Origin of the sequence: Nocardia sp. CDC153 (assembly GCF_035818515.1) — a bacterium.
Lineage (GTDB): Bacteria > Actinomycetota > Actinomycetes > Mycobacteriales > Mycobacteriaceae > Nocardia.
Window position 1 is genome coordinate 340,677 of the sequence record NZ_JAYKYU010000002.1, and the last position, 451,280, is coordinate 791,956.

454 protein-coding genes, 5 tRNA genes and 5 pseudogenes (2 of these 464 cut by a window edge) are annotated in these 451,280 nt (G+C 68.2%); 191 read left to right on the plus strand and 273 right to left on the minus strand.

Annotation, left to right across the window (positions count from 1 at the left end; translation table 11 throughout):
• A protein-coding gene (locus VMT65_RS09775) for a TetR/AcrR family transcriptional regulator (RefSeq protein ID WP_326307748.1) crosses the window boundary here: on the plus strand, positions 1-381 show its 3' portion. It extends 210 nt beyond the left edge of the window; only the last 381 of its 591 coding nucleotides appear in the window; the start codon falls outside the window, past its left edge; its stop codon occupies positions 379-381.
• Positions 382-406: 25 nt separating this feature from the next.
• On the opposite strand, the gene nagB is transcribed toward VMT65_RS09775, so the two are convergent.
• The 5 genes from nagB to VMT65_RS09800 are packed head-to-tail and all read right to left on the minus strand — an operon-like array spanning position 407 to position 5,480.
• Positions 407-1,189 carry a glucosamine-6-phosphate deaminase gene (gene nagB, locus VMT65_RS09780; protein ID WP_326307749.1) on the minus strand — a complete coding sequence of 261 codons (783 nt, stop codon included), beginning with the start codon at positions 1,187-1,189 and terminating at the stop codon, positions 407-409.
• Entirely contained in the window at positions 1,177-2,343 is a 1,167-nt protein-coding gene (locus VMT65_RS09785; protein ID WP_326307750.1) for an N-acetylglucosamine-6-phosphate deacetylase, read from the minus strand. The genes nagB and VMT65_RS09785 overlap by 13 nt, the downstream gene beginning before the upstream one ends.
• Positions 2,340-3,995 (minus strand): phosphoenolpyruvate--protein phosphotransferase, encoded by a 1,656-nt coding sequence (gene ptsP / locus VMT65_RS09790; protein ID WP_326307751.1) that lies wholly within the window; start codon positions 3,993-3,995, stop codon positions 2,340-2,342. The genes VMT65_RS09785 and ptsP overlap by 4 nt, the downstream gene beginning before the upstream one ends.
• Positions 3,985-4,248, minus strand: coding sequence for an HPr family phosphocarrier protein (locus VMT65_RS09795; RefSeq protein ID WP_326307752.1), 264 nt, complete (start codon positions 4,246-4,248; stop codon positions 3,985-3,987). The genes ptsP and VMT65_RS09795 overlap by 11 nt, the downstream gene beginning before the upstream one ends.
• Positions 4,245-5,480, minus strand: coding sequence for a PTS transporter subunit EIIC (locus tag VMT65_RS09800; RefSeq protein WP_326307753.1), 1,236 nt, complete (start codon positions 5,478-5,480; stop codon positions 4,245-4,247). Before VMT65_RS09800 ends, VMT65_RS09795 begins: the two co-directional genes overlap by 4 nt.
• Positions 5,481-5,604: 124 nt before the next feature.
• Here VMT65_RS09800 and VMT65_RS09805 point away from each other — a divergent pair, with 124 nt between their 5' ends.
• Both VMT65_RS09805 and VMT65_RS09810 read left to right on the plus strand, forming a co-directional pair.
• Positions 5,605-5,835: a PTS glucose/sucrose transporter subunit IIB gene (locus tag VMT65_RS09805; protein ID WP_326307754.1), complete on the plus strand. Its 231-nt coding sequence runs from the start codon at positions 5,605-5,607 to the stop codon at positions 5,833-5,835.
• 5 nt (positions 5,836-5,840) lie between these two features.
• Positions 5,841-6,290 (plus strand): PTS sugar transporter subunit IIA, encoded by a 450-nt coding sequence (locus tag VMT65_RS09810; protein WP_326307755.1) that lies wholly within the window; start codon positions 5,841-5,843, stop codon positions 6,288-6,290.
• 134 nt (positions 6,291-6,424) lie between these two features.
• On the opposite strand, the gene VMT65_RS09815 is transcribed toward VMT65_RS09810, so the two are convergent.
• Positions 6,425-7,123, minus strand: a complete 699-nt coding sequence (locus VMT65_RS09815) for a GntR family transcriptional regulator (RefSeq protein WP_326307756.1) — start codon at positions 7,121-7,123, stop codon at positions 6,425-6,427.
• Between the two features lie 53 nt (positions 7,124-7,176).
• A complete protein-coding gene (locus VMT65_RS09820) occupies positions 7,177-7,527 on the minus strand; it encodes a hypothetical protein (RefSeq protein WP_326307757.1) in 351 nt (116 codons plus the stop codon).
• Between the two features lie 109 nt (positions 7,528-7,636).
• On the opposite strand from VMT65_RS09820, the gene VMT65_RS09825 reads away from it, so the two are divergent.
• Positions 7,637-8,602 carry a quinone oxidoreductase family protein gene (locus VMT65_RS09825; RefSeq protein WP_326307758.1) on the plus strand — a complete coding sequence of 322 codons (966 nt, stop codon included), beginning with the start codon at positions 7,637-7,639 and terminating at the stop codon, positions 8,600-8,602.
• A 63-nt stretch (positions 8,603-8,665) separates the two neighbouring features.
• On the opposite strand, the gene VMT65_RS09830 is transcribed toward VMT65_RS09825, so the two are convergent.
• On the minus strand, positions 8,666-9,274 hold the full coding sequence (locus VMT65_RS09830) for a TetR/AcrR family transcriptional regulator (protein ID WP_326307759.1): 609 nt from the start codon (positions 9,272-9,274) through the stop codon (positions 8,666-8,668).
• Positions 9,275-9,354: 80 nt separating this feature from the next.
• Here VMT65_RS09830 and VMT65_RS09835 point away from each other — a divergent pair, with 80 nt between their 5' ends.
• Both VMT65_RS09835 and VMT65_RS09840 read left to right on the plus strand, forming a co-directional pair.
• Positions 9,355-10,809 (plus strand): FAD-dependent monooxygenase, encoded by a 1,455-nt coding sequence (locus tag VMT65_RS09835; protein WP_326307760.1) that lies wholly within the window; start codon positions 9,355-9,357, stop codon positions 10,807-10,809.
• Between the two features lie 212 nt (positions 10,810-11,021).
• A complete protein-coding gene (locus tag VMT65_RS09840; protein ID WP_326307761.1) occupies positions 11,022-12,431 on the plus strand; it encodes a hypothetical protein in 1,410 nt (469 codons plus the stop codon).
• Between the two features lie 67 nt (positions 12,432-12,498).
• On the opposite strand, the gene VMT65_RS09845 is transcribed toward VMT65_RS09840, so the two are convergent.
• Positions 12,499-13,764 (minus strand): outer membrane protein assembly factor BamB family protein, encoded by a 1,266-nt coding sequence (locus VMT65_RS09845; protein WP_326307762.1) that lies wholly within the window; start codon positions 13,762-13,764, stop codon positions 12,499-12,501.
• 87 nt (positions 13,765-13,851) lie between these two features.
• Between VMT65_RS09845 and VMT65_RS09850 the strand changes: the two genes are divergently transcribed.
• Positions 13,852-14,718 (plus strand): alpha/beta fold hydrolase, encoded by an 867-nt coding sequence (locus tag VMT65_RS09850; protein ID WP_326307763.1) that lies wholly within the window; start codon positions 13,852-13,854, stop codon positions 14,716-14,718.
• A 144-nt stretch (positions 14,719-14,862) separates the two neighbouring features.
• Complete coding sequence (locus VMT65_RS09855) at positions 14,863-15,723, plus strand: P1 family peptidase (protein ID WP_326307764.1); 861 nt, start codon at positions 14,863-14,865, stop codon at positions 15,721-15,723.
• Between the two features lie 24 nt (positions 15,724-15,747).
• Here the strand turns inward: VMT65_RS09855 and VMT65_RS09860 are convergent, their stop codons facing one another.
• Together VMT65_RS09860 and VMT65_RS09865 are read right to left on the minus strand one after the other, a co-directional pair.
• Entirely contained in the window at positions 15,748-16,389 is a 642-nt protein-coding gene (locus VMT65_RS09860) for a dihydrofolate reductase family protein (RefSeq protein ID WP_326307765.1), read from the minus strand.
• Between the two features lie 81 nt (positions 16,390-16,470).
• Positions 16,471-17,463 carry a heme o synthase gene (locus VMT65_RS09865; protein ID WP_442790044.1) on the minus strand — a complete coding sequence of 331 codons (993 nt, stop codon included), beginning with the start codon at positions 17,461-17,463 and terminating at the stop codon, positions 16,471-16,473.
• 401 nt (positions 17,464-17,864) lie between these two features.
• Here VMT65_RS09865 and tkt point away from each other — a divergent pair, with 401 nt between their 5' ends.
• The 6 genes from tkt to VMT65_RS09895 all read left to right on the plus strand — a co-directional run bounded on the left by tkt (position 17,865) and on the right by VMT65_RS09895 (position 25,319).
• Positions 17,865-20,009 carry a transketolase gene (tkt, locus tag VMT65_RS09870; protein WP_326307766.1) on the plus strand — a complete coding sequence of 715 codons (2,145 nt, stop codon included), beginning with the start codon at positions 17,865-17,867 and terminating at the stop codon, positions 20,007-20,009.
• 5 nt (positions 20,010-20,014) lie between these two features.
• Entirely contained in the window at positions 20,015-21,148 is a 1,134-nt protein-coding gene (gene tal, locus VMT65_RS09875) for a transaldolase (RefSeq protein ID WP_326307767.1), read from the plus strand.
• 2 nt (positions 21,149-21,150) lie between these two features.
• A complete protein-coding gene (zwf, locus tag VMT65_RS09880) occupies positions 21,151-22,713 on the plus strand; it encodes a glucose-6-phosphate dehydrogenase (RefSeq protein ID WP_326307768.1) in 1,563 nt (520 codons plus the stop codon).
• A 25-nt stretch (positions 22,714-22,738) separates the two neighbouring features.
• Positions 22,739-23,647, plus strand: a complete 909-nt coding sequence (opcA, locus tag VMT65_RS09885; protein WP_326307769.1) for a glucose-6-phosphate dehydrogenase assembly protein OpcA — start codon at positions 22,739-22,741, stop codon at positions 23,645-23,647.
• The gene (pgl, locus tag VMT65_RS09890; protein WP_326307770.1) at positions 23,640-24,374 is read left to right on the plus strand and encodes a 6-phosphogluconolactonase; all 735 of its coding nucleotides are present in this window, start codon (positions 23,640-23,642) and stop codon (positions 24,372-24,374) included. Before opcA ends, pgl begins: the two co-directional genes overlap by 8 nt.
• 150 nt (positions 24,375-24,524) lie before the next feature.
• A complete protein-coding gene (locus tag VMT65_RS09895; protein ID WP_326307771.1) occupies positions 24,525-25,319 on the plus strand; it encodes a hypothetical protein in 795 nt (264 codons plus the stop codon).
• Between the two features lie 22 nt (positions 25,320-25,341).
• Here the strand turns inward: VMT65_RS09895 and VMT65_RS09900 are convergent, their stop codons facing one another.
• Positions 25,342-25,503 (minus strand): hypothetical protein, encoded by a 162-nt coding sequence (locus VMT65_RS09900; RefSeq protein ID WP_326307772.1) that lies wholly within the window; start codon positions 25,501-25,503, stop codon positions 25,342-25,344.
• 41 nt (positions 25,504-25,544) lie between these two features.
• Complete coding sequence (locus tag VMT65_RS09905) at positions 25,545-26,585, minus strand: Lrp/AsnC family transcriptional regulator (protein WP_326307773.1); 1,041 nt, start codon at positions 26,583-26,585, stop codon at positions 25,545-25,547.
• Between the two features lie 105 nt (positions 26,586-26,690).
• Here VMT65_RS09905 and VMT65_RS09910 point away from each other — a divergent pair, with 105 nt between their 5' ends.
• Complete coding sequence (locus tag VMT65_RS09910) at positions 26,691-27,854, plus strand: lactate 2-monooxygenase (RefSeq protein ID WP_326307774.1); 1,164 nt, start codon at positions 26,691-26,693, stop codon at positions 27,852-27,854.
• A gap of 19 nt (positions 27,855-27,873) precedes the next feature.
• Here VMT65_RS09910 and VMT65_RS09915 read toward each other — a convergent pair whose 3' ends face one another.
• Positions 27,874-28,173 carry a DUF732 domain-containing protein gene (locus tag VMT65_RS09915; protein WP_326307775.1) on the minus strand — a complete coding sequence of 100 codons (300 nt, stop codon included), beginning with the start codon at positions 28,171-28,173 and terminating at the stop codon, positions 27,874-27,876.
• A 146-nt stretch (positions 28,174-28,319) separates the two neighbouring features.
• Complete coding sequence (locus VMT65_RS09920) at positions 28,320-28,742, minus strand: SRPBCC family protein (protein ID WP_326307776.1); 423 nt, start codon at positions 28,740-28,742, stop codon at positions 28,320-28,322.
• 175 nt (positions 28,743-28,917) lie between these two features.
• Here VMT65_RS09920 and VMT65_RS09925 point away from each other — a divergent pair, with 175 nt between their 5' ends.
• Entirely contained in the window at positions 28,918-30,063 is a 1,146-nt protein-coding gene (locus tag VMT65_RS09925) for an FG-GAP repeat domain-containing protein (protein WP_326307777.1), read from the plus strand.
• Here the strand turns inward: VMT65_RS09925 and VMT65_RS09930 are convergent.
• Entirely contained in the window at positions 30,060-31,469 is a 1,410-nt protein-coding gene (locus VMT65_RS09930) for an amidase (RefSeq protein WP_326307778.1), read from the minus strand. The two genes, VMT65_RS09925 and VMT65_RS09930, sit on opposite strands and share 4 nt — an antisense overlap.
• Positions 31,470-31,579: 110 nt before the next feature.
• On the opposite strand from VMT65_RS09930, the gene VMT65_RS09935 reads away from it, so the two are divergent.
• Positions 31,580-32,494: a hypothetical protein gene (locus tag VMT65_RS09935; protein WP_326307779.1), complete on the plus strand. Its 915-nt coding sequence runs from the start codon at positions 31,580-31,582 to the stop codon at positions 32,492-32,494.
• A 61-nt stretch (positions 32,495-32,555) separates the two neighbouring features.
• Here the strand turns inward: VMT65_RS09935 and VMT65_RS09940 are convergent, their stop codons facing one another.
• Positions 32,556-33,479 (minus strand): alpha/beta fold hydrolase, encoded by a 924-nt coding sequence (locus VMT65_RS09940; protein ID WP_442790238.1) that lies wholly within the window; start codon positions 33,477-33,479, stop codon positions 32,556-32,558.
• A gap of 95 nt (positions 33,480-33,574) precedes the next feature.
• Between VMT65_RS09940 and VMT65_RS09945 the strand changes: the two genes are divergently transcribed.
• The 3 genes from VMT65_RS09945 to fadD8 are packed head-to-tail and all read left to right on the plus strand — an operon-like array spanning position 33,575 to position 37,289.
• Positions 33,575-34,423, plus strand: coding sequence for an SDR family NAD(P)-dependent oxidoreductase (locus VMT65_RS09945; protein WP_326307781.1), 849 nt, complete (start codon positions 33,575-33,577; stop codon positions 34,421-34,423).
• A 41-nt stretch (positions 34,424-34,464) separates the two neighbouring features.
• Positions 34,465-35,658 (plus strand): thiolase C-terminal domain-containing protein, encoded by a 1,194-nt coding sequence (locus VMT65_RS09950; protein ID WP_326307782.1) that lies wholly within the window; start codon positions 34,465-34,467, stop codon positions 35,656-35,658.
• A gap of 23 nt (positions 35,659-35,681) precedes the next feature.
• Positions 35,682-37,289: a fatty-acid--CoA ligase FadD8 gene (gene fadD8, locus VMT65_RS09955; protein ID WP_326307783.1), complete on the plus strand. Its 1,608-nt coding sequence runs from the start codon at positions 35,682-35,684 to the stop codon at positions 37,287-37,289.
• A 19-nt stretch (positions 37,290-37,308) separates the two neighbouring features.
• Here fadD8 and VMT65_RS09960 read toward each other — a convergent pair whose 3' ends face one another.
• Positions 37,309-37,974, minus strand: coding sequence for a DUF1361 domain-containing protein (locus VMT65_RS09960; RefSeq protein ID WP_326307784.1), 666 nt, complete (start codon positions 37,972-37,974; stop codon positions 37,309-37,311).
• 148 nt (positions 37,975-38,122) lie between these two features.
• Here VMT65_RS09960 and VMT65_RS09965 point away from each other — a divergent pair, with 148 nt between their 5' ends.
• Positions 38,123-38,410 carry a hypothetical protein gene (locus VMT65_RS09965; protein WP_326307785.1) on the plus strand — a complete coding sequence of 96 codons (288 nt, stop codon included), beginning with the start codon at positions 38,123-38,125 and terminating at the stop codon, positions 38,408-38,410.
• On the plus strand, positions 38,403-38,744 hold the full coding sequence (locus VMT65_RS09970; RefSeq protein WP_326307786.1) for a hypothetical protein: 342 nt from the start codon (positions 38,403-38,405) through the stop codon (positions 38,742-38,744). The genes VMT65_RS09965 and VMT65_RS09970 overlap by 8 nt, the downstream gene beginning before the upstream one ends.
• Positions 38,745-38,818: 74 nt before the next feature.
• Here VMT65_RS09970 and secG read toward each other — a convergent pair whose 3' ends face one another.
• The 4 genes from secG to VMT65_RS09990 all read right to left on the minus strand — a co-directional run bounded on the left by secG (position 38,819) and on the right by VMT65_RS09990 (position 41,038).
• Positions 38,819-39,052, minus strand: a complete 234-nt coding sequence (gene secG, locus VMT65_RS09975) for a preprotein translocase subunit SecG (protein ID WP_040858416.1) — start codon at positions 39,050-39,052, stop codon at positions 38,819-38,821.
• A 70-nt stretch (positions 39,053-39,122) separates the two neighbouring features.
• Positions 39,123-39,878: a MerR family transcriptional regulator gene (locus tag VMT65_RS09980; protein WP_326307787.1), complete on the minus strand. Its 756-nt coding sequence runs from the start codon at positions 39,876-39,878 to the stop codon at positions 39,123-39,125.
• 19 nt (positions 39,879-39,897) lie between these two features.
• Complete coding sequence (locus VMT65_RS09985; RefSeq protein WP_326307788.1) at positions 39,898-40,368, minus strand: VOC family protein; 471 nt, start codon at positions 40,366-40,368, stop codon at positions 39,898-39,900.
• Between the two features lie 34 nt (positions 40,369-40,402).
• On the minus strand, positions 40,403-41,038 hold the full coding sequence (locus VMT65_RS09990; protein ID WP_326307789.1) for a TetR/AcrR family transcriptional regulator: 636 nt from the start codon (positions 41,036-41,038) through the stop codon (positions 40,403-40,405).
• 170 nt (positions 41,039-41,208) lie between these two features.
• On the opposite strand from VMT65_RS09990, the gene VMT65_RS09995 reads away from it, so the two are divergent.
• From VMT65_RS09995 to VMT65_RS10010, 4 genes are all read left to right on the plus strand, one after another.
• Positions 41,209-42,612 carry a lipase family protein gene (locus tag VMT65_RS09995; protein WP_326307790.1) on the plus strand — a complete coding sequence of 468 codons (1,404 nt, stop codon included), beginning with the start codon at positions 41,209-41,211 and terminating at the stop codon, positions 42,610-42,612.
• A gap of 19 nt (positions 42,613-42,631) precedes the next feature.
• Positions 42,632-43,411 (plus strand): META domain-containing protein, encoded by a 780-nt coding sequence (locus VMT65_RS10000; protein ID WP_326307791.1) that lies wholly within the window; start codon positions 42,632-42,634, stop codon positions 43,409-43,411.
• Between the two features lie 109 nt (positions 43,412-43,520).
• Complete coding sequence (locus tag VMT65_RS10005; RefSeq protein WP_442790239.1) at positions 43,521-45,788, plus strand: thiamine pyrophosphate-dependent enzyme; 2,268 nt, start codon at positions 43,521-43,523, stop codon at positions 45,786-45,788.
• A 291-nt stretch (positions 45,789-46,079) separates the two neighbouring features.
• Positions 46,080-47,021, plus strand: a complete 942-nt coding sequence (locus tag VMT65_RS10010) for a M56 family metallopeptidase (RefSeq protein ID WP_326307792.1) — start codon at positions 46,080-46,082, stop codon at positions 47,019-47,021.
• A gap of 21 nt (positions 47,022-47,042) precedes the next feature.
• Here VMT65_RS10010 and VMT65_RS10015 read toward each other — a convergent pair whose 3' ends face one another.
• Both VMT65_RS10015 and VMT65_RS10020 read right to left on the minus strand, forming a co-directional pair.
• Positions 47,043-47,417, minus strand: a complete 375-nt coding sequence (locus VMT65_RS10015) for a BlaI/MecI/CopY family transcriptional regulator (protein WP_326307793.1) — start codon at positions 47,415-47,417, stop codon at positions 47,043-47,045.
• Between the two features lie 57 nt (positions 47,418-47,474).
• Positions 47,475-47,837, minus strand: coding sequence for an ACT domain-containing protein (locus VMT65_RS10020; RefSeq protein WP_326307794.1), 363 nt, complete (start codon positions 47,835-47,837; stop codon positions 47,475-47,477).
• A gap of 118 nt (positions 47,838-47,955) precedes the next feature.
• On the opposite strand from VMT65_RS10020, the gene VMT65_RS10025 reads away from it, so the two are divergent.
• Positions 47,956-48,780, plus strand: a complete 825-nt coding sequence (locus VMT65_RS10025) for a TIGR02452 family protein (RefSeq protein WP_326307795.1) — start codon at positions 47,956-47,958, stop codon at positions 48,778-48,780.
• Positions 48,781-48,923: 143 nt separating this feature from the next.
• On the opposite strand, the gene VMT65_RS10030 is transcribed toward VMT65_RS10025, so the two are convergent.
• The 5 genes from VMT65_RS10030 to VMT65_RS10050 all read right to left on the minus strand — a co-directional run bounded on the left by VMT65_RS10030 (position 48,924) and on the right by VMT65_RS10050 (position 54,419).
• Entirely contained in the window at positions 48,924-49,580 is a 657-nt protein-coding gene (locus tag VMT65_RS10030; protein WP_326307796.1) for a response regulator transcription factor, read from the minus strand.
• Entirely contained in the window at positions 49,547-50,662 is a 1,116-nt protein-coding gene (locus VMT65_RS10035) for a sensor histidine kinase (protein WP_326307797.1), read from the minus strand. The genes VMT65_RS10030 and VMT65_RS10035 overlap by 34 nt, the downstream gene beginning before the upstream one ends.
• A 5-nt stretch (positions 50,663-50,667) precedes the next feature.
• Entirely contained in the window at positions 50,668-51,156 is a 489-nt protein-coding gene (locus tag VMT65_RS10040; protein WP_326307798.1) for a hypothetical protein, read from the minus strand.
• Between the two features lie 72 nt (positions 51,157-51,228).
• Positions 51,229-52,002, minus strand: a complete 774-nt coding sequence (locus tag VMT65_RS10045; RefSeq protein ID WP_326307799.1) for an enoyl-CoA hydratase-related protein — start codon at positions 52,000-52,002, stop codon at positions 51,229-51,231.
• A gap of 65 nt (positions 52,003-52,067) precedes the next feature.
• Complete coding sequence (locus tag VMT65_RS10050; RefSeq protein ID WP_326307800.1) at positions 52,068-54,419, minus strand: galactose oxidase-like domain-containing protein; 2,352 nt, start codon at positions 54,417-54,419, stop codon at positions 52,068-52,070.
• A gap of 154 nt (positions 54,420-54,573) precedes the next feature.
• Between VMT65_RS10050 and VMT65_RS10055 the strand changes: the two genes are divergently transcribed.
• Positions 54,574-54,996, plus strand: coding sequence for a hypothetical protein (locus VMT65_RS10055; protein WP_326307801.1), 423 nt, complete (start codon positions 54,574-54,576; stop codon positions 54,994-54,996).
• Positions 54,997-55,153: 157 nt separating this feature from the next.
• On the opposite strand, the gene VMT65_RS10060 is transcribed toward VMT65_RS10055, so the two are convergent.
• Entirely contained in the window at positions 55,154-56,260 is a 1,107-nt protein-coding gene (locus VMT65_RS10060) for a DUF5685 family protein (RefSeq protein ID WP_326307802.1), read from the minus strand.
• 79 nt (positions 56,261-56,339) lie between these two features.
• A complete protein-coding gene (locus tag VMT65_RS10065) occupies positions 56,340-57,194 on the minus strand; it encodes a LysR family transcriptional regulator (RefSeq protein WP_326307803.1) in 855 nt (284 codons plus the stop codon).
• A gap of 99 nt (positions 57,195-57,293) precedes the next feature.
• Between VMT65_RS10065 and VMT65_RS10070 the strand changes: the two genes are divergently transcribed.
• Entirely contained in the window at positions 57,294-58,010 is a 717-nt protein-coding gene (locus tag VMT65_RS10070) for an SDR family oxidoreductase (protein WP_326307804.1), read from the plus strand.
• A gap of 66 nt (positions 58,011-58,076) precedes the next feature.
• Here the strand turns inward: VMT65_RS10070 and kstD are convergent, their stop codons facing one another.
• The 10 genes from kstD to uvrC form a co-directional block, all read right to left on the minus strand.
• On the minus strand, positions 58,077-59,753 hold the full coding sequence (gene kstD, locus VMT65_RS10075) for a 3-oxosteroid 1-dehydrogenase (protein WP_326307805.1): 1,677 nt from the start codon (positions 59,751-59,753) through the stop codon (positions 58,077-58,079).
• Positions 59,754-59,806: 53 nt separating this feature from the next.
• Positions 59,807-60,400, minus strand: a complete 594-nt coding sequence (locus VMT65_RS10080; RefSeq protein WP_326307806.1) for a TetR/AcrR family transcriptional regulator — start codon at positions 60,398-60,400, stop codon at positions 59,807-59,809.
• A gap of 103 nt (positions 60,401-60,503) precedes the next feature.
• Complete coding sequence (locus VMT65_RS10085; RefSeq protein ID WP_326309136.1) at positions 60,504-60,932, minus strand: nitroreductase/quinone reductase family protein; 429 nt, start codon at positions 60,930-60,932, stop codon at positions 60,504-60,506.
• Between the two features lie 63 nt (positions 60,933-60,995).
• Positions 60,996-61,781, minus strand: a complete 786-nt coding sequence (gene tpiA / locus VMT65_RS10090) for a triose-phosphate isomerase (protein WP_326307807.1) — start codon at positions 61,779-61,781, stop codon at positions 60,996-60,998.
• Positions 61,782-61,784: 3 nt separating this feature from the next.
• On the minus strand, positions 61,785-62,996 hold the full coding sequence (locus VMT65_RS10095; RefSeq protein ID WP_326307808.1) for a phosphoglycerate kinase: 1,212 nt from the start codon (positions 62,994-62,996) through the stop codon (positions 61,785-61,787).
• A 5-nt stretch (positions 62,997-63,001) separates the two neighbouring features.
• The gene (gene gap, locus VMT65_RS10100; protein WP_326307809.1) at positions 63,002-64,018 is read right to left on the minus strand and encodes a type I glyceraldehyde-3-phosphate dehydrogenase; all 1,017 of its coding nucleotides are present in this window, start codon (positions 64,016-64,018) and stop codon (positions 63,002-63,004) included.
• Between the two features lie 213 nt (positions 64,019-64,231).
• Entirely contained in the window at positions 64,232-65,215 is a 984-nt protein-coding gene (whiA, locus tag VMT65_RS10105; protein WP_326307810.1) for a DNA-binding protein WhiA, read from the minus strand.
• Positions 65,206-66,261: a gluconeogenesis factor YvcK family protein gene (locus VMT65_RS10110; RefSeq protein WP_326307811.1), complete on the minus strand. Its 1,056-nt coding sequence runs from the start codon at positions 66,259-66,261 to the stop codon at positions 65,206-65,208. Before VMT65_RS10110 ends, whiA begins: the two co-directional genes overlap by 10 nt.
• Positions 66,258-67,250, minus strand: a complete 993-nt coding sequence (gene rapZ, locus VMT65_RS10115; RefSeq protein WP_326307812.1) for an RNase adapter RapZ — start codon at positions 67,248-67,250, stop codon at positions 66,258-66,260. Before rapZ ends, VMT65_RS10110 begins: the two co-directional genes overlap by 4 nt.
• A 226-nt stretch (positions 67,251-67,476) precedes the next feature.
• Positions 67,477-69,660: an excinuclease ABC subunit UvrC gene (gene uvrC / locus VMT65_RS10120; RefSeq protein ID WP_326307813.1), complete on the minus strand. Its 2,184-nt coding sequence runs from the start codon at positions 69,658-69,660 to the stop codon at positions 67,477-67,479.
• Positions 69,661-69,802: 142 nt separating this feature from the next.
• Between uvrC and VMT65_RS10125 the strand changes: the two genes are divergently transcribed.
• Both VMT65_RS10125 and VMT65_RS10130 read left to right on the plus strand, forming a co-directional pair.
• Positions 69,803-70,009 (plus strand): hypothetical protein, encoded by a 207-nt coding sequence (locus VMT65_RS10125; RefSeq protein ID WP_326307814.1) that lies wholly within the window; start codon positions 69,803-69,805, stop codon positions 70,007-70,009.
• A 214-nt stretch (positions 70,010-70,223) separates the two neighbouring features.
• Positions 70,224-70,574: a hypothetical protein gene (locus tag VMT65_RS10130; RefSeq protein ID WP_326307815.1), complete on the plus strand. Its 351-nt coding sequence runs from the start codon at positions 70,224-70,226 to the stop codon at positions 70,572-70,574.
• A gap of 19 nt (positions 70,575-70,593) precedes the next feature.
• Here the strand turns inward: VMT65_RS10130 and VMT65_RS10135 are convergent, their stop codons facing one another.
• On the minus strand, positions 70,594-71,805 hold the full coding sequence (locus VMT65_RS10135) for a winged helix-turn-helix domain-containing protein (RefSeq protein WP_326307816.1): 1,212 nt from the start codon (positions 71,803-71,805) through the stop codon (positions 70,594-70,596).
• A 147-nt stretch (positions 71,806-71,952) separates the two neighbouring features.
• Here VMT65_RS10135 and VMT65_RS10140 point away from each other — a divergent pair, with 147 nt between their 5' ends.
• The gene (locus VMT65_RS10140) at positions 71,953-73,614 is read left to right on the plus strand and encodes an FAD-binding dehydrogenase (RefSeq protein ID WP_326307817.1); all 1,662 of its coding nucleotides are present in this window, start codon (positions 71,953-71,955) and stop codon (positions 73,612-73,614) included.
• Positions 73,615-73,669: 55 nt separating this feature from the next.
• Here the strand turns inward: VMT65_RS10140 and VMT65_RS10145 are convergent, their stop codons facing one another.
• The gene (locus VMT65_RS10145) at positions 73,670-74,167 is read right to left on the minus strand and encodes a hypothetical protein (protein WP_326307818.1); all 498 of its coding nucleotides are present in this window, start codon (positions 74,165-74,167) and stop codon (positions 73,670-73,672) included.
• A 241-nt stretch (positions 74,168-74,408) separates the two neighbouring features.
• Entirely contained in the window at positions 74,409-75,878 is a 1,470-nt protein-coding gene (locus VMT65_RS10150; protein ID WP_326307819.1) for an amino acid permease, read from the minus strand.
• 264 nt (positions 75,879-76,142) lie between these two features.
• On the opposite strand from VMT65_RS10150, the gene VMT65_RS10155 reads away from it, so the two are divergent.
• Positions 76,143-78,098, plus strand: coding sequence for a gamma-glutamyltransferase family protein (locus VMT65_RS10155; protein WP_326307820.1), 1,956 nt, complete (start codon positions 76,143-76,145; stop codon positions 78,096-78,098).
• Between the two features lie 58 nt (positions 78,099-78,156).
• Here the strand turns inward: VMT65_RS10155 and VMT65_RS10160 are convergent, their stop codons facing one another.
• The 4 genes from VMT65_RS10160 to VMT65_RS10175 all read right to left on the minus strand — a co-directional run bounded on the left by VMT65_RS10160 (position 78,157) and on the right by VMT65_RS10175 (position 81,211).
• Complete coding sequence (locus VMT65_RS10160) at positions 78,157-78,708, minus strand: PH domain-containing protein (RefSeq protein ID WP_326307821.1); 552 nt, start codon at positions 78,706-78,708, stop codon at positions 78,157-78,159.
• A gap of 2 nt (positions 78,709-78,710) precedes the next feature.
• On the minus strand, positions 78,711-79,190 hold the full coding sequence (ribH, locus tag VMT65_RS10165; RefSeq protein ID WP_326307822.1) for a 6,7-dimethyl-8-ribityllumazine synthase: 480 nt from the start codon (positions 79,188-79,190) through the stop codon (positions 78,711-78,713).
• A gap of 37 nt (positions 79,191-79,227) precedes the next feature.
• On the minus strand, positions 79,228-80,472 hold the full coding sequence (locus VMT65_RS10170) for a bifunctional 3,4-dihydroxy-2-butanone-4-phosphate synthase/GTP cyclohydrolase II (protein WP_326307823.1): 1,245 nt from the start codon (positions 80,470-80,472) through the stop codon (positions 79,228-79,230).
• A gap of 112 nt (positions 80,473-80,584) precedes the next feature.
• Positions 80,585-81,211 carry a riboflavin synthase gene (locus VMT65_RS10175; protein ID WP_326307824.1) on the minus strand — a complete coding sequence of 209 codons (627 nt, stop codon included), beginning with the start codon at positions 81,209-81,211 and terminating at the stop codon, positions 80,585-80,587.
• Between the two features lie 556 nt (positions 81,212-81,767).
• On the opposite strand from VMT65_RS10175, the gene VMT65_RS10180 reads away from it, so the two are divergent.
• Positions 81,768-82,175 carry a hypothetical protein gene (locus tag VMT65_RS10180; RefSeq protein ID WP_326307825.1) on the plus strand — a complete coding sequence of 136 codons (408 nt, stop codon included), beginning with the start codon at positions 81,768-81,770 and terminating at the stop codon, positions 82,173-82,175.
• Between the two features lie 10 nt (positions 82,176-82,185).
• On the opposite strand, the gene rpe is transcribed toward VMT65_RS10180, so the two are convergent.
• Positions 82,186-82,848, minus strand: coding sequence for a ribulose-phosphate 3-epimerase (gene rpe / locus VMT65_RS10185; protein ID WP_326309137.1), 663 nt, complete (start codon positions 82,846-82,848; stop codon positions 82,186-82,188).
• A 170-nt stretch (positions 82,849-83,018) separates the two neighbouring features.
• On the opposite strand from rpe, the gene VMT65_RS10190 reads away from it, so the two are divergent.
• The 4 genes from VMT65_RS10190 (at position 83,019) to VMT65_RS10205 (ending at position 87,640) form a co-directional block, all read left to right on the plus strand.
• The gene (locus VMT65_RS10190) at positions 83,019-83,441 is read left to right on the plus strand and encodes an ATP-binding protein (protein ID WP_326307826.1); all 423 of its coding nucleotides are present in this window, start codon (positions 83,019-83,021) and stop codon (positions 83,439-83,441) included.
• Positions 83,442-83,458: 17 nt separating this feature from the next.
• Entirely contained in the window at positions 83,459-84,361 is a 903-nt protein-coding gene (locus tag VMT65_RS10195; protein WP_326307827.1) for a SigB/SigF/SigG family RNA polymerase sigma factor, read from the plus strand.
• 65 nt (positions 84,362-84,426) lie between these two features.
• Positions 84,427-86,469, plus strand: a complete 2,043-nt coding sequence (locus VMT65_RS10200; RefSeq protein ID WP_326309138.1) for an NAD(+) synthase — start codon at positions 84,427-84,429, stop codon at positions 86,467-86,469.
• A gap of 70 nt (positions 86,470-86,539) precedes the next feature.
• Entirely contained in the window at positions 86,540-87,640 is a 1,101-nt protein-coding gene (locus VMT65_RS10205) for an AAA family ATPase (protein ID WP_326307828.1), read from the plus strand.
• Between the two features lie 79 nt (positions 87,641-87,719).
• On the opposite strand, the gene VMT65_RS10210 is transcribed toward VMT65_RS10205, so the two are convergent.
• From VMT65_RS10210 to VMT65_RS10235, 6 genes are all read right to left on the minus strand, one after another.
• Complete coding sequence (locus VMT65_RS10210; protein WP_326307829.1) at positions 87,720-89,096, minus strand: RsmB/NOP family class I SAM-dependent RNA methyltransferase; 1,377 nt, start codon at positions 89,094-89,096, stop codon at positions 87,720-87,722.
• A gap of 623 nt (positions 89,097-89,719) precedes the next feature.
• Positions 89,720-90,643 (minus strand): methionyl-tRNA formyltransferase, encoded by a 924-nt coding sequence (gene fmt / locus VMT65_RS10215; protein WP_326307830.1) that lies wholly within the window; start codon positions 90,641-90,643, stop codon positions 89,720-89,722.
• Between the two features lies 1 nt (position 90,644).
• Positions 90,645-91,202: a peptide deformylase gene (gene def, locus VMT65_RS10220; protein ID WP_326307831.1), complete on the minus strand. Its 558-nt coding sequence runs from the start codon at positions 91,200-91,202 to the stop codon at positions 90,645-90,647.
• A gap of 64 nt (positions 91,203-91,266) precedes the next feature.
• Positions 91,267-92,289, minus strand: coding sequence for a lipase family alpha/beta hydrolase (locus VMT65_RS10225; protein ID WP_442790213.1), 1,023 nt, complete (start codon positions 92,287-92,289; stop codon positions 91,267-91,269).
• A gap of 93 nt (positions 92,290-92,382) precedes the next feature.
• A complete protein-coding gene (locus VMT65_RS10230; protein WP_326309140.1) occupies positions 92,383-93,015 on the minus strand; it encodes a PadR family transcriptional regulator in 633 nt (210 codons plus the stop codon).
• 196 nt (positions 93,016-93,211) lie between these two features.
• Positions 93,212-93,907 carry an HAD family hydrolase gene (locus tag VMT65_RS10235; RefSeq protein WP_326307832.1) on the minus strand — a complete coding sequence of 232 codons (696 nt, stop codon included), beginning with the start codon at positions 93,905-93,907 and terminating at the stop codon, positions 93,212-93,214.
• Between the two features lie 87 nt (positions 93,908-93,994).
• Here VMT65_RS10235 and VMT65_RS10240 point away from each other — a divergent pair, with 87 nt between their 5' ends.
• Positions 93,995-94,792 (plus strand): ABC transporter ATP-binding protein, encoded by a 798-nt coding sequence (locus tag VMT65_RS10240; protein ID WP_326307833.1) that lies wholly within the window; start codon positions 93,995-93,997, stop codon positions 94,790-94,792.
• Between the two features lie 75 nt (positions 94,793-94,867).
• Here VMT65_RS10240 and VMT65_RS10245 read toward each other — a convergent pair whose 3' ends face one another.
• Complete coding sequence (locus VMT65_RS10245) at positions 94,868-95,458, minus strand: TetR/AcrR family transcriptional regulator (protein ID WP_326307834.1); 591 nt, start codon at positions 95,456-95,458, stop codon at positions 94,868-94,870.
• A gap of 75 nt (positions 95,459-95,533) precedes the next feature.
• Between VMT65_RS10245 and VMT65_RS10250 the strand changes: the two genes are divergently transcribed.
• The 3 genes from VMT65_RS10250 to VMT65_RS10260 are packed head-to-tail and all read left to right on the plus strand — an operon-like array spanning position 95,534 to position 97,309.
• Positions 95,534-96,379, plus strand: a complete 846-nt coding sequence (locus tag VMT65_RS10250) for an SDR family oxidoreductase (protein WP_326307835.1) — start codon at positions 95,534-95,536, stop codon at positions 96,377-96,379.
• A gap of 56 nt (positions 96,380-96,435) precedes the next feature.
• Positions 96,436-96,861 (plus strand): hypothetical protein, encoded by a 426-nt coding sequence (locus VMT65_RS10255; RefSeq protein ID WP_326307836.1) that lies wholly within the window; start codon positions 96,436-96,438, stop codon positions 96,859-96,861.
• Between the two features lie 10 nt (positions 96,862-96,871).
• Positions 96,872-97,309 carry a MarR family winged helix-turn-helix transcriptional regulator gene (locus VMT65_RS10260; RefSeq protein WP_326307837.1) on the plus strand — a complete coding sequence of 146 codons (438 nt, stop codon included), beginning with the start codon at positions 96,872-96,874 and terminating at the stop codon, positions 97,307-97,309.
• A 24-nt stretch (positions 97,310-97,333) separates the two neighbouring features.
• Here the strand turns inward: VMT65_RS10260 and VMT65_RS10265 are convergent, their stop codons facing one another.
• The 17 genes from VMT65_RS10265 to pyrR all read right to left on the minus strand — a co-directional run bounded on the left by VMT65_RS10265 (position 97,334) and on the right by pyrR (position 115,504).
• Positions 97,334-97,558 carry a hypothetical protein gene (locus VMT65_RS10265; protein WP_326307838.1) on the minus strand — a complete coding sequence of 75 codons (225 nt, stop codon included), beginning with the start codon at positions 97,556-97,558 and terminating at the stop codon, positions 97,334-97,336.
• Between the two features lie 117 nt (positions 97,559-97,675).
• Entirely contained in the window at positions 97,676-100,126 is a 2,451-nt protein-coding gene (locus VMT65_RS10270) for a primosomal protein N' (RefSeq protein ID WP_326307839.1), read from the minus strand.
• An 81-nt stretch (positions 100,127-100,207) separates the two neighbouring features.
• Entirely contained in the window at positions 100,208-101,422 is a 1,215-nt protein-coding gene (gene metK, locus VMT65_RS10275) for a methionine adenosyltransferase (RefSeq protein ID WP_326307840.1), read from the minus strand.
• Between the two features lie 198 nt (positions 101,423-101,620).
• Positions 101,621-102,841 (minus strand): bifunctional phosphopantothenoylcysteine decarboxylase/phosphopantothenate--cysteine ligase CoaBC, encoded by a 1,221-nt coding sequence (gene coaBC, locus VMT65_RS10280; protein WP_326307841.1) that lies wholly within the window; start codon positions 102,839-102,841, stop codon positions 101,621-101,623.
• Positions 102,842-102,848: 7 nt separating this feature from the next.
• Positions 102,849-103,127 carry a DNA-directed RNA polymerase subunit omega gene (gene rpoZ / locus VMT65_RS10285; RefSeq protein WP_033086942.1) on the minus strand — a complete coding sequence of 93 codons (279 nt, stop codon included), beginning with the start codon at positions 103,125-103,127 and terminating at the stop codon, positions 102,849-102,851.
• A 73-nt stretch (positions 103,128-103,200) separates the two neighbouring features.
• A complete protein-coding gene (gene gmk / locus VMT65_RS10290) occupies positions 103,201-103,785 on the minus strand; it encodes a guanylate kinase (RefSeq protein WP_326307842.1) in 585 nt (194 codons plus the stop codon).
• Between the two features lie 7 nt (positions 103,786-103,792).
• Positions 103,793-104,116 carry an integration host factor, actinobacterial type gene (mihF, locus tag VMT65_RS10295; RefSeq protein WP_033086940.1) on the minus strand — a complete coding sequence of 108 codons (324 nt, stop codon included), beginning with the start codon at positions 104,114-104,116 and terminating at the stop codon, positions 103,793-103,795.
• Positions 104,117-104,705: 589 nt separating this feature from the next.
• Entirely contained in the window at positions 104,706-105,134 is a 429-nt protein-coding gene (locus VMT65_RS10300; RefSeq protein ID WP_326307843.1) for a VOC family protein, read from the minus strand.
• Between the two features lie 82 nt (positions 105,135-105,216).
• Positions 105,217-105,846 carry a LysE family translocator gene (locus VMT65_RS10305; protein ID WP_326307844.1) on the minus strand — a complete coding sequence of 210 codons (630 nt, stop codon included), beginning with the start codon at positions 105,844-105,846 and terminating at the stop codon, positions 105,217-105,219.
• 52 nt (positions 105,847-105,898) lie between these two features.
• The gene (locus VMT65_RS10310; protein ID WP_326307845.1) at positions 105,899-106,753 is read right to left on the minus strand and encodes a patatin-like phospholipase family protein; all 855 of its coding nucleotides are present in this window, start codon (positions 106,751-106,753) and stop codon (positions 105,899-105,901) included.
• A gap of 103 nt (positions 106,754-106,856) precedes the next feature.
• The gene (pyrF, locus tag VMT65_RS10315; RefSeq protein WP_326307846.1) at positions 106,857-107,681 is read right to left on the minus strand and encodes an orotidine-5'-phosphate decarboxylase; all 825 of its coding nucleotides are present in this window, start codon (positions 107,679-107,681) and stop codon (positions 106,857-106,859) included.
• Positions 107,678-110,983, minus strand: coding sequence for a carbamoyl-phosphate synthase large subunit (gene carB / locus VMT65_RS10320; RefSeq protein WP_326307847.1), 3,306 nt, complete (start codon positions 110,981-110,983; stop codon positions 107,678-107,680). Before carB ends, pyrF begins: the two co-directional genes overlap by 4 nt.
• A complete protein-coding gene (carA, locus tag VMT65_RS10325; RefSeq protein WP_326307848.1) occupies positions 110,983-112,101 on the minus strand; it encodes a glutamine-hydrolyzing carbamoyl-phosphate synthase small subunit in 1,119 nt (372 codons plus the stop codon). The genes carB and carA overlap by 1 nt, the downstream gene beginning before the upstream one ends.
• Positions 112,098-112,595, minus strand: coding sequence for a PH-like domain-containing protein (locus VMT65_RS10330; RefSeq protein ID WP_326307849.1), 498 nt, complete (start codon positions 112,593-112,595; stop codon positions 112,098-112,100). The genes carA and VMT65_RS10330 overlap by 4 nt, the downstream gene beginning before the upstream one ends.
• A gap of 28 nt (positions 112,596-112,623) precedes the next feature.
• Entirely contained in the window at positions 112,624-113,916 is a 1,293-nt protein-coding gene (locus tag VMT65_RS10335; protein WP_326307850.1) for a dihydroorotase, read from the minus strand.
• Positions 113,913-114,878, minus strand: coding sequence for an aspartate carbamoyltransferase catalytic subunit (locus tag VMT65_RS10340; RefSeq protein WP_326307851.1), 966 nt, complete (start codon positions 114,876-114,878; stop codon positions 113,913-113,915). Before VMT65_RS10340 ends, VMT65_RS10335 begins: the two co-directional genes overlap by 4 nt.
• Positions 114,875-115,504 (minus strand): bifunctional pyr operon transcriptional regulator/uracil phosphoribosyltransferase PyrR, encoded by a 630-nt coding sequence (pyrR, locus tag VMT65_RS10345; protein WP_326307852.1) that lies wholly within the window; start codon positions 115,502-115,504, stop codon positions 114,875-114,877. The genes VMT65_RS10340 and pyrR overlap by 4 nt, the downstream gene beginning before the upstream one ends.
• Before the next feature lie 228 nt (positions 115,505-115,732).
• Here pyrR and VMT65_RS10350 point away from each other — a divergent pair, with 228 nt between their 5' ends.
• Positions 115,733-116,206: an SRPBCC family protein gene (locus VMT65_RS10350; protein ID WP_326307853.1), complete on the plus strand. Its 474-nt coding sequence runs from the start codon at positions 115,733-115,735 to the stop codon at positions 116,204-116,206.
• A 45-nt stretch (positions 116,207-116,251) separates the two neighbouring features.
• Positions 116,252-116,818, plus strand: a complete 567-nt coding sequence (locus VMT65_RS10355; protein ID WP_326307854.1) for a DUF2165 domain-containing protein — start codon at positions 116,252-116,254, stop codon at positions 116,816-116,818.
• On the opposite strand, the gene VMT65_RS10360 is transcribed toward VMT65_RS10355, so the two are convergent.
• From VMT65_RS10360 to VMT65_RS10370, 3 genes are read right to left on the minus strand one after another with little or no spacing between them, the layout of a single operon-like run.
• Entirely contained in the window at positions 116,774-117,595 is an 822-nt protein-coding gene (locus tag VMT65_RS10360; RefSeq protein ID WP_326307855.1) for an alpha/beta fold hydrolase, read from the minus strand. The genes VMT65_RS10355 and VMT65_RS10360 overlap by 45 nt on opposite strands.
• Positions 117,592-118,044, minus strand: a complete 453-nt coding sequence (locus VMT65_RS10365; RefSeq protein WP_326307856.1) for a nuclear transport factor 2 family protein — start codon at positions 118,042-118,044, stop codon at positions 117,592-117,594. The genes VMT65_RS10360 and VMT65_RS10365 overlap by 4 nt, the downstream gene beginning before the upstream one ends.
• 57 nt (positions 118,045-118,101) lie before the next feature.
• A complete protein-coding gene (locus VMT65_RS10370; RefSeq protein ID WP_326307857.1) occupies positions 118,102-119,310 on the minus strand; it encodes an ROK family transcriptional regulator in 1,209 nt (402 codons plus the stop codon).
• Positions 119,311-119,409: 99 nt separating this feature from the next.
• Between VMT65_RS10370 and VMT65_RS10375 the strand changes: the two genes are divergently transcribed.
• From VMT65_RS10375 to VMT65_RS10395, 5 genes are all read left to right on the plus strand, one after another.
• A complete protein-coding gene (locus VMT65_RS10375) occupies positions 119,410-120,861 on the plus strand; it encodes an APC family permease (protein WP_326307858.1) in 1,452 nt (483 codons plus the stop codon).
• A gap of 82 nt (positions 120,862-120,943) precedes the next feature.
• Positions 120,944-121,390: a MarR family winged helix-turn-helix transcriptional regulator gene (locus VMT65_RS10380; RefSeq protein ID WP_326307859.1), complete on the plus strand. Its 447-nt coding sequence runs from the start codon at positions 120,944-120,946 to the stop codon at positions 121,388-121,390.
• Complete coding sequence (locus VMT65_RS10385) at positions 121,387-122,754, plus strand: MFS transporter (RefSeq protein WP_326307860.1); 1,368 nt, start codon at positions 121,387-121,389, stop codon at positions 122,752-122,754. Before VMT65_RS10380 ends, VMT65_RS10385 begins: the two co-directional genes overlap by 4 nt.
• Positions 122,755-122,811: 57 nt before the next feature.
• A complete protein-coding gene (locus VMT65_RS10390; protein WP_326307861.1) occupies positions 122,812-123,873 on the plus strand; it encodes a mechanosensitive ion channel family protein in 1,062 nt (353 codons plus the stop codon).
• Positions 123,874-123,897: 24 nt separating this feature from the next.
• On the plus strand, positions 123,898-124,779 hold the full coding sequence (locus tag VMT65_RS10395; protein ID WP_326307862.1) for an alpha/beta fold hydrolase: 882 nt from the start codon (positions 123,898-123,900) through the stop codon (positions 124,777-124,779).
• On the opposite strand, the gene VMT65_RS10400 is transcribed toward VMT65_RS10395, so the two are convergent.
• Positions 124,780-125,373, minus strand: coding sequence for a TetR/AcrR family transcriptional regulator (locus VMT65_RS10400; RefSeq protein ID WP_326307863.1), 594 nt, complete (start codon positions 125,371-125,373; stop codon positions 124,780-124,782).
• 106 nt (positions 125,374-125,479) lie between these two features.
• Between VMT65_RS10400 and VMT65_RS10405 the strand changes: the two genes are divergently transcribed.
• Entirely contained in the window at positions 125,480-126,376 is an 897-nt protein-coding gene (locus VMT65_RS10405) for an alpha/beta fold hydrolase (RefSeq protein WP_326307864.1), read from the plus strand.
• Positions 126,377-126,457: 81 nt separating this feature from the next.
• Here VMT65_RS10405 and VMT65_RS10410 read toward each other — a convergent pair whose 3' ends face one another.
• Positions 126,458-127,393 carry an AfsR/SARP family transcriptional regulator gene (locus VMT65_RS10410; protein ID WP_326307865.1) on the minus strand — a complete coding sequence of 312 codons (936 nt, stop codon included), beginning with the start codon at positions 127,391-127,393 and terminating at the stop codon, positions 126,458-126,460.
• 197 nt (positions 127,394-127,590) lie between these two features.
• On the opposite strand from VMT65_RS10410, the gene VMT65_RS10415 reads away from it, so the two are divergent.
• A complete protein-coding gene (locus VMT65_RS10415; protein ID WP_326307866.1) occupies positions 127,591-129,570 on the plus strand; it encodes a sensor histidine kinase in 1,980 nt (659 codons plus the stop codon).
• Entirely contained in the window at positions 129,567-130,196 is a 630-nt protein-coding gene (locus VMT65_RS10420) for a response regulator transcription factor (RefSeq protein ID WP_326307867.1), read from the plus strand. Before VMT65_RS10415 ends, VMT65_RS10420 begins: the two co-directional genes overlap by 4 nt.
• A gap of 13 nt (positions 130,197-130,209) precedes the next feature.
• On the opposite strand, the gene VMT65_RS10425 is transcribed toward VMT65_RS10420, so the two are convergent.
• Complete coding sequence (locus tag VMT65_RS10425) at positions 130,210-131,136, minus strand: lipase family protein (RefSeq protein WP_326307868.1); 927 nt, start codon at positions 131,134-131,136, stop codon at positions 130,210-130,212.
• A 481-nt stretch (positions 131,137-131,617) separates the two neighbouring features.
• Here VMT65_RS10425 and VMT65_RS10430 point away from each other — a divergent pair, with 481 nt between their 5' ends.
• Both VMT65_RS10430 and VMT65_RS10435 read left to right on the plus strand, forming a co-directional pair.
• Positions 131,618-132,646, plus strand: coding sequence for an alpha/beta hydrolase (locus VMT65_RS10430; protein WP_326307869.1), 1,029 nt, complete (start codon positions 131,618-131,620; stop codon positions 132,644-132,646).
• 82 nt (positions 132,647-132,728) lie between these two features.
• Complete coding sequence (locus VMT65_RS10435) at positions 132,729-133,355, plus strand: alpha-ketoglutarate-dependent dioxygenase AlkB (protein WP_326307870.1); 627 nt, start codon at positions 132,729-132,731, stop codon at positions 133,353-133,355.
• A gap of 61 nt (positions 133,356-133,416) precedes the next feature.
• Here the strand turns inward: VMT65_RS10435 and VMT65_RS10440 are convergent, their stop codons facing one another.
• The 4 genes from VMT65_RS10440 to VMT65_RS10455 all read right to left on the minus strand — a co-directional run bounded on the left by VMT65_RS10440 (position 133,417) and on the right by VMT65_RS10455 (position 136,106).
• Entirely contained in the window at positions 133,417-134,649 is a 1,233-nt protein-coding gene (locus tag VMT65_RS10440) for an FAD-dependent oxidoreductase (protein WP_326307871.1), read from the minus strand.
• Between the two features lie 77 nt (positions 134,650-134,726).
• Positions 134,727-135,239: a DUF4334 domain-containing protein gene (locus VMT65_RS10445; RefSeq protein WP_442790240.1), complete on the minus strand. Its 513-nt coding sequence runs from the start codon at positions 135,237-135,239 to the stop codon at positions 134,727-134,729.
• A 145-nt stretch (positions 135,240-135,384) separates the two neighbouring features.
• A complete protein-coding gene (locus VMT65_RS10450) occupies positions 135,385-135,831 on the minus strand; it encodes an MFS transporter (protein WP_326307873.1) in 447 nt (148 codons plus the stop codon).
• On the minus strand, positions 135,831-136,106 hold the full coding sequence (locus VMT65_RS10455; RefSeq protein ID WP_326307874.1) for a hypothetical protein: 276 nt from the start codon (positions 136,104-136,106) through the stop codon (positions 135,831-135,833). Before VMT65_RS10455 ends, VMT65_RS10450 begins: the two co-directional genes overlap by 1 nt.
• Positions 136,107-136,182: 76 nt before the next feature.
• Between VMT65_RS10455 and VMT65_RS10460 the strand changes: the two genes are divergently transcribed.
• The 4 genes from VMT65_RS10460 to VMT65_RS10475 are packed head-to-tail and all read left to right on the plus strand — an operon-like array spanning position 136,183 to position 140,144.
• Entirely contained in the window at positions 136,183-137,196 is a 1,014-nt protein-coding gene (locus VMT65_RS10460; protein ID WP_326307875.1) for a hypothetical protein, read from the plus strand.
• A 5-nt stretch (positions 137,197-137,201) separates the two neighbouring features.
• A complete protein-coding gene (locus tag VMT65_RS10465) occupies positions 137,202-138,182 on the plus strand; it encodes a hypothetical protein (protein WP_326307876.1) in 981 nt (326 codons plus the stop codon).
• Between the two features lie 35 nt (positions 138,183-138,217).
• On the plus strand, positions 138,218-139,510 hold the full coding sequence (locus VMT65_RS10470) for an adenylosuccinate synthetase (RefSeq protein ID WP_326307877.1): 1,293 nt from the start codon (positions 138,218-138,220) through the stop codon (positions 139,508-139,510).
• Positions 139,511-139,520: 10 nt separating this feature from the next.
• A complete protein-coding gene (locus tag VMT65_RS10475) occupies positions 139,521-140,144 on the plus strand; it encodes an NUDIX domain-containing protein (protein WP_326307878.1) in 624 nt (207 codons plus the stop codon).
• Positions 140,145-140,207: 63 nt separating this feature from the next.
• On the opposite strand, the gene VMT65_RS10480 is transcribed toward VMT65_RS10475, so the two are convergent.
• Positions 140,208-141,143 carry an NADP-dependent oxidoreductase gene (locus VMT65_RS10480; RefSeq protein ID WP_326307879.1) on the minus strand — a complete coding sequence of 312 codons (936 nt, stop codon included), beginning with the start codon at positions 141,141-141,143 and terminating at the stop codon, positions 140,208-140,210.
• Between the two features lie 110 nt (positions 141,144-141,253).
• Here VMT65_RS10480 and VMT65_RS10485 point away from each other — a divergent pair, with 110 nt between their 5' ends.
• A complete protein-coding gene (locus VMT65_RS10485; RefSeq protein ID WP_326307880.1) occupies positions 141,254-141,658 on the plus strand; it encodes a winged helix-turn-helix transcriptional regulator in 405 nt (134 codons plus the stop codon).
• Between the two features lie 54 nt (positions 141,659-141,712).
• On the opposite strand, the gene VMT65_RS10490 is transcribed toward VMT65_RS10485, so the two are convergent.
• Positions 141,713-143,404 (minus strand): hypothetical protein, encoded by a 1,692-nt coding sequence (locus tag VMT65_RS10490; RefSeq protein WP_326307881.1) that lies wholly within the window; start codon positions 143,402-143,404, stop codon positions 141,713-141,715.
• An 81-nt stretch (positions 143,405-143,485) separates the two neighbouring features.
• Complete coding sequence (locus VMT65_RS10495) at positions 143,486-144,058, minus strand: TetR/AcrR family transcriptional regulator (protein ID WP_326307882.1); 573 nt, start codon at positions 144,056-144,058, stop codon at positions 143,486-143,488.
• An 85-nt stretch (positions 144,059-144,143) separates the two neighbouring features.
• Between VMT65_RS10495 and VMT65_RS10500 the strand changes: the two genes are divergently transcribed.
• Positions 144,144-145,121, plus strand: a complete 978-nt coding sequence (locus VMT65_RS10500; RefSeq protein WP_326307883.1) for a quinone oxidoreductase family protein — start codon at positions 144,144-144,146, stop codon at positions 145,119-145,121.
• A 9-nt stretch (positions 145,122-145,130) separates the two neighbouring features.
• Here VMT65_RS10500 and VMT65_RS10505 read toward each other — a convergent pair whose 3' ends face one another.
• From VMT65_RS10505 to VMT65_RS10520, 4 genes are read right to left on the minus strand one after another with little or no spacing between them, the layout of a single operon-like run.
• Positions 145,131-145,388 (minus strand): YciI family protein, encoded by a 258-nt coding sequence (locus VMT65_RS10505; protein WP_326307884.1) that lies wholly within the window; start codon positions 145,386-145,388, stop codon positions 145,131-145,133.
• 37 nt (positions 145,389-145,425) lie between these two features.
• Positions 145,426-145,935 (minus strand): transcription antitermination factor NusB, encoded by a 510-nt coding sequence (gene nusB, locus VMT65_RS10510; RefSeq protein ID WP_326307885.1) that lies wholly within the window; start codon positions 145,933-145,935, stop codon positions 145,426-145,428.
• A 20-nt stretch (positions 145,936-145,955) separates the two neighbouring features.
• Complete coding sequence (gene efp, locus VMT65_RS10515; RefSeq protein ID WP_326307886.1) at positions 145,956-146,519, minus strand: elongation factor P; 564 nt, start codon at positions 146,517-146,519, stop codon at positions 145,956-145,958.
• A gap of 39 nt (positions 146,520-146,558) precedes the next feature.
• A complete protein-coding gene (locus VMT65_RS10520) occupies positions 146,559-147,683 on the minus strand; it encodes a M24 family metallopeptidase (RefSeq protein ID WP_326307887.1) in 1,125 nt (374 codons plus the stop codon).
• 150 nt (positions 147,684-147,833) lie between these two features.
• Between VMT65_RS10520 and VMT65_RS10525 the strand changes: the two genes are divergently transcribed.
• The 4 genes and pseudogenes from VMT65_RS10525 to aroB all read left to right on the plus strand — a co-directional run bounded on the left by VMT65_RS10525 (position 147,834) and on the right by aroB (position 152,060).
• The gene (locus VMT65_RS10525; protein ID WP_326307888.1) at positions 147,834-148,421 is read left to right on the plus strand and encodes an A24 family peptidase; all 588 of its coding nucleotides are present in this window, start codon (positions 147,834-147,836) and stop codon (positions 148,419-148,421) included.
• Between the two features lie 84 nt (positions 148,422-148,505).
• A complete protein-coding gene (gene aroC / locus VMT65_RS10530) occupies positions 148,506-149,711 on the plus strand; it encodes a chorismate synthase (RefSeq protein WP_326307889.1) in 1,206 nt (401 codons plus the stop codon).
• 16 nt (positions 149,712-149,727) lie between these two features.
• A pseudogene (locus VMT65_RS10535) lies at positions 149,728-150,258 on the plus strand (shikimate kinase); the annotation flags it as partial.
• Positions 150,259-150,941: 683 nt separating this feature from the next.
• Positions 150,942-152,060 (plus strand): 3-dehydroquinate synthase, encoded by a 1,119-nt coding sequence (aroB, locus tag VMT65_RS10540; protein WP_326307890.1) that lies wholly within the window; start codon positions 150,942-150,944, stop codon positions 152,058-152,060.
• On the opposite strand, the gene VMT65_RS10545 is transcribed toward aroB, so the two are convergent.
• Together VMT65_RS10545 and VMT65_RS10550 are read right to left on the minus strand one after the other, a co-directional pair.
• Positions 152,061-153,638 (minus strand): multicopper oxidase family protein, encoded by a 1,578-nt coding sequence (locus VMT65_RS10545; RefSeq protein WP_326307891.1) that lies wholly within the window; start codon positions 153,636-153,638, stop codon positions 152,061-152,063.
• Between the two features lie 23 nt (positions 153,639-153,661).
• Positions 153,662-154,048, minus strand: a complete 387-nt coding sequence (locus tag VMT65_RS10550; protein WP_326307892.1) for a hypothetical protein — start codon at positions 154,046-154,048, stop codon at positions 153,662-153,664.
• 88 nt (positions 154,049-154,136) lie between these two features.
• Between VMT65_RS10550 and VMT65_RS10555 the strand changes: the two genes are divergently transcribed.
• Positions 154,137-154,616 carry a MarR family winged helix-turn-helix transcriptional regulator gene (locus VMT65_RS10555; RefSeq protein WP_326307893.1) on the plus strand — a complete coding sequence of 160 codons (480 nt, stop codon included), beginning with the start codon at positions 154,137-154,139 and terminating at the stop codon, positions 154,614-154,616.
• A 69-nt stretch (positions 154,617-154,685) separates the two neighbouring features.
• Here the strand turns inward: VMT65_RS10555 and VMT65_RS10560 are convergent, their stop codons facing one another.
• Complete coding sequence (locus VMT65_RS10560) at positions 154,686-155,156, minus strand: B-4DMT family transporter (protein WP_326307894.1); 471 nt, start codon at positions 155,154-155,156, stop codon at positions 154,686-154,688.
• 123 nt (positions 155,157-155,279) lie between these two features.
• On the opposite strand from VMT65_RS10560, the gene VMT65_RS10565 reads away from it, so the two are divergent.
• Together VMT65_RS10565 and VMT65_RS10570 are read left to right on the plus strand one after the other, a co-directional pair.
• Positions 155,280-155,897, plus strand: coding sequence for a helix-turn-helix transcriptional regulator (locus VMT65_RS10565; RefSeq protein ID WP_326307895.1), 618 nt, complete (start codon positions 155,280-155,282; stop codon positions 155,895-155,897).
• Positions 155,898-155,911: 14 nt separating this feature from the next.
• Positions 155,912-156,373: a DUF3291 domain-containing protein gene (locus VMT65_RS10570; protein ID WP_326307896.1), complete on the plus strand. Its 462-nt coding sequence runs from the start codon at positions 155,912-155,914 to the stop codon at positions 156,371-156,373.
• On the opposite strand, the gene VMT65_RS10575 is transcribed toward VMT65_RS10570, so the two are convergent.
• The 4 genes and pseudogenes from VMT65_RS10575 to alaS form a co-directional block, all read right to left on the minus strand.
• Positions 156,362-157,186 (minus strand): shikimate dehydrogenase, encoded by an 825-nt coding sequence (locus tag VMT65_RS10575; protein WP_442790214.1) that lies wholly within the window; start codon positions 157,184-157,186, stop codon positions 156,362-156,364. The genes VMT65_RS10570 and VMT65_RS10575 overlap by 12 nt on opposite strands.
• On the minus strand, positions 157,161-158,663 hold the full coding sequence (locus VMT65_RS10580; protein WP_326307898.1) for an endolytic transglycosylase MltG: 1,503 nt from the start codon (positions 158,661-158,663) through the stop codon (positions 157,161-157,163). The genes VMT65_RS10575 and VMT65_RS10580 overlap by 26 nt, the downstream gene beginning before the upstream one ends.
• Positions 158,660-159,154 (minus strand): annotated as a pseudogene (ruvX, locus tag VMT65_RS10585) (Holliday junction resolvase RuvX); the annotation flags it as partial. The pseudogene ruvX and the gene VMT65_RS10580, both read right to left, overlap by 4 nt.
• Before the next feature lie 162 nt (positions 159,155-159,316).
• A complete protein-coding gene (alaS, locus tag VMT65_RS10590) occupies positions 159,317-161,983 on the minus strand; it encodes an alanine--tRNA ligase (protein WP_326307899.1) in 2,667 nt (888 codons plus the stop codon).
• Between the two features lie 71 nt (positions 161,984-162,054).
• Between alaS and VMT65_RS10595 the strand changes: the two genes are divergently transcribed.
• Entirely contained in the window at positions 162,055-162,714 is a 660-nt protein-coding gene (locus VMT65_RS10595; RefSeq protein WP_326307900.1) for a CatB-related O-acetyltransferase, read from the plus strand.
• Positions 162,715-162,737: 23 nt separating this feature from the next.
• On the opposite strand, the gene VMT65_RS10600 is transcribed toward VMT65_RS10595, so the two are convergent.
• Both VMT65_RS10600 and VMT65_RS10605 read right to left on the minus strand, forming a co-directional pair.
• On the minus strand, positions 162,738-164,096 hold the full coding sequence (locus VMT65_RS10600) for a replication-associated recombination protein A (protein WP_326307901.1): 1,359 nt from the start codon (positions 164,094-164,096) through the stop codon (positions 162,738-162,740).
• Between the two features lie 96 nt (positions 164,097-164,192).
• Positions 164,193-165,362 (minus strand): phosphotransferase family protein, encoded by a 1,170-nt coding sequence (locus tag VMT65_RS10605; protein WP_326307902.1) that lies wholly within the window; start codon positions 165,360-165,362, stop codon positions 164,193-164,195.
• A gap of 195 nt (positions 165,363-165,557) precedes the next feature.
• Here VMT65_RS10605 and VMT65_RS10610 point away from each other — a divergent pair, with 195 nt between their 5' ends.
• Positions 165,558-166,616 (plus strand): hypothetical protein, encoded by a 1,059-nt coding sequence (locus tag VMT65_RS10610; RefSeq protein ID WP_326307903.1) that lies wholly within the window; start codon positions 165,558-165,560, stop codon positions 166,614-166,616.
• A 12-nt stretch (positions 166,617-166,628) separates the two neighbouring features.
• On the opposite strand, the gene VMT65_RS10615 is transcribed toward VMT65_RS10610, so the two are convergent.
• Positions 166,629-167,588 carry a DUF389 domain-containing protein gene (locus tag VMT65_RS10615; RefSeq protein WP_326307904.1) on the minus strand — a complete coding sequence of 320 codons (960 nt, stop codon included), beginning with the start codon at positions 167,586-167,588 and terminating at the stop codon, positions 166,629-166,631.
• A gap of 27 nt (positions 167,589-167,615) precedes the next feature.
• Positions 167,616-169,409 carry an aspartate--tRNA ligase gene (gene aspS / locus VMT65_RS10620; RefSeq protein WP_326307905.1) on the minus strand — a complete coding sequence of 598 codons (1,794 nt, stop codon included), beginning with the start codon at positions 169,407-169,409 and terminating at the stop codon, positions 167,616-167,618.
• 120 nt (positions 169,410-169,529) lie between these two features.
• Here aspS and ypfJ point away from each other — a divergent pair, with 120 nt between their 5' ends.
• Both ypfJ and VMT65_RS10630 read left to right on the plus strand, forming a co-directional pair.
• On the plus strand, positions 169,530-170,447 hold the full coding sequence (gene ypfJ, locus VMT65_RS10625) for a KPN_02809 family neutral zinc metallopeptidase (protein ID WP_326307906.1): 918 nt from the start codon (positions 169,530-169,532) through the stop codon (positions 170,445-170,447).
• 110 nt (positions 170,448-170,557) lie between these two features.
• Positions 170,558-171,088, plus strand: a complete 531-nt coding sequence (locus VMT65_RS10630) for a hypothetical protein (protein ID WP_326307907.1) — start codon at positions 170,558-170,560, stop codon at positions 171,086-171,088.
• Between the two features lie 10 nt (positions 171,089-171,098).
• On the opposite strand, the gene VMT65_RS10635 is transcribed toward VMT65_RS10630, so the two are convergent.
• The 4 genes from VMT65_RS10635 to VMT65_RS10650 form a co-directional block, all read right to left on the minus strand.
• The gene (locus VMT65_RS10635) at positions 171,099-172,178 is read right to left on the minus strand and encodes a 2-oxoacid:ferredoxin oxidoreductase subunit beta (RefSeq protein WP_326307908.1); all 1,080 of its coding nucleotides are present in this window, start codon (positions 172,176-172,178) and stop codon (positions 171,099-171,101) included.
• Positions 172,178-174,166 carry a 2-oxoacid:acceptor oxidoreductase subunit alpha gene (locus VMT65_RS10640; protein WP_326307909.1) on the minus strand — a complete coding sequence of 663 codons (1,989 nt, stop codon included), beginning with the start codon at positions 174,164-174,166 and terminating at the stop codon, positions 172,178-172,180. Before VMT65_RS10640 ends, VMT65_RS10635 begins: the two co-directional genes overlap by 1 nt.
• A 106-nt stretch (positions 174,167-174,272) precedes the next feature.
• On the minus strand, positions 174,273-175,286 hold the full coding sequence (locus tag VMT65_RS10645; protein WP_326307910.1) for an Rv2578c family radical SAM protein: 1,014 nt from the start codon (positions 175,284-175,286) through the stop codon (positions 174,273-174,275).
• 31 nt (positions 175,287-175,317) lie between these two features.
• Positions 175,318-176,304, minus strand: a complete 987-nt coding sequence (locus VMT65_RS10650) for an NAD-dependent epimerase/dehydratase family protein (protein ID WP_326307911.1) — start codon at positions 176,302-176,304, stop codon at positions 175,318-175,320.
• 157 nt (positions 176,305-176,461) lie between these two features.
• On the opposite strand from VMT65_RS10650, the gene VMT65_RS10655 reads away from it, so the two are divergent.
• Positions 176,462-176,791 (plus strand): type VII secretion target, encoded by a 330-nt coding sequence (locus VMT65_RS10655; RefSeq protein WP_326307912.1) that lies wholly within the window; start codon positions 176,462-176,464, stop codon positions 176,789-176,791.
• On the plus strand, positions 176,788-178,326 hold the full coding sequence (locus VMT65_RS10660) for a hypothetical protein (protein ID WP_326307913.1): 1,539 nt from the start codon (positions 176,788-176,790) through the stop codon (positions 178,324-178,326). The genes VMT65_RS10655 and VMT65_RS10660 overlap by 4 nt, the downstream gene beginning before the upstream one ends.
• A gap of 10 nt (positions 178,327-178,336) precedes the next feature.
• Here the strand turns inward: VMT65_RS10660 and VMT65_RS10665 are convergent, their stop codons facing one another.
• Entirely contained in the window at positions 178,337-179,086 is a 750-nt protein-coding gene (locus tag VMT65_RS10665) for an SDR family oxidoreductase (protein ID WP_326307914.1), read from the minus strand.
• A gap of 171 nt (positions 179,087-179,257) precedes the next feature.
• Here VMT65_RS10665 and VMT65_RS10670 point away from each other — a divergent pair, with 171 nt between their 5' ends.
• Complete coding sequence (locus VMT65_RS10670; RefSeq protein WP_326307915.1) at positions 179,258-180,130, plus strand: TIGR03619 family F420-dependent LLM class oxidoreductase; 873 nt, start codon at positions 179,258-179,260, stop codon at positions 180,128-180,130.
• A 1-nt stretch (position 180,131) separates the two neighbouring features.
• Here the strand turns inward: VMT65_RS10670 and VMT65_RS10675 are convergent, their stop codons facing one another.
• From VMT65_RS10675 to hisS, 3 genes are all read right to left on the minus strand, one after another.
• Positions 180,132-181,133, minus strand: coding sequence for a malate dehydrogenase (locus VMT65_RS10675; protein WP_326307916.1), 1,002 nt, complete (start codon positions 181,131-181,133; stop codon positions 180,132-180,134).
• Between the two features lie 100 nt (positions 181,134-181,233).
• Positions 181,234-181,881 carry a hypothetical protein gene (locus VMT65_RS10680; protein ID WP_326307917.1) on the minus strand — a complete coding sequence of 216 codons (648 nt, stop codon included), beginning with the start codon at positions 181,879-181,881 and terminating at the stop codon, positions 181,234-181,236.
• Positions 181,882-182,070: 189 nt separating this feature from the next.
• The gene (hisS, locus tag VMT65_RS10685) at positions 182,071-183,351 is read right to left on the minus strand and encodes a histidine--tRNA ligase (RefSeq protein WP_326307918.1); all 1,281 of its coding nucleotides are present in this window, start codon (positions 183,349-183,351) and stop codon (positions 182,071-182,073) included.
• A gap of 181 nt (positions 183,352-183,532) precedes the next feature.
• Here hisS and VMT65_RS10690 point away from each other — a divergent pair, with 181 nt between their 5' ends.
• Positions 183,533-184,390, plus strand: coding sequence for a peptidylprolyl isomerase (locus VMT65_RS10690; RefSeq protein ID WP_326307919.1), 858 nt, complete (start codon positions 183,533-183,535; stop codon positions 184,388-184,390).
• A gap of 414 nt (positions 184,391-184,804) precedes the next feature.
• Positions 184,805-185,371, plus strand: coding sequence for a hypothetical protein (locus tag VMT65_RS10695; protein ID WP_326307920.1), 567 nt, complete (start codon positions 184,805-184,807; stop codon positions 185,369-185,371).
• Between the two features lie 59 nt (positions 185,372-185,430).
• On the opposite strand, the gene VMT65_RS10700 is transcribed toward VMT65_RS10695, so the two are convergent.
• The 13 genes from VMT65_RS10700 to VMT65_RS10760 all read right to left on the minus strand — a co-directional run bounded on the left by VMT65_RS10700 (position 185,431) and on the right by VMT65_RS10760 (position 198,511).
• Positions 185,431-185,817: a DUF4913 domain-containing protein gene (locus VMT65_RS10700; RefSeq protein ID WP_326307921.1), complete on the minus strand. Its 387-nt coding sequence runs from the start codon at positions 185,815-185,817 to the stop codon at positions 185,431-185,433.
• The gene (locus VMT65_RS10705; protein WP_326307922.1) at positions 185,814-187,715 is read right to left on the minus strand and encodes a type IV secretory system conjugative DNA transfer family protein; all 1,902 of its coding nucleotides are present in this window, start codon (positions 187,713-187,715) and stop codon (positions 185,814-185,816) included. The genes VMT65_RS10700 and VMT65_RS10705 overlap by 4 nt, the downstream gene beginning before the upstream one ends.
• Before the next feature lie 37 nt (positions 187,716-187,752).
• On the minus strand, positions 187,753-188,289 hold the full coding sequence (locus VMT65_RS10710; protein ID WP_326309141.1) for a hypothetical protein: 537 nt from the start codon (positions 188,287-188,289) through the stop codon (positions 187,753-187,755).
• Between the two features lie 56 nt (positions 188,290-188,345).
• Positions 188,346-188,654 carry a transposase gene (locus VMT65_RS10715; protein WP_326307923.1) on the minus strand — a complete coding sequence of 103 codons (309 nt, stop codon included), beginning with the start codon at positions 188,652-188,654 and terminating at the stop codon, positions 188,346-188,348.
• Entirely contained in the window at positions 188,651-191,680 is a 3,030-nt protein-coding gene (locus VMT65_RS10720; protein WP_326307924.1) for a hypothetical protein, read from the minus strand. The genes VMT65_RS10715 and VMT65_RS10720 overlap by 4 nt, the downstream gene beginning before the upstream one ends.
• A 6-nt stretch (positions 191,681-191,686) precedes the next feature.
• Positions 191,687-193,177 carry an SCO6880 family protein gene (locus VMT65_RS10725; RefSeq protein ID WP_326307925.1) on the minus strand — a complete coding sequence of 497 codons (1,491 nt, stop codon included), beginning with the start codon at positions 193,175-193,177 and terminating at the stop codon, positions 191,687-191,689.
• The gene (locus tag VMT65_RS10730) at positions 193,174-194,655 is read right to left on the minus strand and encodes a hypothetical protein (protein ID WP_326307926.1); all 1,482 of its coding nucleotides are present in this window, start codon (positions 194,653-194,655) and stop codon (positions 193,174-193,176) included. Before VMT65_RS10730 ends, VMT65_RS10725 begins: the two co-directional genes overlap by 4 nt.
• A 64-nt stretch (positions 194,656-194,719) precedes the next feature.
• On the minus strand, positions 194,720-195,547 hold the full coding sequence (locus VMT65_RS10735) for a hypothetical protein (protein ID WP_326307927.1): 828 nt from the start codon (positions 195,545-195,547) through the stop codon (positions 194,720-194,722).
• Between the two features lie 86 nt (positions 195,548-195,633).
• Entirely contained in the window at positions 195,634-195,933 is a 300-nt protein-coding gene (locus VMT65_RS10740; protein ID WP_326307928.1) for a hypothetical protein, read from the minus strand.
• The gene (locus VMT65_RS10745) at positions 195,933-196,223 is read right to left on the minus strand and encodes a hypothetical protein (RefSeq protein WP_326307929.1); all 291 of its coding nucleotides are present in this window, start codon (positions 196,221-196,223) and stop codon (positions 195,933-195,935) included. The genes VMT65_RS10740 and VMT65_RS10745 overlap by 1 nt, the downstream gene beginning before the upstream one ends.
• A gap of 79 nt (positions 196,224-196,302) precedes the next feature.
• Positions 196,303-196,974, minus strand: a complete 672-nt coding sequence (locus VMT65_RS10750) for a hypothetical protein (protein WP_326307930.1) — start codon at positions 196,972-196,974, stop codon at positions 196,303-196,305.
• On the minus strand, positions 196,971-197,843 hold the full coding sequence (locus tag VMT65_RS10755) for a MinD/ParA family ATP-binding protein (protein WP_326307931.1): 873 nt from the start codon (positions 197,841-197,843) through the stop codon (positions 196,971-196,973). Before VMT65_RS10755 ends, VMT65_RS10750 begins: the two co-directional genes overlap by 4 nt.
• 17 nt (positions 197,844-197,860) lie before the next feature.
• The gene (locus VMT65_RS10760; RefSeq protein ID WP_326307932.1) at positions 197,861-198,511 is read right to left on the minus strand and encodes a hypothetical protein; all 651 of its coding nucleotides are present in this window, start codon (positions 198,509-198,511) and stop codon (positions 197,861-197,863) included.
• 266 nt (positions 198,512-198,777) lie between these two features.
• Between VMT65_RS10760 and VMT65_RS10765 the strand changes: the two genes are divergently transcribed.
• Positions 198,778-199,539 carry a 3-hydroxyacyl-CoA dehydrogenase gene (locus VMT65_RS10765; RefSeq protein ID WP_326307933.1) on the plus strand — a complete coding sequence of 254 codons (762 nt, stop codon included), beginning with the start codon at positions 198,778-198,780 and terminating at the stop codon, positions 199,537-199,539.
• Here the strand turns inward: VMT65_RS10765 and VMT65_RS10770 are convergent.
• Positions 199,536-200,306 (minus strand): ArsR/SmtB family transcription factor, encoded by a 771-nt coding sequence (locus VMT65_RS10770; RefSeq protein WP_326309142.1) that lies wholly within the window; start codon positions 200,304-200,306, stop codon positions 199,536-199,538. The genes VMT65_RS10765 and VMT65_RS10770 overlap by 4 nt on opposite strands.
• A gap of 234 nt (positions 200,307-200,540) precedes the next feature.
• Here VMT65_RS10770 and VMT65_RS10775 point away from each other — a divergent pair, with 234 nt between their 5' ends.
• Together VMT65_RS10775 and VMT65_RS10780 are read left to right on the plus strand one after the other, a co-directional pair.
• On the plus strand, positions 200,541-201,578 hold the full coding sequence (locus tag VMT65_RS10775) for an alpha/beta hydrolase (protein WP_326307934.1): 1,038 nt from the start codon (positions 200,541-200,543) through the stop codon (positions 201,576-201,578).
• A gap of 25 nt (positions 201,579-201,603) precedes the next feature.
• Positions 201,604-202,410, plus strand: coding sequence for an SDR family oxidoreductase (locus tag VMT65_RS10780; RefSeq protein ID WP_326307935.1), 807 nt, complete (start codon positions 201,604-201,606; stop codon positions 202,408-202,410).
• Position 202,411: 1 nt separating this feature from the next.
• On the opposite strand, the gene VMT65_RS10785 is transcribed toward VMT65_RS10780, so the two are convergent.
• The 6 genes from VMT65_RS10785 to VMT65_RS10810 form a co-directional block, all read right to left on the minus strand.
• A complete protein-coding gene (locus VMT65_RS10785) occupies positions 202,412-202,819 on the minus strand; it encodes a hypothetical protein (protein ID WP_326307936.1) in 408 nt (135 codons plus the stop codon).
• Positions 202,820-202,858: 39 nt separating this feature from the next.
• Positions 202,859-203,365: a lipase family protein gene (locus VMT65_RS10790; protein ID WP_326307937.1), complete on the minus strand. Its 507-nt coding sequence runs from the start codon at positions 203,363-203,365 to the stop codon at positions 202,859-202,861.
• Positions 203,337-204,089 (minus strand): lipase family protein, encoded by a 753-nt coding sequence (locus VMT65_RS10795; protein WP_326307938.1) that lies wholly within the window; start codon positions 204,087-204,089, stop codon positions 203,337-203,339. Before VMT65_RS10795 ends, VMT65_RS10790 begins: the two co-directional genes overlap by 29 nt.
• A 22-nt stretch (positions 204,090-204,111) precedes the next feature.
• The gene (locus tag VMT65_RS10800; RefSeq protein ID WP_326307939.1) at positions 204,112-206,136 is read right to left on the minus strand and encodes a helix-turn-helix transcriptional regulator; all 2,025 of its coding nucleotides are present in this window, start codon (positions 206,134-206,136) and stop codon (positions 204,112-204,114) included.
• Positions 206,137-206,408: 272 nt separating this feature from the next.
• Positions 206,409-207,377 carry a hypothetical protein gene (locus VMT65_RS10805; RefSeq protein WP_326307940.1) on the minus strand — a complete coding sequence of 323 codons (969 nt, stop codon included), beginning with the start codon at positions 207,375-207,377 and terminating at the stop codon, positions 206,409-206,411.
• 1 nt (position 207,378) lies between these two features.
• A complete protein-coding gene (locus VMT65_RS10810; protein WP_326307941.1) occupies positions 207,379-208,425 on the minus strand; it encodes a 3-oxoacyl-ACP synthase III family protein in 1,047 nt (348 codons plus the stop codon).
• A 373-nt stretch (positions 208,426-208,798) separates the two neighbouring features.
• Here VMT65_RS10810 and VMT65_RS10815 point away from each other — a divergent pair, with 373 nt between their 5' ends.
• The 4 genes from VMT65_RS10815 (at position 208,799) to VMT65_RS10830 (ending at position 213,770) form a co-directional block, all read left to right on the plus strand.
• Entirely contained in the window at positions 208,799-210,466 is a 1,668-nt protein-coding gene (locus VMT65_RS10815; RefSeq protein WP_326307942.1) for a fatty acid CoA ligase family protein, read from the plus strand.
• A gap of 79 nt (positions 210,467-210,545) precedes the next feature.
• The gene (locus tag VMT65_RS10820; RefSeq protein WP_326307943.1) at positions 210,546-211,580 is read left to right on the plus strand and encodes an NAD-dependent epimerase/dehydratase family protein; all 1,035 of its coding nucleotides are present in this window, start codon (positions 210,546-210,548) and stop codon (positions 211,578-211,580) included.
• Between the two features lie 97 nt (positions 211,581-211,677).
• Positions 211,678-212,508 (plus strand): alpha/beta fold hydrolase, encoded by an 831-nt coding sequence (locus VMT65_RS10825; protein ID WP_326307944.1) that lies wholly within the window; start codon positions 211,678-211,680, stop codon positions 212,506-212,508.
• 236 nt (positions 212,509-212,744) lie between these two features.
• Positions 212,745-213,770, plus strand: a complete 1,026-nt coding sequence (locus VMT65_RS10830) for an esterase/lipase family protein (protein WP_326307945.1) — start codon at positions 212,745-212,747, stop codon at positions 213,768-213,770.
• A gap of 1 nt (position 213,771) precedes the next feature.
• Here the strand turns inward: VMT65_RS10830 and VMT65_RS10835 are convergent, their stop codons facing one another.
• Positions 213,772-214,716, minus strand: coding sequence for a helix-turn-helix transcriptional regulator (locus VMT65_RS10835; RefSeq protein ID WP_326307946.1), 945 nt, complete (start codon positions 214,714-214,716; stop codon positions 213,772-213,774).
• Positions 214,717-214,778: 62 nt separating this feature from the next.
• Between VMT65_RS10835 and VMT65_RS10840 the strand changes: the two genes are divergently transcribed.
• Entirely contained in the window at positions 214,779-215,927 is a 1,149-nt protein-coding gene (locus VMT65_RS10840; protein WP_326307947.1) for an epoxide hydrolase family protein, read from the plus strand.
• A gap of 4 nt (positions 215,928-215,931) precedes the next feature.
• Here the strand turns inward: VMT65_RS10840 and VMT65_RS10845 are convergent, their stop codons facing one another.
• The 7 genes from VMT65_RS10845 to VMT65_RS10875 all read right to left on the minus strand — a co-directional run bounded on the left by VMT65_RS10845 (position 215,932) and on the right by VMT65_RS10875 (position 225,213).
• Positions 215,932-216,804 carry an LLM class flavin-dependent oxidoreductase gene (locus tag VMT65_RS10845; protein WP_326307948.1) on the minus strand — a complete coding sequence of 291 codons (873 nt, stop codon included), beginning with the start codon at positions 216,802-216,804 and terminating at the stop codon, positions 215,932-215,934.
• Positions 216,805-216,836: 32 nt separating this feature from the next.
• Complete coding sequence (gene ppnP / locus VMT65_RS10850; protein WP_326307949.1) at positions 216,837-217,145, minus strand: pyrimidine/purine nucleoside phosphorylase; 309 nt, start codon at positions 217,143-217,145, stop codon at positions 216,837-216,839.
• A 30-nt stretch (positions 217,146-217,175) separates the two neighbouring features.
• The gene (locus VMT65_RS10855) at positions 217,176-219,542 is read right to left on the minus strand and encodes a RelA/SpoT family protein (protein ID WP_326307950.1); all 2,367 of its coding nucleotides are present in this window, start codon (positions 219,540-219,542) and stop codon (positions 217,176-217,178) included.
• A 151-nt stretch (positions 219,543-219,693) separates the two neighbouring features.
• Positions 219,694-221,292, minus strand: coding sequence for an ABC-F family ATP-binding cassette domain-containing protein (locus tag VMT65_RS10860; protein ID WP_326307951.1), 1,599 nt, complete (start codon positions 221,290-221,292; stop codon positions 219,694-219,696).
• 161 nt (positions 221,293-221,453) lie between these two features.
• Positions 221,454-222,599 (minus strand): MFS transporter, encoded by a 1,146-nt coding sequence (locus tag VMT65_RS10865; RefSeq protein ID WP_326307952.1) that lies wholly within the window; start codon positions 222,597-222,599, stop codon positions 221,454-221,456.
• 113 nt (positions 222,600-222,712) lie between these two features.
• Entirely contained in the window at positions 222,713-223,192 is a 480-nt protein-coding gene (locus tag VMT65_RS10870) for an RrF2 family transcriptional regulator (protein ID WP_326307953.1), read from the minus strand.
• 41 nt (positions 223,193-223,233) lie between these two features.
• Positions 223,234-225,213, minus strand: coding sequence for a peptidoglycan DD-metalloendopeptidase family protein (locus VMT65_RS10875; protein WP_326307954.1), 1,980 nt, complete (start codon positions 225,211-225,213; stop codon positions 223,234-223,236).
• Positions 225,214-225,348: 135 nt separating this feature from the next.
• Between VMT65_RS10875 and VMT65_RS10880 the strand changes: the two genes are divergently transcribed.
• Positions 225,349-225,636, plus strand: coding sequence for a hypothetical protein (locus VMT65_RS10880; RefSeq protein WP_326307955.1), 288 nt, complete (start codon positions 225,349-225,351; stop codon positions 225,634-225,636).
• On the opposite strand, the gene VMT65_RS10885 is transcribed toward VMT65_RS10880, so the two are convergent.
• The gene (locus VMT65_RS10885; RefSeq protein WP_326307956.1) at positions 225,623-226,789 is read right to left on the minus strand and encodes a PucR family transcriptional regulator; all 1,167 of its coding nucleotides are present in this window, start codon (positions 226,787-226,789) and stop codon (positions 225,623-225,625) included. The genes VMT65_RS10880 and VMT65_RS10885 overlap by 14 nt on opposite strands.
• 196 nt (positions 226,790-226,985) lie before the next feature.
• Here VMT65_RS10885 and VMT65_RS10890 point away from each other — a divergent pair, with 196 nt between their 5' ends.
• Entirely contained in the window at positions 226,986-228,380 is a 1,395-nt protein-coding gene (locus VMT65_RS10890; RefSeq protein WP_326307957.1) for a lipase family protein, read from the plus strand.
• A gap of 1 nt (position 228,381) precedes the next feature.
• Here VMT65_RS10890 and VMT65_RS10895 read toward each other — a convergent pair whose 3' ends face one another.
• The 6 genes from VMT65_RS10895 to VMT65_RS10920 all read right to left on the minus strand — a co-directional run bounded on the left by VMT65_RS10895 (position 228,382) and on the right by VMT65_RS10920 (position 235,687).
• On the minus strand, positions 228,382-228,954 hold the full coding sequence (locus VMT65_RS10895; RefSeq protein ID WP_326307958.1) for an adenine phosphoribosyltransferase: 573 nt from the start codon (positions 228,952-228,954) through the stop codon (positions 228,382-228,384).
• A gap of 37 nt (positions 228,955-228,991) precedes the next feature.
• Positions 228,992-230,710, minus strand: a complete 1,719-nt coding sequence (locus VMT65_RS10900; RefSeq protein WP_326307959.1) for an ABC transporter substrate-binding protein — start codon at positions 230,708-230,710, stop codon at positions 228,992-228,994.
• 15 nt (positions 230,711-230,725) lie between these two features.
• Positions 230,726-231,934, minus strand: coding sequence for a protein translocase subunit SecF (gene secF / locus VMT65_RS10905; RefSeq protein WP_326307960.1), 1,209 nt, complete (start codon positions 231,932-231,934; stop codon positions 230,726-230,728).
• Positions 231,935-231,936: 2 nt separating this feature from the next.
• A complete protein-coding gene (gene secD / locus VMT65_RS10910) occupies positions 231,937-233,625 on the minus strand; it encodes a protein translocase subunit SecD (RefSeq protein ID WP_326307961.1) in 1,689 nt (562 codons plus the stop codon).
• 103 nt (positions 233,626-233,728) lie between these two features.
• Positions 233,729-234,079, minus strand: a complete 351-nt coding sequence (gene yajC / locus VMT65_RS10915; RefSeq protein WP_326307962.1) for a preprotein translocase subunit YajC — start codon at positions 234,077-234,079, stop codon at positions 233,729-233,731.
• Positions 234,080-234,193: 114 nt separating this feature from the next.
• Positions 234,194-235,687 (minus strand): flavin-containing monooxygenase, encoded by a 1,494-nt coding sequence (locus VMT65_RS10920; protein WP_326307963.1) that lies wholly within the window; start codon positions 235,685-235,687, stop codon positions 234,194-234,196.
• Positions 235,688-235,726: 39 nt separating this feature from the next.
• Here VMT65_RS10920 and VMT65_RS10925 point away from each other — a divergent pair, with 39 nt between their 5' ends.
• A complete protein-coding gene (locus VMT65_RS10925; protein WP_326307964.1) occupies positions 235,727-236,392 on the plus strand; it encodes a TetR/AcrR family transcriptional regulator in 666 nt (221 codons plus the stop codon).
• Between the two features lie 97 nt (positions 236,393-236,489).
• Entirely contained in the window at positions 236,490-237,059 is a 570-nt protein-coding gene (locus VMT65_RS10930) for a DivIVA domain-containing protein (RefSeq protein WP_326307965.1), read from the plus strand.
• A gap of 19 nt (positions 237,060-237,078) precedes the next feature.
• Here the strand turns inward: VMT65_RS10930 and VMT65_RS10935 are convergent, their stop codons facing one another.
• Positions 237,079-237,573, minus strand: a complete 495-nt coding sequence (locus VMT65_RS10935) for a hypothetical protein (protein WP_326307966.1) — start codon at positions 237,571-237,573, stop codon at positions 237,079-237,081.
• Positions 237,574-237,953: 380 nt separating this feature from the next.
• On the opposite strand from VMT65_RS10935, the gene VMT65_RS10940 reads away from it, so the two are divergent.
• Positions 237,954-239,393 (plus strand): HNH endonuclease signature motif containing protein, encoded by a 1,440-nt coding sequence (locus VMT65_RS10940; protein WP_326307967.1) that lies wholly within the window; start codon positions 237,954-237,956, stop codon positions 239,391-239,393.
• Positions 239,394-239,579: 186 nt separating this feature from the next.
• Here VMT65_RS10940 and VMT65_RS10945 read toward each other — a convergent pair whose 3' ends face one another.
• Positions 239,580-240,533 carry a GlxA family transcriptional regulator gene (locus VMT65_RS10945; RefSeq protein WP_326307968.1) on the minus strand — a complete coding sequence of 318 codons (954 nt, stop codon included), beginning with the start codon at positions 240,531-240,533 and terminating at the stop codon, positions 239,580-239,582.
• Between the two features lie 69 nt (positions 240,534-240,602).
• Here VMT65_RS10945 and VMT65_RS10950 point away from each other — a divergent pair, with 69 nt between their 5' ends.
• Complete coding sequence (locus VMT65_RS10950) at positions 240,603-241,571, plus strand: NADP-dependent oxidoreductase (protein WP_326307969.1); 969 nt, start codon at positions 240,603-240,605, stop codon at positions 241,569-241,571.
• A 5-nt stretch (positions 241,572-241,576) separates the two neighbouring features.
• Here the strand turns inward: VMT65_RS10950 and ruvB are convergent, their stop codons facing one another.
• From ruvB to pdxT, 6 genes are all read right to left on the minus strand, one after another.
• A complete protein-coding gene (gene ruvB, locus VMT65_RS10955) occupies positions 241,577-242,659 on the minus strand; it encodes a Holliday junction branch migration DNA helicase RuvB (RefSeq protein WP_326307970.1) in 1,083 nt (360 codons plus the stop codon).
• 6 nt (positions 242,660-242,665) lie between these two features.
• Entirely contained in the window at positions 242,666-243,271 is a 606-nt protein-coding gene (gene ruvA, locus VMT65_RS10960; RefSeq protein ID WP_326307971.1) for a Holliday junction branch migration protein RuvA, read from the minus strand.
• Positions 243,268-243,837 (minus strand): crossover junction endodeoxyribonuclease RuvC, encoded by a 570-nt coding sequence (gene ruvC, locus VMT65_RS10965; protein ID WP_326307972.1) that lies wholly within the window; start codon positions 243,835-243,837, stop codon positions 243,268-243,270. Before ruvC ends, ruvA begins: the two co-directional genes overlap by 4 nt.
• Positions 243,838-243,951: 114 nt before the next feature.
• Positions 243,952-244,398: a hypothetical protein gene (locus tag VMT65_RS10970; RefSeq protein WP_326307973.1), complete on the minus strand. Its 447-nt coding sequence runs from the start codon at positions 244,396-244,398 to the stop codon at positions 243,952-243,954.
• Positions 244,399-244,569: 171 nt separating this feature from the next.
• Positions 244,570-245,322 carry a YebC/PmpR family DNA-binding transcriptional regulator gene (locus VMT65_RS10975; RefSeq protein ID WP_326307974.1) on the minus strand — a complete coding sequence of 251 codons (753 nt, stop codon included), beginning with the start codon at positions 245,320-245,322 and terminating at the stop codon, positions 244,570-244,572.
• 53 nt (positions 245,323-245,375) lie between these two features.
• A complete protein-coding gene (pdxT, locus tag VMT65_RS10980) occupies positions 245,376-245,999 on the minus strand; it encodes a pyridoxal 5'-phosphate synthase glutaminase subunit PdxT (RefSeq protein WP_326309143.1) in 624 nt (207 codons plus the stop codon).
• Between the two features lie 207 nt (positions 246,000-246,206).
• On the opposite strand from pdxT, the gene VMT65_RS10985 reads away from it, so the two are divergent.
• Complete coding sequence (locus tag VMT65_RS10985; protein ID WP_326309144.1) at positions 246,207-247,898, plus strand: APC family permease; 1,692 nt, start codon at positions 246,207-246,209, stop codon at positions 247,896-247,898.
• 3 nt (positions 247,899-247,901) lie between these two features.
• Here the strand turns inward: VMT65_RS10985 and VMT65_RS10990 are convergent, their stop codons facing one another.
• Positions 247,902-248,753 carry an acyl-CoA thioesterase gene (locus tag VMT65_RS10990; RefSeq protein ID WP_326307975.1) on the minus strand — a complete coding sequence of 284 codons (852 nt, stop codon included), beginning with the start codon at positions 248,751-248,753 and terminating at the stop codon, positions 247,902-247,904.
• A 174-nt stretch (positions 248,754-248,927) separates the two neighbouring features.
• Between VMT65_RS10990 and VMT65_RS10995 the strand changes: the two genes are divergently transcribed.
• Genes VMT65_RS10995 through VMT65_RS11020 form a run of 6 tightly spaced genes read left to right on the plus strand, consistent with a single transcriptional unit; the run spans position 248,928 to position 255,762 of the window.
• A complete protein-coding gene (locus VMT65_RS10995) occupies positions 248,928-251,081 on the plus strand; it encodes a tetratricopeptide repeat protein (protein ID WP_326307976.1) in 2,154 nt (717 codons plus the stop codon).
• 6 nt (positions 251,082-251,087) lie between these two features.
• Complete coding sequence (locus VMT65_RS11000) at positions 251,088-251,912, plus strand: PP2C family protein-serine/threonine phosphatase (protein WP_326307977.1); 825 nt, start codon at positions 251,088-251,090, stop codon at positions 251,910-251,912.
• Entirely contained in the window at positions 251,909-253,198 is a 1,290-nt protein-coding gene (locus VMT65_RS11005) for a vWA domain-containing protein (RefSeq protein WP_326307978.1), read from the plus strand. The genes VMT65_RS11000 and VMT65_RS11005 overlap by 4 nt, the downstream gene beginning before the upstream one ends.
• A 10-nt stretch (positions 253,199-253,208) precedes the next feature.
• Positions 253,209-253,667, plus strand: coding sequence for an FHA domain-containing protein (locus VMT65_RS11010; RefSeq protein ID WP_326307979.1), 459 nt, complete (start codon positions 253,209-253,211; stop codon positions 253,665-253,667).
• Positions 253,664-255,118 (plus strand): hypothetical protein, encoded by a 1,455-nt coding sequence (locus VMT65_RS11015; RefSeq protein WP_326307980.1) that lies wholly within the window; start codon positions 253,664-253,666, stop codon positions 255,116-255,118. The genes VMT65_RS11010 and VMT65_RS11015 overlap by 4 nt, the downstream gene beginning before the upstream one ends.
• A gap of 41 nt (positions 255,119-255,159) precedes the next feature.
• Complete coding sequence (locus VMT65_RS11020; RefSeq protein ID WP_326307982.1) at positions 255,160-255,762, plus strand: hypothetical protein; 603 nt, start codon at positions 255,160-255,162, stop codon at positions 255,760-255,762.
• A gap of 4 nt (positions 255,763-255,766) precedes the next feature.
• On the opposite strand, the gene VMT65_RS11025 is transcribed toward VMT65_RS11020, so the two are convergent.
• The 3 genes from VMT65_RS11025 to VMT65_RS11035 all read right to left on the minus strand — a co-directional run bounded on the left by VMT65_RS11025 (position 255,767) and on the right by VMT65_RS11035 (position 257,643).
• Positions 255,767-255,901, minus strand: a complete 135-nt coding sequence (locus VMT65_RS11025) for a hypothetical protein (RefSeq protein ID WP_326307983.1) — start codon at positions 255,899-255,901, stop codon at positions 255,767-255,769.
• 99 nt (positions 255,902-256,000) lie between these two features.
• Positions 256,001-256,585 carry a ParB/Srx family N-terminal domain-containing protein gene (locus tag VMT65_RS11030; RefSeq protein ID WP_326307984.1) on the minus strand — a complete coding sequence of 195 codons (585 nt, stop codon included), beginning with the start codon at positions 256,583-256,585 and terminating at the stop codon, positions 256,001-256,003.
• Positions 256,586-256,629: 44 nt separating this feature from the next.
• On the minus strand, positions 256,630-257,643 hold the full coding sequence (locus tag VMT65_RS11035) for a hypothetical protein (protein ID WP_326307986.1): 1,014 nt from the start codon (positions 257,641-257,643) through the stop codon (positions 256,630-256,632).
• A 60-nt stretch (positions 257,644-257,703) separates the two neighbouring features.
• On the opposite strand from VMT65_RS11035, the gene VMT65_RS11040 reads away from it, so the two are divergent.
• Positions 257,704-258,303, plus strand: coding sequence for a TetR/AcrR family transcriptional regulator (locus VMT65_RS11040; RefSeq protein ID WP_326307988.1), 600 nt, complete (start codon positions 257,704-257,706; stop codon positions 258,301-258,303).
• A gap of 4 nt (positions 258,304-258,307) precedes the next feature.
• Here the strand turns inward: VMT65_RS11040 and VMT65_RS11045 are convergent, their stop codons facing one another.
• The 12 genes from VMT65_RS11045 to VMT65_RS11100 form a co-directional block, all read right to left on the minus strand.
• On the minus strand, positions 258,308-258,796 hold the full coding sequence (locus tag VMT65_RS11045; RefSeq protein WP_326307990.1) for a nuclear transport factor 2 family protein: 489 nt from the start codon (positions 258,794-258,796) through the stop codon (positions 258,308-258,310).
• Between the two features lie 29 nt (positions 258,797-258,825).
• Complete coding sequence (locus VMT65_RS11050; protein ID WP_326307992.1) at positions 258,826-259,668, minus strand: MHYT domain-containing protein; 843 nt, start codon at positions 259,666-259,668, stop codon at positions 258,826-258,828.
• A gap of 317 nt (positions 259,669-259,985) precedes the next feature.
• Positions 259,986-260,888, minus strand: a complete 903-nt coding sequence (gene pdxS / locus VMT65_RS11055; RefSeq protein WP_326307993.1) for a pyridoxal 5'-phosphate synthase lyase subunit PdxS — start codon at positions 260,886-260,888, stop codon at positions 259,986-259,988.
• 169 nt (positions 260,889-261,057) lie between these two features.
• A complete protein-coding gene (locus VMT65_RS11060) occupies positions 261,058-261,630 on the minus strand; it encodes an alkaline shock response membrane anchor protein AmaP (RefSeq protein ID WP_326307994.1) in 573 nt (190 codons plus the stop codon).
• Positions 261,627-262,286: a DUF6286 domain-containing protein gene (locus VMT65_RS11065; RefSeq protein WP_326307995.1), complete on the minus strand. Its 660-nt coding sequence runs from the start codon at positions 262,284-262,286 to the stop codon at positions 261,627-261,629. The genes VMT65_RS11060 and VMT65_RS11065 overlap by 4 nt, the downstream gene beginning before the upstream one ends.
• The gene (locus VMT65_RS11070; RefSeq protein WP_326307996.1) at positions 262,283-262,615 is read right to left on the minus strand and encodes an Asp23/Gls24 family envelope stress response protein; all 333 of its coding nucleotides are present in this window, start codon (positions 262,613-262,615) and stop codon (positions 262,283-262,285) included. The genes VMT65_RS11065 and VMT65_RS11070 overlap by 4 nt, the downstream gene beginning before the upstream one ends.
• On the minus strand, positions 262,612-262,800 hold the full coding sequence (locus VMT65_RS11075) for a hypothetical protein (RefSeq protein ID WP_326307997.1): 189 nt from the start codon (positions 262,798-262,800) through the stop codon (positions 262,612-262,614). The genes VMT65_RS11070 and VMT65_RS11075 overlap by 4 nt, the downstream gene beginning before the upstream one ends.
• A gap of 27 nt (positions 262,801-262,827) precedes the next feature.
• Complete coding sequence (locus VMT65_RS11080; RefSeq protein WP_326307999.1) at positions 262,828-263,340, minus strand: Asp23/Gls24 family envelope stress response protein; 513 nt, start codon at positions 263,338-263,340, stop codon at positions 262,828-262,830.
• 29 nt (positions 263,341-263,369) lie between these two features.
• Complete coding sequence (locus VMT65_RS11085; protein ID WP_326308001.1) at positions 263,370-263,672, minus strand: hypothetical protein; 303 nt, start codon at positions 263,670-263,672, stop codon at positions 263,370-263,372.
• Positions 263,669-264,046 (minus strand): Asp23/Gls24 family envelope stress response protein, encoded by a 378-nt coding sequence (locus VMT65_RS11090; RefSeq protein WP_326308002.1) that lies wholly within the window; start codon positions 264,044-264,046, stop codon positions 263,669-263,671. Before VMT65_RS11090 ends, VMT65_RS11085 begins: the two co-directional genes overlap by 4 nt.
• Positions 264,043-264,567 (minus strand): Asp23/Gls24 family envelope stress response protein, encoded by a 525-nt coding sequence (locus VMT65_RS11095; protein ID WP_442790241.1) that lies wholly within the window; start codon positions 264,565-264,567, stop codon positions 264,043-264,045. Before VMT65_RS11095 ends, VMT65_RS11090 begins: the two co-directional genes overlap by 4 nt.
• Positions 264,568-264,632: 65 nt before the next feature.
• Positions 264,633-265,193 carry an RNA polymerase sigma factor gene (locus tag VMT65_RS11100; protein ID WP_326308005.1) on the minus strand — a complete coding sequence of 187 codons (561 nt, stop codon included), beginning with the start codon at positions 265,191-265,193 and terminating at the stop codon, positions 264,633-264,635.
• A 156-nt stretch (positions 265,194-265,349) separates the two neighbouring features.
• Here VMT65_RS11100 and VMT65_RS11105 point away from each other — a divergent pair, with 156 nt between their 5' ends.
• The gene (locus VMT65_RS11105; protein WP_326308006.1) at positions 265,350-265,562 is read left to right on the plus strand and encodes a CsbD family protein; all 213 of its coding nucleotides are present in this window, start codon (positions 265,350-265,352) and stop codon (positions 265,560-265,562) included.
• 316 nt (positions 265,563-265,878) lie between these two features.
• Here the strand turns inward: VMT65_RS11105 and VMT65_RS11110 are convergent, their stop codons facing one another.
• Positions 265,879-266,547, minus strand: a complete 669-nt coding sequence (locus VMT65_RS11110) for a hypothetical protein (RefSeq protein ID WP_326308007.1) — start codon at positions 266,545-266,547, stop codon at positions 265,879-265,881.
• A gap of 123 nt (positions 266,548-266,670) precedes the next feature.
• Between VMT65_RS11110 and VMT65_RS11115 the strand changes: the two genes are divergently transcribed.
• Positions 266,671-267,261: a hypothetical protein gene (locus tag VMT65_RS11115; protein ID WP_326308008.1), complete on the plus strand. Its 591-nt coding sequence runs from the start codon at positions 266,671-266,673 to the stop codon at positions 267,259-267,261.
• A 157-nt stretch (positions 267,262-267,418) separates the two neighbouring features.
• On the opposite strand, the gene VMT65_RS11120 is transcribed toward VMT65_RS11115, so the two are convergent.
• The 7 genes from VMT65_RS11120 to VMT65_RS11150 all read right to left on the minus strand — a co-directional run bounded on the left by VMT65_RS11120 (position 267,419) and on the right by VMT65_RS11150 (position 274,805).
• The gene (locus tag VMT65_RS11120) at positions 267,419-268,459 is read right to left on the minus strand and encodes an NUDIX hydrolase (protein WP_326309145.1); all 1,041 of its coding nucleotides are present in this window, start codon (positions 268,457-268,459) and stop codon (positions 267,419-267,421) included.
• Complete coding sequence (locus tag VMT65_RS11125; protein WP_326308009.1) at positions 268,459-269,583, minus strand: glycosyltransferase family 4 protein; 1,125 nt, start codon at positions 269,581-269,583, stop codon at positions 268,459-268,461. The genes VMT65_RS11120 and VMT65_RS11125 overlap by 1 nt, the downstream gene beginning before the upstream one ends.
• Positions 269,580-270,536 (minus strand): phosphatidylinositol mannoside acyltransferase, encoded by a 957-nt coding sequence (locus VMT65_RS11130; RefSeq protein ID WP_326309146.1) that lies wholly within the window; start codon positions 270,534-270,536, stop codon positions 269,580-269,582. Before VMT65_RS11130 ends, VMT65_RS11125 begins: the two co-directional genes overlap by 4 nt.
• A 20-nt stretch (positions 270,537-270,556) precedes the next feature.
• Complete coding sequence (gene pgsA, locus VMT65_RS11135) at positions 270,557-271,228, minus strand: phosphatidylinositol phosphate synthase (protein WP_326308011.1); 672 nt, start codon at positions 271,226-271,228, stop codon at positions 270,557-270,559.
• 40 nt (positions 271,229-271,268) lie between these two features.
• Entirely contained in the window at positions 271,269-271,838 is a 570-nt protein-coding gene (locus VMT65_RS11140) for an HIT family protein (protein WP_326308012.1), read from the minus strand.
• On the minus strand, positions 271,835-273,892 hold the full coding sequence (thrS, locus tag VMT65_RS11145; RefSeq protein ID WP_326308013.1) for a threonine--tRNA ligase: 2,058 nt from the start codon (positions 273,890-273,892) through the stop codon (positions 271,835-271,837). Before thrS ends, VMT65_RS11140 begins: the two co-directional genes overlap by 4 nt.
• A 151-nt stretch (positions 273,893-274,043) precedes the next feature.
• Positions 274,044-274,805 carry a (2Fe-2S)-binding protein gene (locus VMT65_RS11150; protein ID WP_326308015.1) on the minus strand — a complete coding sequence of 254 codons (762 nt, stop codon included), beginning with the start codon at positions 274,803-274,805 and terminating at the stop codon, positions 274,044-274,046.
• 365 nt (positions 274,806-275,170) lie between these two features.
• Between VMT65_RS11150 and VMT65_RS11155 the strand changes: the two genes are divergently transcribed.
• Positions 275,171-275,488: a hypothetical protein gene (locus VMT65_RS11155; protein WP_326308016.1), complete on the plus strand. Its 318-nt coding sequence runs from the start codon at positions 275,171-275,173 to the stop codon at positions 275,486-275,488.
• Here VMT65_RS11155 and VMT65_RS11160 read toward each other — a convergent pair.
• Together VMT65_RS11160 and VMT65_RS11165 are read right to left on the minus strand one after the other, a co-directional pair.
• The gene (locus VMT65_RS11160) at positions 275,482-277,689 is read right to left on the minus strand and encodes a bifunctional SulP family inorganic anion transporter/carbonic anhydrase (protein ID WP_326308017.1); all 2,208 of its coding nucleotides are present in this window, start codon (positions 277,687-277,689) and stop codon (positions 275,482-275,484) included. The genes VMT65_RS11155 and VMT65_RS11160 overlap by 7 nt on opposite strands.
• A 195-nt stretch (positions 277,690-277,884) precedes the next feature.
• Positions 277,885-280,095 carry a SulP family inorganic anion transporter gene (locus VMT65_RS11165; protein WP_326308019.1) on the minus strand — a complete coding sequence of 737 codons (2,211 nt, stop codon included), beginning with the start codon at positions 280,093-280,095 and terminating at the stop codon, positions 277,885-277,887.
• Between the two features lie 271 nt (positions 280,096-280,366).
• On the opposite strand from VMT65_RS11165, the gene VMT65_RS11170 reads away from it, so the two are divergent.
• From VMT65_RS11170 to VMT65_RS11180, 3 genes and pseudogenes are all read left to right on the plus strand, one after another.
• Positions 280,367-281,710, plus strand: coding sequence for an L-lactate MFS transporter (locus VMT65_RS11170; RefSeq protein ID WP_326308021.1), 1,344 nt, complete (start codon positions 280,367-280,369; stop codon positions 281,708-281,710).
• On the plus strand, positions 281,707-281,832 hold the full coding sequence (locus VMT65_RS11175) for an MFS transporter small subunit (RefSeq protein WP_326308022.1): 126 nt from the start codon (positions 281,707-281,709) through the stop codon (positions 281,830-281,832). The genes VMT65_RS11170 and VMT65_RS11175 overlap by 4 nt, the downstream gene beginning before the upstream one ends.
• Positions 281,833-281,846: 14 nt before the next feature.
• A pseudogene (locus VMT65_RS11180) lies at positions 281,847-282,892 on the plus strand (extracellular solute-binding protein).
• On the opposite strand, the gene VMT65_RS11185 reads toward VMT65_RS11180, so the two are convergent.
• The 4 genes from VMT65_RS11185 to VMT65_RS11200 form a co-directional block, all read right to left on the minus strand.
• The gene (locus VMT65_RS11185) at positions 282,893-283,273 is read right to left on the minus strand and encodes a DUF5313 family protein (RefSeq protein WP_326308023.1); all 381 of its coding nucleotides are present in this window, start codon (positions 283,271-283,273) and stop codon (positions 282,893-282,895) included.
• Positions 283,270-284,913, minus strand: coding sequence for a SulP family inorganic anion transporter (locus VMT65_RS11190; RefSeq protein WP_326308024.1), 1,644 nt, complete (start codon positions 284,911-284,913; stop codon positions 283,270-283,272). Before VMT65_RS11190 ends, VMT65_RS11185 begins: the two co-directional genes overlap by 4 nt.
• Positions 284,914-284,915: 2 nt before the next feature.
• Positions 284,916-286,748, minus strand: coding sequence for a phosphoenolpyruvate carboxykinase (GTP) (locus VMT65_RS11195; RefSeq protein ID WP_326308025.1), 1,833 nt, complete (start codon positions 286,746-286,748; stop codon positions 284,916-284,918).
• 102 nt (positions 286,749-286,850) lie between these two features.
• A complete protein-coding gene (locus VMT65_RS11200; protein ID WP_326309147.1) occupies positions 286,851-287,171 on the minus strand; it encodes an ArsR/SmtB family transcription factor in 321 nt (106 codons plus the stop codon).
• Positions 287,172-287,258: 87 nt separating this feature from the next.
• On the opposite strand from VMT65_RS11200, the gene VMT65_RS11205 reads away from it, so the two are divergent.
• Positions 287,259-288,065 (plus strand): alpha/beta fold hydrolase, encoded by an 807-nt coding sequence (locus VMT65_RS11205; RefSeq protein ID WP_326308026.1) that lies wholly within the window; start codon positions 287,259-287,261, stop codon positions 288,063-288,065.
• Positions 288,066-288,070: 5 nt separating this feature from the next.
• Here the strand turns inward: VMT65_RS11205 and VMT65_RS11210 are convergent, their stop codons facing one another.
• Complete coding sequence (locus VMT65_RS11210) at positions 288,071-288,643, minus strand: TetR/AcrR family transcriptional regulator (protein WP_326308028.1); 573 nt, start codon at positions 288,641-288,643, stop codon at positions 288,071-288,073.
• Between the two features lie 33 nt (positions 288,644-288,676).
• Positions 288,677-289,771: an agmatine deiminase family protein gene (locus VMT65_RS11215; protein ID WP_326308029.1), complete on the minus strand. Its 1,095-nt coding sequence runs from the start codon at positions 289,769-289,771 to the stop codon at positions 288,677-288,679.
• 135 nt (positions 289,772-289,906) lie between these two features.
• On the opposite strand from VMT65_RS11215, the gene VMT65_RS11220 reads away from it, so the two are divergent.
• From VMT65_RS11220 to VMT65_RS11260, 8 genes and pseudogenes are all read left to right on the plus strand, one after another.
• Positions 289,907-290,485, plus strand: a complete 579-nt coding sequence (locus VMT65_RS11220; protein WP_326308030.1) for a TetR/AcrR family transcriptional regulator — start codon at positions 289,907-289,909, stop codon at positions 290,483-290,485.
• Between the two features lie 88 nt (positions 290,486-290,573).
• Complete coding sequence (locus VMT65_RS11225; protein ID WP_326308031.1) at positions 290,574-291,617, plus strand: medium chain dehydrogenase/reductase family protein; 1,044 nt, start codon at positions 290,574-290,576, stop codon at positions 291,615-291,617.
• Positions 291,618-291,665: 48 nt separating this feature from the next.
• Positions 291,666-292,936: pseudogene (locus VMT65_RS11235) on the plus strand (carotenoid oxygenase family protein).
• Positions 292,937-293,039: 103 nt separating this feature from the next.
• Positions 293,040-293,738 (plus strand): hypothetical protein, encoded by a 699-nt coding sequence (locus VMT65_RS11240; protein ID WP_442790242.1) that lies wholly within the window; start codon positions 293,040-293,042, stop codon positions 293,736-293,738.
• 28 nt (positions 293,739-293,766) lie between these two features.
• Positions 293,767-294,351, plus strand: coding sequence for a TetR/AcrR family transcriptional regulator (locus VMT65_RS11245; RefSeq protein WP_326308035.1), 585 nt, complete (start codon positions 293,767-293,769; stop codon positions 294,349-294,351).
• An 82-nt stretch (positions 294,352-294,433) separates the two neighbouring features.
• Complete coding sequence (locus VMT65_RS11250; RefSeq protein WP_326308037.1) at positions 294,434-295,819, plus strand: allophanate hydrolase; 1,386 nt, start codon at positions 294,434-294,436, stop codon at positions 295,817-295,819.
• Positions 295,816-296,514 (plus strand): cysteine hydrolase family protein, encoded by a 699-nt coding sequence (locus VMT65_RS11255; protein ID WP_326308038.1) that lies wholly within the window; start codon positions 295,816-295,818, stop codon positions 296,512-296,514. The genes VMT65_RS11250 and VMT65_RS11255 overlap by 4 nt, the downstream gene beginning before the upstream one ends.
• A gap of 12 nt (positions 296,515-296,526) precedes the next feature.
• Complete coding sequence (locus VMT65_RS11260) at positions 296,527-298,089, plus strand: regulator (protein ID WP_326308039.1); 1,563 nt, start codon at positions 296,527-296,529, stop codon at positions 298,087-298,089.
• Here VMT65_RS11260 and VMT65_RS11265 read toward each other — a convergent pair.
• Complete coding sequence (locus tag VMT65_RS11265; protein WP_326308040.1) at positions 298,086-298,262, minus strand: DUF6374 family protein; 177 nt, start codon at positions 298,260-298,262, stop codon at positions 298,086-298,088. The genes VMT65_RS11260 and VMT65_RS11265 overlap by 4 nt on opposite strands.
• A gap of 100 nt (positions 298,263-298,362) precedes the next feature.
• On the opposite strand from VMT65_RS11265, the gene VMT65_RS11270 reads away from it, so the two are divergent.
• Positions 298,363-299,244, plus strand: a complete 882-nt coding sequence (locus VMT65_RS11270) for an RNA polymerase sigma-70 factor (RefSeq protein ID WP_326308041.1) — start codon at positions 298,363-298,365, stop codon at positions 299,242-299,244.
• A 7-nt stretch (positions 299,245-299,251) separates the two neighbouring features.
• Here VMT65_RS11270 and VMT65_RS11275 read toward each other — a convergent pair whose 3' ends face one another.
• A complete protein-coding gene (locus VMT65_RS11275) occupies positions 299,252-300,013 on the minus strand; it encodes an SDR family oxidoreductase (protein WP_326309148.1) in 762 nt (253 codons plus the stop codon).
• 387 nt (positions 300,014-300,400) lie between these two features.
• Here VMT65_RS11275 and VMT65_RS11280 point away from each other — a divergent pair, with 387 nt between their 5' ends.
• Together VMT65_RS11280 and VMT65_RS11285 are read left to right on the plus strand one after the other, a co-directional pair.
• Positions 300,401-302,185, plus strand: a complete 1,785-nt coding sequence (locus VMT65_RS11280; protein ID WP_326308042.1) for a glycosyltransferase family 2 protein — start codon at positions 300,401-300,403, stop codon at positions 302,183-302,185.
• A complete protein-coding gene (locus VMT65_RS11285) occupies positions 302,179-304,137 on the plus strand; it encodes a galactose oxidase-like domain-containing protein (protein ID WP_326308043.1) in 1,959 nt (652 codons plus the stop codon). The genes VMT65_RS11280 and VMT65_RS11285 overlap by 7 nt, the downstream gene beginning before the upstream one ends.
• A 9-nt stretch (positions 304,138-304,146) precedes the next feature.
• On the opposite strand, the gene VMT65_RS11290 is transcribed toward VMT65_RS11285, so the two are convergent.
• Together VMT65_RS11290 and VMT65_RS11295 are read right to left on the minus strand one after the other, a co-directional pair.
• Positions 304,147-305,127: a glycoside hydrolase family 6 protein gene (locus VMT65_RS11290; protein WP_326308044.1), complete on the minus strand. Its 981-nt coding sequence runs from the start codon at positions 305,125-305,127 to the stop codon at positions 304,147-304,149.
• A gap of 144 nt (positions 305,128-305,271) precedes the next feature.
• On the minus strand, positions 305,272-306,021 hold the full coding sequence (locus VMT65_RS11295; RefSeq protein WP_326308045.1) for a TetR family transcriptional regulator: 750 nt from the start codon (positions 306,019-306,021) through the stop codon (positions 305,272-305,274).
• 93 nt (positions 306,022-306,114) lie between these two features.
• Here VMT65_RS11295 and VMT65_RS11300 point away from each other — a divergent pair, with 93 nt between their 5' ends.
• The 4 genes from VMT65_RS11300 to VMT65_RS11315 are packed head-to-tail and all read left to right on the plus strand — an operon-like array spanning position 306,115 to position 309,226.
• Positions 306,115-307,242 (plus strand): FAD-dependent monooxygenase, encoded by a 1,128-nt coding sequence (locus VMT65_RS11300; RefSeq protein ID WP_326308046.1) that lies wholly within the window; start codon positions 306,115-306,117, stop codon positions 307,240-307,242.
• Between the two features lie 59 nt (positions 307,243-307,301).
• Positions 307,302-307,745, plus strand: coding sequence for a hypothetical protein (locus VMT65_RS11305; RefSeq protein ID WP_326308047.1), 444 nt, complete (start codon positions 307,302-307,304; stop codon positions 307,743-307,745).
• A complete protein-coding gene (locus tag VMT65_RS11310; RefSeq protein ID WP_326308048.1) occupies positions 307,733-308,044 on the plus strand; it encodes a transcriptional regulator in 312 nt (103 codons plus the stop codon). Before VMT65_RS11305 ends, VMT65_RS11310 begins: the two co-directional genes overlap by 13 nt.
• 21 nt (positions 308,045-308,065) lie before the next feature.
• A complete protein-coding gene (locus tag VMT65_RS11315; protein WP_326308049.1) occupies positions 308,066-309,226 on the plus strand; it encodes a cytochrome P450 in 1,161 nt (386 codons plus the stop codon).
• A 56-nt stretch (positions 309,227-309,282) separates the two neighbouring features.
• Here VMT65_RS11315 and VMT65_RS38405 read toward each other — a convergent pair.
• The 4 genes and pseudogenes from VMT65_RS38405 to VMT65_RS11335 form a co-directional block, all read right to left on the minus strand.
• Positions 309,283-309,450: pseudogene (locus tag VMT65_RS38405) on the minus strand (transcriptional regulator); the annotation flags it as partial.
• Positions 309,451-309,585: 135 nt separating this feature from the next.
• Positions 309,586-309,801: a hypothetical protein gene (locus tag VMT65_RS11325; protein ID WP_326308050.1), complete on the minus strand. Its 216-nt coding sequence runs from the start codon at positions 309,799-309,801 to the stop codon at positions 309,586-309,588.
• 179 nt (positions 309,802-309,980) lie between these two features.
• Positions 309,981-310,679, minus strand: a complete 699-nt coding sequence (locus VMT65_RS11330; protein ID WP_326308051.1) for a hypothetical protein — start codon at positions 310,677-310,679, stop codon at positions 309,981-309,983.
• A 22-nt stretch (positions 310,680-310,701) separates the two neighbouring features.
• Positions 310,702-311,241, minus strand: coding sequence for a helix-turn-helix domain-containing protein (locus VMT65_RS11335; RefSeq protein ID WP_326308053.1), 540 nt, complete (start codon positions 311,239-311,241; stop codon positions 310,702-310,704).
• On the opposite strand from VMT65_RS11335, the gene VMT65_RS11340 reads away from it, so the two are divergent.
• Positions 311,141-311,854 (plus strand): HAD family hydrolase, encoded by a 714-nt coding sequence (locus VMT65_RS11340; RefSeq protein WP_326308054.1) that lies wholly within the window; start codon positions 311,141-311,143, stop codon positions 311,852-311,854. The genes VMT65_RS11335 and VMT65_RS11340 overlap by 101 nt on opposite strands.
• 34 nt (positions 311,855-311,888) lie before the next feature.
• On the opposite strand, the gene VMT65_RS11345 is transcribed toward VMT65_RS11340, so the two are convergent.
• The 5 genes from VMT65_RS11345 to VMT65_RS11365 all read right to left on the minus strand — a co-directional run bounded on the left by VMT65_RS11345 (position 311,889) and on the right by VMT65_RS11365 (position 315,978).
• Positions 311,889-312,434: a hypothetical protein gene (locus VMT65_RS11345; protein ID WP_326308055.1), complete on the minus strand. Its 546-nt coding sequence runs from the start codon at positions 312,432-312,434 to the stop codon at positions 311,889-311,891.
• A complete protein-coding gene (locus VMT65_RS11350; protein ID WP_326308056.1) occupies positions 312,434-313,618 on the minus strand; it encodes a hypothetical protein in 1,185 nt (394 codons plus the stop codon). Before VMT65_RS11350 ends, VMT65_RS11345 begins: the two co-directional genes overlap by 1 nt.
• A 14-nt stretch (positions 313,619-313,632) precedes the next feature.
• Positions 313,633-314,034 carry a FixH family protein gene (locus tag VMT65_RS11355; RefSeq protein WP_326308057.1) on the minus strand — a complete coding sequence of 134 codons (402 nt, stop codon included), beginning with the start codon at positions 314,032-314,034 and terminating at the stop codon, positions 313,633-313,635.
• Positions 314,031-315,455 carry a hypothetical protein gene (locus VMT65_RS11360; RefSeq protein ID WP_326308058.1) on the minus strand — a complete coding sequence of 475 codons (1,425 nt, stop codon included), beginning with the start codon at positions 315,453-315,455 and terminating at the stop codon, positions 314,031-314,033. Before VMT65_RS11360 ends, VMT65_RS11355 begins: the two co-directional genes overlap by 4 nt.
• A gap of 106 nt (positions 315,456-315,561) precedes the next feature.
• Positions 315,562-315,978, minus strand: coding sequence for a hypothetical protein (locus VMT65_RS11365; RefSeq protein ID WP_442790215.1), 417 nt, complete (start codon positions 315,976-315,978; stop codon positions 315,562-315,564).
• 84 nt (positions 315,979-316,062) lie between these two features.
• On the opposite strand from VMT65_RS11365, the gene VMT65_RS11370 reads away from it, so the two are divergent.
• Positions 316,063-316,689 carry a TetR/AcrR family transcriptional regulator gene (locus VMT65_RS11370; RefSeq protein ID WP_326308060.1) on the plus strand — a complete coding sequence of 209 codons (627 nt, stop codon included), beginning with the start codon at positions 316,063-316,065 and terminating at the stop codon, positions 316,687-316,689.
• On the opposite strand, the gene VMT65_RS11375 is transcribed toward VMT65_RS11370, so the two are convergent.
• Entirely contained in the window at positions 316,686-317,615 is a 930-nt protein-coding gene (locus tag VMT65_RS11375; RefSeq protein ID WP_326308061.1) for an alpha/beta fold hydrolase, read from the minus strand. The two genes, VMT65_RS11370 and VMT65_RS11375, sit on opposite strands and share 4 nt — an antisense overlap.
• A 147-nt stretch (positions 317,616-317,762) precedes the next feature.
• Here VMT65_RS11375 and VMT65_RS11380 point away from each other — a divergent pair, with 147 nt between their 5' ends.
• The 3 genes from VMT65_RS11380 (at position 317,763) to VMT65_RS11390 (ending at position 320,923) form a co-directional block, all read left to right on the plus strand.
• Positions 317,763-318,575 carry an SDR family oxidoreductase gene (locus tag VMT65_RS11380; protein ID WP_326308062.1) on the plus strand — a complete coding sequence of 271 codons (813 nt, stop codon included), beginning with the start codon at positions 317,763-317,765 and terminating at the stop codon, positions 318,573-318,575.
• Positions 318,576-318,590: 15 nt separating this feature from the next.
• A complete protein-coding gene (locus VMT65_RS11385; RefSeq protein ID WP_326308063.1) occupies positions 318,591-319,616 on the plus strand; it encodes a phosphotransferase family protein in 1,026 nt (341 codons plus the stop codon).
• Positions 319,617-319,699: 83 nt separating this feature from the next.
• Positions 319,700-320,923, plus strand: coding sequence for an acyl-CoA dehydrogenase family protein (locus VMT65_RS11390; protein ID WP_326308064.1), 1,224 nt, complete (start codon positions 319,700-319,702; stop codon positions 320,921-320,923).
• Positions 320,924-320,946: 23 nt separating this feature from the next.
• Here VMT65_RS11390 and VMT65_RS11395 read toward each other — a convergent pair whose 3' ends face one another.
• The 4 genes from VMT65_RS11395 to VMT65_RS11410 form a co-directional block, all read right to left on the minus strand.
• A complete protein-coding gene (locus VMT65_RS11395; RefSeq protein WP_326308065.1) occupies positions 320,947-321,573 on the minus strand; it encodes a hypothetical protein in 627 nt (208 codons plus the stop codon).
• Entirely contained in the window at positions 321,570-322,058 is a 489-nt protein-coding gene (locus VMT65_RS11400) for a hypothetical protein (RefSeq protein ID WP_326308066.1), read from the minus strand. Before VMT65_RS11400 ends, VMT65_RS11395 begins: the two co-directional genes overlap by 4 nt.
• 64 nt (positions 322,059-322,122) lie before the next feature.
• Positions 322,123-323,781: a bifunctional 3'-5' exonuclease/DNA polymerase gene (locus tag VMT65_RS11405; protein ID WP_326308067.1), complete on the minus strand. Its 1,659-nt coding sequence runs from the start codon at positions 323,779-323,781 to the stop codon at positions 322,123-322,125.
• Between the two features lie 88 nt (positions 323,782-323,869).
• Positions 323,870-324,355, minus strand: a complete 486-nt coding sequence (locus VMT65_RS11410) for a carboxymuconolactone decarboxylase family protein (RefSeq protein WP_326308068.1) — start codon at positions 324,353-324,355, stop codon at positions 323,870-323,872.
• A gap of 135 nt (positions 324,356-324,490) precedes the next feature.
• Here VMT65_RS11410 and VMT65_RS11415 point away from each other — a divergent pair, with 135 nt between their 5' ends.
• The gene (locus VMT65_RS11415) at positions 324,491-325,372 is read left to right on the plus strand and encodes an RNA polymerase sigma-70 factor (protein ID WP_326309149.1); all 882 of its coding nucleotides are present in this window, start codon (positions 324,491-324,493) and stop codon (positions 325,370-325,372) included.
• Position 325,373: 1 nt separating this feature from the next.
• Here VMT65_RS11415 and VMT65_RS11420 read toward each other — a convergent pair whose 3' ends face one another.
• Positions 325,374-326,381 carry an alpha/beta hydrolase gene (locus VMT65_RS11420; protein WP_326308069.1) on the minus strand — a complete coding sequence of 336 codons (1,008 nt, stop codon included), beginning with the start codon at positions 326,379-326,381 and terminating at the stop codon, positions 325,374-325,376.
• Positions 326,382-326,546: 165 nt separating this feature from the next.
• Here VMT65_RS11420 and VMT65_RS11425 point away from each other — a divergent pair, with 165 nt between their 5' ends.
• Complete coding sequence (locus tag VMT65_RS11425) at positions 326,547-327,047, plus strand: hypothetical protein (RefSeq protein ID WP_326309150.1); 501 nt, start codon at positions 326,547-326,549, stop codon at positions 327,045-327,047.
• Positions 327,048-327,074: 27 nt separating this feature from the next.
• On the opposite strand, the gene VMT65_RS11430 is transcribed toward VMT65_RS11425, so the two are convergent.
• Positions 327,075-327,623, minus strand: a complete 549-nt coding sequence (locus tag VMT65_RS11430; RefSeq protein ID WP_326308070.1) for an AAA family ATPase — start codon at positions 327,621-327,623, stop codon at positions 327,075-327,077.
• A 48-nt stretch (positions 327,624-327,671) separates the two neighbouring features.
• Positions 327,672-328,244 (minus strand): TetR/AcrR family transcriptional regulator, encoded by a 573-nt coding sequence (locus VMT65_RS11435; protein ID WP_326308071.1) that lies wholly within the window; start codon positions 328,242-328,244, stop codon positions 327,672-327,674.
• 87 nt (positions 328,245-328,331) lie between these two features.
• Here VMT65_RS11435 and VMT65_RS11440 point away from each other — a divergent pair, with 87 nt between their 5' ends.
• From VMT65_RS11440 to VMT65_RS11460, 5 genes are all read left to right on the plus strand, one after another.
• Positions 328,332-329,213, plus strand: coding sequence for an SDR family oxidoreductase (locus tag VMT65_RS11440; protein WP_326308072.1), 882 nt, complete (start codon positions 328,332-328,334; stop codon positions 329,211-329,213).
• A 129-nt stretch (positions 329,214-329,342) separates the two neighbouring features.
• Positions 329,343-330,710, plus strand: a complete 1,368-nt coding sequence (locus VMT65_RS11445) for a glutamine synthetase family protein (protein WP_442790243.1) — start codon at positions 329,343-329,345, stop codon at positions 330,708-330,710.
• Position 330,711: 1 nt separating this feature from the next.
• Positions 330,712-331,434, plus strand: coding sequence for a gamma-glutamyl-gamma-aminobutyrate hydrolase family protein (locus VMT65_RS11450; RefSeq protein ID WP_326308073.1), 723 nt, complete (start codon positions 330,712-330,714; stop codon positions 331,432-331,434).
• A complete protein-coding gene (locus VMT65_RS11455) occupies positions 331,431-332,792 on the plus strand; it encodes an aldehyde dehydrogenase family protein (RefSeq protein WP_326308074.1) in 1,362 nt (453 codons plus the stop codon). The genes VMT65_RS11450 and VMT65_RS11455 overlap by 4 nt, the downstream gene beginning before the upstream one ends.
• A gap of 28 nt (positions 332,793-332,820) precedes the next feature.
• Positions 332,821-333,585 (plus strand): 3-oxoacyl-ACP reductase, encoded by a 765-nt coding sequence (locus tag VMT65_RS11460; protein WP_326308075.1) that lies wholly within the window; start codon positions 332,821-332,823, stop codon positions 333,583-333,585.
• Here the strand turns inward: VMT65_RS11460 and VMT65_RS11465 are convergent, their stop codons facing one another.
• Positions 333,586-335,136 (minus strand): amino acid permease, encoded by a 1,551-nt coding sequence (locus VMT65_RS11465; protein ID WP_326308076.1) that lies wholly within the window; start codon positions 335,134-335,136, stop codon positions 333,586-333,588. It abuts the gene before it with no gap.
• Between the two features lie 105 nt (positions 335,137-335,241).
• Positions 335,242-335,814, minus strand: a complete 573-nt coding sequence (locus tag VMT65_RS11470) for a TetR/AcrR family transcriptional regulator (RefSeq protein WP_326308077.1) — start codon at positions 335,812-335,814, stop codon at positions 335,242-335,244.
• 77 nt (positions 335,815-335,891) lie between these two features.
• Between VMT65_RS11470 and VMT65_RS11475 the strand changes: the two genes are divergently transcribed.
• Positions 335,892-336,506 carry a class I SAM-dependent methyltransferase gene (locus VMT65_RS11475; RefSeq protein ID WP_326308078.1) on the plus strand — a complete coding sequence of 205 codons (615 nt, stop codon included), beginning with the start codon at positions 335,892-335,894 and terminating at the stop codon, positions 336,504-336,506.
• A 5-nt stretch (positions 336,507-336,511) separates the two neighbouring features.
• Entirely contained in the window at positions 336,512-336,865 is a 354-nt protein-coding gene (locus VMT65_RS11480) for a DUF2218 domain-containing protein (protein WP_326308079.1), read from the plus strand.
• Positions 336,866-336,877: 12 nt separating this feature from the next.
• Here VMT65_RS11480 and VMT65_RS11485 read toward each other — a convergent pair whose 3' ends face one another.
• Genes VMT65_RS11485 through VMT65_RS11500 form a run of 4 tightly spaced genes read right to left on the minus strand, consistent with a single transcriptional unit; the run spans position 336,878 to position 340,363 of the window.
• Complete coding sequence (locus VMT65_RS11485) at positions 336,878-337,525, minus strand: response regulator transcription factor (protein ID WP_326308080.1); 648 nt, start codon at positions 337,523-337,525, stop codon at positions 336,878-336,880.
• 21 nt (positions 337,526-337,546) lie between these two features.
• Entirely contained in the window at positions 337,547-338,707 is a 1,161-nt protein-coding gene (locus tag VMT65_RS11490) for a sensor histidine kinase (RefSeq protein WP_326308081.1), read from the minus strand.
• Positions 338,708-338,735: 28 nt separating this feature from the next.
• Positions 338,736-339,437, minus strand: coding sequence for an ABC transporter permease (locus tag VMT65_RS11495; RefSeq protein WP_326308082.1), 702 nt, complete (start codon positions 339,435-339,437; stop codon positions 338,736-338,738).
• Positions 339,438-339,457: 20 nt separating this feature from the next.
• The gene (locus VMT65_RS11500; protein ID WP_326308083.1) at positions 339,458-340,363 is read right to left on the minus strand and encodes an ATP-binding cassette domain-containing protein; all 906 of its coding nucleotides are present in this window, start codon (positions 340,361-340,363) and stop codon (positions 339,458-339,460) included.
• A 176-nt stretch (positions 340,364-340,539) separates the two neighbouring features.
• On the opposite strand from VMT65_RS11500, the gene VMT65_RS11505 reads away from it, so the two are divergent.
• The 3 genes from VMT65_RS11505 (at position 340,540) to VMT65_RS11515 (ending at position 342,459) form a co-directional block, all read left to right on the plus strand.
• Complete coding sequence (locus tag VMT65_RS11505) at positions 340,540-341,172, plus strand: TetR/AcrR family transcriptional regulator (RefSeq protein WP_326308084.1); 633 nt, start codon at positions 340,540-340,542, stop codon at positions 341,170-341,172.
• A gap of 2 nt (positions 341,173-341,174) precedes the next feature.
• Positions 341,175-341,843: a VC0807 family protein gene (locus VMT65_RS11510; protein WP_326308085.1), complete on the plus strand. Its 669-nt coding sequence runs from the start codon at positions 341,175-341,177 to the stop codon at positions 341,841-341,843.
• Between the two features lie 181 nt (positions 341,844-342,024).
• Positions 342,025-342,459: a hypothetical protein gene (locus VMT65_RS11515; RefSeq protein ID WP_326308086.1), complete on the plus strand. Its 435-nt coding sequence runs from the start codon at positions 342,025-342,027 to the stop codon at positions 342,457-342,459.
• Positions 342,460-342,479: 20 nt separating this feature from the next.
• On the opposite strand, the gene VMT65_RS11520 is transcribed toward VMT65_RS11515, so the two are convergent.
• Positions 342,480-343,097, minus strand: a complete 618-nt coding sequence (locus VMT65_RS11520; RefSeq protein WP_326308087.1) for a hypothetical protein — start codon at positions 343,095-343,097, stop codon at positions 342,480-342,482.
• Between the two features lie 355 nt (positions 343,098-343,452).
• Between VMT65_RS11520 and VMT65_RS11525 the strand changes: the two genes are divergently transcribed.
• Both VMT65_RS11525 and VMT65_RS11530 read left to right on the plus strand, forming a co-directional pair.
• Complete coding sequence (locus VMT65_RS11525) at positions 343,453-344,784, plus strand: lipase family protein (RefSeq protein ID WP_326308088.1); 1,332 nt, start codon at positions 343,453-343,455, stop codon at positions 344,782-344,784.
• A 72-nt stretch (positions 344,785-344,856) separates the two neighbouring features.
• On the plus strand, positions 344,857-345,228 hold the full coding sequence (locus tag VMT65_RS11530; protein WP_326308089.1) for an STAS domain-containing protein: 372 nt from the start codon (positions 344,857-344,859) through the stop codon (positions 345,226-345,228).
• Positions 345,229-345,269: 41 nt separating this feature from the next.
• Here VMT65_RS11530 and VMT65_RS38410 read toward each other — a convergent pair whose 3' ends face one another.
• Entirely contained in the window at positions 345,270-345,719 is a 450-nt protein-coding gene (locus tag VMT65_RS38410) for an ATP-binding protein (RefSeq protein WP_442790216.1), read from the minus strand.
• A gap of 127 nt (positions 345,720-345,846) precedes the next feature.
• Here VMT65_RS38410 and VMT65_RS11535 point away from each other — a divergent pair, with 127 nt between their 5' ends.
• Positions 345,847-346,284 carry a hypothetical protein gene (locus tag VMT65_RS11535; protein ID WP_326308090.1) on the plus strand — a complete coding sequence of 146 codons (438 nt, stop codon included), beginning with the start codon at positions 345,847-345,849 and terminating at the stop codon, positions 346,282-346,284.
• Positions 346,285-346,299: 15 nt separating this feature from the next.
• Here the strand turns inward: VMT65_RS11535 and VMT65_RS11540 are convergent, their stop codons facing one another.
• Positions 346,300-347,166, minus strand: coding sequence for an alpha/beta fold hydrolase (locus VMT65_RS11540; protein ID WP_326308091.1), 867 nt, complete (start codon positions 347,164-347,166; stop codon positions 346,300-346,302).
• Between the two features lie 281 nt (positions 347,167-347,447).
• On the opposite strand from VMT65_RS11540, the gene VMT65_RS11545 reads away from it, so the two are divergent.
• On the plus strand, positions 347,448-348,026 hold the full coding sequence (locus tag VMT65_RS11545) for a TetR/AcrR family transcriptional regulator (RefSeq protein ID WP_326308092.1): 579 nt from the start codon (positions 347,448-347,450) through the stop codon (positions 348,024-348,026).
• A gap of 142 nt (positions 348,027-348,168) precedes the next feature.
• The gene (locus VMT65_RS11550; RefSeq protein ID WP_326308093.1) at positions 348,169-349,368 is read left to right on the plus strand and encodes a L,D-transpeptidase; all 1,200 of its coding nucleotides are present in this window, start codon (positions 348,169-348,171) and stop codon (positions 349,366-349,368) included.
• Between the two features lie 3 nt (positions 349,369-349,371).
• Here the strand turns inward: VMT65_RS11550 and VMT65_RS11555 are convergent, their stop codons facing one another.
• Entirely contained in the window at positions 349,372-350,013 is a 642-nt protein-coding gene (locus VMT65_RS11555; protein WP_326308094.1) for a TetR family transcriptional regulator, read from the minus strand.
• 118 nt (positions 350,014-350,131) lie between these two features.
• Between VMT65_RS11555 and VMT65_RS11560 the strand changes: the two genes are divergently transcribed.
• Positions 350,132-350,914, plus strand: coding sequence for an SDR family NAD(P)-dependent oxidoreductase (locus VMT65_RS11560; RefSeq protein WP_326308095.1), 783 nt, complete (start codon positions 350,132-350,134; stop codon positions 350,912-350,914).
• A 67-nt stretch (positions 350,915-350,981) separates the two neighbouring features.
• On the opposite strand, the gene VMT65_RS11565 is transcribed toward VMT65_RS11560, so the two are convergent.
• Both VMT65_RS11565 and pnuC read right to left on the minus strand, forming a co-directional pair.
• Positions 350,982-351,437 carry a helix-turn-helix domain-containing protein gene (locus tag VMT65_RS11565; RefSeq protein WP_326308096.1) on the minus strand — a complete coding sequence of 152 codons (456 nt, stop codon included), beginning with the start codon at positions 351,435-351,437 and terminating at the stop codon, positions 350,982-350,984.
• A gap of 147 nt (positions 351,438-351,584) precedes the next feature.
• On the minus strand, positions 351,585-352,214 hold the full coding sequence (gene pnuC / locus VMT65_RS11570) for a nicotinamide riboside transporter PnuC (RefSeq protein ID WP_326308097.1): 630 nt from the start codon (positions 352,212-352,214) through the stop codon (positions 351,585-351,587).
• Between the two features lie 308 nt (positions 352,215-352,522).
• On the opposite strand from pnuC, the gene VMT65_RS11575 reads away from it, so the two are divergent.
• From VMT65_RS11575 to VMT65_RS11585, 3 genes are all read left to right on the plus strand, one after another.
• Positions 352,523-353,116: an Rv1733c family protein gene (locus VMT65_RS11575; protein WP_326308098.1), complete on the plus strand. Its 594-nt coding sequence runs from the start codon at positions 352,523-352,525 to the stop codon at positions 353,114-353,116.
• Positions 353,117-353,135: 19 nt separating this feature from the next.
• On the plus strand, positions 353,136-354,011 hold the full coding sequence (locus tag VMT65_RS11580) for an SAM-dependent methyltransferase (protein ID WP_326308099.1): 876 nt from the start codon (positions 353,136-353,138) through the stop codon (positions 354,009-354,011).
• 81 nt (positions 354,012-354,092) lie between these two features.
• The gene (locus VMT65_RS11585; RefSeq protein ID WP_326308100.1) at positions 354,093-354,230 is read left to right on the plus strand and encodes a hypothetical protein; all 138 of its coding nucleotides are present in this window, start codon (positions 354,093-354,095) and stop codon (positions 354,228-354,230) included.
• 28 nt (positions 354,231-354,258) lie between these two features.
• On the opposite strand, the gene VMT65_RS11590 is transcribed toward VMT65_RS11585, so the two are convergent.
• Together VMT65_RS11590 and VMT65_RS11595 are read right to left on the minus strand one after the other, a co-directional pair.
• Positions 354,259-355,674: an ABC1 kinase family protein gene (locus VMT65_RS11590; RefSeq protein ID WP_326308101.1), complete on the minus strand. Its 1,416-nt coding sequence runs from the start codon at positions 355,672-355,674 to the stop codon at positions 354,259-354,261.
• Positions 355,675-355,737: 63 nt separating this feature from the next.
• Positions 355,738-356,508, minus strand: a complete 771-nt coding sequence (locus VMT65_RS11595) for an SDR family NAD(P)-dependent oxidoreductase (protein ID WP_326308102.1) — start codon at positions 356,506-356,508, stop codon at positions 355,738-355,740.
• Between the two features lie 49 nt (positions 356,509-356,557).
• Here VMT65_RS11595 and VMT65_RS11600 point away from each other — a divergent pair, with 49 nt between their 5' ends.
• From VMT65_RS11600 to VMT65_RS11610, 3 genes are all read left to right on the plus strand, one after another.
• Positions 356,558-357,931, plus strand: a complete 1,374-nt coding sequence (locus VMT65_RS11600; protein ID WP_326308103.1) for an aspartate aminotransferase family protein — start codon at positions 356,558-356,560, stop codon at positions 357,929-357,931.
• 122 nt (positions 357,932-358,053) lie between these two features.
• Positions 358,054-358,938 carry an aromatic prenyltransferase gene (locus VMT65_RS11605; protein ID WP_326308104.1) on the plus strand — a complete coding sequence of 295 codons (885 nt, stop codon included), beginning with the start codon at positions 358,054-358,056 and terminating at the stop codon, positions 358,936-358,938.
• 50 nt (positions 358,939-358,988) lie between these two features.
• Positions 358,989-360,464 carry a bifunctional phosphatase PAP2/diacylglycerol kinase family protein gene (locus VMT65_RS11610; protein WP_326308105.1) on the plus strand — a complete coding sequence of 492 codons (1,476 nt, stop codon included), beginning with the start codon at positions 358,989-358,991 and terminating at the stop codon, positions 360,462-360,464.
• Here the strand turns inward: VMT65_RS11610 and VMT65_RS11615 are convergent.
• Complete coding sequence (locus VMT65_RS11615; protein WP_326309152.1) at positions 360,449-361,882, minus strand: MFS transporter; 1,434 nt, start codon at positions 361,880-361,882, stop codon at positions 360,449-360,451. The two genes, VMT65_RS11610 and VMT65_RS11615, sit on opposite strands and share 16 nt — an antisense overlap.
• 135 nt (positions 361,883-362,017) lie before the next feature.
• Between VMT65_RS11615 and VMT65_RS11620 the strand changes: the two genes are divergently transcribed.
• Positions 362,018-362,590 (plus strand): TetR/AcrR family transcriptional regulator, encoded by a 573-nt coding sequence (locus VMT65_RS11620; protein ID WP_326308106.1) that lies wholly within the window; start codon positions 362,018-362,020, stop codon positions 362,588-362,590.
• A gap of 27 nt (positions 362,591-362,617) precedes the next feature.
• On the opposite strand, the gene VMT65_RS11625 is transcribed toward VMT65_RS11620, so the two are convergent.
• Both VMT65_RS11625 and VMT65_RS11630 read right to left on the minus strand, forming a co-directional pair.
• On the minus strand, positions 362,618-363,550 hold the full coding sequence (locus VMT65_RS11625) for a GGDEF domain-containing protein (protein WP_326308107.1): 933 nt from the start codon (positions 363,548-363,550) through the stop codon (positions 362,618-362,620).
• Between the two features lie 106 nt (positions 363,551-363,656).
• Positions 363,657-364,364, minus strand: a complete 708-nt coding sequence (locus VMT65_RS11630; RefSeq protein ID WP_326308109.1) for an HD domain-containing protein — start codon at positions 364,362-364,364, stop codon at positions 363,657-363,659.
• Between the two features lie 95 nt (positions 364,365-364,459).
• On the opposite strand from VMT65_RS11630, the gene VMT65_RS11635 reads away from it, so the two are divergent.
• Positions 364,460-365,464, plus strand: a complete 1,005-nt coding sequence (locus tag VMT65_RS11635; RefSeq protein ID WP_326308110.1) for a GlxA family transcriptional regulator — start codon at positions 364,460-364,462, stop codon at positions 365,462-365,464.
• On the opposite strand, the gene cax is transcribed toward VMT65_RS11635, so the two are convergent.
• Together cax and VMT65_RS11645 are read right to left on the minus strand one after the other, a co-directional pair.
• Entirely contained in the window at positions 365,436-366,497 is a 1,062-nt protein-coding gene (gene cax, locus VMT65_RS11640; RefSeq protein WP_326308112.1) for a calcium/proton exchanger, read from the minus strand. The two genes, VMT65_RS11635 and cax, sit on opposite strands and share 29 nt — an antisense overlap.
• A 57-nt stretch (positions 366,498-366,554) precedes the next feature.
• Complete coding sequence (locus VMT65_RS11645; RefSeq protein WP_326308113.1) at positions 366,555-367,568, minus strand: YdcF family protein; 1,014 nt, start codon at positions 367,566-367,568, stop codon at positions 366,555-366,557.
• Between the two features lie 185 nt (positions 367,569-367,753).
• Between VMT65_RS11645 and VMT65_RS11650 the strand changes: the two genes are divergently transcribed.
• From VMT65_RS11650 to VMT65_RS11665, 4 genes are read left to right on the plus strand one after another with little or no spacing between them, the layout of a single operon-like run.
• Positions 367,754-368,374: a hypothetical protein gene (locus tag VMT65_RS11650; RefSeq protein ID WP_326308114.1), complete on the plus strand. Its 621-nt coding sequence runs from the start codon at positions 367,754-367,756 to the stop codon at positions 368,372-368,374.
• A 50-nt stretch (positions 368,375-368,424) separates the two neighbouring features.
• Positions 368,425-369,108: a response regulator transcription factor gene (locus VMT65_RS11655; protein WP_326308116.1), complete on the plus strand. Its 684-nt coding sequence runs from the start codon at positions 368,425-368,427 to the stop codon at positions 369,106-369,108.
• Between the two features lie 17 nt (positions 369,109-369,125).
• A complete protein-coding gene (locus VMT65_RS11660) occupies positions 369,126-370,550 on the plus strand; it encodes a HAMP domain-containing sensor histidine kinase (RefSeq protein ID WP_326308117.1) in 1,425 nt (474 codons plus the stop codon).
• Positions 370,547-371,023: a hypothetical protein gene (locus VMT65_RS11665; protein WP_326308118.1), complete on the plus strand. Its 477-nt coding sequence runs from the start codon at positions 370,547-370,549 to the stop codon at positions 371,021-371,023. Before VMT65_RS11660 ends, VMT65_RS11665 begins: the two co-directional genes overlap by 4 nt.
• A gap of 67 nt (positions 371,024-371,090) precedes the next feature.
• On the opposite strand, the gene VMT65_RS11670 is transcribed toward VMT65_RS11665, so the two are convergent.
• The 9 genes from VMT65_RS11670 to VMT65_RS11710 all read right to left on the minus strand — a co-directional run bounded on the left by VMT65_RS11670 (position 371,091) and on the right by VMT65_RS11710 (position 380,645).
• Positions 371,091-371,363, minus strand: coding sequence for a three-helix bundle dimerization domain-containing protein (locus VMT65_RS11670; protein WP_326308119.1), 273 nt, complete (start codon positions 371,361-371,363; stop codon positions 371,091-371,093).
• Between the two features lie 251 nt (positions 371,364-371,614).
• Complete coding sequence (locus tag VMT65_RS11675; RefSeq protein WP_326308121.1) at positions 371,615-372,100, minus strand: hypothetical protein; 486 nt, start codon at positions 372,098-372,100, stop codon at positions 371,615-371,617.
• 54 nt (positions 372,101-372,154) lie between these two features.
• Complete coding sequence (locus tag VMT65_RS11680; RefSeq protein ID WP_326308123.1) at positions 372,155-373,381, minus strand: vWA domain-containing protein; 1,227 nt, start codon at positions 373,379-373,381, stop codon at positions 372,155-372,157.
• Complete coding sequence (locus tag VMT65_RS11685) at positions 373,378-374,607, minus strand: AAA family ATPase (RefSeq protein WP_326308124.1); 1,230 nt, start codon at positions 374,605-374,607, stop codon at positions 373,378-373,380. Before VMT65_RS11685 ends, VMT65_RS11680 begins: the two co-directional genes overlap by 4 nt.
• Positions 374,608-374,804: 197 nt before the next feature.
• Positions 374,805-376,190: a hypothetical protein gene (locus VMT65_RS11690; RefSeq protein ID WP_326308125.1), complete on the minus strand. Its 1,386-nt coding sequence runs from the start codon at positions 376,188-376,190 to the stop codon at positions 374,805-374,807.
• A 64-nt stretch (positions 376,191-376,254) separates the two neighbouring features.
• Positions 376,255-376,665 (minus strand): hypothetical protein, encoded by a 411-nt coding sequence (locus VMT65_RS11695; protein WP_326308126.1) that lies wholly within the window; start codon positions 376,663-376,665, stop codon positions 376,255-376,257.
• A gap of 32 nt (positions 376,666-376,697) precedes the next feature.
• Positions 376,698-378,071 carry a cutinase family protein gene (locus VMT65_RS11700; RefSeq protein WP_326308127.1) on the minus strand — a complete coding sequence of 458 codons (1,374 nt, stop codon included), beginning with the start codon at positions 378,069-378,071 and terminating at the stop codon, positions 376,698-376,700.
• Positions 378,072-378,128: 57 nt separating this feature from the next.
• On the minus strand, positions 378,129-379,505 hold the full coding sequence (locus tag VMT65_RS11705; RefSeq protein WP_326308128.1) for a cytochrome P450: 1,377 nt from the start codon (positions 379,503-379,505) through the stop codon (positions 378,129-378,131).
• A gap of 87 nt (positions 379,506-379,592) precedes the next feature.
• Complete coding sequence (locus VMT65_RS11710) at positions 379,593-380,645, minus strand: terpene synthase family protein (protein ID WP_326308129.1); 1,053 nt, start codon at positions 380,643-380,645, stop codon at positions 379,593-379,595.
• A 273-nt stretch (positions 380,646-380,918) separates the two neighbouring features.
• Here VMT65_RS11710 and VMT65_RS11715 point away from each other — a divergent pair, with 273 nt between their 5' ends.
• The gene (locus tag VMT65_RS11715) at positions 380,919-381,710 is read left to right on the plus strand and encodes an AraC family transcriptional regulator (protein WP_326308130.1); all 792 of its coding nucleotides are present in this window, start codon (positions 380,919-380,921) and stop codon (positions 381,708-381,710) included.
• Here the strand turns inward: VMT65_RS11715 and VMT65_RS11720 are convergent.
• Complete coding sequence (locus VMT65_RS11720) at positions 381,707-382,684, minus strand: AraC family transcriptional regulator ligand-binding domain-containing protein (RefSeq protein WP_326308131.1); 978 nt, start codon at positions 382,682-382,684, stop codon at positions 381,707-381,709. The two genes, VMT65_RS11715 and VMT65_RS11720, sit on opposite strands and share 4 nt — an antisense overlap.
• A 313-nt stretch (positions 382,685-382,997) precedes the next feature.
• On the opposite strand from VMT65_RS11720, the gene VMT65_RS11725 reads away from it, so the two are divergent.
• Positions 382,998-383,267, plus strand: a complete 270-nt coding sequence (locus VMT65_RS11725; RefSeq protein ID WP_326308132.1) for a PLD nuclease N-terminal domain-containing protein — start codon at positions 382,998-383,000, stop codon at positions 383,265-383,267.
• Here the strand turns inward: VMT65_RS11725 and VMT65_RS11730 are convergent.
• Positions 383,264-383,527: a hypothetical protein gene (locus tag VMT65_RS11730; protein WP_326308133.1), complete on the minus strand. Its 264-nt coding sequence runs from the start codon at positions 383,525-383,527 to the stop codon at positions 383,264-383,266. The two genes, VMT65_RS11725 and VMT65_RS11730, sit on opposite strands and share 4 nt — an antisense overlap.
• Before the next feature lie 333 nt (positions 383,528-383,860).
• Here VMT65_RS11730 and VMT65_RS11735 point away from each other — a divergent pair, with 333 nt between their 5' ends.
• Positions 383,861-384,262 (plus strand): hypothetical protein, encoded by a 402-nt coding sequence (locus tag VMT65_RS11735; RefSeq protein WP_326308134.1) that lies wholly within the window; start codon positions 383,861-383,863, stop codon positions 384,260-384,262.
• Between the two features lie 3 nt (positions 384,263-384,265).
• Here VMT65_RS11735 and VMT65_RS11740 read toward each other — a convergent pair whose 3' ends face one another.
• Positions 384,266-384,580 (minus strand): hypothetical protein, encoded by a 315-nt coding sequence (locus tag VMT65_RS11740; RefSeq protein ID WP_326308135.1) that lies wholly within the window; start codon positions 384,578-384,580, stop codon positions 384,266-384,268.
• Positions 384,581-384,702: 122 nt separating this feature from the next.
• Between VMT65_RS11740 and VMT65_RS11745 the strand changes: the two genes are divergently transcribed.
• Positions 384,703-385,437 (plus strand): dienelactone hydrolase family protein, encoded by a 735-nt coding sequence (locus VMT65_RS11745; RefSeq protein WP_326308136.1) that lies wholly within the window; start codon positions 384,703-384,705, stop codon positions 385,435-385,437.
• A 55-nt stretch (positions 385,438-385,492) separates the two neighbouring features.
• On the opposite strand, the gene VMT65_RS11750 is transcribed toward VMT65_RS11745, so the two are convergent.
• Together VMT65_RS11750 and VMT65_RS11755 are read right to left on the minus strand one after the other, a co-directional pair.
• The gene (locus VMT65_RS11750) at positions 385,493-385,756 is read right to left on the minus strand and encodes a hypothetical protein (RefSeq protein ID WP_326308137.1); all 264 of its coding nucleotides are present in this window, start codon (positions 385,754-385,756) and stop codon (positions 385,493-385,495) included.
• A gap of 44 nt (positions 385,757-385,800) precedes the next feature.
• Positions 385,801-386,817: a hypothetical protein gene (locus VMT65_RS11755; RefSeq protein ID WP_326308138.1), complete on the minus strand. Its 1,017-nt coding sequence runs from the start codon at positions 386,815-386,817 to the stop codon at positions 385,801-385,803.
• A gap of 187 nt (positions 386,818-387,004) precedes the next feature.
• On the opposite strand from VMT65_RS11755, the gene VMT65_RS11760 reads away from it, so the two are divergent.
• The gene (locus tag VMT65_RS11760; protein ID WP_326308139.1) at positions 387,005-387,697 is read left to right on the plus strand and encodes a helix-turn-helix domain-containing protein; all 693 of its coding nucleotides are present in this window, start codon (positions 387,005-387,007) and stop codon (positions 387,695-387,697) included.
• Between the two features lie 41 nt (positions 387,698-387,738).
• On the opposite strand, the gene VMT65_RS11765 is transcribed toward VMT65_RS11760, so the two are convergent.
• The 6 genes from VMT65_RS11765 to VMT65_RS11790 form a co-directional block, all read right to left on the minus strand.
• Positions 387,739-388,785, minus strand: a complete 1,047-nt coding sequence (locus VMT65_RS11765; protein ID WP_326308140.1) for a hypothetical protein — start codon at positions 388,783-388,785, stop codon at positions 387,739-387,741.
• Between the two features lie 391 nt (positions 388,786-389,176).
• On the minus strand, positions 389,177-390,385 hold the full coding sequence (locus VMT65_RS11770; protein WP_326308141.1) for an ROK family transcriptional regulator: 1,209 nt from the start codon (positions 390,383-390,385) through the stop codon (positions 389,177-389,179).
• Entirely contained in the window at positions 390,382-391,773 is a 1,392-nt protein-coding gene (gene xylB, locus VMT65_RS11775; protein ID WP_326308142.1) for a xylulokinase, read from the minus strand. Before xylB ends, VMT65_RS11770 begins: the two co-directional genes overlap by 4 nt.
• The gene (gene xylA, locus VMT65_RS11780; protein WP_326308143.1) at positions 391,770-392,948 is read right to left on the minus strand and encodes a xylose isomerase; all 1,179 of its coding nucleotides are present in this window, start codon (positions 392,946-392,948) and stop codon (positions 391,770-391,772) included. Before xylA ends, xylB begins: the two co-directional genes overlap by 4 nt.
• 95 nt (positions 392,949-393,043) lie before the next feature.
• Positions 393,044-395,281, minus strand: a complete 2,238-nt coding sequence (locus tag VMT65_RS11785; RefSeq protein ID WP_326308144.1) for a serine/threonine-protein kinase — start codon at positions 395,279-395,281, stop codon at positions 393,044-393,046.
• A 205-nt stretch (positions 395,282-395,486) separates the two neighbouring features.
• Complete coding sequence (locus tag VMT65_RS11790) at positions 395,487-396,986, minus strand: amino acid permease (protein ID WP_326308145.1); 1,500 nt, start codon at positions 396,984-396,986, stop codon at positions 395,487-395,489.
• Positions 396,987-397,172: 186 nt separating this feature from the next.
• On the opposite strand from VMT65_RS11790, the gene VMT65_RS11795 reads away from it, so the two are divergent.
• The 3 genes from VMT65_RS11795 to VMT65_RS11805 all read left to right on the plus strand — a co-directional run bounded on the left by VMT65_RS11795 (position 397,173) and on the right by VMT65_RS11805 (position 400,230).
• Complete coding sequence (locus VMT65_RS11795) at positions 397,173-397,841, plus strand: MerR family transcriptional regulator (RefSeq protein ID WP_326308146.1); 669 nt, start codon at positions 397,173-397,175, stop codon at positions 397,839-397,841.
• A 268-nt stretch (positions 397,842-398,109) separates the two neighbouring features.
• Positions 398,110-399,561 carry an NAD(P)/FAD-dependent oxidoreductase gene (locus VMT65_RS11800; protein ID WP_326308147.1) on the plus strand — a complete coding sequence of 484 codons (1,452 nt, stop codon included), beginning with the start codon at positions 398,110-398,112 and terminating at the stop codon, positions 399,559-399,561.
• Between the two features lie 189 nt (positions 399,562-399,750).
• Positions 399,751-400,230: a hypothetical protein gene (locus VMT65_RS11805; RefSeq protein ID WP_326308148.1), complete on the plus strand. Its 480-nt coding sequence runs from the start codon at positions 399,751-399,753 to the stop codon at positions 400,228-400,230.
• A gap of 7 nt (positions 400,231-400,237) precedes the next feature.
• Here VMT65_RS11805 and VMT65_RS11810 read toward each other — a convergent pair whose 3' ends face one another.
• Together VMT65_RS11810 and VMT65_RS11815 are read right to left on the minus strand one after the other, a co-directional pair.
• On the minus strand, positions 400,238-401,206 hold the full coding sequence (locus VMT65_RS11810; protein WP_326308149.1) for an NADP-dependent oxidoreductase: 969 nt from the start codon (positions 401,204-401,206) through the stop codon (positions 400,238-400,240).
• A gap of 62 nt (positions 401,207-401,268) precedes the next feature.
• Positions 401,269-401,691, minus strand: coding sequence for a hypothetical protein (locus tag VMT65_RS11815; RefSeq protein ID WP_326308150.1), 423 nt, complete (start codon positions 401,689-401,691; stop codon positions 401,269-401,271).
• A gap of 284 nt (positions 401,692-401,975) precedes the next feature.
• On the opposite strand from VMT65_RS11815, the gene VMT65_RS11820 reads away from it, so the two are divergent.
• Entirely contained in the window at positions 401,976-402,110 is a 135-nt protein-coding gene (locus VMT65_RS11820; RefSeq protein ID WP_326308151.1) for a hypothetical protein, read from the plus strand.
• Between the two features lie 126 nt (positions 402,111-402,236).
• On the opposite strand, the gene VMT65_RS11825 is transcribed toward VMT65_RS11820, so the two are convergent.
• Positions 402,237-402,578 (minus strand): hypothetical protein, encoded by a 342-nt coding sequence (locus tag VMT65_RS11825; RefSeq protein WP_326308152.1) that lies wholly within the window; start codon positions 402,576-402,578, stop codon positions 402,237-402,239.
• 111 nt (positions 402,579-402,689) lie between these two features.
• On the opposite strand from VMT65_RS11825, the gene VMT65_RS11830 reads away from it, so the two are divergent.
• On the plus strand, positions 402,690-403,886 hold the full coding sequence (locus VMT65_RS11830; RefSeq protein WP_326308153.1) for an MFS transporter: 1,197 nt from the start codon (positions 402,690-402,692) through the stop codon (positions 403,884-403,886).
• A 289-nt stretch (positions 403,887-404,175) separates the two neighbouring features.
• Positions 404,176-405,036 carry a universal stress protein gene (locus tag VMT65_RS11835; protein WP_326308154.1) on the plus strand — a complete coding sequence of 287 codons (861 nt, stop codon included), beginning with the start codon at positions 404,176-404,178 and terminating at the stop codon, positions 405,034-405,036.
• 77 nt (positions 405,037-405,113) lie between these two features.
• Here the strand turns inward: VMT65_RS11835 and VMT65_RS11840 are convergent, their stop codons facing one another.
• Positions 405,114-406,043: a ribose-phosphate diphosphokinase gene (locus tag VMT65_RS11840; protein ID WP_326308155.1), complete on the minus strand. Its 930-nt coding sequence runs from the start codon at positions 406,041-406,043 to the stop codon at positions 405,114-405,116.
• A 543-nt stretch (positions 406,044-406,586) separates the two neighbouring features.
• Between VMT65_RS11840 and VMT65_RS11845 the strand changes: the two genes are divergently transcribed.
• Both VMT65_RS11845 and VMT65_RS11850 read left to right on the plus strand, forming a co-directional pair.
• Positions 406,587-406,847, plus strand: a complete 261-nt coding sequence (locus tag VMT65_RS11845) for a hypothetical protein (RefSeq protein WP_326308156.1) — start codon at positions 406,587-406,589, stop codon at positions 406,845-406,847.
• A 62-nt stretch (positions 406,848-406,909) separates the two neighbouring features.
• Complete coding sequence (locus VMT65_RS11850) at positions 406,910-408,703, plus strand: adenosylcobalamin-dependent ribonucleoside-diphosphate reductase (RefSeq protein WP_326308158.1); 1,794 nt, start codon at positions 406,910-406,912, stop codon at positions 408,701-408,703.
• On the opposite strand, the gene VMT65_RS11855 is transcribed toward VMT65_RS11850, so the two are convergent.
• Positions 408,664-408,936, minus strand: coding sequence for a hypothetical protein (locus VMT65_RS11855; protein ID WP_326308159.1), 273 nt, complete (start codon positions 408,934-408,936; stop codon positions 408,664-408,666). The genes VMT65_RS11850 and VMT65_RS11855 overlap by 40 nt on opposite strands.
• Positions 408,937-409,488: 552 nt before the next feature.
• Here VMT65_RS11855 and VMT65_RS11860 point away from each other — a divergent pair.
• Complete coding sequence (locus VMT65_RS11860; protein WP_326308161.1) at positions 409,489-409,767, plus strand: DUF1918 domain-containing protein; 279 nt, start codon at positions 409,489-409,491, stop codon at positions 409,765-409,767.
• A 32-nt stretch (positions 409,768-409,799) separates the two neighbouring features.
• On the plus strand, positions 409,800-411,155 hold the full coding sequence (locus VMT65_RS11865; RefSeq protein ID WP_326308163.1) for a polysaccharide deacetylase family protein: 1,356 nt from the start codon (positions 409,800-409,802) through the stop codon (positions 411,153-411,155).
• A 34-nt stretch (positions 411,156-411,189) separates the two neighbouring features.
• On the opposite strand, the gene VMT65_RS11870 is transcribed toward VMT65_RS11865, so the two are convergent.
• The 7 genes from VMT65_RS11870 to VMT65_RS11900 all read right to left on the minus strand — a co-directional run bounded on the left by VMT65_RS11870 (position 411,190) and on the right by VMT65_RS11900 (position 417,399).
• A complete protein-coding gene (locus VMT65_RS11870) occupies positions 411,190-411,621 on the minus strand; it encodes a pyridoxamine 5'-phosphate oxidase family protein (RefSeq protein ID WP_326308164.1) in 432 nt (143 codons plus the stop codon).
• Between the two features lie 33 nt (positions 411,622-411,654).
• Positions 411,655-413,229 (minus strand): GAF domain-containing protein, encoded by a 1,575-nt coding sequence (locus tag VMT65_RS11875; RefSeq protein ID WP_326308165.1) that lies wholly within the window; start codon positions 413,227-413,229, stop codon positions 411,655-411,657.
• Positions 413,230-413,281: 52 nt separating this feature from the next.
• Positions 413,282-414,088 (minus strand): slipin family protein, encoded by an 807-nt coding sequence (locus VMT65_RS11880; protein WP_326308166.1) that lies wholly within the window; start codon positions 414,086-414,088, stop codon positions 413,282-413,284.
• 280 nt (positions 414,089-414,368) lie between these two features.
• Positions 414,369-414,440 (minus strand) — tRNA-Val (locus VMT65_RS11885).
• Positions 414,441-414,547: 107 nt separating this feature from the next.
• Positions 414,548-415,774 carry a GGDEF domain-containing protein gene (locus tag VMT65_RS11890; protein WP_326308167.1) on the minus strand — a complete coding sequence of 409 codons (1,227 nt, stop codon included), beginning with the start codon at positions 415,772-415,774 and terminating at the stop codon, positions 414,548-414,550.
• 390 nt (positions 415,775-416,164) lie between these two features.
• On the minus strand, positions 416,165-416,800 hold the full coding sequence (locus VMT65_RS11895) for a TetR/AcrR family transcriptional regulator (RefSeq protein ID WP_326308168.1): 636 nt from the start codon (positions 416,798-416,800) through the stop codon (positions 416,165-416,167).
• A gap of 5 nt (positions 416,801-416,805) precedes the next feature.
• Positions 416,806-417,399 carry a TetR/AcrR family transcriptional regulator gene (locus VMT65_RS11900; protein WP_326308169.1) on the minus strand — a complete coding sequence of 198 codons (594 nt, stop codon included), beginning with the start codon at positions 417,397-417,399 and terminating at the stop codon, positions 416,806-416,808.
• Positions 417,400-417,805: 406 nt separating this feature from the next.
• Here VMT65_RS11900 and VMT65_RS11905 point away from each other — a divergent pair, with 406 nt between their 5' ends.
• The gene (locus VMT65_RS11905) at positions 417,806-418,030 is read left to right on the plus strand and encodes a hypothetical protein (RefSeq protein ID WP_326308170.1); all 225 of its coding nucleotides are present in this window, start codon (positions 417,806-417,808) and stop codon (positions 418,028-418,030) included.
• 48 nt (positions 418,031-418,078) lie between these two features.
• Here VMT65_RS11905 and VMT65_RS11910 read toward each other — a convergent pair whose 3' ends face one another.
• A complete protein-coding gene (locus VMT65_RS11910; protein ID WP_326308171.1) occupies positions 418,079-418,708 on the minus strand; it encodes a TetR/AcrR family transcriptional regulator C-terminal domain-containing protein in 630 nt (209 codons plus the stop codon).
• Positions 418,709-418,786: 78 nt separating this feature from the next.
• On the opposite strand from VMT65_RS11910, the gene VMT65_RS11915 reads away from it, so the two are divergent.
• The 3 genes from VMT65_RS11915 to VMT65_RS11925 all read left to right on the plus strand — a co-directional run bounded on the left by VMT65_RS11915 (position 418,787) and on the right by VMT65_RS11925 (position 421,371).
• Positions 418,787-419,386 (plus strand): ATPase, encoded by a 600-nt coding sequence (locus VMT65_RS11915; RefSeq protein ID WP_326308172.1) that lies wholly within the window; start codon positions 418,787-418,789, stop codon positions 419,384-419,386.
• Between the two features lie 79 nt (positions 419,387-419,465).
• Positions 419,466-420,149 carry a TetR/AcrR family transcriptional regulator gene (locus tag VMT65_RS11920; RefSeq protein ID WP_326308173.1) on the plus strand — a complete coding sequence of 228 codons (684 nt, stop codon included), beginning with the start codon at positions 419,466-419,468 and terminating at the stop codon, positions 420,147-420,149.
• A gap of 274 nt (positions 420,150-420,423) precedes the next feature.
• Complete coding sequence (locus VMT65_RS11925) at positions 420,424-421,371, plus strand: alpha/beta fold hydrolase (RefSeq protein WP_326308174.1); 948 nt, start codon at positions 420,424-420,426, stop codon at positions 421,369-421,371.
• Positions 421,372-421,440: 69 nt separating this feature from the next.
• Here the strand turns inward: VMT65_RS11925 and VMT65_RS11930 are convergent, their stop codons facing one another.
• Complete coding sequence (locus VMT65_RS11930) at positions 421,441-422,403, minus strand: Rpn family recombination-promoting nuclease/putative transposase (RefSeq protein ID WP_326308175.1); 963 nt, start codon at positions 422,401-422,403, stop codon at positions 421,441-421,443.
• 142 nt (positions 422,404-422,545) lie between these two features.
• Between VMT65_RS11930 and VMT65_RS11935 the strand changes: the two genes are divergently transcribed.
• Positions 422,546-423,208: a hypothetical protein gene (locus VMT65_RS11935; protein WP_326308176.1), complete on the plus strand. Its 663-nt coding sequence runs from the start codon at positions 422,546-422,548 to the stop codon at positions 423,206-423,208.
• 31 nt (positions 423,209-423,239) lie between these two features.
• On the opposite strand, the gene VMT65_RS11940 is transcribed toward VMT65_RS11935, so the two are convergent.
• A complete protein-coding gene (locus tag VMT65_RS11940; RefSeq protein WP_326308177.1) occupies positions 423,240-424,070 on the minus strand; it encodes an aldo/keto reductase in 831 nt (276 codons plus the stop codon).
• A gap of 162 nt (positions 424,071-424,232) precedes the next feature.
• Positions 424,233-424,856: a carbonic anhydrase gene (locus VMT65_RS11945; RefSeq protein ID WP_326308178.1), complete on the minus strand. Its 624-nt coding sequence runs from the start codon at positions 424,854-424,856 to the stop codon at positions 424,233-424,235.
• 122 nt (positions 424,857-424,978) lie between these two features.
• On the opposite strand from VMT65_RS11945, the gene VMT65_RS11950 reads away from it, so the two are divergent.
• Positions 424,979-426,328: a TIGR01777 family oxidoreductase gene (locus VMT65_RS11950; protein ID WP_326308179.1), complete on the plus strand. Its 1,350-nt coding sequence runs from the start codon at positions 424,979-424,981 to the stop codon at positions 426,326-426,328.
• 22 nt (positions 426,329-426,350) lie between these two features.
• Here the strand turns inward: VMT65_RS11950 and VMT65_RS11955 are convergent, their stop codons facing one another.
• The gene (locus tag VMT65_RS11955; protein WP_326308180.1) at positions 426,351-427,667 is read right to left on the minus strand and encodes a cryptochrome/photolyase family protein; all 1,317 of its coding nucleotides are present in this window, start codon (positions 427,665-427,667) and stop codon (positions 426,351-426,353) included.
• A 35-nt stretch (positions 427,668-427,702) separates the two neighbouring features.
• A complete protein-coding gene (locus VMT65_RS11960; RefSeq protein ID WP_326308181.1) occupies positions 427,703-428,332 on the minus strand; it encodes a lipocalin family protein in 630 nt (209 codons plus the stop codon).
• Between the two features lie 395 nt (positions 428,333-428,727).
• Between VMT65_RS11960 and VMT65_RS11965 the strand changes: the two genes are divergently transcribed.
• Complete coding sequence (locus tag VMT65_RS11965) at positions 428,728-429,528, plus strand: MerR family transcriptional regulator (RefSeq protein WP_326308182.1); 801 nt, start codon at positions 428,728-428,730, stop codon at positions 429,526-429,528.
• A 68-nt stretch (positions 429,529-429,596) separates the two neighbouring features.
• Here the strand turns inward: VMT65_RS11965 and VMT65_RS11970 are convergent, their stop codons facing one another.
• Genes VMT65_RS11970 through VMT65_RS11985 form a run of 4 tightly spaced genes read right to left on the minus strand, consistent with a single transcriptional unit; the run spans position 429,597 to position 433,832 of the window.
• The gene (locus VMT65_RS11970; RefSeq protein WP_326308183.1) at positions 429,597-430,475 is read right to left on the minus strand and encodes a MerR family transcriptional regulator; all 879 of its coding nucleotides are present in this window, start codon (positions 430,473-430,475) and stop codon (positions 429,597-429,599) included.
• On the minus strand, positions 430,472-431,785 hold the full coding sequence (locus tag VMT65_RS11975; protein ID WP_326308184.1) for a cyclopropane-fatty-acyl-phospholipid synthase family protein: 1,314 nt from the start codon (positions 431,783-431,785) through the stop codon (positions 430,472-430,474). The genes VMT65_RS11970 and VMT65_RS11975 overlap by 4 nt, the downstream gene beginning before the upstream one ends.
• On the minus strand, positions 431,782-432,507 hold the full coding sequence (locus tag VMT65_RS11980; protein ID WP_326308185.1) for a DUF1365 domain-containing protein: 726 nt from the start codon (positions 432,505-432,507) through the stop codon (positions 431,782-431,784). The genes VMT65_RS11975 and VMT65_RS11980 overlap by 4 nt, the downstream gene beginning before the upstream one ends.
• Positions 432,504-433,832 (minus strand): NAD(P)/FAD-dependent oxidoreductase, encoded by a 1,329-nt coding sequence (locus VMT65_RS11985; protein ID WP_326309153.1) that lies wholly within the window; start codon positions 433,830-433,832, stop codon positions 432,504-432,506. Before VMT65_RS11985 ends, VMT65_RS11980 begins: the two co-directional genes overlap by 4 nt.
• 260 nt (positions 433,833-434,092) lie before the next feature.
• On the opposite strand from VMT65_RS11985, the gene VMT65_RS11990 reads away from it, so the two are divergent.
• Positions 434,093-435,040 (plus strand): SDR family NAD(P)-dependent oxidoreductase, encoded by a 948-nt coding sequence (locus VMT65_RS11990; RefSeq protein ID WP_326308186.1) that lies wholly within the window; start codon positions 434,093-434,095, stop codon positions 435,038-435,040.
• A 186-nt stretch (positions 435,041-435,226) separates the two neighbouring features.
• Here the strand turns inward: VMT65_RS11990 and VMT65_RS11995 are convergent.
• Positions 435,227-435,298 (minus strand) — tRNA-Val (locus VMT65_RS11995).
• Positions 435,299-435,681: 383 nt separating this feature from the next.
• On the opposite strand from VMT65_RS11995, the gene VMT65_RS12000 reads away from it, so the two are divergent.
• The 4 genes from VMT65_RS12000 to VMT65_RS12015 all read left to right on the plus strand — a co-directional run bounded on the left by VMT65_RS12000 (position 435,682) and on the right by VMT65_RS12015 (position 436,287).
• Positions 435,682-435,754, plus strand: a tRNA-Gly gene (locus VMT65_RS12000).
• 23 nt (positions 435,755-435,777) lie between these two features.
• Positions 435,778-435,848, plus strand: a tRNA-Cys gene (locus tag VMT65_RS12005).
• A gap of 27 nt (positions 435,849-435,875) precedes the next feature.
• Positions 435,876-435,950, plus strand: a tRNA-Val gene (locus VMT65_RS12010).
• Positions 435,951-436,140: 190 nt separating this feature from the next.
• Positions 436,141-436,287 (plus strand): hypothetical protein, encoded by a 147-nt coding sequence (locus tag VMT65_RS12015; protein ID WP_326308187.1) that lies wholly within the window; start codon positions 436,141-436,143, stop codon positions 436,285-436,287.
• A gap of 91 nt (positions 436,288-436,378) precedes the next feature.
• Here the strand turns inward: VMT65_RS12015 and VMT65_RS12020 are convergent, their stop codons facing one another.
• The 4 genes from VMT65_RS12020 to VMT65_RS12035 form a co-directional block, all read right to left on the minus strand.
• On the minus strand, positions 436,379-437,215 hold the full coding sequence (locus tag VMT65_RS12020) for an alpha/beta fold hydrolase (RefSeq protein ID WP_326308188.1): 837 nt from the start codon (positions 437,213-437,215) through the stop codon (positions 436,379-436,381).
• 86 nt (positions 437,216-437,301) lie between these two features.
• Positions 437,302-438,105, minus strand: a complete 804-nt coding sequence (locus VMT65_RS12025; RefSeq protein ID WP_326308189.1) for a transporter substrate-binding domain-containing protein — start codon at positions 438,103-438,105, stop codon at positions 437,302-437,304.
• A gap of 27 nt (positions 438,106-438,132) precedes the next feature.
• A complete protein-coding gene (locus tag VMT65_RS12030) occupies positions 438,133-439,446 on the minus strand; it encodes a hypothetical protein (protein ID WP_326308190.1) in 1,314 nt (437 codons plus the stop codon).
• Positions 439,431-439,556, minus strand: a complete 126-nt coding sequence (locus VMT65_RS12035) for a hypothetical protein (RefSeq protein WP_326308191.1) — start codon at positions 439,554-439,556, stop codon at positions 439,431-439,433. Before VMT65_RS12035 ends, VMT65_RS12030 begins: the two co-directional genes overlap by 16 nt.
• A gap of 234 nt (positions 439,557-439,790) precedes the next feature.
• Between VMT65_RS12035 and VMT65_RS12040 the strand changes: the two genes are divergently transcribed.
• The 7 genes from VMT65_RS12040 to VMT65_RS12070 all read left to right on the plus strand — a co-directional run bounded on the left by VMT65_RS12040 (position 439,791) and on the right by VMT65_RS12070 (position 448,871).
• Positions 439,791-441,251, plus strand: a complete 1,461-nt coding sequence (locus tag VMT65_RS12040; RefSeq protein WP_326308192.1) for a serine/threonine-protein kinase — start codon at positions 439,791-439,793, stop codon at positions 441,249-441,251.
• A 32-nt stretch (positions 441,252-441,283) separates the two neighbouring features.
• Positions 441,284-442,528 carry a DUF7373 family lipoprotein gene (locus VMT65_RS12045; protein ID WP_326308193.1) on the plus strand — a complete coding sequence of 415 codons (1,245 nt, stop codon included), beginning with the start codon at positions 441,284-441,286 and terminating at the stop codon, positions 442,526-442,528.
• A gap of 2 nt (positions 442,529-442,530) precedes the next feature.
• The gene (locus VMT65_RS12050) at positions 442,531-444,126 is read left to right on the plus strand and encodes a serine/threonine-protein kinase (protein WP_326308194.1); all 1,596 of its coding nucleotides are present in this window, start codon (positions 442,531-442,533) and stop codon (positions 444,124-444,126) included.
• 27 nt (positions 444,127-444,153) lie between these two features.
• Positions 444,154-445,566 (plus strand): serine/threonine-protein kinase, encoded by a 1,413-nt coding sequence (locus VMT65_RS12055; RefSeq protein WP_326308195.1) that lies wholly within the window; start codon positions 444,154-444,156, stop codon positions 445,564-445,566.
• The gene (locus VMT65_RS12060; RefSeq protein ID WP_326308196.1) at positions 445,563-446,816 is read left to right on the plus strand and encodes a DUF7373 family lipoprotein; all 1,254 of its coding nucleotides are present in this window, start codon (positions 445,563-445,565) and stop codon (positions 446,814-446,816) included. Before VMT65_RS12055 ends, VMT65_RS12060 begins: the two co-directional genes overlap by 4 nt.
• Positions 446,813-448,333, plus strand: coding sequence for a serine/threonine-protein kinase (locus VMT65_RS12065; RefSeq protein ID WP_326308197.1), 1,521 nt, complete (start codon positions 446,813-446,815; stop codon positions 448,331-448,333). Before VMT65_RS12060 ends, VMT65_RS12065 begins: the two co-directional genes overlap by 4 nt.
• 124 nt (positions 448,334-448,457) lie before the next feature.
• Complete coding sequence (locus tag VMT65_RS12070; RefSeq protein ID WP_326308198.1) at positions 448,458-448,871, plus strand: hypothetical protein; 414 nt, start codon at positions 448,458-448,460, stop codon at positions 448,869-448,871.
• Here the strand turns inward: VMT65_RS12070 and VMT65_RS12075 are convergent.
• Together VMT65_RS12075 and VMT65_RS12080 are read right to left on the minus strand one after the other, a co-directional pair.
• On the minus strand, positions 448,846-449,265 hold the full coding sequence (locus VMT65_RS12075; RefSeq protein WP_326308199.1) for a hypothetical protein: 420 nt from the start codon (positions 449,263-449,265) through the stop codon (positions 448,846-448,848). The two genes, VMT65_RS12070 and VMT65_RS12075, sit on opposite strands and share 26 nt — an antisense overlap.
• 35 nt (positions 449,266-449,300) lie before the next feature.
• On the minus strand, positions 449,301-449,849 hold the full coding sequence (locus tag VMT65_RS12080) for a DUF2231 domain-containing protein (RefSeq protein WP_326308200.1): 549 nt from the start codon (positions 449,847-449,849) through the stop codon (positions 449,301-449,303).
• A gap of 129 nt (positions 449,850-449,978) precedes the next feature.
• On the opposite strand from VMT65_RS12080, the gene VMT65_RS12085 reads away from it, so the two are divergent.
• Together VMT65_RS12085 and VMT65_RS12090 are read left to right on the plus strand one after the other, a co-directional pair.
• On the plus strand, positions 449,979-450,671 hold the full coding sequence (locus tag VMT65_RS12085) for a helix-turn-helix transcriptional regulator (protein WP_326308201.1): 693 nt from the start codon (positions 449,979-449,981) through the stop codon (positions 450,669-450,671).
• A 208-nt stretch (positions 450,672-450,879) separates the two neighbouring features.
• Positions 450,880-451,280 carry the 5' end (the start) of a fused (3R)-hydroxyacyl-ACP dehydratase subunits HadA/HadB gene (locus tag VMT65_RS12090; protein WP_326308202.1) on the plus strand. It continues 616 nt past the right edge of the window, so 401 of the gene's 1,017 nt are visible here — the first part of the coding sequence; it begins with the start codon at positions 450,880-450,882; its stop codon lies off the right edge, out of view.

Below are 451,280 nucleotides of genomic sequence, written 5' to 3' on the forward strand. Positions count from 1 at the left end.
CTCGGTGCGGAACTGCGCGACAGGGCCGGGACCGGCACGGTCGCCGACAATCTCGCCGAGGCACTGACCGCGGTCTTCGAAACGGTGGCTCTGGCCATCGTCAGCCTGGTCACCTACCGCGACGAACTGCGCGCCCGCATCCGCGAACAGCGCCCCTCCGGTCTACCCATCCTCACCGAAGCGGGCACGATGCTCGCGGACTACCTGGCCGCCGAGGCCGAAATCGGCCGCATTGCAACAGCTTCCGACCCAGGCCTGCTGGCCCGCACCCTGATCGGCGCGGGACACCTACTCTTCGCCGACCGTACGGCGCCACGACCAGAACTCCCGGCGGTACGCGGCTTGGTCACCGCGGTCCTGGGTGACGCGCTGACATCTTGACAACCGCCCTGACAAAGCAGGCCGGTCAGAAGCTCTGCCAGGAGGGCTTGTTCTCCACCGCGAAGCGGTAGTAGTCGACGGCCTTGAGGTTCGCGGCGGCGGCCGGGTCGACGATGACCGTCACGTGGGGGTGCATTTGCAGGATCGAGGCGGGGCAGAAGGCGGAGACCGGCCCCTCGACGGCGGCGGCGACGGCTTCGGCCTTGCCCGCGCCGGTGGCGATCATGAGCAGGTGGTCGGCGTCGCTGATGGTGCCGAGGCCCTGGGTGAGGACGTGGGTGGGGACCTGGGTGAGGTCGTCCTCGAAGAACCGGGCGTTGTCCTCGCGGGTCTTCGGGGTCAGGGTCTTGACGCGGGTGCGCGAGCGCAGCGAGGAGCCGGGCTCGTTGAAGCCGATGTGCCCATTGGCCCCGATGCCCAGGATCTGCACCGAGATCGGGCCGTTCTCGGCGATCTCGCGCTCGTACTCCGCCGCCGCGGCGGGGATGTCGTCGGCATTGCCGTCGGGGCTGTGCACGTCGGCGTCGGCGAAGTCCACGTGCGCGGTGAACTCGTCGCGAATGAACTGCCGGTAGGACTGCGGGTGCCCGACCGGCAGCCCGATGTACTCGTCGAGCAGAAACGCCTGCACCCCGGCGAAACTCAGCCCTTCCTCCTTGTGCTGGCGAATCAGCTCCTGATACGCCCCCAGCGGCGAGGACCCCGTGGCCAGTCCGATGGCGCGGGCACCCCGGCGCACATGGTCGGCCATGATGCGACCGGCCAGTACACCGGCCTCGGCCGCGTTATCGGTGATCACGAGTTCCATTGCGCTCCGTCCTTGTAAACGTTCAGGGGATTCAGGTGGTGGTCGGTGACGAGCACGTCGGCCCGCATGCCAGCGTGCAACGCGCCGAGCTCGTCGCCCATGCCCAGCAGGCGAGAGGGCGTGGCGCAGGCGGCGGTGGCGGCGGCACTCAGGTCGACTCCGGCGTGGAAGACGGTGCGCCGCAGCACATCCACGGCGGTGGCGGTGCCACCGGCGATGGGACCCTGGCCGTGCGGGTCGTAGATGCGCGAGACACCGTCGGTGACCACGACATCGAGGCTACCGAGCTGATAGCGGCCGTCGGGTTGTCCGGCGGCGGCCATGGCGTCGGTGATCAGGGCCAGGTTGTCGGGGCCGAGGGTGTCGAAGACCATGCGCACGGTGCCGTCGGCCAGGTGCACGCCGTCGGCGATGACCTCGGCGACCACGTCGCCGCGCCCGGCCGCGGCCATGGCGGCGGTGAGGAAGTTGGCGTCGCGGTGGGCCAGTTCGGGCATGGCGTTGAACAGGTGGGTGATCGACACCCGCCAGCCGCGGCGCATGGCGTGCACGGACCGTTCGTAGTCGGCGACCGTGTGTCCCAGGGACAGAATCACATTCGCCTCGGCGAGCACATCGGCGAGGGCATCGAAATTGTCTGTTTCCGGGGCGATGGTCACCGACACGATGCGCCCGCCCGCGTAATCGATGAGACGCTCCAGCAAACCCGGATCTCCGGGCAGAATCCGTTCCGGATCGTGGGCACCGCGCCGGTGCTCGCTGATGAACGGGCCTTCGAGGTGGATGCCCGCCAGCAGACCGTCGTCGATGGCCTTGCCCAAAACGTCGATGCGGTCGCGCAATTCGGCTTCGGTGGCCGAGACCAGGGAGGCGAGCAGGGTGGTGGTGCCGTGCGCGCGATGGAATTTCGCGGCCATGGCCACACCCTCGGGATCGGTCTCGGGGAAGCCGTATCCGCCGCCGCCGTGGCAGTGCACATCGATCAGGCCGGGCAGGATGATCGGCGGCGGCCCGAGCAACTCGGGGAGCTCACCGCCGAATCCGCTTGCCGGGCCGACATAGTCGAGTCGCGGGCCGTCGAACGAAACCACCCCGTCGGCGAGTTCGCCCGCCTCGGTGAGGGTGACGACCCGGCCGCGCAGGGTGATCGTCACTTATCTCGCCCCAACGCTTGTCGTGCCGCGCGCAGGGCGTCCTCGGCGGTGCGGGCCGACAGCACGGCGGCCGCGGCGGCCTTGCACTGCTCGAGGGTGACCTCGGCGAGCTGAGCCCGCACTCCGGCGATCGAACGCGGGGCCATCGACAGCGTCTCGACCCCGAGACCCACCAGCACACAGGCGAATTCGGGATTGGAGGCGGACTCGCCGCACACCCCCACCTTCACCCCGTGCTTGCCCGCCCCGGACACCACCATGGCGATGGCCGCCGCGAGCGCGGGCTGCCACGGATTGTGCAGCGCCGCCAACGAGGACGACATGCGATCCGCGCCGAACAGGTACTGCGACAGGTCGTTGGTGCCGATGGAGAAGAAGTCGACTTCCGCACCCATGTGCTCGGAACGGATTGCGGCGGCCGGGATTTCGATCATCACACCGCGGGTGTCGAGTCCGGCCGCGCGGGCCTTGCCCGCGAAGTATCCGGCCTCCTCGACAGTGGCGACCATCGGGGCCATGACCTTGACCGGGGTCCCGGTCTGGCGGGCGGCGTCGGCGATCGCGGTGAGCTGGTCGAGCAGCGTCCCCTCATCGACGCTGCTCAACCGCAGGCCGCGCACTCCCAGCGCCGGATTCTCTTCCTCCGGCAGATTCAGGAATGGCAGCGGCTTGTCCGATCCGGCGTCGAGGGTGCGCACGGTGACCGGGCGCTGTCCCATGACGCGGAAGATCTCGGCGTACTGGTCCGTCTGCTCGGCCACCGTGGGCGCGGATTTACGGTCCAGGAAAAGGAATTCGGTCCGGAACAGGCCGACGCCCTCGGCACCGAGTTCGACGGCCAGGCGCGCATCGGCCGCGGAGCCCACATTGGCCAGTAGCGGCACGGCGTGCCCGTCGGCGGTGTGCCCGGGACCGGTCGGGGCGTCGGCCTGGCGTGCGCGCAGGGCCGTCACCTCCGCTCGGCGCTCCGGGGTCGGGTCGAGCTCGATCACACCGGTGCTGCCGTCGAGGACCACCTCGGTGTCCTCGGCGATCCCCGCCGCCTCCGGTGCGGCCACGACGGCCGGAATGCCCAGCGCCTTGGCCAGAATCGCGGTGTGCGAGGTCGGTCCGCCCGCCACGGTCAGCAGGCCCACCACCTTCGCCGGATCCAGGGTGGCGGTGTCGGCGGGGGCCAGATCGTGCGCGGCCAGCACGAAAGGCGTTGCACTGTCCGGGATTCCGGGCGGATCCACACCCAGCAGCTCCGCCACGACGCGCTGCCCGACGTCCTTCAGATCCGAGACGCGTTCGGCCATCATCCCGCCGAGCGCGGCCAGCTGCGCACCGAAGTGCGCCACCGCCTGCGTGACCGCATGCGCGGTCGGCGTCCCGCCCCGGATCTCGGCGCGCACCTGATCCAGCAGGGCCGGATCGGCGGCCAGCGCCGAGGTCATGAACAGAATGTCGGCCGCGGGCCCGGTGGCGTCGAGCGCCTGGGCCGAATAGCGCGCGGCGACCGTCTCGAAAGCGGCTTCCGCGCGGGCGATCTCGGCCTCGACGTCGCTCCCGGGGGCGTCGGCGGCGCTGGTGACCGGCGCGGGCGCCAGCCACTTCACCGATCCGAGCGCGATCCCGGGAGCGGCGGCGACACCGCGCACCTCACGCGTCAAGATCTGTCTCCAGCATCCCGACCAGCTTATCGAGGGCCGCGTCCGCGCCGTCCTCGGCGTGCAGGGTGACGGTGTCACCCTGCTTGGCGCCCAGGGTCATCACCTGCAGCAGGCTGTTGGCGGCGACCGGATCCTTGCCCTCCACCGAGATCCGCACCGGCACACCGGCTTCCCCGGCGGCCTTGGCGAACAGCGCGGCGGGTCGGGCGTGCAGACCGGTCTTGGACGCGACGACTGCGGTGCGGGTGATCATGCGGCGATGTTCTCCTTTTCGGTTTCGGACTCATCGTCTTCGCGACCGGGGGTCTTCAGGTTCCAGCGCTTGATGATGAAGCTGAAGGTGACGTAGTAGAGGGCGGCGTAGCCCAGGCCCACCAGAAGCAGCAGCAGCGGGTGGGTGGCCTTGCCGAAGTTGAGCAGGTAGTCGATGGCACCGGCGGAGAAGGTGAACCCGTCGTGGATGCCGAGCGCATTGGTCAGCGCCAGCGAGGTGCCGGTGAAGATGGCGTGGATCAGCAGCAGCGGCCAGGCCACGAAGATGAACGAGAATTCCAGCGGCTCGGTGATGCCGGTCAGGAACGCGGTCAGACCGGTCGAGAGCATGATGCCGCCGATCATCTTCTTGTTCTCCGGCTTGGCGTGGCGCCAGATGGCCAGCGCCGCGGCGGGCAGGCCGAACATCATGATCGGGAAGAAGCCGGTCATGAAGGTGCCCGCGTGCGGGTCGCCGTGCAGGAACATGGCGATGTCGCCGTGGTAGGTCTGCCCGTTGCTGGTGTAGTCACCGAGGACGAACCAGACCACCGAGTTGATGATGTGATGCAGGCCCAGCGGCAGCAGCATCCGGTTGGCAAACCCAAAGATTCCGCCACCCACGACCGAGTGGTCGGCGACGAAGTTGCCCAGCGAGGTCAGCGCGGAGTTGAAGGCCGGGTAGATGAACGACATCACGACACCGAGGACCACGGCCGCGCAGGCGGTCAGAATCGGCACCAGGCGGCGGCCGGAGAAGAAGCCGAGATAGTCCGGCAGTTGGGTGCGGTGGAAGCGCTGCCACAGCACCGCGGCGGTCAGGCCGATGATGATGCCGCCCAGGACACCGAAGTTCACCAGCGCCTGAGCGCCTTTCGCGTCGGTCTTGCCCGCGAGCACGACCGGCGCCATGGCCTTGGTGACGCCGTTGAAGGCGAGGTAGCCGACGACCGCGGCCAGCGCGGTGGAGCCGTCGGCCTTCTTGGCCCAGCCGATGGCGATACCGACGGCGAAGAGCAGGGGCAGGTTGTCGATGAGTGCGCCGCCCGCGCCGGCGAGGACGTCGGCGACGGTCTTCATTGCCGACCAGCGGCCGAGCATGTCGTCCTGTCCTAGTCGCAGCAACAGTCCAGCAGCGGGTAGCGTGGCGATCGGCAGCATCAAGCTGCGGCCGAGCTTCTGCAGTCCGGATAGATCGAGCTTCTTACGGGAGCTCTCGACGGCATCGGCCATGGGTGGTCCTCAGTCTGTGAATGGAGTCACGCGTACTGTTCAGCGTCAGTTACCGTGACTGGTTATAACCAGACATATACTGGTTATAACCAGTTTTGTCTACTCGACACGCTCGGAGGAAATCATGTCGAAAGCGAATCAAATCGTCGATGGCCTGGGTGGTATCGACAACATCGTCGAGGTGGAGGGCTGTATCACCCGCCTGCGCTGTGAGATCAAGGACGTAAGCCGGGTCGACGAGAAGGCGCTCAAGGCCGCGGGCGCGCACGGGGTCGTCAAGGCCGGCAATGCGGTGCAGGTCGTGGTCGGGCCGACCGCCGACGCCCTGGCCGAAGACATCAACGACATGCTCTGAGCGCCATGAGCATCGATATCCTCGCGCCGCTGGACGGCCGCGCCATGCCCCTGTCCGAGGTCCCCGATCCGGTCTTCTCCGCGGAGATGGTCGGCGCGGGCGTGGCCATCGAACCCCTCGACACCGACGACGCCACCACGGTGGTCGCCCCGGTCGCCGGGTCGATCGTGAAGCTGCACCCGCACGCCGCGGTCATCGTCACCGACGAGGGCACCGGCGTGCTGCTGCACGTCGGCATCGACACCGTCGGCAAGGCCGACATCTTCGAGCTGAAGGCCGCCGAGGGCGACAAGGTCGCCGCCGGTGACCCGCTGATCACCTTCTCCCCCAACGCCGTTCGCCGCCTCGGATTGAGCGCGGCGGTGCCGGTGGTGGTCATGGACAGCGCGCCGGGCTCGGCGCAGAACCCGGTGACCGGTCCGGTCACCACCGGTTCGGTGCTGTTCAGCATGTGATCGTCGGGTAGACGAATCGAGCCGCCGCCCGAGTTGGGCGGCGGCTCAATCGTTTCGCCGTCATTCCGGCGTGCTTTTGGCCGGAATCCATTCGCGTGGTGTGGATCCCGGCCAAAAGCGCGCCGGGATGACGGTCAGCTATCCTCCGCCGACACCGTCATATAAACCTGGTAGCGGTCGGCGCGGTACCAGGACTGCGCGTGCTCGACGGCGCGATCGCGCGAGTAGGAGATGCGGTCGAAAGCCAGGAGCGGCGAACCGGTTTCGGTGCCCAGCCAGCCCGCGTGGCGCTCATCGGCGGCCACGGCGCGCACGCTCTGTTCGGCGCGGTCGATGGGGCAGTCGTATTCGCGGGAGAACAGCGCGTACAGCGACTGGGTGAGTTCCTGATCCAGCAGGTCCGGCAGCAGATCGGCGCGGTACCAGCCGTCGTCGATGGACATCGGCAGCCCGTCGGCCAAACGCAGTCGGACCAGGTGGAAGGCCTTGGTATTGGCCGCGAGTCCGAGCGCGGTCACCGAACCCGGCGGCGGCACAGCGTAGTCGGTGTGCAGCACGACGGTGCTGGGGGTGCGGCCCAGGCGGCGCATGTCATCGGAGAACGAGGCCATGTGCAGGCGCGAGCGGGCGACCCGCTCGGCCACGAAGGTGCCCTTGCCGGGGATGCGGGTGATGACGCCCTCGGATTCGAGCTGGCCCAGCACCTCGCGCACGGTCATGCGGCTGACGCGGTAGTCGTCGCACAGTTGGCGTTCGCTGGGCAGCATTTCGCCGGGACGCAGGTTGGCGCACAGGGTGGTCAACGCAGAACGCAGCTGCGCTTGTTTGGTCACGCGCCCTGACACGTCGATCCGGTCCTTTCCGCCCCCGCCGACTGCGGGCGCGGTCACTTCTCGTTGCGCGCCTTGGGGAATCGTTTCTGGTGCACCACCCAGCCTGCCATCTTGGCCCAGTGCCCCTGCGCCGGGGTGACCTTCGAGACGAGCTCGCGGTCCCACTCCTCGGTCTCGGCCAGGCCGTCGACGGTCTCGACCAGGGCCTTGGCGGCGGCCAGCGAGCCGACCACGCGGTCGCCCAGGACGCCGTCGGCGCCGACGAGGGTGACGCGGACGCCGACGCGGCCGATGGGCTGCAGCACCGCGGTGGCGGAACCGCCGTGCTCGGCCACAAACCCCTTCACGGAATCCACGACGGACGGCGAGACTTTCTCGGATGCCGGGGCGGCAGTAGCGCTCATGCGTCGCAGTTTACCCACGGGTAATTCACCGTCCATGAACCACGGCACAACTCACAGTCGGTGAGCCGCCCGACACCCGTCCCCCGGGGCGGATGTAAGACTGGAAGTCATGCGCGCGATCCAGGTTTCCGAGCACGGCGGTCCCGAGGCTCTGCGGTTGGTGGAGGTGCCCGACCCAGAGGTGGGTGCCGGGCAGTTGCTGGTGCGGACCGAGGCCATTGGCATCAACTTCATCGACACCTACATTCGGACCGGGCGGTATCCGACGCAGGTGCCGTATATCCCGGGCTCGGAGGGCAGCGGTGTGGTGACCGCGGTCGGGCCGGACGTCACCGACTTTCAGGTGGGAGATCGGGTGGCGTGGGCGGCGGCTCCCGGCAGCTATGCCGAGCTGGTGGTTGTGCCTGCGGCCGTGGCGATTCCGGTACCCGAGGGGGTGAACGCACAGATCGCGGCGTCGGCGCTGCTGCAGGGGATGACCGCGCACTATCTGATCGAGTCGATCTACAAGCCGCAGCCGGGTGAGGCGGTGCTGGTGCACGCGGGCGCGGGCGGGGTCGGGCTGATCCTGACGCAGTTGCTGTCCGCTCGCGGGATTCGGGTGATCACCACGGTCTCCACCGACGACAAGGAGAAGCTCTCCCGCGATGCCGGGGCCTCGGAGGTGCTGCGCTACGAGGAGGACATCGCCGCGCGGGTGCGCGAACTGACCGGCGGTATCGGTGTGGCCGCGGCCTACGACGGCGTCGGCGCGTCCACCTTCGAGGCCAGCCTGGCCTCGACCCGAATTCGCGGCACGGTAGCCCTGTTCGGCGCGGCCAGCGGCCCGGTCCCGCCGTTCGACCTGCAACGGCTCAACCCCCTCGGCTCGCTGTTCGTGACCCGCCCGACCCTGGCGCACTACACCCGCGACCGCGCCGAATTGCTGTGGCGCGCAAACGACATCATGAACGCCATCGCCGACGGCACCCTGCACCTGCGCATCGGCGGCACCTATCCCCTCGCCGACGCCGAACAGGCCCACCGCGACCTCGAGAGCCGCCAGACCACCGGCTCGATCGTGCTGGTGCCCTGAGCCTTTCGGCTCGCCGCAGCCCTGGGCCCGATCAGGTTCGCGCCCAGGGCTTTTCGCTACCCCTCAGTCGAGGTCGCGGCCGGTGAGGCCGCGGTAGGCGAAGCGGGTGATGGCGTCGATGGCCTGGTCGTCGGTGAGGGCGAGGCCGCCCTCTTCGACGGCTTGGAGCAGGCCGGTGGCGGATTGGAACATCAGGGCGAGGCTGACGTCGGGTGGGGCGGGCAGGCGTAGTCCGGCGGGGGCGAAGCCGTCGAGGTGGGTGGCCACCTCTTCGCGTTGTTCGGTGGCGAAACCGGCTGCGATGCGGGCGAAGTCGTCATTGACCAGGGCGGCCTGCTGGATGGCGCGCAGGACCGGCCAGTTCCTGCGGGAGAAGTGCCAGAAGGCCGCGACGTGGTAGCGCACCGATTCCGGTTGCGTGAAGTCGGCGATGTGGCCGGGATCGTCGGCGGAGGTGTCGCTCTCGTCGGCGAGGTCTTTCAGCAGGGACTGGAGTAGTTCTTCCTTGCTGGCGAAGTGGTTGTAGAACGAGCCCGCGGCGCGTCCGGCAGCCGCGGTGATGTCGGTGATCTTGGTATTGAGGTAGCCGCGTTCGGCGAACAGTCGCCGGGCGGCGTGTTTGAGCGCCTGTTCGGTCTCGGCCGATTTCTCACTGCGGCGGGCTGCCACCATCCACCTCCTTGACAGCGGAACGTACCACCCCCAATACTGAATCCACATTCAGTGAATTTGAATTCAGTTGAGGAGTTGCCATGAATACGCAGGTCATCGTCGCGGGCGCGGGCCCGACCGGGCTCACCCTGGCCATCGATCTGGCGCGTCGCGGCATCGGGGTGCGCATTGTCGATCAGGCCGAGGAGTTCTTCACCGGGTCGCGCGGGGACGGATTGCAGCCGCGCACCCTCGAGGTGTTCGAGGATCTGGGCGTGCTCGACGCGGTGCTGGCCCAGGGGATGCCGCAGAAACCGCTGCGGGTGCATCTGGACGGCAAGTTCGTCACGGAGCGTCGGATGCGCGACTGGCGTGAGCCGACTTCGGAAGTGCCGCACCCGAATCCGTGGGTGCTCGCCCAGGCCGACACCGAGGCGATCCTGCGGGATCGGCTGGCGGAGTTCGGGGTGCGGGTCGAATCCGGTACGGCCCTGGTGGAATTCAGCGCCGACGACACCGGGGTCAGCGTCACCCTCGAGCACGCGGGTGTGACCGAGACCGTGCGGGCCGACTACCTGGTCGGGGCCGATGGCGGGCGCAGCACGGTGCGCAAGGCCCTGGGCATCGCGTTCGAGGGCACCACCGACGAGTCGATTCGGATGCTGCTCGGCGATGTGCGCGCCGATGTGCTCGACCATTCGGTGGGCTACTGGTTCGCCGATTCGGCCGCACCGCTGGACGGCATCGCGTTGATGCCCTTGAACGGCGGGCGCAAGTTCCAGTTCGCCACCGGGTTGCACGCGGACGCCGAACCGAACCTGGAACTCTTGCAGGACTATGTGACCCGTCGGTCGGGCCGCGACGACATCGTGCTCAGCGACCTGACCTGGTCGACGGTGTGGCGGCCGAATATCCGCCTGGCACAGCGCTTCCGGGCCGGCCGGGTGTTCCTGGCCGGGGACGCCGCGCACGTGCATCCGCCGACCGGTGGGCAGGGCCTCAACACCGGGGTGCAGGACGCCCACAATCTGGGGTGGAAACTCGAAGCCGCGCTGCGCAATCCGGGCCCGGCCAGCGAGGCGCTGCTCGACAGCTACGAGACCGAGCGCCGCGGGGTCGCCGCCCGCATTCTGGGATTGAGTAGCGACCTGTTGGACAAGACGGTCAAGGGCGATCCGGATGCCATGGACCGGGAAGGCACCCATCAGCTCGATATCAGCTACCGCGACACCGCGAATACCGCGGCCGAACTCCAGGTCGGCGACCGCGCACCGGACTCGCCGCTGCACGATGCGCACGGCAAGACCGTGCGACTGTTCGATCTGTTCCGCGGCCCGCACGCCACCGTGCTGTCGTTCGGCCCCCACACCAGCACCGATGCGGTCGAATCGGGCGCGGTGGAGACGCGGGTGGTGCGCATCGCGCGCGCGGAATCCGTCTCCGGCCACGGCGAATTCGCCGATCCCACCGGCGACGCCACTCGCGCCTATGACGCGGCCGCCGGGGCGCGCATCCTGGTCCGGCCCGACGGGTATGTCGGCTTCGTCGAGCGCTGAGAATTCGGACCTTCCCGACAAGGGTATTCATCGCGAGCCCTGACCGAACGAGAGTTGTCCGCGACGTGCAGAATGATCTTGCTGCCGCGCAAGACGATTCGCCCCGACCGAACATTTTCGGCCACGCGATGACGCCGTGACCCCGTAAGGTGGTCGCGGCGACGGGTTCGGGCGGCCTGGCAGGTAGAGGCATCGGTCAGAGGTGGTCTGGGATGTTGGTGAAGGTCCGTAACGACGACCCGTCGCGGTTGTCGAGCACCGAACGCACCGTGGTGAACTGGCTCAAATCCTGGAGCGGACCGCATGCGGTGCCGGGGATCGCGGTGGTGCAGTGCCAGGACGCGGACGTGGTGGTGTGGACGCCGCAGACCTGCGTGGTGGTGGGTGTGCACGGGTTCACCGAGCGGGTCACCGGGACGCTGTTGTGCGCACAGGATCAGCCGTGGACCGTGGACGGCAAACCCGCGCCGATCGACGGTGACGCCGATCCGCTCGAGCGGGTGCGCCGCCAGACCGTCGATCTGGCCGGGCAATTGCGGTCCGCGCCGGGGCGCGAGCATGTGCCGGTGTCGGGGCTGGTGCTGTTGGTGCCGCAGTTGGGCAGTCGGGTGAAGTTGGACAAGGGCGCGCTGCCCGCCGGGATCGATGTGCTCATCGGGGACGGCCCGTCCTCGCTGCGCGCCTATTTCACCAAGTTGGCCGAGGGTGCCGCGCCGTCGTGGAATGCCGCGCAGGTCGGGCAGGCGTTGGGGGCGCTCGGATTCGCGGCGGCCGCAACCTATTCCGATCTGGTGGCCGAGGGGTTCCCCGTGCCGGATTCGGCGCAGGACGCGCCGCTGCCGTTCGCCAGCCGCGCCACCGAGGTGATGGTGCCGTCGGTGCCGACGACCTATCCGACCGAGGAACTCACCGCTGCGGCCCGATCCGGCCCGTCCGACCAGCCGCCGGAGGGCGGTCAAGGAGCGCCGCGACCGGGTGCCGCCGGTTCGACCGAGGAGGGTCGTCCGGTCGCGGTGCCGCAGGGACCGTCGGTGCCGTCCAAAGGGGCGGGGGCGACGGCGAAGTCGGCGATCCCCGCGGCCTCCTCGGCCGCGGCGGCGGCCGCGGCCTATGCGGCGGTGACCGGAATGTCGTCGCAGCCTGCCAGCTCGCAGGGGCCGGGCCGGGCGGGCCCGCCGCCGCCGACGCCGATTCCGGGCGCACGCCAACCCCAGCCGAGCACCGCGCCCATCGGACCCGCGCCCATCGGTCCCGCGCAGCGCCCACCCGCGCCCGGGTTCGGTCCCGGACCGCAATCGGGTCCGCAGTCGGCCGGTTTCGCGCCGCAGCCGCAGCAGCAGCAACCGGGTTCGGGATTCCCGCTGTGGCGGGGACAGCCCACGACGGTGGCCGGGAAGCCGCGGCGGCGCAAGGATGTGCCGATCATCGGCGCGCTGATTCTGATCGTGGTCATCCTGGTGATCGCGATCGCGTGCACCGGCGGGAGCACACGGGTGCCGAGCAAGGAGTCACCGCAGCGCTCGGCCGTCGTGGATACGACCACGACGACGCACAGCACCGATCCGACCTTGCCGCACACCACGATTCCGCCCGCTTGCTTCCCACTGCAACCGTGTAACTGATCGGTACCGCCCGCCCGGTGTCGCCGCCGAGCGGGCCGTCCCCGCACCGGGTGGCCCGAACCCCGCATCAGGGTCGGAAGTATTCGAGCCCGGACATGGTGCCCAGGACGAGCACGCCGTTGGCGAGCAGGGGTGCGGCGAAGTGCGGCAGTGCGCCGGTCGTGTACTGGGCCAGCACATTTCCGGTCGCGGGATCGAGGGCGTAGAGGGTTCCGGCGTGCCAGTCGGTTGCCCAGACGCGCCCGGCGGCCACCAGCGGCGGGCCATTGGCGGGGGCGGTGGTGTGCCAGAGCACAGTGGCCGCTCCGGTGTCCGAGACGCGGACGGCCATGGCGCCCTTGGTGCAGGGCAGGTAGGCGACATCGGTGTCCACCGCCGCCGGGCCGAAGGCCTTGCAGCCGGTGAATGCCGGTGTCGCGCTGGAGATTCCGCCCAGGTGGGCGGGGTCGAGGACGTAGCCGTCGCCGGATTTTCCGGCCATGAGCAGGTGTCGGCCGACCAGGACCGGGTTCATGGTGCCCAGATCGCGGTCGGCCGCATTGTCCTGGGCCCAACCGGTGGGCGCGAAGAAGTCGGCGCGGCGCAGATCGGGGGTGAGCGCGATCACCGAATCGGTGTCGTCGTAGGCTGATCCGGGTTCGGCGTCGCCATTGCCGACCGAATAGAACAGCAGCCCAGCGGCTTCCGCCGGTGGTCCCGGAGCCCAGATCCCGCCCTTGCCGCTGGTCGAGGCCCGATACCAGGTCACGGCGCTGGCGGAAACATCCACGGCCGCAACGGCTCCGGTGTAGGTGCCGCAGTCTCCGTAATTGCCGCCGAAGGCCGCGTACACGTGCCCGTCGCGGACGGTGAGCGCGGGCCGTTGCAGGTAGGCGGGCGCATCGCCGAAGGGCGGATCGACAGGAACGCGCAGCGTCACCGCCCCGGTGTCGGAGTCGAGCCCGTACAGGGTCTTGTGCGCGCCAGCGGATTCGGCGACGACATAGACGCGATGCGCAGAGGCGTCATAGGCGGGCGCGCCGGTGATGCCGACGGGATCGATGTTCCCGCACGGCAGTTGCGATCCGGGCACCGGGTCGGCCACGTGGGTGCGCCACCGCACGGTGTCCCCGGCGACCGCGTAGATCGAGCCGGTCTCGGTGGCGGCGATCACCGTGTCGCCCACGGCGATCGGACGCCCGTACACGGCTCCGTCCAGGCTGATGACCGTCCCCGAAGGCGGCGCTTCGCGTGGAGGTGGCGCGTCGGTGGACCCGCCGCATCCACTCATCGCGACAATCACACCGCACGCACCGACCACCGCGAGCAGTGTCCGCATCCTGTGTGCCGTCATCAGCGCCCACCTTGCGCTCGCCCTCCCCCGACATGGTGGCACAAATCCCACCGATGAATTCGGTTCCGCCGTACCGTCTACCTGGTTATGAGCGAACGCATCCTGGAAACTCCCGAGGTCGATCTCGTCTACGACGTGCTGGGTCCCGAGCCCGCCGACAGCGCGCATCGCCCGCTGCTCATGATCGGTCAGCCGATGACCGCCTCCGGGTTCTACACGCTGGCCTCGTATTTCCCGGAACGCACCGTCATCACCTATGACCCGCGCGGTCTGGGCCGCAGCGTCCGCAAGGATGGCCGCACCGACAACTCTCCCACCGTGCAGGCCGGGGATGTGCACGCCCTGATCACCGCGCTGGGTGTGGGCGCGGTGGATATGTTCGCCAGCAGCGGCGGCGCGGTCACCGCGCTGGCGCTGGTGGCCGCCCACCCCGACGATGTCGCCACCCTGGTGGCCCACGAGCCGCCGATCATCGGGCTGCTGCCCGATGCCGCGGCCGCCCAGCGGGCGAATGCCCTGGTCGGCGACGCCTACCGGGCGAAGGGCTCGTTCGCGGGCATGGCCGCCTTCATCGCGCTCACCTCGTGGCGGGGCGAGTTCACCGACGCGTATTTCGCGCAGCCCCCGGCGGATCCGGCCATGTTCGGCATGCCCAGCGAGGACGACGGCACCCGCGACGATCCGCTGCTGTCCGGCAGCTCGGAGGCCATTACCGCCTACACCCCCGATGCAGCGGCCCTGCGGACGGCCAGCACCCGCGTGGTCATCGCGGTGGGTGAGGAGTCCGAGGGCGTGCTCACCGGCCGCACCGCCGAGGCCACCGCGGCCCTGCTGGGCAGCGCCCCGGTCGTATTCCCCAGCCACCACGGCGGTTTCACCGGTCCGGACTCGGGTTATCCCGGCCAGCCCGAACCCTTCGCTCACAAACTGCGCGAGGTTCTCGACACCGAGTAGGCCACGAGCGGAATCCCGCGTCATCCGAAAGTGATTGTCCGACATCCCGCATGGGTGATTTGTCACAGTGTCTTCGCCGCACCCGGTGGCAGGATCGACCGAAAGGCACTGTGACGGTGTGGATCGGGCGCGGGAGGTTCGAGGATGAGCATCGGGATCGCCGGAGTTCGGGTGGGGCACTGGACGGATTCGGTCGGAGAGACCGGGTGCACGGTGCTGCTGCTGCCGGAAGGCACGACCGGGTCCTATGAGGTGCGCGGCGGCGCGCCCGCCAGTCGGGAGCTGGATGCGCTGGATCCGGAGAAGACCGTGCAGACCGTGGATGCCATTGTGCTCAGCGGTGGTTCGGCCTTCGGGCTGGCCAGCGCCGACGGGGTGATGCGGTATCTGGAGGAGCAGGGTCGCGGGGTGCCGACGCCGGGCGGGCGGGTGCCGATCGTTCCGACACTGTCGCTGTTCGATCTGAGCGTCGGTGATCCGGCCGCGCGCCCGACCGCCGAGCACGGGTACACCGCCGCGCGCGCCGCCGCCGGGGAGCAGGTGCTGCGCGGTCGGGTCGGGGCCGGGGCGGGTGCGTATGTCGGGCATTGGCGCGGTCCGGATGCCCGGGTGCCCGGTGGAATCGGTTATGCGGAAAAGCGATTGGGTGAAGTGGTGGTCGCGGCGGTCTGCGCGGTCAACGCGTTCGGCGATATCGACGACGGGTCCGCGGAGATCTCCTTCGAGGCCGTGGCCATGCTGCAGCAGCTCGCGTTCAGCGAGTCGCGTTCGCACACCACGATCGGCGCGGTGGTGACCAATGCGCGACTGGACAAGATCGGCTGCCGGATTGTCGCCCAGGGCGCGCACGACGGCCTCTCGCGCGCGCTCACTCCCCCGCACACCCGCTTCGACGGCGACGGTTTCATCACCGCCGCCACCGGAGCGGTCGAGGCCAATGTCGATGTGGTGCGCCTGCTGGCCTTGGCGGCGGTGACCGAGGCGATCCGCTCGGTCGCGCTCTGAGCCGTTCGGTCGCGCACTGAGCTGCTACCGCTTGGTCATCCACACGTGGGTGACCGATGTGGTGGCGAGCATGTCGGCGACGCGGTAGCCGGGCAGCTCGCCGAGGTTGTCGAACAGCCGCTCCCCCGAACCGAGCAGGGTCGGCACGATCGCCACATGCAGTTCGTCGATCAGTCCCGCGGCCAGGAATTGGCGTACCGTGCTCGCGCCTCCACCCAAGCGCGCATCGGCGCCGTCGGCGGCGTCGAAGGCGCGTTTCAGCACCGATTCCGGAGCGTCGGCCACGAAGTGGAAGGTGGTGCCGCCCGCCATCGTCAGATCGGGGCGCGGGTAGTGGGTCAGCACGAACGTGTCGTGGTGATACGGCGGATTCGGCCCCCACCAGCCGGTCCAGGAGTGATCGGGCCACTCGCCGCGCACGGGCCCGAACATATTGCGGCCCATGATGGTCGCCCCGATCCCGTGATCTCCCGCCGCGAGCAGTTCGTCATCGGCCCCGATCTCGCCGCCGTCGCGTCCGAGCATGGTGTGGCCGTAGCGGGTGCGGAAGGCCCACTCGTGCAGTCGTTCTCCCCCGACCCCCAGGGGCGCGTCGGGTCCCTGGTCGGGTCCGGCGACGAACCCGTCCAGGGAGACGGACAGGTTGTGGACTCGCAGTTTCGGCATGGCGCGTTCCTCTCGACCGAGCGGGCGGCGTGTCCGCCCTACCCAGTCCTCGAACGGCGATGCCTCAAATCGACAAGCGGGTCAGGCCCATCCGAAGAGGGTGTGGCCCAGGGTGTGCCAGCCCAGCACCGAGTCCACGGCCAGCCCGCAGAACACGACGGCCAGATAGTTGTTGGACTGCAGGAACAGTCGCAGCGGCTTGACCGACTCCCCGCGACGCACACCGGAGTAGAGCTGGTGGGCCATGAGCAGGAACCACGCGCCCGCCACCAGCGCGACCGCGGCGTAGATGGGTCCGGCGGCGGGCACGAGCGCCAGCGTGGCCAGCACGGTGGCCCAGGTGTAGAGCACGATCTGCTTGGTGACGGTCTGCTCGGTGGCCACCACCGGCAGCATCGGCACGCCCGCGGCCTTGTAGTCCTCCTTGTAGCGCATCGCCAGCGCCCAGGTGTGCGGCGGGGTCCAGAAGAAGATGACCAGGAACAGCACGATCGAGGGCCATCCGATGGTCCCGGTCACCGCGGACCAGCCGACGAGCACCGGCATGCATCCGGCCGCACCGCCCCACACCACGTTCTGGGAGGTGCGGCGCTTGAGGCCCAGGGTGTAGACGAAGACGTAGAACAGGATGGTCGCCACGACCAGCGCGCCCGAGAGCAGGTTGGCCTGCCACCACAGCCACGCGAACGACGCCAAACCGAGGGTCACACCGAAGACGAACGCGTTGCGGGTGGGCACGGCCTCGCGCGCGAGCGGACGCTTGGAGGTCCGCTTCATCACCTTGTCGATATCGGCGTCGGCGACACAGTTGAGGGTGTTGGCGCTGGCCGCGCCCATCCAGCCGCCGAACAGGGTGGCCAGGATCAGGCGGATGTCGACGTGGCCGCGGTCGGCCAGCAGCATGGTGGGAATCGTTGCGACGAGCAGCAATTCGATGACGCGGGGCTTGGTGAGCGCGATGTAGGCCAGCACCCGCCTGGTCGCCGCCGACACCGGGCCACTACCCGTGACACGGTCGGCGAGCATCGCCCCGGAGGAGCCGTGAGCGCCACCCGGCTGTTGCCCAATCCGCACTGTTTCTCCTCGCACGCCGTGCATGTCTGATCCGGTCTGGAACTAGCAGCGCGCTCTGCCGTTCCCCGAACACAGTTCCGTGCGGCGCGGCCACTACTACACAGCATGGTAGACCCACGGCGACCATGCTCCCGACCAGGTCCACCTGTGACGCGCGCCAAGACCGATTCGCCGGGCGTATACCGGGTAGTCACGAACTGGTCCGTGCCCGGGCACTATCGGGCGACACCCGTGCCGGTGAATCCGGGTTACCGTCCGACGACGAAACGCCGACCTTTAGGGTGGACGTAGATCGGTGTGCCACGTGTCCTGCCGCATGGCGCATCACGGATCGAACCGCAGCGAAACATCCCGCCGCCCACAACCGCATCGTTGACGAGAAGGTCAGGAGAACCTCGGTCGTGTCAGTCACAGACGACATCCGCGCGCTCACTCAGCCGAACCACCCCACCGACTGGACCGAACTGGACACCAGAGCCGTCGACACGGCCCGGGTCCTCGCCGCCGATGCGGTGCAGAACGCCGGCAACGGCCACCCGGGCACCGCCATGAGCCTGGCGCCGTTGGCGTACACGCTGTTTCAGCGCGTCATGCGCCTGGACCCCGCCGACCCGGAATGGGTGGGCCGCGACCGCTTCGTACTCTCGTGCGGGCACTCCAGCCTGACCCTCTACATCCAGCTGTACCTGGCGGGCATGGGCCTCGAGCTGACCGATCTCGAGCACCTGCGCAAGTGGGGTTCGCTGACCCCGGGCCACCCGGAGTACCGCCACACCGAGCACGTCGAGATCACCACCGGCCCGCTGGGTCAGGGTCTGGCCTCGGCGGTCGGCATGTCGATGGCGTCGCGGCGTGAGCGCGGCCTGTTCGATCCGCAAGCGGCGCAGGGCAAGTCCGCGTTCGATCATTTCATCTACGTGATCGCCTCCGACGGCGACATGGAGGAGGGCGTCACCTCCGAGGCGTCCTCGCTGGCGGGCACCCAGCAGCTGGGCAACCTGATCGTCTTCTACGACGACAACAAGATCTCCATCGAGGACGACACCCGCATCGCCTTCACCGAGGACACCGCCGCGCGCTACGCCGCCTACGGCTGGCACGTGCAGGTCGTCGAGGGTGGCGAGAACGTGGTGGCCATCGAGCAGGCCATCGCCGAGGCGCAGGCGGTCACCGACAAGCCGTCGATCATCCTGCTGCGCACCATCATCGGCTACCCGGCCCCCAACAAGATGAACACCGGCGCTTCCCACGGTGCGGCGCTGGGCGCGGACGAGGTCGCGGCCACCAAGAAGGTCCTGGGCTTCGACCCCGAGAAGAGCTTCGATGTCGACCCCGCGGTCATCGCGCACTCGCGCGGCAATGTGGCCGATCGCGCCAAGGCCGCCCGCGCGGCCTGGCAGGAGCAGTTCGACGCGTGGGCCGCGGCCAACCCGGAGAACAAGGCACTGTTCGACCGGCTGCAGCAGCGGGCGCTGCCCGCGGGCTGGACCGACGCGCTGCCGGTGCACGCCCCGGACCCGAAGGGCATGGCCACCCGCAAGGCGTCGGGCAAGGTCCTCGAGGCGCTCGCGCCGGTGCTGCCGGAGCTGTGGGGCGGTTCGGCCGACCTGGCCGAATCCAACAACACCACCATGCCGGGTGTGCCGTCGTTCGGTCCGGAGGACATCTCCACCAGCCACTGGAAGGCCAACCCGTACGGTCGGACCCTGCACTTCGGTGTGCGTGAGCACGCCATGGGCTCGATCCTCAACGGCATCGCCCTGCACGGCCCGACCCGCCCCTACGGCGGCACCTTCCTGGTGTTCTCCGACTACATGCGGCCCGCGGTGCGGTTGGGCGCGCTCATGCGCACCCCGGTCACCTACGTGTGGACCCACGACTCCATCGGTCTGGGCGAGGACGGCCCGACCCACCAGCCGATCGAGCACCTCGCGGCGCTGCGCGCCATCCCGGGCCTGAACGTGGTCCGCCCGGGCGACGCCAACGAGACCACCTACGCCTGGCGCACCATCCTGGAACGCGATAGCGCCGAACGGCATTCGCATTTCCTGGTCTCCGAGCCCCCGCACCAGGACGGCCCGTCGGCGCTGGCGCTGACCCGTCAGGATCTGCCGATCCAGGAGGGCACCAGCTACGAAGGTGTCAGCAAGGGCGGCTACATCCTGGCCGAATCCTCCACCGGCACACCGCAGGTGATCCTGATCGCCACCGGTTCGGAACTGCAGCTCGCGGTCGAGGCGCGGACTACGCTCGAGGCACAGGGCATCGGCACCCGCGTGGTGTCCATGCCGTGTGTGGAGTGGTTCGACGCGCAGGAGCAGTCCTACCGCGACCAGGTGCTGCCGCCGTCGGTGCGCGCCCGCGTCTCGGTCGAGGCCGGAATCGCCATGCCGTGGCACCGGTTCACCGGGGACGCCGGTGAGAACGTGTCGATCGAGCACTTCGGTGCCTCGGCCGACTACAAGACGCTGTTCCGCGAATTCGGCATCACCGCCGAGGCCGTCGTCGCGGCGGCCACCCGCTCGCTTGCCAAGGTGAAGGGATAAGTCTCATGACCCAGAACACGAACACCGCGGCCCTGTCGGCCGCCGGGGTTTCGGTGTGGCTGGACGATCTGTCGCGTGATCGCATCAAGTCCGGAAATCTGAAGGGCCTGATCGACACTCGCAATGTCGTCGGTGTCACCACCAACCCGACCATCTTCCAGGGCGCGCTGTCCAAGGGGCACGCCTACGACGAGCAGGTCGGTGAGCTCGCCGCCCGGGGCGCGGATGTGGATTCCGCGATCCGCACCATCACCACCGATGACGTGCGCGCCGCCTGCGACGTGTTCGCCGACGTCTTCGCCGCCTCCAAGGGCGTCGACGGGCGGGTGTCGATCGAGGTGGATCCGCGCCTGGCCTTCGACACCGACGGCACGGTCGCCCAGGCGATCGAGCTGTGGAAGATCGTGGACCGGCCCAACCTGTTCATCAAGATCCCGGCCACCGAGGCCGGTCTGCCCGCGATCACCCGCGTGATCGCCGAGGGCATCAGCGTGAACGTGACGCTGATCTTCTCGGTGCAACGCTACATCGCGGTCATGGGCGCCTACCTCGACGGTCTGCGCAACGCGCTCACCGCCGGGCACGACATCGCCAAGATCCAGTCGGTGGCCTCGTTCTTCGTCTCCCGTGTGGACACCGAGATCGACAAGCGCCTGGAAGCCATCGGCACCCCCGAGGCGCTGGCGTTGCGCGGCAAGGCCGGAATCGCCAACGCGCAGTTGGCCTACGCCGCCTACCAGGATGTGTTCGACGGCGGCAAGCACACCGACGTCTACGCCAAGCTGGCCGCGTCCGGCGGGGCGAACCGGCAGCGGGCGCTGTGGGCGTCGACGGGTGTGAAGAACCCCGAGTACTCCGATGTCATGTACGTGACCGAACTGGTCGCCCCGAACACTGTGAACACGCTGCCGGAGAAGACCCTCGAGGCCGTCGCCGACCACGCCGAGATCGTGCCGAACACGGCCGTCGGCAAGGCGGCCGAGGCGCAGGCCATCTTCGATCAGCTGGTCGCGGTCGGCATCGATCTCGACAACGTGTTCGGTGTCCTCGAGACCGAGGGTGTCGACAAGTTCGTCGCCTCCTGGGAGGAACTGCTCGTGGCCACCACCGAAAAGCTGCAGGTGGCGGGAGGCAACTGACAGTGGCTCGCGCGGCGACAACGGTCGCGACGCCGAACCCGCTGCGCGATGGTCGCGACAGCCGGGTTCCGCGTATCGCTGGACCATGCAATGTGGTGATATTCGGCGCAACCGGTGACCTCGCGCGGCGCAAAGTGCTGCCAGCGATCTACGACCTGGCGAACCGGGGGCTGCTGCCCCCGGGCTTCTCGCTGGTCGGTTTCGCGCGCCGGGACTGGACCGACGAGGATTTCGCCAACCACGTCCACGAATCGGTGACGGCCTCCTCCCGGACCCCGTTCCGCGAGGAGGTGTGGCAGCAGCTCAAGGAGGGATTGCGGTTCGTCCGAGGCACGTTCGAGGACGACGCGGCCTTCCACAAGCTGGCCACCACCCTCAAGGATCTCGACCGCGATCGCGGGACGGGCGGCAATACCGCCTTCTACCTGTCGATTCCGCCCGACGATTTCCCGATCGTGCTGGAACAGCTGTCCAAGAACGGGCTGGCCAAGGCCACCGACGCGCCCGCGGGGCAACCGGATCCGTGGCGGCGGGTGGTCATCGAGAAGCCCTTCGGGCACGACCTGAAGAGCGCTCAGGATCTGAACGCGTTGGTCAACACCGTGTTCCCGGAGCGGTCGGTGTTCCGCATCGACCACTATCTGGGCAAGGAGACGGTGCAGAACATTCTGGCGCTGCGCTTCGCCAACCAGCTCTGGGATCCGATCTGGAACGCCAACTATGTCGATCACGTCCAGATCACCATGGCCGAGGACATCGGATTGGGTGGCCGCGCGGGCTATTACGACGGCATCGGCGCGGCCCGCGACGTCATCCAGAACCATCTGCTGCAGCTGCTGGCGTTGACGGCCATGGAAGAACCGGTCAGCTTCCAGCCCAAGCAGTTGCAGATCGAGAAGATCAAGGTGCTCTCGGCCACCAAACTGGTCGAGCCCCTCGACGAGACGACCGCGCGCGGGCAGTACACCGCGGGCTGGCAGGGCAGCGAGCCGGTGGTGGGGCTGTTGCAGGAGGAGGGTTTCGACCCGAATTCGCGCACCGAGACCTACGCGGCGATCACCCTGGCGGTGGAGACTCGCCGCTGGGCGGGGGTGCCGTTCTATCTGCGCACCGGAAAACGGTTGGGGCGGCGCGTGACCGAGATCGCGGTGGTGTTCAAACGCGCCCCGCACCTGCCCTTCGACCAGACCATGACCGAGGAACTCGGGCAGAACGCGCTGGTCATCCGGGTGCAGCCGGATGAGGGCATCACCATGCGATTCGGGTCCAAGGTGCCCGGGTCGTCGATGGAGGTGCGCGATGTGAACATGGACTTCAGCTACGGCGAGGCGTTCACCGAGGACTCCCCCGAGGCCTACGAGCGGCTCATCCTGGATGTGCTGCTGGGGGTGCCGTCGCTGTTCCCGGTCAACGAGGAAGTCGAATTGTCGTGGCGCATCCTGGATCCCGCGCTCGAGCATTGGGCCGAGACCGGTAAGCCCGACCCGTACGAGGCGGGCGGTTGGGGCCCGGATTCCGCCGACGAGATGCTCGCGCGCAGCGGGCGGGAATGGCGGCGACCGTGACCTCACCCACCCAGGAGCCCACCCGATGATCATCGACATGCCCGACACCGACACCCGCGAGGTGTCGAAACGTCTTGTGCAGCTGCGCGAATCCAATGGCGTGGTCACCATGGGCCGGGTGCTGACCCTGGTGGTGTGCACCCTGGATTCCTCGGAGGCCGAGGACGCCATCGACGCCGCCAATGACGCCAGCCGCGAACACCCCTGCCGGGTGATCGTGCTGGCGCGCGGGGATCGCATGGCCCCGACCCGCCTCGACGCGCAGATCCGCGTCGGCGGCGACGCGGGCGCGGCCGAGGTGATAGTGCTTCGGCTGCAAGGGGATCTGGTGCCCCACGAGTCCAGTGTCGTGATTCCGTTCCTGCTGCCCGACACCCCGGTGGTGGCGTGGTGGCCGCGGGGCGCGCCGGAGTTCCCGTCCAAGGATTCGGTGGGCCGCCTGGCGACGCGCCGCATCACCGACGCGACCTTCGCGCCGGATCCGCAGGCGACGATCAAGGCGCGGCGCGGGTCCTACGCGCCCGGTGACACCGATCTGGCGTGGAGCCGGGTCACCTATTGGCGGGCGCTGTTGGCGGCGGCGTTGGACGAGGCTCCGTTCGAACCCGTCGAGTCGGTGACGGTGTCGGGTTTGCAGGAGGAACCGGCGCTGGACATGCTGGCGGGGTGGCTGGCCGCGCGGCTGGACTGCCCGGTGGTGCGGCGCACGGGCGAGTTGAAGGTGGAGATGCGCCGGTCCTCGGTGTCGATCTCCATCGCGCGTCCCCAGCACGGGCGCACCGCGACCCTGACCCGCACCGGCGAGCCCGATCAGCGGTTCGCGCTCGCGCGGCGCGAGACCAAGGACTGTCTGGCCGAGGAGTTGCGGCATCTGGACGCCGACGACATCTACGCCGAGGCGCTCACCGGAATCGAAAAGGTGACCTATGAGTAAGCCGCAAGTCGAAACCTTCTCCGGCACAGACGAATTGGTGGCGGCCGCGGCCGCGCGGTTCGTGACCGAGGTGGTCGAGGCGCAGCGGTTGCGCGGGTCGGCGTCGGTGGTGCTCACCGGCGGCGGCACCGGCATCAAGCTGCTGGAACTGGTGCGCCAGGCCCCCGGCGACATCGACTGGGCCAATCTGGACGTGTTCTGGGGCGATGAGCGGTTCGTCCCGACCGGCGACGCGGACCGCAATGAACTGCAGGCCCGGCAGGCGCTGCTGGATCACGTCCCGGTGGATCCGGCGCGGGTGCATCCGACCGAGTCCTCGAGCGGCGACTACCCGGACCCGCTCGAGGCCGCGGGAGAGTACCAGGCCACGGTGCACGCGTATCTGGCCGAGCACGGCGCGTTCGACCTGCACCTGCTCGGCATGGGCGGCGAGGGTCACATCAACTCGCTGTTCCCGCACACCGACGCCACCCGCGAGGAACACGAACTGGTTGTCGCCGAGACCAATTCGCCCAAGCCCCCGGCGGTTCGCATCACCTTGACGCTGCCCGCGGTCCGCAAGTCGCGGCACGTGATGCTGATCGTCTCCGGCGAGGCCAAGGCCGCCGCGGTGGCCGCGGCCCTCAATGGCGCGTCCCCGCTGGATGTTCCGGCCGCGGGCGCGATCGGCCTGGAATCGACCACCTGGCTGCTGGACGAGGCCGCTGCCGCGGACCTGCCCCGCTAGGCATCACCCGCGAGAGGGCGGGCCCGGCTTGTGCTGCCGGGCCCGCCCTCTCGGTCTGTAAACGGGTAGTTCACTACTCGCGATTCCCCCTGTGCACGGTTCTAGCCTCGGTGCAGGCGTCGAAGGGTTCGGCGCGCGGAGGGAACCGACATGATCGACATCATCACGTTGCGCGGTACCGGGGAACAGCGCAATGCCGACGGGACACCGGCGGGCATGCTGCACGACGTCACCAAGCTGCTCGACGCCGACAAATTCCGCTGTTTCGAACCGGATTGGCCCGCCTCGATCGGACCCGACCCCAACACCTGGGGCCCATCGCTGGACACCTCGGTGCGCTTGGGGGTCGCGGCCGGGGTGCGGGCGCTGCAGGATTCGCCGAATGTGTGCGGCCTGCTGAGCTATTCGCTCGGCGGCATCGTGGCGAGCACGATCCTGGCGGGCGTGCGTGCGGGCGTCTACACCAACACCGACGACTCCCCGCTCGAGATCGCCTTCGTGGTCAATATCGCCAACCCGATGCGCCGCGCGGGCCAGTCCGTGGGAAAGCTCTGCCCGCCAACCACTTTCGGCCTCCACGGCCAACGCGGCCCCTGGCCCCACACCATCGACGTCCGCGAATACGCCAACCCCGACGACATCATCACTTCCTCCCCCGCCGACTCCCCCCTGCGGGCCATCGACACCGCCATCTCCCCGTTCTCCCTGGTCGAGGGCGCCCGCATCGGCAACCTCACCCCGATCCTCTTCCACGAACTCCTCGAATTCCTCCTCCTGAACCCCGCCACCAACCTCGACCGCTACACCACCGCCGTCCGCGGCCTCCTCGGCTACCTCACCCCCTGGCCCGACGGCCAACACGTCCTCTACTCCGGCCACCCCATGCCCGGCACCGACGTCCTCTGGACCACCCACGCCGCCGACTACCTCAACACCCACTACTGAGCCTCGCACCCGATCCCGGCACTCAGTCCTGTTCGGCCTCACGACGGGCCAGCCGCGCCACGAGGTACGCGGCCTGCCGCTCGGCCCAGGCGACCGCGCCCGCGTTCTGCCGGTCGGCGGCGATCCGGGCCTCCCAGGCCAGCCTGTCGCGGTGCTCTCGTGACTCGTCCTCGGCCATGCTCACAAGGATGCGGCACCGCGCCGAGTGATGTCGTGTTTCCCGAATTACCGGCTGCCGGAGTCGGTTTCGCGCCAGATGTCGGGAGGCACTACGGCGCGGGAGCGGCCGTGGTGGTCGAGGATGCGGCCGAGGAGTTTTTCGTGGCGCAGGGTGATGGTGCGTTCGGTGATGGTGAGGGCGGGGTGCAGGGTGGCGAGTTGGTTTTCGAAGCGGGTCACCTCGGCGACGGAGTGGAGTCCGGCCTGCAGGATGAGGTTGTGGGTGCCGCTGACGGCGGCGCAATTGCGGGTCTGGGGTAGCCGGATGAGGTCGTAGCCGATGTCGGGGAGGGCGGCGGTGGGTGCGGTGGCCGAGTAGGTGACCGCGACCGGCCAGCCGCCGAGGGGGCGGGCGAAGTCGCAGCGGAAGCTGAGCAGGCCCAGGCGAATCAGCTCGTCGAGGCGGCGTTTGACGGTGGAGGCGCTCGTGGCGAGGGTTGCGGCGAGGGCGCTGTGGGTGGCGCGGCCGTCGCGGGAGAGCTCGCCGAGCATGGCACGGTCGAGCGCGGTGATGCGTCGGCCGCGGTCGTCGGCGGCCACGGCCGGCGGGGTGCGCAGTTGTTCGCGCTGGCCGGGGGCGAGGGCGTCGATGCGCCAGCTGCCGCCCTCGGCGAACCAGTGCGTCACGATCTGGGTGCGCAGGGCCACGATGTGCGCGACGGCCGGGAGCACATCGAGGGTGTAGCGCGACATCTGCGCGAAGTCACCGGTGGCGACGGTGGCGAAGATGCGGTTGCTGCCGCCCGCGCGTTCCAGGGTCAGCATGTGCGGGTGGGCGGCGAGCGCGGCCACGACATCGTCGGTTCTGCCTGCGGCGCAATCGATATCGACATAGGCGGCGCACACCTGGTCGAACAGGGCCGGGCCCGGCGAGATGCCGATCCAGGCCTCGCCGCGCTCGCTGAGCCGCTGCCAGCGGCGCGCGACCGTCACCGGGTCCACGCCGAGCACCCGGCCCAGCTCGGTCCAGGAGGCGCGCGGCCGCAACTGCAGGGCGTGAATCAGCGCGAGGTCGTCCTCACTCAGCAGCTTGACGTCATCCTGCATGTTGCGACACCTCCTGCACGAATCCTGCGATTCACCGCCTCATGGTGCCCAGTCTCGCACAATCGGGGTGACACTTCGGTCGAGCACGAAACTGGAGAGCGCATCGTGGCATTCGGTGATTTTCAGAACGAGATCTACTTCAACGGGTTGCGCGGGGTGGTGCCGAGCTATCCGGTGAGCTTCGCGGAGTTGGCCGAGCGGGCGCGGGCGGCCATGCCGCCGTCGGTGTGGTCTTACGTGGCCGGGGGTGCGGGTGATGAGCGGACCCAGGATGCCAATGTGGCCGCGTTCGATCGGTGGGGGGTGATTCCGCGGATGTTCGTGGGGGCCAAGCAGCGGGATCTGTCGGTGGAGTTGTTCGGGATGACCTGGCCCGCACCGGTTTTCATGGCACCGGTGGGTGTGATCGGGTTGTGCGCGCAGGACGGGCACGGGGATCTGGCGACTGCGAAGGCGGCGGCGCGGACCGGGGTGCCGATGGTGGCGTCCACGCTGACCGTCGATCCGATGGAGCAGGTGGCGGCCGAATTCGGGGATACGCCAGGGTTTTTCCAGCTCTACACCCCGACCGATCGCGACCTGGCGGCCAGTCTGGTGCAGCGCGCCGAACAGGCCGGATTCAAGGGCATCGTGGTCACCCTCGATACGTGGGTGACCGGGTGGCGGCCGCGTGACCTGTCGACCGGTAACTTCCCGCAGCTGCGTGGGCATTGCCTGGCCAACTACTTCACCGATCCGGTGTTCCGGGCGGGGCTGGCCCAGTCGCCCGAACAGGATCCGCAGTCGGCGATCCTGAAATGGATTCAGGTGTTCGGCAATCCGCTCACGTGGGATGATCTGCCGTGGTTGCGGTCGCTGACGACGCTGCCGCTGATCGTGAAGGGCATCTGCCATCCCGAGGACGCGCGCCGGGCCAAGGATCTGGGCGTGGACGGCATCTACTGCTCCAATCACGGTGGGCGGCAAGCCAATGGCGGACTCCCGGCCCTGGACATGCTGCCCGAGGTGGTCGCGGCCGCCGACGGCCTGCCGGTGCTGTTCGACTCGGGGGTGCGTTCGGGCGCGGACATCATCAAGGCCCTCGCCCTGGGTGCGACCGCGGTCGGCATCGGCCGCCCCTACGCCTACGGCCTGGCGTTGGGCGGGGCGGACGGCATCGTGCACGTGCTACGCACCTTGCTCGCCGAGGCCGACCTCATCATGGCGGTCGACGGGTATCCGACGCTGAAGGACCTGACCCCCGAAGCCGTTCGCCCGGTCTCGGTCTGACCCGCCGTGAATTCGGTCTTCAATTCCCCAAATAGGAGAACTCCGGGCAGAAAGCGCCGATGGACGCCCCGATGATGACACCGGCCTGATCGGCGCTGAACTCCGTGCCCTTGGTGAGGCGATCGGAAATGTGGTCCAGCGATTGTGTATTCGCCGCCACGCCCAGGACCGCATTGGTCTGCAGTGACGCGCACACCGTTCGCCCCATGCCGATCGTCTTGTCGCGGTCGGAGAATCGGATTCCGGCCCGCTGCAGGGTGGCGATGAACAGATTCTCCGCCTCGGGGCCCCCGGGGATATCGGTGAGGGTGGGGACCACCGGTTTGATCGGTGCGTGGGAAGGGGTGGGCGGAAGGTTCTGGGCGTTATCGGTTCTGCCGCAACCTGAAACAAGGATCAGAAGGATGATTCCAAGCGAAATTTTCCGCATGCTCCCGACCGTACGCGCGGCCGATCATGAATCGATCATGCGTCGAGGCGTTCGGCCAGGATCGTGGCGCGGGCCAGCTGGACCTTGCGGGCCTGGCCGGAGGCGAAGCCCAGCAGCCCGAACGGGGTGCGCAGGTGCAGTTCGTCGTCGACGCGGGTGCCGTCGGGGGTGTCGGTGAGGTCGAAGCGGTAGGCCATGCGCACGCCGCCGGGGCTGTTCACCTCGCCCCACACGGCCTTGCCGGGCGTGCCCAGCAGCGACACCCGAATGTGGTTGTCGTACTCGAGGGTCAGGAACCGGAATCGCTCGACGGCCACATACGAATCGGCCTGCACGTCGTGCACGGCGACGACCAGCGGCGACAGACCGATGTAGCTCTCGGGCCGGATCAGATGCTCGTACACCGCCGGTGCGGGGGCCGTGACGGTGAACGTATTGCGCAGAATCTTCTCGGGCACCCCCGCACCTTAACCCCTGCGCCGGACCGACCGGTTCGACACTGTGCACTACCGGGCCCGGCACCGTTACGGCAATCGACCGAATTGCGTTGAAGGTCAACTTTTCCTGTGACACGGTGTCCTAGAGTCCGTGGCCACCACCGTTTCGTGGTGTCACCCCGACTCAGGAATACCTATGCACGCACGCGTTTTTCGTCGTCTGTTCCTCACCTCCGCGCTCGCCTCGGCCGCCGTGCTCGCCCTGCCCAGTGCGGCGTGGGCGGCCGGAGCCATCAATTTCGCGCCGGCGGTCAATTCGCCCTCCGGTGGCTCGTTCCCGTCCTGGGGTCCCGGTCCCGCACCCAGCGGCATGGTCGCCGCGGACTTCGACGGTGACGGGAACCTGGATATCGCGGTCGCCGACTTCCAGGGCGCTGGACCGGTGCTCATGAAGGGCAAGGGCGATGGCACCTTCGCGACCGGCACCCGTATCGGCTCGGTCGGCAACGGGTTCGGCGCGCTGGCGGTCGGCGACCTCAATGGCGACGGCAAACCCGATCTGGTCGCCCAGTCCTGGACCCAGATCGTGGTGTTCCTCAACAACGGCGACGGCACCTTCAAGGTGGGCCAGACCTACACCACCGTCGAAGGCGCGCAACAGGAGTTGACGGTCGCCGACGTGAACGGCGACGGCAAGGCCGATGTGCTGAGCCTGCTGCCGACCGGGGTGCAGACCTGGATCGGCAAGGGCGACGGCACGCTGAGCGCGGGCCCGGTCACGACCATCGCGGGCACCCCCGCCGCCTTCACCACCGGCAAGTTCCACGCCGGCGGCAAGATCGACATGGCCGTCAACAATGACGTGACCCAGCAGGTCGAGGTGTTCTTCGGCAACGGCGACGGCAGCTTCACCCGCAAGGGCGCGAGCACCAGTGGCCTGATCACCGAGGACGTGCGCGCCGCGGACTTCGACGGCGACGGCATCGACGACATCGTCACCGCCGACTCGTTCTCCTTCAGCACCACCGTGCTCATCTCCGACGGGCAGGGCGGGTTCAAGAAGACCAACCGCATCAACCTCTCGGGCCTGGGTCCCGACAGCATCGCGGTCGGCGACTTCAATCACGACGGCAAGATGGACGCCGCCATGTCGGCGGTGCTGAATTCGAAGATCGTCATCTTCACCGGCAACGGCGACGGAACCCTCACCAAGACCGGCGAATTCGACGTCACCACACAGCCGCAGACGCCGGTGGTGGCCGACTTCAACAAGGACGGCAAACCCGATGTCGCGGTGGCCGGTGACGCCAACGCGGTGTCGTTCTTGAAGAACATCTCCTAGCCGGCGGGCGCATCCTGGATGCGGCGCGGGGGACGCGCCGCCTCCAGGGTGTAGGCCAGTTCGAGCAGGGTGCGTTCGTCGCCGTGGGCCGCGGAGAACAGCATGCCGATCGGCAGACCCTGCGCCGAGACGCCCAGGGGGAACGAAAGGGCCGGGGCGCCGGTGACATTGGCCAGCGGGGTGTAGGTGACGTAGGCGAGCAGGCGGTCGAAGACCTCGTCGAAGGGCTGGTCGGGGCTCAGGTAGCCCAGCCGCGGGGTCGGCGACGCCAGCACCGGGGAGAGCACGAGTTCGACGTCGCGGAAGGCGGCCGCGTACGCGTGGCGGGTGCGGGCGAGGCGGTAGAGCACCGCCGGGGAGCGCAGCATCGAGCCGCGGAATCGGTCGGCCAGGCCTTGGGTGAAGGGGTCGAGGTGGGCGGGGTCGAAAGACCGGTCCAGGGAAAGTTTTCCGGTGCGGCCCAACAGGTAGGCCAGCATCGACCAGTAGGTGGCGAAGTCGTCGGCGAAACCGGGGCCGATCGGGTAGTCGATGGGGCGGACCTCGTGGCCGAAACCTTCCAGGAGTTTGACGGTGTCGTCGAGGACGGTGCGGATCTGCGGGTCCAGGGGTGCGCCGGTGATCGGTTCGGACAGCACCCCGATGCGTAGTTTGCGTCGAGCCGGGCCCTCCACGAGGCCGACCGGCGGTAGCGCCGGGTTGCGCCAGAACCGTTCGGCCGCGGCGAAATACGTGGCGGTGTCGCGCACGGTGCGAGTGAGCACACCCTCGGAAACCAGGTTGATCGGCATCGATTTCGCCTGCGGACCGTCGAGGTGTCGTCCCCGGGTCGGTTTCAAGCCGATCAGCCCGCAGCACGCGGCGGGGATGCGGATCGAGCCGCCGCCGTCATTGCCGTGCGCGATGGGCACCACGCCCGCCGCCACCAGTGCGGCCGAACCACCCGAGGAGGCACCGGAGGAGAATTCGGTATCCCACGGATTGCGAGTGGGCGGTGCCCCAACGAATTCCGTGGTCGCGTTCAACCCGAATTCGGGCAGGGTGGTCTTGCCGAGCACGGTCATCCCGCTCGCCAGAAACTGTTTCGCGTAGGGTCCGTGGGCCTTGGCCGGGTGTGCCCGAAACGCCGCGCTGCCGTGCTGGGTGGGCAGTCCCGCCAGATCGGTGTTGTCCTTGACATAGGTCGGCACCCCGAACAGCAGGGCCTCGCGATCGGCGGACACGATCGGTGACTCCGGTTCGCACACAATCGCATTCAACGCCGGATTCACCCGCGCGGCGCGTTCGCGCGCAGCCTTGGCGACCTCGGCGGCGCTGAGCTCGCCCCGCCGAATCAGCGCGGCAATCTCCACCCCGTCGTGCTCGCCGAGGGCGTCGTCGCCGAAGGCGTGAACTCGCGTAGTCATGAAACCGGGCCTCCTCATCGAACTGTGCACCCGACTTCTGCCCGACCCTACACAAACTGGACGAACGAACAGAAGGGTTCGTGGCGGGGCTGCCCGTAGGGTTGGGCGGCATGACGCTCGAGCAGGTTGTGGCGGAACTGTATGGGCTCGCGCCCGGGGAGTTCGTGGCCGCTCGGACCGAGTGGGTGCGGCGGGCGCGCGAGGGCGGGGACAAGGCCTTGGCCGAAGCCATCGGCACGCTGCGGCGGCCGACGGTCGCGGCGTGGGTGTTGAATCTGCTGGCCCGAGAGGCCAGCGCGGATGTGGACGCGCTGTTGGGGGTGGGTGAGGCGCTGCGGGATGCGCAGCGGCGGCTCTCGGGTGAACAGTTGCGTTCCCTCGGTGCGCAGCGGCAGAAGGTGGTCAATGCCGCCGTCGGCAAGGCCGTGGAGTTGGCCGCGGCGCGGGGACAGCGCCTGAGCGACGCCGTCGTGCGCGAGATCGGCGCGAGCTTGCAGGCGGCGCTGGCGGATCCGCAGGTTGCCGAGCAGCTGCGTGCCGGGACGCTCACCGCCGCGGCCACCTACGAGGGATTCGGGCCCGCCGCACTGACCGCGGTGCCCGGTGAGAGGCGCGCCAGCGTCGGAACGCGTTCGACGACAGCCGATTCCACCACGGAGCCCGCCGCGGAATCGGGCGTGCGGACTCGTCGGCGCGCCGATCCCACGACGGCCGACGAACCGGTCTCCGATCCGCAGGCCGCGGTGCGGCGCGAACTCGAGGAGATGCTCGCCGAGGTCGAATCCGCGCGCGCCGCTGTGGTTTCGGCCCGATCCGACCACGATCGGGCGGCCGCGGAACTCGCCGACCTCGACGACCGCATCCAAGCCCTGCGTGCCGAGTTGACCGAGGCCGAACACCGCCGCCGGTTCACCGCCGCCGCCGAGCGTTCGGCTCGTGAGGACCTGCAGCGGGCGCAGAAACACCTCGACGGGGTCGAACGACGTGTCGATCGAACCCGCAAGCAACTGAGTCCCGACGACTGATCGGGCCCGCCCCGACGGTTCCGTGGCGGTTTTCACCGCACATTGCCTGGATCGAATTCGGTTACAGGTCCAGGGATTTCAGGCTCGACAGCAGGAAGGTGTTGACGGCGTCGGTTTGCTCGAGCTGGACGAGGTGGCCGGCGTGCGGGACCTCCACCACCTCGCGCAGGTCGGTGACATTCGCCCGGAGGGTGGCCAGGGGGTCGCGGCCGCTGAAACCTTCCATGTCCGGATCGTTTTCGCCGTAGAGGAAGAAGGTAGGAACTTCGATCTTGGCGTCGGCGTAGGCGGCGGTGAGCTCCCAGTTGTGGTCCAGGTTGCGGTACCAGTTCAGGCCGCCGGTGAAGCCGGTGCGTTCGAAATCGGCTGCGAGGGTGTCGAATTCGGGCTGGGAGAGCCAGGGCCACGGGAGGGCGGGGGCCTGCGGGAGGGCGTCGAGGTAGCCGATGCCGGGTGGGTTCTTCCAGGTGTCGAGGTAGTGGTAGTCGGCGGAGAGGGAGTAGTAGACGCGGGCCAGGAAGCCGCGGGGGTCGGCGGCCAGTTCGGCGTCGGCGACGCCGGGCTCCTGGAAGTAGGACAGGTGCAGGAAGTGGCGTTCGGCCGCACGGGTCCAGAAGGCCGAGGGGGCTTTCGGGGGGCGGGGGGCGAACGGGTTGTTCAGGACCATGGCCGCGGTGACGCGGTCGGGGTGGCGCAGGCTCAGCTCCCACACCAGTTGCGCGCCGAAGTCCAGGCCGACGAAGACGGCCCGCTCGGCGTCGATGTCGTCGAGCAGGGCCAGCAGATCGCCGATGACGGCGGCGTTGGTGTAGGCCGCGGGGTCGGCGGGAATGTCGGTGCGGCCGTATCCGCGCAGGTCGGGGGCGATGGCACGGTATCCGGCGGCGGCCAGGGCGTCGAGTTGGCGATGCCACATGAACCAGGTGTGCGGGAACCCGTGACAGAACACGACCGGGTGGCCCTGACCAATGTCCGCGACGTGCATGCGGACCTCCCCGGTGTCGATCGTCCGATGCGTCAGTTCCACTCCGCCTCCAATTTCTAGAACACGTTCCTATTTCAAGGTAGTGTCCAGAGGTCGTGAGCGAAATACCCAAGATTCTCGCCGGAAAGGTCGCGGTGGTGACCGGGGCCAGCCGAGGCATCGGCAAGGGCATCGCCCTGGAGCTGGGCGCGGCCGGGGCGACCGTGTACGTCACCGGCCGCACCGTCACGGCCGGACACCTGCCGGGCACGGTGGCCGCCACCGCCGCCGAGATCGACGAGCTCGGCGGCACCGGCATCGCGGTGGTGTGCGATCACCGCGACGACGCCGCGGTGGAGAAACTCTTCGCACAGATCCGCGACGAGCAGGGCCGCCTGGACGTGCTGGTCAACAATGTCTACGACGCCCCGGGCTCGGCACGCTGGATCGGGCGCAAGTTCTGGGAGGTGCCGCCCAAGGCGTGGGACGCGGGCTTCGACATCGGGGTCCGATCCCATTACGTGGCAAGCGTTTTCGCCGCACCGCTGATCATCGAATCGCAGGGGTTGATCGTGAGCGTCTCCTCCCCCGGCGCGATCCGCCAGATGCACAACGCCGTCTACGGTGTCGGCAAGGCGGCGGTGGATCGACTCACCGCCGACATGGCTCACGACCTCGAGGGCACCGGCGCGACCGCGGTGTCGATCTGGCCTGGCATCGTGAACACCGAACTGCTGCAAATGGTTCCGCCCGACAAGGACGGCCGCCGCCTGGTCACTCTGCCCGGTGAGGGCACCTTCGATCTGGATCGGGCCGAGACCCCGCGCTTCCCCGGCCGCGCGGTGGTGGCCTTGGCCGCGGACCCGAATCGCCTGGCGCGCACCGGAAAAGCCTGGAAGGTCGCCGATCTGGCCGAGGCGTACGGCTTCACCGACCTCGACGGGCGCGTCCCGCGCGCCGACTGAGCATCGACATACGTTCCCGAAGAACAGGAGTGGACAACCCTATGCGACGCGTTTTCGTCGTCGGCGTGAACATGACGCCGTTCGTCAAGATCGGTTCCCGCGAGTGGACCTACCCGGAGATGGTCGCCGAGGCCGTCAACGGTGCGTTGAAGGACGCGGGCGTCACCTACGACCAGGTCCAGCGCGCCGCGGTCGGCTACGTCTTCCAGCCTTCCGCGGCCGGGCAGCGTGCCCTCTACGACATCGGATTGACCGGCATTCCGATCGTGAACGTGAACAACAACTGCGCCACCGGGTCCACCGCGCTCATGTTCGCCCGCGAATGGGTGGCGGCCGGGATCACCGACGTCGCACTGGCGGTCGGTTTCGAGCAGATGACCAAGGAGGCCATGGCGGGTCCGGCGACCAAGCCGAAGGTCACCACCGTCGACGCGCACCTGAAGGTCAACCGCGAGCATTTCGAGTTCTCGGCCGCGCCGATCACCACCCAGTTCTTCGGCAATGCCGCGCTCGAGCACATGCGCCGTTACGGCACCACGCCCGAGCAGCTGGCGGCGGTCGCGGTCAAGAACCACCAGCACTCCACCCGAAACCCCTTGGCGCAGTTCCAGGATGCCTACACCCTCGAGCAGGTCCTGGCGGACAAGCCGGTGCACGGTCCGCTGACGCGCTCGCAGTGCTCGCCCATGTCCGATGGCGCGGCCGCGGCGGTCGTGGTGAGCGAGGAGTTCGTCAGGGCCCACGGTCTCGAGGCGCAGGCCATCGAGATCCTGGCCCAGGAGCTGGCCACCGACGACGGCAGCGCCTTCTCCACCGGTTCCATGATCGACGTGGTGGGCGCGCCCATGACCCGGGCGGCGGCGTCGAAAGTGTTCTCCCGCGCGGGAATCGGCGTGCACGATGTGGATGTGATCGAGTTGCACGACTGCTTCTCCATCAACGAGCTCATCACCTACGAGGCGCTGGGCCTGTGCGGTGAAGGCGAATCCGGTGCCCTGGTGGAGTCCGGTGCGACCACCTACGGCGGCTCCTGGGTGGTCAACCCGTCGGGCGGGCTCATCTCCAAGGGTCATCCGCTCGGTGCGACGGGCCTGGCCCAGTGCACCGAATTGTCCTGGCAGCTGCGCGGTCTGGCGGGCGAACGCCAGGTCGCCGACGCGCGCACCGCGCTCGCGCACAACCTCGGGCTGGGCGGCGCGGTCGTCGTCACCCTCTACGGCGCCAACACCCTGTGACTTCGAGGATGGAGGAGGAAACCATGACCACATTCGATGCCGACACCATGCTGCGGCTGCCCGTGCACAATGGGCACGCTCTGGTGGCGGGCCTCAAGCGGCACAAGAACCGTCCCGTGCTCACCCTGGGCGATCACATCCTCACCGGCGGTGAGGTGCTCGACGGCATGAGCCGCTACATCGACGCCTTCGCCGAACACGGCGTCACCACCGGCACCCCTGTCGGCGTGCTGGCCCTCAACCGGCCCGAGGTGCTGTTCACCATCGGCGCCGGCCAGATCGTGGGCTCGCGCCGCACCGCCCTGCACCCGATCGGCGGGCTCGACGATCACGCGTATGTGCTTGCCGACGCCGGGATTTCGACGCTCATCCTGGATCCGGTGCCCGCGTTCGTACAGCGCGCCCGCGAACTGGTGGACATGGTGCCGACGCTGACCAAGGTGCTGGTGCTGGGTCCGGTGCCCGAACTGCTCGCCGATGTGGGCGTCGACCTGCTGGCCACCGCCGAGAAGTTCGAGCCGCGCGAGGTCAAGGCGGTCGAGCTGCTGCCCAGCGATGTCATCTCGATCAGCTACACCGGCGGCACCACGGGCAAGCCCAAGGGCGTGGTCGGCACGGCGCTGACCATGAACACCATGACCCAGATCCAGCTGTCGGAGTGGGAGTGGCCGCGGCATCCGAAATTCCTGATCTGCACGCCGCTCTCGCACGCGGGCGCGGCGTTCTTCCTGCCGACGGTGCTGCTGGGCGGGCAATGCGTGGTGCTGCCGCGCTTCGACGCCGGAGAAGTGTTGCGCGCCATCGAGGAACACAAGATCTCGGCGACCATGCTGGTGCCGTCGATGCTGTACGCGTTGCTGGATCACCCCGATTCCCACACCCGCGACCTGTCCTCGCTCGAGACCGTCTACTACGGGGCCTCGGCGATCGACCCGAATCGGTTGCAGGAGGCCATCGATCGGTTCGGTCCGATCTTCGCCCAGTACTTCGGTCAGTCCGAGGCGCCGATGGCGATCAGCTACCTGGCCAAGGACGAGCACGACAAGGCGCGGCTGACCTCGTGCGGGCGGCCCTCGGTGGCGGTGCGGGTCGCGCTGCTCGACGCCGAGGACAACGAGGTGCCCCAGGGCGAGGTCGGCGAAATCTGTGTCTCCGGACCGCTGCTGGCGGCCGGGTACCTGAATCTGCCCGAGGTGACCGCGGAGACGTTCAAGAACGGGTGGCTGCGCACCGGCGATCTGGCCCGCCAGGACGAGGACGGATTCCTGTTCATCGTCGGGCGGTCCAAGGACATGGTCGTCACCGGCGGCTTCAATGTGTTCCCGCGCGAGGTGGAAGACGTTGTCTCCGAACACCCGAAGGTGCTCACCGTCGCCGTGGTCGGTGTCCCGGACCCGCACTGGGGTGAGGCCGTGACCGCGGTGCTGGTGCTCGAGGCGGCCACCGCCGCCGACCCGGCCGCGATCGAGACGGTGACCGCCGAGATCCAGGCCGCGGTCAAGCAGCGCAAGGGCTCGGTGCAGGTGCCCAAGCATGTGATCGTGATCGAGGAACTGCCGTTGACCGGGCTCGGCAAGCCGGACAAGAAGGCGATTCGGGTGCTGGCGCAGGAGCGCCTGGGCCTGGCCTGATCTCGCGAGAGGCGCTCGGCTAGGCGAACTTTCGGGTTCGCAGCAGCCGAGCGCCTCGACGCAGGCTCTCGATGCCGGTCTCGATGACCGCGCGGGTCACGAAGTGCCCCAACGCGGTGGCCACGAATACGGCGCTGATCAGTACCGGAGCCCAGTTCCAGCTCAGCGCCAACATCATCCGATCGAAGGTGCCGCGCGGTTGCACGACCGGCTCCCAGCTGTTCAACCGCACCCAGCGGCCCAGGAAAACCCCGATCGCGCACAGCAGGTGGACCGCGAGCGTCGCCGGGGTCCGCCACGCGCCCAGGCCGCGCGCCGCCAGAAACCGCCCGAGTTCGGCCAATACCAGGTAGTAGGCCACGAATCCGGAGGCGATGAACCCGGCGTACACCGGCAGGATCGTCGTCACCACCGGCCCGTTGCCCGCGGCGCGAATGTCGTAGCGCAGATGCACGAGATCGGTCACCACATAGGGTGCGTTGGGCAGGAACAGCAGCAGCAACGCGACCCCGCCCCACCACAGCGGCGAAATCGGCAGCCGCCGTTTGTCTTCCCCGCCACCGCGGAACACCAGCAGCGCCAAAGCCACCGGCACCCAAGCCAATACGGTGTTCCAGCCCATCCAGAACAAGTTACGGTCCAGCACCCCCGCCAGGCTCGGCGCGACCGTCTTCACCGGGTCCATCCGTTCATGATGCAGACCGGTTGCCGGGCCGTCACGCCGGTCGCGCGCACCTTCACCGAATCCACACATTTCCCCCGATCGCCCGCATTCCGGACCAGCCCTGGTCGACAGGTGGCGACCAGCTGTTTTACGATCGTATTATGCGGCCGTGGGATATGAGATTCCCGAGTGGGCCCTGGACGTCGCGGCACGACTCGGTATCGCACCCGAGGAGATCCTGCGGGTCCTGACCGGTCCCGGCCGACGCTGGCCGCGACCGGTGCGCGGAACGGGCGGGCTGCCCGCCCTGATGATCATCGGCCGGTCCAGCGCCGGACAGCCGCTGGCGGTGGTGCTACGGCCACTGTCGCAGTGGGACCAGCAGGTCGTCGGCGTCACACCGGTGACCGGCCAGCTCCTCGCCCAGTTCGAACAATGGGAGGCGGACCATGAGTGACTACCCCGACCACGGCTACCCGCACACGGCCGAGGAGGCCCGCGACTTCCTCGACAGCCTGACCTTCGACGAGGACGCCCCCACCCCCGAGCTGCCCGGCCCCGACACCCCGGTCACGGTGCTGCGCACGGTCCGGCTCCCCTACGCCATGGACCAGCGCATCCGCGCCGAGGCCGACCATCGCGGGGTGAGCATGTCGGATCTGATCCGCGACTTCCTCACCATCGAACTGGCCGCCCTCGACGACGACACCCCCATCAGCCGCGCCGACGCCCGCCGCGCCCTGACCGCCGCCTTGGCGAGTCTGGTTCCGGTACACCAGCATCCGGCCTGACCCGCCCCCGGCGCACACGACGAATCGCCCGGGCACCTTACCGGTGCCCGGGCGATTTCTACTGAACCGGGAAGCTAGGAGAACTTGATCTCGAGGCCGATCCCGAGAATCGAGATCAGCCAGATCAAACCGAGGAAAATGGTGATGCGGTCGAGATTCTTCTCGACAACGGTCGACCCCGACAGGCTCGACTGCACGCCACCACCGAAGAGGCTGGACAGACCTCCGCCCTTGGCGCGGTGCAGCAGCACCAGCAGCACCAGCAGCACGCTGGTGATAACGAGGAGGATATCCAGGAACATCCGCATGGCCGACAGTCTAAGCGGTTGGTACCGAAGTACCCGAATCAGCCCATGCCGGGCCGCGACACCGACGCCCTCACATGCTGCGGCGGGTGTATTCGAGGAGGGTGTCGCGGACGAAGGTGGCGGGGAGGGGGCCGCCGTAGGTGGCGGTGAAGTTTTCGTCGGTGACGTATGTGTCGGCTATGCAGGTGAGCATGGCGATCGAGCGGTCGCGGTCGCCGTCGAACAAGGGGGTGCCGGGGACCGCGCGTAGCCAGTCGACGTGGCGGGCGGCGAGGGTTTGGGCGTGGGGGGAGGTGGGGGTTTGGCCGTCTTTCCAGGCTGCGATCCAGGCGGCGATGAGGTCGTCGGTGTCGCGTTTCCAGTCTCGTTGCTGGGCCAGGGTTTTGCCGTGCCACCAGGCGTTGCTCTCGGTGTAGGCGCGCTCGCCCCAGCGGGCGATGACCTCGTCGCGGTAGGGGTCGTTGAAGCCCTCGAGCAGCATCTGCAGCGAGCCGTCGGCGGCGGCGCGGGCGTCGAGGGTGTGGCGCAGGGCGCGGATGCGGGCGTCGAGGCGGGCGCGTTCGGCCTCGAGCAGGCGCAGGTGCGCGCCCAGCGCCTTGTCCTCGTCGCGTTCGCGGTCGAGGACTTCGGCGATGACGGGCAGCGACAGGCCGAGCTCGCGCAGCAGCAGGATGCGCTGCAGCCGCGCGACGGAGTCGGCGTCGTAGAAGCGGTAGCCGTTGTGGCCGACCCGGACGGGCGGGAGCAGACCGATGTCGTCGTAGTGGCGCAGCGTGCGGCTGGTGACGCCGGCGCTGTCGGCCAACTGCTGGATCGTCCACTCCACGAAGCCCTCCCGAATCTGCTCAGTTCTTGCCGACCCAGTCGCCCTCGAAGGTCTTGGCCCACTGCTTGGCCCGATCGATCTCGGCCATGCGGGGCGCGGTGAGGATGACGCGATTGCCGTCGGGATCATCAATGGTGACATCGCTGGTGTACCAGGCGGTGTCGGCGGGGCCTTCGATGCGCGCCCCCGGGAACTCACGCTCGCGCAGCGACTTCGCGCGCTCGGCGAGGTCCTCACCACCGGCGGAGAAGCTGACCGTGGTGGTGCCGATGCGCGCCTGCCCCGGGACCAGCAGCAGGTCCTGGTACTTCATCCGGCGCAGGTGCACCACGACCGGCGTGCCGTCGGGCCCGGGAATCGTTGCCAGCGCGATGAATCCGACGGCTTCGTAGAAGGCGGTCGCCGCGGCGATGTCGGCCACCGCGAAGTTGGCGAACATGGGCATCGGGTAGATGGTCCGGTCGATGGCCGGTGTCGTGTTCTCGCTCATGGGATCGACGCTAAGAGTTGACGTAACGGCAAGGTCAATTCTCGGGTTCGGGGGTGCTGGCGCGGGCGGAGTAAACAGCCAGCATGTCCTCCACGAGCCGCAGCACCGAGGCGTCGAGATCGGGTCGCTGATACACCCCGCGCACCACGGCCTCGCCGGAGAACACGTGCAACAGCAGGAAGAACAGCGGTTCGCGCACGGGTTCGGGGAAGTCGGCGAGCAGTCCGCTGCGTTCGAGGGTGGCCACGATCTGGCGGTAATAGTTGTCGGCGATGGGCGCGATGCGTTCGCGTAGTTCGGTGTCCGAGCGGGCGGCCAGGAAGATCTCGCGCAGCGCGTGGGTGAGATTGGACTGCTGCGCCTGCCGCAGGAACCGCAAGGCCACATCGAGCGGATTGTCCTGCGCCCCAAGATGTTCCATGGTGACGGTGTAGCCGACCAGTTGCCGGGCGAAGACCTCTTCGGCGGTGCGCACGATCAGGTCCAGGCGGGTGTCGAACTGGCGGAACATGGCCCCGGCCGAGAGTCCGGCGCGCCCGCAGATCTCCTGCACGGTGGTGCGCTGGTAGCCGACCTCCCCGATGGCGGCGATGGTGGCGTCGACGAGTTTGGCCACGGTGGCCGCCCGGCGCTCCTGCTGTGTGCGCCGCGGGCGCGAAACTTCGCTCACGACCGACCATCCTGCCCGCTGCCGAGCAGGCAGCAAACATCCGGCCCGACGTGACCGTTGACACATTCCATCCGGCCATCCTATTGTCTGAGACGCAACTTAGAAAACATTCGCTCTCTAACTTGTGAGGGCGGGCGCTCGGCCGCCGCAGCGGCAGCGAGGAGTTCGACATGACAGCGGGGACCAGGGCGATCGCCCAGGCGTGCGCGGCGGTGGCGGCGGGGCTGACCGTCGCGGTCTGCCCGGGGCTGACCGGGACAGCGGCGGCCGACCCGGTGCCGGTGCAACCGGCCCTGCCCTTTCCGGTGCCACCGGCACCGCCGTATCTGGATCCCGGCTTCTACCAACCCGATCCGGCCCGGGTGGCCGCGGCCCAGCCCGGGGAGATCCTGGCCGCGCGGCAGGTGAATCTCGCCAATGTGTGGCTGCTGCCGCTCAATGCCAATGCCTGGCAGCTGTCCTACCGCAGCACCAACACCCGCGGCGAGCCGATCGCGGCGGTGGCCACGCTGGTGGTGCCGCATCGCCCCGCGCCGAGCGGACAGCGCGGGCTGGTGTCGTTCCAGATGGCCGAGGACTCTCTGTCGGTCAACTGCGCGCCCTCCTACACCTTGCAGATGGGATCGCTGCCCAATCCCTTGAATCCGGTGATGGAAGCCGAATTCGTCGAGGTGCAGGCCATGCTGCAGCTCGGGCACGCGGTGGTGATCCCCGATCACGAGGGACCCAACGCGGCGTATGCGGCCGGACCGCTGGGTGGGCGCATCACCCTCGATGGGATTCGCGCCGCGGAGGCCTTCGATCCGGCGGGACTGCCGGGCACCGACACTCGCGTGACGATGTGGGGATACTCCGGTGGCGCGATTCCGACCGCGCATGCCGCCGAGTTGCAGCCGACCTACGCACCCGAGCTCAACCTGGTCGGTTCGGCGGTCGGTGGGCTGCTGGCCGATATCCGCGCCTCGCTCAACTACAACAACGCCACCTCGACCTTCGGCGGCGCGGTACTGGGCGGCCTGTTCGGCGTGGCCCACGAATACCCACAGCTGAACCAGTTCATCGACGAGCACATGAACCCGCTGGGCAAGGGACTGCGGCTGATCCACGAAAACCAGTGCGTGGCCATGCAGTTCGCGGCCATCCCGTTCGTGAACCTCAAGGGCCTGTTCGACTATCCGGGTGATCCCATGCAGGCCCCGGAGCTGCAATCGGTGCTCGACGACATCAGCCTGGGCCACCGCGGCACCCCGACCTCGCCCCTCTACATCTACGAGGGCACCTTCGACGAGGTGATGCCGCTCAACGCGATCGACAACACCTACGACATCTACTGCCAGGACCCGAACGCGCGCGTCCAGTACACCCGGGACCTGTTCAGTGAGCACGGCATCGCCGCGGTCTCCAACACCGCCAGCGCGGCCCTGTGGCTCAACGACCGCCTCAACGGGATTCCCGCACCCGGCGGCTGCCACAACCGCGACGTCTACTCCGGCATTCTCGATCCGGGCGCGATCGGCGCGTTCGTCAACGCGATCGGCCAGACCCTCGCGTCGGCGCTCGGGATGCCCGTCTAGTCGCCGTACGATCGGGCCTATGCCAGCAACTCGTCTGTGGGTTCTGCTCGCGCTCTCCGCCGTCGCCGCCGCGGGATGTTCCTCGAGCGGCGAACAGGCCGGTACCCCACCCGCCGCGCTCATGGGCCACTCGTTCGTCTCGACGGCGGTGTCGGGGACGCCCATTCCCGGCGGCGGCCCGCTCACCCTGACCTTCACCGACGGCCGAGTCACCGCCGTCTCCGGCTGCAATACCGCCACCGGACCCGTTGACCTGCAAGGCAATACGCTGCAGGTCGGCGGACTGGCCACCACCCTGATGGCCTGTCCGGGCGAGGTCGCGGGCGCCGACGGCTGGCAGGACGGGCTGCTGCGCTCGCAACCCACCTGGACCCTGGTCGGCGACACCCTCACCCTGAAGGGCAACGGCTCCACGGTGACCCTGCGCGACCGCAAGGCCCTGCACCCGGACAAACCGCTCATCGGCACCACCTGGATCGTCACCGCGCTGCTGCGCACCGACGCCGAGGTCCGCTCGGCCACCCTCGACGAGGTCCGCCCCGCCCTGACCATCAACCCCGACGGCACGGTCTCCGGCAGCGCGGGCTGCAACACCATGACCGGCACCGCCAAGACCGACGGCGACACCGTCACCTTCGCCATCGCCACCACCCGAATGATGTGCGACCCGCAGGTCATGGAGGTCGAACAGGCGGTGCTGCAGGCCCTGGACGGAAAGGCCACAGCCAGCATCGATTCCGACGATCTCACCCTGCGCAATGTCGGCAACAACACCGGGCTGAAACTGCACGCCGAATGAGACCGCCCGGTTGGACTGGCCGAGCGATCGGAAGTTGCCGCGAGAAGCGCCCTTTCAGATCTACGCTGAGCCCGGTGTACGCGACAAACGCGACATATGGGAGGGCGTCATCAACGACCGGGAAGCCGACCTGGACCAGTGGTTTCGCGCGGAACTCGCCGCGGCGACACCCGGACCCGCACGCCCTCCGCACGAACCGATCGACGCGGCCTCCGGCCTCACCGGACAGCACTGCCTGGAACTGTTCGACGCTCAGGCCGCCTCCCGGCACCTGGACCTGGCCGCACGCCGCCTGACCCGGGAAGGCCACGGCTACTACAGCATCGGATCCTCCGGACACGAGAGCAATGTGGCGGTCGCGGCGGCGCTGCGGGTCACCGATCCGGCGCTGCTGCACTATCGGTCGGGGGCGTTCTTCGTGTACCGGGCCCGGCAGGTGCCCGGCCTGGATCCCATTCGCGATGTCATGCTCGGCGTCGCCGCGGCCGCCGCGGACCCGATATCCGGTGGGCGACACAAGGTTTTCGGCTCCCAACCCGCCAATGTCATCCCCCAGACCTCCACCATCGCCTCGCATCTGCCGCGCGCGGTCGGACTGGCCTTCGCCATCGAACGCGCCGCGAACCTCCGGCTGGCCTCCCCCTGGCCCGCGGACTCGGTGGTGGTGTGCAGCTTCGGTGACGCCTCGGCCAATCATTCGACCGCGGCCGGGGCCATCAATACCGCCATCCACACCGCGCATCAGAACGTGCCCATGCCGATCCTGTTCGTGTGCGAGGACAACGGGCTCGGCATCAGCGTCCCCACCCCGCGCACCTGGATCGAACAGGCCTACGGCTCCCGACCCGGCCTGGCCTGGTTCGACGCCGACGGCACGGACCTGCCCGCCGCCCTGACCGCCGCCCGCGCGGCCGCCGATCACGTTCGCGCCCACCGCAAACCCGCGTTCCTGCGACTGCGCACCGTGCGACTGCTCGGCCACGCCGGCTCCGATGTCGAATCCGCCTACCGCCGCCCCGCCGACATCGCCGCCGACCTGCGCCGCGACCCGGTCACCGCCACCGCCCGCCTGCTCATCACCGCGGGCGTGGCCACCCCCGCCGAGGTCGCCGCCCGATACGACGCCATCGCCGAACAGGTCGCCGCGGCGGCCGAAAGCGCCTGGAACGAACCGAAACTCACCTCCGCCGCCGCCGTGGTCGCCACCCTGGCACCCGCCCGACCCACCGTGGTCCGCACCGACGCCCTGCGCGCCATGCCCGAGGGGGACAGAAACGGCGCGAGCAGAGCCACCGATCCCGCGCCGGGCACCGACGCGGCGAACGGTGGGACCGATTCACCCGCCTCCACCGGTGACGCGCTGACGCTGGCACAGGCACTCAATCAGACACTGGCGCAACTGCTCACCCGCGATCGGGACATCCTGGTGTTCGGTGAGGACGTCGGCCGCAAGGGCGGGGTGTACGGCGTCACCAAGGGGTTGCAGCAGAGCTTCGGTGTGCGACGGGTTTTCGACACGCTCCTCGACGAGCAGAGCGTGCTGGGCACCGCGCTCGGGGCGGCGCTGGCCGGGTTCGTGCCGATTCCGGAGATCCAATACCTGGCCTATGTGCACAATGCCGAGGATCAACTGCGCGGGGAGGCGGCGACGCTGTCGTTCTTCTCCGGGGGCCGCTACCGCAATCCGGTGGTGGTGCGCATTGCCGGGCTCGCCTATCAGAAGGGCTTCGGCGGGCACTTCCACAATGACAATTCCATTGCCGCGCTGCGGGACATCCCGGGCCTGGTGATCGCGACACCCTCGCGCGCCGACGACGCCGCCGCCATGCTGCGCACCTGTGTGTCGGCCGCCCGGGTGGACGGGCGAGTCTGCGTCTTCCTCGAGCCGATCGCGCTCTATCACACCCGCGACCTGTATCGGGCCGGGGACGGGGCCTGGCTGGCCCCGATTTCCGGTGTGCGCCATGCCGATATCGGCCGCGCCCGCGTCCACGGCACCGGCTCGCACCTGACCATTGTCAGCTTCGCCAATGGCGTGCCCATGAGCCTGCGGGTGGCGCGGCGCTTGGCCGCCGACGGCATCCACGCGCGGGTGCTGGATCTGCGCTGGCTCGCACCACTGCCGATGGAGGATCTGCTCGACAATGCCCGCGCCACCGGGCGGGTGCTCATCGCCGACGAAACCCGCCGCAGCGGAGGCGTTTCCGAGGCCGTGTGCACCGCGTTGCTCGATGCCGGATTCGACGGTCCGCTCGCCCGCGTCACCAGCGCCGACAGCTTCGTGCCGCTGGGACCCGCGGCCTCGACGGTGCTGCTCGACGAGGCGGCCATCGAATCGGCCGCCCGCAAGCTCCTCGCCGCGCCCCCGGCTCGCTGACCGTTGTGACGACAGGTGGGGGTCGGGGTCGCTCGCGGGTGACACCCGGCCCCCACCTGCCCTCGACGCCGGTCCGGTCGGCGTCCCGGTGCCGTTGAGGGGACGGCACCCGGCTTATCTACGTATCAACTACGTAGATACGTAATACCGCACCATCCGGGCCGAACGCAAGCGAATCGTGCCGTCCACCACACCCCCGAATTCAGTAAGCCTGCCCTCAGTTTTGGTCTCTACACTCGAGCACCAATCCAAGGGAGGATCTGCAATGCGAGCGCGATCGCGGGTGCGGCCATGAGCGTCGCCCTCTGCCTGCTGCTCTACGGCTTCGCCGTCGCCGTCCTGGCACCGCGACTCCTGCGCAGACTCGGCATCGAGGGCACGGCACCGCGCATCGCCATCGCCGCCTGGCTCGCGGCCATGGCCTCCACCATCCTGGCCTGGACGGTCACCCTGGCCATCCTGATCGTCGACATCGCCACCCACCAGATTTCCCTGTTCCCGGTCCGCTTCATGGACGGCTGCCTGCTCCACCTACACGACGCCGCCGTCGGCGACTACGGCCACCCCGTCCAGACCGGACTGCTCGTACTGTCCGGATTCGCCACGCTCGCGGGCATTCTCGTCGCCTACCGGCTCGCCACCACCCTGCTGCGCGCGCGCCGCCACACCCTCGAACACGCGCGCATGGCCCGCCTCGCCGGACGCCACCACCCCGAACTCGACGCCGTCGTCCTCGACGTCGACCAACCGGCCGCCTATTGCGTTGCGGGCAAACCCCATACGATCGTCCTCAGCCGCGGCGTCCTCACCGCCCTCGAGGACCACCACCTCGACGCCGTCCTCGCCCACGAACGCGCCCACCTCGACGGCCGCCACCACCTGCTGCTCACCCTCACCCGCGGATTGGCCAGCGTGCTGCCTCGCCTCGACCTGTTCACCGTCGGCGCGTCCGAGGTAGCACGACTGTTGGAAATGCTCGCCGACGACGCCGCGGCCCGAAAACACGGACACGACACCGTCTTACAGGCCCTGCTGACACTGTCCGCGCTGCCGAGCCCGCCCGCCACCGCGCAGGCCGCGCTGCTGGCGCGCGTGCGCCGACTCTCGGCACCGGGGAATCCCCCACGCTGGTACGCCCGGGCCATGGCGACCGCCGTCGCCCTGCTGGCGGTGTCGATTCCGGTGGCCGCCATCATCACCGCGGGCATCGGCATTCGAGTCTGCGCGGTATAGCGGCGATCCCGCGCCGGTGGCTCAGCGCGACTTGGACCGCGCGAGCTTGCGCAGCGCCGCGCGCAAACCCTCGGACTCCTCGGAGCTCATCTGCTCGACGAAGTGCGCCAGCACCAAATCCGAACGGCCACCGCTGCCGAGTGCCTCGCGCATCAGCCGCGCGCTGTACTCCTCGCGGCTCAGCGTCGGCCAATACCGGTACGCCTTGCCGACGCGCTCACGCTCGAGCCAGCCCTTGCGATGCAGATTGTCCATCGTGGACATGACCGTCGTGTACGCGATATCGCGTTCGCGCGCCAGCTCGTCGAACAACTCACGAACGGTCGTCTTCTCGGAGCGATCCCAGATGCGTTCGATGACGACCGCTTCCAAATCCCCGAAGCCCCGCGCACTCACCTGTGACGTCTCCTTACCGGGACGCGCCCCTCATACGTTCTACGTACGTAGACAGTATCACTCCGCGATGCGGTGTCCAGCGTCCCGCAGCGCCGCCGACGCCTCCTCCAGCCGATGCGCCGGAACCAACACCAGATCGGCGTGAAATGTCGATGCCACGAACACCGGAATCGACGACTCCGCCAGCGGGCCGATCAACGCGGCCAGCGTGCCGGGCGTATTCAGGCCACCCGCATCGACACCGTAGAAGCCCTTCCAGATCTCGCCCTCGGCCCACCCGGGCGCTTCGCGAACCACGGTCAAACCCTCCGGCGCGCGCACCAGGGCGATCCACTCGTCATCCTCCGGGAACGTCGAATTCGGCAGATGGTCGAGAGCGAACTGCGAGGGCACGATCCGCAAGCGCTGGGAGCCGGTCATGGCCACATCCTAGGCGGCGGGGGCGACACGAAAGGCCTTACGAACACCCCGAACCCGAATTAGTCGGAACTACTAAAATAAGGTGCCGTCGCGACTCTCGACCCGTATGGTCTGTGAAATGAGCAGTAGCCCAAGGCAAATCGCCCAAGAGAACGAACACATCGCCGACACCGGCCGGTACCGAGCCGCCGACGGCACGCCCGTCGACATCAGCGCCGCGCTCGACGCCGCACGCACCGGAACCGTGTCCTACGCCCCCGACACCGAAATCAGCGGCGGCGCGCGCGGACCCTTCACCGGGGCACTCGAAATCACCGCCGAAGGCAGCGTCGAGGCCGCGCGCCGACTGCACACCGAAGGCGGAAAAGCCATCGCCGTGCTGAATTTCGCGTCCGCCCGCAATCCCGGCGGCGGGTACCTGCGCGGTGCGCGCGCCCAGGAGGAGGACCTCTGCCGCAGCGCGCTGCTGTACCGCTGCCTGCTCGAGGCCCCCGATTACTATGCGGCACACCGCGCCTCGGACGACCTGCGCTACAGCCACCGGGTCATCTACTCCCCCGACGTCCCGGTGATCCGAGACGACCGCGGCGAACTGAGCCCCGAACCGATCACCGTATCGTTCCTGACCTCGCCCGCGCCGAATGCCGGTGCGCTGGCCGACCGTTCGTGCCGCCCGGTCCCCGTGCGCGAAGTCCTCGACGAACGCGCCGACCGAGTGCTGGCCGTGGCCGCCGGGCACGGCGTCCGCGAACTGGTCCTCGGCGCGTGGGGATGCGGTGTCTTCCGCAACGATCCCGCCGAAGTCGCCGCGGCCTTCGACCTCGCCCTGACCAAGCACGGCGCGGCCTTCGACCGCGTGGTCTTCGCGATCTGGGACCGCTCCCCCATGTCAGCGAACCGCGCCGCCTTCGAAGCCCGCTTCACCCAGCCCTCCCCGTCCTAGCGTTTTTCTGCCAGCGGGACCCTGCGCTGGGTTTCGCGGCAGCGCAGGCAGGCTTGCAACTCATATTTAGATTGCAATATCTACAGATTCAGATAGGAGTGACCCGGTCCTGCCCACGCTCGGCCCAACGTTCGTGCCCTACCTCAGCGAGCCAGTCCGGTGCGGTGCGCGTAGGCGATGGCCTGGCCGCGATCGCGCACCCCGAGCTTGCCGAACAGCGAATTGATGTGCGTCTTCACCGTGCTCACGCCGATGAACAGCGTCTTGGCGATCTCGGAGTTGTTGTGTCCCTGGGCCATCAGCCGAAGAACGTCCCGCTCACGGTCGGTCAGATCGACGGCGGGTTCCTGCGGCGCGTCGAGTCCGGAGAGCAGGCGACGGCCCACCTCGGCGGCCAGGGTGGTGTGGCCACTGGCCACCGAGCGGATGGCGGCGGCGATCTCGGCGCGACCCGCGTCCTTGGTGAGATAGCCGCGGGCACCCGCGCGCAGGGCACCGGCGATGGAGGCGTCATCGGCGTAGGTGGTGAGCACCAGGACGGCGGTCTCGGGATGCTGGGCCGTGATCGCGGCCGTGGCGGCCACACCGTCGATTCCGGGCATGCGCAGATCCATCAGTACCACCCGGGGTTTCACGCGGCGGACCAGATCGACGGCCTCCGCGCCGCCGCGGGCCTCCCCCACCACCCGCATGTCGGGCAGCAGCGACAGCACCGTGGTGAGGCCGTCGCGCACGGTCGTCTGGTCGTCGGCCACCACCACGGTGATCACTTCTGCGGCAGCAGGATTCGCACCGTCCACCGATCACCCTCCTTCCTCGCGGCCAGGGTGCCACCCGCCGCTTCGATCCGTTCGCGCATACCGAGCAGACCCGCACCGGACCCCGTCCCACCGAGCGATAGTCGGTGCACCGCAACGGGATTGGAGATCAGCGCCTCCACCTGACCGGCACTGTCGCGGAGGCTGAGCGTAACCGGTTGCCCGGGAGCGTGTTTGCGGGCATTGGTCAGCGCCTCCTGCACCGAGCGGGTGAGCGCCACCGCCACCTGTTCATTGGCCGGATTGACGGCGATATCCACGCGCTCCGCCAATACCCCACCGGCACTGCGATGTTCATCGATGACGCGACGCAGCTCGGCGGCGGTGTCGAAGCGTTCCGAACGCAGCGCGCCCACCACCCGGCGAGCATCGGCCAGCCCGGACACCGCCAGCTCGTGCGAGGCCTTGACCCGTTCGGCGGCCCGGTCCACCTCCCCCGCCTCGAGCAGCGCGTCGGCGGCATCGAGTTGGAGGACCAGCCCACCGAGCGTGTGGGCCAGCACATCGTGAATATCCCGGGCGATGCGGCCGCGTTCGGCCAGGGCCGCGGCGCGGTCGCGTTCGGCGCGGATGATCCGATTCTGTTCCACCAGTAGCCGATTGCGTTCGGCGACCGCCCGCCCCTGCCGTCGACTCCAGCCCGCCAGGCCGATCACGACCGCGCCGACCATCAGCCCGAGGAGTGCGCGACCGGTGCCGCCCAGCAGTATCGAGACACCCATGAGCACAGTGGTGCCCAACGCCAGCAACGGCCCGAACCACAGCGGTTCGGTCACCAGGCTGATGGCGATGAAAACGGCCGCCAGCGCGCTGATCGCGGATCCGGCCGTCTGCGTGACGGTCAATCCCCCGCCGATCGCCATGGCACTCAGCGAGATTCGCTCCAGCGCCGACTGCAGCGGCGAGGCGAGCCACCCCGCCCAGCCCAGCCACGACAGCACCACCAGGGCCCCCACCCACGGCCGATGCCAGAGCTCCGCGCTCGCCGAGGACGACACCACGGCAATGAGCCCGACCAGGCGCAGCAGCCTGGACAGGCTCGAGGCGGGATCGAGAATCTGCATCGGTGTCAGTGTGCCGCAACCATTCGCGCCTGCTCCGCACGCCGGGCCAACACCAGCGCGCGCCCGACCCGATTCAGCGCCACCACCAGCAGGATCGCGCCGATCGAGGTCACCGCCTCGGCACCGGCCATCCGGGCCACCACATCGACCCCGATCCGCACCGCCAGCAGCACGATCCACAGCGCCGACCCGATCCACCCCGTCCGCGCCTCCAGGCCCTCGGCACCGGTTCGGACCTGCGAGAGCAGACCCATCACCAGACCGAATCCGAGACCCAGCGCCGCCGACAACGCCAGCAGCGCCACCGCCGTCACACTCGGGGTCCCGCCCGCGAGCACCGACTTCATCTGCAGGAACCCGACCACCCCGAGAATGATCGGCCCGCGCCACAATCGGGTCGGATCCAACACCTGCCACCGCGTCTGCCGGTACATGATCCACCCGATCACCAGCACCGCGACCAGGCCTTCGACCGCCGCATTCTGCAAGTTCATGCTTCTACGGTCGCGGTCGAGCACCGCTGAACCCACCACCCCGGGGTGGAGGCCGGGTGGAAAAACGCTGAGTTAATCGGGCCACACCGGTTGGCGCTTCTCCAGGAATGCGGCCATTCCCTCACGCGCGCCGGGCAATTGGGAGGCGGCGGCCATGACCTCGCGGGCCAGGGTGTAGGCGTCGGCCTCGGGACGGTCGAGTTGGGCGTAGAGGGTGCGTTTGCCGAGCGCCTTGCTGGCGCGGCTGCCGCGGGTGGCCCGGGCGAGGAGCTCGGCGACGGCGGTGTCGAGTTCCGAGTCGGGCACGGCGTAGTTGATCAGACCCCAGTCGACGGCCGTGCGGGCATCGATGACATCGCCGGTGAGGGCCAGTTCCATCAGGCGTTTGCGGCCGATCGAACGCGCGACCGGGACCGCCGGGGTGTGGCAGAACCAACCGCCCTTGCCACCGGGCAGCGCGAAGCCCGCGGATTCGGCGGCGACGGCCAGGTCACAGGAAGCGACCAGCTGGCATCCGGCGGCGGTGGCCAGGCCGTGCACGCGGGCGATCACCACCTGCGGGAGGGCTTCGAGGGTGGTCATCACCTGCTGGCAGAGGGTGAGCAGCTCACGCACCTCGAGCAGGTACCGGGCGGAGACGTCGGCGAAATCGTGCCCGGCACTGAAAACCGGTCCGGTGGCGGCCAGCACCAGGCCGGTGGCGTCGGTCTCACCGGCGGCCTCGAAGGCGGCGAGCAGTTCTGCGAGATGGTCGGCGGACAGCGCGTTGCGGCGGTCCGGGCGGTTCATGGTGACGGTGATGGTGTCGCCGTCGCGCTTCACGAGCAGGTGCCGGTACTCGGTCATGAATCCACCGTAGTGCGAGTCACCGCATGCGAAGCCGGATTTCGGGCCCGACCGGGCTCGGGGGGTCAGACCGGGGAAGGCGTCGACGCGAGCTGGAGCCAGCGGCCGGTGGAGGGGACGCCGTTGGTGTCGACCACGACAACGAGGTACCAGCCGGGTGGGGCCAGCGCCGGGTTGGCGGGCATGGTGACGGTGAGGGTTCCGGAGTCGGTGTGGGTGATGGGCAGGTCGACGATGCGCTGGTTGTTGTCGCAGGAGTGGGTGCAGGAGGTGGGGTGCATGAGGTTGACCTCGCGGATGGCGGCCGCGGTGGTCAGGGTGAGGGTCGCGCCGTATTCGACCGTGCCGGTGGTTATTTCGAGGTCCGGGCGCGGTCCCTTGAAAAGGTAGGGCGGCCAGAACATTTCGATGCGCAGCTCCTCGGTCTTGCGCTGCGGATTCGACCCGGCGGTCACCACCTTGCCATCGGGCGTCAGCAGCGCCACCGAATGGTAGAGGCGCGCCACGCGTTCCGGCGCGGTCGGTGTCCAGGTTCCGGCGATCGGGTCGTAGATCTCGCCGTGGGGCGGCACCGAATCCGCCATCTCCTCCATGCCGGAACCGCCCGCGACCAGCACGGTCCGGTCGGGCAGCAGCACCGCGCACACGTGCATGCGCGCGTAGGCCATCGACGGTCCCGGCGCATAGGCGGGCGCGGCGGCGCTCAGATCGACGATTTGGGTGTCGGCCGAGGCCATTCCGGGGCCGTGCGGGTCGACCGAACCGCCGCCGATGAGCATCACGCGCTGCGCCTGCGCGGGCGGCAACAGCACACTCGTGGACTGGCTGCGGGTTTCGGGGTCGTAGAGTCCGGGGACCTCGGTGACCGCGCCGGTCGTGGTGTCCCAGATCGAGGGACGCATGCCATTGTCTGTCCCGAACTGCCCGCCGGTGTAGAAGACCCGGCCGTCGGCGAGCAGGATCAGGTGCGCGTAGGTCGGGATCGGGCCGGGCACCGGCAGTTTCGACCAGGTGAGCGTGGTCGGATCGAACACCTCCGGTGTCTCCGACAGGAAACCGTCCGCGCCCAATCCCGAGACCGCCACCACCGCACCGGTTTTCAGTGCGGCAAGGGTGGGATACCAACGGCCGAAGGCCATATCGGGCTGGGTTTCCCACGTGAGGGTCTGCGGATCGAAGAGCAGGGCGTCTTTCAGACCGAAGAACGGATCGTATTGTCCGGTGCCGCCCGCGGCCAGCAGGCGGCCGTCGGGCAAGAACGCCTGCCCGGAACAGAACATGTCGATCGGCGTCGCGGGCGCGGACAGCCCCGGATTCGGGTAATGCCAGACGCGGGTGCGAAAGTCGTGGGCGTTCAATCGATCCGGGTCGTTGCCGGATCCGGCGAAGAACAGCACGTCCCCGGTGTGCAGCAGGGCCGCGTGCACCGGATTGATCTCGGTGCCGAAATCCAGGATGCGCCAGGTGCCTTCGGTGGCGGCGGTGGCCAGATCGGTGTCGAGGTCGAGCACCCGCAGATATCCCGCGTTGCCGCCCTGGGGATGGTCGATGGCACAGACGACCAGTTGCGGCAGTGCGCCCGCGCCGGGCAGCAGCGCGATGGCCGCGCCTTCGTTTTCCCAGAATCCCCAGTCCGGCACGTGCGACCACCGGCTCCACCCGTCCACGCAGTGCCCGCTGCCGTCCAGTCCCCAACCGATGGTGTACAGACCGGCATTGCCGTTCTGCGGGTGATCGATGGTGAAGACGATCAGCTCCGGTCGCCCGTCTCCGTCCAGGTCGGCGACAGTCATGCCCGCGCCCTGGTTCTCCCAACCCCACCAGTCCGGAATCGCCACCCACGGCGTCCATTCCGCTACCGAGCCGTCCGCGCCGAGACCCTTGGCGAGCCGGAATTGGCCGCTGTTCTGGCCGTCCGGATTGTCGACGGTCATGACCGCCAGCACCGACTGCCCGTCGAGGTGGGTCAGACAGATGTCCGCGCCCTGGTTCTCCCAGCCGTACCAGTCCGGAATCTGTTGCCACGCGGTCCATCCGCCGGTGACCGCGCCGTCGGCGTCGAGATCGCGGCCGATGCGGTAGTAACCCTGGTTCTGCCCGGCGGGATTGTCGACGAGGAAGACCACCAGATCCGGGCGGCCATTGCCGTTCAGGTCGCCGATCGCGAGGCCCGCTCCCTGGTTCTCCCACCCCCACCAGTCCGGCACCTGCTGCCACGGCCCCCAGTCGCGGACCGTCCCGTCGGCGGCCAGGGCATGGCCGACCCGGTAGTTGCCGGTGTTCTGACCGGGCGGATTGTCGACCATGAGCACCACGACGTCGAGGGTTCCGTCGCCACCGAGATCGGCGACGGCCATACCGCAATCCTGGTTGTCCGCCGAAAACCAATCCGGAATGGGAACGAATTGTCCTGCCACACAAGCAATCATGGTCGCCCCCGCCGATTCCGGCATCCGATGTCCAGATAGTCCGGATCTTTACAAAAATGCCAGGTTGCCCAAAACGCACCCGGCGACACATCCCACCCACTACCCTGCGAAACGCTCTCGTTTCACAAACTGAGGATGCCTTATGAGCAAGACCATCTGGGCCACCGGCCTCGCCCTCACCGCCAGCGCCCTGCTGGCCAGCGCCGGCACCGCCGATGCCGCACTGCCCACCACCATCGGCTCCGATTCGACCTTCAAGGTCGGCGTCGACATCGCCCCCGGCACCTACACCACCACGACCGCCACCACCGTGTGCGCGTGGGCTCGCCTGTCCTCGCTCACCCCCGGCGCCAATGCCACCATCCAGGCGGGCGGCGCGGTCAACGGCACCGTCACCGTCACCATTCAGCCCACCGACGTCGCGTTCTTCACCAGCGGTTGCGGCACCTGGACCCTCACGACCACCACGAGCGCGGGGTCCTCGGGCTCGAGCAATGGCTCCAGCAGCGGCAGCGCCGGCAACCTGATCACCAGCCTGCTGTCCTCCGGATCCAGCAGTCACTGACGATCGAACCGCCGCCCCGGAGGAGGCGGATTCGATCGACACCGGCGGGCCGGGTGGTCAACACCGGCAGGGCCGGGTAGTCGACACCGGCAGGGCCGGAAGGTCGACACCGACGGGGCCGGGTATCCGAGTATGCCCGGCCCCTCGCGGTGAGATCTCAACAGTCGCAGCAGGATTCCTCGCAGCAGCAACAGCCTTCTTCGCAGCAGCAGCAACCTTCGCCGCAGCAGACGCACCCCTCGCAGCAAGGCAGGCAGCCCATGCCGCGGCGGCGCGGGGCCGGACCGTAGTAGCCGGGCCCCGGGCCGTAACCCGGCGGCGGGCCGTAGCCGGGCGGAGGCGGTGGGCCCCAGGGCCCTTGGCCGCGACGACGCCAGCGGCTCGTGGGCGCGGTGTGGGTCGAGCAGACGGTGCCGCCGCCGAAGGTGCGGGTCACCGAGCGACCCAACTCGTGCTTCAGCAGCTTGTGAATCAGCCTGCCATCGGTGAATTCCACCTCGGCCAAGGCCAATTCGATGCCCAGCAGGGCATCCTTGCACAGTCGGTGCGCCTCGGCCACGTCGGTTCCGGTGGCCACCAAGGGATTCCACTTGCCGTGTGCCAGGTCGTCGTCGAGGTCCTCGACCGCGTCGACGAGATGCGCTATGCGGCCGAACAATCGGCCGACCTCGGTCAGCGGCTCCCGATTGCCGGGACGTCCGGCCAGGATCGCGGTGTGGCCGAAGGCGGCCGCGGTGGCGGTTTCGGTGGGTTCGGTGACCTCGAGCAGCGGGGTGCCGATCACCGCCGCCGACTCGATCTCACCCTGCCGGTCCACCGCCGTCACGAGCACCCCGGTGTCGAAACCGAGTCCGGCGCCGGTGGATTCGCCCTGTCGGGCCCAGCGTTCGGCGATCCGGCGGGCGGCGGGCCGGAACCCGGCCGTGCCCGCCACGCCATCGTGGTCATCGACGTGATCGCGCACCTTCGCCGCGGCCAGCACCAGCGAGACCGTGGCGGCCAGCCGCACACAATCGCCGGTGGCGACATCGGCGCGCTTCATGCCGCGCAGCGGGCAGGGCCCGGCGGCACGGCGCGTGGGCGGCGCGGTCGACTGCGCCTCCACCAGGGCCGAGACGATCAGCCCGTCGTAATTGGTTGCCATGCGGGCGCTCTGACCGTGGTCGTCACGCAGTGCGAGACACAACCCGCACAGTTGCGCCAGCCAAGCCCGCCCGAGTTCCTCGCCCAGCCGATGACGGCAGGGTCGGATGATGCCGAACACACCATCGAAGGTAACCCCTTTGTCGGGGTTCATGCCGCCGAATTCGGATCACCACGCCGCGGACGGCGTAGATCGAATCTCACTGGGCGGCAAGGGCGGCGAACTCCTCGGCGTGTCGCACGGGGCGATTCGCCGACCACGCCAGGCTGACCTCGTTGGGCGCGAGATCGGGGACGGGGATGTAGGCGATGTCGGGGCGGGTATAGAAGGTCATGACCGACAGGGGCAGGAAGATGATGCCGTGGCCCCCGGCGACATGTTCGAGCTTCTCCTCGACGCTGCGGAAGGCCGGGGCGACCGGACGGTCGGTACGCAGTTCGGTTGCGACGGCACGCCATTCGGGCACCAGGTCGGGATCCTGGAGCAGATGCTCGTCCGCGAGGTCGGCGATCGAGACCGCGTCCTTGCCTGCCAGACGGTGGTCGGCGGGCAGCACGACCACGCGCGGTTCGGTGTAGAGCGGGCGCACGGTGAGACCGTGCGGGTCGATGGGCAGGCGGACCAGGCTGACGTCGACGCGGCCGTCGTGCACGACCTCGGTTTGGTCGAACCAGTCGGTGCGCACCAATTCGACGGTGAGGCCCGGATACCGCTCGGTGAGCGCGCGGACCGCGCCGGTCACGATGAGGCCCGGCATGAAGCCGATCGTGAACGTGTCCGCTCCCGCCGCGGCGCGAACCACCCTGCGCTGCAACGCTTCCGCCGCCGCCAGCAGTGGTTTGGCCTCGATCAGCAGCTGCTCCCCCGCCGCCGTCAGCGCGGTTCCACGCCGATCGCGGGCGAACAGTTGCGCGCCGAGTTCCTCCTCGAGGGCGCGAATCTGGCGCGACAGCACGGGTTGCGCGATGAACAGCTGTTCGGCGGCGCGACCGAAATGCAGGTGCTCGGCCACGGCCACGAAGTAGCGCAGCTTGCGCAGATCGACGTCGCTCATGCCCTCAGGGTATTACAGGCGGCGGGATAGGTCTTGGACGGCGGACGGGCGGAAAACCGAAGGTAGAGGGGCACAAGCACTTCCCGGAAAGGAAACTCGATGTCTCTCGACGGACAGCACGTGGTCATTCTCGGCGGCACCTCCGGCATCGGCTACGCGGTGGCGCGGGCAAGCGCCGCGCAGGGCGCGCAGGTCACCGTCGTGTCCAGTCGCCAGGCCAATGTCGACAAGGCGGTCGCCGAACTCCCGGCCGGTGCCGGTGGCGTGGTCGCCGATCTCACCGACGCCGACCGGATTCGAGCCGTCTTCGACGAGCTCGCAGCGATCGACCACCTCGTCTACACCGCGGGCGAACCGCTGCTGCTCTCCCCCCTCGCCGATCTGGATGTCGACGCGGCGCGAAAGTTCTTCGAACTGCGGTACTTCAGCGTGCTCGCCGCGGTCCAGTCCGCGGTACCCCACCTGCGGGCCGACGGGTCCATCACCCTGACCACCGGCACCGCCGGGCCGCGTCCGGTGCCGGGATCCTCGGTCACCTCCAGCGTCTGCGGCGCGGTCGAGGCGCTCACCCGAGCCCTGGCGGTCGAACTCGCGCCGATCCGGGTGAACGCGGTCATGCCCGGCGTGGTCCGCTCGCCGCTGTGGAACTTCCCGGAAGACCTCCGCGAGCAGTTCTACGCCGACACGGCAGCCAACACCCCGTTGCGCCGCATCGCCGACACCGACGACATCGCCCAGGCATTCGTCTTCTTCCTCACCCAGCCCCACGCCACCGCCACCATCCTCCCCCTCGACGGCGGCGCAGTCCTGGCCTGATCGCCGAGTGGCGCACCCTGGAGGGATATTCGGACAAATCGCCTCCAGGGTGTGCCACTCGACGGATCAGCGGGCGGCGTGGCGGGCGGCGAGGTAGGCGAAGACGATGGCGGGGCCGATCGTCGCGCCGGGACCGGCGTAGGTGTGACCCATGACCGGGGCGCTGGCATTGCCCGCCGCGTACAGGCCCTCGATCACCTCGCCGTCGGGGCGCAGGACGCGGCCGTCGACATCGGTCACCAGGCCACCCTTGGTGCCCAGGTCGCCGGGGACCAATTTCGCGGCGTAGAACGGACCCTGTTCCAGCGCACCGAGATTCGGGTTCGGGCGCTGGCGGGGGTCGCCGTAGTAGTTGTCGTAGGCGCTGTCTCCGCGTCCGAAGTCGGAATCCTTGCCCGCGTGGGCGAATTCGTTGAATCGGGCGACCGTCGCGGTGAGTTTCTCGACCGGGAGGCCGATCTTCTCGGCGAGTTCGGGTAGCGAGTCGGCGCGGGTCAGCGCGCCGGACTTGAACCACCGACCGGGTAGGGCCTGGCGCGGTGGGACGCCCGCGAACTGGTAGCGATTGCGGTAGCGCTGGTCGAAAATCAGCCAGGCGGGCAGGTTTTCGCCCGGCCCCTCGCCCTGACCGTTGATGCCGCCGTACATGCGATGCGTGGCCTCGACGTAGGGCAGGCATTCGTTCATGAACCGCTCGGCGCGATCGTTCACGATCACGCTGCCCGGCAGATTGCGTTCGGCCAGGCAGAACCACGCCTCGCGCGGCAGTGGGATCGACGGCCCCCACCACGCGTCGTCCATGAATTCGACCGCGCCGCCGACGGCTTGGCCCGCGCGAATGCCGTCGCCGGTATTGGCCTTCGCGCCCACGGTCCAGTCGGTGCCGATCGGGTCGCGCTGGTACTGCTTGCGCATCACCTCGTTGTGTTCGAACCCGCCCGCGGTGATGATCACGCCGCGCCGGGCCGTGATCACCTGCTCGCGACCCTCGCGCAGCACCACCGCGCCGGTCACCCGGCCGTCCTCGGTGACCAGCTCGAGCAGCGGAGTATCCAGCCACAGCGGCACATTCGCCGAGAGGAGCCCAGCGCGCAGCATGGCGCTCAGCGCCTGTCCCCGCGCCAGCACCCGCCGCCGCAGCACGGTCGCCGCCAACCAGCGACCCGCGATCCCGAGGGCCGACAGCGGACTGCGCGGATTGCGCAAACCCAGGTGCAGCTGCCGGAACTCCGCCTGTGTCACAACGACATTCTTCGGAGCCTTCGCGTAATCCGGTTCCAGCGTGCCCAATTCGGCCCCGAGCGTATTGGCGTTGTACGGCACCGGCTCCACCGACCGCCCGTGCGCCCGCCCACCTGGCGCTTCGGGATAGTAGTCGGAATAGCCTGGCACCCAACGCATCCGCAGTGGAGCGTGTGCCACCAGGAATTCGAACGCCTCGGGTCCCCGATCGATGAAGGTGTCGATGCGCGCCGGATCGACACCGGGCCCGATAATGTCCTTCAGGTAGGCGCGGGCGTCCTCGATATCGTCGGCGGGCGCGTCGCGCCGCAGGGCCGAGTTCCCCGGAATCCACACCCCACCGCCGGATCGAGCAGTGGATCCGCCCCATGTCCGGGCCTTTTCGACAATCACCGCCGACAGTCCGCACTTGGCGGCCGTCAACGCGGCGGCCATGCCCGCCGCCCCCGATCCCACGACGACCACATCGAATGTCGCGCCGGATTCCCTGTTGCCCCGCATATGTCCTCGATCTCCGTGTTCTGTTGTTGATTCGCCGTGCGCCACAGCGGCTTTCACCCGTCGCGGCGCCAGCGTTCGCCGACCACGGCGTCGAGGGCACCCTCCACGCACACCGCCAGCGACATCTCCGGATGCTCCGAACTCCGAAGCCATTGCAGATAGCCGAATTCCGCCGCGGCGAGCATGAGATGCACCAGCAATCCCGGCGTACTGTCCGCCGCGACATTCCGGCCCATCCGCTCCGCCACCAGGTCGACCAGTCGCGCCCGATGCTCCCCCGTGATCAACGCGACCCGCTCGAGCAAATGCGGAGCCGTTCGAAATGCCGCCCGCCATCCTTCGAGCTCGGCGGCGGCCAACGTTGTCGATCGAGTCAGAATCGACTGCGCGAGAGCCACATCCGCGGGCTCGTCCGCCGCGCGCTGCTCGAGCAGGGCCGCGATCCCCGCCCCGCCTTCACGGACCGGGTCCAGCAGCAAATCCTCTTTACTGCGCACATGCCGGAAATAGGTGCTGGCCGATACCCCGGCCGCGGCCGCGATCTCCTCGGTCGTGACCGCCGCGAACCCCTTCTCCGCGAAGAGCCGGTAGGCCGCCCGCTGGATCTCCTCGCGCACCTGTCGGCGTTGCCGCTCACGCAATGACATGAGCCCTCCTCCTGTTAGCGACAGTCTGTCTCGAGATGATAGTTACTGTCAAGAAGGAGGGCGATGTCAGCTAGCAACAATCTGTCAGAGTGAAGCCAGGCGTCTACGCGCGGCGGAGAGCCAGGACGGGGATGGTGCGGATGCCCGCGGTCTTTTCGGCGTAGCCCGCGAAGCCCGGGTAACGGGTGGCCTGGATGTCGTAGATGCGGTCGCGCTCAGGGCCTTTGACCTCGGTGACGGTGACCGGGAAGGTCTCGGTGCCCACCTCGACATCGGTTTTTCCGGCGGCGAGGAGGTTGTAGTACCAGGCGGGGTTGGTGGGGGCTCCGGCGGCGGAGGCGAAGATGTAGAGGACGTTCGGGTCGTGGTCGTCGGCCTGATACATCAAGGGGGTCACCTGTTCACGGCCGGATTTGCGGCCGCGGTGGTGGATCAGGATCATGGGAGCCCCTTCGAAGGGGCCGCCGACTCGGCCTTCGTTGGCGCGGAACTCGTTGATGATCGAGGTGTTCCAGTCGTCGCTCATGATCAGACATTCTGCCGAAAAGGGCCGGACATCCTGGGATGCCCGGCCCTTTTACGCAGCGGAAAACCGTTAGGGCAGGGGTCCGCCCGCGGCGATCGCGGACAAGGTGGCGAACTCGTCACCCTTGAGCGAGGCGCCGCCGACCAGCGCGCCGTCGATATCGGTCTGGCCGACCAGCTCGCCGACGTTCTTGGCGTTCACCGAGCCGCCGTAGAGGACCCGAACACCGGCCGCCACTTCGGGATTCGCCAGTTCGGCGAGCTCCTTGCGGATGGCGCCGCAGACTTCCTGCGCGTCGGCGGGAGTCGCGACCTTGCCGGTGCCGATGGCCCAGACCGGCTCGTAGGCGATGACGACCTTCGAGATCTCCTCGGCCGTCAGGCCCTTGAGCGAGCCGCGCAGCTGCTCGAGGTTGTACTCGACGTGGGTCTTGGTCTCGCGCACGCCCAGGCCCTCACCGATGCAGACGATCGGGGTGATGCCGTATTTGAGCGCCTGCTTCGTCTTGGCCAGGACCGTGGCGTCGTCCTCGTTGTGGTACTGCCGCCGCTCCGAGTGGCCCACCACGACGAACGAGCAGCCCAGCTTCGCGAGCATGGAACCGCTGATCTCGCCGGTGTAGGCGCCCTCGTCGTGAGTGGACACGTCCTGGGCACCGTAGGTGATCAGCAGACGGTCACCCTCGACCAGCGTCTGCACGCTGCGGATGTCCACGAACGGCGGGATCACCGTCACGTCGACCTTGTCGAAGTACTTCTCCGGCAGCGCGAACGCGATCTTCTGCACCAGGGCGATGGCCTCGAGGTGATTGAGGTTCATCTTCCAGTTGCCGGCGATCAAAGGCTTACGAGCCATGATTCAGTCCTCCAGCACGGCGAGGCCGGGAAGTTCCTTGCCCTCCAGGTATTCCAGCGACGCACCGCCGCCGGTGGAGATGTGCGAGAAACCGTCCTCGGGCAGACCCAGGGTGCGCACGGCCGCGGCCGAGTCGCCGCCGCCGACCACGGTGAACGCGCCCTTCGAGGTGGCGGTCGCGATGGCCTCGGCGACACCGCGGGTGCCGGCCGCGAACTTCTCGAACTCGAACACGCCCATCGGACCGTTCCAGAACACCGTCTTGGCCTCGGTCAGCAGCGCCGCGAAGCGGGCGACCGAGTCGGGACCGATGTCCAGACCCATCCAGCCGTCCGGAATCTCGTTGGCGGCCACCGTCTTCGACTCCGCGTCGGCGGCGAACTTGTCGGCCACCACGATGTCGCGCGGCAGGTGGATGACGTCGGCGTACTTGTCGAGCAGGCCCTTGCAGGTCTCGATCATCTCTTCCTGCAGCAGCGAGGTGCCCACCGGAAGTCCTTGCGCCGCAAGGAAGGTGAAGCACATGCCGCCGCCGATGACGAGCGTGTCGACCTTGGGCGCGAGCGCCTCGATGACCGCCAGCTTGTCGGAGACCTTCGAGCCGCCGAGCACGACCGCGTAGGGCCGCTCGGTGTCCTCGGTCAGCTTCTTCAGCACCTCGGTCTCGGCCGCGACCAGCGTGCCCGCGTAGTGCGGCAGCAGCTTGGCCACGTCGTAGACCGACGCCTGCTTGCGGTGCACGACACCGAAACCGTCGGACACGAACGCGCCGTCGTCGCCGACCAGCTCGACCAGGGCGGCCGCCAGCTTCTTCCGGTCCGCCTCGTCCTTGCTGGTCTCGCGCGGATCGAAGCGAATGTTCTCCAGCAGCAGCACATCACCGTCGGTGAGGCCCTCCGAACGCGCGAGCGCGTCCTGGCCGACCACGTCACCAGCGAGCTGCACATTGCGGCCCAGCTCCTCCGACAGCCGCGCGGCGACCGGGGCGAGGGAGAACTTCGGATCCGGCTCACCCTTCGGGCGGCCCAGGTGCGCGGTCACGATCACCTTCGCGCCCGCCTCGGCCAGCGCCTTGATGGTCGGCGCGGACGCGATGATGCGGCCCGGGTCGGTGATGACGCCATTGTCGAGGGGGACGTTCAGGTCGGAGCGCACCAGCACGCCCCGACCCTCGACACCCTCGCTCAGCAGATCCTGGAGTGTCTTGATCGCCATAGGGATTACAGCGACTTGCCGACGAGGCCGACCAGGTCGGCGAGACGGTTGGAGTAGCCCCACTCGTTGTCGTACCAGGAGGCGACCTTGACCTGGTTGTCGATGACCTGGGTCAGCGGCGCGTCGTAGATGGACGAGTGCGGGTCGGTCACGATGTCGGAGGAGACGATCGGGTCCACGTTGTACTTCAGGATGCCCTTCATCGGGCCGTCCGCGGCGGCCTTCATGGCGGCGTTGACCTCGTCGACCGAGGCGGCCTTGCGCAGGTCCACGGTCAGGTCGGTGAGCGAACCGGTCGGGACCGGCACGCGCAGCGCGTAACCGTTGAGCTTGCCGAGCAGCTCGGGCAGCACCAGGCCGATGGCCTTGGCGGCACCGGTGCCGGTCGGGACGATGTTCAGGGCGGCGGCGCGGGCGCGACGCAGATCCTTGTGCGGGGCGTCCTGCAGGTTCTGGTCCTGGGTGTAGGCGTGCACGGTGGTCATCAGACCACGCTCGATGCCGAAGGAATCGTTGAGCACCTTGGCGATCGGGCCCAGGCAGTTGGTGGTGCACGAGGCGTTGGAGATGATGTTCTGCGAGCCGTCGTACTTGTCGTCGTTGACGCCCATCACGATGGTGATGTCCTCATCGGTGGCGGGCGCGGAGATGATGACCTTCTTGGCGCCGGCGGCCAGGTGGCCCTTGGCCTTGGCGGCGTTGGTGAAGATGCCGGTGGACTCGACGACCACGTCGACACCCAGGTCACCCCACGGCAGCGCCGACGGGCCTTCCTTGATCTCGAGGGCCTTGATCCGCTGGTCACCGACGACGATGAAGTCACCGTCCAGGGAAACGTCCTGCGGCAGGCGGCCGAGGATCGAGTCGTACTTCAGCAGCGTGGCAAGAGTCTTGTTGTCGGTGAGGTCGTTGACCGCCACGATCTCGATGTCAGTCTGGCCGAGGGCCTTCTGCGCCTCGACGGCGCGGAAGAAGTTGCGCCCGATGCGGCCGAAGCCGTTGATCCCTACCCGGACAGTCACGTTTTCGCTCCTCAGCTTTGCGGATCGTTTCCGTTGCGCCATTAACCCTAGACCTGTAACGGAAACATCACGGACACACCCCCGCCACGGCGAACTACGGAACGTTCACTCTCGTCACACACGACGGAAGCGCCGCGACCCCAAGGGGTTGCGACGCTTCCGAACGGAATAACTCGGCGGTTGTGCCGCAGTTTACTCACGCGAGTGCGTGTTTCACGCCTCTTCGAGCAGTTCTGCGGTGACGGCACTTTCGGTGTCGGGGATGCCGAGTTCCTTGGCGCGCCGGTCCGCCATCGACAGCAGACGCCGAATCCGGCCCGCCACAGCGTCTTTCGTCATCGGGGGATCGGCCAGCTGGCCGAGCTCCTCCAGTGACGCCTGCCGGTGCAGCACGCGCAGCTTGCCCGCGGCGGCCAAGTGGTCGGGCACATCGTCGCCCAGGATCTCGAGGGCGCGTTCCACCCGGGCGGCGGCGGCCACGGCCGCGCGGGCCGAACGCCGCAGGTTGGCGTCGTCGAAATTCGCCAGCCGGTTCGCGGTGGCCCGGACCTCGCGGCGCATGCGCCGCTCCTCCCAGGTGAGCCGGGTGTCCTGCGCGCCCATGCGGGTGAGCAGGGCGCCGATGGCCTCGCCGTCGCGCACCACCACGCGATCGGTGCCGCGCACCTCGCGCGCCTTGGCCGAGATGCCCATGCGCCGGGCGGCACCCACGAGGGCCAGCGCGGCCTCGGGTCCCGGGCAGCTCACCTCGAGCGCGGAGGAACGACCCGGCTCGGTGAGCGAGCCGTGCGCGAGAAACGCTCCGCGCCAAGCGGCTTCGGCATCGCCGATGCTACCGCCGACCACCTGCGCGGGCAGGCCTCGCACCGGGCGGCCGCGCACGTCGAGGAGGCCGGTCTGGCGCGCCAGCGCCTCGCCCTCCTTGGAAACCCGCACCACGTACCGGGAGGTTTTCCGGAGCCCGCCCGCGCCGAGGACATGCACGTCCGAGCCGTACCCGTACAGCTCGAAGATTTCTCGACGCAGCCGACGCGCGATGGAACCCATGTCCACCTCGGCCTCGACGATCACGCGACCGCCGACGATGTGCAATCCACCGGCGAACCGCAGTAGCGCGGACAGTTCGGCCTTGCGCGAACTCACCTGTGAAACAGAGAGTCGGCTCAGCTCGTCCTTCACTTCCGCTGTCATCGCCACGAGACGCGCTCCTTTCCACCCAACCCGGACCGCACACGTTGGCCCATATGCCGTCCTTCGACTCGAAGCCCTGCTGATTCCGGCCGAGGTTGCCGGATCACCTGATCCAGTGCGGCGGCAAGCTTTCCGGGGTGGTGCCGGTCCGTCCCCGCCTCGGCGACATCAGCGAAGGTTACTCGTGCACGCAGCTGTTCGGCAGCTCTTGCCAGATGTTCGCGTTCCCTACCCTCGGGTACGGAACCCGAGTCGACCAAAACATGGTCGACTGTGAAATCCGGTGCGTGCTGGGACAATACATGCAGGTGCCGCTCCGCGGAGAATCCGGCCGTTTCGCCCGGTTCGGCGGCAAGGTTGAGCACCAGCACTTTCCGGGCACGCGTGTGCAGGAGCGCTTCGTGCAATTCGGGCACGAGCACATGCGGGATGACGCTGGTGAACCAGCTCCCGGGGCCCAGGACCACCACGTCGGCGTGCTCGATGGCCGAGGTCGACTCCGGGCAGGCGGGCGGATCCGAGGGGATCAGCCGCACCCGGCGCACCTTGCCGGGCGTGGTCGCCACCGCCACCTGGCCGCGAATGCAGCGGCTCACGCGCGGATCGCCTTCCAGCCCAGACACATCCGCCTCGATGGTGAGGGCGATCGGCGACATGGGTAGCACGCGGCCGGTGATGCGCAGGATCTTCCCGGCCTCGTCGAGGGCGGCGACGGGGTCGCCGAGTTCCTCGGTCAGGCCCGCCAGAATCAGATTGCCGACCGAATGCCCGGCCAGCGCGCCCGTCCCGCCGAAGCGGTGTTGCAAGGTTCGCGCCCAGATGCCGTCGGCCTCTTCGGCCAAGGCCGCCAAGGCCATTCGTAGATCACCCGGGGGCAGCATGCCGAGCTCGGCACGCAGTCGACCGGAGGAGCCGCCGTCGTCGGCGACCGTCACCACCGCGGTGATCTTGCGCGTCAAGCGCCGGATCGCCGTCAGGGTGGAGTACAGCCCATGCCCACCGCCGAGCGCCACGATGGCCGGATTGGCGGTGCGGCCGTTCGTCTCACTCATTCCCGCCCCAGATCCCGATGGACCACCCGCACCACGTCACCGGTGTCCTTGTTCGATGCCAGCGCATCCCCCAGTGCCTCCGCTACGGCCACACTGCGGTGCTTGCCGCCGGTGCAGCCCACTGCCACGGTCATGTATCGCTTCCCCTCTTGGCGGTAACCCTCGGTCGTCAGGTCGACGAGATGCCGCGCGGTGTCCAGATAGTCCTGGGCGCCGGGGCGCGACAACACATATTCGCTGACCGGGGCATCCTGCCCGGTCTTTTCGCGGAGTTCGGGAATCCAATGCGGATTCGGCAGGAAACGCAAATCGAACACCATATCGGCGTCGAGCGGGACGCCGTACTTGAAACCGAAGGATTGAACGGTCAGCTGCAGCACGGTGGCGGCGTCGCCGCCGTAGACCTCCTCGAGCTTGCGGTGCAGCTGGTGGATGGACAGGGCGGTGGTGTCGATGACCACGTCGGCGGCCGTCTTCACCGGGTCCAGGCGGCGGCGCTCGGCCGCGATACCGGCGGTCAGGGTGCCGTCGGCGCTCTCACTCTGCAGCGGGTGCCGCCTGCGGGCGAAGCCGAAGCGGCGGATGAGCACGTCGTCGGAGGCCTCGAGGAACAGGATGCGGGTGCGCACGCCCGCCGCCCGTAGCTGTTCGCCGACCGCGGCGAGGTTTCCGGTGAAGAACCGGTTGCGCACGTCCATGACGAGCGCCAGTTTGCGAATGGGCGGCTCGGCGCCGGAGCCGAGTTCGACCATGCGCCCGATCAATTCGGGCGGGAGATTGTCGGCCACGTAGTAGCCGAGGTCCTCGAGCACCTTGGCGGCGGTGCCGCGACCAGCGCCGGACAGACCGGTCACGATCACGACTTCCACAGGTGCGGATGCGGAATCGGGAGTGGACCGAGCGCGCTCGGCCGTCGGCTGGGGATCACTGTGCTCGGTTGCTGCCTTGCTGTTTTCGGCCGTATGGGTATTGGCTTCGACGCGCGTCATGTCCTACCGGTTCGTGTCTGGAGTTCCCTCGATCATCCTGCACCGATGCCCGGAAACGCGGCAGGCACACGAGGGGAGCGCAACCTAGCTGTGATTTGCGCTCCCGACCTGCACACGCGGCGTGTCGCGATTTTTCCGATCGGCGTGTCGCACTCTACCCGGTGCGTCTGTCTTCGACGCGCTGTGGCGCGCTGAGCGCGCGACACACCGGGGAACTCGCCGAGGACTACTGAGACTGGACGGCACCACTGTGGCTGGAGGGGTCCGCGGCCGCGGGCGGATGCAGGGCGGCGAGGACCGCTTTCGCGGTTGCCGCGCCGATGCCGGGGACCTCGGTGATCTGTTCGACGGTGGCCTGTTTGAGCTTGGCCACCGAGCCGAAGTGCTGGACCAGCGCGGTTTTTCGGGTCGCGCCCAGACCGGGGACCGAGTCCAGCACCGATTCGGTCATCCGCCGCGAACGCTTGGAGCGGTGGAAGGTGATGGCGAAACGGTGGGCCTCGTCACGCACGCGCTGCAGCAGATACAGCGCCTCACTGGTACGCGGCATGATGACCGGGTCCGGCTCATTGGGCACCCACACCTCTTCCAGGCGCTTGGCCAGGCCGATGACCGCGACATCGGTGATGCCGAGTTCGTCGAGCACCTCGGCGGCGGCGTTCACCTGCGGCGCGCCGCCGTCGACCACGTAGAGGTTCGGCGGGTAGGAGAAGCGACGCGGCTTGCCGGTCTTCGGGTCGATGCCCGGGGGCAGATCGGATTCCATTGTGTCCGAGCCGGATTCGAGGTCGGCGGCCTCGGCGGCGTCGAGATCGCGGCGCAGCTTGGCGAAGCGGCGGCGGGTCACCTCGGCGATGGAGCCGACGTCGTCGGAGCGGCCCTCGCCCGCGGCCTCCTTGATGCTGTAGTGCCGATATTCGGACTTGCGGGCCAGGCCGTCCTCGAAGACGACCAGCGAGGCCACCACATCGGTGCCCTGCACGTGCGAGATGTCGACACATTCGATGCGCAGCGGCGCGCTGTCCAGATCCAGGGCGTCCTGGAGTTCCTGCAGCGCGGCCGAACGGGCGGTCAGGTCACCGGCGCGCTTGAGCTTGTGCTGGGCCAGGGCCTCCTGCGCATTGCGCTGCACGGTCTCGGCGAGGGCCTTCTTGTCCCCGCGCTGCGGTACCCGCAGCTGCACCGCCGAACCGCGCAGGCCCGACAGCCAATTCTGTACCTGCTCATGGTCATTCGGCAGCGCCGGGACCAACACCTCGCGCGGAACGACCGCACCCGGCTGCTCGTCGCCGCTCTGTTCGGCGACCGCGGTCTGCTCGCCGTAGAACTGGGTGAGGAACTGCTCGACCAGTGCGGCCAGCTCACCATCGGCCCGCGCCGCGCCCGGCTCGGCCCGTTCCGGCTCGACACCCTCGGCAGCGGCTCCGGCCGCCGCGTCCGAGCCTTCGACCGCTGCGCCGGTCACGACCGAGCCCGCGACAGCCTCACCACTCACCTGGGCCGGGTCGGGCCCTTCCAAGTCCAGGGCATCACCGGATTTGTCGACCACCCAGCCGCGTTGACCGCGCACCCGGCCGTCACGCACGTGGAAGACCTGGACCGCGACCTCGAGTTCGTCCACCGCGAAGTTGATGACATCGGCGTCGGTGCCGGTGCCCAGCACCACGGCCTGCTTCTCGAGGGCCCGCTTGAGCGCCTGCACGTCGTCGCGCAGGCGGGCGGCGAGCTCGAAGTCGAGTTCGTCGGCGGCCTCGTGCATGCGGCGCTCGAGCTGTTTGACCAGACGATCGGTCTTGCCGGAGAGGAAGTCGCAAAAGTCCTCGACGATCTGGCGGTGCTCGGCCGCGCTCACCCGGCCGATGCAGGGCGCGGAGCATTTGTCGATGTAGCCGAGCAGGCAGGGGCGGCCGATCTGACTGTGCCGCTTGAAGACTCCCGCCGAACAGGTGCGAACCGGGAACACGCGCAGCAGCAGATCGAGTGTCTCGCGAATGGCCCAGGCGTGTGCGTAGGGACCGAAGTAGCGCACCCCCTTCTTGCGCGCGCCGCGGTAGACGAACACGCGCGGGTATTCCTCGTTGAGGCTGACCGCCAGCACCGGATACGACTTGTCGTCGCGGTAGCGGACATTGAAGCGCGGATCGAATTCCTTGATCCAGTTGTATTCCAGCTGTAGCGCTTCCACCTCGGTGGACACGACCGTCCACTCGACGCCCGCCGCCGTGGTGACCATCTGCCGGGTGCGCGGGTGCAGCCCCGCCACGTCCGCGAAGTACGAGTTCAGGCGGCTCCGCAGGCTTTTCGCCTTACCGACATAGATGACCTGCCCGTACTTGTCCCGGAACTTGTAGACGCCGGGTTCGACGGGAATGGTGCCCGGGGCGGGCCGGTAGGTCGCGGGATCTGCCACGCGTCCAGGTTAGTCATCCCCTCCGACACACCGGCCCGCCGCCCGACATGCGGATCGACGACCACGAACGCGCAGGCCCGGCCATCCGCCGAGGTCCTCGCGACGAAGTATCCCCAAGATCAGTTCAGAGAGGGGACCCGCCATGACCCGCCTGCGCCTGCGCCGCCGCTCACTCGCCATCGCCGGAGCCACCTGCCTGGCCGCCGCCGCCCTGGTAGCCGTGACCATGCCCGCCGCCGAAGCCCAAGCCGGCCCCATCTACGTCTACGGCGACTACCTGAAACACGAAACCCCCACCATCTGCGCTGCCGCCCAGTCGAATTCACACCCCGAGCGACTCGTCGCCTAGCTCGACGAACCCTCCGAATGACCGAGCGTGCGTTCGTGCAGCGCATGCAATCACGCAGACACTGCCACACCGAGCGGTTGCCCGGTGCCGCGAGTCGGGGGCGACGCGCCACGCCGGGAGGTGGATCTCGGCGAGTTTCGGCGGTGTGGCGGGTTGCGCGGTCAGTATGGGTCGAAGCGTTTTTGATCTGTCCGAATACGAGGGAGCTTGTTCGATGACCAATCATCACCATCTCCACCCGCGTCGCCGGTCGCTCGCGCTCGGTTCCGCACTCGGTATCGGCGCGGCCGGTCTGATCTCGCTGTCGGCGGCTCCGGCCGCACACGCGGATTCGGTCTGCCAAATCGACCGGACGCTCGACACCGCCACCTTCACCTGCCCCGAGAACGCCTGGTACGCCGCGGTGGTGGAGTGCCTGGGCACCCGTCAGGTGGGCAGCGGCTACCAGTCCCCCACCTACATCGTGGGTGATTCGCCGCGTCCGCTGATCCCGATGACCATCGAGTGCAAGGGTGAAGGCAAGAACGGCATCGTGCTCAACGCGTGGACCGACGGGCCGTTCTGACCCGTCACAGAGGTGAGATCTAGGCGATCTCGCGCCGCAATTGCGGTGCGAGATCGCCTTTTTCACCGACCTCGACGGTGTCGAGCCGCAGCCAGTCCGCCATGTCGCGTAGCGCGCGCGCCAGTTCGCCCGCGACGCGCGTGGCATCGTGCCCGGGTTCGAGGAACGCGCCCGGCACCAGCAGCCGCCCTGTCGAGCGTTCCGCGCGTAGGTCCACCCGCGCCACCAGTTCCCCGTCCAGCAGGAACGGGAAGACGTAATACCCGTGCACGCGTTTGTGTTCCGGCGTGTAGATCTCGATGCGGTAGTGGAAGTCGAAGAGCCGCTCGGTGCGATCCCGGAAGAAGATGAGCGGATCGAACGGGCACAGCAGCGCCGATCCCGTGACCCGTCGCGGGGTGCGCGCCTCGGCGTGCAGATAAGCGGGCTTGTCCCAGCCCTGGACACTCACCTGCTCCAACTCCCCCGACGCGAGCAATTCCGCGATGGCGGGCTCGGTTTGGCTGCGCTTGAGCCGGTAGTAGTCGCGCAGATCGGTCTCGGTGCCGATCCCGTGCGCCCGGGCGGCACGACGCACCAACTCGAGGACCGCTTCCGACTCGCTCGGCTCGTGCGCCAGCACCTCGGCCGGAATGACATTGCTGGTCAGGTCGTAATAGCGCTGGAACCCAACGCGTTTGGACACCGTCAGCTCCCCCGCCGAGAACAGCGCCTCACACACGATCTTGGTGTCGCTGTGGTTCCACCCCCAATGATCCTTGGCGCGTGGCCGATCCAGCTCCAGATGCCGTTCCACCTCCCCCGCGGTGCTCGGCCCGAACTCCTTGACCACGCTCAGCACATCGTCGGCCAGCATCGGATTGCGTTCGAACACCTCGCGAAACCCGCGCCACCGCCCCAGCCGGTAATCGACCATCCGCCACCGCATGAGCGACCAGTCCTCGACCGGAATCAATGCCGCCTCGTGCGCCCAGTACTCCACCAACCGCCGCGGCCGCCGCGCCGAATGCGACCACGCCGCCTCGTCCAGGAAGCTCTGGTCATACGCCCCGATCCGGCTGAACACCGGCGCGTAGTGCGCCCGCACCACCGCCGACACCGAATCCAACTGCAGCAACCGGGTGCTCTCGAGCACCTTCATGACCGCGCGACGCGTGGGCGGCCCGCTCGGCCGTGCGGCTGCGAACCCCTGAGCTGCCAACGCGGTGCGGCGCGCCGCCGCGAGTGTCATCGATCCGGGCGTGGAAATCGGCACACTCGACACCATGCCACGCCCCACCGACAACCTCGCTCGATACACGACTGTATCGAGCGCCTGTACAGCAGCGAACCCGTTCGATACATTCGTGTATCGAACCTCTACCGCAAGGACATGGGCATGATCGAGAACCCGGATGTCATCGTCGTCGGCGCCGGTCTGGCCGGTCTCGTCGCCACCCACGAGCTGGTCAAGGCCGGGCGGCGCGTGCTCGTCCTGGATCAGGAGAATCGCGCGAATCTGGGCGCACAGGCGTTCTGGTCGCTGGGCGGGCTGTTCTTCGTGGACAGTCCGGAACAGCGGCGACTCGGCGTCAAGGACAGCCTCGAACTCGCCCTGCAGGACTGGTTCGGGTCGGCGCAGTTCGACCGCGAGGACGAGGACCACTGGGCCCGGCAGTGGGCGCGCGCCTACGTCGAATTCGCCGCCACCGAGAAGCGGCAGTACCTCTACGATCTCGGCCTGCGGGTCACCCCGGTGGTCGGCTGGGCCGAGCGCGGCGGGCTCACCGCCGACGGCCACGGCAATTCGGTGCCGCGCTTCCACCTCACCTGGGGCACCGGGCCCGAGGTGGTGCGCGTCTTCCTGGAACCGGTCCTCGAGGCGGAGAAACGTGGGCAGGTCGGCTTCGCCTTCCGCCATCGCGTCGATGAGCTCGTCGTCGAAGACGATGCCGTGACCGGCGTCCGCGGCAGTGTGCTGGAACCGTCGAACGAACCCCGCGGTGTCGCCTCGTCACGAACCATCGTGGGCGAGTTCGAACTTCACGCCAAGGCGGTCATCGTCTCCTCCGGCGGCATCGGCCACAATCACGACCTCATCCGCCGCAACTGGCCCGTCGACCGGCTGGGACCGTGCCCCGAGCACATGATCTCCGGCGTCCCCGCGCACGTGGATGGCCGCATGCTGGCCATTACCGAGGCCGCGGGCGGTCGCATCGTGAACCGGGACCGCATGTGGAACTACACCGAGGGCATCCACAACTGGGATTCCATCTGGCCCGATCACGCCATTCGCATCATCCCCGGACCGTCGTCACTGTGGTTCGACGCCAATGGAAAGCGCATGCCCGCACCGGCTTTCCCGGGCTTCGACACCAACGCCACCATGCGCCAGATCCTGTCCACCGGCTACGACTACTCGTGGTTCATCCTCAATCAGTCGATCATCGAGAAGGAGTTCGCCCTCTCCGGGTCGGAGCAGAATCCCGACATCACCGGTAAGGATCTGAAACTCGCGCTCAAGAGCCGGGTGGCCAAGGGCGCGCCCGGACCGGTGGAGGCGTTCAAGCAGCACGGCGTGGACTTCGTGGTCGCCGATACGCTGGCGGAACTCATTGCGGGGCTGAACAAGATCTCCCGCGGCCCGCACCTGGATCTGGCCGATATCGAGCGGCAGATCGTGGCGCGCGACCGGGATGTGGCCAACAAGTTCAGCAAGGACCATCAGCTGATGGCCATCAACAATGCCCGCCGCTTCCTCGGCGACAAGGTCCGGGTGGCCACGCCGCACAAGATCCTCGATCCCGCCCACGGGCCGCTGATCGGCGTGCGATTGAACATCCTGACCCGAAAGACCTTGGGCGGCTTGCAGACCAACCTCGACTCCCAGGTCATGCGCCCGGACGGCACCCCGTTCCCGGGCCTGTACGCCGCGGGCGAGGTCGCCGGTTTCGGGGGCGGCGGCGTCCACGGCTACAACGCCCTGGAAGGCACATTCCTGGGCGGCTGCATCTTCTCCGGCCGCAATGCCGGTCGCGCCCTGGGACGCACCCTGAAGTAGGAAGCCTACGAAAGCTCTGCCGCCCACCCTCATCCGATGGGCGGCGGTTTTCGTCTCAGGCGAGCGCGAACCAGCGGTAGAGGTCGCGGCGCAGCAGCAACGCCAGCACGACGCCGGAGACCATGACGCCGATCAGCACCGTGAACGGCCCCACGCCGGTGGGCATTTCGGCCGAGACCAGCGTGAAGATCCCCAGAAACACCTGCAGGCTGGCCAATCCCAGCGCGGTGATCCAGATCCAGCGCGAGCGCAGGCCGAAAAGCAGTGCGACGCCGCCGATCACCCAGGCCGCGAAGAACTGGCCGATGCTGCCCACCACGCAGGACGCGCCGCCCGCGATGGACAGCAGCCCGTGCAGGACCGCCAGTCCCATGGCCGCCAAGGCGGCGAACTGGGTTTCCCGGACCTTGCCGGGGACGTCGATCTCGGCACTATCACGACGCAGCCCCCGCACCGCGTCGAGAACACGTGCGAAAAATGTGGTCGGAACACCGTTTTCCGCGGCAACGGGTGTCATATCCACCTCGTCGGCAACAGCCGTTTGCGAACTCACAGCACTCCTCATCGAGTAACCCCTGGTCGCGCGCCCCCTGCGAACGCGCTGAACCTGACGCTAACCAACCGTTCGGATTTCGGACAATCCGGTTGCGCAAGTTATGACCATGGCCACAGCCGATAGATAGCGCGGCAAACAGTGATCTCGAACACATAACGGCCGCACGTGATTTCACGTGCGGCCGTTGAAAAGCCCAGGTCCGGAGACGGTTACACAGTGTACCTCCGGAAGCCGGAAACTACTTGTCGTCCAGGGGGATCGGCGGAATCACCGGGAATTCGCCGGTGTAGCCCTCGCGCATCTTGGCGATGGCCAGCACCCGCGGACTGGCGAACTTCCAGCCGATGGCCAGGGCGGGCACGATGATCACCAGGCTCGCCACCGTCCAAGTACCGACCGGTTTGTCGAATGCCATGAGGACCAGCACCAGGAAGAGGAACGCCAGCGTCGCGTACCCGGTGTAGGGAGCGCCGATCATGCGGAACGCGGGCCGCTCCGCGCGCCCCTTGCGCCACCAGTGGTACAGCTTCAACTGGCACAGCACAATCGTCGCCCAGGACGCCAGAATGCCCAGCGAGGCCACGTTCAGCACGATTTCGAACGCCTTGGACGGCACGATGTAATTGAGCCAGATACCGAACAGCGCGATCACCGCGGTGAGCAGAATGCCGCCGTAGGGCACACCCGCGCTGGACATCCGCGAGGTGAATTTCGGCGCGCTGCCGTTCATCGACATCGACCGCAGAATGCGTCCGGTGGAATACAGTCCGGCATTCAAACTCGACAGCGCCGCGGTGAGCACCACGAAGTTCATGATCGAGCCCATGTGCGCCACACCGAGTTTGCCGAAGAACGTGACGAACGGGCTTTCCCCCGCCTTGTAATCGGTGTAGGGCAGCAGCAGCGCGAGCAGAATGACCGAGCCGCAGTAGAACACCGCGATTCGCATGATCACCGAATTGATGGCCCGCGGCATGATCTTGGCCGGATTCTCCGTCTCGCCCGCCGCGATGCCCACCATTTCCACGGCGGCATAGGCGAACACGACACCGGAGGTGACGGTGACCAGCGGCAGCACGCCGGTGGGGAACCAGCCGCCCGCGTCGGCGACCATGCCGAAGCCGGTGCTCTTGCCGTCGACGGTGAAGCGCCCGGCGAAGAAGATGGTGCCGACCACCAGGAACGTCACCAGGGCCAGCACCTTGATCATGGCGGCCCAGAATTCCATCTCGCCGAACCATTTCACCGAGGCGAGGTTGATGCCGAGCACGATGATCAGCGCGCCCAGCGCCAGAATCCACTGCGCGATGGGCTGGAAGGGCCCCCAGTAGTGCAGATAGGTGGCGACGGCGGTGGTGTCGACGATGCCGGTCATGGACCAGTTCAGGAAGTACATCCACCCGGCGACGAATGCGGCCTTCTCACCGAAGAATTCGCGCGCGTAGGAGACGAACGAGCCCGAGGACGGGCGGTGCAGTACCAGTTCACCCAGCGCGCGCAGGATGAAGAAGACGAAAATGCCACAGACGAGATACACCAGGAACAGTGAGGGGCCCGCATTGTGCAGGCGGCCACCCGCTCCCAGGAACAGGCCGGTGCCGATGGCACCGCCGATGGCGATCATCTGCAACTGCCGAGGTTTGAGCGCTTTGTGATAGCCGCTGTCCTCGGCGTTGAGGCTGGTGGCAGTAGTCCGGATCTCGGTCATTCGCCGGGTTAACCCTCCGCAATCGTGAAGTGAGGCACGCTGAGGGTACCTTGCCGTTTGCTGAGAGCTGAATCGGCGCTCCGGGCGGTGGGATTTCCCGGAAATTTGGCCGGTCAAGCGTCCAATTGGGGTGTTTCATCGGCGATTGCCATGAAACCGCTGATAATCCATCGGGTGACCTGCGGCGACGGCCGATCCCGACAACCCGCCCATTCGGCCCGTCAAAGCCCTTCCCAGCCGCCCGCACGGCGATAGAGTCCGATCATGAGGCGCTTGCGACGAACCGGGGGCGGCGCTGCCGCTCTGCTGCTCATTGTCGGATTGATGACCGCCTGTTCGTCGTCGACGAACCACACCGCGTCATGCACGGTGTCCACCAATGGAACTCCGGTCACCTCCGGGGTGCCGACCGGTCCCAGCGGCACCAATCTGGCGCTGCGCCCGGAGGTCGCCACCGGATATCGCACCGGTATGACACCGGTGCAGACCGGCGATTTCGCGGTCTCCACCGCGAATCCCGTTGCGACGGAGGCGGCCTGCAAGGTGTTGCGCGACGGCGGCACCGCCGCGGACGCGCTCATCGTGGCGCAGACCGTGCTGAATCTGGTGGAGCCGCAGGCCACCGGCATCGGCGGCGGCGCGTTCCTGATGTACTACGACGCCACCACCAAGACGGTCGACTCCTACGACGGACGCGAGACCGCACCCGCCGCGGCCACCGAGGACTACCTGCGCTACATCAGCGCCGCGGATCACACTGTGCCGCAACCGAACGCGCGTGCCAGCGGTCGTTCGATCGGCGTGCCCGGTGTGCTGCGGCTGCTCGAGATGGCCCACAACGAGCACGGCAAGCAGCCGTGGAAGGACCTGTTCACCCCGGCCATCAACCTCGCCGACGGTGGCTTCAAGATCTCCCCGCGCATGGCCAGCCAGATCGACGACTCCAAGGCCGATCTGGCCCGCGACGACAACGCCAAGGCGTATTTCCTGCAGCCGGACGGCAGTCCGAAGACCGCGGGCACCACGCTCACGAATCCGGCCTTCGTGAAGACGCTCTCGGCCATCGCCACCGACGGCCCGAACGCGTTCTACACCGGCGCGATCGCCGCCGATATCGTCGACACCACCGCGACCACCTCCGGCGGGCGCACCCCGGGTCAGCTCTCGCTCGCGGATCTGCAGTCCTACCAGGCCAAGAAGCGCACCGCGGTGTGCTCGCCGTATCGCACCCACGAGATCTGCGGCATGCCCAACCCGTCCTCGGGCGGCATCACGGTCGAGTCGGCACTGGGCATTCTGTCCAATTTCGATCTGGCGTCGATGAAGCCGAGCGACCTGTCCGGTGACGGCAATACCGCCCGCGACGGCGGCAAGCCCACCGCGGCGGCCGTGCACCTCATCGCCGAGGCCGAACGCCTGGCCTACGCCGACCGCGACAAGTACATCGCCGACTCGGATTTCGTTCCGCTGCCGGGCAATTCACCGCAGACGCTGCTCAACCCCGACTATCTGAAGCAGCGCGCCGCGCTCATCGACCCGTCCAAGAGCCTGGGCACCGCCAAGCCCGGTGACTTCGGCCCGGTCCCGGTGGGCAATGGCCCGCAGCAGCCCGAGCACGGCACCAGCCACATCTCCATCGTCGACAAGTACGGCAACGCGGCGTCCATGACCACCACGGTCGAATCCGCCTTCGGCTCTTTCCATTTCGTCGACGGCTTCATTCTCAACAACCAGCTGACCGACTTCTCGGCCGAGCCGCTCGACAAGGACGGCACCCCCATCGCCAACCGCATCGATCCGGGCAAGCGCCCCCGCAGCTCCATGGCCCCGACCTTGGTCTTCGATCGCAATCCGGACGGCACCCGCGGCCCGCTCTACGCGGTCACCGGCTCCCCCGGCGGCGCGGTCATCATCCAGTTCGTGGTGAAAACCCTGGTGGGCCTGCTGGATTGGGGCATGAACCCGCAGCAGGCGGTCTCCATGATCGACTTCGGCGCGGCCAACTCCCCCACCACCTACCTGGGTGGTGAGCACCCGGCGGTGAACGCCGCCGACAATGGCGACCACGACGCGGTAGTCCAGAAACTGCGCACCTTCGGCGACCAGGTCTCGGTCGCCCCGCAGTCCAGCGGCCTCTCGGCCCTGGTCCGCGACGGCAATGGATGGATCGGCGGCGCGGACCCCCGCCGCGAGGGCGCGGTCCTGGGCAGCCCGCGCTAGGCGACACGGAAACGGCCCGTCACCCCGGTGGGTGACGGGCCGTTCTGGTCCAGGAGACTCAGTCCTGCTTCTCCGCGGTGTATTTCGCGCCGAGTTCCCGGAAGCGGTCCATGGCCTCGGCGGCGCGCATCTTGTCGTTGGAGCGGATGGCCATCATGGGCACGTATTCGTCGTGCGCGAGTTCCAAACGGGCCCAAGACTTCTTGTCGGGGAACGAGATTCCGCGAATGTCCTTCCACTGGAACTCGCTGTCGCCCACGATGTTGCGGACCATCACGCCGCGCTTGCCGACGCGCACCCGGGGACGGGTCAGGGTCAGGACGGCACCGGCCAGCACGATGCCGAACAGGGCGAGGCCGATCTGGTCGGAGACCCGGAAGTTGACGCCGGTGGAGCCGTGGCGCAGGACGATGCCGCCGAAGATGAAGATGGCCGCGAGCACGGCCGCCACGATGCGCACCGTGACAATGGCGTGGTGGGGACGGACCTCCAGGTCCCAGTCACCCTCGGCGGGACCCGATTTCGGGGCGACGGGGGTTGCGGGTTTCGACTCGGCCATCGTTTCCTCGGACTCCGTCTTCTGCTGCTCGGTATCGTCCCGCTTCGGCATGGCTATACGGTTTGGGTGAGTTCGCGCAGGGTGAGCGCGGCGTCGAGGGCGGCGGCGGCCGCCTGCTCGCCCTTGTTCTCCGCCGAGCCCGGCAGGCCCGCGCGGTCGATGGCCTGCTCCTCGGTGTTCACGGTGAGCACGCCATTGGTGACCGGGGTGCTCTCGTCGAGCGACACCCGGGTCAGCCCCGCGGTCACCGAATCGCACACGTACTCGAAATGCGGTGTGCCGCCACGGATCACGACGCCCAGCGCGACCACCGCGTCGTGGGTGCGGGCCAGCGCCTGCGCCACCACCGGCAGTTCCATGGCACCGGCGACCCGGACCACGGTGATATCGGAGACCCCGGCGGCGCGCGCGGTCTGCTCCGCGTTGGCGACCAGCGCGTCGCAGATGGTGGTGTGCCAGCGCGATGCCACGATCCCCAGCTTGAGGTCCTTGGCATCGGCGAGCTCGAAGGTCGGTACGCCCGTACCGCTCATCGTGTTACGCCCTCTCGGTAGTGGTTCGCGCGGACAGTCAGTTGGCGGTCTCGCCGAGATCCAAGTCTTCCAGGCCGACCAGGTCGTGGCCCATCCGGTCCCGCTTGGTGCGCAGATAGCGCAGATTGTGCTTGTTGGCCCGCACCGGCATGGCCACGCGCTCGCTGATCGACAGGCCGTAGCCCTCGATGCCCGCGCGCTTGTCCGGGTTGTTGGTGAGCAGCCGCATGGAGGTGATGCCCAGGTCGACGAGAATCTGCGCGCCGATGCCGTAGTCGCGGCCGTCGGCGGGCAGGCCCAGTTCCAGATTGGCGTCGACGGTGTCCGCGCCGCCGTCCTGCAGCTGGTAGGCCTGCAGCTTGTGCAGCAGCCCGATGCCGCGGCCCTCGTGACCGCGCATGTAGAGCAGCACGCCGCGACCCTGCTCGGCGATCATGGCCAGCGCGGCGTCCAGCTGCGGGCCGCAGTCGCAGCGCAGCGAACCGAAGGCGTCGCCGGTCAGGCATTCGGAGTGCACGCGCACGAGCACGTCCTTGCCGTCGCCGATCTCACCCATGACCAGGGCGACGTGCTCGGCGTCGTCGTATTCGCTCTCGTAGCCGATGGCCCGGAAATCACCGAACTCGGTGGGCAGCTTGGCTTCCGCGACCTGCTTGACGTGCTTCTCGTTGCGGCGACGCCAGGCGATCATGTCCGCGATCGAGATCAGCGCCAGATCGTGCTCGTCGGCGAAGACGCGCAGCTCGTCGGTGCGCGCCATATCGCCCTCGTTCTTCTGCGACACGATCTCGCAGATGACACCGGCGGGGCTGAGCCCGGCCATGCGGGCCAGATCGACCGCGGCCTCGGTGTGGCCGGGGCGGCGCAGCACGCCACCGTCCTTGGCGCGCAAGGGAACCACGTGACCCGGGCGGGTCAGATCGTCGGACTTGGCGTTCGGGTCGGCGAGCACGCGCATGGTGGTGGCGCGGTCGGCGGCGGAGATGCCGGTGGTGATGCCCTCGCGGGCGTCGACGGCCACGGTGTAGGCGGTGCCGTGCTTGTCCTGGTTGACCGCGTACATCGGGGGCAGGCCCAGCCGATCGCAGTCCGCCCCGGTGAGCGGCACACAGATGTAACCGGAGGTGTAGCGGATCATGAAGGCTACGAGCTCGGGGGTCGCCTTCTCCGCCGCGAAGATGAGGTCGCCCTCGTTCTCCCGGCCCTCGTCGTCGACAACGACGACCGCCTTACCGGCGGCGATGTCGGCGACTGCGCGCTCGATGGTGTCGAACCTGGTCACGTCTGTTGTGCTCCATCTCGATTAGGTGCCTCATTACAGTAGGCCAGCCGCCGTGCCCGTTTTGCGCCGCCTCTGACCTTTCGCGGAGATCAGCCGCCTCCGCGTCGCGGTATCAACCGCGCTGTACGAGCCGCTCGACGTACTTGGCGATGATGTCGACCTCGAGATTCACGACGGTGCCGACCGGGGCGGTGCCCAGGGTGGTGAGTTCGCGGGTGGTGGGGATGAGCGAGACCTCGAACCAGTCCTTCGCGCCGTCGGCGTAGGCCTCGGCGGCGATCCCGATGCCGGAGACGGTCAGCGAGATGCCGTCCACGGTGATCGAGCCCTTCTCCACGACGTAGCGAGCGATGCTGTCGGGCAGGGAGATTCGCACGACCTCCCAGTTCTCGTAGGGGGTGCGGGAGACGATGGTGCCGGTGCCGTCGACGTGGCCCTGCACGATGTGCCCGCCCAGGCGGCTGTTGACGGCCGCGGCGCGCTCGAGATTGACGCGCGAGCCGACGCCCAGGCCGCCGATGCTGGAGCGGTTGAGGGTCTCGGCCATGACGTCCACGGTGAAGCGGTCGCCTTCCACCTGCTGGTCGACGACGGTGAGGCAGACGCCGTTGACGGCGATCGAATCCCCGTGTCCGGCATCGGAGGTCACCAGCGGGCCGCGAATGGTCAGTCGCGCCGAGTCGTCCAGCTGTTCGGTGGCGACGATCTCGCCCAGCTCCTCGACGATGCCTGTGAACATGCCCTACCTCTCCCGTTCGCCTGTGCGTTCTCGCTTGCGCCAACAGCCCGCACCACGTGGGGTATTCCCGGTACGAACGGTCGTCCCCCTCAGCCTAACGACGGCCGGTCGTAGGCGACATGCGGCCTTGTTCACTGGAGAGTTGGAGACCCGCGGACAAATGAAATCGGGCAAATGCCAACTTGCGATCCGCAAATTGTCCGAATTGGAGGGATTTACCAATTGGGGAGTCGGTATTTCCCAGGTGCCCCCAGGGCCTGACCTGGACCAACAAGAGGAAGTACCCAATCCGCGACTCGCTTACACCAGAATCTTGCGCGGAGCCAAAAATGGTCGCAAGATTGTTATGTAGCTGATTCCAACAGTTCAACTTCTCCGCGAGCAGTTCAACGCAGAACCGTCCGGGCGTCCACGGCCGAGACGATCATCGCAAGCAACCGAACCAAGGAAGGGTTGGCCCTCGCGTGGGTCGGATCCAGGTGGCAGACAACACAAATGGCACAGTTGGGGGTGCGGCGTGACAACGTTTCTCGATTCGACGCTCGAGGTTCGGTGCGTGCAGTACCGGCGCGAATTTCACCTTCCGGCATCGATCGATCCGGCGTCACGACACATCCTGCTGGAGATAGGCAACCGCTACGGTGCCATCACCATGCCCGCCGACCTCGGCGAACGCGTCCAGGAACGGTTGCGGCAGGCCGATCTGGCCGGTCCGGTCGTGGACCATCCGCGCGCCCGGCGCTGGACCTTCATCACCGGCCCGGCCCGCCCGGAAACCCTCAGCAAATCCGTCGCGGCCGCACTGTTCCGGCTCTACGCGACCGTCGCGTGCTCCGGCGCGCAGGTGGTGCTCCCGTCCGCCGATGACGAGCGAACGGGATACCGCACCTGGATTCACTCACCCGAGTCCAGCGACACCGTGCCCCCGCTGGAATCGGTGATCGAAGCGCTACTGCGGCACTGAGCCCCGGCCGCTACGCCGAGGCCGTCTCGATCGCGATCACCTTCTGCCGCAAGGCTTCCACGGTCGCGGCCGGGTCTGGCGTGCCGTACACCGCGGAACCCGCCACGAAGCAGTCCACCCCGGCCTCGGCGGCCTGTTCGATGGTGTCCATATTGATGCCGCCGTCGATCTCGACGACCAGGCGCAGCTCGCCCGCGTCGACCAGGCGGCGCACCTGCTTGGCCTTGTCGAGCACGTGGGCGATGAAAGACTGTCCGCCGAAACCGGGTTCGACGCTCATCACCAGCAGGGTGTCGAACTCACGCAGGATCTCGAGGTAGGGCTCGATCGGGGTGTTGGGCTTGACCGACAGGCCCGCCTTGGCGCCCGCGGCGCGGATATCGCGCGCGACGGCGATCGGATTGTCGGTGGCCTCGGCGTGGAAGGTGACGTTGTAGGCGCCCGCCTCGGCGTACCCGGGGGCCCAGCGCTCCGGGTTCTCGATCATGAGGTGGCAGTCCATCGGAATGTCTGTGGCCTTCAAAAGGCTCTGCACCACCGGCAAACCCAGCGTCAGATTCGGGACGAAGTGGTTGTCCATGACGTCGACGTGCACCCAGTCGGCGCCCTCGATGGCCTTCAGTTCATCGGCGAGATGAGCGAAATCGGCCGAGAGGATGGAGGGGGCGATCATCGGCGCGGGCCGGGAGAACGGCGAGGATGAGGTGCACACAGCGCGGAGTCTATCGGCCCTACGACACGACTCGGTCAGCACCGGTGCACGGTTGGACTCGACGCCGACCGGTTGCGTCGGCGCGGCCGAATGGCTGATTGCCGCGCCCCGGAATGGGTAGCCTTAACAGGGTGATCAACATTTCGGCGGAACAAGGGCTGCGTGGCACACCGGTCGAGATCGGCGTCGCCGCCTCCGTTTCCCAGTTGCCCATCGTGCGCGGACTCGCCGAAACCCTGGTGCTGCTCAGCGATTTCACCCTGGACGAGGTGGCCGATATCCGGCTGGCCGTCGACGAGGCCGCCTCCACGCTGATCGCCCTGGCCGCGCCCGGCACGACGTTGCAGGTTCGGTTCACCGTGGGCGAGTCCGATTTGATCGTGCGGGTCAGTGGCATCGCCGCGGCCGAGGGCCTACCGGATCAGCGCAGCTTCGGCTGGCATGTGCTGCGGACCCTGTCCGACGAGGTGACCGCCAGCCAGGACGTGTTCGATCCGGCGCTCTCCGGATACCCGACGGCGGTGGAGTTCCGGCGGGTCCGGGGGAAGGCGTAGTGATCGAGGGAAAAGACGTGTTCGCATCCACCCCCGACCCCGCTCGACCCGATCCGTCCGAGGAACGGGACCTTTCGGAGACCGAAAACGACGAGGCGGCAGAGAACGACGAGGCGGCCGAGGAGACCGTCGACGCCGAGGAGGCCGAGGAGGTCGCGCGCACCGTCTCCGGGTACGACGATGTCACCGCGTTGTTCGAGCAGTTGGCCGCCGCCGCACCGGAATCCGAGCGCCGCGCCGCCCTGCGCGGTGAGCTGATCAACCGCTGCATCCCGCTCGCCGACCACATCGCCCGCAAGTTCAGCGGGCGCGGTGAGCCTTTCGACGACCTCACCCAGGTCGCGCGGGTCGGGCTGGTGCATGCCGTGGACCGCTTCGACATTTCGCGCGGCTCGAACTTCCTGTCGTTCGCGGTGCCGACCATCATGGGCGAGGTCCGCCGCTATTTCCGGGACAACACCTGGGCCATGCGGGTTCCGCGCCGGGTCAAGGAAACCCATCTGCGCATCGGCTCGGCCATCGACGCGCTCTCCCAGCAGCTGGGCCGCTCCCCCACCGCCAAGGAGATCGCCGCCGAACTCGGCATCGACGCCGACGAGGTGACCCAGGCGGTCATCGCCGGAAACGCCTACCAGCCCAGCAGCATCGACGCGGTGTCCGTGGGCCGCGACACCGAGGCCTCGCTGCTCGACACCCTGGGCGAGGAGGAGTCGCAGTTCGACCGGGTCGAGGAGTACGTCGCGATCCGTCCGCTGCTGGCCGGGCTGCCCGAGCGGGAACGCAAGATTCTGACCATGCGGTTCTTCGAATCCATGACGCAGACCCAGATCGCCCAGCAGATGGGCATCTCCCAGATGCACGTCTCGCGCATCCTGTCCAAAACCCTTGCCCGCCTGCGGGAGCAGTCCGCTCGGGAGTGAGCGCGGTAGATTGCGGCTAGACCATGATCACCTCGGCCGGAGCAAAGGGGTCGGAGTTGACGGAGATGCCGTTCGATTCGCTGTATCGGCACGGGTTCGCGCGCGTGGCCGTGGCGGTGCCGCGGGTTCGGGTGGCCGATCCGGCGTTCAATGCGGAGCAGACGCTGCTCTCGGCCCGGCAGGCCGCGGCCCAACACGCCGTGCTGACGGTGTTCCCCGAGCTCGGGCTCTCCAGCTATACCGCCGATGACCTGTTTCATCAGGATGCGCTGGACGCCGCGGTGGCGGCGGGGCTCGAGCGGATTGTCGCGGAGAGCGTCGGGATCGACACCGTGCTGGTGGTCGGTGCGCCGGTGCGGGCGCAGGGGCGGCTGTTCAACTGCGGCATCGTGATTCACCGGGGGCGGGTGCTGGGGGCCGCGCCCAAGAGTTATCTGCCGAACTATCGCGAGTTCTATGAGAAGCGGCAGTTCGCGGCGGCGCGGGAGGCCGTGGAGGATCATCTTGTGATCGCCGGGCAGCGGGTGCCGTTCGGGGCCGATCTGCTCTTTACCGCGATCAATCTGCCGGACTTCGTGTTCCACCTAGAGATCTGCGAGGACGGCTGGGTTCCATTGCCGCCCAGCGGTTTCGCCGCGCTGGCGGGGGCGAGCGTGCTGGTGAATCTGTCGGCCAGCAATATCGTCATCGGCAAGGCCGACTATCGGCGTGACCTGTGCACCTCGCATTCGGCGCGGTATATCGCCGCGTACCTGTATTCGGCCGCGGGGCACGGCGAGTCGACCACCGATATGGCCTGGGACGGGCAGGCGCTGGTGTGCGAGAACGGCAATGTGCTGGCCGAGGGTGAGCGGTTCGCCGAAAAGCCGCAGGTGGTGACCGCCGATATCGACCTGCGGCGGCTGGTCGCGGACCGGCTGCGTACCACCAGTTTCGCCGATACCGTGCACGACCACCGGGAACGACTCGAGGGGTTCCGGCGCATCGAGATCGAGGTGCCGATACCGACCGTGACGGTGCCGTTGCGACGCGAAATACCGCGCTTCCCTTATGTTCCCGCCGATCCCGCGAGCCGCAATGAGCGCTGCGCCGAGGTGCACCGCATCCAGGTGGAAGGGCTCAGCACCCGACTCGCGGCGGCCGGATCGCAGCGGGTCGTGATCGGGGTGTCGGGTGGTCTGGACTCGACGGTGGCATTGATCGTCGCGGCCAAGACCATGGACCGGCTCGGGCTGCCGCGCTCGAATGTGTTGGCCTACACCATGCCCGGGTTCGCCACCAGCAGCCGCACTCTCGAGGACGCGCGGCGGCTCATGCGGGCGGTCGGGGCGAGCGCGCACGAAATCGATATCCGACCCTCGGCCATGCAGATGCTGCGGGATTTGAATCACCCTGCCGCCGACGGGGTTCCGCAGTACGACATCACCTACGAGAACGTGCAGGCGGGTGAGCGCACCTCGCATCTGTTCCGGCTCGCGAACCTGCACAACGCGCTGGTGATCGGCACCGGCGACCTGAGCGAACTGGCGTTGGGCTGGTGCACTTTCGGGGTCGGCGACCATATGGCGCACTACAGCGTGAACGCCTCGGTGCCCAAGACGCTGATCAAGTACCTCGTCGCCTGGACCATCGACACAGATGGGCTCGGTGCGGAGGCCGGTGAGGTGCTGAAATCCATTCTGGCGACCGAGATCTCACCCGAACTGATTCCCGGCGACGGCGACGCCCCCGCGCAGAGCTCCAAGGCCACCGTCGGCCCCTACGAACTCCAGGACTTCCACCTCTACCACCTGCTCCGCTTCGGCGACCTGCCCAGCCGCATCGCGTATCTGTCCCATCACGCCTGGTCCGATCGCACCCGCGGCCGGTGGCCCGATCTCATTCCCGCCGACCAGCGCCACGAATACGACCTGCCCACCGTCAAGCGCTGGCTCGCGGAATTCCTGCGTCGCTTCATTCAAACCAGCCAGTTCAAACGCTCCACCCTGCCCAATGCGCCCAAGGTCGGCTCCGGCGGGTCGCTGTCGCCGCGCGGTGATTGGCGCGCACCCAGCGATGCCTCGGCCGCCGCCTGGCTCGACGAGCTCGAGCGCAATGTGCCGGACTGAGAAAATCGGTTGAGCCCGTTCGGTGATCGGCCGAGGATGGCAGGGTCAACGACGGGAGGGGTTGCCATTGGTGTCGGTGCTGTGGATAACCGGTGCGCCGGGTGTCGGGAAGTCGACGGTGGGATGGGCGCTGTACGAGTGGGCGCGCGAACGTGGTCGCGCGGTCGCGTATATCGATATCGATCAACTGGGGCTCATGCTTCCGGCACCGGACGATGATCCGCGGTATCACCGGGTGGAGGCCGCCAACCTGCTCGAGATGATCGCCGTGTACAGCGGCTATGGAGCGCGGCAGATCATTGTGTCCGGGGTGGTCGATCCGCATCGGGGCATCGCACCCTATGTCGGTGGCGCGCACGGCATCGAGTTCACGCTCATCCGATTGCGGTGCGAGGCCGAGGAATTGCGGCGGCGGTATCTCGGACGCGGGTCGACGCCCGAGCGGCACGGGGAGCTGATGGCCTTGGCCGACACCCTCGATCGCAGCGAGGTGGGCTCGCCGCTGGATACCACCACGATGACGCCGAACCAGGTCGTGCGGGCCCTGTCCAAGCGGATTCCGCCCGGTGTCCAGGACCTTCCATCGCCAGCCTCGGCACCCGTGGAGCCATCTCTCGGCAGCCGATTCCCGATTCTGCTGCTGGCGGGTCCGACCGCTGTCGGTAAGTCGACCGTGGGTTGGGAGATCCTGCGGGTGCTGCGGGATCGCGGGACGCCCGCCGCGTTCATCGACGTCGATCAGTTCGGGTTCCTCGAGTCGGATCTCGCACCGGAGGTCAAGGCCGACAATCTGATCCGAGTCTGGCACGGCTACCGGAACGCGGGCGCGCAGGCCATGATCGTCGTCGCCCGCGGTGCCCCACACCGGTACCAGCGACGGCTCGCCCACGAACACCTCACCACCGCGTATCTGGAGGCCTCGCCGCGCATGCTGGCCGACCGGATCGCACGGCGCAGTCGCGGCGAAGGCCCACGGCTGGCGGGCGATTCGCTCCTCGGTGCCTCCGCCCGGCAGCAGCATCGCATCGCGCTCCGTGCCGCCGGAGAAGCAACCGCCCTGCACCGACACAGCATTGGCTCGGTGGTCATCGATACCGACCACATGACGATCGCGGATGTCGCCGCGAAACTGGCTGGGCTACTACTGCAGCCCGCGACCCTGGCGATGTGACAAACCCCTGGGAACCATCCCCACGCCAGGACGGCCTCGGCACGCGAATGCGCCGAGGCCGTCGAGGTCCGCATGGAATCTACTGTGGCGCTATCGGTTTGCGCAGTGCCGCGAGGAACATGGCGTCGGTGCCGTGACGGTGGGGCCACAGCTGCGCGCCCGGGCCGTCACCGAGATCCGGGACGCCCGGGAGCAATTCGCGGGTGTCGAGTTGCTCCGCGCCGGTGCGGCGGACCACATCGGCGACCACCGACACCGTCTCCGGTAGGTGCGGGGAGCAAGTCGAGTAGACGACCACGCCACCCGGACGGACCAGATCCCAAGCGGCGGTGAGCAGTTCGCGCTGCAATGCGACCAGCTCACGAACGTCCGACGGCTGGCGTCGCCACCGGGCCTCCGGGCGACGACGCAGCGCACCCAGGCCGGTACACGGGGCGTCGACCAGGATACGGTCGAAGCCCGGGGTCAGACCGCTGTCGCGACCGTCGGCGACATGGACGTCGACCGGCATGCCGCGGGTGGCCTGGCGAACCAGATCGGCGCGATGCTCGGCGGGTTCGACCGCGTCCACGTGGAAACCGTCGATATCGGCGATCGAGGCCAGCAGCGCGGTCTTGCCACCCGGACCCGCACACAGGTCGAGCCAGCGGCCGGTGTCCGGCCCTTCGAGCGGCGCACGCGTAACCGCCAGGGCGACAAGCTGACTGCCCTCGTCCTGCACCGCGGCCATGCCCTCGCGCACCGGCTCCAGCTTGCCCGGATCACCGCCGTCGAGATACACCGCGTACGGCGACCAGCGCCCTTCCTCACCCCCGGTGACCAACGCGAGTTCCTCGGCGGTGATGTCGCCCGGCCGCGCCACCAAGTGCACCGAGGGCCGCGCGTCATCGGCTTCCAGCACGTCGCGCAGTTCTCCGGCCCGCGCCCCGAGCGCGTCCGCGAACGCCTGCGCGATCCACACCGGGTGCGCGTACTCGAACGCCAAGTGCCCCAACGGATCCGACGGCGCGAGCCGCTCCACCCACTCCTCGGGCGTGCGCTCGGCCACCCGCCGCAGCACCGCGTTCACGAACCCGGCCCGCCCCTGCCCGAACTCGGCCCGCACCAACGCCACCGACGTGTCCACGGCCGCATGCGCCCCGATCCGAGTCCGCAACAACTGATACGTCCCCAACCGCAACGCATCCAACAGCGGCCCATCGATCTCCTCGACCGCCCGCCCCGCCCCCTCGGCGATCACCGCGTCCAGCAACCCCAGCGACCGCGCCGCCCCATACGTCAACTCGGTGGCCAGCGCGGCATCCCGCCCACTGATCTTCCGCTCCCGCAACATCCCGGGCAGCACCAGATTCGCGTAAGCATCCCGCTCCCGCACCGCCCGCAACACATCCCGAGCCACCACCCGCACCGGATCGGCCCCCGCCTTCTCCGCCCGCCGAGCCGCCCCCGCACTCATCCCCTCATGCCCCGCAGCACCGACCGAATCCCGCTCGCGCCCACGGTTCTTGCCGCCCCGCCCAGCCGTCGTTCCCCTGGGCCCGGCTCCAGATCGATCGCCCTCACGCCCACCCTGCCCTTGCCGTTCCCCGGACCCGCGCCCGCTATCACGGCGATCGCCGGATCGACCGCGCGGTTTGTCCCAGCTGCCATTTCGGTCGTGCCGAGCCGACCGGTCGCGACCCCCGGTCGCGCGAGGGCCATTCCCGGAGGAGTGGCCACCGGCTCCCGGTCCGTATCCGTCGTGAGAATCGCCGCCGGACCACTTCGCACCGGAACCCCGCGCGCCGGAGGCGAACCCGCGGTCCTCGCCGGATCGACCGGGCGCTGCGCCACGGCCGCCGGTGGCGAATCCACCTCGGCCGCCGGCGTTTCCGCGCTGCTCGCGCGAGCGATCCCAGCCGCCATTGCGGTTGTCTCGGGTCGAGCTCGAATTGCGGTCTGCCGCAGGGCGTTCGCCGTGATCGTTGGCCGCGCGCTGTTCCTTGCCGCTCGCGGCCTCATTCTTGGCTGCCGAGGAGTCGGGGGTGGCGGCCGCGGAGCGGCGGAAGGGGCGGCGGGGGGTGTTCTCTTCGGGGCGGGTCACTCGACCACCGTGCCCGGCTCGAGGCGGGCGCCGCGGGCCCAGTCGAGGGCGGGCATCATGCGTTTGCCCTGGGGTTGGACCTGGGTGAGGCGGACCGCGGTGGTGGCGGTGCCGAGGTAGACGCCCGTCTTGCGGATGTCGATGGTGCGGGGTGGGAGTTGTTCCTCGACCAGTTCGACGGGGCCGAGTTTGAGGCGCTTGCCGTCGATTTCGGTCCACGCGCCCGGGGCCGGGGTGACCGCGCGAATGCGGCGGTTGATGGCCAGGGCGGGCTGGTCCCAGCGGATGCGACCCGCCTCGGGTTCGATCTTGGGTGCGTAGGAGACGCCGTCGAGGGACTGCGGAACCGCCTGCACGGTACCGTCTTCCACACCGTCGAGGGTGGATTCCAGCAGCCGCGCACCGGCCTCGGCGAGGCGTTCCAGCAGGGTGCCCGCGGTGTCGGTGACGGCGATCTTCTCGGTCATGGTGCCGTAGACCGGCCCGGTGTCCAGCCCCTTCTCGATGCGGAAGGTGGACGCGCCGGTGTACTCGTCACCGGCCAGCAGCGCCGCCTGCACGGGAGCCGCGCCACGCCAGGCGGGCAGCAGTGAGAAGTGCAGGTTGATCCACCCGTGCTTCGGAATGCCGAGCACGTCCTCGCGCAGCAGCGCGCCATAGGCGACGACGGGGCAGCAGTCGGGGGCCAAAGCCGTCAACTGCTCGACGAATTCGGGCTCGGACGGCCGCCGCGGCGTGAACACCGGAATGCCGTGCTCATCGGCCAGCAGCCCGATCGGCGAGCGGGTGATCTTGCGGCCGCGTCCGGCCACCGCGTCCGGCCGGGTCACCACCCCGACCACCTCGTGCCGCTCGGATTCGATGAGTCGCCGCAGCGACGGCACCGCCGGTTCGGGGGTTCCCGCGAAGACCAGACGCATATCAGCGGCTCCGTTCCCGGCTGCGACCGCCGCCGATTTGCGACGCGGGCAGCACCGTGACTCCCTGTGTGAACCACGACGATTCGCGAATGGTGCGCATCGCCTCCTTGCGCGAATCCGATTCCAGGCGCTGCAGGAACAGCACCCCGTCGAGGTGGTCGGTCTCGTGCTGGACGCAGCGCGCCAACAGCCCCTCGGCCCGGAACTCGACCGGCTTGCCCTCCATATCGACACCGCGCGCCAGCACGGTCAGCGGCCGCGTCACATCGAAGCGCACGCCCGGAATCGACAGGCAGCCCTCGGGCCCGGTCTGGGTCTCCGCACCGATCACCTCGAAGGTCGGGTTGATCAGATGCCCCTGCGCGTCACCGGTGTCGTAGACGAAAACCCGTAACCCGACCCCGATCTGCGGTGCCGCCATGCCGACGCCCCCGCTCTCGTACATGGTGTCGATGAGGTCGGTCACCAGCTGGCGTACCTCCCGATCGAACGTCTCGACCTCCGCCGCGCGGGCGCGCAGGATCGGATCGCCGAACAGGCGGACAGGCTGGATGGTCACGGGCAGCTCCCGAAGGCTAACGAATACGGTCGTCTCATTTTACGGACGCCCGTGACCACCCCGATCAGGAATGCGCCGCCAACACGACATCGCTGATGCCGGTGCCCAGCGCCACCGGCACGCAGGCCGGTGTCACGGCGTGTTCGGGATCGAGCAGATTGACCACCAGCTGCTGCACGTACGGGTCGAAGACCATGTGGAAATGCCCGGTCAGATCCTCGGGGCAGAGGTTCTGCAGCACGATGTTGGTCGCGCCCTCGCCATGCAAGGCGATATTGGTATTGGGCTGGATCATTTCATCGACGCGGCTGCCGATCGTCGTGTATTTCACACCCGGCACCGTGTCGCCGCCCGCGTTCAGCTCCCGAATGAAGGGCGCTCCGGCGGCCTGCTGCACCGCCGCGAGCGAGGATCCCATCTCGACGAGCTTGTAGATGCCCGGCACCGCGTCGGCGATCGGGACCAGGCCGTACATGACCCCGCCGTAACTGGGCGAGGCCAACCCGATCCACTGGCCGACCTTGGGCGCGCCGCCGAGCTTGTTGATCCAGTAGCGAGTCACGCTCGCGCCCTGGGAGAAACCGACCAGATCGACCTGCGTCGCCCCGGTCGCCGCGAGCACCTGATCGACGAAGGTGCCGATCTGCGCCGAACTGGCCCACACGTCCTCGGTGCCGTAGGTGTCCTTGCCCGGCTTGCCGCCATAGTTGAGCGCGAACACGCAGATCCCGGCCTGCGACAGCAGCGGGCCGATGCCCGACCAGTCGGAGTAGGCCGAGGAGTCGGTGCCGTGCGCGAGGACCACCGGGCGCGGATGCTGGGCAGTCGGTTTGCAGCCGAAGTCGTTGGCGCCCTGGGGCGCAGCGTCCGGGTGCTCCTTGAGATAGCGGGCCGCCGCCAGATGTTCGGTCTGGGGCGGCCCCGGTTGCATCGGTACCTTCAGTACCGGATTCGAGGCCGGTTCGGCCTGTGCGTATGTCCCCGTCGGTGTGGCGGCCGTGCCGATCACGGCGGCCGCCAGCGCCATCACCCCCACCGGTGCCACGCGGCGCAGAAATCCGCGGGTTCGGCTCCTCTGTTGTCCCATGTCACAAGATTCCATGGGGCGCTGTTGTCCCATGTCACGATCTTGACTGGTTTCGGGTCGAAAGTCCCAGTGGGGGCCGGTGATTCGGAGCCATTACTTTTCGGGTGTGTCGTCCTCGGCGAGAATCCGGTAGAGCGAGCGCCGCGCCTCGGTGAGCACCTCGGCCGCCTTGGCCGCCTGCTCCTGGGTGCCGACGGCGGCGACCTGGGCGACCGCGCCCATCAACTGGCCGACCAGTCCGCGCAGATCGAGCGCCTGATCGCCGACGCCGTCCTTGACGTCCTGCCAGGGATCGCCGAGTTCGGCCTTGTTGGCCTCGACGTACTCGACACCGGATTCGGTGAGCTTGGCCGTCTTTCGACCCGACACCTTCTCGATGATGACCAGACCCTCGTCCTCGAGCTGCGCGAGCGCGGGGTAGATGGAGCCCGGGCTGGGCCGCCAGACATCCTGGCTCTTCTCGCGAATCTGCTGGATCAGCTCGTAGCCGTGCATGGGCCGCTCCTGCAGCAGCAGGAGGATGGCCGCGCGGACGTCACCGCGCCGACCACGCCCGCCCCGGCCGCGACCGCGACCGAAGCCGGGGCCGAAACCCCCGCCGGGGCCGAAACCGGGACCGAAGTCCGGACCGAAGCCACGGCCGTGGCCGTGGCCGTGACGGCGCGGACCGAAGTCGGCGCGCCCGCCGAACTCCCCACGCGGACCACGGGGTCCGCCGCGACGCATCCGCGGATGTTCGGGGCCCTGCTGCTCTTCCGCGCGCAGTCGCCGCCAGGGGCCGCGGCCCCGTTCGATGTTGTCCATGTGTTCCATGGTCGTGCCTCCTTCAAGGCTCGTCGTTGTACTTGCTGCTATCGACGATATATCGACAATCTATCCACAACAAGGGTGACGTGCGACACAAACCGTCTGGTTTAGACTTTTAGGAGGTGGCGGTGAGGATGCCGTGCTCGATGAGCGCGTCCCGCAGACCGGACGGCCGATCCACCGTCGGCAACGGATCTACCAGGGCAAATGCGCAGCCTAAAGCCGTCGCTCCGCCATCGGCCTCGGCGCTGTCACCGATCATCAGGGTGTTTTCCGGGTCGGTTTCGAGCTTGTCGATGGCCGACTTGAAGATGCGCAGGTCGGGCTTCATGGCACCGACTTCGAAGGATAGTGCGAAATCATCGATATATCGATGCCAGCCACGGGAGACGAAGGCCGGGCGGATGTCGAAGGCGATATTGCTGACCATGCCCACGCGCAGGCCGCGCTCGCTCAGCTCGCGCAGCACCTCCCCGGCGTCCGGGTAGGGCGTCCACGCGGCCGGATTGAGCAGCTGCGCGTACAGCTGCTGGGCCGAAACATCCGGCACCCCGGACTTCTCGAGCACCTGCATGTACGCGGTGCGATGCAGGGCCGGGTCGAGATCCCGGTTCTCCCAAGCGTATTGGCCCTCGGCGTCGAATTCGACGAACTGGCCGACGGGCGCGGTCATGCGGCACATGATCTCGGCGATCTCGTGGGTATCGAGCGGACGGCCCTGCGCGTCGGTCAGATTCGCGGAATGGAAGGCCGATTCCTCCAAACGGAAGACAGTGCCGGAGAAGTCGAACAGGACCGCTTCGATCGCCATACCGCCACCCTACACAGCCGTCTCACAGCTACCGGTCCGGCAAACCTCACTCCTCAACTTGTCTGAGGAATTTGCTACCGTGGTCGCATGAGTGACTCGGTGCTGAATGTGGCGAACGTGACGGTCGTGCGAAGCGGAAACGCCATCCTGCAAGACGTTTCGCTCACCGTCCACGCCGGTGAGCACTGGGCCCTGCTCGGCCCCAACGGCGCGGGCAAGACCACGCTGCTGAAAATGCTCGGTGCCTTCGAGCATCCGACGACGGGCACCGTCGAGGTGCTGGGCCACCGCCTGGGCCGCGTCGACATGCGGGCGCTGCGCGCGGGCATCGGCCACGTCGACCCACGGCACCGGCCCAACGGTCCCCTCACGGTCCGCGAGATCGTCCTCACCGGCGCGACCAATACCGCCGCCCTGGTCCCCCGCTGGCAGCCGACTCCGGATCAGCTCGCCGAGGCCGACCGCCTCATCGACCTGCTCGGCCTGACCCACCGCCGCGACGCCGACTGGGAGATCCTCTCCCAGGGCCAGCGCGGCCGCACCCTGATCGCCCGCGCACTGATGCCCAAGCCCCGCCTGCTCCTGCTGGACGAACCGGCGACCGGCCTGGACCTAGCTGGCCGCGAACAACTTCTGGAGCGCGTCGACCTCCTCCAGCGCACCCACCCCGACCTGGCCTCGGTCCTGGTCACCCACCACCTCGAAGACCTCCCACCCGGCACCACCCACGCCATGCTCCTACGCGACGGCCGCGCCCTCGCCGCAGGCCCCGTCGACGAGGTCATCACCACCCCCAACATCAGCTACTGCTTCGACCACCCCGTCCGCATCCTCCGCGACGAACGCCGCTGGTCCGTCCGCCCCGCCCAGCCCCAGCTGAATTGACCGACGAGCATGCAATCCGGCAGGCGACACGCCGAAATACGCCTGCCCATTTGCATGTTCGTACGCGTTTCACATCTACGTCGCAGGGACGAGCGAGTCGATCCACCGCTCCAGCCGGGCACCCTCGGCTTCCATGAGCGCGGGGTCGCGGAAGGTGTTGGTGAGGACCGAGATTCCCTGGTAGGCGGCCAGGAGGGCGACGGCCAGTTCACGGGAGTCGCTGCGGCCCATCGCGGCGAACTGGGTGTCGATCCAATCCAGTAGTCCGCGCATGACTTCGGCCATTTCGCGGTCGAGGCCGTCGGCGCGCTTGTCCAGTTCGGTGGCGAGTGAGCCGGAGGGGCAACCGAATTGGGAGGCGAGGTCGCGTTGGTCGACCCAGCCGCGGACGAGGGCCTTCAGACGTTCGGCGGGGGCATCGAACTGCTCGAGGGCCGCGATGATCTGCTGGGCGCTGCGGGCGTGGGCGCTGATCGCCGCCTGGACCAGCTGATCCTTGGTCTTGAAGTAGTAGTAGACATTGCCGACCGGGACCTCCGCGGCCCGGGCGATATCGGCGATGGTCGTCTTCTCCACGCCTTGTTCGTGGAAGACCTTGGCCGCCGCGTCCGCGAGGCGTTCCCGTTTGCCGGGTTGGGCTGCCGTTCGCGCCACTGAGTCAGTCATACGACTAACTATAGACATCGCCCGGTCGCATGCTCTATCGTTCGATTTAGTCAGCCAACTAACTCAGGAGTAGAGATGATCGTGGTGACCGGAGCTACCGGAAATGTCGGCGGGGCGCTCGTCCGCGAACTCGCGGCGGCGGGCGAGAAAGTGGTCGCGGTGTCGCGTGGCGAGAAGCCGGTGGACCTCCCCGCGGGCGTCGAGCACCGGCGTGCCGATATCGGGGACCTGGACGGACTGGCCGAGGCGGCGGCGGGTGCGCGGGCGTTGTTCCTGCTCATCACCGGACCCCAGTTGGTCGCGGGACCCGCGCCGGAGCAGGTGTTGGAAACCGTTGCGGCAGCAGGTGTTCGGCGGGCGGTGTTCCTGTCCTCACAGGGCGCGGTGACGCGGCCGGACAGCGGGGGCTACGCGCGCACGCTCGAATTCGAGAAGGCGCTGGCCGATTCGGAGCTGGAGTGGACGGTGCTGCGGCCGGGCGGGTTCTTCACTAATACGTTCGCGTGGATCGAACCGGTGCGCGCCCAGGGCATGATTCCGGCCCCATTCGGGGATGTCGGTCTGCCGCAGGTGGATCCGGGTGATATCGCCGCCGTGGCGGCCGCGACGTTGACCGAACCCGGTCATGATCACCGGATCTACACGGTCACCGGACCGGAAGCCGTGACCCCACGCCAGCAGGCGGCGGCACTGGAAGCCGCGCTCGGCGAACCGATTCGGTTCGTGGAACTGACCCGCGAGCAGGCGCGGGTGAACATGCTGCGGTTCATGCCGGAATCGGTCGCGGACCACACCCTCGACATCCTGGGCACACCGACCGCGGAGGAACAGCAGGTCAGCGCCGATATCGAGCGCGTGCTCGGCCGACCTGCGACCAGCTATGCCCAGTGGGCGGCCCGCGTCGCACCGGCCTTCCGCTGAATCCCTCGACGAATCGACCATTGAACAATTAGTACGCTGCCGCATATCGTCTACGTATGCATACGATAACTTTCTCCGAAGGCACGATCCTCATGCCCTGGAAGCCCGGGCCTCTCCCTCGACCCGAGGGCCCGGTCTTCGTCAGCGTCACCGACTTCCTGGCGCGGTCGCAGGAGGATTGGCTCGAGATCTACCGCGCCGGAGACGAATTGGCGACGGCATGGCCGATCATGCAGGGCGCGGTCGGCCTGTGGCTGTGGGGCAAGCCGGGCGAGTTGCGCGGCGGGTCGGTCTCGGTGTGGGAGTCGGAGCGGGATATGCGCCGATTCGTCCGGTGGCCCAAACACACCGAGATCGTGCGGGCGTGGCGCGGCCGCGTCGGCATCGGCGTCGCCTCCTGGCAGGCCGAAACCTTCGATGCCGACGCGATTCTGACCCGCGCGGGCGACACGATCGACAGGCCGCACGGGCACGCCGCCTAATCTTGTCCGCATGACAGACCGTCCGGACCTGGCAGCGATGATCGTCCCCCTGGGCCGCGCCCTCATGGCGGCCGAACAACCGGTGCTGGCCGCCCACGGCCTCACCATGTGGGCCTACGTCGTGCTGCTGCGCCTGGACGAGACGACCACGCGCGGGCAGGGCGTGCTCGCCCAGGAAATCGGGGCGGACAAGACCCGCATCATCGCGGTGCTGGACGACCTGCAGGAGCGCGGCCTGATCGAACGCCGACCCGACCCGGCCGACCGCCGCGCCCGACTACTGGCCCTCACCCCGGAGGGCCGCGAGCTACGCGACGCGGCACAGGCGAAAATCCAAGCCCAGGAAGATCGGCTGCTGTCCAAGCTGCCCGCTGCCGACCGCCGCGGCTTCCTCAACGCCCTCATCACCCTCGCCGCCCTCCCCCGCGACGAGATCACGGGCGGCTGAGGCGCTCTGGCACGGGCCAACGGGTCAGGCGGCGACGGGCTCGGTCATCAGGACGCGACGGATCTCGTCCTCGAGACGGTTGATCGCGCCGAGCGAGGACCAAGCGTCCGCGCACACCAGACCGGGGAACTGCGGACTGAAGGCGATGTAGGCCGAATCCTGCTTGGACCACCACACATCGCAGAGCACACCGAGCAACCTGCGCTCGATCTGCTCGGCACGGGACTGGGGCTTCGTTTTCTTCGTCATACCGGCGACTATGCCCCGCTGTGATCGCCGGGCATCGATCACGAAGACCCTGATCGACGGGCCATAGGTCCCGCGTCCGCGGGCCCGGAGACCCCGGCTCGAGCACTGTCGACGGGCTCAGCCGATATCGATGGGATCGATCTGGACGCGCAGGGGGGCGTCGGAGCGGTGGGTGCTGCGGACGGCCTGGGCGGCGGTGAGGGCGCGGGACAGGGCGGCTCCCGAGGCGCGGTCGGCGCGCAGGATCATGCGCTCGACCTCGGCGGGAGAATCGCCGGAGGAGAAGGGCTTTCGCGCACCGGGCGGCAGGGGTACCGGGCCGAGGATCTCGACGTCGGCGGGAAGCTTTGCCTCGCCGAGCAATTCGGCGATCGACTCGGTGGTGCCGTCGATGGCGGCGAAGCGGACGGCGGGCGGGAAGCGCACCTCGGCGCGCTGCTCGAGCTCGAAACCGGCGTGCCACACCGGATCCCAGCGCACCAGGGCCTGCACGGTGGGCAATCCGGCATCGGCCATGACGATCACGCGACCGTCGGGGCGCACCAGGGCGGCGGCGGACATCCAGCGGCGCAGGGCGTCCTCCGCCGCGCGCAGGTCGGCGCGACCGAGCAGGGCCCAGCCGTCGAGAAGCATGGCGACCGCGTAACCGCCGGGAACGGGCGGTTCCGCGCCGATGGTCGAGACCACCACCTGCGGTCCCTCGGGGACGGAATTCAGGATCGACGAGCCGCCCGAACCGCGCACGGGCACACCGGGAAACGCGCGTCCCAACTCCTCGGCGGTGCGGGAGGCACCGATGACGACGGCCCGCAGCGCGCGCGATCCGCAAGCGCCGCACCGGAACGCGGCCTCGGTGATTCCGCACCATCGACAGGCCGGGCTCTGCGCCTCCGCGACACCCTCACGCCCACTGCGCAAAGCGCCACGTGACGCGGGCGCGCTGTCCGGCAGCGCCAGCGGGCCATTGCAGTGGCGGCAACGCGCCGGGGTCCGGCACTTGGCGCACGAGAGCGCCGGAATGTATCCGCGCCGCGGCACCTGAACCAGCACCGGCCCACCCGCTTTGAGCGCCTTGCGCGCCTCGCTGAACGCCACGGCCGGAATGCGAATGGCCTGCGCGATCGGATCCCGCTCCAACGCGGCGTCGGTATCGCCGGGCGCGGTGATCCGAGGCATGGCCTGCCGCACCACATTTCGGTCCGCGAGCAGATCGTGCGCCCACCCGGACTCGACAATGGCCTGCACCTCGGCGGTCCGCGCGAACCCGCCCGCCACGAACGCTGCCCCGGTCTCGTGCGCCCGCAACATGGCCACTTCCCGCGCATGCGGATACGGCGACCGCGGCTCGGCGAACGTATCGTCCCCGTCATCCCAAATAGCGATCAACCCAAGGTCTTTCACCGGCGCGAACACCGCACTGCGCGTCCCCACCACCACCTTCGCCTGCCCCCGCAGCACCGACAACCACCGCCGATACCGAGCCGAAGGCCCCAGCCCGGCCGCCAACCCCACCGCCGACTCCCCCACCAGCGCAACACATTCGGTCAGCACCCGATCCAGATCCCGCTGATCCGGCACCATGATCACCGCCCCGCGCCCACCCCGCACGGTCACCGCCGCCAACTCCGCCAGCCGCCTGGCCCACTCCTCCCCCGGCAACGCCTGCCACCCGGCCCGCGGCCCCCGCCCGGCCTCGAGTGCGCCCAGGAACGAATACCCGTGCAGATACCGCCCCCACCCCGGAAACTCGGCGGCCAACGTCTGCCCGGGCGTGCTCGCGGACCTCCCCGATTCGGTCGGCCGTTCGCCCCCGCCCACCTGGGCCGCGGAGGCGTCGAATGTATCCGCCCGCTGATCGAGCTGCGCGGCAGCGTCTTCCGCTGAATGCTCGCCGGAGGCCACCTCGGCGATGTCGGTCACTCCCGCCGCCGGAGCCGTCCCGGCCTCGTCGCGACCACCGCTATCGGCCACCGGCCCGTGCGACGCGCGCTGTGTTGCCTCGCGGACATAGGTCTCGCGGGGACGCGTCGGGTCCTGCCCTGGATCAGCGTCGTGTGGAGCGGTCGGAAGATCGGCTCCGGCACGGCCCGCCGCACCGGTGTCGCCACCATCGACCGAGGGCCGGTCGCTCGAAGTGGGCTCGGCGGGTGCCTTGGCCTTTTTCGTTGTGCGCTTGGGCTTTTCGGCCTGCTCGAGGCCTTCGGATTCGACCTTGGCGTGGCGGGGTGGGATCGCCAGGCGGAGGACGTCGGCTCGAGTGCCCGCGTAGCGGGAGGCCACCGCGCCGACGAGTTTCAGGATTTCCGGGGTGAGGACTCGTTCGGGGGAGACGACGCGTTCGAGGCGGACGAGTTTGCCGGTGTGGTCGGAGGTTTCGAGGCGTTCGAGGAGGTAGCCGTCGATGAGGCGGCCGGAGAAGCGGACTCGGACTCGCACGCCGGGTTGGGCGATTTCGTCCATTTCCGGGGGGACCAGGTAGTCGAAATCTCGGTCCAGGTGGGCGGGTTCGAGCAGGGGCAGGACCCGGGCGATGGGGTGGGTCATGGGCGCGCCGGTGGGGTGGGTCATGCCAACGACGGCGGGAGCGTCGGGCTCGGAAGGGGTTTCCGTGCCCGACGCTCCCGTCGAGTTGTGGTGGGTGCCGGTCAATTACAGCCCGGCGGCCGCGCGCAGCTTCTCCGCGCGGTCGGTGCGCTCCCAGGGCAGATCGACATCCGTGCGGCCGAAGTGGCCGTAGGCGGCGGTCGGCGCGTAGATCGGGCGCAGCAGGTCCAGGTCGCGAATGATCGCGCCGGGACGCAGGTCGAAGACCTCACCGATGGCGTCGGAGATCTTGAGCGGATCGATCTGCTCGGTGCCGAAGGTCTCGACGAACAGGCCGACCGGGGCGGCCTTGCCGATGGCGTAGGCGACCTGGACCTCGACCCGCTCGGCCAGGCCGGCGGCGACGACGTTCTTGGCGACCCAGCGCATGGCGTAGGCGGCCGAGCGGTCGACCTTCGACGGATCCTTGCCGGAGAACGCGCCGCCACCGTGGCGGGCCATGCCGCCGTAGGTGTCGACGATGATCTTGCGACCGGTCAGGCCCGCGTCACCCATCGGGCCACCGAGCACGAACTTGCCGGTCGGGTTGACCAGCAGCCGCACATTGGAGGTGTCGAGGGGGTTCGGCAGCGACAGCTCGGCGAGCACCGAGTCGACGACCTTCTCCCGGATGTCCGGGGTCAGCAGGTTGTCGAGGTCGATGTCGGCCGCGTGCTGGGTCGAGATGACCACGGTGTCGAGGCGCTTGGGGATCGAGCCGTCGTATTCGATGGTGACCTGGGTCTTGCCGTCGGGACGCAGGTACGGCAGCACGCCGGACTTGCGAACCTCGGTCAGTCGCCGAGACAGCTTGTGCGCCAGCGAGATCGGCAGCGGCATGAGCTCGGGGGTCTCGATGGTGGCGTAGCCGAACATCAGACCCTGATCGCCCGCGCCCTGACGCGCGATGTCATCGTCCTCGCCGCCGACGCGGGCCTCGTGCGAGGTGTCCACGCCTTGGGCGATATCCGGCGACTGCGCGCCGATGGCGACGTTCACGCCACAGGACGCGCCGTCGAAACCCTTTGCCGACGAGTCGTATCCGATCTCGAGGACCTTCTCGCGGACGATGGTCGGGATATCGGCGTAGGCCGAGGTGGTGACCTCACCCGCGACGTGCACCTGACCGGTGGTCACCAGGGTCTCCACCGCGACCCGGCTGCGCGGATCGGCCGCGAGCAACGCGTCGAGGATGGAATCGCTGATGGCATCACAGATCTTGTCGGGGTGACCTTCGGTCACCGACTCACTGGTGAATAGGCGGCTGCCAGACGTGCGCACAGTTGTTCCCTCTCCCTCAACGGGTTTCTCGTATCGGGTGGCGACAGTAGCGTCTCCGCCGCATCGCACAACCCTTTGTCTCAGGTTATTCCAATATGTTCGTCACAGGGGCGGGCTGCCACCGTGGCGAACACATTGTGACTCAGACAGTTGCCATGCCTATCACGGCGACTGTCCGAACCCTGCGGTGCCGAGGCTTCAGCGGAGCAAGGGGCCGAGTGCGTCCAGCACCCGGCTAGCCAGTAGGGCCTTGGACCCGTGGTCCAGGGCGATCTCGGTGCCGTCGGCACCGAGCAACCAGCCGTCGTTGGTGTCGACCTCGAAGGCCTTCCCCTCCCCGACGGCGTTCACGACCAGCAGATCGCAGCCTTTGCGAGCCAGCTTGGCCCGCGCGTGGGTGAGCACATCGGCGTGCTCGTCCCCGGTCTCGGCGGCGAATCCGACGATCGCGGTGCCGGGTAGGTGCCCGTCGCGACGGGACTGTACCAACCCGGCCAGGATATCCGGTGTCTTGGCGAGTGCGATCGAATCCGGTTCTCCCGCACCCTTTTTGATCTTAGCGGCCGCGACGTTGATCGGGCGGAAGTCCGCCACCGCCGCGGCCATGATGACCGCGTCCGCGCCCAGGGCGTGCTTGTCGACCGCCACCTTGAGCTGCTCGGCGGTGGTCACGTGCACGACCTCGACCGCGGCGGGCGGTTCGAGTCCGATGGTATTGCCCGCGATCAGCGTCACCTGCGCGCCACGCTGGGCGGCCAGGCGCGCGAGCGCGTAGCCCTGCTTGCCGGAACTCCGATTGCCAAGGAAGCGAACGGGATCCAGCGGTTCGCGGGTGCCGCCCGCGGAGACCACGATGCGGCGACCCTCGAGGTCGCGGGGCAACGAGTCGGCGCGTTCGAGCAGCAGTCGGGCAAGTCCGAAGATCTCCTCCGGCTCGGGCAGGCGACCCGGACCGGTGTCGGTGCCGGTCAGGCGACCCGAGGCGGGTTCCATGACCACGGCACCGTGCGCGCGCAGCGTGGCGACATTCGCCCGGGTGGCCGGATGCTCCCACATCTCGGTGTGCATGGCCGGGGCGAACAGCACGGGACAGCGCGCGGTCAGCAGCGTCGCCGTCAGCAGATCGTCGGCGCGGCCCTGCGCGGCGCGGGCCATCAGGTCCGCGGTGGCCGGGGCGATGACGACCAGATCGGCTTCCTGGCCGAGCCGGACATGCGGCACCTCCGGCACATCGGCGAACACACCGGTGTGCACGGGGTGGCCCGAGAGGGCCTCGAAGGTGGCCTTGCCGACGAAATTCAGCGCCGACTCGGTGGGAATGACACGAACCTCGTGCCCGGTTTCGGTGAACCGGCGCACGAGGTTGCAGCTCTTGTAGGCGGCGATACCGCCGCCGACGCCGACGACGATCTTGGTCACCGCGGAACTACTCGCCTTCGGAGTGCTCGAGCAGGTCGGCGTGGATCTCGCGCATGGCCACCGACAGCGGCTTCTCCTGCAGACCCGGCTCGACCAGCGGACCGACGTATTCGAGAATGCCGTCGCCGAGCTGGTTGTAGTAGTCGTTGATCTGCCGGGCGCGCTTGGCCGCGTAGATGACCAGCGCGTACTTGGACGAAGTCCGCTCCAGCAGTTCGTCGATCGGCGGGTTGGTGAGGCCGACCGGAGTGTCGTAGGCGGGAACGGTCTTGATGTCCGTACTCACTAGGAAGGCTCCTGCGGGGTTGTTCGGAAGGATGGATTCCGACTCTCTTGCAAGACGAGTCGGCGTTCGGGAGCTAAGACCCCGAATTTGTGCTAACGAACAACGATACCAACTGCTCGCAGGCGCTGGTCACGTGGTCGTTCACGATGACGATGTCGAACTCGTCACATGCAGCCAATTCGGTGCGAGCGGTCTGCAGTCGACGCTCGATCACCTCGGGCGATTCCGTCCCGCGAGCGGTCAGGCGGGACACCAGCTCGTCCCAGCTGGGCGGTGCCAGGAAGACCAGTTTGGCCTCCGGCATGGTCTTGCGGATCGAGCGCGCGCCCTCGAGGTCGACCTCGATCAGGACGTGATGTCCCGAGGCGAGCGCTTCCCGCACGGGTGCGGCCGGGGTGCCCGACCGCTGCAGTCCACCGTGGATGTCGGCCCACTCCAGCAGTTCGCCCGCCTCGATCATGGCGTCGAACTTGTCGCGGGTGACGAATCGGTAGTCCTGGCCGTCGACCTCCCCGGGCCGCGGAGCCCGGGTGGTGGCCGACACACTGAATACCAATTCGGGCAGTCGTTCGCGCACGCAGCGCACGACGGTGGACTTGCCGACGGCCGAGGGGCCGACCAGTACTACCAGTCGACCCTTCCGAGTGTGTTCGACCACCCTCGGATTATTCGGCGCTGAAGTCGAACCGGGCCAGCAGCGCCTTACGCTGCCGGTCGCCCAGTCCGCGCAGGCGGCGGGTGGGAGCGATCTCGAGCTCGCTCATGATCTCGGCCGCCTTGACCTTGCCAACCTTCGGCAGAGCCTCGAGCAGCGCCGAAACCTTCATCTTGCCGAGGACTTCGTCCTTCTCGGCGTCCGCAAGGACCGTCTTCAGATCGGTGCCACCACGCTTCAAGCGCTCCTTGAGCTCCGCCCGAGCGCGGCGAGCGGCAGCCGCCTTCTCCAAAGCAGCGGCGCGCTGCTCGTCAGTCAGCTGGGGAAGGGCCACGGTTCCTCCGTCTCATCGTTCATTGCTTGATCTACCTCCGGTAACCCGGTGGTCTCAGCGACCGTACCCACGACGCTTGCCGATTGCGAACCCACCCCCCAGGTCAGCGCGTGATTCGGGGCGGGACCGGGCCGGATGGGCGGCCGTGTGGGCCGTGCGCTAGCGCCCGCGCGGATCGATCTCGAGACGCTCCGAATATCGTTGCAGCCAGGGCTTTTTCGGAAACTTGACAGGGTCTCCAATGGGCCGGACTGGCCCCACAGCAAACCGTGACCGAGCTGTAATCTCGCGACCTGGATTTTTCTTGGATTTCTCGGCGTGTCGTTCGATTCCGTACCGCGTGTCGCGCATCACTCGGGGTGTTCGCGACGGTACTGAAACACACAAATCCGACATCGTTTCAGTGCAGGTGGGAAGGGTTGTGGGGGGCCGGATCACCGACGGGATGGCCTGTTTCGGGCCCTGAGGGGCACGCTCGCGGGTGAAACGGGGGTCGGTCGACTCCATGCGCCGACCCCGCTGTCACGGCAGTGAGACGCGCGATCAGGACAAGCGTTCGATCCGTTCGCGCTGGGCGAACACGGGAGGGTCAGTCCTCGTACTGGCAGAACTCGATGAGGGTGCCCTCGGGGGCGCGCAAATGGGCCACGCGCATGCCCCACGCGGGCTGGTCGGCCGGTTCCGCGATGATCCGCGCGCCGCGGTCGCGAACGACCTCGATCGCCTTGTCGACATCGGCGACGCGCAGCACCACGACCACGGTGTCCACGCCGTCGCGGGGCCGGTGTTCGACGCCGATCGCGGCGTCCTGGTAGGCGCGGGTGAACAGCGCGAGGTCGCGGCCGTCCAGGCTGAAGCAGGCGTAGGGGCCCGCGTCGGATTCCGGGACGTCGCCCGGGGTTTCGTGCTTCAGCGGCAATCCGAGGACGTCGCGATAGAAGCGATAGCTGGGCGCGAAATCGTCCACGAGGACGCGGGTTTGGCCGTAGGAGACGAGGCCGAGGGCGGCATCGGACATGAGAAATCCCACCTTTCTACCGAGCGGTCGGGTTCAGCGTAGTGCTCGGCGAAAGGCGGCGTTCCGGGCCTCGGCACCGGAATCAGTTGCTCTCCATGGCGATTCGCAGCCCGAGCCCGACCATGAAGGTGCCCATGGCGGCATCCAGAATCCGGCGAACACGGCGACGGGTGAACCACTGCCGCAACGCGCCCACGCCGAAGGCCAGCGTCACGAACCACATCAGGTTGGCGACCGTGCACACCGCGGCCAGTTCGAGGGTGCCCAGGGCGGATGGATGCGCGGGCAGGAACTGCGGCACCAGTGCGATGAAGAACACCGCGCACTTGGGATTCAGCAGATTGGTGAGCAGCCCCTGCCGGAACGACACCAGCGCACTGCGCCGATTCGCCGCGGCATCCGGATCGGGCCGATAGTCCCCGCGCCGCGCGGCCAGCAGCGCCCGAATCCCGATGAACGCCAGATAGATCGCGCCGATCAGCTTGACCACCGTGTAGGCCTGCGCCGACGCCGCCAACAACCCGGCCACCCCGATCGCGGTCACCAACGCCCACACGAAAACCCCCGCCGCGATCCCACCCGCGCTGGCAATCCCCGCGTGTCGACCCGACACCACCGAATTCCGCAGCACGATCAAGAAATCCGGCCCGGGCGACATGGAGCCCAGCACGATCACCCCGGCCAACGTGAGAATCTCGGTAAGCGACAGCACGCCGCCACCCTACGCGGACGCACCGGTCCTTCGTCAGACCCCGATTCTCGGTTCAGGCGGTGGGCCAGATCTCCTTGATCGCGGGGGCGGCCTCGGTGCCTTGGCGGTGGCCCGCCTCGTAGGCGGGTTCGAGGGCGGAGGCGGCGAAGAGGTCCGGGCCGTAGGCCGCGATCGCACCCGCGTCGGGGACGATGAAAGTCGTTGCCGCGCCGCCCAGGTCGCGGTCGGTGGGGCTGTGCGGGAACAGGTGGGCCAGCGGTTCGATGATCAGCATGCGTTCGGCACCGGCGGCGAGATCGGCATTGATGGGCGAGCGCATGCCGCCGTCGATGTAGTAGGTGCCGTCGATCGGGATGGGCGGGAAGACGCCGGGGACGGAAGTGCTGGCGGCGAGGGCCTCGGGGAGGGTGGCCTTGCCGTCTGGGGTCCAGACCTGCAATTCGCCGGTGGTGACGCTGCAGGCGGTGATCCGGAGGTCGCGGCGCGGCCAGTCGGCGTGGCCGATGAAGCCGCCGATGCGGGCGATGTGATCGGCCGGGTCGGCACCGGCGGTCATTTCCAGGGCGCGGGCTCCGGCGCGGCGGCGGGCCTCGTTCGGGTCCAGGCCCGGGGTGGACAGGATGCCCATGATCTCGCCGAAGGCATTGGGGTCGAACTCGATCGGCGGGGCTTCCGGGTTGTCCACGGAGGGTCGGCGCAGCAGCAGGTTCAGGTCGACCTCGGCGGCGAGGGCCGCGCCCACGACCGCGCCCGCGGAGGTGCCGACAATGCGTTCGGCCAGCGCGGGATCCACCCCGGCCGCGCGCAGGCCGATGACGACGCCCGCCATCCAGGACAGGCCGACCGCACCACCGCCTCCGAGCACGAGCGCACGACGAATTTCCTTGGGCGGCACTGCGGCAGACATGCTGCCACTGTATCCGCCGACACCGGCAAGCGGAGAGGCTTCCTCCGAAAAGGCTCGCGGCACCGGACCATATCCGGTGCCGCGAGCATTCGTTAGGAGCGAATCAGGCCTGCAGGAAGGCGAATTCGGCGGCCAATTCGGCCACCTTCTCCTTCAGGGCGGGGACCGAGGGACCGGCCTTGAGGACCTCGCGGGAGACGTTCGGCAGGACCGCGCCGAGATCGCTCGCGGGGACCAGGTGGCGAATCGAGTCCGCTCCCCCGCCCTGCGCGCCGACGCCCGGCATGAGGATCGGGCCATTGAGCTTGCTCAGGTCCGGTGCCTTGTCCACGGTCGCGCCGATGACCACACCGACGGAACCGAATTCGGCTCCGGCATTGGCGGCGGCCGCGTCGTCGACCATGCGCTGGGCGATGGTGCGGCCGTCGGGCCCGGTGATGTTCTGCAACTCCACCGCCTCCGGGTTGGAGGTGGCGGCCAGCACGAACACGCCGCGGTCATTGGCCTTGGCGAGCTCCAGAGCCGGTGTGAGCGAACCGAATCCGAGGTACGGGGAGATGGTGACCGCGTCGGTGCCCAGCGGCCCGTCGCCGAGCCAGGCGTGGGCGTAGGCGTCCATGGTGGAGCCGATATCGCCGCGTTTGGCGTCGGCCAGCACCAGGGTGCCCGCCGCCCGCAGCGCGGCAATGGTCTCCTCCAGCACCAGGATTCCGGCCGAACCGTAGGTCTCGAAGAACGCGACCTGCGGTTTGACCAGTGCCACCCGGCCCGCGAAGGCGCGCACGCAGGCGTCGGCGAATTTCGCCACCCCGGACGCGTCCTCGCTCAGGCCCCAGGCCCGCAGCAGCGGCGGATGCGGGTCGATGCCGACGCACAGCGGGCCGTGCTCGCGCATCGACTCCCGCAGCCGCACACCGAAACTCGTCATCCGCGCAGCACCGCGTGCAGTTCCTGCAGGGACCGGACGCCGATGCCGCCGCGAATGGTGGCCTCGATGCCCTGCACGGCCGCGGCCGCGCCCTGCACGGTGGTGATGCACGGAATGTTCGCGCCCACCGCGGCGGTGCGGATCTCGTAGCCGTCCACGCGTGGGCCGTTGTTGCCGTACGGGGTGTTGAACACGATGTCGACGTCGCCGTCCTTGATCATGTCCACGATGCTGGCCGTGGCGGGCACGTCCTCGGAGTGCTTGCGCACCCGATCGCACGGAATGCCGTTGCGGCGCAGCATTTCCGCGGTGCCCTCGGTGGCGAGGATGCGGAAGCCCAGGTCGTGCAGGCGCTTGACCGGGAACACCATGGCCCGCTTGTCGCGGTTGGCGATGGACACGAACGCGGTGCCCTCGGTCGGCAGCGAACCGTAGGCGGCGGACTGCGATTTGGCGAAGGCGGTGCCGAAGTCGGCGTCGATGCCCATGACCTCGCCGGTGGACTTCATCTCCGGGGAGAGCAGCGAGTCGATGCCGCTGCCGTCGGGGCGGCGGAAGCGGTGGAAGGGCAGGACGGCTTCCTTGACCGCGACCGGGGCGTCGATGGGCGCGTAGCCGCCGTCGCCGTCGGCCGGGAGCAGGCCCTCCTTGCGGAGTTCGGCGATGGTGGCGCCCAACGCGATTCGCGCCGCGGCCTTGGCCAGTGGCACCGCGGTGGCCTTGGAGACGAACGGCACGGTGCGGCTGGCGCGCGGGTTGGCCTCGAGAACGTAGAGCACATCGTCCTTGAGCGCGTACTGCACGTTCAGCAGGCCCTTCACGCCGATGCCCTTGGCGAGCGCGGCGGTGGAGCGGCGCACGGCCTCGATATCGCTGCGGCCCAAGGTGATCGGCGGGAGCGCGCACGCGGAGTCGCCGGAGTGGATACCGGCCTCCTCGATGTGCTCCATGACGCCGCCCAGGTAGACCTCCTCGCCGTCGCACAGGGCGTCGACGTCGATCTCGATGGCGTCCTCCAGGAACCGGTCGACCAGCACCGGGTGGTCCGGGGTGATCTCGGTGGCGCGGGAGATGTAGTCCTCGAGGGACTTCTCGTCGTAGACGATCTCCATGCCGCGCCCGCCCAACACGTAGGACGGGCGCACCAGCACCGGGTAGCCGATCTCGGCGGCGATCTTCTTCGCCTGCGGGAAGGTGGTGGCGGTGCCGTACTTGGGGGCCGGAAGTCCAGCCGCCACAAGGACATCGCCGAACTCGCCGCGGTCCTCGGCCAGGTCGATGGCGGCCGCGGAGGTGCCGACCACGGGCACGCCCGCGTCGGTGAGCCGCTGCGCCAGGCCCAGCGGGGTCTGGCCGCCGAGCTGGCAGATGACGCCCGCGACGGTGCCGGACTCGGTTTCGGCGTGGTACACCTCGAGCACGTCCTCGAAGGTGAGCGGCTCGAAGTAGAGGCGGTCGGCGGTGTCGTAGTCGGTCGACACGGTCTCCGGGTTGCAGTTGACCATGATGGTCTCGTAGCCCGCGGCCGAAAGCGTCTGTGCCGCATGCACACACGAGTAGTCGAACTCGATGCCCTGGCCGATGCGGTTGGGGCCGGAGCCGAGAATGATGACCTTCTCGCGTTCCTTCTGCGGCGCCACTTCGGATTCCGCGGCGGGATCCAACTCGTAGGCCGAGTAGTGATACGGGGTCTTGGCCTCGAACTCGGCGGCGCAGGTGTCGACGGTCTTGAACACCGGGCGGATGCCGAGGCGGTGACGCAGCTCGCGCACGCCGCCCTCACCGGCGAGTTCCGGTCGCAGCGCGGCGATCTGGCGATCGGACAGGCCGTAGTGCTTGGCGGTGCGCAGCAGCGGCTCGTCCAGCACGGGGGCGTCGATGATCTCCTGGCGCAGCTCCACCAGTCCGGCGATCTCGGCCACGAACCACGGGTCGATGCCCGAGGCCTTGGCGGTGTCCTCGATGCTCGCGCCCAGCCGCAGCGCGCGCTCCACCTGGTAGATGCGGCCCTCGGTGGGGACCTTCAGGTCCTCGAGGATGGCAGCCGCGTCGGTCCACTGCCCGTCGGGTTGGGTCCAGAAGCCGGTGGCCTTGGTCTCGAGCGAGCGCAGCACCTTGCCCAGCGCCTCGGAGAAGTTGCGGCCCAACGACATTGCCTCACCGACCGACTTCATGGTGGTGGTGAGCGTCGGGTCGGCGCCGGGGAACTTCTCGAAGGCGAAGCGGGGAGCCTTCACGACCACGTAGTCGAGCGTGGGCTCGAAGCAGGCCGGGGTCTCCTTGGTGATGTCGTTGACGATCTCGTCGAGGGTGTAGCCGATGGCCAGCTTGGCGGCGATCTTGGCGATCGGGAAACCCGTTGCCTTGGAAGCCAGGGCCGACGACCGCGAGACGCGCGGGTTCATCTCGATGACGATGAGACGGCCGTCGGCGGGGTTGACCGCGAACTGGATATTGCAGCCGCCGGTGTCGACGCCGACCTCGCGCAGGATGGCGATGCCCAGATCGCGCATCTTCTGGTATTCGCGGTCGGTGAGGGTCATGGCCGGGGCGACGGTGACCGAGTCACCGGTGTGCACGCCCATCGGGTCCACGTTCTCGATCGAGCAGACGATGACCACATTGTCGTTGCGGTCGCGCATGAGCTCGAGCTCGAATTCCTTCCAGCCCAGGATGGATTCCTCGATGAGCACGTTCGCGGTCGGCGAGGCGGCCAGGCCGCCGCCGGCGATGCGGTCGAGGTCCTCGTGGTTGTAGGCCATGCCCGAGCCCAGGCCGCCCATGGTGAACGACGGGCGCACGACCACCGGGAAGCCCAGTTCCGCAACGGTTTCGCGGACCTCGTCCATGGTGTAGCAGACCTTGGAGCGGGCGGATTCGCCGCCGACCTTGGCGACGATGTCCTTGAACTTCTGGCGGTCCTCACCGCGCTGAATGGCCTCGAAGTCCGCGCCGATCAGCTCGACGTCGTACTTCTCCAGAATGCCGTTCTCGTGCAGGGCGACAGCGCAATTGAGCGCGGTCTGGCCGCCCAGGGTGGCGAGGATGGCGTCGGGGCGCTCCTTGGCGATGACCTTCTCGACGAACTCCCAGGTGATCGGTTCGACATAGGTCGAGTCCGCGTACTCGGGGTCGGTCATGATGGTCGCCGGGTTGGAGTTCACCAGCGACACGCGCAGGCCCTCGGACTTGAGGACGCGACAGGCCTGGGTTCCCGAGTAGTCGAACTCGCAGGCCTGGCCGATGACGATCGGGCCCGAGCCGATCACCAGGATGTGGTTGAGGTCGGTACGGCGTGGCATCAGGCACCTTCCATCAGCATGGCGAAACGATCGAAGAGGTAGGCGGCGTCGTGGGGACCGGCCGCGGCCTCGGGGTGGTACTGCACGGAGAAGGCGCGGCCGCTCACCAGCTGCACGCCCTCGACGACACCGTCGTTGGCGCAGACGTGGCTGACCTCGGCCTTGCCGAAGGGGGTGTCGAAGACCTCACCGCGCTCGCCCTCGAGCGCGAAGCCGTGGTTCTGCGCGGTGATCGAGATCCGACCCGAATGGTGTTCGACGACCGGCACATTGATGCCGCGGTGGCCGAACTTCATCTTGTAGGTGTCGCGCCCGAAGGCGCGGCCCAGGATCTGGTTGCCGAAGCAGATGCCGAACAGCGGGATGTCCTCGCCCAGCACCTGCTGGGTCAGGGCCACCATGGCGTCCTGGGTGGCCGGGTCGCCCGGGCCGTTGGAGAGGAACACACCGTTGGGGTTGAGTTCCTTGATCTGGTCGAAGGTCACATTGGACGGGACCACGTGCACCCGCATGCCGCGCTGGGCGAACATGCGCGGGGTGTTGGACTTGATGCCCAGGTCGACCGCGACGACGGTGAAGCGCGCCTCGCCCTCGGGCTCGATGGTGTACATCTGCTTGGTGGAGACCTCGGCGGCGAGGTCCGCGCCCAGCATGGCCTGCTGGCCGTTCACCCGCTCCAACATGGCCTCGTACTCGGTGAGCGCGTCACCGGAGAAGATGCCCGCCTTCATGGAACCGCGAGTGCGCAAGTGCCGCACCAGGGCTCGGGTGTCGATGCCCGCGATGCCGACGATGTTCTGGTTCTCCAGCTCGTCCTGCAGGGTGCGCTTGGCGCGCCAGTTGGAGGCGCGGCGCGCGGGGTCGCGCACGGCGTATCCGGCGACCCAGATCTTGCCGGACTCGTCGTCCTCGTCGTTCCAGCCGGTGTTGCCGATCTGGGGCGCGGTGGCCACCACGATCTGGCGGTCGTAGCTGGGGTCGGTCAGCGTCTCCTGGTAGCCGGTCATGGCGGTGCAGAACACCGCCTCGCCCAGGGTCTCGCCGACAGCGCCGAAGGTCGTCCCGCGGAACACGCGGCCGTCCTCGAGCACCATCACCGCAGTATTACTGCTGCTCATGCCTCGTCTCCCGTCTTCGTAGCTCCGGTCCATGCCGGGTAGACCGCCTTGTCGTCGCCGCGGAAACCGGTATCCACCTCGGTTCCGGTCGGCAATGTCCAGCGAATCACCAGCACACCGTCTTCCGTCATAACCTTGCCCGCGTGCCCACGCTCGGCGCGCACCGCGGTAATGGATTCCTGGGGAATCCAGATCGTCGCCGCGCCATCCCGTTCCAGGAGGATGCCGCGTTCGAATCGCGTGAGTTCCGCCGTGGCGCGGAATCCCAGGTCGCCCACCGTGATTCGTTGAATCCAGCTGGGGGCGAGGGTGCTGCCGAGGTAGAGCCCCGTGGTGGGCTCGAGCAGCTGCGCGCCGCAGTCGGCGGGCACCGGTGGCAGTTCACCGATCGCGGACGCCTGCTTCTTGGCCCTGCCCGTCCAGGCCCAGTACATGAGCCCCAGGCACAGCACGAACAGCACCAGCAATCCCAGTACCTGAAGCGTGCGTTCCATTACGTCCTCCTCGGTTCCCCACCCGCCGCTAACCGGCGACGATCTTGCCGTCCCGGGCGGTGGCCTTGCCGCGCAGGAAGGTGGCGGTCACCTTCGCGGGCAGGGTCATCGCCTGGTAGGGCGTGTTGCGGGCGATGGAGGCCAAGTCCTTGGCCTCGACCGTCCATTCGGCGGCCGGGTCGATCAGCACCAGGTTGGCGGGTTCGCCGACCTGCAGCGGTCGGCCCTGATCGTCCAGGCCCACGATCTTGGCCGGGTTCTCGCTCATGACCTTGGCGACGCCGCGCCAGTCGAGCAGTCCGGGCTTGACCATGGTCTCCACGATGATCGACAGCGCGGTCTCCAGGCCCAGCATGCCGGGACGGGCGGCGGCGAATTCGCAGCACTTGTCCTGGTCGGCGTGCGGGGCGTGGTCGGTGGCCACGCAGTCGATGACGCCCTCGGCGAGGGCCTGGCGCAGCGCGGCCACGTCGGAGGCCTCGCGCAGCGGCGGGTTCACCCGGTTGACCGCGTCGTAGGTCTCCAGGCGCGAGTCATCGAGCAGCAGGTGATGCGGGGTGACCTCGGCGGTGATCGAAATGCCTTGCGCCTTGGCCCATTTCAGCAGTTCGACGGTACCGGCGGTGGAGGCGTGGCAGATGTGCACGCGCGCACCGGCATCGCGGGCCAGCAGCGCGTCGCGGGCCACGATCGACTCCTCGGCGGCGCGCGGCCATCCGGCCAGGCCCAGGCGGGCGGCGGTCGGACCCTCGTGCGCGACAGCGCCCTTGGTCAGGCGCGGCTCCTCGGCGTGCTGGGCGATGAGCACGCCCAGGGAGTTCGCGTACTCCAGCGCGCGGCGCATGATCAGCGGGTCGTAGACGCACATGCCGTCGTCGGAGAACATGCGCACCGCGCCGAGACCGGCTGCCATGGTGCCCATTTCGGCGAGCTGCTTGCCCTCGAGGCCCACGGTGACCGCGCCGACCGGGTACACGTCGACCAGGCCGACCTCCTGGCCGCGCTTCCACACGTGGTCGGTGATGACCGCGTTGTCGGCGACCGGGCTGGTGTTGGCCATGGCGAACACGGCGGTGTAGCCGCCCAGAGCGGCTGCGGCGGAACCGGTTTCGATGGTCTCGGTGTCTTCGCGGCCCGGCTCACGCAGGTGCGTGTGCAGGTCGATGAAGCCCGGCAGCAGGAACTGCCCGGTGCCATCCACGATGTCGGCGTCGTCGGCCTGCAGCCCCGCGCCGATCTCACGGATCTCGCTGTCGGCGAGCAGCACGTCGACCGCGTCGCCTTCGCCGTACAGACGGACATTCTTGATCAGGACGCTCATGCCACCACCTCGTCGGTTCCGACCAGCAGGCGGAACAGCACCGCCATTCTCATATGGACACCGTTGTTGACCTGTTGCAGGACAGCCGCTTTCGGGGAGTCGGCCACGGTGAAGCCGATTTCCATGCCGCGCAGCATCGGACCCGGATGCAGCACGACCGCGTTCTCGTCGAGCATCTTCAGGCGACGCTCGGACAGGCCGTAGCGGATCGAGTACTCGCGCGCCGACGGGAAGAAGCCGCCGTTCATGCGCTCGGCCTGCACGCGCAGCATCATGACCGCGTCCGCGCCCGGCAGCTCGGCGTCCAGGGAATCGGAGATCCGCACCGGCCAGGATTCGACGCCGATCGGCAGCAGGGTGCGCGGCGCGACCAGCACCACCTCGGCGCCGAGGGTGCTGAGCAGGAAGGCATTCGAGCGCGCCACCCGGCTGTGCAGGATGTCGCCGACCAGCACGACCCGCTTGCCCTCCAGGTCGCCGAGGCGCTGGCGCAGGGTCAGGGCGTCGAGCAGCGCCTGGGTGGGGTGCTCGTGCATGCCGTCACCGGCATTGATGACGGCGGGTCCGGGACCGGCGTAACCGCTTGCGGCCTCGTCCATTTCGGCGAACCAGCGCGCGATCTGATGCGCCGCGCCGGAGGCCGGGTGCCGCACGATGAGCGCGTCCGCGCCCGCCGCGTGCAGGGTCAGCGCGGTGTCACGCAGCGATTCGCCCTTGGAGACAGAGGAACTCGACGCGCTCACATTGATGACGTCGGCGCTCATCCACTTGCCCGCCACCTCGAAGGAGACCCGGGTGCGGGTGGAGTTCTCGAAGAACACCGTCATGACGGTGCGCCCGCGCAGCGTCGGCAGCTTCTTGACCTCGCGGCCCAGCAGCGCCTGCTCGAAGCGCTCAGCCTCGTCCAGCAAACCGGTGGCAGCGGCCCGGTCGAGGTCGGTGACCGACAGCAGATGCTTCACTTGTCACTCTCCTGACGCAGGTACACACCGTCGCGGCCGTCGTGCTCGCGCAGCAGCACCGAGATGTCCTCGGTGCGCGCGGTGGGGACGTTCTTGCCGACATAGTCGGCGCGGATGGGAAGTTCGCGATGGCCGCGATCGATGAGCACGGCGAGTTGCACCGCGCGCGGGCGGCCCAGATCGCGCAGCCCGTCCAGCGCGGAGCGGACGGTGCGGCCGGAGAACAGGACATCGTCGACCAGCACGACGAGGGAGCCGTCGATCCCGCCCTCGGGCACCGAGGTCCGCTCGAGCGGACGGTGCGGCTTGGAGCGCAGGTCATCGCGGTAGAGGGTGATGTCGAGGGAGCCGATCGCGGGGCGCACGCCGGAGAACTCCTCGATCCGGCCCGCCAGGCGATGGGCCAGAGTGGTTCCGCGGGTGGGAATTCCGATCAACACCACCCGGGCAGCATCCGGATCCCCGAGATCGGTCTTCTCGATGATCTGGTGCGCCATGCGCGCGATGGTCCGGCCGACATCCGAATCGGAAAGCAGCTCGCGTCCGGCCTGGACCCGCTCGGGGTCGTGCCGCTGCGAGAATTCGGCAGCGCTCGACTTGGCTGCCCGGTCTTCGGGCACAGCCATGCCGACCTCCTTCCCCGCCTCACGGGACGGTCCGTTAAAGGATGTCTTTCGCCGATGAACCCTACCAGCGCCCTCACGGCCGTTTGACCCGGCACCCCCTCGGCAACCCCGGCTGTGGCCTGGTTCACCCCGCGGTGCCGGAAATCCGGAGCGAACGGACATCGGACCGATTAGTTTCGGTGACGGCGACCGTCGACGATCGTGAACTCTCACGAACAGGAGACCCCGATGACCGACACCATCGTGCTCGAGCGCACCTACCCGGCGACGGCCGAACGCATTTGGGAGCTGTGGACGACTCCCGACGGCATCGCCAGCTGGTGGGCACCGGACGGTTTCGAGGTCCACGTCGACGAGATCGAGGTCAAGGCCGGCGGCGGGCTGGTCTACACCATGACCGCGACCGCCCCCGAGCAGATCGAGTTCATGAAGTCCGCGGGCATGCCCTTGGCCACGACCTCACGTAAGACCTTCACCGAGGTCGAGCCCGTGCGGCGGCTGGGCTACACCTCGCACATCGATTTCGTTCCCGGCCACGCGCCCTATGACCACCTCACCACCGTGGAGCTCACTCCCGTCGCGGAGGGTGTCCGGGTGGTCATGACCCTCGAGCCCCTGCACGACGAGGAATGGACGCAGCGGATCGTGGCCGGAAGATCCAATGAGTTGGACAATCTGGGCGCGGTGGTCGCGGACGCCTAGCCGAACCGGCCCGGCCGTCGTCGATTCTCGGGGATGATGGACCGCATGAGGATGCTGATGAGGTTCCTCGAGGTGGGCGGGAGTCGGCGGGCGGCGGTGGCGGTGCTGGCGGGCATTACGGCGCTGTACTACCTGATCGTCGCCATCACGAATTGCACTGATCCGCATACCAATCGGCGCGGTGTGGCGGCGGTGTTCTCGATGGACAAGACGATTCACGATGCGAGCACGGACTGGCATGCCATTCACAACTCCACCGTCGTGCTGATCGCCTACATTCTCATCGTGATCTGGGAGTTCTCGATCGCGTTCGTCATGGTCGGTGCGACGATCGCCTGGATTCGGGCATTGCGGGCGGGCGCGAACGACGAACTGGCCGTGCGGCTGTCGAGTCTGGGCTGGATGATGGCCGTGCTGCTGTTCTTCGGCGGGTTCTTGACGATCGGCGGCGAGTGGTTCCGCATGTGGGCGAACAAGGAGGTCAACGCCTCCTCCGCCGCGCTACAGAACTTCCTCATCGCCGCGGTCGGCCTCATCCTCGTCCATCTTCGAGAACCGCGGTCGGGTTCAGCCCGCGTGGCTGTCGAGCCAGGTGGAGACGAGCGCGGTTAGCGCCACGGGGGCGTCGTACTGGATGAGGTGACCCGCGTCGGGAACGGTCGTGAATCTCGTATTCGGCAGCAGGCCCGCGAGCCGCCGACCGGTATCGACCGGAATCCAGGCATCGTTCTCGGCCCACACGACGTGGGTGGGCAGGGTCGCCGCGCCGAGCCGGGCCTCATTGTCGATCAGGTACGACTCGTCGTACTGCGCGATCTGCCGGTAGAACGCCGGCTGCCCCTCCGGACCGAGCCACGGTGCGACGAGCTCCTCGAGCCGCTCGGCCGGGAGCCGATGGTGTGCCGCGCCGCTGATGTACGCGCGCACGACAGCCTCGTGGATGTATCCGGGCAACTCCCCCAGCACGTCCGGATGGCTCTGCACGAACTTGAAGAACGGCGACCCGCTCGGTGGAATCGCCACGACATCCACCAGCATGAGCGATCCGAATGCACGGCCGTGCCGCAGCATCGCCCGCAAGGCCACCGCGCCACCGAAGTCGTGCGCGATCACCTGCGGCCGCTCCAGCCCCCAATGCCCCAGCAACGCCGCGAACGCCTCGGCCTGCGCCCCGAAATCCACCGCGTGCTCAGCATGTTTCGACGATTCCCCGTACCCCGGCATATCCCACAGGTACACGGCGTATTTCGACGCGAATGCCTCCGCGTATCGCGACCACACCCGCGAAGAGAACGGCGTCCCATGACAAAACACCACCGCGGGCCCCGATCCGGCCCGCCCCCAAGCGATTTCCCGTCCGTTCCATTCGAACGTATCGGTCAGCTTCATGCCCGGTCGAGAATTCCCGCGAGGCGTGCGGTGTCGAGATAGTCCCGAAACAGTGTCACCTCGCCGTCGCGAACCCGAACCACATTGATGGAGGCGGGCACTCGTTCCCGCTCCGCGTTCGGCAGCGTCCTGTCCACCTCGTTCTCGACGAAAAACAGCTCCGGATCAACGGTCTCGTAAACCCGGGGAAAGGTCTCGTGCACCTCGCCGACCGGCTCCTTCCACGCCACCGCGAGAAATTCCCGAATGGCCTCCCGCCCCTCCACCCGAGCCGGCAGCTCCGGCAACCGGTAGGGAAACTCCACAACCCCGTCCACGGCCATGAATTCGGCGAACGCATCGGCATCCCGAGCCGCCAGCCCCCGAAACAGCCTCTCCACCAAATCTTTCGGAGTGCCTTCGAAACCGCCCACGATCCCTCCCTCAGCCCTTCGGTTGCGACCCACCACGATTCGTCCTGTCATCCTACGCCGCAGCGGGGTCCGCAGCCTCCGGTCGATCTCCCCTCAGTGGGCGGCCGGGGTGCGGCGGTCGAAGACCTGGGGGCGGGCGGTGCGGAGGGCGGTGGCCAGGGCGCCCAGAAGGACTGCGTCGTCGCCCAATTCGCTCGGGCGGACGGTTGGGCGCAGGGGGGTGGTGCGTTCGAGGGCGGTTCGGACCTGATCGAGCAGGAGGTCGGCGCTGCGGCCGAGGCCGCCGCCCACCACGATCACATCGGGGTCGAGGACTGCGGTGACGGCGGCTACCACCAGGGCGATTCGTTCTCCTTCCTGACGGACCACGTCGGTAGCCAGGGGATCGCCCGCCCGGGCGGCGTCGAAGACTCGTTTGGCGGTGAGGCGGCCGGTCATGCCGCGCTCGCGGGCGGCGCGGACCACCGCGTCGGCGGTGACGGCCTCCTCGAGCGCGCCACGGCGGGATGCCCCGGCGGCCGGGTCGCCGAAGGCGGCGGGGAGGAAACCCACCTCGCCCGCCGCGCCGTGGGCTCCGGTGAAAAGCTCACCGCGGGAGACGATTCCGACACCCAGGCCGGTGCCGATGAGGACGTAGACGAACAGGCGACTGCCGCGACCGCCGCCGTGCGCGTATTCGCCGAGGGCGGCGAGATTGGCGTCATTGTGGACCGACAGGTCGGAGACACCGAGGGCGTCGCGGAGTTCGTCCAGCAGACCGGCGCGGCCCCAGCCGGGGAGGTTGACCGCGTAGTGCATGCGGCCGTCCTGGGGGTCGAAGACGCCGGGGCTGCCCAGCACGGTGTGGACGACGCGATCCACGGAAACCTCGGCGTCACCGAGGGTTTCGCGCACGGCCTCGGAGGCGAGCTGGGCCAGGGCGGTGGCGGTGCGAGCCCGGTTCGGGATGTCGGTGCGCGCCAGCACCGTTCCCGACATGTCCGCCACGGCCGTGCGCAGGAACGCACGGCCGACATCGAGGCCGAGCACATAGCCCGCCGTCGGATCGGGTTCGTAGACCACGGCGGTGCGCCCGCGCTCGGGCACCACGGTCCCCATTTCCCGCACCAGCCCGTGCTGTTGCAGCGCGGCAAGGGCGCTGGACACCGTCGGTTTGGACAGCCCGGTGTCGCGGGCCAGCTGGGCGCGGGAGCTGGGGCCCGCGGTGCGCAGCTGCTCGAGCAGCAGCCACTCGTTGTTGCTGCGCAAACGCTGCCGGTTCCAAGGGAGTTCGTCCATCGCACTCCGATCCTGATGCGTCATCGAGCCGACTGTAAACAATCGGCCTCACCCCTTGACTCAGATAGTAAAGGAATTTAACTTTACAAAACCCTTACGCCCCAGCGCGCCCCGGAGGCAGCCATGACCGGCCCCCGCACCTTGCCCCGAAGAATCGGCCTCTTCCAGGCCACGACCATCAATATGAGCCAGATGGTCGGCATCGGACCCTTCGTCACCATCCCGCTCATGGTCGCGGCCTTCGGCGGGCCGCACGCCGTCATCGGATTCATCTCCGGTGCGGTCCTGGCCCTCGTGGACGGACTCGTCTGGGCCGAACTCGGGGCGGCCATGCCCGGGGCGGGCGGGACGTACGTGTATCTGCGCGAGGCGTTCCAGTACCGGACCGGGCGATTGATGCCGTTCCTGTTCGTCTGGACCGCAATACTTTTCATTCCGCTGATCATGTCGACGGGCGTGCAGGGCCTGGTCCAGTACCTGACCTACCTCTGGCCGTCCATGACCACTGCGCAGGGCGATATCGTCGGACTGGCCGTGGTCGCGCTCGTGCTCGTGCTGCTGTGGCGGCGCATCGATTCCATCGGCCGGATCACCGTGGTGATGTGGGCGGTCATGATCGTGTCGGTGGCGGCGGTGATCCTGGCCTCGTTCACCCACTTTCACCCGAGCATGGCGTTCACCTGGCCCGATCACGCCATCGACTTCGGGCGCGGCAGCTTCTGGCTGGGCTTCGCCTCCGGGCTGACCATCGGCATCTACGACTACCTCGGCTACAACACCACCGCGTATCTCGGTGCGGAGCTGAAGGATCCGGGTCGTGTGCTCCCCCGCTCGATCATCTACGCGGTGCTCGCGGTCATGGTGATCTACCTCGGCATGCAGATCGGGGTGCTGGGCGTCATCGACTGGCACGACATGCTCGACTCGAACAATGTCGCCTCGCAATCGGTGGCCTCGGCGGTGCTCGAGAAGACGATGGGCAAGAGCGCGGCGAATGTCGTGACAGTGCTGATCCTCGTCACCGCCTTCGCCTCGGTCTTCGCCGGACTGCTCGGCGGGTCCCGGGTGCCGTTCGACGCGGCCCGCGACAAGGTGTTCTTCAAGTCCTTCGCCCGCCTGCACCCCAAGCACGAATTCCCGATGCTCGGGCTGATCGTCATGGGTGTGATCACCGCGGCCGGGTTCGTGCTCGCCCGCCACGTGGGCACCTCGGCCACGCATCCGCCGCTGGCCGTGCTGATTTCGTTGCTGACCACCGTCATGGTGATCGTTCAGGCGTTCGCGCAGATCGCGGCGGTGGTCGTGCTGCGGCGGCGACAGCCCCGGTTGGCCCGGCCGTACAAGATGCTGCTGTATCCGCTGCCCGCGGTCGTCGCGGCGATCGGCTGGGCGGTCATCTACGGGTACGCCGACAAGGCGAATCCGGGGGTGCATCCGATCGAGTGGTCGCTGGCGTGGACGGCCCTGGGGATCGCTGCCTTCCTGCTGTGGGCGCGCGTGGAGAAGACCTGGCCGTTCGGACCCAAGCAGATTCGCGAGGAGTACCTCGACGCCGAGCCAGCACCCGCGAGCTGACCGGCCGACTGTGCCGGAATAGACAATCCAGGTTGTTCAATTTCAATTGCGCAATCTGGATTGTCTATCTACCGTGGAGAGTATGTCCGATGCATCCACGGTTCTCTCCGACTCCTCGATCCAGGCGGCCCGTGAGCTCCGCGTTCTGGTCAGCCGCCTGCGACGACGATTTCTGGAAGCGTCCGACAATCTCGAGCTGACGCCCTCGCAGCTGTCGGTGCTGAGCCGGTTGAAGCGCGGCGATGCCACCGCCAGTGCGATCGCCGCGGCCGAGCGAGTTCGACCGCAGGCCATCGCCACCCATCTCGGCATTCTGATCGAGCGCGGCTTCGTGGAGCGCCGACCCGATCCAAAAGACGGTCGGCGGCAACTGGTTTCCCTCACCGCCGCCGGGGTCGAGCTGATGGCCGGGCGGGCGCAGGCCGGACAGGAGTGGCTCGCCTCCGCCCTGGAAGAGAAGTACACCGAGGCGGAGCGGCAGACGGTCCTGGCGGCCCTGGATCTGCTGGAAAGACTGGGGCCGCAGTGATTTCCACGCTGCGTCGGAGCACCCGGCAGCGGCGAGCCGACGGTTTCGATCGGCGGCTGCTGGTGCCCATGATCACCAGTTCGATTCTGAATCCGATCAATTCGTCCATCATCGCGGTCTCGCTGGTGCCGATCGGGGTGGCGTTCGGCGCGCCCGCGTCCGAGACCGCGTGGCTGGTGTCTGCGCTCTACCTGGCCACCGCCATCGGGCAGCCCGTGGTCGGGCGGCTCATCGATCTCTACGGTCCGCGACCGCTCTATCTGACCGGGGCGGCGCTCACCGGCCTGGCCGGAGTGCTCGGAATGGTCGCGCCCGCCCTGTGGGTGCTGGTGCTGGCCCGCGTCATCCTCGGATTCGGCACGTGCGCGGGCTATCCCGCGTCCATGTATTTGATTCGCACGGAGTCCGAGCGCACCGGGCAGGACAGTCCGGCCGGAGTGTTGGCCGCGCTGGCGGTCGCCAATCAGACGATCGCGGTCATCGGCCCGAGTCTGGGCGGTTTACTGATCCATCTGGGTGGCTGGCGGGCGACCTTCGCGATCAACCTCCCGCTCGCGGTGGTGTGCCTGCTCATCGGGTGGCGGCGGATCGCGAAAACGCCTGCGCCCCAGCCTGGTCGGATCGGTGTTCTCGACCTGCCCGGCATCGCGCTGTTCACGGCCATGTTGATCACGGCACTGCTGTTCTTGATGAAACCGCAAGCGGCGCACTGGTATCTGCCCGCGCTGGCCGTCGCGGCCGGTGTCGTCCTGGTGTGGCGCGAATCGCGGGTCGAGCAGCCGTTTCTCGATGTCCGGCTGCTGGGTGGGAATCTGCCACTGCTGGCCACCTACACGCGGAATCTGTTGACCTGCATCGTCGGTTACTGCTTCCTCTACGGATTCACGCAGTGGCTCGAGGAAGGCCGTCGACTCAGTGCGGCCGGGGCGGGTCTGATTCTGCTGCCCATGTCACTGACCGCCATCGCCGTGTCGGCAATCACCGGACGCAGTAGGGCGATTCGCGGCAAGCTGCTCGTCGGCAGCGTCTTCCAGGTGGCCATGACGGTCCTGCTGCTGACGCTGCACTCCGGGGTCGCGCTGTGGCTGCTGGTGGTCGCGGCCGTCCTCAATGGCATTCCGCAGGGCCTCAATACGCTGGCCAATCAGAACGCGCTGTACCACCAGGCCGAGCCGGAGCGCATCGGTTCGTCGGCCGGATTGCTGCGCACCTTCTCCTACTTCGGCGCGATCGGCGCGGCGGCCGCGAGCGGGGCCTTCCTCTCCCCCGGCTCGGGAATCGGCGGACTGCATCATCTGGCCGTATTCATGCTGGTAGCGGCCTGTCTATGCCTGCTCCTGGCGGTCGTCGACCGCTCGCTATGATCCGAGAGTTGTCGGCAGGCGTTCCACCCACCACTGACGTTGGGAAGGAATTCTCGGATGAACAAGCCGCTGATCTGGGCTATCACCGTGGCCGTCGCGGTACTCGGCCCCTTCGCCGGGATTCTCGCCCGCAGGCTGATCGATCGAATCGCCGCCCGGACCTCGGCCCGCAATCTGGCCGTGCATCGCATGGGATTCGGATTGGCCCGCGACCTGGCCATGCCGCTGTGCTCGCTGACCGGCCTACTCATCGCACTGTCGCTGCCCAACGGCCTACCGTTCTCACCACACGCCGTGCACCAGGTCCTCGAAGCGGCGTTCATGCTCGCCATCACCTACGCCTTGGCACGGCTGGCCGCGGAGGTGGTCACCACCGTGGCGCGCCGGATTACCGGCATTTCCGGTTCGGTCAGCCTGTTCTCGACCATCACCCGCATCGTCGTATTCGTTCTGGGCGTGCTGATCACCCTCGACTCGGTGGGTGTGCAGATCACGCCGCTGCTCGGAGCGCTGGGCATCGGCGCGCTGGCCATCGCCCTGGCCCTCGAGGGCACCCTGGCGAATCTGTTCGCGGGCGTGCATATTCTGGCCTCGAAGACCATTCAGGTCGGTGACTTCGTGAAAATCGACAGCGGTGAGACCGGCTGGATCACCGATGTGAACTGGCGGACCACCACCATCACGGACATCCCCGGCAACTCCGTCATCGTGCCCAATCGCAAGTTCGCCGATTCCATCCTCACCAATTTCCAACGCCCGGAACAGGACATGGCGGTGACGGTCAAGGTTTCCACCGCCTACGACAGCGATCTCGACCAGGTCGAGGCGGTGACCTTGGAGGTGGCGCAGCAGGTGATGAAGGGACTCGACGTCGGTTTCGACGGAGCCGATCCGCGCGTGCGGTTCTTCGCCTTCGGCGAGTCCGGCATCGAGTTCCGCGTGGTCCTGCGCACCCGGCATTACGAGGATCAGTATCTGCTGGTCAGCGAGTTCATCAAGGCCCTGCACAAGCGCTACCGGAGAGAGGGCATTCAGATTCCCTACCCCGTGCGCACGCTGGCCTTCGCTCCCGAGGACGACCCCCGATCCTGGCTACCGGCCAGTCTTCATACACCGTAAACCGTCGTGTGCGATGCTCGAAGGGTGAGCAACGACGCTGAATTCACCGAACCGGCCCGGGTTTCCTTCCGCGGCTACGGCGGCATCACCATCGCCGGGGACAGCTGGGGACCCCAGGACGGACCGCTGGTGGTGTTCCTACACGGCGGCGGGCAGACCCGCGGTTCCTGGAAGGACTCCGGGCTAGCGCTGGCGAAGGCCGGAATGCACGCGGTCCTGCTCGACGCGCGCGGACACGGCGACAGCGATTGGGATCCCGAGGGCAACTACCGCCGCGAGGCCATGGTCGAGGACCTCATGGCCGTGCTGCGCGAACTCGACCAGCCCGCCTTCATCGTCGGCGCGAGCATGGGTGGACTCACCGGGCTGATGGCCACCACCCATCCTGAGCGCGAACGCATTACCGGCCTGGTGCTGGTGGATGTGGTACCGCGCCCCGAGCGCAAGGGCGTCGAGCGCGTCATCAACTTCCTGAGCAGCAATCCGGAGGGCTTCGCCAGCCTCGAGGAGGCCGCCGACGCCGTCGCCGCCTACCTCCCCCACCGCCGCCGACCCCGCAATCCCGAAGGGCTGCAACGCAATCTGCGCCTGCGTGACGGCCGCTGGTACTGGCACTGGGATCCGGCCATGATGGGCGGCCCGCGCGACGGCCGCGGCGAGGAGATCGACGTACACACCGAGGCGCTCGAGAACGCCGCCCGCAACCTGACCATCCCGGTCCTGCTGGTGCGCGGCGCACTCTCCGACGTGGTCAGCGAGGAGGGCGTCGCCGCCTTCCGTGCCCTGGTCCCCCACGCCGACTACACCGAGATCGGCACCGCCGCCCACACCGCCGCCAGCGACGCCAACGACGAATTCACCGACGCCGTAGTCGATTTCGTCCGCGCCCAGATCGAATCCCAGTAGCTAGGCGAACACCCGGTCGAGCATGTGGTCGAGCAATTCGACCGCCCGCTCCCGGGTGGCACCGCCCGCCAGAATCGCCTGACTGACGGCACTGGTCGTGAGCACGATCAACTCCGCGTCCAGCTCGATTGCGCGCGTGTCGGATTCGTCGGGCCGCATACGCCGCACCTGTTCGGTGAAGCTGGTGATCAGGTACCGCGGCGCCCCCATCATCTCGTCCGAGGTGACGGTATTCCCAGTCAAATTCGCCGCATGGAACGCCGCGAACACCAAATTATCCTGGTGCCGACCATCATCCAGCGGCAGCAGCCCCATCGCCACCGCCCGAATCACCTCCCGAGGCGAAGCCTCCACCCCCAACCCCCCCACCGATTCCGCAAACCCCTTCCCCCAATCCTCCACCACGGCCCGATGCGTAGCGAGCATCAGTTCCCGCTTGCTCCCGAAGTAGTACTGAATGAGCCGCACCGAAACCCCAGCCTCGGCCGCCACCGCCTGAAACGTCGCCGCATCCAGCCCGCCCGCGGCAATCACCTTCCGAGCGGCAGCAGTAATCTCCCGCCGCCGCTGCTCATGATCCACCAAACGCGGCATCCACCCAGCTCCCCTGCGTCTCCTCGAGGTTGAAGTTTTTGATGGTACGCCCATACCATCTTTATGGTACGTTCATACCATCAAAGCGGATGACAGGGGAGGCGCGATGGCCAAGATCGGGCGATGGAAGAGCGAGGCGGCGCGCGATGCCTACCTGAAGGCTTATGCGTCACTGTCGAACCTGTGGACGGTCCCGTTCACCGAGTTCGACGTCGAAACTTCGTATGGAACAACACATCTCCGCAAGTGCGGCACCGGGTCGGGGGCGCCGCTCGTCCTGATTCCGCCGGTGATGGGCAATGGGGCGGTCTGGTATCCGATCATCGAGCGGCTGGCCGCGCAGCGGACCGTCTACGCACTCGACATCATCGGCGGTCCGGGGCTCAGCGTGCAGACCAAGGCCATCACCGGCCGAGCCGACTACGCGATCTGGCTCGACGAGACACTCGCGGCGCTCGAACTGCCACACGCCCACGTCATGGGCTATTCCGATGGCGCGTGGCGGGCCTTCATGGCCGGGGTCGATGGATCGGAGCGGATCAGTAGCTTGTTGTTGGTCGAACCCGGCGGAGCAGTCGGCAAGACGCCATGGCGCGTGCTGTTCAAGATGATTCGCTACGCCATCCCGCCGTCGGAGCGAAACATGCGCCGAGCCGCCGAATGGCTGATGCCCGGCAACATCCCGGTCGACGAGGAAATGGCCTGTGCCAAAGCCGGACTCGGCTACCGAACCCGCTCCCCCTGGCCACAGTGCCTGAAAGACGAAGAACTGCAATCGATCACCGCACCCACCCTGCTCATCTACGGAGCCGAGTCGGTTCTCGGCAATGCCGAGACAGCCGCCGCCCGTGCCCGCCAACAGATTCCACACTGCGAGGTGGAGATATACCCGGGCGCAACCCACGGCCTGCTTTTCCAGGGCCGCGACAAAGAGGCCGTGTTGAACCGGATCCTGAGCTTCGCCACCGCGCACGATCCCGCAGAAGTTCTTCACACCGACTAGATCCGGGGGCGGTCACGAAATGCTGTGGGCTACACCTGAGCAGGTCATTCCTCGGTTGCTCGACTGCGTGCGGCGGCACGATCAGGTGGTGGCGTGAGGGGTTAGGAGGGTGGGGTCTTGGGTGAGCATGCGGTGTTCGAGGGTTTGGAGGGGGAGGCCGGGTTCTAGGGCCAGGTCGCGGATCAGGAGGGTGCGGAGGCGGCGGAGTTCGGCGAGGGCCTCGGCTTGGCGGCCGCTGCGGTAGAGGGCCAGGGCCAGGAGTTCCCAGCGGCGTTCGCGGTAGGGGGCGTCGGTGAGGGCGGTGCGTAGGGCGGCCAGGGCGGTGACGGTGTCGCCGCAGGCCAGTCGGGCGGCCTGGAGTTCCTCGAGCGCTACGGCACGGAGTTCAGCCAATCTGGCTGTGGCCCCGGCCAGTTCGGGTGTCGAGGCGAGGTCGGACCAGGGATCTCCGCGCCACAGCTCGAGGGCCGATTCGAAGGCGGCGATCGCGGCGTGGGGATCGTGGGCGGCCAGTCGGGTGCGGCCGTGCTCGATCTGCGCGGTGAAGCGGCCGTGGTCGGTGCGGTCGGGCGGGAGGGTCAGCGCGTAACCGGCGGCGGTGCGCTGCAGGTGGGTGCGCGCCTCGTCGCCTAGGGCGGCGCGCAAGCGCCAGACCGCGACTCGCAGGGTATTGATCGCGGTGTGGGGTCGGCGTTCGCCCCACACCTGGTCGATCAGGCGGTCGTCGGGGACCGCCGCGCCGTCGGCGAGCGCGAGCGCCGCCATGATGCGCCGGGCGACCGGACCGCCCAAATCTTTGATGCGCCCGTCGATTTCGACCTCGAGCGGGCCGATATCCCGGCAGCGCATGCCTTCGCCGGGGCGGCGGCGCAGATACTCCGCAACCTCGAGCACCCGCTGCCCGGTGTGCGGCCCGAGGTCGTCCAGCCCGAGCTTCCCGAGAATCGAGCGCAGCATGCGCTGTTCGTAATCGGTGAGCGCGGCCGCCGGATGCGGAGCCGTCGGTAGGGCGATCATGCCCGCCACCCGGTGTGTGGTGGCCGGATCGCGAGCGAGCGCGGCTCGGGCGGTGTGGAGATCGGCATGCCCTCGATCGTCGAGGGCGGGTGCTCCGATCGCATGAGTGGTGTTCCCGAGCGAGTCGGGAATTCTTCCCGGTCGGGTCGGGATGCCGCGCGCTGCGCCGACCCGGGTGGGTGCGGTACGAATAGCGGGTGTACGCCCCCGCTCTCGCCGCCGGAACCAGAGCACGCTGGTCGAGCGTGGCCGCGTCCGCGCTGGCCGTGGCCGGATTGTCGGCGGTCGGGCTGTCGCTGGTGTACGCCGACCGGGCCGGGTGGTCCGGTGGCGCGGTGGCGGATCCGGCGGCCGGACTGACCGCGGCGACCTGGCTGCTCACCGGATTGGCGACCGCGGTGGTGCGGCCACGGCTGCCGTTCGGGTGGCTGCTGCTCGGCGGCGGGGTGTGCCTGGCCGCGGCGGGCCTGCTGGCGGCGGGCGGTGAATACGCGATCACCGCGGGCCATCCGATGCTGGGCGCGTGGCTGGCCTGGGGTCGCTGGATCCTGTTCCCGCACTTGGCCGCCAATGTGCTGATCTATCTGCTGTTTCCGACCGGGACCCTGCTGTCGCCGCGATGGCGGGCGTGGGTGGTGCTCACCCTTACCGCGAATCTCGCCTTGATCCTGGCGCAGCTGCTGGATCCGAACGTGTCGAGCGACCCGGCGATGTCGATCGCGAATCCGGGTCCGCACGCGTCCTGGGCCCCGGCCCTGCTGCCGTTCGCGGTGGCCGCCACGGATGCCGCGTTCCTGAGCGGCCTGGCGGCCCTGGCGATTCGCTGGCGGCGCGGCGGACCGGATCGGCGGATCGTACGGGTGGTCTTCGCGTTCGCGATCCTGGACACCGCGGGCGGTCTGCTCTTGATCCACCCGCCGGGACAGTGGGTGTACGCGCTCGCGGTCCCGGCGACCGCGGGCCTGACCATGTCCATCGCCTTCGGCCTGATCCGCCATCGGCTCTGGGGTGTACGCGAAACAGTGGGCAGAGCGGTCACTTACGGGCTGCTCACCGCGGGCGTGGTGGCCGTGTTCACCCTCGCCATCACCCTGGCCGGGCGTTCGGCGGTCCCGGCGGCCGCGCTGCTGGTGTGTCTCATGGTGAGTCCCCTGCAGCGGCGACTGCAGGCCGCGGTCGACCGATTCGTCTACGGGCAGCGGCACGAACCGTACGCCGTGCTGTCGCGGCTCGGTACGGCACTCGAGACCGCCGGTGACCCGGAGGCCGCGCTGATCCAGCTGGTGACGACCGCGGCGACCGCGCTGCGCAGTCCGTGGATGGCCATCGAGCTGTCGGGACGGGTGGTGGCGGAATACGGTGTGCCGCAACCGGATCGAGCCGTTCGACTACCGCTGCGCCATCAGGGTGCGGACCTGGGCGAATTGGTGGTGGGACTGCGCCGCGGCGAGGCCGGGTTCGGCGTCGCGGATCGACGACTGCTCAAGGATCTGACGCGACAGGCGGGCGCGGCCGCCCACGCGGTATCGCTCACGGCCGCTTTACAACTCGCCCGCGAGCATACGGTGACCGTGCGCGAGGAGGAGCGGCGACGCCTGCGCCGCGATCTGCACGACGGGGTCGCGGCCGCGCTGACGGCCGTCGGGCTCACTCTCGACGTGGCCGAGTCCGCCGCCGACGCGCCGCGCGCGCACCGGTTGATCCACAAGGCCCGCACCGACGTGGCCGCCGCGCTGGGCGAGGTGCGCCGCGTCATCGACGACCTGGGACCGGCGGTGCTGGCGGAAGCCGGGCTCGGCCCGGCCCTGGATCAGCTCGCGCGCCAATTCGGCACCGCCACCATGATCGTGACCGCGAGCCTGCGACCCGCCGGGGCCCGGCTGCCCGCCGCCATCGAGGCCGCCGCCTATCGCATTGCGGCCGAGGCGCTGCAGAACGCCGCCAAGCACGCGGCCGCCGCGCGGTGCACGGTCACCGCCGCGGTGGACGCGGACACGCTACGGCTCGTCGTCACCGACGACGGCCGCGGATTCGACGCCGACGCGCCGCGCGGGCTCGGCCTGCGGAACATGGCCGAGCGGGCCGAGGAGATCGGCGGGCGCTGCACGGTCACCGCGAATCCATCCGGCGGGACACTGGTTTCGGCCCTGCTGCCGATTTCGGGAGGAGAACGATGACCGCGTTGCGAGTGGTGATCGTGGACGACCATCCCATGGTCGTCGACGGCCTGACCCTGGCCCTCGATGTCGACGGCATCGAGGTCGTCGGCACGGCGGGCACCGCCCGGGAGGCCGTGGAGGTGGTGGCCCGCACCGACCCGAATGTCGTCATCATGGACATCCACCTGCCCGACGCCTCCGGTCTGGACGCGACTCGCGAACTGCGGCAACAACATCCGAACCTGTCGATCCTCATCCTGTCCATGGCCGACGACGTCCACACCGCCACCACCGCCCTGTCCGCCGGCGCGAACGGCTACCTCGTGAAGGGCGCCACCCGCGACGACATCGTGCGCGCCGTCCAAGCGGTGGCCGGCAACCAGGTCATCCTCAGCGCCGGAATCGCCCGCGCCGCACTGCCTTCCACCCCACCGCCACCCCCACCCTTCCCCCAGCTCACCGCCCGAGAATGCGAGATCCTCGACCTCCTCGCCGCCGGCCACGCCAACCCCGCCATAGCCCGCCGCCTCGGCATCACCGCCAAGACCACCGCCAACCACGTCTCCAACATCCTCTTGAAACTCGGCGTCGCCGACCGCACCCAGGCCGCCCTCCTGGCCCGCGAAGCCCTCGGACCTCGATAAGTTTCGTCCTGCGTCAGGTCTGACGTAGGAAGTCGAGTCCGTCCTGCCCGGAGATCGACACGATGGTGTTGTGGGTTGCGGTGGGGTAGGTCCGTAGATCTGCCGGTGTTCCCGCCTTGGTCAGTTGTTGCTGGAGCAGTATCGCGGCGGGTAAGGGCATGATGTCGTCGAGGACGCCTTGGGCGATGCGGATCGGTACGCGGTATCCGGTGTCCGGGACGGTGAGGTAGTCCCGGAGCGCGGTTTCGAAGACCGGGTCCGCCAAGGGTTTCGCCAGCAGCTCACCCGGTGGCTGCCCGCGCACCATCTGCGTGAGGGATGCCAGGTCGCAGTCGGGGCTGGTCTCCGCGATTCGGACAGCGGTCCGGCCTTTGTCGGTCAGGTAGTCGGTGATCGGCAGATCCGGGCGTGCGTGCGCGAGACCGGCAATGGCCAGCACACCATTGACCATGATCGCGTTGACCAGCGGGATAACCGGGGTTTTCGGGCCCATTAGCCCCAGCAGGAGCTCGACGTTCGACGCGGGCGCGAAGGCGAGCACGCCGCGCAGATTCAATTCCGGCGCATAGTCGTTCGTCATCGATGCCGCGAACAGTGCCGCATGCCCGCCCTGAGAATGCCCGGAGGTGACGTACGAGGCGGACAGTTCGGGAACGAGGGCGCGCGCTGCCCGGACTATGTCGATCATGGCGTGCCCCTCGGCCCGTCCAGCGAGGTATTCGTGGTAGCCCGGCGCTCCGAGCCCGATGTAATCGCTTGCGGCGACGGCATATCCGGCGGCAAGGAACCTCGACAGGTCGGGGGCCTGATCAAAGGTCCCGTCGATGACATTGCCGGTCCGGCTCGGTGCGCAGCCCTCGGTCATCCCGGAAGTGCCGTGCCCCCAGGACAACACCGGCCAACCCCCCTCCGGCGGCTTCCCCTCGGGTACATAGATCATGCCCCCACTGACTTCGGACTCACCACTCTGCCCGGTGGTTCGATAGACGACCCGAAACCCACTGTCCGCGTGAGGAATCAGATCCGCACCCTGCAATGGTGTCGAGTCGACCACGGTTCCCGGAGCTATCGATGGCTGCGCCGCGGCACAACTGGTCCCGGCCAACAGCGCCACCACCGCGGCCGCGATCACGATCGACAATCGACCGAACAACGTGCCCCCAAGGTGAACGAGTGAAAAGACCTCGCGATCATTCCGCGACCCAACCCTCGGCAACCGTAGCGGCAGATCGATAGCAAGACAACCGCATCCGCGTCGCCGACGAGATGTGCCATCCCACCGGGCCGCTGCCAGCGGCTAGGCGTTCAACCACCCTGTAACAGCGCTCTCGGGCGAAACGATCAACCGTCCTGGTCGCGCGATGAACATTGGGGGTTTGATCTTGAGGCGTCAATCGCTGAGGCGTGCACTGTCATTCGCAATGATCGGGACGATATTCGCGTCTGCCGTCGCGGGCTTCGGCGCGGCGGTCAGCTCGGCGGAAACCGGTGATCCGATCATCGAGTCCAGCAAGCTGCTCGCGGATCCGGTCGCGCCGGACGGGTCGAAGATCTCCTCGGGCACCATCGACGGCCGCAACCTCACCTTGCAGGTCTACTCCGCGGCGATGGACAAGAAGATCCAGGTCAAGGTGCAGCGACCTAACGATGCTTCCCAGCCGCGTCCCACGCTCTACCTGGTCAACGGGGCGGGCGGTGGAACGGACTCGGCAACCTGGTGGGCCAAGACCGACGTGGGCGATTTTCTCGCGGGCAAGGATGTCAACGTCGTGATGCCCATCGGGGGAGCCTTCGCCTACTACACCGATTGGCAGAAGGACGACCCGTCGATGGGGCGCAACAAATGGCGCACCTTCTTCCTCGACGAACTACCACCGCTGATCGATAAGGCATTGGGCACCAACGGAATCAACGCGATCGCCGCGAATTCCATGACCGCCACGTCGATTTTGCAGATGGCCGAGGCCAAGCCCGGCTTGTATCGGTCGGTCGCCGGTTACAGCGGCTGCGCGCAGATCGCGGATCCCATCGGCAAGCGGTTCACCAAGCTGGTGGTTGAAACCTATGGCGGCGGCGATGTCCGCAACATGTACGGAAGCGACGACGATCCCGACTGGGCCGCCAACGACCCGGTCCTTCACGCCGAAGCTCTGCGCGGCACCAATCTTTTCCTTTCCACCGGCAATGGCCTGCCCGGTCAGTGGGACACCCTCAATGGCCCCTATACCCTGCCGGGCAGCTACGGATTGGCCAACCAGATCCTCGTCGGCGGCATTATCGAGGCGGCCACCAACTGGTGCACCCACAACCTTCAAGACCGGCTCAGCCAACTCCAGATACCCGCGACCTTCGATTACGCGCCCACCGGCACGCACTCATGGGGGTATTGGCGCGACGCGTTCTACCAGTCTTGGCCGATGCTCGCCGACGGCCTCGGCATCCCCGCGTAGTCCGGGCGAACCTGCCAGAAATTCGACTCACTCGATTCATAACATGCGAACACATGTTCGATTATGTGGTAGCTTTTGGGGCATGTCGACGCCGTTGCAGGGATCCTTGCTGGATGGGTTCGGGGAGGTCGGGGTCGGGGCGCTGGATCGGGTTCGGCGTACCGAGCTTGGCGAGGGGGCGTGGGTTGATGTGTTGCCGGGGTGGTTGAGGGGGGCCGATGAGTTGTTCGGGCGGCTGGCCGCCGGGGTGCCGTGGCGGGCGGATCGGCGGGCCATGTACGACCGGATGGTGGATGTGCCTCGGCTGCTGTGCTTTTACGAAGAGGGACGTGAGTTGCCGGATCCCGTGTTGGGTCAGGCGCGGGATGCGTTGAGTGCGCATTATTTCGGGGAGCTTGGGGAGCCGTTCACTACGGCGGGGTTGTGCTATTACCGCGATGGCGAGGACAGCGTTGCGTGGCATGGGGATACGTTCGGGCGCGGGGCGACCGATGACACGATGGTGGCGATCGTGTCGGTCGGGGCGGCGCGGGCGCTGTTGCTACGCCCGCGCGGTGGCGGGGCCAGTGTGCGTTATCCGCTCGGGCACGGGGACCTCATCGTGATGGGCGGATCGTGCCAACGGACCTGGGAGCACGCCATTCCCAAGACTAAACGGCCCGTCGGACCGCGCATCAGCATTCAGTTCCGGCCGCGCAACGTCCGCTAGGCGAGCGGTCCACGAGACATGAGCGCGGCATCCGGTCGGACGAGGGGTCCAGACGCCGCGCTCAATCTCGCCGGGCGAAATCCGGTACACGTTCGGGGATGACGCCGCGGCCGACGATGAAGGGCGGCAGGCTGCGAATCACGGGGATGCGGCGGAAGATTCGCAGGGCGAGGGGGGTTTCCGGGGCGTTGGAGACGTTGAGTTGTCCGGCCACGGCGGGGCGGATGATGCGGGCGTGGGCGAAACGCTGCCCACCCTGAACCACGGCGGTGGGCAGGGTGCGGTGGCGTTGAACGCGGGCCAGGTCGGCCGGGGTGACGCTGTGCGACAACAGTTTCGGGCCGAGGATGCGGGCGGTGGCGACCGCGTCCTGGACGGCCAGGTTGATGCCGACGCCGCCGACCGGGGACATGGCGTGGGCGGCGTCGCCGATGCAGAGCAGGCCGTCGGTGTACCAGCGGTCGAGGCGATCCAGTTTGACGTCGAGAAGTTTCACCTCGTCCCAGCTCTGGAGGGCGTCGACCCGGTCGGCCAGCCACGGCACCACGGCGGCCATGTCGCGCATGATGACGCCGACCGGCTGCCGCGCCCGCAGTTCCGCGTCGCTGCCCTTGGCGATGAGGGTGGCGCTCTGCCAGTAGTCGCCGCGATCGAACATGACCGCGACCCGATTGGAGCTCACCACTGGAATCAGACCGGAGGGGTCCGTGTCGTGGCGCGGGATCCGGAACCACCAGGCGTCGAAGGGCGTCGCCCAGTTCCGGACGCCGAGCCCGGCGGCCGAACGCAGCACCGAGGACCGGCCGTCGCAGGCCACCGTGAGATCGGCCCGAATCTCCCCGGTCGCACCGTCTTTCGTGCGATAGCGCACCCCGGCGACCTTGCCGCCCGCGTGCACGAGATCGACCGCCTCGGTATTCATGCGCAACCGGAAGGTGGGTTCCATTTCCCCCGCGCGGGCCAGCAGGTCCAGCAGGTCCCACTGCGGCACCATGGCCACATATTTGTGCCGCCCCGGGATGTGGGCGAAGGTCGCCAGCGTCTGCATGCGCCCGCCGATCGGGATCTGCACCGTATTCAGCCGCCGCTGCGGCAGTTTGGCGAAATCCTCCCGCAGCCCCAGCGCGTCGAGGAGCTCCAGGGTGGTGGGGTGCACGGTGTCGCCGCGGAAGTCGCGCAGGAAGTCACCGTGTTTCTCCAGCACGGTGACCTCGACATCGGCCCGGGCGAGCATCACCCCCAGAAACATGCCGGCCGGACCCCCGCCGACGATCAGACAGGTCGTACGTTCCATCGGGACCTCCCGGGTCGAAGACCATCCCTTCCGATGGTAGGCCGGGTTCGGCTCGGGGACAGGCGCTTCCCGGACGGCTAGCGGTCGCGGTAGAGGACGAAGAAGTACGGTTCGTTCAGCCCGCGCATATCCATCACGCCGAGCAGGGTGTCCGCGTCGACGCGCCGGAAGACGTCGATGATCGGCAGGTGGTCGTAGATCATTGCGGCACTGGACTTTCCGCGAAACTCCAGCTCGCGCAGCCGGGCGCGCGGCGTGCGGGTCCGCAGCAGGGGTCGCAGCGCCCCGAGCGCACCGCGCACCGGACGCAGCGCCCGCACCGGCACCTTGCCCGCCAGGAACAGCGGAACCCGGCGGGGATCGACCGCGAAGATCTCGTTGTCAGGCCCGGTGAACAACAGCGGCTGCACACTGTCCGCGCTGTCGAATTGCTTGCCGTACCAACCGGTTTCGACCAGCAGGCCGTCCCACGGGTGCCCGGTCCCGACCTCGTCGCCACGCCACCGTCCAGTGGTGATCTCGTCGACGCGCACGGTGGGCAGGCCGTCGAACAGCTCCCACGCCTCCGCGGCCGTGGCCCGCGCGGCCATCAGGTTCCGCAGGCGCGCGGCACCGTCGGTCGCGGAGTCGGCGGTTGCCATCATGATCTCCTCGGTGAGAGTCAACGACATGGTTTCTCTCACCCTAGCCCCGCGCCCACGGGTGGGATTCGCATTTTCGGTCAGCCGAGCCGGTTCACGCCTGCTCCTCGACAATCCGCACGGTATCGGTCACCTTGGTGGCGCGAATGCCGCGCAGCAGCAACGAGAGAACGAGCACGGCCGCCACGACGACGACGGCGGCGGCGGCGATACGGCTCGCACCCGCCGGTCCCCAGGCCGTCCACGCCAATCCGAACACCACCGAGGACACCAGATACGACAGCACCTGCCCGGTCTGAATCAACGCGATTCCGTTGCTACGCAAGGGTTTCGGCAGCAACGGCCCGGCCAACGCCATGAGCATGCCACCGGTGGAGGCGTAGAACAATCCGTACAGGGCCAACACCACCACCAGCAGCGCGGTCCCGCCGAATGGCCCGAACAGCAGCAGATACACCACCGCCAGCGCGGAGTATCCACCGAGCACCACCGGCAGCCTGCCGATCCGGTCGGCGAGCAGGCCCAGCGGCGTCGCCAGCATCAGATACGACAGGTTGGCGCCGACGGCCAGCAGGCCGCCGCCACCAGCCGCCGCACCGACACCATGCGAATCAGACCGCCCAACACCGCGGGCGAGACCGCGCTCTTCTTCGACGGCTCCTCATCACGGTGATCGCGCACGAACAACACCAGGATCAGCACACCGAACGCGCCCGCGCAGAAACTGGCCACGAACACGGCGTCATACGCCTGCGCGGTCGCGGCGAGAATGCCGAGCGCCACCAGCGGTCCGACGAACGCGCCGATGGTGTCCATGCGCGTTTTTGTCGTCTATACAAAAAGATGGTTCAAATCTCTGGCGCGGGATGTTTTAGTCATCTAGTCTAAAACCATGACCACAGCGAGAGAGACCGCGGAGACCATCCGGGCGGCTCGGCGGCCCGAGGATCTCTTCGGTTCCGCCGCAACGGATTCCACCAGTCGACAGGCTGCCCGGCGGCGGTATCACCGACTCGCCGCCCTCGTTCATCCCGACCGGGTGGAGGCTGTGGACGCGTCCATCGCCAGTGCGGCCTTCACCCGGCTGGCCGAGCTGTACCGGCGATGGCTGGAGCTGGACGAGGCCGACTTCGAGGTCACCGGGGCGCACGGCCGCTACCCCGTCGGGAAACTCCACGCGACGGGTTCGGTCGCCGATGTGTATCTCAGCGGATCGGACCGGGTCGTGAAGATTCCGCGGCGGGCGGCGGCCAACCGGTTGCTGGCCGGGGAGCGAAACGCCTTGCGCGACATCGCCGCCACCGCCGACGAGCACGAGTGGCTGCGGCCGTACTTCCCCGAACTGATCGACACGGTCGACCACGTGGACTCCGGAGAACACCGCACGGTCAATGTCCTCGCCGCGCTCACCGACGGGTTCGTGACACTCGCGGACGTCCGCGCCGCCTACCCCGACGGCCTCGACCCGCGCGACTACGCGTGGATGCACCGGCGGCTGCTGCGCTGCCTGGCCGGGGCGCAGCTCGCGGGCTGGGTGCACACCGCGATCAGCCCGGCCAACGTGCTGGTGCACCCGCGCCTGCACGGAATCGTGCTGGCGGGTTGGTCTTTCGCGACCCGACCCGGCGCACCCGCCGCGGCGACGCTGAAGTCGCTCGCCTATCCCCCGGAGATCCGCGACCGGGTCTCCCCCGCCACCGACGTGTATCTCGCGCATCGCCTCATGCTCACCATGCTCGGCGATCGCGCCCCCGCTCCCCTGCGCGCCTACGCGCACGGGTGTCTGCAAACCGATCCCAGGCTGCGCCCCGAGGCCGCGGACCTGCTGGACGAATTCGACGATCTGCTCGACCGGCTCTACGGGAAGCGCCGCTTCCGGCCCTTCGAGCTCACGAAAGGTAAGTGATAGCAATGGGTTACGGAAGCTGGGACGACAGCGCCTACGACGCGGCGCGGACCTTCCGCGCGGCCAAGGGCCTCGACGACTTCGGCTACACCGCGGACATGCGGTCGGTACCGTGGGACAAGTGGAAGGCCCACCCCACCCTCGATCCGAAGGGGGTGAGCGTGCGCGAGTCGAGAGACTCCGCCGACCACGGGAATTCGCTGCCGATCGCGGTGCTGTTCGATGTCACCGGGTCGATGGGCCGGGTGCCGCGCATCATGCAGGAGAAGCTGGCCAAGCTGCACGGACTGTTGCAGCGCAAGGGATATGCCGACGATCCACAGATCCTCTTCGGCGCGATCGGGGATGCCGACAGCGACCGGGTGCCCCTGCAGGTCGGGCAGTTCGAATCCGACAACCGGATGGACGAGCAGCTGCGGCTGATCCTGCTCGAAGGCGGTGGCGGCGGGCAGAAGTCCGAAAGCTATGAGCTGGCAGCGTATTTCATCGCCCGGCACACCGTCACCGACGCGTGGGAGAAGCGCGGCCGCAAGGGCTATCTGTTCATCGTCGGCGACGAGCTGAACAAGAAGCGGCTGGCCGCGCGGCACATTCGCTCGGTGATCGGCGACGATGTGCGCCAGGACGTCTCGGTCGAGTCGATCTACCGGGAGCTGGCCGACCGCTGGCACGTGCACTACATCCTGCCCAATCAGTCCAGCTACTACGGGGATCCGGAGATCGCCGAGCACTGGCAGGGGCTGCTGGGCGAACGGTTCCTGCGCCTCGACGATCCGGCGGCGGTGTGCGAGCTCATCGCGCTGACCATCGGCATCGGCGAAGACCGGGTGGACCTGGGGGCCGGGCTGGCCGAGCTGCGTGACATCGGCTCCGACAGCGAGGCCGACGCGGTGGGCAAGGCCCTCGCGCCCCTGGGCGGCACCCGGACCGGCCGCAGCGTCGGCGCACTGCCCGCGGCCACCGGCATCGACGACGTCGATCTGTGACACCGCGCTAGTTACGAAACACGAAGGGACACCTCATGTTCGGCGACAACCACCTGATCGTGGTGGACCTGGGCTTCGGCGACGCCGGCAAGGGCGCGACCGTGGACTGGCTGTGCTCACCGGCCGCCGGGCTCGACGTGGCGGCGGTGGTGCGGTTCAACGGCGGCGCGCAGGCCGCGCACAATGTGCTCACCCACGGCCGCCACCACACCTTCCGGCAGTTCGGGTCTGGCACGCTCTCGCGAGTGCCGACCCTGCTGTCGCGGCACATGCTGGTCGAGCCGCTCGCCCTGGCCGCCGAGGCGCGGGAGCTGGCCGCGCTCGGGGTCGCCGATCCGCTGTCCCTGCTGTACGTGGACGAGCGGGCATTGCTCACCACGCCGATTCACGGGGCCGCCAACCGATGCCGGGAGGATGCGAGGGGTACCTCCCGGCACGGTTCGTGCGGCATCGGGATCGGCGAGACGGCGAGCTACGCGCTCGACCACGACGCACCGCGCGTCGCGGACTGCCTGCGGCCGGAGGTGTTGCGGCGCAAGCTGATCGCGCTCGAGGCGCACTACGCGCCGCTGCTTGCGGATGGCCGACACCGTTACGACCCGGTCGACGAACTCGTGGCCGCCTACACCGCGTTCGCCGACGCGGTGGCGATCCTGCCGGGCGATCAGCTCGCCGGGTTCGCGCGCAGCGGACGGCTGGTGTTCGAGGGGGCACAGGGGGTGCTGCTGGACGAATGGCGCGGCACCCACCCATACACCACCTGGTCCACCGTGGAGCCCCGCAACGCGCGCGCTATGCTCGCGCGCATCGGGGCACCCGGCTATGTGCTGGGCGTGACCCGCGCGTACATGACCCGGCACGGCGCGGGACCGTTCCCCACCGAGGACGCACGCCTCTCGATTCCGGAGCGGCACAACGGAACCGGCGAATACCAGGGCGGCTTCCGGCGCGGCCACCTCGATCCGCTGCTGCTGCGCTACGCGATCGAGGCGTGCGGCGGCATCGACGGCCTGGCCGTCAACCACCTCGACGCCGTCGGCGCGCACCGCACCGCCGCCGATGGGAACCACACGGGCGGCGAGATCCGCACCGCCACCGGCTATCTCACGCCCGACGGGTGCGTCGACCGTCTGACCTGCGGCGCGTGGCAGGACCTCGACCACCAGCAGACGCTCACCGACCTGCTCACCACCGCCACACCCGCCCTCGCCGACCTACCCGCCGACGTCCCCGCCTACCTCGAAACCGCGCTCGGCGCACCGGTCGTCCTCACCGGGCACGGCCCGGACCGGGCCGATCGGCGAATCCGGATCGCCGCTGAGGCATGATTGTCTGCTTGTGGAGCAACAATCCGCGGTATCCATCGACGTGATCACCCTGCGCTATGGCGCCGACGACCCCACCGTCGGCGTCGGCATCGCCCCTCGCAAATGGGCGCCCTTCGAGGATGCTCTCGCGCTGCCCGGCGTCCTGCTGCGCCGGGGCGAACGCCTCGCCGAGGCGGCCCGCCGCGCGGTCCACACCAAACTCGGCGTCCCCGAGCACGCCATCACGGCCGTCGGCCAGATCGCCACCTTCGACGAACCCAACCGCGACCCGCGCGGCCCCACCCTGTCCATCGCCATGTGGGCCGTGGTCACCGACCACGGCGAGGACACCGCCGAATGGATCCCGTTCGACGAGATGCCCCCGCTCGCGTTCGACCACAACGAGATCCTGACCGCCACCCGCGATCGCCTGGCCGAATTGCTGTGGAAGGACCTCACCTTCACGCGCGCCCTCACCGGCGACCAGTTCACCGCCACCCGCGCCGTGGCCCTCACCACCGCACTCACCGGCGTGAAACCCGACCCGGGCAACCTCAACCGCACCCTGGCGGCGCTGCCCGGTCTCGATCGCACCGGCGAGCGCGTCCGCGTGAAGGCGACCGGCCGCCCGGCAGCCATGTGGGCCTTCACCTAGCCGCGCAACCTCATTCACTTCCCGGCGCAGATGACCGTACCGCGCCACAGTGCGACTCCCGGTTCAGGGCACGAGCACCTGGCGGCCGCGCAGACTGCCCGCGGCGAGACGGCGGTGGGCGTCGGGCACCTGCTCGAGGGGCAGGGTCTCGGCCACCCGCGGGGTGAGGCGGCCCGCGTCGATCAAGGCGGCGAGGGCGGTCAAGCGTGGACCGTCCGCCCGAATCCAGGTGTTGGCCACCCGAATTCCGCGCAGGCCCACTGGCTCCGCGCCACCCACGACGGCGGCGAACGCACCCGCGGACCGGACCGCGTCCAGGGCCTCCGCACCGAGTGACGCGGCATCGATCGCCCCGTCCACACCGCCGGGGATCAGCGCGCGGACGGTCTCACCCAGCCGCGCGCCGCGGGGCACGAAGAACTCCGCGCCCAGCTTGCGCACCAGGTCCTCGTCCTCGGCGGCGGCCGACGCCACCACTCGAAGGCCCTGCGCCACAGCCAGTTCCACCGCGAAACCACCGACGGATCCGGCCGCACCGGTCACCAGGACGGTCCGGCCGGTGGTCAAGGCGAGCAGGTCCAAGGATTGCGCTGCGGTCAGCGCGCCCAGAGGCACGCTCGCCGCGTCGATCGCGGACACCGTGCGGGGCGCGGGGGCGATGGCGGTCGCGTCCAGGACCACGTAGTCGGCGTGCGTGCCCAACGGCACGTCCAGCCGATCGGAGAGACCGAATACCTCCTCGCCCACCGCAAAATCCATGACGCCGGGGCCGATCTCGTCGATGGTGCCCGCCACATCCCAGCCGAGGCCGATCACCTCGCGCGGCACCATCAGCCCGGCCTGCGCCAACCCGCCCGAACGGGTGTGCAGGTCAACCGGATTCACCGCCGCCGCGGCGACCTCGATCCGAACCTGACCGACACCGGGCCGCGGCATTGGAACCTCGGCCAGCTCCAGCACTTCCGGACCACCGAAGGACCGGATGACAACGGCGCGCATGGGAATTCTCCTCTGCTGTAGTACTTCCCGCTTCCACAGCAAAACTATGAGAGCTACTCTCCATCGGGAAGTACGTACCCGAGAGTGCGTACCGTACGCGAGGGAGAGCCATGGCGACGAAAACGACGGCCCAGCAGCGCACCGAAGCCCGGCGCGCCTACGACGCCTACATTCAGGAATGCCCCACCCGTCAGCTGCTCGACCGCATCAGCGACAAATGGGTGAGCCTGCTGCTCAACGCCCTCGCCGACGGCCCGCGCCGCTATGGCGAGCTGTCCCGCACGATCGCGGGCGTCAGCCAGAAAATGCTCACCCAATCCCTGCGAACCATGGAACGCGACGGCCTGGTCACCCGGACGGTCATCCCCGCCGTCCCGGTGCGCGTCGACTACGAACTCACCGACCTCGGGCGCAGCCTGCTGCCGATCATGCAGGCCATCAAGGGCTGGGCCGAAACCCGGATCGAGGATGTGCTCGCCGCGCGCGAGCGCTACGACAACGCCCCGCGCGAATGAGAATCGTTGCGGGTCGGGCCGGTTGATCGAGGATCGACCGCGCCGGTCGTTCAGCTAGATCGGCAGCACGCCCCGACGCGGGTAGCGCGGTCGCAGGTCGGCCGGAACCGCGAGGACGCCGCCGCCCTGGACCCGGGTGTGCGGGCGGAGGGCTTCCAGATTCAGCGACAGGCGCGCGGACGCTCCCCGCGCGCCGAAAACCCTGTCCTGCAGGGGACTCGCCGACTCGAAATTTCCGTCGTCCTCATCCTCGTCGGTCAGGTAGCGCGCGTCGGGGTGCTCGCGCAGGATGGCCAGGTAGGTCGCGATGTCTTTCGGCTCTACCGGTGGTGAATGCGGTTCGCGCCGGGGGTCGTTCGCATGCAGCCACGCGTACAGGTCATCCAGGGGGCCGTCCGGATCGAACCCGTCGGACCGGTGGATTCGGACATCGTAGGAGGAGACGCAGTGCACTCGGATGTCACCGTCTTGCGCGACGCACCATTGACTCCAGCTGCCGTCGTCGTAACCACCGATGAGTTGCTGGAACCAGTGGGCCGTGCCGAACTCGAAGCTCAATCGCTCCAACCGCGGGTAGATCCGCTGGCGCTCGGGCAGCACCGGCGCGTCCGGGCTCGCGGTCAGGATGTCGTGCTTATAGAAGGCCAACGTCCAGCCATCCAGCGCCGGGGTGACGAAGACCTCGGGATAGACGTCCGGGTAGCGGTATTGCGACCTGTCCCTCGGATCGAGGAGCTCGGACGTGAGCTTCGGCTCGGTCCCCTGCCAGGGCGCGAATCCCATCCGCAGGGTCGCGGGAACCGCGTCCCGCAGGCCGAGGAGCTCCAGTACCGCCGCCTGATCGGTGGTCCGTATCGCGAACCACGAACCGTGCACCCGGGTGATATCCACCGGCTGCGGCGTCTCGACCCGCTGCTTCATCCGGATCAGCCGCTCCAGCACCCGCAGATCCGCCACCGGGAGCCGGTGCCAACCGAACTCGGCCAGCAGCATCAACGCCGCCCGCCGCGCCACCCGGTCCGAGCGCGGCACCGCCGCCAGCATCCCCGACGCATCCGGGCCGAACGCCGCCAACGCCGATATCGCTTGCGCGCGAACCTCTTCGAGCGAACTGCCCAGCAGCGCCACCGCGATCGGCAGGTGCGGGCACCGATCCACCGTCAGATTCTCGCAATCCCAGGAGAACATGCAGGTGCCCAGCGCCGTGGGCGCGTGCGTCGCCTCGAATTCGGGGACCCGGGTCCCGGCGGCCATGCCGAGCACCATCCACAGTCTCTCGATCAGCGCCGTTTCCGTCGCCGCGGCCAGCCGCTCGACGACGGCCTCGAACGGCACCGGATCGCGCAGCACCTCGACACAGTCGCGCCAGGCATAGGCGAAATCCGCATCCGCCAGCAGCGCTACGGTCGCCTCGACGAACGACTCCATTCGATAGCCCGCGAGCCTCATCCGCCACACTCGACGGCGGATACTCGGATCGGCGTCGGTCAGCAGTCGCCGGAACTGCTCGATGTCGATTTGGGCGGTCAGCAGATCGAAGAAGTCGTCCCGATTCCCTTCGGTGACAACCTGATCCAGGGCATCCCAGGTTTCGCGCCGGATTGCCGGATCCTCATGGCCGATGAGGGCGCGGATCTCGTCCAACAGCTGGCCCGGTCCCCCCTGCGACAGCTTCCGCCAATCCTCGCGCCGCACCGACGGTTCCGCCAGCACTGCGCGCACCCGGCCCGGGTCGATCCTCGCCACACCGCCGAATCTACCGACCGCGCTGCGCCGCAACCATTCTCGACCGCACGGACAAGCTGGTCCGGAGGTGAGACGTGCGGCTCAACTCGGTTGGTTGATGACGGACTGGACCAGTTGGCGGACGGATTCGCGGAGACGCTCCTTTTGACCGGCTCGGACCAGATGCGGCACCAGCTCGCCGCCCAGAGGGGCCAGAAGTAGGCCGCCGACCACCTCGGCGTCGAGGTCAGGGCGGACTTCGCGGAGCAGGGTGCTGATGTGGGTCGCCCAGAAGCGGTGGAATTCCTCGCGGCGGGGGTGCGGGGGTAACGCCTGGTAGGCGACGTTCAATTCGATGTCGTCGGCGATCAGGCAGGTCATGGCGTCGAAGTAGGCGACCAGGCGCTCCCCTGCCGGAGCGCCGGGCCCCAACGGTGGTGGACCCGATTGCACGGCCTCCATCAAGCCGGTCGCGCCCTCGGCGATAAGTGCATAGAGCAGCCCGGCTCGATTTCCGAAGCGATGGAACAGGGTTCCCTTGGCGACCCCCGCGACCGCGGCGATGCGGTCCATCGTCGCCGCCTCGGCGCCTTCCTCGGCGAACAGCTTGCGCGCCGCCTCGAGGATTGCCTGGCGGTTGCGGACAGCGTCGGCGCGTTCCTTGGGCGGGGCCATATCACCACTCTCGTTGACAACTTGACCGACGGTCAATATGTTCGGCAGGGCAAACTTGACCGTCAGTCAACTTATGAGGTTTCCGATGCAAGCAATCCTATTGACCACGACCGGTGGGCCCGAAGCGCTGGTGCCGAGTGAGGTGCCCGACCCACGGCCGGAGGCCGGGCAGGTGGTGGTGCGCAATGAGGCGATTCCAGTGTTGTACCCCGAGACGATGTTGCGGTCCGGGGCGTTTCCGTTGCCGGTGGAGTTTCCACTGGTGTTCGGGACGCAGGCGGCGGGGGTCGTGACCGAGGTCGGCGAGGGCGTGAACGCGGGCCTGATCGGACGCCGGGTTCTGATAAGGAGCAACAGCTTCGGCACCTATGCCGAACGAGTCGCGGTCCCGGCCGAACTCGCGGTGGCGATTCCGGACAGGCTGTCGTCGGTGGACGCGGCGGCGGTCGGCATGAGCGCCTCGGTGGCCATTCCACTGCTGGAGACGGCGAAACTCACCGGGACCGAGACGGTCCTGATCGAGGCGGCCGCCACGGGAGTCGGCGCGTATCTGACCCAGCTGGCGAAGGAATACGGGGCCGCCCGGGTGATCGCCACCGCGGGTGGACCCGAAAAGGCCGAGCAGGCACGCGGATTCGGCGCCGATGCGGTCATCGACCACCTCGATCCGGACTGGCCGCAGCGGCTGCGCGAAACCCTCGGCGGCGCAACGCTGGACGTGGTCTTCGATTCCATCGGCGGCGAATCCGCCCTGGCACTATTGGATCTCATGACACCGCTGCGCGGCCGGATGCTCGGCTACGGCTTCCTCTCCGGCGCGCCCGCGCAGGTCAGCACCATGGACCTGATCATGCGGGGTCTCACGTTCATCGGTTGCTCCGGACCCGCTTGGCTGGCCGGAGTCGCCGAAAAGCGGGCAGCTGCCCTGGAGCGGGCCGCGACAGGTTCGATCACGCCGCTGGTGGATCGGGTCCTGCCGCTCGAAAAGGCAGCCTACGCACACGAATTGCTGGCCCGGCGGGCCGCCAAGGGCACGATCGTTCTGGAACCGGCCCAGGCGTGATACACCGGTTCAGCCCGTGATCTCCCATTCGTAGATGGTGAGTTCCGAAGCGCCCGTGAGGTGAATCGGATCGGTGTGAATCAGTTCCGTTGCCGCGGCCAGGTTTTCGGCGGTGATCACGTACGCGCCGCCGCTGCTGTCGGTGAACTTGCCCGATTCGACCAGCTGTCCGCGCTCACGGACGTCCGCCAGCCATTCCTTGTGCGGAACGATGACGGAATCGTCGAAGCGCGGGGTGCGCATGGCCATCACGAGATACTTGCGCACCCTGCGCTTCTCCTTCGAATTGCCTACTCGGCGTGGATTACTCGGCGTCGGCGGGCGGCACGACCGCCCGGGTCGCCGCGGCGGCGGCCCGCACCTGCGGAGCCACCTGGACGACCTGACCGAGCACGCCATTGATGAACGACGGCGAGTCGTCGGTGGACAGCTCCTTGGCCAGCTCCACCGCCTCGTCCACGGCCACCACCGGCGGAACGTCATTGGCGTGGAACAACTCCCACACCGCGACCCGCAGAATGGCGCGGTCCACGGCGGGCAGCCGCGGCAGCGTCCAATCCTGCGACAGGTACGACTCGATGGTGCCGTCCACCCGGTCCAGATCGTCGGCGACGCCTTCGACCAGCACGCGGGTGTAGGGGTTGATCGGCGCGATCGACTCCTCACGCACCGACAGCGAGACCCGCTCGGAGAGCAGGTCCGCGGGATCGATATCGCGAGCTTCCGCCTCGAAGAGCAGATCCACCGCGCGGCGGCGCGCCTTGTGCCGTGCGCCGAGCTTCTTGAACGACTTCTTGTCCGACTGATCGGCCACGGAAGACATTATCCGTCGCGTCAGGAGTTGACGCGGCTGATGTAGCTGCCGTCGCGAGTGTCGATGCGCAGCTTGTCACCCTGGTTGATGAACAGCGGCACCTGCACCTCGGCGCCGGTCTCCACGGTGGCGGGCTTGGTGCCGGCCGAGGAGCGGTCGCCCTGCAGACCCGGCTCGGTGTGGGTGACCACGACGTCGATGGCGACGGGGAGCTCGACGAACAGCGCCTCACCCTCGTGCATGGCGATCTGGACGGCCATGTTCTCCAGCAGGAAGCCCGCGTTGCGGCCCAGCAGCTGCTCGGACAGGTGGACCTGGTCGTAGGTCTCGCCGTCCATGAAGATGTAGTCCTCACCGTCGTGGTAGAGGTAGGTCATGTCGCGGCGGTCGACGGTCGCGGTCTCCACCTTGACGCCGGCGTTGAAGGTCTTGTCGACGACCTTGCCCGAGACCACGTTCTTCAGCTTGGTGCGCACGAAGGCGGGACCCTTACCCGGCTTCACGTGCTGGAACTCGACGATCTGCTGCAGCTGATTGTCGATCTTCAGCACGAGGCCGTTCTTGAAGTCGCTGGTGTCCGCCACTGTCCTCGGATCTCCTACTAGTCGTTATACAACCGCGCGTCAGTCGACGACGGTCAGGTCTTTGCTGGTGCGGGTGAGCAGTTCCGGGCCCCCCTTGCGAACCACAAGCGTGTCCTCGATCCGAACGCCACCGCGGCCGGGGAAGTACACACCTGGCTCGACGGTCACCGCCACGCCATCGAGTAGTGTACCCGTGCCCGTTTTGGCGATTCCGGGCGCTTCATGGATCTGCAGGCCGACGCCGTGTCCGAGGCCGTGCACGAACAGCTCACCGTGCCCGGCCGCCTCGATCACCGAGCGCGAGGCCGCGTCCACCGCCTTGGTCGAGACGCCGGGGGCCAGGGCCTCGCAGCCCGCCTTCTGCGCGGCGTGGACCAGGTCGTAGACGTCCCGCTGCCAGACCGACGGCTCGCCCAGGACCAGGGTGCGGGTCATATCGGAGTGGTAGCCGCCGACCACCGCGCCGAAGTCGAGCTTCACGAAATCGCCGGTGGCCAGCACCGCCTCGGTCGGACGGTGATGCGGGACAGCCGAATTCGCGCCGGTGGCCACGATGGTCTCGAAGGAGATGGCCTCCGCGCCGTGTTCGAACATGAGCCACTCGAGCTCGCGGGCCACCTGGCGTTCGGTGCGGCCCGGGCGGATGCCGCCGCGCTCGAGCAGGGTGGCCAGGGCGGCGTCGGCGGCCGCGCAGGCGGCGGCCAGGCGGTCGACCTCGTAGGCGTCCTTGACCATGCGCAGCTGCTCGACCAGGCCCGCGACCGCGACCAGATCCAGGCCGGTGGCCAGTGCGGACAGGCTGCGATGCTGTTCGACCGTCATAATGTGGCTCTCGAAACCGACCCGGCCGGTCTGCCACTCCCCCGCGATCTCGATGACGCGGCGGGCGCTGGCCCGGTTGATCTCGGCCCGCAGGTCCGGCACCTGCACCCCGACCTGGGTGAGGTAGCGGCCGTCGGTGCAGATGATGGTGCGGTCCTCGGTCGAGTCCCAGGCGTAGACCAGCAGTGCGGCATTGGAACCGGTGAACCCGGTCAGGTACCGGATATTGATCAGATCCGTCACCAACAGGGCGTCGATGCGGTTCTCCACGAGCAGATTCCGCAGGTTCGCCCGGCGGAGCGCGTAGTTGGGTCGCTGGATCTGATCGTGATCGGCAGACATGGGTCAAAGCTACCGCCGACACGCCGCAACACCGACACGCAACACGTGAAAGGGCCGGATAGGGAAACCCGGCTGTCCACAACCGAGGAAGGTATCCACATTCTGCGATCGGTCGCCCCATGGGCCCGCCGACCGCGAGAACCTCGATATATGGACCCGCTGGCCACGCTCGTATTCACAATCTGGTGCCTGGCATTGAGCACCGCCGATCTGCGCTGCCGACGCCTGCCCAACGCCCTCACCCTGCCCGGTGCCGCGGTCGCCCTCGGCTACGGATTCGCTGTGGGCAAGCCGACTCTCGCGCTCCTCGGCGCATCGCTGCTCGCGCTCCCGTATCTGGTGGTGCACCTGTGCGATCGCCGCGCGCTGGGCGCGGGCGACGTGAAACTGGCCCTCGGTCTAGGGGCCGTGACAGCGCTGGCCGGACCCCAGGCCTGGGCGTGGGCCGCACTCACCGCACCGATGCTCACCGCCGCCGCAGGGATCGGCCAGCACCTGGCGCAGCAGTGGCACGATTTCCCGATCGAGCACGGTGAGGCCGAGCCTCGCCGCGGCCACTCGGCCTCATCCAGATTCGTGATGCCTCGTTCACCCCGCTCGTATGCGATCACACATCCCGCGATGTCGTGGGCCGGGTCGGGCGGAAGAATGGCCGGGTCGGTGGGTGGGATGGCGGGCCTGGCGCATGGCGCTTCGATGGGTGTGGCGAGTGTGATCGCGGTGGTGGCTGGGCTGTGATCGCGGTGGTGGCTACGCGCTGACATCGGGGTATGCGTGGGCCGTGTGTTCGAGCACCCGTTCTGTCATGGAAAGATGTAACCCGTGTTGCGCTGGATAACTGCCGGAGAATCCCATGGTCCTGCTCTCGTCACCATCCTCGAGGGGATGGTGGCCGGTGTCGAGGTGACCTCCGCCGAGGTCGGCGCGCAGCTGGCCCGGCGTCGACTCGGGTACGGCCGAGGCGCGCGCATGAAGTTCGAGGCCGATGTGGTGACCCTGGTCGGCGGTGTGCGCCACGGCCGCACCATGGGCGGGCCGGTCGCCATCGAGGTCGCGAACTCCGAGTGGCCCAAGTGGACCCAGGTCATGTCCGCCGACCCGGTCGACGAGGCCGAGCTGGCGGAGCTGGCCCGCAATGCCCCGCTGACCCGTCCGCGGCCCGGCCACGCCGACTACTCGGGCATGCTCAAGTACGGATTCGACGACGCCCGGCCGGTTTTGGAGCGAGCCAGCGCCCGCGAGACCGCGGCACGCGTCGCCGCGGGAACGGTCGCCAAGAACTTCCTGCGTCAGGCGCTGGGTGTCGAGGTGCTCTCGCACGTGGTGTCCATCGGCACCGCCGCCAACACCACCGGTGTGGTGCCGACCGCCGCGGATCTGGACGCCATCGACGAATCCCCGGTGCGCGCGTTCGACAAGGATGCCGAAGCGGCCATGATCGCCGAGATCGAGGCCGCCAAGAAGGACGGCGACACCCTCGGCGGTGTGGTCGAGGTCGTGGTCGAGGGCCTACCCGTGGGCCTGGGCTCGTTCACCTCCGGTGAGGCGCGCCTGGATTCGCGACTCGCGGCCGCGCTCATGGGCATTCAGGCCATCAAGGGCGTCGAGGTCGGCGACGGTTTCGAGACCGCCCGCCGCCGCGGCAGCCAGGCGCACGACGAGATGAAGCCCGGTCCGGACGGCGTGCTGCGCTCGACCAACCGCGCCGGTGGTCTCGAGGGCGGCATGACCAATGGCGAGGCGCTGCGCGTGCGCGCGGCCATGAAGCCGATTTCGACCGTGCCGCGGGCGCTTTCGACGGTCGACATGTCCTCCGGTGACGAGGCCGTGGCCATTCACCAGCGCTCGGACGTGTGCGCGGTCCCCGCCGCCGGTGTGGTCGCCGAGGCCATGGTCGCACTCGTCGTGGCCCAGGCCGTGCTGGAGAAGTTCGGTGGCGATTCGCTGCCCGAGACCGTCGACAACATCAACGCCTACCTGAAGCGGATCAACGCTCGCCCGCACATCCCGGGCAACGCCGGGCAGTGACCACCGAGCACACCCAGTGACCACCGAGCACACCGACGAGAACGACCGGCCCGCACCGAATATCGTGCTGGTCGGCCCGCCCGGCGCGGGCAAGTCGACCATCGGCCGCAAGCTGGCCCGTGAACTCGGCGTGGACCTCTACGACACCGACGCCGGCATCGAGGAGCGCGCCGGGCGCACGATTCCGGAGATCTTCGCCGCGGACGGCGAGCCGGAATTCCGCCGCATGGAGGAAGAGGTCGTCCGCGATGCCGTGCTCGCCGGGCACGGCGTGGTCTCCCTCGGCGGCGGCTCGGTGCTGTCGGCCGCCACCCGCGCCCTGCTGCGCGACCGCACCGTCGTCTACCTGGAAATCAGTGTGGGCGAGGGACTTCGGCGCACCGGTGCCAGCACCAATCGCCCGCTGCTCAATGGTGACGACCCCGCCAAGAAGTACCGCGAGCTGATGAAGGTCCGTCGCCCCCTCTACCGGGAGGTGGCGACGGTCCGCGTCCGCACCGACGGCCGCAGCCCCGGCCGCGTGGTCCGCATGATCCTGGCCAAACTCGGCCTGGAACCCCGCCCGCGCCCGGAGGATTCGACCACCGACACCGTCGAACCCGGCATCAGCAGCAGTAGCGCCCGCGCCCGCCGCAAACGCCGCCGCGGCGGACGAGGCCGCGGCGAGAACCAGCCCGCCACAAATACGACCGCCGCCGAGTCGGATCCGACCGCCTCGCGCAATGGCCATTCACCGACCTCGCAAGAGGCCGACGGGGCCGAGAGCGTGAAACGCGCCCGGCGCAACCGCCGTTCCCGCCGCCGCGGCCGCCGCTCGGCCGATTCGAGCACCGCCGCGACGACTGCCACGGGCATCTCCACCACGGATGCCGCCGCACCGAACCCGACCGCGACTCAACCGGGTTCGTCGGCGTCCGGCGCAGCGGCGGACAACAGATTTACCGCGACCCCGCGCTCGGGCCGCCGCCGTCGCGCCTCCCGCGCGGCCGGTGCCCCCGCGAATCCCGCTGCGGCGTCCCCGGATTCATCACAATCCACCCCGGCCGCCCGTCCCGACGGGCAACCCACCACCGCCCCCGGCGACCAACGGGATTCCGCCCGCGCACCCGGCACGGTCGCACCGCCAGGTAGCGGCCGTTCCCGTCGGGCCCGCGCGCGCCGGGCCCGCGCTCGCGCGCGAGCCGAACAAGGCGCAGATCAATCCGCACAAGCAGAATCGGAGCAGCAAGCATGAGCGAGCCGACTCGCATCGAGGTTCGTACCGCCAACCCGTACCCGGTGATCATCGGGCGGGGGCTGCTGGGGGATCTTGTCGATGAGGTGACCGGTCGGTCGGGTGTGCGGACGGTGGCGATCTTCTATCAGCCGCCGCTGGCCGAGACGGCCGAGGTGGTGCGGAAGGCGTTGGTCGACAAGGGGATCGACGCGCACCGGGTGGAGATTCCGGATGCGGAGGCCGGTAAGGATCTGCAGGTCGCGGGGTTCTGCTGGGAGGTGCTGGGCCGGATCGGGCTGACCCGCAAGGATGTGATCATCAGCCTCGGCGGCGGCGCGGCGACCGATCTGGCCGGGTTCGTGGCCGCCACCTGGATGCGCGGCGTCGACATCGTGCACGTGCCGACCACGCTGCTGGCCATGGTCGATGCCGCGGTGGGCGGCAAGACCGGCATCAATACCGAGGCGGGCAAGAACCTGGTCGGCTCCTTCCACGAGCCCGCCGCGGTCATGGTGGATCTGGCCACCCTGGAAACCGTGCCGCGCAATGAGATCGTGGCGGGCATGGCCGAGATCATCAAGGCCGGTTTCATCGCCGACCCGGTCATTCTGGAACTGGTGGAGCGCGACCCGCAGGCCGCCCTCGACCCGACCGGCGAGGTGCTGCCGGAGCTGATCCGCCGCGCCATCCAGGTCAAGGCCGATGTGGTCGCCGCCGACCTCAAGGAATCGGATCTGCGCGAAATCCTCAACTACGGCCACACTTTGGGCCACGCCATCGAGCGCCGTGAGCGCTACCGCTGGCGGCACGGCGCGGCCGTCTCGGTCGGCCTGGTCTTCGCCGCCGAATTGGGCCGGCTGGCGGGCCGTCTCGACGACGCCACCGCCGAACGCCACCGCACCATTCTGGAGAGCATCGGCCTGCCCACCACCTACGACGCCGAAGCGCTGCCGCAGCTGATGGACGCGATGCAGACGGACAAGAAGACCCGTTCGGGCGTCCTGCGTTTCGTGGTGCTCGACGGTCTGGCCAAGCCGGGCCGCCTGGAGGGCCCGGATCCGAGCCTGCTGGCCGCCGCCTACTCGGCCATCGCCCGCGAGGACGGCCCGAGCGGCGGCGCGATCCTGCTGTAGTCAGGTGGCGATCCCGGCCACGGTGCCGAAGGTCGCCATCATGGCCATGTCCTCGTGTTCGAGGTTGTGGCAGTGCAGGACGAAACGACCCGCGTAGTCGGTGAATCGGACCGCGATCTCGGCCATGCCGGTCGCGGGCAGATAGAGGGTGTCCTTCCAGCCGCCGTCGGCGGCGCGGGGTGCCCGGCCGTCGCGGGTGAGCACCTGAAATTGATTGAGGTGCAGGTGGATCGGGTGGTCGAGGTCGGTGGAGAGCTGCCAGACCTCGACTTGACCGAGGGTCGGGCGGGCGATCGGCGTCCGCGGATCATAGGCCCGGCCGTTGATCACCCACCCGCGCATGCCGCCCGCCTTACCTTGCCGGAAGGCGAACCGGCGGGTCGCGACCGCGGTGCGGCGGTCGAGGGTCTCGAAGTCGGTGAGTCGGTCGGGCACGACCGCGGTGTCACGCACCCGCTCGGCGATATCGAATCGCAGCACGCGGGTGGTGGTTCCGGCCCCGAGGTCGTTGTAGACGGTGACCTGGTCGCCGACCGCGCAGTCGGAGAAGTCCACGACCACGTCGTAGCGCTCCCCCGGCGCGATGGTCAGCTCCGTCAATTCCCGTGGGCGCGCCAGCAATCCGCCGTCGGAGCCGATCTGCACGATCGGCAGTGAGCCGCCGCGTCGATCGAAGCGCAGCCGGTACACGCGGGCATTGGATCCGTTGAGCAGCCGCAGCCGATACCGCGCCGTGTCGACGCGATGCGCGGGCCAGGGCACCCCGTTCACCAGCACCACGTCACCGAGCACGCCGCGCCCGAATTTCCCGGTCACGCCGGGCGTGTGCGTCATTGTCGGATCAATGGCCGGGTAAGTGAACGCACCGTCCTCGTCGAAAGCCCTGTCCGCCAGCATGAGTGGGAGATCGCGGGCACCGCCGGGCAATCCCAGCCGCCGCTCGGCGTCGTCGACCACGAGGTGGAAGCCCGCCAGCCCACGCCATACCGCGGGCCCGGTGAAATCCATCCGGTGATCGTGATACCAGAGCGCGGCGGCGGGCTGACCGTCCGGATAGGTGTAATCGCGTTCCCCGAACATGGTGTGCGCGGAGGGATCCGGACCGCCCATCATGTCCGCCATCTCCTCGTGCGAGCCGCCCACCGGGTACAGCAGATCCGTCGGATACCCGTCCGATTCCTCCGGAACATGCCCGCCGTGCAGATGCACGACCACCGGCACCGGCAATTCGTTGCGATGCGTGACCACCGTGCGCCGCGCCCGATTCGACACGATGGTCGGACCGGGGAAGATCCCGTTGTATCCCCAGATCGGGGTCGAATATCCAGGCAGCACAGTGACATTCGCGGCCCGCTGCACAATACGGTAGTAGTCGGTCGTGTCATCGCGCCGCTCGGGCGCGAGCACGGGCGGCACGGTCAGCGGCAGCGTGAACGGTTCGGGCAGCCGCGCGCGGCTGGTCAGATGAACTCGATCGGCGGGCGAATCGACCGACAGCTGCCACGCTCCCGCCGCACCCGCGACCCCGAGCGCGGCCGCCGCCCGGAACAGGGTGCGCCGAGACAGCCTCGGAGGCAACGACTTTCCCGAATCGCCCGCGCTCACCGGCCCGCCTCCACGGCCGCCACCGGACTCCACGCCCGAACCGTCAGGGTCAGCAGCCCGGCCACCAGCAGCACCCCGAGCGGAATGTGTACCGCCAACACCATGCGGTACCCGAGCGCGATCTGAACGCCCGCCGTCACTATCAGCGCCAGCCCGACGCCCGCCTGCCACCCGGACGCGCCCGCGAACCGCCAGGCCCCCGCGAAACACCCTGTCATGACCACGATTCCAGCGAACAACACCGCCGCGTTCGCGGCGTGCGCGTCCAGTGCGTCATAGCTCCCGGCCATGAACCGCCCGGCGAACATCGCCTGCGCGAACGCGTCGAGGGTGACCAGGGTGGTGACGGCGCGCAGCACGCCCTGCCACGTCGGAGTTCTCATCGACATCCTCAATACTTCAGACATTTGAATAGTTCAGAAGTCTGAACTTGTATGCTGAGAGCTGTCAAGCACGAATGGGAGAGAAGTAGTGGCGCGAGCACATCCGGTCGACAAGGAGCTGCGGGATCGTCTGACGGTCGTGGTGCCGTTGATCTCCGCCTACCTGCGCCGCGCCCGCCGCGATATGCCCGCCGGTATGCGACAGGCGTTCGAGACCGCGGGGCTGGGCGCGCGACACGGCGCGGTGTTGTCGTTCGTGTGGTCGTCCGGACCGGTGAGCGTTTCCGAGGTGGCCCGGCAATTGAGCCTGAGCCTGACCAATACCAGCCAGCTCAGCGGCGAGCTCACCCGCGCGGGATGGCTACGGCGCGAGAGCGATCCGGCCGATCACCGCCGCACGCTGCTGTCGGTCCCGCCCGAGCGCCACGCCGAATTCGGCGAATTCCTCGACCGGCGCAGCGATGTGCTGCTGCGCGCCATGACGCGCCTGACCCCCGAGCAACGCGACGGCTTTCTCGCCGGACTCACCGCCTGGGCCGACGAAATCGAGCGATCCCCACGGGATTGAGCCTGCGCACCACGAAAAACCCCGCGCCGCAGGCGATGCGGCGCGGGGTGAGATCTCCGACGGTGGGCGTCAGGCGTTCGCGGGCTGTGGGTTGGACGGGGCGGCCGGTGCGCCGTTCTTCTCGCGGCCGGTCAGCCAGCGGCCGACGGCCACGCCCAGCATGCTGGGAATGAAGATGAGCAGGATGATCCAGGCCGCACCGGAGGTGATGTTGAAGAACAGGCCCTGATCGCCGAGATCGAACTTCGGGATGTAGTCCAGAATCCAGGACACGAGCCCCGCGCCGAGACCCCCGGCGATCGCGGCCTTCAGCCAGCGCATGGTCAGATCGGACCCGTGCTCGGGATCGGGATGGGCCCGCCGGTCGGCGCGGCCGTCCAGGAATCCCCAGGCCAGCACCGCGCCCACCAGCACGATCAGGCACAGGATTCGCATCCACACGCCCGCGGTCGGCCAGGTCATCATGCCGAAGCCGAGCAGGGTCTCCAACACAACGGTCAGCGCCCCCAAGCCCACGGCGCGCAACACCCACGCATTCATGTCGATCACCTTAACCTGCGCGGCCGCCCAGCCGAACCCAATGAATTGAAACTTGTTTCAGAACCATAGCGGGAGCGGGGCGGCGCGGCACGCCCGACCCCGACACGCTGCTAGAAATGCGTGGTGAGTATCGAAGCCGTCGCCCTGCTCCAGGACCCGGTCCGCAAGCGACTCTACGACTACGTCGCGGCGGCCGACCACGACGTGAGCCGGGACGAAGCGGCCGAGGCGGTCGAGATCAAACGGCAGTTGGCGGCCTTTCACCTGGACAAGCTCACCGAGGCCGGACTCCTGGACGCGGTCTTCCGACGGCCCGAGGGACGCACCGGGCCGGGTTCGGGACGACCGGCCAAGTTCTATCGACGCGCCGACGCCGAATTCGCCGTCACCCTCCCGGCCCGCGACTATCGCACGGTCGCAACGGTTCTCGCCGAGGTCGTCGAGCACGAGGGCTTCGAGGAGGCCATCGAGCGGGTCGCCGCCACGCACGGACCCAGCCTCGATCGCCGCGATCTGTTCGACGCCCTGGCCGAGCGCGGGTACGAGCCCTACCGCGACGGCGAGGTGATCCGGCTGCGCAATTGCCCTTTCCACCGACTCGCGCTGGACTTCCCGCCCCTGGTCTGCGGCATGAATCTGGCGCTGCTCGCGGGTCCGGCCGCCGAGGCCGGTTGGACCGCGCGGATGGATCCGGCACCCGGCCGATGCTGCGTAAGCTTTTCTAAAATCAACACAGACTAGTTATAGTCGGTCCCATGCATCTCGCACAGCTCAATGTCGGGCGACTCGTCGCCCCCGAAGGCGATCCGCGCGTCGCCGACTTCTACGCCGCCCTCGACGAGATCAATGCCCTGGCCGAGGCCTCCCCCGGCTTCGTCTGGCGCATGGTCGACGGCGAATCCAACAACGCCACCACCCTGCGCCCGTACGAGACCGATCCGGACATGCTCGTGAACATGAGCGTCTGGGAATCCCGGGATGCGTTGTTCGACTACGTGTATCGCAGCGGCCACATGGACTACGTGCGCCGCCGCCGGGAGTTCTTCCTCCCGATGCGCGAGGCGATCACGGTGCTGTGGTGGGTGCCCGAGGGCACCACACCGGATCTGCACGACGCCATGAAGCGCCTGGACTATCTGCGCGAGAATGGGCCCACGCCTTACGCTTTCACCTTCCGGCAGTACTTCGAGCCGGAGGCGCCGGGGTCAGTCCTGTAGTGCCGCGGCCATTTCCGCGCGCGGGGCGGGCTTGCCCGTGAACTGCTCGACCTGACCGTAGGCCTGGTTCAGCAGCATGTCGAGACCGCTCACGACGGTATTGCCCGCGCGCGCAACCGCTTCCGCCAGCGGGGTCGGCCACGGGTTGTAGATGGCGTCCAGCACGACGGGTGCCGCCGCGATCGAATCCGCCACGGCCGCAGCGGCTTCGGCGGGCACCGTGCTGACAACGGCGTCGACATCGGAGCACACGAACAGCAGGCCCTCGGGATCGAATCCGAGCACCTCGGCCGACATGCCCAGTTGCTCGGCCAATTCCAGGGTGTCCGCGGCCCGTCCCCGATCCCGGGCGACGATGGTGACCGTGTGCGCGCCCAGATCGGCGAGCGCCAACAGTGCCGGGCGGGCAGTGCCGCCCGCCCCCAGCACGACGGCCCGCTCGATCGCCTTCACGCCCGCGCCTTCGAGCGCGCCGCGCACGCCGTCCACATCGGTGCAGTCCGCACGCCATCCGGTCGCGGTGCGCACCAACGTATTCGCCGATCCGACCAGTTCGGCCCGATCGGTCCGCTCGTCGGCGTAGGCCAGCGCGGCGACCTTGCCCGGCATGGTCACCGACAGCCCGACCCATTCCGGCCCGAGCCCGTCCACCAGTCCCGGCAGCTGTTCGCCGGTGCATTCGATGCGCTCGTAGGTCCAGTCCAGACCCAGCGCCCGATAGGCGGCCAGATGCAGTTGCGGCGAACGCGAATGCGCGATCGGGCTGCCCAGCACCGCCGCCCTACGCCTACCGTCCACTGTCGAGGATCCCACTCTGCCTGGCCTTTTCGATATTGCGCAGGTGCTCTTTGTAGTCGTCGGTGAACAACGTGGTGCCCTGCTTGTCCACGGTCACGAAGTACAGCCACGGTCCGGGCGCGGGATTCTCCATGGCTCGCATGGCATCCAGCGATGGCGCGGAGATCGGCGTCGCGGGCAGGCCGGGCATGGCGTAGGTGTTCCACGGGGTCTTCTTGGCCCGGTCGGCGTCGGTGGTGGCGACCTCGGTCTGGGCCAGGTTGTAGTTGACCGTGGAGTCGAACTGCAACGGCTGCTGGGCGGCCAGGCGGTTCACGATGACCCGCGCGACCTTCGACATGTCCTGCGGCAGCGCTTCCCGTTCCACCAGCGAGGCGGAGATCAGCGTGTCATAGGGCGTCAGGCCGTTCGCCGCACCGGACTGCAGCAGCCCGCTCGCCTCGTAGCTCTGCGCGCTCATCGTGACCAGCTGCTTGAGAATGTCCTGCGGGCTGGCGGTCGGATCGAAATCCAGGGTGCCACCGGCAATCAGGCCCTCGAGCTGCCGGTTCCGGTCCGGTGCCGTCTTCACCCGTTCCAGCGCCCAGGTCGGGACGCCGAGCGCGACCGGGTCACCGGCTCCGGCCTGGTCGAGCTGTTCGTAGGTCACGCATTTGGCCGAGGGGCCGGTGCCCACACAGCTGGCCTCGGCGATCTTGCGGTAGATACCATCCTTGCGCGCGCCGGTGGACACGTCGCTGGAGTCGTGCAGCTGGCGGCCCTCGGAGATGACCACATTGCCGACCCGGGCGTCCTTGCCGAACAGCGCGGTCACCGCCTCGGCGCCCTTGCTGTGGCTGGGCACGGCGTAATACCCGGGCTGAATCGAGCTCATGTTCGTATTGCGCACGGCCGCTTCGTAGAACGCGCCGCTGCTGGCGACCACGCCCTTGTCGGCCATGGTCTGCGCGATCTGGGTGGCGGTGTCGCCGGACTTGATCTGAATGACCACCAGCGGACCCTGCGGTCCGGAGAAGTCGGCCGGACCGTTCAGCTTGCCGATGAACTTCCAGCCCGCGAATCCGACTGCGCCGACGAACAATACGGCGAACACGCCCGCGATGACGAACAGATTGCGCCGCCGCCGCTTGCGCTCGGCCGCCTTGCGCGAGGCCATGCGGGAACGCTTGGGCCGCTGACCCCGGCCGCCGGCGGCACGCGCGCCCGCGCGCGGGGTGCGTTCGGCGCCACGGCGATCGGCGCCGCGGCGACCCACCCGGTCGGCCCGCTGTGGCGCGGCGCGGCGCGGCGGTTCGGGAGCCAGCGGGGGCTCGTCGTCGTACTCGTCGCCCTCGTACTGGTCGTCGTCGTAGCGCTCATCCTCGTAGCGCGGGATGACGGTGGTGTCGTCCTCGTAGTCGTCGGCCTCGGACCATTCCAGATCGTCGCGGCGGTAACGCCGTTCGGCGTTCTGCCGGTAGCGTTCCTCGGCCCGCGTCCAGCGGTCGGTCATGCGCCATCACCGCGCGACTTCAAAAGGGCACTCCGTTCGTCCAACCAGCCTTGCAGGATCGACACGGCGGCGGCTTGATCGATGACCTGCCGCTGCCCGCGTGCGCGAACTCCACTGTCTCGCAACGCACGTGCAGCAGACACCGTAGTCAAACGTTCGTCGGAAAGTCGCACCGGCACCGGCGCGATGAGAGTCCGCAAACGCCCCGCGAAGGTGGCCGCCAGCTTAGCCGAAGAGCCGCTCTCCCCGCGCAATGTGCGCGGCAGGCCGACGATAACTTCCACGGCCTCATATTCCCGCACAATCTCGGCAATCCTGGATAGATCGGACGCCAGCGTGCCGGGCGGGACCTTCTTGGCGCGCGCCACGGTCTCGACCGGCGTGGCCAGCAGGCCGTCGGGATCGCTACTGGCGACACCGATCCGGACCGAACCCACATCGATGCCCAGGCGTCGACCCCGACCCGGATCGCGCTCGACACTGGGCCGTTCGGACGCGAAACCGCGCCCGTCGGCGGATACGCCCGAAGCCTCGGTCGGGGTGCGAGCAAACCCGGAGGAATGCCGCGAATCCGCCGCTGGCTCAGATGCGTCGGGGGTGAACCCGGTCCCGCTGCCGGGACCGGGTGTGTCGGATGTATCCGAGTCGTCCATTTACCCGGCGAGCTCGGCGACCCGCGCGCGCAGCGCTGCCAGACCCGCCTCGATGCCGGACGGGTCGGAACCCGCGCCCTGGGCCATCTCCGGCTTGCCGCCACCGCGGCCCGCGATCGAGGGACCGAACGCCGACACCAGATCCCCGGCCTTGATGCCGAGATCCTGGGCGGCCTTGGTAACCGCGGCTACGAACGGCACCTTGCCGTCGGCATTGCCGAGCAGCACCACAATGGCGGGCTCGGAACCGAAGCGGCCCTTGATGTCCTGCACCAGGGTGCGCAGATCGCCCGCGCCCACGCCCTCGGGCGCGGCGGCGGCCACCAGCAGCACCTTGCCGACCCGCTGGGCCTGCTCGACGAAGGTCCCCGCGCTCGAGAGCACGGCCGCCATCTTGGTGCGCTCGAGTTCCTTCTCGGCGACCTTCAACCGCTCGACGAGCTGCTCGACGCGACCCGGCACCTCGTCGGAGGGCACCTTCAGTGCGGAGGCGACACCGGCCAGCAGCGCGCGCTCCTTGGCCAGGTACTTGTAGGAGTCCAGGCCCACAAAGGCTTCCACGCGGCGGATGCCGGAACCGACCGAGGACTCACCGAGCACGGTGATCGGCCCGATCTGCGCCGAGGACTGCACGTGGGTGCCGCCGCAGAGCTCCATGGAGAACGGTCCACCGATCTCCACGACGCGCACCTCGTCGCCGTAGTTCTCGCCGAACAGGGCCATCGCGCCCATCTTCTTGGCCGAGGGCAGATCGGTGATGAAGGTGTTGACCCGAAAGTCGCTGCCCACGGCGTCATTGGACACCGCCTCGATATCGGCCTTCTGCTGCTCGCTCAGCGCGCCCTGCCAGTTGAAGTCGAAGCGCAGGTAGCCCGGCTTGTTGAGCGAACCGGCCTGAACGGCGTTGGGGCCCAACACCTGTCGCAGCGCGGCGTGCACCATGTGGGTGCCCGAGTGGCCCTGGGTCGCGCCCTTGCGCCAGGCCGGATCGACCTGGGCCAGCACGGTGTCGCCCTCGGTGAGCTGACCGGCCTCGACGGTGGACTTGTGCACCCACACCTTCTTGGCGATCTTCTGCACGTCGTTGACGGTGACTTTCAGACCGTTGGAGGCGATGAGCGAACCGCGGTCGGCGATCTGGCCGCCGGACTCGGCATACAGCGGCGAGCGGTCGAGAATGACCTCCACGTCCTGCCCGGCCTCGGCGACCGGCACCCGCACACCGTCCTTGATCAGCGCCAGCACCGTGGCCTCGGTGGACAGTTCGTCGAAGCCGGTGAACTCGGTCTGACCGCGGTCCACGAACTCCTTGTAGACCGTCAGGTCGGCGTGGGCGTGCTTGCGCGACAACGCGTCTTCCTTGGCGCGCTTGCGCTGCTCGGCCATGAGCGAGCGGAAGCCGTCCTCGTCGACCTGCAGTCCGGCCTCGGCGGCCATCTCCAGGGTCAGGTCGATCGGGAAGCCGTAGGTGTCGTGCAGGGTGAACGCGTCGGTGCCGCTGATCTTGGTGCTGCCCTTGGCCTTCACTTCGTCGACGGTCTCGTCGAAGAGCTTGGTGCCGGTGGACAGGGTCTTGAGGAACGCGGCTTCCTCACCAACGGCGACGGTTTCGATGCGCTTGAAGTCGGTGGCCAGCTCCGGGTAGGAGGGGGCCATGAGGTCGGACACGACCTTGATGAACTCGCCCATCACCGGCTTCTCCGCGCCCAGCAGCCGGGCCGAGCGCACGATGCGGCGCAGCAGGCGGCGCAGCACGTAGCCGCGGCCGTCATTGCCGGGGTTCACGCCGTCGCCGATGAGCATGGCGGCGGTGCGGGCGTGGTCGGCGATGACGCGGAAGCGCACATCGTCGGCGTGCTCGACGCCGTAGGAGCGGCCGGTCAGCTCCTCGGCCTTGTTGATGATCGGGCGCAGCAGGTCGGTCTCGTAGACATTGTCGACGCCCTGCAGCAGGAACGCGACGCGCTCGATGCCCATGCCGGTGTCGATGTTCTTCTTGGGCAGCGGGCCCAGGATCTCGAAGTCGTCCTTGCCGCGACCGGCACCGCGCTCGTTCTGCATGAACACGAGGTTCCAGATTTCGAGGTAGCGGTCCTCGTCGGCCTCCGGGCCGCCTTCCTTGCCGTATTCGGGGCCGCGGTCGAAGTAGATCTCCGAGCACGGGCCGCACGGGCCGGGGATGCCCATGGACCAGTAGTTGTCGGCCATGCCGCGGCGCTGGATGCGGGAGTCCGGCACGCCCAGTTCACGCCAGATCTGCTCGGCCTCGTCGTCGTCGAGATAGACGGTGACCCACAGCTTTTCGGGGTCGAAGCCGTAGCCGCCGTCCTCGACGCTCTTCGTCAGCAGCGACCAGGCCAGTTCCATGGCCCCGCGCTTGAAGTAGTCGCCGAAGGAGAAGTTGCCCGCCATCTGGAAGAAGGTGTTGTGGCGAGTAGTGACGCCGACATTCTCGATATCGCCGGTGCGCACGCACTTCTGCACGCTGGTCGCGGTGGAGAAGGGCGGGGTCTGCTGACCGAGGAAATACGGCACGAACTGGACCATGCCCGCGTTCACGAACAGCAGGTTGGGGTCGGCCAGGATCAGTGAGGCGCTCGGCACCTCGGTATGTCCGGCCTTTACGAAATGCTCCAGGAAGCGCCGTCGAATCTCGTGGGTCTGCACAACGTTCAAGCCTACCGGTCCGCGTCCAGGGAGTTTCCACCCACCACCGGGCGATAGCTACCATCCCCGGGGTGACTGTGATCCCGGACCCATCCCAGCGCTTCCCGCTGCCGCACGCACACCGGACCGTCTTCCTGAAACCGCACGTCACCTCGCCGAATATCGAGGTCGGTGACTACAGCTACTTCGACGACCCGGTCGCCGCGACGGACTTCGAGACCAACAATGTGCTCTACGCCTTCGGGCCCGAGAAGCTGATCATCGGCAAATACTGCGCCATTGCCACCGGCACCCGCTTCATCATGGCGGGCGCGAACCACGCCACCTCGGGCGTGTCGACGTTCCCGTTCACGATCTTCGGCGGCACCTGGGCCGAGCAGACCCTGGACATCATCACCTCGATCCCGTCCAAGGGCAACACCGTGGTCGGCAACGATGTGTGGTTCGGCTACAACACGCTCATCATGCCGGGCGTGAGCATCGGCGACGGCGCGATCATCGCCACGGGCGCGGTGGTGACCGCCGACGTCCCGCCGTACACGATCGTCGGCGGCAACCCGGCGACCGTGGTGAAACAGCGCTACTCCGACGAGGACGTCGCCCGATTGTTGCGCGCCGCGTGGTGGAACTGGCCGGTCGAATTGGTGACCGAACACGTGCGCGCCATCATGGGCGGCACCCCGGCCGACATCGAGCGCATTGCCGTCCACGAGGGGTTGCTGACGGACTGACCGGTGCCGCAGGCGCGTTCGGATTATTTACCCCGAACGATTCGGCGCAATTTCGTGACGCGCGGGCCTACTTCGCGTTCGTAGCCGTGATCGGTGGGGACGTAATAGTCGGTGCCGACCAGTTGGTCGGGTGGATATTGCTGGGCCAGAACGCCATCCGGATGATCGTGCGGGTACTTGTAGCCTTGGGCGTTGCCCAGGGCCGCCGCACCGGCATAGTGCCCGTCGCGTAGGTGGGCGGGCACCGCACCCGCCTTGCCCGCGCGGACGTCGGCCATGGCCGCGCCGAGGCTCTTGGGGACCGAACCTGATTTCGGGGCGGTGGCTATGTGAATCGTGGCCTGGGTCAAAGCCAATTGGGCCTCGGGCATGCCGACCAGTTGGACTACTTGGGCGGCGGCGACGGCGGTTTGGAGGGCCATGGGGTCGGCCATGCCGACTTCCTCGCTGGCCTGAATCATCAAGCGGCGGGCGATGAATCGCGGATCTTCGCCGGCGGAGATCATGCGGGCGAGGTAGTGCAGGGCGGCGTCGACGTCGGAGCCGCGCAGGGACTTGATGAAGGCGCTGATCACGTCGTAGTGCTGGTCGCCCGCGCGGTCGTAGCGCACGGCCGCCTTGTCGACGCTGGCCTCGACCAGCTTCACATCGACGATGCCGTCCAGCGAGGATTCGGCCGACGCCTCGAGTGCGGTGAGCGAGCGTCGCGCGTCTCCGCCCGCGATCCGGACGATGTGATCGAGGGCCTCGTCGGTGACCTGGTACTCCCCCGCCAGCCCGCGCGGATCCGCGATGGCCCGCTTCAGCACGGTGCGAATATCGTCCTCGGACAAGGACTGTAGCTGCAGCACCAGCGACCGCGACAGCAACGGCGACACCACCGAGAACGACGGGTTCTCCGTGGTCGCCGCCACCAACAGCACGATCCGATTCTCGACCGCGGCCAGCAACGCGTCCTGCTGCGTCTTCGAAAACCGGTGCACCTCATCGATGAACAGCACGGTCCGCTCGCCATGGGCGAGCCGTCGCCGCGCCAGATCGATGACCCCGCGCACCTCTTTCACGCCCGCGGACAAAGCGGACAGTGCCTCGAACCGCCGCCCGGTCGCCTGCGAGAGCAGCGACGCCAGGGTGGTCTTCCCGGTGCCGGGCGGCCCGTACAGCAGCACCGACGCCGCACCCGACCCCTCGATCAATCGCCGCAGCGGCGACCCGGGCCCCAGCAAATGCTGCTGCCCCACCACCTCGTCGAGCGTGCGCGGGCGCATCCGCACCGCCAGCGGCGCGAACCGGTCGTCTCCACTGGGAATGCGCGCGGCAGCCGCATCGAACTCATCGGCTACGGCCTGCGTACCCGGCGCATCGAACAGCCCATCACTCACCCCGAAAACCCTACCCATCCACCCCGACAGACTCCCCCCGCACGCGGCGCGGGCCGGAATCTCACCCTCGGATTCCGGCCCGTACCTCGCGGAGGATCACTCCTCCCAGTGCTCTTCCAGAGTCGCCGAGACGTGTTCGGCGAAATCGCCCAGCGTGTCGTCGCCGGTGCAGCGGGCGTCCTCGGCGAGAGCGGCCCAGCGATTGATCAGGGCGGCCGAGCGCGGAATCGACAGGCCGTGCTCGCGGGCGGCCGCGATCCGCGCGTGGTCGGCGGGCAGGAACCAGTAGGTGGACAGCCACACCCAGATCAGCCGCGCCTCGAGGATGCGCTCGGCCAGCACCTCGTCATCGGCGAGAGCGGGCCACACCGCGACCACCTCGGAACGCCACGCCTCCACCATCTGCCGGGCGCGTTCGCGCGACAGCTCGAAGTCGCACAGGCACCCCGGGAACGAGACCAGGGCGTAGGCGATATCGAGGGTGGCGTCGCGGAACCCACCCCACTCGTAGTCGAGGAACCGCGCCCCTTCCTCATTGAGGATGACATTGTCCGGGCACAGGTCCGACGGGCTGAACGCGCGATAGCGCCCGGCCGAGAACAGGCGGTTGCCGCGCACGATCCGCTCGGCGATCTCCCCCGGCACCTCGATGCCGAGTTCACGCTGCAGCATGACGGGCACCTCGGCGACCGCGGATTCGGCCTGCTGCGCGATCCCGTCCACCCGATGCACCACATCCACCCGGCGTAGCAACGCCACGAAGTCGGCCTCGCGCCCCACGGTCGCGGCGTGCATGCGACCCAGCGCCTGCGCGAACGCCATCAGCGCATTGCGCCCGGCGGGTTCCGCGCCGGACTGCAGCACCGCGGTGAGCGAGGTGTTCTCGCCGAGGTCGCTGAGAATGAGCAGGCGGTCGGGGAGGCTGTAGCCGAGCAGGTACGCGCCGGGCCGATGGTCACGGCCGAGGGCGGTGGTGAATTGGTAGGACACCGCTTCGCGCAGGAATGCGGAATCGATGCTGGCGACACCGGGGGCCATGCCACCGGTGCGTCGCTGATTCGCTCCGCCCGCAACCTGCTTCACAATCAGTGTGCGCGGTAGTGAAAAGGCGTTCTCCGCAACACGGACACGGAGAACCGTCGTCCTACCACTGCCGCTGAGTTCCATAGGATCGCTCAGCTTTACCGGAGCACCCATTCGCTTTGTGAGCAACTGTTGTGCCGCGGACACGACTTCGGCGGCGCGTTCGGCCAATAGTGCGGTCATCGGAACCCAAGTTACTCCCGTCAGGTCACTTTCAGCGAGCGGTTACGCAACCTTTCGCGCGTCGGGCGGCGTGTCTTTGTGAAGGGTTTGCCCACGCGGCGCTGCTTGCTTGACACAACCAGGAGGGTCTAGTTGTCTCATGGTCACTTGCTGTGCGCCACACCGTAAACCGGGAAATGTGAAAGGCTTGCGACCATGACTGGCACGCCGCCCTCAGCACCGTACGGCCCCTCCGGCGATCGTCCCGGTGCAGGGGGCGGCGAGCAGTATCCGCCGCAGGCGGGCCAGCACCAAAACCCCGAGCGCGCACCGGTTTCCGGCGCACCCGAACCGGGCCCGGCGCCCGGCCGCCACCAGATGCCCGGTATGGCCGGATATCCGCAGTTCGAGGGACCCGGTGCCGCACAGTACGGCAGCGAACCGGTCGAACCCCCGCCGCCGCTGACCCCGCAGTCGGGCGCGCCGCTGCCACCTCCCGGCTACGGCCCCGGCCTGCCGCCACAGCAACCGGGCGGGGGTATGCCGCCGGGCAATCCGCCCCCGCCGGGTGGTTTCGGACCGGGCGCGACACCGCCCGGTCCGGGTCAGCCGCCGACCGGACCGATACCGCAGCAGCCGTATTCGCCGCCGCGCGAACGCCTCGACGTCGGGGCGGCCCTGACCTACGGCTGGGATCGCTTCCGGCTCAATCCCGTTCCGTGGGTGGGCATGGTGCTGATCGGGCTGATCGCCTGGCTGGTGGTCACCCTGCTGGTGAATCTCGTTCAGGTGCAGTCGCTGTCGGCGGTCATTCTGTTGTTCGCGGTGGCTTCGCTCATCGTGTGGCTGCTGCAGGCCGCCATGATCCGCGGCGCGCTCTACGAAACCGACGGCACGCCACCCGATTTCCCGGCCTTCTTCGGGTTCGTGAACGCTGGGAATGTGCTCATCACGGCGTTGATCGTGTTCGCGCTGTGTTTTGTGGCCTCGATCCTGTGCGTCTTCCCCGCCGTGATCGTGGGCGTGCTGTGCATGTTCTCGCTGCACTTCGTGATCGATCAGGACATGAATCCGATCGCCGCGATCGGGTCGAGTGTGCGGTTGGTGATCGCCAATGCCCTGCACGTGACGCTGCTGGCGCTGGCGGTGCTGATCATCACCGCGATCGGTCTGCTGCTGTGCGGGCTGGGTCTGCTGGTGGCCGGGCCGGTCACGGCCATCGCGACCACCTACGCCTACCGCAGCCTCACCGGCCGACTGGTCGTTCCGGTCTGATTCCGCTGCGGCTCACGCATTGTCGCTGAGCCACCAGCGGCGCAATCGGTCCAGGCTGCCGCCCCGAACCATGTGCCGGGGCCGCAGCCACAGCACGATCGTGCCCGCGGCCACGATGCCGACCATGTTCACCGCGAGCTGTCCGATGGACATGAACGCCTTGTGCCACTCCCCCATGGTGGCCGCCACCACCGCGAAACCAGCGGCGGGAATCGTGGTGACGGAGATGAACACCCCGACCAGCGCCGCGGATTTCGGCGTCATGATGGCGAGCATGCCCGCCGCGCCCGCGAGCAGCGCGACCACCATCGAGAACGGTCCGACCTTGTAGATGAAGTCGACATTGCGCAGATGGTCCAGGCTGTCCGGTGAAATCCAGCCCCAGTAGTCGAACAGCAGGGTGGCGGGCCACGCGATGCCCATGGCGAACGGGAATCCCACCAGCAGCGCCAGCGCCGAATGCGCGGCCAGCCGGAAATCCTTGCGCACCAAGGCGACCGCCGTCGCGGCCAACGGCCCGAATTCCGGACCGACCACCATGGCCCCGACAATGGTGACCGCCGAATCGGTCGCCACACCCACCACCGCCAGCAGACAGGCGATGGTGATGAACGCCAGGAACGAGGGCGTGAGGGTGGCCGCCTCCCCAGTCTGCGCGACCAGTTCCTGCCACACCACCGAATCCGAGGTGGGCGCGGGAGCCGACTCCACCGCCTCCTCGGCGACCTCGGAGAGCAGGGTGTCCACTTCGCGCAGCGCGATGCTCCCGCGCCGCGTGATGCCCAGTTCGGTCAGCGCGGTGAGCACATCGTCGGCGGATTCGCGGGCGACCACGCATTCGATGAGGTCGCCCGCGGGTTCGACCGCGGCCCCGCGCTGCACGGTGATGAGGGTCGCGCCCGCGTCACCGTGCAGCAGCGTCAGGGCCGCGTCCGTCCGATCCGACGGCGAGATCACCCGGACATTCAGCACGGGTCGCAGCCTATCCGGGTGGAACCCCTACTTGCCGTCTTCCTTGACCGGGTTGCCGTTCGCGTCGAGCTTGGCATTGAGGCCCGCCTCGGCGCGCTGCTGCGGCGTGATCGGGGTCGGCGCGTCGGTGAGCGGGTCGACACCGCCGCCCGACTTCGGAAACGCGATGACCTCGCGAATCGAGTCCACCCCGGCCAGCAGCGCGGTGATGCGATCCCAGCCGAAGGCGATGCCGCCCATGGGCGGTGCGCCGAAGGAGAAGGCGTCGAGCAGGAAGCCGAACTTCTCCTGCGCCTCCTCCTCGCCGATGCCCATCACCTTGAACACCCGCTCCTGCACGTCGCGGCGGTGGATACGGATCGAGCCGCCGCCGATCTCGTTGCCGTTGCAGACGATGTCGTAGGCGTAGGCCAGCGCGGCGCCCGGGTCGGTGTCGAAGGTGGCCAGGTGCTCGGGCTTGGGCGAGGTGAACGCGTGGTGCACCGCGGTCCAGGCCGAATGGCCCAGCGCCACATCGCCGCTCGCGGTGGCGTCGGCGGCGGGCTCGAACATGGGCGCGTCCACGATCCACACGAACGCCCAGGCGTTCTCGTCGATGAGACCGCAGCGGCGGGCGATCTCGCCGCGGGCCGCGCCCAGCAGCGCGCGGCTGGACTTCTGCTCACCGGCCGCGAAGAAGACACAGTCGCCCGGCTCCGCGCCGACCTGCTTGGCCAGGCCCTCGCGCTCGGCGTCGGTGAGGTTCTTGGCGACCGGGCCGCCGAGGGTGCCGTCCTCGTTGAAGGTGATGTAGGCCAAGCCCTTCGCGCCACGCTGCTTGGCCCACTCCTGCCAGGCGTCGAACTGGCGACGCGGCTGCGAGGCGCCACCCGGCATGACGACCGCACCGACGTAGGGAGCCTGGAACACGCGGAACTGCGTGTCCTTGAAGTACTCCATCATCTCGGTGATCTCGACCTCGAAGCGCAGGTCCGGCTTGTCCGAGCCGTAGCGGCGCATGGCCTCGGCGTAGGTCATGTGCGGGATCGGGGTCGGGATCTCGTAGCCGACCAGCTTCCACAGCGCGGCCAGGATGTCCTCGGCCAGCAGGATCACGTCTTCCTGCTCGACGAAGCTCATCTCGATGTCGAGCTGGGTGAACTCGGGCTGGCGGTCGGCGCGGAAGTCCTCGTCGCGGTAGCAGCGCGCGATCTGGTAGTAGCGCTCGATGCCGCCGACCATGAGCAGCTGCTTGAACAGCTGCGGCGACTGCGGCAGCGCGTAGAACTTGCCGGGCTGCAGGCGGGCCGGAACCAGGAAGTCGCGCGCGCCTTCCGGGGTCGAGCGGGTCATGGTCGGCGTCTCGACCTCGACGAACGCATGCTTGGCCAGCACATCGCGCGCGGCGGCATTGACCTTGGACCGCAGCCGGATCGCGTGGGCCGGGCCCTCGCGGCGCAGATCCAGGTAGCGGTACTTGAGGCGGGCTTCCTCGCCGGGCTCGTCGTCGAGCTGGAACGGCAGCGGCGCGGCCTCGTTGAGCACCTCGAGTTCGGTCACATTGACCTCGATGGCACCCGTGGGCAGGTTCGGGTTCTCGCTGCCGGCCGGGCGGTTCTCCACCACGCCGGTGACCTTCACGACGAACTCGTTGCGCAGCTTGTGGGCGGCTGCGGCGGGCTCGCCCTCACGGAAGACGGCCTGCGACACACCCGACGCATCGCGCAGATCGATGAAGATCACGCCACCGTGGTCTCGCCGCCGGGCCACCCATCCGGTGAGGGTGACGGTCTGACCGGCGTGCTCGCTTCGCAGCGAACCAGCCAAGTGGGTGCGCAGCACGGGATTCCTTTCGACGGACTCGAAGCACCAGTGAGATGTGACCGGGTGCAGACCCATCGTAGAGAGACACGTTGAGCGAGTGGAAACCGATATCGACTCGCCCGTGTCACAGTGATACCCATGACCTTCAACGAGGGCCTGCAGATCGACCCGAACCGGGCGAGTGGCGGCGGACCTGGCATGGGCGGCGGGCTGGTCCTCGGCGGCGGCGCGATCGGCCTCATCGCACTCATCGCGAGCCTGCTGCTCGGCGGCGATCCGGGCAGCATCCTGGGCCAGTTCACCGGGGCGGACTCCAACTCGCAGTCGAACACCGCGACCTTGCCGAGCCACTGCAAGACCGGCGCGGACGCCAACAAGTACGTCGACTGCCGCGTCATCCTCACCGCCCAGAGCCTCGACGCGATCTGGGGCACCGAGCTGCCCAAGCAGACCAGCCGCAAATACACGGTCCCCAAACTCAACCTGTTCTCCGGCGCGGTGAACACCGGCTGCGGGCGCGCCTCCTCCGCGGTCGGCCCGTTCTACTGCCCCGCCGATCAGACCGTCTATATCGACACCAGCTTCTTCCAAGAACTGGTCGACCGCTTCGGTTCCAGCGGCGGCCCGCTCGCCCAGGAATACGTGGTCGCCCACGAGTTCGGTCACCACATCCAGAACCTGCTCGGCGACATCAACCGCGCCCAACGCGACCCCAAGGGCCCCGAGTCCGGCGCGGTCCGCACCGAACTCCAGGCCGACTGCTACGCGGGCGTCTGGGCCTACTACGCAGACAAGCTTCCGGCTCCCGGCTCCAGCACGCCATTCTTGAAGCCCTTGACCGACAACGACGTCCGCGACGCCCTCTCCGCCGCCTCGGCCGTCGGCGACGACCGCATCCAGAAGGCCGCCACCGGCCGAGTCAACCCCGAAGCCTGGACCCACGGCTCCTCCGACGAACGCCAGAAGTGGTTCCTCTCCGGCTACAAAACCGGCCAGGTCAAGGCCTGCGACACCTTCAACGCCCCGGACCTGGGCAACCCACCCGCCCTGCGCTGAGCGACTGTCGGCGTGGCCTCCCCGGGGGAATCGAGCTCGCGCGGCAGAATCTGCGGCGGCGGGTGGGTGCCCGCAAGGGAATTCGGAGGGAAGCTATGCGGATGGCCGGTGTGGCAAGACTATTCGGGCGAGCAGGACATGACAGAGGGCGTTCGTGGCGGACGGTCGCGGCGGTCGGGCTGGCCGCGATAGTCACGGGCACAAGCGGATTCGCGGCGGCGGATCCGACTCCCGCGCAAGCGCCCGCACCGGCCGTCGCGCTGTTCACGCTGACCGCCATGCCCGCAGGCTGGCAGACGCGAACGGATCTGCATCCCTCGTTGCTGATTCAGTCCGATGGGCATGCCACCAAGCGGGCCGACAATGCAGCCCAGCCGGTGGAAGGGAGCGTGCCCGCCGATGTGATCGGGGCGGCGGCCGCGGAGGTGAAGTCCCTTGCCGCGGTGGATATGGGAACACCGGGGCAAGGGGACGGCGGTACGTCGATCATCGATTACATGCCGCAGGCACCCGATCAGGATGTGCATCTCATCGTGTACGCGCCGGAGTCCTCCGAGGGGCTGACCGATGAGCAGAAGGCGTCCCGCAAGCGCTTCGACGATGTGTTTCAGCGCTTGTTGAACGCCTTCGTTCCGGCGTAGCGGCGAAAACTCAGCCGACCGTCCAGGTTTCGCGGCCGGTGAGCAGGCTCTGCAGGGAGTTCTCGCTCACCGGTTGGCGTTCGGCGGCGGCGTCGAGTTGGGCTCGGACGCCGTCGTCGTAGGTGGGGCGGGAGACACTGCGGAAGATGCCGATCGGGACGCGGCTCAGGTCCTGGTCGGAGAGGCGGGACAGGGCATAGGCGTATTCGGGGTGGTCGGTATAGGCGTCGTGGACCACGATGTCGGACTCGGCGACCGCGTCGGCGCGCGCCACGCGCAGGCCGAAACCGTCACGGACAACCGCGAATTCGCCGTCCGCGCCGAAGCGAATCGGCTCGCCGTGCCGCAGCCGGATCAGATGGGATTCGGCGTTCTCGCGGCGCAGGGCGTCGAAGGAGCCGTCGTTGAAGATCGGGCAGTCCTGCAGGATTTCCACGAAGGACGTGCCGCGATGCTCGGCGGCGGCGCGCAGCACCTCGGTGAGCCCGGCGCGATCGGAGTCCAAGGCCCGTGCGGCGAAGGTGGCTTCGGCGCCCAGCGCCACCGACAGCGTGTTGAACGGGTGGTCGACCGAGCCCATCGGCGTGGACTTGGTGACCTTCCCGGTCTCCGAGGTCGGCGAGTACTGGCCCTTGGTCAAACCGTAGATCCGGTTGTTGAACAACAGGATCGTCATGTTCACATTGCGCCGCAGCGCGTGAATCAGGTGATTGCCGCCGATCGAGAGCGCGTCGCCGTCACCGGTCACCACCCAGACCGACAGGTCGGGACGCGTGACCGCCATGCCGGTGGCGATGGCCGGTGCGCGCCCGTGAATCGAGTGAATCCCGTACGCCTCCAGGTAATACGGGAACCGGCTCGAACAGCCGATCCCGGAGACGAACATGAGATTCTCGCGCTTCAGTCCCAGCTCGGCGAGGAATCCGCGCACGGTGGCGAGGATGACATAGTCACCACACCCCGGGCACCAGCGCACCTCCTGATCGGAGGTGTAGTCCTTCGCCTTCTGTGGCCCGTCGGCGGTGGGCACGCCCGAGAGCCCGGTGAGCCCGAGATCGGTACCCACGAGCGGGTTTTCGAGGATCGTCATTACTTACCCCCTGTGGTGCGATAGGTCGCCCGCGCCCGAGCGGTGAACGCCTTGGCCTGTTCCATCTCGCCGATGGAACCGTCCAGGGCCGCGTCGATGACACCGACCAGTTCCTGTGCCTGGAAGGCGGTTCCGGCCACCTTGGTCCACGGCTGCACATCGACCAGATACCGGGCGCGCAGCAGCATGGCCAGCTGACCGCCGTTCATCTCCGGGCACACCACGGTGCGATAGCGCCGCAGCACGTCACCGAGGTTGGCCGGCAACGGATTCAGATGCCGCAGATGCGCCTGCGCCACCGGCACCCCGCGTCGCCGCGCCCGCCGGCACGCCTCGCCGATCGGCCCGTAGGAGCTGCCCCAGCCGATGAGCAGTAGTTCGGCGCGATCCCCCGGATCGTCCACCTCGAGATCGGGCACCGCGATGCCGTCGATCTTGGCCTGCCGCAGCCGCACCATGAGCTCGTGATTGGCCGGTTCATAGGAGATATTGCCGCTGCCGTCGGCCTTTTCGAGCCCGCCGATGCGGTGGGCGCGACCCACGGTGCCGGGCACGGCCAGCGGCCGGGCCAGGGTCTCGGGATCGCGCGCGTAGGGCTGGAACGAATCCTCCTCCGACCCATCGGGTTCGAAGCCCGGATCGATCCGCGGCAGCTCCGACACCTGCGGAATCGCCCACGGCTCGGAACCATTGGCGATCGCGCCGTCGGACAGCAGCAGCACCGGCGTGCGATAGGTGAGCGCGATCCGCGCCGCCTCCACCGCGGTGTCGAAGCAGTCGGCGGGCGAGCGCGGCGCGACCACGGCCACCGGCGATTCGCCATTGCGCCCGTAGAGCGCCTGCAGCAGATCGGCCTGCTCGGTCTTGGTCGGCAGCCCGGTGGACGGCCCGCCGCGCTGCACGTCGATGATCACCAGCGGCAGTTCGGTCATGACGGCCAGCCCGATGGTCTCGCTCTTGAGCGCCAGGCCCGGCCCGGAGGTGCTGGTCACCCCGAGCGCCCCGCCCAACGAAGCCCCGAGCGCCGCACCGATGCCGGCGATCTCGTCCTCGGCCTGGAAGGTCGTCACGCCGAAGTTCTTGTGCTTGCTCAGCTCGTGCAGGATGTCCGAGGCCGGGGTGATCGGGTAGGTGCCCAGGAACACCGGCAGCCCGGACAGCTGCCCGGCGGTGACGATGCCGTAGGCGAGCGCGGTATTGCCGGTGATCTGCCGGTAGGTACCCGGCGGCAGCGTCGCGGGCGCTACCTCGTAGGTGCTGGCGAAGGCCTCGGTGGTTTCGCCGTAATTCCAGCCCGCCCGAAATGCCAGGATATTGGCTTCGGCGACATCGGGTTTGGACGCGAACTTCTCCCGCATGAACTGTTCGGTGCCGCCGATGGGCCGCCCGTACATCCACGACAGCAATCCGAGCGCGAACATATTCTTCGCGCGCTGCCCATCCTTTTTGCCCACACCGGTCGGTTCGGTCGCCCCGAGCGTCAGCGAGGTCATGGGCACCCGGTGCACCACGAAATCGGTCAGCGTGTCATCGGTGAGCGGATCACCGGAATACCCGACCTTGGCCAAATTCCGTTTGGTGAACTCGTCAGTATTCACGATCACCGTCGCGCCGCGGGCCAAATCCTCCAAATTCGCCTTCAGCGCAGCGGGATTCATGGCGACGAGCACATCCGGTTGGTCACCGGCGGTGAGGATGTCGTAGTCCGCGATCTGGATCTGGAACGACGACACGCCCGGCAAAGTGCCCTGAGGTGCGCGGATCTCCGCGGGGAAGTTCGGTTGGGTGGCAAGGTCATTGCCGAACGCGGCCGCCTCGTGGGTGAATCGATCACCGGTGAGCTGCATACCGTCACCGGAGTCGCCCGCGAAGCGGATGACGACCCGTTCCAGCTTTTCGACCGCCAATTTCCCTGTGGCGCGCCCGTTCCCGGGCACTGCTCCACCCGGGGGCGGAGTCGTCACAGAGTCATCCTGCTGCGAAACCATGCGCGTGCATCACTTCCTAGTCAGGTGTGAGGTACCAACGCCAAACTACTCCGCAATATTCGCGACACACCCGTGAAGCGCAATGGTTTCGATCAAAGCATCGGCGTCAGGCGAACAACGCCAACTGGGTCTCGGGCGTGTGCGATTCGGCGGCGCGTACCTCGGGTTCGGCCTGCCGTTCGCGGTTCAAGCGGTGTTTCTCCAGCAACGGCTCGATTCGGCCGCGTAGCCACGCAGAATACTCCGGTGTCACCGAAGCTCCCCGACCATACAGTTGCCGGTAGCGTCGCAGCAGCGCCGGGTGGGCCTGGGCCAGCCAGTTGAGGAACCAGCCGCGCGTGGACCCGCGTAGATGCATGGGAAACGCCGTGACGCCCGCGGCACCGGCGGCGGCGATCGCGCCGAAGAGCTCGTCCAGGTGGGCGTTCGAGTCGGTGAGGTACGGAATGACCGGCGCCACCATGACATTCACCGCGAACCCGGCCTCGGACAGGGCGCGGACCAGTTCCAGGCGCGCCCGCGGCGAGGGCGTCCCCGGTTCGAGCCCCTTGTGCAGTTCCTCGTCGAGAATCGCGATGGACACCGCCAGATGCACCGGCACCTGCCCGGCGGCCTGCACGAGCAGCGGCAGATCCCGCCGCAGCAGCGTGCCCTTGGTGAGAATCGAGAACCCGGTGCCGGATTCGGTCAGCGCGGAGATGATGCCCGGCATCAGCCGATAGCGGCCCTCGGCACGCTGGTACGGGTCGGTATTCGTGCCCAGCGCAACGGATTCCCGCCGCCAGGACTTCTTGTGCAGTTCGCGCCGCAGCACCGGGACCACATTGGTCTTGACCACGATCTGCGAATCGAAATCCGCCCCCGCGTCCAGGTCCAGGTACTCGTGCGTGCCGCGCGCGAAGCAGTAGCGGCACGCGTGCGAGCACCCACGCATGGGGTTGATGGTCCAGCTGAAGGGCAGGGTGCTCTCGGGCACGCGGTTCAGAGCGCTCTTGCAGAGCACCTCGTGAAACGTCATGCCCTCGAACTCCGGGGTCTGTACGCTGCGTACGAAACCCGAACGTTCGAGCCCGGGCAGCGCGCCGTCATCGGCGTCGAGGGTTTGCCTTTGCCACCGCACCACCCCAGTCGAACATGTGTTCTAACGACTGTCAAGCAATCTTCTGCGTGTCGACCTCGATGGGCTGCCCGTTGTAGAACGCCACGAGGTCCCGAATGGTCTGTTCGGCGGGCCGCGGACGGTAGCCGAGTTCCTCGGTGGCCTTGGCGTGTTCGACGATCGGCGCGGACAGCAGCGCGCCCATGGCGGCCCGGGAGATGCGGTCGCTGCCGAGCGCCTTGGCCACGGGTTCCATGACCGGCATACAGGCATTGATGACCTTGGCCGGAATCGCGAAGGCGGGCTTCATCTTTCCGTTGACCTCGGCCGCGGTGCGGGTGGCCTGGAACATATCGGTGAAGTGTCCGCCGAGCAGGTAGTTCTCGCCGGTGCGGCCGCGCTCGCCGGCGAGGATCAGGCCCTGGGCCACATCGCGCACGTCGACCAGGTCGAAGCCGCCGCTGATCATGACCGGCACCCGCCCGCGCGCCGCGTCCCACAGCGTGCAGTTGATGCGCGAGTTGGTGTTGTCGACCGGGCCGTACACACCGGTCGGGTTGCAGATCACCGCATCCAGGCCCTTGTCGATGATCTTGCGCAGCTCGATCTCGCCCTGCCACTTGGAGCGGTCGTACACCGGCAGGTCCGGATCGACGGACCGCGGCGAGCGCTCGTTGATCCTGCCACCGCACGAGTACTGGTTGAACGCGTGAATCGAGCTGGTGTGCACCATGCGCCGCACGCCGACCTCGCGCGCCGCGTCGGCCACGGTGCGCACGCCCTCGGTATTGATCCGCCAGGCGAGGTCGTTCTTGTGGGCCAGGGTGATGAGCGCGACCAGGTGGTAGACCACCTCGACACCCTCGAGGTGCTCGCGCATGGACGCGGGGTCCAGCACATTGCCGTTCACCCAGGTGACTCCGGGCTGATCGGCACCGGCGACGCGGTCGATGGCCGTCACCTCGTGACCGCGATCCGTAAGCAGGCGAAGCAAATTGGTGCCAAGGAACCCGGCAGCGCCGGTGACTGCGACCTTCATGGTGACGAGAATATAGAACTTGTTCTAATTTGCAACCACGGCCGGATCGCGGTGTGAACTCGGCCTGAACTGCGGTGTTGCGGCGTACGCCACGCCGAGCTGGACGCTCGATGGGTTATATTCGGCTCCGCATGTCCACGACGATTGGGGGGCACTCATGGCCGATCTCTCGGTCGACACCGGCGCGGTGCGCGCCTTCGCCGCCACGCAGGACGGCGTCTCCGCCGATATCGCCGCCCAGGGCGGCCTCGACACGGTATCCCACGTGGCGGCCATGACGCCGGTGTTCGGACTCATCGGCGCGGATTTCCTGGCCAGCTTCGCGGTCGCGGAGTTGCTGCACGATCGCGATATCAATGCCCTCTCGGCACGCTTCGGCAAGCTCGGGCAGGCCGCCTTCGGCTCGGCCGCCACCTACGACGCCACCGACGCCGAATTCGCCGGGGGGCTCGGCAATATCGCCGGGCAGATCGGTGAGCAGGCATGACCCCGGTCGAGTCGGGCGTCATCGGCGCTGCCCCCGCATCCGATCCGGTCACCGCCACGATGGGAGCCGACACCGTGAACGCCCTCTCGTCCGGCCCGATCCCCGACCTGCCGCTCGGCACCCTGCCCGCGGATGTGCCGCCGTTCGAGCCGCCCGCATTCGCCTTGTCGCGCAAGGAGATCGAGCAATCCGGGACGCCACTGGGCGGCGGGGTTCCGGGCGGTCAGACCGGCGCACCCGCCGCCGATGACCAGTCCGGCGTGCTCGGCATCGCGCACGGTGCCGTCTCCGGCGCACAGGACGCGCTCGGCAATGCCCAGGCCATGCTCGCCGATGCCCACACCGCGTTGAACAATGTCCCCGCGGCCCTCGGCGCAGCGCAGTCGGCACTGGCCCGGGCCGCCGCGAATCCGGCTTCGCTCCTCCCGCCGCTGCCCGCCGATCCGGTCGGCGATCTCATGAAGGGCATCGCCGTCCCCGCGATTCCGGGCATGGACGCCCTGTTCAAGCCCTTCCTGGATCTGCTGAAGAGCTTCGGCACCGGTGTGCTCGGCAACGTCAACCCGACCACCCTGCTCAGCCAGGGTTCGAAGTTCATCGAGTCCGCGGTGCAGGTCGGCAGCGGCGCGCTCAAGACCGTCGAATCCCTGTGGCAGGGCAAGGCGTCGCAGAGCGCGCAGGAGTCGGGCAAGCAGGCCGAGAACCACGGGCAGGAGACCGCGCAGCGCGGCTTCGACCTGTCGACGGTCACCAATCAGGCCGCGGCCGTGGTGCAGCGCGGCAATATCCAGCTGACCGCCATCGCCCAGGCCTTCGCCGCCGAGGCCACCGCCCTCGCGCCCCTGATTCTGACCCCGGTCGGCCAGACCACGCTGATCGCCTCGGCCACCCGTCATCTCGGTGAGGCGGTCGCGGTCGTGAACGCCACCCACGGCGAACTGTCGATCTACACCGCCCAGGTCCAGGGCCTCATCGGACAACTGCTCGGCCAGGGCGGCGGCCCGAACCCGGCCGAGGTCGCCCAGTCCCTGGCCCAGAATGTCGGCCAGCCCATCCTGGAACAGGCCAAGGGCCTGCTCGAAAGCAGTGCGCAGGCAGCCACTTCCGGCTCACCCAACCCCACCGGGACCGACCCGGCGGGCGGCGCACCCGACACCACCGCCGCGGGCGTCGGCGGAGGCGGCGGGGGTGGCGGTGCCGGAGGAGGCGGCGGACTCGGCGGCGGTGGCGGCCTGCCCTCGACTCCGGGCGGCCCCGGCTCCTCGATCCCCGGCGGCAAGGTCACCAACCCGGCCAACCCCTTCGGCGCGGGCACGGGCGGTGTCCCCGGCTTGGGCGGCCCCGCAGGTTCCGGCTTCATGGGCTCCCCCGCCGCCGCGGGCGCGGGCAAGGGCGCGGCCCCCGATGGCCAGCACGGCCGCACGGTCCAGCCCCACCAAAGCCCTTTGCAGGAAAGCGAACTCACCGGCAACCTGGGCACCTTCGCCCCGGGCGTCATCGGCGAGCCGGAGGACGAGCCCGCCGACGAGCAGTAGCCTCGCCGGATTACACCGCGGTCGGGCGGGTCTGCGCGTCGATGCCGCCGTCGATGACGAACTGCGCGCCGTGGATGAATCCGGCCTGGGGGCCGAGCAGATAGGCGATGAGGGAGGCGATTTCCTCGGGTTCGCCATTGCGGCCGATGGGCGCCTTGAAGTTGCGGATGGCCTCGCCGTAGCGGGGATCGTCCTTACCGGCTTGCAGCAGCGGGGTTTCCACGCTGCCCGGGGCGACGGTGTTCAGCCGGACGCCGGCGGCACCCCATTCGACGGCGCGCTCGCGCACCGCCACGGTGACGGCGTTCTTGGACGACGCGTACGCGTAGTGCCCGGCGAAATCCCCGGCCTGAGCGAAGGCTTCGGCCTCGTTGCCCTTGTTGATCGGGTTGTCCTCCCATTTGATCTGCGTGGAGGCCACCGACGAAACCACCACGGCCGCAGGGTTTTCCCCCTTCCGCAGCGCGGGCAGCAGCGCGTCGAGCAGGGCCACGGTGGCCCGGTAGTTGATCTCCACCACCAGGTTCGGGTCCGGCACCTGCGGCCCGACGCCCGCGCACAGCACCAGGCCGTCCAGTGCGCCGCCGGAGCGCTCCAGGATCTCCTCGACCGCGGCCGCCCGGGCCGCCGCGTCGGTGAGGTCGACGGTGATGTCGGCATTGCGCAGGTCGATCCCGATGATGTCGTGCCCGGCGGCCCGCAGGGCGGCGGCGGTGGCCGCGCCGATGCCGGATCCCGCGCCGGTGATGGCGATCGTCATGACGCCGATTAGAACAAGGTCCAGAACACGGGTGCAAGCCCGGCGGAACCGGATCTCAGCCAGCGGGACTGCCGTTTCGTACTGCTTTCCCGCGAACGGGAGGCTAGCATCGGGGGCCAGAACTAGAATCTGTTCTAGTTTTCGCACTGCTCACTGTCGAGAGGACGATCGATGCGCTTCACCTACGCGGAGGCGATGACCAACCCGGATTACTACATCCCCCTCGCGCAGGCCGCCGAGGCCGCCGGGTTCCACAGCATCACCGTGGCCGACAGCATCGCCTACCCGGCCGAGTCGGATTCGAAGTACCCGTACACCCCCGACGGCAATCGCGAGTTCCTGGACGGCAAGCCGTTCATCGAGACCTTCGTGCTCTCGGCCGCCATCGCCGCGGCCACCACCACCCTGCGCCAGACCCCGTTCGTGCTCAAGCTGCCCATCCGCCCGCCGGTGCTGGTGGCCAAGCAGGCCAGTTCCCTTGCCCGCCTGAGCAACAACCGTTTCGCGCTGGGCGTGGGCATCAGCCCGTGGCCGGAGGACTTCCAGATCATGGGCGTCCCGTTCGAGAAGCGCGGCAAGCGCATCGACGAGTGCATCGAGATCGTGCGGGGCCTTTCGACCGGCGAGTATTTCGAGTATCACGGCGAGTTCTACGACATCCCCAAGATCAAGCTCACCCCTGCTCCGACCGAGCCGCTGCCGATTCTGCTCGGCGGGCACAGCGATGCCGCGCTCAAGCGCGCGGTGCGGCTGTGCGACGGCTGGATGCACGCCGGCGGCAAGGGCGAGGATCTGGACAAGTACCTGGCCCGGATCAACGAGCTGCGCGCCGAGCGGGATCACAAGGGCGACTTCGAGATCCACGCGGTCTCCTACGACGGCTACACCCCCGACGGTGTGAAGCGCTGCGAGGAGAAGGGCATCACCGACCTGATCGTGGGCTTCCGCAACTCCTACGCCAAGGAGCAGGACACCGAGACGCTCGAGGAGAAGATCACCAAGATCAAGTGGTACGGCGACAACGTGATCGCCAAGGTGAGCTGAGTCAGCTCCGCTTGGCGTAGCCCAGATCGATGACGGCGTCGCGCTCGGCCACGAGTTCCGCGACGCTGGCATCGATTCGGGCCCGGGAGAATTCGTCGACGGCCAGATCGGGGACGATCCGGTACGCACCGTCCGCGCAGGTCACCGGGAACGAACTGATGAGTCCCTCGGGCACCCCGTAGGACCCGTCCGAGGGCACGGCCATGGAGGTCCAGTCACCGGCCGGGGTGCCCAGCACCCAGTCGTGAATGTGGTCGATCGCGGCACTGGCCGCGCTCGCCGCCGAGGACGCCCCGCGCGCCTTGATGATCGCGGTCCCGCGCTGCTGCACGGTCGGAATGAAATCGTCGGTCACCCAGACACTGTCGTCCACGACCTCGAGCGCCGGACGCCCCGCCACGGTCGCGTACGACAGATCCGGATACTGCGTGGCGGAGTGATTGCCCCACACCGCGATTCGGTGGATATCGGCCGCGGCCGCCCCGGTCTTCTTCGCCACCTGCGCGATCGCCCGATTGTGATCGAGCCGAGTGAGGGCGGTGAACCGCGAGGCGGGCACGTCCGGCGCATTGCTCATGGCGATGTAGGCATTGGTATTGGCCGGATTCCCCACCACCAGCACCCGAATGTCCTCGGCCGCATTGGCATTGATGGCCGCGCCCTGATCGGTGAAGATCGGCCCGTTGGCCGCCAACAGATCCGACCGCTCCATCCCCGCGGTCCGCGGCCGCGCACCCACCAGGATCGCGATATTGGCCCCGTCGAACCCGACCCACGGATCATCGGCGATATCGATCCCCGCCAGCAGCGGGAATGCCCCGTCCTCGAGTTCCATCGCCACACCCTCGAGCGCGTGCACGGCGGCCGGAATCTCCAACAGCCGCAACCGCACCGGCGTGCGCGAACCCAGCAGCGCCCCGGACGCGATCCGGAAAAGCAACCCGTAGGCAATCTGCCCGGCGGCTCCGGTCACGGTAACGGTCACTGGCGCGGCACTGCTCACGACGCTCTCCCTCGCGGTGTGGCTACTTCCGCCCCCACCCTATCCACCCGCACTCCCGCGCCTGTGTCGGCGTGAGCAAACCGACACCCGGCCGGGAAGCTCAGCGAGCGAGATCGGCGATGTCGGAGTCGGCGAGGATGATCGGGGCGGCCTCGTCGCGGGCGCGGACCATGCGGACGGCGCGGTAGAGGGGGCGTTCCTCGGCGACGGCGTCGCGGGCCTCGGCGCGCAGCTGTTGGACCAGCATGCCCGAAATGGCCAGGGCGGCAGCGAGAGAGCAGCCGGCGAGGGCGTCGGCGAGTTTGCGCAGACCGAGGATGTGGAGTTCGCGACCGCTGCCGGAGTCGCTGTAGATGGCCAGCGGCACGATCTGCGAGTCCGGACCGGCGGTGACGCGCAGGACGATCCGGCTGATCTTGCCAGGGAAGACCAGGATCTCGACGGCGCTGGCCGCGGCCAGATCGATGCTGCGTTCGCCGCGCCAGGTGCGGGCCCGGATCACGGTGCCGGACACCGTGATTCGACGTCGCTGCACCGCGATCGCGTACAGGGCGGTCGGTGCGCCCAGCACGATGCCGGTGGCCAGCGCCACCGGCCAGTGCACGAACAGGGCCAGCAGCAACCCGACCCCGATGCCCACGCCCAGCGCGGCCAGGGTGAGCTTGCGCAGCGCGGGAGCCAGCAGTTCCGGCGCGATCAGATCGAGGCCGACCGCACCGACGGACCCCGGTTTCGATTCTTCAGTCACCACAGCGCATTCGTCCAAGTGTCGATGGGTCGTGTGTACCGGCGGCACGCACCGCCCCCGCGCGACGCACCGCACGGTACCAGCAGGCCATAGCTCCATACCCAGAATCAGCCCAGGTCATGCCCGGACACGGTCGGGGACATGGAACGGGCCCGGACAGCGGTCAGCTGCCCGGGCCCGGCCGTTGGATCAATCCTGTTGCCCCGCAAGGGCCGCCGCGACCTGGACGACGGCCTCGTCCAGGGGAATCTGGCGCTGCTCGCCGGTGGTCAGGTCCTTGAGACCGATCTGACCTTCGGCGACCTCGCGGTCACCCAGCACCAGGGCCAGGCTCGCGCCGGACTTGTCGGCCGCCTTCATCGCGCCCTTCATGCCGCGACCGCCGTAGGCGAGGTCGGTGCGAATGCCCGCCTTGCGGAGTTCGGACGCGATGACGACCAGGCGCTGCTTGGCCACGTCCCCGAGCGGAACGCCGAAGACCTGAATGCGCGGCACCGTGACCGCGGACTTGCCCTCGGCCTCGAGGGCCAGCACGGTCCGGTCGACACCGAGGCCGAAGCCGATGCCCGACAGCGGCTGCCCGCCGAGTTCGGCCATGAGCCCGTCGTAGCGCCCGCCGCCGCCGATGCCGGACTGCGCGCCCAGCCCGTCGTGCACGAATTCGAAGGTGGTCTTGGTGTAGTAGTCGAGCCCGCGCACCATGCGCGGATTCACTACATAAGGAATGCCCATGGCGTCGAGGTGCCCGAGCACCTGTTCGAAGTGCGCCTTGGCCGACTCCGAGAGGTGGTCGATCATGAGCGGCGCGTCCGCGGTCATCTCCTTGACCTCGGGCCGCTTGTCGTCGAGCACGCGCAGCGGGTTGATCTGCGCCCGGCGGCGGGTCTCCTCGTCGAGCGGCAGCTTGAACAGGAAGTCCTGCAAGAGTTCCCGATACTGCGGGCGGCAGGTCTCGTCACCCAGCGAGGTGAGCTCGAGCCGGAACCCCTCCAGCCCCAGCCCCCGGAACCCCCGGTCGGCGACGGCGATCACCTCGGCGTCCAACGCCGGATCGTCGATGCCGATGGCCTCGATGCCGACCTGCTGCAACTGCCGGTAGCGGCCCTTCTGCGGGCGCTCGTACCGGAAGAACGGCCCCGCGTAGCAGAGCTTGACGGGCAATTGGCCCCGGTCGAGGTTGTGTTCGATGACCGCGCGCATGACACCGGCCGTGCCCTCGGGCCGCAGCGTGAAGCTCTCGCCATTGCGGTCGGCGAAGGTCCACATCTCCTTGGACACCACGTCGGTGGATTCGCCCACACCCCGCGCGAACAGCGCGGTCTCCTCGAAAACCGGCAGTTCGATATGCCCGTATCCGGCCAGTCGCGCGGTCTCCACCAGACCGTCGCGGACGGCGACGAACTCCGCGGAGACGGGTGGCAGATAGTCGGGGACCCCCCTCGGGGCACTGAAGCTGCTGGTCTTGGTCACGAGGAACAAGTTTCCACGATGGCCATCCGCCAAGTCCAACCGGTTACCGACTCCGCTACCACGGACCCCGGGCATATGTAGGTTTTTCTCAGCCAATGCAGGTAATGTCTGCCGCGGCCGCTGGGCTGACGGCCGCAGTCTGTACGACTTCAGATACCGACCGTTCACGGAGGGACAGTTAGTGCCGAGCAATGAACAGCGACGCGCTGCGGCGAAACGCAAGCTGGAGCGTCAACTCGCCAATCGGGCCACGCGGGCGCGCAAGCGCAAGCAACTCACCATCGCGGCATCGGCCCTGGGCGTCGTGGTCGCGGTGGCGGCCGGTGTCGGCATCTACTTCCTGACCAAGGGCGACGACAACTCCACCAGCGCCAAGGCCTCCGAGACCCCGGACGCCTCGCTGACCGCGGCTCCCCCGCCGGCGGCCAAGGCCAAGCCCGCGTCGGTGAGCTGTGACTACCGCCCCTCGCAGAAGCCCGCCGACAAGCCGGTGAATGCCCCCGGCACGGCGAACATCTCGACCGCGGGCGAGGTGAAGGCCACCATGGACACCAGCCAGGGCCCGATCACCATGACCCTGAATCCGGGTGAATCCCCCTGTACGGTCAATAGTTTCGAGTCGCTGGCCAAGCAGAAATTCTTCGACAACACCTCCTGCCACCGCATCACCACGGGCAAGGGCCTGCAGGTGCTGCAGTGCGGCGACCCGACCGGCAGCGGGATGGGCGGCCCGGGTTACGAATTCGACAACGAGTACCCGACCGATCAGTACGACGCGAACGATCAGGCCGCCCAGTACCCGGTGGAGTACAAGCGCGGCGTGCTGGCCATGGCGAACGCCGGTCCGGGCACCAATGGCTCGCAGTTCTTCCTGGTCTACGGCGATTCCCAGCTGCCGCCGCAGTACACGATCTTCGGCACCGTGGACGACAACGGCCTGGCCACGCTGGACAAGATCGCCAAGGCGGGTGTGCAGGGCGGCGGCCAGGATGGCAAGCCCGCCGCGGACGTCACCATCCAATCGGTCCAAATCAACTGACCAGCACGGTTTTTCGGGCCCGGCGTATCATGCGCCGGGCCCGATGCTTTTCCGGTCGCACCCGGCGAAGGTCTCGGGAAGGTCCCGTTGAACGTACCGATTAAGGGTTCCCTAACCAAAGAAAATCCTGAGTTTTCCGCTTCGCGCCGGAAATGTGCGATATATGCTGGATCGCGACGCGCGCGTACGGTGGTTTCGAAGTTTTCGCTGGTAACCTCGTAGAACGGAGTACCAAGGCGTAGTAAAGCCCACCGGGCAACCCCCACTCGGGCCGCTCCAACGCCCCACGTTCTCCCGGTGTCCACGTTTGCAGGCGGGACATGGCTATCCGCGACTACCGTCCGGATGGCGATGTTCATGACGAAGCACCACAATCATCCATAGTGATCTCACTGCAGCATCGGGGAGCAGGCAATGGCCGAGGAACTCGACGACATCGGCCGCGAAACAGCGGCGATGATGAGGCAAATGTTGCAGCTCGCGACACTTGTCGCGCTGCGAACCCGGGAACGTGGCCAGAAGGAAGCGGAAGCACGCGTCAGGGTCACCGAGGCCCGGCAGAAGGAGGTCCGCGAGCGTCGGCTCCGCGAGGCCGCCGATGCCAAGGCGCGCGACCCGCGTAACCGGGAACTTTCGCGAATCCTGGAGCGCCCGACCGTGGATCGGGGCGTATCTCTGGAAAAGGATCGATTCGCCGCGGCGGCCGAGGCCACCCGCATGGCTGCCCAGCAGGCGAGTCGGAACTCCATGAGGTATGACTCGGTGGAGCGGCGAACGGCTCTGGCACAACATCTTTCGCGAATGGGTATCTCACCCGAACTGCAATCGGTGCGCATGCTGATGGAAGTCGGCCAGGCGCAGTCGGCGCAGGACGCGGTACGCATTCGCGAGCAGGAGGCGGCCCAGCGGCGCGTCCGGGAGCAGGAAGCCCGGGAGCGCGAGCGGGAACGGGAGCGGACTCGATCACGCGAACGAGTCTGAGCGGCAACAGCATTGAACACGACGGTGGCGGATCGCAGTGCGATCCGCCACCGTCGTTTCTAGAGCGGGAACTCCCCCAGCGCCGGATTGCTGAACAGTCCCTGCTGCGGCGATTTCAGGGGTAACGGCGTCAGCATGTCCTTGTGCCCGTTGCGCACACTGCAGTACTTGAACGGCCCCTTGGGATCGAACAGCTTGGCCATGTGGGGGTCGGCGTGGTCGAGAAACCAAATGCTCAGTCCGGTTTTGCCGTCGTGTCGATAGTGCTCCCACGCCCGCCACATGGCATCCAATCGCGCGACGGCCTCCGCGTGCTTCCACCATTCGGGGCACCACACGGTGTCGCTGATATCGGTCACCTGGCGGCGGTACACGAGCGATAGGTAGTTCTCGACGAACTCGACCACGCTCGCGTAGACCATGGGTGTTGGCTGCTCTTCGCTCACAGCGGTCGGACCTCCTTGGGTGACGCGGCGTCGGGTTGGGCCTCCTTGATCAGCAGCGGCGAGCTGATCAGATCGGCGATCTCGGTCTTCTTGGGATGCGGGTCGTGCGCCTTGATGGAATTGGCGACCGCGCTGGCATGGTCACCCTCCCACCACGGGATCGTGCGCAACAGCACGGCCGGGGTGCCGGAGGAGAACAGGATGGCCCGCCCGCGCGGGAGCGTGGCCAGGGCGTGCGCGTTGAGGGTCTTCGACGAGCTCAACGAGCGCGAATAGCTCTTGCCGCTACTGGATTCCGAGACCGACTGGGCGATGCTGTCGTAGTCGCCGATGGCCTCGGAGCGTTGCTGCAGGAAGTTCATATCGTCGATGCCGCTGCCGATGACCTTGATATTGGCCGCGCCCCAGAGCGCTTCCATACCGTCGGGTCCCCAGCAGCGCGCGCCTTGCGCCCAGGACTGCAGCACGGTCATGACCACGATGCCGCGAGATCCGAAGTGGCTGTAGTTCTTCGGCAGATCCTTCCAGCGCACCACGTTCGCGGCCTCGTCGAGGGCGGCCAGCAGCGGCACCGGCAGGCGGCCGCCGGGCGAGCGCATGGCCTTGCGCACCGCGACGTCGATGACCGCGTCGGTGAGCGCGCTGACCAGCGGTGCGGCCGAACCGCGACCCTCGAGCGAGAGCGAGTACAGCGTGCCGTTGCGCTCGATGAAGTCGAGTTCGTCGAAGGGCACCCGGTTTCCGCCCGGCACCACCCACGGAATGATGTGGGTCAGTTTGAGGCAGCGGATCATGGCCTTGGCCGCGCCGAAGATGCCGTCGCGGGTCTTGACGTCGAGGTTGTACTGGCCCACCAGACTCGGTGCCATGTAGTGCATTCCCTGCTCGCGCAGGATGTTGATGGGCTCGTGGTCCATCGGGTTGTTGACCCATTCCCAGACCTGGGTGATGGGCCTGCCGACGAATCCGGCGGCCAGGAACAGCGCGGCGAGCAGGTCCTCGGCTTCGGGGTCGAAGTAGGAGTCGGCGCCCTGACCGACCGAGGGGCTGCCCTCGGCGTCGGAGAAGTGGCCCGCCAATTGCAGTGCGCGCGTCTCGCATCCGGGCGCGTACACGTCGACCCAGGCCAGCGGATCCCAGTACCAGGCCGGTTCCTGCTGATGCATGAGGTCGTTGGAATCCGCGGCCACGCCCTGCGGATCGAAGACGAACACCGGACTGCCCTTGTCGCGCCGCACATCTCGCGTCGCGTCCACGACGTCGCGCTTGTTGGAGGTGACCAGCACCGGGCCGATGGCCGAGAGCACGGCCGGGATGACGCGGGAGGTCGTCTTGCCCTGGCGCGGACCCCAGATGTCGACCTGGAGGTCTTCGTAGGAGCCGTAGAGCATTTCGCCGTCGGCCACCGAGACGCCGATCGGAATGCCCGGTATCAGCGGATCACCGGGCCGCATGAGCGAGCCCGGGATGATCGGCCCGCCGGGATGGTTCTTGTCCAGCGGCACCCCGATCTGCCCGGCCTTGTCGCGCACACCGGCCAGCGTCAGCGCCTTGATGGCGCCGCCGCTGCCCATGTAGTCGGCCTTGTCGTCGATCGGCAGCCGCCCCTTGCTGGCCACCGCCTTCTGCCGCCGCTTGAACAGCTGCCAGGCCAGCGCGGCCACGACAATGATGATGACGATGGCGGTCGCCGCGCCGGGCCAGTGCAGGTTGCCCTTCACCAGATTGACGGCGATGGCGATCGGGTTGATCGGTACCTTCTGCCGCGGGGTGGACAGCAGATTGCCCAATTGAACGGCCACCCACAGGGTTCCGAAGATCGCGAAACCCGCGTAGATGAGGTGCAGTGTGCGGTCCGGACCCGGGTCGGCCGGATCCTTCACCGGTGCTTTCGCCATCTCTAACCTCCTGGGATGACCTGTACGTCGTTATCGCTCAACGAAATTCGTCCAGCAACCAACCACCCGCGGTGCCGCGCACGACGGTGGCGACGACCGTGGCCGGGGGCAGCGCCTCGCGCTTGCCGTCCGGGTACACGACCGTCTGCTCGATGCCGATCTTGTACTGCTGTCGGTTCGGGTCCGTGCCCGCGGGAGCCTTCTCCCCGGACGCGAACGCGAACGCCTCCACCCGCGCACCCGCCTTGGCCCACTCCGTCCAGCGCAGGGTCGGTCTCGGCGTCTCCACACTGGCGGACGTGGTGTCCAGGCTGCGGATCAGGCTGGGCCCGAGCCACTTCCGCGCGCGCTTGAGCGCGTCGCCCTCGGATTCGGTGGCCGGGTACCAGGTGTAGATCTGCTGCAGTGCGGTGACCGCCACGCCGTCGGGGGTGGTGGGGTCGGGTGCGGGGGCCTGCTCCAGCAGCCGGGTGGTGGACGTGGGTGGTTGCGCGGCGGTCTTGTTCGAGCCGCCGCCGCTGGTCGATCCGCTGCCACAACCCGTGGCCAGCATCGCGACGCTCAGCACAACCATCACCACCTGCGAAGGGCCTCCCTTCCAGGCTAGTCGCCGACGCGATATCACGCGGCTCATGTGCCTCGCTTGGCTTCGTGGAGGGTCTCCACCAGCGTGCGGTTCATCTCCGCGGCGGCCGCGAGCTGTTGCTGCAGCAGGGCGACCTTGCGGCGCAAGGCGATCGCGTCCATGCGTTCCAGGCCGGGGCTCTCCGCGGCGCGCACCCAGTTGCGTACCGAATTGGTGTGCACGCCGATCTGTTCGGCGACCACCCGGCAGGCCTCCGACTCCGAGCGCAGTTTGCCCGTGAGCGCGATGACCTGTTCGACGGCGGCCTGTCTGACCTCCGGCGACACTCTCCGATACGACCGATGCGGCATCATGCGGCGCTCCCCTCGTCCGAGCCGCGGCTCGCGGTGGTCTCGGTGAATTCGCTGAAACGCTGGTTGGTGTCGTGGATTCCGCTCTCGCGCTCGGAGAGCGTGAACTCCATGTGGAACGGGATTCCGGGCCTGCGGTCCTCGCCGATCTTGAGCAGGAACTTGCCGGTGCCAGGCGCGGGCGGGCGGGTCTGGCCCGGTTTGAGCGCCTCGCCGGTGAGTGCCTGCGGCGCGGACCAACTGGTCACCATCTCCTCCTCGGCGGAGGTGAAGGGGACGGTGGAATCCAGGCGCGCGATCTCCTCGGCCGGGAGCGCGCCGAAGATCTTGGCGCGGGCGCGCTCCAGGAAGCCGAGCGCCTTGGCGATGGCGGCCTCGGAACCCAGCGCCTGCAGGTCCTTGATGGTGTGGCTGATCATGATGAGCGAGGTGGCGATGCCGCGCTGCAGACGGGTGAGTTCGTCGACGCGGTCGACCATGAAGTCGCCCAGCCCGAGCACCTGCCACAGCTCGTCCATGACGACCTGGAAGTAGCGCTGCGGGCCCATGCCCGCGTCGGCCAGCACGTGTGCGGCCTCGACGGAGGCGAAACCGTCTGCCCAGCAGGCCAACATGACGGCGGCCTTGAGTTTCTTGTCGCCGGTGGGGATGTGCGAGACGTCGATGCAGACGGCGGTGGAGTTGGTGTCGATCGGAGTCGTGGTGTGGCCGTTGAAGACCGCGCCGAACGGGCCCTGGGTGAGCGCGCGCAGCGAACGGCGCAGGCCCTTGATGGCCTCGTGGTACTCGTCCGGATTGTCCGCGCCCGCATCCAGTTGCAGCTCGTCGCCGCCCGCGACGATCACCTCCAGGAGGTCCTCGATAATGGGCGGCTGGTCCGGGGTGAAGCCGCTGCCCTCGCGGTAGAGGATGCGCAGGCCGGTGGCGATGAGGGTCTCCTCGAAGTCGCGCACCCGCGCGCCGCGCACCAGTTCCACCAGACCGGCGATGAGGGTGACCTGGCGGGCCCGCATCTCCTGCATGACCTGCGTCTGCAATTCGGGCAGCTCGCCGAGCATGGGCACGATCGAGCCCAGCACACCGGCGGCGAGCGGATTGAGTTTGCCGTAGCCGTAACCCAGGTCGATGACCTGGCCGCCGACCATTTCCACCAGCTTGCGGTAGTCGGGCTTGACGTCGGCCAGCACCAGCGGCGTGATCCCCTGTGCCACACCGCCGAGCACGATCCGACGCACCAGCGAGGATTTACCGAAACCGTTGAGGCCCAATACGAAAAGGCTGGGCGCGGTGATGAAGGACCCGCGCATGAACCAGTTCATCGGGTCGAAGCAGACCGGTGCGCCGGTGTGCAGGTGCGAGCCGAGCGGCGTCCCGATCAGCGGCGCGCCCGCGCCGACCGACCACGGCCACAGGCCCGCGACCTGCGCGGTGGTGGCGCGATACTCGACGGGCCGTCCGACCACGTTCATCCGCCCGCCGCCCGGGCCGATGTATCCGCGATCGGTGAGTTGCGCTGTGGTGCGGTCGAATTCGTCGAAGCTCCCGTACTCCATGCGCTCGGCGCGCGCCGCGAAGTTCCGCCGCCGCAGATCGTCGGTGTGCAGCCGGAAGGTGGCCCACGCCGCCTTGATCCCGCTACCCTCGCGCGCGGTCACCTCGAGCTTGGCCCGCGTGGAATCATCGAGCAGCTTCGGCCCCTGCTGCTTCTTCTTCGCCGCCGCCTTGCGCGCCGCGGCCCGCTTGGCCGCCGCCGCCCGCTCGGCCTTCTCGGCTTCCTTGTCCCGCTTGGGTTTCCGCCCGCTACCTCGGACGCGCTCCGCAGCGGCTCCCCGCTCGGGCCGGGTGCCGCGAGTGGGTTTGCCGCGCATCGCCCGCTCCCCCACTTCACCCTCCGGCCGCGCCGGGCGCGCCCGCCCCGGCGACCCGGCACGCCCACCCAAATGCACCCGATCCGGGTCCGTCGGCCGTGCTCGCCCTTCGGATCCGTTGCCACGCGGCGCTTCCCGCTCGGACTCGCTCCGTCGCGGCCGCCCGGTCTCGCCCTCCGCCCGGGGCCGTTCCCGTCGCCGTTCCGCCGGTCCGCCCCGCCGTTCCGCCGGTCCGCCCCGCCGTTCCACCGGATCCTCGGCCGCGTTCTCACGAATTCGCCTACGCTCCAAGCGATCCCCCTCGCCTCGCTCCGGCCCGCGCGCCCGATCCTGGGCACCGCGTCGACCCGCCGCGCCCCCGCGTGCACCGGGCTCGCTCAGCACCCCGGAGGCGGTGGCACGCAGCGCGTCACCCGAATCCGCCTCGTGCACCGCGAGTTCCCGACCGGTCGAAACCTCCAGTGATCCCGACATTTCGGGCGTGGGGATGGGTTGGCTCGGCTCGATCCCTCGCTCGGCACCACCGGGTTCCGTTGCGGCAGAGCTCGGTTCGAGCGGCGGCAGGGCCGGGAGCCGTCGCTTGACCGGCCTGCTCGGGGACTCGTCGACCACCGGTTCACCACGGACCGGACCGGTTGGTTCGGCCAGCCCGGCCGCTTCCCAGGTGGTCAGATCGGCCCGCTCGTCGGCCCTCCCGCGGACGGAGTCCCCCTCGCCCACACCAGGATTCGCCCGTTCAGCACCGTTGTCGTGCTCGATCCCATCGCCACCACCGACTGTTACCGCGTCGGGCCTGGGCGCATGTTCGCCCATCCGCTCGCCACCATCCGGGCGGCCGGCACCGTCGGTGTGATGCGGTCGCGGGGCCTCGGTCTGTGGCTCCAGGCGCGGCTCGGCGGGCACCTCCGGCTCGGCGAACTCGGCCGAGTAGTCGATCGGGGTGTCGCGGCGGAGCATGCGGCGGTCCGGGAGGGTGCCGCGGCGGGGGCGGTGTTCGTCGCGCATGAGCCGGGAGGGCGTGGGCGCGAACGATTCCGCCGCCGGTTCCTCGCGGCGCTCCGGATCGGGGCGGCGGTCGACGGATTCCGGGTCGCGGCGGGTGCCGCGCCGGGTGGCGGCGGCTTCGCGGTCGCGGACCGAGGGATCGAAGTCACGTGGCATGGTGGGTTACCCCGCAAGCGCTTTCGGAATGGTGGCGTGTTCGGGGAGGATCACCCCGCAGCCGAGGGATGCCGCGAACGCGGCCGCTTGGTAGCGGTAGCAGCGGCGGATCTTGAGACGAGCCTGGGTGGAGAGGTCTCGGGTGATGGCCTCGATGCGGGGCAGGTCGCCGCGCAGCGGTTCGGTGATGGTGACCAGCGCGCCGAAGCGGGTGACGCCGTGGCCGCGGGCCTGCTCCTCGCGGGCCTGCTGGGTCGCGCCCACGCGCAGGGTGGCCGCGGCCGAGACGACGCCGCGCTCGGATTGCTGTGCCACCAGGGCGTTCTTGTAGTCGTCGTCCACGATCTGCGCGGCGTCACCGGCGGAGTGCGGACGGTAGACGATGGTGATGCGCTTGCGCGGCACTTCGGGATTCGGCGCGAGCAGCCGCTGCAGCACGCGCTCGTCGACCGCGCCCTCGGGCGCGGTGTCCATCTCCCAGGTGACCGAGCGGCCGCCGTCGTGAATGAAGTGGTCCCAGCGTTCCTCGTGCGAAACCGGGCCCGCGTCGGCCCAATCCAGCCCGTGCCCACCGGGTTCGCCCGCGGCCACCTCGAGATCGGCCTGCGAGGCCGGGTCGTAGCTGCGGCGAATGAAGGAGATGATCTCCTCGGCGGCCATGGGCTGGGCGCGAACTCCCGCCTCCGCCAACGCCGCGCAGATGCCCGGCAGCCGCCGCCCGATCTCCACGGCCTCCTCGGCCGGGTTCTTGCGGCGCTCGGCGGTGGTGGCCTTGAACGTGATGGCCACCCGCGGCAGCAGCTGCACCCGCTCCTGCGGGAGCTCGGTCGCCAACTCGTACATGACCTGCTGCGCCAGATCCGGCGCGTCGGGCCGGGTGATGGTGGAAACCTCGGTGAGCAAACGGTTTCCGGTCTCGGGCACGGTGTCGATGACCGGCACCACCGCCACGATGTCGGAGGTCTGGCCCAGCGAGGCCAGGAAGGTGCCCCACGCGCCGACCCAGCGGTCGATGACCGGCTGATCGACGGCCTCGTGTCCCTGCGGCCAGGCCCGCAACACCACCGTGTACTGCGCGAACTGCGGTAGGTGGATCATGCCGAAGCTGTAGCCGCCCGCGTCGATGCCCTCGTACAACCGCGACGGGGCCATCAGCCCGGGCAGTCGGGTGACACCGCCCGGGATCCGCGAGAAACGCCCGCCCCGGTACACGTGCTCGCCCTTGGAACGACCGCGCAACCAATGGAACATCATCAATCCGTTCTCGTAGCCGGAGCGGCCGCCGGAGCGCCACACCAGGGGAACCATCACGACCGTGCCGATGCCCGCCACGACGGCGGCCGGTTTCGGCCCGGCCGCCAGCGCCGTCAGCAGGGCGGTGATGACGACCGCGAACCCGACCACGGTCTCACCCCAGCGCAGACCGAAAAGTCCTGCGCTGCGGGGCTTCTGCCACAGTCCGTACGAGCGCCGCTCGTAGGTTTCGGTCATCGTCATCGCGGAATGGTGCTCCTGCCGAGGTCGGGTGAACGGTTGACCCAGCGGTCACCGGCCACGTCGCCCGCCGTGTTCTCGGCCTTGCCGAGCGAGGCGGTCGCGGCGCGGACCTGGGCGACCCGGTTGGCCACGCGGGACGCGCCTGACGGTACTGCGCCGCCCCCGCCTTGCGCGGCAGGACTCGCGGCAGCCGCCGCACCACCGCCACCGCCGCCGCCCGGTCGGGGCACGGGTGCCGGGCGCGGAGCCCCGCCGCCACCGGGCCCACCCGGTCCCGGCCGACCCGGTCGCCCGCCGCGACCCATGCCCGCGTACCCCGGCGCACCGGTCGCCGCGCGCGGTGCCACCGCACGCGAACCGACCGCGCCCAGCGCCGCGATACCGACCAAGGTGCCGGTGGTGGCGGCCAAACCCGAACCGCCGGAACCGACTATGGCCACTTCGCCCGCGGTCGCCAGCCGCATGAGCGCGGGCAGCACGAACGCGACGCTGCCCAGCAGCACGATGGCCACCAGCATGCGCTGCGCCTCGTCCGCATCGGGCAGATTGACCGTGCCGGTGCGGGCGTCGGTCGCGCCCGCGGTGGTGAAGGCGATCATGTAGACGATCGCCGCGACCGGCTTGTAGAGCATGAAGGCGATGATCCAGCGAATCAGCTTGGTGTAGGAGCTGCGTCCGATGCTGGTCCCGGATCCGGCCGCCGCCAACGGCAGCACGCCCGCCGCCACCACGAGCATGCCCTGGCGCACAATGGCCAGCACGATCTGGGCCAGCGCGCCGAGCAGCCCGACAATGGCGATGATCAGCACCAGACCCGGCGAAAAGGCTTGCAGCTTGGTGGTTTTCACCATCAGCTCGGCCATGTCCTTGGCATTGCCATTGGTGGAGTCGTTGATGATCCACTCGGAGAACTTGTCCGAGGCCTGCGTGGCCGCCACGATCACCGCGCCCAACATCCAGGAGCTGAACACCACGCGCGCGAACATCCAGAAGGAATCGGTGGCCTCACTGACCGCGGCTCCCCGTCTCGCCTGCGCGAGTTTGAGTCCGGTCAGGATCACCGACACCATCAGCAGGAGTATCTGCGCTTGATAGGTGTAGTCGTTGATCTTCGTGAACAGCGTTCCGGCGTCGCTGACTCTGTCGTTGGGCAGCTTCATCCAGAACGTCAGGGCCAGAATCAAGGCCTCGCCCAGGCCGTTCATGAGCGAATCGACCACCTTGCCGAAGGTGGAGTCCCACGCCTTGTCGCGCACGGCGGTTGCGGCGTCGCCGGGATGGGTGGCGACATTGGCCGCCTTGCACGCCGCGGAGGCCGCATCGCCGAGCGAGATGCCGGGCACGCTGAGGCCGTCGAGGGAGTCGTGTAATTCGTTGCAGGCCGGGTCGAAACCGTACTGCTGGCCGTAGGCCACCGTCGGTGTGGCGATCATGACGGTGAAGACGACCGCGAAGATCGTGACTAGCCGCCTCAGCATGTGGTCCACCTTTCGATGGGTCGCGATGCCAGTGTTCTCGAGGTTCTCGGGGATTTCCGCGGGTTCACCATCGGGTCCACCCCGCCAGCGAATCCACGTTCTCGGTCTGGGAGCTCTTGGAGTTCGACGGCTTGAGCCGCCAGTCCCCCGCGTCCCACACCATGATCAAACGCACGGCCGCCCACCACTGTTTGTTGTCGACCACCGGCCCGCGCACGGCCAGCCGCACGATGGCCATGTCGTCGGCGTAGTTCTCGATCTGGAAGGCGTCGGGGGCCACCAGGTAGCGGGTCACCTTCTCCGGCTGCTGTTTCGGCAGCCGTTGATCGGCCAGCGCCTGGTCGTAGGCGGTGAGCTGTTCGGCGGGCACCCGCACCTCCCGCACGTACAGTTCCCGGTCGGCGGGGCGGGCATTGAGCCGGTAGGTGATCTGCGCCGCCGCCAGCGCGGCGCCCTGCGGGGTGTGCGAAAAGCCAACCGCCAGACCGTTTTCCAACCGAGCCGGACCGTCGGAGGTGGAGAAGGGCACCGACGCGCCGTAGACGCGCTGCCAGCCGTGCGGTTCGGTCAGACCCTGGGGTGCTGCGGTGAGCCAGTCGGAGTCGCTGGCCTTGCGCTGCTTGGAGGTGTCCTGCGGGAGCGGTTGTCCCGCCGAGTTGTTGGGGATGTCGACGCGGCGGCCGAACAGATCCACCTCGGGCGAGGCGAATCCGGTGACGCCGGTCTCGGTCGTTGTCACGGGGTCGGTGCCGTCGTTCTTCGCACTCGGCTTGGACGAACCGTGCCCGAAATAGACCACCAGGCCCGCGATCACGATCACCGCGACCAGGGCGGCCGAGGCGATGACGCCGAACGAGACGCGGTCGCGCTCGGGCGACTCCTTCTCGCTCATCGTTTCGCCTCCACGGTGTCGTTGTCGAGAGTGTGTGTGCCGGTGGACATCTGTGTGCCGGTGGACAATGGAGCTGCTCGTATCCCTCAGGTCGGCAGCAGGGCCAGCGCGATGCCGCTGGCCGAGGTCGCCATGATCGCGCCCAGCAGGCTCATCACCACCCCGTGCGTGGCATCGTTGGCGGCCAGGTCGTCGCGGAAGGCGTACCAGAGCCGTCCGGCGGCCAGGATCATCCAGGCCAGGCAGAACAGCAGCACGCACCACAGCAGCCAGTCGATGAGCTGCATGAGCGGGCGCAGCACATCCGCGGGCATCTGTTTGTAGGCCAGGACCGTGTCCAACCTGTAGGCAAGCACCGTGTCCAGCCCCACCGCGGCCGCGGACATTAGGTGATCACTGCGTTCATGATCGTGCCCGCGCTCGTGGCGACGATTCCTCCGATCATGGCCCCGGCCACCATCTTCGGCGACTCCAAACCGCCTCCTGTCCACTTCTCCCAGGCGAACCGGCCACCGGCGTAGGTGATGCCCAGGATTCCCGACAACAGAACGAACCAGGTGAAGTACCGCACCAGCTTCAGCAATTTGTCCGATGCGGGCGGCGCCTCCGGGGTCGGATTTCCGACCTGCGCGAGGAACTGGCCGTACGCATCGTGTACGGCGAGGAGCATGCTCATTGTCTGTCCTTCTCGAAAAGCGAACTGCTAGTGACAATCAACCGGGAAACCGTTTGCGCACAACACATTCCATTATTGATCATGATCGCTCCTCCGGATCCGAGGCATCGGAGCGGGGGGCATCGAGAGCATCCTGTACCGCGGCCACGATGCCGGAGCCGAGCTCCCGCACATCGGGCGTAATCTCCTCCAAGGGATCGGTTTTGCGCTTGCGCTGCTGCGGCAGCGGATCGCCGGGCGACCACACCGGCAGCTGATCGGACTCCACCAGGGTCCATTCCTCGTGCCACGGCAGCTGCCACACCTGACCCGCCAGCGAACCGACGACATCGCGGTAGCGGCGAATCTCGGCGGGCATCCGGCCCGGGCGCGCGGCCACGGTGATCAGCCCCAGCACCTCGCTCGGGCCCGCGAGCCCGGCGTGGTGCTGACGCAGCAGATCATGGGCGCGGGTGAGTCCGGCGATCGTCTCGCGGGCCACCAGCACCACGAACGGGGATTCCCGCTCGAACACTCCGGGCCAGCGGCGATACGAATCCGCCGCGGGCGCAAGCACATGCGAGAGCGTGGTCGCGCCCGCACCGCCGTGCACGCCGAGCAACCACACCAGCGGGGCGCGACCGCCGCCGGGTACGGGTCGGTCCCAGATGGGTGCGCGGCGGGATTCGGGCGGTGGCACCACTCCGGCCGCCATGGCGGCCCCTGGGCTGTTCTTCCGGGCGGATCGGCGTTCGGTCATGGCTGCGGTCATGATGCCACTCCAGCAAGCAGGCGGCGATACGCGCGGCGTGTCTCGGCGGCCAGGTTGCTGTGCCGCACCAGCTCTCCGCGCGCGAGGTGTGGGTCATAGGGTATCTCGACGATTTCGCGCACCCAGCCGTCCAAATGCTCCCGCAAATGATCAGCGATCCGAGAATCGCTGCCCGGCAACTGATGTGACACGACAATCGTGGTGTCGCCGACGATGCCGTCGCCCTGGCCCTCGCCCTCACCGAACTGATCGTCTAGCCACTCCAGGGTGACCCGCAACCGGTTGGCGGCGTCCACGCGCGCCGGAATCGCCAGCACCAGCGCGATATCGGCGTCCTCGAGCAGCGGACGCAGATGCCGCGAGGCGATCGGGCTGCCGCCGTCGTAGACCGGGGTGTAGCCGGTCTCGCCGAGCGCGCGGGCCACGGTGAGATAGGTGGCGCGGCGGCGCAGCGGCGCGGGATCGCGCCACAGCAGCCCGATTCCGGAGGTCGCGCGCGAGAGGCATTCCTTGAGCGGGGCGGCCTCGTCGTCGCCGCGGCCATACAGCCAGGCCTGCAGGCTGATCGGGCTCAGGTGCTCGTCGGCGCCGCGCAGCGCGAGGTCGCTGCCCGCGAAAGTGCCGTCCACGGCCACGGTTCGGTCACCCGCGGCGGCCATCTCCCCCGCGATGCCCAGTGCCGTGGTGGTGGTGCCCGCGCCGCCGCAGCCGCCCACCACCAGGATCGGGCGAATCGCGGGACCTTCGTCACCGCCGTCGCCGCGACGCTTGCGCAAGCGCACTACCGGAGCCTTGGAACGCGCGGCACGGCCCGTCGATTCGCCCACTTCGGGCTTTTCGTCGAGCCAGCGGCTCCAGTCCTGATCCATTGTCTCCGCTCTCCTCGTTATCCGGCCGGAACGCTGGCGGCGGGTCCATGGTCGCCGATGATCGCGGGGGCCGTCATTTCGTTGTACGCCGCCACGACGGCGATCGGGCCGGAACCGGGACCGGCCGCGGCTGTGCCGATGGATTGCGCAGTGCCGCCATGGGAATTCAGCACATACAGGGCAACTCCACCGGCGATGGCTAGCAAAACAATGGCAACAATTAAGAAGCCCAGCCCGAAAAGCCGTCGGGCCCGGCCGGACCCACGCTTGGCGGGCACCTCGTCGGACACCGCGTCGAGGAGCTGGGACGCGCGGTCGGTACCGGTTTCGTCAGCGTCGGAAGGAAATTCGACGACCGCGCTGCCGCGGTAGCGCGGCGGCGGCGTATGCGACTCGACCTCGCCGCGCCCGGTCATCCAATCCGACCAGGCCCCGTCGAAGTGATTGCGCCGCAGCATCGATTCCGGGACGGGCGGGATCTCGTCCTCGGGTTCGGCGTCCTGGATGTAGTGCGGGAAGCGAGCCGGGCCCCGCTCGTCGTCGAAAACCGCGTCACCGTCGGAGGGTTCGAGCACGGGGGCCTGGCTGGCCGGGTCGAGAGCCGGGTACCAGCGCGAGACTTTTTTGTACGACTTCAACATTCCCGCTACGGGCACGTCGCTCGGCATCGTCTGACCCTCTCGGCGGTCGGTCGTGGCTGACGGTGTGTTGTCGTCGGTCTCTGCGAGGCCCGTCGGAACGGTCCCGATCGGAAATTCTCTCGCATGAACAGGATTCCAACGACTCGACGCGCCGCGCGACACGCCTTTGAATCCGCGCGCGCGTGCGAGTAGCCAAGGTTCGCGACATCGCGTGAACGCCACGCCGACGGGGCGGTCTTCCCTCGGTCCCGCCCAGAATCTACATTAACAAGACCAAGAATTTTGGAGGTTTTGTGAAGACAGCTGACATCGCCGCGGTCGTGACCGGTGGCGCTTCCGGGCTGGGCCTGGCCACCGTGCGCGAACTGCACGCGGCCGGCGCGAAGGTCGTTATCCTCGATCTTCCCTCGTCCGACGGCAAGGCCATCGCCGAGGAACTCGGTGAGCGCGTGGTGTTCTCGCCCGGCGACGTGACCAGCGAGGCGGATGTGAGCGCCGCGCTGGACGCCGCCCAGGCGCTCGGGACGCTGCGAATCGCGGTGAACTGCGCGGGAATCGGCAATGCCATCAAGACGGTCGGCAAGCAGGGCGCGTTCCCGCTGGACGCCTTCACCAAGATCATCAACGTTAACCTGATCGGAACGTTCAATGTGATCCGCCTGGCCGCCGAGCGCATCTCGGCGGTCGAGGAGGCCGACGGCGAGCGCGGCGTCATCGTGAACACCGCCTCGGTCGCCGCCTACGACGGCCAGATCGGCCAGGCCGCCTACTCCGCCTCCAAGGGCGGCATCGTCGGCCTGACCCTTCCGGTCGCCCGCGATCTGGCGTCGTACAAGATTCGCGTGATGACCATCGCGCCGGGCCTGTTCCACACCCCGCTGTTCGCGACCCTGCCGCAGCAGGCCATCGACGCGTTGGGCGCGCAGGTCCCGCACCCCTCACGCCTGGGCGACCCGGCCGAGTACGCCGCGCTGGTCCGCCACATCGTGGAGAACCCGATGCTCAACGGTGAAGTCATCCGGCTGGACGGCGCGATCCGCATGGCACCGCGCTAGGCCCGTTCCATCTCCCACGGCTGTTGCGGCAGGGCCTTGCCGGTTTCCAGCAGGGACTTGAGGTTGGCCAGCACGGCTGGCCAACCGCTCGAAATGCCTTGCAGCATTTCCTCATTGGGCAGGTTCTCGTGGGTGACGGTGAGCCGCACGATGTCCTGGTGCGGCTCGACCAGGAAGGTCACCACCGACGGCGAACGATCCTCCTCGGGTGAATCCTCGAAGGTCAGCACCAGCTTGGTGGGCGGATCGGATTCGAGGATCTTGCCGACCACATCGACCTTGCCGGAGCCGTCGGCCCGGCGGTGCTCCCAGGGCGAGCCGACCTGCCAGTCCGAGATGTTCTCGTGGCCCCAGTACTGCGCGGTGAGATCGGCGTCGGTGAGCGCCTTCCACACCTGCTCGGCGGTGGCGTGGATATAGGTGACGTACACGTAGTTCGGGATGGTGGCGGTCATGGCGGCGTACTCCTCTGCTCGGTCTTTGATGGCACGCAGGACATCCAGCCGGGGGCGATCGAAGACGGAGATCCAGCGCTGTTCGATGTCGTGAATCGGTGTCGGATTGATGTAGTGCACCCGCTCGCGACCGCGCCGCAGCACGGTCACCAGCCCGGCCTTTTCGAGAATGTCGAGGTGCTGGGTCACGGACTGGCGGGCCATGTCGACGCGTTCACACAGCTCGCGCAGGGTCTGACCGTTCTGCTCCCGCAGCCTGTCGAGCAGTAGGCGGCGGGTGCCGTCGGCCAGGGCCTTGAAAACCGCGTCCATATCGGGTTCGGGTGGCACGTGCAAAATTATGCAGGCATTTACCTGCATAAGTCAACGGCGCGACCCGGAACCCATCGGACGAACCATTGACATTTCTCGCCACCACGGCGGGATTGCGTTCTCGGACATGACAATCCGTGCGACCCACGTCAAGATGATCAACGGCCCCCGGCCAGAATGGACACCGTTGTCTCACCAGCGCCCCGGCGGTTCGCGGCGCGGACAGGAGCGCCCGTGGCGATACAGCCGCAGACTTCGGACCCGGCGTCGACCGTGATCGTGGAGACGATCCGTCCCGCACGCCTCGGCACCCGGCTCGTGCACCCCGTCCTGCGCACCACCCTGCAGCAGTTCCTCCGCGCCGGGGCCTGGGTCGCCGATCGGGGCCCGCGGCCCGCCAAACTGATCTTCACCGCGACGCGCCTGTCCGAGCAGCCCGCGCGAATCCTGGGTTCCCCGCGCGGCATTCGCCGCGAACCCGTCGTCTTCGAGCGCTTCGACGCCGAATGGCTGTGGGGCGCACCGGTTCCCGATCCGCGCGTGGATCGCGAGGCCGCGCTGCTGTACTTCCACGGCGGCGCGTTCATCGCGGGCGGCCTCAATTCCTATCGCCGCCACACCGCGCGCCTGGCCACGCTGAGCGAGCTGCCGGTGCTCACCGTGGACTACCGGCAGCTGCCCGACGCCCATCCGAACGACAGCCTCGACGACGCGCTCACCGCGTACCGGCATCTGCTGGCCGAGGGCTTTCCGCCCGAGCAGATCATCGTCGCCGGTGATTCCGCGGGCGGCGGTCTGGCGCTGCGGCTGGCTCTGACGCTGCGCGAGCTGGGTCTGCCGCTGCCGGTGGCCCTTTCGGTCACCTCACCGTGGGCGGATTTCGATTCGACCGCCCGGCTGGCGCATCCGAACGCCCGCTACGACGCGGTGCTGCCCGCGGTCGGCCCCGATATGGTGGTGCGCCGCGGCATCGCCATCGACGGCGTCCTGGATCCGTCCTGGTCGGTGGTGAATCACGACTTCACCGGTCTGCCACCGATTCTGCTGCAGGTCGGCTCGCGCGAGATGCTGCTCGCCGACGCCCTGGCGGTGGCCCGGCGCGCCGAGTCCGCGGGTGTGCCGCTGCGCCTGCAGATTCGGCCGAGTGCCCCGCACACTCTCATCCACTTGGGCGCGGACCTGCTGGCCGACGGCCGGGACGCGGCCCGCGACGCGGCCGACTTCCACCGTGCGATGATCGAATCCGGGCGCGCGGACCGCACTGCTGCCTGATCGTCCCCCGATCCGAGAGGCTCCGATGTCCCAGCCCGCCACCACTTCCCAACCGGCCGTCTTCGTCACCGGTGCCGCCGCCGGCATCGGCCGGGCCATCGCCACCCGCTTCGCCCGGGCAGGCTGGACGGTCGGCCTCTACGACATCGACGCCGACGCCGTCCGCACCACCGCGCGCGAGATCGGCGGCACCACCGTGACCGGCGCCTTCGACGTCACCGATCCCGCCGGGTGGGACCGCGCGCTGAAGGAATTCGCCGACGCCGCAGGCCGTCTCGACCTGCTGGTCAACAATGCGGGCATCCTGTACTCGGGCCCGTTCGCCGAGATCCCCCTCGACCGGCAGCATCGCCTGGTCGACGTCAATATCAAGGGCGTCCTCAACGGCTGCCACGCCGCCCTCCCCTATCTGCGCGAAACCCCGGGCAGCCGTGTCATCAATCTGGCGTCGGCGTCGGCACTGTACGGCCAGCCCGGTCTGGCCACCTACGGCGCGACCAAGGCGGCCGTGCGCAGTCTGACCGAGGCCCTGGACCTGGAGTGGCGGCACTACGGCATCGCGGTCAGCGACCTGCTCCCATTGTTCGTGGCGACCGACATGATGACCGAGGTGAATCGCGGTGCGAAGTCGGCGACGACCCTGGGCGTCCACCTCACCCCCGACGATGTGGCGGAAGCCGTGTGGCACACCGCGACCACGCGGCGCGCCTGGAACGGCCCGCACGTCCTGGTCGGCCTGCAAACCAAACTGACCGGCCTGGCCACGCGCCTGTCCCCGCCCTGGCTGACCCGCGCCTTCGTCGGCTGGATCAGCAACGCCGATTCGCTCTGAGTCACAGGGCGGATAGATCCCCCACGATGAAGATCGCCAGGCCGATCGTCATGGTCAGCGCCCCGGCCAGACCGAGCGGTGCCGTACGGGCCTTGTCCGCGAATTCGTCTCCGACACCGCTGAGCCAGTTGATGGTGTCCTTGGCCGCGATCAGAATGCCGGAGACCACGACCAGCCACGCGGCGGTCACGTTCCACCCGCTGGACAGGCTGGACAGCCGGGCCGCGAAGACCAGACCGAACAGAATGACGCCCTGCAGCACCGCGCCCACGTGGGTGACGGTGAGATACCGAGGCGTGGGCGGATTTCCGGCGCGCATGCGCAGCGCGATCATCGGATAGCCGAGGAGGGCCCCGTAGGTCAGGGTCAGCAGGCCGCCGACGATGAGGATCTTGTCGGCTTCCGTCATGGCCAACCCCTTCCAGAGGCCTCCACGATAGGAGCGTGATCACCGTATTTCTCGGAATTCCGGGGAATCGATGCGCGAGCGCGACCCGGCCGGCGAGGGTGCGGCCGACCCGCCCACCGGACTGCCCGTCACCGCCCGCGCGAGGACCGCGACCAGGCCCAGATAGCCACGCAGGGCGGCCACCGAAAGCGCCAGCGACGGTACGGTTTCGGTGGTTCCGGCCGGTAGCGGGCGTCCCGCGAACCGGTCGGCCAGCCAGTTCTCACACAGCGGCGCGGCCACCAAGGCCAAACTGACGTGCCCGCCGAGCACATCGCGTACATAACGGACAGACGTGCCGGTGGCCCGGTAGCGGTCGATCAGGTGATCGACATTCCCGCACGGAATGATCAAGGCGTGCACACCCTGCACCACCAGGACCGGGAATCGCGGCGGGCGCGCACCGGGCTCGATATCGGCGAGCACGGCCCGCACCTGCGGCAAGGTCCGCAAGGTCGCCAGGGCCAGACCCTCGTGGTCATCGACGCCGGATCGGGCGCTGCGCAACAGCAATGGGATGGTGGCGCTGGGTGGCCAGCCCGCCGAAGGTCGAGCCATTGAGCCGGAAGAAGGTGGATTCCAGCGAGCCGACCGGCGAACCCAGCACCGCGGCAAGGATATTCAGCTCCGGTGCGTAGCCGGCCGCGAGCTCGGCCGCCCACGTGGCGGCCAGCCCGCCACCGGAGTAGTCCCACAGCGCGACCGGCGAGTCCACCGGCCGGTTCAGGAAACTCAGCGTGGCGCGCAAACCGTCCAGGGTGCGGTGGCCGGGTTCGCGCGGCGCACCGAACCGACCGGCCGTCCCGGTGTGATCGGGCACCGACACCGCCCAGCCCCGCGTCAGCGCGTGCTCGATGAGCAGCAATTCGAACTGCGGCACCGATCCCAGCGCCCGCGCCCCGCGGCGAAAGGCGTAGGACGGCAGGCATTTCGAGGCGACGGCGTCGATGGCGCACTGAAACGAGACGATCGGGCGCTCGAGATCGCCGGGATCCGCGCCGTGCGGCAACAGCACCGTGGTCACCGCCGCCTCGGGCCGCCCGCGCAGGTCGGTACTGCGAAACAGCAACTGAGTGGCCGTGACTCGCTGCGGTATGCGCCCGAACAGCGCCACCCGCACGGGCCGCGACCGCAGGATCGTGCCGGGCGCGACCCGGCCCAGCCCTCGCGGCCGCCGGTAGAACGGATCCTGTTCGGGCAGTGGAAGTTCCCCGGACCGAGACGCGACCATGCCAATCCCTTTCGACGAACGGTCATCCGACAGCGGTGCGCGCGCTCACCTCCGGGTGCGAACTCTTCGCCTGGGTGTAGGCGGCCAACGCGAACCGCAACTCCCCCCGGCGCGCCACCGCGAGCTTGCGATACACCCGGGTCAAATGCTGTTCCACGGTGCTGGTGGTAATGCACAGCTCCTCGGCGATATCGCGATTGCGGTTGCCGAGCGCGGCCAGCTCGGCCACCCGCCGCTCGGCGGGACTCAAGGCCTCACCACCCCCGGCACCCGGAACCTCCCGCGGCGTGCCGTCCGCACCGGCGTCGGCCCGCAAACGTGCCAGCAGCGGCTCACACCCGCAGGATTCGGCCAGCCGCGCCGCCTCCCGCAGGGGCGGCCGGGCTCGATCCGCCTCGCCGAGCCCACGATAGGCATCGCCGAGATCGGCCAGCACCCTGGCCAATTCGAGCTCGTCGCCCCCGGCCCGGGCCAGCGCCGCGGCGCGACGCAGCAGTGTCACCCGGCGCAGCGGATCACTGGTCGCCGCCAGCACCCGCAGCGACACACCGCCGCTGTGATGCCGTTCGGCCCCGCCGATCGCGTCCAGGTGCCGCATCGCGAAGTTCTGCGCCTGCCACTGCTGTCCCGTCGCCAGACTGGCCACGGCCAGATCATTGCGCCACGGTGCGAAACCCGCGAAGTCCATGCCCCATTCGTCCATGAGCCGCCCGCAGCGACGGAAGTGCCGCAGCGCCTCCTCGGGTCGCCCGGTGGCCACACAGTGCTCGCCGTGGGCGCGCAGATAGCCCAGCGCGAAACGGGATTCGAACATCGCCCGCGGCACCGGCCGCTCCAGCTGCGCGGCGGCCTCGGCGTGTCTGCCCTGCGCGGTGAGCGCCCGCACCAACACCGCGACCGGCCTGCCCACCCACACGCCGAGCTGTTCGGCGGGCAGCAGATTGAGCGCGATCAGGGCGTGCCCGGCCGCCTCCACCAGATTGCCCTTGCGCAGCAGGGTTTCCGCGCGCGCCGACGCGAACAGCGCCTGCCAGGTCGGGGCGCGGCGCGCGGTCGCCTCGGCCAGCAGCGACGCGCACCAGGCGTCGGCGGCGTCCAACCGGTCGGTGTAGAGCAGACAGTCCACGGCCGCCACCAGCACCTCGACCGTGGCGGGCGTGAGCCGATGCTGGGCCAGAATGCGCTGTGCCGCGGCGGCGATCTCCGCGCCGGGCCGCTCCTGGCGCAGCGCGGTCAGCAGGACCGCGGCCTGACGATGCGGCGAATCCCGTTCCGGCGGTGTGGAATCGCGTCCGAACCGGTCGAGTGCCAGCCAGGTGTTGCGCTGGGCCTGCACCGGATGCGTGTACCGCAGCCAGGCCCCGAGGAAGGCGAGCCGATCCGCGAGCGCGCCCGCCCCGTCCGCGTCCCGCCGTAGTCGGACCAGCGCGTGATCGGCGTGCAGCACGTACCCGTGCCACAGCATGTGCAGCACGGTCATGGGCAGATCCGCGTACGGCACCCGCCCGGTCCGCAGCGCCGCCTTGAGCCGCCCGAAATTGCGGGTGCGACTCGACGGATTGATCCGCCATTCGACCGCGACCAGCCGGGTCGCGATGGCCGCCCGCTCGTCGGCACGGCGACTGGCCCGATACGCCAGCTCCAAATGCGTTCCGGCGCTGTCGAGTTCATCGGCCTCGTAGGCATTGTCGGCCACCTCGACGAGCACCTGCGCCGCCCACGACCCGCGCGCGTCGCCCGCCTCGACCAGGTGGCGCGCCACCGCGTTGGCCGGAAAACCCGCGCGGCACAACAGCTCCGCCGCACCGACGTGCAGCAGCCGCCGTTCGTGATCGGGCAGTTCGCGCAGCACCGCCGCGGCCATGTCCGGATGCGGACGGCACTGCCCCACGATCAGGCCCGCGCTCGCCAATTCCGCCACCAGCGTGCGGATCTCGTCGAGATCCGCGTCGAGCAGCGCCGCCACCCGCCCGACCTCGGCGGCCTCCCCCAGCACCGCGACGGCCCGCGCGACTCGCAGCCGCTCGGCCTCCGCCGAACATCGCATTCCCCCACCGGCCCCCACCGGCATGTCTTCTCGGCCCCGAGCGACCGACCGCGCCATCTGACGTCCCTTCACCGATCGGATGCGCCCGACTGACAGACATGGCACGGCGAACTTCGGTGTGCTGGAGCGGCATCATTGCAGCGAGGGCGCGTCTCGCGCCCAGGATCAGCCGGGGCACAACGGTTTCCGGTGGTCACCGGCGGGCCGACAGTGCCCGCCGGTGCGAGTTCACCGGATGAATTCAACTGTCAAATAGTGTATTTCACATCCGCCTAGGACGCCGGCTCAGCGGCGACCAGGGCCCGTGGCCGGTAGACCAGGGCCGCCGCCGAGTTCTCGTCCGCCGCCAGGAACACCACCGAGCGGGCCTCGTCGAGCATGCCCTGGGTGGCGGCGCTCAGATAGGCGTGCACCGGGCTCGCCGAGTACGGGTCGCCCACGAACGGATCGATGCCCGCGACCGCCGCGGACGGAATACCCAGCTGATAGGCCACCCGCTCCCGGAAACCGGGAATCGGCGCGGGCGCCAACAGGACCGCGCGGCCCGTGGCGAAATCGCTGCTCTGCAGCCCTTCACCGACGAGCAACTCGCGCAACGCCTCCTGTGCCAGGGCGAGCGGATCACCGACATTGGCGTTCACGGTGAGCGCATTGCGCCCGTCGGTGCCCGCGGCCTCCAGATTCGCCCACGCGGTCGGTGCGATCGCCCCCGCGGCCTCGCTGGTGTAGATACGCCCGAATCCGCCCGCGCTCTGCGAGGAATGCAGCAGAATCGCCCCGCCGCTGGCGGTGTACGGGAAATCCGCGCGCCCGCGCTCGGTGGACGGATGGGTGTCACCGGCGACGATCAGCGCGTACTCCACATCCCCGAGCCCGGTGAAGCACTGCGCGGTCATGAGCGCGTGAATCACACCGGTGCCGCCGTTGAGCAGATCGAACGAGAAAGCGGGCACCCGCCCGGTCTCGTACTCCAGCCCCACTTCCAGGCGCTTCTGAATCAACGCGGCCACCGCGGGTTCGGCGATATTGCTGTCGCGGAACACGCCCGCGTTGACGACCAGCCCGACCCGGTCGGGCGAGATCTCCGCCGCCTCGAGCGCCTGCCGCCCGGCCCGCGCCGCCAACTCGAAATAGCTGCCCGTGTCGGCGTCGGTGCAGACCGCCGCGGAAACGATTGCCGTGCGCCCACCCGTCGCCCCGCCACCGCCCCTGACCGAATCGCTACGCGATGCTGTATTCATTTCAGGCCTCCAGCCGGGAGATGGTCGCGGCGAGATGCCCGGACACCACTCCGGACGCCTCGGGGATCAGCAGCACCTTGGACCCGCGCGGAATCTTCTGCTGCGCCAGGTGTTCCCGCAGCACCAGGAAGTGCGAGGTGGAGGCGGTATTGCCGAACTCGTCGTAGACATTGAGCGCCTGCGGCATCGGGGTGTCGAAGTGCCGTTCGGTGAGCGAGCTGATGTACTCGATGGCCGGGCCGCTGAACTGGTGGTGGATCCAGTAGTCGTACTTCTCGCTCTCCCAGGCCCGACCGGTCTCCTTCAGGAAGTCGGCCATGCGCGAAATACCCTGCAGGAAGCGCGATTCGCTGGCCAGCGCGCGATTGTCGGTGTACATCGCGATGCCGGTGGTCTTGTCGCTGGGCTGCCCGATGCAGTGCTCCGCGCCCGCCGAGGTGGTCATGAGCTCGATGTAGTGGATCTCGTCGTCGTCATTGCCCCGGTCGTCGATCACCACCGCCACCGCCGCGTCGCCCACGGTCAGCGCCGCGAACTGCGGATCGTAGGGCTTGGAGATCTCCCGGGTGGCGGTCTCGGCGATCGGCGTGATCTGCTCACCGCTGACCACCAGACCATTGCGCACCACACCGGACTTGATCATGCGGTCGAGCACAAGGCAGCCGGTGATCATGCCCGCGCAGGCATTGGACAGATCGAAGTGCAGCGCGTTGGTCGCGCCGATCACGTTGCCCAGCTGCGCGGCGAAGGACGGCGCGTAGCAGAACTGGCCGGGCCCGGTGAAGCGCGTGATCGAGACCGAGATGATCACGTCCAGATCGGACGCGTAGTAGCCGGAGCGCTCCAGGCAGTCCTCGATCGCCTTGCGCGCCAGCACGAACGACGATTCGTAATTCTCCGGATCGGCATTGTGCACGCGCCGATTCTTGATTCCGGTAATTCGCTCCAGGTCCAATGCCCTGGGCACGGAAAGGGCGTTGATCACGTCTTCCGTGGAGCGGATGGTACTGGGTGTGTACGCACCGATCGATTCGAAACGTGTACGCATGTGGCCCCCTTACTCTGCCAGATACAGCGATATCCCATTAGCCCCGATGCCGCTTGAAACGCTACCGTACGCACGAGTAGCGAGCGTTCCCGCGAGCGACGCGAATCATCTTGTCCGCAGCCATATCTCGCGCCGAATCCGCTGGAAGAGACCGGCGAACACCAACGTTCACGATCATCGGGGGCACCCACCCCTAGGGGTGGAATAGGGGTATCGCGAGAACTCGTGTCGGTACTCCGGGACACACTAAAACCGTTGTATATCAAACGAATACGGATCGCCACCGGTGGCGGTTCACGGATGCCCCGTGTAGCCTCGCCAATACATTCCTCGCATTCCTCGACAATTCACTGGGGGAAGTGTGTCGCATTCCTTGCCCACCATTTATTGGCGCGCTCTCGATCGTTTCCGCGATATCGTCGCCGCCCATCCCGAACGGGAGGCGGTGATCTATGCCGACGGCAGAACCCGTGCGGGCCTGCCCGAATACCGACAGCTGACCTACGCCGAGCTCGACGCGTGGTCGGACACCATTGCCGAGAAGTTCGCCGAGGCCGGGGTGGCCCGCGGCGTGCGCACCATCGTGCTGGTGCGGCCGGGGCCGGAGTTGTACGCGGTGCTGTACGGGCTGTTCAAGATCGGCGCGGTGCCGGTCGTGATCGATCCCGGCATGGGCATGTTCAAGATGCTGCGCTGCCTGCAGGCCGCCGACGCGGAGGCGTTCGTCGGCGTCGCCGAGGCGCAGGCGCTGCGCATCGTCTTCCGCGCCTACTTCCGCAAGGTGCGGGTGGCCATCACCGTCGGCCGCTCCTGGTGGCAGGGCCCCACCCTCGAAAGCTGGGGCCGCACACCGGCGTCCACGCTGCCCGAGCGCGAGCCCGCGCCCGACGACGAGCCGCTGCTCATCGCCTACACCACCGGCAGCACCGGACCCGCCAAGGCGGTGGTGCTCACCCACGGCAACCTCAGCGCCATGGTCGACCAGGTCGACGCCGCGCGCGAGCACGTCGCGCCGGGCACCTCGCTGATCACCGCGCCGGTCGCCGGAATCCTGGAGCTGCTGCTCGGATCCCGCTGCGTGCTACCGCCTTTGATCCCGTCCAAGGTCGGCGCGACCGATCCGGCGCACGTGGTGGACGCGGTGCGGCGCTTCGGCGTGCGCACCATGTTCGCCTCCCCCGCGGTGCTGATCCCGCTGCTGCGCCACATCGAGGAGACCGGCGCGGCGCTCGACAGCATTCAGAGCATCTACTCCGGCGGCGCGCCCGTCCCGGACTGGTGCATTGCCGCGCTGCGCCAGGTGCTGCCCGAGGACGCGAAGGTGTACTCCGGGTACGGGGCCACCGAGGCGCTGCCCATGGCCACCATCGAATCCCGGGAATTGCTGGGCGATCTGGTGGAGCAGGCCCATCAGGGGCAGGGCGTGTGCGTCGGGCGACCGGCCCTGCACGTGCGGGCGCGCATCATCGCCGTCACCGACGATCCGCTGCCGGAGTGGTCGGACGTCGAGGCGCGGGCGGCGGAGCTGGCGGTCTCGCGCGGCATCGGCGAGCTGGTGGTGTCCGGCCCGAATGTCAGCACCCGGTATTTCTGGCCCCAGGCCGCCAACAAGGTCGGCAAGATCGTCGCGGGCGATGTCGTCTGGCATCGCACCGGCGATCTCGCCTGGATCGACGACGCGGGCCGAATCCGGTTCTGCGGCCGCAAGAGTCAGCGCCTGGACACCGCCAACGGTCCCATGTTCACCGTGCAGGTGGAGCAGATCTTCAACACCGTCGAAGGTGTCGCCCGGACCGCGCTGGTGGGCGTGGGCAAGCGCGGGGAACAGCAGCCGGTGCTGTGCGTGGAACTCTCCCCCGGTGCCGACAGGGAGACCGTGGAGCGCGAATTGCGCGGCCGCCGTGACGAATACGAGATCACCAAACCGGTGGCGGAGTTCCTGTTCCACCCCAAGTTCCCGGTCGACATCCGCCACAACGCCAAGATCGGCCGCGAGAAGCTGACGGTCTGGGCCACCAAACAGCTGGGCGGGAAATCATGAGAACCCTCGCGGTGGTGGAGATCGTCCTGCGGATGGTCGCCGACGAGCTGGCCAGCCGATTCGGAAAGGCGCGCACCTCATGAAGGTTTTGGTGACGGGAGCCTCGGGCTTCCTGGGCGGGGCCCTGGTGCGTCGCCTGGTCCGCGACACCGACCACGAGGTCTCGATTCTGGTGCGGCGCACCAGCAATCTGCGCGATCTGGCCCCGGTCGTGGACCGGGTGCAGCGCGTGATCGGCGATCTGAGCGACCCGGACTCCCTGGAACGGGCGGTGGCGGGCGTCGACATCGTCTTCCACAGCGCCGCCCGGGTCGACGAGCGCGGCACCCGCGCGGTGTTCTGGGCCGAGAACACCACGGCCACCGCGCGCCTGCTGGCCGCCGCCCAGGCCGGTGGCGCACGGAGATTCGTGTTCATCTCGAGTCCGAGCGCGCTCATGGACCGTGATGGCGGCGATCAGATCGATATAGACGAGTCGGTTCCGTATCCGAATCGCTACCTCAACTACTACTGCGAGACCAAGGCCGCCGCCGAACGCCTGGTGCTGAAGGCGAATACGCCGGAGTTCACCACCTGCGCGCTGCGCCCGCGCGCCATCTGGGGTGCGGGCGACCGATCCGGTCCGATCGTGCGGCTGCTCGAGCGGGCGGCCGCGCGCACGCTGCCGGATCTGTCGTTCGGGCGCGAGGTGTATGCCTCGCTGTGCCACGTCGACAATATCGTCGAGGCCTCGATGCTGGCCGCCGCCAGCGAAAACGTCGGCGGGAAGCCATATTTCATCGCCGACGCCGAGCAGACGAACGTGTGGCGGTTCCTCGGCGACGTGGCCGAGGATCTGGGCTACCCGCGACCGGGTCGCAAGCTCGATCCCCGCCTGGTCACCCTGGCCGTCGAGATCATCGAAAACCTGCGGCGGATACCGGCTCTCGCGACCCGCTGGACCCCGCCGCTGTCGCGCTACTCGGTGGCGGTCATGACCCGCACCGGCACCTACGACACCTCGGCCGCCACCCGCGATTTCGGATATCGACCCGTAATGGATCGCGAAACCGGCATGGCCGAATTGAAATCCTGGATCCGCGAAGGCGGTGTGATCGCCGGATCCACGCACTGACCGGCCCTCGGGCGCTCTCCTCGAAACTTGTGTGACGCGCGGTACCGGCTAGCATGGGCACCAGTACAGCACCGCACTCAATGAGGAGAGCGCCCCGATGCCGGAGTTCGACCACCACGGCGTAGCCGTGGCCTACGACCATGCCGGGTCGGGCGACCCGATCCTGTTCCTGCACAATATCGGCGGCGACCGGCGCATCTGGGAGCACCAGACGCGGGCGCTGGCGGCCACGAACAGCGTGTACGCGATCGACCTGTTCGGCTACGGCGACTCCGATTCGCCCGCCGACGGATACACCGTCGAGAATTACGTGCGCATGGTCTCCTCCTTCATCGACGCGCACGGCCTGACGAATGTGACCATGGTCGGCAACTGTTTCGGCAGCGCTCTCTCGCTGCTGTACGCGCGCCGCAATCCGCAGAATGTGCGCGCGCTGGTGCTGTGCAGCCCGCTCACCAGCAATACCCTGCGCCCCACCCCCACCGGCTGGACCGCCCGCGCGGCCGCCGCCATCCCACTCGACTCGATCGCCGGTGTGATCCGGCTCCCGGGCCCGGCCGCGAATCTCGTGGTCCGCGAACAGCTCGGCCCGCGCGGCCGCGGCATGGGCAAGTCCTCCTTCGCGGGCCTGCGGCACCGCTGGGCCGAACCCCGCCGCCTGCTGCCGCCCGCCGCCATCGCGCGCGACCTTCCGGCGCTGGGTGTGCTCGACGACTTCCGTCCCGGCCCCGGCTTCCCGCCCATCACCACCATCTGGGGTGCGAAGAACCGCATCCTGTCCGCGGCCGCCGGTGCGCGCCTGAACGAGACCCTGCGCCCGGCCCGTTCCATCGAGCTGCCCGACTGCGGCCACCTGGTCATGCTCGAGGAACCCGAAACCGTCACCGCCGCAATCCGTTCCGCCACCCGGACGGCACTGGCCGGATAGGTTTTCCGGGCAGCAATATCGGCCGTTCGACACTGGCGAACGGTGCAAACTGCTGGTTAACAGTTCGAGGCGAATGCTGTCGACTACACCAAGAATTCCCATTGCCGACCGGGTTGTTTACTACTTCCATACGGAAACAGCTCGTCACCGGATGATTATCGCCACGACAAAAATGAGTCGAATCAGTTCTAGCGTCTTCCTCGCTCGCAGTTTTCTTTCCGAGGAAGAAGCAGGACATGAAGCACACCCCGCGTTCGCTGGCCACCGCCGCCTTCGTCATCGCCACCGCGGCGATTACCATCGGCTTGAATTCCCCGCTGGCCATGGCGAATCCACCGGACGGCTCGCACTCCTCCGACACCGTCGGCTACGGTCCGGAGCTGACCGACGAGGCGGCCGCGGTAGCCTACGGCCTGGCCAATCCCGACGTCGCGCCGCAGGGCACCGACGACTGGTCCTGCAAACCCGATGCGGCCCATCCGCGCCCGATCGTGCTGGTCCACGGCACCTGGGCGAGCGCCTACAGCGCGTACGCGTACATGGGTCCGGAGCTGGCCAAGGCGGGCTACTGCGTGTTCACCTTCAACTACGGCCGCGCCGACACCGCGGGCGCGGGCCTGGTCCAGCCGACCATCGGGGCCACCGGGTACATCGAGGATTCCGCCGCGCAGCTGGCCGCCTTCGTGGACCGCGTGCTCACGACCACCGGTGCGGCACAGGTGGATACGATCGGGCATTCCCAGGGCGGCGTGGTGATTCGGCAATACCTGAAATCCAATGGCGGCGCGGATCCGAGTAATCCGTCCGACAACAAGGTGAGCCATGTGATCACCTACGGCGCCACCAATCACGGCACCACATTGAGCGGATTGGGAAATCTCCTCGGCGTTTTCAAGGGTGCCCTGGGTCTGGATCTCAACAATCCCACCGAAACCTTGATCGGCCACGCGGGAATTCAGCAATTGGTCGGCTCACCGGTGTTGACGCGTCTCAATGACGGCGGCGACACCCTGCCCGGCATCGACTACACCATCGTGGCCACCCAGTACGACGAGGTGTCCACCCCGTTCTCGGCCACCTACCTCACGGCGGGACCCGGTGCGACGGTCCACGACGTCCTGCTCCAGGACGGCTGCGCCCTCGACACCTCCGACCACAACTCGATGGTGTTCTCCCCGCGCGCGGTCTCGCTGGCCCTACACGCCATCGACCCGGACGCGCATCCGGCCCTGGCCTGCACGCTCAATCCCTGGGTGCTCTGAATCAGCTCACCGCCCGCCCGAATATCGCACTCAACTCCCGCAGGCGGGCGGTCAGCTCCGGTGGCTCGATCACGCTGCACTCGAAGCCGAAACGCGCCAGATAGAAGGCAATCGCGTCGAGGTCATGGGCACCGGTATGGAGCACACAGGTTTTCGAGTCCACGGCCTCGAGCACCCCGACGGTGGGTGCGATCCGTTCGGCCGCCTGTTCCGCGGACGCCCGCAGCGTGATGCGGGCCCGGTAGGTGTAGGGCGCGGAGGTCACGCCGTGCGAGACCTGATCGATCGCGTCGGGTGCCTCGCGAGGTGTGAAGCGCGGGCCGGTGGGAATGCGCGGGGTGAGACGGTCCACCCGGTAGGTCCGCCAATCCCCGCGATCCACATCCCAGCCGGTCAGGTACCAGCGGCGGCCGGTGTGCACGAGGCGATGCGGTTCGGTTGTGCGACGGGAGGTTTCGCCGGCATGGGTCTCGTAATCGAAACGCAGACACTCGTGGTCGCGAATGGCGGCGGCAATCGCGGTGAGGGTCTCCGGATCGACACGCGGCCCACCCGCCGGGACGGCCACGGTCGCCTCCTGCAGGGCGCTCATGCGATGCCGCAGCCGCGACGGCAGCACCTGTTCGAGCTTGGCCAGCGCCCGCAGTGAGCTCTCCTCGATCCCCGAAATGGTCCCGCCCGCCGCGGTGCGCAGCCCCATCGCCACCGCGATCGCCTCATCGTCGTCGAGCAGCAGCGGCGGCAGCTTCGCCCCCGCTCCCAACCGGTACCCGGCCGCACCGGCGACGGCGTGCACGGGATACCCGAGAGTCCGCAGCTTGTCGATATCGCGACGCACCGTGCGCACATCGACCTGGAGTTCGGCCGCCAGGTCGGCCCCGGTCCAGTCGCGCGGGGTCTGCAAGAGGGACAGCAGTCGCAGCAGCCTGGCCGAAGTTTCCAACATTCCTCGAGAATGCCAGAAAGCTAGGGCAATACCTGTCCTAACCGCCTCATACCGTGGTTCTCATGAGCGACGAGATCACTCCCTTCCGCATCGACATCCCCCAGGCCCAGCTCGATGACCTGCGGTCCCGCCTCGCGGCCGCCCGCCTGCCCGCACCGCTGCCCGGCGACGACTGGGACACCGGCGTCCCGGTGCACTGGCTGCGCGAGCTGGTCGACTACTGGCGCGACGGCTACGACTGGCGGGCCGCCGAGGCGGAACTCAACCGCCATCCCCAGTTCCTGACCGAGATCGAGGGTCAGCGCATCCACTTCCTGCACATCCGCTCCGCGGAACCCGACGCGGTGCCCCTGCTGCTCACGCACGGCTGGCCCGGTTCGATCGTCGAATTCCTCGGCCTCATCGGGCCTTTGACCGATCCTGCCGCGCACGGCGGCAACGCGGCCGACGCCTTCCATCTGGTCATCCCGTCTCTCCCCGGCTTCGGATTCTCCAGACCGGTGAGCGATACCGGCTGGACTCGCGCCCGCGTCGGCCGAGTGTGGGCCGAGCTCATGAACCGCCTGGGCTACGAGCGCTACGGCGTGCAGGGCGGTGACATCGGCGGCGCGGTCAGCCCGGAAGTGGCGCGCCACGCACCCGATCGGGTGATCGGCGTGCATGTGAACGGTGGCCCGAATCTCCCGCCGCCGTCCGCGGTCGACGACTACGACCAGCTCACCGAGCTCGAACAAGATCGCCTCCGCCGCATCCAGGCGTTCATGCGCGAGGAGTTCGGCTACATCTCCATCCAGTCCACCCGCCCGCAAGCCCTCGCCTACGGGCTGGTCGACTCCCCCGTCGGCCAGCTCGCCTGGATCATGGACAAGTTCCGCGAATGGACCCATCCGCGAAACGTGGTGCCCGACAAGATCATCGACCGGGACACCCTGCTCACCAACGTGATGATGTACTGGCTCACCGGCACCGCCGGATCGGCCGCCTACGTCGGCTACGCGCAGGCCGGCGAATGGGGTGCGACACCGGCGAATTCGGGCGTCCCGACCGGCGTCATCGCCTTCGCCCACGACGTATGCATCCGGCGGTACTGCGAGCCCTCGAACACCATCACCCGGTGGACCGACGTCGACCGTGGCGGCCACTTCGCCGCGCTGGAAGAACCCGAGATCCTGGTCGGGGACATTCGAGAGTTCTTCCGCGACTTGCGCTGAACCCTCAGGGCACCAAGGGCCGAACCTGCTCGGCGACAAACCGGACAAACCCTGCCGGGTTGGGTTCGTCGCCGGTGGGCTGGAGTATCACGCTGGTGGCTCCGGCTTCCGCCCAGCGGATAACCGTGTCGGCGATGGCCCGGGCGTCACCGGCGACACCGATGTCGGGAATGTGGTCGCGGCCCTGTTCGCGCAGGTCGGCGGCCACCCGGTCGGCGGCGTCGGGGCCGGTCGCGGCGAGCAGGTAGACGACGATCGGGAAGGGCCGCGCCGCAGCGCTTTCGGGGCGGGCGGCGTGCAGGATCTCGGCGGCGGATCGGATTCCGGCGGCGGAGGTGGAGTTGGTGAGAATGACGCCGTCGGCCGATTCACCCACCAGCCGTAGGGTTTTCGGTCCGGTGGCGGCGGCCAGAATGGGCGGGGCGGCGGCCGGCGGCCAGTCCAGGGCGACGTCGTCGAGCTGAATGTAGCGGCCCTTGGCGGTGATTCGCTGCCCGTCGAGCAATCCGCGCAGCGCATCGAGGTATTCGCGCAGCAGCGTCAGCGGCGAGGCGACCCGCGCCCCGACCTGCCCCATCCACTCCTGAACCCCGTGTCCCACACCGTAGATCCCGCGTCCCGGGAACATCCGTTCCAGGCTCGCCAGCTCCATCGCGGTGATCGCGACATTGCGCAACGGCACCGGCAGCACCCCGATGCCGATCCGTACCCGTTCACTCCGGGCCAGCGCCGCCGCGACGGTCGAAATCCCACCTTCGAGAAAGCAGTCCTCCCAGAGCCATAGCTCCTCGAGGCCCGAATCATCGGCGGCGCGAACAACTTCGGAAAGCAGTTCGGGCGGATTCTGTGGACGGAAGACAGCACCCAGCTTGGTCATACCCCACCACTACCAGAATCCGCCCGGCTTACTCAGCCGAAGTGGCAAACGTAGTGAACGGGCTCGATGACCTCGATGACGAAGCTTGAGTTCCCCGGCACCGAGAACGACTCGCCACCCTTGTACGCGGTCGCCTCCGACTCACCGGCGAGCGTGACATTGCACGAGCCCTCGAGCAGCTCCATGATCTCCGGCGCACCCGTGTTGAAGGTCAGCGTGGCCGGAAGAATGACACCCACCGACTTGCTGGTCCCATCGGCCAACTCGATGTTGTGGCTGACGCACTTGCCATCGAAGTAGACATTGGCGCGCTTGGTGACGGTGACATTCTCGAACTTCATGCCGTGATCGTACCGGCGACCTCCGGGCAACTAGGCGGCGGAGGTCACGCGATACACGTCGTACACGCCTTCCACATTCCGGACCACGTTGAGCAGGTGGCCCAGGTGCTTGGGGTCGCCCATCTCGAAGGTGAACTTGGAGATGGCGACTCGGTCACCGGAGGTGGTGACCGCCGCGGACAGGATGTTCACCTTCTCGTCGGCCAGCACCTTGGTCACATCCGAGAGCAGACGCGTCCGGTCGAGGGCCTCGATCTGGATGGCGACCAGGAAGACCGACGATGGGGACGGGGCCCACTTGACCTCGATGATGCGTTCCGGTTCGGAGCGCAGCGAGTCGGCGTTGGTGCAGTCGGTGCGGTGGACGCTGACCGCGCCGCCGCGTGTCACGAAGCCCATGATCTCGTCGCCGGGCACCGGGGTGCAGCACTTGGCCAGCTTGGAGACGGTGCCGGGCGCGCCCGGAATCTCCACGCCCGCATCGCCGGTGGTGCGCTGGCGCGACGGGACGGTGGAAGGCGTCGATCGCTCGGCCAATTCGTTCTCGACGTCGCTGACGCCACCGAGCTGGGCCATGAGCCGCTGCACCACGTGGTGCGCGGAGACCTGGTTCTCGCCGACGGCCGCGTACAGCGCGGAGATGTCGGTGTAGTGCAGCTCGTGGGCGAGCGCGCTCATGGCGTCGACGCTCATCAGCCGCTGCAGCGGCAGGCCCGAGCGCCGGACCTCCTTGCTGATCGCGTCCTTGCCCGCCTCGAGTGCCTCTTCGCGACGCTCCTTGGCGAACCACTGGCGAATCTTCGCCTTGGCGCGCGGGGACACCACGAAGTTCTGCCAGTCGCGCGAAGGCCCGGCGTTCTGCGCCTTGGAGGTGAAGATCTCGACGACCTCACCGTTTTCCAGCTGGCGTTCCAGCGCGACGAGTCGACCGTTGACGCGCGCGCCGATGCAGCGGTGGCCGACCTCGGTGTGCACGGCGTAGGCGAAGTCGACCGGGGTGGACTTCTGCGGCAGCGTGATCACGTCGCCCTTGGGCGTGAACACGAAGATCTCCGGCGACTTCAGGTCGAACCGCAGCGACTCCAGGAATTCGGCCGGGTCCGCGGCCTCCCGCTGCCAGTCGAGGAGTTGACGCATCCACGCCATGTCGTCGACTTCGGTGGAGTCGTTGGAGTGCTTGCCCTTGGTCTCCTTGTACCGCCAGTGCGCGGCAATGCCGAACTCGGCGGTCCGGTGCATGTCCTGGGTGCGGATCTGCACTTCCAGGGGCTTGCCGTCGGGTCCGACCACGGTGGTGTGCAGGGACTGGTAGACGCCGTAGCGCGGCTGGGCGATGTAGTCCTTGAACCGTCCGGCCATGGGCTGCCACAGCGAGTGCACGACACCGACGGCCGCGTAGCAGTCGCGCACCTCGTCGCAGAGGATGCGGATGCCGACCAGGTCGTGGATGTCGTCGAAGTCCTTACCCTTGACGATCATCTTCTGATAGATCGACCAGTAGTGCTTGGGACGGCCCTCGACGACCGCGTTGATGCGGCTGGCGGCAAGCGTATTGACGATCTCGGCACGAACTTTCGCCAGATACGTATCCCGCGAGGGCGCGCGATCGGCGACCAACCGCACGATCTCGTCGTACTTCTTGGGATGCAGGATCGCGAACGCGAGGTCCTCCAACTCCCATTTCACCGTCGCCATACCCAGCCGGTGGGCCAGCGGCGCGATCACTTCCAGGGTTTCGCGCGCCTTCTTGGCCTGCTTCTCCGGCGGCAAGAACCGCATGGTCCGCATATTGTGCAGCCGGTCGGCGACCTTGATCACCAGCACGCGCGGGTCGCGGGCCATGGCGATGATCATCTTACGAATGGTCTCGGCCTCGGCGGCCGCGCCCAGATTCACCTTGTCCAGCTTGGTCACACCGTCGACCAGGTGCGCGACCTCGGTGCCGAACTCGGCGGTCAGCTCGTCGAGCGAGTACCCGGTGTCCTCGACGGTGTCGTGCAGCAGCGCGGCAACCAGCGTGGTGGTGTCCATACCCAGTTCCGCGAGGATGTTCGCGACGGCCAGCGGGTGGGTGATGTACGGGTCGCCGGACTTGCGGAACTGGTGCTGGTGCTTCTCGTCGGCGACGTCGAAAGCCCGTTGCAGCAGAGCGAGATTCGCCTTCGGGTACAGCTCGCGGTGCACGGTGGCCAATGGCTCGAGCACCGGTTTGACGGCGGCGATGCCGCGCTGCCCGGTCATGCGACGGGCCAGGCGCGCGCGGACGCGACGGGAGGCGGAGGTGGGAACGGCGGTGGTATTGCGAGCGGCGGTGCCGGACTGTCCATTGGCCGCTGGGGTGGCGGACTCGCCGTCGGGCGTTTGCCCCGAGTTCGCCTTCTCCAGATGCTGTGTCATGCCACCTCCGCTCGCGGCCTCGATCGGAAAACCATATCGGACCGTTCAACCACCCAGATCATCCACTTTAGTCCTGGAATCCGATACCGACCGGGACAGCAGACGCCGCCGACGGGTACAGCCCCGGAGCATGGAACTGTACCCGGTCAGCTCACTGTTCACTGACAGACTCCACGAGCCCGTCGGCGGTCAATTCCAGGCGGCGAGTCACGCCGATATCCGACAGGAACCGCGGGTCGTGGCTCACCACGATCAGCGCACCCTGAAATGCCGCCAGCGCCTCGGTGAGATGCGCGAGACTCGGCAGGTCCAGGTTGTTGGTCGGCTCATCGAGCAGCAGCAGTTTGGGAGCCGGTTCGGCCAACAGCAGCATCGCCAGCGCCGCCCGCAACCGCTCCCCGCCCGAGAGCGCTCCCGCGAGCACGTCCGCGTCGCCGCCGCGGAACAGAAAGCGCGCGAGTTGCGCCCGGATCCGTTCCGGTGCGGCGTGCGGCGCGGTGGCCGCGACATTCTCGAAGACGGACTTGTCCTCGTCGAAAATGTCCAGGCGCTGCGGCAGCATGCGCCACGGCACCTTCGGCCCCGCCTCCTGGATCCGGTGCAGCAGCGTGGTTTTGCCGATGCCATTGCGCCCGGTGAGCGCGATGCGTTCGGGCCCGCTGACTTTCAGCGTCACCGTCGGCCCGCACGCCAGTCGCGCCTCGCTCAGCTCGATCACGTCCTGGCCCGGATACAGCCGGGTGTCGGGCAGGTCGACCCGAATCTCGCGGTCGTCGCGCAGCCGCTCCTGCATTTCGCTCAGATGATCCTTGGCCTCCTCGACCTTGCCGATGTGGTTGTTGCGCAGCTTGCCCGCCGACACCTGGGCCTGGCGTTTGCGTTCGGCCATGACGATCTTGGGTTCGCGTTTCTGATCCCACATCTTCTGCCCGTACCGCAGCCGCCGGTCCAGCTTGATGCGCGCCTCGACGAGTTCGCGCGCCTGCTTCTTCACATCGCTGCGGGCGTCGCGGACCGCCGCCCGGGCGGCCTCCTGTTCGGCCTCGATGATCCGCTCGTACTCGCTGAAATTGCCGCCGAACAAACGGATTTCGCCGTGGCGCAGTTCGGCGATGGTGTCGACGCGTTCGAGGAGTTCGCGGTCGTGGCTGACGGTCAGCACGGTGCCGGGGAACTGGCCGATGACCTCGTAGAGCCGCTCGCGCGCCACCTGGTCGAGGTTGTTGGTCGGTTCGTCCAGCAGCAGCACGTCCGGCTCGCGCAGCAGTTCCGCCACGAGACCGAGCAGCACCGTCTCACCGCCGGACAGCGTGTCCAGTCGACGATCCAGCTGCGCGATATCGCCTGCGACGTAATGCAATCCGAGCCGGCCGAGCAGCGCCACCGCGCGTTCCTCGATATCCCAGGCATTGCCCACGAGATCGAAGTCGGCCTCGGTGCCGTCCCCGGATTCGATGCGGTGCAGGGCCTTTCGAATCTCGGCCAGCCCCAGCACCTGATCGACGCGCTGGCCGGTGGCCAACCCGAGATCCTGGCGCAGGTACCCGAACCGCCCCGGCACGCTCACCGACCCGCGCTGCGCGCGCAGTTCCCCGGCGACCAGCCGAAACAGTGTCGATTTTCCCGCCCCATTGCTGCCGACCAGGCCCACATGCCCCGGCCCGAGCTGAGCATCGAATCCGTCGAATACCGGCGTGCCGTCGGGCCACGCGAAGGTGAGATCGGAAATGGAAATAACAGGCATTGACATGCGAGCCTCCGAGGGATGAGCGAATGCGGCGCGCGATTGCGGGCCACTCGGCGTTCACCTCAGAAGAGCAACGGCATGTCTCCGATCAGACGGGAATAGAACTCAGCTACGGTAACCGAGATCAACGGATCAGTGCAACAACATATTTCGTGAGCCGGATCTCAGCGGCCGGTCAGGCGCAGATAACCCAGGGCCGCCACGGCCACAGCCGCCGCCAGACCGTACATCGCCGCGACGCCGTGTCCGATGGCGATTCCACCCAGCAGTGTGCCCGCGCCGATGCCGAAGTAGATGCAGGAGGCGTTCAGTGCCACGACCAGCCCGGACTCCTGGGGAGCCGCGGCGATGAGCCGGTGCTGCTGCGCGGGTGTCTGGCACCAGCTGGCCGCACCCCAGGCGACGGCAAGCAGACCGACCAGGGCAGGGACATGTGTCTCGTTCGCGGCGAGCACGCCCATCAGGCCGAGCGCGGCGGCCATCAGCGCGTAGCCAGCTGTCAGTACCCGTGTGGCACCCCACCGGTCGGTGGCGTACCCGGAGGACAGATTCCCCGCGACCGCGCCCGCACCATAGAGCATCAGCACCCACGCGGTCGACGACGCGCCGATTCCCAAGGCCCCCAAGGCCGGAACGGCATACGCGTACGCGACGTACGCCGCGCCCATGCCGAGCACGGTCAGCGGCAGCACCGTCGCCACCGAGCGGTTGCGCAGCACCGAGAGTCGAGTCGCCAGGGGCACATACGGATTCCCGGGCAGCGCCGGGACCCAGGCGGCCACACCGGCGGCGGCGATCACGCACACGATCGCGACGCCGGTCAGCGCGGCACGCCAGCCCAGCCAGTGCCCGAGCAGATCGCCCAGCGGCACGCCGAGCGCGGTCGCGATGGTCAGCCCGCCGACCACGACGGCCAGTGCCCGCGCCCGCTTCTCGGGTGACACCAGAGCCGAGGCCACCGCACCCGCGTTCGGCGTGAACGCCGCCGCCCCGAGCGCCGCCAGAATCCGCGTGACCAGCAGGATCGCGAACGTCGGCGCGAGCGCCGAACCGAGATTCGCCAAGGCCAGCACCAGCAGCGCCGACACCAGCAGCGTCCGTCGCGGCAGCCGCGCGGTCAGCGTCGCCAGCACCGGCGACCCCAGCGCGTACGCCGCCGCGAACACCGTCACCGCGAGTCCGGCCGTCGCCGTCGAAACATGCAGTGCCCCGGCCAGATTCGGCAGAAATCCGGCCAGGATGAACGAATCGGTACCGACGGCGAAGGTCCCCAACGCCAGAATCAGCGTGCGCCGCAGGCTATTCGACACACCTGCCTCGGATGCCGACAACGGGGCAACAACCGGGATACTTGCCATCCCGAATCTCCTTCCAGAAAAACCCGGCCCGAGGCCGGGTCAGTTTTCGCGAACCGCGCGACCGTTCAGCCGGTCGCCTGTTCGTAGAAACGGCGGGTGTACACGGCCGCATTGTCGTGGGCCCCGGCCATCAGATCGGCGACGGTCTGACTCGCCAACTCGCGCCGCCACGCCAACTCCGCCCGCCCCATGGCCTGCGCGATCCCGCACGCCTTGCCGAACTCCGACTTCGCCCGCGCCGCCCCCGCTCCCCGGCGGCGGATCTCGGTGCACCGGAAGGCATCCGTGCGCCCCTCGACGGCGGCCACCACGTCCATGAGCGTGATCCGCTCGGGTGCGCGGCCCAGCCGGTAGCCGCCGCGCGCACCCGGCGTGGATTCCAGGATGCCCTCCCGGACCAGCGGCTGTAGCCGCTTCTTGAGGTATTCCGGCGGCAGTTCGAAGATCTCGGCCAGCCGGGCGGTGGCGATCGGCGCGTGGTCGTCGAGCCAGGCCAGCGCGATGCAGCAGTGCAGTCCCCATTCGACGCCCTCACCGATCACCATGAAAGGGGATAGTACATGTCCCGATTATCCGAGCCAACCCCTTACTTCGAGATGCGCCGCGCCTTCATGCCATTCGACAGCGGTACCTCGACGACCTTGCCGCCGGATTCGGCGTGCAGCATGCGCCCGCTGCCGGTGTAGATGCCGACATCGGAGGGCCCGCGCGGTCCGAAGGAACCGAACACCAGATCACCGGGTTGGGCGTCGAGCAGCGACACGTCCACGCCCTGCTCCCACTGCTGTTCGGCGGTGCGCGGCAGGGTGATGGTGCTGCCGGACCCCGCGAACACCGCCGCCGCCGTGAATCCCGCCTGATCGAATCCGCCGTCGGTCGGCCCGCCCGGCCCACCACCGCCGAAAACGTAAGGCGTGCCGAGCCATTGCTGCCCCGCCGCCACGATCTGCGGTCCCAGCGCCGCGTTCTGATCCGCCTGGAACCGCCCTTCACTGCCGAGGCTGCGGAATCCCGGCTCGGCGGCCAGAATCCGCGCCACGTACGGCCGCGTCTCGGTGAAGTGCCGCGCGATCTGATTGGGCATGCCGCCCGAGGCCAGCACCGCGCCCTCACCGGCGTTGTAGGCCGCGATGGTCAGCGCGGTCAGGTCGCCGGAGACCTTGCCCTCGCTCATCCAGCCCTCGATGGTCTTGGCGATCGCGCACATGTAGCGGCCCTGGCCGATGATGGCGTCGGCGGGTTCCAGGGCGCTGGCCACGCCGTCGCCGTCCGCGTCGATGACATAGGGCTGTCCGTCGGGGGCAAGCGCTTTCGCGGTACCCGGCATGAACTGGGCGATGCCCTGCGCGCCGTCCGGGGAGACCGCGTCGGCGCGGAAGCCGGATTCGGCCTGGGCCTGGGCGGCCAGCAGCGAGGCGCTGATCTCGGGGCACAGCGATCCGGCCCGGCGGTACCAGATCTCGAGCTCGGGCGGCACCTTGCCGGAGGCCAGATTGCCGCCCGCGGTGCCGAATCCGTTCTCGCAGTAGGGCGTCGAGGGTGCGGGCACGCTGCCGCCCGCGAGCCAGGGCATGGGGTCGACCTGATGCCCACCGGTCAACCGACCGCCCGGCACGAGCTCGAAATGCAGGTGCGGACCGGAGGATTCGCCATTGCTGCCGACGTCAGCGATATGCTGCCCCATTTGGACGATGTCCCCGGTTCGCACAAAAATCCCGTTGTCGTACATGTGGCCATACACGGTCGAATACCGGTGGCCACTCTCGTCCAGCGAATCGATCACCACCCAATCACCGAATCCGGACGCCGCCCCCGCCGCCACCACCAGCCCATCGGCCGCCGCATAGATCGGCGTCCCCGCCGGGGCGGCCATATCCACGCCCATGTGCGTGCCGCCGCGTGCCCCGAATCCGTCGGTGATCGTGAATTGGCTTGGCGAGATCGGATATTGGTGCCGCCCGGCCCCGGTCAGACTGCCCGCCTCGTTCACCGTCCCCGGCATGGCGGCCATCGACGCGTTCACGGGCCCCGCCTCGGTCGTCGTGGCCGCCGCGTCCTTGATGGTGACCTGCACCCGATCCAGATGATTCCGCGCCGCGTCCCCGCGATCGTCCAGGGGCTTCCACTCGGTCCCGTTGGCCGCGCCGGGAGTCCAGCTGCGCTGCTTCCAGATCAGATAGTCCACCCGGAACGCCGCCGCGTTCTCCTGCAGGAAGGACACGATCGCATCCCCCTTGCCGGAATCCGACCCGACAATGAATTCCACGGCACGCCCGGCCTTCAGATCCGGCGACGACGCGTCGTCGACGACCCCGCGCATGTCCATCATCCCGAAGTGCGCGACCGTGCAGCGCAGCACCCGCAGCGCCCCGTCCTGCAAACCCGCCTCGACCGGTGATCCGGTGGAGGGGCAGTTGGGTTCGGTGCGCGCCGAGGTGGCGACGGGAATGCTGGGTGTGCCCGGCCCGCAACTGGTCTCGGTGGCGGGCAGGATGATGACGAGCACCAGCGTCATCAGGCCGATGATGAGGCCGACCGCCCCGCCGACAATGGTCTTGGGCTTCACGCCCGAACGCTCCCGGCCGACGCGGTGATCACCCGGACATCATGCCATGGCCGACACGCGGTTTCAGGGATCCGCACACGCCGGGCGGAAACTAGCCGACAGTTTCAACTACCCGGGAGCGGGCACCCCTTCCCTATGCCGTACGTGGCCCGCAACGAAGTCCACGCCGCTCGCATCATCAGCGGCGTCGGCGCGCTGTTCGCCCTCATCGAGGGCGTGTACATTCTGATGCTGATCCTCAACGCGGATCAGTCGAACAAGTTCTTCATCTTCATCAAGGGATTGGCGGAACCGCTGGCGCTGTTCTTCCCCGGGTTGTTCCACACCGGCAGCCCGAACTTCGACATCATCCTCGATTACGGCCTGGCCGCGGTCTTCTGGCTGATCGTGACCGGCTTCATCGCCCGCGTCATTGTTCGCTAGGCGAACTGGCGGACAGATCCAACGCGGTGAGAGCCGCGGCGAACAGCGGCGTGTGTTCGGACCGACCGGGGTCGTACCCGGTCAGGGCGGCGATCCGATTCAAGCGATAGTTCAGCGTATTGCGGTGCACGACCAGCGACTCCGCGGCGGCGACGCGATTGTGGTCGTGGGCGAGGTAGGCCCGCAACGCTTCCATCAGATGCTGATGGTCGGCGAGCGGCGCGAGCAGGCCGAGCAGCCAGGCGCGGGCGGGTCCGGGCCGAGCGAACTGGTACTGCAGTGCCAGGTCGGCCATCCAGTACACACCGGTCGGCCGTCCTAATCCGAGCGCGAGCCGGGCGATCTCCCCCGCCTCCTCGGCCCGCACCGGAATCTCCGAAACCGTTGCCGCGGTGGCGGTTCCCGCGATCACGCGCGCACCGGCCGCGGCGGCGATCCGCGCCACCGTGGCATCCAGCCGGCCGACCGGTTCACTCACGGGCACCAACACCCAGCCCCCGGCTCGATCCAGCACGGTCAGCGCGTGCGGCGAGAGCGCGTCGATCTCCCCGTGTATCACCCGCATGGCGGGCCGCACCCCCTCCGCCTCGGCGGTCCGCAAGGCGACCACGTGATGACCCCCGAGCGGGATCCCGAACCGCTCGGCCAGCAGCTCCGCGGGCTTGCCCTGCAACAGCGCCTGCGCCAGCGCCCGTTTCGCCTCCCGCTGCTCCCAGTGCAGGTCCTGCCGCTCGTGCAGATACGACCCCGCCACGCCGGGAATCACGATGCCCAGATACCGCAGCAACTGCGGCACCGCGCGCAGCAATTCGTCGCGTTCCCCCGGCGTGCTCGCCTGCGCCGCCAGGAAGTTCCAGGCCGCCAGCGCCCCTTGGTGATACACCGACAGCACCGCGTCGAGCGGAATCCCCTCGCGCGCCCGGCGCACCGCGACCTCGATCATCCCGTCCAGATCCGCCGCCCGGGGTTCGCGCCCCTCCCCCAGCAGCCGAACGAACAGTCGCAGATTGTCCTCGGCGCGGTGCACCAGGTCGCGCTCGATGGTCTCCCGCGGCAGTTGCTCGTAGTCCGGCACGCTGCGCACCACCGCCGCCATCATTTCGCGGGCGGCCTCGGCTAGGTGCGCGGCCAGAAAGTCGGTGACGGAGTCCACCGGCACATTGTGGCCGCGACCGAATCCCTTCGCACGGCAAACGAATCCAACAGGGCCGATAGCCGCGATCAAGACCTCGACCCTTGTCACCGGAACAAATCCGGCCCGGCAACCCTGATCCCGCGCACAGAGACCCCGACCGGCTTCGTCTGAGACGGTTTAGCCCACACTGTCGTGGCGGAGGAAAGAAGATCCGATGAGCGGTCATGGATGGGGACGGTTGCTCGCGGCGGGCGCGGCCGCCGCGCTACTGCTGGCGGTGCAGGCCACCGCGTACGCCGAGGAGACCAAGGACATTGCGGTGGAACCACCTCCGGCGGTCACCCTGCCGCCCGAGGTCGACGACTTCTATTCGCCCCCGGCCGGACAGGTGGCCGCCGCGCGGCCGGGTGAGATCCTGCGGGCGCGGCGGATCAATCCGGCGTACTTCGGGTTCGTGCAGCTGAACATCGACGCCTGGCAGCTGTCGTATCGCACCACCAACAGCTTCGGCGCGGCCATTTCGACGGTCACCACGGTGCTGGTGCCGCGCGGGCCCGCACCCGAGGGCGGGCGCAAGCTGCTGTCGTATCAGATCGCCGAGGACAGCGCGGCGCAGTATTGCGCGCCCTCCTACGTGATCCAGTCCGGCGCATTGCCTTTGGACTACGTGAACGCCGCCGAGACGATGATCCCCATCGCCGCCGGTGTGGGCCAGGGTTGGACGGTGGTGATCCCCGACTACGAGGGCCCGCATTCGTCCTACGGCACGTCGAAACTCAATGCGCAGGCCACCCTGGACGGCATCCGCGCGGCCGAAAGCTTCTCCCCCGCACAGCTTTCCGGCACCGCGACGCCGACCGCCCTGTGGGGATATTCGGGCGGCACCGTACCCTCGTCCTTCGCCGCCGAGATCGCGAAAGACTATGCGCCGGAACTGAATATCGCCGGTGTCGCGGCCGGTGGCATCGCGGCCGCCGACTATCCGACGGCGCTGAGGCACAACAACCGCGGCCTCTACACCGGGCTGGTCATGGGTGTGTTCGCCGGTATCGCCGGCGAGTACCCGGAGGTCCGGGACATGCTGCGCGACAATGTGGTCGACCCGGTGACCCAGTTGCTGCTCGCCTCCAAGCAGCTGCTCTGCCACCCGACGGGCACGGCGCTGGTGCCGTTCTACGACTACCTCGGTGCCTTCGGCTATCAGGGTGACCCGCTGCAACACCCTGCGGTGCAGCGCTTCCTGGCCGAGAACTCCCTCGGCCAGCGCACCCCGTCGATGCCGATCTACATCTATCACGCCCAGTACGACGAGATCCTGCCCAACGCCGGCGTCGACCGCCTGGTCGACAAGTACTGCGGCGAGGGCGCGCCCAGCGTCGTCTACGAGCGGGAACTGGTGGCCGAGCACATCTCCGGCTTCGCCGGACAACTGCCGGGCGCGTTCGGCTGGCTGCGTGACCGGCTCGATGGCGTGCCCGCCCCCGAGGGTTGCACGATCACCGATCCGACCCTGATCCTGGCCGAACCGCGTTTCTGGCAGACCCTCGGGGAGATCCTGCCCACCGCCGTGCAGGCGCTGGTCGGTCAGGCCATCGGCGCGGGCAAGTAGGTCAGAGCTTGACGATGGACGTCACCGGGTAGTCGCCCTGCCGCCCACGGCCTTCCAGGAAGCTCAGCTCGAGCACCACCGCCGCCGCGACCACCTCGGCTCCGGCGGCGGTGAACAGCTCGGCCGCGGCTGCGAGGGTGCCGCCGGTGGCCAGCACGTCATCCAGCAAAAGGACCTTGCGCCCGGCTAGGTTGACACCGTCCGCGGGGATTTCCAATGCCGCAGAACCGTATTCGAGCGTGTACTCGCGAGAATGCACCGGCGGCGGCAGCTTCCCGGCCTTGCGCACCGCCACCACACCGGTCCCGAGGATCGCCGCGGCTCCCGCGCCCAGCAGGAACCCGCGCGCGTCGACACCCGCCACCAGATCCGCGTCCGGCGCGCACGCCGCGAAGCAGTCCAGCACCGCCCGGAATCCGTCGGCGTCCGCGAACACCGGTGTCAGATCGGCGAATCGCACGCCCGGCGTCGGAAAATCATCGTGCCAGCGGGTCAGCCGCCGCACCGCTTCCTCGGCCTTCGCGGCCCGTTCTCCCGCCACTTCCGCCGTCTCCAACATCTCGTGCTTGCTCATCGACACCCACTCCTCGTCCACCACGCCGCCACGGCGTTCACCGTTTCAAAACCCAGCGATCCATGTTCCAGCCCGCACCTGCCCGGGTAGGGCTGGCGATGCCGTTCTCCATGCCGTCGCCGAACGCGATGGTGCGCGGACTGGCGAACAGCGGAATCGAGGGCATCTCACCCCAGAGCAGGTTCTCCTGCTCGTTGAGCAGATTCAGCACGGTGGTCGAGTTGTCCTCGGCCGCAAGCTGATCCGCGATGGCATCGTAGCGGCCATTGCCCCAGCGGCCGTAATTCAGACCCGCGCCGGTGCGCAGCGCGCCGATGGCGTCGGTCGCGAGCAGGGTGCCGGAGGGGCCGGGCATGCCTGCGGTGCCGCCCAGGATGGCGTCCACCTTGCCGTCGGTCAGCTGCGCGGCGGTGAAATCCGGTGCGCCCGCGTCGACCACGGTGATACCCGCCGACTTGCACGCGTCCGCGATGGCCGACACCATGGCCGCGCGCCGCTCATCGGGCTTGACGTACCCGATCCGGACCGTCTGATTCCCGATCCCGGACGACTGCGCCGCCTGCGAGGCCGTCGCGTCCCCGCCCTTGTACTTGTCCCCCGCGCCCGCGATGGCCGGGTAGTACAGCGAATCCTGTTGCACGGTCCGCGAATTCAGCACGCCCGCGCCCAGCCCGAGTTTGACGTCGTACTCCGGGTGCCCGAACTTGTCGAACAGCGCCTGCCGCGGCACGCACAGCGCGAACGCCTTGCGCGCGTCCGGCGACCCGAACACTCCGGCACCGCCGAGCACCAGCTGCTCGACCCCGCGGCCGGGCAGATTCTGCTTGTGGAATCCGCCCAGGCTCACCTCACCCAGCGAGCCCGCGCCCACGTCCAACACGCCGATGGAGTTGTCCGACAACTTCGACTTCAGATCGGAATGCCGGTCCCACACCACGATTCGCGGCGTCTTGGGCTGATTGCCCCACCACTTCTCGTTCTTGACCAGGACCAGGCCGTCCTTGTCGCTGAACGAGTCGACCCGGTACGGCCCCGAGGAGGGCAGCACCGTCAGATCCAGCTTGCCGGGGGTCAGCTTCCAGCCGTTGTTCCAGAAGTCGGCGATCCGCTCGAGCGTGGGCTGATCACCGGTCTGCACCGGGGTCACCACGTTCGGCACCTTCACCTGGCTGGCGACCACGTGCGCGGGCATCATCTCGGCCGCGTTGAACAGCGACTTCCACGACGAATAGTGCTTGCCCGGCCGGAACACCACGGTGGCGTCCTTGGACCCGGGCTGGCAGTCCACCCGCTCGATATCGCGATATCCGTCGGTGCTGGCCGCGTCGAACAGCGGAACCGGCCCGCCCGGACCGGCTTTGGTGAACCGGCCGCTGCGCGCCGCCCAGGTCAGCACCAGATCGTCACAGGAGGTCTGGATACCGTCGGAGTAGGTGCCCTCCGGGTTGAGCCGGTACTGGATGGTCTGCGTGTCGCCGGGCACCTCCTTGGCGGTGCCCACATCGGTGTCGGCCACCGGCTGCCCGTCGGGGCCGGTGTAGAAGAACCCGGTCAGCACCCGCGAGAACACCGCGGCCGCACCGCTGTTCGCGCCGAGGGTGCTGCTGCCGTTGTAGCTCGCGATGACCGCGTCCACACCGTAGCCGATGGAGGGCACCTGGTTCTTCGATGAGCATCCCGCCACCGCACCGGCGGCGAGGGTGCCCGAGACCAGGAGAACCGCGGTTCTGCGCAAGACCTTGCGTTCGTGCTTCACCGTCGCCCCCCGCGCTCAGTGCCGTCGCTTCTGTCGTTTCCCACTCGGCCGGGCACCGGGACGCGGCGCGCCCGAGCTCGAACGCGGACCGACGGTTTCGAAGCCCCGGGTCGCGGAACCCGCCCGCGCGGCCGCCGCCGCACCGACGCGCGCCTTGCCCGCGCCCGAGCGCTTGGCCAGCACCTTCTTGGTGTGCGCGGACACCGGACCCCAGCGCTCCTTGATCGACACCAGGATCGGCACGGCGAAGAAGATCGACGAGTAGCCACCCACGATCATGCCGACCAGCTGCACCAGCGCCAGATCCTTGAGCGTGCCCACACCCAGCAGCCACACCGCGATCACCAGCATGCCGATGATCGGCAGAATGCCGATGACGGTGGTGTTGATGGACCGCATCAGCGTCTGATTGGCGGCCAGATTCGCCCGCTCGGCGTAGGTGTGTTTGCTCAGATGCAGCACCCCGCGCGTGTTCTCCTCGACCTTGTCGAAGACGACCACGTTGTCGTAGAGCACATAGCCCAGAATCGTGAGCAGACCGATGACCGCCGCGGGCGTCACCTCGAAACCGACCAGCGAGTAGATGCCCGCGGTCACAACGAGATTGAAGAACAGCGAGCCGATCGCCGCGATCGACATATCGCGTTCGAAGCGAATCGCGATATAGGCCATGGTCAGCACGACGAACACCACCAGTGCCAGCAACGCCTTGTGCGTCACCTGACTACCCCAGGTCTCACTGATCTGAGCGATGCTGATGGCATTGCGGCTGGGCTGGCCGCTCGAATCCTTCGGATGGAAGGCGTCGAACAGCGCGCTCTGCAGCTTGTCGGCCTGGTCGGTCGACAACGAATCCGACCGGACCTGAATGGTGGCCGAGGAACCCGAGCCCACCTTCTGCGTGGTCACCGGGTCGTGGCCGATCACGGTCCGGTAGACCTCGTCCACCTTCGAGGTGGTGACGTCCGCGGCGGCGGGCAGCTGGATGCGCGAACCGCCCGCGAAATCGATGCCCAGGGTGAATCCCTTGAGCCCCATGCTCAGCGCGGCGATCGCGATGAGCACCGCGGCGATGCCGTAGTACACCTTGCGCTTGCCGACGATCTCGAAACCGCCGGTGCCGGTGTACAGCCGCTCGAACAGGCTGTGCTTGCGGCCCGAAACCGTTTCCTCGTAATCGAGTTCGTTGTCGGGATCCACCGCGATGGGAGAGGACTTGGCCATGATCACGCCTCCTTCACCAGGACACCGGCCGCGGCCTTGCGTTCCTGTGCGAGCTCTGCAATAGCGCCCAGGCCGTTCACCGACGGCTTCGCCCAGAACGGCGAGCGCGAGACCAGCATCATCAGCGGCGCGGTCACCAGGTACAGCACGATGACGTCGAGCACGGTGGTCAGACCGAGGGTGAAGGCGAAGCCCTTCACCTGACCGGCGGCCAGCACGTACAGCACCGCGGAGGCGATGAGCGACACCGTCTTACCGGAGAGGTTGGTGCGCTGCGCGCGCTGCCAACCGCGGGGCACCGCGGAACGGAAACTGCGGCCCTCGCGCATCTGGTCCTTGATGCGTTCGAAGAAGACCACGAACGAGTCCGCCGTCATACCGATACCGATGATCAGACCGGCGATACCGGCCAGATCGAGGGTGAAGTTGATCCACCTGCCGAGCAGCACGATCAGCGCGTACACCGCCACACCGGCCGCGAGCAGCGAGAATCCGGCCAGGAAGCCGAGCATGCGGTAGTAGAGCAGGCAGTACAGCAGCACCGCCACCAGACCGATGGCACCCGCGATCAGACCCGCGCGCAGCGAGGACAGACCCAGGGTGGCCGACACCGTCTCCGCCTCGGAGGTGGCGAACGACAGCGGCAGCGAACCGTACTTCAGCGAGTTCGCGAGTTCCTTGGCGGTCGTGCCGTTGAAGTTGCCCGAAATCTGGGTGCTGCCGCCGAACTGGCCGCCGGACTCCACGCGCGGCGCGCTCACGACCTTCGTGTCGAGGGCGAAGGCCAGCTGCTTGCCGACGTACTCGTTGGTCAAGTTGCCCCAGGCGTCCGAACCGCTCGACTTGAACTCGACGTTCACCACCCAGCGGCCCTGCCGCTGATCCAGGGTGCCGGTCGCGTCCTTGATCTCCTGGCCGTCCAGTTTGGACTTGTCCAGCAGGTACACCTCGTTGCCGTCGGTGCTGCAGGTGACCAGCGGCAGGTTCGGATCGTCATTGCCCTGCAACGGATCCGGCTTGCTGCAATCCATGCTCGCCATGGCCTGCAACTGGACCGCCTGATCGGTGCTCTGCCGCAACGCCTTCGCGGCGGCGATCTCGGCCTGAGTCTGCTGCTGCGGGCTCTGGCCGCCCGGCGCGGGGGTCGGCGTGGTCGGGGCCTGCGCGGGGAACACCCGGTTCTGCGGCGCCTCGGTGGTCGGGGCCGGAGCCTCGCTGGTCGGCGTGGCGGTCGGGGCCGCGGTGTCGGTCGCGGGCGGGGTCGTGGGCTGACCGGCCGCGGGTTGCTGCGGAGCCTGCTTGCCGACCTGCGGCGTGGTCACGTTCAGCACCGGACGCACGTACAGCTTCGCGGTGGTGGCCAGCGACTTCGCCTGCGCGCCATCGTCACCCGGGACCGTGATCACCAGGTTGTCGCCATCGATGACGACCTCCGACCCGGCGACGCCCAGACCGTTGACGCGCTTCTCGATAATGCTCTGTGCCTGCTTGAGGCTGTCCTGACTGGGCTTGCCGCCGTCGGGGGTACGCGGCGTCAGGGTGACGCGGGTTCCGCCCTGCAGATCGATGCCGAGCTTCGGGGTGTGGTGCTTGTCGCCGGTGAAGAAGATCAGGCCGAACAACAAGGCCACCAGCGCGGCGTAGACGCCGAGCAGGCGCAGCGGATGCGCCGTTCCCTGGGAAGGTGGCACAGTACTTATCTCCTAGGCGGGTCGATGTTCGAACGTGTGGGTACACACCGCAGCGCCACCGGGCTGCCGGATTGCTCGAGCAGCGCGATGGCGCGGGGCGGTATCAGTCTTTGGTCAGCTTCGGCGCGTCAGCTGCGTCGACCTCGTTGTCGAAGACGACCTCGGTGGTCTCCTCGACCGTGGTCTGCTCGGCGGCGTCATCCTCATTGCGCACCTCGCGGATCGACGCCCGCAGCCAAGTGGTGACGACTTCCTCGGCGATCTCCAGATCGACGCTGGTCTCATCGAGTTCGACCACGGTGCCGAACAGTCCCGACGTGGTGACGACGCGGTCGCCGACTTTCAGGCTGTCCTGCATATCCGTCACCTTGGCCATCTCCCGCTTCTGGCGGCGGACGCCGAGGAACATCGGGATGAGCAGAGCAACCAGCAGCAGCGGCAGCAGAAGGTCCATCGTCGAAGTCAGCCCCTAGTCAATGGTCGGATGGGTGCGTTTCCCACACAGTCTGCCAGTAGACCCTGAGAGCTGCGCGGTCGACCGCCGACTATGCCGACCGCGCAGTCCCACTCAGGCGGACCGCACCCCGTAGGTGTAGTCGTCGAGCGGGAAGTTGGACGCCTCGCGATGCGCGTTCAGGGTGCTGGTCGGGCGCAGCAAGGCCGCCTCGCCGTGCTGGTTGAAATAGTAGCTGCGCGCGGTCGCGCACTGGCCGCCGTAGAACACGGACGCGCCCAGTTTTTCGGTGACGCGGTCCAGGAATTCGGTATTGGCGCGCTCGGTCACCTCGAAGACCTCTTCGCCGCGCCGGAACATCTCACCGAACAGGCGCGCCATGTGCTTCATCTGCGCCTCGATGGTGGTGAAGTAGGACAGGCCGCTGTAGGAATACGGGCTGTTGAGGCTGACGAAGTTGGGGAACTTCGGGACGGTGATGCCCTCGTAGGCCTGGAAACGGTTGTCGCGCCAGAACTTTCCGAGATTGCGGCCGTCGCGGCCGATGATCTCGATGGCGGGGAAATTGACGTCCCAGAGGTTGAAGCCGGTGGCCAGGATCAGGGTGTCGATCTCGGTCTTGTGGCCGTCAGCTGTAACGATGCCGTCGGCTTCGATGTGGTCGATGGAATTCGTTTCCAGGCGGACATGCGGCTCGTTGAACGTCTTGAAATACGTATTCGAGAACGTGGGCCGCTTACAGCCGAAATCGTAATCCGGCGTCAGCTTCTTGCGAATCTCCTTGTCGCGCACCGACGCCCGCAGATGCGCCTTGGCGAGCACACCGGCCGCCCGGTTGAGCGGCTTGGCCTGCTTGAAGTGCAGCACGCCCACGACCATCAGCGCCTCCAGCATGGAGGTGTTGACGAGCCGAGCGGCCTTCTGCGTCAAGGGGACTCGCGCGAACAGGTTCTGCACGGCGGGCGGGATCGGCGCGTCGACCTTGGGGACCACCCAGATCGGGGTGCGCTGGAAGACGGTGAGCGCCTGTGCCTTCTTGGCCACCTCGGGAATCAGCTGCACGGCCGTCGCGCCAGTGCCGATGATGGCGGCCTTCTTGCCGGTGAGGTCGAAGTCGTTGTCCCACGCGGTGGTGTGGATTATCTTGCCCGCGAACGTGTCGATACCCGGGAACGGCGGGGTGTAGGGCTGGGACAGGAAGCCGGTGGCGGCCATCAGGTACCGCGCGGTCAGCGATTCGCCGTTCTCGATCGAGACCACCCAGTGCTGCTGCTCCTCGTCCCAGCGCGCGCCGCCGACGACGGTGTTGAAGCGCATGCGGCGGCGCAGGTCGTACTTGTCGGCGACGTGCGCGGCGTACTTCTTGAGCTCCGCGCCCGGCGCGAACAGGCGCGACCAGTACGGGTTGGGCTCGAAGGAGTACGAGTAGGTGACCGAGGCGATGTCGACCGCCAGGCCCGGGTAGTGGTTCACATGCCAGGTGCCGCCCAGATCGTCCTCGCGCTCCAGGATGACGAAATTGCTCAGGCCGAGCCGATCCAGCTCGATGCCCGCGCCCATACCGCCGAAACCCGCACCGACCACGATGGCGTCGTACTGAGGTGCCACGACGAACCTCCCTGCAAAGAGTGATGAAGATGTCAGGGAATGACACATCATTCCGCTTGTGATCACCGTATCATCGCCCCTGTGACGAAGCCATCCTCGAGAATCGAACGGCGCAAGGCCGAGCTCCGGAAGGAGATCATCGACACCGCGTTCGCCTGCTTCGCCGAGAAGGGCTATCACGCCACCGGCATCGCCGATATCGCCGGTGAGCTGGGCATCGGGCACGGGACGTTCTACCGGTACTTCACGAACAAGCGCGACATCATCGACCACGTCATCGATGATCTGGCGGCGCGGATCATCGAGTCGCTGGGGACCGACAACGCGCCCGACGCGGCGGACAGTCTCGAGGAGTACCGGGCGCAGGTGGACCGGATCGGCGACGCGTTGAATCGGATCTTCCTCGAGGATCAGCGGGTGGCGCAGCTGCTGCTGTTCCAGGCGACGGGGATCGATGCGGAGCTGACCATGCGGCTCTACGGGCTGCTCGATACCGCGGACGCGTTGACGGCGGGATATCTCGAGCACGGGGTCGAACGGGGTTATCTGCGTGCGGACCTCGATACCGTGAACACGGCCCGGGCGGTGACTGGGATGCTGTTGGCCGCGATTCTGCACGGGATTCGGACGCCGGACGCGGGGGCGGTCGACGATCTCAGCCATGCGATTCGGCATCTGCTGATCGATGGGGTGCGCAAGCACTAGCGGGCTGCGCGCGCCCCCGGTGCAAACAGACCCGTTTGTCCGATGCGGCCGGATCCTGAAGGGGCGGAGGTAATTCGGACATGAGCCCATTGGCACAATGACGCGCGTGACCCCAGAGGACGTCCGCCGCACCCGGTTCGGCCCCGCCCCGTTCGGGCACCCCGGCTACCACCCCGACCAGGTGGACGCCTTCTGCGCGCGCATCGCCGACACCATGGCCGGCCGCGACCACCTCACCATCGCCGACATCCGACTCGTCGAATTCGACGCGCCCCCACCCGGCCGCCGCGGCTACGACATCGACCAGGTCGACGACTTCCTCGACCGCCTCTGCGTCGATCTCGAACACCTACGCCACGGCCGCCCCCGCACCCCGGCCGGCCGCCCCAACGAACCCCTCACCCCGGACGACGTCCTCCACATCCACTTCTCCGCTCCCCCCTACGGCTTCCCCGGCTACCAGGCCGACGAGGTAGGCGCCTTCCTCGACCGCCTCGCCGCCACCCTCGCCCACCACGGCCCCAACGGCCTGACCGCCAAAGACATCCAAGAAACCACCTTCCACCTAGCCCCCGAGGGCACCCCCTCCTACAACCGCGAGGAAGTAGACGCCTTCCTCGACCTGGTCCTCCACCAACTCGCCCACACCGAGGTGACCCCGGGCTGACCGGATGACCCGGACAGGTTCAGTCGCGCTTGGCGGCGTAGGCGGGGAATTTGGCGCGTACGGCTTGGTCGAAGGCCAGGGCGCGGGTGTGGGAGTCGGTGGGGTCGAGGCCGAAGCGGCCTAGGCCGAGTCGGCGGTAGGGGCGTAGGTACCAGGACATGAGGGCGGCGGCCGCGTTGGTGTGGCCGTTGAGCAGCGCCCAGACGATGATGGCTCGCACTCGGGCGGCGGGGATTCGGCCGTGGCGGTTGGGCTTTCGGGCGGCCGCGAGGAAGGCTTCGGGGGCTGTGGTGGGGGCGAAGAGGTCTGGGAGATGGACTGTCATCCACGCGCGGAACCAGGCGAGCATGACATCGACCTGGGCGGGGTAGGTGAGCTGTTGGCCGCGCGAGACCATGGTGTGGTCTTCGAGTTCGCCGAATCTCTGGTGATCGATTTCGTCGGGGCGGCGGTCCTCGCCGGTGGGCTCGTCCAAGGCTGCTTCGGCGGGCAGGTCGCGGAGCACCTCCGCCACTCGGGCGGAGAGGATCGACGCATCCCGAACCGCAGCACCTCGCAGCCTGCCGACAGCGCGGGGAGGTCGGTGAGTTCGTCGAGGGTCTCGCCCGCGTCGTCGACGACGTACCAGCCGTCGTGGTTGGTGGCGGCCGAAAAGGGCTGTTTCTCATAGGGACTGAGCTCGCCTGTGCGGTGCAGGCCCAGCTCACGGCAGACCGTGTCGGAGTCCTTTCCCCGCACGGCTATCCAGGTGACTGAATACCCCATGGTTCGCGCCCTCCCTGTCGCTGGATCAACGGTAGCGAGAGCGTCCGACAGGACCGAGATTTATTGGTAGCTAGAGGTTTACACAGCGTGTTGCTTTGATCGTGGTGTTGTGTCGAAGGTTTCGAAAGTATGATCGATGTTATGGGTGAAATCGCTGATGACCTGCTTGCTGCCAATGCGGTGGTTGAGCGGCTTCGTGCGGTGCACTCGGAGATTGCCGCATTGCAGGCCGAAGAGGTCGCATTGATGACGCGGCTGTATCGGATTCGGCGTGCGGAGCAGCTCGAACTTGGCGTCGGGCAGCTGTATGCCGGGGAGGATGCCGCTACCGAGATCGGGATGGCGCTCAAGGTGTCGCAGCGGTCTGCGGATGAGCTGATTGGGATCGGGCTCGGGTTGGAGCATCGGTATCCGGCCACGCGGGAGGCGTTCGCGGCGGGGCGGATTGATTTGTCGCGGGTTCGGGCTATCAGCCAGACGCTGACCAATGCGTCTGAAGACGTGCTTGCGCGGCTGGAGCCGAAGGTTGCCGCTTATGGCGAGAAGGCGGATCCGGCTCGGCTGCGGCGGACTGCGCGGCGGTGGCTTTTGGAAGCGGATCCGGAGGGGCAGGCGTTGCGGCGCAAGGCGGCCGAGGCGGATCGGTATGTGGATGTCCGCGCTGCTGACAATGGGACGGCTGTGGTGGATGCGGTGCTGCCCGCTGCCGGTGGGCAGGCGCTGTACGAGCGCTTGCGGGAGATGGCGTCGGGGCAGGTGTGTGGGAAGGATCCGCGGACTACGACGCAGCGCCGGGCTGATGCTCTGGTAGCGCTTGCTGACGGTTCGGGGCGGCTCACCTGCCAGTGCGGGCGGGCGGATTGCCCTCAGGCCGCGATTGATGCTGCCACTCCCCCGGCTCGCAAAGCGCTTGTGCAGGTGGGTGTCTCGGCGGAGACGCTGGCGGGGATGCGGGACAATCCGGCGCTGCTGGCGGGGCTCGGTGCGATCGACCCCGATCTGGCTCGGCAGGTCGCCCGCTATGCCCGGTTCCAGCTGATCGGCGAGACTGATTGTGCGGGGCAGGAATTGCGGTACCGGCCTTCGGCCCGGGTTGCGGCTCGCGCGCGTGCGTTGGACGGGACTTGCCGGGCGCCTGGGTGTCAGGTTCCGGCTGCTGCTACAGATCTCGACCATCAGGATCGGTTCGATCACAGGGATCCTGAAGCCGGGGGGCACACTACCGAATCGAATTTGGGTGCGCGGTGTCGGCGGCATCATCGGCTCAAGACGCTCGCGGATAATCGACGGAATGGTTGGCGGGTTTCTCATCATTCTGACCGGCGGGTCGAATGGCGTTCACCGTCGGGGGATTCGGTTACTACCGCTCCCGAGGGTGTGAAGTACCTGTTTCCGACCGAGTGGGTGCCACCGGTTACTGCCGGTGGGGTGCCGGATGCGGAACCTCATGGGTCGGTGTGGGATCCGGGGAATGCGGTCAATGCGATGACCGAGATTCTACATGTCTATGCGACACCCGCTCAGCGGCGCGAACAATGGGCTCGGATTCGGGCTCGGCACAACATGTGATTCAGATGCTCGAGGCCGTGTAACACGGGGGAAGACTACTTGCGTGCATGGCTGGCAACGGGATTGCTCGCGGGGTGCAGGTACCGGAAGTGTGGTTGCGTCGCCTGCCCTACCGGACTTGGGCTGACGCCAGGTTGGGAGCCGTTACTCACGTACCGGCCCACGGACTGCACGGATCACCTTTTACTACATTTTTTCGGCGGATTTGAAGGTTCTTCTGTAGGTCAGAGGGGATACCCCGATTGCCTCATGGAGATGTTGGCGTAGAGAAGTGCCCGTCGCGAAGCCGACCTCTGTGGCGATTCTGTCTACCGGGAGGTCTGTCGTTTCGAGTAGTTCGCGGGCTCGGAAGACTCGTTGTTGAATCAGCCAACGGCCGGGGCTCATGCCTACCTCGTCTCGGAAGCGGCGGGCGAAGGTGCGGCCGCTCATGCGGGCCTGGTCGGCCAGGTCGGACATGGTGACGGGATGGTGCAGATTCTCCAAAGCCCATTGGCGGGCGGTGGCGGTGCCTGCGGCGGTGGGTGGCGGGACGGGCTGTTCGATGAATTGGGCTTGGCCGCCTTCGCGCCAGGGTGGGACGACGCAGCGCCGAGCCACCGTATTGGCGACTTCACTGCCGTGGTCGGTGCGAATCAGGTGCAGGCACAGGTCCACTCCCGCGGTCGCACCCGCCGAGGTGAGGATGTCGCCATCGTCGACGTAGAGGACGTTCGGGTCCACCTGGACCTTCGGGTAGTGCCGACGGAAACGCTCCGCGAAATTCCAGTGGGTCGTGGCGGGCCGGTCGTCGAGCAGTCCGGCGGCCGCGACGACGATCGCGCCGGTGCAGATGGACACCAGTCGCGCACCGGGCCGGATCAACGCCAGCGCATCCGAAACGGCTTGCGGTAGGCCGTTTTCGAGGATCGGGACGACATCGCAGGGTGGGATGACCACGGTGTCAGCGGTTTTCAGCGCGCTCGCGTCGTAGGCGACCGCGATGTCGAAGTCGGAATTGGTGCGCACGGGCTGACCGTCCAGCGAGCAGGTGACCACCTCGTACCGCCCATCGGCGGTACCGAACACCCGGTTCGGAATCCCGAGCTCGAACGGGTACACGCCATCCAGCGCCAGGACGACCACACGGTGCGACTGCATGGCACGATCCTATCGAATAATGGCAATCCTGCCATTTTCTGCTGCCCGGATCGACGGCAAGCTGAGAGCATGAGCGAGAAGGACACGACGATCCCCACCACGATGAAGGCCATTGGCCAGGACGTTCTCGGCGGACCCGAGGTGCTGCAGGAGGTCGAGAAGCCCGTTCCGCAGCCCGGGCCGAGCGAGATCCTCGTCAAGGTGCGCGCCACCGCCCTCAACCCGACCGATTGGAAGCATCGCCGACTGCCTGGCCTGTTCCTCCCCGCGCCGCCCTTCGTCCTGGGCTGGGATGTCTCGGGCGAGGTGGTCGCGACCGGTGTCGGCGTCACCCTCTTCGAGCCGGGCGACGAGGTCTTCGGCATGCTCCCCTATCCGCACGGCCACGGCGCGGCCGCCGAGTACGTCACCGGTCCGGCTCGTGCCTTCGCCCGCAAGCCCGCGAATCTGGACCACGCGCAGGCCGCCGCGATCCCACTGGCCGCACTCACGGCGTATCAGGCGATTGTCGATACCGCGAATGTGCAAGCGGGCCAGCGGGTTCTGATCCATGCGGCGGCGGGCGGCGTGGGTCATTTCGCGGTGCAGATCGCGAAGTCGCTGGGCGCGTACGTGATCGGCACGGCGAGCGCGGCCAACCACGATTTCCTCCGGTCGATCGGTGTCGACGAGCCGATCGACTACCACTCGGTGGATGTCATGGAGACCGTTCGCGATATCGATATGGTGCTGGACCCGATCGACGAGGAGCACGCCATTCGCTCACTGCGCACGCTGCGACCGGGCGGCATCGTTGTGGCCATCCGTGGCGGTGTCGGCACCGAATTGCGCGCTGCCGCCCGGCAACTCGGTGTTCGCGGGGTGTCCTTGCTGGTCGAGGCCGATCACGCGGGCATGGACGCCCTGCGTGAGCTGACCGAGTCCGGTGCCCTGCGACCCACCATTGCGGGCACCTTCCCGCTCGCGGATGCCGCCAAGGCGCACGCGCTCGGCGACACCAATCGCACCGTCGGCAAGCTGGTGCTCACCGTCGGCTGAAACGCTTACGGCTCGAACAGATCCAGCTGCGGTTCGCGGGGGCGGACCTCGATCGAACCGAAGACCAGATCCGGGGGCGGGACCAGGCCCAGGTGCTCCCACGCGGCTGCGGTGGCGACGCGGCCGCGGGGGGTGCGGGCCACCAAACCGGCTCGGACGAGGAAGGGTTCGCAGACTTCCTCGACCGTGGCGGCTTCCTCGCCTACGGCTACGGCCAGCGTCGAGACGCCCACCGGGCCGCCGTTGAAGCTGCGGATCAGGGCGCCGAGGACGGCGCGGTCGAGGCGGTCCAGGCCGAGGACGTCCACGTCGTACACCGCCAGTGCGGCGTGGGCGATTTCGGGGGTGACCAGGCCGTCGGCCTTCACCTCGGCGTAGTCGCGGACTCGGCGGAGCAGGCGGTTGGCGATGCGGGGCGTGCCTCGGGAGCGGCCCGCGATTTCGGCGGCGGCGTCGGATTCCAAACGCACGCCGAGGATTCGGGCCGAGCGCTCGAGAATGAGTTTCAGCTCGTCGGGCTCGTAGAAGTCCATGTGGCCGGTGAAGCCGAAGCGGTCGCGCAGGGGGCCGGTCAGGGCTCCGGAGCGGGTTGTCGCGCCTACCAGTGTGAATGGGGCGATGTCGAGGGGGATCGAGGTTGCGCCGGGGCCCTTGCCGACGACGACGTCGACTCGGAAGTCCTCCATCGCGAGGTAGAGCATTTCCTCGGCGGGCCGGGCCATGCGGTGGATTTCGTCGATGAACAGGACATCGCCTTCGACCAGGTTGCTCAGCATGGCGGCGAGGTCTCCGGCGCGTTCCAGGGCGGGGCCGGAGGTCAGGCGCAGGGCGCTGCCCAGCTCGCCCGCGATGATCATTGCCATGCTGGTTTTGCCCAGACCGGGCGGGCCGGACAGGAGGACGTGATCGGGTGTGCCGCCGCGCAGTTTCGCGCCGCGCAGGACCAGCGCCAGCTGTTCGCGGACTCGGGGCTGGCCGATGAAGTCGTCGAGGGACTTCGGGCGCAGGCTGGCTTCGATTTCGCCGTCGGATTGCAGATAGCTTGCGGTGACGGCGGATTCGGTGTCGTCGGTGAAATCCTCGGTCATGGTGGCCTATCGATTCTTGCCGAGCAGACCGAGAGCCGTGCGCAGGGCCTGGGACGTGCCGAGGGTCGGGTCGTCGGCGAGGACGGCGTCCACCGCGCCCTCGGCCTGGCGGGCGGGGAAGCCCAGACCGATCAAGGCGTCGACGACCTGTTCGCGGACGGGAGTCGCCATGGGGGCGGGGCCGGAGCCGGGCGGACCCGATTGGACGGGAACCAGATTCACCTTGTCGCGGAGTTCGACGACCATGCGTTCCGCGCCGCGCTTGCCGATGCCGGGAACTCGGGTCAGGGCGGCGACATTGGATTCCGCCAGGGCCTTGCGGAGGGCCTCGGGCTCGAGGACCGCCAGCACCGCCATGGCCAGTTTGGGGCCTACGCCCGAAACCGTTTGCAGCAGACCGAAAAGTTCGCGGGCCTCGGTGTCGGCGAAGCCGAACAGCGTCATCGAGTCCTCGCGGACGATCATGGTGGTGTACAGCCGCGCGTCCTCGCCGCGGGTCAGTCCGGCCAGCGTGGCGGGGGTGGCGTTGAGGCGGTAGCCGACTCCGGCGGCCTCGATGACCACATGGTCGAGTCCGATCTCGAGTACCTCGCCGCGTACCGACGCGATCACCGTGTTACCGCCTTCCGTTGCTGGGCAAGCCGTTCCTCGTACATGCGCTGTTGTGCCGCGGCCATCGCCTCCGCCTTGGCCATGCGGTCCAGCATGGGTGCGCGCCAACAATGGCAGATGGCCAGGGCTAGCGCGTCGGCGGCGTCGGCGGGTTTGGGTGCGACGGACAGCCCGAGGATACGGGTCACCATGGCGGTCACTTGCGCCTTGTCCGCGGAACCGTTTCCGGTGACGGCCGCTTTCACTTCGGAGGGGGTGTGGAAGCGGACCGGAATGTCGCGGCGGGCCGCGGACAACGCGATGACGCCCGCGGCCTGGGCGGTGGCCATGGCGGTGCGCACATTGTGCTGGGAGAAGACGCGTTCGATGGCGACGACCTCGGGCTTGTGGGTGTCCATCCACGCCTCGGCGCCGTCAGCCACCAGCAGAAGGCGTTGCGCCAGTTCCATTTCCGGCGGGGTGCGGACCACGTCCACCTGCAGCATGGTCACCTTGCGGCCCATACTGCCCACGACCATGCTGAGCCCACACCGGGTGAGCCCGGGGTCGACGCCCATCACCCGCACCGAAACCCCTCTCACCGTGAACGAACAACTGTTCGAGAGTCTAACGGACGCCCGTCGCGACATTGTCCATCGACACGGCGAGGATCGGTGCGGGGTCGGCGGATTCGGCCGGAATCAGGAGCCGCTGGGTGCGGGGGCTTCGGGGCGGCGGCGACTCGAATTGTCGACCGTGGCGCTGAGGTAGTCGACGCCGGTGACGTAGCTGGGCTCGTAGGTGTCGGGATCCCAGGTCGTCGGGCCCGTGCTCCAGGTGCCGTCGGGGTTCATGGTGGAGGGGCCGGGGTGCATCATGCCGTGCTTCCAAGTTCCGAGGCATCCGGCGCGGACTTCCTCGGTGGAGTGGCTGTTGACCCAAACCGACATGTCGTGCGTGCCAAGGATATCCGAGCAGTGCACGCGGACCTGCACGCGGTAGATGTCGTCGGTGTCGTTGCGGCACACGCGATCGGAGCACGAGACGCCGTCGGCCAGGTCCTTGGCGAAGGCGGCGGGGGCGAGCGTGCCGGCAGCGGCGGTGATCAGGGCAGCCGTGCCGAGACCGACGAGCAAGCGGTGAGCCATGCGTGAAACTCCTCTTCGACAGTGTCCCGACCTGGGATACAGCTTGTCGCACAGGAGGTTTCAGGGATATCGGGGAAATCCCTTAATTCGTCGCTCCCCCACCCTGATTCACGGAAAGGACGCGGGCCGCCTCCGTGCTGGAAGCGGCCCGCGTCGGGTGAGCTTTGTCGGCTATGCGTCGAGCTCGGCCAGCACCTCGTCGGACACGTCGATGTTGGTGTAGACGTTCTGCACGTCGTCGCAGTCCTCGAGGGCGTCGACGAGCTTGAACACCTTGCGGGCCAGCTCGGCGTCGGCGGGGACGGTCACCGAGGGCTGGAAGCCGGACTCGGCGGAGGTGTAGTCGATGCCCGCCTCCTGCAGCGCGGTGCGGACCGCGACCATGTCGCCGGGCTCGGAGATGATCTCGAACTCGTCGCCCAGGTCGTTGACCTCCTCGGCGCCCGCGTCGAGCACGGCCATGAGGACGTCGTCCTCGGTCTGCCCGGCCTTGTCGAGGGTCACCACACCCTTGCGGGAGAACAGGTACGACACCGAGCCGACGTCGGCCATATTGCCGCCGTTGCGGGTCACCGCCACGCGGACCTCGCCCGCGGCGCGGTTGCGGTTGTCGGTGAGGCACTCGATGAGAATGGCGACACCGCTGGGTCCGTAGCCCTCGTACATGATGGTCTGCCAGTCGGCACCACCGGCTTCTTCGCCGCCACCACGCTTGCGGGCCCGCTCGATGTTGTCCTGCGGCACCGAGTTCTTCTTGGCCTTCTGGATGGCGTCGTAGAGAGTCGGATTGCCATCCGGGTCACCACCACCGGTGCGCGCCGCGACCTCGATGTTCTTGATCAGCTTGGCGAACAGCTTGCCGCGCTTGGCATCGAGGGCAGCCTTCTTGTGCTTGGTGGTGGCCCATTTTGAATGGCCGCTCATTCCCTACTTCCTCGTTTCGGGGGTCTGTGTTGTTTCCGACATTCGAGAGTACGTCAGACTCCGGCGCGCGGGCGCACCACGGTGTCGACGAAGAGCTTGTGCACGCGGAGATCGCCGGTTACCTCGGGGTGAAACGAGGTGGCCATGACATTGCCCTGGCGGACGGCGACGATGCGTCCGGCGGCGGGGCCGGAGGGGACGGTGGCGAGGATCTCGACGTCCTGGCCCGCCTGCTCGACCCAGGGGGCTCGGATGAAAACGGCGCGGACCGGGGCGTCGTCGAGGCCCTTGAAATCCAGGTCCGCTTCGAAGGAGTCGACCTGGCGGCCGAAGGCATTGCGGCGCACCGTCATATCGATGCCGTGTAGGGGCTTCATGTCGGGGCGGGTGTCGAAGACCTCGCTGGCGAGCAGGATCATTCCCGCGCAGGAGCCGTAGGCCGGGAGGCCGTCGCGGAGGCGCTGCTTCAGGGGCTCGAGCAGGTCGAAGACTTCCAGCAGCTTGCTAATGGCGGTGGATTCGCCGCCGGGGATCACCAAACCGTCAATGGTGGCCAGCTCGGATTCGCGGCGCACGCCGACGACGTCGGCTCCGCAAGCTTCCAGCGCATGCACATGTTCACGCACGTCGCCCTGCAGGGCCAGCACGCCAATTGTCGGTTTCACGCCGTCGAGCATACGTTCGCGGGTGGTTGTGGCCCTGCTCACCCAGGGTGTCAGGGTTCCGTTAGGACGAGTGTCCAGGAGCTGTCGCGGGTGAAGACTCCGGATGTGACTGATGTTCTCCCGCACACCTCGTCCTCGGCGCGAGGTGGACTCGAGGTGCCGCCAGCTCGGCACGGGCTGACCGTTTCGACCGGTCTGGCCGGACTTTCCCTGGACGCCATGGCCTCGGTCGCCTACGGTCCCGAGGCCATCGTGCTGGTGCTGGCCGCCGCCGGAACCGCCGGGCTGGGCTTCACGCTGCCGGTGACGCTGGCGATCGTGGTGCTGCTGGCCGTGCTGATCGCGTCCTACCGGCAGGTCATCGCCGCCTTCCCGAACGGCGGCGGCGCGTACGCGGTGGCCAAGGAGCGGCTCGGCCATCGGACCAGCCTGGTGGCGGCGGCCTCGCTGATCGTGGATTACGTGCTGAATGTGGCGGTCTCGATCGCGGCGGGTGTGGCGGCGCTGACTTCGGCGTTTCCGGCGCTGTTCCCGTACACGGTCTGGATCTGTCTGGCCGTGTTGGTCGGGATCACAGTGCTGAATCTGTACGGGATTCGGGAGAGCGCTCGGGCGTTCATGATTCCGACCGTGGTGTTCGTGGTGGGGATTCTGGCGGTGATCGTCGCGGGTCTGCTGCGGGGTGAACCGGCCACGGTGGCGACCGGGGAGGTCGTGTCCGAGAACGCGCGGGCCATTGGGATTCTGTTGCTGCTCAAGGCTTTCTCGAGCGGGTGTGCGGCGTTGACCGGGGTCGAGGCGATCGCGAATGCGGTGCCGAGCTTTGCCGCCCCGAAGGTGAAACGTGCGCAGCGGGCCGAGGTGGCGCTGGGCGTGCTGCTGGGTGTCATGCTGATCGGGCTGGCGACGCTGATCGAGAAGTTCTCGATCCGGCCGCTGGATGGCACGACCGTGCTTTCGCAGCTCACCGAGGCGGCGCTGGGGCACGGAATCGGTTACTACGTCGTGCAATTCGCGACCGTTATCCTGCTGGCGCTGGCGGCGAATACCTCCTACGGCGGGTTGCCGACGCTGACCAAGATTCTCGCCGACGACAATTGCCTGCCGCACCGTTTCGCGGTGACCTCGCCTCGCCAGGTGTACCGGTTCGGCGTTCTGGCCCTGGGCATTTCGGCGGCGGTGCTGCTGATCGCTTCCGAGGGCAATATGAACGCGCTGGTGCCGCTGTTCGCCATCGGAGTCTTCGTGGGCTTCACCATCGCCCAGATCGGCATGGTGCGGCATTGGCTGGCGAATCGAATTCCGGGGTGGCGCTGGCGAATCGGGCTGAACGGGTTCGGCGCGGCGCTGACCTTCGTCGCGCTGGTCGTCACCACGTCGATGAAATTCGCCGAGGGCGCGTGGCTGATCGTGCTGGTGCTGCCGCTATTGGTGCTGGGGATGGAGCGAATTCGCAAGACCTACGGGCGCATCGAAGGCTGCCGGGGCGCGGGCTGTGTGCCCGCCGAGCCGCGACCCTCCGAGACCGCGATCATCGTGCCGGTGTCGGAGGTGTCCGAGCTCAGCCGCGAGGCGCTCTCGGCGGCCATGTCACTGGGCCGGGACGTGACGGCGGTGCACGTGTGTCTGCCGGGCGAGAACATCACCGTGTTCACCAAGGAATGGGAAGCATGGCATCCCGATGTGCGGCTGCTGCTGCTCGAGGACGGCGATTCCACCGTCGGCGGGCCGGTGGCGCGGTATGTGCGTGACAATTTCGCCGGGCGGCGCAAGGTGGTGGTGATCGCCGAGATCGAGCCGCCCGCGGGATGGAATCACGTGCTGCCCAGCCACCGCAGCGATGAGCTGGAGAAGACGCTGCGCAAGATGTCCGACACCGTGGTGTGCCACCTGCGGGTGCAGACGGCCTGAGGCTCAGGCGGTTCCGGGCGGGAACGAGGCGGCCTGCGGATCACGGAAGGTGCGAATCAGTCCCTCCTGCATGACCACCGCGACCAACTCCCCCGCCTGGTTCCAGATCCGCCCGCCGGTGAGCGCGCGGCCCGCTCCGGCGCTGGGCGACTGCTGGTCGTAGAGCAGCCAGTCGTCGGCGCGGAACGGGCGCAGGAACCACATGGCGTGATCGAGCGACGCGTTCTGGGTGGGCTCGTCGGGGTGGATGACCTTCGACGAGCCGAGCAAGGTCATATCGCTCATGTACGCCAGCGTGCAGACGTGGAACAGCGGATCGTCGGGCAGCGGGTGCCGGTAGCGGAACCACACCTGCTGCTGGGCGATCGTGCCGCCGCGGCGATCGATCTCGTCCTGCGGGATGGTGCGAATGTCCCAGTGCTCCCATTCGCGCATGGCCCACAGTCGTTCCGGGCTCATGGACTCCTTGGCGTCGGGCAGCTCGAGCGGCGGCCGCACCGTCGGCATCACGTCCTGATGCTCTGGGCCCTCGTCGCCGACGTGGAAGGAGGCCGACATGGTGAAGATGGCCTCCCCGTTCTGCACCCCGGTCACCCGCCGAGTGCAGAAGGAGCGACCGTCGCGAATGCGGTCGACGAGGTAGACCGTGGGCTGCTCGGGATGGCCGGGCCGCAGGAAATAGCCGTGCAGCGAATGCACCTGATAGTGCGGATCCACCGTGCGCACCGCGGCCACCAGCGCCTGTCCGGCAACCTGTCCGCCGAATGTGCGCGGCAACTGCGTCTTGGTGGACGCGCCGCGGAAGATGTCGCGCTCGAGCTGCTCTATCTCGAGCGCCTCTTCGATCGTCGCCATGCACCCGTCCCTTCGCGTTTGTCGCGCTCAGGCTAACAACCGAGGCGATCGGAGGCGGGCAGCGGTGCCCGCGCGCGATTCCCGGGAATCCTTACGGTTTGTTTATGCCGACCGGTGGCAGCATGTGCTGACGGGCTCACGCCCGATGAGGGATATCAACCGGGGTGGGAATCGATGAGCAAGTGCGTGCGGCCCGGCTGCGGCGGCAGCATCCTGGACGGATTCTGCGACGAGTGCGGGCTGGCCCCGGCTGCCGTCTCGCATTCGGGCAGACTCGCCGGATCCAGTCGATCCTCGTCCCGCTCCACCCGGACCGCTCGGTCCAGTCGCGGTCGGCTCGGTGCGGGATTGGTCTCCATTCCCCAAGTGCCCTACCGGGATCCGTCGACCGCCGTGCTGGCCGACCCGCGGGTGCCCGAACACGAACGCTTCTGCAGCAACTGCGGCGAGCGGGTGGGTCGGGGCCGCGAGGGTGCGCCCGGCCGCACCGAAGGCTTCTGCCGCAACTGCGGCACCGCCTACTCGTTCACGCCCAAGCTGGGGCCCGGGGATCTGGTGGCCGGGCAGTACGAGGTGCTGGGCTGTCTCGCGCACGGCGGCCTGGGCTGGATCTATCTGGCGCGGGACCGCAATGTCAGCGACCGCTGGGTGGTGCTCAAGGGCCTGTTGGATACCGGCGACGCCGACGCCATGGCCGCGGCGGTGGCCGAGCGGCAGTTCCTGGCCTCGGTCGAGCACCCGAACATCGTGAAGATCTTCAATTTCGTGAAGCATCCCGACCCGCTCACCCACGAGCCCGTCGGCTACATAGTCATGGAGTACATCGGCGGCGCGTCGCTCAAAGAGCTGCGCTCGCAACGGGATTCGAACGGCAACCTGCAGCCGATGCCGCTGACACAGGGCCTGGCCTACATTCTGGAGATCCTGCCCGCCCTGGGCTACCTGCACGGCATGGGCCTGCTCTACTGCGACTTCAAGCCCGACAATATGATTCAGACCGAGGAGCAGCTCAAGCTCATCGACCTGGGCGCGGTCCGGCACCTGGACGACGAGGACAGCGCCGGCTTCAAGACCGACGGCTACTGCGCGCCGGAGCTGGAAGCCGAAGGCGCGTCGGTGGAGTCGGATCTGTTCACCGTGGCGCGCACGCTGGCGGTGCTGACCTTCAACTTCGACTACCGCGGCGCGTACCGGTATACGCTGCCGCCCGCGACGGAAGTGCCGCTGCTGGCCCAGTTCCCGTCGTTTCGGCGGCTGCTGGAACGCGCGACCGCCGCCGATCCCATCGAGCGGTTCGGGTCGGCGTCGGAGATGGCCGAACAGGTCACCGGCGTGCTGCGCGAGGTGGTGGCGGCCCAGGACGGCCAGCCGCGACCGGCGCTGTCGACCGTATTCAGCGGGGAGCGAGCGGCTTTCGGCGCGAATCCGGAGCAGTGGCCCGCGACCCCCGACCCCGCCGCGATCGCGGCGGCGCTGCCGGTGCCGATGGTGGATCCCACCGATCCGGCCGCGGGGTTCCTGGCCACCACGTCCATCGGGGATCCGGTGCGGTTGGTCGCGGCGCTGGAGGCGGCACCGGTGTCCTCGACGGAGGTGACCCTCGCGCTCATTCGCGCCCGCATCGAGGCCGGCGATATCGACACCGCGCTGGGCGAATTGGCGGAGTGGGAGAAGTCCGAGGACGCCGACTGGCGGATCACCTGGTATCGCGGGCTCGCGGCGCTGGGTCGGCGTGACTTCACGGCCGCGTGTGACGCCTTCGACACCGTGTACGGCATGCTGCCGGGCGAGTCCGCCACTAAGCTGGCGCTGGCGGCGGCGCACGAATGCGCGGGCGAGTACGACGCGGCGTCGCGGCTGTATCGGCGCGTGTGGCAGACCGATCACGGATTTCCCAGTGCCGCTTTCGGTTTGGCGCGGACGCGACTGCAGGAGCGCGATATCGACGGTGCGATCGCGGCCGCCGATTCGGTCCCGTCGAGTTCGAGCCATTACACCGCCGCGCAGCTCGCCGTGTTCGGGGCGCAGCTGGCGGGCGGGTCCGGACCGTACCTGGTGGCCGCCGGGAATCGACTCGAGGCGCTGTCCCTGGATCAGGAGAACAAGGCGCGGCGTGGCATCGCCGTGCTCGACGCGGCCCGGGCGCTGGTCGCGTCGGGGTCGGCCGAGCCGGGAGCGACCGTGCTGGGCTGCCGTTTCGCCGACGACGACCTGCGTCGCGCGCTGGAGTCCCGATACCGGGAACTGGCCCGCTTGTCGTCGAGCAAGCTGGCGCGGCGCGATTTGGTGAACCGGGCCAATGCGATTCGGCCCCTGAGTTGGGTGTGAGGGCTGATGATCAATCTGACCGGTGGAGCGGTGGCGGCGGCCCCGGATCGGCGAGAGCTGGATCTGGGCGTGGCGGTGGCGGTCACCGATCGTGGAAAACGCCACGCGCACAACGAGGATGCGATGGCGGTGCGCGTGCTGGAATCCGGGGTCCGCGTTCTCGTGGTGTGCGATGGCGTGTCCAGCTCGGATCAGGCCGGTGACGCGTCCGCCCGCGCCGCCGCGACCGCGGCCGATCGGCTGACCGCCGAGGTGAGACGCGGGCTCGGGGTCGAGGCGGCGACCGTTCTGGCCGTCGGGGCGGCGGCCGATGCCGTTGCGGCGTTGGGAGCCAATGGTGATCGCACGCCGTCGTGCACCATCGTGTGCGCGGTGGTCACCGACAGCGCGGTCACCGTCGGCTCGATCGGCGACAGCCGGGCCTACTGGCTGACCGCCGAGCCGTCGGGTGGTCCGGCCCGCAAGCTGAGCACCGACGATTCGGTGGCGGCCGGGCTGGTCCAGCTCGGCGTGGACGAGGACATCGCCATGTCCATGCCGGACGCGCACACCCTCACGGCCTGGCTCGGGGCCGATGCGGAGCGCATCGAGCCTCACGTCCGCACGTTCGTTCCGGATACGCCGGGCGCGGTGCTGGTGTGCAGCGACGGCCTGTGGAACTACTTCCCCGCCGCCGACACCCTCGCCGAGCTGGCCCTGCCGCAGGCCCTGACCGCACCCCTCGCCACCGCCCACCGGCTGGCGGATCTGGCGCTGACGGCGGGCGGCAGCGACAACATCACCGTGGCGCTCGCGCCCTTCACCGTGACCGCGAGGAGTTACCGATCATGAACGACCCCTTGGGTTTCCGGATCGAGACCTTCCAGAACGAATACCTGCCCGTGGGCGCGACCCGGGTCAATGCCGTGGTGACGGTGACCGCCACGGGCGGCGCGGTACCCGTCGGCGGCGGGGCGGCCGAGGTGATCATCGTCGACTGCTCCGGCAGCATGGACCACGCCCACGGCAAGCTGGCCGCCGCCAAGAACGCCACCGCCGCCGCCATTTCGGCGGTGCGCGACGGCGTCGAGTTCGCGGTGGTGGCCGGCACCGACGTGGCGCGCATGGTGTATCCGGTGACGCCCACGCTGATCACCGCCACCCCCGGCAACAAGGCCAATGCCATTGCGGCCGTGCAGAATCTGCGCGCGGGCGGCGGCACCGCCATCGGCACCTGGCTGCGGCTGGCGCGGCAGCTGTTCGGGACGCGGGACGGGCTGCGGCACGCCATCCTGCTCACCGACGGTCGCGACGAGCACGAGACCCCGCAGCAGCTGGAGGCCGAAATCGCCGCCAGCACCGGGGTTTACGTGTGCGACTGTCGCGGTGTCGGCACCGACTGGGAGATCGCCGAACTGCGCAAGGTCTCCACCGCGCTGCTGGGCACCTGCGATATCGTCGCCGATCCCAAGGACCTGGTGGCCGATTTCCAGGCCATGACTACCACGGCCATGGGCAAGTCGGTCGCCGATGTGGCGCTGCGGCTGTGGACGCCGCGCGGGGCGAGCGTGAAATTCGTCAAGCAGGTCGCGCCCGAGCTGTTGGACCTGACCGGGCGGCGCACCGAAACCGGCTCACTGACAGGGGAATACCCGACCGGATCGTGGGGTGGCGCGGAGAGCCGCGACTACCACATCTGCGTCGAGGTCGCGCCGGGCGGGCTCGGCGATGTGATGCTGGCCGGGCGGGTGAGCCTGGTACGCGGCAGCGGCGATCAGGCCGAGGTGCTGGGCCAGGGATTGATCAAGGCTGTGTGGACCGATGACGTGGCGCAGTCCAGCAAGATCAGTCCCGAGGTAGCGCACTACACCGGGCAGGCCGAACTCGCGGGCGTCATCCAGGAAGGGCTGACCGCGCGCCGGGACGGCGATCTCGACACCGCCACCAAGAAATTGGGACGCGCGGTGCAGCTCGCGGCCGCCTCGGGTAACAACGACACCGCCAAGCTGCTCGAAGGCGTCGTCGATGTGCTCGACGCGCGGACCGGGACGGTGCGCTTGAAGTCCGCGGTGCGCAAGGCGGACGAGATGACCCTGGATACGCGGTCGACCAAGACATCCCGCGTCCACAAGCGGTGAGGGGGACGCGATGCTGACCTGTCCGGCCGGACACGACTCGGCGGCCGACGACTACTGCGATGTGTGCGGGCTGCTCATGGTCGCTGCTGAAACGGCAATGCCCGCAACCGAACCCGCCGGCATACCGTGTCCGAGGTGCGGAGAGCCGCAGACCGGACGCTTCTGTGAGGGATGCAGCTACACCAGCCAGGTGCGCGTGGGTCGCTTCAGCGCCTCCAAGGGCATAGCCCCCGAGATCGATCTGACCGGCCCGCCGCAGGACCCCGGCGTCTCGCACCTGCACGTGCTGCTGCTGTCGCGGCCCGAGAACGGCTGGGCCATCCTCGATCTCGCCTCCACCAACGGCACGCGCCTCAATGACGCGACCGATCCGATTCCGCGCGGCGAGACCGTGCCGGTGCGCTCCGGCGACCGGATCCATGTGGGCGCGTGGACCACACTGACCTTGAAGCGGGACAACCCATCATGACGACGCTGCTGAATCGGCCCGGTTCGCGGACCGAGCCGGACCGGGGCCTGTCGGGTCGGATCCGGGCGGTCGTGCCGGGCCGCGCCGACACGCCGACCTGGATCGGCTATCTGGCGATCCTGGCCGTCGTGCTGGCGGCCATCACGGCGGTGGTGATGACCGGCGACGCCCGATCGGCGCGGCACGGCATCGATGTCATCGGCCACCGCACCGCGCCGACGGTCACCTCCACCGAGGACCTGTACTTCGCGCTGGCCGACATGGACGCCCAGCTGGCGAATGTGCTGCTGGCCGGGAACGATTCGACGCTGGCGGCGGTCCGCAAGAACGCGCTCGCGACCTACGAGCAACGCCGGGTGCAGGCCGACTCGGACCTGCAGCAGGCCATGACCATCGCCACCAATGGTGATGCGGCACAGCAGATCCGGGTCCTGCTCGACAAGTTCGGGCAGTATCAGGCGCTGGCCGCGGACACCTTCCAGCTCAGCGATCTCGATCACGGCGCGGCCGGGCAGCCCTCGGCGCGCACGCTCGCGGCGTATCGGTCCGCCACCGGCATGGTGCCCGATCTGCTCGCGCGCGCACAGAAACTCGCCGATACCAATAGCGGCGTATTGAGCCAGGCGTACCACGACGCCGAGGACTCGACGGTGACCGGGCTGACCTGGATCGTGGTGCTCGGCGTGCTACTGCTGGCCACGCTCATCGGACTCCAGGTGCTGCTGCGGGTCGCGCTGCGGCGGCGCGTCAATCCGGCGCTCGCCGTCACGACCGTGCTGGCGGCGGGCCTGCTGGTGGGCGGCTACGTCGCGGAAGGCACGGCGGCGCACCAGCTCACCGTGGCCAAGCGCGACGCGTTCGACTCACTGCTGGCGCTGCGGCAGGCGCGGGCGGTCGGCTACGACGCCAATGCCGACGAGAGTCGGTACCTGCTCGACCCCGAGCATGCGACCGACTACCAGCAGAGCTACTTCACGAAGGCGCAGCGGCTGGTCGGGGTGCAAGCCCGTGGCGTGGACGACTATTCCGCCGCGCTGGACCAGGCGTTGGCCGCGCACGGCACCGATATGACGCAGGCGGTCAGCGCCGATTCCTTCCTCGGCGCGGAATTGCGCAACATCACCTTCGGCGGCGAGGCCGCGGCGGCCCGGCAGAGCGTGCTCGCCTACCAGGTCTACCAGCACGACGATCACACCCTGCGCAGGCTGGCGGGTACCGATCCGCGGGCGGCCATCGCCCTCGACACCGGTGCCTCCAACGATCATTTCGCCGCCTACGACAAGGCGCTGGAAGCCACGATCGACATCAACCAGCACGCCTTCGACGCGGCCATCGCCGACGGTGAGGACGCGCTGGCGGGCTGGACCGACTGGCTGCCCTACGGCGCGGCGGTGGTGTTCGCAGTGCTGATCCTGCTCGGCGTGCGACCCCGGCTGGCCGAATATCGCTGACCGGATGCGGCCGGGCGCGAGACCTCGAGCATGATGGTCTCGTGCCCGATTTCACCGCCATCAGCCCGGACGGCCTGCTCGACCTGATCACCGAGCGGGCCATGGCGGTGCGGGGGTACGCCGTGATCGCCGTCGACGGCGCGGATGCCGCCGATCCGGTGGCGGTGGCTCGCGGTGTCGCCGAACGGCTTCGGGCACGCGGACGTCCGGCCGATGTCGTGTCACTGCACGACTTCGTGCGGCCCGCCTCGGTGCGGCTGGAATACGACCGCGATAGTGAATTCACCTACCGCACGGGGTGGTTCGATTACGCGGCGGTGAATCGCGAAGTGGTGAAACCGCTTCGGGACAGTGGGCGGTATCTGCCCGCGCTGTGGGACGAGCGGGCCGATCGGTCCGCCCGGGCCCGGATTCGGGAGGCCGCTCCCGAAACGGTACTGCTCATCGCGGGCCCCATGCTGACCGGCCGCGGGTTGGACTTCGATCTGACTGTGGCCCTGCGCATGTCGCCGGGTGCGCTGCGACGGCGGACTGATCCGGAGGAGATGTTCACCGTCGCAGCGCTATTGGAGCATGGCCAGCTCGACGCCGATCTGGTGATCGCGTGGGATCATCCGGATCGGCCCGCCGTCCGCCTGACGTAATAGCTCAGTGCGCGGCCTTGTACGCCAGCATGTAGGCGAGCTTGCCGGGCTTGGCGTCGGAGTAGGGCTTGGACAGCTTGGCGAACTCCTTGTCGTTGAACGCGGTCAGCGCGCCCAGCTGGCCCGCCGTGTAAGCCACCGTTGACCTGGATGTTCTGACCCAACGCCACCATGGCCTGGGAAACGTTCTTGGTCAGGGTCAGGTACGACTGCAGGTCACCCATGTGTCCGGCGATGGTCAGGTTGGGGTCGTTCTGGTGGGCGCGCAGCCAACGGCCCCAATAGAACTCGTCGAAGCCCCGTTGCCGACAACCTTCAGGCGAATGTGCATGGACGGGCCGCCGTCCGAGGTCTCCCAGAACGAGGTGAGCGCGTGGTGGCCGTCGGCCATGTACAGCTTGCCGTGCGGGCCGACGACGACGGTCTTCATGTCGTTGAGCGAGGCGGTGGTCTCGCCGCCCGGCTTCAGCTGGCAGGTGAACGTGGACGGGTTCTGCAGAGTCGCGTTCGGCTGGGCCGAAGCGACGCCGATCAGACCGCTGTCGGCGCACCAGTCCTCGAACTTCTTGTTGATCGCGTCCTTGCCGAGCGTGTAACGGCCCAGCTTGTAATCGATTTCCTCGAAGCCGACGGAGGGCTGCGTGGGCGCGACATCGCCGATCGCGACATCGACGATGTCACCGACCTTGGCGTCGCAGAACGCCACGTCCTTGCCGGAGGGGTTGCACGGGAAATTGCCATTGGTGTTGTCGGCAGCCGCGACTCCGGCACTGCCGCCGGATGCCGGGCGGACGGTATGGGTCCCGAATGACCAATGGGCCACCTGACTTCGAGGATCGGGTGAACGTCCTGCGACCGGAGTCGGTCTCAGATCCGGTCGGCCAGTGCTGTGAAGGCCGCCTTCGGCTGCCAGGTAAGGGTGGGGCCATCCCCCGACTCGAGGACACGGACCAGGCCAGGGCTGGCGAGATCCAGGTCGTCGAGGGGATTTTCGCGGTGCGGGAGGTCGTAGCGGGCGAAGCAGTAGCAGAACGCCGCGTCCACGCCCGCCGCGTCGAGGATGTCCAGGAGCTCGGTGATGTGGGCCGCCTGGGCTTGCTCGTCGCGCTCGTAGCTGCCGTTCAGGCGCAGCGGGCGGGCGGTGGCGGGGTCCCAGTCGATGATGTCGAAGCCGTGCGGGCCCGCATCGGGCGCGCCGCGGAAGCTCGGGCAGCCGAATTCGGTGATCGCGACCGGCTTTCCGAGGCGCTCACCCTCGGCGACGAAGGCGCGCATGGCGTCGACGTAGCCGGGGGCCAGATCGGCTCCGCGGTAGCCCGCGTCGGTGGCCAGGATGTCGAACGGGTCCCAGTTCACGTTTTCGAACGGGAGGCTGCAATAGGTGAGCTTGCCGTGGAAGCGTTCTCGCGCGATTGTCGCGGCGCGGGCCAGAAGGTCGTTGACGCGCCGCGGGATTCCGGCCAGGGCACGCTGGCCTTCGGGGGTGCGAAGCGCGGCGGAGCGTTCGTCGAGGGTGTCGCCCGGCAGAAAGCCGAGAACGAACATGGTGAGTTCGGAGCCGACGGCCAGCACGACGGACGCACCGCTGGTCCGCAGTCGCTCGGCGTGTTCCGCGCAGTCGGCGACGACGGCGAGCACCTCGTCCTCGGTGACGTCGTTAAGAAACGGGCACAACCAGACTTCGAGACCGGCTGCAGCGGCTTCGCTGGCGGCCAGTTTCAGCCGGTCCGGATAGCCGCCCGTGATCCGTACGGCATCGCAGCGCAGGTCCTCGCGGATGACGCGCATGTCCTCGCGGACTCTCGCGATGTCGAACGGTTCGTGCGTGCTGTTGCCGCGGTTCACGAAGCCGGTGTCGTAGCAAACGCCGATCGCTCTCATCGGCCACCTCCTGTATTTAAGGTACTTTCCGTACTCTAACAAGGTACGCTCAGTACCGTTATGAGCGAAACGACACCGACCCGACGCCGCGGCACCGCCTTGGAACAGGCCATCCTGCGCGCTGCCGTCGACGAACTACTCGAATCCGGATATTCCGGGATGACGATGGACGCCGTCGCCAAGCGAGCGGGTACGAATAAGAACGCCATCTACCGGCGTTGGCCCAATCGCGCGGCGCTGGGGGTCGCGGCGTACCGGCAGCTCACCTCGGCCGCGCTCGACCTGCCCGATACCGGCAGCCTGCGCGAGGATGCGCTGGAGTTGTTGCGGCGGGCCAATTCTCACCTCGCTTCGCCGCTGGGTGAGATCCTGCGCGGCCTGCTCTCCCAGCTGGCCAATGAGCCGGAACTGCTGGCGCAGTTGCGGGAGCAGGGCGGTGAGGCAGGGACGCGGCCGTGGCTCACCATCCTCGAGCGTGGGATAGCCCGCGGGGAGGCACCCGCCACCGCCCGCCTCGCTCGCGTCGCCACGACGCCAATCGACCTGCTGCGCAACGAGTTCGTGACGCGCGGTGTCCCGGCGGTGCCCGACGAGGTCCTCGTGGACATCGTCGACACCGTCTATCTGCCGCTGCTGCGCGGCTATTCGGTATCCGGCTGACCGCTCACCGGTCGCGGAAGTCTGCCAACGCGTCCTCGGCGGTCGCGGGCGCGAACGGCTTGACCGCCGTCACCCGGAATTCCCGCAGCTTGGGCAGCGGACCGTCGGTGTCGACCAGGATCCAATCGTGGTGGGTCCTGGCCGCCATCGCCTGGTCTCCGGCCGCGATGCCCTGCCAGGCGAAGTCGATGGCAACCGTCAAGGTGCCGTCGGCATTGCGCGCGACCTCGAGGTGCTCGACCCGATGCGCACTGGCCTCCACGGCCCCGGCGGTCCGGGTGTACCAGGCCGCGATCTGCTCGGGCGTCTCGGCCGCGCTGCCATCCGACAAATGCAGGACGGCGTCCTCGGTCACCAATTCCAGAATTCGGGCCGGATCCTTGGCGGGCGGCTCGATGAGATGCACCCACGCGTACACGAACGCGAGTACCCGATGCTCCAATTCGGCTTCAACCAGCGCGCCCCGCAACTGCTCAATGGTCGACTCGGACATACGCGAACTGTATCCCTGCCCTGGACCGATCACTGCCGCCGGTGGCGAGGGTCGAAGGATTCGGTGGGGTATTCGTCGTCGAGCGGCTTGCTGCCAGCGCGCCGAGCCGGCCAGAAGCGGCTGGCGTATTGGCCTCGAATGCGGCTCAGATCGGGCTCGTCGATTTCGGTGATGCCGACCTGGAAGAGCATGAGCATGGTCGCCATGCTGACGGCGATGATCAAGGGAGTGAGCAGTTGTCCGGCCTGTGCGCCGGACGGGGCGTGCATGTGGTCGGCGACGTGGGCGCTCATGGCGAACATGCCGGTGTAGTGCATGCCGCACACCGCCACACCCATGATGAGGGCCGCGCTGGTGGTGGCGAGAATGCCGCTCACGTGCAAGGCGAACCAGAGGGCCGCGGTGGCGGCGACCACCGCGATCACGATGGACAGCAAGACGATCCACGGGTCGTACCGCACCGAGGCGTCGGTCTTCATCGCGTACATGCCCGAGTAGTGCATCGCGCCCACGCCGAGCCCGGTGATCGTGCCGCCGGTGATCAACGCGAACGCCTCCCCGTGCTGATGCACCACGATGTACAGCCCCAGCCACACCACCCCCATGGCGATGAGGGCGCTCAGGATGGTGATCGGCACGTTGTAGCGAATCGTGGTGTCCTGCACCGAGAATCCGAGCATCGCGATGAAATGCATGACCCAGATCCCGGTCCCGCCGAGCGCCACCGCCCCGGTCGCGATCCACCCGCCGTGCCCGTGCTGATTCCGCGCCCGCACCATGCACCGCAGCGCCAGCAACGAGCCCGTCACGGACATGACGTAGGCCAGCACAGGGGTGAGCCACCCATAGGTGAAATGGTCAATTGCCAGCATGCGGGCTCCTTGCCAGAAAAGCTGTGTATGACTGTTCACCGGTGAATGAGCCGAAGACTAGCCAGAAACCACCAGGTAGTAAATTTGCCGCAGTACAGTCCGAAATAATTAGCTGAGTTTGCTGAGCGGTATGCACGCAGGTAGCCGGCGGTATGGGCGCGCTCGGCCCGCCGGAGTCGCAATGTCTCCCGCCCTTGACGTCTAGCATCCGACCCGCAACCCAGCTAGGGCCGAAAGTCCCTCGGCCACAATGAAAAAACCGCCGGGCGGTCCAGTGGACCACCCGGCGGTGTCGAATCAGCTTGGCGCGGAGCCTATTACCAGCCGCGCTCGGCGAGGCGGTGGGGCTGGGGGATCTCCTCGACATTGATGCCGACCATGGCCTCGCCCAGGCCGCGGGAGACCTTGGCCAGGACGTCCGGGTCGTCGTAGAAGGTGGTGGCCTTGACGATGGCGGCGGCACGCTGAGCCGGGTTGCCGGACTTGAAGATTCCGGAGCCGACGAAGACGCCCTCGGCGCCGAGCTGCATCATCATGGCGGCATCGGCGGGGGTGGCGATGCCACCGGCGGTGAACATGACCACGGGCAGCTTGCCGGTCTCGGCGACCTCGCACACCAGCTCGTAGGGGGCCTGCAGTTCCTTGGCGGCCACGTACAGCTCGTCCTTGGACAGCGAGGTCAGGCGGCGGATCTCGGCGCGGATGGTGCGCATGTGGGTGGTGGCGTTGGAGACGTCACCGGTGCCGGCCTCACCCTTGGAGCGGATCATGGCCGCGCCCTCGGTGATTCGGCGCAGCGCCTCGCCCAGGTTGGTCGCGCCGCACACGAACGGGACGGTGAAGGCGAACTTGTCGATGTGGTTGGCGTAGTCGGCCGGGGTCAGCACCTCGGACTCGTCGATGTAGTCGACGCCGAGCGACTGCAGGATCTGCGCCTCGACGAAGTGGCCGATGCGGGCCTTGGCCATGACCGGAATGGAGACGGCGTTGATGATGCCGTCGATCATGTCCGGATCCGACATGCGGGACACGCCGCCCTGGGCGCGAATGTCCGCGGGAACCCGCTCGAGCGCCATGACCGCGACGGCGCCGGCGTCCTCGGCGATCTTGGCCTGCTCGGGCGTGACGACATCCATGATCACACCGCCCTTCAGCATCTCGGCCATGCCGCGCTTGACGCGGGCGGTACCGATGGTGGGGGTGGTGTCGGGCGTGGTCACGGCAAACTCCTGGGTCATGTGGGCCAATCGGATCGCATGCGACCCTCGGGGGATCGCGGAGAGACGAACACCCTGATTCTAGGCGTCTGGCCGTGGGCCCTAGATAGCCAGTCCGACACGACTGGACTGCTAGTCCGGTCCAAGGTGGCCCCCATCACACCCGGTGAAGCTAACGCAGGGCAATTCCCTTGTCGCTCAGGCGGAATTCCATGGTCACCGGCATGACACCCACCGCGAGGGCCTCGCGCAGCCGGGGCACCGCCTCACCGAGGATCCGGCGGCGTAAGGCCGTCAGGTCGGCGCCGGCGGCCGCGGTCACGATCACGTACAGCTCAGGCGCCCGGCCGGGCCCCGACAGCACCGCCGACACCGAGCCGACCTCCGGGTAGCCCTCGATGTCCGCGGCCACCGCACGCGCCGCGACCGCCGACGACAGCGTCGTGCTGCCCGCTACCTCGGGACCGGCCAATTCCCAGTCCACCGCCTTGGGCACGCGGCGCAGTTGGGCGGCCACCCAGCGCAGGCAGCACAGGCCGATCACCGCCGCCGCGATCACTATCAGCACCAGCACCCAGGTGGGCGGCGCGGCGGTCCCCGGCGTCACCGGGTCCCTCCCATCCACCCACGGCAGTCTGCCGCCGAAGGCCGCCAGCGCGTACCCGCCACCCGCCAGCAGGACCAGCCCCGCCAGAGCCAGCAGTGCCCGGTTCAACCGCGCGGGCCTGTTCAGTGACGCCGTCATCGTGCGGCCCCTCGCCGCGCCCCGCGCATCCGGGTTCGCACCCGCGAATCCGCCAGGCCGATTCGTTGCAATACCCGCGAAACCGTCTCCATCACCACGTCGTCCGCTCCGCCCCGTGCCGGACCGTGCGATCCACCGCCCGACCGAGCATCGACGCCACCCGGCGCGAGCGCGGAAAGCGGTTGCGCGGCAGCATCTTCCGTACCCGAAGCGGCCGGCACCGGATCGGCGGCGACCGGACCCAGGTCTGCGTGGGTGGCCGAGACTCGTATCTTCCCGCGCCCCACCCTGATCCGGCGCGCGGCGACGCCGGGCAGGCCGTTCACTTCCCGGGCCAAGGTGGAGCGGACACTGCGGCGTGTCACGCCCGCGGCACTGCCGTCGACCTCGGCCAGCGGCATCACGACCGGACGGCCGGGCAGCAGGGCCGCCCCGAGCAGCAGCAGACCCAGCACGATCACGACCGCGCCCACCACCGGCACGATCGCATCGTTCCACTCGATGCCGTGCAGCCGGGTCGCGACGCTGTCGTAGGACACGAGTTCCCGGCCGCCGGTGAGCTTCTGGATCAGCGAGATCACCGTGACCAGGCACAGCGCGAACACCGCCAGCGCCACCACCACGGCGGGCGCGGTGCGGCGCGGGCGGCGGATCACCGGACCCTCCTCGCCGATCGCGCCGCGGCGGTGTCGGTTTCGAGCACCAGCGCGGTCACCTCGATTCGCACCTCGGTCACCGCGACCCCGGCCAGCTCACCCGCCCGCTGGATCAGGTGCCGGCGGCAGTCCTCGCTGACCCTGGCCACCGGCAGCGGGTACCGGATCGGCAGCGACACTCGCAGCGCCGCATGGTCTCCGGTGAGCTGCGCCCGCACGGTGACGTCGCGCTCCACCCCGTCGACCTCCTGCGCCGCCCGCGCGACGATGCGGCGCACCGCGCGTTCGCTGACCGTGGTCCGCCCGGGCGGGTCGGCGACGACCGTCATCGCCGGCCCCGTTCCCGCGCGGACCGCACGAAGCCGGACAGATCCACCGCGCCGTCGAACCAGCGGCCGACCAGCAGCCCCAGTCCGGAGCAGACCAGCACGATGGCGAAGGCGCCCAAGCCGCCGAAAGCGGCGGCGAAACCGAGCGCGATCCCGAGGGCCAAACCGATCGATGTGGCGTTCACCTGCGACTCCTCTGCTCGGTGGAGCGACTACTGGACGCGGCTGCCGGCCGCCTGCTGCTCGTCGTCATCCCCGTCGATGTAGACGTCGTTGACGTTGATATTGACCTCGACCACCTCGAGACCGGTCATCTGCTCGATGGCGGCGATGACGCTGCGGCGGATGGCGCGCGCCAATTCCGCGATGGCCACGCCGTATTCGACGACGATCTCCAGGTCCACGGCGGCCTGCGTCTCCCCGACCTCCACCGAGACGCCCTGCCCGATACTGGCCGACGCGCCGGGGATGCGGTCGCGGATCGCGCCGAACGCGCGGGCCGCGCCGCCGCCCAGGTCGTGCACGCCACGCACATTGCGGGCGGCCAGGCCGGCGATCTTCTGCACCACGATGTCGGAGATCGTGGTGGTGCCCTGCTCGGATTGCAGGGCCCCGGTGCGCTCGGAACCGTTGCGGGCCGCACCCGATTCGGTGCCCTGCGAGCGGGAACCCTTGGCGTCGGCGGACTTTCCGGTGTCGTTCTTGGCGGTGTCGGTCGCGGTCATTTCTTCCTCCTGAATCCCTTGCGTTGGAATCACTTGTCTTCCAGAGCCGCCGCCTCGAGCTCGGCGACGACCAGCCGGACCGTGGCGTGTGCCCAGCGGGTTTCCGCGAGCACCGGCGCGACGGCCGCGGCGACCCGATTGGCCAGCGGCCGCAGTGGCAACTCCGTGGCAACCACGCGGATCTCCACCAGGTCCGGCCCGAGTTCGATCGCGGTGCCGCGCAACGGCTTGGGCAGCCACGCGGCACCGGTCAGCAGGGGCACCGGACGTACGCCCGGCACCGCGTCGACCGCGGCGGTGAGCGCGTCGATCAGCTCGCCCGGCGTGCTCATCGCGCCTCCGGTTCGATGTCGACGATGACCACCGATACTTCGTCCACGGTGACCCCGAGCCGCTCGAACACGGTGTCGATCACCGCCGCCTGCACAGCCGCGCCCACGTCCGCCGCGGCCCGTTCGGCGCCGATCGCGATCTCGAGCCGGACGCCGAGCGCGCCCTCGGCCGGGTTGTGCACGCGCACACCGTCGGCGCTGGCGCTCTCGAACCCCGACCACAGCTGTTTGCCCGCGCGGGTGAGCCCGGCGACCAGTCCGCGCAGCCCGGGTTCGACGCGCACCACGCCCGGGACGCGGGCCGCGGCCCAGGCGGCGACCCCGGCCACGACGGCATCGGCCACGATCAGCTCCGTGCGGACGGACAGGGTCACCGTTTCCCTTCCTGATAGACGTCCACTATGGAGATGTCCAAGCGACCAACCAGCAAACCTGTTTGCGCGGATGCCGCCGCGGTGACGCGCGCGCGCACTCGCGGCACCAAGCCCGGAATGCCGTCGCCGATGACCGGTACCGCGATGGTCATGGAGATGTGCACGATGGATTCGCCGCCGGGCCCGGTGCCGACCACCTGCATCCGGCAGCGGCGAGCCCGTACCCCCGGCACCGAGTCGGCGGCATAGCGCAGCACGACCGCGGCGGCCTGCTCGCTGACCGCGACCGTGCCGGGATGCGGTGTCACCAGCTCCAGCGTCGCGCCGCGCCGCAGCTCGGCGCGCACCGCGGACATGATGCGGCCGAACAGGTCCGGAGGCTCCGGCGTGGGTTCGTCGATGAGTTCCTGGGTGGCCGCGCGCAGCCCGAGCAGGCTCTCGCGGGCGGTGCGGCAGTGCGGGCAGCTGGTCTCGTGGGCGTCACCGGCCCCGTTCGCCACCGCGTCCAGGCGCTCCCACACCCGTTCCAGGCCACGGCCACAGGGCAGCAGGTAGTCCGCCTCGGTGTCGTCGTGGGTGTCGTCGGTCACCGCCATGGTTGCATCACCTCCGCCAACTGTGCTCGCGCCCGCGCTATCCGCCCTCGAACCTGGGTGGTGTTCGCGCCGACGATGTCGCCGATCTCTTCGTAGGAGCGCCCGTGCACCTCGCGCAGCAGCCAGCACGCCCGCTGTTCGGGCGTGAGCTGCCGCAGCGCCACCGTGAGCGCCTCGAGCTGGCCGTTGACCTGGGTGGCGTGCTCGGGATGGGTGTCGGTGCGCGGGGATTCGGTGCCGTCGAGGTCTACTCCCATCACGGACTGCCGCTTGCGCAACGCATTGAGACACCGGTTGGTGGTCATGCGGTACAGCCAGCCGTTGAAGGCCGCGTCGTCGTCGAGTTGGGCGATGCGCCGCCAGGCGGTCAGGAAGACCTCCTGCACGATGTCCTCGGCCTCGGCCCGGTCGCTCAGCATCCGGGACGCGAGCCGGTACATCGCGCCCTGATAGCGCAGCACCAACTGCTCGAAGGCCCGCACGTCACCGTCGCGCACCCGCCCGGCGAGGGTCGCGTCGTCGAGCGCGAGCATCGTCTCCGAGTGGGTCACAGCACCTCCTCATCGCTCCATCCGGTACGACACCGCCGCGCGAAGATCCTCACGCCGAATTATGAGTGACGGATGTCTCAGAGTTTGCTACGTGAGGAACGGGCGTGCCGGGGCATCTTGTCCATGTACGCGTCCACCAAGGAGAGAGAGGTTGCGATGTCGTTCAGCGACGAGATCGAGAACAAGGCCAAGGACCTCGGCGGTAAGACGAAGGAGGCCGCGGGCAAGCTCGCCGGTGATGACGAGCTGCGCGCCGAAGGCAAGGCCGACCAGCTCGAGGCCGGGATCGACAAAGCGGTCGGCAAGGTCAAAGAGGCGGTCGAGGGCGCGGTGAAGACCGTCGAGGACAAGCTCGGCGGCAAGCGCTAGATCGGCATCGGCCCGACCGGGCCACCGGTACCGCGGTGGGGCGTCACGTGGTGGCACCCCACCGCCGGCGCGGCTCCCATGCTGCTAGCTCGTTGCTGTGCGCCGAGCGCTCACAGCGGGCCGATCACGAAGATGCTCGCCCAGTATTCGGCGGCCGACGGACCCATCAACGGCTCCAGAAAGTCATAGAGCAGGTAAGACACGAAGAACTTCCACCTTCCACACGGCGGTCCGCCGATTCCATTGCGCGGCAAACCTTCCCAGACACTATCGGAGATTCCGCGTTCGATCACGGGAAAGTTTCCCCGGCTATCGATCAGCCCAGCGTGTAGACATATCGGCTCGTAGGCACCAGATCGAGATTGAGATGCGCGCCGAAACTGACCACGCTCTCCATCATCCGAGTCACCCGCCGCTGCAGTTCCGCATCGTCATCCCCGGCCCCGTAGAACGCATGGGCACTGGTCATGGCCGCCATCGGAAACAATTCCTCGACCAGCGCATCCACCCGCTTCCCCGGCGTCACCGCCTCGCTGACGGTGTTCTGCACATACCCGAACGTATCCTGTGTCTCGATGGCCACCGGCGTATGCAAATCGTGCCACCGATGCAGCCACTCCTCCCGAGTCAGATCCTCCGGAATCCGCAGAATCGCGATATTCGCCAGGGCCTCGGTCCGCACCCCGTCGTCGACCCGCGGCGGCACGATGGGCTGCCGCTCGTCCACGATCCAGCCGTTCACGTCCTCCGCGACGGACTTCAAGACAGCCGTGACCGCCTCCCGGTCGCCCTCGGTCCATACGCTCACGACCGCGTCGATCGGCGCCTCATAGGTCGAATGCCGGACCTGTGCCGCCGCGACATCCGCATCCCGAACATTCACCTGCAGCGCGGTCGCCCCCACCCCCGCCAACGCTTCCCGCAATTCCTCCCCCCGCAGCCGCTCCCCCAGCCCCTCGCCCCACAACGCATACATCAGCTTCATGCCGTAATTCCTTGCCACAGATCACCATTGATCGCCCCAAGGTAACGCCGCGCGTAGCTAGAATTACCCGATTTCGCCACCTGATCCCACCCACCGGACCGACGCTGCGGCACCATAGCGCACATGGCCCATTTCGCAGTGACCGTTTGTCTTCCAGGCGAGCTGACTCGAGATGAACTGCTCCCGCACCTGCGCAATACGCTCGCTCGGTATGACAGGGAGCGCGAGATGGAGCCATACGTGGAGTACACGCGTGCGGAGCTGATCGCGCTGGGTCGACGTTCGATCAGTGTCAGCCGGGACCCCGATCGCTCGGGTTGGACGGACCAGCAGGTCTACGACCACTGGATCAGTCGGTACGAGCCATGGGAGATCGGGCCCGACGGCGAGACCTATACGACCCGGAATCCGCAAGGGCAGTGGGATTACTGGTCCATCGGTGGGCTCTTCGACCCGATGTGGATCTTGACCGACGAGAACGACGGGGGCGTGTCAACGCGCACGGAAATGGCTCGTCTACGCGAAATTTCCGCCGACTCGCTCACCGCGACCTACGCCTTCATCGATTTGAACGGCGATTGGCACCAACGCCGCCAAGCCCCGTACTGGGATGAAGATCCGGTGGGCGCCGCTGAATGGGACCACACCTATGCGGTCCTGATCGCCGCGCTACCTCCCGACACCTGGCTGATCCAAGTCGATTGCCATTCATGATCACCCGGCCGCGTATTCGGCGGCCAATTTGCTCGTAATGGGCAGGAGTGGTGTGTCCTGCGGATTGCTCGATGGCGGCTGCGTTTTCGACTGCCCACCGCATTTGGTCATCGCTCACCGAGGTGGTTCGGACGGCGGGGGCTCGTGGATCGCCGGGTCAGCGGATGGAGCGGACTTCGGGGTCGGTGTCGGAGTCGGCGGCGGCGAGGGCCTCGGGGAGGAGTTGGTCGAGGTGGTAGGGGTAGACGGTTTCGCCGGAGTGGTCCAGGTGGGCTATGTCGGTGGGGGTGCACCATTTGTGGCCCTTGATGGAGCGGCGTTCTATGTAGTCGAGGTTGGTGGGGTTCACCTCGAAGTTCTTGGCGCGCAGGGCGAAGAAGAGTTCTTCGGAGCGGATGAGTTCGCCGTTGAAGGGGAAGACGGCCACTCGACGCCAGAGGGGGCCGCGCAGGGAAGACGAGTCCGCCGGGTAGCCGGTTTCCTCGTAGAGTTCGCGGATCGCGGCCTCGCGCAGGGATTCGCCGGGGTTGACGCCGCCGCCGATGGTGAACCAGAAGGGGACGTCGGGGACCTTGGGGTCGACGCCCTGCAGGAGCAGGACCCGGTCGTTCTCGTCGACCAGGACCACGCGGGCGGAGGTGCGGACGGTGTCGACCTCGAGACCCGTTGCGGCGGCGGGGGTTACGCGCTCGGCGATTTCGAAGTAGGTGGGCAGGGGGGCGGTACCGGCCAGGTGGACCCAGCGGACCAGGCGGCGGGTGCGCAGGGCGAGGGTGTCGCGGACGGCGTCGTTGTGGAAGCGGCGGGCGATGAGGACCCGGGCTTCGGCGTCGGCGAGTTCGGCGACCAGCTGCGGGGGCAGCAGCGAGATGTCGACGGCGGAAAGCGCCGCGGCGAGCTGATTCTCAACGGTTTCGCGGTCGCGCCAGTTCGAACGCTCGGCGCGGTCGGCCAGCGCGGTCAGGCGGCGGGCCTGTTCGACCAGGGCCGGATCGTAGAGTCCGGCCAGAGTGGTCGCCACCGAGCGGGCCACCACGGCGCGGCGCGCCAGGGCCGCGTCCAACGCGTGCATGGCCTGGTCGGTGCGCACGTGCAGGCGGTCCAGGCGGTTCGCGGTGGTATAGGCCCATACCGCGGCGGTGATGAGCAGTGCCGCGATGAGGGCGAGGACCAGGATGGTGGTCGCGGAGAAGGTGATCATCCGGCGGTCCTGACGCGGACATCGCCGACGGTCACGGTCTCGTAGACGCGCAGGATCTGCTCGGCGACCACCGGCCAGTCGTATTCGCCGACAACCTGATTCGCGGTGCGGATGTACTCCTCGCGGCGGGTGTCGTCGGTGAGCATGGCGTCGATGGCCTGCGCCAGCTGACCGGAGTCCCCGACCGGAACCAGCATGCCCGCGGTGCCGTCCCGCAGCACGCGGCGGAAGGCGTCCAGATCGCTGGCCACCACGGCGGTTCCGGCCGCCATCGCCTCGACCAGCACGATGCCGAAGCTCTCACCACCCAGGTTGGGGGCGACGTAGACGTCGACACTGCGCATGGCGGAGGCCTTTTCGGCGTCGGAGACCTGGCCGAGGAACCGCAGATGCCCGGCGTGCTCGCCCGCCTCGCGCCGCAGCCGGTCCTCGTCGCCGCGGCCGACGATCAGCACCTCGAGGTCGGGGTGTCGCCGCACCAATTCCGGTAGCGCGCCGAGCAATACCTCCATGCCCTTGCGCGGCTCGTCGAAGCGCCCCAGGAACAGCACCGATTTGCCGGGCCGCGGATAGCCCGCCAGCAGCGGCGCGTGCGCGAACGCGGGAACGTCCACGCCATTGGGGATTTCGACGGCGTCCCCGCCGAGTGCCTCCACCTGCCAGCGCCGCGCCAGCTCACTCACCGCGATCCGGCCGCTGATCTTCTCGTGATACGGCCGCAGCACGCCCTGAAAGGTGCTGAGCACCAACGATTTCGTGGTCGAGGTGTGGAAGGTGGCCACGATCGGCCCCTCCGCGATCTTCAACGCCAGCATCGACAGGCTGGGCGCGTTCGGCTCGTGAATGTGCAGGACGTCGAAATCGTTCTCGGCGATCCAGCGGCGAATGCGCGTATACGCGGTGGGCCCGAAGGAGAGTCGCGCCACCGACCCGTTGTAGGGAATCGCCACGGCCTTGCCCGCCGACACCACGAAGTCCGGCAGCGGCGTGTCGTCGGCGGCGGGCGCGAGCACACTCACCTTGTGGCCGCGCTCGATGAGCACCTGCGCCAATTCCACGACATGCGCTTGCACCCCGCCCGGCACGTCGAACGAGTACGGGCAGACCATGCCGATCCTCATAGTGCCCCTGTTCCGCGAGACCCGGCGTCAAACCCCAGTGTTCGCTGCGCGGCCGCGATTTTGTCCAATCTCGCCTGCGACAAGTCACTTTCCCACATGGGCTGCAGCATGTGCCAGTCGGCAGGATGGGCGGCGATATTGGCGGCGAAGACATCGGCCAGCGCCTGGGTCGCGGGGGCGATGCCCGGCGAGACGTCGATGGGCGGGAAGACCGCCATGCCCCAGCCCTCGGTGCCGTCGGTCTCGGTGAACCAGCAGTGCACGGGCAGGAGCGCTGCCCCGGTGTCGGCGGCGAGTTTGGCGGCCCCGGCCGGTAGCCAGGTACGTTCGCCGAACATGGTGACCGGCACGCCCTTGCCGGTGAGATCGCGCTCGCCCATCAGGCAGACGACCTTGTTCTGGCGCAGGCGATCCGCCAGCTGCGGGAACGGCGGATGCTCACCGCCGGTGAGCGGGAAGACCTCGAAGCCGAGGCTCTCGCGGTATTCGACGAAGCGCTCGAACAGCGACTCGGGCTTCAAACGCTCTGCGACCGTAGAGAATTGACCGTGATTCTGGACCAGCCAGACACCGGCCATATCCCAGTTGCCGGAGTGCGGCAGGACCAGCAGGGCACCTTTGCCTGCGGCGAGGGCCGCGTCCAGATACTCGGTGCCGTCGACATGCAGCTGCCCCAGCGCCTTGTGGTCCATCGACGGCAGTCGGAACGCCTCACGCCAGTAGCGGGCATAGGAGCGCATGGCAGCCTCGATCAGGCTGTCGGGCACCTGCTCCGGCGTCGTGCCGAGTACGTGGGCGAGATTGCGCCGCAACATATTCGGCTCTCCCCGGTGCGCCTTCTTGTTCGCTCGCCGGGCAACGAAGTTGGCTCCGGCGTCGAACCCCTTGCGCACCATGCCTTCTGGCAGCCCGCGCACGACACGCCAACCGGCCGCGTACGCCTTGTCGGTCATCGCGGACGTGAAATCGGTGGTCACCGCTGCGGTTCCTCCGGAGCCTTCGCCACGGGGGCGAGAACGTCGCGCGCGCCGGGCGACCTGCGCACCGCCAGCACCCGCTGGAACACGGTGATGATGCTCAACACCGCGAGGATGTACATGGCGACGTACACGGCATAGCCGAGCCACTCGATGCCGTAATAGTTGCCGATACCGGTGAATCCGGCCCCGACCAGCACGATGATCAGCCGGTCGGGACGCTCGATGAGACCGCCGTCGGCGGACAGACCGGACGCCTCCGCGCGCGCCTTGGCGTAGCTGATGACCTGCGAGGTCACCAACACCACCAGCGTCGCCACGAACAGGTGCTTGGAGTTCTCGTGGTACACCGCCCACCAGGCCAGCGCCGCGAAGATCGCGCCGTCGGCGACCCGGTCGCAGGTGGCGTCCAGCACCGCACCGTATTTCGTGCCGCCGCCGCGGGCGCGCGCCATGGCCCCGTCCAGCATGTCGAACATGACGAACAGCCAGATCACCATGGTTCCCCAGAACAGGTGACCGGTCGGGAACAGCGTCACCGCCGCGGCGATCGAGGCGGTGGTGCCGATCAGCGTCATGGCATCGGGCGTGAGGCCCGTGCTCACCAACGCTTTGCCCAGGGGGGCAGTCGCTTTGGCGAACGTCTCGCGACCGAAGAAACTCAGCACGCTACCCGTTGTCCTTTCGTGCCGTGTCCCTCGCTCATGCCTAGTCGGCTTCCTTCCACGCCCGTGCCAGCAGCGCCCGGGTTTCCCTGAGCAATTGCGGCATCACCTTCACTCCGCCGACGACGGTAATAAAGTTCGCGTCCCCACTCCAGCGCGGCACGATATGTTGATGCAGGTGATCGGCGAGTGAACCACCGGCGACACCACCGAGATTCAGGCCGACATTGAAGCCCTCCGGCCGCGACACCTGCTTCATGACCCGAATCGCCTGCTGGGTGAACGCCATCAGCTCGGCGCTCTCCTCCGGGGTCAGATCCTCGAGATTCGCCACGCGACGGTACGGCACCACCATGGTGTGGCCGGGGTTGTAGGGGTACAGGTTCAGCACCGCGTACACCCACTGCCCGCGCGCGATGATCAGGCCGTCCTCGTCCGACATCTCCGGAATGTCGGTGAACGGGTGCCCGGTCTTCTTGGGGGCCTTGGGTTCCTCGACCTCGCCGGTGATGTAGGACATGCGGTACGGGGTCCACAGCCGCTGCAGCCGGTCCGGATCCCCGGCCCCGGTGTCCACGATCTGCTCGGGCCGAGGCGCGGTCGGTTCACTCATTGATCGCCTTTGCGGATTTCGAAACCCTCCGCGGTCGGAGATGCGTTCTCGCGCCGCTGAATCCAGTCGGTGATGGTGGCGATGGCGTCGGCGACGGGCACGCCATTGACCTGGGTGCCGTCGCGGAAGCGGAAGCTGACCGCGTTGTTCTCCACGTCGCGGGCACCGGCGAGCAGCATGAACGGGATCTTCTGGGCGGTCTGGTTGAAGATCTTCTTCTGCATGCGGTCGTCGGAGCGATCGACCTCGGCGCGAATGTTGTTGTCGCGCAAGGCATTGATGACGCCGTCCAGGTGCTCGGCGAAGGTCTCGGCCACGGGGATGCCGACGACCTGCACCGGCGCGAGCCAGGCCGGGAACGCGCCCGCGTAGTGCTCGGTGAGCACGCCGAAGAAGCGCTCGATGGAGCCGAAGAGCGCGCGGTGGATCATGACCGGGCGGTGCTTCTGCCCGTCGGAACCGGTGTATTCGAGCTCGAAGCGCTCGGGCAGGTTGAAGTCCAGCTGGATGGTGGACATCTGCCAGGTGCGGCCCAGCGCGTCCTTGGCCTGCACGGAGATCTTCGGGCCGTAGAAGGCCGCGCCGCCCGGATCCGGAACCAGCTCCAGACCGGAGTCGGTGGCCACCTTGCGCAGGGTCTCGGTGGCCTCCTCCCACAGCTCGTCGGAGCCGACGAACTTCTTCGGGTCCTTGGTGGACAGCTCGAGGTAGAAGTCGTCGAGGCCGTAATCGCGCAGCAGCGAGAGCACGAACTGCAGCGTGGAGGTGAGCTCCGCGTGCATCTGCTCCTTGGTGCAGTAGATGTGCGCGTCGTCCTGCGTCATGCCGCGCACGCGGGTCAGGCCGTGCACGACGCCGGACTTCTCGTAGCGGTACACCGAGCCGAATTCGAACATGCGCAAAGGCAGTTCGCGGTAGGAGCGCCCGCGCGACCGGAAGATCAGGTTGTGCATCGGGCAGTTCATCGGCTTGACGTAGTAGTCCTGGCCGGGCTTGCGCACCGAGCCGTCCTCATTGAGTTCGGCGTCGAGGTGCATGGCCGGGAACATGCCGTCGCGGTACCAGTCCAGGTGGCCGGAGACCTCGAAGAGGTGGCCCTTGGTGATGTGCGGGGTGTTGACGAACTCGTAGCCGGCGGCGATGTGGCGGCGGCGCGAGTAGTCCTCGAGCTCCTTGCGGACGATGCCGCCCTTGGGGTGGAACACGGGCAGGCCCGAGCCCAGCTCGTCGGGGAAGGAGAACAGGTCCAGCTCGAGGCCGAGCTTGCGGTGATCGCGCTTCTCGGCCTCTTCGAGCAGGCGCAGGTACTCGTCCTGAGCCTCGGTGGATTCCCACGCGGTGCCGTAGATGCGCTGCAGGTCCTCACGCGACTGATCGCCACGCCAGTAGGCGGCGCTGGATCGGGTCAGCTTGAACGCGGGAATGTACTTGGTGGTCGGCAGGTGCGGGCCGCGGCACAGGTCGGCCCAGATCAGCTCGCCGGTGCGCGGGTCCAGGTTGTCGTAGATGGTCAGCTCTTTACCGCCGACCTCCATGACCTCCGGATCGTCGATGCCCGACTTGTCGGAGATCAGCTCCAGCTTGAACGGCTCCTTGGCCAGCTCGACCCGGGCCTCCTCGACCTCGACCACCCGGCGCGAAAACCGCTGCGCGCCTTTGATGATCTTCTTCATCCGGGATTCCAGCTTGGTGAGATCCTCCGGGGTGAAGGGGCGCTCGACCTGGAAGTCGTAGTAGAAGCCGTCCTTGATGTACGGGCCGATGCCCAGCTTGGCGTCGGGGAACTCCTGCTGCACGGCCTGCGCCAGCACATGCGCGGCCGAGTGGCGGATGACATTGCGGCCGTCGGGAGAATCGGCGGTGACGGCCTCGACCTCGGTGTCGACGTCGGGCGTCCAGCTCAGATCCTTGAGCGCGCCTTCGGCGTCCCGCACCACAATGACGGCGGCGGGACCCTTGCTCGGCAGGTCCGCCTCACGCACCGCGGCCCCGGCGGTAGTCCCAGCCGGAACCCGGACGCGGGCGACTGGGGTCTGCTGGGCTGAGGTGGTCACGGCTGCGCACTCCTTGGCATAGTCATAGGCGAGAGGTCCCGCCAGGTCTGGTGCGAGGATGTTCTCCCCGCGATCGTGGCCGGTCACGAATCACATACCTCCGGCCCGCCCACTCTATCTGCACCCCTATAACCCCGCGCCCGGCGGACCCTCAGCCCCGGGCAGCGACCTCGGCGAGCAGCGCCTCACGCTCCGGAGCCGGACGCTTGGGGCAGCTGGTGCACATCTCGCAGCCCGGGACTTCGAAGACCAGGCAGCAGGAGATGCGGCGGACGAAGGTGCGACCGGCGATGTCCTGGAAGCGCGGGACCGGTAAGCGGCCCGCGACGTCTCGGGCCAGGCGGGCACCGGCGTCGGCGGCACCGATGTCGAGGGCGCGGTTGCCGATGGCGTCGGCGACTATCGCCCAGAGAGAAGGAATGCCCGCGCCGGAGACCTCGGCGACGACCGGGATGACACGGGACAGGGCGTGACGCAGTGCCTGGCCGATGGGCGTGGTGGTGCAGCACGCGGCCGAATGCGGTTCGGGGTGAGCGCAATTCACGGCCGACGCGGGATCGGCGGAGAGATCGGCGGTAATGCCGGAGGAGGAGTTGGCGAGGAGGGTGCTGCTGAGCGCTATCGCGTAGGCGTGGGGCTCGGGGACTACACGCTCGACACCGCCGTCCGGGCGGATCTCCAGGGCGATGTGTTCGAGGGCCGGATTGAAGGCGGGTTGATCGGCGGCGATCGCGGCGACGATCGGATCCACCAGAGATGAGGCGGCCATGCACCACCACAGGGTGCCGGAGACTCGGGAGTTGGCCGTCCCCCAGCTGATGCCCATGTCGGCGATGCGTTCGGCCAGCCATTGCGGGCGCAACAGTTCGGTGCCGGGCACCAGGGCTTGTGAAACCGGGGGCTGCGCAACCATTTCCATCCGACTCCGATCAGGCCGATTCTCGCTGACTCCTACCACCCATTACCCACCGCGGTTACAGACCACAGGTCACTACCCGGCGGCTACACACCACTTTTCACTACACGCGGCAGCTACAAACCACAATGTCATGTTTCCGCGCTGTAGTGGGCCGCTCCCCCGGCGACAGCTCCCGCGCACTCGGCGAGGCAGCACCACCCTAATCTCCTACCTCTCATCACTTCTTCCGACGCGCCCGACCCTCGCGACACGCCCCAATCGGGCGCGTCGCTCCAAGATCAGCCCAGGCGGGCGTCGTAGCCTGACGGCTGTCGAACCGGTCGGTTCACGAGTCCCCTGAGCGCGGAGGGCCGCGGCGCATGAGTCCTGCCATCGAGACGATTCTCATCAGCGGTTATGCGGTGGCCTTGCTGGTGGTGGCGTTAGGGCTGGATGTGATGGCGCGCCGGGCGCATCGGCGGGCGCGCATGTGGGCGCGCGGGAAGTCGGGGCGGTTTCACCGGCGGATCGTCTTGCTGCTGCTGACGGTGTCGGCGGGGTTCTTGATCGCGGCGGGGATTCGGCAGCCGTTGGATTTCCTTGTGTTGCTGCCGTTTTCGCTGGCGTGGGCGGGGGTTGCGTGGGTGCTGACCGGCGCGGACCCCCGAAAGGGAGCCCGCGCCAGGTCATTTCAGTGAGCTGGGGCCAGGACCGCCAGCTCGGGGGCGTCGATTTCGGCGATGCCCGTCTCGGTCACTTCCAGGACTCGGGCGGGGCCGATGTCGAAGAAGAGGCCGGAGACCTTCAGTCCGCGTTGCGCGATGGCGCGGCGGACCACCGGGTGGGCGCGCAGGGTTTCCACCTGGACGGCCACGTTCACGATCGAAAGCTGGTCCGCGACTCCGAATCCGGCCCGGGCGGCTGCGGTTGCGACCGGGTCGTCGGAGTGGAAGCGGTCCAGGCTCGGTCGGCCGTGGACGAGCCAGCTGCCCAGGCCGGGTCCGGTCGGTCCGCCCGCGACGAGCGCCTTCATGGCACCGCATGCGGAGTGGCCGCACACCACCAGGTTGTCGACCTCGAGTTCCTCGATGGCGAACGTGAGGGCCGCCTCGATGGAGCTGTCGCGCCCGCCGGGCACCACGAGATTGCCGACATTGCGGATGGTGAACAGGTCACCGGGCCCGCTATTGGTGATGACATTGGGCACGATCCGCGAATCCGCGCAGGTCAGGAAGAGCGAGTGCGGGTTCTGGACGTCGCGTAGTTCATCGAGGTGCGGGCGCACCACGTGGGCATTGCGGCGATGGAATTCGGCCACACCGGAAGCGATGGGGTCGCCTTCGGCCTTGCGCCAGGGCCGCAGCACATCGTCGAGCATGGTGCGGGCCCGTCCGCGCACCGGCGGACCGGTCAGCGCGTGCGCCATGTGCGCGGTGCCGAGCTCCACGAATTCCACTGTGCCGCCGGTGTTCTCGTGCTGTCGCGCCCAGTCGTGGATGGCCTCGTACCCGGCGTGGTCGAGGAAGTCGACGCTCATCTCCACCAGCACGTCGGCACCCGTGGGCACCTTGCTCAATTCCGAGGACAGCTTGGGCAGCGCCAGGAAGGTGCAGGTGCCGTCGATGGTGACCAGCCACCGGTCGGTACCGGCGACGGGGGCGGCATTCACCACGACCCGCACCACCCGCCACAGCAGCAGCGCGAAAGCCAGTGCCAGACCGATGATCACGCCCTCGAGGAGGTTCAGGAACACCACGCCGAGCACGGTCACCAGGTACACCAGCAGATCGCCGGTGCGCCGGGCCAGCTTGATGTGCGCGAGCTTGACCAGCTGGATGCCGACCACGATGAGCAGACCGGCCAGCGCCGATTTCGGAATCTGCTGCACCACACCGACGAGCGCCACCGAGAAGACCAGAATCCACACGCCGTGCAGCAGCGCCGAAGCACGGGTGCGCGCCCCGGCCGCCACATTGGTGGCACTGCGCACGATGACGCCGGTGACCGGCAGTCCGCCCAGCGCACCCGACACCATGTTGGCCGCACCCTGCCCGACCAGTTCCCGGTCGAAGTTGGTGCGCGGCCCGGTGTGCATCTTGTCGACGGACACCGCCGAGAGCAGGCTCTCCACGCTGGCGATCAGGGCGATGGTCAGTGCCGCGAGCACGACCGCACCCCAGTCGCCGGTCGGCAGCGACGGCAGTCCGATGGCGTCGAACAGCGAGCCGTTCAACACGATTCGCTCGGGATCGCCGGGCAGCACCAGCGCCAGCACGGTGCCGGTCACCACGGCGACGAGCGGTCCGGGAAGCACCCTCAGCTTCCCGGGCACGTACTTCCAACCGAGCATGATGGCGATGACGACGAGTCCGACGAAGAAGTCGTCGCCGTGCAGGTTCATCAGTTCGCCGGGCAGCTGAATCAGGTTCTGCCAGGCCGAACTGTGCGAGGCCCCGCCGAGCAGCACGTGCAGCTGCTGCAGCGCGATGGTGATGCCGATGCCCGCGAGCATGGCGTGCACCACCACCGGCGCGATGGCCAGCGCCGCGCGGGCAATGCGGCTGAGCCCGAACAGGATTTGCAGTCCGCCCGCGAGGACGGTGATGAAACAGGCTGTTTTCCAACCAAATTCGCCGATAGTGGTGGCGACCACCACGGTCAGACCCGCGGCCGGGCCGCTGACCTGCAGTGGTGATCCGCCCAAGAGACCAACGACCACGCCGCCGACGACGGCGGCAATCAGTCCGGCGGCGATGGGTGCGCCGGAGGCGACCGCGATGCCGAGCGAGAGCGGCAGCGCGACCAGGAAGACGACAAGGGATGCAGGAAGATCATGGCGCAGCAGGGTGTCGAATCTGCTGGCGGTTCTGCCTGGCGGTGAATCGGTGTCGCGAGACATATCGCTCCTCAGCGAGCATGTGCAGGGGCATCGAAATAAAGGCTGCGGACGGCTTTGGCCGCAGACTCACCGGACGAGCAAAGGCCAGGCTAAGAGTAAAGACTTAGCAAAGCCTGAGAAATTTGCGCCCCAAAGTTAAAGGGGTGTGAACCTTTTGGATTCACACCCCTTCGCACACGCACTCGGCCCAGGTCGTCAAGCGGGTTGGGCGACCCGCCCCGCGCCGTCGATCTCACCGATGCCGTTCACGGTGACCTCCACCACGCGCGCGGTCGCGATGTCGAAGAACAGTCCGGACAGCACCACGCCCCGCTCCTGCACCCCGCGTCGGACCACGGGATGCGCGTACAGCGTCTCGAGCTGCACGGCCACATTCACCATGCCGAGCTGATCGACCGGTCCGTAGCCCGCCGCCGCGGCGGCCGCGGCCACCGGATGCCCGAGCCGGAACCGTTCGAGGCTGGGCCGCGCGTGCGCGAGCCAGTCGTCGAGCTGGGATCCGGTGACCAGTTCGCTGTGCAGCGCGCCCATGGCGCCGCAGCCGGAATGCCCGCACACCACGACCGAGCGCACATCCAGCTTGTCGAGGGCGTAGATGAGGGCGGCCTCCATCGAAGAGTCCTGGGCGTCACGGGGAATCAGGTTGCCGACATTGCGGACGGTGAACAGGTCACCCGGTCCGCTGTTGGTAATGACATTGGGCACGATCCGAGAGTCGGCGCACGTGACGAAAAGCGAGTCCGGTTCCTGCCCATCGCGCAGCACGCCCAGATGCGGCCGCATGACATGCGCGTGGCTGCGATGATAGGCGGCCACGCCCGCGACGATCCGGTCCACGTCATTGGCGGTGCGCCGCCACGGCCCGAGCACCTCGTCGAGCAGATGCCGCGAATGCCCGCGCGCGGGCGGCCCGTCCGCGGCGTCGGCCATGCGCACCGCGCCGACCTCCACGAATTCGACCGCGCCGCCCTCGATTCGATACTGATCGGCCCATTCCCGCAGCGCGTCGTAGGCGGCGTGGTCCATGAAGTCGACGGTCATCTCGACCACCACGTCCGCGCCCGGCGGCACCTTGTGCAGTTCGGCGGTGAGCTTGGGCAGGGCCAGGAAGGTGAAGCTGCCGTCCACGAGCACCCGCCAGCGGCGGTCCTCGAGTTCCTCGGCGGTCACCGCCACCCGGACCACCCGCCACAGCAGCAGCGCGAAGGCCAGGGCGAGCCCGACCAGCATGCCCAGCAACAGATTCCAGAAGACCACCACGAAGACCGTGGCGGCGTAGACCGCCAGGTCGCCGGAGCGCCGGGCGCGGCGAATGTGCGCGAGTTTGATGAGCTGGATGCCGATCACGATGAGCAATCCGGCCAACGCCGCCTTGGGAATCGAGCGCACCACATCGACCAGCGCCACCGAGAACAGCAGAATCCACAGCCCGTGCAGCATGGTCGAGGATTTGCTGCGCGCCCCGGCCTGCACATTGGTGATGCTGCGCACGATGACCGCCGCCACCGGCAGGCCGCCGATCGCGCCGGAGACCATATTGGCCGCGCCCTGACCGAACAGTTCGCGATCGAGATCGGTTCGGCGCGCGGGGTTCTGGCGCATCCGGTCCACCGCCACGGCCGATAGTAGGGTCTCCACGCTGGCGATGAGCGCGATGGTGACGGCCATCAGCGCCACCGTGGCCCACCCGCCGTGCGGCACCTGCGGCAGATGCAGTTCCTGCAGCAGTGAGCCATTGAGCGTGATGTGTTCGACCCGCACCGGCAGCACGCGCGCCAGCAGGGTCGCGACCACCACGGCCACCAGCGGCGCGGGCACCCGGCGCGCGGGTTCGGGCAGCCGCCGCCAGCCGACCAGGATGGCGATCACGACGAGTCCGATGCACAGGTCCCCGGCGTGCACGGAGGCCAGTTGGTGCGGCAGCGCGACGATCGCCTCCCACGAGGAGGTCAGGGTGTCACCGCCCAGGAGCACGTGCACCTGTTCGAGCGCGATGACGATGCCGATGCCGGCGAGCATGGCGTGCACCACGACCGGCGCGATGGCCAGCACGCCGCGGGCGATGCGGCTGAGCCCGAACAGAATCTGCAGCCCGCCGGCCAGGATGGTGATGAAACAGGTGGCGGGCCAGCCGAATTGGTTGATGGATTCGGCGACCACCACGGTGAGCGAGGCGGTGGGCCCGCTGACCTGCAGGGTGGAGCCGCCGAGCAGACCGGCGACCACGCCGCCCACCACGGCGGCGATGAGTCCGGCGGCGACCGGTGCGCCCGCGGCCACGGCTATGCCGATGGACAGGGGCAGGGAGACGAGGAAGACGACGAACGACGCCGGGAGATCGTGGCGTATCAGTCCGGCCAGGCCGGGAAGCGACGTCCGTGGAGGCTGATCGGTGTCGGTGGACATATCTCTCCTTCGCCGGAACGACAGGGCCGTCCGGTTCATCGGTCAACATGTACTGGCATCGAGAGGCAGCGGCGGGCGAGGCAAGGGAGAACCACGACGCTTGGCAGACCGCGGGTAATCGTAAAGACAATGCAAAGGAAGCGAAAAGCTTTTGCGACGATTGAGGCGAACCGCTATCAAACTGTGACACAGCTCACGCCTCGACGCAAACCCGCATAACCAGCCGGTCGCTTGTACCTATGATCTCCCCAAACTGAACGTGGAGATCAGCATGGCCGCAGTCCTCGCCGGTGATCCGGGATATTCGAAAGTCATTGCCCCGCAGGGCTGGAGCCGCTGGCTGGTGCCGCCCGCGGCCCTGTCCATCCACCTCGCCATCGGACAGGCCTACGCCTGGAGCGTGTTCAAACCGCCGCTGGAGAAGGCCATGCACATCTCGGGCACCGGCAGCGCGCTGCCGTTCCAGCTCGCGATCGTCATGCTCGGCCTGTCCGCGGCCTTCGGCGGCACGATCGTGGAGCGCCGCGGGCCGCGCTGGGCGATGACCGTCTCGCTGGTGTGCTTCTCCTCGGGGCTGCTGATCTCGGCCCTGGGCGCGGCCGTCGGCCAGTACTGGCTGATCGTGGTCGGATACGGATTCGTCGGCGGGATCGGGCTGGGCATCGGGTACATCTCGCCGGTGTCGACACTGATCCGGTGGTTTCCCGACCGGCCCGGCATGGCAACGGGTTTCGCGATCATGGGATTCGGCGGTGGCGCGCTGATCGCGTCCCCGTGGACCACCGAGCTGCTGACGGACTTCGGTCGGGATCGACCCGGGATCGCCGAGACCTTCCTGGTCATGGGCCTGGTGTACGCGGTGTTCATGGCGATGGGCCCGCTGCTGGTGCGGGTGCCGCCGCCGGGCTGGGCACCGGCCGGATGGACTCCCCCGCAGACCCGGGCCAAACTCGTCAGCGGACACGACGTGGCGGCCAATGACGCGATCCGGACCCCGCAGTTCTGGCTGCTGTGGATCGTGTTGTGTTTCAACGTGACCGCGGGCATCGGGATTCTGGAGAAGGCCGCGCCGATGGTGGTGGACTTCTTCAAACAGACCTCGACGCCGGTCACGGCCTCGGCGGCGGCCGGTTTCGTGGCGGTCCTGTCGGCGGCGAACATGAGCGGGCGGATCGGGTGGTCGTCGCTCTCGGATGTGATCGGGCGCAAGAACATGTACCGCGTCTACCTCGGTGTCGGGGCGCTCGCGTACGTGCTGGTGTGGTCGGCCGGGCGGGACAGCAAGCCGGTGTTCATTCTCGGCGCGATGGTCATCCTGTCGTTCTACGGCGGCGGATTCGCCACCATCCCGGCGTATCTCAAGGATCTGTTCGGGACCTATCAGGTCGGCGCGATCCACGGCCGGCTGCTGACCGCGTGGTCGGTGGCGGGTGTCGCGGGACCGCTGATCGTCAATGCCATCGCCGATTCCGGTGCGCGCCACGGCAAGACCGGACCCGCGCTCTACGGCACCTCGTTCGCCATCATGATCGCCCTGCTGTGCGCGGGCTTCCTGGCCAACGAGCTGATCCGGCCGGTATCGGCGAAACACCACCTGCAGGAAGCAGACCAATGACCGAGCCCACCCCCGCGCCCCGGCGCACCCCGCTGCTCATCCTGTCCTGGACATGGGTGGCCCTCCCCTTCGCCTACGGCGTAGACCGGCTGATCGTCAACCTACTCAAGCTCTTCCACTGAGCAGGGTTCCGCGGATGCCGCTCTCCCGCCGCGCTTTCGTCGCGGGCCTTGCCACCTCGGTGCTGGCCACCGCGGCCTGCGGTAGGCGTCCCGAGCCGACTTCTACTCCGGCGGTGACGAATTCGTGGACCGCGCCGCCCGGGCTGTCCGGTGAGCTCACGCTGTATTCGGCGAATCCGCAGGATCTCACCGAGGAGCTGGTGGCCGCGTTCACCAAGGTGTCCGGGGTGAAGGTCAACGTCTTCGCGGGCGAGACCGGGAAGATCACCGCCAAGCTCGACAAGGAGGGCGCGCACCCGCTGGCCGATGTGGTGTATCTGGCGTCGTGGACACCCGCGGCGCAGTATGACTACGATGGCCGGACCCTGCCGTACACCCCGAGCGGGACCGAACGGATTCACAGCGGGTGGATCGGCAAGGACCACGGATTCGTCGGGCGCGACGGGTCGGCGCTGACCATGGTGGTGAACACCAAGCTGAGCCCGCGCCTGCCCAACGACTGGGCCGATCTGGCCGCACCCGAGTTCCACGGCCGGGTCATCATGCCCGACCCTCGCGAATCCGGAACGGCGCGTGACCTGCTCGCCGCCATGGTCAGCGCGTGGGGAAAGACCGCACCTGGGCCAGGTTCGACGGCCTGTTCGCCAATGGCATGACCGTGCGCGGCGGCAATGGCCCGGCCCTCGACGAGGTGACCGCCGGGAACTACGCGGTCATCCTCGGCGGCGTCGACTACTCCGCCTACGACGCGGCCGCCAAAGGCGTTCCGCTACGGGTCATCTCCCCCGCCTCGGGCACCGTCATCACCCCGCGCCCGGTCTTCATCCTCAATACGACCCGCAATCCCGTGGCGGCGAAAGCCTTGGTGGACTACATGTTCACGCCCGAGGCCCAGCGGGTCTCGGCCGCGCACAAGATGATCCCGGCCCGCACCGACGTCCCCGTCGCCCCTGGCACGCGAACTTACGACGAGGTGAAACAGCTCCCGTTCTCGTGGGAGTTCGTGAAGGGCAGCGGCGGCGATGTGCTGACCGAGTTCACCGGCCGCTATCTGAGCTGATCAGCCGCGGCCGTGGGCCCGCTCGTAGGCTTCGCGGGCCGCTGCGGCGCGCTGGCGTTCCCGCTGATCGGCCAGGGTCGGGTCGAGACCGTGCTTGGCCAGGCGGGCGCGCCGGAAGACGTACATGAGTGCGGCCGTGAAGTAGATGAGCGGCAGATACAGCAGTGCCATCATGGCCAGGCCCATCCACAGGGGGCCGGGGATGAGCAGGAACAGGCACAGCGGCGGAATGATCGGGATCAGGATGCGCAGCATGTAGCGTCGTGCCGCGCCGGGTCCGGTGAGGTCGTCGATCACCCACTGGGACATGGACGGCGGCAGCGTGCCGCCGGTGACATACCGCAGGCGCTGCAGGAGATTCGGTCGGGTGGGCTCGCTCATCGGTGACTGCTTTCGGCGGGGCTGGAGACGAGTTCGCGGGCGACCGCGATGGCGTCGGGGGTGTGCTCGAACAGATGTCCCGTGCCGTCGCCGGGCAACGCGCCGATCGCCGCCAGCCGCCGCCGATGGTCCTCGCGCAGCCCGGACATGAGCACGGTGATTCCGCGGTGCTCGAGTTTACCGATGGCGTCGCGCAGGGTGAGCGCGCCGGTGGTGTCGAGCGCGGTGAGATGGGACATGCGCAGAATGACCACCCGCACATCCGACACCTCGGCGAGTTCGAGCAGGAAGCGATGCGCGGCGGCGAAGAACAGCGGCCCGTCGAGGCGGTAGGCCACGATGTGCTCGTGCAGCAGGTCGTGCTCCTCGGCCAGGTGGTCGGCCTCGTCGAGCGGAATCTGGTGCAGTCGAGCCTCTTTGGCGACCGAACGCAGGGCCAGCAGGACCGCGATGCCGACACCGATGGCGACCGCGGTGACCAGATCCATGGCGACCGTCACGGCGAAGGTGACCGCCATGATCGCGGCGTCGCCCTTGGAGGCGCGGGCGATGGCCGCCAGAGACGCGGTCTCCACCATGCGCACGGTGGTCGCCAGCAGCACTCCGGCCAAGGCGGCCAAGGGAATCCAGGCGACCAGCCCGGCGGCCAGGTAGACGATGGCGGCCAGCACCACGGCGTGGGTCAGGGCCGCCAGCCGGGTGCGCGCGCCCGAGCGCACGTTGACCGCGGTCCGGGCGATGGCCCCGGTGGCGGGCACGCCGCCGAACAGCGGTGCGGCGATATTGGCCAGGCCCTGGCCGAACAGTTCCCGGTCGGGGTTGTGGCGGGTGCCCACCGCCATGGAGTCGGCGGCGGTGGCCGACAGCAGTGATTCCAGTGCCGCCAGCGCGGCGACGGCGAGGGCGGGGGCCAGCAGGGAACCCAGCTGGTCGGGGTGCAGGAAATCCAGTGTGGGAGCTTGCAATCCGGAGGGGATCGTGCCGATCAGGCTCAGGTCGAGATGGAAAAGCTTGGCCGCCACCGTGGCGAGAATGACCGCCAGCAGGGCGAAGGGTAGTCGCGGCAGGTACCGGCCACCGATCAGCAGTACCGCCGCAACCGCCAGCGCGAGCCCGAGCGAGGTCCAGTTCGGGCTGGCTGCGAACTGCCGGACGGCGTCGAAAGCTGACCGCCACACCTTGTCCCCGTGCGCGTGCGCCACGCCCAGCGCCGACGGAAACTGTTGCAGCGCAATGACCACCGCGATCCCCGCGGTGAAACCCTCGATCACCGGGGCGGGCATATAGCGCACCGCGCGTCCCACCCCGGCGATCGCGAGCACCACCAGCACGAGCCCGGCCAGCAGCCCCACGGCCAGCACCCCGCTCGCTCCGTGCCGATGGAAGATGGGGACCAGCACCACCGTCATGGCCCCGGTCGGCCCGCTCACCTGGAAGCGGGAGCCGCCGAAGACCGCGGCGAGCGCGCCCGCCACCACGGCCGTGGCCAGACCGGCGGCCGCGCCGAGCCCGGAGCTGATGCCGAAGCCCAGCGCCAGCGGCAGGGCCACCAGCGCGACGACGAGTCCGGCCAGCAGGTCCGCGCCCGGCGCGCGCACGGCCGGTCGCCAATCCGACCATGACGGCAGCAGTGTGCGCACCGTCAGAGCGCTTCGGCCAGACGGAGTTTCAGCGCCGCGAGCTGCGCGCGCAGCGCATCGGGCAGGCGGTTGCCGCCGATGGTGGCGTACCAGTCGTCTATGGATTCGATCTCGCGAACCCATTCGTCGACATCGACGGCGAGGGCGGCGTCGATGAGGCCGCGGTAGCCCTCGGCCAGACCGTCGAGATCGAGCGCATCGCCGGTGGGCACGAAACCGATGGGCGTGCGCTCGGCCTCAGCGGTCCCGTCCAGGCGTTCGAGCGCCCACTTCAGCACGCGCACATTGTCACCGAAGCCGGGCCACAGGAATTTGCCGTCGGCGCTGCGCCGGAACCAGTTGACCTGGAAGATCTTCGGCAGCTGCGCGCCCTGGCGCTCCCCCATGGCCAGCCAGTGCGCGAAGTAGTCGCCGACGTGATAGCCCAGGAACGGCAGCATGGCCATCGGGTCCCGGCGCACCACGCCGACCTGGCCCGCGGCGGCGGCCGTGGTCTCCGAGGACAGCACCGACGCGGTGAACACGCCGTGCGCCCAATCGAAGGATTCGGCGATCAGCGGAATGGTGGAGGCGCGGCGGCCGCCGAAGAACAGCGCCGAGATCGGCACGCCGCGCGGGTCGTTCCATTCCGGAGCCACCGACGGGCACTGCTCGATCGGGGTGCAGTAGCGCGAATTCGGGTGCGCGGCAGGGGTTCCTGACTCCGGTGTCCAATCGTTGCCACGCCAGTCGATCAGGTGGGCCGGGGGCTGGTCGGTCAGACCCTCCCACCAGATGTCGCCGTCGTCGGTGCGCGCGGTATTGGTGAAGATGGAGTTGCCCGCCTCGATGGTGGCGATGGCGTTCGGGTTGGTCTTCGCGCCCGTTCCCGGTGCGACACCGAAGAATCCGGCCTCCGGGTTGACCGCGTAGAGCCGCCCGTCGGCCCCGAATCGCATCCACGCGATATCGTCGCCGATCGTCTCGGCCTTCCAGCCGGGCAGCGTCGGTTCCAACATGGCCAGATTGGTCTTGCCGCACGAGGACGGGAACGCCGCGGCGATGTAGTGCGTCTTGCCCTGCGGCGAGGTCAGTTTCAGGATGAGCATATGCTCGGCCAGCCAGCCCTCGTCGCGCCCGAGCACCGAGGCGATGCGCAGCGCGAAGCACTTCTTGCCCAGCAGCGCGTTGCCGCCGTAGCCGGAGCCGTAGCTCCAGATGGTGCGGGTCTCGGGGAAGTGCGCGATGTACTTGGTCTTGTCGCACGGCCACGGCACGTCCGATTGGCCTTCGGTCAGCGGCGCGCCCACCGAGTGCAGACATTTGACGAATTCGGTTCCGTCGGTGAGCTTTTCCCACACCTGCGCACCCGAGCGGGTCATGATCCGCATCGACACGGCGACGTACTCCGAATCGGTGATCTGCACACCGTATTTCGGCTCGCCCGCATCCAGAGGCCCCATGCAGAACGCGATCACGTACATCGTCCGCCCCGCCATGGCCCCGCGATAGTGCTCGGTCATGACGGTCCGCATATCCACCGGATCCACCCAGTTGTTGGTCGGCCCGGCATCGCTCTCGCGCTCGGAACAGATGAACGTCCGATCCTCCACCCGCGCCACGTCATCGGGATCCGAGACGCACCAGAACGAGTTCGGCTTCGCCGGTAGCGGGACGAAGGTGCCCCTGGCCACGAGCTCGGCGGTGAGCCGATCCCATTCGTCGCGGGAACCGTCGCAGAAGACGATCCGCTCGGGCGCGGTCAACTCGGCGACCTCGGTGACCCAGGCCAGGATTCCCGGGTGATCGGTCGGGGCCGACACGGTTCCGACGGCGGCGACAGGACGTTCGGGCACGGCGAACCTCTCTTCATGAAATGACTAGGTGTTTATTTTAGAAAACATGCAAACAGGAAAGTCAATGGGTCCCCCCTTCGACGATCGACGGGGGGACCGCGGTCAGGCGGTGTGCTCGAGGGCCTCGCGCTGGCCGGTGACGACGCCGGTCAGGATCGCACGGGCCACCGCGAGCAGCTCGGCGACCTGCGGTGAGGTGAGAGCGTAGGTGACCGAAAGTCCTTCGCGGCGAGCGGTGACCAGTCCGGCGCGACGCAGGATGGACAACTGCTGGGAGAGGTTGGCGGCCTCCACGCCGATCTCGGCGAGCATCTCCGACACCGCGTGTTCGCGCTGACTCAACAGTTCGAGGACCCGGATGCGAACGGGGTGACCCAACGTCTTGAAGAAGTCCGCCTTCATTTGATACAGCGGCCGTTGCATTCCTGGCACAGTTGCAGAGTTTAGCAACCAGGACAATCAACTGGTACTTTCGGTCGTCCCTCGGACCGCCCGACAGAAGGATCGACCGTGCCCCTCGCCACCCTCAATGGGATTCGGATCAACTACGACGTGACCGGCAGCGGACCCCTGGTCGTGCTGGTCATGGGCACCGGCAGTCCGGGCCGGGTGTGGCGGACGTATCAGGTTCCGGCGCTGGTGAAGGCCGGTTTCCGGGTCGCCACCTTCGACAATCGCGGCATCGCGCCCTCGACGGAGAGCGCGCACGGCATGCGGATCGAGGATCTGGTCGCCGACACCGCCGCGCTCATCGAGCATCTCGGTGGGCCCGCGCATGTGGTCGGCACGTCGTTGGGTGCGCGTGTCACGCAGGAACTCGCCTTGGCGCGACCGGAATTGGTGCGCAAGGCGGTCATGTTGGCCACCACCGGTCGGCCGCATCCGTTGGCGGCGACGCTGAATCGGGGCGAGCGGGCATTGCAGGAGCAGGGCGTGAAGCTGCCGCCGGAGTACGCGGCGGCGATCAAGGCGATGCTCAATCTGTCCCCGCACACCCTCGAGGCCGACGATCAAGCCCAGCAGTGGCTCGACATCTTCGAGTACTCGGCCAGCGCGGAACCCTCGCCGGGCGTGCTGGCCCAGATGCGCCTGGACCGATCGGCCGATCGGCTCGCCGCCTACCGCGGCATCTCGGTCCCGTGCCTGGTGGTCGGCTTCGCCGACGACCGCATGCTCCCACCGGTTTTCGGCCGCGAGGTGGCCTCGGCGATTCCGGGCGCGCGCTTCGTCGAACTCGAAAAGTGCGGCCACTACGGGTATTTGGAACAGCCCGACGCCGTCAACCGCACGATCATCGAATTCCTGACCGCGGCCTGACGTGCTCACCCGCCGAGTTCGGCCTCGATCGCGCCCGTGAGTAATTGCCGGGCGCGGTCGAGGGTGAGGGAGCCGCTGTGCCAGCGTTCGCTCAAGCCTTCCACCAGGGCGGTGAGGCGTTCGGCGACGGCGGCGGTGTCGAGATCCACGGGGATGGAACCGTTTTCCTGGCCGTGCAGGATGAGGGTCTCCACATCGGAGGTCCAGGATTCGGTGCTGGTTCGGAGTGCTTCGCGCAGTTCGGGATTGAAGACCGCGCTGGCCCGGAGCTCACCCCAGGCGATGCTGTTCTCGCGAACCTCGTTGTCGTCCTGCAGTTCCAGCAGCAGCATGCGCTCGACCTGCGCGCGGGGATTGTCGAGATCGGCGAAGGCGCGATCGGTGTAGACCTCGGCGCGGTGGTTGATGTGTTCGAGCGCGGCGCGCAGGATGCCCGCGCGGTCCTTGAAGTGGTAGTAGATCAGGGCCGTGGACACCCCCGCGGCGGCGGCCAGTTTCTCGACCCGCAGTCCGCGGACTCCATCCTGCGCGATGACTCGGACGGCGGCTTCCAGGATCTGGGTCTGACGTTCTGACACGATTCCTCACTGTAGGGGTGCCCCGCGCACGGGTCAGTCGACGGGTTCCTGCTGGGTGGTGCAGTGGATGCCACCGCCTCCCGCGGCGACGGCGTCGATATTGATCTGCACCACCTGGCGATCGGGAAACAGGCGGGTCAAGGTGGCGTGGGCGGCGGAATCGGTCTCCGGATCACCGAATTCGGGGGCGATGACGCCGCCGTTGCAGACGTAGAAGTTGATGTATCCGGCGGCGAAGTCGTCGCCCGCGTCCTGGTACCGCAATTCCGAAGGGGCTTCGAGGGTTTCGACCTCGAGCGGGCGCCCCTGGGCGTCGGTGGCGTTGTGCAGGATGTCGAGGTGGCGGCGGGTCACGTCGTAGTCGAAGGACTCCTCGTTGTGGTCCAGGCCCGCGACCACGACGCCCGGGCGGGCGAAGCGCGCGTAGAAGTCGGTGTGCCCGTCGGTGATGTCGTGCCCGGCGATGCCCGGCAGCCAGATCACCTTCCTGATGCCCAGCAGATGCGCGAGCTCGGCCTCGACATCGCTCTTCTTCCAGCCCCGGTTCCGGTTGTTGTTCAGCACACAGGATTCGGTGATGATCGCGGTCCCCTCGCCGTCGACCTCCAGCCCGCCGCCCTCGAGCACCAGATCGGTGTGGACGGTCTCGACCCCGGCTCGGCCGTCGACGAAGGTGGCGACCTTGGCGTCGCGGCGATGCTGCTGTTTGCCGCCCCAGCCATTGAAGTTGAAGTCGACACCCGCCTTGGTGCCATTGCCCTTCACGAACACCGGGCCGGTGTCGCGCATCCACAGATCGTCGATCTCGGTGACGATGAGCTCGACCTTCGCACCGCCGAGCAGGCTGCGCGCCAGGTCGAGTTCCTGCTGGCGCACCAGCATCGACACCGGCTCGAAGCGGGCGATGGTGGTGGCGATGCGCGCCAGGTCCCGCTGCACCTGCGGCAGCAAGTCCCGGCCCCAAATGGCTTCGCTCGCACCGAAGGCCATCCAGGTGCGCTTGTGCGGCGCGCCCTCGTCCGGCATCACCCACGAGCGCCCGTCCCCCGGTTCGGCCGAGTCGCACCCCGTGAGCAACAGCCCGCCCAGGGTCCACATCCCGGATCGCATGAACCGGCGTCGTTCCATCTCACTGTCTCCTTGCTGAAGGTAGCCCGAACTATATTCCTGACTAAATTTTTAGTCAAGCACTGGGGCGCAGGTCACAGCGTTTTCGCGAGGGGGTCTTGCGGGATTTCGAAGAGTGAGTGTACAGTCACTCACATGACGAAACGAGCACTCTCCACATCGGATTCCCGCCGGGAGGCGGTGGTCGATGCGGCGATCGCGGAGTTCGCCAAGACCGGATACCACGGGACGCCGATCAGCACGGTGGCGACGAACGCGGGGATCTCGACCGCGTACGTGTTCAAGCTCTTCCCCAGCAAGGTGGAGCTTTTCGTGGCCGCGCTGGAGCGGTGCTTCGAACTCGTCCGGCAGTCCCTGGCAACGGGGGCCGCCCGGGTGAGCGACAACGACCCGGCGAAGATCCTGCACGAAATGGGCGGCGCGTACGCCGAACTCATCGCGGACAAGAGCCTGCTCCTGCTGCAGGTGCACGCGCTGTCCGCGGCGGATGTGCCGCAGATCGGCGATGCCATGCGGCGCGGACTCGGCCTGGTCACCGATTTCGCCAAGACCCGTTCCGGCGCAACGGATTCCGAGGTGCAGATGTTCATGGCCATCGGGCAGCTGTGCCACCTGGTCACCGCACTGGACCTCGGTCATCGCGAGGAACCCTGGGCGGCAACACTTTCCGAGGGGATTCGGCACGTCGATTCGCCCGCGGACGTCAGCAAGTAAGCAAACGAGCGAGCCCCGACTTCGGGGCTTTCTTTTGAACCATCGGGTGACTGACCAGTCACTCACCTATTTCGAAAGGATCGAGACAATGTCGATCAACGCCACCACCACCGCCCTGGAAATCGTGTTGCCCGGGCAGGTCGAGCCCGAGGGACTGCTCATCACCCATCGCGAACTCCCCGCGCCCGGCCGCGGGCAGGCGCTCGTGCGGGTCGAGGCCAGCGGGGTCTCCTTCGCCGAGCAGCAGATGCGTCGCGGCAAGTACTACGACCAGCCCGCCTACCCGTTCGTGCCCGGCTACGACCTGGTCGGCACCGTCGAGGCGGTCGGGCCCGAGGTCGAGGCCGGTCTGGTCGGGACCCGGGTCGCGGCACTGACCAAGATCGGCGGGTGGAGCAGCCACGTGCTCCTCGACGCGGCGGATCTGGTGGCGGTGCCCGCCGGGCTGGATCCCGCCGACGCGGAAACCTTTGTGGTGAACGGGATTACGGCCTGGCAGATGCTGCACCGGATCGCGCGGGTGCGGGCCGGGCAGACCGTGCTGGTGCACGGGGCCAATGGCGGGGTCGGGTCGACGCTGGTGCAGTTGGCGCGGCTGGCCGGGGCGCGGGTGATCGGGACGGCCTCGGCGCGCAATGCCGAGCGGGTGCGGGCGCTGGGCGCGGAGCCGGTGGACTATCGCGGCGATATCGTCGCGCAGGTGCGCGCGCTCGCGCCCGCGGGCGTGGACGCGGTGTTCGATCATGTGGGCGGGCCGGGCATCGTCGACTCGTTCGGGCTGCTGGCCGCGGGCGGGACGCTGGTCGCCTACGGGACCGCCGCCACCAAGGACGACGCGGGCAATTCCCGTCTGCCCGTACTGCTTCTGGTCGGTCGGCTGCTGCTGTGGAACGCGCTGCCCAACCGCCGCCGCACCCACTTCTACAACATCTGGGCGGGCAAGCGGCGGCTCGCGAAGTTCCGGTCGCAGCTCGCCGAGGATCTGAGCGCGGTCCTGGATCTGGCCGCCCGGGGACAGCTGACAGCGCAGGTCGGGGCGCGGTTCCCGCTGTCGCAGGCCGCGCAGGCGCTCGCCACCGCCGAATCCCATTCCGTCACCGGCAAAGTCGTGCTCGTCGCCGACGGCCGCTGATCGCAGACCCCTTTCCGCTCACCACCGCACCACCTGATGGAGATCCCGATGTTGTCCAAGCCCTACCTCACCGGCCACTACGAGCCCGTCCCGGACGAGACCACCGCCCACGATCTGACCGTGCGCGGCGCCATTCCCGCCGAGCTCGCGGGCCGCTACTTCCGCAACGGCCACAATCCGCGGCCCGGTGACGAACCCACGCACTGGTTCAAGGGCGCGGGCATGATTCACGGCTTGCGGCTGCGGGACGGCCGGGCCGAGTGGTATCGCAATCGCTGGGCACCCACATCATCGAGCACGCCGGGCGCATTCTGGCCTTGCAGGAGGCCAATCTGCCGTTCGAGATGACGCCGGAGCTGGACACGGTCGGCCCGTACGACTTCGGCGGCAGGCTGACCACCGCCATGACCGCGCATCCCAAGCAGGACCCGGTCACCGGGGAGCTGCACTTCTTCGCCTACTCCCCCATCGCGCCGCATCTGACCTATTACATCGCGTCCGCGGAGGGGGACGTCCGCCATCAGCGGGTGGTCGAGGGGGCGGGACCGTCGCTCATGCACGATTTCGGGATCACCGCGAATTATGTGGTGTGGCTGGACATGTCGGTGGTGTTCGATCCCGCCGAGACCTCGGGCATCCCCTACCGTTGGAGCGATGCCTACACCCCGCGCATCGGTCTGCTGCCGCGCTCGGGCACCGGCCCGGTCCGCTGGTACGAGGTCGATCCCGGTGCGCTGCTGCACGTTTCGAACACCTACGAGGACGCCGCCGGACGCGTCGTGGTAGAGGGTCCGCGTTTCGATCGTTCCGCCTGGGAGACCTCGTGGAAGTGGTGGATCGGCGCGCCCGGCCATCCGAGCACCCCGAATGGCGGCGCGCTCCAGTACCGCTACACCCTCGATCCGCATGGTGCCCGGGCCCGGGAGGAGCTGCTCGATGAGCTGATCACCGACTTCCCCACCATCAATGACGAGTTCCACGGCCGCCGCAATCGCTACAGCTATGCGGTCGCGTTCCCCGGCTCCGGCCACGACGGCATGGGAATCGTCAAGTACGACAACGACACCGGCGGCCGCGAGCTCGCCCGCACCGGCGCGGGTCGCGTTCCCGGCGAGGCGGTGTTCGTTCCCGCCGCGGACGCCAGCGGCGAGGACGACGGCTATCTGTTGACCCTGGTCGGGGACGGCCGCAGCGGAACGTCCGAGCTGCTGATCCTCGATGCCCACGACATCACCGCGGACCCGATCGCGGCGGTGGAGCTGCCGCGACGCGTGCCCGGCGGCATCCATGGCTCCTGGATCGCCGATCGCCGAATCTGATTCGGCCGAATTCGGCCGTCCCCCTGTCGGGGCGGCCGGGCGCGGGTCAGACTTGGATATGATCACCGCCCGCATTACCGCTGCTCTGGCCGCTGTCCTCGTGATGTCGGGAGCCCCCGTCGTCTCGGGGACCATGGCCGTCGGTCCGGACGCCGCGCCCGCCCGGGCATACGGCCCCGCGTCGTGCGTTCCGGGGAATCCCACCCAGCCCACCGGCGAGCTGTTCGCCACCACCAATACCGAGACCATCACCGATCCGGCCGATCCGCGGCTGTCCGATCCGCTGTCCCTGTTCGAACTCGAGGTGGATGCGACCGCCGCCACCGAGCTGGCGCTGCCGGTCGGCTCGCAACTGGTCGACGGAGTGTTCTGGTCCTCGGATTCGAACGCCATCACCTACGAGCGGTCCCGCCAGTTCCAGCTGGCCTGCACCGATTACAAGAATCTCTGCTGGGTCGCCGACGATCTGCGCGTGCGCCACAATCAGGAATCGGTGCTGACCTTCGAATATCTGCCCGGCGAGGACGCGCGCGCCAACGGCTTCACCGTCACCGTGCCCGGCATCGACCGCACCCGCTTCCACGATGCCCTGGTCGCCGATCCCGTGGTCCGCGACCGACTCGGCGGCGGCTCGATCACGCAGTCCGGTGACCTGATCCTGGTGGCCGACCGCGGCGATATGGATCTGGTCCGCACCTTCGTGACGGAACTGGGCGGTCAGTGGAATTCCAACTCGATTGCCTACGGCGATCGCGAATTCGTCCACTCCACCGGCACATCCGCCCTCGCATGCGCACTGTGAGGACCCCCGCGACGACTAGACTTCATACATGACGACCAGTAAGAACACGGTTGTCGGAATACGGGATCAGCTCGTGAATATCGCCTACGAGCTGTACACCCGAACCGGGGTGCGCGCGGTGACCGCCGACATGATCGCCCAACGGGCCGGTGTCGACAAACCCACGCTCTACAAATACTTTCCGACCCTGGACGAACTGGTCACCGCGGTGCTCGAGCGCCGCGAACGCCTGTGGACCTTCGGATTGATCGAGGAGCAGTCGCGCCTGCGCGGCACCACCCCGGAAGAACAGTTGCTCGCCATCTTCGACGTCTTCGACGAATGGATCGCGAGCGCCGATTTCGACGCCTGCCTGTTCATCAATGTCCTACTCGAAATGGGTGCCGACCACCCCCTCGGCCGCGCGGGCATCGAACACCTGCAAACAATCCGCGACATCGTCCACGCCCGCGCCGAACGAGCGGGCCTCGCCGACCCTGACAACTTCGCGCGCTGCTGGCACATCCTCATGAAGGGCGCGGTCATCGCCGCCGCCGAGGGCGACCGCCAAGCCGCCCGACGCGCGAAAGCCATGGCCGCGGAACTGATTCGACTGCACCGGCCATCAGGCTGATTCCAGCGCGACCAACCCTGCTCTAACACAGCGGATACACGGCGGGACCGTCGGCTTCACATGTCGTGTCGACAATCGACGGATGTTGAACCCTGGGCCCACCGTCGTCGAGATTCTGGCTTCGCACGAAAGTGGTAGTGGCTCACCGACGCAGACGGCGGTGCGGGTGGCGGACGCCATGGCGGCGCGGGGGGATGACGGGACGTGGATCACGGCCGTGCCGCGGGAGCAGTTGGTGGCCGCCGCCGGGGAGATCGAGCGGCGGCCGGGGGCTCGGACGTTGCCGCTGTATGGGGTTCCGTTCGGGGTGAAGGATTCCATCGATGTGGCGGGGTGGCCGACGACCTTGGCCTGTCCGGACTTCGCGTATGTGGCGACCGAGACCGCGCCCGCGGTGCAGCGGCTGCTGGATGCGGGGGCGCTGTTCGTGGGGAAGACGAATTTGGATCAGTTCGCGACGGGGCTCAATGGGACGCGGACGCCGTATCCGATTCCGCGCAGTGTGTTCGGGGGTGAATTGATTTGCGGGGGTTCGAGTTCCGGGTCGGCGCGGGCGGTGGCGTTGGGGCAGGTGGCGTTCTGTGTGGCGACGGATACGGCCGGGTCGGGGCGGGTGCCCGCGGCGCTCAATGGGATTCTGGGATGGAAGCCGTCGCGGGGGTTGATCAGTACGGTCGGGTTGGTTCCGGCGTGTAAGTCGTTGGACTGCTTGACGCTCATGGCGACGACCGTGGCCGATCTCGATCTCGTCTTCGACATTGTCGCCGGTGTCGACACCGACGATCCGTGGAGCCGCGAGCGCGGGCCGCGACACCGCGGCGGGCGGCTGCGAATCGGCTTGCCCGAGGCCGCCGAGCTGGAGTTCTTCGGGGACGAGGTGTTCCGGGCCGGGCATATGAATGTGCGCGACGGGTTGGCCCGGCGCGGATTCGACTGTGTGCCAACCACGCTCACGCCGTTCCTGGCGGCGGGCGAGCTGCTGTATCAGGGGCCGTGGGTGGCCGAGCGGCTGGTGGAGTTCGAGAGCTTCCTGGCCGCGCGACCGGATTCGATCCTGCCGGTCATTCGCGAAATCCTCACCGGCGGTTTCCGATTCACCGCCGTGGACGTTTTCCGGGCCCAGCAGCGGCTCCAGGAGCTCAAGGCGCAGGTCGCTCGCCTGTGGACGGACTTCGACGTGGTCGTGGTGCCCACCATCGGGACCACGTTCACCGTCGCGCAGGTGCAGGGCGATCCCATCGCCACCAACACCAGGCTCGGCCACTACACCCACTTCGGCAATCTCCTCGACCTCACCGCGATTTCGGTGCCCATGGGTACCGCGGCGGACGGCCGCCCGCTGGCGGTCATGGTGTTCGGCCCGGCGCTGGCCGACGACACCGTGCTCGCGGCGGCCGCCCGCCTGCTCGACGAGCCGCGCCAGGCCCTGGCGCAGGATTTCCGGCTCGCACAGAAGGAACGACAATGACGGCAGCCCACCACATTCCGGCCCAACCCGGCGACTTCACCTTCGATCCGACCACCGTGGCGCTGGTCGTCATCGATATGCAGCGCGACTTCCTGCTACCCGGCGGCTTCGGCGAGAGCCTCGGCAATGACGTGGGGCTGTTGCGCACCGTCATCGAACCCCTGGCCGCGCTGCTCGCCGCCGCCCGCGCGGCCGGCATCACCGTGATCCACACCCGCGAGGGTCACCTGCCCGACCTCTCCGACTGCCCGCCCGCGAAACTGGTGCGGGGCAATCCTTCCCAGCGCATCGGCGATCCCGGCCGCTTCGGTCGCATCCTGATCCGCGGCGAGTGCGGCCACGACATCGTCGACGAGCTCGCGCCGATCGACGGCGAGGTGGTGATCGACAAGCCCGGCAAGGGCGCGTTCTACGCCACCGACCTCTCGGATGTCCTGGCGCGCAACGGTATCCGCTCACTGCTCGTCACCGGCGTCACCACCGAGGTGTGCGTGCACACCACCGTCCGCGAGGCCAACGACCGCGGCTACGAGTGCCTGGTCGTCTCCGACTGTGTCGGTTCGTATTTCCCCGAGTTCCAGCGCGTCGGCCTGGCCATGATCGCCGCCCAGGGCGGCATCTTCGGCTGGGTCGCCGACTCCGCGGCCGTGATCGGCGCGCTCGATTCCGCCGTCTCCCCCACCCCGGCCCAGTGAACAGGAACTCCCATGGCCTCCGTCGATACCCAGCTGCCCGATGAAACCGGCGCTGCCGCACCGCTGCCGCTGCCGTGGTGGACCCGCGGCGATACCAATGCCTTCTTCGGCCTGTCGTTCAATATCCTCGTCAATGTCCTGACCCTGACCACGCTGTCGATCGCGGTGGTCAAGATTCCCAGCGCCGATGTGCTCGGCACGGTGCTGCCCGCGCTGGGTGTGGCGCTGGTGCTGGGCAATCTGTACTACATGATGCTGGCGCGCCGCCTGGCCCGGCGCGAGCAGCGCGCGACGGTGACCGCGCTGCCCTACGGGCCGAGCGTGCCGCACATGTTCATCGTGGTGTTCGTGGTCATGCTGCCCATCTACCTGAAGACCAACGACCCGATGCGGGCGTGGTCGGCGGGGTTGGCGTGGGCGTTCATGATCGGCGTGATCGTCATGATCGGCGCGTTCGTGGGCCCGTTCATCCGCCGGATCACGCCGCGCGCGGCCATGTTGGGCACGCTGGCCGGTATCTCCATCACCTTCATCGCCATGCGGCCCGCCGCGCAGATGTGGGAGGCGGCCTGGATCGGATTGCCGGTGCTGGCCATCATTCTCATCGGCTTCTTCACCGATGTGCGGCTGCCCGGCAATGTTCCGGTCGGCCTGGTGGCGCTGCTGGTCGGCACCGCCATCGGCTGGATCGGCGGCTACATGTCGGTGCCGGACGTGTCCAAGGCCGCGCACGATATCGCGCTCGGACTGCCGGACCTGCGGCTGCACCTGCTCTTCGACGGACTCTCGCATCTGGCCCCGCTGCTGGCCACCGCGATTCCCCTGGGCGTCTACAACTTCACCGAGGCCATGAGCAATGTGGAGAGCGCGGCCGCGGCGGGCGACAACTACAACCTGCGCAGTGTGCTGCTGGCCGACGGCTGCGGCGCGATCATCGGCTCCGGCTTCGGCTCACCGTTTCCGCCCGCGGTGTACATCGGACATCCGGGCTGGAAGGACGCGGGCGGGCGCACCGGCTACTCCCTGGCCAGTGGCGCGGTCATCGGATTGATGTGTCTGCTGGGGCTTTTCGGGGTGCTGGCCACCCTGCTGCCGATTCCGGCGATCGTTCCGATCCTGCTCTACATCGGTCTGCTGATCGGCGCGCAGGCATTCCAGGCGGTGCCGCGCCTGCACGCGGTGGCGGTGGTGGCCGCGCTGCTGCCGAATCTCGCGGAATGGGGTGTCGGTCAGATCGACAATGCGCTCAGCGCGGCGGGCACCACCGCCGACAAGGTCGGCATGGGCGCGCTGGGACAGGCCGGGGTGGTCTACGACGGGTTGAAGACGCTCGGCGACGGGGCGGTGCTGGCCGGTCTCGTGCTGGGCACCATGGTCACCTTCGTCCTCGAAAAACGGTTCCGCGCAGCCGCTCTCGCCTCGCTCGTCGGAGCCGCGCTGAGTTTCATCGGCCTGATCCACGCCGGCGAGGTCGCCTGGGCCGCCGCCCCGAAGGTCGCCCTCGGCTACCTGTTCTTCGGGCTGGTCTGCCTGGCCTGCTCGTTCCTGCGCGGCACCCGGCCCGCGCCCGCCTAGTCGAGGTGCTCGGTTTCCTCGAGGAAGATGCGCAGACCCTCGCGAATCTTGCCCGCCGCGTTCTCCAACTGCTCGGGCGAGAGGGCCTTGCCGAAGGCGGCGGCCTTGAGCAGTTGCCGCCGCACCTCCTCGAGGTTCATCGTCGCCCAGTCGCGTCGTGAGAGTTCCGGCATGGGCCGGTACGATACCTCGAGTAGAACGTTTGTTCGAGTGTCACGGATCGGGTACGTGTGGTGTCTTGTGGGTGAGAAGTTTCAGAGTCAGGAGGCACCCATGACCACCGCCGCGACCGACGCGTTCGTCGCACACCGGAATCTGCTGTTCACCGTCGCCTACGAGATGCTCGGGTCGGCGGCGGACGCGGAGGACGTGCTGCAGGAGACGTGGCTGCGCTGGGTCGGGGTGGATCTGGACACCGTCCTGGATCAGCGGGCCTATCTGGTGCGGATCACCACCCGGCAGGCGCTGGGCCGGTTGCGGACGCTGGGGCGGCGCAAGGAGTCGTATGTGGGCCAGTGGCTGCCCGAGCCGCTGCTGACCGCACCCGATGTGGCCGAGGATGTCGAACTGGCCGAAAGCGTTTCGATGGCCATGCTGCTGGTGCTCGAGACGCTGACGCCGACCGAGCGGGCGGTGTTCGTGCTGCGCGAGGTCTTCGATCTGCCCTACGAGGAGATCGCCGAGGCGGTCGACAAGACGCCCGCCGCGGTCCGGCAGATCGCCCACCGGGCCCGCGCTCATGTGGCGTCGCGTCGTCCGCGCGGGACGGTGTCGCCGGCGCAGTCGCGCGAGGTGCTCGACGCGTTCCATCGCGCGGTCGAGACCGGTGATCTGCAAACCCTGTTGGATCTGCTCGCGCCGGATGTGGTGGCGCTCGGCGACGGCGGCGGCATCCGCTCGGCGCTGCCGAAGCCGATCAATGGCGCGGACAAGGTGGCGCGGCTGCTCATCAAGGGCTGGCAGACCCTCGGGCCGGAGGTGGCCTTCGATACCACGGTGGTCAATGGCCATCCGGCGCTGGTGGTGCGGCGGCTCGGCGAGCTCGACACGGTCATGGCCCTGCGCATCGACGACGGGCTGATCACCGGCATCTACTCGGTGCGCAATCCGGAGAAGCACTCGCACATGGCCGAGGTGACCGCGCTGAGCCGGTGAATCACATTCAGCCGCGGCCGATGTAGGGCATGCCGGTGGCCATGATCGTCAGGAACGGCACGTTCACGTCCAACGGCAGTTCGACCTGCTGGGCCACGACCCGGGCCACATGCGCGGCATCCATCGTGGGTTCGGGCCGAATGCTCCCGTCGGCCTGCAACGAGCCCGAGGCGATCCCGGCGGTGAGTTCCGTTGCGGCATTGCCGATATCGATCTGCCCGGCCGCGATATTGTGCGCGCGACCCTCCAGCGCGAGTGCTTTCGTGAGCCCGGTGATGCCGTGCTTGCTGGCCGCGTACCCCACGGTGTGCGGCCGCGGCGTGTGCGCGGAGATGGAACCGTTGTTGATGATCCGCCCACCCCGCGGATCCTGGTTCTTCATCATCCGAAACGCCGCCTGCGCGCACAGGAACGCACCGGTGAGATTGACGTCCACGACCTGCTTCCACTCGTCGACGCTCACCTCGTCGATCGCCTTGGCGGGCCCGAAGATTCCGGCATTGTTGAACAACGCGTCCAGCCGTCCCCACCGCTGCGCGATATGGCCGAACAACGCGACCACCGCCGCCGCATCGGTCACATCGGCGACGTAGGCCTCCGCGGTCCCCGGCCCCGGCGCGGCCGCCACCGACTCCTCCAGCGTGGCGGCGGTACGGCCCACGGCGAGGACCTGATGCCCGGCAGCTGTCAGCGCGTGGGTCACGGCCCGGCCCAGCCCGGTACCCGCGCCGGTCACGAGAACGATCTTGGATGTGCTCACGGGAGCCAGCCTACCGGCCTCAGATATTCAACCGACCAGCCCGTATAGGCGCGGATCAGGGCGAACATTGCGAACGGTAATGAAACGGAATACCAAGCCACACCGAATATCCGAGCGTGTGGGTTCGGCAGCGTGGCCGATCGTGCTACATCAAGCGTGCACCTGTCCCGTAAACCTTTGCGGCCCAAACGGATCGATCGGCGCTCGACGCTTCTACCTGCTAATCTCTGGCAAGAGCGTTCGGCGTGGAGCGAAAGTTCGCGTGGTGGGGCCCGCTTCTGCAGGGGGGAAACGTTGCTGTCGGTGGATTTTTCGAGGGTCCCGCGGGGCCCGAGGGTTCGCAACCCACGTCGGGTCGACCCGAATGGTACCGAAGAATCTTACGGTGCACGGGATTTGGCGGCCGGACGGGCCGCCAAGGCGACGGTCACGGGTGAGATTCTCGACGGGTTCGGGGATGTGGTGTCGTTCCGGCATCTCGAGGGTCGGCGACGACGGCTGTTGACGGTCACGCTCTCGCTGGCCTCGGCGGGGCTCGGCGGCGGGTATGTGCTGTGGCTGGTCGACAACGGTCTCGGCGCGCAGGACAAGTACGAGCAGTTCGGGACCATCGCCATCATCATGGTGACGCTGGTGGTCACCGTCGAGGCGATTCGCTTCGCACTGGTGCTAGCCATGTCGCTGACGACGGCCCTGGCGCGCAAGCCGGTGCCCATCCGCGCCCGCGCGGGAATGAACGTGGCGCTGCTGATCACCTTCGTGCCGCGCAGCGAGGACATCGCGGTGCTGGAGCGAACCCTGCTGGCGGCCAAGGAGATCCGGCATCGCCATCCCGGTGTGTTCGATGTGTTCGTGCTCGACGAGGGCGATCCGGATCAGCCCGACAAGGTCGCCAAGCTGGTGGCCGCGGTCGACCGGCGGCACGGCAATCGGGTGCGGTATCTGACGCGCGCGGACCGGGCCGAATATCACCAGCGGAAGGGCCCGTTCGAAACCCGCACCAAATTCGGCAATATCAATGCCGGGCTGGACATGATTCGCGCCGACACGGATCTGCCGCGCTACGACGTGGTGATGGGCATCGACCCGGACCACACGCCGATGGCCGAGTTCGGGGAGCGGATGCTCGGCTATTTCAACGACCCGGACGTGGCGTATGTGGCCGGCCCGCAGGCGTATGCGAACGCCGAGGAGAATGTGGTGGCCAAGCTGGCCGAGAGCCAGCAGTTCGTCTTCCACAGCCTGATCCAGACCGCGGCCAATGCCCACGGCGCGCCCATGCTGGTGGGCACCAGCTACGCCATCCGCATGAGCGTGCTCAGCGCGATCGGCGGCATCCAGCCCTCCATCACCGAGGACATGGCGACGAGTTTCGCCATTCTGCCGCAACGCAATCCGGCGACCCGGCGGTACTGGAAGGGCGTCTACACCCCCGACCTGCTCGCGCACGGCGAGGGACCGGCGTCGTGGGGTGACTTCTACAAGCAGCAGAACCGTTGGGCGCGTGGGGCGATCGAGCACATGCTGTTCGGGCCGTTCGTGTGGCAGATGCTGCGCATGTGGCGGACCCCGGCGCGGATCGTGCACTACCTGCTGCTCATGGCGTTCTACCCGGTCATGGGGGCGGTGTGGCTGTTGGGCGCGGCGAATGTCGCCATCTTCAGCTGGTACGGCGTCAGTGGCGCGGTGGTGTCGCCGGACAGCTGGTTCCTGTTCTACGGCTGGGCGTCGGTCAGCCAGATGACGCTCTACACCTGGGTGCGCCGGCACAATGTGAGCCCGTACGAGACGACCAATTCGTGGGGCGTCTACGGCATGTTCATGAGTGTCATCACCGCGCCGGTGTACGCCAATTCGCTGGTCAAGTGTCTGCTGCGGCGGCCGGTCGGATTCGATGTCACGCCGAAGGGTGCCAAGAGCCGCGGCGACGGCTGGTTCACCTTTCGGCTGAATCTGCTTTGGCTGGTCTTCTACGTCACCGTCGCGGTGCTCACCACCGTGCGCGGCTGGGCGGCGGCGGCCACCCTCATGTGGCCGGTGTTCGGTGCGCTCATCTCGGCCGCGCCGATTCTGGTGTGGAAGCTGAATCCGCTCTTCGTGGCCTGGAACGCGCGCCGCAAGGCCGGTGCCACCGCGGCCCTCGTGGTGGTCGAGCCCGCCGAGGAGGAACGGGCGTGCTGAAGAAGACGCCGACCCGATTCGTCCGCTGGGTGGTCACGGCGGTGGTGGTCGGCACCCTCGCCATCGCGACCACCGCGACCGTGGCGGCGCTCTACCACCGGTTCCAGCACAATCGACTCATCAACTCCGACACCTACAAGGCGCAGTACGGCAAGTGGGAAGTCGTCACGCTACCGAAGGACATCGACGCCAACATCATTCACTCGGTGGTGCTGCCGACCGGAAAGGTGCTGTTGATCGCGGGCAGCGGCAACGACCACCACAATTCCGACAAGAGCATCTACAACTCGCTGATCTTCGATCCGGAGACGCGCACCGCCAAGCGGATCGACACCCCGGTGGATCTGTTCTGTTCGGACCAGGCGTTCCTGGCCGACGGCACCGTGCTGATCGCGGGCGGGACGGGCAGCTACGAGGTGCTGCCGGAGAATCTCACCCACGCGGGCGGGTACATGACCGTCCGCAACGAGGACCCCGACCACCCCGGATTCGTGCCCAAGGGAACGACTTTCACGGGCAAGGACAGCGGCAAGGTCTATCGCTCCGACCGCGATATCACCGTGCCGCCCGCGGTGAAGGACCCGGTCACCTACAAGGTCTCCGCGACCGACCGCAATGTGTACGTCTCGGCCGAGGCAACCGGCACCGACGGCGTATGGGATCACAACGACCACTACCTGATCGGCGGGCTCACCTACGCCCAGCAGCAGAACCTGTACGGGTTCGCGCCGGAGATGGCGTTGAAGAAGAAGGAATACCAGGGGATCGACGCCTCGTATCTGTTCAATCCGTGGACGGAGACCTACGAGGCGGTGGGCAGCATGAACTACGCCCGCTGGTATCCGACGCTGACCCGGCTCGCCGACGGGAAGGTCATGGTCACCTCCGGACTGGACGGGTCGGGGCGAATCCTGGACGGGCAGACCGAGATCTACGATCCGGCGACCAGGAAATGGGTGGAGCGCGACGATCTGCGCCGCAATCTGCCCACCTATCCGGCGGTGTTCCAGACCGCGACGCCGGGGCGGCTGTTCTTCAGCGGGCCGAGCACGGGGTGGGGTCCGGCCGAACAGTATCGCGATCCCGCGATCTGGAATCTGAACGACAACTCCTTCGATCTCGTTCCGGGGCTGCGGGATCCGAACATGCTCGAGACCGGGTCGTCGACGTGGCTGGGGCCGGTGCAGGATCAGCGGCTGCTCGTGGTCGGCGGTGGCGGCGTGGGTGATTCGGCGCTGTCGACCGGGCGCATCGACATCGTGGACTTGAAGGCGGCACAGCCGAAGTTCGAGCCCCTCGCGGTCCTGCCGCAGGGCACGCGGTATCCCAATCTGGTGCCGCTGCCCAGCGGGGACGTGTTCATCACCAACGGGGCCAATGACTATCGCGGGCGCGGGGCCAGTGACATTCTCGCCGCGTATCTACTCGATCAGCAGGGCGGGCTGCATCCCATGGCCGATCCGACCGTGGGCCGCGACTATCACTCGACGGCGGTGCTGCTGCCGTCCGGGCAGATCATGACCGAGGGGTCCAATCCGCTGTTCGCGGACAAGAAGAACACGCTGCCCGGCAAGTTCGAGCGGCGGATCGAAATCTATACGCCGCCTTACCTATACAAGTCGGACGGGAGCACGGTGGCGCGGCCGGTAATCACTGGTGGACCCGCCGAGATCCGGCGCGGTGAGACCTTCGACTATCAGGTGGGGAGCAGCCTGGCCACCGAGCCGGGGGCGGCCGACGTGAAGTCCATGCGCTTGCTGACCCCGGCGGCGATCACCCATGTCACCGACACCAATGAGCGGGTGATCGATCTGCCGGTGACGCATGCGGATTCCGGTCTGTCGGTGCGTGTTCCGGACAGCTCGGCCATCGCACCCGACGGCTATTACATGTTGTTCGCGGTGAATTCCGCCGGGGTGCCCAGCGTCGCGAAGTGGGTCCACCTCGGCTGAAACCCGGTGCTAGGACAGCTGATCGAGCAGCAGCTGTCGGTCGAACTCGCCCGCGGGCTGATCGCTGGTGCCGCAGCGGCCGTCGGACTGGCCGGGGGTCTTGATGAAGGCGTGCTCGACCAGGGCGTCGCGGTCGAAGCGGGTGCTGGGCAGCGTTCCGACCTTCTGGCCGTGCGGATTACACCAGTCGACCAGGGCGGCGGTGTTCGGCGCGCCATTGACCGAGCTGTCGATCATGACGTACAGCTGGTGGCCGTAGGCCTGCTCGATCCGGGCGGCGTAGGAGCGGATTTCGGCCTCGGGACGCCGGTTGGCCACATTGAGCGAGATTCCGGCCACGGGCTGGTTCGGGCTGATGGCGCGCAGGAGGTCCGCGACCCGGCCCGGGTCGACCCAGGTGCTGTTGCCGACATCGACGTAGACGGCGGTGGCCGGATTGTGTTGCAGCAGTTGCCCGTAGGCGAAGCCCAGCAGCGCGAGCCGCGTCGCCCGGTCGGCGTCGTTCATCTCGGTGGCGTGCGGGAGCGCGTCGGGCTCGAGGATCACGATGGCCGAATTGGTTCCGATCGTGTCGCTCACCCCCTGAATCCACTGCTTGTACGCGTCCGCGCCCGCCTGTCCCCCACCGGACTCGCCGTGCAGATCCCGGCCGGGAATCCCGTAGGCGACGAACATCGGAATCGACTCGGTCGTATGCGCCCGCGCGATGTCCTGGCGGATCGTCCCCACCGTCACGTCCAGATCCCGGGCCAGCCATTCGGCGACCGGAGTCCGCAGCAGCCGTTCGAGATTCGCCCGCACCCGCGCATCGGTGACGGTCGGCAGCGTGGCTCGCAGATCCGCGTAGTACTTGTCACTGGACTCGAGGAGGTACTCGCCACTCGCGGGAGCGTTGCGCGCGGGCGCGCTCACCGCGGAAGTCGAGGTGCCGGGTGCCGCCGACCCCACCGGCCCACGCCCACATCCGCCCAGCACCAGCGGCAATGCCACCGCGCACAGGGTCCCCATCCGGACGACCCGAGCCCGACCCCACCTCGATCGCCCTAGCCGCATGCCCAACAGTATGCCGGTCGCGCGGAAGAGATTCCGGACAGGGTGAGGACCGCCGGGTTCGCATTCTCACAATTTCCCGCATTAATGAGACTCGGTCGCGAGGTGGCGGTAGAGGGTGGCCCGTGAGACGCCGAATCGCGCGGCGATCTCGTCGATGCTGTGGTCACCGGAATCACGCAGGCGGCGGGCGGAACTGATCATGTCCTCGGTCATGGCTCCGGGTCGGCCGCGCCGGGTCGGGCTCGGGGTCGCGGTCGCCGACACCGGGCGGGCGGGTAGCGCGCCGCGCGAGGGCGGTGGCGTGCCCAGCAGTCGGCGCGCCCCGTCCAGGATGGCGGCGCGCAGCTGGTCGGCGGGCTCCTCGGCGAACCAGACGACCGGGTCGCTGAGGGCGGCGTAGAGCTGGGCGGCCCGGACCCGGTCGGCCAGTGCCGGATTCGGGCCGGTGATGAGTTCCTGCACCGCGAGGGCGAGATCGCGCAGCCGAGCAAAGGTCTCGGCGTCCTCCGACAGGGCCTGATCGCGCAGGTGGATGCGCAGCAATTGCCGGTGCGAGAGCCACACATCCAGCAGCCCCTCGATCACCGCCCAACACCTGACCCGCGGGTCCTCGATCGCGGCCGCGGCCTCGAGGACCGCCTCGCTCTCCATCAGCAGCGGCTGCACGAGTGCGGCCAGGATCTCCGACTTGCTCGGAAAGTGGTAGAGCACCGCGGTTTTCGTCAGCCCGACCCGGTCGGCTATCTCGCGCACCGACACCGCGTGCGCGCCGCGCTGGGCGAACAGCTCGAGCGAGGCGGTCAGGATGCGGGCGCGCGAATCATCGGTCACGGTTCCGATCCTACCCCTTGACTGACCAACGGTCAGGGGCTTATCGTCAAATCACCGACCAACGGTCAGTATTTTTGAGACAGGAATCCGATAATGAAGAACGAACGAATCCTCATCTCCGGCGCGGGCATCGCGGGCATCACCGCGGCGTATTGGCTGGCGCGCAATGGCTTCCGGCCCACCGTGGTGGAGCGCGCGGACACGCTGCGCAAGGGCGGCCAGGGCGTCGACATTCGCGACACCGCCATCGAGGTCGCCGAGGGCATGGGCATCATGCCGCGGGTCCGCGCCGCGGCCACCGACGTGATCGGCATGCGTTTCGTCGACGCGGCCGGAAACCAGACCGCGGGCGTGGACATGCGCAAGGCCAGGGAGCGCAATGCCTCTCGCGAGGTGGAGATCATGCGCGGCGATCTCGTCGGCATCCTGCACGACCACACCGCCGATCAGGTCGAGTACCGGTTCGGCGACTCCATTCGCGCACTCGAGCAGGACGCGCACGGCGTCACGGTCACCTTCGAGCACGCCCCCGCCGAGCGCTTCGACCTGGTCATCGGAGCCGACGGGCTGCACTCCCAGGTCCGTCGCCTGGCCTTCGGTCCCGAGGAGGCGCTGACTCGGCACATGGACCACTACTTCGCCTTCGGCAATGCCGATCCGGCGCTGGGCCCCGACCGCTGGGTCACCATCCACAACACCCCCGGCACCCTGACCGGCATCTACCGCTCGGGTAATCACCCGGATGCCAAGTCCTACTTCATGTTCCGCAGTCCACGGCTCCCCGTCGACCTGCGCGATCCCGCCACCGCGCGGACGCTGCTGAGCGACCGGTTCGCCGACAGCACCGCCTGGAACGTGCGGCCCCTGCTCGATGCCGCGCTCGCCGACCCGGACCTCTACTTCGACTCGCTGGCCCAGGTTCGCATGCGCGACTGGAGCACCGGCCGCATCGCGCTCATCGGCGACGCGGCGCACTGCGCCTCCCCGGTCTCCGGCGCGGGCGCGGAACTGGCGCTGGTCAGCGCGTATCGAATGGCCACCAGCCTGGTCGATGCGGACGGCGAGCACACCACCGCCTTCGCCCGCTACCACGATGCCCACCGCCCCCTGGTCACCCGCAAGCAGAAGCTCGGTCCGAATCTGCGCCTCATGATTCCGAAGACCCGGCCCGGCATCGCATTTCGCAATACCGTCACCCGCGCGGCGGCCCTCGTCGGGTGACTATCACCACCACAGAAACAGGTTTCCAATTGGAAACCTGTTTCTGTATGGTCGGATTCGTGACCGACAGACCGACACCGCAAGAAGCGCTCGATATCGTCTCCGCCACCACCCACAAGGCCCGGACCGCGCACCCGTTGCCGGTATGGCAGCCGCCGCTGGCGGGGATCATGGGGGCGGGCATGATCATCCTGCTCGGAGTGGGCAGGGACCGGGATGACGACCGGATCTGGCTCGCGGGTATCGGGGTGGGCGTGGCATTCCTCTTGATCATGTGCTGTCTGTGGGCGATTCAGCGCAGAAGAGGGATCGTGCCGCGGTACCTGGCGGAGCAACCCACGGAGGACTGGAAGCGGATCCTGCTGTACGGGGTGCCCCCGGTTGTCGTCACCTTTATGTCCGACCTCGGGACCGGTTGGGTGCACGTGGTGGTCGCCGTTGTCTTCGGCGGGATCATGTGGATCGGGTTCGCGCGGCAGCGGGCTGGCAAATGGCCGTACTGAACGAGCTGTTCGCCTCGCTGCCGCGGCTGAAGCTGGTGGCGTTCCTGGAGGGCTGCCACGAAGCGGAATTCGGGACGATCACCGAGTTGTGCGAGTTGAACAAGTCGACGCTGTCGAAGGCGATGACCGTGCTCGAGGACGCCGGATATCTGTCGGTGCGCAAGGGATATCTGGGGCGGAGGCCGAAGACCTGGCTCGGGCTGACCGAGGAGGGGCGGCTGGCCTATCGCGATCATCTCGCGGCGCTCACCGCGCTCACCCGCAGTGCCCGCGAGAATGCGGGCGAGACCGGCGCGTAATTTCTTTGGCAGACTTCACGTATGGCAGATCGCTGTCCGTTCACTACGGGAATCCACGATGTCGACGCGTTGCACGAGCGGTTGCGCACCACCGGGACGGGGGTGCATCGAGCCGAGTTGCCCGACGGGTCGCCGGTGTGGGTGATCACCGGATACGACACCGTGCGGCGATTCCTGGCCGACCCGAATGTGTCGGCGGCGAAGGCGGACAGCACCATGGGGTATCGGGGGAACAGTCTGCCGCCCGCCTTGGATGCCAACCTGCTGAACATGGACGGCGAGGATCACCGTCGCATTCGCCGGCTGGCGGCGGAAGCCTTTGCGCTGCCGCGGCATTCGGCGCAGGAGAAGGTCGTGGTCGATATCGTGACCGACCTCGTGGCCCAGCTGCCCGCGACGGGCGAGATCGATCTCATGGACGGCCTGTGCGAGCCGCTGCCGGTGCGGGTCACCGGTACACTGCTGGGCCTGTCCCCCGACCAGCTGCCCGCCTTCCGCGCCGCGTCCGCTCCCCTGCTGCGCGCCGACGAGTCGCATGAGCCCGAGGCCCTGCGGAATTCGATGCGGACGCTGCTCGGGTTGATCGCCGCGGCGATCGCCGCCAAGCGTGAGCAGCCCGGTCAGGATCTGCTCTCGGCGTGGATCGCCGCCACCGACGGCGACGACCGCCTCACCGAGGACGAGCTCATGAGCCTGGCCTTTGTGACCATTGTCGGCGGCTTCGAGAACACCATCGCCCTCACCTCCCTCGTCCTCGACGAGCTGGTCCGCCACCACCAATCCCAGGCCCGCGAATTACTGGACCGCCCAGCGGAATTCGACACCCTGATCCGCTCCCTCATCCGCACCTGCTCCCCCATGAACTACGCCATCCGCCGCTTCCCCCGCACCGACCTGGACATCAATGGCGTCCGAATCCCCCAGGGCCACACCGTCTTCGCCTCCATCCGCTCGGCCCACACCGACCCCGCCGCCCACTCCCGCCCCCACCTGACCTTCGGCCACGGCCGCCACTACTGTCTGGGCGCGGCCCTGGCCGAAATGCAAACCATCCACGCGGTCCGCGCAGTCCTCCAGAAATACCCACACCTGAGCCCCCTCGCCCCACGCGAGACCTACCGCCTCCGCTCCTCCTGGCTCACCTACGCCCTCGCCGAACTCACCCTCACCACGGCACCCTGACCCACATCAAGATCAGGGAGTTCTCCATACGGTGCTCGGCCGTCGAGCCATGAACCTCACTGACCCTCGTCCACATCGTCCGGCGGAATCTCGGGCAATCCTTCACTTTCCCGCAGTCTCTCGGCCATCGACGTCAGCAGATCCTGCGATTCCTGGGACAGGTCGAAGGCACGACTCGACAAACGGCGGAGTCCGGAACCCTGCTGCGCGACCGCGAGTAGGTCTTCGGCTGTGATCGGCGGCCCGACCCATCCGTCTTCGGCGACCGGTGCCCACGAGCCATCCGCGTATTGCAGCCAGGCGGCGGGCCGCTCGTCATTCAGGAGGGCCAGTACTCCTTCGATGGACACCGCACGGCCTCAGGTCGACTGCGGGGTCCGGGCAGTGGTGCTGCCGGGTGACACAGTGATCACGGTCGCCACAGCAAGCAGTTCCGCGGGAATGACATGATCGTCGAAATGCTCAGTGCTGGGAACGATTACGGCGTCGACGCCCAGACGGTCGATCGCGACCTGGGCCGGGTTCTCGGACACATCTTGCCGCAGGTAACCGATCGCAGATGGCAACAGACCCATAGTCACCACCCCCGCTCGAAGATGCGCAGGGCCGCAACGATAATCAGAAGAATTTCCATGTCCCGGTTTCCTATCCGAGGATTGGCGCGCACCCGATGCCAGGACCGGGCAGACCGAAACATAGGCCCGACAGATGCCGGTGACCCGGTCTCTCAGACCGGGCCGACTGGCGGACCGGGTTAGACCGGGATACCGATTCGGTCGGCGAGACGCATTGCCTGCGACCTGGATGGCGAGCAGGTTCCAAGTACGAGGCGTCGAACCATGTCGTGTGCGGCCGGGTTGTATTGCATGTCCTCGGGAGCGGTCTGCTCGGCGTCGAGTAGGTGCAGCAGCGTCCCGGTTTCTTGCCTGCGCAATTCGTAGGCTCGAGCCAAGTCGAGCGCGAACGTAAAGCGCCTTTCGATCGAGGGACATTCGGAGGTGTCGAGCTGCTCTGCGATTCGTAGTGCCTCGATCGCGTCGCCAGCCTGAAGCTCGACCGCGATTGCGTGAAGGCCCACATTCAACGTACCGAACATCGTGTGGCCAACATTGCCAACGCCCCTGGCCCGCACCGCGACCGGCTGCACCCGGTTGAGCCGTTCGCGTGCGTCCCACAGTCGGCCCGCCCGCGCTTCGGCCATAGCTGCCACCAGCTCCAACGCACCGGTTAGAGCAACGGCAGCCGGTGTCGCACCTGCCTCGACGAGAACTGTCGCCGCGGCGTACGCGGTCAGCTCAATCGCTGCCTCGTGCTCGTTGGAGATCAACAGCGTGTGGCCGAGATTCCATCGGGCCGCGGCAATCCTGATCGGGTCGTCGGAGTCCTCGGCTGCGCGAACGCCGCGGTCGGCGACGAGATAGGACAAGTCCGAGCGGCCGACCCGCCGTGTCACCGTTCGCAGGAGGCCGTAAAGGTCACTGGCAACCCCGGCGGCTCGGCGACGGTCGGGGCCGTGAGGGCGCCTCCGCAACGTCGCTTCGGTGTCCCGAATCAATTCGGGCAAGGTGGGAAGCAACTCGCTGTAGCGATGACCGGCCCGAGAGCAGCGCGAGAGCCAGCCGGTCACCGCCGAGGGTTGGACTATGAGCCGTATTCGTCGAGACGTCGCCGAGGAGCGCGCCCGCAGACACGTGCAGCGCGTCGGCGAGCGCTTGAACCACGCTGGTACTTGGGGTTTTCCGGCCGCGCTCGATCTGTCCGAGGTAGTCCTCGCTAATCCCCGCGAGCCCCGCGACGACAGCTTGCGACTTCCCGGACCGCTCACGTTCCCTGCGGACCCGCACGCCGATATGGTCATTGGACCGTGGCGCTCTGGCCATACAGGCAACGGTAAGACCGGAGGTGACCGAACGCATGCCATTCGCGCGGAACGGCACTGGCGAAATCCTTGTGCTGTGGGATGTCGACCACACCCTCATCGAAACCCGTGGCGTCGGCCGTGCCGCGTTCGCCATCGCATTCGAACAGGTCACCGGCCGAGCCCTCGAGGCAATGCCGCATATCACCGGCCGCACTGAGCCCGATATCTACGCCGCCACAACAGCACTGCACGAAATCAGCTACCCGCCACCCTTTCCAGTGTTCGCGGGTGCCCTCGCTGCGGCATACGTCAAGCTCCAGGAAAGGCTACGCGAGCAAGGCCGAGTCATGCCCGGGGCCGAGCAAGCGCTCAACCACCTCGCCACCGCCACCGGAATACGACAATCCGTTCTTACCGGCAATACCCGGAGAGTCACCCGAACCAAGCTGGAAACCTTCGACTTGACCAAATACCTGGACCTCGAGACCGCCGCGTACGGCGACGACGACGGATACCGACCCGCGCTCGTCGCGATCGCGCAGGCGCGCGCAGCGAACCGCGGCGGCATGTTCGACCAGCAAAACACCGTGCTCATCGGTGACAGCGTCGGCGATATCGAGACAGCCCGCGAGGGCGGCGCACACATAATCGCGATCGCGGCAGGCGGCACCGACGCCGCCGACCTCGCGGTGGCCGACATCGTTCTCGCCGACCTCACCGACCCCGCTGGGATCGAAGGCGCGATTCGACGGCTGGTCCAGGGCTGAATCTGATCGTGGTCCGCATTCGCCAGGATTCGATTCAGGCGGGCTGCAGCGCGGGCGTGGCTCGGCGGGTGCGCCGCCAGGCGTAGGCCAGGAAGACGATCAGGCCGATCAAGGGAATGGAGCTGACCGCCCAGCTCAGGCCCAGGGGCGGGCCGGGCTGCTGGAGCACGGTCAGATTGGTGAGTTCGCCGACACCGTGCCCCTGCGGCCCGTCGATGGCGAAACGAAACGTCCACGCGCCCTGGACATCCAGGGACCGGACGTCCAAGCCCCAGTCCTCGCGCTTGCGGGGATGGCGGGACAGGGGTTCGACGCGCCGGGTCTTGCCGTTGGGCTGGACCTCGGTGAGGGTGCCGGACTTGTCCTCGATGCCACCGTCGGGGATGAAGGTGAAATCCAGCGATTGCATGGCGCGCAAAGGCCATTGACTGAACCCGATGGTCAGCGAGTACGGCCCCGCCTGCACGTGTTCGGTGTGCACGATATTGACCGGCTCATAGGCCGAGGCTGTGCCGGCGGCGGTCATCGACAGCGCGAAGACCGCGAGAATCGTTGCGACAGCGGCGAATAGTCGCTTCATCACGCGATGGCCTCCCGGCTCGGGGCGGAGAGCCGGAGCATCTCGCCGAAGCGCCAGCCCAGGAATCCGCCGAGCGCACCGAGCGCCGCTCCGGCGACGGTGGTGGCGATGATGACCGAGGCGAGCCCGAAATGTCCGTGGCCCAAGGCCGACAGATGGAAGCGGGCCTCGTAGATGAGCACGCTCTGCACCGGGCTGGTGGCGGCGATGATCGCGCCGCCGACCGCACCCGCGAGCGCGGGCAGCAGGCGGGCGATGCGGCCCGAACCGCTCGCACCGCGCCGCAGCAGCAGATCCACCACGACGCCGACCGGAATCAGCACGAACGGAATCAACGCGGGCGTCGATGGAATCCCTCGAATGTGTTCCCGCATGGGCAATCCCACGAAATCCGCGTACGCCCGCGCCGCCCACGGCGCGAACCACCAGAACACGGCCTGCGTCGCCGACCCGAACACGGCGGTCACGGTCGCACCCCACCGGCTGAACCCGGCCCCCGCGATCAGCATGAGAATCACCATGAACGCGGTGACCGCCACCGTCCAGCGCACGGTCCCATTGCTCAACCGCTGCACCGCGAGCGCGGTCACCGTGCTGTTGGTGACCAGGTGCGCCAGCGCGAACAGCGCGCCCAGCCGCCCCCAGGTGTGGGCGCGCGCGGCCGCGAACACGATCACGGTCCCCACCGAGATCACGGTGCTGGACAGGAACAATCCGATGTGCGGCGGCGAGTCGATGATCGCGTCGAACCCGTAGAGGCTGTGCCACCACAGATCCCACAGCCCGTACAGCAGGAACGACGCCGCGCCCAAGGCCGCGACCATGTACCCGAGCGGCGCGGTGAAGGTGCGCCCGAACACGTGGATTCCGGGCCCGCCGAGTTCCCCGTCCACCCGTCGCCCGGCGCGTCCCGCCGCGGAGGTGATGAGAATGACGGTGAGCCCGGTGAATCCGGCCGTCGCCGCGCTGGCGTAGATGAACAGGTGCGGCAGGGTGAAGAAGGTGTCGGGCCCGACATCGGAATGCCACTGGATGTCCCAGGTCGAGCCGATGGTGAAGGTCAGGCTGGCCACGAACAGAATGGCCGCGGGTAACCAGGGTCGGACGGTGATGGGCGCGGTGGCCAGCGCTGCGCGCTCGGTGGTATCGGAGGCGAGGCCGCGCCCGGCGGCGGTCAGGTCCATGTGCTGCTCCTGCTTCAGTTGGCCTGGACGGAGAAGGTGGCGCTGCCGGATCCCGGTGCGCCGGAAAGCTTCACGGCGATCTCCCACTGCCCGGGCATGGGCAGGTCGACGGTCGCGCGATAGTGCCCCGGGGCCACGGCGGTGGCGGTGCTCGGTGGCAGCGCGTGACCCATCTGCGGCATGGCGGGCTCCACCGAGACCCGGTCCGGGGTCGCGGTATCGCCGTGCTGGTCGGTGATGTCGAGGTCGACCGTGTTGTCGCCGGTGCGCGGCGAGTCGATCTTCAGCCGCACCAGGTAGGGCCCGGCGGTGCTGCGCGACACCGGTTTCGAGCCGCCGGACGGCCAGAGCCACCAGGCGACCAGGATCGCGATCACCACCACGGCGGCCACGATCGACCACCGGCGCGCGGTCATCGCGGGCCTCCCGCACGCACATCGACGGTGGCGGGGACGGTCATGACGGAGTACCCCCGTTCGGCTTGGGCCCAGACCAGATAGCGGCCGGGCTGTGGAAAGGTGAAAGTGAAGGCCACAGTCGGGCCGTAGGCCGCGACGGTCTCGTCGGGCGGCTGCGCACCGAGCGCGGGCAGCGGCAGCATGGCGTGCGCGTGCGCCCAGACGGGAACGGTCGCGGCGGCGGTCCCGGTCGGCACGCCGTCGGGCAGCGGGCCGACGGCAATGAGATGGCCGAGCATCCCCAACCACGGTTGCAGATCGGCGGAACCGCCGAAAGCCGCTGTGAGCGTGGTCGGTTCACCCGCGAGGGCCGCCGTCGTCGTCAGCGTCGCCGGGCTCGCGGGCGCGGGTTCCGGCCCACCGGCCACCGACTCGGCCCCGACGCGCAGCGCCGACCGCAGCAGCTGCACGCCGCCGCCCCGTCGCGCGATCTCCGCCGCGACCGCGTAGTCCCCGGATTCCCCGAGCCCCAACTCCACCCGATACTCGCCCGGCGCGACCCGGATCGGATGCCGATGCCAGAACCGCCCGTCCGGCCCGACGACCATCAGGTGCACCAGCGCGTCATCGGTGACCAGCAGATCGTCCACCGGCCGCCCGGTCGCCGAATCGGTCAGCGACAGCCGCACTTCCGTGCCCTGCCCGCCCCGCACCGCCCCGACCGTCAGGTTCACCGGTGGCCGCGAGTAGTTCGTGGTCATCGGCAAATCCCGTTCCGGATACGGATTCCCGATATTCCCCGACGTCGGATCGAGCAGACTCCCCGCCGGACGCGGCTGCGGCGCACGGCCGGAGAGCACGGCCCCCGTCGCACCGACGCTCAATGCCACGATCAACGCCCCCACCGGAATCAAGGTCGGCCATCCGCGTTTGGAGATCACCGCGGTGCCCAACGCCACGAGCAGCAGCACCCCCGCCACACTGAATCCACCATAGGCCGCGCGCTCCCACGGCGTGACCACTCGCGCGGCGACCAGGAACGGAATCCGCGCGGTCCGCTCACCGTCGGAGACGCTCAATTCCCAGGGTCCGGCGTGATCGACCCGCAAAGTCGCCGAATGCGGTCCGGGCGCGGCCCCGAGTTCCACGGTGCCCGAGGAGTTCTCACCGCCCTGATCGACCGGCGTCGCGGTCAGCGTCAAGGTCCCCGGCGCGGTCCCGGCATGCGTCACCACATCGACCCGCACCGGCCCCGGCTCGGACCGCCGCACGATCACCGTGAGCTCGCGGGCCCCCAGCGACTGCGCCACCGTCAGATCACCCCCACTCACCGCCCCGTCGGCACGCGCATCGGGAGCGGCCATTACCAGCAGTGTCGCGCAGAGCACGCCCACCACCAGGCATGCGCCGCGCAGGCGAACGGTCAAAGGCGGCTGCACGATTCCGAACCTACCGAAAAACCGCCGCGCCCAAATCCCACCGACGGGGGATGCGCGCTCAGGGTCCGGTCGGGGTAGATTCCCGGGCCCCGCACGGATGCGCCGACTAGGTCAGCTCGTTCCACAGCCAGCTCGGCCCGACCGTCGTCGCCCCCAATGCCTCCACGCGCGAACGCAATCCGCGATCGGCCGTCACCACCGTGACCGCGCCCCGCTCGACCCCCGCCGCCACCACGTCCACGATCGCGTCATCCCCGGACCCGTCCGCGAGCACCACCCGCAACCCCTCGTGATCACCGTCGGCCGCCGCCTTGGCCGCCCCTTCCAGCACCACGACCACCGTCTCGGGCAGTCGATCCCGCAGCACCGCCAACTGCGCCAGCAGTCGCCGCGCCGCCCCGGCCCGATCCCGCCACCACCCGTCGGGCCGCGACCCGACCACATTGGCGGCATCCACCACGATCAACCGCTCGGCATCCTCCACGGCACCAGTCTCCCCGTGCCGCCGACCTCCCGCCGCCATTCGGTCCGCGCCGCGCCGGTTGATACGGTTGCCGGGAAGTTGTCCGCAGCAGACAGGCAGTGATCAGCGTTGGCGTCCGAATCGATGGCAGGGGAGAGTGTGTCCCGCCGTGCGGCCCCGCGGACCAAACGCGGGGAGCGGACGCGCGGCGCGCTGATCGCGGCGGCCCGCGAGGTATTCGAACGGGACGGCTATCTGGACGCCAAGATCGCCGATATCTCCAAGACCGCCGGAATGGCCTCGGGCTCGTTCTACACCTACTTCGACAGCAAGGACGAGATCTTCGCGGCCCTGGTCGAGCAGGTGTCGGAGGAGATGCTGCACCCGCATGTGCGCGAGCGCAGCGGCATCACCGATCCGCGGGCCCTGATCGAGGCCGCCCATCGCGATTACCTGGTGTCCTACAAGCGAAACGCGCGACTCATGGCGCTGTTCGAACAGGTCGCCCACATCGACGAGAACTTCCGCCGCATGCGGGTGGAGCGCGGGAAGGCGTTCGCACAGCGCAATGCCCGCATGATCCGGGAATTGCAGGAGTCCGGGCGGGCGAGCGCGGAGCTGGATCCGATGATCACCGCGCACGCTCTGTCGGGCATGGTCAGCCGCATGGCCAACCTGGTTTTCGTGCAGAATCAACGGATTCCGTTCGAGAAGCTGGTGGCGACGCTGACCGAGCTGTGGGCCAATGCGCTCCAGTTGACCTCCGATTAGACGCCGCGCGCGAAGTCGATCAGCGCCGCGTTGACCTCCTCGGGCCGCTGCTGCTGAATCCAGTGCCCGGCACCGTCGAGAATGATCGAGCCGCGCAGGTCACTGAGCAGCGCCGACATCTTCTGCAGGGGCGTGAACCGGATGACCGGGTCGGTGGATCCGGCGATGAACAGGGCGGGCTGGCCGATCTTCACACCCTCCAGGTGCGCGGTGCGCTCCCAGGTGCGGTCCAGATTGCGGTAGTAGTTCAGGCCGCCGGTGAAGCCGGTCGCGGTGAAAGCCTCGACGTAGTAATCGAATTCGGCCGGTGTCAGCCATTCCGGCAGCGGCGGCAGGGGCTTGCGGGTGTCGAGGAAGTTCTGGGCGCTCAGGATGTCGTCCTGTAGCAGCGTGCGCCGCACATCGGCGTCCAGCACCTCGTCGGCGACTCCGGGTTCCTGGAACCAGATCATGTAGAAGTCCTCGCCCAGTCGCGACCGCATGATGGCCGTCGGCGGCCCCGATGACCGCGGGGTGGCGGGCACACTCAACCCCGCGACCGCCCGCACCCGCTCGGGATACTCCCGCGCCAGATGCCACACCACCGACGCTCCCCAGTCGTGCCCCACGAAGATCGCGTCCTCGAGCCCGTACGCGTCGAGCAGCCCGACCAGATCCCCGCACACGGTGAGCATGTCGTACTGGTCGATCCGCTCCGGGCGCGCGCTGCCGCCGTACCCGCGCATATCCGGGGTGAGCGTCCGGAAGCCCGCGTCGGCGAGCGCGAAAACCTGGTGCCGCCAGGAGAATCCGAGCTCGGGGAAGCCGTGGCAGAACACCACCGGCAGGCCGGTGCCGTGCTCCACCACCTGCAGTTCGATCCCGTTGGCGGCGACGCTGGCGCTGCCCAGCCGCTTCCAGCCCTCGACCAGCTCTCGTCCCCGCACCGATGTCCACCTCGCGACCGTGTTGGTTGACTGCGTCTCAGCCGTCAACTTGAATCCGACGTAGATTTCATATTCGCATCACCCGGCGCACCCGAGCCAGCCCGAGACGGCGAAATCGGTTGTCGGTCCGGGCCGGAAGGAGCTCTCGTGCAGGTCGCGGGTAGGAACGCCATTGTCACCGGCGGCGGTGGCGGCATCGGCGGCGCGATCGCCGCGCATCTGGTGCGGGCGGGCGCGAAGGTGGTCGTGGCGGATCTGAACCCGGACACCGCGGCCGCCGTGGTGGCGGAGCTGGAGTCGGAGGTGCCGGGCGCGGCCGTCGCGGTCGGGGCCGACGTCTCCGATCCGGCCCGCGTCGAGGAGCTGATCGCCCGCTGCGCGGCCGAATTCGGGCCGGTCGACCTGTATTTCGCGAACGCGGGCGTCATGGGTCCGGTCGAGCTCGGCGACGACAAGGACTGGGCGGTGCCCCTGGACGTGAACCTCAATGCCCACATCCGCGCGGCCCGCCTGCTGGTGCCCGGCTGGCTGGAACGCGGCGAGGGCTACTTCGTCAGCACCGCGTCGGCGGCGGGGCTGCTCACCCAAATCGGTTCGGCCGCATATTCGGTCACCAAGCACGCGGCCGTCGGGTTCGCCGAATGGCTGTCGGTGACCTACGGCGATCGCGGGATTCGGGTGAGCTGCCTGTGCCCGATGGGTGTGGAGACCCCGCTGCTGCACGCGGCCGCGGAATCCGGGGACGCGCTGGGCCGGGCCGGAACCCGCGCGATCACCGCATCGGGCGGGGTGCTGAGTCCGGACACGGTCGCCGACCTGGTGCTGGCCGCCATCGAGGACGAGCGATTCCTCATCCTGCCCCATCCGGAGGTCCTCGATATGTACCGTCACAAGGGTGCCGACTACGACCGCTGGCTGGCGGGCATGCGCCGCTTCCAAGCGCGTCTGCTCGGCGAGTGAGCAGCGAGGACACCCATGAGTGACGATCACACCGAGCTACCCGGCCTCGACCTCGAGCGACTCGCGGTGTGGCTGGCCGACACTCGGCCCGGGCTGGTGCGCGGGCCATTGACCGGCCGCCTGATCGCGGGCGGGAAATCCAATCTCACCTACGAGATCGGCGACGGGACCTCCGCCTGGATCGTGCGCCGTCCGCCGCTGGGGCACGTGCTGGCCACCGCGCACGATATGGCCCGCGAGCACCGCGTCATCACCGCCCTGGCCGGAACCGGGGTGCCCGTGCCCGCGACGTACGCGCTGTGCGAGGACACCGAAATCATCGGCGCGCCTTTCTATGTCATGGAACGCGTACTCGGCACGCCGTACCGCACCGCGACCGAATTGGAAGCTCTGGGTGCCGAACGGACCCGGGTCATCGCCGAGGGCCTCATCGACACCCTCGCCGATCTGCACACCGTCGACCCGATCGCGGTCGGCCTGCAGGACTTCGGCCACCCCGACGGCTTCCTCGAACGCCAGGTGCGCCGCTGGAAGAAGCAGCTCGACGCCTCCTACAGCCGCGACCTGCCCGCCGCCGACGAACTGCACCGGCTGCTGGCCAAACACCTTCCCGCGCAATCGCCCACCGGCATCGTGCACGGCGACTACCGCCTCGACAATGTCCTGGTCGACGACACCGACCGGGTGGCCGCCGTGATCGACTGGGAGATGGCCACCCTCGGCGACCCGCTCACCGATATCGGGCTGCTGCTGGTGTATCAGCGCATGAGCGACCGGGGGATGATCGGGGTCAGCGATGTCGCGCTCGCGCCCGGCTATCCGGGCGAATCCGAAGTGCTGGACCGGTATTCGACTCGGTCGGGTCGCGATATCTCCGATATCGGCTTCTACGTCGCGCTGGCCTCGTTCAAGCTGGCGGTGATCAGCGAGGGCATCTACTTCCGCTTCACCCACGGCCAGACCGTCGGTTCCGGCTTCGAGCACTTCGGCGCGGGCGTCGAACCGCTGCTGCAGGCCGGTCTGTCCGCCCTCCAGAATTGAATCCGGCGTCAAGTTCGCGTACGGTCCGTTTCAATGATTTCCGCAGAGTGAGCCGGAAAAACACGCCACCGTCAGGAGTTTCGATGTTCGAGCCGTCGGAGCGGGCCCTCCGCTACCGGGATGACCTGCTGGCCTTCATGGACGAGCACATCTATCCCGCCGAGGCGGTGTACGAGGCGCAGATGGCCGAATCCGGCGACCCGCACTTCCAGCCGCCCATCATGGAGGAACTCAAGACCGAGGCCCGCAAGCGCGGCCTGTGGAATCTTTTCCACCCGCACGCCGAATGGGGTCCGGGCCTGACGAATCTGGAGTACGCGCCGCTGGCCGAAATCATGGGCCGCAGCGCGCATCTCGCGCCGGAGGCCACCAATTGCAGTGCCCCCGACACCGGGAACATGGAGGTGCTGACCCTCTTCGGCACGCCCGAGCACAAGGAGCTGTGGCTGCGCCCGCTGCTCGACGGTGAGATCCGCTCCGCGTTCGCCATGACCGAGCCCGCGGTGGCCAGCTCCGACGCCACCAATATCCAGCTGCGCATGGACCGCGACGGCGACCACTATGTGCTCAACGGCCGAAAGTGGTGGACCTCCAACGCCTTGCACAAGAACTGCAAGGTGCTCATCGTCATGGGCAAGACCGATACCAGCGCGCCCACGCACCGCCAGCAGTCGATGATGGTCGTGCCCATCGACACCCCCGGCGTGACCGTGCAGCGCGGCCTGCCGGTCTTCGGCTACCAGGACCGCGAGGGCCACGCCGAGGTGACCTTCGAGAACGTCCGCGTCCCCACGACCGCGCTGCTCGCCGGTGAGGGTGACGGCTTCATGATCAGCCAGGCCCGCCTGGGCCCGGGCCGCATCCACCACTGCATGCGGTCCATCGGCATGGCCGAGCGCGCCCTGGACCTCATGATCGATCGCGCCCAGTCGCGCGTGACTTTCGGTGAGCCCGTGGCCAATCGGGCCAATATCCAGGACTGGATCGCCGAGTCCCGCATAGAGATCGACATGGCCCGGCTGCTGACCTTGAAGGCCGCGTACCTCATGGACACCGTCGGCAACAAGGCCGCGCGCACCGAGATCGCCGCCATCAAGGTCGCCGCCCCGAATGTGGCCCTGAAGGTGGTCGACCGCGCCATCCAGGTGCACGGCGGCGGCGGTGTCTCCGACGACTTCCCACTCGCCAGCATGTACGCCCACCTGCGCACCCTGCGTTTGGCCGACGGCCCCGACGAGGTCCACAAGCGCTCGATCGCCCAGTGGGAACTGCGCCGCCGCGACCCGAACTGGGGCCGCAAGGCGTAACTACCGCACCCGGGAAGACTCCCTCACGCGGGTGTGACCTCGGGGAATTCGGCGGGACCGGCATCGAGCAGCGGTGCCGGTCTGCCACGCAGGAAGCGGTCGAACATCGCGGTCACATACGCCCGAACGATGGCGTGCGCGCGATCCGGCGCGATGGTGCCCAGCGAAGCCGACAACACCGGCGATTCGGCGAGTTGCCGTGGCAGATACACCAAATCGGAGAACGCCCAGTGCCCGGCACCGGCCACGGCGAGCTCGCGGGTCCACCCCGTCCGACCCGCGAGCATGCTGTCCACCGACGCCCGCCTGACCTCCGCATCGGGCGTATCGCCGAACAGGAACAGCATCGGCCGTTCCGGAACGACCGCCAACCCGGCAGCGAGGTACGACGGCGGCGCGTACCCGTCCAGATCGACACCGGCCTGAATTCGCTTGTCGGCGAACACCGTCATGGTGCCGCCGAGCGAATGACCGTACATGCCGACCTTGGTCAGATCGAGCGCCGCGCCCACCCCGGCGGGCAACGGCTTGCCATCGGCATCACGAGTGTCGCCCCGCGCCATGGTCGTCAGCTTGTCGAGCACGAAGCCGATGTCTCCCGCCCGAGCCGCCGAAGCGATCCGCAACACCTCGTCGAGAGGCTCGGTCACGTTTCGCGGATCGTAAAGTTCGACGTGCCCGTCCGGGAAAACGGTGGCCGGTGCCGCCCGTGCGTATCGCTGATCGACACCACCGCGTACCCGCTGTCGGCCAGGTCCTCGGCCAGCGTCGCACCGGCCTGGGCGGGGAAACTGGCGGCGGGGGAATACAGCAAGACGGGTGGCGCGCTGGCCTCGGTCGGCGCGTCCAGGTGCGCCCGCGCCGCGAGCAGAGTGCTCGGGATGCCGGGCACCAGGTGGTCGGCCACCGGATAGGACGCGGCGTGAGCTGCCGGATAGTGAATGGTGACAACGAGTTCCCGCGGTGTGGACGGCTGCCACGGATCCGGTCGACCCGCGTCGACGAGATGTAGTGTGGTCACGCCGACCTGAAGGGCCGCGGGTTGTGAAACCGGCTCGGCCACAGCCGAACCGATCGAGCAGAGCGCGATCGGTAGGACAGCCGCGAGCGCGATGATCTTCCCCCTCAACAACATACGAGGGACACTACAGAATCCTCGACGGCAAGATCACCAACCACTGTGCCGTCGGCAATCCTGACTATTTCGCGTCGGAGTAGGACTCGACTATGGCCGTGGTGAAAGGGAATTGGACGGGGACGGGGCCGAAGGTCAGGTGAGCGGCGGTGTGGGCCGCCGCGCCGATCATGGCGGCCACCTGCTCGGCCTCCTCCTCCGGACAGTGGACGATGACCTCGTCGTGCTGGAAGAAGACCAGCTCGGCGCGTAGTCCGGCGCGGTCGATGGCTTGACGCAGGGCCGCCAGGACCAGCAGAGCCCAGTCGGCGGCGCTGCCCTGGACCACGAAGTTGCGGGTGAAGCGGCCGCGGGCGCGAGCCCTGGCGGTGCCGCTGTAGGCGGAAAGGTCCGCGTCCGTGCCGGATTCGTCGAAGGCGGTGACGGGTGGGCAGGTGCGGCCGAGCCAGGTGCGGACCAGGCGGCCCTCCTCGCCCGCATGGGCGGCATCGTCGACGTAGGCGATGGCGGCCGGGTAGCGGCGGCGCAACTCGGCCATGTGGGTGAGGGCGTCGCCGGAGGTTTGGCCGTAGATCGCGCCCAGCATGGCGATCTTCGCCTGGGCGCGGTCGCCGCCGAAGGCGCGGGCGGCCAGGTCGGCGTAGAGGTCCTCACCGCGGGCCGCCACCTCCATCAGGCCCGGGTCGCGGGAGATCGCCGCCAGGACACGGGGTTCCATCTGAGCGGCGTCGGCGACCACGAGCCGCCAGCCCGGATCGGCGCGGATGGCCTGGCGGACGATCTTCGGAATCTGGAGCGCGCCACCGCCATTGGTGGTCCAGCGGCCGGTGACGGTGCCGCCGGGCAGGTATTCGGGGCGGAAGCGGCCCTCGTGCACCCACTGCTCGATCCAGGACCAGCCGTGGGCGGTGTAGAGGCGGTAGAGGGATTTGTAGGCCAGCAGGGGTGCGACGGCGGGGTGGTCGATCTCCCGGAGCTCCCATTTGCGGGTGGAGGACAGCGAGATTCCGGCGCGGGCGAAGGCCTTGATGATGTCCTGGGGCAGGTCGGGGCGCACCCGCATACCGAAGGCCCGCGACACCTCGTCGGCCAGTTCCGCCATGCGACGGGGTTCGCCGCCACCGGAAAGCCGCTCCCCCAGCACCGAATCGAGCAGCTCACGATGGAGGTCCGCCCGCCACGGAATCCCGGCGCGTGTCATCTCCGTGGCGACCAGCAGGCCCGCGGATTCCGCGGCGAGCAGCATCCGCATCCGCTCCGGATGCTCGGCCCGGGCCGTGCGCGCCACCTGCGCGGCGTAAACCTCCAGCAGCGCGGACATTTCGTCGGTACCGGGCGGGAGCGGCACCGGACCGGATTCGAACAGGGTCGGCTCGGTGTCGGCCGCCCGCAGGGGCGCGTCCGCCGGAACGGCCAACCGGTGCATGCGCGCCCACGCGGCGGCCAACGATCGCGGCTGCCCGGACTGACCTTCCTCATGTCCGATCAGCAGCGACTCCGCCGCCTCCACGTCATAGCACCGGTCGACCCGCACCCCCGCGTCGAGCAGTCGCCGGTGCATCCCCGCCGTCGATCGCCACACCCAGCGCTCGACCTCGGGGCGGGACCGCACGGCATCGATGAGCGATGCCTCGCGCACGACCGGTCCGGCGGCCCGCCCCGCGGCGTCGACCGGGCACAGCTCCGCCCCGCCCTCACCCGTCTCGACCACCGCCCACCGCATACCGGGGAGTCTCCCAGCAGGCACAGACAACTTCGCGCACCCACGATCCCGGCGGCGCGCTCACCGGGATCTCGCTCCGACGGCCCGGTCAGTCCGTCATCGCCGCGAACATGCCCGGCTCATACGAGCCGCCCTTCTGGTGCAGGATGACGCCCAAGCGGTTGGCGGCATTGATCATGGCGACCTGTGCCACCAGCGCCGCGGTCTGGTTGTCGTCGTAGTGCTTCCGAACCAGCGCCCAGGTTTCGTCCGAGACCCCGGTGGCGGCGTCGGCCAGGCGGGTGCCCTCCTCGGCGAGGGCCAGGGCGGCCTGCTCGGCCTCGGTGTAGACGGTGGCTTCACGCCAGGTCGCGACCAGGTTGATCCGGACCGCGGGTTCCCCGGCGGCGGCCAGGTCCTTGGAGTGGGCGTCGGCGCAGAAGCCGCAGCCGTTGATCTGGCTCGCCCGCAGGCTCACCAGCTCCTGGGTCGACCTGGGCAACTCCGACTGCATGATCAGCGCACCGACATTGGCCATGCGCTTGGCGAACTTCGCGCCGAACTCGTTGGCGAACAGGTCCATACGGGGTTCCATGATGTCGTTCTCCTCGATTGTCGATGGGACGACCATGAGTTGCCGACGACCCCGTTCCCGTGACAGCCACGATCTGTGACACACCACACACCAATTGTGTTGTCACAACTGGCCGCCGCCCGGCACCTCATGCCCATGACCGATCACCCGGACCCGGCCACCGCCGCCTTCCTCGCCCACCGTCGTCTGCTGTTCACCGTCGCCTACGAGATGCTGGGCTCGGCCGCCGACGCCGAGGACGTGCTGCAGGAAACCTGGCTGCAGTGGATGGGCGTGGACTTCGACACCGTCCGCGAGCTGCGCCCCTTCCTGGTGCGCATCACCACCCGCCAGGCCCTCACCCGTCTCCGCAGCCTCGGCCGACGCCGCGAGAACTACGTCGGCCCTTGGCTTCCCGAGCCGCTGCTCACCGCGCCCGACGTCGCCGAGGACGTCGAACTGGCCGACAGCGTGTCGATGGCGATGCTCCTCGTCTTCGAAACGCTCACCCCCACCGAACGCGCGGTCTTCCTGCTCCGCGACGTGTTCGCCCTCGACTACGACGAAATCGCCGATGCCGTGGGCAAATCCGCGGTCGCGGTCCGCCAGATCGCCCACCGCGCCCGCTCCCACGTCGCGGCCCGCCGCCCGCGCGGCGGCACCGTCTCCCCCGCCCAGACGCGCGACGCCCTGGACGCCTTCCGCCGCGCCATCGAAACCGGGGATCTGCAAGGCCTGCTCGACATTCTCGCGCCCGACGTCGTTCTGCTGACCGATGGCGGCGGAGTCGTCCGCGCGGCCCGGGCACCCATTGCCGGTGCCGCGGCGGTGGCCGCGCTACTGGGTCGCCTGTCCACCGTCGCGTCCCTGCGGCACGCCCAGATCAATGGCCATCCCGCGCTTCTGGTCCGCATCGACGACGAGATCGACTCGGTGATCGCGGTCCGCGTCGAGGCGGGCCGGATCACCGGCCTCTACGCGGTCCGCAACCCCGACAAGCTCTCCCGCGTGCACCGGGAGACCGAATTGCTGCGCTGAGTCATGCGTTCAGCGCGTTCAGGATGTAGGGCCGCGCCTTCCACAGTTCGGCCTCCCAGTACTTCCACGAATGCGTGCCCGCGATCGGGAAGTCGTAGACCGCGGGGATGTTCAGGGCGTTCAGGCGCGCCTGCAGCGCGCGGGTGCCGACCATGGCCAGCGATTCGATCCACATGGCGTCGAAGGTGTCGATCACGCCGCCCGCCGAGGTCGGGTGATCGTATTGGGCGGGCAGGCCGGTGGCGGCGGAAATGTACATGGGCACGTTGCGGAGTTGGGGCGCGAAGACGAACGGGTCCATGCGCAGCCAAGTGGGGCTCCACGGCGGGGCCAGCGAATCCCGGTTGTACTGCCCGGCCGAGAGCATCATCACCCGCATGGCCTCGGGCATGCCGGGCGCGGTCAGATTCAGCGGGCCGGAGAACGAGGACGCGTGCTTGAACTGCTGCGGATAGAACGCCGCGAGCCGCAAGGCGGCCGGGCCGCTCATCGACAGCCCGACGACCGCGTTGTTCGTGCGCGAAACTCCGTATCCGGCAAGGAAATCGGGCAGCTCCCTGGTGAGGAAGGTCTCCCATTTGTAGGTGAACTTCTGCCCGTTGGTATTGCTCGGCGACACCCAGTCCGCGTACCAGCTGGACTGCCCGCCCACCGGCATCACCAGGGTGACATCGTCGTTCTCGAACTGCTGGCGGGCGTTGGTGTCGATGACCCAGGCGTTCTGGTCGTCGCGGGCGCGCAGACCGTCGAGCAGGTACAGCGCCGAGCCGCCGCCATTGCGGGCCCACTGCACCTGCACCTTCACCGGGCCCATGCTCGAGGGCACCAGCAGCTCCTCGAAACCACCGGCGGGTGTGCGGTGCACCGGCGCGAATACCGGTGCGGCGAGCACGATATCGGGCGCGGCCACCGCGGCGGCGGTCGGAATGGCCAGGACCGCGGCACCGGCGGTCAGCAGACGCGCGGCCCAGCGGGCACGGCGCGGTCGGGTCGGGTGCGAGACAGGCATCGGGAGTTCCCCCTCCTCGTTCGCGGGCTGTCGCCGCGAGAGCTTTCACATCGGCCCCGACCCCGATGTGCGTGCGGCGCAACCATGTCGATCTTGCGCCGCGCGCAGCGTATCGCATCCCGCCGCTGACTTCCGGACGACGGACCAGTAGCGTGCCCGAGCGTGATGAAGCATCAGAAGATCGGACGGGTTGCGATTGCCGGGTTGGCGGTTGTGACGGCACTCGGTGTGGCCGGGTGTGGGAGCGGGGACAAGAAGGAGAGCAAGCCGACCAAGGCGACCACCTCGAAGGCCGCTGCGGCGCAGGGGAATTACCCGCCCGCGCCGACGGCGGCGGACCTGAACGCCGAACTCCAGAAGGTGGTGAATCCGAGCGTTCCCGATTCGGAGAAGCTGGATGCGCTGCAGGGGATTTCGGCCGATCCGTCGTTGCCGAGCCGGTTCGCGGACTTCTACCGGCAGAACAATGCGACGGTGACCGTTACCGGTGTGACCGATCTGGGGAATGGGTCGCTCACCGCCGATGCGGATGTCTCGGTCAGCGGCGGGCAGCCGCAGAAGGCCGTGGTGCCGTTCGTGGTCGAGGACGGCAAGTGGAAGGTCCAGAAGGAGTGGATCTGCAATATGCTCCAGCTCGGCAACCAGACCTCGCCCGCCTGCAGCTGATTCGGCACGACCGGAGCCGATCGCAGCTCAGCGGGCGATCGGCTCCGCCCTGGCGAGAATCGCGTCCACCGTCTGCTCGACGGTGAGATCCGAGGTGTCGAGCCAAAGGCCGAGGGGCGGCGTGGTTTCGCGCAGGCCCATGTCCAGATCGGCGACGGTGAAGGTGCCGTAGGCGGTCTTGGCGCGGGCGGCCTCGCGGGCCGCGACCGCGGCCGGGCTGGGTGCCAGGACGACGACATACAGTGGGTCCGTGCGGATTTCACCGATCAGGTAGGGCAGCATGTCGCCGAGGACGACGTCCTGGACCACGGCGGTGAAACCCGCGTTCGCGTAGTCGTCGGCGGTTCGCGCGGCCAGGCGATGCCGCAGTCGCAATTGGGCGAGCGCCTCGGGGTCCGGGTTCGGCGACATCTCTCGGCGACCGCCGACCACGAATCGGCGGAAGACGTCGCCGCGCACATGCGCCGAGCGTGGCAGGCGTTCCGCGAGGGCTTGGGCCACAGTGGATTTCCCGGCCGCTTGAATTCCGGTGATCAAGTAGACGGCGGGTGCGAACTCTCGATCGGAATCGGCCATGGTTCGGACGCTAGCGGAATCGGCATCGCGGTCGAAGCTATTGATCGGTCAGGTCAGTGCCTGTGTCGCCGAGCGTAGATCCGACAGGGCGACCCGGACGTACGGCGCGAGCGCGATGTCACCGCGGGTGCCCGACCATTCGGCGAAGCCCTGTTTGAAGGCGAGGACACCCAGCTCGCTCGCCAGAATCGCGACGGCCTTGGGGGTGCCGCGGGCGATCAGGGCCTCGGTCATGGCGGCGGCAAGACCGACGCTCTTGAGCGCATCACGTTCCTGCAGTTCGACATTGGCGGCGATGGCGGCCTGAACGCGCGGGGCGATGTCGCGATTCATCGGGCCCATCGCGCTCGAGGCGCGATCGAGCCCGGCCGCGACGGCCTCGAGTGGACTGGCGGACTCGGGTGCCTCGGCGATCCCCTCGGCGAGCAACCGGCTCAGCGTCTCCTGCCCGGCCACCAGCAGATCACGCTTGTCGGGGAAGTACCGGAAGAAGGTGCTCTTGGTGACCCCGGCGCGCTCGGCGATCTGCGTCACCGTCGTCGCGTCGTAACCCTGTTCGGTGAACAGGTCCACCGCGGCCAGCACCAGCCGCTCCCGTGCTCCGGATTCCCAGCGTGCCATGCGCAATATCGTAATTGATGGGACCGTTGTCCCATCACTCTGCTACAGTGATGAGACAACGGTCCCATCACATTCGAGGGAGTTGCCATGCACGTCTTCATCACCGGCGGAACCGGTCTGATCGGGTCGGCCGTGGTGGCCGAGTTGCTCGCCAACGGCCACACCGTCCTCGCCCTTGCCCGCACCGATTCGGCCGCCGCCACGCTCACGGCCGCCGGTGCCGAACCCATTCGCGGCGATCTGTCCGATCTGCCGACCCTGCGCGCGGCCGCCGCCAAATCCGACGGCGTCATCCATCTGGCCTTCCGTCACGACTTCAGCACCCAGGAAGCCTTGGCCGCCGCGGTGGCCGAAGAAGCCGCGGCGCTCTCCGCTCTCGGTGCGGAACTCACCGGTACCGACCGCCCGCTCGTCACGGTCTCTGGCACACCGGTGACCCCGGGCCGCCCCTCCACCGAGGCCGATCCGTTCTCCACCGAAGGACCCGTCGGTGGCCGCGGCCGCTCGGTCATGGCGGTCCTGGAGTTGGCCGCACAGGGTGTCCGCAGTTCGGCCGTGCGCCTACCGCGCACGGTGCACAACGAGGGCAAGGGCGGATTCGCCGGAATCCTCACCGAATCCGCGCGCCGCACCGGCGTCGCCGGATATCCGGGCGACGGCGCCCAGCGCTGGCCCGCGGTACACGCGCTCGATGCGGCGGCACTGTTCCGGCTGGCGCTCGAGCACGCCCCGGCCGGAACCGTCTGGCACGCGGTCGCGGACGAGGGCGATGCCGTGCGCGATATGGCCGGGGTCATCGGTCGGCGGCTGGACCTACCGGTGAAATCCGTGCCGTCGGAGACCTTCGGCCCACTCGGCGAGATCTTCGCCCTCGATCAGCCGTCCTCGAGCGCCCACACCCAACGCGAACTCGGCTGGCGGCCCACCCATCCGGGCCTGCTCGCCGACCTGGAGAACATCCAGCCCTGACCGGCTCCCAATATCCCGGCCGCTCAACGGGTCTGCCCCGCTGGAACACGCGATGGTCTCTGGGCTATTCGGGCACACGGGGGCGCGGGTTCGCCTAGCGTAGGCCCATTGACGTCGAGAGGGGTCGAGATGCGGGCCGGGATGTTGAGTGCGGCGGAGCTGGTGCGGCTGGTCGAGGCGGGAACCCTGGACACCGTCCTGGTGGCCATGACCGATATGCAGGGGCGGTTACAGGGGAAGCGTTGTTCGGCACGGTATTTCGTGGAGGAGGTGCTCGATCACGCGACGGAGGCGTGCAACTATCTGCTCGCCGTCGATGTGGAGATGACCACCGTCGACGGGTACGAGATGTCCTCGTGGGAGACGGGGTACGGGGACTTCGTCCTGCGGCCGGATCTGAGCACGCTGCGGCTCATTCCATGGTTGCCGGGCACCGCCCTGGTGCTCTGCGATGTGGAACAGGTGGACCCGCACGGTGCACAGGGGCAACCCGTCGCCGCGTCACCGCGGCAGGTGCTGCGGGCCCAGCTGGACCGCTTGGCCGAACACGGTTTACACGCGTATGTGGGTACCGAGCTGGAGTTCCTGGTCTTCGACGACAGCTACGAGGCGGCCTTCCACCGCGGCTACCGCGACCTGACCCCGGCCAATCAGTACAACGTCGACTACTCGATGCTCGGCACCAGCCGCATCGAACCCCTGCTGCGCCGCATCCGCACCGAAATGTCCGGCGCGGGAATGTATGTCGAGTCCGCCAAGGGCGAATGCAATCCCGGCCAGCACGAGATCGCCTTCCGCTACGACGAGGCCCTGACCACCTGCGACAACCACACCATCTACAAGACCGGGGCCAAGGAGATCGCCGCCCAGGAGGGCCGCAGCATCACCTTCATGGCCAAATACAATGAGCGGGAGGGCAATTCCTGTCACATCCACCTGAGCTTGCGCAACGCGGCCGGTGAACCGGTGTTCGCCGACGGCGACGGGCCCTCGGCGCTCATGCGGCACTTCATCGCCGGACAACTGGACAGTCTGCGCGAGCTGACGTACTTTCTGGCACCGAACATCAACTCCTACAAGCGATTCCAGGCCGGAAGCTTCGCACCCACCGCGCTGGCCTGGGGACGCGACAATCGCACCTGCGCGCTGCGCATCGTCGGCCACGGCCCGTCGCTGCGACTGGAGAACCGCATTCCGGGCGGCGACGTCAACCCGTATCTGGCCGTCGCCGCGTCCATTGCCGCCGGATTGCACGGCATCGAACACCAGCTGCCGCTGGAACCGGAGTTCCACGGCAACGCGTACCGCTCGCACCGCCCGCGCGTCCCGTATACCCTGCGGGAGGCGGCGCAGCTGTTCGGGGAGAGCAAGATCGCGCAGAAGGCGTTCGGCCCGGGGGTGGTGCGGCACTACCGCAATGCCGCGCAGGTCGAGCTGGACGCCTACGATGCGGCCGTAACGGACTGGGAGCGGGTGCGTGGCTTCGAACGACTCTGACATGACTCGCCGGCCGATCATCGGGCTGCCCACCTATTCCGAACGCACCCGCTTCGGCCACTGGGATGTCGACGCCGCCGTGCTCTCGCGCACCTACGTCGACATGACCGTGCGCGCGGGCGGCATCCCGGTCCTGTTGCCGCCCACCGGAACTCCGCGCCCGGAACTCGTCGAGCGCCTCGACGGTCTGCTGCTCACCGGCGGAGCCGACCTGGATCCGGACCGCTACGGCGCGGACCCGCATCCGGCGACCGGCGCGCTGCGCCTGGACCGCGACGAATCCGAATTCGGTCTGTTCGCCCTCGCCCGAGCCGCGGACCTGCCGGTACTTGCGGTGTGCCGCGGCCTGCAACTGGTGAACGTCGCGCTGGGCGGCACCCTGCACCAACACCTGCCCGATGTCCTCGGCCACGCCGAACACAACCGCGCGCCCGGGGTTTTCACGGTCACCACCGTCACCACCACCCCCGGCAGCCTGGCCGCCGCCATCGTGGGCCCCGAGGTGAAGGCGCACTGCCACCACCATCAGGCCATCGACACCCTCGCCCCGGAACTCGTCGCCTCCGCCCACGCCCCGGACGGCACCATCGAGGCGGTCGAGACCCGCGACGGCCCGTTTCTGCTGGGCGTGCAATGGCATCCGGAAGAGAACGCGACCGAGCTCCGCCTCATGCGGGCCCTGGTCGATCGCGCGACACAGTACGGAAAGGAACGCAACCGGTGACCACGACCGACGTCATCAACCCCGCGACCGAACAGGTGATGGCCACCATCGGCCTGGCCGACGAGGCCGCCACCGATGCCGCCATCGCGCGGGCCCAGCGCGCGTTCGAGGGCTGGCGGGCCGTCGCACCCGGCGATCGGGCCCGGTTGTTACGGCGCTTCGCCGACGCGGTCGACGCCGAGATCGAGCAGCTGGCCCGGCTCGAGGTGAGCAATGCGGGCCACACCATCGGCAACGCGCGCTGGGAGGCGGGCAACGTCCGCGACGTGCTGCACTACAGCGCGGGCATGCCGGAACGGCTGCTGGGCAACCAGATTCCGGTGCCGGGCGGGGTGGACATCACCTTCTGCGAACCGCTCGGCGTGGTCGGCATCATCGTGCCGTGGAACTTCCCCATGCCGATCGCGGGCTGGGGCTTCGGACCCGCGCTGGCCGCCGGGAACACGGTGGTGCTCAAACCCGCCGAACTCACCCCGCTCACCGCCATCCGGCTCGGCGAGCTGGCACTGGAAGCGGGTCTGCCCGAGCATGTGTTCCAGGTGCTGCCGGGCAAGGGCTCGGTGGTCGGGGCGCGGTTCGTCACCCATCCGGCCGTGCGGAAGGTGGTGTTCACCGGGTCCACCGAGGTCGGCAAGCAGATCATGGCCGGGTGCGCCGAGCAGGTGAAACGGGTGACCCTCGAATTGGGCGGCAAGAGCGCCAATATCGTGTTCGCCGACGCCGATCTGGAGCGGGCCGCCGCCACCGCGCCGTACGGGGTGTTCGACAATGCCGGGCAGGACTGCTGCGCGCGCTCCCGAATCCTGGTGCAGCGCAGCGTGTTCGACCGCTTTCTGGAACTACTGGAACCGGCCGTGCAGGGCGTCGTGGTCGGCGATCCCTCCGATGCGAGCACCGAGATGGGTCCGCTCATCTCCGCCGCGCACCGCGACCGCGTCGCCGGATTCCTGGAGCCGTCCACGAAGATCGCCTTCACCGGCACCAAACCCGAGGGACCCGGATTCTGGTTCCCGCCCACGGTTGTCCTGCCCTCGGGCCCCGCGGATCGCATCCTCACCGAGGAAGTGTTCGGCCCGGTCGTGACGGTGCTGCCATTCGAGGACGAGGCCGACGCGCTGCGCCTGGCCAATGACACCGAATACGGCCTGTCCGGCTCCATCTGGACCTCCGACGTCGGGCGCGCCCTGCGCGTCGCCCGCGGTGTCGAGGCCGGCAACCTGTCGGTGAATTCGCATTCCTCCGTGCGGTATTGGACACCGTTCGGCGGCTTCAAACAGTCCGGGCTGGGTCGCGAGCTCGGCCCCGACGCCGCGCGCGCCTTCACCGAAACCAAGAACGTCTTCCTCGCCACCGAGTAGGACCCGCCACCCATTCGAAGGAGATACGTTGCAGCGCTTACAGGATCGAGTCGCGGTCGTCACCGGCGGCGGCAGCGGCATCGGCCTCGCCACCGTCCGGCGCTTCGCCCAGGAGGGCGCGAAGGTCGTGGTCGCCGATATCGACGCCACCAGCGGTGAGGCCGCCGCGGCCGAGGTCGGCGGACTGTACGTGAAGGTGGACGTCACCGACGAGGAGCAGGTGAAGGCCATGTTCCAGACCGCCGTGGACGCCTACGGCGGACTCGACATCGCGTTCAACAACGCGGGAATCTCACCGCCGGAGGACGATTCGATCCTCACCACCGGCATCGAGGCGTGGCGGCGGGTGCAGGAGGTCAATCTGACCTCGGTCTACCTGTGCAGCAAATACGCCATCGAGCACATGCTCGAGCGGGGTAAGGGGTCGGTCATCAATACCGCGTCGTTCGTCGCGGTCATGGGCGCGGCCACCTCGCAGATCTCCTATACCGCCTCCAAGGGCGGCGTGCTGTCCATGAGCCGGGAGCTCGGGGTGCAGTTCGCGCGCCAGGGGATTCGCGTCAACGCGCTGTGCCCGGGACCGGTCAACACTCCCCTGCTGCAGGAATTGTTCGCCAAGGATCCGGAGCGGGCCGCGCGCCGACTGGTCCACATTCCGGTCGGACGGTTCGCCGAACCGGAGGAAATCGCCGCCGCCGTGGCCTTTCTCGCCAGCGACGATTCCTCCTTCATCACCGCGTCGCAATTCCTGGTGGACGGCGGCATTTCCGGCGCGTACGTGACGCCGATCTAGTCAGGCGCCGACGGGGGCTTCGGTCCCCGGCGGCTCCTCCACGGTCCGCTTCGGCCCGGTGAACCAGCGCCGCGCCGAGGCGAACCACCAGATGGCGATCGCCCCGACCACTCCGACCAGGGTGATCGGCGCGTAATTGACCGCGTTCCAGGTGAATCCGTCCACCCACGGATAGCCGTGGTCATCGGTGGGCAGGATGAACAGCAGGCTGATGAACACGATCCAGACCAGCGCGATGATCCCGATGGGGCGATACCAGCGGCCCAATTGCCAGGGCCCGGTCTGGAATCGGTCGCCGTGGCGCAGCCGCAGCAGCACCGGGATGCCGTAGGCGATGTAGAGGCCGATGGTCGCCACCGAGGTCGCCGCCGCGTAGGCGGTCGGGGCATTCGCCTCGGGCACCAGCATCGACGGAATCAGCAGAATGAACGCGAACACCGACACGAACAACACCGCGTTCACCGGCACCTTGCGCGCCGACAGCGACGACCACAGCTTCGACCCGGGCACCGCGCCGTCGCGGGCGAACGCGAACAGCATGCGGGACGCCGCGGTGACCGAGGCGTAGCCGCAGAACAATTGGGCCACCGCCGCGATGATCAGCAGGAAGCCCGACCAGAACGAATTCAGTGAGTTCTGCAGAATGTAGATGACCGGGTAGCCGCTGTTCTTCGTCGGATCCAGGGCGTCGTCCAGATTCGGGATGGCGAAGGTCACCGCCAGAATCAGCAGATAGCCCGCGACGGCCGAGACGATGATCGTATTGATGATGCCCTTGGCCGCCATCCGCGAGGCGTCGTGCGTCTCCTCCGACATGTGTGCCGAGGCGTCGTAGCCGGTGAACGTGTACTGCGCGTGCAGCAGGCCGAGCAGGAAACTGAAAGCGACGCCGCCGAATCCGATCGCGCTGTTGTCCACGGTCTTGGTGAACACGAAACCAATGCTCTGATGGTGATTCGCGCCGAACCCGAGCACCAGCACGAACAGCGCGACACCGCCCACATGCCACCAGGCCGACACATTGTTGATGACCGCCGACAGGTGCGGGCCGATCACATTGAGCACCGCGTGCAGCACCAGGATTCCGGCGAACACCATGAAGATGGCATTGCGGTCGGTGCCGATGTCCCAGCCGATCACGTTCAGCACCACGGTCGTGAAGATCGCCGCGCCGTAATCGATGGCCGCGGTCACCGCGATCTGCCCGATCAGATTGAACCAGCCGGTGAACCAACCCCACACCGGGCCGCCCAACTCCGCCGCCCACCAGTACAGGCCGCCGGAAGTCGGGTAGGCGGACGCTAATTCGGCCATGGCCAAGCCGACGAACAACACCATCACCGACACCAGCGGCCACCCCCACGCCATGGTGATGGGCCCGCCGTTCTGCAACCCGATCCCATAACTCGCCAGACCACCGGTCAGAATCGACACGATCGTGAAACTGATGGCGAAGTTGGAGAATCCGGACCAGGATCGCGCCAAATCCTGTTTGTATCCGAGTTCGGCGAGCCGTCGTTCATCATCGGATTGAGAATGGGTTGCCGTCATGCTTGCTCCCGAGTGAAAACGCCGCCCTCACACGGCGTTTGCCAGGAGCCCAGTGTGCGCCACGCCACCAGCACGCGCAGCCCAACTCACAATTTGGCAGAGCGCTCAGTCTGCTCGCAGACCGGCCGCGGTCACGGTGACCAGTCGGGCGACCGCCGCCTCGGAGGTCGCGTCGGCCGCCGCCGACAGCGCGTGCAGGCAGTAGGCGGCCAGCTCCGTGGACGGGATGTCGGTGCGCAATTCGCCTGCGGCGGCGGCCTCTTCGAGCAGTGCGCGGATCAGTTCGCGAAGCTGGTTCCGCGCGTTGACGATCTGTTCGTCGGGATGCAGGAAGGTCACCAATTCGCGGTCGTGGGCGCCGGTTTGGCGGGCGATGTGGGCGTAGGCGGTGAGCACGGCGGTGAGGCGGTCGCGTGCGCTCCCCTGCCCGTCCCGGACCTTGACCAGTTCACCGAGATGGGCTTCGATGCGGCGGCCGTGCCAGGTCCGCAGAATCGTCTCCACATCGGGGAAGTACTTGTACAGCGTCGCGCGCCCGATCCCGGCCCGCTCGGCCACCTGCGACATGGTCACCCCACGCAGGCCCTGCTGGAAGGCCAAGGCCGCCGCGGCATCCAGGATCGCATCGGTCACTCCGCGACGATGGGCGTCGATCGTGTCGTTCCACAGCTTCGGCACCAGACAACCATACAGACTGACCGACATATAGACACACACGCTTGACCAGAGACACAGTGTCTCGATAAATTCGAAGCATGCCGACCGATCCCCACCCCGAGTACCACGACCCCGACGCGCCGGACACGCTGTACACGACCAAGCCGCCCTGGGATATCGACCGCCCTCAACCCGCCTTCGCGGCCCTCGCCGAATCGGGCGCACTCCACGGCCGTGTCCTCGATCTCGGTTGCGGCACAGGCGAACACGCGCTGCTCGCCGCCGGACTGGGCTTGGACGCCACCGGCATCGACCAGTCCGCGCAGGCCCTCGAGCTGGCTCGCGCCAAGGCCGCCGACCGGGGGTTGAAGGCCAGCTTCCGCCGCCACAATGCCCTCGACCTGGCCTCGCTCGGCGAAACCTTCGACACCGTCCTGGACTGCGGCCTGTTCCACCTCTTCGACGGCGCGGACCGCGCCGCCCTGGTCTCCGGCCTCACCGCCATCGTCCGCCCCGGCGGCCACTACCACCTCCTCGGTTTCAGCGACCGCCAACCCGGTGACTGGGGCCCGCATCGCCTCTCCCGCACCGATATCGAATCCGCCTTCCCCGCCGCCGACTGGCACCTCGACTCCCTCGAACCCGCCACCCTCGACATCAACCCGACCCCCGTCCCGGTCGCCGCCTGGCTCGCGGCCTTCACCCGCCGCTGATTCCCATGCCCGCCCTCGCCGCCCGCATACCCACCGATCGCCCCACCCGCTACCTCCGCCAGTTCCGTGCACACGCCGAGGCCATGGCATCCCCGCGCGCGGATCGCCTTCGATCCCATGCCGGGAAGTCGCACTCCCCCAATGACATTCAGCTCCATATCGACGGCAGCGACACCCACTGCATCGCCCGCTTCGGACCTTGGGGCACCTGCGCGCTCACTGCTGGCGACGGCGCACTGCTCATCCGCCTCGACTGCCCCGATGCCGATTCCCTTGCCCGCCTGCGAGACATCGTCGCCGCCGATCTCACCCGCTTCAGCGGCGGCGGCCTCGCGATCGAATGGAATCCCGAGCCGTAACAGGGCAGCCGGTCAGGCGAGGCCGGCTCGGAGGACGAGAATTGCTATTTGCGTGCGGTTTTCGAGGGCGAGTTTGGCGATGATGCGGCTGATGTGGACCTTGACGGTGGATTCGCTCATGTGGAGGGTGCGGGCGATTTCGGCATTGCCCGCGCCGGTGGCGACGGCTAGGGCGACCTCGCGCTCGCGGTCGGTGAGTTGGTCCAGGCGGGCGAGGGCGTCGGGCTGTTGGGAGGCGGGGCCCTGGGTGAAGGCGGTGAGCATGCGTTTGGTGATGGCGGGGGCGAGGATGGCGTCGCCCGCGGCGACCACCTCGACGGCGCGGGCCAGTTCGCGGGGCGGGGTGTCCTTGAGCAGGAAGCCCGCGGCACCGGATTCGAGGGCGGCGTAGACGTATTCGTCGAGGCCGAACGTGGTGAGGACGACGACCGCGGGCGGGTCCGGCAGGGCGCGTACGCGGCGGGTCACCTCGAGCCCGTCGACGTGGGGCATGCGGATGTCGGTGACCACCACGTCGGGGCGGTGCTTGTGAACCAGGTCGACAATGGCGCGGCCGTCGGCGTCCTGGGCCACCACCTCGATGCCGCCGCCCGCCTCCAGAATCATGGCTATGCCGGAGCGGACCAGCTCCTCGTCGTCGAGCAGCACCACCCGGATCACGCGACCTCCCTCATGACGGCGTCATTCATTGCTCGAATCCGGCTCGGCGAGCGGAAAAGTCGCGTGCACCACGTAACCGCCGCCCGCCAGCGGGCCGGAATGCAGACTGCCACCGGCCAATTCGACCCTTTTGCGCATGCCGAGCAGACCGAAGCCGGAACCCTGGGCGGCCAAGGGGGTGTCGTCGCCGTGGCCGTTGCGGACATCCACGTCGAGAACGCCGTCCACGACCGCCACTGCCGCGCGCACCTCGGCACCGGCCGCGTGCTTGGCGGCATTGGTCAACGCCTCCTGGACGATTCGGTAGGCGGCGCGGCCGATCGGACCGGGGACCGTCGGCAGTTCCTCGGGCATCGACAGCTCCACCCGCTGCCCGGCCGCGACGGCGTCGGAGACCAGTTCGGGGATCGCGGCCAGATCGGGTGCGGGGCGCAGCAGCTCGCGATCCGTCGAATTCCGTTGCGCCGCGGTGTCTACCGGTTCACGCAGGATGCCCAACAGTTCCCGCATCTCCGTCAAGGCCAGTGAGCCCGTGGTGCGGATGGTCCCCGCGATCTCGGCCGGTTTGCCGTCGGAGGAGACCTCCAGCGCCCCGGCGAGCACGGTGATCTGCGAGATCCGGTGTGCCACCACATCGTGCAGCTCCCCCGCGATGCGCAGCCGCTCGGCCTCCACGGCCGCGGTGGCGCGCAGATCGCGTTCACGCTCGGCCTGTTCGGCGCGTTCCCGCAGAGCGACAAGGGTTTCCCGGCGCTGACTGGTCCACAGGCCCAGCAGCAGGGGGACCGCCAGCACCACGGTCACAATCGCGGCGCGGCCGAAGAACAGGGCAGGGTAGCTGCCCGCGCCCCACGGCACGACGCTCGCGATCAGGACGGCCAGTGCCGACAGCCAGGTCGGACGACGGTTGCCGTAGCGATTGGCGACGGTGTAGATGGCCAGCAGTAGCGGCGCGAAGGCACCGACCAGCATCTCCGCGAGCGCGGCGGCCGCCAGCACGGGCAGTGGCCGGTAGCGCCGGAACAGCAGGGCGACACCCGCGGCGATCGCCACCGGCGGGCCCGCCGCGGCGGGCAGCAGTCCCAGCGGGGAGGTCTCCACCTCCGACAGCGCGACACTGCCGAAGGCCAGGGCGAGCACGGCATCGACGACCCACCTCGCGATCCGCCGTGTCCTGCTCACCCTGGCAACCCTAGTCGGCCCGGCATCCTCACACGTCACGGCGCGCGAGCAGCACGACACCGGCCGACAGCAAACCAGCAGTCAGGGCGAACAGCGGAAGCATCAGCAGCACCGGATTCCCGGCGCCGGGCTGTACCGCCTGCCCGGCGGACAGGAACGGCATGAGCTTCGGGCTCAGCCCGGCCAGCACGCCGCCGACCTCCACCACGGTCGGGAAGGCGACGGCCGCGACCATGGCGACGGTCGCGTTGCGGGTGAGCGCGGCGACGCCGAGACCGGCCAGCGCGGCCAGCGTCACGTACACCGGCACGGCGGCGAAAGCCCAAACGGTATGCGACATTTCGCGCGGCATCGTCGAGACCAGGCCCTGGACGAGCACGGTGATACCCACCAGCGAGGCCCCGTAGATCGCGGACAGCCCGCCGACGGTGAGCGCCTTCGCGGCCATCACCCGGCCCGGACGGCGCACCGTGAGCATGGTCGTGGTGATGGTGCCGTAGCGGTATTCGTGCCCGAAGGCGTTCACCGCGACGGCGGTCGCGAACAGCGCGGCCAGCACCAGCGGCAGGCCGTGGACCGAGGCCACGAATTGTTCGGCGGGCGTGGCGTAATCGCGGCTCGCGGACAGGTAGGCGATGAAACCCTGCAGGGCGAGCCCCACGGCCAGCAGCACCCAGGTGGAGCGCACGGTGACCAGGCGGGTCAGTTCGTAGCGAATGGCATTGGACATGACGGGAATTCCTGTCGGCGTCAGGCGGCGTGGCCGCGGTACTGGGCGGAGTCGGCGGTGGCGTGGAAGAAGGCGTCCTCGAGGCTGGTGCGCGCCTGGGTCAACTCGGTGACCAGCAGGCCCGCGCCCAGGGCGAGTTCGGCGACGCGCTGGCGGTCGTGGCCTTCGACCACCACCGCACCACCGGGCTCGACGTGTGCGCGGAAGCCATTGCGGCCCAGGATCTCCGCGAGCGCCTCCGGGCTGTCCGTGCGCGCCACGATGCGCTGGGCGGAATTGCGGCTCACGAACTCCGACACCGATTCCGCGGCCAGCAGCCGGCCCGCGCCGATGACGATGAGCGAATCCGCCAGGTGCGCCATCTCATTGAGCAGATGCGACGACACGAAAATGGTTCGACCCTCGCGCGCGAGCCCCTTGAGCAGATCGCGCAGCCACCGCACACCCTCCGGGTCCAGACCGTTGGCGGGCTCATCGAGGATCAGCGTGGCCGGATCGCCGAGCAGCGCGGCGGCCAACCCCAGCCGCTGCTGCATACCGAGGCTGAATCCACCGGCGTGCCGATGGGCCACATTGCTCAATCCGACCAGTCCGAGCACCTCGTCGACCCGGCTCGGGCAGATGCCCGCCCCGGCCGCGATCATGCGCAGGTGACCCAGGGCGGTGCGCTTGGGGTGAACCGAGCGAGCATCCAGCATCACGCCCACCGACCGCAGTGGATCGGCGAGTTCGGCGTAGGTCTGCTCGTCGAACAGGGTCCGGCCGCTGCCGTGGTCGAGCCCGAGCATGAGCCGCATGGTGGTCGACTTGCCCGCGCCGTTCGGGCCGAGGAAGCCGGTGACCACGCCGGGTCGCACGTCGAAGGACAGATTGTCGACCGCCGGGACATGCCCGTAGCGCTTGCCGAGTCCGCGCGCCTGAATCATCCGTTCACCTCGTATCGGAGGGGCGACGCCCGCTGCGTCACCGTGTCGCCTTCGACGATGCGGTGTTCGCGCGGCCCGAACATCAGACGACGGCACACGGCTGGCTAACACTTTTGGCTTATCCGCGGCCGCCAACCCTCTTGCTCGGTTGAGCAAACCCGCGTACGGTTTTGCTCATGCAAGCAAAACTCAACTCGGGCGAGCAACAGCCGGAGCGGACCTTCACCGAGACGGCCCGGCGCGCCCAGATCGTGGACGCGGCCATCGAGGTCATCGCCGAGCAGGGGTACGCGAACGTCTCGTTCGCCAAGATCGCCAAGCAGGCCGGGCTCAGCAGCACCGGCATGATCTCCTACCACTTCCGGGGCAAGGGCGATCTGATGCGCGAGGTCGTCGCCGGCATCATGGGGACCGCCGCCGAGTACGTGGGCGCGAAACTCGATGCCGAGCAGGGGTATCGGGGTCGCATGGCCGCGTTCTTCGGCGCGAATCTCGCACTGGCCGATGAGTACCCGAAACACATGCGGGCCCTGTCGAACATCGCCGCCAATGCCGGAACCGACGACCCGCACCTGTTCGGACTGCTCGACCAACTCGGTTCCGTACAGGCCGCCCAAGTGGAGCTGCTGCGGGCGGGTCAGCGCGAGGGGGTCTTCCGCGACTTCGACCCCGTCGTGATGATCACCGCCATTCGCGGCGCTCTCGATGCGGCAATCGCCCGCGCCGCCCACGATCCCGGCTTCGACACCGCCGTCGCCGCCCGGGAACTCGCCGAACTCTTCGACCGCGCCACCCGCAAGGACGCTTGATCATGACTCAGCCCGCCACCTCCGCCCAGACCACCCCCACCGACGACCAGAAGCGCGCCGCCCTGCGCAAACACATTGCGCGCCAGCTGTTCCTGGAGCTGATCCTGCCCATCGGCGCGTACTACGGACTGCGCGCGGCCGGTGTGAACCCCTGGGCGGCACTGGTCGCCCCGGCGCTGCTCACCCTCGCGTTCCTCGGCTACGACGCGCTGCGGCATCGCCGCGTCGACGGTGTCGCGCTGTTCACACTGCTCATGATCGTGGTGGGCACCGCGGTCTCCGTCGTCACCGGCGACCCCCGCACCCTGCTGGTGCGCGACAGCTGGCTCTTCGGCGCGATCGGGTTGTGGATTCTGGCCACGCTGTTCACCCAGCGGCCCATGATGCGCAGCGTCGCCCGCACCATTGTCACCGTCAAGGTCGGCGAGGCCGGTTATCGGGAATGGGATGCGCGCTGGGACAACGATTCTCGCTTCCGCCACCAGCTGCGCGTGCTGTCCGCGGTATGGGGTGTCGGCTTCGCCCTCGACGCCGTCATTCGGATCGTCGTCGCCTATTCGCTGCCCCTGGACGCCATTCCCCTGGTGACCACCCTGCAATGGCTGGCCGTGCTGGCGGTGCTGATTTCCTTCCATATCGTCTACGTGAATCGCAACGGCCTGAAAGTCTAGGGCCGGGAAATTGTGTTAGCCCCCTCGACAGAACTCTCGCCACCAGCCCGAATAGTGATACGTTTTCTCTATGGCCAAATCGGCCGGGTAAATCGTTGCGCATCAGGGAGATGCCGTGTCCAGGTCTGTGAAAGTTACTACCGCATGGGTTTGCGGGGGGATTCTCGGGATTGTTGCCGGGTTGTTCGGAGCGGGCGGCGCGCACGCCGACGACTCCGGCGGTCCGGTTCAGGTCGGGGACACCGTGTATTTTTCGCTCGACCAGTGGAACTGCTCCATCGCCGGGGACGGCGCGGTGGGTTGTGATCTCGCGGTTCCGGCCGCCGTCATGAATGTGCTGTATGCCGGAGCGCAGGTGCCATTCCCGAATGTGCCTGCCATAGTTATCGATTCGACGGCCACGCCCGCGCATCCGGAGTGGAACTCCAATGGCAGCCATACGCTGCCGGGCGGGAATCCGGGTTTGGCGGCCATCACCCAGGTGAGCGGACATGATCCGCGGTACTTCATCACCCATGCCGGGGCGACCTGCCAGATCACCTTCAATGGCTCTGCCGTGTGCAGTTCCATGGGGCACGGGTTCAGCCAAAGGGGACCAGTGCCTTTCGGCTACTGATCCCCTTCGGATTCGATCGATTACCGGAGCCAGACGCCGGAATCCCAGTCACCGTAGTCCCAGACATTGAAATCGTAACGACTATGCGCTCCCCCGAAGAGGTAACCCCACCAGCCCGCGTCGGTGTCGCAGATCTGGTCGTCGCTATTGCACACCGACAGGACCGGGAAGCCGCCGAACCAATCATCGACGCCCGCAAGGGGATAGCCGATGATGCCGCTGCCGGGAGTCGCGGAAAGACCCGGTCCGCCCGGGCCCGCGGCCCGCTTGGGATCCGCCAGCAGAATGGCATTCGCGTTATCGACGTCCTGGTGTGCGGTGACCCAGGCGTGCACGATTCCCGCGCCTTCGCTGTGGCCGATGATCCGAATGTGGTCATCGCCGCATTCGTTGCGGTGCTGCCAGAACAGCCGGTCGAGTTCGTTCAACCCCGACATCGGGTCGGCGGAGTTGTATCCGACGGGCTGGTTCACGAACGGAGCGAAGATCGACGACGTGTTGTCGCCGAGCCCGCCGATGCCGATCGCCCAATCACCGGTGCAGTCATCGGCATTGGCCTTCGGAGCCGTCAGGTGTGTCATGGTGGAAAAGAGGAGTGCCAACAGTAATGCGGCGAAGAGCGCCGTTGCTCTACGCATGGTCGTAAACTTTCTCTACGTACTTGCCTCCGGGGCCCGCCCGGCTTGCGCAACATGTACCCAGCAATTGCTGGCGTTCTTCATATCTGTTGAAACAGTTACAACCACCCCGTTTTTGTAGGCCGTTTCGCGATGTCAGCGGCCCGCGCCCCCATCCGCCCTCCGGCTTGCTCGGCATTGACGGCCGAACGCCCGAGAATCGAATACACGACCGGCCCTGTGCACGTGCACAATCCGCCCCCGCATCAGATTTGACGCCTGTCAGTAGTGCCGGGCGGCGCTTTCCGGTGAGCTGAGTCCAGGAGCGGTGCGTGTGTGGCGGGCCGCACGGATCAATGGTGATTCGGAGGGTGTGATGGACAAGTCACGGCGGCGGTTGGGCGTGGCGTTGGCGGCCGCGTGCGTGGTGGCGGGAACCGGTGTGGCGCAGGCGGATACGGGGTTTCCGCCCGTATTTCCGCCGGATCAGAATCAGTTGCCGCAGTTGCCGAGCGAGCCGCAGATCTATCGGGCGTTGCCGATTCCGGTGCCGGATCAGGATCCCTGGTACGACGATCCGGCCGATCTGGATTCCTATGCGCCGGGGCAGATCGTGCGCAGTCGCGAGGTGCAGACGCGGCTGCTCGGAGTGCCGTTCCCGGTGTACACCAAGCAGTTGCTGTTCCGGTCGGAGGATGTGCACGGGAATCCGATCGTCACCGCGACGACGGTGGTCGTGCCCGGCATTCCGTGGCAGGGCAGCGCACGGCCGGTGGTGTCGTTCCAGGAGGCCATCGACTCGACCGACTCGTCGTGCAATCCCTCGCACACCTTGCAGGTCGGAACCATGAAAGAGTCCGCGCTGGTGGTGTACTGGCTGCTGCAGGGCTTCGCCATCAACGTGCCCGACTTCGACGGGAAGTTCAATACGTTCAACACCTACGCCGAGGGCAAGATGGTCCTCGACAGTCTGCGGGCGATGAAAAACGATCCGGGCCTCGGGCTCACGGATTCGGGGATCGCCCTGTACGGGTATTCCGGCGGCGGCTCGGGTTCCATCCGCGCGGCCGAGCTGCGCGCCACCTACGCACCCGATGTGCGTCTGCTCGGGACCAGTATCGGCGGCGCGCCCGGCGATCTGATGGCCCAGGCCCGCTATGCCACCCAGGAACAGCCCGGGCTCACCGGAACCAGCAATTTCACCATGTGGCTCGGATTCGCCTCGCTCTCACGCGAATACCCCGAAGCCTTCGACGCCGCCGACCTGCTCACCCCCGAGGGCCAGCAGATCGTGGCCGACCTGCAGCACCGCTGCTACGCGACCATCGCCCTCACCGGCAGCTACCGCCCGATCAGCGACTACTACCAGCCGGGCAAGTCCCTGGAGACGTCTCCGGAGATTCAGAAGGTCCTGCAGGACAACAGTCTCGGCCACTACATCCCCGACACCCCGATCCTGTGGTGGCACGGACTGTGGGACGAACTCATCCCACCCGCCGAGGTGGTCCTGCCGACCGTCCAATCCTATTGGGACCGAGGCGCGGACCTCCGCTTCTACACCGCACCCACCCCCGAGCACATCACCAACGCGGTGACCGGCTGGATCCCGGCCGTGGCGTGGATCAGCGCCGTCCTGCGCGGCCTACCCCCGGGCCCCCGCTTCCTGGCCGCCTACGCTCCCCTCCCACCCGGATTCCCCGGAGCCTGAAGGGGGAACGAGGATCGCCCGAGCGCGATCGGGCGCGATCTGGGGCGGGCGCTGCCCTCTATAGTCGCCAATGTGGCAGACCATGAACAGGACTCCTCGACGGTTGAACTGCGGGTCCGGTACCGGATGATCGACGATGTTGCTGTCGTTGCGGTCCAAGGGGAAGTCGATACCCTCACCGCGCCACAGCTGGCGGCGGCGGTGCGGTCCGCTCTCGACACGACCCGCAGCCCTTACTGCATCCTCGACCTGACCGAAGTGTGGTTTCTCGACGGTGCCGGGCTGCAAACTCTCGCCGAGGCCAGCAAAGCCGCCGAAAATCGCAAGCAGCCCTTGCGAATCGTCGTTGACGCCAACCGACCAGTCATTCGCCCGCTCGAGATGTCTGGTCTAGAGGCATACCTCGCCCTGTACCACACGGTCGAGGAAGCCCTGGCGGCCTGAACCGAGTCCGTATGCTGCACGACCTCGGTGTAGTTGCGCAATCAGGGTGGCGGTGCAGCGTTGGCTACGCGGAAGTTCGGCCTGTCGAGCGGAAGTTCCGCCCACACCGTCTTGAATCCGGGATATCGAACGACTCCCCACGCATTGGCCAAACAGTCGACAAGGACAATCCCCCGTCCACCGGGGGCCGTGCCCGGAGTGGCCACGTACGGTTCACCCGCTCCGCAGTCGTCGACCTCGACTCGTAGACGAGTCGGCGAGGACAGCAGCGATACGCGACAACGCCACGGCGGACGACCGTGAGCGAGCGCGTTCGATACCAGCTCGTCGACGACCAGAACCGCATCCTCGACGAGGATCCCGGTCCCGGGAACGAGCAAAGCGCGCACCATGTTTCGGATATGCCACACCGGTAGGACGTCGAGGTCGAACTCTTGGAATCGCTCGCCATCTTCGCGACTCAGCCACGGTGGCGTTGTCATTGCTCGCATCTCCGCTCGTTGCCGGAATACGACGCCTTCTTACCCGTGCGGCCAGAGTAATCCGGCTGGAGGTCCGGCAACAACCAACTCGAGTGAACTGTCCCTCTTGCGGCAATGAGTGCCTAGAGTGACGACCATGGCGCCCACCGAGCGCACCATCGCCCGGCGTTATCCGGACCGAGTCACCTACGACCGCGCCACCGCCTACGCGATTCTCGACGAGGCATTGGCAGCTCGCGTCGGATTCACCACCGACACCGGACCCGTGGTCATCCCCACCCTGCACGCATTCGGCACCGCCACCCGCATCGACGACCCCGCCGACCGCGTCGCCGACCTCGAACACATCGTGGACACTATCGTCCCGGGCCGACTCACCGGCCCTTACCCATCCCGCCCGCCCAGCCTCAAGGACGGCGTCCAAGCCTGGGCAGGCAGAATCCCTCTCCCCCTCACCGTCGGTACCCCAATCGCCGACTCCCACACCGGAACCCGATTCCCCGCCCCCGACTACACCACCCGAGCAGCCGAAGATCAACACGCCGAGATCATCTCGGCCCATCGAACGCACTGAGCTGGAGCCTGAAGGCTATCCACAGGTCGACGGGGCGGGCTTGTCGGCGAAACGGTCCGCGATCCATGACAGTGTGGTGCCGAAGAAGGTGACCGCGAGATTGGCGCTGTGACCGAGGATCGAGCCGGGAAGCAGTGTGGGGAGCCCGGTCTCGGTCAACGCGACCGTGGCTCCCCCGCCGCACCAGGTCGAAGCGAGTTCGCGCACCGGTCCCGGCGGGACTACGTCATCATTGGCACCGGTGAGCATTGCGACGGGCACCGACGGCGTTCGGTGCCCGAGCGCCAGATCGTCGAGAGCCGCTCGCGTGACCGGGTTTTCGGTGAGCTCCCGCGCGAGCGGTCGTCCCGAGTTCGTCCACTCCGAGATGTGGTGCAGGCCGTAACGCAGCGTGGTTTCCGCCACGCACTGGGTCGCGACCGCGTCCATCATGCCCCGTCCCTCCCGGTTCATGATCCCGTCCACCTCGGGCACGGTCTCGGGATGCGCGGCTTCGAGCCCGTTCAGCGCGTATCCCACCAGCCCCGCGGACAATCCGCCGTCGAGCCGATCGAAGAACGACGCCAAATCCACCGGCGCGGCCCCCACACTCACACCCTTGACATCCAAATCCGCCCAATACTCGGCCAATTGCTCGGCCACTCCCCCGGCCGCATTCCCACCTTGCGAGTATCCCGTGAACACCACCGGCCCATGCTCGGAAATCGTTGCGAGCCCCAGCTTTTGCGCCGCACGCACCGCATCGATAGCAACATGCGCCTCCACCACCGGATTCATATAGCTGTCCGCATTCGCCGCCCCCAACCCCGCATAATCCGGAATCACCACCGCATACCCCCGCGCCAACAGCGCGTACATGAACGGCACCTCGTACTCGGCCATCACATCGCAACGACAATCAGCCGATATCCCCGGCGCACAACGACGGCCAAACCGAACTCCAAAATTCAGAACGCCGCGTCACTTCCACAGCGAATCCGCACATCGTAGGACCCCTCCCGCTGCGTGGGTGACCAATTCGAAGAGCGTTGGGGTTCACGGTGCGGCGGGTGCATTTGACGGACAAGGTGCTGCGGATCGGTGAGGGCGGGCAAGGCTAGGTCGCGGGGCTGGAACCTATGATGGTTAGGTTCTGGCCGAGGTGATGCGGGAAGGAGGCGGGGATGTCGCCGCGGGTTGGGTTGAGTACCGAGCGGGTGGTTCGGGCGGCGGCGGAACTCGCCGATGAGATCGGGTTCGAGAAGCTCACGCTGTCGGCGCTGGCTCGGCGGGTGGGGGTGAAGGATCCGAGTCTGTATGTACATGTGCGGAATCTGCATGATCTGCGGGTTCGGGTGGCGCTGTTGGCCAGTGGGGAGCTCAATGATCGGATCGGGGCGGCGGTGGCCGGGCGGGCCGGGAAGGATGCGCTGGTCGCGTTCGCCGATGCCTATCGCGCCTACGTGCTCGAGTATCCGGAGCGGTACGCGGCCACGCAGATTCGGATGCACCCGGCCGAGGTCGCCGGTGAGCCCGCGCTGCTGCGCAGTATCGAGTTGACCGGGGCCATCCTGCGCGGCTACGGGCTGGACGAGCGCGAGGGGCTGGACGCGGCTCGCCTGCTGCGCAGCACTTTTCACGGGTTCGCCACCTTGGAGGCCGCGGGTGGATTCGCGCACTCGCGCTCGACCGCGGACTCGTGGCCGCACATTGTCGACGCACTCCATCAGACGCTGTCGAACTGGCCGTCCTACCCCGACTGACCGCCGAAGTTGATCGAGGAATGGTGACAGTTGGACGACGGATCGGTTCAGTCCCGGCCTGTCCTCACCACCTCCGATCCGTCCTGACCCACGCTGAGACCGGTCCTCACAGTCGTGGGCACGTGGCGAAGGGAGGCACACGGTGGGTTTGCGACGTCGTGAGCTACTGCTCGGGTTTGCCGGTGTGGGCGGCCTCGCCCTGGCCGGATGCGGCCGCGAGAACGCCAAACCCGCCAAGCCACCCGAACCCGCGGTCCTGCGCTTCGATCCCGCACCCGGCCTGATCAATGTCGAACCACGCAGACCCGGACTGGTCACGGTCACCGGCGGCACCCTGACCTCGGTCGAGTGGATCGACGAAACCGGCAGGGCGCTACCGGGTATCCAGGCACCCGACCACCGCACCTGGACGAGCTCCGAACCGCTCGGATACGGCCACACCTACACCGCGAAGGCGGTGGCACACGGCGCGACCGGCGATATCACCGCCACCGCCACCTGCACGACCGTCGACCCCGATCGCCTCGTCGACGTCTCCCTGCGCTCGTCCAACCTGAACGAGATCGCCGAAAACGAGGTCTACGGCGTGGGTTTCGTCCTCGTCGCCCACTTCGACGAGCCCGTCGACCGCGCCGCCGCCGAACCCTGCCTGCAGGTCGTCACCGAACCCGCCACCACCGGCGCGTGGTACTGGCTCGACGACCGGAACGCCCATTGGCGGCCCGAGCGCTACCACGCCCCCGGAACCCGAATCACCGTCTCCGCCAACCTCTTCGGCATGCCGCTGGGCGACGGCGCGTACGGCCAACGCGACCAACGGATTTCGGTCACCATCGGCCCCGCCCACGTCGCCATCGCCGACGACGACACCAAACAGATCGAGGTCTTCGAGAACGGAAACCTGGTGCGCACCATGCCGACCTCCATGGGCATGGGCGGCACCGCGGTCATCGGCGGCCGCACCCTGTCGTTCTGGACCCGCCCCGGCGTCTACACCGTCCTGGACCGCAAGGACCCGGTCATCATGGACTCCGCCAGCTACGGCCTGCCCACCAATTCCGGCCTCGGCTACCGCACCAGCATCAACAAGGCGGTACGCATCAGCCACGACGGCATCTACGTCCACGAACTGGCCGCCAGCATGTGGGCCCAGGGCAATACCGACGTCTCGCACGGCTGCCTCAATATCTCCCCCGACGACGCCGCCTGGTTCTACGACTACGTCATCCCCGGCGACGTCGTCGAGGTCCGCAATACCGGCGGCGACCCCCTCGACATCTGGCAGAACGGCGACTGGACCATCCCCTGGCCCGACTGGCTGCACGGCTCGGCGCGCGGCTGACCACTACAGCAGGGGGTGCGCGGCGAGCCGGGCCAGGCAGGTGTCGACGAAATCGGCGGCGGAGCCCGGATCCTCACTCGCGGCCCACAGTTCGGTGGCCAGCCGCACCGCGGTATTGGCCATGGCCGCGGTGAGCGCCACATCGAGATCGTCGACCGGCCGCGCGGTACGGGTGGCGATGATCGGGATGAGTTGAGATTCGGTGTCCTGCTGGACGCGTAGCCAGGTGGCACGCAGCGCGGGCAGCTGGGTGGCGGCGCGGACCAGGGGACGCAGGCTGGATTCGGGCATGGACTCGGCGGCCAGCGTGCGGCCGGTGGCGCTGCGGTAGGAGCGCGAGAGTGCCTCGCGCAGTGGCAGATCGGGTGGGCAGGCCGCCAATTCGGTTGCCCAGGCCTGGGTTCCGATGGCCAGCAGGGGCGCCAGGACGTCTTCCTTGCTCGCGAAGTAACGGTAGAACGTGCGTAACCCCATGCCCGCCGCCGCCGCGATCTCCTCGACCGTGGTCGCGGTGTAGCCCTTCTCGATGAACAGCCGGGCGGCGGCGAGCGCGACCTCGCGGCGGGTGGCCGCGCGCCGGGTCTCGCTCAGCGCGGGCCGTCCGGCGCGGGCGCGCTCGCGGGTCGTGGGTGCCTCGCTGGTCATGACGGGCGCTCGCTGGTCATGAAGGGCACTGTACCCAGGGCCGAAAGTATTTATGGCGCGCCCTGCCATTTATGGCATATCGTGTCAGAAAGTAGTTCTCTCGATCAGGAAGTGATCCATGAACCGTCTCGAGCAGCGCCGCATTCTGGTCACCGGCGCCGGGTCCGGCATCGGGCAGGCCACCGTTCTCCGACTGCTGGCCGAGGGCGCGGTCGTCGCCGGGGCCGACGTCAATGCCGAGGGCCTGGAGTTGACCCGCAAGCAGGCCGTCGAGGCGGGCACCGCCGCGCGGCTGACGACCTTCGAGATGAACATCGGCGTCGAGGCCGAGGTGATCGCGGGCGTGCGCGACGCGGTCGAAGCGCTCGGCGGGCTGGACGCGGTGGTGAACGCCGCGGGCATCCTGCGCGCGGCCCACACCCACGAGACGTCGCTGGAGCTGTGGAATCAGATCATCGGTGTGAACCTGACCGGAACATTCCTGGTGATCCGCGAGGCGCTGCCCGCGCTGCTGGCCAACCCGCGCAGCACCGTCGTGAATTTCAGCTCGACCTCGGCCAATTTCGCGCACCCGTACATGGCCGCCTACTCCGCGAGCAAGGGCGGCATCCAGACGCTGACCCATGTGCTGGCCCTCGAATACGGCAAGCAGGGCCTGCGCGCGGTGAGCGTCGCGCCGGGCGGCATCAAGTCCGGCATTACCGACGCGACGCCGGGCTACCTGCCGCAGGACGCCGACTGGTCGCTGTTCGGTCGCCTGATCGCCGTACTGCCGCAGGACAATCCGGCCGAGCTGGCCGGTCCGGAGAATGTGGCGGGCGTCATCGCCATGCTGGTCTCCGATGACGGGCGCTTCATCAGCGGCACCGAGATCCGCATCGACGGCGCGGCGCACACGTAGGCGGCGAGACTTTCGCCCCGACCGAATACCGGTCGGGGCCTTGCCCTTCGGATACGGCTCGCGCGAACTAACGCGCGCTGCCGACCAATTCGGCCGCGCTGCCCGCGAGAATGGCACCGGCGGTCCCGGCGGGCCATTCCAGCCCGGCGTCCAGCTTGGCCAGCACATCCTCGGCGGGCGACTCCATCAGGCACCGCTCGATCTGGCTGATCGCCCCGGCCGACGGCCCGCCCTGCTTGGCCACGTCGGCCTGCGTCCAGCCGTTCTCCTTGCGCCGTGCCTTGACTCGATCCGCGAGCGCCTTGATATCCGGCGCGCCCGCGGCGGCACTCGGCTTCGCCTCCGCCTTGGCCTTCGCGCCGGTCGCCTTCGCGGCCGCCGGCTCGGGCTTCGCCGTCTCCGCCTTGGCCGCGGCCTTGGCCTCGACCGGCTTAGACGCCGCGTCCTGCGGCTTAGTCTTGCCGGAGGTGATCAGTCCCTGCGTAATCAGTCGGGACCGCTTCCGCCTACCCATTTTCGCCATATACCGCTCCTCGATCCACGAGCCCAACCTTCACTGAAACCTCGGAAAGGTTGCCACAGGTTGGCGAGAATCCCGGGCGATCCGCACACTTCGGCGCGCCACCCGCACCAGAAGGCCGTGTACTGGACAATTCCCGCGAAACGGGTGTCAGGCGGGCGTGGCGGCCAGAGTTGCTCGGCGGGTGCGGTATTCGCGCCGCCAGCGGAAGTAGCCGAGCAGGACAAGGACGAAGAAGACGCCGTAGACCGCGCCCGAGGCGTACAGACCGGACTTCAGGGCCAAAGGGACGCCGACCAGATCGACCAGCATCCAGATGATCCAGAAGTCGGTGAGCGCCCGGCTCTGGGCGAAGGTGGCGATGGCGCTGCCGACGAAGACGTAGGCGTTGGCCCACGGCGACCAGGCGATGTGCAGCCAGGACAGGTGCGCGAACGCCTCGGCGACCGCCGCGGTGCCGATCGCCAAGACCGCCAACAGGGTCAGCCGTTCCCGGCGGGAGGCCGGGCGGACCATGAGGTCCTGATGATCACGGGTGCCGCGGGTCCAGGCCAGCCACCCGTAACCCGCGAGCGCGATGAACAGCAGTTGCTTGAGCGCGTTTCCGGGCACGTGCGCGTGAATCGACGCCGCCAGCAACAGGACCGCACCGACCAGTTGGACCGGCCAGGTCCACACCGTCTTGCGCATGGCCAGCCACACCACCGCCAGCGACAGCACGTTGCCGATGGCGTCGGTCCACAGAATGTGCTCTCCGAGCAGGTCGAATGCGGCGTTCACGCGAACCACCGTGCCATATCGCCCGCCGGAGGGGGTAAGCGCTCGATATGACACACACGATCACGCACACCGCCACGGTGCCGCCGGTCGAACCACCCGAGCCGCGGCCACCGCTGCGGCCCGACGAACCCGTCCCGGTTCCGCATCCGCCGACGCCGTTCCCCTCGCCCGGCCCACCGGTCCCCCAGCCACCCGATCCGATGCCGTATCCCACACCGCCGGAACCGATTCCGAACCCGGACCCGCAATGGCCTACCCGCCCGCGGTGGCCCGCGGCGCGCCGGTGCGGCACCGGATAGGCGGTCGAGATGAGACGCTCCCCTTCGACGCTGCGGCGCACCCTGCGCACCGCGCCGTGGAGCCGCAATCCCCTCATGCGCCCGCTGGATCGGCTCGAGGGCTGCCTGTGGATTCTCGCGCTGCTCGCGGCCGTGGCCGTCCTGCCGCTGGCGGCGGCCTGGGGCAACGACGCGACACACGCGGCCGCGGAGCGCATTCGCCTCGACAATGCGAGCAAGGTCCGGATCACGGCCACCCTCACCGGCGATCCCGTCCGCCCCGCCACCGGCGACGGCGCACCGATCGGTCAGCCCCGCGCCCCGGTCCGATGGAATCAACTCGGCCACGCCGGAAATGCCACGGTCGAGGTGCCCGATACCGCGAAATCCGGTGACCCCGTCGACATTTGGCTCAACCGCAACGGCCACCCCACCGGTGCGCCGCGGTCCCTGCGCAATGCCGACGCGCAGGGTCTGGATATCGCGCTGCTCACGGTGCTCGGCACCTGGTACGCCGTGAGCATGCTGGTCTGGGGTGGGCACCGGGTGCTCACGCACCGCCGTGAGTCCGAGTGGGGACGTGAATGGCAGGTCCTGGGCAGAGGCATCGGCCATGAGCATTAGGCGGAGTACGTTGGCGATCATGCGTACCGATGATGATTCTTGGGACATCAAGACGAGTGTCGGATCCACCGCCCTGTTCGTGGCCGCCGCCCGCGCCCTGGCCGGACGCGCGCCCGACGCACCGGCCCGGGACGAGTTCGCCGAACTGTTCGTGCGCGCGGCGGGCCCGGAATGGGTCGATCTGCTCGAGGGTCGTGCGCCCGAACATCCGCTGCTGACACCGGATTTCGGCGCGCAGTTCCAGCAGCATCAGATCGCGCGGACGCGATACTTCGACGACTTCATGACCGCGGCCGCCGCGGCGGGCATCCGGCAGGTGGTGATCCTGGCGGCCGGGCTGGACTCGCGCGCCTACCGGCTGCCCTGGCCCGACGGCACCGTGCTCTACGAACTGGACCAGCCGCAGGTGCTGGCGTTCAAACGCAATACCCTCACCGCCGCCGGGCACAAGCCGATCGCCGAACGCCACGAGGTGGCGGTCGACCTGCGCGAGGACTGGCCGAAGGCCCTGCGCGAGGGCGGTTTCGACCCCGATGCGGCGACCGCCTGGCTGATCGAGGGCCTGCTGATCTACCTGACCCCCGCCGCGCAGGATCAGCTCTTCGACGCCGTCGCCGCGCTCAGCGCGCCCGGCAGCCGGGTCGCCATCGAGCAGATGGACCCCCTGCCCGCCGAGGCGGTGGCGGCCATGTCCGAGGGCGACGACTCCGGTTCGGAGTGGGTGTCGATGATCTACAACGAGCCGCGCACCGACTCCACCGAGTGGTTCGCCGGACGCGGATGGACCGGTCAGCGCGTGCGCCTCACCGACTACATTCGCGACCTCGGCCAGACCTTGCACAGCGCGGGTCCGCAGCAACAGTCGCTGATCAGCCTCGTCACCGTCACCCGCTGATTCGAACCGAAGTTTGCCAGACGATTACTATCGGGACATTCGGCTCGAATCCTGCACACCGATCCAGGATGGAGAACACGAATGAACGCACCGACCCGCGCCGCCCGTCGCCGCGCCACCGCACTGCTGGTATACCCGCGAGCCCTGCAACTGGGTCTCGGCCTCGCGCTGCGCTCCCGGCGGCGACGCGGGCTGTATCACTCCGTTCGCACGACATAGACCACCCCGTTCGCACGATATGGCCGACTCACGGATTCGGCCGTCGATTCGATTCGTAGCGCCGGATCGTGTCGGCCAAGCCGGGCCACCAGGACAGGAATTCGTCCCGGATCGGTCCGTGGGTGCCCAATTGGCACAGCACGCCCATGGTCGTGGTGGCCGAGCGGGCGACGGCGGTCAGTTCGGGTGGCAGTGTCATCTGGCGGAAGACGTTGGACAGGCGGATGCGCAGCAGGGCGCGGGACTGTTCGCGGACCCATTCGGGAGTGAGCCGAAAGTCCTTGTGCAGCAGTATCTCCAAGAACGGTCGCGTCAGCCGGATGAACTCGTCGACGTCGAAAGCCTGTCCGGGCCGGACGAATCCGTGGGCGCGCAAGGCCGATTCCAGTTCGTCGGGCGTGCCGTTGTACAGCACCTCACCGAGCTCGGCGACCGTGCGTTCCAGGTTCGGCGGCGGGGCGGCGCACGCGCCGAAGTCGACGACGCCGAGGCGGCCGTCCGGCAGCACGAGGAAGTTGCCGGGATGCACGTCGCTGTAATGCAATCCGCTGCGGACCCGGCTGGATTCGATGAAGCGCAACACCGCGAACCCGGCCCGGCTGCGCTCCTGCGGGCTGCCGCTGGCGATCACCGCGCTCAGCGGCGTCCCGTCCACCCATTCGCCGATCAGCACCTCGTCGGCGTGCTCGACGACATTGGGCACCAGGAATTCCGGATCCCCGGCGAAGGTGTCGGCCATGATCTGCTGGTGTGCGCCCTCGCGGTGGTAGTCGAGTTCGTCGCCGACGATGACGCACACCATGCTCACCACGGCCCGCACATCCGCCCCGGGCATGAGCGCGCCGATAATGCCCGACATGCCGCGCAGCATGCGCAGATCCGCTTCGACGGCCGCCCGCGCACCGGGATACATCACCTTCACGGCCACCGCGCGACCGTCGTGCCACACCGCGCGATGCACCTGCCCCAGCGAGGCGGCCGCCGCCGGACGATCGTCGAACTCGCGGAACCGAGCCCGCCACTCGGGTCCGAGATTCGCCGCCAGCACCTGATGCACGAGCGCGGGCAGCATCGGCGGCACCGAATCCTGCAATCGGCTCAGCGCGTCCCCGGCCAATTCGGCGAAGTCCGCACCCGCCAGGTCGAGGGGCAGCACCGCGCGATAGACCGCGGCCATCTGACCGACCTTGGCCGCGCAGCCGCGCAACTCCCCGAGCACCTCGAACAGATGCTGCGCGGTTCGCATTTGAATGTCGCGCTCGACCTCCGCGGCCGGACGCCCCAGCATCCGCCGCCCACGCCCCGCCATGCGACGGCCCATATAGGCGACCGGGATACCGGCCAGCTTGGTATCGCGCACCAGACGGCTCGTCGGCACCGGCCGCGCCGTCGCGGGGAACGGGATCACCCGTGCCACCGCATTCCCCGAACCCGAATCGGTCATGTCCACACCACCCACCGTTTCTGCGGTCTGCAGTCTGGCACACGCCGGTTGCGGGACCGGCGGTCACCGCAGCCGAATCGGTTCACCGAAGCGACGGGACAGCAGGCGGTAGCCGGTCGGGGCGAGGGCGCGGGCGGTGGCGGCGAGGCGCGGCCAGCGGGGGACCCATCGTTCGGGGGTGCCGTGCTCGATCATGCGGACGATCGCGTCGGCGACCGTCTCCGGTGCGATCGGGCGCGGCCGGGAGCGGTCGTAGGGGCGGCCGCGGGCGGTGAAGAATCCGGTGCGGACGGCCGACGGAACCACCAGGCCGATCTCGACGCCGGATCCGGCGGCCTCGAGGCGCAGGCTTTCGGCGAAGAGGTCGAGTCCGGCCTTGGCCGCCGCGTACACCGTCTCGCCCGCGACCCCGAGGCGACCCGCGATGGAACCGACGAAACACACACCGCCGCTGCCCCGTTCGACCATGGCGGGTAAGAGCAGGCGGGTGAGTTCCACGTGCCCGACGAGATTGACGTCCAGGACGCGATGCAGGTGGTCCGGCGGCATCGCGGTGAACGGGCCCGACCAGCCCAGTCCGGCATTGGCGACCAGGATGTCGACCCGACCGTAGGCCGCCAGCGCGGCCGCCACCAGCGCCGCGCGCTGTTCCGGTTCCGCGAAGTCCGCCACCAGACCCAGCGCGCCCAAGCGATCGGCGGTCTCCTCGACCTCCGCGGCGACATGACCGTGCACCAGGACGCGGGCCCCGCGCGCCACGAGCCGTTCGGCGGTGGCCGCGCCGATTCCCGTCGATCCGCCGGTGACCAGTGCCACCGCGCCTTCGATTCGCACCCTCCGATCATGGTCCGTGCGCACCGGTTTCGGAGGACAATGCGCAGGCATGGACTTCGACCTGTCCGAATTGCTGGCGGCCCGGCGCGGGGAGTCGTTCGCGCTGCACGAGCGGTTTCTGAATCCGCAGCAGCCGAAGGTCTTGCGCGCCATCGGATTCGACAAGACGTATACGCGGGCCGAGGGCGCATACCTGTTCGACGCCGACGGCCGGGACTATCTCGACTTCCTGTCCGGGTTCGGGGTTTTCGCGGCCGGACGCAATCACCCCGTCGTGCGCAAGGCACTGCACGACGCGCTGGACGCGGGACTGGCCGAATGGGTGCAGTTCGACTGCCCGCCGCTGCCCGGACTGCTCGCCGAACGACTCCTCGCCCGTGCGCCCGGACTGGATCGGGTGTTCTTCTGCAACAGCGGGGCCGAGGCGGTGGAGGCCGCGCTCAAGTTCGCCCGACACGCCACCGGACGCAGCCGCATTCTCTACTGTGACAAGGGCTTTCACGGCCTGAGCCTCGGTGCGCTGTCGGCGAACGGCAGCGCCGAGTTCCGCGACGGTTTCGGCCCCCTGCTGGCGGGCACCCAGCTCCGCTTCGGCGACCTCGACGCCCTGGCCGCCGAATTGCGCGCGGGTGATGTCGCCGCGCTCATTGTCGAACCGATCCAGGGACACGGCATGGCCATCGCGCCCGACGGATACCTCACCGCCGCAGCCGAACTGCTGCATGCCCACGGCGCGCTGCTGATCTGCGACGAGGTCCAGACCGGGTTGGGGCGCACCGGCAGCTTTCTCGCCTATCAGGCCGAGTCCGTGCGGCCCGATATCGTCACGGTCGCCAAAGCCCTGTCCGGGGGCTATGTTCCGGTCGGCGCGATGCTGGCCACCGAGCGGGTCTTCTCCTCGGTGTACTCCTCGATGGATCGAGTCATGGTGCACAGCAGCACCTTCAAGGGCGGCACCCTGGCGATGGCGGCGGGACTGGCGGTGCTCTCCGTGCTCGAGTCGGAGGATCTGATGGGCAACGCCGCCCGGGTCGGCGCGGAATTGCGCACGGCCCTCACCGATTTGAGCACGCGCTACGACGTTCTCGGCGAGGTGCGGGGCCGGGGGCTCATGATCGGCCTCGAGTTCACCCGGCCCGCCGCGCGCCGTGATCGCGCGGTCTGGTCGATGCTGCGGAAGGCTCGCGTCGGGCTGTTCTCCCAGATGATCGTGGCGGGCCTGTTCCATCGCCACCGCATTCTCACCCAGGTGTCCGGCGACCACATGGAGGTCATCAAGCTGCTGCCGCCTTTGATCATCGGCGCGGCCGAGGCCCAGCGGTTCGTGACGGCACTGGCCGACGTGCTCGACGACGCCACCAAACCCGGCGGCCTGCCCTGGGAATTCGGCCGGACCCTGATCGCGCGGGCCGTGCAGCGCTGACGGTTCGCCATGTGGCCGTGGGAGGTCCGCGAACTCGGTCCGCGATGTACGCCGATCGGTCTATCCTGGGCGACGCTCCCTCTCGTCTGCTCAGCCGGTCGATGTGCGAGGTGATGGTCGATATGTCCACTGTGGTGACCCTGGACCGAATTCGGCGGGACCTGAGAGACTTCGCCCGGCTCGCCGAGGTCGGCTACGACCCGGCCGCTGTCGATCCGATTCTCGAGGCGCTCGAACCGCAGTGGACCACCTCCCTGATCGGGGTGCGCACCACCACCCATCCGGTGTCACACCGCGAACTGAATGTTCGGTTCATGAACTCGGGCGACAATCCGGTGCCGCCGCTGCTCCGCGCCGGGCTGCTCGAGTTCACCGGACATCCCATGGAGCACTTGCTGATCGACATTCCGGCCGCCGCGCCGGTGCTCTACGGCGTGGACGCCGGGGTGAACCGCGGGCTCGAGAAGATCTGGATGCTGCCCGCGCGCCCGTTCGGCGTGGACGAGATCCTCGCGCTGTCGGGCATCCCGAAATCGGTGCACGCCCACGCCGACCATCTGCGGGCGTACGGCGGCGAAATCGCCATCGTCGCACTGGATTTCCGCAATCGCACCGTGAATCTGTACTCCCAGGTGCTGCCGCCCGGCCGACTCACCACCGCCGACATCACCACGATCCTGTCCGATTTGGACTTCGTCTCCGCCACCGCCCGCGAACTGGAGTTGCTCACCCAAACCTTCAACCTGTACCGCACCTTCTCCTGGACCGAGCCGCACATGCGCCGCATCTGCTTCCCGGTGCGCTACCAGGCCGCCACCTTCCCCCGCGGCCTCGCCCCGGTCTTCGACCGTTTCGTCGCCGAGGCACCGTATGCGGGCACCGGCGACCGCGGTTTCACCTTCTACGTCGCCTACGGCCCCGACGACCGCTATTACAAGATCCAAACCGACTACACCGCCGTCGCGAATGTCCGGCTGCCCGAAGGCATGTTGCCGCGGATGAACTAGCAGGCCAGCGGGTCGGGTTTTCGCGCCGCCGCGCGGGTAAAACCAACATCATGACGGCGAGATCAGGGTTTCGGCGGGTTGGGCGGGTCGATCGGGCGATCACCGCGGCGATCGCGGAGGTTCCGCCCTCGCGGGTGGATGGGGTGCTGCTGCGGTTGACGCGCAGTGCGGACTTCGGGTTGCTGTGGCTGGGGTCGGCGGGGGTGCTCGCCACCCGCAAGGGCTCGCCGCGGCGGGCGGCGGTGCGCGGGGTGGCGGCGCTGACGGGGGCGAGCGTGCTGGTCAATTCGGTGCTCAAGCCGATCATCGGCCGCCGTCGACCGGCGGCCGAGTTGCTGCCCGTCCGTCGCCGGCTGACGCCGCGGCCGCGGTCCTCGTCGTTTCCCTCCGGCCACAGTGCGGCGGCGGCCGCCTTCGCCACCGCGGTCGCACTCGAGAACCCGCGTGCCGCACGGGTTCTCGTGCCGCTGGCCGCCGTGGTCGCCTACTCGCGGATTCACACCGGCGTGCACTGGGGCAGCGATGTCGTCGCGGGTGCGGCCGTGGGGTCGGGATTCGCGCTGGCGACCCGGCATTGGTGGCCGACGCGACCCGAAGGGGCGGCGCGCGCCCGGGGCGTGCCGGACGCGCCCGTCTCGGTCGAGGGCAAAGGGCTGGTGGTGCTGGTGAATCCGGCGGCCGGGAATCCGGCCGTCGATGTCACGGCCGAGATCGCCGACGCGCTGCCGGCCGCGCTACTGGTGCGCACCGAACCCGACGGCGATCCGGCCGAACGTCTCGACGAGGCGATTCGCCAACTGTCCGAACCGATTACGGCCCTGGGTGTCGCGGGCGGCGACGGCACCGTGGCAGCCGCGGCCACCGTCGCCCTGCGCCACGGCCTGCCCCTGGCCGTGATTCCGACCGGCACCCTCAACCACTTCGCCCGCGACCTGGGCGTGCTGGGCATCCACGACACCGTCGAGGCCCTGCGCACCGGGTCCGCCGTCGGTGTCGATATCGCGCACGTCGACTTCGACGACGAAACCGGTTCCCACGGTCGGCAATTCATCAATACCGCGGGTCTGGGCATCTATCCCGACGTGGTGCGGCTGCGCCGGAAATGGGAATCGCGGTGCGGCAAGTGGCCCGCCTTCGCGGCCGCCCTCGTGGTGGCCACCCGCCGCGCTCGGCCCTTCGAGGTGCATATGGACGGGCAACGACTGCGGTTGTGGTCGTTGTTCATCGGCAATGGCGGTTACCATCCGCACGGCGCGGTACCGGCCTTCCGCGACGACCTCACCTCCGGCCTGTTGGACATCCGCTGGCTGCGCGCGGATGTCCCGTGGTCGCGCACCCGGACCGCGATCGCCATCGCGCTGGCCACCCTGGACCGCACGCCCGCGTACGGCGAGCGCCTGGTGTCCGAGTTGCGGCTGCGCCTCTCGCCCCGCCAGAACCTGACCGCCGATGGTGAGGTGATCGGCACCACAACCACTCTCCGTTTCCGGCTCGCGGGGCGACTCACCGTCTATCGCGCGACCTGAGCACCGCCGGTCGGCCGCCGAAAGGTGAGGGCGACGGTCAGCGCCAGGGCCGCGATGACCGCGCCGGAGGCGAACGCGGTGGTCATGCCGGTGACCATCGCGTGCACGGGCGACCCGCCCGCGCTCCGCGCCGCGGTGCCGAAGATGGTGACCATGATGGCCAGACCGAGGGAGGCGCCGGTCTGCTGCAGGGTCTGCAGCGCGCCACCCGCGGCCCCGGCTTCGTGCGGCTCGACATTCGACATGATGACCACGTTCAGCGGCGACACCGAAAGCCCTATGCCGCAACCGATCAGGATCATGGCGATGAACAGCAGCGGGAAGTAGGCGGTGGCGTCGGTGAGTCGGGTCAGCAACACCAGGCCCGCGATCAGGCACAGCGCACCGGCCAGCGTGATCGGCCGCGGGCCGAAGCGCGGCAGCAGGCGCGGGATCAGGCGGATGGTGGTGAACATGAGCAGCGCGGTGGGCAGGAACGCGAAACCGGTTGCCAGGGCACTCAATCCGAGGATCTCCTGCAGGAACTGGGTGAGGAAGAAGAACATCGACATGCCCGCCATGGGGACCAGGAAGATATTGGTGTAGGCGGCGGCGCGGTTGCGGTCGATGAACAGGTGCAGGGGCAAGAGCGGTTGCGCCGTACGGGATTCGATGGCCAGGAACACCGCGATCAGGGTCGCGCCGACGGCCAGGCTGATATCGGTGCTCGCGGCCGACCAGCCGTGGGACGCGGCGCTGATGAAACCGTAGACCAGGGCGGCGACCCCGCCGGTCGCGGTGATCGCGCCGGGCAGATCGAGGTGAGCCGATTCCCGTTCGGCCACGGGCAGATACCGCATCGACGCGATGACGACAGCCAGACCGAAGGGCACATTGATGAACAGCACCGACCGCCAGCTCAGCCACTCGGTGAGCAGGCCGCCGACGATCAGGCCGATGGCGAATCCCGCGCTCGAGACCCCGGAGAACCAGGCCAGCACGCGAATTCGCGCCTTCGGATCCTGGAATGTGGTGGTCAGCAGCGCGAGGGTATTGGGACCGGCCATCGCGCCGCCGATGCCCTGCAGCACCCGCGCGACCAACAGCCAGCCGGCGCTGGGCGCGAGCCCGCCCGCCAACGAGGCCAGGGTGAACAAGGCCGTCCCGGCGATGAACAGGGCACGCCGCCCGAACAGGTCACCGGCCCGCCCGCCCAGCAGCAGCAATCCGCCGAAGACCAGGCTGTAGGCGTTCATGACCCACGACAGGCCGGTGGCGCTGAAGTGCAGATCGGTCTGGATGCGCGGCAGCGCGACATTCATGACGGTGATATCGAGGACGATCATCAATTGGCAGGTCAGCAGCGTGAGCAGGACGATGCCCGACCGCCGCCGCGAGGGTGCGGAGACACTCGCGACGGCGGTGTCCGCGGAAAGCATGGATGACAAGGAATTCTCCATCGAAGGGGAGTTAAACGGAGGAAGCCTCCGGTTCCGATGGAGTTATCATATGGAGGGTTCCTCCATTTACGCAAGCCTATCCGGAGGGTCCATCCGTTTTCTAGTGGAGGGTTCGTGACAGCACCGTCGACCGGGAAGCCGATGCGCGCCGACGCGCGACGGAACTACGAGCGGATCGTGACCACCGCCCAGCAGGCCTTCGCCGAACTCGGCCCGGAGGTGGCGCTCGAGGAGATCGCGCGCCGGGCGGGCGTCGGCATCGGCACGCTGTACCGGCATTTCCCGAGCCGCGAGGTCCTCATCGAGGCCGTCTACCGCACCAATATCGAGCAGTTGAGTCAGCGGGCGCGCGAGCTGCTCGAAATACACTCGGGCGCTGACGCTTTCGAATACTGGCTGCGCGAACAAGTGGCCTGGGTGATGGCCAACAGAGTCTTGGCCACCACCCTGAAGGCGGGCATGGACCACGACACCCCGGTCTTCCAGCTCTGCCGCACCTCCATCATGGACGCGGCGACCATCCTCATCGACGCGGCCCGTGATGCGGGCGCCATCCGCTCCGATGTCGAGCCCCGCGACCTCCTCCGCTTCGGCCACGGCATCGGCGTCGCCTGCGAGGCCACGCCCGAAGCCGCCGAACGCATGCTCGCCATCACCCTCGACGGCCTCCGTACCGAAAAACGGTGAAGGGCCCGCGCGTACGGGCGAACGGGGTCAACGGGTGCGGTAGCGATGGCCGCCATCGGCCTTCGCGGCGTACATGGCGCTGTCCGCGTCGTGGATGAGGGCGGCGGCGTCGCGGGTGCCCGAGCCGGTGGTGGCTATGCCGATGCTGGCGCGGATTTCGACCGGGCCGGTCGAGAGGACGAACGGGCGGGCTATTTCGGTGAGGATGCGGTCGGCGATGCGTTCGGCGGCCTCGTCACCGCCGGTGGTGGCGATGACGAATTCGTCGCCGCCGTAACGACATACGCAGTCCGATGGCTCGACGACGGTACGCAGGCGTTCGGCGATGGCGACCAGTAGTTCGTCGCCGACCCGGTGGCCGTGCAGGTCGTTGATCTGTTTGAAGCCGTCCATATCGACGACCAACAGGGCCAGCGGCTGGGCGGCGGAGAGGGGTTCGGCGGCGATCCGTTCCTCGAGGACCGCGCGGTTGGGCAGGCCGGTGAGGCGGTCGTGGGTGGCGGCGTGGTGCAGGCGGTCCTGAAGTTCGGTGATGCGGTGTTCGCGGGCGGCGACCGCGGCGCGCAGGATGGTCTCGTGTTCGCCGAGGGCGCGTTCGGCCAGCACCTCGGCGTATCCGGCGACCGCGGTGCCCGCGTGCAGGGCCCAGCTCACGTCGGCAGGGGCGGGCGGCGCGGCGAGCATGAGGGCGCTGGCCAGCGGGCCGACGAAGCGGGAGCTGGTCGGCAGGCCGGGTAGGGCGGTGGCCAGTTGAGCGCCGAGTACCTTTGCGGCGCTGCCGTTCTCAGGGTCGTCGGTGCTGATTCGGTCGAGTTCGCGCAGGAATTCGGTGGCGATCTCGGCGGGCGAGACGGTGCCGGTGCCGGTGTATCCGCAGGCCGCGAGCAGTTTCAGATACTCCTCGGCGGCGCGCCGCAGGGTGCGTTCGCGGTCGCAGCGGTCCGATCGTGTCGTACCCATTCGCCGCTCCATCGGCACGCATCCTCCCCACCAAATCGATCAACCGTCCCCGCAGAAAATCACGACCCTCGCCCTACCCGAAGATCAGAGTACCGAGAAAGCGCGCTCAACGCCGGGAAGGCCGGTCGGGGCCGACGGGTTTGTCGCCCCATCCGGCCGCTTCGACCAGGTCGAACCAGGTGAGCGCCGGGGCTTCGCCGGGGTAGTACAGGCGGTGCAGATGCGACGCGAAGTTCATCGGCGAGGATTTGGCGGGATTCGCGTGCACCTGGGCCGCGATGACCGCGGGCAGGGCGTAACCCACGTCGAGTCGGGGCCAGGCGGCGTGCACGCGGGCCGCGAACTCGGGGGTGAGGCGGTCGCGGAACGCGCCCATGATGTCGGTGGCGATGCCCTGTTGCGCCACCGCCGCCACCGGGCCGAAGCGATGCGCGATGCCGTCGCTGGTGTGCAGCGCGATCGCGTCCCAAACCTGTTTCACGCGAGCCGGATCCACGCCGCGGGCGGTGAGGAACTCCGCCGCCGCGTCCGCGCCGTCGACCTCGAAACGCTGATCGGTATCGGCGAATTCGGTCGCGCCCAGATCGTGCAGGAGGCAGGCGACGTAGACGAGTTCGTCGTCGTAGTCGATATCGGCACGCAGTCCCGACGCCGCGGCGATCTCGCGGGCGAACAGGTAGCTGCGCACACAGTGGTGGTAGGTGAAATCCGGTGACACCGAGGCGGCGAGAGCGTCGGCGGCCACCGCCAATTCCGTTGTCGGCACGCCGAATTCGGCGCGCGCGGCGGTGTCGTCGGTTACGTGTGCGGTCATGGACGGACTCCGTTTCGTAGGGAACGTGCCGATTCTGGCGAGCCCGCCGCCGTTCGAGAAGTGGCCAGAATGCCGCGTATCGCTAAAATCTGGCCATGAGAGTTGTGGCCGTGCTCGCCCTCGACAATGTCGTCGCCTTCGACCTCGCCGTCCCGGGCCAGATCTTCGGCACCGCCAATGCCGTGTCGCCGACACCCGCCTACGAGATCCGCATCGTCGCCGCGGGACGGCGGGTGCGCAGTGAAACACTGTTCGGCGCAATGGATTTGCACACCGACTGGGATCTGGATGCGCTCGCCGACGCGCACACCGTCGTCGTCCCCGGCCGTACCGCGTTCACCGACCCGGACCCGAGAGTCCTTCGGGCACTGCGTGCGGCACATGCCCGAGGGGCCCGCATCGCGTCGGTGTGCACCGGCACCTTCACCCTCGCCGCCGCCGGACTGCTCGACGACCGCCGCGCCACCACCCATTGGCGCTACGCCGCCGAACTCTCGAATCGCTACCCGCGCATCGACATCGACCCCGCCGTGCTCTTCGTCGAGGACGGCCGGATCTGCACGTCGGCGGGCGTGGCCGCCGGACTCGACATGTGCCTGCACCTGGTCCGCCGCGATCTCGGTGCCGCCGTCGCCGCCGACACCGCCCGCTTCACCGTCATGCCGCCCCAACGCCGCGGCGGCCAAGCCCAATTCATCACCCACCCCGATCCCGGCGCGACCGACACCGCCCTCGACGACACCCTGCACTGGATGACCGCCAACCTGCACCGGCCGCTCACCCTCGCCGATATCGCCGACCACGCCGCCCTCAGCATCCGAAGCCTCAACCGCCACTTCCGATCCCAGACCGGCACCACTCCCCTGCAGTGGCTGCTCCACGCCCGCATCCGCTACGCGCGCCAGCTGCTGGAGACCACCGACCATTCCATCGAAACCGTGGCCCGCCATGCCGGTTTCACCACGGCCACCGCCATGCGCCACCACTTCACCCGGCACACCGGCCTGGCTCCCCTGCCCTATCGGGCCAACTTCCGCGCCACCCACACCGCCGAGCCCCGGCGAATGCTGGCTAGCCCCACCAGAAAGCGGTCGCGATGATGCCGTAGAGGGTCACCAGGGCGGTGCCCTCGAGCCAGTTGGAGTCGCCGTCGAGAACCACCACGATGGTCACCACGACCGCGAGCAGCAGCGCGACCAGCAGCAGGGGCGGCAGCACCAGGGTGAAGGACGCGCCGACCAGCGGTGAGAGCAGGACCAGGGCGGGGGCGACCATCATGGCGATTTGGATGGGGCTCTGCAGGATTACCGACAGGGCATGGTCGGACTGGTTGCGGTAGGCGAGTTGGATGCCGACCACGTTCTCGACCGCGTTACCGGCGATGGCGACGATGACCAGACCGGCGAAGGTCTGGGAGATGTGCAGCGAATCCATCGCCGGGGTCAGGGCCGCGACGAACCAGTCCGAGACGAGCGCCGCCGCGACACCGGTGATCGCGAGCATCGCACCCGCCAACCAGAGCGGCCAGCGCACCTCCGACTTTTCCGCGGGTTCTTCGGCGGGCGCGGGCTGTCGTTTCATCGAGGCGGGCAACGACAATGCGAACAGCCCCAACAGCAGGATCGACACCACGATCGACAACGCCCGCTCATGCCCGGCCGCCGGGGTGTGCAACAGGGCCGTGAGCGCCGGAACCACCAGCGCCGCGACCGACAGCGTCAACATCAACGAGAGCCTGCGGGCCGCCGCCGACTCGAAGTACTGCACCCCGTTCTTCACACCCCCGACCACGAACGCCAGTCCGAGCACCAGCAGCACATTGGCCAGAATCGAGCCGACGATGGTCGCCGTGGCCACCTCGTACAGACCGCTCTTCAGCGCGAACAGCACCACGAACAGCTCGGGCAGATTCCCCAACGCGCTCTGCACCACCCCGGTCGCCCCGGCCCCCAACCGCTCCCCGACCTGCTCGACACTGCGCCCGACCAGACTGGCCAGCAGGGCCAGCGCCGCACTGGAGGCGAGGAACGGCACGACCGTCCCGCCAATATCGCCGTAGTGGGTCACGCCCGCCGCGACCATCACCGCGCCGGTCACCCCGATGAGCCGCCAGTCCGATCCCGAGAACGCCATGCCCATGATCATCCCCAGCGCGCGCCCGCGCCGGGTCGCATCGGCCCGACGACACGCTCAGTGCCAGCCCGGATCCGCCGGCAGGGTCGCCACGGCGAGGAGTGGGAGTGCCGCGAGGGCCAGGCAGGCCAGGGTGTGGGCCCACTTGTGTTCGAAGAGGATGCCGACGAATTCGCGCAGGATCGCGCTGGGCACGTAGTAGAACGCCGTCGGGGAGCCGACCACGGTCGCGGGCAATCCCAGCTTGCGGGCCAGGATTCCGGTGCGCAGGGCATGAAAGTTGCTGGTAACCAACACGACCGGGATCGGTGCGCCGAGGCTGGCGAGCAGATCGCGGGAGTACAGCAGGTTTTCGCGGGTCGTGGTCGAACGGTCCTCGCGCAGAATCGCCTCGGCGGGCAGCCCTGCGGCGACCAGGTAGTCGGCCATGGCGTCGGCCTCGGCCACCGCCTCGTCACTGCCCTTGCCGCCGCTGGTGACCAGCAGCGGACGACGGCCGAGACGCAGCGCCCCGCGATACACGTCCAGGGCCTTGTCCAAGCGACTCGCCAGCAACGGCGGCACACGCGCCCCGATCAGGCCCGACCCGTGCACGACGATGGCGGCCAGGGTGCGGGGGTAGGGCAGGCGCAGGTAGACGAAGGAGTACAGCAGGAACGCGAGCAGCACGAAACCGATGTAGCCGATCATCAGGGTGATCGCCGCCAAGGTGGCCGCGAACCACAGATTCTGGCTGTACAGGGCCACCACGAACAGCACGTAGGGCGCGAGCAGCGCCACCCCGACCCCGAAGGACAGCAGGTTCGCCACCCGCAGGCCCTCCCGACGGACCATCAATATCCCGTTCACCATGAGCAACCCCGCCAGGACCAGCACCAGCAGCGGTGAGAGGACGATGATCACCGCGGCCAGCAGCGAGAGCGCGCTGCCGCTGTCGGTGTGGATCACTCCAATGACGGTGAACGCCAAGGCGATCAAGAGCACCACGCCATTGCCGAGCCGACGCGGCTCCCGGCGCACGCGTAGCGCGAAGATTCCCAATCCAAGAATGCCGAGTCCGAGAGCTACCACTCGGCAACAGTAGCCGTGGGTCCCGGCCTTGTCCCGGTCATCGCAGGCGCGTCGTGGCCTTGTCGTGGCTCTGTCGCAGTTCTGTCGCAAGGGCCCGAATCCCAGTCAATTCTCAGAATCCGGTGGTGCCATCGATCTGCAAGCAATTACCCAGCAATTGACAGCGTGGCTGTCGAGAGGAACCCGTGAACACGCGAAAGACCCTGCGAGGCAAACGAACCGCCCAGCTCGCCGCCGGCGTGACCGCCCTGGCGATCCTGCCCATGACCCTGTCCATCGCACCGGCCTCGGCCGCACCCGGCGACACCCGCCCCGAGACCGCGACCTGCCTGACCGCCGGCTGCGAGACCAAGCGGCCCGGCGGCGAGACCGAGAAGGCTCGCGAGGAGAGCAAGGCGCTGCGGGAACTCGTCGAGCTCCAGAAGCGCCACGAAAAGGAACGCAAGGAGCGGCAGGAACGCAAGGAGCGGCAGGAACGCAAGGAACGCCAAGAGCGCCAGGACCGCCTCCATGGTTACGACCGATACGGCTTCGACCGCTGGGGCTATGACCGCGGCGGGTACGACCGGACCGGCTACAACCGCGCCGGATTCGACCGTCAGGGCTTCGATCGCCAGGGCTTCGACCGCCACGGATTCAACCGGCACGGCGTCGACCGCGCGGGCAATCCGCGCCCGGTGCCCGCGCCCGCGCCGAAGAAGCCGCTGCCCGCACCGGTCGACGACTTCCTGCGCGGCCTGCCCCAGCCCGTCGAGAACGTGGTGCGCCCGCCGGTCGAGGCGGCCTGGCAGATCCTGCCGCTCTGAGCGGCGCGCTAATCCCTCGATCGTTTGCTATCAGATAGCCAGATGCGAAGATGACGACCGTGGCGAGCATTCTGCTGGTCGAGGACGATCCGGCGATCCGCGAAGGCCTCGGTATGGCCCTGCGGCGGCAGGGCCATACCGTGCGGACCGCCGCGACCGGGGAGGAAGGCGTCGAGCTGTCCCGATCCGGTGACACCGACCTGGTGGTGCTCGATGTCATGCTGCCGGGCATCGACGGCTTCGAGGTGTGCCGGCGGCTGCGCGCGGAATCCGCGGTCGCGATCATCATGGTCACCGCCCGCGACGACGACATCGACATTGTCAGCGGCCTGGAGGCCGGAGCCGACGACTATGTCGTCAAACCCGTGCTGCCCCGGGTGCTCGACGCCCGCATCAAGGCGGTGTTGCGCCGCCGCACCACCGAGCCGCCGCGTGTCGACCGCTTCGGCGCGCTGAGCATCGACCGGCAGGCCATGACCGTGACCAAACACGATGCGCCGATCGCGTTGACCCCCACCGAAATGCGCCTGCTCCTGGAGCTCACCGCCGCGCCCGGCCAGGTCCTCAGCCGTCAGCAGCTGCTCGAAAAGGTTTGGGAGCACGACTATCTCGGTGATTCCCGGCTGGTCGACAATGGCATCCAACGACTGCGTGCCAAGGTCGAGGACGATTCCGCCCTCCCGCGCTACATCCAGACCGTGCGCGGCTTCGGCTATCGGTTCGGACCGGTATGAGGGCCTTACCGACCGGTATGAGGGCACTGCCGACCGGTCTGCGCACGCGGCTGCTGGTGGCGTTCGTCCTGGCCACCAGCGCCGGTGCCGCCCTGGCCTCCTGGGCCGGATTCGTCACGGCCCGTTCGGCACTCGTCGGCGACGCGCAGGGGCAGGCCATCGACGCGCTGCGCCAGCGGGTGACCGCCGTCGCGCCCTATCTCAGCTGCCCGCCCAGTCAGCTCACCCTGGATCGCTTGCGGGAGGTGGTCGGGGACAACGCGCTGATCACCTACGGCACCATGCAATCCGGCGCGGGCGACCACCTCGAACTGATCGACGCCGAGTTGCGGGCCGCGACCGCCGAGCGCGATCACATGGTCCTGCAACGGGTGCGTACCGCGGCGGGCGTGCCGAAACTGGCTCTGGGCATGCCGATTCTCATTACCGAGGTGAATGGCGATCAGCGCCGGTCGGGTGTCGAGGTCTTCTCCGTGGTCGACCTGTCCGAGACCCAGGCCCGCATCGACGCCACCGGCCGCTCGGCGATCATGACCAGCGCACTCGCGCTCCCGGTGGCCGTATTGGCGGCGCTGTTGGCGGCCCGCGGTGTGCTGCGGCCCGTGCGTGAACTACGCGGTGCCGCACGGCGATTCGCCGACGGCGATCTGTCGGCCCGGGTGCGCCCGCGCGGTTACGACGAGCTGGCCGATCTGGCCCGCACCGTGAACGAGATGGCCGCCGAACTCGAGCGCTCCATCGGCCGCCTGCGTCGCTCGGAGGCGGAGTCGCGGCGATTCGTCGCCGACGTCTCGCACGAGTTGCGCACGCCGCTGTCGGCATTGAGCGCGGTCGTCGATGTGCTGGAGGAGGATTCCGAACATCTCACCGAGGACCAGCGCACCTCGGCGCGCCTGATATCGGAGGCCACCCGCCGATTGACCGGCCTGGTGGCCGATCTCATCGAGGTGTCGCGCTTCGACGCCACCGCCGAACGACTGCACCCGGAGCGGGTCGACATCCCCACCGCCCTGCACGCCACCCTGCGCGCCCGCGGCTGGACCGATCAGGTGAGCATCGACGCACCGGAATCCATTGCGGCCGAGGTCGATCCGCGACGCCTGGACGTGGTGGTGGCCAATCTCGTCGGCAATGCGCTGCGCCACGGCGCGCCCCCGGTGGTGATCGCGGTGCGCGGCACCGACGCCGAGGTCGTCATCACGGTCACCGATCACGGTCCCGGCCTGCCCGGCGACGATCCGAACCGGGTTTTCGACCGCTTCTACAAGGGCGATCCCGCCCGATCCCGGTCGCAGGGCAGCGGTCTCGGGCTGGCCATCGCCCGCGAGCACATCCGGTTGCACGGCGGTGACCTCACCGCGGAGAACCTGCCGGGCGTGGGAGCCCGCTTCACGGCCCGCTTTCCGCGCTGGGCGGCGCAGAACCCAGGAGAACAGCCATGATTCGACAGTGCGCGGCGGCCGTGCCGCTCTTGGCCGCACTGGTGTGCGGGTGCACCATCTCCACCTCCGAGGTGCACGATGCCGGTAATGCCGCAACCGGCCTGGCTCCCGGGGTAACCCTCTACTACCTCGACGCCCAGGGTGCGCTGGTGCCGGAATTCCGCGACGTGGGCAATCTCGGTTCCATGGCCGATGCCCTGGATCTGCTGCTGCGCACCCCGCCCGGCCTCGGACTGCAATCCCAACTGCCCGCCGACTCCGCCGCCCGGCGGCCCGCGGTCAGCGAGATAGGCACCGAGATCACCATCGAAATGCCCTATCCGGCAGCCGAACTCACCGCTCCCGCGGTTTCGCAACTGGCCTGCACGGTGCTGGGGGTGCATCGCCAGTCCGGCGGCAAGCTGGCGACCGTGCGCATCGTGCCGAGCATCGGTGAAACGATCGGCCCGCGCGGCTGTCCCCTGCTGCGCTGACATTCACCGGGTACGGTGCCGACAATCCTTGCCGGAGTGCGCGGATCGTCGGCACACCCGTTACCCGCTAAACGTCAGCGGAATGGAATAACTGCTTGGGTCTGCGGAGCTGGTCGCCGGGGGTGGGATGGGCGGCGCGGTAGGACACGCGTCGGCTCAGGTTTCGTTCGGCGATCCGCTCCACCAGTAGTGGTATGAATTCCCGGACGCGGTGGTCGTCGAATTCCCGGTGAATGCCACGGACTTCCTCATCGATGACGCGTGCCGGAAGATGGGGAAACTTGTCGGCCAGCCGCGCGACGAGCTCGCTGATCTGGTGCTCCTCTTCGGATGCCGTCATGCCCTGATCTCGCCCTCCATGTGACTGTGTGACACCGGCACCCGACCCCTCAGCGGCTGCGCGGTGGAATGGACAACGGCCCGGGATCTTGGTGACTCCCGGACCGTGCCACTCGAGTGTCGTGTCAACCGCCGAATATTTCTCCCCCGAATCCCTTTCTGGCACAGCTCGTCACTCACTCGGCACGGCAAGTCGTCGACACCGACAAATGCAATCGCCAAATGAAATTGCAACTGCAACAGCACCATTCATCAGAAGGGTGCGGGCACCTCGATGGTGAGTTCCGACGGGCTGGGATTGGTGCTGACCTGGACGGCGACATGCCCCGAACCGGGGAGGGTGAAGAATGCGGCATGCCATCCGTAATGGCCGTCGTATTGGGTGGTCTGCGTGTCGGTCATGCTCGCCCCGGTGTCCAGATTGCGCATTGTCACCGTGGTGGTGACCTCGCAGTCGGCGGCATTGGACGGGGCGGTCGAGCCGGAGGGGGCGGGGCCGGAGTCCGGTGTGAAACCCACCGTCACCCGGGCCGAGCTGTCGATGAAGTCCGCGAACTCGCGGGCCTGCTGCCCCTGGTTGGCCTGAATCTCGGCGGTGACCTTGCCCGAACAGCCCGGTGCCACGGTGACCTGGGCTGGATCGAAGTACAGCGGCCCATCCGCCGCGGCGGGACCGGCCGACACCAACGCCGACAGCGGCACCGCCGCCATCGCCGCGACCTTGTATACAGCTCGCATCACGTCACTCCGTTCTCATCCCCCTGAACTGGACAAACCTGACGAGGCTCGACGCTAGCACCCGATCTCGACCGTCCGCGCCCAGGCCGGTGGGCGGGCGCGTATGTAGCCGGGATCGTCTTCGCTCCACGTCGGGCTCCGGGAGAACAGGCCGACGACCGTCCGGCACGGCGGCCGTGTCGCGGGCCAGGGTGTGTGCCCGTCGGTGAGGGCCACGATGACGTCCGGGCGGGCGTGGGCGCGTAGGGCTTTGGCGAAGCCGGTGCGCAGGTCGGTGCCGCCGCCACCCACGAGCGCGATGCCCTCGGCGGCGCACAGCGGGTGGGCGATGCGGGCGGCGGCATCGCAGGACAGGACGGTGACCAGGTCGCGGCGGCCACCGACGGCGCGGGCGATGGCGGCCACCTCGAGCAGGGCGCTGCCGAGTTCGGCGTCGCTGACCGACCCGGAGGTATCGATGATGACGCTGACCCGGGGTGGGTTGCGGCGCAGGCTCGGCAGCACCACGCCGGGCAGACCGGCCGAACGGCGAGCGGGGCGGCCGTAGGTGTAGTCCTCGCCGACGCCGGGCGCGGAGACGGCGGCGCGCAGGGCCGCGCCGAGGAGATCGCGCCACGGCTGCGGCGGGTGGAAGACCTGTTCGGCCCAGCGCCGCCAGCCTTCGGGGGCAGTGCCGGGGCGGGCGTTGATGCCCTGCGCGACCCGGAATCGGACCGCGTCGCGCTGTTGTTCGGTGAGGCCGTCCGCGCCGTCGGGGCCCAGTTCCCAGGGGCGGGCCTCGCCGTCCGCGCCGCTGCCGCAGTCGAGCCACGCCATCTCGGGTAGGTAGGGGCCGAAGTGGAATTCGCGCAGGTATTCCTCCATGAGCTTGCCCGCGGGCAGGCCGAGATCCGACGGCATGATCGCGCTTTGCGGCCGGGGCAGTCCGTCGCCGAAGATGTCGTCGTTGATCTCGAAGTCGGCGGCGATATTGCGCCGCAACGCTTCTCCGGGACCGTGGGCGTCGTGTTCGCGGGCGAAGCGTTCGCCGCGGCCGTGGTGGTCGCGCAGCAGATGCGATACCTCGTGCACGAGGACCCCGGCCAGTTCCTCCACCGGCATCCGGTCCACGAAGGCGGGCGAGACATAACAGCGCCAGTGGCGGTCGACGCTCATGGTCGGGGTGTGGGGAGACTCGACGAGGTGCAGTGCGAACAGCGCGGTCGCCAGGTACGGCCGGACGCGGACCGCGTAAAGCCGTGCGGCGCAGAGCTTCTCCAGATCCAGTGTCGCCGTGCTCATTGGTTCGCCCGGACGAGGTCGGCGGCGCGATCGGCGCGCTGCGAGATGGAGACGACTCCGGCGAGCTGTTCGATCGCGGCCGGGACGGGCCAGTCGTCCTGTCGCAGTGTGGCCAGCGTTGTCGCCGGGACCACCACCAGGTCCGGTGCGCCGGTCTCGACGGCGCGCACCAGCAGCGTCCACGCCGCGTCCCAGCGGGTTCGGTTCGGGCGCTTGCGGACCGCGGCCACCACGCCGTCGAGGACGGCCTGGCGCAGATCGCCGCGCTCGGGAAGGATCGCGGCCGCCGGATCGGCCAGCAGGGTTTCCGGATCGGGCAGGTCCATGCGGTCCAGGCCGGTCAGCAGCTCGAAGCCGGGGCCGTCACCGACAGTGCCACGCACCAACAGCGACAGCACATCTCGCGAGGATCCGGCCGCGGTGGCGAAGGCGATGAGTCGCAGCGCCATCTCCCAGCTGCGCGGTGAGGCCCAGGCACCGCCGCGGCGTGTCTCGGAGGTGGGCATCTGGTGGACGAGCTTGGGGCGGGCCGCGAGCAGGACGCAGACGGCGCGGCGCGCGTAATCCACTGCCTCGGTGAGCTTTTCCGGATCCAGCCGGGGCAGGGTGGCGCGCGGCCAGACACCGCCCAGCCCGCGCACGACCACATCGTGGTCGTGCACCCACTGCAGATGCACGAAACGGTTGGCCAGCGGCGGGCTCAACTCCCAACCGTCGGCCGCCGAGGACCGCGGATTGGCGGCGGCCACGATCCGCACGCCCGCGGGCAGTCTCAACGCCCCGATCCGCCGCTCCAACACCAGCCGCAGCAGCGCGGCCTGCACCGCCGGCGGCGCGGTGGACAACTCATCGAGGAACAACAGTCCCTTCCCGGCCCGTACCAGCCGAACCGCCCAATCCGGCGGAGCCATCGGCACACCCTGCTCGGCCGGATCGTCCCCGACAATCGGCAGACCCGAAAAGTCGGATGGCTCATGCACACTCGCGATCACCGTGGTCAACGGAAGATCCAGAGTCTCGGCCAGCTGTGTGAGCGCCGCGGTCTTACCGATCCCCGGCTCACCCCAGAGCAGCACCGGCAGATCGGCGGCCACGGCCAGGGTGAGCGCCTCGAGCTGATTGTCGGGCCGCGGTTCGGTGGTCGTGTCGCCGAGGAGCGTCAGCAGGTCGGCGGCAATATCGAGTTGGGAGACATCGCTCCGGTGGACATGGGTGCTGATAGACATATGAATCACCTTGTGGGCTAGACGAATTGAATAGGACCGGCGGGAGTGGCCACCGGGGCAGCAGCAGGTCGCGGTGCCCGCTGCGGCCGATGTGCGTGCCGGTTCGGTGCGGGATCGTCGTGTCGTCTCCGCACCGAAACGGTGAGCTGATGCGTACGCGCGCGGTTGATGGTCGGTTGGGTTCGAGCGGTGCTGTGTCAGCGGGTCGAGGCGTGGCGTGGGTGAGCGCGGCGGTCGGTGGGCCGCCGCCGGGCGGGGGCGTTGGGCGCGGATCCGGTGAGGCCCGCGCGGTAGAGCCCGTAGGTGATTCGGCGTTTCGCGGATGCCTGCAGCTCGTCGCGGAGCGCGCCGTCGCGCAGTGCGGCCTCGGCACCGAGCAGGTCCGTGATGACGGCGAGTGCGCCCGCGGTGTCGCCGTGGTCGAGGCGGTCGCGAATGCCTTGGAGGCAGTCCGGATCGCGGTGGGCCTGATCGATGACCCGCAGGCACGGCAGTGGGTTCCCGGTCAGTGCGATCAGCAGGTGTTCGCGCGCCAGCTCGGCCGGGTCATGGTCCAGCGCGGTCAACACACCGTCGACCAGCCCGAGCCGGTGTCGCGCTGCCCCGCATTCGACCAGGAGGGGCTGCCCCGAACGACCTGGGTCCCAAGCGGATTCGCCGGGCGTGTAGTCCGGTAGCAGCGCGGCGGCGACCAGTGGATGCAGCCGGTCGGCCGAGATCGCGCCGCTGCGCAAGAGCTCCACATCGGGCGGCATCCAGGTGGCGGCATCGGGCAGGATCGGCAAGGCGGTGACCGTGCCCGCCGGATGCGCCGCCCGTCGCACCGCGACGTGCCCGGCATCGGACCCGACCAGTTCCGCGACGACCTGCCGCCGAGTTCCCAAGCGCAGCAGGAACGTATCCTCTCGCGCCCCTTCGGCATCGAGCAGCATCCGCGCCTCGGCGGCCCAGCGACCGATCGCGGCGTGGCGACCCGCGGGGACCATCCCCAGCAGGCCCGGATCCACGCGTGAGTCATCGCCACCGGAACCCCCTGCGCCGCAGCGCATCCGAAGCTCATCGGCTCTGCGCGCATCCCACAGGTGCCGGTGCAGGTCCAAGCGAAAGCGCCGGTTGGGCCGGGGATGCGGGTGCCGCCCGGTCCTGGCATCGGACGCGGCCCACAGCGCCAGTTCGATCCGCTGCCCGGCCTCGGCCCAGGTGGGCGCGGTTCGAACCACCAAGTGCACTGCACCGCAAGGTGTTTCGCATTCCAGCGGATCGTATCGAGCCAGCGCGATGGTCAGCCCCGGCCGCAACAGCCCATCGGGCGCGACCCGCGGCATATGCCAGCGCAGCAGATCCGGAGCCAAATGCCGCAGGTCGCCCCGAACCCGATTGGCGAGCTCATGGCCGAATTCCCGTGCCAGTGACCGTAAATCGATATCCACATCGAACCCGGCGGCAGCACAAGCCCCCGCCCAATCCCCGACCCGACGTCGAGCGGTGGCGGTGTCGATCATGGAGGGCGGCACGGCGAACTCCCGCACGCGCGGCCAGAAGGAGTTTCGGGATTCGTCCCCATTCGCGAAGTCGGTGAGCATCAGCACCCACCTGCGGCGAACGGGACCCCCAATCTGCGAACAGAAGGAATCATCATCGCGTCGATCATAGAGCCCGGTTCGATTCCCGGCCAGCCCGGGTTCCCTCCGGCCTGACGAGCGGCACCCGCAGCCGACGGGTTTTCGCCCGCCCGCGTGCCGGTGGGCGGGATCCGTAGCGCAGCAACTCCATCAGCAAATCCTCGGCGCGACGGCACTGGGACGTATCCACCCAGAGCCGCCACACGATCTCGGGATCTCCTGCCTCGAGGGGCGTCACCCGGGCGGGCACGACGTACCCGGCGACCCCGATATCGGTCAATGCGAACAGGACTCGGTAGAGCTGCGGCTCCTCGAGGTCGGCGAGGATTACCCAGGAGTTCGCGTGCACTCCGTTGCTGAAGCCGTGGGGTGGAATCCAGTACGGCACGCGGCGGCTGCCGTACCGCGAATCGGGGATTTCGGGTACTGCGGTCACGGCTCCACCTCCTCCAGCGGGTGATATCGAGCCTAACCCTGGATCTGGGAGCCGAGGAATCCCAAGAGGATCTGTACGTCGTCGCCATAGTCGACGTGCGCGTTGGAGGCGTAGAAGGTCGCCATGTCGACGCCCTGGCGGCCCAATTGCACCAGGCTGCTGATGGAGTCGGGGCCGCTGAGGCTCAGCAGTGTCTGCGCCGCGCCCAGCAGGTCGCCGTGAATCGCGCCGGCGAGCGGACCGGCGACGGCATTGGCCACATCGAGTCCGGCCGGGGTCAGCGTCGCCACCTGCGCGGCCGCGCCGAGTGCGTCGTTGCGGGTGAGGGATTCGACCGCCTGCCACAGGATGTCCTGCATCTGCGCGACATCACCGGCGATGCGGAGGATGTCGACGCGGGTCAGGGTGTCGGCGATGAGGCTGGCGGCGGCCGTCCAACCGGTGGGGTCGATGGCGGCGGCCGCGCGAATCACCGCGCCGACGACGGTCAGGTCGACGCCCTCGGCGGCCTGCACGATCGGGGTCAGGGCGGCGTTCACCTCGGTCGCGATCCGGTGCGCGCCGAGCAGGTCGCCGGTGGTGATCGCATCGGGCAGCTCGGTGAGTCCGTTGAGAATGGTCGGCAGGTTCGCGGCGGTGGCCGCCCAGCCGCCGCCCACCATAATGGCCTGGTCCAGCAGCATTTCCGGCTGAATGGCGGCGGGAATCAGATTCGCGATCGGGGTGGTGTCACCGCTGAGGACACGTCCGAGCGCCGAAAGGAACGGCGAGCTACCGGCATCGAGCGAGCAGTAGAGATCGCCCTGGACGCACAGCGTGCGGACCCGGTCGGTGAGCGCACCGAAGTTCCGACTCCGGATTCCGGCGATGCCGTGGCCGGGTTGCGGATCGCCCAGCGCGAGCGAGGCATCCGGGTCCCGATGCGGATCGGCGACCAATCCGACGCCCAGCACCCGCTCCGCGGCGATCGGGCCCGTGCCATTGCCGATCTCGGTCGCGAGGTCCCCGACGCCGTTCGCGCCCTGGCTGTATCCGGCCAGCAGGACCCGGGTCGAGTCGCACAGCTTCCCCAACATCGCGCGGAGTTCGTCTTCCAGACTGGTCAACGATTCCGCGTAGCTCAGGCCCTGGTCGAAGGCGCTCGCCGCGTAGGGCGTGTACAGCACCGTGATGTCGCGCCCGAATTGTCGTTGCAGCCCATCGCCGATCGGTCGCAACATGCCGACCGGCACCGTCGGATCGGCGTCCATGCGCGTCTCCCACGTCCCCGGCGCGAGAATCGCCGTGTACGGCGTGCACGTCGGCCTGCCGCCCACCTCACCCCGCGCATCACCCACCACCACGGTCCCGAATGCGACCGCCGCCGCGGCCACCGTGGCCGCGCCGGACCTCACCAGCCTTCGCATCAGCCAATTCTCGGCATTCGGTCCTGATTCCGCAGGACTTTCAGACACATTTTCTTTTCAGATTTGGGGGTGTGCCGTAGTGGCGGATCGGGCCGCCAGACGGATGCGCAGGCCGCCCGGCTGCAGTGCGCCCGCGGGGATCAGGCGGACCTGGCCGGTGGGGATCGAGTGGACGGTGTAGCGGGTGAGAATCCAGGCCAGGACCAGGGTGGCCTCGGTCATGGCGAAAGTGTCGCCCGCGCATTTGCGGGTGCCAGCGCCGAAGGGGATGAGGGATTTTCGCGCGGTGGGGTTGGTCGAGAGCCAACGATCCGGGTCGAAGCGGTCCGGATCGGGGAAGGAGTCGGGGCGGTGGTGGAGGAGGTAGGGGCTGTAGACGACGGTCGCGCCCGCGGGGATCGGATGCTCGCCGAAGGTGGTGTCGGAGGTGGTGAGACGGGTGAGAATCCAAGCGGCCGGATACTTTCGGAGGGTTTCGGTCAGGACCCGGCCCAGGAGTTCGAGGTGTTGGACATGGTGGTAGGCCGGGGACTCCGCGCCGAGGACGGCGTCGAGTTCGGCGTGCACGCGGTCTTGCAGGACGCGGTCACGGGAGAGTTCGTGCAGTGCCCAGGAGACGGTGGTGGCGGTGGATTCGGTTCCGGCGATGAGCATCAGCGTCAGCTGGTCGGTGAGGCCGGTGCGGGTCGGGCACTCCCCCACCGACGGTTCGGCTTCGAGCAGCGCTGTCATCAGATCGCCACCGCTGCAGGCGTTGTCGCGTCCGCCGATCATGTCCTCGACCGATTCACGGAGGCGACGACGGGCGCGCTCGTATCGCCGATTGGCGGGCAGCGGAAGGCGAATCAGGCTGGGCGGCAGGAACATTCGAACGAAGATGCCCTGAATGTAGGTGGTGATGTCGGAGATGGTGCGCTCCAACACCGTCGGCGGCATGGCGATACCGAAGACGAGGAAGGCGGCACAGCGCGCGCCGATGCGCAGCATGTCGGGAAAGACGTCGATCACCGCGCCGTCGTGCCATTCGTCGACCACGACGGCGGTCTGTTCGACGATCGTGCGGGCGTAGCCGGGCATTCGATGCTTGCGGAAGACGGGCTGCACCAGTCGCCGCTGAGTGGCGTGGTCGGTGTAGGGACAGGTGCCCACATTGTCGCCGGTCAGTTCGCGCAGACGGGTGAAGAAGAAGCCGCCCTTGTCGAAAGTGCGCGGATCGCGCAGAAGCTCACGGGTCCGTTCGGGGGTGCAGACGACATAGAACGCCCCCGCACCCAGACGTAATCGGACGACATCACCGTGTGCGGTCAGAGATCGCAACAGCGCCAAGGGATCTCGCAGCAAGGCCAGACTGTGGCCGAACAGCGGCAGGGCACCGGGCGCGGTGGGCACCGGCGCGGGGCGGTGGGCATGCGGGCGCGGCAGGGCGATGGACATGACGATCCTCCGGGCGATGGTGGTGAATTCCCCTGATGGGCGCGACTGTTCGGCGGTCGGCCGCGACCGCTCGGTGTTCGGCCGGAACTATTCGGCGGACAGCAATCTCGGCGAGGTGCACAGCCGCACGGTGTCGGCCTGTACGTAGCGCTCCGAGCGCAGCGACCAGTCGAGATTGCCGCGCATCCAGCTCTTCATGCCCTCGACGCACACCCGCACGGCGCGGCGATCGGCGTCGGCCAGCCCGCGCCAGTCGGCGCACATATCCGTCAATTCTCTTTCCGCGCAATGGAATGCGGCGATGTCCTCGGCGACCCGCCGGTACACGGCATCGATCGCGGTCTGCAGATCACATCGCCGCTCCGCGGCCACGGCGAGCACGCCATTGCTGACCTCGCCGATGGCCAGTTCCTTGCGCAGCGACAGCACATCGTTGACCCAGACCACCACGTCGGCGGTGTGATCGAACATGCGGCGAAAGGGGTCGCTGCGCTGGATGACGCCCGGAACCTCCAGTCCGGCAGCGTATTCGAGCAATCTCAGGCACGGCGTGATGCCGCCGGACTGGCGGCGCAATTGCGCGTACGGCAGCACCTTGGGGACGTGCCGCGAGCGCCGATTGATCGCCTCGTAGGCGAAGGACTCCATGAAGCCCGCCATATCGTCGATGAATCGCAGTCGCCACGAGACGCTCTGCGGAGCGGCCAGCAAACGCCAGACCGCGGCCAGCTGCCGAACCAGTCCGGCGTCGTATTCGCCGGTGTGGCAACCATCCACGGGCAGGGCGGCCAGCACCTGCGCCAGCGCCCGCTCGTGGCCGTGGGTGGCCGCGCCGCCGGGACCGTCGTACCAGTCGTCGATGACGAAGGCCCAGGTGAACCATCCGGCCAGCGGCTCGAGCCGATCCGCGCGCACGAACGGAAAGGCCCGGGCGACCAGTTCCCCCAATCGAGTTCCGGCCAGTCGTTCTCGTTGGCGCGGCGTCTCCAGCAGCTCGAAGGCATCCGCCCAGTCCAGAATGAGCCGTTCCAGACGGGCGCGATGCGGGGAGATCCGGGCGGGCAGGGCGAAGAGCGGATGCTCGGGAGGCGGTAGGCAATCGAGTTCGCCGACATCGATCGCGGAGGTGGAAACCGACATGGAGCCTCGATTCCGAGTGAACGGGAGCCATTGCGCCACACGGAGGTTCGACCATCCGATCATGTAGCGCTGCAAATAACCATAAGTTTGCTAGACCTAGATCGAACAGCCTGGTTTGGGCCACAGACCTACCAATTTGGGACTCCCTTTCGCCCGTTGTGGGCGAATCGCCAGTGCCGAACGCGCCAACCGAACGGCGAACCTGGCGCAATCGATGGACGTTGGCGCGATCCGCACTGTCGAGCGCATCCCGTGGCGACAACGCTGAACCGGGTGACCGACCATGCGACCGAGGGGCTGCTCCAGATTCGTTCCATCACCGGCACGGCCCTGCTCGTCGACTTCGCGATCGGGCACGGGGTGTCGCTCGAATCCGCCCTACGCCACACCGGAATTCGCGAGCGCATGCTGATGAGCCCGGACGGGTACGTCACCCAGGATCAGGAAATCGCGGTCATGCGCAATATCGTCCGCCACGTCGGCGACGAACCCGGGCTGGGGCTGCTGGCCGGGGTCATGTGCCAGCCGCCGCTGTTGGGCGCGCTGGCCTGCGCGGTCATGAGCCAGTCCACGGTCCGGCGCGCGCTCGAGGTCGGACTGCGGTACGCGGACCTGTCGTGTTCGTTCGCGCGCTATTCGGTCGAACGGCACGATGACGAGATCTGGCTGGTCCGTGACGATTCCACCGTGCCGGAGGATCTGCGGCGCTTCTCGGTGGAGCACGACCTCGGCGCCCTGGCGTGCCTGCAGCGCGAAATGCTGCCGTCGCGGTGGCGTACCAAGCGCGTCGAGGTCACCGTGGCCGCCCACCCGGTCTACGACGGCTTCGCCATGGTGCTCGGCGTGCCCGAGCTGGTCTGCGACGCGCCGCGCACCCTGATCGTCTTCGGCGCGGAGCTGCTGAACCTGCCCATGCCGCAGGCCAGCCCGATCACGGCGCGCAGGTATGAAAGCCAGTGCGCCGCAATGCTCCAGCGGCGCCTGGACCAGAGCTCCGTCAGCGGCCAGGCCCGGGGCCCGGTGATCCGCGGCGCGCGCCGTCTGGCGCTGGTCACCGAGGGCTAGGACGCGCCGTGACTCGCCCCGTACATCACCTGCCGGTGGGCGAAGGACTCCCACCGCCGCGACGCGCGCCGAACCGATTCCGGCCCCGCGTATCCCAGCAGTTCGGCCTGACGAGCCAGCCCGAGGCGCTCGCCGTGCGCGTCGGCGCGGCGCAGGCGTTCGAGTCGGGCGCGGTCCAATTCCTGTCGCCAGGTGGTGCCGGATTCCAGCAGTCGTCGCTGCAAGGTCCGACGACTGACCGTGAGTCGCCGCGCCACCGCGTCGAGCGAGACATCGCCCGCGTCCAGTGCGTCGGCGAGCGTCTCGGCCACCCGATCGACCCAGGCGGTCGCCAGGGGCGGTGGCGGGGGCACAGTCGCGGCGATCTGTTCGAGAATGCGCCGCAGGACGGGATCGGCGGTGGTCAGCGGAGTGTCGAGGTCCGCGCCGCGCAGGGTGATCGAATCCTCCGAGGCCCCGAATTCGATTGCGCGCGTGCCGAGCAGGTCGTACATGTCGGTGTAGTTGCGTGGCGCCCGCTGCCGCAGACGCACCCGCACCGCGTCGAAGCCGCCCGCCGCCACCCGGCGGGGTCGGCCGAGCAGGGAGCTCACGCCCCACAGGTGGGTGAGATCGCGGGCCCGGTCGTCGCCTTCGACGATCTCGAATCCGACGGTGACATCACCGTTGTCCTCCTCGGTGAACGACAGCCGGTGATTGGTGCTGATATCGCTGATGTACGGCCCGACCGTGGCGAGACCCTCGCCAATGGTCGCCGAAGTCGAGAACAGGTAATCGCACAGACCACCGGCCCCGAGCGTGAATCGACATCCCACGCGAACCGGAAGAATCGGATCGTCGAGGGCCTTTCCGGCGACCTCCCACAGGCGGCAGTACACCGAACTCGGAATCTGGACATCGCCGTCGTCCAGGCTCCACGCGGGCAGCCCGGCCTCCCGTAGCAACCACTCGGGCTCCAACCCATTGGCAGCCACCTGATCAATGGCGAACCGGCACAACGAAAGGCGATACGTGGTCTCCAAGGCCCCTCCGGCCAAGCGCAGAGAAACACCAATGACAACGAAAATCTAGTCGCCCGAGCAAGATCGGGTGACCACATCGGGAGAGCGGATGCGATTTGTCCGCAACGCGACAGCGGAGGGGATCCGATGTGGACATCCGGTCGAGCGGGTTACGCGGCGCACGGAGTAGTTCTTTCGATCTACATCGGTGGAGCTACCGCGCGAAGGCTAATAGTGGGCGAATGGCTGATGTGCGAGAAGGGAGGCCCTCGGTAGCGTCGAACGCATGATGACAACCCTCCTCGCAACGACCGAAAACAGCACCGGCGAATCCGTGGCATCGGTGGCGCTCGTCATCGGCATCCTCGCCGTCGCCCTGGCCGCCGTGGTGCTGTTCATCGCGGCGTTGGTGAGCGTCGTGCGCTCACGCAGCTACGCCGCGGGCGGCAAGGCGGTGTGGGCCCTGTTGATCCTGGCGTTCCCGTTCCTGGGTCCGGTCGCCTGGTTCGTGTGGGGCCGCACTTCCACCCTGATGAGCCCGGTCGACTATTCCTAGCGAACCTGGGCCACGGCCGTGGAAACGGTCGTGGGCTGGCCGATTTCGTGCTGCGCGTCCGGGATCACGACATGACCGGCGAATCCGCCGACAATGAACGCGCCAATGACGATGCCCGCGATTTTCGAATTGATTCGGCGGGGCTGCTGAACGGCGAAAAGGCCGAAATTCTTTACCGAGCCACGTGTCTGGTCGTACATGGTTCCTCCAAACTGCTGGGCCGCCCCGGCGCGGTGGTTCCGTGCCGTCGAAATACCCAATGCCCCTCTCCGACTGTGTTTTCGGAGTTCGAGACGTCAACGCGAATTACGGTCCTAGTAGTACCACGCCGATGGGTCGATATCCATGGGTATTCCAGGTCACAATCCGCCCGGTTCGCTCTCGAAGATGCCCTGCAAGGGGGCCCTTTCGTAGATCGTCGCCAAACCGCGGAGCGCGACCGGATGCGCGGTTCGGAGAATCACACCAATGAATAAGGGAATTCGCCATGCGGAGGGATGCGCGCGTGTGCACGGCATCACCATGTGGCGCGGCACACGTCCGGAGCGCACACTGGGAACGTAGCGCCGAATTCCTCCCCCGGAGCTGATGCGATGGCAACCAACGGCCCCTTCGGAATCGATCCCGAAGACTTCGAACGCGCCCTCCGCGAGGCGGGCGTCGACATCCGAGACCTCCTCGGCAAAGCCTCCGACTACCTCGACCGCACCACCACCAACCCGCTGACCTCGCTGCTCGGTCTGCTGGTCCAGCCCGAACGCGCCCCCAAACGCGAGGGTCCCACCACCGGCGAGTCCGGCGACGGCGTCTGGGCGGTCTACGTCCTCGACGACTCCGGCACCGCCACCGTCGACCAGATCTTCCCCACCGAACTCGAGGCGCTGCGCGCCCACCGCGACAACACCGACCCACACCGCCGGGTCCGTTTCCTCCCCTACGGCGTCCCCGTCAGTGCCCTGGACGAATTCACAAAACCCGAGCCACCCCAGGACTGAACCTCACTCGGTGACGAGCAGCGACTCCAACACGTGCGAGACCAACTTCGCGAGACACTCGAGCGAAGGATCGGCCCCCAACGCCGCCACATCCGCCTGAATCGCCTCCGGCAACCCAGGGTCCACCCTGGAGGCGATATCGTTCGCCATCCACTGCACCTCGGAATCGGTCACGAACCCCAGCGACTCCAACGCCTCCCGCGCCGTCTCGGTATCCAACTCCGGCCCGGCCGCCGCCCGCACCGCCGCAGCCGTCGGCTCATTGACATGCTCGGCAACAGTCTCCAAGAGACCCCGTAAAGGCTCGACATCGGTCATCTCGATCGATTACCCACCCCGCGCGACGCCAATCGGGGCCGAGCATCGCCATGGACATGCCGCGCGGGCTCCCCCGTCGTGTTGATATCAACCTCGACACATCGATCACGACAGGAGAATTCATGCCCATCAAGTCAGTTCTGATCCCCACCCCGGACGGCCAGGCCGACGGGTTCGCCGCCTTCCCCGACGACGGCGAACGCCATCCGGGGGTACTGATGTACGCCGACGGTTTCGGCCCGCGTCCCGTACTGCGGGAGATGGCCCTGGAGCTCGCCGGGCACGGCTACTACGTGCTCGTCCCCAACTTCTTCTACCGGCACGGACCGGCGCCGGTGATCGACCTGCCCGCCCACATCGACGCGGACGCGCGCCCCGGCATCTTCGCCGTGCTGATGCCCATGATCGGGGCGCATACCCCCGACCGCATCCTGCGTGATGCCGACGCCTATCTCGACTTCCTCACCACGCAGCCCGAAGTCGGCCCGGGACCGGTCGCGGTGACCGGCTACTGCATCGGCGGCCTCCTGGCGACGCGCACCGCCGCGGCGCACCCCGATCGGGTGGCCGCCCTCGCCGCCTTCCACGCCCCCGTGGCCGCCGCCGGACCCGATGTCCTCGCCCAGATCGGCGCCCAAGCCCACTTCGGCCACGCCGCAGGCGATCTGACGCCCGAGGACCTGACCGAGCTCAACCGGACCCTGACCGCGGCGGGCCTGACCTACACCTCGGAGATCTACCCCGACACCGTCCACGGCTTCACCATGTCCGACACCGACTCCTTCGACCCCGCAGCTCTCCAACGCCACTGGGACAGCCTGCTCCCGCTCCTCGACCGCACCCTCACAACCACCTGAGGATCTCCCGCGGTGCCGCACTGACCACTTCGGTCAGCGCGGCTCCCCGTCGACCTCAGAGCGATGTGCCGGTGGAGACACAGCTATTCGTCGCAGGGTTGTAAGCCTGGAAGAACAACGTGCACCCGTGCAGCACATCGTCGAGAGCGAAAGAGCCGGTGGACGATCCGGTCGAAGCGGCCGCTCCGGCCACCGGCACGGTCGGGTCCTGCACGGCCGGTGCCGCGGCCGCGGTACCGACCACGGTGGCGAACCCGACCGCCGCCGAAGCGAGGGCGAGTGACCCGCGAATCATGGTGCGCGCGTTGATCAGTGACATTGATTGTCTCCTCTGGAGCGATATCCGAACAGAGTGACGAACACTCATGTTCGCATACCGTACAACAAGTGACCCGTTCCCACTTCAGATCTCGCACGACAGATCCGCTTCGCCGTAAAGGCAAGCAGCGCAAGAGCGGCGAGAGCGAAGACCGCGTTGCCCATACGGTCCACATACGCGGGCGCGGGAAAGCTCGGCGGTTGCAGAAAGCCGTGCCAGGCATAGGTGAGCAGACCGGCGGCACCCAGGGCGAACCTGTGCCACGGTCCCCAGCCCTCGCACCGGGACCAGCGCAGGATGAGCAGCGTCATGGTGGCGTAGAGCGCGAGGTATCCGCAGACCGTGATCCACGCGGGCACAACGGATTCCAGCTCGATCCCCGCCGTCGCGAGCACGCTGGGTATCCAGTACGCCAGCCCCGCGGCCATGGCGATCGTGAAGACGGTCCACGGGTGGGCCGAGGTAGCCGGGAGGCGGGGGCGGCGGAGTCGGGCGGACAGAAACGCGGCGATGATCAGGGCGACGGCCACGCCCAGAGTCCCGATGATCCGAGCGGCCGACAACGGGTAGTTCGCCGAACCCGCCAGAGCGACAGGCGCCGCGCCGCCGAGCACGAACAAGACGGCCGAAACGGTGACTCCGACCTTGCCGAGCCAGGGCGTCTCGGGTTGACGTGAGCCCGCCTCCACCATCGCTATCGGCACCGCGATACTCCACACCCCGTGAATGGCCAGCACGAACACGGTCCAGTAGGCACCGATGCCCAGCGCCGGGATGAATCCGTAGTCCAGCAGCCGCAATCCGGCGTAGTCGGGATCGAACAGCGATCTCGTGAGCAAACCCTCCTCGATCACGGCATACGCGAGGCCCAGCACGACGATCCCCGGCCACCCGAGCCGCCACCGGCGAGCGGTCTCCCGAATCAGCAGTGCGCCACCGCCATAGAGCGGAATCAGCCCGATGATCATCGGCAGGTCATTGATGGGAACGTTGCCGAGCAGATACTCACCGACCAGTGGCGCGAGAACCAGCAAGCCGAGTGCCGGAAGAATTCGTCTCATCACGCGCGCCCCCGATCACCATAATTCTTGGTGTTCAACACAATTGAAAGCTACGTTGCATTCAGAAATCGGGTCAATCGATCGATTCGAGAAACCGCAGGTAGCCGACGGTAAATCCGTGCATTGGCACTGCATCCGAATGCAATGAAACGTTGCACCGAATGATCCCGAACGCAATAGTGGCGTCATGTCGGAAGCAAGGTTGACCCTGCAGGACCGTCGCCGCATAGCCACCGGCCTCGCCGAAGGTCGCTCCTACGCCGAGATAGCCAGGCGGCTGCACCGCCCGACCTCGACGATCAGCCGCGAAATCACCCGCAACGGCGGCCCCGGCGACTACCACCCCGAACGCGCCCAACAGGCAACAGCCCGGCGAGCGCGCCGCCCCACCCCGAAACGTCCCCGCGAGACCAACCCCCTGGACCCCAAGGTCCTCGAGGTGGAGGCCGAAGCCGTCGACATGGCGATCGGCATGGGATTGCCGAAAATGGTTGCGCGGGTACTCATCTGCCTGTGGCTGAGCGAGCACGGCCGCCTGACCGCAGCCGAACTCTCCCGCACCCTGAAGGTGAGTCCCGCCTCGATCTCCACCGCCGTGGCCTACCTGGCCCGACAAGGCCTGATCAAACGCGAACGCGACCCCGGCCGACGCCGCGACATCTACATCGTCGACGACGACGCCTGGTACCACTCGACCGTAACCAGCCTCCACCGCACCCTCGCGGCAGCCGAAATGACAAGGGCAGCAGCCGAAACCCTGGGCCTCCACACCCCCACCGGCTCCCGCCTGGCCAAAGGCAGCACCTTCCTCAAACACATCAGCCTCGACGGCCTATCCTCAGCCAACCACTGGCGCACTCTCCCCCCGGACCACCCGTAAATCCCCCACGAAAACCGTTGATTCGGTTCCATGAGGGCCAGTCAGTGGGCAGATGGTAGGTGCGGCCAGGCTCGCGTGGCCAGCTCGCGAGCAATGTGACACGCCCGGTCGGGACCACCGTGCTCGACTTGTGCAGTGAGAGTGACATTTTCATACAGAGGTCCAGGCTCGGACACATAGGGCAAGCTGCTGCGGTGGCCGGGCCATGGAGACCACACCTTGATGGTCGTCGTGAGGCGGCACCAAGGAAAGCCGTCGTTGTCGTTGGGATAGGTGTGCGTGATTCGGCCAGCGATCGTTTCAGCGGGAAGCCGGTCCAGGCCCTCGGTATCGAGTCGCGCCTCGAGGGTGACATCGTCTCCCGCACGGCGTCCGGATGGCCGCGACTGCCAGACACACGAGTGCGGCTGCTGCGCCGTGGTGATGCCGGAATCCCCGGAAACCGCCTCGACTTCCGGCGCCGTCAGGGCCGAACACAGATCCATCGCACCCACCGAGTCCGGCGGAAACTCGAGCGCCGGAAGGCTACCGGACCGCAACTGCGCGACGACAGCGGCCACGGTGCGCTCGCCCGCCCGATCGATATCGGCCGAATCAGCAGCGGAGGTGTGGGGGCTCGACCAGACCTGCACCGAGTAGGCGTCGTTCGCGCGCACCCTGGTCGAGTAATCACTGCCTGCCGTCCGCGGCGATCGGGCAATGCTGATGTCACCATCATGAGTAACGGTCCGAGTCGGCATCGTCGGCGGATCCTTGTCCCGCCCCTTGGCTTCGATGTGGATGTACAGCTTCACAAACCGGCTGTCACCGGGCAGGTCGACGACGACTTTGCAGGAAAGGAAATCATCGGGCTCGATATCGACCTCCGGGCGAGCGGTGCCGGGAACATCGACAGCGATCCCGGAGAACGTGTCGGGTGAGACGAACCCACACGGATCCGCCCGTCGAAGAATATCGAATCCGCCTCCGGGGTCGGATTGGCTCGAGTGCCGGTCAGCGCCACCAACGCAAGCACTCAGAACCACCGCGGCCGGAATCAGGGCAGCCAGAACCAACACCCGACTCGGATGCACGACTGCATCTAGCACGGATCGACCCTTCAATCGCCAAATAACGGGAAGTATGCCGATTGACCCGCCCGCCGAGTAATCGACCACCGACACCCCTCAATTCGACAGGTAATCAGACTGTACTGTCATCCGACCAAGCCTTTCACATCAAAGCCGGTAGATTGCCATAAATTCGCTATAGAGATCTATTCACCAAGCATGTGAACCCCGCCAGCTGTCGAACCTCGAGGAGCGTATAGCGATGCGGACCACCCGTTCCGCCGCTGTGTTGGGAGTTGTGTCAGCCGCAGCCGTCGTCGCTCGAGTTCACGAGCCCGACATTCCCCACCGAAGCGTTCTTCGAGGTTTGCTTTCCCTCCGTCAGCGAGCTGCAACTTGCTGTGCTGAGTGGATACGGCAGCCCAATGGTCTATTCCCGCGAGTAGCGATCGCCACTCAACGACACGGGAGCTGGTTGGTCCGGGGCCAGGAGGAGTTGCGGTGTGAGGCAGCAGTGGCGGGTGATGAGGGCGGCTGCGCCGCGGGAGACGGCTGCGCTGCCAAGGGGGGAGGCTGCGAGGGTGGTCGGGCGTTTTGTGGCGGCGAGGACGCCGGTGCCGAGTTCGGCGCGCACTCCGGGGACGAGGTCGTCGAAGAAGCGTGTGTAGCTGCCGCCGAGGACGATCGTGCCGACGTCGCAGAGGTTGACCAGGGAGGACAGGGCTACGCCGAGGGCGGATCCGGCGCAGTTGACGGCGGAACGGGTGCGGATGTCGCCCGCGCGCAGGGCGTCGCAGAGTGAGTCGAGGCGGGGCTGGCCCGCGGCGGTGAGGATTGCCTGCAGGCCCGCGTATTGTTCGACGCAGCCTTGGCTGCCGCAGGTGCAGGGGCGGCCCGCGCGCTCGATGACGACGTGGCCGAGTTCGCCCGCGAAGCCGCTGCGGCCGCGGAACAGGGTGCCGTCGAGGATGATTCCGGCGCCGATGCCGACGTCGCCGGAGACGTAGACGAAGTCGTCACCGGCCAGGCGGCGAGGCCACACGTGGGCGAGGGCGGCGAGATTGGCCTCGTTGTCCACCAGCACCGTCGGGGCTCCGAGCGCGGACGCCAGGCGATCGCCGATCCGCACCCCGGTCAGGGAGGGCACATTCGGCGCGTGCACGACCGTGTCGGCGTGCATGATGCCGGGCACCGCCAGCCCGATTCCCAGTGGCTCACAGCCGGATTCGGTGAGCGCGGCACGAATGAGTTCGGCGAGCCGGTCGATCAGGTCGTCGGCGGCGCGGCGGCGGTTGTCGAGGTCGATGCGCGCGTCGGCCGCGATCGACCCGTCCAAGCGCTGCACGGTGACGGCGAGGTGGCGCACATTGATTTCCGCTCCGACGGCCACCGGGGCCTCGTCGGAGAATCGCAGGGGTCGCGAGGGGCGACCGCGCCCGGTGTTCACCAGATCGTCCTCGATCAGAATCCGTTGTCGCAGCAGCGGTTCCACCAGGTTGGCGATGGTGGCCTTGGTCAGGCCGATGCGCTGGGCGAGCTCGGCGCGCGAGGCCGGGCCCTCCAGCAGGGCCGTCAGCAGGGCCTGCAGATTTCCGGTGCGCACCTGCCGCAGGTGCACCGGGCCGGTTGGCGGTGTCATCGCTCGAGATACTTCGACTGGGCCGACAGGTACCGTTCCCGCACCGCGTCCGCCACCGGAGCCTCGTAACGCTGTGCCGGAGCGGCGGATTCGGGCCAGTCCGGGAGCTCGGGTCCACCCCGTAGCGCCCATGCGGCCTGGCGGGCCGCGCCCTCGGCGACGTATTCGCCGGGCTCGGGTGCCAGCACCGGCACGCCGAACACCGCGGGTGCGATCTCCCGCACCGCGGGCAGCGCGGCGGCACCACCGATCAACCGTACGGTGGTGACCGAAACACACTGGGCGGCCAGGGCTTCCAACCCGGCGGCGATCCCGCACAGCATGCCCTCCACGGCGGCACGGGCGAGATTGGCCGGTGTCGCGGAGGCGGTGGTGAGGCCGTGCAGGGCACCGGTCGCGGTGGGCAAGTTGGGGGTTCGCTCCCCGTCGAAATACGGGACCAGCACCACCCCGTCGGCCCCGGACGGAGCCGACAGCGCGAGCTCGCTCAGCTTCCGCAGTCCGACTCCGAGCAGACCGGCGGTGGTGTCCAGAACCCGCGCGGCATTGAGGGTGCAGACCAGCGGGAGATGGCGGTCGGTGGCATCGGCGAAACCGGCGACGATGCCGGTCGGGTCGGCCGGACGCTGCACCGAGCTCGCCGAAACCACACCCGAAGTGCCTAGCGACACAACCACATCCGTGCCCGCCGCCAATCCGAGCCGGGCCGCCGCATTGTCGCCCGCCCCGGCGGCCAGCAGCGGACCGGACGCCGATGCCGTCGACTCATTCGGGCCCATCACCCTGGGGAGCAGCAGATCGTTTCGGCCACAAGCGAATTCGAGCAAGTCCCGGCAGTATTCGCCGATGCTGGAATCGAAATAGCCAGTGCCCGAGGCGTCGGAGCGGTCGGTGGTGAGCTGGTCGAGTCCACCGCCACGCAATCGCCAGGTCAGCCAGTCGTGCGGAAGACAGACCGCGGCGGTGCGGGCGAGGTTGTCGGGCTCGTGCTCGGCCAGCCAGCGCAGCTTCGTGACGGTGAACGAGGCCACCGGCACCGATCCGGTGCGCTGCGCCCAGGTCGGCGCACCCAGTTCGTCGACCAGGTCGCGGGCGGCATCGGCCGATCGAGTGTCGTTCCACAGCAGCGCGTCTCGCACCACCCGACCCGCCTCGTCCAGGCACACCAGACCGTGCTGCTGTCCCGCGATGCCGATCGCCGCCACCTCGTCGAGGCCCCCGGCGTCGTCGAACGCTTCGTGCAGTGCGGTCCACCAGTGCTCCGGATGAACCTCGGTGCCGGGCGGATGCGCCGCCCGCCCGGACCGCACCGCCCGCCCGCTCTCCGCGTCACGAATGACGACCTTGCACGCCTGGGTGGAGGAGTCGACTCCCGCGACCAGCGTCATCGTGCGCCCAACAGGTGCTCGAGCGCCAACTGGTTCAGACGGACGAAGCCGTAGCCGCGCTCGCCGACCCGGTCCGGGTCGAAATCGGCTGCCGGATCTGCCAGTAGGTCGGTGTAGTGCTCACCCGGGGACAGGGTGGGGGTGTGCAGCGTCTGCACCCCGGCATCCGAAAGCGCCTGTTGGACTTCGGGATCCGCGCGGAAGGCGCGGGCCCGTTCCTTGAGTAGCAGGTAGGTGCGCATATTCGCGGCCGCGGAATCCCAGACACCCTCGATGTTTTCGGTCCGCGAGGGCTTGTAGTCGAAGTGGCGCGGGCCGTCATAGGCGGGTTCGCCGTTGGGCCCGCCGTTCTCCAGCAGGTCGACCAGACTGAACGCGTTCATCAGATCACCGTGGCCGAAGACCAGGTCCTGGTCGTATTTGATGCCCCGCTGGCCGTTCAGGTCGATGTGGAAGAGCTTGCCCTGCCACAGCGCCTGCGCGATGCCGTGCGCGAAGTTCAATCCCGCCATCTGCTCGTGTCCCACTTCGGGATTGACCCCGACCAGTTCCGGGTGCGCGAGGGTGGTGATGAACGCCAGCGCATGCCCGACGGTCGGCAGCAGAATGTCCCCGCGCGGCTCATTGGGCTTCGGCTCGATCGCGAAGCGCAGATCGTAACCCCGGTCCCGCACGAATTCGGTGAGCACATCGAGGCTTTCGCGGTACCGGTCCAGCGCCGCGCGCACATCCTTGGCGCTGTCGTATTCCGCGCCCTCGCGCCCGCCCCACAGCACATAGGTCCGCGCCCCGAGCTCGGCCGCCAACTCGACATTCCGCAACACCTTGCGCAGCGCGAACCGCCGCACCCCCCGATCGTTGCTGGTGAACCCACCGTCCTTGAACACCGGATGGGTGAACAGATTCGTGGTGACCATCGGCACCACCATCCCGGTCTCCGCCAACGCTTTCCGCAACTCCTCGATCCGCCGCTCCCGCTCCCCCGCGGTCGTCCCGAACGGAATCACGTCGTCATCGTGAAAGCTGATCCCGTACGCCCCCAACCCGGCCAGCCGGTGCACCGCCTCCACCGCATCCAGTTCGGGTCGCGTGGCATCCCCGAACGGATCCCTCCCCCGCCACCCCACAGTCCACAATCCGAACGAGAACCTATCCGCGGGTGTCGGCGCAACCATGTCCATCCTCCACTTTGTTCAGACATTGAACTAAGTGTTCGGCAGCCTACTCACCACCCGCTCGGAAGTTATGGAAATCGCCGAAATAGTTCCGTTCAGAACCAGGACCATGGGCGCACTCGATTGGCCAGATCGATCAGGTCGAAGCGGTGCTGCGGGCGGGTGGCGGTCCACGCCACCGCGCGCAATGCCGCCTCGACGCCGCGGCGCAATCCTCTCTCGGTCGTCGGATAGCCCAGTACCGGACGGTCCGTCGCATCGGTCAGCGCGCCGCACCGGAGCGCGGCCAGGGCGGCACTGAGGACTATGACCCGCAGTTGCCGGACCCGGGGCCCGTCGGCGAGCGCCTCCAGACACTCCGCGGCGCGCCGCACATGCCGCGCACGCAGTTCGGTCGGCGGTCGCGAGACCGCCAGCAGCGCCGCGGTCATCCCCGCCAGCTCGGCCAGACCACTCGTCGGCGGCACCGACGCCAGCATCGCGACCGCGTGGTCGAGGTCGCCCGCCTCCGTTCGGCAGCGAGCCACACCGAAGGCCGCGCTCTCCATCCCGCGATCGATGGCCCACACGGCTCGGTAATGCTCACGCGCCGTAGCGCGCCAACGCGATTCGACTTCGTCCTGGGTCAGCAGATCGGCCTGGGCTTGCAGCTCCGCGGCCGCACCCAATGCCATCATCGGCGCGATCTCGCCGGGCAGCGCCCCTCTGACGGCATCGAACAACTCATAGGCCGACGCGTAGCGCCCCTCCAGCAAATCGGCCACGGCCCGATACCAGTCCAGGCGCCAATCAGTTTCGGCTGCCGTGCCGTCCAGCCGAGCCATCGTCTCACGGGCCCCGGCGAGTTTCCCGAGATCCAACTGCGCTCGCACCTCGGCGAGGGCCGCCTCGTGGGCGAACGAGGCCGGAAGCGTCAGGACCCCGGCAGCGGCGGATTCCCGGTAGACCCGAAGCATGTCCAACACACGCTCGGGATCCTCGTGCAGCAATGGGGACACCAGCTCGGCACTGGGGTCGTCCGGATCGATCAGCGGAACAGCCAGTGCGGCAACGACATCCGGTGACCGCAGCAGGGGCCGGCGTGCGACGCCGTCGGAGAGACCGTCGGTGGGCAGCAGCAGCACCTCGGTACCGAAATCGGCTCGCGCGGAACCGAAGACGGTCGAGATCTGGGGAATGCCGCGCCCGGTGTCGGCGGCCAGCACCGCCCGCAAGACCCCGGCCGCCTGGCAGTACATGTCGTATATCGATGAAAAACGTTGCGCCGGATCGGGATCGGTGGCACGCACCAGCAGGCGGTGAAACGCCGGATACCGCCGCAGCGCGCTCGCCCGATCCGGTGACGGCAGGCCCGGCAATCTGTTTCCGTGTCGATCCAGCGACATCGGCAGGGTCAGCGCGGCCAGGGTGCGACCGACGGCGTAGATGTCGGCCGCGACGGAGGGACCGGTCTCGGTGTATTCGGGCGCCTGATAACCCACCGTCCCGTACAGGCTGCCGCCGGAGCCCAGCGCGGCCACCGCACCGAGGTCGATGAGCCGGACCTCACCGTCCCCGACCATGATGTTGTCCGGTTTCACATCGTTGTAGCCCAGGCCCAGCCCGTGCAGATAGTCCAGGGCGGGCAGCACCTCCATCACGCAGGCCAGCGCCTCGGCCACCGAAAACCGCTCGGGCGCAAGGGCATCCAGCAGGGCGCGCAGGGACTGGCCGCCGATGTACTCCATGACGATGTACCCCGCCACCACGCCGTCCTCGGAACGGTGCTGCACGAAGTTGAAGATCTTCACAATGCTGGGGTGCGCCAACTCCGACAGGAACTGTCGCTCGGCGACCGCGACGATCCGCGCCTCCATGTCGCCGGGGTTCTGCAGGCCCTTCAACACCACCCATCGCCTGCTGACATTGCGGTCCCTGGCCAGGTAGATCCACCCCATACCCCCGTAGGCCAGGCACCCGTGCACATCGTATTGATCCGCGACGACGGTCCCCGGCCGCAGCGGCGGCCGGAAGTTGAACCGGGTCCCGCATCGCTCGCAGTTGCCGGTCGGCCCGGCATCCGCGGCGCGGCCGACCGGGTGGCGACACTTCCAGCAGAACCGCTTGTCCTGGGGCACTTCGGGATCGACCGGCACGGCGGCGGCCGGATCGATCGTCGGTACCGTCGGCAGCGGCACCATCCCGGTGCCGAGTTGCTGCCGCACGGCCCGGAACCGCGCCGCGCGCGCCGAGACCACGGTGCGTTCACCACCGATCCCCACGCCGGCGACCGCGGAGGTGACCTCCGCGCCGCGCTGCGCGACGGGACCGGACGTGACGGAAATATCCGGCATGAGCACCTCGACCCGCGAACCGACACCGACCCCGGAACCCGAACCGCTCCACCGCGTGGAGGCGCGCGGTGGAGCGGTCGACTGCCGGCCCCTGGGTGGCGTCACTAATAGGGGGACCGACGAGCTTATGGGATTGTCGAGGACTCGATGAGGTGTCGCAACCACAGCCTCGATATCGCGACACCCGGTGTTCACCCGACCCGGTTCAGCGCTCGCGGTGTTCGAGCGGACGCTCGGCGAGGACCGGGAACTGCCCGGTGAATCCGGACCGGGCCGCGGCGATCGCCAGCACCCGCTTGCGCGTCAGGAACCAGCCGAGAGTCATCACCGGCACCACGACCACCACCATCGCGATCAGTGCGCCGCGCTGGGTGTCGTCCTTGCCGAAGGCCATCAGCGCGAGCACGCCCACCAGGAAGAGCAGTGCCGCCCAGTTGGTGTAGGGCGCGCCCGGCATCCGGAACTTCGGTCGGACGGCCTTGCCCTCGCGGGCCCAGCGCCACAGCTTCAACTGGCAGATCAGGATCGCCGCCCAGGCCGCGATGGTGCCCAGCGCCGACATGTTCAGCACGATCTCGAAGGCCTTCGCGGGCACGATCGCATTGAGCCCGACACCGCCCAGAGCGACGGTGGCGGTGGCGAGAATTCCCACGTACGGCACGCCACCGCGGCTCATCCGGGCCGCCACGGACGGCGCGCTGCCGTTGACGGCCATCGAGCGCAGAATGCGGCCGGTCGAGTACAGCCCGGCATTGAGGCTGGAGAACGCGGCGGTCAGCACGATCAGGTTCATCACCGAGCCCGCGCCATTGATGCCGAGCTTGCTGAAGAACGTCACGAACGGGCTGGTGCCGGCCTTGAACGCGGTGTACGGCAACAGCATCGACAACAGCACCAGCGAGCCGACATAGAACAGGGCGATGCGGGCGATGACGGAGTTGATCGCGCGGGGCATGACCTTCTCGGGATTCTCGGCCTCACCCGCCGCCGTGCCGACGAGTTCCACTGCCGCGTAAGCGAATACGACGCCGGTCGTGGTCAAGACCAAGGGCAGTGTCCCGGTCGGGAACAACCCGCCGTGGCTGGAGATCACGCTCGGCCCGGTGACCTGGCCCGCGATCTTGAACCGGCCGAGCAGGAATACCAGACCGACCACCAGGAAGCTGATCAACGCCACCACCTTGATCAGGGCCGCCCAGAACTCCATCTCACCGAACCACTTGACCGACACCATGTTCAGCGCGACCACGAACACCAGCGCGATGAGCGCGATCGTCCATTGCGGAATCACCTTGGTCGCGCCCCAGTAGTGCACATAGGTGGCGATGGCGGTGATGTCGACGATGCCGGTCATACACCAGTGGAAGAAGTACATCCAGCCGACGCCGAAGGCGAGCTTCTCGCCGTAGAACTCGCGGGAATAGGAGACGAACGATCCCGACGAGGGCCGGTGCATCACCAGTTCGCCGAGCGCGCGCAGGATGAAGAACACGAATATCCCGCACACCGCGTAGGCGATGAACAGGCCGGGACCGGCGACCTTGAGACGCCCGGCGGCGCCGAGGAACAGACCGGTCCCGATTGCGCCGCCAATGGCGATCATCTGCAACTGCCGCGGGCGCAGGGCCTTGTGATAGCCCGCATCCTCAGCCTCGATGCCGAGCGCGGACGTCGGCGCGTCCGTTCGACTTTCAACGGTGGCCATAGTGGAAGACCTCTCATGTGCTGGGCGATAGTGCCCTCAATCACACCATCGTGCGGTGAACCATATACATCGTTTGATGGCACATGCAATGCTGTGATGACAGGTTTACGAACCCGAAACCTGATCCCGCGACGCAGGCCGCCCGGGACGCGAAGCATCCACGGTCGGATGTGGTTTCCTGGAGACGTGGCCGAGACGGAATTCACGATCGACGAGCTGGCGCGCGAGACCGGCATGACGGTGCGCAGCCTGCGCGCCTACCACGAGCGCGGAGTGCTGCCGCCGCCATACCTGAAGGGCCGCACCGGTTTCTACAGCCAGGAGCATGTGAACCGGCTGCAGATGATCAGCCGCCTGCTCGACCGCGGCATCAAGCTGCACGGCATCCGCGAATTGCTCGAGGCCTGGGATCGCGGCGAGGACCTCGGCGATGTGCTCGGAGTAGAGGAGACGCCCGACCCCGCCGCCGAGCAGACCGCCCGGCTCACCGGCCGCGAAGCCACCCCGGCCCGGCGCATTCCGGCCACCCACCTGGCCGAACGGTACAGCGAGGTGCCCAACGGCCTGGCCCGCATCGTCGCCGCGGGTCTCTACGAGCCCGTCGACGTGGCCACCTACCGAGAACGCAACCCCCGCCTGGTCGCCCTGACCGAACAACTCGTCACCGCCGGGGTCCCCCGCACCCGCGCCCTCGACGAGGTCGAGCGCCTGCGCGCCACCTGCGAACACATCGCCCGCCGCTTCGCCGACCTGGCGGAATCGACCCCGGTCGCGATCCGAGCCCTACCGGGCCAGGCCGCAGCCGAACTGGTCGACGAATTCATCACGCGCTACCTGGATTCGGCCCCCCACTAACTCTCTTGATCCTATGACTCACCATGAGCGCATAGACCATCAAATGGTGGCACATAAGTCAATGGCTCTTGCCGCTTGCCGCCGGAGGTAGGCGTCGAGTGCAGCGCGGTTGGCCGTGATGGCGTACGGCCACTAGTCCTCGCCGAACTGTGCCGGCCCACTCACCGTCGTTTCTCCGGTGAAACCGGGTGCCCACGTGGAGAAATGTCTTTCGAACCCCGGCAAAGAGCTTGGCGCGGATACTGGGTGGGAGCTTGGAGGAGGCGCCATGGATCTTCGGGCACCGGTGTGCGTGGTGGGCGCTGGCCAGAGTGGGATTCTCGTGGCGGCGAAGCTGCGGGAGTTGGGGTTCGAGTCGGTCGATGTGTTCGAGGCGCGGCCTCGGATCGGGGGTTACTGCGAGACCGCGACAGTGGCGGGTGAGGTGTACGACTTCCAGGCGCACCTGGTGATTCAGCAGGACTTCGGGGCGGGTTTCGCGGGGACCGCGATTCATGGATTGCTCGAGCGGCATCCGGTCGAGATGCAAACCGAGGCTTTGTATTTCGTTGGGCGATCGCGGTCGGGGAAACCCCGGATGGGGGTGCCGCCGCATTTCGTGCCACTGTTCGCGGCCTCGACGCCGGAACAGGTGGCGGATCAGATCGCCGAGGCGTGGACGATTATCGAAGGCGCGGTGCGGGATCGGCGCGGGCCGGGAATGAACGGGCTGGCGTTCGACCGCCGGGCCGGGGAGACATGGGAGACATATCGGGCTCGACACGCGCCGCTGGTGGGGGAAGTACTACAGGGGCTGACCCTGTACGCGAACATGCGGCGGCCGCGCCAGCCGGCCGAGAGCGTCATCAATATCAACGCGCATATCTCGGGGCATGTCTCGCAGCTGGCGAAGATGATGCTGTCGGCATATCCGAGGCAACGGGAAGCCCTGCTCAGACGCCTGCCCGAATCGCTTGTCGCACAGATGAACTCGCTCCGACCGGTCACGGTCAGCTTTCGGCGGGGTTTTATCGATCTGCTTCGGCGCATTGTCGCGGACCATCGAATCGAGGTGCTGGTCGACGCTCCGGTGACGCGAATCGAGCCGCTCGGCGCGGAAGGTGTTCGCGTCGGTTATCGACGCGCCGGAGTGGCGTGCACTGCGGTGTACTCCCGGGTGGTGGTCACGACGCGGCCCACGCAGATTCGGGAGATGTTCCCGGACGGGGAGATACGAGAGCTTTTCGACGAGCGGAACTGCCCACGCACCTGGACACGCAGCTACCTCATCCGGGTTCGCAACGAGCTCATTGCGTTCCCGCGCGGAGTCGTTGACCCCGAACCGCTGGGGTTCTGGGTGATCGACCCGTACGGGAGTTATACCGACACCGATCCGGATCAGGCCCTGCATCGGATCACCGCGGCCAATAAACAGCACCCGGGGCCGTACTGGGTGTGTTTCAGCAACTCGGACAGATCGGTATCCGATGCGCGCGCCTGGGAGTTGGCGAAGGAATCCCTGTTTCTGTTCGAGGACCCGGAGCTGATCACGGAGACCATCGCCGAATGGCCCGCGTATCCGAGCGCCGCGGCGATCCGCGAGGGCTGGCTCGACCGGGTGGAGGCCACACAGGGACGCGACGGCATCTACTTCGCCGGGGAGATCTTGTCCGGACCGACCATCGAGTGCATCAGTTCCTTTGCACAGGAGGTGATTCCGCAGTGGTTCGCCCACAGCTAGCACTGGTTGCCGGTCGCAATCGCATTGTTGACCGGGCACGATCCGAGAGCAAGCCGGCAAACCCTGGTGAAGGGGGCGGGGAATAGTGAAGCATTAGTATTTCGATTTTTCTGCGCGCAGCCTCACCACGCGGATACCGTCGTGGCGGCACCGAGGTGCCGACAACGACAACCTCCAGTGGAAGTGCAGATGAGGCAAATGAGTTGGGCCGCCGCCACGGCGGCCATCCTGGCGATACCGGTCGTCGCGGCGGCAACGGCGTCGGCGACGGTCGACAATGTGAACCTGACACAGGTCGACACCGGTATCGGCGGATGTGAAGGGGCGGGCAATACCTGCACGATCCTGGTGAGCACCAGCGGCGCGGACGCCCTGGCGCCGGTCACGATCACCTTGGACGGGCAGACGGTCGGCACGTTCACCCCGCAGGCTGGATCGACGGCCGGTACCGGGACCATCCAATTCATCTATCGCTCAAAGCTTCCCGAGGGCGTCTACAGCCTCACCGCCACACAGGGTTCCTCGACCAAATCCATGACGATGCAGAACTGCGGCAGCCAGCCGACCGGCAGCTCCAGCGCCTCGGCCCAATGCACCGCCAACGACATCCTCGGCGCACTCATGATGCCGCTGATCATCCTCACCGGCTCCGGCCACACCCAACTCTGACCGCACCCTAGAGGTCGATGACGACCTTGCCCTTGACTCTCCGACCGGACTGAAGCTCGACGGCGCTGCGGATTTGCTCGATCGGGAAGGTGGCGGCGATGGGTACCCGGAGCCGGCCGGTGGCGACCAAGTCGGCGAGCTCCTCCAAGGCGCCGGGGGCAGCGTTGGCGCCGTTGGCCGGTGCGATTCCGTCGATCTGGGCTGCGATCGTGGTGATGCGCGCGTCGGGGACACCGAGTGTCCTTGCGGCGTGCGCTGTCTCGGTGCCGAAGAGATCGATCGCCGCGGTGATGCCAGCGGGAGCGAGGGCCCGGACCCGATCTTCCAGCCCGTCGCCGTAGGCGACGGGCTCGGCTCCGAGCTCACGCAGGTAATCCGCCGATGCCGCCGATCCGGTCCCGATCACGCGGGCCCCGGCGATACGGGCCAGCTGAACGGCGAACACTCCGACCCCGCCTCCCGCGCCGCCGATCAGCACGGTGTCGCCCGGTCCGGGTGCGACCACGGCCAGGGCGGCCGATGCCGTGCGTCCGGCGATCGTCAGGGTGGCGGCGGTGCGGTCGTCGACGCCGTCGGGGGTGTGATGGACCTCGTTGGCCGGTGTGTTGCCAGTCGCGTCGACCACCACGAAGTCGGCGACCGCCCGCGACAGGGCGCCGCCGTACACTCGGTCGCCCCGCGCGAAGCCGGTGACCCCGGCACCGACCTGGTCGACCACTCCCGCGTAGTCGGTTCCGAATCCGGTCGGCAAGGTCAGTCCGAACCGGCTGGCGGTGTCGGCGTCAGCGGTCATGAACCAGTCCATCGGATTCAACCCGGCCGCGGTGACCCGGACACGGACCTGTCCCGGACCGGCCTCTGGCACGGGAACCTCACGGACAACCAAGAATTCAGGCCCACCGAAGGACTCGAGCCGTACCGCCCGACTGGCGCTCAGCGGCCGACCCGGGACTTCCTCGCTCGGCACGTCGGTCATGGTCAGGACTTTACGACCCGACCCCGACCGACGAGTCCAGCCGCGCCGAGGTCCACGCGTTGTCAGGCGTGGTACAGGAGATAGATCGAAATCAAGACCATCGCCACCATCGCGGGGATGGCGAACGACTGGAAATACCTCAGGTACTGCCGCTCGCGGCGCATGTCCTCCGCGGTCGGCGCCACCGGCCCGAGCTTGCCGATGCACAGCTCCCGCGGCCCCTTACTGAACAACGGCGCACGGTAATACACCTGGGTAACATGCCCGGCCACCACCGGAACATCCGCGCGCACAGGGATTCCCCAGAACCCGCCCTGCGCCGACGTGACCACATGCTCCCCCGGCACCACAGGAATATAGGTACTCCCCCACCCTACCCCCGGCACCCCCTGCCCATCGATGGTGACATTCACCCACGGCAGCACGATCGCTCCCTCCGGATACGAGGCCTCGAGCCGAATCCCCGTGAGCCCCTGCTCCATCACATACGAAGCAGACCACCCCGACTCCGGCCCCAACTGATTCGACAACGACATGCAAATAGATCGCCCCCAGCCCCCACCCCGTAAACGATCCGAACCCCCTGCACGGTCACCGACGGCCCATGCCATTGGCAATGGGCCTGGATGTCCTTCGGGCTGAGGCCGTTCAGCTGTATTCGCGGCGTCCTGCATGGTGAGAGGCTGGGGTGATGTACCTGCTCGGTCTTGGAGTGGTCATGACTGGCCGGATGCCCCGTATTGCGTTGTCCGACATTCAGGTTCGGTGGTTGCCTTCTCGACGGTCCTACCAGGCGTTCACCTGCGAGTCCCCGGAATTGGCCTATACCCACGACGGCTCTGCGCTGGCCGCGGTCGACGGCCTGCTGGAGATGATCGACAGCACTGACGGCGACATCGCGTGAGCCGACAGCAGCGACAACACCCGGGGTCGATTATCCGACATCGATAGCGGCCCATACGGTTTGGCCGACGATCGCGTCCGGGATGCAACCCTAGCTGACGCTCAGCCAAGCCACGATGGGCGCGCTTCAGCCGATGTCGGCAGAATAGGTGTCGAGCGTTGCGGTCGCCCGGTCGATCGTCCGCTGACTGGTGTCCATCTCTCGCTGAATCTGTGCCTGGTGCCGTTCATTACGCGCGATGACGCGATGCTCGGCCTCTTCGCCTTGTTCTTGCTGATCGGCGAGCGCCTCACGGTCGTCGGCTGCCGCTTCGCGCTCGTCGGCGGCCTGCTCACGACGGTCGGCATCCTCTTCGCGTACGTCGGCGGCCTTTTCACGCCGGGTCACGGCCTGTTCGCGGCGGAGCACGAATTCCTCACGCTGTTCGAGCTGTGCTTCCGATTCGGCCACCCAATTCCCGCTGGTCATGGGTGCTCGCGATCCTAAGCGAGGAAAACAGCGCCGAGACGCGTGCTCACAGCCGACACCCCGCGCGCGGTGTGGGCTGATTCCGCCGGGCGTTCGTGGTCCACTGTCGGCATGAATTCCGAGTCCGGTACCCGGCGGCATTGGACATGGCCCGGCTGGTTCACGCCGAATGTGCGTGTCCTGTCCGGTGTATCGCTGCTACAGGACGCGGCGAGCGAGATGCTGTACCCGATTCTCCCGATCTTCCTCACCGTGACCCTGGGCGCGCCCGTCGCGGTGGTCGGCCTCGTCGAAGGGGTCGCCGAGGCCATCGCGTCGGTCATGAAGGTCGCCACGGGTCGCCTCGGTGACACCGTCGCTCGCCGACCGCTCGTGGGCGCGGGCTACGGTCTGGCCGCCGTGGGCAAGTTGATCCTGGCGGTCGCGAGCAGTTGGCCGCTGGTGCTGGCCGGGCGCGGGGTGGACCGGGTCGGCAAAGGGATTCGTTCGGCTCCCCGGGACGCACTGCTGATGGTGGGCGCGGACGCCGGGTACAAGGGCCGCATTTTCGGCGTCCATCGAGCCGCCGACACCCTCGGCGCGGTCGTGGGGCCCGCGCTCGGTCTGGTGCTCTACGAGTTGCTCGATCACGCCATCCGACCGTTGCTGTGGATCGCCGTCGGGCCCGCCGTGCTCTCGGCGCTGCTCGTCTTCGCGGTTCGGGAAAACCACGGCGCGAGAACATCTTCCGCAGAGTCCGGTACTCGGCCCGCGCACAGCGCGTTCTCTCCGCGCCTGCGCTGGCTGATCGGTGTGCTCACGGTCTTCGGCCTGGTGAATTTCCCGGACGCGCTGTTGCTCTTGCGCGCTCACGATCTCGGCCTGTCGACGGCCGCGGTGATCGGGGCGTACATCGCGTACAACGCCTCCTACGCCGCCCTCGCGTACCCGGCCGGTGCGCTCTCCGACCGAGTGCCGAGGCATCTGGTGTTCGCGGCCGGGCTGATCTGCTTCGCGGTCGGCTATCTCGGTCTGGGCCTGATTGCCTCGCCGGGCTGGGTTTTCGTCCTGCTGCCCGTCTACGGCGGCTTCGCGGCCGCCACCGACGGCGTCGGCAAGGCCTGGATCTCCCAACTCGCCCCGCCCGATCGCCAATCCTCGGCCCAGGGCCTCTATCAGGGTCTGTCCGGAGCGTCCATCCTCATCGCCGGACTGTGGGCGGGCCTGGCCTGGCACACCGGCTCCGACCCACTGCCCCTGCTGATCTCGGGTATCACCGCATTGCTACTCGCCACCGGGTTCGCTGTCTTCGGGCGGCGGCTCGGGTGATGCGCGGGCTCAGCGCGATCGATCTCGCCGCGCGAATCCGCCGGTCGGTCACAGCATCCCGCACACCGAGCCGCTGCCGGGACGGCCGAAGGTCACCTGTTCAGAATGCGGAGGTCGGCCCATCCGTCCACCACGGAAACGCCCGCACGCGACCGAAGATCAAGGCGGAACATCCCTTCGTCATCTCCATCGGGGTCTCTCGCATCGTGTGCGCGTGGCGACGGCGCGTCATTCTCGGGGACAGGCACCGGCTTTCGCACGGATCGGCCGGGCCGAGAACAGAGGAATTATGGACACGCATCGTGAGCGCAGCGCCGTCGTCGCCGGGGTGGACGGTTCGCCGACCTCGCTCAATGCTCTTCGGTGGGCGGCCTATCTGGCCGCGGCGATGGGCGAACCGCTGGTGATCGCCTGCGCACCCAGGTTTCCGCACCCCTACGGCGATACCGGGCACCGGCCGCCGGGCGCGCGGGTGATGCGCTGGCACGAGATCGCCGCGCGCACCGCGGAACACGCTGTCGCGCTGGCTCGTTCGTGCACGCCGGAGCTGCCGGTCACCACCGAGATCACCCCGGAGGCCGCCGCGCCCGCGCTGATCACCCTCAGCGCGCACGCTCGGCTGCTGGTGATCGGGGCCCAGACCGCTTGGGACGGAAGGCTGGTCGGAGCGACGACCATGGAGGTCGCCCGGCACGCGCACTGCCCGGTCGTGGTGTGGCGCGGTGCCCCGGGGCAGCGCATTCCGCGGCGCAGGCCGGTCGTGGTGGGCGTGGATGGCACCGAATTGAGCACGGCCGCCGTGGAGTTGGGCTTCGAGCTGGCCGAGGCGCTCGGGGTACCGCTGACCGCGGTGCACTGCTGGCCCGGAAACCGGATCGCCTCCGTGGGCCCCGTTCCCGACCACACGCCCCAAGAGCAGACCGTGCTGACCGAGGCGCTGGCACGGCCTCGCCGGGAGCATCCGGAGGTCGAGGTCACCGAACTGGCCAGGCCCGGAGTGCCCGCCATCGTGCTGGCCGACGCCGCGCGCGAGGCTCAGCTGGTGGTCGTCGGCACCCGTGCCCGCAACTCCGCGACCGCCGCGTTGTTCGGATCCACCAGCCGGGACCTGCTGCATCGCGCACCGTGCCCGGTGGCCGTGTGCGCGTGAGCACTCGGGTGCGGATCCTGTTCTCCGGCACCGTGATTCACCACGATGGACGACGGTCGCGTACGGACGCCGGACGGTCAGGCGCGGGCGAATACTTCGTGCAGCGGATGGCCGCTGTGCATGCTCGTGATGGCCGAGGCCAGCAGTGGCGCGACCGAGCACACCTCGAATGGCGGGGTGAGGGCGTCGTGGGAGACGGTGTCGGTGACCAGGATCCGGCGCACGCCCAGTTCGCGTAGCCGCTGCGCGGCGGCGGGGGCCAGCGGTCCGTGGGTGGCGGCCACGACGATGTCCCGGGCGCGGTACCGCAGAATCTCCACGGCCGCTTCGAGGGTGGCTCCGGTGGAGATCATGTCGTCCACGATCACCGCGGCGCGGCCTTGCACCTCGCCGAGCAGGTCGATCGCGGTGACACGAGTGCCGTTTTCGCGATGTTTGCGCACCAGCGCGACCGCGTCCCCCGTGACGGCCGCGTACTGTTCGGCCAGCTTCGCCGCGCCAGCGTCGGGTGCGACGATCACGGTGTCACCGCCGTGCGCCGAGCTGATCCGCTCGGCCAGCAGCGGGACCGCCGTGAGAATCTCGATCGGTATCGGACTGGCCGATTCCAGTGCGGCCGTGTGCGGGTCGACGACGACGAGACGGTCGGCGCCCGCGCCCGCGATGGCCTCCGCGACCACCCGCAGGCCCAGCGCCTGCCCGGCCCGCGTCCGGCGGCTCTGCCGGGCGTAACCGAAATAGGGCACCACCGCGGTCACCCGTGCCGCCCGCGACCTCCGGCAGGCGTCGAGCAATAACAACAATTCGACGAAGTTGTCGTTGACCGGCGGCGCGGTGGGCTGCACGACATACACATCCGCGCCCCCGACATGCTCGACGACCGGACGGATCTCCCCGTCCGGGAAACGTTCCAGCGCCCCTGTCGGCGGCTCGACGTCGAGCAGTTCGGCGACCCCGGCGGCCAGCCCCGGATTGGCGTTACCGGACACCACTCGCAGCGATGTCATGGCTGTCTCCCTTCCTTCGCATAACCCACCATCACCTCGCCATTACTCTTCCCCGCAGTTTCACCTACCTCACTGTGACCGGTCCGAACCCGTGATCGGCAGGGGCGAAGGTCACCCCGATATCGGCGACCGGATGGGGACCATCGCCCCTACGAAGCGGCACGCGCGGGCAGCCCGAGCGCCTGTCCAACGAGGTTCTCGAGTCGGCCAAGGCCGGACAGCGGGCCGCCAGCGCGACCGTGCACAAGCTCATTACGGCCCAGCACGACTTCCTGCACAGCATCGTGCGCGAGGCGGGCGAGGCGCTGAACAACGCCGACAGCGAAAAGTCCTGAGGCCCCGAACCGCGAATCTGACCACCGAACTGGCCGAACTCGCCTGCCGGTCACGGTACCGGTGCGTCCCAGATCGGGAACCAGCGTTCCAGATCCGGTTCGGTGGGGAGTTCGCCGGCCAGCGCGGTCGATCTCCTCCTGCTGGCGACGGCTGCGCGCACTGGTCCGGCTCGGCGCGGCCTCGCTGCGGTCCAGGCTCGACGCGCTCGTGGCCAACAGGGCTCGCCCACGCGCGATCGCGCCGATCAGCGATCTCCTCGCGCCGGTCGGCGATCTCCTCGCGCCGGTCGGCGATCTCCTCGCGCCGATCGGCCGCGGCCTCCCGCTTGTCGGCGACTTTCTCACGCCCTTCGGCACCGTGTTTGCATCGACCGTGGAGCGTCCGACCGGCGAGTCTTCGAAGGGCAGCGAGCCCAGTGACTTTGGGCACTATGTCCGACTGGTCCGTACGCCGACGATCGATGCGTAGCAGCGAATCGGGGTGCGGTGGCCCATCGGCGAGCCGTGAGATGGAGGTGGACGATCGTGTGGATGCCGCCGAGGGCGGAGGTCGATGATCTGGGTTTGTCCGACGTGGCGTTCGCGGTCGTCGCGGAGCGGTATCTGCGTCGTGACGCTGACGGCCGAGTTTGCGAAACGCCCGGGCAGATGATGGATCGGGTAGCGCGGTTCGTCGCCCAGGCCGAAGACGGCTACGGCCCGGGCGGCGCGGACCGATGGACCCCTCGATTCTCCGCGTTATTGCGCGCCCGCGAATTCCTGCCCAACTCGCCGACATTGATGAATGCCGACACCGGCGCGGGCGTACTCTCGGGCTGCTTCGTGCTGCCCATCGAGGATTCCCTCGACTCGATCTTCACCACGCTGCACACCACCGCGCTCCTGCATCGAGTCGGTGCCGGTACCGGTTTCTCGTTCTCTCACCTACGATCTCGTGACGATCTCGTCCGCTCCACCGGAGCCCGCGCCAGCGGACCGGTCTCGTTCATCGGACTCTTCGACGCCGCCTCACAAGTGATCCGGCGCGGTGGACGGCGACGGGGTGCGAACATGGCCGTCCTCGACGTCGGTCATCCGGATATCGGCGGGTTCGTCCGCGCCAAGCACGATCCCGCGGCGCTGCCGACATTCAACCTGTCGGTCGGGGTCACCGACGAGTTCATGCTGGCCGCCACCGCGGACCGCCCGCACCCGCTGATCGACCCCCGCACCGGCCACATCGTGCGGCAGGTCTCCGCGCGCGCTCTGCTGGAGACCATCGCCGAACAAGCCTGGCGCAACGGCGAACCGGGCCTGTTGTTCCTCGACACCATCAACCGCGCCAACCCGGTGCCCGCGCTGGGGCCGCTGGAGGCGACGAACCCGTGCGGCGAGGTGCCGCTGGCGGCGAACGAATCCTGCAATCTCGGATCGATCGCCCTGCCCCGCTTTCTGGTCGGCGACCACCTCGACGATCGGCATCTGGCCCGAGTGGTGCGCGTGGCGGTGCGATTCCTCGACGACGTGATCGACGTGGCCGACTACCCCGCACCCGAACTCGCCGCGGCGGCCCGAGCGACCCGCAAGATCGGTCTCGGCGTCATGGGTCTCGCCGAAACACTTGCGGCCCTTGGACTTCCGTATGACAGCGAGGAAGCGGTGCGCTTCACCCGGCAGCTCATGGCACGGATCGCACGCTGGGCGCACGCGGCCTCACGCGAACTCGCAGCCGAACGCGGCGCGTTTCCGCTGTTCGCACAAAGCATGTGGGCCGCACACTCCGGCGCGCCCATACGCAACGCGCAGGTCACCTCGATCGCACCCACCGGGACCATCGCGCTGCTGGCCGACACCTCCGCGGGGATAGAGCCACTGTTCGCGCTCGCCTACACCCGGCACATCCTCGGGCGCGATTTCGCCCAAGTCGAGCCGCTGTTCGAACGCGTCACCGCAGACCGCGGCGTGTGGTCGCCCGCCGTCGCGGCCGAGATCACCGCCAACGGCACCGCCGCCCATCCGGACATCCCCGACGACCTGCGCCGCCGCTTCGTCACCGCGCACGAAATCGACCAATTCTGGCATGTGCGAATGCAAGCCGCCGTACAGCGGCACACCGATGCGGCGGTCGCCAAGACAGTCAACCTGCCCGAAACCGCCACCATCGACGACGTGCGCACCATCTTCCGCCACGCCTGGCGCGCGGGCTGCAAGGGCGTCACCGTCTACCGCTCCGGCAGCCGCCGCGACCAGGTCCTGCAACCCCCACAACAGAACCCGGCCATCCCGAAGGTCAACGTGCACGGCGCCTACGCCGGCGGCATGCCCGTGCCCGGGCGGACGCCGTGAGTCTTCCCGGCACCGACGGGGACGAGCATGACCGGAACCGACTCGGCGACAACGGTTTTCCGCACGATCCGGGCGCGGCCGGGCAGCAGTTGCTGTGACCAGCCCAGAACGATCATGTCGGCCTTTTCGGCCGCAACGTCGACAACGTGCTCGCCGGGCACACCGCTGCGCAGTGTGATCGTCTGACACCGGCCGGGAAAGTAGGAACCGTGCAGCGTCGCAGAATATCCCACACCCCGTCGTCGTGGGCGACGACACCGAGCACAGCCTCGGAGTCATCGAGCGCTCGCACGAAATCGTCGTCCGAAATGTCGGCGGGTGCACCGCGTGCTGGGGCGTCCACCACTTTGGCGAGCATCGCGGCGACCGTGACAGCCGGGTTCCGAAGGGCGAACCAGGATGTAGTTCACCGTCTTCCTCCTGTCGTTGTGGGCCACCAGGATTCGCCGGACGCCACCGTGGTGGGCCGGTCCCCGACCATGATGACGATCGGTCCGTCGGTGTGGATGCCGGTCCTGGTAGATCCTGCGATTCGACATGGATTCAGGGGACCGTGCGGATTGGTCCAGCCACCAGGGGACAAGGTCCCGGCCGACGGCACGAAAGTCCTGCACCGCACCGCACTGCGCCACGCCGTAGACACACAGCAGCACACCTCGAGCTCATGTGATCCGCGTGGCGATGACAGCCGCCCGCGAACGCGGGACCTCCGGCCCTACTTCCGGATCGAGCGGCCCACCGAGGATGGAATCGATTACTCCGACGGCGCAGAGAGGTTCGGACCCATGTTCGCCAAACCCGGAGACTGGTTGATCGTCGAGCACACCACCATCGGCGGCGACGCCCGACGCGGTCTCATCGAAGAGGTGCACGGAGACGGCGGCGCACCGCCCTATCTCGTGCACTGGACCGATACCGGACACCGCGCACTGATCTACCCGGGTCCCGATGCCCACGTGCTCAGCGCCGAAGAGCTGCGCACCCGTGAGGAAGTCGCTGCCACGCACTTCTCCTCGATGCCGCATCGCCCCGATCCCCACGCGGGAAATCCCGGCGCGAATTGACGACGGCCCACGAAATGCCACCGGTTCGACTCATGAAGGCGATCAGCACGATCACGGCGTTGGTGACGGCCGCGGTACTGGCTTTCCTCCCGCTCACCGCGTCGGCGTCGGACGCGTCGCCGGGATCGGCGACGGTGTTCACCCGCGCTTACGACACGGCGAGCAAGAATGTCACCCTCACCTTCGACGCGGACTGGTGGAGCCCCGGCAACCCCGACGAGGTGCTCCGCATCCTGCGCGACAACGGAATCACCGCCGCCTTCTCCCTGACCGGCCGCTACGTCGAGAAGTATCCCGATCAGACCCGAACCCTGCTCGCGGCCGGGCACAAGCTGATCAACCACAGCTACGACCATCCCTACTTCACCCAGCTCTCGCAGGCCGAGCGCTGGGCGGAACTGGACCGGGCCGAGGCGGCGTTCAACCGGCTGGGCTACACCTCCGGGGGCTGGTTCCGGGCGCCGTATCGCGACGGATATCAGGACGCGGGCCTCAACCGCGATCTGGCCGCGCACGGCTACTACGTCAACTTCGACTGGACCTTCGACACCACGGGTTACACGGGGGCGAGCACCGACACCATCCTCGCGCGCGTGCGTCAGTACACGGTGCCGGGTGCCACGATCGTCATGCACCTGAGCAGTGATTCGACCGATACCGCGGCCCTGCCATCGATCATCTCGACCCTGCGCGGCATGGGCTACGGCTTCACCGACCCCTATCGCGCCGTCACCCAGGGACTGATCGGAGCCAAGTACGCCGCGCTGGGCGCACAGCACTCGGCGCTCGGTGCGCCGCGGTCCGGTGAAATGGCCGCCACCGCCGCTGGAACCAGCGCGGTGCAATGGTTCGGCACCGGTCGCATCTACTGGCGAAACAACCTCGGCGCCTTCGAAGTTCACGGCGCGATCGGTGACAGGTACTTCGGTATGGGCTCGGTGAGCTCGTTCCTCGGCTACCCGAAAACCGACGAGACCGTGACGCCCGACGGTGTGGGGCGCTTCAACCACTTCGAGAGCGGCTCGATCTACTGGAGCCCCGCGAGCGGAGCGCAGCTGGTGTACGGGGCGATCCGCGACAAGTGGTCCGCGCTGGGCTGGGAACGTGGATTCCTCGGCTACCCGGTCTCCGACGAGGTCGGTGTGACCGGCGGACGCGCCTCCCAATTCCAGGGCGGCAACGTCTACTGGTCCACGGCCACCGCCGCCCACGAGGTGCACGGCGCCATCCTGGCCCGATATCTCCAACTCGGCGGCACCGCAAGCACTCTGGGTCTACCGGTCGGCGATGAGCACGACATCGACGGCGGCCGCTCCAGCGACTTCCAGCACGGCACCATCACCTGGAACGCAACCACCGGCGCGGTGACGGTAGCCACCGACAACTGACCGGCCCGGAGTGGACCACAAACGGCACGCGGCGTCAGGTGTTGCGGGTGAGCAGGGTTTCGGGTTGTTGGGGCGTGAAGATCTCTATGCCGGTGACGATGTCGGGGCGGATGCGCAGTATCCGGCCGTGTGGACCCGCTATTCCGGGCGAAAGAAGTGGTTGCAGCCGCGCGAGTTCGTCGGGTTCGGTGATGGTCTCGGCGATGCCGGTGACGATGACGCACCAGCCACGACGCGTGTTCGGGTCGATCGAATCGGCTTCGTAGGCGACTGCCTGACTGTCGGGTGAGAAGCTGATCCCAACATCGGTACGAATGATGATCTGGCTGTCATCGACGATGTGATCGGCGGGTCGGATGACGGGTAAGGCATAGCGGGAGAAGACTATTCGTCCGTATTTCACGCTGCCGAGCAGCCACATGGCGGTGTCGACCGGCAGGTCGCGAATGTCGGGTCTGGGGTTCACCCTGGTGCTCCCGTCGGCGTGGTGGGACGCGATTCACCGTCGTGGTTTGCGGCGGATCGCGTTGCGGCGGACCGTCGTCGGTCGCGCGGCTTGTTCGCGCGCCAGAGCCAGCATGGCCAGCCCTGCGTCGCGGGTGAGCATGTCGAGGTCCCCGAGAATTCCGGTGACCGCGTCGCTGGCGGCCCGCATGTCCTGCGGCGTGGAGTCGCAGTTGGCGAAGATCGCCTGGAGCAAATGCAGTTGCAGTCCGAAGTCGAACAGGTGGCGTACCAGCCGGTCGCTCGTCGCAGCGAAAACCGCTGCGTCACCGGTGAAGTCACGACCGGGATCGAGCGAGGTCAGCGTCCGCAGACCGCCGACGGGCGGCCGGGTGAGATCACCGCCGACGCAGTCGCCGTCGTCGATGTCCGCTCGCGGATCGGTACGCCCGGACAGCAGCGCCGATACCATCGCCCGGCCGATCGGGTCGGATACACCATCGCTGCCACCGAGCCTGCGGGAGATCGCGTCACCGGCGAAATCGGCATACATCCGCAGGACGTGCAGTTCCTCGTCGGAGGGGCGATGCGGATCGCGGAAGTGTGTGGAGACGATGCCGACGACCCGGCCGGAGTAATCGAGCAACGGCGTGGACTGCACCCCGCGAAAACCCGCCGACGCCGCGATGTCTCGGTGTGGGGCGAAGCCCGCGTCGTCGTCGACGTCGAATACCGCGGTCTGCCCGGCCTTCACCGCGCGACCACAGGCGGAGCCGACGTCTTCGACCACGGCGAAGTATTCCAAAAACTCTGTGTCGAAACCTGATTCGGTGGTCAGCAGCAACGCCCCGGTGGACGGGTCGATCAATTGCACGTCCCCGTAGTGAGCGCCGGTCATCTCCAGCGCGGTGTCGAGCACCCGCGACAGCAACATGTCGATCTCCGGCGTGCCCTCGAGTCGCGTGGTCAAGCGGTCAGCCGCGCCACCGACTCCGGGTGGGCGAAGTGTACGCGCGCCGACAGAAACCCGGGTAGGGCCGAAAGTAAACACATTGCGGCGGTAGACCTTTGACCAGACCTCGATATCAAGCGGCCGCCCCTGCTGGGAACCGATCGCAGCCCGCCTATCGGCCGCTGTCGTGATCGCGTGGTGGTGCCGGGAGCAGTTTCGCCCAGTGTCGACCCGCGCCAGCACCACCACCATCGCCAGCAGCGCGATTTGGGCACTCACCCCGTACACCGAGGTGACCGAGTCGAGTAATACCGAACTCAGGCTCTGCTCGACGACGGTCGTTGCGCCGATATAGACAGAAAAGCTGACGAGGCGGCCGATAACGAAGGCAACGGTGATCGGCACCAGACGCAGGCCCATCAGCCCAGCGGCCTCGAACATCTGCGCGGAGGGCAGCGGAGCCGGCACGAAAACGGCGAACTCGGACACCGATCGTCGCCTGGACCGGTTGAGGTACTCGTCGACCGCCTGCAAGCTCGCCTGGCGACGCGAATTCAGGTGGGCGCGAAGCCAACCCGCCGCAGTGGCGAGCAAGAACCGTCCGGCACCGGCCGACAGTGCCGCTCCCACGACGACCGCGACCGGGTTGAGGTGCCAGTCCACCTTCAGCAGCACCACGACGAGTGCGATCGGCGGGCCGAGCCCGAAGGGCGCCCGGCACCCGCCCCGCTCACGCAGCCGGGCCAGCGCCGATTCCGGCTGAGGCGGCGGCGGTTTCGCGGGCGAAGAACCCACCGATATCAGCGATCGCGCTCATGAGCGGAGCCGGGAAGACGACCGTCGTGTTCTTGTCCACGCCCAGCTCCACGAGCGTCTGCAGGTTGCGCAGCTGCAGGGCCAGCGGGTGGGCCATCATGGTGTCGGAAGCATCGCCGAGCGCGGCGGCGGCGAGGGCTTCCCCTTCGGCGGCAATGATTTTCGCCCGCTTCTCGCGTTCGGCCTCGGCTTGGCGCGCCATGGCGCGCTTCATGGTGTCGGGCAGCTGGATGTCCTTGAGTTCGACGAGGGTGACCTCCACGCCCCATTCCAGCGTCGTGGTGTCGAGGATCTTGCGGATATCGGCGTTGATGGCGTCGGTCTCGGCGAGCGCCTGGTCGAGGGTGTGCTGTCCGACCACCTTGCGCAGCGTGGTCTGGGCGATCTGATCGATTGCCGCGTAGACGTTCTCGATCGCGACCACCGATTTCTGGGCGTCGACCACCCGAAAGTAGGCGACGGCGGAGATATCGACGCTGACATTGTCACGGGTGATGATGCCCTGCGACTGGATCGGCATGGTCACGATCCGCATCGACACCTTCTTCAGCCCGTCGATGATCGGAATGATGAAATTCAGCCCGGGCTCCCGCACCGCGACAACCCGCCCCAGCCGGAACAGCACGCCCCGCTGGTACTGGAACACCACCCGGATCGACAGCGCCGCAACGACGATCGCCACGATCGCGGCCAACAGCAGGACCATTACCAGAACCTTCATGATTACCTCCACGGATTGAACGGAAGGCCGCAACGGGCCTCTCCAGCCTCACTGCAGCTCCGCCATGCCGGGAAGGTCCAACGGTCTCCGCTTACCGGGTCTTTCGCAATCGGGGCTGATGACCGGACGCACTGCAGGCGGGCAGCGACGCGAGAGCCGAGGCGGCCGACACCGTCGTCACTGTCGGTCCAGAACTCGACCGAAGCTCGCATTCGCGGTTCGGGTTGATGCTCATACGCGGCAAAGCCGCAGGCGCTCCGGCCTGCGGCTTTGCTGATTGTGGTTCTAGCTGGGATCGAACCAGCGACCCCTCGCGTGTGAAGCGAGTGCTCTCCCGCTGAGCTATAGAACCTGGTGTCGCGCTTGGCGGTGAGAGAACCTTAGCGTGAACACCCCCGAGGATGCCAAATCGGGTGGTTGGGAGGGCGGAATGGGTTGAGGTGGCCCAGGATCCGACGGCTACCTCGGTCGCCTTGGGCTGCCCACCAGTGTTCTGGCGATCTTCGACCGTCGGTCTTCGGCGGCACTGATTTCCGAGCGAACCGCCTTCGACGAGACCGCGCCGCCCTCGGGTCGCGCCGTCACCGTAGTGCGGGCGTGAAGGGTCTCCGACGCGGTGATATCGGACAGCAGGACGGCATTGCCGCCTTGCTGTTTGGCTCGGTACATCGCCTCGTCGGCGGAGGCGATCGCGACCCGCACCGGATCGCAGGTGGGGTTCTGGGCATCGGGTGCGGGCATGGGTGCGAGGCCGATGCTGGCGGTGACCGTCATGGGGCCGATCGGCTCGGCGATTGCACCGCGGACTCGGTCGGCCACCTCGAGGGCTGCCGCGAGGGATAGACCGACGATGATGGCGAATTCCTCACCGCCGAAACGGGAGACAATGCTCTTCGGCGGTGCGACTCGGCGCAAGCGGTCGGCGGTGCGGACCAGCACCTCGTCGCCCGCGCAGTGGCCGTAGGTGTCGTTGATGGCCTTGAAGCGGTCCAGGTCGATCATCATGACGCTGGCGGGGAACGAGGCCGGGCGGGCGAATCGGATGGCCGAGTAGTAGTCGAGGCCGCGCCTGCTCAGCAGTCTGGTCAGAGGGTCCGAGAGCATGTCGCCGCGCAGCAGGGAATAGCAGATCTGCAGGCCCGGCGGCACCATGACGGCGGCGGCCATACCCAGGATCATGATCAGGGCGGACGTGGTGTCGCCGCCGCGAAACAGCGGCGCCGCCAGCAGGCACGCCGAGAGGAGCGACCAAACCGTCTGCCCGACAAGCATTTTGGGGCTGTGTAGCGCACTCACGTAAATGCCGATGATCAACAGCATCATCATGCCGACCGCCCGCACCACATACCCGGGACTCAGCGCGCACACCGCGGTGATGGACACGTCGGCAATACCGGTCAGCAGCAACGAGGCCCGCTCGGTGGGCCACGGCCCCACCAACCACCGCGCGCACCACAGCACTCCAACCCCCGCCAGCAGCCACAACAGCACCCGCGACGCCGAATCCGTTGGCCCCGTGGGTGACAGCACGCTCAGCACGGCGATGATCGGCGCGGCCAACCCGCAGAGCCCGACCGCCGTCTTCAGCAGCCCGAGCGCCGACCGAGCGGCAATGGCCTCGACGACCCACTGGTAGTCGAAGTCCTCACGCCACCACTCCCGAAACAACCGCAGACCAACGACCACGTCCAGCCCCTTCGGCGCGGAACGGAACCCCCGGCACGATCGACTCGCCTCACCCGCCGCCATCGCCGGGCGAATACCGAAGTCTACTCACCGGTAATGATCCCGACCGCGAAACCGTGATCTACGTCACCGGCGTGTCGATCCGCGTCGGGCGGCAACCCCACGATGGCTGCTAGGTGAGACTGTCAGGCGGAGAAGCGGTGGCGGGATGGCGTCGCCCATCGGGGGCTGATCGCAACGCTCGCCTCGTCTTCGGCACTGTCGTTGGTGCGGGCGATCATGAAGCCGACCGTCCACCGGGCCCGAAATATCCTTGCGGGCAATGCATTTCCCGATCGATCACTATCGCTTCGCCGGAATGAAACATCCTGCGGCTCAACGACCTTCGGCTCAGGATTCGTCCGCGAGCAGGTAGTCGAGCAGGGAGACGATGCGGGGGATGTCGAACCGGTCCGGATCGTCGAGGAGCAGGCGCGCACCGGTCTGGATGAGGCCCTGGACGATTCGTATCAACACCTCGAGATCGACGCCGTCCGCCGCCGCGGGATGACGGACCAGCCACTCGCCGAAGGCCCGACGCAGCGGTGCACGCAGCTCGTCGCGCGCCGTGGCGACCCGGTCTCGCAGCGCGGGCGGCACGCCGTCGATCGGAAAGTAGACCAGCCGCCAGGTGTCGGGCATGGCCCGCACCTCGACCAGGAAGAGCTCGAGTCCCGCGCGCAGCGCCGCGGCGGGTTCGGCCGCCGGATCGGCGAGCCCCGCGGTGGCGCGGCCGACGCCCTCGGCCATGCGTGCGGCCTCGCGGCGAATGAGCTCGTCGAGCAGTTCCTCACGGCTGCCGAAGGAGTCATAGACCACCGGCCGCGACACCCCGCCGCGCTCGGCGACCGAGGCGATGCTCACCTCGCCGAACCCGCTGTTCGCGACGATCCGTAATGCGGTGTCGAGCAACTGTTCCCGGCGATCGGCGGGCGAAAGACGCTTGGGGTAGCGCCGTTTGGTCGTTCCGGTCCTGGCCGTGGGCACGGGCGCTATCCCTGCTTTCCGGCGACGGGTGCGGCGGCCCGTCGCGCCAGCCAGCGCAGCGTCGTGGACACGGCCTCCCGACTGTTCTCATGATCGGGCTCGAGCACCAGCAGGGCGGCGGTCTCACTCACCGAGAACGCGGCGTGGCTGAGCAACTCGACGTCCACCTCCCGCTCCCGCGCCGCCGCGATCATGGTGATCAGCGCCCTGCCGCGTGCGCGCACCTCGGCCTTGCCCCGTTCCACGCGTTCGGAGGTGCCGGGCGGCGCGCCCTCGGCGGGCATCAGCACGAATCGGCAGCTCTGCGGTATGGCCAGCACCATGTCCAGGTAGGCGTCGGCCAGCTCGACCGCGAACTCGGCCGGGTCAGCGTCGAGCGGCAACTCGGGCATCGACGCCATGGCCATATCCAGGACCCGCCGCTCCTCCCGATCGATGAGGGCGGCGAAAAGCGTGTCCCGATCACCGAATTCGGCGTACAAAGCCGGGCGGGTGAGGCCCGCGATCCGCGCGATGGCGTGCATGCTCGCCGCCGCGAACCCGTCGCGGACGATGAGATCGCGTGCGGCATCGAGGATTTGCTCGCGATGCGCCGACACCTGTTCTCCATTTCCGCCGATACCGAATCGGGTCGTTCCGGTGGCGTCAGTGTACGCATCCGCCGTCGCGGCCGATGTCGTCACTTGATCGGGAGCACACCGCCGACGTCGGTGGCCTTCCAGCCCACAGCGCGATCGGGCCGCGGTGGGCCGGCAGAAACCGCCAATCCCGATCGCGGCAATCCGATCACTTTTTCGCCGAAATATTGACAGTGGCGAGTCGGGCTCGACAGTCTTTACGAGGCGTGATCGTCGGCTCGGCGATCGCGGTGCAAATCCGGCTGCCAGAGTTCCCGCCAACCGGCGAATGCCCTGGTCAGCGCACGGAGATTCGACGGACGCGGACCCTTTCCGCCGTCCCATCCCGATAGTTTGGACGAGAAAACCTACCAATCCGGAGGTTGGAATGTCTGGCAAGCACGGCCGAAAACCCGGCCAGGTGGCGAACAAGGTCAAGCAGGGGATGAAGGATCAGGCCCACCGAATGGAAAACGATATGGACCGCCTGGCAGACGACGCCCGGCGCGACATGGACCGGCTGGGAGCCGGAATGCAGCGCGAGGCCCAGCAGGCCCGCTCCGACATGAAGGACATGAACAAGGACATGAAGCGCAAGCTGCAGCACCACTAGCGCCGACCGTCCGAAAAGGCCGGTCCACCTCCGGGTGGACCGGCCTTTTCACGGTCGATGACGCAGCCGCGCGGACAATCCGAGGACGAGAAGTTCTGTGCCGCCGCGGAATTCGTCGTCCGCCGACATCTCGCGAGCCTGCGTCGCGGTGTCGACGAGCAACGGGTATTCGGCGGCGGACAGTTCGGCCATGGCGGCCGTTCCCGCGCCCGCGAGTGCGGCGTAGTGCTCGTTCTGCAGGAACCCGAGCAGGAAGTCGACCACCACCCGCTGGGCGATCACGCGGTCGCGGCCGGTGAATCCGGCCTCGGTCAGCACCGTGAGCATGGCCTCGATCCAGCGCGTGGTGGCGGGCGAGGTCTGGCGGTGCCGCAGGGCCAGCGGCACCGCGGCCGGATGCGCGGAGATCGCCGCCCGGGCCCGGTCGAGCAGGATCGCGAGCCTTTCGCGCCAGTCGGTGCGCGGCGGCGGTGAAACGTCGATCGAGCCGAGAATCGCGTCGGCGACCAGGATTTCGAGCCGCTGGCGGTCGGGGACGTATCGGTAGAGCGCCATGGTCGCCATGCCGAGTTGCTGGGCCACCGCGCGCATGGTGAGCGCGGGCAGGCCGTCACGGTCGATCACCGCGAGTGCCGCGGCGGCCAGATCGGCGGTCGTCAGCGACTTGGGGCGGGGCATGGATTGACAGCGTACGTGATACGCGCATACTCGACGTAGGCGTATCTCGTACGCCTACGTCTCTCGAGGAGTCCGCCCATGATGACGATCGAGGTATTCACCTCCGATACCGATCTGTCCGAAGAGCGCGGTCGGGAATTGGCCCGCCGCCTTCGCGATTGCCTCACCACCGGCCACAGCGCACCGGCCAGCGTGGTGGCCCGGGCACAGGAGTTGACCCACGTCACGGTCCACCGACCATTGGCCTGGGCGACCGGCGGCCCGGACCCGGAACGGGTGCCGCGCTACCTGCTGCGGGTGACGGTGCCCGGCACCTGGATCGGCAACGAGTTCGGCGAGCACGCGATTCCGGCTCTCACCAGCGCGGTCGGCGAGTTCGACGGCGATCCCCAACGGCTGCACCACCATCCGCACTGTGTGGTGCAGGTGATCGGCCTGCGCGAGGGCACGTTCGGCACCCGCGGCGTCGTCACCTCGAGCTCCGACGTGACCCGCATGATGACCGAGGACTACCGCGAATCCGCCGACCTCGCCGGCGGCACGGTCGACCCGGTCTGCGGCATGACCGTCGACCCCGCCACGGCCCGCCACACCCTCACCGTGGACGGAATCGAGTACGCCTTCTGTGCCTCGGTGTGCCGCAAGGTTTTCGCCGAAGACCACGGCATCGCCGTCTGAGGTCCGCGGGTGGATCGCCGGGCTGCCAGGGCGAACGGCTCCGAGTCGGAGCGTTCCGGGTCGACCGTATAGTCGACACGTGGTTAGAAAGTCCGCCGCTACGACCGAGACCCCGGAACCGGCGGGGACCGAATCCAAGGCCGCCCGCACCCGTACCCGCATCCTCGACGCGGCCGCGTTCGTGCTGAGCCGCAAGGGATACGGCGGCACCCGCCTCTCCGATGTCGCCGAGCAGGCGGGGTTGCAGGCCCCGGCGATCTACTACCACTTTCCTTCACGCGAGGACCTCATCGAGGAGGTCATGTGGGCCGGGGTCGCGAGCATGCGCGAACACGTCGAGGCCGTGCTGGATGCCCTGCCCGCCGACACTCCCCCGCTCGACCGCATCGACGCCGCCGTCGAGGCCCACCTGCGCCACGAGCTCGAGATCTCCGACTACGCCACCGCCGCCATCCGCAATGCGGGCCAGGTCCCCGAACGCATTCGCGCCCGCCAGGTCGCGGAGGACAACCGGTACGCCGACACCTGGCGCGAACTCTTCGCCGCCGCCCGGGACGCGGGCCTGCTCCGCCCCGACCTCGACGTCAGCGCCGCCCGCATGCTCGTCCTCGGCGCCCTGAACTGGTCCGCGGAATGGTGGAATCCCCGCCGCGGCTCCCTGGACTCGGTGGTCCGCACCGCCCAGACCATGATCCGCAACGGCCTGTCCGCCGCGGCCTCCGCAGCCGAGCCCGCCAAGCCCAGACGCCGCGCCACCGCCTGATCGGTGGCGTCGAGATCGCCGCCTCGACACCCGCCCACCGCGCCGAACTTCGAACAGGCACTGCGCAACCACGCCCTCCGCGCCACATCGGGCCCACTAGGCGCGACGTGCCCGGCGACTGCGTTCGGATCACCGTCACCGGCCGATGCCGCGAACGGCCCACCTTGGTGTCATTCGACGACACCTTGGGCGGCGGGCTTCACTCCCCGGGCATCTGCTGTCGGCGGCGTGCCGGGCGAATAGTGGACTCACCCGCCGACCACTTGGAGCATCGATGTCGACCGTGAGCCCCCTCGCCGCCGCCGGGCAGATGCGTGTCACCGTCCGGACCGAAGACGGTGTGGCACTGCAGGTTCGAATCTTCGGCCCCCGGCACCCCGATCTGACCGTCGTTCTCTCACACGGGCATTGCGGCCACGGCGAGTCCTGGGCTCCGGTCCGAGACGCCCTGCGGCGGCAGTATCCGAACGCCCGGATCGTCTGTTACGACCACCGCGGCCACGGTGACTCCGCGCGCGCCGACCACCGCACGTACACCCTCGAACAGCTCGCCGACGACCTGCGCGCGGTGCTCGGCGCCGTCGCGCCCACCGGACCGGTTGTGCTCGTGGGACATTCGATGGGCGGCATGAGCGTGCTGACCTATGTCGCCCGGAATCCGGAGCAGATCGGCGACCGCGTCATCGGCGTCGGCCTCATCGCCACCGCCGCGAGCAACCTCACCGAGGCCGGCCTGGGCCGCTTCCTGTGCCACCCGGTCATCTCCGCATTCCAGACCGCCGTCCGCGTCGCCCCCGGCCTCATGCATTACGCGAAGCTCTTGGCGGGCAAGGCTTTCGCGCCGATCATCCGCAAGGCCCACCGTGCCGACTGCCCGCTGGCACCCCGCTGGCTCACCCTGGCCAACGCCATCCACAACCAAACCCCCATCGTCACCATGGCCGCCTTCCTCCAAGCCTTCACCACCTACGACCGCACCGACGCCCTCCCCACCCTCTCCCAAATCCCCACCCTCATCCTCTGCGGCTCCGCCGACCTCCTGACTCCCCCCTCACATTCGATCACCATGGCCGCCGCCATCGACTACGCCGACCTGGTCCTCATCCCCACCGCCGGCCACGCCGTCATCCTCGAACACCCCACCCCCGTCACCGAAGCCCTAACCCGCCTCATCTCCCGCACCCAGGACCCCAACCCCACCCGTCATGCTGTAGCCGCGTAACAAGAACGGCCGACCTCCACAACGAAGATCAGCCGTTCAATGGTCCGAGCCGGCGTCGAAGCAACCCACCTACTCGGCAAATATCTCGTCCAGAGACTCAGCGGTGAGCACCCGCGCACCCCACACCCGCAACCGCCCCGCCTCCGCGCCGCGCACCGCCCCGACAACCCAATCGGGCACCGCCCCGAACTTGACCACCAACTGGTCGAGCAAGGCCTCCGCCCGCCCCTCGGTGCGTCCTTGGGTGCGGAACTGTTCAGCGGTAGTCATCACGATCTCCTTCGCTCGCGGACCGAGCCGGTCGATCAACGGTGCAAAGCCAGCGACATCGGTCTTGCCGACACTCCAAAGATACGTCATCACCTGGTCGAATTCGCCCGGGTAGTCCTCGATCAACACACGCAGCTCGCCCTCGAGCGGCAATAGATCGTGGCCAAGCCGGGGATTCCCAGGAGCGATCTGCAACGACACGAACAGCACCTTCGCCATCACGCTGAGCTTCCGCGCCCGCAAGGCCGCCACATCGGCCGTGCCCAGGTCGTCCAGCAGAAACCGCAGCCGCGGCAGACACTCGCCCAATGCCAACCGCATATCTTGGTCAATATCCAGCAGATCGGACAGCTCGGTGGGCGTGCTCCAGCGATGCCGGCGTGGATCGCAGTGCACCACCACCGGGATCACCACCGGCAGCCGCCGCGTGTGCGGGTTGCGCCGCAGGTAGCGGTTCCAGATTGCCACCATGTATTCGAGCATCCGGAACGCCATCAACTCGTCCGTGCTGCTCTGATGCTCGATCAGCATGAACACGAACGCGTCGCGATCATTCCAACGGGTCCGATACAGCACGTCGGTGTAGCGCGACCGCAGCTCCTTCGGCACGAAACTGCACGACTGCAATTCCATGCCGTCCCAATCCAGCTGCGCTACAACGGCTTCCGGCAGGACTGTCCGCATCTCACCCGCCGCCGCGGTCGCCTCGGACATGACATGCCGAAAGTAGGCGTCGTGTGGATTCTTCGGCTGCTCAGCCATATTCGAGCAAACTACTCTCGGGATTCCTCGCCGAGGGCCGATTCATCAACGTCGCGCGGTATGCCCGATTCGCCGCTCGCGCAATGGGTTGGGGTTGGGGTCGACCGTTGACCCGGGCGGGGGTTGGTGCTGAGCTGGATACATGGCTGGGGACAGTGCTGGGGAGTTGATCGGGCGCGTGCGGGGGCGGGTTTCGGTCGGCGCGAAGGGGAATCGGTTTTTGGAGCTGTTGGAAGGTGGGCGGATTCCCCGTGAGCGGTTGTCCTGGCTGGCCGGGGAGGAATATCGCATCGTGGATAGCGACCGGCGCAGTTTCGCGCTGCTGGCCGCCCGATATCCGGAACCGCCCGCCGGCGACTTCTTTCTGGCTCTGGCACAGGGCGAATCGCAGGCCTTCCGGCTGCTGCACGACTTCGCCGCCGCGCTCGGACTCGGCGAGAAGGATCTCCAGGCCTACGAACCGCAGCCGCTTGCCCAGGCGTATCCGGCCTACCTCGCGCAGCGCGCTCTGTTCGGGACGGCGGCCGAGGTGGCGCTCGCCATGCTGACCAACCTCGAGGAATGGGGAAACTACTGCGCGCGAACAGCTTCCGCGCTGCGCGCACAGTACGGACTCAGCGACGAAGCCATCGCCTTCTTCACCTTCTTCGCGGACTCACCGCCGGATTTCGCCGCGCAGGCGACGGAAGTCGTGGCGGCCGGTCTCGCCGCCGGGGAGGCCCCCGCGGATCTCGCCCGAGCCGCACGACTACTGCACGACTACGAAGCGGCGTTCTGGAACTCCTTGGCGACGGGCCTTTCCTGACCAGCCCAATGGCGGTTCATCGGGCGTGGTGTCACCACCAGGGGCGTTCCTGGGCTTCGGCGGTGTGTCCGGTGCGGTCGAGGGCGTCGAGGCGGGCCATGTCCTCGTCGGACAGGGTGAAGTCGAAGATTCGCAGGTTCTCCTCGATGCGGTTGCGGTGCACCGACTTCGAGATAGCGGGGATCCCCCGCTGGACGACCCAGCGCAACAGGACATGGGCCGGGGTGCGTCCCGCCGCGGCGGCGATTTCAGCGACGGTGGTGTCTCGGAGGAGGCGTCCGGTGCCGAGCGGACTGTATGCCTCCAAAGCGATCCCGTGTTTTCGGCAGGCTTCGAGCAGGCCCTGTCGGAAGTCGACCGGACTGTAGCTGACCTGGTTGACCGACGGTATGCGTTCGGCGACGGCCGTGACGCTTTCCAGTTCGGCCGCACTGAAGTTCGAGACGCCGATCGATCGCGCGTAACCACGTTCGGCGGCCCGCTCCATGCCGGACCACGCCCGCGTCGGACCGCCTTGCGGCCAATGCACCAGATACAGATCGACCTGGTCGACGCCCAGTCGGCGCAGGCTCTGCTGCATGGCACCGACCGGATCGTTCCCGCGCGGGAAGAATTTGGTCGTGATGAATACCTCGCCACGATCGATTCCGCTGTCCCGCAGCGCCTTTCCCACGCTGGCCTCGTTCCCGTAGGCCTGGGCCGTATCGATATGGCGGTAACCGGCGTCCAGCGCCCAGCGCACCGCGTTCACGCACTCCGGCCCGTCGGGCACCTGCCACACGCCCAACCCGAGCAGCGGCAGCGCACCGCCGTCCGCCAGCACCCGCGCCCGGCCATCCGGAGTGAGTTCGTCAGATGTCATGGTGATACGAACCACTCACTCCGCCTTTCTGTTCCGGCCAGTCCGCTGCGTCACAGGAGTAGGAGTGACAGGCCCGCTTCGAGTGCGCGGCCACTCGGGGTGTCGCGTGACCAGACCGCCCGACGCCGTGGCCCGCTCCGGGGCTGCGGCGCACGGTGATGGTCAGGCGAGTTCGCCGATATCGCCGATCACGCTCCGCAGCTGCGCGCGTCCGTCCTCGAGCCGGTAGGTGACGCAGGCGATGGCCAGCCTGCCCGCCGCCACTGCCGCCGCGACGGTCTGGGAGTGGTCCATCAGCAGTCGGCTCGTCTCGGCCACATGCCGGGCCTCGAGTTCGTCGACCTCGGTCAAACCCTCACGGCGGCCGAGCAGAATCGAGGGTGCCACGCGCTCGACCAGGCTACGGATGAAACCGCCGGGCACCGCGCCGCCGTCGAGGGCGTCGATCGTCGCCTTCACCGCGCCGCAGCTGTCGTGCCCGAGCACGACGATCAGCGGGACGTTCAGAACCTGCACGCCGTACTCGATGGAACCGAGCACCGAGCTGTCGATGACATGACCGGCGGTGCGCACCACGAACATGTCACCGAGGCCCTGATCGAAGATGATCTCCGCGGCGACTCGTGAATCGCCGCAACCGAAAACGATGGCCGTCGGGTGCTGGCCACCGACCAGCTCGGCGCGATTGCGCGCGTCCTGGCCCGGGTGCTGCTGACGCCCCGCCACGAAACGATCATTACCGTCGCGCAAAGACTTCCACGCACTGATGGGATTCGAGTTCGGCATGCCACGATTCTGCACAAACAAGTCATACTGGCAAGTCGACCGTACGGGTCGGCATCCTCCTCGCATCATTATTCGATGCAGGAACGTTGCATTTGAGTCGCGGGGATGGCTACCCTCGAACTGTGAGCATCGAGTGTTCGAGCACCATCGCGGTTCCTCGGACGGAAGTGTTCGAGTGGTTCGGCAGGCCGGGCGCTCTCAGCCGCCTCGCACCGCCATGGCAACCGGTCGCCATCGCATCCGAGGCGGATTCCCTCGCTGACGGGCAAGCGGTCCTGCGGTTACCCGCCGGGCTACGCTGGGCGGCCCGGCATCGCGCCGAGGAGTTCGATCCCCCGCGCCGATTCGTGGACGAGATCGCGGTCGACGGTCCGGCCTCGATGCCGATCGGGCGCCTGCTGCCCTGGCGGCACACCCACGAATTCGAGGCGGTCGACGACGAACACACCCGGATCATCGACCGGGTCGACACTCCCGTTCCCGCCGCCGTGCTCCGACCCATGTTCGATTACCGCTATCGTCAGATCGCCGATGACCTCGCCGCACACCGGCGCGCGGCCGCACACGGATTCGAGAAGTCCACCATCGCCGTCACCGGTGCGTCCGGCCTGGTCGGCACCGCGTTGTCGGCGTTCCTGAGCACCGGCGGCCACCGCGTGATCCGCCTGGTCCGCCGGGCGCCGGCGAATCCCGATGAGCGCCGCTGGGATCCGCACGCCCCGGCACCGGAGCTGCTCGCGGGGGTCCATGCCGTCATCCATCTGGCGGGTGCGTCCATCGCCGGACGGTTCACTCCCACGCACAAGCGCGAGATCATGGACAGCCGCGTCGGGCCGACCCGCGAGCTGGCCGAGCGGGCGGCCGAAGCGGGCGTCCCGCTGTTCGTCAGCGCCTCGGCGGTCGGCTACTACGGCGCCGACCGCGGCGATGAGCTGCTCGACGAATCCGCCGAGCGCGGAACAGGATTCCTCGCCGAGGTGGTCGAGGAGTGGGAAACCGCCGCCAGCCCCGCACTGGCGGCGGGAACCCGCGTGGTGCACGTGCGCACCGGAATAGTGCAATCGCCGCGCGGGGGGACGCTGCGCCTGCTACGCCCGTTGTTCGCCGCCGGGCTCGGCGGACGCCTCGGGGACGGGCGTCAGTGGCTGCCGTGGATCGGCCTCGACGACCTGGTCGACGTATACCATCGCGCGCTATGGGACACCGAGCTGTCCGGCCCGGTCAATGCCGTTGCGCCGCACCCGGTGCGCAATCGCGACTACACCCACGCCCTGGCCCGGGTACTGAACCGGCCCGCGGTGCTGCCGATCCCCGCCTTCGGCCCGGCAGTGCTGCTCGGCAGGGAAGGGGCCGCCGAGCTCGCCGCCGCCAGTCAGCGGGTGATTCCGGGACGCCTGCTCGCCGCCGCCCACGAGTTCCGGTTCGAGGACATCGAGCCTGCCCTGCGGCATCTCCTGGGGCGCGGCGCGTGACCCGCAGGCCGGTGAATCACGTTCACATGCCATTGAATTCGACGATCGGCGGCGGATAATCCCCGATGGGATTGCCGCTGCGCCAGGGACGGTGGATCTCCGCTCCGGGCAGGTGCGCGAGTTCGGGTATCCAGCGCCGGGCGTAGGCGCCGTCCGGATCGAAGCGCTCGGCCTGCCGCAGCGGGTTGAGCACCCGGCTCGATCGAGTATCGGTGCCGGTGCCCGCCATCCACTGCCAATTGAGCCTGTTGTTGGCGACATCGGCGTCCACCAGCCAGCGTTCGAAATGCTTCGCGCCGATCCGCCAGTCCACCCGCAGGGTTTTGACCAGGAAGCTCGCGGCGACGAGCCGGGCGCGACCGGGCATCAGCCCGGTCGCGAGCAACTGCCGCAAGCCGGCATCGACCATGGGATATCCGGTGCGCCCGGCACACCAGGCAGCCACGCCGGCCGGATCGGTGCGCCACGGGGCGTCCACCGACCGGTAATCGCCGAGGGCGACATCGGGCCGATCGGCCAGCACCTGGTGGTAGAAATCCCGCCATGCCAGCTGCCGGACGAAGGCGAGTGCACCCGGATCGGTGACATCGGTCCGTGACACCACCTCCACCGGCGACAGGCATCCGAAATGCAGATACGGCGACAGCCCCGAGGTGCCGTCCACCGCGGGCGAATCCTTGACCTCGGCATAACGAGTCACGGGCCCGGAAATCCAGTGCTCGAACCGCTTTCGGCCGGTGGTCTCACCGCCCACCTCGAGTTCGGGAGAACCTCCGGAGGCGAGCACGCCCGGATCGGCGTCCCCGGTGATCGGTGGCACCGACAGCGCCTCCGGCGCGGGCAGCGGGCGGCGCACCGGGGTGTCCAGCCACCTGCGGAAGTACGGTGTGAACACCGCATAGTGTCCGCGGCCGGTGTCCGGGCGCACTGCACCGGGATCCACGGCGGTGATCGACGCGGCATGCGCGTACAGGACGCAGCCGATGCGCGAAAGCCTTTCCCGCAGCAGGCTTTCCCTGCGCAGACCGTAGCCGGTGACGTCGGCCGCGAGATGCACGCAGCCGGCGCCCGTCTCCCGCACGACCCGCTCCACCTCGTCGACCACCCGTCCGCGCCGCACGATCAGGCGGCCGCCACGGGCACGTAGTTCGCCATCGAGCTCGCCCAGCGCGGCGCCGAGGAACCGCAGCCGGTTCGGCGCGTCGCCCAGCCGGGCGAGCAGATCACTGTCCAGGACGAACAGCGGCACAACCGATCGGGATTCGCGATATGCCGCGGTCAACGCCGGATTGTCGTGCACGCGCAGGTCCCTGGTGAACAGCACGATGGCGACGGTCATACCGCCATCCTAACAATATTCGATGCATAATCGATTCAACCGCCCGCTGCGACTCGAGCCGCGCACAGCGGGCCGATGGCCTCGATGCCGCCGCGGGTCGGGCTGGTCAGATACCAGCACGCGTTCTCGCCCACCGCCGCGATGGCCGCGCGAATCCGCAGCCATTCGGCGGGTTCCAGGGCCGGGGTGCGGGACAGTACGAATCCCGACAAGCGGTAGGGATCGGTGACCAGTGCCCAGGAATAGTCCGCTCCCAGTGCTGTGACGACGTAATTGGCCGGACCGTAGCGCGCGTCCTGGGTGGGAACGCCCGGAAAGCTGACGTGCAGCTGCGCCCGGGTCGAGGGATCTGCGACGGTCGCGGTACCACGAATATCGTTCGCACCGCCCGACCAGGTGGTGCACGAATTGTGCACCGCCACATCACCTCGCGCGTCGAGGGTGTACTCCGCGCGGGTGTCGCGAGCGCACACCAGATTGAAGAACTGCGGTACCGCTGCCAGCTGGTACCAGGTGCCCAGATACCGATCCACATCCAGTGCGGCCACCGGTGCCGGGGGCTCGGCCTGCGCGATCGCCGAATTTCCGCTCACCGCACCCGAAGTGAGCAGCCCCACCACGAGCGTGAGCGCTGACGCCAGACGCCGCAACATGTTTCGATTCATCGCCTCTCTCCTGTCTTCGGACGTCCGGATTCTTCGATGGGATGGCGCCGCCCGCCCGGCGTGCCCGCCCCAGTGCGGTCCGCACACCCGCCGTGCGGGTCCCATCACCGCACCACGCTGACGCGCTCCCGCCACGGCGCCACCTTGCGCTTGCCGGATCACGCGACCGCACCCGCGCGAATGCCCGGCATCGAGCAGTCCCGGAACGGGCCGGCCACCGAGGTGACCCGCTGCCCCGACCACGACGCATCACATGGTGATCCCATCTCTCGTTTCGCCGACTTCCCGTAGGCGACCGGGGCCGGAGGGTTGCGGTGACGACGACCGGGCACAATCGCCTCATGCGAGACCGCCCGACGACTGCATCTGAACCGATCGGTTTTCCGGTGGGTGCGGTGGCCGAACGCCTCGGTATCCCGACCGCGACCCTGCGCAGCTGGAACCGGCGTTACGGGATCGGGCCCCGCCAGGACCGGCCGGGGCGGCATCGGCTCTACGACGAGGCCGATATCGCCGTGCTCACCAGGATGCTCGAGCTCATCGACGCCGGTTCCACCCCGGCGCGCGCCGCGGCCGTCGCGCGCGGGCCCGCACCGGCGTTCGCCGATGTGGCGGCCCTGCTCGACACCGCCTTCACGCTGGAGTCCGGTGCCCTGTGCGACCTGCTCGAACAGCATCTGCGCGCCCACGGTGTGGTCGAGACCTGGGATCGACTGTGCCGTCCCGCGTTCGCCGCCATCGTCGATCGCCAGCTCGGCGGCGAGGGGTGCGTCGATGTCGAGCACGCCCTGTCGTGGAGCGTCATCACGGCCCTGCACCGCACCGCCGCACCGGCCACCCGCCGTGCCTCTCTCGTGCTCGCGTGCACCAGCGGCGAAAGCCATTCGCTGCCATTGGAAGTGCTGCGCGCGGCCCTGGCCGAACGCGGGGTGAGCGCGCACATGCTGGGTCCGGACGTGCCGACCTTCGCGCTCGTGGACACACTCGCCCGCCTTCCCGGTCCCGCCACGGTCGTGCTGTGGTCTCAGCAGGAGGCCACGGCGATGACCTCGGCGGTGCGCGCCTGCGCCGACGCGGGCGCGCAGGTCTGTATCGCGGGTCCCGGCTGGGACACCGTTCTGTTGCCGGGTTCGCCGCGGCGGCTCACCGATCTCAGCGACGCGCTCGATGGTCTCGATCCGCCCGTCACGCACTGACGGGCGCCCCCCGCCCGCCCGGGACGCGGAGTCGTGGATCGACGCCCTCCGCGGACACCACGGTGACCTCACTGCGGCTCCCTGCCCGTGATCGCGGCGAGTGCGCCCTCCAGGGAGGCGAGATGCCTGCGCCCGTCGGCATATTCGGTCCGCGGCCATCCCGGTCCCGCCAGCAGCACCGTGGCCCCGCGAGCCTCGGCGACACCGATGGGATCGGGGCTCACGGTGTCCGGGGACTGCGACCACAGCACCACGGTGCATCCGCGGGTCCGCCGATCGAGCGCGTCCGCGAGCGCGGATGCGGGCAGATTCGCGCCCAGAAACACTGCCGCGCATCGTTGCTCGGCCAAGGCGGCTCGCAGCACCTCGAGCGGCAACAGATGCTGCTCGCCCGCGGCGCACGCCAGCAGCACACGCGGTGCGTACCCGGACCCGACCAGCGGCGGGATTCCACGATGCAGACTGGTGGTCACCGCCCATGACAAGATGTGCTCGACGTCGATGTAACCCTGTCCCGCGACCTGACGTTCGACAATCGTGTGGAATACCGGTCGGCACAATCGATTCCAGGTATCGCAGACGCCGTAGTGCACCAGATGGGCCGACACCAGGCTCGTGAGCCGGGCGATGTCCATGCGTTCGGCGGCGTCGATCACCGGTGCGGTGTCGCCCGGCGTCGGCGCGGGTTCGAGCATCATGGACGCGGCCCGCGCGGCGCTGGCCGGGCTCGCGCCCGCCCGGACCAGCTCCGCCATCCGGATCGCGACAGCCAGGTCGCCGGAGGTGTAGTAGCGCGTCCGGCCGGGCCGGTGCTGCCGAGGCCCGATGCCGTAGCGCTGATTCCAGCTCCGCAGCGTGGCCACCGGAAGGCTCAGCAGCCGGGCCACCGCGCCCACGGTGTACTCCGTGAGTTCGGCGTGGTCATCGCCGCCCGGCCGCAGCGTCATGGCGTCGGCCCGGACCGGCTCGGCGACCCCGTCGGGCGGTGCTCGAGCACCAATTGCACGACGTCGAGATAGCCGGAGCGGAACCCGGCCTCGGAATAGGCGAGGTACAACTGCCACATGCGCCGGAAGACATCGTCGAAACCCAGCTCGCCGACGCGCTGAGCCGCCGCGTCGAAGCGTTCCCGCCACAGCCGCAGCGTCTGGGCGTAATGCGGCCCCAGCGCGCGCCGCCGCACCGCCCGAAGTCCGGAATGCTGCGAGAGCTGCTGCGCCAGCAGTGTTTCCGACGGCAGGAAGCCGCCGGGGAAGATGTACTTCTGAATCCAGGTGTGGGTGTGACGCGTGGCGAGCATCCGCGCGTGCGGCATGGTGATCACCTGGACGGCGGCGCGTCCGCCCGGCGCCAGCACGCGCGTCAGGGTCTGGAAATAGTCCGGCAGATAGTCGAACCCGACCGCCTCCATCATCTCCACCGACACCACCGCGTCGTATCGTCCGCGCACCGCGCGGTAGTCGAGCAGCTCGACCGAGACCCGGTCCGCCACTCCGGCCGCCGCCGCCCGCTGCCGGGCCAGCGTCTGCTGCTGCGACGAGAGAGTCACCGAACGGACGCGTGCCCCGCGCCGGGCCGCGCGAATGGCCAATTCGCCCCAGCCCGTGCCGATTTCGAGCAGCGTCCGGCCGGGCCCCACGCCCGCGTCGTCGAGCAGCCGATCGATCTTGCGGCGCTGGGCGTCGGCCAGATCACCCCATACCGGTCCGGGCTCGAGCCATTCGAACAGCGCCGAGGAGTAGGTCATGGTGTCGTCCAGGAACGATGCGAAGAACTCGTTGGACAGGTCGTAATGATGTGCCGCGTTGTTCCGTGCGCCGACGTCGGTGGCGCGATGTTCGCGCGGCTGCCGCGGCAGCAGCCAGGGCCGCAGCGACTGCAGCGGCGCCGGCACCAATCGGTCGACGGCGCAGGCGAAGACGGTCAGCACGCCCGCCGGATCCGGTGCGGACCAGTCCCCGGCCATATACGCCTCGCCGAAGCCGATCAGACCGGTCGCGGCGATACGCGCGGCGAAGGCCGCCGGGTCGTGCACCACCATCGACGGCGCCGCCGGATCGTCCCGGCCTCCGCCGAGCGACCGTCCGCCGGGCAGTTCCACGCGAACCGGCAACCGGGCCACGGCATTACCGAACAGCGCCATGGCGACCGGGCGCCCCACGGCGACGCGGGCGCCTCGAGGCACCGGCCGCAAGTAGGCCCAGCGATCGGTGCGCGGTCCGCTCGACGGCTGTGCCGTGCACACGGGGACGGTCATGACAAGGCCTCCAGAGGAGAGTGGGAAGGGCGAGGAACAATGGGCAGACCACGAGCCCACAGCCGCAGGCCCTGCCAGCGGATGCGAGCGGCGATCCGCCACGTTTCGAGGGGGTGCGCGCACACCGCGCGCGCGACGGCCGAAGGCTTCGCGGCCAGCACGCGACCGGAGACGCTAGCGGTGAACAGCACCCGGCCGTCGGTGCCCTCCAGTGCTATCGCCAGGTGCAACCGCTCGGCGGGCGCCGGGAGGCGTAGCCGGTAGCGGCCCGTCACCGGGTTGAACGGCGAGACGTAGAACTGCTTGTCCACCATGGCCGTTGCCGTTGCGGGGATCAGATAGCGGTGCCGCTGCCCGTAGGTGTTGTGCACCTCCGCGATGACGCATCGCAGCGCCCCGGTCACGTCATGACACCAGAAGACGGTCAGCGGGTCGAAGATGTAGCCGAGCACCCTGGCGTTGCCGAGCATCAGGATCTGCCCGCCGCTCAGGTCGATACCGTGTTCGGCGAGGTAGCCCTCCACGTTGTGGCGCAGTGTGGCGTGCGGATCGCCGAGGCGATCACGGGTCCGGAAGTCCGCGAACCGGCGCAGCCACCACGGCAGCGCGGGCAGTTCGTCGAGATCGACCAGCCAGCTGTAGCTGCGGTACCGGAAGGCATGGTGCACCGGTTCCAGCCGCGTGTGCCGGATGACGGTGTGCACCAATCGCGCTCGGGTCATATCCGCGCCCTCGCGGGGTCCGTCAGCCCCGATCGCCGGGCGTGCCATCGACCGCCGATACGTTCGGCGGCGCGCAGCCCCGACAGCGCGCCGTCTTCGTGGAAACCCCATCCGTGATACGCGCCGGCGAACGCGACGATGCCGTCGCCGATTTCGGGCAGCCGGCGCCGGGCCGCCATCGATTCGATCGTGTACTGCGGGTGCGCGTAGTCCATCGTGGCCAGGACGGCGCCGGGCGCCACCCGAGCACCCTCACCCAGTGTGACCAGGAAACGGCGATCGGCCGTCCGGGGCAACCGCTGCAGCCGGGTCAGGTCGTAGCTGACCAGCACCCGGTTCGGTGCGACGGTGCAGCCGGGCAGCCGGCAGTTCCACGAGGCCCGCGCGCCCGCGCTGCGCGGCAGCACGGAATCGTCGGTGTGCAGGACCGTCCGGTTCCGCGAGTAGGGCAGTGCGCCGAGGACCGCCGATTCCAGCGGAGTCGGCGCATCGAGCAGTCGAAGCGCCTGATCGGGGTGAGTGGCGATCACCGCGGCGTCGAAGAACTCGATATTGTCGGCGTCATCGCGGATCGCGACGGTGCGCGAGGCTCGGTGCACCGCCCGCACCGGCACGCCCGCGCGCACATCGTGCAGATCCGCCGCGACCGCCCGCACGTAGTTCGCCGATCCGCCCGACACCGTCCGCCAGGTGGGCGAGCCGAAGACGGTCAGCATCCCGTGATGATCGAGAAAGGTGAACAGGTAGCGTGCGGGATAGTCCAGCGCCAGCCGGGGCGAGCAGGACCAGACCGCGGCCACCAGCGGCACCATGAAATGTGCCGTGAAGTACGCGGAGAACGCTGCGGCCCGCAGGAATTCGCCCAGTGTGCGCGCCTCCTCGCCCTCATCGGCGAGTTCGGCCCGCGCCAGCCGGTGGAATCGGGTGATCTCGCCGAGCATGCGCAGATAGGCCCCCCGACGCAGTGTTCCCGGCATCGGGAACAACCCGCGCAAGCCCTTCGCGCCGGCATATTCGAGCCCGCAGCCGTCGCACCGCACCGACATCGACATGTCCGATTCCTGTGTAGGAACACCCAGTTCGGCGAACAGGCGCAGCAGCGTCGGATAGGTGCGGTCGTTGTGCACGATGAATCCGGAGTCGACCCCGATCGGCTGACCCGTCCCATCGGCCCGGGCGCTCACCTCATGGGTGTGCGCATGACCGCCCAGTCGTGAATCGGCTTCGTAGAGTACGACTTCGCAGTCGCGAGCCAGCACCCAGGCTGCCGTGAGACCGGAGACACCGCTGCCGATGACCGCGACCCTGCGCGCGGCGCCTGTCAACGCGCGCACGACGCGGCGATTCCATCGAGCGCGGCGGCCCGTGTCCCGGACGTGGCCATGAGGTGACCGGCGGTGGCGGGGTTCCCCGTCGTGGTAGCGCGGACCGCGAGGCCGAACCTGCGGATTGGAGTCTCTTTCATCGTTTCCTCCGGCGGTCGAGCGAGGCGATCGGCGGGTGGTCCGCATCGCGCGTTCGACGGTACCATTCAATCGATGCAAAAACGATGCATCAAATCGATACCGACCGGAGAGCCTCCCCCATGCACCCCCTCTTCGACACCCTGCTCGATCGCACCATCGCGCTCGGCTACGGCCGACCGGGATACCTGCTGCGACAGCGATCCTGGAGCCCGTTGCCACCGGACGCGCTGAGCGGGCGCACAGCGCTTGTCACCGGGGCTAATTCGGGCATCGGCAAGGCGGTCGCGACCGGGCTCGCGATGCTGGGCGCCTCGGTCACGCTGCTGGTGCGCGACCCGGAGCGCGGCCGGGCGGCAGCGGCGGAGATGGCCGTCGGCGTGACCGGAGCTGATTTCGACGTCTTGCGTTGCGACATCTCGGATCTGACCGATGTGCGTCGATTCGCCCGTGAGCTCGCGCAGCGAACCGAGCGCGTCGACGTTCTCGTCCACAATGCCGGGGTCATGCCGTCCGTCCGAGCCGAGAGCCCCCAGGGGCATGAAATCTGTTTGGCCACTCACGTTCTCGGCCCCCTGCTGGCCACCGACCTGCTGGCCCCTACCCTGGCACGATCGCCCGCGGCGCGCGTGATCTTCGTATCCTCGGGAGGCATGTACACCCAGCCGCTGCGGGTCGACGACATCGAGTACCGTTCGGCCCCGTACCGCGGCGCCACCGCCTACGCCCGAACCAAGCGCATGCAGGTCGTCCTCGCCCACTTGTTGTCCGCCCGCTATGCGGCCCAGGGCACAGCGGTGCATTCCATGCACCCGGGCTGGGTCGACACGCCCGGTGTCGCCGATTCCCTCCCGCGTTTCCGCCGCCTCGCGGCTCCCCTGCTGCGCACCCCGACCGAAGGCGCGGACACCGCGGTCTGGCTGGCGGCCGCCGATGTCGCGCCGGTCGGCTTCTGGCACGACCGCCACCCCCGCCCGGAGCACTACCTGCGCCGCACTCGCGAATCCGACGCCGACCGCGAAACACTGTGGCAGTACTGCGCTTCCGCTACCGGCATCGTCCCACGATGACTCCACCGACCGCCGCGGTGCCAGCTATACCGATGCGCCATTCGATGCACGCGCTACAGCGTCGGGGACGCACCCACTCGGCCCGGCAGAGCGGGCAGGAACGGCGAGCTGGAAATCCGAGTCGATTCGGATCGATACAGATACAGCGAAGCCGCAGACCTTCTGGCCTGCGGCTTCGCTGTGCTGTGGTTCTAGCTGGGATCGAACCAGCGACCCCTCGCGTGTGAGGCGAGTGCTCTCCCGCTGAGCTATAGAACCGGGGTCATTCTTCCTGGCGTTTTCGCCGCTCCGAACGAGAGAGAACTTTACACAGATCGCGTTCGCGACACCAAATCGCGTGCGTAAAGGCGGAAAATCGGTGCGTGACGGGCGGGTCTGTCGTGTCGCGCGGGGTTTACCGAATGGTCGGCCGAGCGCTACGGGCAATTGGCCGCGGCGGGGTGGGATGGGGGCGGCCCGTATCCCGCTGGGCACGGTTCGGGATTTCGGGTTGGTTCCGCGCTGCGCCCGTCAGCCCGACCGAACTACACCCGTGTTGTTCATATTTACCCCCTCCTACCAGGCGATTTGTTACCTGCACAGCCAGTCGGCTAATGTTCTCTCTCGTCAGCGGGACAGCCGAGAGGCGCCCGGGACGAAATGCGGATGTAGCGCAGCTGGTAGCGCATCACCTTGCCAAGGTGAGGGTCGCGGGTTCGAATCCCGTCATCCGCTCGAGAGGCCAACACGGCCTGCTTGGCGGTGTGGCCGAGTGGTGAGGCAACGGCCTGCAAAGCCGTGCACACGGGTTCGATTCCCGTCGCCGCCTCTTCTTCATTGAAGAGCATGAAGACCCGCGCGATTAGCTCAGCGGGAGAGCGCTTCCCTGACACGGAAGAGGTCACTGGTTCAATCCCAGTATCGCGCACCAAGTTCCACCAGATCAGGCCCGGCCCCCGCCGGGCCTTTCTGCATTTCCGGCCTACTCACGACAGTGATCGAACTGGCATCCACCACACTCGAACCGTGGAACGGTCGTCGGGGAATGTCGTTGCGGCTGCCCCACGATCGATCTCACCGTCGACCCGACCGCACCCACCGCTCCGAACACAGCCAATCCCGTGACCGAGGCAGCGACCGACGACGGAGGAATCCTCCTGTTCGTCCGGGACGGCAGACTGATCGGCCTCGAGTACTACTCGCTGACCGACGACACCCCCGAGCACTTCCCACCACCCGGTCTAATCCACCCCACACCGTCGAAGTAGTACCGGCCATTTCGACGGGGAGAGCAGGAAACCGTCTCGAGATAGTGGTTTGTGCAGGAATCGGCCCACTGCGGGGGCGTACGGTGCGTCGTCACTCTAGAAGGTGCGTCAAGATTGGGCGGGCGTTGGTCCAGAGCAGGGCGCCGCCGGCGTTGGGGAGGTAGTGGCGGATGGCGTTGGGGATTCGGGTGGCTAGGGTGGCCCCGTGGTCTGGGGAGTGGGTTGGGTTGGTGTCTTGGGCGCCGTACCAGAGGTGCACTGTGGGGGTGAGGTTTTCGAGGCGGAATGGCCAGGGGGCGAAGTGGAGGAGTGTGTCGCGGGCGTAGCCTGCTGGGCCCTGGGCGAATCCGGCGTCCAGGGTGCGGCGGAAGGCCTTCTCGAAACGGGGTTGCAGGTAGATTTCGCGGTCTAGCTCGGCGCTGCCGTCGATGGTCAACCGCCACAAGGTTTCCGCGCTGCCGAAACGTGCGAATTCGATCTCGGCGGTGGTCGGGTCGGTTGCCGCCAGGTCGACGAGCTGCCGAACCTCGGGCGGCAGAGCCATACCGGGATGAGCGAGTTCGTCGCCGCCGGACACGATCGCCACGGCCGAGGTGAATCCCCGGGCGGCGCAGGCCAGGGCGAACGGCGCGCCTTGGGAGAACCCGACGACCGCGGGTCGGTCGAGGCCGAGCTGCTCGACGTCATCCGCCCAGTCGAGCAGCGTCCGGCCGGGTGCCGCGGTGGAATCGCCGAGACCGGGACGCTCCACCGACACCAGCCGCACCCCCAATTCGGCCAGCAGGCCATCCCCGAAACCCAGCCACCGTCCCCATCCCGCCCCGGGACAGAACACCACCGGTCGCCCGTCCATCGGCCCCCACTCGGCCCACGCCAGTTCGCGCCCGTCCCGTAGGACGGTAACCCCGAGCCGCGCAGGATCTTCCATGATCACGTCCATACCCCACACGATCGCGGCACCCGCCGCGGCAGCGCAACAGAATTTCCTCGTCCGGACACCGCGATGGTGTGCGGTCAATCGATCCAGGTGTCGAGGAGTTGGGTGGGTCTGCCGGTGGCGAGTTGGGTTTGGAGCCAGGCGTTGACGACAGTGTTGAAGGGGAGATCACCGCGAGGGAGGAGGTAGGCCTTGGGGGCGGAGTCGAAGGGGTGGTCGGGGTGGAGGACCTGGAGGTCGGGGTGGGTGCGGGTGCGGTAGCGGCCCTCGACCGAGTCGGTGACGAAGACATCGGCGTTGCCCTGTTCCAACTGGTCGTAAATGGTGAGGTTGTCGGGCCAGACGATCAGCTGGGCGTCGGGGAAGTTGGCGCGGGCGAATTTCTCGTTGGTGCCACCGGGATTCACGATGACCCGCGCGCCCGGCTGGTTGATGTCCGCGATGGTGGAATAGGCGTCGCCCTCGTCGCGGCGGGTGACCGGTGTCTTGCCATCGGTGGAGATGGGAATGGAGAAGTCGGCGACGCGACGCCGCTCGGCGGTATCGGAGATGCCGCCGACGGCCAAGTCACACTTCGCGACGAAGTCGTCGGCCAGGCTCGCCCACGTCGTCGAAATCCATTGCGGCACAGCGTGCAATGAGCCCGCGAGATCGGTGGCGAGGGTGATGTCCACCCCCGCGTAGGTGCCGTCCGCCCCACGCACCGTATAGGGCGGGTAGTCGCCGGTCGTGCACACTCGCAGCACACCGGACTGCGCCACGGTGACCAACCGCGACGGCGTCGACTCCGCGCTGGCCGCCGGCCCGACCACTCCCGCCGGGAGCAGCCAACCCACCGCGATCACACTCAGCAATGGCAACAGTCGAGTCGACACACGCACGCGCCAAGGCTACTGAACGGGCGATGATCACGACAGTCTGGCGGAAACCGTTTTGACCAGTTCGGGGAGTAGTTTGGCGAAATTGGCTGCGCCGCCCTGGAATTCGGGAAGGGCGGTGTATGGGTTCAGTGAAACTTCGAAGTAGTATTGGCCCTGGCGGCAGGCGACGCTGTAGTCGCCGCCCTTGGTATCACCGCGATTGTGCCAGGTGTAGCAGGCGTCGGGGCCCCAGGCGTTGCCGATGTCGGTCATCTCGCGTTCGAGGATGGGGTCGCGGTCCTTTTCGTACAGCTGGTCTGTCAGGGACGGGTCGACGATGCCGAGCATCATGACGGTCAGACTTGCGCCCTCGGTGGTCGACAGCGCATTCGGTTGCAGGGGCCGCGGCAACTGGAAGCCGAATTCGCATCCGGCTCGCGGGATGTAGCCCTTGTGCATGTCGACGTGACCATTGGTGACGCCGATCAGCTCGAGGGGTTGCGCGGTTCGATGGAAATTTGTGGCCTGCGGCAGGATCGCGCGCAGTTCCGCATCGGTCAGCAGCGTGCAGCCGTCGGGCCATTTGTCGACGGCCAGTTCGGTTCCCGCGGGGACGTGGATATCGAGCCGAGACCCATCCGGAGCGGCGGTGCCGACCTGCAGCGGGACGGCGGTGGGTTTCACATACGTTGTCGTCGTGGACGGCAGGGCCGCCGAATCGTGGTCGCCATGCAGCATTCTGTCGATCCCCCACTGCCCGATCAGCCCGAGCACGGCCAGGCCGATGGCGAGCGGGATGAGGATGCGGCCTCGACGCCGTGGAGCGGCAGGCGGATTCGGCGACGCGGAGCCACCGCGATGCGCCGCCCGAGCCTCGCCCAGCACGGTGGGCAGGATGACGTCGAGGCCGCTCAACGGCATGCCCAGAATCTCCGATTGCAGCATGCGCAGCAGTTCGGCGTGCTCCACTCCCCCACCGAGGGCTTGCCCTGCCGCGGAGGTCGGGTCCGCGACCAACCCAATCGCGATGAGCCCGACCGGAATCGGCCACAGGTTGTAGCGGAAGGCCAGCCGCCCGCCGACGTCGAGTGCGATCGCGCAGGTGTCGGTGACCGGAATCCCGTCCCACGCCGCCGAACTCGCGGGCTCGGGGTCCACGGCCACGGTGCCCGCGACCGCGTCGATATCCCCGGTGTGCAGCCAGATTCGCGACCATTCGCCGCTCTGATCGGCACGCATCAACGCCACCAGCAGATCACGCGTATCGACCGGACGCGCCCCGGCCTCGGCGGCCGCCGCGCGCAAGGCCGTCACGACCGCCGGGTGCAGCGGCGCTCCCGCGAGGATCAGCCGCGCAACCATCGACCCGAAACCTCCAGGGACAGCAGGACAATGACGGTGATCCCCCACAGGATCGCGAGTATCCCGCCGTTCATCGCGCCGAGCACGTTCATGAATCCGCGAACCCCCATCGACACACTCTAAGTCGGGAACACATGGACCGATAGTCGCTCGATAGACGTCGGATAAGCGCGACCTCGCCGCCGAATATATTCCCCGGCAACCCTTTTCGAGAGCCCTTACCAGCCGTTAGTATTCAGCACCAATCCGGCGTTGATCGCGGTCGGCGATGATGAGGCGCGGGCGTGCGGCCGGTCGAGTGGAGTGTCGAGGATGTCGGGGGCTGAATCGGGGGAGGAAGCCTGATGGATGTGGCCGACGGCGTGCTGGTCGCCGGTTATCGCATCGTGCGGCGGCTGGGCAGCGGGGGCATGGGAACGGTGTACCTGGCACAGCATCCGCGGTTGCCGCGGTGGGATGCGCTCAAGGTGCTCGACGATCGCCACGACAGCGATTCGGAATTCCATGCCCGCTTCCTGCGCGAGGCGGAACTGGCCGCGCGGCTACAGCATCCGAACCTGGTGGCCGTGCACGATCGCGGCGAAGACCACGGCCGGTTGTGGATCGCCATGCAATACATCGACGGCGGCGACCTGGCCGGGTTGATCCGCCGCGGCCCCCAGGTGCTGACGGTCGAGCGCGCGGTACGCATTCTCGGTGACGCGGCAGCGGGATTGGACGAGATTCACCGAGCCGGACTCCTGCACCGAGACGTGAAGCCCGCGAACATCCTGCTCACCACCGACGCCGACGGCTCGGATCGCGTGCTGGTCACCGATTTCGGTGTCGCGCATCCCATCGAGGACGGCGTGAAACAGTCCGGCGGCGTCGCCACCACCCTCGCCTATGCCGCTCCCGAACAGTTCGGCGACGGGCCGGTCGATCACCGCGCGGATGTCTACGCGCTGGGCTGCACCCTGTACCAGATGCTCACCGGATCGGTGCCGTTCCCGCGCACCGGCGCCGGTTCGGTGATGTACGCGCACCTGCACGAACCCCCGCCCCGCCCGTCGGCGGCGAATCCCCAGGTGCCCAAGGATTTCGACGCCGTGATCGCGACCGCGATGGCCAAGAATCCGGCCGACCGCTTCGCCAGCTGCGGCGCACTCGCCGCCGCGGCCCGCGCCGCGCTGACGCCCACTCCCCGGCGTCGAGCCACCCGGCTGTCCGTGGCCGCACTGGTGATCATCCTCGTCGCCGCGGCCGCGCTCGTCGGGGTCTTGTCCCGAACAACTCCTTCGCAGGCCCGCCCGGTGCGTACACCCGTGTCAGGTTCGGTGGACGGTTCACAGTGGGGTGCGTTCGCCTACATCGCGCAGGCTTTTCCCGATCTCCTACCGGGATTCCCCTACGGGTCCGGGTACGAGGAGCTGTCCGGCTGCCTGCCCCAGGACACCAAATACAACAATGTCCCCCTCGACACCTCGCTTCCGATCGGCACGCTGTTCTGCCTCGGCAATCGGGACCCGGTCATCGATCTGGAGATAGTCTGCAACGCCGACCGCACCCCGATTCAGCCCGGCGTCGCCTTGGCCGACTTCCCCGAGGGCGATGAGGCGTGGAGTCGTCCTTCGGGTTCCGGTCACCTGTTCTGGGGCCACACCACCTTCACCGACACCGGTTCCGACCTCGACGGCCACACCACGGGCGTGCTCGAGATCTTTTTCGACCGCGCGGACCGGAACTTCTGCCGTATCCAGGTGGTCGGAACGCCCACCACCGGTGCCGATTTGCGCGCCGCCTGGTGGCCCGGTGCGCCGCTCTAGCCGCGGCCGAGAACGTGGAAACGATGATGAGAATGAGGAAACTTCTCTCCCTGGGCGTTCCCGCCCTGGTGATCGCGGCGCTGCTGACCGGCTGCACGACGGACGGAAAACCGGTGGCGCACAAGCCGGATACGGCCGCGCTGGACACGGGACGGTACAGCGTCGACCCCCTCGAACCTCCCGTCGGCACGGAGACGACCGGACACGTGCTGGAGTCGGCCCGACTCGCGGAGGCGATGCTCGATCCGACCGAGGTCGATGCGGCGCTGACCCATGCCCCGGACGCATCCACGATCGCACCGGTACCGACCCCGGCCCGGGCCGCGACGGTGCTGGCCGATTCGGTGCGCTCGGTGCTCGAGCGGCACGGCATGCTCGCCGGATGCATGGTCGCCGGCAGTGACGTCGTCGCCGGCTCGCACGGTGTCGAGGTCGGCAAGGGCCGGGTCCTCGTCGCACTGGTGCTGCGCTTTCCCGACACCGCCGCGGCACAGCAGGCCGCCACCGAGATCGACACGGTCGACGCGGCGCTCAATCCGGAGAACGTAGCCGTCACCGTCCCGGGTTACCCTGCGGCCCACTCGCATTGGCGCCCCAGCGTCCCCACCATGGCCGCGACCCTGGCGCAGGACGACTATGTGATCAGCCTCCTGATCGGCCATACCTCCCCCGACCTCGCCGCCCTGACCGGATTGGCGCGCAAGGCATTCGACGCCCAGACACCGCTGCTGCGGAACTTCACGCCCACACCCGCGAATCGCCTCGCGGCACTCCCGCTGGATCCCGACCACATGGTGCGCCTGATGGTCCCGGACGCGCCCGACCGGTGGATGTATCCGGGCGTCGTATCCATCAGTGAGCATCGTGCCGCGGACTGGGGGACGGCGCTGTCCGCTACCGGCTTCTCCTATGGCCCGCGGGCAACCATGCTGTTCCGCGGGCGGAAGGACGGTGAGGTCGGATCGCCGCCGGAGGCGATGGTCACCAACGGATTCAACGCGGTCTTCCGGTACCCGGACGTCGTCACCGCACACCAGCGAATCAAGAAGGTCCAGGCCGCCGACGCCGCCGACACCACCCTTCGCCCCACCGATCCGCCCGCCGGTGTCTCCGATGTCAGCTGCTACCAGAACCTCACCCCCGACAAGGTCGGCATGTCCAACTTCATCTGCAAGATCCAGTTCGGGCGCTACACGGCGATCGTCATGGCCCGCGACGCGACCGGCGTGCGGCAGCGCGCCGCCGCGCAGTACGGCCTGCTCGTGAACGGCGGCTAGGCATGGCCCAGGACCAACTCTTGCGCCCCGGAACGGTTTTCGCGGGATACCGGATCGAACGCATCCTCGGCCGCGGCGGCATGGGCACCGTCTACCTGGTCCGGCATCCCCGCCTGCCGCGGTTCGAGGCGTTGAAGGTGCTACCGGCGGAGTACAGCGACGATCCCGAGTATCGCGCCCGGTTCGGCCGGGAGGCGGAATTGGCCGCGCGCCTGAGCCATCCGAACATCGTCGCCGTGCGCGATCGCGGCGAGACGGATGGATGTCTGTGGATCGCCATGCAATTCGTCGACGGCTTCGACGCCGCGACCCTGATTCGACGCCATCGCGACGGAGTCCCCCCGAACCAGGCGCTGCACATCGTCGAGCAGGCGGCGCGCGGCCTGGACGAGGCGCATCGGGCGGGCATGCTGCACCGGGACGTCAAACCGGCCAACCTCCTGCTCGAGGCGAGACCCGACCAACCCGAGCGGGTGTATGTCTCGGACTTCGGTATCGCCCGGGGACTGGCCGGGGCCACTCCCCTCACCCAGGACGGGTCGGTCCTGGCCACCATCGCCTATGCCGCGCCGGAACAGCTGAGCGCCGAGGCGCTCGATCCACGAGTCGACATCTACGCGCTCGGCGGCACGCTGTATGAATTGCTGACCGGCGCAAAGCCCTTCCCGCACGAGAATGCGGCGGCGGTGATGCAGGCCCATCTGATGGAGCCGCCCCCACGTCCGAGCGTCGTGAACCCGGCACTGCCTCCGGCGATCGACGAGGTGATCGCACGGTCGATGGCGAAGCGGCCGTCGGACCGCTACCCGTCATGCGGTGAACTCGCCCGGGCCGCCGCACTCGCGCTCGACCCGCCGGGCGGCGTCGTGTCCACGGCGACCGTCCGGATCGGGTCTCGCAAACCACGGCTTTCGCGATCCAATCCCGCACGAAGGCAGCCGAATACACGACGCTGGTACCGGCGACGCTGGTTCCTCGCGGGTGCGGCGGGCACGGTACTGGCCGCGATACTTGCCGGAACCATGGTGCTGAACCAGGATTCGGGTACCTCGGCGAGGACGACCGCTCCGACGTCGGTGTCGGCCGCGCCGACCTCGGCTGTCCCGTCCTCGAGCGGCAGTCCGATCGCCTGGGGCACTTACCAATTCGCGGTGCAGGCCTTCCCTACCCTGCTGCCCGCGTCCCCGATCGCCAGCGGCTACCAGGGCCTGCGATGCCACCCGGTCACTGCCGACGGTGACCGGCTGACCCTCACCGATCCGCTGGGAGCAACCGCGGAACTGGAGTGTGAGGGGAACCGAAACCCCGTCTCCATGATCGCAGTCAGCTGCCGGGTGAATCACACGCCCAGGGATATGCCGTCGCCCGATCCCGAGACCACCGTGCTGCGGACCGAACCCTGGCAGCGCACCTCCGGCCACGGCCAGATCCGAGTGTCGAGCGGCACCGAGTCCGGTCGCGGCCCCCACAACGGGCCGTATGGCTTTCTCCAGGTCCAATTCGACGATGTGGCAAGGAATTTCTGTCTGCTCGGGGTGTGGGGTGGCACGTCCGGTGACGACCTGTTCGATCGATGGTGGCGCGATGCGCCGTTGTGACCGCACCCGCGGGGAAAGGAGGGCCCGATGAGCGAACCGACCCAACCCAGCTTCGCCGAGTACCGAATCGAGCGCCGACTGGGCTCGACCGCGATGGGAACCACGGCCCTGGCCCGTCATACCCGGCTGGATCGCCTCGACGACCTGACCGTCCTGCTGCCGCGGTACAGCGGTGACGACGCCTTCCGCGACCATTTCCTGGCGACCGCGGAACTGGCCGCGCGACAACGTCATCCGAATCTGGCGGTGGTCCGGGACGCGGGCGTGGACAACGGCCTGCTGTGGCTGGCCAGCGAGCATGTCGACGGCGTCAACGTGGCCGAGATCATCCGTCTGGGTGGACTGGATCCGGCCCGCGCGGTGCGCATTGTCGCCGAGGTCGCGAAGGCACTGGACGAACTGCACGACAACGGCCTGCGGCACGGCGACCTGAATCCCGCCGACGTCATCGTGGCCGAACGGCCGGGTGAACCGGATCGGGTGGTGCTCACCGGGTACGGGCTGCCCCGGCCCGCCCCGGGCCCCGACGAAGCGGCCGCACCGACCTATCCGACCCCCGAACAGACGGCCGGACTGCCCGGCGAGCGCCGCTCGGAGGTGTACGCGCTGGGCTGCCTGCTCTCGGAGATGCTCACCGGGGTGCGTCCCGACCCCGCCCGCCCGATGCCGCCCTCGTCCCAGAACCCTTGGCTACCAGCCAAACTCGACGCGGTGGTCGCGCGTGCCACCGCGCCGCGACCCGAGGACCGCTACCCCGACTGCGCGGCGCTGGCCGATGCGGCCATCGACGCGGTCGGTCCCGCGTCGCTCGCTCCCCGGCGACCGCGCTCTCGCCGCGTGCGGTGGCTCACCGTCGCCGCCGTGGTGATAATCACCGCGGCGGTGGGGATTTCGGCGTGGGCGATCCCCGTCCGGCACACCGCGGCGCCGGCGACCCCGAAGCCGACCCCGGTCGCGAGCACCAGGTCTCCGGAATTGAAAGCGGCGCTGTGGGGCGCGTACGCCTATGTCGCCGACGCCTTCCCGAACCTGCTTCCGGTCTCGGCGGACGGCGTGGGATACCAGGAGCTGTACAACTGTCATGCCGTCGATTCGAAGCACAACGACGTCTCGCTCTACGACCAGGCGGCGCAGGGTCAGCTGTGGTGTTGGGGGAACCGGAATCCGGTGTGGAGCGTCTTCGTGACGTGCAATGCCGATCGGTCACCGATCCTCCCGCAGCCCTGGACCTACCGCACGGAAGGTGAGGAACGCTGGACCCGGCCGACCGGGACCGGCTACTTGCGCTGGGGCAGCTACGAATCCAACGCGGGTACCCAGATGGCGGCGCTCGACGTGTATTTCGACAATCCGCAGGAGTCGTTCTGCTGGTGGCGGGTCCAGGCCCAAGGCTCCGCCAGCTACCTGCATACGCTGTGGTGGCCGGGAGTATCGGTATGAGCGGCAGCAGGATTCATCGCATCGCGCTGGGCGCGATCGCGGCGTCGGTACTGCTCGCCGGTTGCGCGGTGCCGGGTCACCCACGCCCCGCCACGCTCGATCCCGCGACTTTGACGGTCGGGCCCTACGGCACCGAACCGCTGACCGCGGCCCCGGCGGGAACGGAGGCCGACGGACGCATCCTCGAGTCGGTGCGCATGGGCGAGGCGATGATCGACCCGGTGGAGGCCGACCCCACGCTCGTGTACGGCCTGGGCAATGCCGCGTCGGTGCCGATCCCCTCGGCCGAGAAGGCCGTCTACCTGTCCGAACCGGTGCGCGCGGTACTCGGCAAGTACGGCATGCTGGCGGGATTCTCGGTCGGTGGAGCCGATTCCGAGATCGACCCGTATGTGGCCGTCGGCCACGCTCGACTCTTGACCGTCATGGCCATTCGTTTCCCGGACGCGGACCGGGCCCGGCGGGCCGCCGCGGAGATGGACGCCGTGGATACCGCGGTCAGCCCGGAGAACGTGCCGGTGGCGATTCCGGATCACGCTGGTGCGCATGCGCATTGGCGTCCGACCGTACCCACACTGGCCGCGACCGAGGCACAGGATGCCTATGTGATCACCGTGCTGGCCGGATATCCCGGCATCGACCTGGCCGCGCTCACCGGTCTGGCGCGTAGCGCGCTCACCGCGCAGGCGACCAGGTTGCGCGAGTTCACACCCACGCCGGTCGGCGAATTCGCCTCGCTGCCCTTGGATTCCGAGGGCATGCTGGCCCGCATGCTGCCCGAGGCGCCCGGTGTGTGGCCCCGGCCCACGGTGCTGTCGGTGGATGCGGACACGAACGCGGGCTGGAAGGCCCGGCTGCTGCCCAGCGGCGTCGTCTACGGCCCGCGCGCCACCCATCGCTGGGGCAAATGGAAGAAGGACAGTCCCGTCGACAAGGACGACATGATCATCGCGTTCCGCGGCCCCAATATCCTGGTCCGGTTTCCCGACGCGGTCGCCGCCCGCAAGGAATTCACCGAAACCGCAGACGAATTGAACGATCCGGGTATGCGGGCCGCGCCCACCCCTTCCGGGATTCCGGACGTCCGCTGCAGTGAATTCGTCGGCGGCGGCCGGTACGACGTCCGGTTCGCCTGCCGGGCCCTCTACGGGGTCTACGACGTGCAGACCTACAGCCGCACGCTCGCCGATGCCCAACTGAAGATCTCCGCGCAGTACGCCCTGCTGGTGCGGGCGGAGGCGGCGCGATGAGCGATCGACTGCGCCCGGGCACCGATTTCGCCGGATACCTCGTCGAGGGCCTGCTGGCCGAGGGTGGGATGGCCGAGGTCTACCTGGCGCGCCATCCCCGCCTCCCGCGCCGGGATGCCCTGAAGGTTCTGTCCGCCGAACACTGCCTCGATCCCGAATTCCGGGCTCGGTTCCTGCGGGAGGCCGACCTCACGGCACGCCTCAATCATCCGAATGTCATTGCCGTCCATGACCGTGGCGTATTCGACGGTCGGCTCTGGATCGCCATGCAGTACGCGAGCGGAGGCGACGCCGCGGTTCTCAGCGCCCGGGGACCGCTCGCGCCGGAGCATGCCGTGGACATCGTGGAGCAGGCCGCCCGCGGCTTGGACGAGGCGCATCGTGCCGGGCTGGTCCACCGTGATGTCAAACCGGCGAACCTGCTGATCGATGCGCGCGAGAACCGGCCGGACCGGGTGCTGGTGAGCGACTTCGGGATCGGCCGCAGCGTGACCGACTCCACCGCGCTCACCGCGGCCGGGTCGGTGCTGGCGACGCTGGCCTACGCCGCGCCCGAACAGCTGCGCGGACTGCGCGTCGATCACCGTACCGACGTGTACGGCCTGGGAGCCACCCTCTACCAGTTGCTGACGGGGCAGACCCCGTTTCCGCGACCGACCGCCGAGGCGACGATCGAGGCCCAGCTCACCGCGCCACCGCCGCGCCCGACGGCGATACGCCCGGAGTTGCCGGTCGCGCTGGACGCCGTGATCGCCCGCGCCATGGACAAGGACCCCGATCGGCGTTACCCGTCGTGTGGCGCGCTGGCAGCCGATGCCAGGGCGGCGCTCGCCGTCGCGTCGACACCGCCGTCGGGTTCGCGGCGTCTCATCGGCCGACGGCGTATGGGCCTGCTGGCCGCCGCCGCGGGCATCGTCATAGCGGTCGCTACGACTGCCATTGCGCTGCACCAGCATTCGTCTGCTGGCTCCGCGCACCCGGCGACAACCGCATCGAGTTCCACCCCGGCGGCCCCGAAGAGTTCGGCGACCACGTCCGCGGCACGGACCGCGAACTGGGGTAGCTATTCGTTCATTCCACAGCGGTTCCCGGGTTTGCTGCCCGCGTCCCCGGACGCCGCCGGATACCAGGGCATGCGCTGTGGGGCGCTCGACGAAAAGGGCTCTCCGGCGGACCTTTCCGTCCCGGCCAGCGGGATCGCCTCGATGACCTGCAACGGCGACAAGCAGCCATTGCATCAGCTGCGGATCGCCTGTGAAGCCGACCGCAGTTCCTGGCCCCCGACACCGTTGCCGGACAACGACATCACCGACGGCTCTCAGCCGTGGACTCGCTCGATCGGCAGCGGCTGGATGACCTGGGGCCACTTCCCGAACGAGGACGGGTCGAGAACCGCGGGCGTCCTGGCCATCTTTTTCAACGCCGACACGGGCCGTGACTTCTGCACCCTGATCGCCTACTCCGAACCCAACGCCCAGGCCCTGGTCGACACCTGGTGGCCATCGATACCCCTCTGACCCAGCACCACAAGGAAATCGCTAGGGAGTTACAAGCGCGCGGGCATACCTTTTCGGTGACTACTTCCCGAGGGGGTGAACGACCATGGCGCTTCGGATATCCGGGCGTGCGATTACCAGTGATATGACGCCCGAGACCGCGCATTTGGTGCCCGGGCCCGGGGGTGGGACCTGGGTGTTGAGTTGGTTGCCCGGGTGGGATTTGACGCAGGATCAGGCCATTGACGGGATGGCGTTGGATGAGATTCTGAGTGATCCCGAGCCCGAGGATCGGGAGTGGGCGTTGGAGATGGCGGCGCTGCGGGCGCGGTCGCTGGGGATGGAGCTCGAGGATGTGGTGGTGCGGCTGTGCGCTCGGGTGATCGAGCGCGATCGGCGGCGGCACCGCGAGGAGGAGCTGGAGCGGCAGCGGCAGGAGGGGACGGACCGTCCCCCGAACGAGTTCGGGGGACGGTCCTACGCCGGAAAGACTGTGGCGCGGCTCTTTTGGGAGGTCTGGCAGGCCCGGGCGATCAGCTTCCTACGCCGAGGGCGGTGAGGAAGACCAGGACGACGGTCGCCACCGCGAGCAGGCCGTGGCCGCCGACGATGGCGATCGGGAAGTGGCGTTCGGGGGCGGTGGTGGTGGCCGCGGCGATGGCGTTGCGGGAGCGGTAGACCGGCAGCCAGCGAGCCAGCATGAAGAAGCCGAGCGCGGCCACGGGAACCAGCAGGGCGAAGGCGATCCAGGACAGGGCGTCGTTGTCGATGACGAGGTAGACGATCCAGACGATCAGTCCCGCGGCGGCGAGCAGGAAGTGGCCGAACAGGACCGGGGCGGGCAGGCGACTGCTGCCGGGCTGGCGCACACCGCCCTTGGCGATCCAGGTGCCGAGCAGGACGAAACCTCCGGTGGCGGTGAGCAGCCAGAGGATCAAAGCGGCTATGCCCATGGTGTTCCTCCAAAAGATGAGTGGGATACGGGGTTTCAGTGCCGGAAACCGGCGGCCTGGGTGGCCTCGTCGGCCACGCGGACGCCGTAGTGATAGGCGAGCTTGCCGCCCAGATAACCCGAGACGGCCAGCACCGCGAGGGTCACGATGGACAGCACGAGCGGCCCGATCGGAACGGATCCGTGTGGGCCGGAGCCGGATTCACGCCACCAGAAGTTCAGCGCGTACGCCACGGTGACGGCGAGATTCAGGCTCATGTGCACCAGTGCGGTGCGGAACGCGGGTGTTCGGGTCGGGATGGCGAACAGGTCCAGGAATCCGAGCGTGGCCGCCGCGAGGGCGCCGAGCACGCCCAGCCCGATCAGCCAGACCGAGCCCCGGGCCAGGAAGTCCGGATCGTCGACCGCGTGGGAGCCGAGGTCGAAGACCAGACTCGCCACCCACGCGCCGATCGGGACGGTGACCAGGATCGGGTGGAACGGATGCCCGTACGGTCCGGCCAGCGCGGCGCTGACCGGGCGTTTGGCTTGCTGAATGTCACTTGCCTGCTGCATATCGCTGTGCCGATCGGTGTCGCTTGCCATCGCAGCCTCCCAACCTTGGGATATTTACGCCAAAGATTATTGGCGTTATTCGCGGCGCGGGTCAAATCCGCCACACCGACGCACTACCCACGCCGCTTCGCCCAACACCGTTGGCGTTATGGTGGTCGCGTGACCAGCGATTCGGCGATCGGAGCCGTGGCCGCGCTCGATGACGAGCTGCGGCGCGGGATGTACTGGTTCATCCGCCGCGCGGGGCGGCCGGTCACCCGCGACGAGGCCGCCGAACAGGTCGGCATCTCCCGCAAGCTCGCCGCGTTCCACCTGGACAAGCTCGTCGACGCCGGGCTGCTGCGGGCCGGTTACGGTCAGGCCGAAGGGATTCGGCGGGTCGGGCGCGCACCGAAGGTGTACGAGCCCACCGATACCGAAGTGCGGGTGAGCATTCCGGAGCGCCGCCACGACGTGCTGGCCGAGATTCTCCTCGGCGCGGTGCTCACCGAGGGCACCGGCGAGACCGCCCGCGACGCGGCGCACCGCGTCGCGGCCGACCGTGGCCAGGAACTCGGTGCGGCCACCCGCGCCCAGCTGCGGCCCGGCCGCTTGGGCACCGAGCGTGCGCTGACGCTGCTGCAAGCGGTGCTCGCCGAGCAGGGGTTCGAGCCCGCTCGTGCCGCTTCGGACTGTATTCGGCTGCGCAACTGTCCTTTTCACCCGCTTGCCGCCGCCGAACCCGAGCTGGTCTGCGGTCTCAACCGCGCCTATCTCGCGGGGGTGCTGACCGGGCTCGAGGCCGATACCGTCGACGCCGTCCTGGCCCCCGAGCCGGGCCGGTGCTGCGTTGAACTGCGCCCGCACGCCTGACGCTCACCGGCGGTGGTTATTCTGCGCGTACCGCCGCGCGAATCCGGTGGCCGCCTGCTCCACCTCGATGGCTCGGATGCGGGCGGGTGCCGTTTCACACGGACTCCCTTGTGCTCGAGCGTTTCGGTCGGTTGACTTCCGTCCACATCTGGCAGAGGGGATCGTCTTGACCATTGTGCAGTCCGGTTCCACCGATACGGTTGAGCCCGTGACGTTCGACCCGATCGCGCACGCGACCTCGATGGTGGGCCGCCGTTTTCAGCTCGACGGGTATTACGAGGTCGGACGGGAGAAGGTGCGCGAGTACGCGGCCGCCGTTCAGGACGAGCATCCGGTGCACTGGGACGAGCGGGCCGCGACCGAGCTCGGCTATCCGACGCTGCCGGCGTCGCCGACGTTCCTGTCGATGCTCGCGCCGCCGGTGCAGCACGCCATGAGCGGCATGCTGACCGGCTACGACCTGCGGGCCTCGGTGCAGACCGATCAGGTCATGGATTTTCACCGGCCGGTCATGGTCGGCGATCGGGTGACCAGCAATGTGGCGTTGAAGTCGTTCCGGCAGGCCTTCGGCGGCGACATGTTCGTCTTCGAGAATGTGATCACCGATCA

Coding starts and splice junctions, on each gene's coding strand:
- nagB (WP_326307749.1), bottom strand. CDS start 1,189: ATGGAACTCGTGATCACCGATAACGCGGCCGAGGCCGGTGTACTGGCC.
- VMT65_RS09795 (WP_326307752.1), bottom strand. CDS start 4,248: ATGATCACCCGCACCGCAGTCGTCGCGTCCAAGACCGGTCTGCACGCC.
- VMT65_RS09800 (WP_326307753.1), bottom strand. CDS start 5,480: ATGGCCGATGCCGTCGAGAGCTCCCGTAAGAAGCTCGATCTATCCGGA.
- VMT65_RS09805 (WP_326307754.1), top strand. CDS start 5,605: ATGTCGAAAGCGAATCAAATCGTCGATGGCCTGGGTGGTATCGACAAC.
- VMT65_RS09810 (WP_326307755.1), top strand. CDS start 5,841: ATGAGCATCGATATCCTCGCGCCGCTGGACGGCCGCGCCATGCCCCTG.
- VMT65_RS09820 (WP_326307757.1), bottom strand. CDS start 7,527: ATGAGCGCTACTGCCGCCCCGGCATCCGAGAAAGTCTCGCCGTCCGTC.
- VMT65_RS09825 (WP_326307758.1), top strand. CDS start 7,637: ATGCGCGCGATCCAGGTTTCCGAGCACGGCGGTCCCGAGGCTCTGCGG.
- VMT65_RS09830 (WP_326307759.1), bottom strand. CDS start 9,274: ATGGTGGCAGCCCGCCGCAGTGAGAAATCGGCCGAGACCGAACAGGCG.
- VMT65_RS09835 (WP_326307760.1), top strand. CDS start 9,355: ATGAATACGCAGGTCATCGTCGCGGGCGCGGGCCCGACCGGGCTCACC.
- VMT65_RS09840 (WP_326307761.1), top strand. CDS start 11,022: ATGTTGGTGAAGGTCCGTAACGACGACCCGTCGCGGTTGTCGAGCACC.
- VMT65_RS09845 (WP_326307762.1), bottom strand. CDS start 13,764: ATGACGGCACACAGGATGCGGACACTGCTCGCGGTGGTCGGTGCGTGC.
- VMT65_RS09850 (WP_326307763.1), top strand. CDS start 13,852: ATGAGCGAACGCATCCTGGAAACTCCCGAGGTCGATCTCGTCTACGAC.
- VMT65_RS09855 (WP_326307764.1), top strand. CDS start 14,863: ATGAGCATCGGGATCGCCGGAGTTCGGGTGGGGCACTGGACGGATTCG.
- VMT65_RS09860 (WP_326307765.1), bottom strand. CDS start 16,389: ATGCCGAAACTGCGAGTCCACAACCTGTCCGTCTCCCTGGACGGGTTC.
- tal (WP_326307767.1), top strand. CDS start 20,015: ATGACCCAGAACACGAACACCGCGGCCCTGTCGGCCGCCGGGGTTTCG.
- opcA (WP_326307769.1), top strand. CDS start 22,739: ATGATCATCGACATGCCCGACACCGACACCCGCGAGGTGTCGAAACGT.
- pgl (WP_326307770.1), top strand. CDS start 23,640: ATGAGTAAGCCGCAAGTCGAAACCTTCTCCGGCACAGACGAATTGGTG.
- VMT65_RS09895 (WP_326307771.1), top strand. CDS start 24,525: ATGATCGACATCATCACGTTGCGCGGTACCGGGGAACAGCGCAATGCC.
- VMT65_RS09905 (WP_326307773.1), bottom strand. CDS start 26,585: ATGCAGGATGACGTCAAGCTGCTGAGTGAGGACGACCTCGCGCTGATT.
- VMT65_RS09925 (WP_326307777.1), top strand. CDS start 28,918: ATGCACGCACGCGTTTTTCGTCGTCTGTTCCTCACCTCCGCGCTCGCC.
- VMT65_RS09930 (WP_326307778.1), bottom strand. CDS start 31,469: ATGACTACGCGAGTTCACGCCTTCGGCGACGACGCCCTCGGCGAGCAC.
- VMT65_RS09935 (WP_326307779.1), top strand. CDS start 31,580: ATGACGCTCGAGCAGGTTGTGGCGGAACTGTATGGGCTCGCGCCCGGG.
- VMT65_RS09940 (WP_442790238.1), bottom strand. CDS start 33,479: ATGCACGTCGCGGACATTGGTCAGGGCCACCCGGTCGTGTTCTGTCAC.
- VMT65_RS09950 (WP_326307782.1), top strand. CDS start 34,465: ATGCGACGCGTTTTCGTCGTCGGCGTGAACATGACGCCGTTCGTCAAG.
- fadD8 (WP_326307783.1), top strand. CDS start 35,682: ATGACCACATTCGATGCCGACACCATGCTGCGGCTGCCCGTGCACAAT.
- VMT65_RS09960 (WP_326307784.1), bottom strand. CDS start 37,974: ATGGACCCGGTGAAGACGGTCGCGCCGAGCCTGGCGGGGGTGCTGGAC.
- VMT65_RS09970 (WP_326307786.1), top strand. CDS start 38,403: ATGAGTGACTACCCCGACCACGGCTACCCGCACACGGCCGAGGAGGCC.
- secG (WP_040858416.1), bottom strand. CDS start 39,052: ATGCGGATGTTCCTGGATATCCTCCTCGTTATCACCAGCGTGCTGCTG.
- VMT65_RS09985 (WP_326307788.1), bottom strand. CDS start 40,368: ATGAGCGAGAACACGACACCGGCCATCGACCGGACCATCTACCCGATG.
- VMT65_RS09995 (WP_326307790.1), top strand. CDS start 41,209: ATGACAGCGGGGACCAGGGCGATCGCCCAGGCGTGCGCGGCGGTGGCG.
- VMT65_RS10000 (WP_326307791.1), top strand. CDS start 42,632: ATGCCAGCAACTCGTCTGTGGGTTCTGCTCGCGCTCTCCGCCGTCGCC.
- VMT65_RS10010 (WP_326307792.1), top strand. CDS start 46,080: ATGAGCGTCGCCCTCTGCCTGCTGCTCTACGGCTTCGCCGTCGCCGTC.
- VMT65_RS10020 (WP_326307794.1), bottom strand. CDS start 47,837: ATGACCGGCTCCCAGCGCTTGCGGATCGTGCCCTCGCAGTTCGCTCTC.
- VMT65_RS10025 (WP_326307795.1), top strand. CDS start 47,956: ATGAGCAGTAGCCCAAGGCAAATCGCCCAAGAGAACGAACACATCGCC.
- VMT65_RS10035 (WP_326307797.1), bottom strand. CDS start 50,662: ATGCAGATTCTCGATCCCGCCTCGAGCCTGTCCAGGCTGCTGCGCCTG.
- VMT65_RS10040 (WP_326307798.1), bottom strand. CDS start 51,156: ATGAACTTGCAGAATGCGGCGGTCGAAGGCCTGGTCGCGGTGCTGGTG.
- VMT65_RS10045 (WP_326307799.1), bottom strand. CDS start 52,002: ATGACCGAGTACCGGCACCTGCTCGTGAAGCGCGACGGCGACACCATC.
- VMT65_RS10055 (WP_326307801.1), top strand. CDS start 54,574: ATGAGCAAGACCATCTGGGCCACCGGCCTCGCCCTCACCGCCAGCGCC.
- VMT65_RS10065 (WP_326307803.1), bottom strand. CDS start 57,194: ATGAGCGACGTCGATCTGCGCAAGCTGCGCTACTTCGTGGCCGTGGCC.
- VMT65_RS10070 (WP_326307804.1), top strand. CDS start 57,294: ATGTCTCTCGACGGACAGCACGTGGTCATTCTCGGCGGCACCTCCGGC.
- kstD (WP_326307805.1), bottom strand. CDS start 59,753: ATGCGGGGCAACAGGGAATCCGGCGCGACATTCGATGTGGTCGTCGTG.
- VMT65_RS10080 (WP_326307806.1), bottom strand. CDS start 60,400: ATGTCATTGCGTGAGCGGCAACGCCGACAGGTGCGCGAGGAGATCCAG.
- tpiA (WP_326307807.1), bottom strand. CDS start 61,781: ATGGCTCGTAAGCCTTTGATCGCCGGCAACTGGAAGATGAACCTCAAT.
- VMT65_RS10095 (WP_326307808.1), bottom strand. CDS start 62,996: ATGGCGATCAAGACACTCCAGGATCTGCTGAGCGAGGGTGTCGAGGGT.
- VMT65_RS10110 (WP_326307811.1), bottom strand. CDS start 66,261: ATGAGTGAGACGAACGGCCGCACCGCCAATCCGGCCATCGTGGCGCTC.
- rapZ (WP_326307812.1), bottom strand. CDS start 67,250: ATGACGCGCGTCGAAGCCAATACCCATACGGCCGAAAACAGCAAGGCA.
- VMT65_RS10125 (WP_326307814.1), top strand. CDS start 69,803: ATGACCCGCCTGCGCCTGCGCCGCCGCTCACTCGCCATCGCCGGAGCC.
- VMT65_RS10130 (WP_326307815.1), top strand. CDS start 70,224: ATGACCAATCATCACCATCTCCACCCGCGTCGCCGGTCGCTCGCGCTC.
- VMT65_RS10135 (WP_326307816.1), bottom strand. CDS start 71,805: ATGACACTCGCGGCGGCGCGCCGCACCGCGTTGGCAGCTCAGGGGTTC.
- VMT65_RS10140 (WP_326307817.1), top strand. CDS start 71,953: ATGATCGAGAACCCGGATGTCATCGTCGTCGGCGCCGGTCTGGCCGGT.
- VMT65_RS10150 (WP_326307819.1), bottom strand. CDS start 75,878: ATGACCGAGATCCGGACTACTGCCACCAGCCTCAACGCCGAGGACAGC.
- VMT65_RS10155 (WP_326307820.1), top strand. CDS start 76,143: ATGAGGCGCTTGCGACGAACCGGGGGCGGCGCTGCCGCTCTGCTGCTC.
- VMT65_RS10160 (WP_326307821.1), bottom strand. CDS start 78,708: ATGCCGAAGCGGGACGATACCGAGCAGCAGAAGACGGAGTCCGAGGAA.
- ribH (WP_326307822.1), bottom strand. CDS start 79,190: ATGAGCGGTACGGGCGTACCGACCTTCGAGCTCGCCGATGCCAAGGAC.
- VMT65_RS10175 (WP_326307824.1), bottom strand. CDS start 81,211: ATGTTCACAGGCATCGTCGAGGAGCTGGGCGAGATCGTCGCCACCGAA.
- rpe (WP_326309137.1), bottom strand. CDS start 82,848: ATGATCGCCCCCTCCATCCTCTCGGCCGATTTCGCTCATCTCGCCGAT.
- VMT65_RS10200 (WP_326309138.1), top strand. CDS start 84,427: ATGCCGTTCGATTCGCTGTATCGGCACGGGTTCGCGCGCGTGGCCGTG.
- VMT65_RS10210 (WP_326307829.1), bottom strand. CDS start 89,096: ATGAGTGCGGGGGCGGCTCGGCGGGCGGAGAAGGCGGGGGCCGATCCG.
- fmt (WP_326307830.1), bottom strand. CDS start 90,643: ATGCGTCTGGTCTTCGCGGGAACCCCCGAACCGGCGGTGCCGTCGCTG.
- VMT65_RS10225 (WP_442790213.1), bottom strand. CDS start 92,289: ATGGGACAACAGAGGAGCCGAACCCGCGGATTTCTGCGCCGCGTGGCA.
- VMT65_RS10230 (WP_326309140.1), bottom strand. CDS start 93,015: ATGCGTCGCGGCGGACCCCGTGGTCCGCGTGGGGAGTTCGGCGGGCGC.
- VMT65_RS10235 (WP_326307832.1), bottom strand. CDS start 93,907: ATGGCGATCGAAGCGGTCCTGTTCGACTTCTCCGGCACTGTCTTCCGT.
- VMT65_RS10240 (WP_326307833.1), top strand. CDS start 93,995: ATGAGTGACTCGGTGCTGAATGTGGCGAACGTGACGGTCGTGCGAAGC.
- VMT65_RS10245 (WP_326307834.1), bottom strand. CDS start 95,458: ATGACTGACTCAGTGGCGCGAACGGCAGCCCAACCCGGCAAACGGGAA.
- VMT65_RS10250 (WP_326307835.1), top strand. CDS start 95,534: ATGATCGTGGTGACCGGAGCTACCGGAAATGTCGGCGGGGCGCTCGTC.
- VMT65_RS10255 (WP_326307836.1), top strand. CDS start 96,436: ATGCATACGATAACTTTCTCCGAAGGCACGATCCTCATGCCCTGGAAG.
- VMT65_RS10260 (WP_326307837.1), top strand. CDS start 96,872: ATGACAGACCGTCCGGACCTGGCAGCGATGATCGTCCCCCTGGGCCGC.
- VMT65_RS10265 (WP_326307838.1), bottom strand. CDS start 97,558: ATGACGAAGAAAACGAAGCCCCAGTCCCGTGCCGAGCAGATCGAGCGC.
- VMT65_RS10270 (WP_326307839.1), bottom strand. CDS start 100,126: ATGACCCACCCCACCGGCGCGCCCATGACCCACCCCATCGCCCGGGTC.
- VMT65_RS10300 (WP_326307843.1), bottom strand. CDS start 105,134: ATGTCCGATGCCGCCCTCGGCCTCGTCTCCTACGGCCAAACCCGCGTC.
- VMT65_RS10310 (WP_326307845.1), bottom strand. CDS start 106,753: ATGTCTGCCGCAGTGCCGCCCAAGGAAATTCGTCGTGCGCTCGTGCTC.
- pyrF (WP_326307846.1), bottom strand. CDS start 107,681: ATGACGAGTTTCGGTGTGCGGCTGCGGGAGTCGATGCGCGAGCACGGC.
- carB (WP_326307847.1), bottom strand. CDS start 110,983: ATGCCACGCCGTACCGACCTCAACCACATCCTGGTGATCGGCTCGGGC.
- carA (WP_326307848.1), bottom strand. CDS start 112,101: ATGAGCAGCAGTAATACTGCGGTGATGGTGCTCGAGGACGGCCGCGTG.
- VMT65_RS10330 (WP_326307849.1), bottom strand. CDS start 112,595: ATGGAACGCACGCTTCAGGTACTGGGATTGCTGGTGCTGTTCGTGCTG.
- VMT65_RS10335 (WP_326307850.1), bottom strand. CDS start 113,916: ATGAGCGTCCTGATCAAGAATGTCCGTCTGTACGGCGAAGGCGACGCG.
- pyrR (WP_326307852.1), bottom strand. CDS start 115,504: ATGGCTGTGCCCGAAGACCGGGCAGCCAAGTCGAGCGCTGCCGAATTC.
- VMT65_RS10350 (WP_326307853.1), top strand. CDS start 115,733: ATGACCGACACCATCGTGCTCGAGCGCACCTACCCGGCGACGGCCGAA.
- VMT65_RS10355 (WP_326307854.1), top strand. CDS start 116,252: ATGAGGATGCTGATGAGGTTCCTCGAGGTGGGCGGGAGTCGGCGGGCG.
- VMT65_RS10360 (WP_326307855.1), bottom strand. CDS start 117,595: ATGAAGCTGACCGATACGTTCGAATGGAACGGACGGGAAATCGCTTGG.
- VMT65_RS10370 (WP_326307857.1), bottom strand. CDS start 119,310: ATGACGCATCAGGATCGGAGTGCGATGGACGAACTCCCTTGGAACCGG.
- VMT65_RS10375 (WP_326307858.1), top strand. CDS start 119,410: ATGACCGGCCCCCGCACCTTGCCCCGAAGAATCGGCCTCTTCCAGGCC.
- VMT65_RS10380 (WP_326307859.1), top strand. CDS start 120,944: ATGTCCGATGCATCCACGGTTCTCTCCGACTCCTCGATCCAGGCGGCC.
- VMT65_RS10390 (WP_326307861.1), top strand. CDS start 122,812: ATGAACAAGCCGCTGATCTGGGCTATCACCGTGGCCGTCGCGGTACTC.
- VMT65_RS10400 (WP_326307863.1), bottom strand. CDS start 125,373: ATGCCGCGTTTGGTGGATCATGAGCAGCGGCGGCGGGAGATTACTGCT.
- VMT65_RS10405 (WP_326307864.1), top strand. CDS start 125,480: ATGGCCAAGATCGGGCGATGGAAGAGCGAGGCGGCGCGCGATGCCTAC.
- VMT65_RS10410 (WP_326307865.1), bottom strand. CDS start 127,393: ATGATCGCCCTACCGACGGCTCCGCATCCGGCGGCCGCGCTCACCGAT.
- VMT65_RS10420 (WP_326307867.1), top strand. CDS start 129,567: ATGACCGCGTTGCGAGTGGTGATCGTGGACGACCATCCCATGGTCGTC.
- VMT65_RS10425 (WP_326307868.1), bottom strand. CDS start 131,136: ATGATCTATGTACCCGAGGGGAAGCCGCCGGAGGGGGGTTGGCCGGTG.
- VMT65_RS10430 (WP_326307869.1), top strand. CDS start 131,618: ATGATCGGGACGATATTCGCGTCTGCCGTCGCGGGCTTCGGCGCGGCG.
- VMT65_RS10435 (WP_326307870.1), top strand. CDS start 132,729: ATGTCGACGCCGTTGCAGGGATCCTTGCTGGATGGGTTCGGGGAGGTC.
- VMT65_RS10440 (WP_326307871.1), bottom strand. CDS start 134,649: ATGGAACGTACGACCTGTCTGATCGTCGGCGGGGGTCCGGCCGGCATG.
- VMT65_RS10445 (WP_442790240.1), bottom strand. CDS start 135,239: ATGGCCGCGCGGGCCACGGCCGCGGAGGCGTGGGAGCTGTTCGACGGC.
- VMT65_RS10450 (WP_326307873.1), bottom strand. CDS start 135,831: ATGCTGGCGACGCCGCTGGGCCTGCTCGCCGACCGGATCGGCAGGCTG.
- VMT65_RS10455 (WP_326307874.1), bottom strand. CDS start 136,106: ATGGACACCATCGGCGCGTTCGTCGGACCGCTGGTGGCGCTCGGCATT.
- VMT65_RS10460 (WP_326307875.1), top strand. CDS start 136,183: ATGACCACAGCGAGAGAGACCGCGGAGACCATCCGGGCGGCTCGGCGG.
- VMT65_RS10465 (WP_326307876.1), top strand. CDS start 137,202: ATGGGTTACGGAAGCTGGGACGACAGCGCCTACGACGCGGCGCGGACC.
- VMT65_RS10470 (WP_326307877.1), top strand. CDS start 138,218: ATGTTCGGCGACAACCACCTGATCGTGGTGGACCTGGGCTTCGGCGAC.
- VMT65_RS10480 (WP_326307879.1), bottom strand. CDS start 141,143: ATGCGCGCCGTTGTCATCCGGTCCTTCGGTGGTCCGGAAGTGCTGGAG.
- VMT65_RS10485 (WP_326307880.1), top strand. CDS start 141,254: ATGGCGACGAAAACGACGGCCCAGCAGCGCACCGAAGCCCGGCGCGCC.
- VMT65_RS10495 (WP_326307882.1), bottom strand. CDS start 144,058: ATGGCCCCGCCCAAGGAACGCGCCGACGCTGTCCGCAACCGCCAGGCA.
- VMT65_RS10500 (WP_326307883.1), top strand. CDS start 144,144: ATGCAAGCAATCCTATTGACCACGACCGGTGGGCCCGAAGCGCTGGTG.
- VMT65_RS10520 (WP_326307887.1), bottom strand. CDS start 147,683: ATGTCTGCCGATCACGATCAGATCCAGCGACCCAACTACGCGCTCCGC.
- VMT65_RS10525 (WP_326307888.1), top strand. CDS start 147,834: ATGGACCCGCTGGCCACGCTCGTATTCACAATCTGGTGCCTGGCATTG.
- aroB (WP_326307890.1), top strand. CDS start 150,942: ATGAGCGAGCCGACTCGCATCGAGGTTCGTACCGCCAACCCGTACCCG.
- VMT65_RS10550 (WP_326307892.1), bottom strand. CDS start 154,048: ATGAGAACTCCGACGTGGCAGGGCGTGCTGCGCGCCGTCACCACCCTG.
- VMT65_RS10560 (WP_326307894.1), bottom strand. CDS start 155,156: ATGAATGCGTGGGTGTTGCGCGCCGTGGGCTTGGGGGCGCTGACCGTT.
- VMT65_RS10570 (WP_326307896.1), top strand. CDS start 155,912: ATGCATCTCGCACAGCTCAATGTCGGGCGACTCGTCGCCCCCGAAGGC.
- VMT65_RS10580 (WP_326307898.1), bottom strand. CDS start 158,663: ATGACCGACCGCTGGACGCGGGCCGAGGAACGCTACCGGCAGAACGCC.
- VMT65_RS10605 (WP_326307902.1), bottom strand. CDS start 165,362: ATGACCGCACTATTGGCCGAACGCGCCGCCGAAGTCGTGTCCGCGGCA.
- VMT65_RS10610 (WP_326307903.1), top strand. CDS start 165,558: ATGACTGGCACGCCGCCCTCAGCACCGTACGGCCCCTCCGGCGATCGT.
- ypfJ (WP_326307906.1), top strand. CDS start 169,530: ATGACCTTCAACGAGGGCCTGCAGATCGACCCGAACCGGGCGAGTGGC.
- VMT65_RS10635 (WP_326307908.1), bottom strand. CDS start 172,178: ATGACGATCCTCGAAAACCCGCTCGTGGGTACCGATCTCGGGCTCACC.
- VMT65_RS10640 (WP_326307909.1), bottom strand. CDS start 174,166: ATGGTTTCGCAGCAGGATGACTCTGTGACGACTCCGCCCCCGGGTGGA.
- VMT65_RS10650 (WP_326307911.1), bottom strand. CDS start 176,304: ATGAAGGTCGCAGTCACCGGCGCTGCCGGGTTCCTTGGCACCAATTTG.
- VMT65_RS10655 (WP_326307912.1), top strand. CDS start 176,462: ATGGCCGATCTCTCGGTCGACACCGGCGCGGTGCGCGCCTTCGCCGCC.
- VMT65_RS10660 (WP_326307913.1), top strand. CDS start 176,788: ATGACCCCGGTCGAGTCGGGCGTCATCGGCGCTGCCCCCGCATCCGAT.
- VMT65_RS10665 (WP_326307914.1), bottom strand. CDS start 179,086: ATGACGATCGCCATCACCGGCGCGGGATCCGGCATCGGCGCGGCCACC.
- VMT65_RS10670 (WP_326307915.1), top strand. CDS start 179,258: ATGCGCTTCACCTACGCGGAGGCGATGACCAACCCGGATTACTACATC.
- VMT65_RS10695 (WP_326307920.1), top strand. CDS start 184,805: ATGGCCGAGGAACTCGACGACATCGGCCGCGAAACAGCGGCGATGATG.
- VMT65_RS10705 (WP_326307922.1), bottom strand. CDS start 187,715: ATGGCGAAAGCACCGGTGAAGGATCCGGCCGACCCGGGTCCGGACCGC.
- VMT65_RS10710 (WP_326309141.1), bottom strand. CDS start 188,289: ATGGTTGTGCTGAGCGTCGCGATGCTGGCCACGGGTTGTGGCAGCGGA.
- VMT65_RS10715 (WP_326307923.1), bottom strand. CDS start 188,654: ATGATGCCGCATCGGTCGTATCGGAGAGTGTCGCCGGAGGTCAGACAG.
- VMT65_RS10720 (WP_326307924.1), bottom strand. CDS start 191,680: ATGCCACGTGACTTCGATCCCTCGGTCCGCGACCGCGAAGCCGCCGCC.
- VMT65_RS10725 (WP_326307925.1), bottom strand. CDS start 193,177: ATGACGATGACCGAAACCTACGAGCGGCGCTCGTACGGACTGTGGCAG.
- VMT65_RS10730 (WP_326307926.1), bottom strand. CDS start 194,655: ATGCTGAGGCGGCTAGTCACGATCTTCGCGGTCGTCTTCACCGTCATG.
- VMT65_RS10735 (WP_326307927.1), bottom strand. CDS start 195,547: ATGAGCGAGAAGGAGTCGCCCGAGCGCGACCGCGTCTCGTTCGGCGTC.
- VMT65_RS10740 (WP_326307928.1), bottom strand. CDS start 195,933: ATGTCCGCGGCCGCGGTGGGGCTGGACACGGTGCTTGCCTACAGGTTG.
- VMT65_RS10745 (WP_326307929.1), bottom strand. CDS start 196,223: ATGAGCATGCTCCTCGCCGTACACGATGCGTACGGCCAGTTCCTCGCG.
- VMT65_RS10750 (WP_326307930.1), bottom strand. CDS start 196,974: ATGACCGCAGCCATGACCGAACGCCGATCCGCCCGGAAGAACAGCCCA.
- VMT65_RS10755 (WP_326307931.1), bottom strand. CDS start 197,843: ATGGATCAGGACTGGAGCCGCTGGCTCGACGAAAAGCCCGAAGTGGGC.
- VMT65_RS10760 (WP_326307932.1), bottom strand. CDS start 198,511: ATGCCGAGCGACGTGCCCGTAGCGGGAATGTTGAAGTCGTACAAAAAA.
- VMT65_RS10770 (WP_326309142.1), bottom strand. CDS start 200,306: ATGGACGCGGTTTTCAAGGCCCTGGCCGACGGCACCCGCCGCCTACTG.
- VMT65_RS10780 (WP_326307935.1), top strand. CDS start 201,604: ATGTCCCAGCCCGCCACCACTTCCCAACCGGCCGTCTTCGTCACCGGT.
- VMT65_RS10785 (WP_326307936.1), bottom strand. CDS start 202,819: ATGACGGAAGCCGACAAGATCCTCATCGTCGGCGGCCTGCTGACCCTG.
- VMT65_RS10795 (WP_326307938.1), bottom strand. CDS start 204,089: ATGGTCGCGTCTCGGTCCGGGGAACTTCCACTGCCCGAACAGGATCCG.
- VMT65_RS10800 (WP_326307939.1), bottom strand. CDS start 206,136: ATGCGATGTTCGGCGGAGGCCGAGCGGCTGCGAGTCGCGCGGGCCGTC.
- VMT65_RS10805 (WP_326307940.1), bottom strand. CDS start 207,377: ATGAATACAGCATCGCGTAGCGATTCGGTCAGGGGCGGTGGCGGGGCG.
- VMT65_RS10810 (WP_326307941.1), bottom strand. CDS start 208,425: ATGCGTACACGTTTCGAATCGATCGGTGCGTACACACCCAGTACCATC.
- VMT65_RS10820 (WP_326307943.1), top strand. CDS start 210,546: ATGAAGGTTTTGGTGACGGGAGCCTCGGGCTTCCTGGGCGGGGCCCTG.
- VMT65_RS10825 (WP_326307944.1), top strand. CDS start 211,678: ATGCCGGAGTTCGACCACCACGGCGTAGCCGTGGCCTACGACCATGCC.
- VMT65_RS10830 (WP_326307945.1), top strand. CDS start 212,745: ATGAAGCACACCCCGCGTTCGCTGGCCACCGCCGCCTTCGTCATCGCC.
- VMT65_RS10835 (WP_326307946.1), bottom strand. CDS start 214,716: ATGTTGGAAACTTCGGCCAGGCTGCTGCGACTGCTGTCCCTCTTGCAG.
- VMT65_RS10840 (WP_326307947.1), top strand. CDS start 214,779: ATGAGCGACGAGATCACTCCCTTCCGCATCGACATCCCCCAGGCCCAG.
- VMT65_RS10845 (WP_326307948.1), bottom strand. CDS start 216,804: ATGACCAAGCTGGGTGCTGTCTTCCGTCCACAGAATCCGCCCGAACTG.
- ppnP (WP_326307949.1), bottom strand. CDS start 217,145: ATGAAGTTCGAGAATGTCACCGTCACCAAGCGCGCCAATGTCTACTTC.
- VMT65_RS10855 (WP_326307950.1), bottom strand. CDS start 219,542: ATGACACAGCATCTGGAGAAGGCGAACTCGGGGCAAACGCCCGACGGC.
- VMT65_RS10860 (WP_326307951.1), bottom strand. CDS start 221,292: ATGTCAATGCCTGTTATTTCCATTTCCGATCTCACCTTCGCGTGGCCC.
- VMT65_RS10870 (WP_326307953.1), bottom strand. CDS start 223,192: ATGGTGATCGGTGAGGGCGTCGAATGGGGACTGCACTGCTGCATCGCG.
- VMT65_RS10880 (WP_326307955.1), top strand. CDS start 225,349: ATGCCGTACGTGGCCCGCAACGAAGTCCACGCCGCTCGCATCATCAGC.
- VMT65_RS10890 (WP_326307957.1), top strand. CDS start 226,986: ATGAGCGGTCATGGATGGGGACGGTTGCTCGCGGCGGGCGCGGCCGCC.
- VMT65_RS10895 (WP_326307958.1), bottom strand. CDS start 228,954: ATGAGCAAGCACGAGATGTTGGAGACGGCGGAAGTGGCGGGAGAACGG.
- secF (WP_326307960.1), bottom strand. CDS start 231,934: ATGGCCAAGTCCTCTCCCATCGCGGTGGATCCCGACAACGAACTCGAT.
- yajC (WP_326307962.1), bottom strand. CDS start 234,079: ATGGACCTTCTGCTGCCGCTGCTGCTGGTTGCTCTGCTCATCCCGATG.
- VMT65_RS10925 (WP_326307964.1), top strand. CDS start 235,727: ATGACACATCATTCCGCTTGTGATCACCGTATCATCGCCCCTGTGACG.
- VMT65_RS10930 (WP_326307965.1), top strand. CDS start 236,490: ATGACGCGCGTGACCCCAGAGGACGTCCGCCGCACCCGGTTCGGCCCC.
- VMT65_RS10940 (WP_326307967.1), top strand. CDS start 237,954: ATGATCGATGTTATGGGTGAAATCGCTGATGACCTGCTTGCTGCCAAT.
- VMT65_RS10945 (WP_326307968.1), bottom strand. CDS start 240,533: ATGCAGTCGCACCGTGTGGTCGTCCTGGCGCTGGATGGCGTGTACCCG.
- VMT65_RS10950 (WP_326307969.1), top strand. CDS start 240,603: ATGAGCGAGAAGGACACGACGATCCCCACCACGATGAAGGCCATTGGC.
- ruvB (WP_326307970.1), bottom strand. CDS start 242,659: ATGACCGAGGATTTCACCGACGACACCGAATCCGCCGTCACCGCAAGC.
- VMT65_RS10970 (WP_326307973.1), bottom strand. CDS start 244,398: ATGGCTCACCGCTTGCTCGTCGGTCTCGGCACGGCTGCCCTGATCACC.
- VMT65_RS10975 (WP_326307974.1), bottom strand. CDS start 245,322: ATGAGCGGCCATTCAAAATGGGCCACCACCAAGCACAAGAAGGCTGCC.
- pdxT (WP_326309143.1), bottom strand. CDS start 245,999: ATGCTCGACGGCGTGAAACCGACAATTGGCGTGCTGGCCCTGCAGGGC.
- VMT65_RS10985 (WP_326309144.1), top strand. CDS start 246,207: ATGGCCTCGGTCGCCTACGGTCCCGAGGCCATCGTGCTGGTGCTGGCC.
- VMT65_RS10990 (WP_326307975.1), bottom strand. CDS start 248,753: ATGGCGACGATCGAAGAGGCGCTCGAGATAGAGCAGCTCGAGCGCGAC.
- VMT65_RS10995 (WP_326307976.1), top strand. CDS start 248,928: ATGAGCAAGTGCGTGCGGCCCGGCTGCGGCGGCAGCATCCTGGACGGA.
- VMT65_RS11000 (WP_326307977.1), top strand. CDS start 251,088: ATGATCAATCTGACCGGTGGAGCGGTGGCGGCGGCCCCGGATCGGCGA.
- VMT65_RS11005 (WP_326307978.1), top strand. CDS start 251,909: ATGAACGACCCCTTGGGTTTCCGGATCGAGACCTTCCAGAACGAATAC.
- VMT65_RS11010 (WP_326307979.1), top strand. CDS start 253,209: ATGCTGACCTGTCCGGCCGGACACGACTCGGCGGCCGACGACTACTGC.
- VMT65_RS11015 (WP_326307980.1), top strand. CDS start 253,664: ATGACGACGCTGCTGAATCGGCCCGGTTCGCGGACCGAGCCGGACCGG.
- VMT65_RS11035 (WP_326307986.1), bottom strand. CDS start 257,643: ATGAGAGCGATCGGCGTTTGCTACGACACCGGCTTCGTGAACCGCGGC.
- VMT65_RS11040 (WP_326307988.1), top strand. CDS start 257,704: ATGAGCGAAACGACACCGACCCGACGCCGCGGCACCGCCTTGGAACAG.
- VMT65_RS11045 (WP_326307990.1), bottom strand. CDS start 258,796: ATGTCCGAGTCGACCATTGAGCAGTTGCGGGGCGCGCTGGTTGAAGCC.
- VMT65_RS11050 (WP_326307992.1), bottom strand. CDS start 259,668: ATGCTGGCAATTGACCATTTCACCTATGGGTGGCTCACCCCTGTGCTG.
- VMT65_RS11060 (WP_326307994.1), bottom strand. CDS start 261,630: ATGACGGCGTCACTGAACAGGCCCGCGCGGTTGAACCGGGCACTGCTG.
- VMT65_RS11070 (WP_326307996.1), bottom strand. CDS start 262,615: ATGACGGTCGTCGCCGACCCGCCCGGGCGGACCACGGTCAGCGAACGC.
- VMT65_RS11080 (WP_326307999.1), bottom strand. CDS start 263,340: ATGACCGCGACCGACACCGCCAAGAACGACACCGGAAAGTCCGCCGAC.
- VMT65_RS11085 (WP_326308001.1), bottom strand. CDS start 263,672: ATGAGCACGCCGGGCGAGCTGATCGACGCGCTCACCGCCGCGGTCGAC.
- VMT65_RS11105 (WP_326308006.1), top strand. CDS start 265,350: ATGTCGTTCAGCGACGAGATCGAGAACAAGGCCAAGGACCTCGGCGGT.
- VMT65_RS11110 (WP_326308007.1), bottom strand. CDS start 266,547: ATGAAGCTGATGTATGCGTTGTGGGGCGAGGGGCTGGGGGAGCGGCTG.
- VMT65_RS11115 (WP_326308008.1), top strand. CDS start 266,671: ATGGCCCATTTCGCAGTGACCGTTTGTCTTCCAGGCGAGCTGACTCGA.
- VMT65_RS11125 (WP_326308009.1), bottom strand. CDS start 269,583: ATGAGGATCGGCATGGTCTGCCCGTACTCGTTCGACGTGCCGGGCGGG.
- VMT65_RS11130 (WP_326309146.1), bottom strand. CDS start 270,536: ATGACCGACAAGGCGTACGCGGCCGGTTGGCGTGTCGTGCGCGGGCTG.
- VMT65_RS11140 (WP_326308012.1), bottom strand. CDS start 271,838: ATGAGTGAACCGACCGCGCCTCGGCCCGAGCAGATCGTGGACACCGGG.
- VMT65_RS11150 (WP_326308015.1), bottom strand. CDS start 274,805: ATGGTTGCGCAGCCCCCGGTTTCACAAGCCCTGGTGCCCGGCACCGAA.
- VMT65_RS11155 (WP_326308016.1), top strand. CDS start 275,171: ATGAGTCCTGCCATCGAGACGATTCTCATCAGCGGTTATGCGGTGGCC.
- VMT65_RS11160 (WP_326308017.1), bottom strand. CDS start 277,689: ATGTCTCGCGACACCGATTCACCGCCAGGCAGAACCGCCAGCAGATTC.
- VMT65_RS11165 (WP_326308019.1), bottom strand. CDS start 280,095: ATGTCCACCGACACCGATCAGCCTCCACGGACGTCGCTTCCCGGCCTG.
- VMT65_RS11170 (WP_326308021.1), top strand. CDS start 280,367: ATGGCCGCAGTCCTCGCCGGTGATCCGGGATATTCGAAAGTCATTGCC.
- VMT65_RS11175 (WP_326308022.1), top strand. CDS start 281,707: ATGACCGAGCCCACCCCCGCGCCCCGGCGCACCCCGCTGCTCATCCTG.
- VMT65_RS11185 (WP_326308023.1), bottom strand. CDS start 283,273: ATGAGCGAGCCCACCCGACCGAATCTCCTGCAGCGCCTGCGGTATGTC.
- VMT65_RS11200 (WP_326309147.1), bottom strand. CDS start 287,171: ATGCAACGGCCGCTGTATCAAATGAAGGCGGACTTCTTCAAGACGTTG.
- VMT65_RS11215 (WP_326308029.1), bottom strand. CDS start 289,771: ATGGAACGACGCCGGTTCATGCGATCCGGGATGTGGACCCTGGGCGGG.
- VMT65_RS11220 (WP_326308030.1), top strand. CDS start 289,907: ATGACGAAACGAGCACTCTCCACATCGGATTCCCGCCGGGAGGCGGTG.
- VMT65_RS11225 (WP_326308031.1), top strand. CDS start 290,574: ATGTCGATCAACGCCACCACCACCGCCCTGGAAATCGTGTTGCCCGGG.
- VMT65_RS11240 (WP_442790242.1), top strand. CDS start 293,040: ATGTCGGGAGCCCCCGTCGTCTCGGGGACCATGGCCGTCGGTCCGGAC.
- VMT65_RS11245 (WP_326308035.1), top strand. CDS start 293,767: ATGACGACCAGTAAGAACACGGTTGTCGGAATACGGGATCAGCTCGTG.
- VMT65_RS11250 (WP_326308037.1), top strand. CDS start 294,434: ATGTTGAACCCTGGGCCCACCGTCGTCGAGATTCTGGCTTCGCACGAA.
- VMT65_RS11255 (WP_326308038.1), top strand. CDS start 295,816: ATGACGGCAGCCCACCACATTCCGGCCCAACCCGGCGACTTCACCTTC.
- VMT65_RS11260 (WP_326308039.1), top strand. CDS start 296,527: ATGGCCTCCGTCGATACCCAGCTGCCCGATGAAACCGGCGCTGCCGCA.
- VMT65_RS11265 (WP_326308040.1), bottom strand. CDS start 298,262: ATGCCGGAACTCTCACGACGCGACTGGGCGACGATGAACCTCGAGGAG.
- VMT65_RS11270 (WP_326308041.1), top strand. CDS start 298,363: ATGACCACCGCCGCGACCGACGCGTTCGTCGCACACCGGAATCTGCTG.
- VMT65_RS11300 (WP_326308046.1), top strand. CDS start 306,115: ATGAAGAACGAACGAATCCTCATCTCCGGCGCGGGCATCGCGGGCATC.
- VMT65_RS11310 (WP_326308048.1), top strand. CDS start 307,733: ATGGCCGTACTGAACGAGCTGTTCGCCTCGCTGCCGCGGCTGAAGCTG.
- VMT65_RS11315 (WP_326308049.1), top strand. CDS start 308,066: ATGGCAGATCGCTGTCCGTTCACTACGGGAATCCACGATGTCGACGCG.
- VMT65_RS11325 (WP_326308050.1), bottom strand. CDS start 309,801: ATGGGTCTGTTGCCATCTGCGATCGGTTACCTGCGGCAAGATGTGTCC.
- VMT65_RS11340 (WP_326308054.1), top strand. CDS start 311,141: ATGCCATTCGCGCGGAACGGCACTGGCGAAATCCTTGTGCTGTGGGAT.
- VMT65_RS11335 (WP_326308053.1), bottom strand. CDS start 311,241: ATGGCGAACGCGGCACGGCCGACGCCACGGGTTTCGATGAGGGTGTGG.
- VMT65_RS11345 (WP_326308055.1), bottom strand. CDS start 312,434: ATGAAGCGACTATTCGCCGCTGTCGCAACGATTCTCGCGGTCTTCGCG.
- VMT65_RS11350 (WP_326308056.1), bottom strand. CDS start 313,618: ATGGACCTGACCGCCGCCGGGCGCGGCCTCGCCTCCGATACCACCGAG.
- VMT65_RS11355 (WP_326308057.1), bottom strand. CDS start 314,034: ATGACCGCGCGCCGGTGGTCGATCGTGGCCGCCGTGGTGGTGATCGCG.
- VMT65_RS11365 (WP_442790215.1), bottom strand. CDS start 315,978: ATGGCGGCGGGAGGTCGGCGGCACGGGGAGACTGGTGCCGTGGAGGAT.
- VMT65_RS11370 (WP_326308060.1), top strand. CDS start 316,063: ATGGCAGGGGAGAGTGTGTCCCGCCGTGCGGCCCCGCGGACCAAACGC.
- VMT65_RS11385 (WP_326308063.1), top strand. CDS start 318,591: ATGAGTGACGATCACACCGAGCTACCCGGCCTCGACCTCGAGCGACTC.
- VMT65_RS11390 (WP_326308064.1), top strand. CDS start 319,700: ATGTTCGAGCCGTCGGAGCGGGCCCTCCGCTACCGGGATGACCTGCTG.
- VMT65_RS11400 (WP_326308066.1), bottom strand. CDS start 322,058: ATGTTGTTGAGGGGGAAGATCATCGCGCTCGCGGCTGTCCTACCGATC.
- VMT65_RS11405 (WP_326308067.1), bottom strand. CDS start 323,781: ATGCGGTGGGCGGTGGTCGAGACGGGTGAGGGCGGGGCGGAGCTGTGC.
- VMT65_RS11410 (WP_326308068.1), bottom strand. CDS start 324,355: ATGGAACCCCGTATGGACCTGTTCGCCAACGAGTTCGGCGCGAAGTTC.
- VMT65_RS11415 (WP_326309149.1), top strand. CDS start 324,491: ATGACCGATCACCCGGACCCGGCCACCGCCGCCTTCCTCGCCCACCGT.
- VMT65_RS11420 (WP_326308069.1), bottom strand. CDS start 326,381: ATGCCTGTCTCGCACCCGACCCGACCGCGCCGTGCCCGCTGGGCCGCG.
- VMT65_RS11425 (WP_326309150.1), top strand. CDS start 326,547: ATGAAGCATCAGAAGATCGGACGGGTTGCGATTGCCGGGTTGGCGGTT.
- VMT65_RS11430 (WP_326308070.1), bottom strand. CDS start 327,623: ATGGCCGATTCCGATCGAGAGTTCGCACCCGCCGTCTACTTGATCACC.
- VMT65_RS11435 (WP_326308071.1), bottom strand. CDS start 328,244: ATGGCACGCTGGGAATCCGGAGCACGGGAGCGGCTGGTGCTGGCCGCG.
- VMT65_RS11440 (WP_326308072.1), top strand. CDS start 328,332: ATGCACGTCTTCATCACCGGCGGAACCGGTCTGATCGGGTCGGCCGTG.
- VMT65_RS11445 (WP_442790243.1), top strand. CDS start 329,343: ATGCGGGCCGGGATGTTGAGTGCGGCGGAGCTGGTGCGGCTGGTCGAG.
- VMT65_RS11450 (WP_326308073.1), top strand. CDS start 330,712: ATGACTCGCCGGCCGATCATCGGGCTGCCCACCTATTCCGAACGCACC.
- VMT65_RS11465 (WP_326308076.1), bottom strand. CDS start 335,136: ATGACGGCAACCCATTCTCAATCCGATGATGAACGACGGCTCGCCGAA.
- VMT65_RS11475 (WP_326308078.1), top strand. CDS start 335,892: ATGCCGACCGATCCCCACCCCGAGTACCACGACCCCGACGCGCCGGAC.
- VMT65_RS11480 (WP_326308079.1), top strand. CDS start 336,512: ATGCCCGCCCTCGCCGCCCGCATACCCACCGATCGCCCCACCCGCTAC.
- VMT65_RS11495 (WP_326308082.1), bottom strand. CDS start 339,437: ATGTCCAATGCCATTCGCTACGAACTGACCCGCCTGGTCACCGTGCGC.
- VMT65_RS11500 (WP_326308083.1), bottom strand. CDS start 340,363: ATGATTCAGGCGCGCGGACTCGGCAAGCGCTACGGGCATGTCCCGGCG.
- VMT65_RS11505 (WP_326308084.1), top strand. CDS start 340,540: ATGCAAGCAAAACTCAACTCGGGCGAGCAACAGCCGGAGCGGACCTTC.
- VMT65_RS11510 (WP_326308085.1), top strand. CDS start 341,175: ATGACTCAGCCCGCCACCTCCGCCCAGACCACCCCCACCGACGACCAG.
- VMT65_RS11520 (WP_326308087.1), bottom strand. CDS start 343,097: ATGCGTAGAGCAACGGCGCTCTTCGCCGCATTACTGTTGGCACTCCTC.
- VMT65_RS11525 (WP_326308088.1), top strand. CDS start 343,453: ATGGACAAGTCACGGCGGCGGTTGGGCGTGGCGTTGGCGGCCGCGTGC.
- VMT65_RS38410 (WP_442790216.1), bottom strand. CDS start 345,719: ATGCGAGCAATGACAACGCCACCGTGGCTGAGTCGCGAAGATGGCGAG.
- VMT65_RS11535 (WP_326308090.1), top strand. CDS start 345,847: ATGGCGCCCACCGAGCGCACCATCGCCCGGCGTTATCCGGACCGAGTC.
- VMT65_RS11540 (WP_326308091.1), bottom strand. CDS start 347,166: ATGGCCGAGTACGAGGTGCCGTTCATGTACGCGCTGTTGGCGCGGGGG.
- VMT65_RS11545 (WP_326308092.1), top strand. CDS start 347,448: ATGTCGCCGCGGGTTGGGTTGAGTACCGAGCGGGTGGTTCGGGCGGCG.
- VMT65_RS11555 (WP_326308094.1), bottom strand. CDS start 350,013: ATGACCAGCGAGGCACCCACGACCCGCGAGCGCGCCCGCGCCGGACGG.
- VMT65_RS11560 (WP_326308095.1), top strand. CDS start 350,132: ATGAACCGTCTCGAGCAGCGCCGCATTCTGGTCACCGGCGCCGGGTCC.
- VMT65_RS11565 (WP_326308096.1), bottom strand. CDS start 351,437: ATGGCGAAAATGGGTAGGCGGAAGCGGTCCCGACTGATTACGCAGGGA.
- VMT65_RS11575 (WP_326308098.1), top strand. CDS start 352,523: ATGAGACGCTCCCCTTCGACGCTGCGGCGCACCCTGCGCACCGCGCCG.
- VMT65_RS11580 (WP_326308099.1), top strand. CDS start 353,136: ATGCGTACCGATGATGATTCTTGGGACATCAAGACGAGTGTCGGATCC.
- VMT65_RS11585 (WP_326308100.1), top strand. CDS start 354,093: ATGAACGCACCGACCCGCGCCGCCCGTCGCCGCGCCACCGCACTGCTG.
- VMT65_RS11590 (WP_326308101.1), bottom strand. CDS start 355,674: ATGACCGATTCGGGTTCGGGGAATGCGGTGGCACGGGTGATCCCGTTC.
- VMT65_RS11600 (WP_326308103.1), top strand. CDS start 356,558: ATGGACTTCGACCTGTCCGAATTGCTGGCGGCCCGGCGCGGGGAGTCG.
- VMT65_RS11605 (WP_326308104.1), top strand. CDS start 358,054: ATGTCCACTGTGGTGACCCTGGACCGAATTCGGCGGGACCTGAGAGAC.
- VMT65_RS11610 (WP_326308105.1), top strand. CDS start 358,989: ATGACGGCGAGATCAGGGTTTCGGCGGGTTGGGCGGGTCGATCGGGCG.
- VMT65_RS11615 (WP_326309152.1), bottom strand. CDS start 361,882: ATGCTTTCCGCGGACACCGCCGTCGCGAGTGTCTCCGCACCCTCGCGG.
- VMT65_RS11625 (WP_326308107.1), bottom strand. CDS start 363,550: ATGGGTACGACACGATCGGACCGCTGCGACCGCGAACGCACCCTGCGG.
- VMT65_RS11630 (WP_326308109.1), bottom strand. CDS start 364,364: ATGACCGCACACGTAACCGACGACACCGCCGCGCGCGCCGAATTCGGC.
- VMT65_RS11635 (WP_326308110.1), top strand. CDS start 364,460: ATGAGAGTTGTGGCCGTGCTCGCCCTCGACAATGTCGTCGCCTTCGAC.
- cax (WP_326308112.1), bottom strand. CDS start 366,497: ATGGCGTTCTCGGGATCGGACTGGCGGCTCATCGGGGTGACCGGCGCG.
- VMT65_RS11655 (WP_326308116.1), top strand. CDS start 368,425: ATGACGACCGTGGCGAGCATTCTGCTGGTCGAGGACGATCCGGCGATC.
- VMT65_RS11660 (WP_326308117.1), top strand. CDS start 369,126: ATGAGGGCACTGCCGACCGGTCTGCGCACGCGGCTGCTGGTGGCGTTC.
- VMT65_RS11665 (WP_326308118.1), top strand. CDS start 370,547: ATGATTCGACAGTGCGCGGCGGCCGTGCCGCTCTTGGCCGCACTGGTG.
- VMT65_RS11670 (WP_326308119.1), bottom strand. CDS start 371,363: ATGACGGCATCCGAAGAGGAGCACCAGATCAGCGAGCTCGTCGCGCGG.
- VMT65_RS11675 (WP_326308121.1), bottom strand. CDS start 372,100: ATGCGAGCTGTATACAAGGTCGCGGCGATGGCGGCGGTGCCGCTGTCG.
- VMT65_RS11680 (WP_326308123.1), bottom strand. CDS start 373,381: ATGAGCACGGCGACACTGGATCTGGAGAAGCTCTGCGCCGCACGGCTT.
- VMT65_RS11685 (WP_326308124.1), bottom strand. CDS start 374,607: ATGTCTATCAGCACCCATGTCCACCGGAGCGATGTCTCCCAACTCGAT.
- VMT65_RS11690 (WP_326308125.1), bottom strand. CDS start 376,190: ATGCTCACCGACTTCGCGAATGGGGACGAATCCCGAAACTCCTTCTGG.
- VMT65_RS11700 (WP_326308127.1), bottom strand. CDS start 378,071: ATGCGAAGGCTGGTGAGGTCCGGCGCGGCCACGGTGGCCGCGGCGGCG.
- VMT65_RS11705 (WP_326308128.1), bottom strand. CDS start 379,505: ATGTCCATCGCCCTGCCGCGCCCGCATGCCCACCGCCCCGCGCCGGTG.
- VMT65_RS11710 (WP_326308129.1), bottom strand. CDS start 380,645: ATGTCGGTTTCCACCTCCGCGATCGATGTCGGCGAACTCGATTGCCTA.
- VMT65_RS11725 (WP_326308132.1), top strand. CDS start 382,998: ATGATGACAACCCTCCTCGCAACGACCGAAAACAGCACCGGCGAATCC.
- VMT65_RS11735 (WP_326308134.1), top strand. CDS start 383,861: ATGGCAACCAACGGCCCCTTCGGAATCGATCCCGAAGACTTCGAACGC.
- VMT65_RS11740 (WP_326308135.1), bottom strand. CDS start 384,580: ATGACCGATGTCGAGCCTTTACGGGGTCTCTTGGAGACTGTTGCCGAG.
- VMT65_RS11745 (WP_326308136.1), top strand. CDS start 384,703: ATGCCCATCAAGTCAGTTCTGATCCCCACCCCGGACGGCCAGGCCGAC.
- VMT65_RS11750 (WP_326308137.1), bottom strand. CDS start 385,756: ATGTCACTGATCAACGCGCGCACCATGATTCGCGGGTCACTCGCCCTC.
- VMT65_RS11755 (WP_326308138.1), bottom strand. CDS start 386,817: ATGAGACGAATTCTTCCGGCACTCGGCTTGCTGGTTCTCGCGCCACTG.
- VMT65_RS11760 (WP_326308139.1), top strand. CDS start 387,005: ATGTCGGAAGCAAGGTTGACCCTGCAGGACCGTCGCCGCATAGCCACC.
- VMT65_RS11770 (WP_326308141.1), bottom strand. CDS start 390,385: ATGACACCGCCAACCGGCCCGGTGCACCTGCGGCAGGTGCGCACCGGA.
- xylB (WP_326308142.1), bottom strand. CDS start 391,773: ATGACGCTGGTCGCGGGAGTCGACTCCTCCACCCAGGCGTGCAAGGTC.
- xylA (WP_326308143.1), bottom strand. CDS start 392,948: ATGGTTGCGCCGACACCCGCGGATAGGTTCTCGTTCGGATTGTGGACT.
- VMT65_RS11785 (WP_326308144.1), bottom strand. CDS start 395,281: ATGCCGGATATTTCCGTCACGTCCGGTCCCGTCGCGCAGCGCGGCGCG.
- VMT65_RS11790 (WP_326308145.1), bottom strand. CDS start 396,986: ATGGCCACCGTTGAAAGTCGAACGGACGCGCCGACGTCCGCGCTCGGC.
- VMT65_RS11800 (WP_326308147.1), top strand. CDS start 398,110: ATGGATCTTCGGGCACCGGTGTGCGTGGTGGGCGCTGGCCAGAGTGGG.
- VMT65_RS11805 (WP_326308148.1), top strand. CDS start 399,751: ATGAGGCAAATGAGTTGGGCCGCCGCCACGGCGGCCATCCTGGCGATA.
- VMT65_RS11810 (WP_326308149.1), bottom strand. CDS start 401,206: ATGACCGACGTGCCGAGCGAGGAAGTCCCGGGTCGGCCGCTGAGCGCC.
- VMT65_RS11825 (WP_326308152.1), bottom strand. CDS start 402,578: ATGACCAGCGGGAATTGGGTGGCCGAATCGGAAGCACAGCTCGAACAG.
- VMT65_RS11830 (WP_326308153.1), top strand. CDS start 402,690: ATGAATTCCGAGTCCGGTACCCGGCGGCATTGGACATGGCCCGGCTGG.
- VMT65_RS11835 (WP_326308154.1), top strand. CDS start 404,176: ATGGACACGCATCGTGAGCGCAGCGCCGTCGTCGCCGGGGTGGACGGT.
- VMT65_RS11840 (WP_326308155.1), bottom strand. CDS start 406,043: ATGACATCGCTGCGAGTGGTGTCCGGTAACGCCAATCCGGGGCTGGCC.
- VMT65_RS11850 (WP_326308158.1), top strand. CDS start 406,910: ATGCCGCCGAGGGCGGAGGTCGATGATCTGGGTTTGTCCGACGTGGCG.
- VMT65_RS11860 (WP_326308161.1), top strand. CDS start 409,489: ATGTTCGCCAAACCCGGAGACTGGTTGATCGTCGAGCACACCACCATC.
- VMT65_RS11865 (WP_326308163.1), top strand. CDS start 409,800: ATGAAGGCGATCAGCACGATCACGGCGTTGGTGACGGCCGCGGTACTG.
- VMT65_RS11880 (WP_326308166.1), bottom strand. CDS start 414,088: ATGAAGGTTCTGGTAATGGTCCTGCTGTTGGCCGCGATCGTGGCGATC.
- VMT65_RS11905 (WP_326308170.1), top strand. CDS start 417,806: ATGTCTGGCAAGCACGGCCGAAAACCCGGCCAGGTGGCGAACAAGGTC.
- VMT65_RS11910 (WP_326308171.1), bottom strand. CDS start 418,708: ATGCCCCGCCCCAAGTCGCTGACGACCGCCGATCTGGCCGCCGCGGCA.
- VMT65_RS11915 (WP_326308172.1), top strand. CDS start 418,787: ATGATGACGATCGAGGTATTCACCTCCGATACCGATCTGTCCGAAGAG.
- VMT65_RS11925 (WP_326308174.1), top strand. CDS start 420,424: ATGTCGACCGTGAGCCCCCTCGCCGCCGCCGGGCAGATGCGTGTCACC.
- VMT65_RS11930 (WP_326308175.1), bottom strand. CDS start 422,403: ATGGCTGAGCAGCCGAAGAATCCACACGACGCCTACTTTCGGCATGTC.
- VMT65_RS11935 (WP_326308176.1), top strand. CDS start 422,546: ATGGCTGGGGACAGTGCTGGGGAGTTGATCGGGCGCGTGCGGGGGCGG.
- VMT65_RS11940 (WP_326308177.1), bottom strand. CDS start 424,070: ATGACATCTGACGAACTCACTCCGGATGGCCGGGCGCGGGTGCTGGCG.
- VMT65_RS11945 (WP_326308178.1), bottom strand. CDS start 424,856: ATGCCGAACTCGAATCCCATCAGTGCGTGGAAGTCTTTGCGCGACGGT.
- VMT65_RS11955 (WP_326308180.1), bottom strand. CDS start 427,667: ATGACCGTCGCCATCGTGCTGTTCACCAGGGACCTGCGCGTGCACGAC.
- VMT65_RS11960 (WP_326308181.1), bottom strand. CDS start 428,332: ATGAATCGAAACATGTTGCGGCGTCTGGCGTCAGCGCTCACGCTCGTG.
- VMT65_RS11970 (WP_326308183.1), bottom strand. CDS start 430,475: ATGACGCTGCGGCCGGGCGGCGATGACCACGCCGAACTCACGGAGTAC.
- VMT65_RS11975 (WP_326308184.1), bottom strand. CDS start 431,785: ATGACCGTCCCCGTGTGCACGGCACAGCCGTCGAGCGGACCGCGCACC.
- VMT65_RS11980 (WP_326308185.1), bottom strand. CDS start 432,507: ATGACCCGAGCGCGATTGGTGCACACCGTCATCCGGCACACGCGGCTG.
- VMT65_RS11990 (WP_326308186.1), top strand. CDS start 434,093: ATGCACCCCCTCTTCGACACCCTGCTCGATCGCACCATCGCGCTCGGC.
- VMT65_RS12020 (WP_326308188.1), bottom strand. CDS start 437,215: ATGGAAGATCCTGCGCGGCTCGGGGTTACCGTCCTACGGGACGGGCGC.
- VMT65_RS12030 (WP_326308190.1), bottom strand. CDS start 439,446: ATGGTTGCGCGGCTGATCCTCGCGGGAGCGCCGCTGCACCCGGCGGTC.
- VMT65_RS12035 (WP_326308191.1), bottom strand. CDS start 439,556: ATGGGGGTTCGCGGATTCATGAACGTGCTCGGCGCGATGAACGGCGGG.
- VMT65_RS12040 (WP_326308192.1), top strand. CDS start 439,791: ATGGATGTGGCCGACGGCGTGCTGGTCGCCGGTTATCGCATCGTGCGG.
- VMT65_RS12045 (WP_326308193.1), top strand. CDS start 441,284: ATGAGGAAACTTCTCTCCCTGGGCGTTCCCGCCCTGGTGATCGCGGCG.
- VMT65_RS12050 (WP_326308194.1), top strand. CDS start 442,531: ATGGCCCAGGACCAACTCTTGCGCCCCGGAACGGTTTTCGCGGGATAC.
- VMT65_RS12055 (WP_326308195.1), top strand. CDS start 444,154: ATGAGCGAACCGACCCAACCCAGCTTCGCCGAGTACCGAATCGAGCGC.
- VMT65_RS12060 (WP_326308196.1), top strand. CDS start 445,563: ATGAGCGGCAGCAGGATTCATCGCATCGCGCTGGGCGCGATCGCGGCG.
- VMT65_RS12065 (WP_326308197.1), top strand. CDS start 446,813: ATGAGCGATCGACTGCGCCCGGGCACCGATTTCGCCGGATACCTCGTC.
- VMT65_RS12070 (WP_326308198.1), top strand. CDS start 448,458: ATGACGCCCGAGACCGCGCATTTGGTGCCCGGGCCCGGGGGTGGGACC.
- VMT65_RS12075 (WP_326308199.1), bottom strand. CDS start 449,265: ATGGGCATAGCCGCTTTGATCCTCTGGCTGCTCACCGCCACCGGAGGT.
- VMT65_RS12080 (WP_326308200.1), bottom strand. CDS start 449,849: ATGGCAAGCGACACCGATCGGCACAGCGATATGCAGCAGGCAAGTGAC.